Source organism: Brevundimonas sp. AVps31 (genome assembly GCF_058681355.1).
In genome coordinates this window covers 829,257-1,274,938 of the sequence record NZ_CM178736.1, presented here as the reverse complement: position 1 = coordinate 1,274,938, position 445,682 = coordinate 829,257, and the positions used below count along the sequence as shown (strand labels likewise).

General features: G+C 68.5%; 436 protein-coding genes, 3 tRNA genes and 1 riboswitch (2 of these 440 cut by a window edge). Of the genes, 232 read left to right on the top strand and 207 right to left on the bottom strand.

The features are described from left to right. Positions 1-60 carry the 3' end of a mercury(II) reductase gene (merA, locus tag ACW174_RS06110; RefSeq protein WP_088582490.1) on the top strand. Its footprint begins 1,371 nt before the window's first position, so the window shows 60 of its 1,431 coding nt (coding positions 1,372-1,431); its start codon lies off the left edge, out of view; its stop codon occupies positions 58-60. A gap of 69 nt (positions 61-129) precedes the next feature. On the opposite strand, the gene ACW174_RS06105 is transcribed toward merA, so the two are convergent. The 3 genes from ACW174_RS06105 to ACW174_RS06095 all read right to left on the bottom strand — a co-directional run bounded on the left by ACW174_RS06105 (position 130) and on the right by ACW174_RS06095 (position 3,204). After that, positions 130-1,419, bottom strand: coding sequence for a tyrosine-type recombinase/integrase (locus ACW174_RS06105; RefSeq protein WP_088582489.1), 1,290 nt, complete (start codon positions 1,417-1,419; stop codon positions 130-132). 500 nt (positions 1,420-1,919) lie between these two features. Then, positions 1,920-2,726, bottom strand: coding sequence for an SDR family NAD(P)-dependent oxidoreductase (locus ACW174_RS06100; protein WP_492016817.1), 807 nt, complete (start codon positions 2,724-2,726; stop codon positions 1,920-1,922). 7 nt (positions 2,727-2,733) lie between these two features. Then, the gene (locus ACW174_RS06095; protein ID WP_492016816.1) at positions 2,734-3,204 is read right to left on the bottom strand and encodes an Rrf2 family transcriptional regulator; all 471 of its coding nucleotides are present in this window, start codon (positions 3,202-3,204) and stop codon (positions 2,734-2,736) included. A gap of 157 nt (positions 3,205-3,361) precedes the next feature. On the opposite strand from ACW174_RS06095, the gene ACW174_RS06090 reads away from it, so the two are divergent. Beyond that, positions 3,362-5,350, top strand: a complete 1,989-nt coding sequence (locus ACW174_RS06090; RefSeq protein ID WP_492016815.1) for a potassium transporter Kup — start codon at positions 3,362-3,364, stop codon at positions 5,348-5,350. Beyond that, entirely contained in the window at positions 5,347-6,750 is a 1,404-nt protein-coding gene (locus tag ACW174_RS06085) for an RsmB/NOP family class I SAM-dependent RNA methyltransferase (protein WP_492016814.1), read from the top strand. Before ACW174_RS06090 ends, ACW174_RS06085 begins: the two co-directional genes overlap by 4 nt. Here ACW174_RS06085 and ACW174_RS06080 read toward each other — a convergent pair. The 5 genes from ACW174_RS06080 to mutS all read right to left on the bottom strand — a co-directional run bounded on the left by ACW174_RS06080 (position 6,743) and on the right by mutS (position 15,719). Continuing rightward, a complete protein-coding gene (locus tag ACW174_RS06080) occupies positions 6,743-7,429 on the bottom strand; it encodes a GNAT family N-acetyltransferase (RefSeq protein WP_492016813.1) in 687 nt (228 codons plus the stop codon). The genes ACW174_RS06085 and ACW174_RS06080 overlap by 8 nt on opposite strands. Positions 7,430-7,497: 68 nt before the next feature. After that, entirely contained in the window at positions 7,498-8,559 is a 1,062-nt protein-coding gene (gene trpS / locus ACW174_RS06075; protein ID WP_492016812.1) for a tryptophan--tRNA ligase, read from the bottom strand. Between the two features lie 144 nt (positions 8,560-8,703). Continuing rightward, positions 8,704-10,299 carry a murein biosynthesis integral membrane protein MurJ gene (murJ, locus tag ACW174_RS06070; RefSeq protein WP_492016811.1) on the bottom strand — a complete coding sequence of 532 codons (1,596 nt, stop codon included), beginning with the start codon at positions 10,297-10,299 and terminating at the stop codon, positions 8,704-8,706. A 30-nt stretch (positions 10,300-10,329) separates the two neighbouring features. After that, on the bottom strand, positions 10,330-13,002 hold the full coding sequence (glnD, locus tag ACW174_RS06065; RefSeq protein ID WP_492017244.1) for a [protein-PII] uridylyltransferase: 2,673 nt from the start codon (positions 13,000-13,002) through the stop codon (positions 10,330-10,332). Between the two features lie 5 nt (positions 13,003-13,007). Then, the gene (mutS, locus tag ACW174_RS06060; RefSeq protein WP_492016810.1) at positions 13,008-15,719 is read right to left on the bottom strand and encodes a DNA mismatch repair protein MutS; all 2,712 of its coding nucleotides are present in this window, start codon (positions 15,717-15,719) and stop codon (positions 13,008-13,010) included. 91 nt (positions 15,720-15,810) lie between these two features. Here mutS and ACW174_RS06055 point away from each other — a divergent pair, with 91 nt between their 5' ends. Both ACW174_RS06055 and ACW174_RS06050 read left to right on the top strand, forming a co-directional pair. After that, the gene (locus ACW174_RS06055) at positions 15,811-16,518 is read left to right on the top strand and encodes a DUF4328 domain-containing protein (RefSeq protein ID WP_492016809.1); all 708 of its coding nucleotides are present in this window, start codon (positions 15,811-15,813) and stop codon (positions 16,516-16,518) included. Between the two features lie 25 nt (positions 16,519-16,543). Beyond that, a riboswitch (cobalamin riboswitch) is annotated at positions 16,544-16,740 on the top strand. 145 nt (positions 16,741-16,885) lie between these two features. Next, positions 16,886-18,706: a TonB-dependent receptor plug domain-containing protein gene (locus tag ACW174_RS06050; RefSeq protein ID WP_492016808.1), complete on the top strand. Its 1,821-nt coding sequence runs from the start codon at positions 16,886-16,888 to the stop codon at positions 18,704-18,706. On the opposite strand, the gene ACW174_RS06045 is transcribed toward ACW174_RS06050, so the two are convergent. After that, positions 18,690-19,586: an aldo/keto reductase gene (locus tag ACW174_RS06045; protein ID WP_492016807.1), complete on the bottom strand. Its 897-nt coding sequence runs from the start codon at positions 19,584-19,586 to the stop codon at positions 18,690-18,692. The genes ACW174_RS06050 and ACW174_RS06045 overlap by 17 nt on opposite strands. Before the next feature lie 376 nt (positions 19,587-19,962). On the opposite strand from ACW174_RS06045, the gene ACW174_RS06040 reads away from it, so the two are divergent. The 5 genes from ACW174_RS06040 to ACW174_RS06020 all read left to right on the top strand — a co-directional run bounded on the left by ACW174_RS06040 (position 19,963) and on the right by ACW174_RS06020 (position 23,778). Next, positions 19,963-21,210: an argininosuccinate synthase gene (locus tag ACW174_RS06040; protein WP_492016806.1), complete on the top strand. Its 1,248-nt coding sequence runs from the start codon at positions 19,963-19,965 to the stop codon at positions 21,208-21,210. 94 nt (positions 21,211-21,304) lie between these two features. Next, a complete protein-coding gene (locus ACW174_RS06035) occupies positions 21,305-21,787 on the top strand; it encodes a hypothetical protein (RefSeq protein WP_492016805.1) in 483 nt (160 codons plus the stop codon). Between the two features lie 76 nt (positions 21,788-21,863). Beyond that, on the top strand, positions 21,864-22,457 hold the full coding sequence (locus tag ACW174_RS06030; protein WP_492016804.1) for a hypothetical protein: 594 nt from the start codon (positions 21,864-21,866) through the stop codon (positions 22,455-22,457). Positions 22,458-22,509: 52 nt separating this feature from the next. Then, a complete protein-coding gene (locus ACW174_RS06025) occupies positions 22,510-23,139 on the top strand; it encodes a LysE family translocator (RefSeq protein WP_492016803.1) in 630 nt (209 codons plus the stop codon). Positions 23,140-23,220: 81 nt separating this feature from the next. After that, entirely contained in the window at positions 23,221-23,778 is a 558-nt protein-coding gene (locus ACW174_RS06020; protein WP_492016802.1) for a CC0125/CC1285 family lipoprotein, read from the top strand. A gap of 54 nt (positions 23,779-23,832) precedes the next feature. On the opposite strand, the gene ACW174_RS06015 is transcribed toward ACW174_RS06020, so the two are convergent. Beyond that, positions 23,833-24,573 (bottom strand): DUF6065 family protein, encoded by a 741-nt coding sequence (locus ACW174_RS06015; protein ID WP_492016801.1) that lies wholly within the window; start codon positions 24,571-24,573, stop codon positions 23,833-23,835. A 51-nt stretch (positions 24,574-24,624) separates the two neighbouring features. On the opposite strand from ACW174_RS06015, the gene ACW174_RS06010 reads away from it, so the two are divergent. The 5 genes from ACW174_RS06010 (at position 24,625) to ACW174_RS05990 (ending at position 29,198) form a co-directional block, all read left to right on the top strand. After that, positions 24,625-25,158, top strand: coding sequence for a prolyl-tRNA synthetase associated domain-containing protein (locus tag ACW174_RS06010; protein WP_492016800.1), 534 nt, complete (start codon positions 24,625-24,627; stop codon positions 25,156-25,158). Positions 25,159-25,239: 81 nt separating this feature from the next. Then, positions 25,240-26,844: a bifunctional phosphoribosylaminoimidazolecarboxamide formyltransferase/IMP cyclohydrolase gene (purH, locus tag ACW174_RS06005; protein ID WP_492016799.1), complete on the top strand. Its 1,605-nt coding sequence runs from the start codon at positions 25,240-25,242 to the stop codon at positions 26,842-26,844. A 175-nt stretch (positions 26,845-27,019) separates the two neighbouring features. Next, a complete protein-coding gene (locus tag ACW174_RS06000; protein ID WP_492016798.1) occupies positions 27,020-27,772 on the top strand; it encodes a dienelactone hydrolase family protein in 753 nt (250 codons plus the stop codon). Between the two features lie 66 nt (positions 27,773-27,838). Continuing rightward, positions 27,839-28,303 carry an Rrf2 family transcriptional regulator gene (locus ACW174_RS05995; protein ID WP_492016797.1) on the top strand — a complete coding sequence of 155 codons (465 nt, stop codon included), beginning with the start codon at positions 27,839-27,841 and terminating at the stop codon, positions 28,301-28,303. After that, complete coding sequence (locus ACW174_RS05990) at positions 28,281-29,198, top strand: NAD(P)/FAD-dependent oxidoreductase (protein WP_492016796.1); 918 nt, start codon at positions 28,281-28,283, stop codon at positions 29,196-29,198. The genes ACW174_RS05995 and ACW174_RS05990 overlap by 23 nt, the downstream gene beginning before the upstream one ends. Before the next feature lie 2 nt (positions 29,199-29,200). Here the strand turns inward: ACW174_RS05990 and ACW174_RS05985 are convergent, their stop codons facing one another. Further along, on the bottom strand, positions 29,201-29,668 hold the full coding sequence (locus ACW174_RS05985) for an OsmC family protein (RefSeq protein ID WP_492016795.1): 468 nt from the start codon (positions 29,666-29,668) through the stop codon (positions 29,201-29,203). Between the two features lie 103 nt (positions 29,669-29,771). Here ACW174_RS05985 and rpe point away from each other — a divergent pair, with 103 nt between their 5' ends. The 5 genes from rpe (at position 29,772) to ACW174_RS05960 (ending at position 34,268) form a co-directional block, all read left to right on the top strand. Then, positions 29,772-30,431 carry a ribulose-phosphate 3-epimerase gene (gene rpe, locus ACW174_RS05980; RefSeq protein WP_492016794.1) on the top strand — a complete coding sequence of 220 codons (660 nt, stop codon included), beginning with the start codon at positions 29,772-29,774 and terminating at the stop codon, positions 30,429-30,431. Next, positions 30,428-32,233 (top strand): heparinase II/III family protein, encoded by a 1,806-nt coding sequence (locus ACW174_RS05975; protein WP_492016793.1) that lies wholly within the window; start codon positions 30,428-30,430, stop codon positions 32,231-32,233. The genes rpe and ACW174_RS05975 overlap by 4 nt, the downstream gene beginning before the upstream one ends. A gap of 80 nt (positions 32,234-32,313) precedes the next feature. After that, positions 32,314-33,210, top strand: a complete 897-nt coding sequence (gene trxA / locus ACW174_RS05970) for a thioredoxin (RefSeq protein WP_492016792.1) — start codon at positions 32,314-32,316, stop codon at positions 33,208-33,210. A gap of 10 nt (positions 33,211-33,220) precedes the next feature. Next, on the top strand, positions 33,221-33,880 hold the full coding sequence (locus ACW174_RS05965; protein ID WP_492016791.1) for an LON peptidase substrate-binding domain-containing protein: 660 nt from the start codon (positions 33,221-33,223) through the stop codon (positions 33,878-33,880). A gap of 190 nt (positions 33,881-34,070) precedes the next feature. Next, positions 34,071-34,268, top strand: coding sequence for a Trm112 family protein (locus tag ACW174_RS05960; RefSeq protein WP_492016790.1), 198 nt, complete (start codon positions 34,071-34,073; stop codon positions 34,266-34,268). Between the two features lie 132 nt (positions 34,269-34,400). Here ACW174_RS05960 and ACW174_RS05955 read toward each other — a convergent pair whose 3' ends face one another. Further along, on the bottom strand, positions 34,401-35,654 hold the full coding sequence (locus ACW174_RS05955) for a UbiH/UbiF/VisC/COQ6 family ubiquinone biosynthesis hydroxylase (protein ID WP_492016789.1): 1,254 nt from the start codon (positions 35,652-35,654) through the stop codon (positions 34,401-34,403). 263 nt (positions 35,655-35,917) lie between these two features. Between ACW174_RS05955 and ACW174_RS05950 the strand changes: the two genes are divergently transcribed. The 4 genes from ACW174_RS05950 (at position 35,918) to xth (ending at position 41,160) form a co-directional block, all read left to right on the top strand. After that, positions 35,918-38,338, top strand: a complete 2,421-nt coding sequence (locus ACW174_RS05950; protein ID WP_492016788.1) for an FtsK/SpoIIIE family DNA translocase — start codon at positions 35,918-35,920, stop codon at positions 38,336-38,338. A gap of 138 nt (positions 38,339-38,476) precedes the next feature. Then, positions 38,477-39,145, top strand: coding sequence for a LolA family protein (locus ACW174_RS05945; RefSeq protein ID WP_492016787.1), 669 nt, complete (start codon positions 38,477-38,479; stop codon positions 39,143-39,145). A gap of 269 nt (positions 39,146-39,414) precedes the next feature. Further along, on the top strand, positions 39,415-40,362 hold the full coding sequence (locus ACW174_RS05940; RefSeq protein WP_492016786.1) for a hypothetical protein: 948 nt from the start codon (positions 39,415-39,417) through the stop codon (positions 40,360-40,362). Positions 40,363-40,365: 3 nt separating this feature from the next. Next, positions 40,366-41,160, top strand: coding sequence for an exodeoxyribonuclease III (gene xth, locus ACW174_RS05935; RefSeq protein WP_492016785.1), 795 nt, complete (start codon positions 40,366-40,368; stop codon positions 41,158-41,160). Here xth and ACW174_RS05930 read toward each other — a convergent pair. After that, a complete protein-coding gene (locus ACW174_RS05930) occupies positions 41,157-42,566 on the bottom strand; it encodes an SLC13 family permease (RefSeq protein ID WP_492016784.1) in 1,410 nt (469 codons plus the stop codon). The genes xth and ACW174_RS05930 overlap by 4 nt on opposite strands. 90 nt (positions 42,567-42,656) lie before the next feature. Between ACW174_RS05930 and ACW174_RS05925 the strand changes: the two genes are divergently transcribed. Further along, positions 42,657-43,508 carry a hypothetical protein gene (locus ACW174_RS05925; RefSeq protein ID WP_492016783.1) on the top strand — a complete coding sequence of 284 codons (852 nt, stop codon included), beginning with the start codon at positions 42,657-42,659 and terminating at the stop codon, positions 43,506-43,508. A 12-nt stretch (positions 43,509-43,520) separates the two neighbouring features. On the opposite strand, the gene ACW174_RS05920 is transcribed toward ACW174_RS05925, so the two are convergent. After that, positions 43,521-44,207: a response regulator transcription factor gene (locus tag ACW174_RS05920; protein WP_492016782.1), complete on the bottom strand. Its 687-nt coding sequence runs from the start codon at positions 44,205-44,207 to the stop codon at positions 43,521-43,523. Positions 44,208-44,270: 63 nt separating this feature from the next. Continuing rightward, positions 44,271-44,972: a YggS family pyridoxal phosphate-dependent enzyme gene (locus ACW174_RS05915; protein WP_492016781.1), complete on the bottom strand. Its 702-nt coding sequence runs from the start codon at positions 44,970-44,972 to the stop codon at positions 44,271-44,273. Here ACW174_RS05915 and ACW174_RS05910 point away from each other — a divergent pair. Then, positions 44,971-45,624, top strand: a complete 654-nt coding sequence (locus tag ACW174_RS05910) for a thiamine phosphate synthase (RefSeq protein WP_492016780.1) — start codon at positions 44,971-44,973, stop codon at positions 45,622-45,624. The genes ACW174_RS05915 and ACW174_RS05910 overlap by 2 nt on opposite strands. On the opposite strand, the gene ACW174_RS05905 is transcribed toward ACW174_RS05910, so the two are convergent. Continuing rightward, complete coding sequence (locus ACW174_RS05905; RefSeq protein ID WP_492016779.1) at positions 45,621-46,016, bottom strand: NtrZ family periplasmic regulatory protein; 396 nt, start codon at positions 46,014-46,016, stop codon at positions 45,621-45,623. The genes ACW174_RS05910 and ACW174_RS05905 overlap by 4 nt on opposite strands. A 326-nt stretch (positions 46,017-46,342) precedes the next feature. On the opposite strand from ACW174_RS05905, the gene ACW174_RS05900 reads away from it, so the two are divergent. The 4 genes from ACW174_RS05900 (at position 46,343) to holA (ending at position 50,973) form a co-directional block, all read left to right on the top strand. Further along, the gene (locus ACW174_RS05900; RefSeq protein WP_492016778.1) at positions 46,343-46,789 is read left to right on the top strand and encodes a DUF3576 domain-containing protein; all 447 of its coding nucleotides are present in this window, start codon (positions 46,343-46,345) and stop codon (positions 46,787-46,789) included. Positions 46,790-46,853: 64 nt separating this feature from the next. Continuing rightward, on the top strand, positions 46,854-49,439 hold the full coding sequence (leuS, locus tag ACW174_RS05895) for a leucine--tRNA ligase (protein WP_492016777.1): 2,586 nt from the start codon (positions 46,854-46,856) through the stop codon (positions 49,437-49,439). Next, entirely contained in the window at positions 49,439-49,924 is a 486-nt protein-coding gene (gene lptE / locus ACW174_RS05890; RefSeq protein ID WP_492016776.1) for an LPS assembly lipoprotein LptE, read from the top strand. Before leuS ends, lptE begins: the two co-directional genes overlap by 1 nt. Beyond that, entirely contained in the window at positions 49,921-50,973 is a 1,053-nt protein-coding gene (holA, locus tag ACW174_RS05885) for a DNA polymerase III subunit delta (protein ID WP_492016775.1), read from the top strand. Before lptE ends, holA begins: the two co-directional genes overlap by 4 nt. Before the next feature lie 228 nt (positions 50,974-51,201). Here holA and ACW174_RS05880 read toward each other — a convergent pair whose 3' ends face one another. The 8 genes from ACW174_RS05880 to ACW174_RS05845 all read right to left on the bottom strand — a co-directional run bounded on the left by ACW174_RS05880 (position 51,202) and on the right by ACW174_RS05845 (position 57,957). Beyond that, positions 51,202-51,393 carry a hypothetical protein gene (locus ACW174_RS05880; RefSeq protein WP_492016774.1) on the bottom strand — a complete coding sequence of 64 codons (192 nt, stop codon included), beginning with the start codon at positions 51,391-51,393 and terminating at the stop codon, positions 51,202-51,204. Further along, the gene (locus ACW174_RS05875; RefSeq protein WP_492016773.1) at positions 51,390-52,010 is read right to left on the bottom strand and encodes a class I SAM-dependent DNA methyltransferase; all 621 of its coding nucleotides are present in this window, start codon (positions 52,008-52,010) and stop codon (positions 51,390-51,392) included. The genes ACW174_RS05880 and ACW174_RS05875 overlap by 4 nt, the downstream gene beginning before the upstream one ends. A 1-nt stretch (position 52,011) precedes the next feature. Then, on the bottom strand, positions 52,012-52,902 hold the full coding sequence (locus tag ACW174_RS05870; protein ID WP_492016772.1) for a ParB/RepB/Spo0J family partition protein: 891 nt from the start codon (positions 52,900-52,902) through the stop codon (positions 52,012-52,014). Positions 52,903-52,932: 30 nt separating this feature from the next. Beyond that, entirely contained in the window at positions 52,933-53,745 is an 813-nt protein-coding gene (locus ACW174_RS05865) for a ParA family protein (RefSeq protein WP_492016771.1), read from the bottom strand. After that, positions 53,729-54,301 carry a 16S rRNA (guanine(527)-N(7))-methyltransferase RsmG gene (gene rsmG, locus ACW174_RS05860; protein WP_492017243.1) on the bottom strand — a complete coding sequence of 191 codons (573 nt, stop codon included), beginning with the start codon at positions 54,299-54,301 and terminating at the stop codon, positions 53,729-53,731. The genes ACW174_RS05865 and rsmG overlap by 17 nt, the downstream gene beginning before the upstream one ends. A gap of 53 nt (positions 54,302-54,354) precedes the next feature. Beyond that, complete coding sequence (gene mnmG / locus ACW174_RS05855) at positions 54,355-56,211, bottom strand: tRNA uridine-5-carboxymethylaminomethyl(34) synthesis enzyme MnmG (protein WP_492017242.1); 1,857 nt, start codon at positions 56,209-56,211, stop codon at positions 54,355-54,357. Between the two features lie 203 nt (positions 56,212-56,414). Then, a complete protein-coding gene (mnmE, locus tag ACW174_RS05850) occupies positions 56,415-57,722 on the bottom strand; it encodes a tRNA uridine-5-carboxymethylaminomethyl(34) synthesis GTPase MnmE (RefSeq protein ID WP_492016770.1) in 1,308 nt (435 codons plus the stop codon). Between the two features lie 7 nt (positions 57,723-57,729). Continuing rightward, positions 57,730-57,957 carry a DUF6489 family protein gene (locus tag ACW174_RS05845; RefSeq protein WP_492016769.1) on the bottom strand — a complete coding sequence of 76 codons (228 nt, stop codon included), beginning with the start codon at positions 57,955-57,957 and terminating at the stop codon, positions 57,730-57,732. A 64-nt stretch (positions 57,958-58,021) separates the two neighbouring features. Between ACW174_RS05845 and ACW174_RS05840 the strand changes: the two genes are divergently transcribed. Further along, entirely contained in the window at positions 58,022-59,011 is a 990-nt protein-coding gene (locus ACW174_RS05840) for a quinone oxidoreductase family protein (protein WP_492016768.1), read from the top strand. 174 nt (positions 59,012-59,185) lie between these two features. On the opposite strand, the gene rho is transcribed toward ACW174_RS05840, so the two are convergent. From rho to hemE, 4 genes are all read right to left on the bottom strand, one after another. Continuing rightward, entirely contained in the window at positions 59,186-60,601 is a 1,416-nt protein-coding gene (gene rho / locus ACW174_RS05835) for a transcription termination factor Rho (RefSeq protein ID WP_492016767.1), read from the bottom strand. Positions 60,602-61,046: 445 nt separating this feature from the next. Beyond that, positions 61,047-61,517 carry a CopD family protein gene (locus ACW174_RS05830; RefSeq protein ID WP_492016766.1) on the bottom strand — a complete coding sequence of 157 codons (471 nt, stop codon included), beginning with the start codon at positions 61,515-61,517 and terminating at the stop codon, positions 61,047-61,049. After that, the gene (hemH, locus tag ACW174_RS05825; protein ID WP_492016765.1) at positions 61,514-62,572 is read right to left on the bottom strand and encodes a ferrochelatase; all 1,059 of its coding nucleotides are present in this window, start codon (positions 62,570-62,572) and stop codon (positions 61,514-61,516) included. The genes ACW174_RS05830 and hemH overlap by 4 nt, the downstream gene beginning before the upstream one ends. After that, the gene (gene hemE, locus ACW174_RS05820) at positions 62,569-63,615 is read right to left on the bottom strand and encodes a uroporphyrinogen decarboxylase (RefSeq protein ID WP_492016764.1); all 1,047 of its coding nucleotides are present in this window, start codon (positions 63,613-63,615) and stop codon (positions 62,569-62,571) included. Before hemE ends, hemH begins: the two co-directional genes overlap by 4 nt. Positions 63,616-64,137: 522 nt before the next feature. On the opposite strand from hemE, the gene ACW174_RS05815 reads away from it, so the two are divergent. Genes ACW174_RS05815 through dnaQ form a run of 5 tightly spaced genes read left to right on the top strand, consistent with a single transcriptional unit; the run spans position 64,138 to position 67,760 of the window. Beyond that, a complete protein-coding gene (locus ACW174_RS05815) occupies positions 64,138-65,007 on the top strand; it encodes a pyruvate, water dikinase regulatory protein (protein WP_492016763.1) in 870 nt (289 codons plus the stop codon). Next, a complete protein-coding gene (locus ACW174_RS05810) occupies positions 65,007-65,603 on the top strand; it encodes a Maf family protein (protein ID WP_492016762.1) in 597 nt (198 codons plus the stop codon). The genes ACW174_RS05815 and ACW174_RS05810 overlap by 1 nt, the downstream gene beginning before the upstream one ends. Beyond that, a complete protein-coding gene (locus tag ACW174_RS05805) occupies positions 65,600-66,397 on the top strand; it encodes a shikimate dehydrogenase family protein (protein WP_492016761.1) in 798 nt (265 codons plus the stop codon). Before ACW174_RS05810 ends, ACW174_RS05805 begins: the two co-directional genes overlap by 4 nt. Continuing rightward, positions 66,394-67,035 carry a dephospho-CoA kinase gene (coaE, locus tag ACW174_RS05800; protein WP_492016760.1) on the top strand — a complete coding sequence of 214 codons (642 nt, stop codon included), beginning with the start codon at positions 66,394-66,396 and terminating at the stop codon, positions 67,033-67,035. Before ACW174_RS05805 ends, coaE begins: the two co-directional genes overlap by 4 nt. 5 nt (positions 67,036-67,040) lie before the next feature. Beyond that, positions 67,041-67,760: a DNA polymerase III subunit epsilon gene (gene dnaQ, locus ACW174_RS05795; protein ID WP_492016759.1), complete on the top strand. Its 720-nt coding sequence runs from the start codon at positions 67,041-67,043 to the stop codon at positions 67,758-67,760. A 94-nt stretch (positions 67,761-67,854) separates the two neighbouring features. Here dnaQ and secB read toward each other — a convergent pair whose 3' ends face one another. After that, the gene (gene secB, locus ACW174_RS05790) at positions 67,855-68,361 is read right to left on the bottom strand and encodes a protein-export chaperone SecB (protein ID WP_492016758.1); all 507 of its coding nucleotides are present in this window, start codon (positions 68,359-68,361) and stop codon (positions 67,855-67,857) included. Positions 68,362-68,549: 188 nt separating this feature from the next. Between secB and timA the strand changes: the two genes are divergently transcribed. Together timA and ACW174_RS05780 are read left to right on the top strand one after the other, a co-directional pair. Next, the gene (gene timA, locus ACW174_RS05785) at positions 68,550-69,179 is read left to right on the top strand and encodes a TIM44-related membrane protein TimA (protein WP_492016757.1); all 630 of its coding nucleotides are present in this window, start codon (positions 68,550-68,552) and stop codon (positions 69,177-69,179) included. A 2-nt stretch (positions 69,180-69,181) separates the two neighbouring features. Continuing rightward, complete coding sequence (locus ACW174_RS05780; protein WP_492016756.1) at positions 69,182-70,315, top strand: MltA domain-containing protein; 1,134 nt, start codon at positions 69,182-69,184, stop codon at positions 70,313-70,315. A 6-nt stretch (positions 70,316-70,321) separates the two neighbouring features. Here ACW174_RS05780 and ACW174_RS05775 read toward each other — a convergent pair whose 3' ends face one another. Further along, positions 70,322-71,896: a helicase HerA-like domain-containing protein gene (locus tag ACW174_RS05775; protein ID WP_492016755.1), complete on the bottom strand. Its 1,575-nt coding sequence runs from the start codon at positions 71,894-71,896 to the stop codon at positions 70,322-70,324. Between the two features lie 98 nt (positions 71,897-71,994). On the opposite strand from ACW174_RS05775, the gene ACW174_RS05770 reads away from it, so the two are divergent. From ACW174_RS05770 to ACW174_RS05700, 15 genes are all read left to right on the top strand, one after another. Next, a complete protein-coding gene (locus tag ACW174_RS05770; RefSeq protein ID WP_492016754.1) occupies positions 71,995-73,128 on the top strand; it encodes an AI-2E family transporter in 1,134 nt (377 codons plus the stop codon). A gap of 309 nt (positions 73,129-73,437) precedes the next feature. Next, positions 73,438-74,277, top strand: coding sequence for an outer membrane protein (locus ACW174_RS05765; protein ID WP_492016753.1), 840 nt, complete (start codon positions 73,438-73,440; stop codon positions 74,275-74,277). Positions 74,278-74,471: 194 nt separating this feature from the next. Then, a complete protein-coding gene (locus ACW174_RS05760) occupies positions 74,472-79,340 on the top strand; it encodes an NAD-glutamate dehydrogenase (RefSeq protein ID WP_492016752.1) in 4,869 nt (1,622 codons plus the stop codon). A 128-nt stretch (positions 79,341-79,468) separates the two neighbouring features. Continuing rightward, positions 79,469-79,939, top strand: a complete 471-nt coding sequence (locus ACW174_RS05755) for a universal stress protein (protein WP_492016751.1) — start codon at positions 79,469-79,471, stop codon at positions 79,937-79,939. Positions 79,940-79,999: 60 nt separating this feature from the next. Next, the gene (locus tag ACW174_RS05750; RefSeq protein ID WP_492016750.1) at positions 80,000-80,557 is read left to right on the top strand and encodes a NifU family protein; all 558 of its coding nucleotides are present in this window, start codon (positions 80,000-80,002) and stop codon (positions 80,555-80,557) included. Positions 80,558-80,761: 204 nt separating this feature from the next. Then, positions 80,762-81,358, top strand: coding sequence for a helix-turn-helix domain-containing protein (locus tag ACW174_RS05745; RefSeq protein WP_492016749.1), 597 nt, complete (start codon positions 80,762-80,764; stop codon positions 81,356-81,358). 66 nt (positions 81,359-81,424) lie between these two features. After that, entirely contained in the window at positions 81,425-81,805 is a 381-nt protein-coding gene (locus tag ACW174_RS05740; RefSeq protein WP_492016748.1) for a helix-turn-helix domain-containing protein, read from the top strand. A gap of 13 nt (positions 81,806-81,818) precedes the next feature. Continuing rightward, complete coding sequence (gene tsaB, locus ACW174_RS05735; RefSeq protein ID WP_492016747.1) at positions 81,819-82,496, top strand: tRNA (adenosine(37)-N6)-threonylcarbamoyltransferase complex dimerization subunit type 1 TsaB; 678 nt, start codon at positions 81,819-81,821, stop codon at positions 82,494-82,496. Beyond that, positions 82,493-82,918 (top strand): GNAT family N-acetyltransferase, encoded by a 426-nt coding sequence (locus ACW174_RS05730; RefSeq protein WP_492016746.1) that lies wholly within the window; start codon positions 82,493-82,495, stop codon positions 82,916-82,918. Before tsaB ends, ACW174_RS05730 begins: the two co-directional genes overlap by 4 nt. 29 nt (positions 82,919-82,947) lie before the next feature. After that, the gene (locus tag ACW174_RS05725; RefSeq protein ID WP_492016745.1) at positions 82,948-83,427 is read left to right on the top strand and encodes a Fur family transcriptional regulator; all 480 of its coding nucleotides are present in this window, start codon (positions 82,948-82,950) and stop codon (positions 83,425-83,427) included. A 42-nt stretch (positions 83,428-83,469) separates the two neighbouring features. Beyond that, the gene (gene miaB, locus ACW174_RS05720) at positions 83,470-84,909 is read left to right on the top strand and encodes a tRNA (N6-isopentenyl adenosine(37)-C2)-methylthiotransferase MiaB (protein WP_492016744.1); all 1,440 of its coding nucleotides are present in this window, start codon (positions 83,470-83,472) and stop codon (positions 84,907-84,909) included. Beyond that, complete coding sequence (locus tag ACW174_RS05715) at positions 84,899-85,885, top strand: PhoH family protein (RefSeq protein ID WP_492016743.1); 987 nt, start codon at positions 84,899-84,901, stop codon at positions 85,883-85,885. The genes miaB and ACW174_RS05715 overlap by 11 nt, the downstream gene beginning before the upstream one ends. Next, positions 85,882-86,343, top strand: coding sequence for an rRNA maturation RNase YbeY (gene ybeY / locus ACW174_RS05710; protein ID WP_492016742.1), 462 nt, complete (start codon positions 85,882-85,884; stop codon positions 86,341-86,343). The genes ACW174_RS05715 and ybeY overlap by 4 nt, the downstream gene beginning before the upstream one ends. Further along, on the top strand, positions 86,318-87,931 hold the full coding sequence (gene lnt / locus ACW174_RS05705; RefSeq protein ID WP_492016741.1) for an apolipoprotein N-acyltransferase: 1,614 nt from the start codon (positions 86,318-86,320) through the stop codon (positions 87,929-87,931). Before ybeY ends, lnt begins: the two co-directional genes overlap by 26 nt. A gap of 179 nt (positions 87,932-88,110) precedes the next feature. Then, the gene (locus tag ACW174_RS05700; protein WP_492017241.1) at positions 88,111-88,527 is read left to right on the top strand and encodes a helix-turn-helix domain-containing protein; all 417 of its coding nucleotides are present in this window, start codon (positions 88,111-88,113) and stop codon (positions 88,525-88,527) included. Positions 88,528-88,541: 14 nt separating this feature from the next. Here ACW174_RS05700 and ACW174_RS05695 read toward each other — a convergent pair whose 3' ends face one another. Beyond that, complete coding sequence (locus tag ACW174_RS05695; RefSeq protein WP_492016740.1) at positions 88,542-89,063, bottom strand: S-type pyocin family protein; 522 nt, start codon at positions 89,061-89,063, stop codon at positions 88,542-88,544. A gap of 122 nt (positions 89,064-89,185) precedes the next feature. Between ACW174_RS05695 and coaBC the strand changes: the two genes are divergently transcribed. The 3 genes from coaBC to ACW174_RS05680 all read left to right on the top strand — a co-directional run bounded on the left by coaBC (position 89,186) and on the right by ACW174_RS05680 (position 91,322). After that, positions 89,186-90,412: a bifunctional phosphopantothenoylcysteine decarboxylase/phosphopantothenate--cysteine ligase CoaBC gene (gene coaBC / locus ACW174_RS05690; protein WP_492016739.1), complete on the top strand. Its 1,227-nt coding sequence runs from the start codon at positions 89,186-89,188 to the stop codon at positions 90,410-90,412. Positions 90,413-90,426: 14 nt separating this feature from the next. Next, positions 90,427-90,876: a dUTP diphosphatase gene (dut, locus tag ACW174_RS05685; protein ID WP_492016738.1), complete on the top strand. Its 450-nt coding sequence runs from the start codon at positions 90,427-90,429 to the stop codon at positions 90,874-90,876. Between the two features lie 83 nt (positions 90,877-90,959). Continuing rightward, positions 90,960-91,322: a hypothetical protein gene (locus ACW174_RS05680; RefSeq protein WP_492016737.1), complete on the top strand. Its 363-nt coding sequence runs from the start codon at positions 90,960-90,962 to the stop codon at positions 91,320-91,322. A gap of 123 nt (positions 91,323-91,445) precedes the next feature. On the opposite strand, the gene dapB is transcribed toward ACW174_RS05680, so the two are convergent. The 3 genes from dapB to dnaK form a co-directional block, all read right to left on the bottom strand. Continuing rightward, positions 91,446-92,195, bottom strand: a complete 750-nt coding sequence (dapB, locus tag ACW174_RS05675; protein WP_492016736.1) for a 4-hydroxy-tetrahydrodipicolinate reductase — start codon at positions 92,193-92,195, stop codon at positions 91,446-91,448. 29 nt (positions 92,196-92,224) lie between these two features. Further along, positions 92,225-93,409, bottom strand: a complete 1,185-nt coding sequence (gene dnaJ, locus ACW174_RS05670; RefSeq protein ID WP_492016735.1) for a molecular chaperone DnaJ — start codon at positions 93,407-93,409, stop codon at positions 92,225-92,227. Between the two features lie 169 nt (positions 93,410-93,578). Then, positions 93,579-95,486: a molecular chaperone DnaK gene (gene dnaK / locus ACW174_RS05665; protein ID WP_492016734.1), complete on the bottom strand. Its 1,908-nt coding sequence runs from the start codon at positions 95,484-95,486 to the stop codon at positions 93,579-93,581. A 272-nt stretch (positions 95,487-95,758) separates the two neighbouring features. Here dnaK and ACW174_RS05660 point away from each other — a divergent pair, with 272 nt between their 5' ends. After that, positions 95,759-96,154: a hypothetical protein gene (locus ACW174_RS05660; RefSeq protein ID WP_492016733.1), complete on the top strand. Its 396-nt coding sequence runs from the start codon at positions 95,759-95,761 to the stop codon at positions 96,152-96,154. 62 nt (positions 96,155-96,216) lie between these two features. On the opposite strand, the gene ACW174_RS05655 is transcribed toward ACW174_RS05660, so the two are convergent. After that, a complete protein-coding gene (locus ACW174_RS05655; protein ID WP_492016732.1) occupies positions 96,217-97,692 on the bottom strand; it encodes a methyl-accepting chemotaxis protein in 1,476 nt (491 codons plus the stop codon). Positions 97,693-97,869: 177 nt separating this feature from the next. Here ACW174_RS05655 and ahcY point away from each other — a divergent pair, with 177 nt between their 5' ends. Continuing rightward, positions 97,870-99,261 (top strand): adenosylhomocysteinase, encoded by a 1,392-nt coding sequence (ahcY, locus tag ACW174_RS05650; protein ID WP_492016731.1) that lies wholly within the window; start codon positions 97,870-97,872, stop codon positions 99,259-99,261. 106 nt (positions 99,262-99,367) lie between these two features. On the opposite strand, the gene ACW174_RS05645 is transcribed toward ahcY, so the two are convergent. Further along, a complete protein-coding gene (locus ACW174_RS05645) occupies positions 99,368-100,489 on the bottom strand; it encodes a hypothetical protein (RefSeq protein WP_492016730.1) in 1,122 nt (373 codons plus the stop codon). A gap of 151 nt (positions 100,490-100,640) precedes the next feature. Here ACW174_RS05645 and ACW174_RS05640 point away from each other — a divergent pair, with 151 nt between their 5' ends. After that, on the top strand, positions 100,641-100,844 hold the full coding sequence (locus ACW174_RS05640) for a twin transmembrane helix small protein (RefSeq protein WP_492016729.1): 204 nt from the start codon (positions 100,641-100,643) through the stop codon (positions 100,842-100,844). A 5-nt stretch (positions 100,845-100,849) separates the two neighbouring features. Continuing rightward, positions 100,850-101,422 (top strand): cob(I)yrinic acid a,c-diamide adenosyltransferase, encoded by a 573-nt coding sequence (locus tag ACW174_RS05635; RefSeq protein ID WP_492016728.1) that lies wholly within the window; start codon positions 100,850-100,852, stop codon positions 101,420-101,422. Positions 101,423-101,429: 7 nt separating this feature from the next. On the opposite strand, the gene ACW174_RS05630 is transcribed toward ACW174_RS05635, so the two are convergent. Beyond that, positions 101,430-101,753 (bottom strand): hypothetical protein, encoded by a 324-nt coding sequence (locus tag ACW174_RS05630; protein ID WP_492016727.1) that lies wholly within the window; start codon positions 101,751-101,753, stop codon positions 101,430-101,432. Positions 101,754-101,878: 125 nt separating this feature from the next. Here ACW174_RS05630 and ACW174_RS05625 point away from each other — a divergent pair, with 125 nt between their 5' ends. From ACW174_RS05625 to arfB, 8 genes are all read left to right on the top strand, one after another. Beyond that, complete coding sequence (locus tag ACW174_RS05625) at positions 101,879-102,643, top strand: electron transfer flavoprotein subunit beta/FixA family protein (protein ID WP_492016726.1); 765 nt, start codon at positions 101,879-101,881, stop codon at positions 102,641-102,643. After that, the gene (locus tag ACW174_RS05620; protein ID WP_492016725.1) at positions 102,643-103,572 is read left to right on the top strand and encodes an electron transfer flavoprotein subunit alpha/FixB family protein; all 930 of its coding nucleotides are present in this window, start codon (positions 102,643-102,645) and stop codon (positions 103,570-103,572) included. The genes ACW174_RS05625 and ACW174_RS05620 overlap by 1 nt, the downstream gene beginning before the upstream one ends. Before the next feature lie 121 nt (positions 103,573-103,693). Next, complete coding sequence (locus ACW174_RS05615) at positions 103,694-104,128, top strand: hypothetical protein (RefSeq protein WP_492016724.1); 435 nt, start codon at positions 103,694-103,696, stop codon at positions 104,126-104,128. Between the two features lie 8 nt (positions 104,129-104,136). After that, positions 104,137-104,415, top strand: coding sequence for a DUF167 family protein (locus ACW174_RS05610; protein WP_492016723.1), 279 nt, complete (start codon positions 104,137-104,139; stop codon positions 104,413-104,415). Between the two features lie 104 nt (positions 104,416-104,519). Continuing rightward, entirely contained in the window at positions 104,520-105,998 is a 1,479-nt protein-coding gene (locus tag ACW174_RS05605) for an amidohydrolase (protein ID WP_492016722.1), read from the top strand. Beyond that, positions 105,998-107,353 (top strand): amidohydrolase family protein, encoded by a 1,356-nt coding sequence (locus tag ACW174_RS05600; RefSeq protein WP_492016721.1) that lies wholly within the window; start codon positions 105,998-106,000, stop codon positions 107,351-107,353. The genes ACW174_RS05605 and ACW174_RS05600 overlap by 1 nt, the downstream gene beginning before the upstream one ends. A gap of 102 nt (positions 107,354-107,455) precedes the next feature. Then, positions 107,456-107,914 (top strand): YaiI/YqxD family protein, encoded by a 459-nt coding sequence (locus ACW174_RS05595; protein WP_492016720.1) that lies wholly within the window; start codon positions 107,456-107,458, stop codon positions 107,912-107,914. Further along, on the top strand, positions 107,911-108,312 hold the full coding sequence (gene arfB / locus ACW174_RS05590) for an alternative ribosome rescue aminoacyl-tRNA hydrolase ArfB (protein WP_492016719.1): 402 nt from the start codon (positions 107,911-107,913) through the stop codon (positions 108,310-108,312). Before ACW174_RS05595 ends, arfB begins: the two co-directional genes overlap by 4 nt. A gap of 6 nt (positions 108,313-108,318) precedes the next feature. Here the strand turns inward: arfB and ACW174_RS05585 are convergent, their stop codons facing one another. From ACW174_RS05585 to ACW174_RS05565, 5 genes are all read right to left on the bottom strand, one after another. Next, positions 108,319-109,065: a hypothetical protein gene (locus tag ACW174_RS05585; RefSeq protein ID WP_492016718.1), complete on the bottom strand. Its 747-nt coding sequence runs from the start codon at positions 109,063-109,065 to the stop codon at positions 108,319-108,321. Between the two features lie 29 nt (positions 109,066-109,094). Beyond that, positions 109,095-109,571 carry a hypothetical protein gene (locus ACW174_RS05580; protein ID WP_492016717.1) on the bottom strand — a complete coding sequence of 159 codons (477 nt, stop codon included), beginning with the start codon at positions 109,569-109,571 and terminating at the stop codon, positions 109,095-109,097. Between the two features lie 20 nt (positions 109,572-109,591). Further along, complete coding sequence (gene ubiB, locus ACW174_RS05575) at positions 109,592-111,193, bottom strand: 2-polyprenylphenol 6-hydroxylase (RefSeq protein ID WP_492016716.1); 1,602 nt, start codon at positions 111,191-111,193, stop codon at positions 109,592-109,594. After that, a complete protein-coding gene (locus tag ACW174_RS05570) occupies positions 111,181-111,975 on the bottom strand; it encodes a class I SAM-dependent methyltransferase (protein WP_492016715.1) in 795 nt (264 codons plus the stop codon). The genes ubiB and ACW174_RS05570 overlap by 13 nt, the downstream gene beginning before the upstream one ends. A 63-nt stretch (positions 111,976-112,038) precedes the next feature. After that, a complete protein-coding gene (locus tag ACW174_RS05565; protein WP_492016714.1) occupies positions 112,039-112,743 on the bottom strand; it encodes a Crp/Fnr family transcriptional regulator in 705 nt (234 codons plus the stop codon). Between the two features lie 112 nt (positions 112,744-112,855). Between ACW174_RS05565 and ACW174_RS05560 the strand changes: the two genes are divergently transcribed. Both ACW174_RS05560 and ACW174_RS05555 read left to right on the top strand, forming a co-directional pair. Beyond that, positions 112,856-113,155 (top strand): 4a-hydroxytetrahydrobiopterin dehydratase, encoded by a 300-nt coding sequence (locus tag ACW174_RS05560; RefSeq protein WP_492016713.1) that lies wholly within the window; start codon positions 112,856-112,858, stop codon positions 113,153-113,155. Continuing rightward, positions 113,155-113,937, top strand: coding sequence for an SDR family oxidoreductase (locus tag ACW174_RS05555; RefSeq protein ID WP_492016712.1), 783 nt, complete (start codon positions 113,155-113,157; stop codon positions 113,935-113,937). Before ACW174_RS05560 ends, ACW174_RS05555 begins: the two co-directional genes overlap by 1 nt. A 12-nt stretch (positions 113,938-113,949) precedes the next feature. Here the strand turns inward: ACW174_RS05555 and greA are convergent, their stop codons facing one another. The 4 genes from greA to ACW174_RS05535 form a co-directional block, all read right to left on the bottom strand. After that, positions 113,950-114,426 carry a transcription elongation factor GreA gene (gene greA / locus ACW174_RS05550; protein WP_492016711.1) on the bottom strand — a complete coding sequence of 159 codons (477 nt, stop codon included), beginning with the start codon at positions 114,424-114,426 and terminating at the stop codon, positions 113,950-113,952. Between the two features lie 103 nt (positions 114,427-114,529). Then, positions 114,530-114,694, bottom strand: a complete 165-nt coding sequence (locus ACW174_RS05545) for a DUF1328 family protein (protein WP_492016710.1) — start codon at positions 114,692-114,694, stop codon at positions 114,530-114,532. 89 nt (positions 114,695-114,783) lie between these two features. After that, positions 114,784-115,188 (bottom strand): hypothetical protein, encoded by a 405-nt coding sequence (locus ACW174_RS05540; protein WP_492016709.1) that lies wholly within the window; start codon positions 115,186-115,188, stop codon positions 114,784-114,786. Next, positions 115,188-115,568 (bottom strand): glycine zipper domain-containing protein, encoded by a 381-nt coding sequence (locus ACW174_RS05535; RefSeq protein WP_492016708.1) that lies wholly within the window; start codon positions 115,566-115,568, stop codon positions 115,188-115,190. Before ACW174_RS05535 ends, ACW174_RS05540 begins: the two co-directional genes overlap by 1 nt. Before the next feature lie 256 nt (positions 115,569-115,824). On the opposite strand from ACW174_RS05535, the gene ACW174_RS05530 reads away from it, so the two are divergent. Beyond that, positions 115,825-116,475, top strand: coding sequence for a fumarylacetoacetate hydrolase family protein (locus tag ACW174_RS05530; protein ID WP_492016707.1), 651 nt, complete (start codon positions 115,825-115,827; stop codon positions 116,473-116,475). Further along, positions 116,472-117,104, top strand: a complete 633-nt coding sequence (maiA, locus tag ACW174_RS05525) for a maleylacetoacetate isomerase (protein WP_492016706.1) — start codon at positions 116,472-116,474, stop codon at positions 117,102-117,104. The genes ACW174_RS05530 and maiA overlap by 4 nt, the downstream gene beginning before the upstream one ends. A gap of 97 nt (positions 117,105-117,201) precedes the next feature. On the opposite strand, the gene ACW174_RS05520 is transcribed toward maiA, so the two are convergent. Next, entirely contained in the window at positions 117,202-117,537 is a 336-nt protein-coding gene (locus ACW174_RS05520) for a hypothetical protein (RefSeq protein ID WP_492016705.1), read from the bottom strand. Positions 117,538-117,793: 256 nt separating this feature from the next. Beyond that, complete coding sequence (locus ACW174_RS05515) at positions 117,794-118,096, bottom strand: hypothetical protein (RefSeq protein WP_492016704.1); 303 nt, start codon at positions 118,094-118,096, stop codon at positions 117,794-117,796. A 252-nt stretch (positions 118,097-118,348) separates the two neighbouring features. Between ACW174_RS05515 and ACW174_RS05510 the strand changes: the two genes are divergently transcribed. Further along, positions 118,349-119,434, top strand: a complete 1,086-nt coding sequence (locus ACW174_RS05510; RefSeq protein ID WP_492016703.1) for a DUF5694 domain-containing protein — start codon at positions 118,349-118,351, stop codon at positions 119,432-119,434. Between the two features lie 73 nt (positions 119,435-119,507). Here ACW174_RS05510 and ACW174_RS05505 read toward each other — a convergent pair whose 3' ends face one another. Both ACW174_RS05505 and ACW174_RS05500 read right to left on the bottom strand, forming a co-directional pair. Beyond that, positions 119,508-120,395, bottom strand: coding sequence for an alpha/beta fold hydrolase (locus tag ACW174_RS05505; RefSeq protein WP_492016702.1), 888 nt, complete (start codon positions 120,393-120,395; stop codon positions 119,508-119,510). 292 nt (positions 120,396-120,687) lie between these two features. Next, on the bottom strand, positions 120,688-122,040 hold the full coding sequence (locus tag ACW174_RS05500; protein WP_492016701.1) for a M23 family metallopeptidase: 1,353 nt from the start codon (positions 122,038-122,040) through the stop codon (positions 120,688-120,690). Positions 122,041-122,450: 410 nt separating this feature from the next. Here ACW174_RS05500 and ACW174_RS05495 point away from each other — a divergent pair, with 410 nt between their 5' ends. The 6 genes from ACW174_RS05495 (at position 122,451) to ACW174_RS05470 (ending at position 133,247) form a co-directional block, all read left to right on the top strand. After that, the gene (locus ACW174_RS05495; RefSeq protein WP_492016700.1) at positions 122,451-125,687 is read left to right on the top strand and encodes an intermembrane phospholipid transport protein YdbH family protein; all 3,237 of its coding nucleotides are present in this window, start codon (positions 122,451-122,453) and stop codon (positions 125,685-125,687) included. Between the two features lie 76 nt (positions 125,688-125,763). Further along, entirely contained in the window at positions 125,764-125,961 is a 198-nt protein-coding gene (locus tag ACW174_RS05490; protein WP_492016699.1) for a YnbE family lipoprotein, read from the top strand. A gap of 17 nt (positions 125,962-125,978) precedes the next feature. Further along, on the top strand, positions 125,979-126,347 hold the full coding sequence (locus tag ACW174_RS05485; protein WP_492016698.1) for a DUF1318 domain-containing protein: 369 nt from the start codon (positions 125,979-125,981) through the stop codon (positions 126,345-126,347). Between the two features lie 87 nt (positions 126,348-126,434). Beyond that, on the top strand, positions 126,435-127,241 hold the full coding sequence (locus tag ACW174_RS05480; RefSeq protein ID WP_492016697.1) for a tryptophan 2,3-dioxygenase: 807 nt from the start codon (positions 126,435-126,437) through the stop codon (positions 127,239-127,241). Between the two features lie 90 nt (positions 127,242-127,331). After that, a complete protein-coding gene (locus ACW174_RS05475) occupies positions 127,332-127,817 on the top strand; it encodes a PA2169 family four-helix-bundle protein (RefSeq protein WP_492016696.1) in 486 nt (161 codons plus the stop codon). Positions 127,818-128,318: 501 nt separating this feature from the next. Further along, positions 128,319-133,247 carry a beta strand repeat-containing protein gene (locus ACW174_RS05470; protein WP_492016695.1) on the top strand — a complete coding sequence of 1,643 codons (4,929 nt, stop codon included), beginning with the start codon at positions 128,319-128,321 and terminating at the stop codon, positions 133,245-133,247. Positions 133,248-133,379: 132 nt separating this feature from the next. Here ACW174_RS05470 and rplS read toward each other — a convergent pair whose 3' ends face one another. The 5 genes from rplS to ACW174_RS05445 all read right to left on the bottom strand — a co-directional run bounded on the left by rplS (position 133,380) and on the right by ACW174_RS05445 (position 138,204). After that, the gene (gene rplS, locus ACW174_RS05465; RefSeq protein WP_492016694.1) at positions 133,380-133,805 is read right to left on the bottom strand and encodes a 50S ribosomal protein L19; all 426 of its coding nucleotides are present in this window, start codon (positions 133,803-133,805) and stop codon (positions 133,380-133,382) included. A gap of 65 nt (positions 133,806-133,870) precedes the next feature. Continuing rightward, the gene (gene trmD / locus ACW174_RS05460; RefSeq protein WP_492016693.1) at positions 133,871-134,566 is read right to left on the bottom strand and encodes a tRNA (guanosine(37)-N1)-methyltransferase TrmD; all 696 of its coding nucleotides are present in this window, start codon (positions 134,564-134,566) and stop codon (positions 133,871-133,873) included. 124 nt (positions 134,567-134,690) lie between these two features. Beyond that, the gene (locus tag ACW174_RS05455; protein ID WP_492016692.1) at positions 134,691-135,911 is read right to left on the bottom strand and encodes a BaiN/RdsA family NAD(P)/FAD-dependent oxidoreductase; all 1,221 of its coding nucleotides are present in this window, start codon (positions 135,909-135,911) and stop codon (positions 134,691-134,693) included. 22 nt (positions 135,912-135,933) lie between these two features. Continuing rightward, on the bottom strand, positions 135,934-137,676 hold the full coding sequence (locus ACW174_RS05450; protein WP_492016691.1) for an ATP-binding protein: 1,743 nt from the start codon (positions 137,674-137,676) through the stop codon (positions 135,934-135,936). A 372-nt stretch (positions 137,677-138,048) separates the two neighbouring features. After that, on the bottom strand, positions 138,049-138,204 hold the full coding sequence (locus ACW174_RS05445) for a hypothetical protein (RefSeq protein WP_492016690.1): 156 nt from the start codon (positions 138,202-138,204) through the stop codon (positions 138,049-138,051). A 177-nt stretch (positions 138,205-138,381) separates the two neighbouring features. On the opposite strand from ACW174_RS05445, the gene ACW174_RS05440 reads away from it, so the two are divergent. Continuing rightward, positions 138,382-139,035: a hypothetical protein gene (locus tag ACW174_RS05440; RefSeq protein ID WP_492016689.1), complete on the top strand. Its 654-nt coding sequence runs from the start codon at positions 138,382-138,384 to the stop codon at positions 139,033-139,035. On the opposite strand, the gene ACW174_RS05435 is transcribed toward ACW174_RS05440, so the two are convergent. From ACW174_RS05435 to ACW174_RS05415, 5 genes are all read right to left on the bottom strand, one after another. After that, positions 139,026-139,511: a hypothetical protein gene (locus tag ACW174_RS05435; RefSeq protein ID WP_492016688.1), complete on the bottom strand. Its 486-nt coding sequence runs from the start codon at positions 139,509-139,511 to the stop codon at positions 139,026-139,028. The genes ACW174_RS05440 and ACW174_RS05435 overlap by 10 nt on opposite strands. Positions 139,512-139,856: 345 nt before the next feature. Continuing rightward, the gene (locus tag ACW174_RS05430; protein ID WP_492016687.1) at positions 139,857-140,294 is read right to left on the bottom strand and encodes a hypothetical protein; all 438 of its coding nucleotides are present in this window, start codon (positions 140,292-140,294) and stop codon (positions 139,857-139,859) included. Between the two features lie 604 nt (positions 140,295-140,898). Next, positions 140,899-143,808: a DNA polymerase I gene (gene polA / locus ACW174_RS05425; RefSeq protein WP_492016686.1), complete on the bottom strand. Its 2,910-nt coding sequence runs from the start codon at positions 143,806-143,808 to the stop codon at positions 140,899-140,901. A 45-nt stretch (positions 143,809-143,853) separates the two neighbouring features. Next, positions 143,854-144,315 carry a hypothetical protein gene (locus tag ACW174_RS05420; protein ID WP_492016685.1) on the bottom strand — a complete coding sequence of 154 codons (462 nt, stop codon included), beginning with the start codon at positions 144,313-144,315 and terminating at the stop codon, positions 143,854-143,856. A gap of 11 nt (positions 144,316-144,326) precedes the next feature. Beyond that, complete coding sequence (locus ACW174_RS05415) at positions 144,327-145,985, bottom strand: thiamine pyrophosphate-binding protein (protein ID WP_492016684.1); 1,659 nt, start codon at positions 145,983-145,985, stop codon at positions 144,327-144,329. A gap of 96 nt (positions 145,986-146,081) precedes the next feature. Here ACW174_RS05415 and ACW174_RS05410 point away from each other — a divergent pair, with 96 nt between their 5' ends. After that, positions 146,082-146,219: an entericidin A/B family lipoprotein gene (locus ACW174_RS05410; RefSeq protein WP_492016683.1), complete on the top strand. Its 138-nt coding sequence runs from the start codon at positions 146,082-146,084 to the stop codon at positions 146,217-146,219. A gap of 57 nt (positions 146,220-146,276) precedes the next feature. On the opposite strand, the gene truA is transcribed toward ACW174_RS05410, so the two are convergent. The 9 genes from truA to ACW174_RS05365 all read right to left on the bottom strand — a co-directional run bounded on the left by truA (position 146,277) and on the right by ACW174_RS05365 (position 153,100). Continuing rightward, a complete protein-coding gene (gene truA, locus ACW174_RS05405) occupies positions 146,277-147,023 on the bottom strand; it encodes a tRNA pseudouridine(38-40) synthase TruA (RefSeq protein ID WP_492016682.1) in 747 nt (248 codons plus the stop codon). 12 nt (positions 147,024-147,035) lie between these two features. Then, complete coding sequence (gene fmt / locus ACW174_RS05400) at positions 147,036-147,995, bottom strand: methionyl-tRNA formyltransferase (RefSeq protein ID WP_492016681.1); 960 nt, start codon at positions 147,993-147,995, stop codon at positions 147,036-147,038. A 131-nt stretch (positions 147,996-148,126) separates the two neighbouring features. Beyond that, positions 148,127-148,555 carry a hypothetical protein gene (locus ACW174_RS05395; RefSeq protein WP_492016680.1) on the bottom strand — a complete coding sequence of 143 codons (429 nt, stop codon included), beginning with the start codon at positions 148,553-148,555 and terminating at the stop codon, positions 148,127-148,129. Between the two features lie 657 nt (positions 148,556-149,212). Beyond that, positions 149,213-149,440 carry a hypothetical protein gene (locus tag ACW174_RS05390; RefSeq protein WP_492016679.1) on the bottom strand — a complete coding sequence of 76 codons (228 nt, stop codon included), beginning with the start codon at positions 149,438-149,440 and terminating at the stop codon, positions 149,213-149,215. Beyond that, the gene (locus ACW174_RS05385) at positions 149,440-150,030 is read right to left on the bottom strand and encodes a peptide deformylase (protein WP_492016678.1); all 591 of its coding nucleotides are present in this window, start codon (positions 150,028-150,030) and stop codon (positions 149,440-149,442) included. Before ACW174_RS05385 ends, ACW174_RS05390 begins: the two co-directional genes overlap by 1 nt. Before the next feature lie 57 nt (positions 150,031-150,087). After that, the gene (locus ACW174_RS05380; RefSeq protein ID WP_492016677.1) at positions 150,088-150,423 is read right to left on the bottom strand and encodes a hypothetical protein; all 336 of its coding nucleotides are present in this window, start codon (positions 150,421-150,423) and stop codon (positions 150,088-150,090) included. 28 nt (positions 150,424-150,451) lie between these two features. Further along, complete coding sequence (locus ACW174_RS05375) at positions 150,452-150,868, bottom strand: acyl-CoA thioesterase (RefSeq protein ID WP_492016676.1); 417 nt, start codon at positions 150,866-150,868, stop codon at positions 150,452-150,454. Between the two features lie 67 nt (positions 150,869-150,935). Beyond that, on the bottom strand, positions 150,936-151,562 hold the full coding sequence (locus ACW174_RS05370) for a response regulator transcription factor (protein ID WP_492016675.1): 627 nt from the start codon (positions 151,560-151,562) through the stop codon (positions 150,936-150,938). Beyond that, a complete protein-coding gene (locus ACW174_RS05365; RefSeq protein ID WP_492016674.1) occupies positions 151,559-153,100 on the bottom strand; it encodes an ATP-binding protein in 1,542 nt (513 codons plus the stop codon). The genes ACW174_RS05370 and ACW174_RS05365 overlap by 4 nt, the downstream gene beginning before the upstream one ends. A gap of 307 nt (positions 153,101-153,407) precedes the next feature. Between ACW174_RS05365 and ACW174_RS05360 the strand changes: the two genes are divergently transcribed. Genes ACW174_RS05360 through ACW174_RS05300 form a run of 13 tightly spaced genes read left to right on the top strand, consistent with a single transcriptional unit; the run spans position 153,408 to position 163,696 of the window. Next, positions 153,408-154,115 (top strand): TorF family putative porin, encoded by a 708-nt coding sequence (locus ACW174_RS05360; protein WP_492016673.1) that lies wholly within the window; start codon positions 153,408-153,410, stop codon positions 154,113-154,115. Between the two features lie 28 nt (positions 154,116-154,143). Continuing rightward, complete coding sequence (locus ACW174_RS05355; protein WP_492016672.1) at positions 154,144-156,063, top strand: methyl-accepting chemotaxis protein; 1,920 nt, start codon at positions 154,144-154,146, stop codon at positions 156,061-156,063. Next, on the top strand, positions 156,063-156,359 hold the full coding sequence (locus tag ACW174_RS05350; RefSeq protein ID WP_492016671.1) for an STAS domain-containing protein: 297 nt from the start codon (positions 156,063-156,065) through the stop codon (positions 156,357-156,359). Before ACW174_RS05355 ends, ACW174_RS05350 begins: the two co-directional genes overlap by 1 nt. Beyond that, positions 156,356-156,721, top strand: coding sequence for a response regulator (locus ACW174_RS05345; protein ID WP_492016670.1), 366 nt, complete (start codon positions 156,356-156,358; stop codon positions 156,719-156,721). Before ACW174_RS05350 ends, ACW174_RS05345 begins: the two co-directional genes overlap by 4 nt. Positions 156,722-156,735: 14 nt before the next feature. Then, on the top strand, positions 156,736-158,973 hold the full coding sequence (locus tag ACW174_RS05340; RefSeq protein ID WP_492016669.1) for a chemotaxis protein CheA: 2,238 nt from the start codon (positions 156,736-156,738) through the stop codon (positions 158,971-158,973). Positions 158,974-158,977: 4 nt separating this feature from the next. Beyond that, positions 158,978-159,439 carry a chemotaxis protein CheW gene (locus tag ACW174_RS05335; protein WP_492016668.1) on the top strand — a complete coding sequence of 154 codons (462 nt, stop codon included), beginning with the start codon at positions 158,978-158,980 and terminating at the stop codon, positions 159,437-159,439. Next, positions 159,436-160,299: a CheR family methyltransferase gene (locus tag ACW174_RS05330; protein WP_492016667.1), complete on the top strand. Its 864-nt coding sequence runs from the start codon at positions 159,436-159,438 to the stop codon at positions 160,297-160,299. Before ACW174_RS05335 ends, ACW174_RS05330 begins: the two co-directional genes overlap by 4 nt. Then, positions 160,296-161,348 (top strand): protein-glutamate methylesterase/protein-glutamine glutaminase, encoded by a 1,053-nt coding sequence (locus tag ACW174_RS05325; protein ID WP_492016666.1) that lies wholly within the window; start codon positions 160,296-160,298, stop codon positions 161,346-161,348. Before ACW174_RS05330 ends, ACW174_RS05325 begins: the two co-directional genes overlap by 4 nt. A gap of 10 nt (positions 161,349-161,358) precedes the next feature. Continuing rightward, positions 161,359-161,748, top strand: a complete 390-nt coding sequence (locus tag ACW174_RS05320) for a response regulator (protein WP_492016665.1) — start codon at positions 161,359-161,361, stop codon at positions 161,746-161,748. Further along, a complete protein-coding gene (locus tag ACW174_RS05315; protein WP_492016664.1) occupies positions 161,745-162,308 on the top strand; it encodes a chemotaxis protein CheD in 564 nt (187 codons plus the stop codon). The genes ACW174_RS05320 and ACW174_RS05315 overlap by 4 nt, the downstream gene beginning before the upstream one ends. Then, the gene (locus tag ACW174_RS05310) at positions 162,308-162,640 is read left to right on the top strand and encodes a DUF8776 family protein (protein ID WP_492016663.1); all 333 of its coding nucleotides are present in this window, start codon (positions 162,308-162,310) and stop codon (positions 162,638-162,640) included. The genes ACW174_RS05315 and ACW174_RS05310 overlap by 1 nt, the downstream gene beginning before the upstream one ends. Positions 162,641-162,644: 4 nt before the next feature. Beyond that, positions 162,645-163,241: a response regulator gene (locus tag ACW174_RS05305; RefSeq protein WP_492016662.1), complete on the top strand. Its 597-nt coding sequence runs from the start codon at positions 162,645-162,647 to the stop codon at positions 163,239-163,241. Further along, positions 163,238-163,696, top strand: coding sequence for a chemotaxis protein CheE (locus ACW174_RS05300; protein ID WP_492016661.1), 459 nt, complete (start codon positions 163,238-163,240; stop codon positions 163,694-163,696). Before ACW174_RS05305 ends, ACW174_RS05300 begins: the two co-directional genes overlap by 4 nt. On the opposite strand, the gene ACW174_RS05295 is transcribed toward ACW174_RS05300, so the two are convergent. The 4 genes from ACW174_RS05295 to ACW174_RS05280 form a co-directional block, all read right to left on the bottom strand. Further along, positions 163,693-165,429 (bottom strand): class I adenylate-forming enzyme family protein, encoded by a 1,737-nt coding sequence (locus ACW174_RS05295; protein WP_492016660.1) that lies wholly within the window; start codon positions 165,427-165,429, stop codon positions 163,693-163,695. The genes ACW174_RS05300 and ACW174_RS05295 overlap by 4 nt on opposite strands. 417 nt (positions 165,430-165,846) lie before the next feature. Continuing rightward, entirely contained in the window at positions 165,847-166,353 is a 507-nt protein-coding gene (locus ACW174_RS05290; RefSeq protein WP_492016659.1) for a (R)-mandelonitrile lyase, read from the bottom strand. Continuing rightward, a complete protein-coding gene (locus ACW174_RS05285) occupies positions 166,350-167,441 on the bottom strand; it encodes an alpha/beta hydrolase (protein ID WP_492016658.1) in 1,092 nt (363 codons plus the stop codon). The genes ACW174_RS05290 and ACW174_RS05285 overlap by 4 nt, the downstream gene beginning before the upstream one ends. A 22-nt stretch (positions 167,442-167,463) precedes the next feature. Then, positions 167,464-168,654 (bottom strand): MFS transporter, encoded by a 1,191-nt coding sequence (locus tag ACW174_RS05280; RefSeq protein WP_492016657.1) that lies wholly within the window; start codon positions 168,652-168,654, stop codon positions 167,464-167,466. Between the two features lie 112 nt (positions 168,655-168,766). Between ACW174_RS05280 and ACW174_RS05275 the strand changes: the two genes are divergently transcribed. Continuing rightward, on the top strand, positions 168,767-169,663 hold the full coding sequence (locus ACW174_RS05275) for a LysR family transcriptional regulator (RefSeq protein WP_492016656.1): 897 nt from the start codon (positions 168,767-168,769) through the stop codon (positions 169,661-169,663). Between the two features lie 92 nt (positions 169,664-169,755). Here ACW174_RS05275 and ACW174_RS05270 read toward each other — a convergent pair. Next, a tRNA-Arg gene (locus ACW174_RS05270) sits at positions 169,756-169,832 on the bottom strand. 134 nt (positions 169,833-169,966) lie between these two features. Here ACW174_RS05270 and ACW174_RS05265 point away from each other — a divergent pair. After that, the gene (locus tag ACW174_RS05265) at positions 169,967-171,256 is read left to right on the top strand and encodes a hypothetical protein (RefSeq protein ID WP_492016655.1); all 1,290 of its coding nucleotides are present in this window, start codon (positions 169,967-169,969) and stop codon (positions 171,254-171,256) included. Positions 171,257-171,259: 3 nt separating this feature from the next. Here the strand turns inward: ACW174_RS05265 and ACW174_RS05260 are convergent, their stop codons facing one another. The 5 genes from ACW174_RS05260 to ACW174_RS05240 form a co-directional block, all read right to left on the bottom strand. Then, positions 171,260-171,526 carry a hypothetical protein gene (locus ACW174_RS05260; protein ID WP_492016654.1) on the bottom strand — a complete coding sequence of 89 codons (267 nt, stop codon included), beginning with the start codon at positions 171,524-171,526 and terminating at the stop codon, positions 171,260-171,262. After that, complete coding sequence (locus tag ACW174_RS05255) at positions 171,468-171,947, bottom strand: hypothetical protein (RefSeq protein ID WP_492016653.1); 480 nt, start codon at positions 171,945-171,947, stop codon at positions 171,468-171,470. Before ACW174_RS05255 ends, ACW174_RS05260 begins: the two co-directional genes overlap by 59 nt. 13 nt (positions 171,948-171,960) lie before the next feature. Next, positions 171,961-172,326 carry a hypothetical protein gene (locus ACW174_RS05250; protein ID WP_492016652.1) on the bottom strand — a complete coding sequence of 122 codons (366 nt, stop codon included), beginning with the start codon at positions 172,324-172,326 and terminating at the stop codon, positions 171,961-171,963. A 14-nt stretch (positions 172,327-172,340) separates the two neighbouring features. After that, positions 172,341-172,817 carry a LuxR C-terminal-related transcriptional regulator gene (locus ACW174_RS05245; protein WP_492016651.1) on the bottom strand — a complete coding sequence of 159 codons (477 nt, stop codon included), beginning with the start codon at positions 172,815-172,817 and terminating at the stop codon, positions 172,341-172,343. 326 nt (positions 172,818-173,143) lie between these two features. Beyond that, the gene (locus tag ACW174_RS05240) at positions 173,144-173,293 is read right to left on the bottom strand and encodes a hypothetical protein (RefSeq protein ID WP_492016650.1); all 150 of its coding nucleotides are present in this window, start codon (positions 173,291-173,293) and stop codon (positions 173,144-173,146) included. 586 nt (positions 173,294-173,879) lie between these two features. Between ACW174_RS05240 and ACW174_RS05235 the strand changes: the two genes are divergently transcribed. Beyond that, positions 173,880-175,322: an SMODS domain-containing nucleotidyltransferase gene (locus ACW174_RS05235; RefSeq protein WP_492016649.1), complete on the top strand. Its 1,443-nt coding sequence runs from the start codon at positions 173,880-173,882 to the stop codon at positions 175,320-175,322. Between the two features lie 5 nt (positions 175,323-175,327). Here ACW174_RS05235 and ACW174_RS05230 read toward each other — a convergent pair whose 3' ends face one another. The 5 genes from ACW174_RS05230 to ACW174_RS05210 form a co-directional block, all read right to left on the bottom strand. Next, positions 175,328-176,233, bottom strand: a complete 906-nt coding sequence (locus ACW174_RS05230; RefSeq protein WP_492016648.1) for an S-4TM family putative pore-forming effector — start codon at positions 176,231-176,233, stop codon at positions 175,328-175,330. Positions 176,234-176,315: 82 nt separating this feature from the next. Then, positions 176,316-176,717: a hypothetical protein gene (locus ACW174_RS05225; RefSeq protein ID WP_492016647.1), complete on the bottom strand. Its 402-nt coding sequence runs from the start codon at positions 176,715-176,717 to the stop codon at positions 176,316-176,318. A 165-nt stretch (positions 176,718-176,882) separates the two neighbouring features. Then, a complete protein-coding gene (groL, locus tag ACW174_RS05220; protein WP_492016646.1) occupies positions 176,883-178,529 on the bottom strand; it encodes a chaperonin GroEL in 1,647 nt (548 codons plus the stop codon). Positions 178,530-178,583: 54 nt separating this feature from the next. Then, a complete protein-coding gene (locus tag ACW174_RS05215) occupies positions 178,584-178,871 on the bottom strand; it encodes a co-chaperone GroES (RefSeq protein WP_492016645.1) in 288 nt (95 codons plus the stop codon). Positions 178,872-179,011: 140 nt separating this feature from the next. Then, entirely contained in the window at positions 179,012-180,433 is a 1,422-nt protein-coding gene (locus tag ACW174_RS05210; protein ID WP_492016644.1) for a tetratricopeptide repeat protein, read from the bottom strand. Positions 180,434-180,629: 196 nt separating this feature from the next. Between ACW174_RS05210 and ACW174_RS05205 the strand changes: the two genes are divergently transcribed. Then, positions 180,630-181,052: a YMGG-like glycine zipper-containing protein gene (locus tag ACW174_RS05205; protein WP_492016643.1), complete on the top strand. Its 423-nt coding sequence runs from the start codon at positions 180,630-180,632 to the stop codon at positions 181,050-181,052. Between the two features lie 310 nt (positions 181,053-181,362). Here the strand turns inward: ACW174_RS05205 and ACW174_RS05200 are convergent, their stop codons facing one another. Further along, positions 181,363-181,842, bottom strand: coding sequence for a hypothetical protein (locus ACW174_RS05200; RefSeq protein ID WP_492016642.1), 480 nt, complete (start codon positions 181,840-181,842; stop codon positions 181,363-181,365). A gap of 157 nt (positions 181,843-181,999) precedes the next feature. Beyond that, on the bottom strand, positions 182,000-183,625 hold the full coding sequence (gene pgi / locus ACW174_RS05195; protein WP_492016641.1) for a glucose-6-phosphate isomerase: 1,626 nt from the start codon (positions 183,623-183,625) through the stop codon (positions 182,000-182,002). Positions 183,626-183,727: 102 nt separating this feature from the next. Between pgi and ACW174_RS05190 the strand changes: the two genes are divergently transcribed. Then, the gene (locus tag ACW174_RS05190) at positions 183,728-184,204 is read left to right on the top strand and encodes a hypothetical protein (protein ID WP_492016640.1); all 477 of its coding nucleotides are present in this window, start codon (positions 183,728-183,730) and stop codon (positions 184,202-184,204) included. On the opposite strand, the gene ACW174_RS05185 is transcribed toward ACW174_RS05190, so the two are convergent. From ACW174_RS05185 to ACW174_RS05170, 4 genes are all read right to left on the bottom strand, one after another. Then, positions 184,201-184,878 (bottom strand): redoxin domain-containing protein, encoded by a 678-nt coding sequence (locus tag ACW174_RS05185; protein ID WP_492016639.1) that lies wholly within the window; start codon positions 184,876-184,878, stop codon positions 184,201-184,203. The genes ACW174_RS05190 and ACW174_RS05185 overlap by 4 nt on opposite strands. Positions 184,879-184,898: 20 nt before the next feature. Next, the gene (locus ACW174_RS05180) at positions 184,899-187,049 is read right to left on the bottom strand and encodes a protein-disulfide reductase DsbD family protein (RefSeq protein ID WP_492016638.1); all 2,151 of its coding nucleotides are present in this window, start codon (positions 187,047-187,049) and stop codon (positions 184,899-184,901) included. Positions 187,050-187,144: 95 nt separating this feature from the next. Then, a complete protein-coding gene (locus ACW174_RS05175) occupies positions 187,145-187,594 on the bottom strand; it encodes an OmpA family protein (RefSeq protein WP_492016637.1) in 450 nt (149 codons plus the stop codon). Between the two features lie 105 nt (positions 187,595-187,699). Beyond that, on the bottom strand, positions 187,700-188,053 hold the full coding sequence (locus ACW174_RS05170; RefSeq protein ID WP_492016636.1) for a YMGG-like glycine zipper-containing protein: 354 nt from the start codon (positions 188,051-188,053) through the stop codon (positions 187,700-187,702). A 159-nt stretch (positions 188,054-188,212) separates the two neighbouring features. Between ACW174_RS05170 and ACW174_RS05165 the strand changes: the two genes are divergently transcribed. The 6 genes from ACW174_RS05165 to ACW174_RS05140 all read left to right on the top strand — a co-directional run bounded on the left by ACW174_RS05165 (position 188,213) and on the right by ACW174_RS05140 (position 194,523). Then, positions 188,213-188,551, top strand: a complete 339-nt coding sequence (locus ACW174_RS05165; protein WP_492016635.1) for a hypothetical protein — start codon at positions 188,213-188,215, stop codon at positions 188,549-188,551. Positions 188,552-188,621: 70 nt separating this feature from the next. Then, positions 188,622-189,593: a diacylglycerol/lipid kinase family protein gene (locus tag ACW174_RS05160; RefSeq protein WP_492016634.1), complete on the top strand. Its 972-nt coding sequence runs from the start codon at positions 188,622-188,624 to the stop codon at positions 189,591-189,593. Further along, complete coding sequence (locus ACW174_RS05155) at positions 189,593-190,444, top strand: metallophosphoesterase family protein (RefSeq protein ID WP_492016633.1); 852 nt, start codon at positions 189,593-189,595, stop codon at positions 190,442-190,444. The genes ACW174_RS05160 and ACW174_RS05155 overlap by 1 nt, the downstream gene beginning before the upstream one ends. A 38-nt stretch (positions 190,445-190,482) precedes the next feature. Then, complete coding sequence (locus tag ACW174_RS05150; RefSeq protein ID WP_492016632.1) at positions 190,483-191,706, top strand: BaiN/RdsA family NAD(P)/FAD-dependent oxidoreductase; 1,224 nt, start codon at positions 190,483-190,485, stop codon at positions 191,704-191,706. A gap of 17 nt (positions 191,707-191,723) precedes the next feature. Next, a complete protein-coding gene (locus tag ACW174_RS05145; RefSeq protein ID WP_492016631.1) occupies positions 191,724-193,355 on the top strand; it encodes a M20/M25/M40 family metallo-hydrolase in 1,632 nt (543 codons plus the stop codon). A gap of 31 nt (positions 193,356-193,386) precedes the next feature. Continuing rightward, positions 193,387-194,523: a serine hydrolase domain-containing protein gene (locus ACW174_RS05140; RefSeq protein ID WP_492016630.1), complete on the top strand. Its 1,137-nt coding sequence runs from the start codon at positions 193,387-193,389 to the stop codon at positions 194,521-194,523. Positions 194,524-194,671: 148 nt separating this feature from the next. On the opposite strand, the gene ACW174_RS05135 is transcribed toward ACW174_RS05140, so the two are convergent. The 3 genes from ACW174_RS05135 to ACW174_RS05125 form a co-directional block, all read right to left on the bottom strand. Beyond that, positions 194,672-196,177 carry an MFS transporter gene (locus ACW174_RS05135; protein ID WP_492016629.1) on the bottom strand — a complete coding sequence of 502 codons (1,506 nt, stop codon included), beginning with the start codon at positions 196,175-196,177 and terminating at the stop codon, positions 194,672-194,674. A gap of 117 nt (positions 196,178-196,294) precedes the next feature. Next, positions 196,295-197,224: an EamA family transporter RarD gene (gene rarD, locus ACW174_RS05130; protein ID WP_492016628.1), complete on the bottom strand. Its 930-nt coding sequence runs from the start codon at positions 197,222-197,224 to the stop codon at positions 196,295-196,297. Positions 197,225-197,264: 40 nt separating this feature from the next. Next, the gene (locus tag ACW174_RS05125) at positions 197,265-198,311 is read right to left on the bottom strand and encodes an aspartate-semialdehyde dehydrogenase (RefSeq protein ID WP_492016627.1); all 1,047 of its coding nucleotides are present in this window, start codon (positions 198,309-198,311) and stop codon (positions 197,265-197,267) included. Positions 198,312-198,535: 224 nt separating this feature from the next. Here ACW174_RS05125 and zapE point away from each other — a divergent pair, with 224 nt between their 5' ends. The 3 genes from zapE to ACW174_RS05110 all read left to right on the top strand — a co-directional run bounded on the left by zapE (position 198,536) and on the right by ACW174_RS05110 (position 200,622). Further along, positions 198,536-199,630, top strand: a complete 1,095-nt coding sequence (zapE, locus tag ACW174_RS05120; RefSeq protein WP_492016626.1) for a cell division protein ZapE — start codon at positions 198,536-198,538, stop codon at positions 199,628-199,630. Between the two features lie 60 nt (positions 199,631-199,690). Continuing rightward, the gene (locus tag ACW174_RS05115; RefSeq protein ID WP_492016625.1) at positions 199,691-200,248 is read left to right on the top strand and encodes a type III secretion system chaperone family protein; all 558 of its coding nucleotides are present in this window, start codon (positions 199,691-199,693) and stop codon (positions 200,246-200,248) included. A 107-nt stretch (positions 200,249-200,355) separates the two neighbouring features. After that, on the top strand, positions 200,356-200,622 hold the full coding sequence (locus ACW174_RS05110; RefSeq protein WP_492016624.1) for a hypothetical protein: 267 nt from the start codon (positions 200,356-200,358) through the stop codon (positions 200,620-200,622). 156 nt (positions 200,623-200,778) lie between these two features. On the opposite strand, the gene mdh is transcribed toward ACW174_RS05110, so the two are convergent. After that, a complete protein-coding gene (gene mdh / locus ACW174_RS05105) occupies positions 200,779-201,741 on the bottom strand; it encodes a malate dehydrogenase (protein ID WP_492016623.1) in 963 nt (320 codons plus the stop codon). Positions 201,742-201,878: 137 nt separating this feature from the next. Between mdh and ACW174_RS05100 the strand changes: the two genes are divergently transcribed. From ACW174_RS05100 to ACW174_RS05080, 5 genes are all read left to right on the top strand, one after another. Beyond that, positions 201,879-202,670 (top strand): EcsC family protein, encoded by a 792-nt coding sequence (locus tag ACW174_RS05100; protein ID WP_492016622.1) that lies wholly within the window; start codon positions 201,879-201,881, stop codon positions 202,668-202,670. A 90-nt stretch (positions 202,671-202,760) separates the two neighbouring features. Further along, positions 202,761-205,007 carry a catalase/peroxidase HPI gene (gene katG, locus ACW174_RS05095; RefSeq protein ID WP_492016621.1) on the top strand — a complete coding sequence of 749 codons (2,247 nt, stop codon included), beginning with the start codon at positions 202,761-202,763 and terminating at the stop codon, positions 205,005-205,007. Positions 205,008-205,099: 92 nt separating this feature from the next. Next, a complete protein-coding gene (locus ACW174_RS05090; protein ID WP_492016620.1) occupies positions 205,100-205,987 on the top strand; it encodes a hydrogen peroxide-inducible genes activator in 888 nt (295 codons plus the stop codon). Between the two features lie 90 nt (positions 205,988-206,077). Beyond that, entirely contained in the window at positions 206,078-208,924 is a 2,847-nt protein-coding gene (locus ACW174_RS05085) for a M16 family metallopeptidase (RefSeq protein ID WP_492016619.1), read from the top strand. A gap of 4 nt (positions 208,925-208,928) precedes the next feature. Then, a complete protein-coding gene (locus ACW174_RS05080; RefSeq protein WP_492016618.1) occupies positions 208,929-210,026 on the top strand; it encodes a tetratricopeptide repeat protein in 1,098 nt (365 codons plus the stop codon). Between the two features lie 6 nt (positions 210,027-210,032). On the opposite strand, the gene ACW174_RS05075 is transcribed toward ACW174_RS05080, so the two are convergent. The 4 genes from ACW174_RS05075 to rlmN form a co-directional block, all read right to left on the bottom strand. After that, positions 210,033-210,854 (bottom strand): S1 family peptidase, encoded by an 822-nt coding sequence (locus ACW174_RS05075; protein WP_492016617.1) that lies wholly within the window; start codon positions 210,852-210,854, stop codon positions 210,033-210,035. Positions 210,855-210,870: 16 nt separating this feature from the next. Continuing rightward, positions 210,871-211,275: a four helix bundle protein gene (locus ACW174_RS05070; RefSeq protein WP_492016616.1), complete on the bottom strand. Its 405-nt coding sequence runs from the start codon at positions 211,273-211,275 to the stop codon at positions 210,871-210,873. A 43-nt stretch (positions 211,276-211,318) separates the two neighbouring features. Beyond that, entirely contained in the window at positions 211,319-211,762 is a 444-nt protein-coding gene (locus ACW174_RS05065; protein ID WP_492016615.1) for a DUF350 domain-containing protein, read from the bottom strand. A 224-nt stretch (positions 211,763-211,986) separates the two neighbouring features. Beyond that, complete coding sequence (rlmN, locus tag ACW174_RS05060; RefSeq protein ID WP_492016614.1) at positions 211,987-213,162, bottom strand: dual-specificity RNA methyltransferase RlmN; 1,176 nt, start codon at positions 213,160-213,162, stop codon at positions 211,987-211,989. Between the two features lie 120 nt (positions 213,163-213,282). Between rlmN and ACW174_RS05055 the strand changes: the two genes are divergently transcribed. Beyond that, positions 213,283-213,594: a hypothetical protein gene (locus ACW174_RS05055; protein WP_492016613.1), complete on the top strand. Its 312-nt coding sequence runs from the start codon at positions 213,283-213,285 to the stop codon at positions 213,592-213,594. On the opposite strand, the gene ACW174_RS05050 is transcribed toward ACW174_RS05055, so the two are convergent. Beyond that, on the bottom strand, positions 213,591-213,992 hold the full coding sequence (locus ACW174_RS05050) for a metallopeptidase family protein (protein ID WP_492016612.1): 402 nt from the start codon (positions 213,990-213,992) through the stop codon (positions 213,591-213,593). The genes ACW174_RS05055 and ACW174_RS05050 overlap by 4 nt on opposite strands. Before the next feature lie 158 nt (positions 213,993-214,150). Here ACW174_RS05050 and ACW174_RS05045 point away from each other — a divergent pair, with 158 nt between their 5' ends. From ACW174_RS05045 to ACW174_RS05035, 3 genes are all read left to right on the top strand, one after another. Continuing rightward, positions 214,151-216,472, top strand: coding sequence for a PAS domain-containing sensor histidine kinase (locus ACW174_RS05045; RefSeq protein WP_492016611.1), 2,322 nt, complete (start codon positions 214,151-214,153; stop codon positions 216,470-216,472). Positions 216,473-216,632: 160 nt separating this feature from the next. After that, a complete protein-coding gene (locus ACW174_RS05040) occupies positions 216,633-217,493 on the top strand; it encodes an HAD family hydrolase (RefSeq protein ID WP_492016610.1) in 861 nt (286 codons plus the stop codon). Positions 217,494-217,566: 73 nt separating this feature from the next. Continuing rightward, positions 217,567-218,526 (top strand): dienelactone hydrolase family protein, encoded by a 960-nt coding sequence (locus ACW174_RS05035; protein WP_492016609.1) that lies wholly within the window; start codon positions 217,567-217,569, stop codon positions 218,524-218,526. Between the two features lie 7 nt (positions 218,527-218,533). Here the strand turns inward: ACW174_RS05035 and ACW174_RS05030 are convergent, their stop codons facing one another. The 7 genes from ACW174_RS05030 to sdhC form a co-directional block, all read right to left on the bottom strand. Continuing rightward, the gene (locus ACW174_RS05030; protein WP_492016608.1) at positions 218,534-218,860 is read right to left on the bottom strand and encodes a PilZ domain-containing protein; all 327 of its coding nucleotides are present in this window, start codon (positions 218,858-218,860) and stop codon (positions 218,534-218,536) included. Next, positions 218,857-219,498: a kinase gene (locus tag ACW174_RS05025; RefSeq protein ID WP_492016607.1), complete on the bottom strand. Its 642-nt coding sequence runs from the start codon at positions 219,496-219,498 to the stop codon at positions 218,857-218,859. Before ACW174_RS05025 ends, ACW174_RS05030 begins: the two co-directional genes overlap by 4 nt. A gap of 137 nt (positions 219,499-219,635) precedes the next feature. Further along, on the bottom strand, positions 219,636-219,956 hold the full coding sequence (locus ACW174_RS05020) for a 2Fe-2S iron-sulfur cluster-binding protein (protein WP_492016606.1): 321 nt from the start codon (positions 219,954-219,956) through the stop codon (positions 219,636-219,638). A 55-nt stretch (positions 219,957-220,011) separates the two neighbouring features. Continuing rightward, the gene (locus tag ACW174_RS05015) at positions 220,012-220,812 is read right to left on the bottom strand and encodes a succinate dehydrogenase iron-sulfur subunit (protein WP_492016605.1); all 801 of its coding nucleotides are present in this window, start codon (positions 220,810-220,812) and stop codon (positions 220,012-220,014) included. Next, the gene (sdhA, locus tag ACW174_RS05010; RefSeq protein ID WP_492016604.1) at positions 220,812-222,596 is read right to left on the bottom strand and encodes a succinate dehydrogenase flavoprotein subunit; all 1,785 of its coding nucleotides are present in this window, start codon (positions 222,594-222,596) and stop codon (positions 220,812-220,814) included. The genes ACW174_RS05015 and sdhA overlap by 1 nt, the downstream gene beginning before the upstream one ends. A gap of 3 nt (positions 222,597-222,599) precedes the next feature. After that, positions 222,600-223,004: a succinate dehydrogenase, hydrophobic membrane anchor protein gene (gene sdhD / locus ACW174_RS05005; RefSeq protein WP_492016603.1), complete on the bottom strand. Its 405-nt coding sequence runs from the start codon at positions 223,002-223,004 to the stop codon at positions 222,600-222,602. After that, the gene (sdhC, locus tag ACW174_RS05000; RefSeq protein WP_492016602.1) at positions 223,001-223,408 is read right to left on the bottom strand and encodes a succinate dehydrogenase, cytochrome b556 subunit; all 408 of its coding nucleotides are present in this window, start codon (positions 223,406-223,408) and stop codon (positions 223,001-223,003) included. Before sdhC ends, sdhD begins: the two co-directional genes overlap by 4 nt. Positions 223,409-223,660: 252 nt before the next feature. Between sdhC and ACW174_RS04995 the strand changes: the two genes are divergently transcribed. Then, positions 223,661-224,227 (top strand): hypothetical protein, encoded by a 567-nt coding sequence (locus tag ACW174_RS04995; protein WP_492016601.1) that lies wholly within the window; start codon positions 223,661-223,663, stop codon positions 224,225-224,227. On the opposite strand, the gene ACW174_RS04990 is transcribed toward ACW174_RS04995, so the two are convergent. Together ACW174_RS04990 and ACW174_RS04985 are read right to left on the bottom strand one after the other, a co-directional pair. After that, the gene (locus tag ACW174_RS04990) at positions 224,211-224,639 is read right to left on the bottom strand and encodes an HIT domain-containing protein (RefSeq protein WP_492016600.1); all 429 of its coding nucleotides are present in this window, start codon (positions 224,637-224,639) and stop codon (positions 224,211-224,213) included. The two genes, ACW174_RS04995 and ACW174_RS04990, sit on opposite strands and share 17 nt — an antisense overlap. A gap of 44 nt (positions 224,640-224,683) precedes the next feature. Next, the gene (locus ACW174_RS04985) at positions 224,684-225,589 is read right to left on the bottom strand and encodes an SIMPL domain-containing protein (RefSeq protein WP_492016599.1); all 906 of its coding nucleotides are present in this window, start codon (positions 225,587-225,589) and stop codon (positions 224,684-224,686) included. A gap of 232 nt (positions 225,590-225,821) precedes the next feature. On the opposite strand from ACW174_RS04985, the gene ACW174_RS04980 reads away from it, so the two are divergent. The 3 genes from ACW174_RS04980 (at position 225,822) to ACW174_RS04970 (ending at position 227,881) form a co-directional block, all read left to right on the top strand. Beyond that, on the top strand, positions 225,822-226,376 hold the full coding sequence (locus ACW174_RS04980; protein WP_492016598.1) for a peroxiredoxin: 555 nt from the start codon (positions 225,822-225,824) through the stop codon (positions 226,374-226,376). A gap of 184 nt (positions 226,377-226,560) precedes the next feature. After that, positions 226,561-227,094, top strand: coding sequence for an alkylhydroperoxidase, AhpD family (gene ahpD / locus ACW174_RS04975; RefSeq protein WP_492016597.1), 534 nt, complete (start codon positions 226,561-226,563; stop codon positions 227,092-227,094). Positions 227,095-227,242: 148 nt separating this feature from the next. Next, complete coding sequence (locus ACW174_RS04970; protein ID WP_492016596.1) at positions 227,243-227,881, top strand: DUF2306 domain-containing protein; 639 nt, start codon at positions 227,243-227,245, stop codon at positions 227,879-227,881. Here ACW174_RS04970 and ACW174_RS04965 read toward each other — a convergent pair. Beyond that, the gene (locus ACW174_RS04965) at positions 227,841-228,368 is read right to left on the bottom strand and encodes an SRPBCC family protein (RefSeq protein WP_492016595.1); all 528 of its coding nucleotides are present in this window, start codon (positions 228,366-228,368) and stop codon (positions 227,841-227,843) included. The genes ACW174_RS04970 and ACW174_RS04965 overlap by 41 nt on opposite strands. 64 nt (positions 228,369-228,432) lie before the next feature. Further along, positions 228,433-229,284: a glutamate racemase gene (locus tag ACW174_RS04960; protein ID WP_492016594.1), complete on the bottom strand. Its 852-nt coding sequence runs from the start codon at positions 229,282-229,284 to the stop codon at positions 228,433-228,435. Positions 229,285-229,407: 123 nt separating this feature from the next. Here ACW174_RS04960 and ACW174_RS04955 point away from each other — a divergent pair, with 123 nt between their 5' ends. Then, complete coding sequence (locus ACW174_RS04955) at positions 229,408-231,582, top strand: M3 family metallopeptidase (protein WP_492016593.1); 2,175 nt, start codon at positions 229,408-229,410, stop codon at positions 231,580-231,582. Positions 231,583-231,676: 94 nt separating this feature from the next. Here the strand turns inward: ACW174_RS04955 and ACW174_RS04950 are convergent, their stop codons facing one another. Continuing rightward, complete coding sequence (locus ACW174_RS04950) at positions 231,677-231,976, bottom strand: UrcA family protein (protein WP_492016592.1); 300 nt, start codon at positions 231,974-231,976, stop codon at positions 231,677-231,679. A gap of 134 nt (positions 231,977-232,110) precedes the next feature. Next, a complete protein-coding gene (gene ppc, locus ACW174_RS04945; RefSeq protein WP_492016591.1) occupies positions 232,111-234,807 on the bottom strand; it encodes a phosphoenolpyruvate carboxylase in 2,697 nt (898 codons plus the stop codon). A 162-nt stretch (positions 234,808-234,969) separates the two neighbouring features. Between ppc and ACW174_RS04940 the strand changes: the two genes are divergently transcribed. The 5 genes from ACW174_RS04940 to ACW174_RS04920 all read left to right on the top strand — a co-directional run bounded on the left by ACW174_RS04940 (position 234,970) and on the right by ACW174_RS04920 (position 238,757). Next, complete coding sequence (locus tag ACW174_RS04940; protein WP_492016590.1) at positions 234,970-235,347, top strand: hypothetical protein; 378 nt, start codon at positions 234,970-234,972, stop codon at positions 235,345-235,347. 198 nt (positions 235,348-235,545) lie between these two features. Further along, a complete protein-coding gene (gene ffh / locus ACW174_RS04935) occupies positions 235,546-237,069 on the top strand; it encodes a signal recognition particle protein (RefSeq protein WP_492016589.1) in 1,524 nt (507 codons plus the stop codon). Between the two features lie 24 nt (positions 237,070-237,093). Beyond that, entirely contained in the window at positions 237,094-237,663 is a 570-nt protein-coding gene (gene rpsP, locus ACW174_RS04930) for a 30S ribosomal protein S16 (RefSeq protein WP_492016588.1), read from the top strand. Positions 237,664-237,790: 127 nt separating this feature from the next. Next, on the top strand, positions 237,791-238,315 hold the full coding sequence (rimM, locus tag ACW174_RS04925) for a ribosome maturation factor RimM (RefSeq protein WP_492016587.1): 525 nt from the start codon (positions 237,791-237,793) through the stop codon (positions 238,313-238,315). A 52-nt stretch (positions 238,316-238,367) separates the two neighbouring features. Next, complete coding sequence (locus tag ACW174_RS04920) at positions 238,368-238,757, top strand: DUF3597 domain-containing protein (protein WP_492016586.1); 390 nt, start codon at positions 238,368-238,370, stop codon at positions 238,755-238,757. A 7-nt stretch (positions 238,758-238,764) separates the two neighbouring features. Here the strand turns inward: ACW174_RS04920 and ACW174_RS04915 are convergent, their stop codons facing one another. The 6 genes from ACW174_RS04915 to ACW174_RS04890 all read right to left on the bottom strand — a co-directional run bounded on the left by ACW174_RS04915 (position 238,765) and on the right by ACW174_RS04890 (position 245,069). Beyond that, positions 238,765-239,949, bottom strand: coding sequence for a benzoate/H(+) symporter BenE family transporter (locus tag ACW174_RS04915; protein WP_492016585.1), 1,185 nt, complete (start codon positions 239,947-239,949; stop codon positions 238,765-238,767). A gap of 17 nt (positions 239,950-239,966) precedes the next feature. Further along, on the bottom strand, positions 239,967-241,475 hold the full coding sequence (locus ACW174_RS04910) for a DUF2272 domain-containing protein (protein WP_492016584.1): 1,509 nt from the start codon (positions 241,473-241,475) through the stop codon (positions 239,967-239,969). A 175-nt stretch (positions 241,476-241,650) separates the two neighbouring features. Beyond that, entirely contained in the window at positions 241,651-242,472 is an 822-nt protein-coding gene (locus tag ACW174_RS04905) for an enoyl-ACP reductase FabI (RefSeq protein WP_492016583.1), read from the bottom strand. A gap of 72 nt (positions 242,473-242,544) precedes the next feature. After that, a complete protein-coding gene (gene fabB, locus ACW174_RS04900) occupies positions 242,545-243,780 on the bottom strand; it encodes a beta-ketoacyl-ACP synthase I (RefSeq protein ID WP_492016582.1) in 1,236 nt (411 codons plus the stop codon). Positions 243,781-243,844: 64 nt separating this feature from the next. Then, a complete protein-coding gene (gene fabA, locus ACW174_RS04895) occupies positions 243,845-244,369 on the bottom strand; it encodes a 3-hydroxyacyl-[acyl-carrier-protein] dehydratase FabA (protein ID WP_492017240.1) in 525 nt (174 codons plus the stop codon). Positions 244,370-244,505: 136 nt separating this feature from the next. Continuing rightward, positions 244,506-245,069 carry an SH3 domain-containing protein gene (locus ACW174_RS04890; protein ID WP_492016581.1) on the bottom strand — a complete coding sequence of 188 codons (564 nt, stop codon included), beginning with the start codon at positions 245,067-245,069 and terminating at the stop codon, positions 244,506-244,508. Positions 245,070-245,113: 44 nt separating this feature from the next. On the opposite strand from ACW174_RS04890, the gene ACW174_RS04885 reads away from it, so the two are divergent. Both ACW174_RS04885 and ACW174_RS04880 read left to right on the top strand, forming a co-directional pair. Further along, on the top strand, positions 245,114-246,100 hold the full coding sequence (locus tag ACW174_RS04885) for a 2-hydroxyacid dehydrogenase (RefSeq protein WP_492016580.1): 987 nt from the start codon (positions 245,114-245,116) through the stop codon (positions 246,098-246,100). 64 nt (positions 246,101-246,164) lie between these two features. Continuing rightward, positions 246,165-248,192: an alpha/beta hydrolase family protein gene (locus tag ACW174_RS04880; RefSeq protein ID WP_492016579.1), complete on the top strand. Its 2,028-nt coding sequence runs from the start codon at positions 246,165-246,167 to the stop codon at positions 248,190-248,192. On the opposite strand, the gene ACW174_RS04875 is transcribed toward ACW174_RS04880, so the two are convergent. Then, positions 248,189-248,929 (bottom strand): HesA/MoeB/ThiF family protein, encoded by a 741-nt coding sequence (locus ACW174_RS04875; protein ID WP_492016578.1) that lies wholly within the window; start codon positions 248,927-248,929, stop codon positions 248,189-248,191. The two genes, ACW174_RS04880 and ACW174_RS04875, sit on opposite strands and share 4 nt — an antisense overlap. A 39-nt stretch (positions 248,930-248,968) precedes the next feature. Further along, a complete protein-coding gene (locus ACW174_RS04870; protein ID WP_492016577.1) occupies positions 248,969-249,358 on the bottom strand; it encodes a BLUF domain-containing protein in 390 nt (129 codons plus the stop codon). A gap of 142 nt (positions 249,359-249,500) precedes the next feature. Between ACW174_RS04870 and hslV the strand changes: the two genes are divergently transcribed. The 4 genes from hslV (at position 249,501) to ACW174_RS04850 (ending at position 252,662) form a co-directional block, all read left to right on the top strand. After that, positions 249,501-250,055 carry an ATP-dependent protease subunit HslV gene (gene hslV, locus ACW174_RS04865; RefSeq protein WP_492016576.1) on the top strand — a complete coding sequence of 185 codons (555 nt, stop codon included), beginning with the start codon at positions 249,501-249,503 and terminating at the stop codon, positions 250,053-250,055. 215 nt (positions 250,056-250,270) lie between these two features. Continuing rightward, on the top strand, positions 250,271-250,525 hold the full coding sequence (locus ACW174_RS04860; RefSeq protein WP_492016575.1) for a GxxExxY protein: 255 nt from the start codon (positions 250,271-250,273) through the stop codon (positions 250,523-250,525). 249 nt (positions 250,526-250,774) lie between these two features. After that, on the top strand, positions 250,775-252,076 hold the full coding sequence (hslU, locus tag ACW174_RS04855) for an ATP-dependent protease ATPase subunit HslU (protein WP_492016574.1): 1,302 nt from the start codon (positions 250,775-250,777) through the stop codon (positions 252,074-252,076). Positions 252,077-252,140: 64 nt separating this feature from the next. Further along, positions 252,141-252,662: a lipocalin family protein gene (locus ACW174_RS04850; protein WP_492016573.1), complete on the top strand. Its 522-nt coding sequence runs from the start codon at positions 252,141-252,143 to the stop codon at positions 252,660-252,662. Positions 252,663-252,832: 170 nt separating this feature from the next. Here ACW174_RS04850 and ACW174_RS04845 read toward each other — a convergent pair whose 3' ends face one another. Beyond that, positions 252,833-253,066, bottom strand: coding sequence for a hypothetical protein (locus ACW174_RS04845; RefSeq protein ID WP_492016572.1), 234 nt, complete (start codon positions 253,064-253,066; stop codon positions 252,833-252,835). Positions 253,067-253,166: 100 nt separating this feature from the next. Here ACW174_RS04845 and mmcB point away from each other — a divergent pair, with 100 nt between their 5' ends. Then, entirely contained in the window at positions 253,167-253,625 is a 459-nt protein-coding gene (gene mmcB / locus ACW174_RS04840; protein WP_492016571.1) for a DNA repair putative endonuclease MmcB, read from the top strand. Here the strand turns inward: mmcB and ACW174_RS04835 are convergent. The 6 genes from ACW174_RS04835 to rph form a co-directional block, all read right to left on the bottom strand. Continuing rightward, on the bottom strand, positions 253,610-254,152 hold the full coding sequence (locus tag ACW174_RS04835) for a hypothetical protein (protein ID WP_492016570.1): 543 nt from the start codon (positions 254,150-254,152) through the stop codon (positions 253,610-253,612). The two genes, mmcB and ACW174_RS04835, sit on opposite strands and share 16 nt — an antisense overlap. Before the next feature lie 86 nt (positions 254,153-254,238). Further along, on the bottom strand, positions 254,239-255,198 hold the full coding sequence (locus ACW174_RS04830; RefSeq protein ID WP_492016569.1) for a magnesium transporter CorA family protein: 960 nt from the start codon (positions 255,196-255,198) through the stop codon (positions 254,239-254,241). 30 nt (positions 255,199-255,228) lie between these two features. Further along, entirely contained in the window at positions 255,229-255,759 is a 531-nt protein-coding gene (locus ACW174_RS04825) for a CHAP domain-containing protein (protein WP_492016568.1), read from the bottom strand. A gap of 69 nt (positions 255,760-255,828) precedes the next feature. Next, positions 255,829-256,938 (bottom strand): acyltransferase family protein, encoded by a 1,110-nt coding sequence (locus tag ACW174_RS04820; RefSeq protein ID WP_492016567.1) that lies wholly within the window; start codon positions 256,936-256,938, stop codon positions 255,829-255,831. A 36-nt stretch (positions 256,939-256,974) separates the two neighbouring features. Further along, positions 256,975-257,337: a hypothetical protein gene (locus ACW174_RS04815; RefSeq protein ID WP_492016566.1), complete on the bottom strand. Its 363-nt coding sequence runs from the start codon at positions 257,335-257,337 to the stop codon at positions 256,975-256,977. A gap of 93 nt (positions 257,338-257,430) precedes the next feature. Next, on the bottom strand, positions 257,431-258,156 hold the full coding sequence (gene rph, locus ACW174_RS04810) for a ribonuclease PH (RefSeq protein WP_492016565.1): 726 nt from the start codon (positions 258,154-258,156) through the stop codon (positions 257,431-257,433). Positions 258,157-258,270: 114 nt separating this feature from the next. On the opposite strand from rph, the gene hrcA reads away from it, so the two are divergent. Further along, complete coding sequence (gene hrcA / locus ACW174_RS04805; RefSeq protein WP_492016564.1) at positions 258,271-259,359, top strand: heat-inducible transcriptional repressor HrcA; 1,089 nt, start codon at positions 258,271-258,273, stop codon at positions 259,357-259,359. Further along, the gene (grpE, locus tag ACW174_RS04800) at positions 259,356-259,973 is read left to right on the top strand and encodes a nucleotide exchange factor GrpE (protein WP_492016563.1); all 618 of its coding nucleotides are present in this window, start codon (positions 259,356-259,358) and stop codon (positions 259,971-259,973) included. The genes hrcA and grpE overlap by 4 nt, the downstream gene beginning before the upstream one ends. A gap of 92 nt (positions 259,974-260,065) precedes the next feature. Here grpE and ACW174_RS04795 read toward each other — a convergent pair whose 3' ends face one another. Together ACW174_RS04795 and ACW174_RS04790 are read right to left on the bottom strand one after the other, a co-directional pair. Beyond that, the gene (locus ACW174_RS04795; RefSeq protein ID WP_492016562.1) at positions 260,066-260,968 is read right to left on the bottom strand and encodes a dienelactone hydrolase family protein; all 903 of its coding nucleotides are present in this window, start codon (positions 260,966-260,968) and stop codon (positions 260,066-260,068) included. 60 nt (positions 260,969-261,028) lie between these two features. Beyond that, on the bottom strand, positions 261,029-261,676 hold the full coding sequence (locus tag ACW174_RS04790; protein ID WP_492016561.1) for an alpha-ketoglutarate-dependent dioxygenase AlkB: 648 nt from the start codon (positions 261,674-261,676) through the stop codon (positions 261,029-261,031). A 57-nt stretch (positions 261,677-261,733) separates the two neighbouring features. On the opposite strand from ACW174_RS04790, the gene ACW174_RS04785 reads away from it, so the two are divergent. Beyond that, a complete protein-coding gene (locus ACW174_RS04785) occupies positions 261,734-262,135 on the top strand; it encodes a Tat pathway signal protein (RefSeq protein WP_492016560.1) in 402 nt (133 codons plus the stop codon). Between the two features lie 91 nt (positions 262,136-262,226). On the opposite strand, the gene ACW174_RS04780 is transcribed toward ACW174_RS04785, so the two are convergent. Continuing rightward, entirely contained in the window at positions 262,227-263,201 is a 975-nt protein-coding gene (locus tag ACW174_RS04780; protein ID WP_492016559.1) for an ABC transporter ATP-binding protein, read from the bottom strand. A gap of 168 nt (positions 263,202-263,369) precedes the next feature. Between ACW174_RS04780 and ACW174_RS04775 the strand changes: the two genes are divergently transcribed. Then, positions 263,370-263,624, top strand: coding sequence for a hypothetical protein (locus ACW174_RS04775; protein WP_492016558.1), 255 nt, complete (start codon positions 263,370-263,372; stop codon positions 263,622-263,624). A 56-nt stretch (positions 263,625-263,680) separates the two neighbouring features. Further along, complete coding sequence (locus tag ACW174_RS04770) at positions 263,681-263,911, top strand: zinc-finger domain-containing protein (protein WP_492016557.1); 231 nt, start codon at positions 263,681-263,683, stop codon at positions 263,909-263,911. Positions 263,912-263,915: 4 nt separating this feature from the next. On the opposite strand, the gene ACW174_RS04765 is transcribed toward ACW174_RS04770, so the two are convergent. Then, complete coding sequence (locus tag ACW174_RS04765; protein ID WP_492016556.1) at positions 263,916-265,772, bottom strand: DUF885 domain-containing protein; 1,857 nt, start codon at positions 265,770-265,772, stop codon at positions 263,916-263,918. Between the two features lie 164 nt (positions 265,773-265,936). Between ACW174_RS04765 and ACW174_RS04760 the strand changes: the two genes are divergently transcribed. Beyond that, positions 265,937-266,371, top strand: coding sequence for a hypothetical protein (locus ACW174_RS04760; RefSeq protein ID WP_492016555.1), 435 nt, complete (start codon positions 265,937-265,939; stop codon positions 266,369-266,371). Position 266,372: 1 nt separating this feature from the next. Here the strand turns inward: ACW174_RS04760 and ACW174_RS04755 are convergent, their stop codons facing one another. Continuing rightward, on the bottom strand, positions 266,373-266,990 hold the full coding sequence (locus ACW174_RS04755; RefSeq protein WP_492016554.1) for a DUF6655 family protein: 618 nt from the start codon (positions 266,988-266,990) through the stop codon (positions 266,373-266,375). Then, complete coding sequence (locus tag ACW174_RS04750; protein ID WP_492016553.1) at positions 266,987-267,427, bottom strand: VOC family protein; 441 nt, start codon at positions 267,425-267,427, stop codon at positions 266,987-266,989. The genes ACW174_RS04755 and ACW174_RS04750 overlap by 4 nt, the downstream gene beginning before the upstream one ends. 144 nt (positions 267,428-267,571) lie before the next feature. Here ACW174_RS04750 and ACW174_RS04745 point away from each other — a divergent pair, with 144 nt between their 5' ends. The 3 genes from ACW174_RS04745 to ACW174_RS04735 are packed head-to-tail and all read left to right on the top strand — an operon-like array spanning position 267,572 to position 269,306. After that, entirely contained in the window at positions 267,572-268,150 is a 579-nt protein-coding gene (locus ACW174_RS04745) for a YqaA family protein (protein ID WP_492016552.1), read from the top strand. Between the two features lie 48 nt (positions 268,151-268,198). Then, positions 268,199-268,732 (top strand): disulfide bond formation protein B, encoded by a 534-nt coding sequence (locus tag ACW174_RS04740; RefSeq protein WP_492016551.1) that lies wholly within the window; start codon positions 268,199-268,201, stop codon positions 268,730-268,732. Next, positions 268,710-269,306 (top strand): demethoxyubiquinone hydroxylase family protein, encoded by a 597-nt coding sequence (locus ACW174_RS04735; protein WP_492016550.1) that lies wholly within the window; start codon positions 268,710-268,712, stop codon positions 269,304-269,306. Before ACW174_RS04740 ends, ACW174_RS04735 begins: the two co-directional genes overlap by 23 nt. A 31-nt stretch (positions 269,307-269,337) precedes the next feature. Here ACW174_RS04735 and ACW174_RS04730 read toward each other — a convergent pair whose 3' ends face one another. After that, positions 269,338-270,363, bottom strand: a complete 1,026-nt coding sequence (locus tag ACW174_RS04730) for an esterase-like activity of phytase family protein (RefSeq protein WP_492016549.1) — start codon at positions 270,361-270,363, stop codon at positions 269,338-269,340. Then, entirely contained in the window at positions 270,360-272,237 is a 1,878-nt protein-coding gene (cobT, locus tag ACW174_RS04725) for a cobaltochelatase subunit CobT (RefSeq protein ID WP_492017239.1), read from the bottom strand. The genes ACW174_RS04730 and cobT overlap by 4 nt, the downstream gene beginning before the upstream one ends. A 99-nt stretch (positions 272,238-272,336) precedes the next feature. Between cobT and ACW174_RS04720 the strand changes: the two genes are divergently transcribed. Further along, positions 272,337-272,933 (top strand): hypothetical protein, encoded by a 597-nt coding sequence (locus ACW174_RS04720; protein ID WP_492016548.1) that lies wholly within the window; start codon positions 272,337-272,339, stop codon positions 272,931-272,933. A gap of 61 nt (positions 272,934-272,994) precedes the next feature. Here ACW174_RS04720 and ppa read toward each other — a convergent pair whose 3' ends face one another. Then, positions 272,995-273,552 carry an inorganic diphosphatase gene (ppa, locus tag ACW174_RS04715; RefSeq protein WP_492016547.1) on the bottom strand — a complete coding sequence of 186 codons (558 nt, stop codon included), beginning with the start codon at positions 273,550-273,552 and terminating at the stop codon, positions 272,995-272,997. Between the two features lie 167 nt (positions 273,553-273,719). Here ppa and ACW174_RS04710 point away from each other — a divergent pair, with 167 nt between their 5' ends. Next, positions 273,720-274,403, top strand: a complete 684-nt coding sequence (locus ACW174_RS04710; protein WP_492016546.1) for a DUF599 domain-containing protein — start codon at positions 273,720-273,722, stop codon at positions 274,401-274,403. Positions 274,404-274,653: 250 nt separating this feature from the next. Here the strand turns inward: ACW174_RS04710 and ACW174_RS04705 are convergent, their stop codons facing one another. Continuing rightward, positions 274,654-275,514 carry an N-formylglutamate amidohydrolase gene (locus ACW174_RS04705; protein WP_492016545.1) on the bottom strand — a complete coding sequence of 287 codons (861 nt, stop codon included), beginning with the start codon at positions 275,512-275,514 and terminating at the stop codon, positions 274,654-274,656. A 145-nt stretch (positions 275,515-275,659) separates the two neighbouring features. Here ACW174_RS04705 and cpdR point away from each other — a divergent pair, with 145 nt between their 5' ends. After that, complete coding sequence (cpdR, locus tag ACW174_RS04700; RefSeq protein WP_492016544.1) at positions 275,660-276,019, top strand: cell cycle two-component system response regulator CpdR; 360 nt, start codon at positions 275,660-275,662, stop codon at positions 276,017-276,019. 126 nt (positions 276,020-276,145) lie between these two features. Continuing rightward, positions 276,146-276,220: transfer RNA gene (locus ACW174_RS04695), tRNA-Val, on the top strand. A gap of 100 nt (positions 276,221-276,320) precedes the next feature. Here the strand turns inward: ACW174_RS04695 and ACW174_RS04690 are convergent. The 3 genes from ACW174_RS04690 to ACW174_RS04680 form a co-directional block, all read right to left on the bottom strand. Next, complete coding sequence (locus tag ACW174_RS04690; RefSeq protein WP_492016543.1) at positions 276,321-276,719, bottom strand: c-type cytochrome; 399 nt, start codon at positions 276,717-276,719, stop codon at positions 276,321-276,323. Positions 276,720-276,867: 148 nt separating this feature from the next. Further along, entirely contained in the window at positions 276,868-277,689 is an 822-nt protein-coding gene (locus ACW174_RS04685; RefSeq protein WP_492016542.1) for an alpha/beta fold hydrolase, read from the bottom strand. Positions 277,690-278,058: 369 nt separating this feature from the next. Next, on the bottom strand, positions 278,059-278,988 hold the full coding sequence (locus ACW174_RS04680; RefSeq protein ID WP_492016541.1) for a LysR family transcriptional regulator: 930 nt from the start codon (positions 278,986-278,988) through the stop codon (positions 278,059-278,061). A gap of 115 nt (positions 278,989-279,103) precedes the next feature. On the opposite strand from ACW174_RS04680, the gene ACW174_RS04675 reads away from it, so the two are divergent. Further along, the gene (locus ACW174_RS04675; protein WP_492016540.1) at positions 279,104-279,802 is read left to right on the top strand and encodes a pirin family protein; all 699 of its coding nucleotides are present in this window, start codon (positions 279,104-279,106) and stop codon (positions 279,800-279,802) included. A gap of 90 nt (positions 279,803-279,892) precedes the next feature. On the opposite strand, the gene ACW174_RS04670 is transcribed toward ACW174_RS04675, so the two are convergent. Continuing rightward, a complete protein-coding gene (locus tag ACW174_RS04670) occupies positions 279,893-280,594 on the bottom strand; it encodes a glutathione S-transferase N-terminal domain-containing protein (RefSeq protein ID WP_492016539.1) in 702 nt (233 codons plus the stop codon). A 303-nt stretch (positions 280,595-280,897) separates the two neighbouring features. On the opposite strand from ACW174_RS04670, the gene ACW174_RS04665 reads away from it, so the two are divergent. Together ACW174_RS04665 and scpA are read left to right on the top strand one after the other, a co-directional pair. Further along, complete coding sequence (locus ACW174_RS04665; RefSeq protein WP_492016538.1) at positions 280,898-282,286, top strand: methylmalonyl-CoA mutase family protein; 1,389 nt, start codon at positions 280,898-280,900, stop codon at positions 282,284-282,286. Beyond that, entirely contained in the window at positions 282,283-284,421 is a 2,139-nt protein-coding gene (gene scpA / locus ACW174_RS04660) for a methylmalonyl-CoA mutase (protein WP_492016537.1), read from the top strand. Before ACW174_RS04665 ends, scpA begins: the two co-directional genes overlap by 4 nt. Before the next feature lie 2 nt (positions 284,422-284,423). On the opposite strand, the gene ACW174_RS04655 is transcribed toward scpA, so the two are convergent. From ACW174_RS04655 to ACW174_RS04630, 6 genes are all read right to left on the bottom strand, one after another. Further along, positions 284,424-284,846 carry a DUF6491 family protein gene (locus tag ACW174_RS04655; RefSeq protein WP_492016536.1) on the bottom strand — a complete coding sequence of 141 codons (423 nt, stop codon included), beginning with the start codon at positions 284,844-284,846 and terminating at the stop codon, positions 284,424-284,426. 31 nt (positions 284,847-284,877) lie between these two features. Further along, the gene (gene mnmC2 / locus ACW174_RS04650; protein WP_492016535.1) at positions 284,878-286,686 is read right to left on the bottom strand and encodes a tRNA (5-methylaminomethyl-2-thiouridine)(34)-methyltransferase MnmC2; all 1,809 of its coding nucleotides are present in this window, start codon (positions 286,684-286,686) and stop codon (positions 284,878-284,880) included. A 100-nt stretch (positions 286,687-286,786) separates the two neighbouring features. After that, a complete protein-coding gene (locus ACW174_RS04645; protein ID WP_492016534.1) occupies positions 286,787-287,065 on the bottom strand; it encodes a hypothetical protein in 279 nt (92 codons plus the stop codon). A 134-nt stretch (positions 287,066-287,199) separates the two neighbouring features. After that, complete coding sequence (locus ACW174_RS04640; RefSeq protein WP_492016533.1) at positions 287,200-287,478, bottom strand: hypothetical protein; 279 nt, start codon at positions 287,476-287,478, stop codon at positions 287,200-287,202. Between the two features lie 133 nt (positions 287,479-287,611). Further along, complete coding sequence (motA, locus tag ACW174_RS04635) at positions 287,612-288,481, bottom strand: flagellar motor stator protein MotA (protein ID WP_492016532.1); 870 nt, start codon at positions 288,479-288,481, stop codon at positions 287,612-287,614. A gap of 98 nt (positions 288,482-288,579) precedes the next feature. Beyond that, positions 288,580-290,379, bottom strand: a complete 1,800-nt coding sequence (locus tag ACW174_RS04630) for a long-chain-acyl-CoA synthetase (protein ID WP_492016531.1) — start codon at positions 290,377-290,379, stop codon at positions 288,580-288,582. 301 nt (positions 290,380-290,680) lie between these two features. Here ACW174_RS04630 and ACW174_RS04625 point away from each other — a divergent pair, with 301 nt between their 5' ends. After that, positions 290,681-291,226 (top strand): hypothetical protein, encoded by a 546-nt coding sequence (locus tag ACW174_RS04625; protein ID WP_492016530.1) that lies wholly within the window; start codon positions 290,681-290,683, stop codon positions 291,224-291,226. A 59-nt stretch (positions 291,227-291,285) separates the two neighbouring features. On the opposite strand, the gene ACW174_RS04620 is transcribed toward ACW174_RS04625, so the two are convergent. From ACW174_RS04620 to ACW174_RS04610, 3 genes are read right to left on the bottom strand one after another with little or no spacing between them, the layout of a single operon-like run. After that, positions 291,286-292,599, bottom strand: coding sequence for a PQQ-dependent sugar dehydrogenase (locus ACW174_RS04620; RefSeq protein ID WP_492016529.1), 1,314 nt, complete (start codon positions 292,597-292,599; stop codon positions 291,286-291,288). An 11-nt stretch (positions 292,600-292,610) separates the two neighbouring features. Beyond that, positions 292,611-293,168 (bottom strand): lipocalin family protein, encoded by a 558-nt coding sequence (locus ACW174_RS04615; protein ID WP_492016528.1) that lies wholly within the window; start codon positions 293,166-293,168, stop codon positions 292,611-292,613. 51 nt (positions 293,169-293,219) lie between these two features. Continuing rightward, complete coding sequence (locus tag ACW174_RS04610; protein ID WP_492016527.1) at positions 293,220-294,104, bottom strand: DUF1206 domain-containing protein; 885 nt, start codon at positions 294,102-294,104, stop codon at positions 293,220-293,222. 95 nt (positions 294,105-294,199) lie between these two features. Here ACW174_RS04610 and ACW174_RS04605 point away from each other — a divergent pair, with 95 nt between their 5' ends. The 3 genes from ACW174_RS04605 to ACW174_RS04595 all read left to right on the top strand — a co-directional run bounded on the left by ACW174_RS04605 (position 294,200) and on the right by ACW174_RS04595 (position 296,993). Next, complete coding sequence (locus tag ACW174_RS04605; protein ID WP_492016526.1) at positions 294,200-295,138, top strand: ABC transporter ATP-binding protein; 939 nt, start codon at positions 294,200-294,202, stop codon at positions 295,136-295,138. Next, positions 295,138-295,905 (top strand): ABC transporter permease, encoded by a 768-nt coding sequence (locus tag ACW174_RS04600; protein ID WP_492016525.1) that lies wholly within the window; start codon positions 295,138-295,140, stop codon positions 295,903-295,905. Before ACW174_RS04605 ends, ACW174_RS04600 begins: the two co-directional genes overlap by 1 nt. 89 nt (positions 295,906-295,994) lie before the next feature. Beyond that, entirely contained in the window at positions 295,995-296,993 is a 999-nt protein-coding gene (locus ACW174_RS04595; protein WP_492016524.1) for a hypothetical protein, read from the top strand. 15 nt (positions 296,994-297,008) lie between these two features. Here ACW174_RS04595 and ACW174_RS04590 read toward each other — a convergent pair whose 3' ends face one another. Continuing rightward, positions 297,009-297,386, bottom strand: a complete 378-nt coding sequence (locus tag ACW174_RS04590) for a hypothetical protein (protein ID WP_492016523.1) — start codon at positions 297,384-297,386, stop codon at positions 297,009-297,011. Positions 297,387-297,498: 112 nt separating this feature from the next. Between ACW174_RS04590 and ACW174_RS04585 the strand changes: the two genes are divergently transcribed. Genes ACW174_RS04585 through ACW174_RS04575 form a run of 3 tightly spaced genes read left to right on the top strand, consistent with a single transcriptional unit; the run spans position 297,499 to position 298,990 of the window. Further along, positions 297,499-297,840 carry an ArsR/SmtB family transcription factor gene (locus ACW174_RS04585; protein WP_492016522.1) on the top strand — a complete coding sequence of 114 codons (342 nt, stop codon included), beginning with the start codon at positions 297,499-297,501 and terminating at the stop codon, positions 297,838-297,840. After that, positions 297,840-298,337, top strand: coding sequence for an SRPBCC domain-containing protein (locus ACW174_RS04580; protein WP_492016521.1), 498 nt, complete (start codon positions 297,840-297,842; stop codon positions 298,335-298,337). Before ACW174_RS04585 ends, ACW174_RS04580 begins: the two co-directional genes overlap by 1 nt. Continuing rightward, complete coding sequence (locus ACW174_RS04575) at positions 298,334-298,990, top strand: glutathione S-transferase family protein (RefSeq protein WP_492016520.1); 657 nt, start codon at positions 298,334-298,336, stop codon at positions 298,988-298,990. The genes ACW174_RS04580 and ACW174_RS04575 overlap by 4 nt, the downstream gene beginning before the upstream one ends. Here the strand turns inward: ACW174_RS04575 and ACW174_RS04570 are convergent. Continuing rightward, positions 298,987-299,457 (bottom strand): PaaI family thioesterase, encoded by a 471-nt coding sequence (locus ACW174_RS04570; protein WP_492016519.1) that lies wholly within the window; start codon positions 299,455-299,457, stop codon positions 298,987-298,989. The two genes, ACW174_RS04575 and ACW174_RS04570, sit on opposite strands and share 4 nt — an antisense overlap. A gap of 113 nt (positions 299,458-299,570) precedes the next feature. Between ACW174_RS04570 and ACW174_RS04565 the strand changes: the two genes are divergently transcribed. Then, positions 299,571-299,903 carry a TFIIB-type zinc ribbon-containing protein gene (locus ACW174_RS04565; RefSeq protein ID WP_492016518.1) on the top strand — a complete coding sequence of 111 codons (333 nt, stop codon included), beginning with the start codon at positions 299,571-299,573 and terminating at the stop codon, positions 299,901-299,903. Between the two features lie 43 nt (positions 299,904-299,946). On the opposite strand, the gene ACW174_RS04560 is transcribed toward ACW174_RS04565, so the two are convergent. After that, positions 299,947-301,662, bottom strand: coding sequence for a hypothetical protein (locus tag ACW174_RS04560; RefSeq protein WP_492016517.1), 1,716 nt, complete (start codon positions 301,660-301,662; stop codon positions 299,947-299,949). 175 nt (positions 301,663-301,837) lie between these two features. On the opposite strand from ACW174_RS04560, the gene chvI reads away from it, so the two are divergent. From chvI to ACW174_RS04535, 5 genes are all read left to right on the top strand, one after another. After that, positions 301,838-302,542 carry a two-component response regulator ChvI gene (chvI, locus tag ACW174_RS04555; protein WP_291839067.1) on the top strand — a complete coding sequence of 235 codons (705 nt, stop codon included), beginning with the start codon at positions 301,838-301,840 and terminating at the stop codon, positions 302,540-302,542. After that, positions 302,511-304,145: a two-component sensor histidine kinase ChvG gene (gene chvG, locus ACW174_RS04550; RefSeq protein ID WP_492016516.1), complete on the top strand. Its 1,635-nt coding sequence runs from the start codon at positions 302,511-302,513 to the stop codon at positions 304,143-304,145. The genes chvI and chvG overlap by 32 nt, the downstream gene beginning before the upstream one ends. Then, a complete protein-coding gene (locus tag ACW174_RS04545; protein WP_492016515.1) occupies positions 304,142-304,567 on the top strand; it encodes an HPr kinase/phosphorylase in 426 nt (141 codons plus the stop codon). The genes chvG and ACW174_RS04545 overlap by 4 nt, the downstream gene beginning before the upstream one ends. An 89-nt stretch (positions 304,568-304,656) precedes the next feature. Continuing rightward, positions 304,657-305,061, top strand: a complete 405-nt coding sequence (locus ACW174_RS04540; protein WP_420470453.1) for a PTS sugar transporter subunit IIA — start codon at positions 304,657-304,659, stop codon at positions 305,059-305,061. Next, on the top strand, positions 305,058-305,336 hold the full coding sequence (locus ACW174_RS04535) for an HPr family phosphocarrier protein (protein WP_492016514.1): 279 nt from the start codon (positions 305,058-305,060) through the stop codon (positions 305,334-305,336). Before ACW174_RS04540 ends, ACW174_RS04535 begins: the two co-directional genes overlap by 4 nt. A gap of 5 nt (positions 305,337-305,341) precedes the next feature. Here ACW174_RS04535 and trhO read toward each other — a convergent pair whose 3' ends face one another. After that, the gene (gene trhO, locus ACW174_RS04530) at positions 305,342-306,295 is read right to left on the bottom strand and encodes an oxygen-dependent tRNA uridine(34) hydroxylase TrhO (RefSeq protein ID WP_492016513.1); all 954 of its coding nucleotides are present in this window, start codon (positions 306,293-306,295) and stop codon (positions 305,342-305,344) included. A 124-nt stretch (positions 306,296-306,419) separates the two neighbouring features. On the opposite strand from trhO, the gene ACW174_RS04525 reads away from it, so the two are divergent. The 6 genes from ACW174_RS04525 to ACW174_RS04500 all read left to right on the top strand — a co-directional run bounded on the left by ACW174_RS04525 (position 306,420) and on the right by ACW174_RS04500 (position 312,019). Beyond that, a complete protein-coding gene (locus ACW174_RS04525) occupies positions 306,420-307,841 on the top strand; it encodes a site-specific integrase (protein WP_492016512.1) in 1,422 nt (473 codons plus the stop codon). A 172-nt stretch (positions 307,842-308,013) separates the two neighbouring features. After that, positions 308,014-308,481 (top strand): hypothetical protein, encoded by a 468-nt coding sequence (locus tag ACW174_RS04520; RefSeq protein ID WP_492016511.1) that lies wholly within the window; start codon positions 308,014-308,016, stop codon positions 308,479-308,481. A 405-nt stretch (positions 308,482-308,886) separates the two neighbouring features. After that, positions 308,887-309,465 carry a recombinase family protein gene (locus ACW174_RS04515; RefSeq protein WP_492016510.1) on the top strand — a complete coding sequence of 193 codons (579 nt, stop codon included), beginning with the start codon at positions 308,887-308,889 and terminating at the stop codon, positions 309,463-309,465. Between the two features lie 53 nt (positions 309,466-309,518). Further along, complete coding sequence (locus ACW174_RS04510; protein WP_492016509.1) at positions 309,519-310,133, top strand: hypothetical protein; 615 nt, start codon at positions 309,519-309,521, stop codon at positions 310,131-310,133. A gap of 13 nt (positions 310,134-310,146) precedes the next feature. Beyond that, complete coding sequence (locus tag ACW174_RS04505) at positions 310,147-310,440, top strand: hypothetical protein (RefSeq protein ID WP_492016508.1); 294 nt, start codon at positions 310,147-310,149, stop codon at positions 310,438-310,440. A 241-nt stretch (positions 310,441-310,681) separates the two neighbouring features. Then, the gene (locus tag ACW174_RS04500) at positions 310,682-312,019 is read left to right on the top strand and encodes a hypothetical protein (RefSeq protein ID WP_492016507.1); all 1,338 of its coding nucleotides are present in this window, start codon (positions 310,682-310,684) and stop codon (positions 312,017-312,019) included. 222 nt (positions 312,020-312,241) lie between these two features. Here the strand turns inward: ACW174_RS04500 and brxL are convergent, their stop codons facing one another. The 7 genes from brxL to ACW174_RS04465 all read right to left on the bottom strand — a co-directional run bounded on the left by brxL (position 312,242) and on the right by ACW174_RS04465 (position 325,124). After that, positions 312,242-314,281 carry a BREX system Lon protease-like protein BrxL gene (gene brxL / locus ACW174_RS04495; RefSeq protein WP_492017238.1) on the bottom strand — a complete coding sequence of 680 codons (2,040 nt, stop codon included), beginning with the start codon at positions 314,279-314,281 and terminating at the stop codon, positions 312,242-312,244. A 9-nt stretch (positions 314,282-314,290) separates the two neighbouring features. Continuing rightward, the gene (gene pglZ, locus ACW174_RS04490; protein WP_492016506.1) at positions 314,291-316,543 is read right to left on the bottom strand and encodes a BREX-1 system phosphatase PglZ type B; all 2,253 of its coding nucleotides are present in this window, start codon (positions 316,541-316,543) and stop codon (positions 314,291-314,293) included. Next, a complete protein-coding gene (locus ACW174_RS04485) occupies positions 316,540-319,881 on the bottom strand; it encodes a BREX-1 system adenine-specific DNA-methyltransferase PglX (RefSeq protein WP_492016505.1) in 3,342 nt (1,113 codons plus the stop codon). Before ACW174_RS04485 ends, pglZ begins: the two co-directional genes overlap by 4 nt. Before the next feature lie 2 nt (positions 319,882-319,883). After that, entirely contained in the window at positions 319,884-323,306 is a 3,423-nt protein-coding gene (brxC, locus tag ACW174_RS04480) for a BREX system P-loop protein BrxC (RefSeq protein ID WP_492016504.1), read from the bottom strand. A 59-nt stretch (positions 323,307-323,365) separates the two neighbouring features. Beyond that, positions 323,366-323,908: a hypothetical protein gene (locus tag ACW174_RS04475; RefSeq protein ID WP_492016503.1), complete on the bottom strand. Its 543-nt coding sequence runs from the start codon at positions 323,906-323,908 to the stop codon at positions 323,366-323,368. Positions 323,909-323,915: 7 nt separating this feature from the next. Further along, positions 323,916-324,719 (bottom strand): hypothetical protein, encoded by an 804-nt coding sequence (locus ACW174_RS04470; protein ID WP_492016502.1) that lies wholly within the window; start codon positions 324,717-324,719, stop codon positions 323,916-323,918. Positions 324,720-325,048: 329 nt separating this feature from the next. After that, a tRNA-Ala gene (locus ACW174_RS04465) sits at positions 325,049-325,124 on the bottom strand. Positions 325,125-325,283: 159 nt separating this feature from the next. Between ACW174_RS04465 and ACW174_RS04460 the strand changes: the two genes are divergently transcribed. The 5 genes from ACW174_RS04460 (at position 325,284) to hisS (ending at position 330,072) form a co-directional block, all read left to right on the top strand. After that, complete coding sequence (locus tag ACW174_RS04460) at positions 325,284-325,604, top strand: YggT family protein (protein ID WP_492016501.1); 321 nt, start codon at positions 325,284-325,286, stop codon at positions 325,602-325,604. 146 nt (positions 325,605-325,750) lie between these two features. Then, a complete protein-coding gene (locus ACW174_RS04455; RefSeq protein WP_492016500.1) occupies positions 325,751-326,629 on the top strand; it encodes a 3-hydroxybutyryl-CoA dehydrogenase in 879 nt (292 codons plus the stop codon). Next, on the top strand, positions 326,626-327,195 hold the full coding sequence (locus ACW174_RS04450; protein WP_492016499.1) for a phthalate transporter: 570 nt from the start codon (positions 326,626-326,628) through the stop codon (positions 327,193-327,195). Before ACW174_RS04455 ends, ACW174_RS04450 begins: the two co-directional genes overlap by 4 nt. Positions 327,196-327,269: 74 nt before the next feature. After that, positions 327,270-328,502 (top strand): DUF418 domain-containing protein, encoded by a 1,233-nt coding sequence (locus ACW174_RS04445; protein WP_492016498.1) that lies wholly within the window; start codon positions 327,270-327,272, stop codon positions 328,500-328,502. 91 nt (positions 328,503-328,593) lie between these two features. Then, a complete protein-coding gene (hisS, locus tag ACW174_RS04440) occupies positions 328,594-330,072 on the top strand; it encodes a histidine--tRNA ligase (protein ID WP_492016497.1) in 1,479 nt (492 codons plus the stop codon). Between the two features lie 463 nt (positions 330,073-330,535). Here the strand turns inward: hisS and ACW174_RS04435 are convergent, their stop codons facing one another. Further along, a complete protein-coding gene (locus tag ACW174_RS04435; protein ID WP_492016496.1) occupies positions 330,536-332,671 on the bottom strand; it encodes a M13 family metallopeptidase in 2,136 nt (711 codons plus the stop codon). A 333-nt stretch (positions 332,672-333,004) separates the two neighbouring features. Between ACW174_RS04435 and ACW174_RS04430 the strand changes: the two genes are divergently transcribed. Both ACW174_RS04430 and ACW174_RS04425 read left to right on the top strand, forming a co-directional pair. Continuing rightward, entirely contained in the window at positions 333,005-334,852 is a 1,848-nt protein-coding gene (locus ACW174_RS04430; protein WP_492016495.1) for a cation:proton antiporter domain-containing protein, read from the top strand. Between the two features lie 203 nt (positions 334,853-335,055). Continuing rightward, positions 335,056-335,721: a TetR family transcriptional regulator gene (locus tag ACW174_RS04425; protein ID WP_492016494.1), complete on the top strand. Its 666-nt coding sequence runs from the start codon at positions 335,056-335,058 to the stop codon at positions 335,719-335,721. A 170-nt stretch (positions 335,722-335,891) separates the two neighbouring features. Here ACW174_RS04425 and ACW174_RS04420 read toward each other — a convergent pair whose 3' ends face one another. Then, positions 335,892-337,013 carry a Rieske 2Fe-2S domain-containing protein gene (locus ACW174_RS04420; protein ID WP_492016493.1) on the bottom strand — a complete coding sequence of 374 codons (1,122 nt, stop codon included), beginning with the start codon at positions 337,011-337,013 and terminating at the stop codon, positions 335,892-335,894. Between the two features lie 113 nt (positions 337,014-337,126). Between ACW174_RS04420 and ACW174_RS04415 the strand changes: the two genes are divergently transcribed. Together ACW174_RS04415 and ACW174_RS04410 are read left to right on the top strand one after the other, a co-directional pair. Continuing rightward, on the top strand, positions 337,127-338,083 hold the full coding sequence (locus ACW174_RS04415; protein WP_492016492.1) for an alpha/beta fold hydrolase: 957 nt from the start codon (positions 337,127-337,129) through the stop codon (positions 338,081-338,083). Between the two features lie 120 nt (positions 338,084-338,203). Continuing rightward, positions 338,204-340,312 carry a transglycosylase domain-containing protein gene (locus ACW174_RS04410; protein WP_492016491.1) on the top strand — a complete coding sequence of 703 codons (2,109 nt, stop codon included), beginning with the start codon at positions 338,204-338,206 and terminating at the stop codon, positions 340,310-340,312. Positions 340,313-340,419: 107 nt separating this feature from the next. Here the strand turns inward: ACW174_RS04410 and ACW174_RS04405 are convergent, their stop codons facing one another. The 3 genes from ACW174_RS04405 to ACW174_RS04395 all read right to left on the bottom strand — a co-directional run bounded on the left by ACW174_RS04405 (position 340,420) and on the right by ACW174_RS04395 (position 343,104). Next, positions 340,420-341,136 carry a M48 family metallopeptidase gene (locus tag ACW174_RS04405; protein ID WP_492016490.1) on the bottom strand — a complete coding sequence of 239 codons (717 nt, stop codon included), beginning with the start codon at positions 341,134-341,136 and terminating at the stop codon, positions 340,420-340,422. Beyond that, the gene (locus ACW174_RS04400; protein ID WP_492016489.1) at positions 341,102-342,382 is read right to left on the bottom strand and encodes a polyhydroxyalkanoate depolymerase; all 1,281 of its coding nucleotides are present in this window, start codon (positions 342,380-342,382) and stop codon (positions 341,102-341,104) included. Before ACW174_RS04400 ends, ACW174_RS04405 begins: the two co-directional genes overlap by 35 nt. Positions 342,383-342,486: 104 nt before the next feature. Further along, a complete protein-coding gene (locus ACW174_RS04395; protein WP_492016488.1) occupies positions 342,487-343,104 on the bottom strand; it encodes an SCO family protein in 618 nt (205 codons plus the stop codon). Between the two features lie 53 nt (positions 343,105-343,157). On the opposite strand from ACW174_RS04395, the gene ACW174_RS04390 reads away from it, so the two are divergent. The 4 genes from ACW174_RS04390 (at position 343,158) to ACW174_RS04375 (ending at position 347,472) form a co-directional block, all read left to right on the top strand. Next, entirely contained in the window at positions 343,158-344,639 is a 1,482-nt protein-coding gene (locus ACW174_RS04390) for an ActS/PrrB/RegB family redox-sensitive histidine kinase (protein ID WP_492016487.1), read from the top strand. A gap of 79 nt (positions 344,640-344,718) precedes the next feature. Next, the gene (locus ACW174_RS04385; protein WP_492017237.1) at positions 344,719-345,273 is read left to right on the top strand and encodes an ActR/PrrA/RegA family redox response regulator transcription factor; all 555 of its coding nucleotides are present in this window, start codon (positions 344,719-344,721) and stop codon (positions 345,271-345,273) included. Positions 345,274-345,487: 214 nt separating this feature from the next. Beyond that, complete coding sequence (locus ACW174_RS04380; protein WP_492016486.1) at positions 345,488-345,910, top strand: DUF2141 domain-containing protein; 423 nt, start codon at positions 345,488-345,490, stop codon at positions 345,908-345,910. A gap of 92 nt (positions 345,911-346,002) precedes the next feature. Continuing rightward, complete coding sequence (locus ACW174_RS04375; protein WP_492016485.1) at positions 346,003-347,472, top strand: carotenoid oxygenase family protein; 1,470 nt, start codon at positions 346,003-346,005, stop codon at positions 347,470-347,472. Between the two features lie 21 nt (positions 347,473-347,493). Here the strand turns inward: ACW174_RS04375 and ACW174_RS04370 are convergent, their stop codons facing one another. Together ACW174_RS04370 and ACW174_RS04365 are read right to left on the bottom strand one after the other, a co-directional pair. Further along, complete coding sequence (locus tag ACW174_RS04370; protein WP_492016484.1) at positions 347,494-348,264, bottom strand: LytTR family DNA-binding domain-containing protein; 771 nt, start codon at positions 348,262-348,264, stop codon at positions 347,494-347,496. Next, complete coding sequence (locus tag ACW174_RS04365; protein WP_492016483.1) at positions 348,261-348,980, bottom strand: TetR/AcrR family transcriptional regulator; 720 nt, start codon at positions 348,978-348,980, stop codon at positions 348,261-348,263. The genes ACW174_RS04370 and ACW174_RS04365 overlap by 4 nt, the downstream gene beginning before the upstream one ends. 175 nt (positions 348,981-349,155) lie before the next feature. Between ACW174_RS04365 and ACW174_RS04360 the strand changes: the two genes are divergently transcribed. From ACW174_RS04360 to ACW174_RS04315, 10 genes are all read left to right on the top strand, one after another. Beyond that, positions 349,156-351,411 carry a TonB-dependent receptor gene (locus tag ACW174_RS04360; protein WP_492016482.1) on the top strand — a complete coding sequence of 752 codons (2,256 nt, stop codon included), beginning with the start codon at positions 349,156-349,158 and terminating at the stop codon, positions 351,409-351,411. Between the two features lie 133 nt (positions 351,412-351,544). Next, positions 351,545-353,062 carry a spinster family MFS transporter gene (locus tag ACW174_RS04355; protein WP_492016481.1) on the top strand — a complete coding sequence of 506 codons (1,518 nt, stop codon included), beginning with the start codon at positions 351,545-351,547 and terminating at the stop codon, positions 353,060-353,062. 123 nt (positions 353,063-353,185) lie between these two features. Further along, positions 353,186-354,376: an ADP-forming succinate--CoA ligase subunit beta gene (gene sucC, locus ACW174_RS04350; RefSeq protein ID WP_492016480.1), complete on the top strand. Its 1,191-nt coding sequence runs from the start codon at positions 353,186-353,188 to the stop codon at positions 354,374-354,376. After that, positions 354,376-354,957 carry a hypothetical protein gene (locus ACW174_RS04345; RefSeq protein ID WP_492016479.1) on the top strand — a complete coding sequence of 194 codons (582 nt, stop codon included), beginning with the start codon at positions 354,376-354,378 and terminating at the stop codon, positions 354,955-354,957. Before sucC ends, ACW174_RS04345 begins: the two co-directional genes overlap by 1 nt. 11 nt (positions 354,958-354,968) lie before the next feature. Then, positions 354,969-355,871 carry a succinate--CoA ligase subunit alpha gene (sucD, locus tag ACW174_RS04340; protein WP_492016478.1) on the top strand — a complete coding sequence of 301 codons (903 nt, stop codon included), beginning with the start codon at positions 354,969-354,971 and terminating at the stop codon, positions 355,869-355,871. Between the two features lie 185 nt (positions 355,872-356,056). Next, a complete protein-coding gene (locus ACW174_RS04335) occupies positions 356,057-359,068 on the top strand; it encodes a 2-oxoglutarate dehydrogenase E1 component (protein ID WP_492016477.1) in 3,012 nt (1,003 codons plus the stop codon). An 81-nt stretch (positions 359,069-359,149) separates the two neighbouring features. Further along, positions 359,150-360,730: a 2-oxoglutarate dehydrogenase complex dihydrolipoyllysine-residue succinyltransferase gene (gene odhB, locus ACW174_RS04330; RefSeq protein ID WP_492016476.1), complete on the top strand. Its 1,581-nt coding sequence runs from the start codon at positions 359,150-359,152 to the stop codon at positions 360,728-360,730. A 56-nt stretch (positions 360,731-360,786) separates the two neighbouring features. Further along, on the top strand, positions 360,787-361,065 hold the full coding sequence (locus tag ACW174_RS04325; protein ID WP_492016475.1) for an antitoxin: 279 nt from the start codon (positions 360,787-360,789) through the stop codon (positions 361,063-361,065). Next, positions 361,062-361,517: a PIN domain-containing protein gene (locus tag ACW174_RS04320; protein ID WP_492016474.1), complete on the top strand. Its 456-nt coding sequence runs from the start codon at positions 361,062-361,064 to the stop codon at positions 361,515-361,517. The genes ACW174_RS04325 and ACW174_RS04320 overlap by 4 nt, the downstream gene beginning before the upstream one ends. Positions 361,518-361,524: 7 nt before the next feature. Continuing rightward, positions 361,525-361,842 (top strand): putative signal transducing protein, encoded by a 318-nt coding sequence (locus ACW174_RS04315; RefSeq protein WP_492016473.1) that lies wholly within the window; start codon positions 361,525-361,527, stop codon positions 361,840-361,842. 22 nt (positions 361,843-361,864) lie between these two features. On the opposite strand, the gene ACW174_RS04310 is transcribed toward ACW174_RS04315, so the two are convergent. After that, a complete protein-coding gene (locus ACW174_RS04310; RefSeq protein WP_492016472.1) occupies positions 361,865-363,061 on the bottom strand; it encodes a CaiB/BaiF CoA transferase family protein in 1,197 nt (398 codons plus the stop codon). A gap of 17 nt (positions 363,062-363,078) precedes the next feature. Beyond that, positions 363,079-363,345: a DUF6356 family protein gene (locus tag ACW174_RS04305; protein WP_492016471.1), complete on the bottom strand. Its 267-nt coding sequence runs from the start codon at positions 363,343-363,345 to the stop codon at positions 363,079-363,081. Positions 363,346-363,481: 136 nt separating this feature from the next. Between ACW174_RS04305 and ACW174_RS04300 the strand changes: the two genes are divergently transcribed. From ACW174_RS04300 to ACW174_RS04280, 5 genes are all read left to right on the top strand, one after another. Continuing rightward, entirely contained in the window at positions 363,482-364,672 is a 1,191-nt protein-coding gene (locus ACW174_RS04300; RefSeq protein ID WP_492016470.1) for an acyl-CoA dehydrogenase, read from the top strand. Between the two features lie 160 nt (positions 364,673-364,832). Further along, positions 364,833-365,645 carry a response regulator transcription factor gene (locus tag ACW174_RS04295; RefSeq protein WP_492016469.1) on the top strand — a complete coding sequence of 271 codons (813 nt, stop codon included), beginning with the start codon at positions 364,833-364,835 and terminating at the stop codon, positions 365,643-365,645. Positions 365,646-365,652: 7 nt separating this feature from the next. Then, positions 365,653-367,098 (top strand): sensor histidine kinase, encoded by a 1,446-nt coding sequence (locus tag ACW174_RS04290; RefSeq protein WP_492016468.1) that lies wholly within the window; start codon positions 365,653-365,655, stop codon positions 367,096-367,098. 29 nt (positions 367,099-367,127) lie between these two features. After that, positions 367,128-368,477 (top strand): trypsin-like peptidase domain-containing protein, encoded by a 1,350-nt coding sequence (locus ACW174_RS04285; RefSeq protein WP_492016467.1) that lies wholly within the window; start codon positions 367,128-367,130, stop codon positions 368,475-368,477. Positions 368,478-368,824: 347 nt separating this feature from the next. Next, positions 368,825-369,157 (top strand): DUF2794 domain-containing protein, encoded by a 333-nt coding sequence (locus tag ACW174_RS04280; RefSeq protein ID WP_492016466.1) that lies wholly within the window; start codon positions 368,825-368,827, stop codon positions 369,155-369,157. Between the two features lie 212 nt (positions 369,158-369,369). On the opposite strand, the gene ACW174_RS04275 is transcribed toward ACW174_RS04280, so the two are convergent. Beyond that, positions 369,370-370,125: a Bax inhibitor-1/YccA family protein gene (locus ACW174_RS04275; protein WP_492016465.1), complete on the bottom strand. Its 756-nt coding sequence runs from the start codon at positions 370,123-370,125 to the stop codon at positions 369,370-369,372. Positions 370,126-370,251: 126 nt separating this feature from the next. On the opposite strand from ACW174_RS04275, the gene thpR reads away from it, so the two are divergent. The 4 genes from thpR (at position 370,252) to ACW174_RS04255 (ending at position 373,530) form a co-directional block, all read left to right on the top strand. Beyond that, positions 370,252-370,791, top strand: coding sequence for an RNA 2',3'-cyclic phosphodiesterase (thpR, locus tag ACW174_RS04270; protein ID WP_492016464.1), 540 nt, complete (start codon positions 370,252-370,254; stop codon positions 370,789-370,791). Beyond that, a complete protein-coding gene (locus ACW174_RS04265; protein ID WP_492017236.1) occupies positions 370,779-371,327 on the top strand; it encodes a GNAT family N-acetyltransferase in 549 nt (182 codons plus the stop codon). Before thpR ends, ACW174_RS04265 begins: the two co-directional genes overlap by 13 nt. 76 nt (positions 371,328-371,403) lie before the next feature. Continuing rightward, a complete protein-coding gene (locus tag ACW174_RS04260; protein ID WP_492016463.1) occupies positions 371,404-372,639 on the top strand; it encodes an NAD-dependent epimerase/dehydratase family protein in 1,236 nt (411 codons plus the stop codon). A gap of 6 nt (positions 372,640-372,645) precedes the next feature. Next, positions 372,646-373,530, top strand: coding sequence for a Rossmann-fold NAD(P)-binding domain-containing protein (locus ACW174_RS04255; RefSeq protein WP_492016462.1), 885 nt, complete (start codon positions 372,646-372,648; stop codon positions 373,528-373,530). A gap of 125 nt (positions 373,531-373,655) precedes the next feature. Here the strand turns inward: ACW174_RS04255 and ACW174_RS04250 are convergent, their stop codons facing one another. The 10 genes from ACW174_RS04250 to ACW174_RS04205 all read right to left on the bottom strand — a co-directional run bounded on the left by ACW174_RS04250 (position 373,656) and on the right by ACW174_RS04205 (position 382,358). After that, positions 373,656-374,264: a DUF1134 domain-containing protein gene (locus ACW174_RS04250; RefSeq protein ID WP_492017235.1), complete on the bottom strand. Its 609-nt coding sequence runs from the start codon at positions 374,262-374,264 to the stop codon at positions 373,656-373,658. A gap of 120 nt (positions 374,265-374,384) precedes the next feature. After that, on the bottom strand, positions 374,385-376,793 hold the full coding sequence (pheT, locus tag ACW174_RS04245) for a phenylalanine--tRNA ligase subunit beta (protein WP_492016461.1): 2,409 nt from the start codon (positions 376,791-376,793) through the stop codon (positions 374,385-374,387). Next, entirely contained in the window at positions 376,790-377,179 is a 390-nt protein-coding gene (locus ACW174_RS04240; protein ID WP_492016460.1) for a hypothetical protein, read from the bottom strand. Before ACW174_RS04240 ends, pheT begins: the two co-directional genes overlap by 4 nt. Next, positions 377,176-377,577: a hypothetical protein gene (locus ACW174_RS04235; RefSeq protein WP_492016459.1), complete on the bottom strand. Its 402-nt coding sequence runs from the start codon at positions 377,575-377,577 to the stop codon at positions 377,176-377,178. Before ACW174_RS04235 ends, ACW174_RS04240 begins: the two co-directional genes overlap by 4 nt. Before the next feature lie 11 nt (positions 377,578-377,588). Continuing rightward, on the bottom strand, positions 377,589-378,665 hold the full coding sequence (gene pheS, locus ACW174_RS04230; RefSeq protein WP_492016458.1) for a phenylalanine--tRNA ligase subunit alpha: 1,077 nt from the start codon (positions 378,663-378,665) through the stop codon (positions 377,589-377,591). A 61-nt stretch (positions 378,666-378,726) separates the two neighbouring features. Further along, positions 378,727-379,665 carry a polysaccharide deacetylase family protein gene (locus ACW174_RS04225; protein ID WP_492016457.1) on the bottom strand — a complete coding sequence of 313 codons (939 nt, stop codon included), beginning with the start codon at positions 379,663-379,665 and terminating at the stop codon, positions 378,727-378,729. Between the two features lie 89 nt (positions 379,666-379,754). Then, entirely contained in the window at positions 379,755-380,114 is a 360-nt protein-coding gene (gene rplT / locus ACW174_RS04220; protein WP_439470667.1) for a 50S ribosomal protein L20, read from the bottom strand. Between the two features lie 108 nt (positions 380,115-380,222). Then, positions 380,223-380,420 carry a 50S ribosomal protein L35 gene (rpmI, locus tag ACW174_RS04215; RefSeq protein WP_492016456.1) on the bottom strand — a complete coding sequence of 66 codons (198 nt, stop codon included), beginning with the start codon at positions 380,418-380,420 and terminating at the stop codon, positions 380,223-380,225. A gap of 325 nt (positions 380,421-380,745) precedes the next feature. Then, positions 380,746-381,267, bottom strand: a complete 522-nt coding sequence (infC, locus tag ACW174_RS04210; RefSeq protein WP_492016455.1) for a translation initiation factor IF-3 — start codon at positions 381,265-381,267, stop codon at positions 380,746-380,748. 125 nt (positions 381,268-381,392) lie between these two features. Then, entirely contained in the window at positions 381,393-382,358 is a 966-nt protein-coding gene (locus tag ACW174_RS04205; protein WP_492016454.1) for a glycosyltransferase family 9 protein, read from the bottom strand. 72 nt (positions 382,359-382,430) lie between these two features. Here ACW174_RS04205 and ACW174_RS04200 point away from each other — a divergent pair, with 72 nt between their 5' ends. Genes ACW174_RS04200 through ACW174_RS04190 form a run of 3 tightly spaced genes read left to right on the top strand, consistent with a single transcriptional unit; the run spans position 382,431 to position 383,654 of the window. After that, positions 382,431-383,189: an alpha/beta fold hydrolase gene (locus ACW174_RS04200; RefSeq protein ID WP_492016453.1), complete on the top strand. Its 759-nt coding sequence runs from the start codon at positions 382,431-382,433 to the stop codon at positions 383,187-383,189. Positions 383,190-383,204: 15 nt separating this feature from the next. Continuing rightward, positions 383,205-383,438: a hypothetical protein gene (locus ACW174_RS04195; RefSeq protein ID WP_492016452.1), complete on the top strand. Its 234-nt coding sequence runs from the start codon at positions 383,205-383,207 to the stop codon at positions 383,436-383,438. Between the two features lie 3 nt (positions 383,439-383,441). Continuing rightward, the gene (locus tag ACW174_RS04190; RefSeq protein WP_492016451.1) at positions 383,442-383,654 is read left to right on the top strand and encodes a hypothetical protein; all 213 of its coding nucleotides are present in this window, start codon (positions 383,442-383,444) and stop codon (positions 383,652-383,654) included. A 3-nt stretch (positions 383,655-383,657) separates the two neighbouring features. Here the strand turns inward: ACW174_RS04190 and galU are convergent, their stop codons facing one another. After that, positions 383,658-384,536, bottom strand: a complete 879-nt coding sequence (galU, locus tag ACW174_RS04185) for a UTP--glucose-1-phosphate uridylyltransferase GalU (RefSeq protein WP_492016450.1) — start codon at positions 384,534-384,536, stop codon at positions 383,658-383,660. A 55-nt stretch (positions 384,537-384,591) separates the two neighbouring features. After that, entirely contained in the window at positions 384,592-386,406 is a 1,815-nt protein-coding gene (gene glmS / locus ACW174_RS04180; protein ID WP_492016449.1) for a glutamine--fructose-6-phosphate transaminase (isomerizing), read from the bottom strand. A gap of 167 nt (positions 386,407-386,573) precedes the next feature. Between glmS and glmM the strand changes: the two genes are divergently transcribed. Then, positions 386,574-387,923, top strand: a complete 1,350-nt coding sequence (gene glmM, locus ACW174_RS04175) for a phosphoglucosamine mutase (RefSeq protein ID WP_492016448.1) — start codon at positions 386,574-386,576, stop codon at positions 387,921-387,923. On the opposite strand, the gene ACW174_RS04170 is transcribed toward glmM, so the two are convergent. From ACW174_RS04170 to ACW174_RS04160, 3 genes are read right to left on the bottom strand one after another with little or no spacing between them, the layout of a single operon-like run. Then, the gene (locus ACW174_RS04170; RefSeq protein ID WP_492016447.1) at positions 387,920-388,654 is read right to left on the bottom strand and encodes a ribonuclease T2 family protein; all 735 of its coding nucleotides are present in this window, start codon (positions 388,652-388,654) and stop codon (positions 387,920-387,922) included. The genes glmM and ACW174_RS04170 overlap by 4 nt on opposite strands. Then, positions 388,651-389,970 carry an FAD/NAD(P)-binding protein gene (locus ACW174_RS04165; RefSeq protein ID WP_492016446.1) on the bottom strand — a complete coding sequence of 440 codons (1,320 nt, stop codon included), beginning with the start codon at positions 389,968-389,970 and terminating at the stop codon, positions 388,651-388,653. The genes ACW174_RS04170 and ACW174_RS04165 overlap by 4 nt, the downstream gene beginning before the upstream one ends. Before the next feature lie 19 nt (positions 389,971-389,989). Continuing rightward, positions 389,990-391,489 carry a phosphomannomutase/phosphoglucomutase gene (locus tag ACW174_RS04160; RefSeq protein WP_492016445.1) on the bottom strand — a complete coding sequence of 500 codons (1,500 nt, stop codon included), beginning with the start codon at positions 391,487-391,489 and terminating at the stop codon, positions 389,990-389,992. A 185-nt stretch (positions 391,490-391,674) separates the two neighbouring features. Here ACW174_RS04160 and gpmA point away from each other — a divergent pair, with 185 nt between their 5' ends. The 3 genes from gpmA to ACW174_RS04145 all read left to right on the top strand — a co-directional run bounded on the left by gpmA (position 391,675) and on the right by ACW174_RS04145 (position 394,368). Continuing rightward, positions 391,675-392,394 carry a 2,3-diphosphoglycerate-dependent phosphoglycerate mutase gene (gene gpmA / locus ACW174_RS04155; RefSeq protein ID WP_492016443.1) on the top strand — a complete coding sequence of 240 codons (720 nt, stop codon included), beginning with the start codon at positions 391,675-391,677 and terminating at the stop codon, positions 392,392-392,394. A gap of 3 nt (positions 392,395-392,397) precedes the next feature. Beyond that, entirely contained in the window at positions 392,398-393,036 is a 639-nt protein-coding gene (ribD, locus tag ACW174_RS04150; protein ID WP_492016442.1) for a bifunctional diaminohydroxyphosphoribosylaminopyrimidine deaminase/5-amino-6-(5-phosphoribosylamino)uracil reductase RibD, read from the top strand. A gap of 63 nt (positions 393,037-393,099) precedes the next feature. Beyond that, positions 393,100-394,368 carry a pentapeptide repeat-containing protein gene (locus ACW174_RS04145; protein ID WP_492016441.1) on the top strand — a complete coding sequence of 423 codons (1,269 nt, stop codon included), beginning with the start codon at positions 393,100-393,102 and terminating at the stop codon, positions 394,366-394,368. A 110-nt stretch (positions 394,369-394,478) separates the two neighbouring features. Here ACW174_RS04145 and ACW174_RS04140 read toward each other — a convergent pair whose 3' ends face one another. After that, positions 394,479-394,958, bottom strand: a complete 480-nt coding sequence (locus ACW174_RS04140; RefSeq protein WP_492016440.1) for an Hsp20 family protein — start codon at positions 394,956-394,958, stop codon at positions 394,479-394,481. Between the two features lie 261 nt (positions 394,959-395,219). Here ACW174_RS04140 and ACW174_RS04135 point away from each other — a divergent pair, with 261 nt between their 5' ends. The 3 genes from ACW174_RS04135 to ACW174_RS04125 all read left to right on the top strand — a co-directional run bounded on the left by ACW174_RS04135 (position 395,220) and on the right by ACW174_RS04125 (position 398,132). Continuing rightward, positions 395,220-396,047, top strand: a complete 828-nt coding sequence (locus ACW174_RS04135) for a class I SAM-dependent methyltransferase (RefSeq protein ID WP_492016439.1) — start codon at positions 395,220-395,222, stop codon at positions 396,045-396,047. 97 nt (positions 396,048-396,144) lie between these two features. Beyond that, complete coding sequence (locus ACW174_RS04130) at positions 396,145-397,056, top strand: class I SAM-dependent methyltransferase (protein ID WP_492016438.1); 912 nt, start codon at positions 396,145-396,147, stop codon at positions 397,054-397,056. After that, a complete protein-coding gene (locus ACW174_RS04125; protein WP_492016437.1) occupies positions 397,053-398,132 on the top strand; it encodes an alpha/beta fold hydrolase in 1,080 nt (359 codons plus the stop codon). The genes ACW174_RS04130 and ACW174_RS04125 overlap by 4 nt, the downstream gene beginning before the upstream one ends. Before the next feature lie 149 nt (positions 398,133-398,281). Here ACW174_RS04125 and hisN read toward each other — a convergent pair whose 3' ends face one another. Then, on the bottom strand, positions 398,282-399,067 hold the full coding sequence (gene hisN / locus ACW174_RS04120) for a histidinol-phosphatase (protein WP_492016436.1): 786 nt from the start codon (positions 399,065-399,067) through the stop codon (positions 398,282-398,284). Between the two features lie 115 nt (positions 399,068-399,182). Next, positions 399,183-399,584, bottom strand: a complete 402-nt coding sequence (locus tag ACW174_RS04115; protein ID WP_492016435.1) for a helix-turn-helix domain-containing protein — start codon at positions 399,582-399,584, stop codon at positions 399,183-399,185. A 168-nt stretch (positions 399,585-399,752) separates the two neighbouring features. On the opposite strand from ACW174_RS04115, the gene ACW174_RS04110 reads away from it, so the two are divergent. Continuing rightward, positions 399,753-400,007: a GlsB/YeaQ/YmgE family stress response membrane protein gene (locus tag ACW174_RS04110; RefSeq protein WP_492016434.1), complete on the top strand. Its 255-nt coding sequence runs from the start codon at positions 399,753-399,755 to the stop codon at positions 400,005-400,007. A 93-nt stretch (positions 400,008-400,100) separates the two neighbouring features. Here ACW174_RS04110 and ACW174_RS04105 read toward each other — a convergent pair whose 3' ends face one another. Then, complete coding sequence (locus tag ACW174_RS04105; RefSeq protein WP_492016433.1) at positions 400,101-400,514, bottom strand: hypothetical protein; 414 nt, start codon at positions 400,512-400,514, stop codon at positions 400,101-400,103. Between the two features lie 143 nt (positions 400,515-400,657). On the opposite strand from ACW174_RS04105, the gene ACW174_RS04100 reads away from it, so the two are divergent. Further along, positions 400,658-402,358, top strand: coding sequence for a GNAT family N-acetyltransferase (locus ACW174_RS04100; RefSeq protein ID WP_492016432.1), 1,701 nt, complete (start codon positions 400,658-400,660; stop codon positions 402,356-402,358). On the opposite strand, the gene typA is transcribed toward ACW174_RS04100, so the two are convergent. Both typA and ACW174_RS04090 read right to left on the bottom strand, forming a co-directional pair. Continuing rightward, positions 402,355-404,187, bottom strand: a complete 1,833-nt coding sequence (gene typA / locus ACW174_RS04095; protein ID WP_492016431.1) for a translational GTPase TypA — start codon at positions 404,185-404,187, stop codon at positions 402,355-402,357. The genes ACW174_RS04100 and typA overlap by 4 nt on opposite strands. 171 nt (positions 404,188-404,358) lie before the next feature. Next, entirely contained in the window at positions 404,359-406,413 is a 2,055-nt protein-coding gene (locus ACW174_RS04090) for an OPT family oligopeptide transporter (RefSeq protein WP_492016430.1), read from the bottom strand. A 118-nt stretch (positions 406,414-406,531) separates the two neighbouring features. Between ACW174_RS04090 and ACW174_RS04085 the strand changes: the two genes are divergently transcribed. The 4 genes from ACW174_RS04085 (at position 406,532) to ACW174_RS04070 (ending at position 409,471) form a co-directional block, all read left to right on the top strand. After that, positions 406,532-406,969, top strand: coding sequence for a cytochrome c (locus ACW174_RS04085; RefSeq protein WP_492016429.1), 438 nt, complete (start codon positions 406,532-406,534; stop codon positions 406,967-406,969). A 130-nt stretch (positions 406,970-407,099) separates the two neighbouring features. Next, entirely contained in the window at positions 407,100-407,963 is an 864-nt protein-coding gene (gene mutM, locus ACW174_RS04080) for a bifunctional DNA-formamidopyrimidine glycosylase/DNA-(apurinic or apyrimidinic site) lyase (protein ID WP_492016428.1), read from the top strand. Between the two features lie 170 nt (positions 407,964-408,133). Then, positions 408,134-408,577: a hypothetical protein gene (locus ACW174_RS04075; RefSeq protein ID WP_492016427.1), complete on the top strand. Its 444-nt coding sequence runs from the start codon at positions 408,134-408,136 to the stop codon at positions 408,575-408,577. Between the two features lie 105 nt (positions 408,578-408,682). Continuing rightward, entirely contained in the window at positions 408,683-409,471 is a 789-nt protein-coding gene (locus ACW174_RS04070; protein ID WP_492016426.1) for an enoyl-CoA hydratase-related protein, read from the top strand. A gap of 171 nt (positions 409,472-409,642) precedes the next feature. Here ACW174_RS04070 and ACW174_RS04065 read toward each other — a convergent pair whose 3' ends face one another. Together ACW174_RS04065 and ACW174_RS04060 are read right to left on the bottom strand one after the other, a co-directional pair. Further along, positions 409,643-411,064 carry a M56 family metallopeptidase gene (locus ACW174_RS04065; protein WP_492016425.1) on the bottom strand — a complete coding sequence of 474 codons (1,422 nt, stop codon included), beginning with the start codon at positions 411,062-411,064 and terminating at the stop codon, positions 409,643-409,645. Then, entirely contained in the window at positions 411,061-411,438 is a 378-nt protein-coding gene (locus tag ACW174_RS04060) for a BlaI/MecI/CopY family transcriptional regulator (RefSeq protein WP_492016424.1), read from the bottom strand. Before ACW174_RS04060 ends, ACW174_RS04065 begins: the two co-directional genes overlap by 4 nt. Positions 411,439-411,582: 144 nt before the next feature. Here ACW174_RS04060 and ACW174_RS04055 point away from each other — a divergent pair, with 144 nt between their 5' ends. The 7 genes from ACW174_RS04055 (at position 411,583) to gyrB (ending at position 422,219) form a co-directional block, all read left to right on the top strand. Further along, positions 411,583-413,472, top strand: a complete 1,890-nt coding sequence (locus tag ACW174_RS04055; protein WP_492016423.1) for a BCCT family transporter — start codon at positions 411,583-411,585, stop codon at positions 413,470-413,472. A gap of 128 nt (positions 413,473-413,600) precedes the next feature. Further along, positions 413,601-413,870, top strand: a complete 270-nt coding sequence (gene rpsT, locus ACW174_RS04050) for a 30S ribosomal protein S20 (protein ID WP_324774211.1) — start codon at positions 413,601-413,603, stop codon at positions 413,868-413,870. Positions 413,871-414,289: 419 nt separating this feature from the next. Further along, positions 414,290-415,777: a chromosomal replication initiator protein DnaA gene (gene dnaA / locus ACW174_RS04045; protein WP_492017234.1), complete on the top strand. Its 1,488-nt coding sequence runs from the start codon at positions 414,290-414,292 to the stop codon at positions 415,775-415,777. Positions 415,778-415,984: 207 nt separating this feature from the next. Next, positions 415,985-417,103, top strand: a complete 1,119-nt coding sequence (gene dnaN / locus ACW174_RS04040) for a DNA polymerase III subunit beta (RefSeq protein ID WP_492016422.1) — start codon at positions 415,985-415,987, stop codon at positions 417,101-417,103. Between the two features lie 115 nt (positions 417,104-417,218). Beyond that, positions 417,219-418,343 carry a DNA replication/repair protein RecF gene (gene recF / locus ACW174_RS04035; RefSeq protein ID WP_492016421.1) on the top strand — a complete coding sequence of 375 codons (1,125 nt, stop codon included), beginning with the start codon at positions 417,219-417,221 and terminating at the stop codon, positions 418,341-418,343. 1,054 nt (positions 418,344-419,397) lie between these two features. Beyond that, entirely contained in the window at positions 419,398-419,637 is a 240-nt protein-coding gene (locus tag ACW174_RS04030; protein ID WP_492016420.1) for a hypothetical protein, read from the top strand. A gap of 131 nt (positions 419,638-419,768) precedes the next feature. Further along, positions 419,769-422,219 (top strand): DNA topoisomerase (ATP-hydrolyzing) subunit B, encoded by a 2,451-nt coding sequence (gene gyrB / locus ACW174_RS04025; RefSeq protein ID WP_492016419.1) that lies wholly within the window; start codon positions 419,769-419,771, stop codon positions 422,217-422,219. Between the two features lie 18 nt (positions 422,220-422,237). On the opposite strand, the gene ACW174_RS04020 is transcribed toward gyrB, so the two are convergent. The 3 genes from ACW174_RS04020 to ACW174_RS04010 form a co-directional block, all read right to left on the bottom strand. Then, positions 422,238-422,669, bottom strand: a complete 432-nt coding sequence (locus ACW174_RS04020) for a surface-adhesin E family protein (protein ID WP_492016418.1) — start codon at positions 422,667-422,669, stop codon at positions 422,238-422,240. Positions 422,670-422,744: 75 nt separating this feature from the next. Next, on the bottom strand, positions 422,745-423,899 hold the full coding sequence (locus ACW174_RS04015; RefSeq protein WP_492016417.1) for a DNA cytosine methyltransferase: 1,155 nt from the start codon (positions 423,897-423,899) through the stop codon (positions 422,745-422,747). A gap of 41 nt (positions 423,900-423,940) precedes the next feature. Further along, positions 423,941-424,906: an SDR family NAD(P)-dependent oxidoreductase gene (locus ACW174_RS04010; RefSeq protein WP_492016416.1), complete on the bottom strand. Its 966-nt coding sequence runs from the start codon at positions 424,904-424,906 to the stop codon at positions 423,941-423,943. Between the two features lie 135 nt (positions 424,907-425,041). Between ACW174_RS04010 and ACW174_RS04005 the strand changes: the two genes are divergently transcribed. From ACW174_RS04005 to ACW174_RS03985, 5 genes are all read left to right on the top strand, one after another. Next, on the top strand, positions 425,042-426,064 hold the full coding sequence (locus ACW174_RS04005; protein ID WP_492016414.1) for an NAD(P)H-dependent amine dehydrogenase family protein: 1,023 nt from the start codon (positions 425,042-425,044) through the stop codon (positions 426,062-426,064). 75 nt (positions 426,065-426,139) lie between these two features. Beyond that, positions 426,140-426,670 carry a nuclear transport factor 2 family protein gene (locus ACW174_RS04000; RefSeq protein ID WP_492016413.1) on the top strand — a complete coding sequence of 177 codons (531 nt, stop codon included), beginning with the start codon at positions 426,140-426,142 and terminating at the stop codon, positions 426,668-426,670. A gap of 9 nt (positions 426,671-426,679) precedes the next feature. Then, the gene (locus tag ACW174_RS03995) at positions 426,680-427,438 is read left to right on the top strand and encodes an SDR family oxidoreductase (protein ID WP_492016412.1); all 759 of its coding nucleotides are present in this window, start codon (positions 426,680-426,682) and stop codon (positions 427,436-427,438) included. Between the two features lie 29 nt (positions 427,439-427,467). Further along, positions 427,468-428,295, top strand: a complete 828-nt coding sequence (locus tag ACW174_RS03990) for a DUF1295 domain-containing protein (RefSeq protein ID WP_492016411.1) — start codon at positions 427,468-427,470, stop codon at positions 428,293-428,295. Between the two features lie 47 nt (positions 428,296-428,342). Continuing rightward, positions 428,343-429,797 (top strand): AMP-binding protein, encoded by a 1,455-nt coding sequence (locus ACW174_RS03985; RefSeq protein WP_492016410.1) that lies wholly within the window; start codon positions 428,343-428,345, stop codon positions 429,795-429,797. Positions 429,798-429,864: 67 nt separating this feature from the next. Here ACW174_RS03985 and ACW174_RS03980 read toward each other — a convergent pair whose 3' ends face one another. The 5 genes from ACW174_RS03980 to ACW174_RS03960 form a co-directional block, all read right to left on the bottom strand. After that, a complete protein-coding gene (locus tag ACW174_RS03980; protein WP_492016409.1) occupies positions 429,865-430,239 on the bottom strand; it encodes a nuclear transport factor 2 family protein in 375 nt (124 codons plus the stop codon). Then, entirely contained in the window at positions 430,236-430,640 is a 405-nt protein-coding gene (locus ACW174_RS03975; RefSeq protein WP_492016408.1) for a nuclear transport factor 2 family protein, read from the bottom strand. Before ACW174_RS03975 ends, ACW174_RS03980 begins: the two co-directional genes overlap by 4 nt. A 116-nt stretch (positions 430,641-430,756) precedes the next feature. Continuing rightward, complete coding sequence (locus ACW174_RS03970; protein ID WP_492016407.1) at positions 430,757-431,698, bottom strand: winged helix-turn-helix transcriptional regulator; 942 nt, start codon at positions 431,696-431,698, stop codon at positions 430,757-430,759. A 31-nt stretch (positions 431,699-431,729) separates the two neighbouring features. After that, the gene (locus tag ACW174_RS03965; RefSeq protein WP_492016406.1) at positions 431,730-433,358 is read right to left on the bottom strand and encodes an AMP-binding protein; all 1,629 of its coding nucleotides are present in this window, start codon (positions 433,356-433,358) and stop codon (positions 431,730-431,732) included. Beyond that, complete coding sequence (locus tag ACW174_RS03960) at positions 433,355-434,617, bottom strand: spinster family MFS transporter (protein ID WP_492016405.1); 1,263 nt, start codon at positions 434,615-434,617, stop codon at positions 433,355-433,357. Before ACW174_RS03960 ends, ACW174_RS03965 begins: the two co-directional genes overlap by 4 nt. 476 nt (positions 434,618-435,093) lie before the next feature. On the opposite strand from ACW174_RS03960, the gene ACW174_RS03955 reads away from it, so the two are divergent. After that, positions 435,094-437,430, top strand: coding sequence for a TonB-dependent receptor (locus ACW174_RS03955; protein ID WP_492016404.1), 2,337 nt, complete (start codon positions 435,094-435,096; stop codon positions 437,428-437,430). Between the two features lie 147 nt (positions 437,431-437,577). On the opposite strand, the gene ACW174_RS03950 is transcribed toward ACW174_RS03955, so the two are convergent. Then, entirely contained in the window at positions 437,578-438,765 is a 1,188-nt protein-coding gene (locus tag ACW174_RS03950; protein WP_492016403.1) for an acyl-CoA dehydrogenase family protein, read from the bottom strand. Positions 438,766-438,899: 134 nt separating this feature from the next. On the opposite strand from ACW174_RS03950, the gene ACW174_RS03945 reads away from it, so the two are divergent. After that, positions 438,900-440,414 carry a carotenoid oxygenase family protein gene (locus tag ACW174_RS03945; protein WP_492016402.1) on the top strand — a complete coding sequence of 505 codons (1,515 nt, stop codon included), beginning with the start codon at positions 438,900-438,902 and terminating at the stop codon, positions 440,412-440,414. Between the two features lie 12 nt (positions 440,415-440,426). Then, positions 440,427-441,644, top strand: coding sequence for an acetyl-CoA acetyltransferase (locus tag ACW174_RS03940; protein ID WP_492016401.1), 1,218 nt, complete (start codon positions 440,427-440,429; stop codon positions 441,642-441,644). A gap of 114 nt (positions 441,645-441,758) precedes the next feature. Here ACW174_RS03940 and ACW174_RS03935 read toward each other — a convergent pair whose 3' ends face one another. The 4 genes in view from ACW174_RS03935 to ACW174_RS03920 are tightly spaced (each overlapping or abutting the next) and all read right to left on the bottom strand, a layout consistent with a single transcriptional unit that may run on beyond the window. Further along, complete coding sequence (locus tag ACW174_RS03935; protein ID WP_492016400.1) at positions 441,759-442,232, bottom strand: PaaI family thioesterase; 474 nt, start codon at positions 442,230-442,232, stop codon at positions 441,759-441,761. After that, the gene (locus ACW174_RS03930) at positions 442,229-443,182 is read right to left on the bottom strand and encodes an NAD(P)H-dependent flavin oxidoreductase (protein ID WP_492016399.1); all 954 of its coding nucleotides are present in this window, start codon (positions 443,180-443,182) and stop codon (positions 442,229-442,231) included. Before ACW174_RS03930 ends, ACW174_RS03935 begins: the two co-directional genes overlap by 4 nt. Beyond that, the gene (locus tag ACW174_RS03925) at positions 443,179-444,897 is read right to left on the bottom strand and encodes a class I adenylate-forming enzyme family protein (protein ID WP_492016398.1); all 1,719 of its coding nucleotides are present in this window, start codon (positions 444,895-444,897) and stop codon (positions 443,179-443,181) included. Before ACW174_RS03925 ends, ACW174_RS03930 begins: the two co-directional genes overlap by 4 nt. Then, on the bottom strand, positions 444,894-445,682 hold the 3' portion of the coding sequence (locus ACW174_RS03920; RefSeq protein WP_492016397.1) for a class I adenylate-forming enzyme family protein. The gene runs 714 nt beyond the window's last position; 789 of the gene's 1,503 nt are visible here — the last part of the coding sequence; the start codon falls outside the window, past its right edge — the gene reads right to left on this strand; its stop codon occupies positions 444,894-444,896. The genes ACW174_RS03925 and ACW174_RS03920 overlap by 4 nt, the downstream gene beginning before the upstream one ends.

Genomic DNA, 445,682 nt, shown 5'->3' with positions numbered 1-445,682 from the left:
AAGCTGGCCGCGCTGACGTTCAACAAGGACGTCAGCAAACTCTCTTGCTGCGCCGGTTGAGGGGCACGACCGGATGCTTTCCACTTCGCCACTTGTCGGGTTGGCGAAGCCAGTCGTCCAATGTTTCCTTCAGGTCTTGGGACTGAATCGCTCACCAATCCGCTCTGCAAGCGCCCGAACCGGATCGTCGCTCAGATGGGCATACCGTTCCGTGGCGCGACTGTTGGCGTGTCCCAGCGCTTTGCCGATCATCGGGAGACTGGCCCCGTCCGCCAGGGCGAAGCTTGCGAAACTGTGGCGCAGGTCGTGGATGCGGACGCCTTCCAGCTTGGCTTTCGGGAGCACCTTGTCGCGCCAGATCTTGGACTCGGAGGTCGCATATCCGTTGTCGCCCTTGGTGGCCGGAAAGACAAACTGGCTTCGACCGCGGGTCTTGTAGAGACGCTGCAGGATTCCGAAGGCCATGTCGTTGAGCGAGATCCGACGATCCCCCGTGCGACCGCCCGCCTTGGTGCGGCTCGGCGGTAGCACGAGCCGGCGCCGGTCAAAGTCGACCTCCGTCCACCGCAGGCCCGCGATCTCGTTGCGGCGCGCGCCTGTCAGAAGCAGAAGCCGATAGACCGCGCCCTGCCGTTCGGAGATCGTCGCATCCGCCTCCAGGGCGTCGAGTGCGGCGATCAAATCCTGAGCCTGGGACTCGGACAGGAAGCGTTCGACCGCCGGTCGGAGCTTTCGTTCGACCTTGGCGCAGGGGTTCGGGCCGGCGAAATGCCCCTTGTCGATCGCCCAGTTGAAGGTCGCGCGCAGGGTGGAATAGGTGCGGTCAGCGATGCCTGCCCCGCCCTTGACGATGGACCGACCACGGAGTTTGGTCTTCACATCCTTGGCGGTCTTCCCGGCCGTGATCGATCGGATCATCCCGGTGATGTGGTCGCGGGTGACCGTATCAAGCGCCATCTTCCCAAGCAGGGGCACGACGTGGCGCTCGAGGTTCGTCCGGTCCATGGCCCATGACGAATCCCGTTTGGTCGGTTTGTCGTCCGGCCCCTTCTCCAGATAAAGCTCGACCAGGCCTTTGACGGTGAGGCCCTCGATGCGCCTGCGGGCTTCGCCGGGATCGATGCCGCGCCGCGCATCGACCACCACCGACGCCGCCTCCTTGCGAGCCCGATCCGCCGTGAGCTTGTCCGGCCCATCCCCATGCTCGCCGAGCGTCAGCCAGCGCTGGATCCCGCGGACCCGATATTTGATGGCGAACATCCTTCGGACAGGCTTGGCGGCATGGCCCTGTCCGGTTTCGGTCCCAGGATAGATCCGGAGGCAGAAGCCTGCGATCTCGCTGTCCCAGATTCGACCCTCGCCGGTCTCCGGAACGGGCGCGCTCTCAACCACGCGCTTGGTGAGTTTTTGCTTCGTCATGGTGATAGAAATATACGCTCATTTCCGAGCCACCGCTACCACTCCGCTACCAACTCAAGTGAAACCGGGCGAAACGCTCCGTAACCGGATAAACAAGAAAATCTATGTAAAACAATATGCAAAGCTGATTTTTGGAACGTCCTGAAAAGCCCGGAAATGTTGATCCCCAACATTGCCAAGGTTGGGGTCGGGCGTTCGAATCGCCTCGCCCGCTCCAGTCGAAACACAAAGGGCTCGGTCTTCGGACCGGGCCTTTTTGTTTTGGCGCCATGGGCCGCCTGAGATTGCCAAGGTTGGGGTCGGGCGTTCGAATCGCCTCGCCCGCTCCAGTCGAAACACAAAAGGCTCGGTCTTCGGACCGGGCCTTTTTGTTTTGGCGCCATGGGCCGCCTGAGATTGCCAAGGTTGGGGTCGGGCGTTCGAATCGCCTCGCCCGCTCCAGTCGACACACAATGGGCTCGGTCTTCGGACCGGGCCTTTTTGTTTTACCGATCAGCCGATCAAATCCGCTTCAGCCGTTTCGCGTGCCCGCCGACCATGTTCAGGGCCACGCGGTCCGGCAGATGTTTGGCCAGCGCCGCCAGCACATTGTTCATGACGCCCGGCGTCACCCTGGGCCGGTTGGCTTCCACCGCGTCATAGCCGACGCGGGCGACGTGTTCGGCCGTCTGCCACATCCAGGCGGGATAGGCGGCCGAGACCTCGGCGCGGGTGCCGTTGGCGTCGTGGAACTCCGTCAGGGTGTAGCCGGGGCACAGGGCGGTGACATGCACCCCCGTCCCCTTCAGCTCGAGATGCAGGCCCTGCGAGGCCTTGATCAGGAAACTCTTGATCGGGCCGTACAGGGTGTCGCCGCCGGTCGCGGGCATCTGGCCCGCCAGCGAGGCGACGTTGATGATCCGGCCATAGCTGCGGGCGACCATATCGGGGGCGAACAGCCGGGCCAGCTCGATCGGCGCGGTCAGCATCACGCGGATCATGGCCGCATGGTCCGCCGGATCGGTCTGCAGGAAGCCGGCCGTGCGGCTGAAGCCCGCATTGTTGATCAGGGCGTCCACCATCAGCCCGCGTTCCAGCACGGCCGCGTACAGGGCGCGCGGGGCGTCCGGGTCGGCTAGGTCGGCGGTGAGGACCGTCACGGCCGAGCCCAGCCGCCCCAACTCCTCCGCCAGCGCCTGCAACGGCGCCTCTCTGCGGGCGGTCAGGATCAGGTCCCAGCCCTCCGCCGCATGGACGCGGGCCAGGGCCGCGCCGATCCCGGCGGAGGCGCCGGTGATCAGGACGGTGCGGCGGTTGCCGGGGTTCACGCGCGGATCAGGCCGCGACGGGGCAGGACTTGTGAAGCGCGAAGCCCGCCAGAGACGGCGGATTCTCGGCCAGCAGGTCGGCGATGGTGATCTTGCCCAGGGCGGCGGTGGCGGCCTCGTCGGCGGCGGTCAGGGCCTTGGCGACCTGACGCGGGATATGTTCGCTGACCGGGCAGCCGCGCGCGCCCGCGGGCGTCGAGCCGATGTGGGCGCAGCCGTTGACGGCCTTCAGCACCTCATCCAGCCGGATGTTCTCCGGACGGCGCAGCAGCCAGGCCCCGCCGGACGCGCCCGGACGGGTCGCGATCAGGCCCGCCTTGGCCAGCAGGGCCGTGACGCGGCGGACCACGACGGGGTTGGTCGGCACCGAGGCGGCCAGCACCGCGCTCGGCGCGGCCTCGGCCGGCGAGTAGGCGCCCTTGTGGGCCAGATAGGCCAGGGAATGGGCGGCGACGGGGAAGCGTTGGCTGTCGGACATGGGTGCTCTTTTCAGGTCCAAGATAAGCGTTCCAGGGGCGTTTCACAAACAGACGCAACCTTCGCAGATGCAGCACGATTGAATCGCCCGTTGAAAGAGCCTAAAGGCTCGCCGCTCTTTGATGGGGCCGCGCTGAGCGGAGCCCCGGAGGAACTTCATGGCCGGGGCCTCTCCCCAAGGTGAAGATGGCGGCGTGGCCGCCAACGACCCGTCCCAGACTCCCCCTGTCACCGGAACCCCGACCGCATCCGCGGCCGAGGCGCACGGCCATGGGCACGCCGTCGGCAAGGCGGGCAAGTTCGGCCTGATCATCGGCGCGATCGGCGTCGTCTTCGGCGACATCGGCACCAGCCCGCTGTATGCCCTGCGGGAAGCCATCGATCACGCCCGCGACGGCGTCGGCGGTGATCTGGCCGTGGTCGGCGTGGTCTCCCTCGCCTTCTGGGCCCTGATGGTGGTGGTGACGGCCAAATACGTCTTCTTCCTCATGCGGGCGGACAACAAGGGCGAGGGCGGCACCCTGGCCCTGATGGCGCTGGCGCAACACGCCATCGGCCGCCGGTCGGCCCTGATCTTCATTCTCGGCGTCTGCGGCGCGGCGCTGTTCTACAGCGACGGCATCATCACCCCCGCCATCTCGGTCCTCTCGGCCATCGAGGGCGTCAAGGACGCGCCGGGCGTGGGCGGATCGCTGGACCCGTTCATCGTGCCGGTCGCCGCGGGCATCCTGATCGCCCTGTTCCTGGTCCAGGCGCGCGGCACGGCCGGTCTGGCCAAACTGTTCGGTCCGATCACCGCCGTCTGGTTCCTGAGCCTCGGCGTGCTGGGCCTGATCCACATCTTCGACGACGTCTCGATCCTGCGCGCCCTGTCGCCCCACTATGGCGTCGAACTGCTGGTCAAGGACGGCTTCCTGGGCTTCGTCATCCTCGGCAGCGTCTTCCTGGCCGTGACCGGGGCCGAGGCCCTGTACGCGGACATGGGCCATTTCGGGAAGTCGCCCATCCGCGCCGGCTGGCTGTTCTTCGTTCTGCCCTGCCTGACCCTGAACTACCTCGGCCAGGGCGCCCTGATCCTCGACAATCCCGGCGCCTCCGAAAACCCGTTCTGGAGCATGGTGCCGCAGGCCATCTACTGGCCGATGCTGGGGCTGGCGACCGCCGCGACCGTGATCGCCTCCCAGGCGGTCATCACCGGCGCCTTCTCGGTCACCCAGCAGGCGGTCCAGCTGGGGCTGCTGCCGCGCATCCAGATCCTGAACACCTCGGAAAGCCAGGCGGGCCAGATCTATGTCCCGGCGGTGAACACCCTGCTGATGGTGGGCGTGCTGGTGCTGCTGGTCGTGTTCCAGAGCTCGCATAACCTGACCGCCGCCTATGGGGTGGCCGTCACCGGGGTCATGCTGATCAACACCCTGATGGCCTGGTCGGTAATCACCAAGAAGTGGAAATGGCCCATGTGGGCCGTTCTGGGCACCCTGGTTCCGTTCGGCTTCATCGACGGCGTCTTCCTGACGTCCAACCTGCTGAAGATCCCGCAGGGCGCCTGGATGCCGCTGGTGCTGGGCGGGGCCCTGATCCTGCTGATGTGGACCTGGGTGCGCGGCACCCAGATCCTGACCACCAAGACCCGCAAGGACAGCCTGCCGCTGGTCGATCTGATCGAGATGCTGCGCGCCCGTCCGCCGCACCGCGCGCCGGGCACGGCCATCTTCCTGACCAGCGACCCGGACATCGCCCCCGTCGCCCTGATGCACAATCTCAAGCACAACAAGGTGCTGCACGAGAAGAACGTCATCCTGACGGTCCGCACCACCGACCGGCCCCGCGTCGACCCCGCCACCCGGGTCTCGATCGAGCCGATCTCGGACGACTTCAAGAAGCTGGTCATCTCCTACGGCTTCATGGAGCAGCCCAATATTCCCAAGGCGCTGGGCGTCTGCCGCAAACAGGGGCTGAAGTTCGACATCATGTCGACCAGCTTCTTCCTCGGCCGCCGCTCCGTCATCGCCTCGGCCACGGAGGGCATGCCGCTGTGGCAGGACCGCCTGTTCATCTTCCTGATGCGCAACGCGGCCAACCCGACGGACTTCTTCCACATTCCCCCCGGCCGCGTGGTCGAACTGGGCACCCAGGTTTCTGTATGAGCGAACGCGACGGCGCAGGCCGCAACTCTTCCGCCCGGGGCCGCCGCATGGCCGACAAGGCGCGTGGACCGCGGCCCGCCCGTGTCGAGGCCCCGCGTGACGAGGCGGCCGACATCGGCGTCGAGGCCCGTCTGGCCGCCGGCATCCTGCTGAACGCGGCGCTGGAGGGCCGGGGCGGTCTGGATTCCGCCCTGACCTTCCGTGAAGTCTCCTCGCTGGAAGGCCCGGACCGCGCCTTCGCCCGCGCCGTCGCCATGGCCGCCCTGCGCCGTCTGGGCGAAATCGACCAGATTCTGGACCGCCGCCTGCAGAAGGCCCCGCCGCTGGCCGTGCGCACCATCCTGCGCGTCGCCCTGGCCCAGACCCTGGTGCTCGAGACCCCGGCCTTCGCCGCCGTCTCCACGGCCGTGAAACTGGCCGAGCGGGATCCCAAGACCCGCCCGTACAAGAATCTCGTCAACGCCGTCCTGCGCGGCGTCGGTCGGGACGGCCCCGGCCTGACCACCGCCGAGAGCAACCTGCCGGATTGGCTGTCCGCGCGCTGGAAGGCGACCTGGGGCGAGGCCGGACTGGTCGCGCTGGCGCTGGCCGCGCGCGAGGAGCCGGCGACCGATCTGAGCGTGAAACCCGACGTCGATCCCGCCGCCGTCGCCGCCGACGTTGAGGGCGAAGCCCTTGTCTCCGGAGATCTGGCGGGCGGCACGGTCCGCACCGGCCGACGCGGCGACGTGGCGACCTGGCCGGGCTTCGAGGACGGGACCTGGTGGGTGCAGGACGCCGCCGCCGCCGTCCCCGCCCGCCTGCTGGCCCCCAAGGCCGGCGAGACCGTCATCGACCTGTGCGCGGCCCCCGGCGGCAAGACGCTGCAACTGGCCGCCTCGGGCGCGTCCGTGGTGGCGCTGGACCGGTCCGACGCCCGTCTGAAACGCCTGCGCGCCAATCTGGAGCGCACCGGCCTGACGGCCGAGATCGTCGCCACCCCGGCCGAGGATTGGGAGGACGATCGCACCTTCGACGCCGTCCTGCTGGACGCCCCCTGCACCGCCACCGGCACCTTCCGCCGCAATCCGGAAGTCCTGCGCGCCACCAAGCCCGCCGAGGTCGCCAAACTGGCCGACGTGCAGCACCGCCTGCTCGACTCCGCCGCCGAGCGGGTCAAGCCGGGCGGCCGTCTGGTCTATTGCGTCTGCTCGATGGAGCGCGAGGAGGGCGAGACCCAGATCATCGCCTTCCTGCGCCGCAACCCGGCCTTCCGGACCACGCCCGCCGTCCCCGCCGAGGTCGGCGCCCCGGACGAGGCCCTGACGCCCGAAGGCTGGCTGCGCATCCTGCCGTCCATGTGGGCGGAAAAGGGTGGGCTGGACGGCTTCTTCATCGCCCGGCTGGACCGCGTCAGCTAACGCCCGTCGCGGCCTCCATCACCACATAGCTGGGCGTGACCCGGGGTTTGAAGCCCAGGGTCTCGTAGAAGGCGATGGTCGCCGCATGTCCGATCCGGGCGTGCAGGAAGACCGTGTCGCCCCGCTCCAGGATCCGCTGCCCCACGGCCCGTATCAGCGCGCCCGCATGGCCGTGGCCGCGATGGTCGGGATGGGTGCAGACCCCGCTGATCTCGCTGAACCCGTCCAGGCTCATCCGCTCCCCGGCCATGGCCACCAGCCGGCCCGCGTGCCGGACGCCGATGAACGGCCCCAGCCGGTGAGTCTTCGCGAAGAAGGGCCCCGGCTGGGTCAGGGTCGCCAGCGCCAGCATCCCGGGCCCATCGGCGTCGGTCAGGGCCTCGAACGCGACGCTCCGGCCTCCGGCGCTGATCTGCGTCGCCGTCATCTGCAGGCAGTCGATCCGGTCGACCTCGACCAGCCCTTCCGGGACAACGGCGTCAGCCTCGAACAGGGCCACGCGGCCGGTCGCCTTCGCCAACGTCGCCCAGTCCCGCGGACGCGCGTCCGGCCCGGCGGCGGCGAAGGTCGCATAGGCGGGATCAAACCGCACGACCCCGCCCTCGCGGATCGCCAATCCGGCCTGACGGCTGTTCAGCGCATTCCAGACGGGCCGGTCGAGGGGATGGTCAGCGGGCATGGCCCGCTTTACCCCGCCCACCTCTGTCCGTCAGCGGCTGATCCCGGTGAGAGACCCGGAAATCGCGATCACGCCCTCCAGAAGCCCACGATCTTCTTGACCTCGTCCACCACCGGATCGGCGATCGCCGAGGCCCGTTCCGCGCCGTCCTTGAGGACGCGATCGATTTCGGCGGTGTCGGCCATCAGGCGGCGCATCTCGCCCGTGACCGGGGCCATGGAGGCCACGGCCAGCTCGGCCAGGGCCGGCTTGAAGGCGCCGAAGCCCTTGCCGCCCCATTCGCGCAGCACCTGCTCCTTGGTCTCGTCGGCGAGGGCGGCGTAGATGGTCACAAGGTTCTTGGCCTCGGGGCGGCTGTCCAGATCCTCGACCGCTTCCGGCAGGGCGTCCGGGTCGGTTTTGGCGCGGCGAATCTTGGCGACGATGGTGTCGGCGTCGTCGGTCAGGTTGATGCGCGAGGCGTCCGACGGATCGGACTTGCTCATCTTGGCCGCCCCGTCGCGCAGGCTCATCACCCGCGGCGCCGGCCCCTGGGTCAGGGGCTCCGGCAGGGGGAAGAAGCCCGGGGCGTTGAAGTCGTTGTTGAACTTGGCGGCGATGTCGCGGGTCAGTTCCAGATGCTGTTTCTGGTCCTCGCCGGTCGGCACCTCGGTCGCCTTGTACAGCAGGATGTCCGCCGCCTGCAGCACCGGATAGGTGTACAGGCCAACGCTCGACCGCTCCTTGTGCTTGCCCGACTTCTCCTTGAACTGGGTCATCCGGTCCAGCCAGCCGAGGCGGGCGACGCAGTTGAAGATCCAGGCCAGTTCGGTATGCGCCCGCACCGCCGACTGCGGGAAGATCACCGATTTCGACGGGTCCAGCCCCGAGGCCAGATAGGCGGCGGCGATCTCGCGCGTCTGGGCGGTCAGCAGGGCCGGGTCCTGCCACACCGTGATGGCGTGCAGGTCGGCCACGAACAGGAAGCAGGGCGCGCCCGTGTCCTGCAGCTGGGTGAACCGCTTCAGGGCGCCCAGATAGTTGCCCAGATGCAGGGCGCCGGAGGCCTGGATGCCGGACAGGACACGGCGCGGGCCGTCATAGGCCGGAGGGACGGCCGGGGCGGCGGGGGCCGGGGTGGACTCGGTCATGGTCGGATACTCGGGAGGAAGGCTGGATCAGGCGCGCGACAGCGCGCACGGCAAGGTGCTGGAGCTGGTCAGCCGCGCCATCGGCCGGCGGCTTGGGTCTGTCCCGAAATCATCATGCCTTCGCGCTTATCGTCTCGCTGACGGTCAGTCCAGACCGGAGGAGACGGAGCCGCCCGGCTCGCGCCGCAGCACGGCCTTCAGTTCGGTCACGCTGACCGCGCGGAAGGCGATCAGGCAGGCCCCGTAAAGCGCCGCGCCCGCGCCGCAGACCACCAGCACGGCGACCTCCTTGGCGAGGAAGATCCGGCTCAGGACCTCATAGCCGATCCCCGCCGCCAGCAGGCCCGCGGCCATCACGGCGCTGGCCAGCAGCACCCGCGACAGGCGCGACAGGAAGGGCGTCGTGGCCCGCCAGGCATGCTCGCGGATCAGGGTCCCGCCCAGCAGGGCGACATTGATCCAGGCCGACAGGCTGGTCGCGATGGCCAGACCCAGCACGCCGTCGGCGCCCATGGACTGCAGCAGGAAGAACAGGCTGGCCCCGACCACCACGGTGATCCCCACCGAGGCGACGGCGAAGATCATCGGCCGTCGGGTGTCCTGACGGGCGAAGAAGGGCGGGGTCAGCACCTTGGCCAGCACAAAGGCCGGCACGCCCCAAGCGAACTGACGCAGCACATCGGCGGTGCGGGCGGCGTCGGCGCTGGTGAAGGCGCCGCGCGTCACCGTGGCGTCGATGATGAAGAAGGGAATCACGAACAGGGCCACCGCTGCCGGCAGGGTGAAGGCCATCGACAGGGTGATGCCGTCGTCCAGCGTCTTGCGCCCGCCCTCATGGTCGCCCGCGACGAAGGCCCGGGTCAGGCGCGGCACCAGCGCCAGCCCGATCGCCACGCCCACGAGGCCCAGCGGCAGCTGGTACAGGCGGTCGGCGTTGTACAGCACCGACCGCGCGCCCTCGTTCGAACCGGTCAGGAACTGGCTGACCACCGAGTTGATCTGCAGGGCGCCGCCCGCCAGAACGCCGGGAATGGCCAGGGCCAGGGTCTTCTTCACCCCCGCCGTCAGACGCGGCCACGACAGCTTCAGCGCCACCCCCAGCCGACGCACGCCCCACCACAACAGAGCGGCCTGAAGGATGCCCGACACCGTGACGGCGGCGCTGACCGCCAGCAGGGTCTCCGGCTGGCTCATCGGGATCAGGCTGGGCGCCAGCAGGGGCACGAGGGTGCACAGGTTCAGGAACACCGGCACGCCGGCCGACAGGGCGAACTTTCCGCTCGTGTTCAGCACGCCCGACAGCAGGGAGGCGATGGTCATGCAGGCCAGATAGGGCATGGTCAGCTGGGCCGCGGTGACGGCGGCGCGCATCACGCCCGCATCGTCCTTCCACGCCGACAGCAGCACCGGCATGATCCACGGCATCAGCACCTGCAGCAGGATGCAGAAGCCCGCGACCACCGCGAACATGAAGCTCAGCGCCTCCGAGGCCGTGACGGCGGCGGCCTCTTCCCCGTCCCGCTCCCGCACCCCGCCGTAGATCGGCACGAAGGCCTGGGCGAAGGCGCCCTCGGCGAACAGGCGGCGGAACATGTTGGGCAGCATCAACGCCGTGGTGAAGGCGTCCATCATCGGCCCTTGCCCGAACCGTGCCGACAGGACCAGGTCCCGCGCGAAGCCGAGCAGGCGGCTGCCCAGCGTCAGGGTCGCTTGGACCAGGGTATTGCGGGCGAGGCTCATCGGGATCTCGGAGGTCGGAGTATCCGACGATTAGCGTGGTTCAGGGCGTGACGATACGGGCCGCTTTCGGCCAAATTCGGAGACGTCCCGCAGGCTGGCGCGCACCGGGGCGGAGACCGGGCGACCGTTGGCGTCGCGACGATCCAGCACCGCCTCCAGCTCTTCGCGCAGCCGCTCCAGCGTCGGTCCCGCCTTCGGACGCCCGCCCGTCGCCGCATCGGTCACATAGAAGCTGTCCACCGCCCGTTCGCCGAAGCCCGCGATATGGGCCGACCGGATCGACAGGCCGTGGTCCGCCAGCACCCGCGCCAGCTCGGCCAGCAGGCCGGGACGGTCGGCGCCCGACAGCTCGATCACCGCCGCGTCCGGGCTTTCGTCCAGATCAATCAGGGCGACCGGGCGGACGTCGAAGGCGGCGCGGCGCGGATTGGGCTGGAGCTCGGGCGGACGGGCGCTGCCGCCGCCCCGCGCCGCCGCCTCCAGCGCCGCGACCAGCCGGGTCAGGCGGCGCGGCTCGGCCTGTCCATAGGGCGCGCCCGAGCCGTCCTGAAGTTCGAACACATCCAGCGCAGTGCCGTCCTCGGCGGTGGCGACGCGCGCCCCGACCACGTCCGCCCCGCCCGCCGCCAGCGCCGCCGCCAGATCGGCGAACAGGCCGGGCCGGTCCTTGGCGGCGACGGCCACGCGCGCGGCGGCGGCGGCCGGTTCGCTGCCCTCGTCCCTTTCGCGTCCCACCAGACTGGCCGCCGCCCCGGACGCGCCGGCCCGGGCCACCAGGTCGGGGAAGTCCGCCAACGGGTCGGCGCGGGTCACGTCCTCGCCCCGGAACACGGCCTCGGTGCGCTGGTACAGATCGCGCATCAGCTGGCCCTTCCAGCCGTTCCAGACCCCCGGCCCGACCGCGCGCACATCGGCGACCGTCAGCACCAGCAGGGTCCGCAGCCGCTCGGGATCGCCGACCAGTCCGGCGAAGGCCCGCACCGTCGCCGGATCGGACACATCCCGCTTCTGCGCATAGTCGCTCAGGGCCAGATGGTTGCGGACCAGCCAGACCACGAACTCGGTGCGGCGCGGGTCGATGCCCAGCCGGTCGCAGGCCCGCCGCGCGGCGATCGCGCCGTCTTCCAGCTGTCCCCGATCGCCGCCCTTGCCGACGTCGTGCAGCAGCATGGCCAGCATCAGGGCCTCGAAATCGTCGATCCGGTGGACGATCTCGGTCGCCGTCGGATGGTCGGCCGTCAGCTTGCCGCGCCAGATGTCGTTGATGATGCCGATGGCCTGCAGGGTGTGCTCGTCCACCGTGAAGGCATGGTACATGTTGAACTGGGTCTGGCCGACGATCCGCCCCCACTCGGGCAGGAACCGGCCCAGCAAGCCCGTCTCGTTCATCAGGGTCAGCACCCGATACGGCCTTTGACCGGTCAGGATATCGAGGAAGGCCCGCGTCGCCTCCGCGTCCCGCCGCAGCGACGGCGTGACCAGCGACAGCGCCCGCGTCACCGCCGAGAAGGCGTCCGGGTGCAGGTCCAGATCATGCTCGTCCGCCGTGCGGAACAGGGTCAGCAGCCGGGTCGGATCCGCGGCGAAAACCTCCGGGCCGGTCACCGACAGACGGCCCGCCACCTCGACGAAACCCTCGACGCCCAGATTGCGCTTCCGACCCGGGATCAGGCGCGACAGGCTGAGGGTTCGCTTCTGGTGACGCGCCTCCAGCTTGGCCGACATGGCCCGGGTCAGGGCGCCGACGTCCCGCGCGACCAGGAAGTAGCGGCGCATGAAGCGCTCGACGGCGGGCTCGTCGCCCCGCCCCTGCCAACCCATCCGCCGGGCCACCTCGGGCTGCAGGTCGAAGGTCAGCTTCTCCTCGGCCCGCCCCGCGACCAGATGCAGATGCGCCCGCGTGCGCCACAGGAAGTCGAAGGATTCCGCGAACGTCCGACGCTCGCGCGGCGTCAGCAGCCCGTCCATGACCCGCGCGCCCAGCGGACTGTCGGGCGCCAGCGAGCGGGCGATCCAGAACAGGGTGTTCAGGTCGCGCAGGCCGCCCTTGCCGTCCTTGACGTTGGGCTCGACCCGGTAGCGGACGGCCCCCGTCTTCTGGTGGCGGACATTCCGTTCCTCCAGCTTGGCGGCGATGAAGGGACGCGGATCGGCCTTCAGCACAAAGGCCTGGAACCGGGCGATGAAGTCGTCGGCCAGCGCCGCGTCCCCCGCCAGCGGGCGGGCCTCCAGCAGGGTGGTCCGCACCACCATATCGGTCTTGGCCAGCGCCAGCGACTCGTCCACCGACCGCGCCGCCTGCCCCACCTTCACGCCCAGGTCCCACAGGACATAGAGCATGAACTCGATCACCTGTTCGCTGCGCGGGATCGACTTCCAGGGGCGCAGGAACAGCAGGTCGAGGTCGGAAAACGGCGCCATCACCCCGCGCCCGTATCCACCGACAGCGATCAGGCTCAGACGCTCGGCCTCGGTCGGATTGGGAGCGGGATAAAGGACGTCCGTCGTGAACCGCCACAGGGCGGTCAGCATGTCGTCGGCGGCGTCGGAGTAGAGCCGCGCCACCTCGACGCCGTCGCCCCCCGCCTCCAGCCGGCGCGTCGCCCGGGACCGGCCCGCGTCCCAGCGCTCGCGCAGGATCGCGGCCACGGCCTTGCGCACATCCGACGCCGCGGCGGCGTCGGCCAGCCGCGCGTCCAGCACTTCGGTCAACGGCCTGTCGATCCGGCGGCCAGTCCCTTGAGGCGGTACAGGGCCTCCAGCGCCTCGCGCGGGGTCAGTTCGTCCGGCTCGATCCCCTTCAGCGCATCATCCACCGCCGACGAGCGCACCGGCTCCGGCGCCGACGGCTCATGGACGGCGAACAGCGGCAGGTCGGTCAGGTTGGCGCCGGCGGCCTTGTCGCTTTCCAGTCGGTCCAGCACCTCGCGGGCGCGGGCCACCACGGGCGCCGGCACGCCGGCCAGTTTCGCCACCTGCACGCCATAGGAGCGGTCGGCGGCGCCCGGCGCGGCCTCGTGCAGGAAGACCAGCTCCCCGTTCCATTCCCGGGCCTTCATGGACAGATTGCAGACATGGGCCAGCCGCGTCTCCAGCGCCGCCAGCTCGTGATAGTGGGTGGCGAACAGCGTCCGCGCCCGGTTGCGGTCGTGCAGCGCCTCGGCCGTGGCCCAGGCGATGGCCAGACCGTCATAGGTGGCCGTGCCCCGTCCGATCTCGTCCAGCACCACGAACGAGCGGTCCGTCGCCTGCGTCAGGATGGCGGCGGTCTCGACCATCTCCATCATGAAGGTCGACCGCCCGCGGGCCAGATCGTCCCCCGCGCCGACGCGGCTGAACAGCCGGTCGACCACGCCCAGCCGCATCGCCCTGGCGGGAACGAAGGCCCCGGCCTGGGCCAGCACCACCAGCAGGGCGTTCTGACGCAGGAAGGTCGACTTGCCGGCCATGTTCGGACCGGTGACGATCGACAGCCGCGCACAGCCGGCGCCCGCCCCATCAAGTCGACAGTTGTTCGGCGTATAGGGATCGCCCGCCGCCTTGACCGCCGCCTCGACCACCGGGTGACGCCCCGCCGTGATGTCGAAGCACAGGGTGTCGTCCACCGAGGGTCGCACCGCGCCCACCTCCTCGGCCCATTCCGCCAAGGCGGCATGGGCGTCCAGCTCCGCCAGCGCCTCGGCCACCGCCTGCAGCGGCAGGGACAGCGCCTGCACCGTGCGCCGCCAGACCTCGAAGGCCTCGCCCTCGATGGCCAGGGCGCGGTGCCCGGCCTGGCTGATCTTGGCGTCCAGTTCGGACAGTTCGACCGTCGTGAACCGCACCTGATTGGCCAGGGTCTGGCGATGGATGAAGGGGCTCTCCTCGCTCGGCCGCAGCAGGGGCTCGGCGGCCTTGGCGCTGGTTTCGAGGAAATAGCCCAGCACCGCATTGTGCTTGATCTTGAAGGCCACGCCGGACTCGGCGACGGCGCGCGCCTCCAGATCGGCGACCACCCGGCGGCTGTCGTCGCGCAGGCGACGCGCCTCATCCAGTTCGGGCCGGAACTCGGGGTTCACGAAGCCGCCGTCGCGCGCCAGATGCGGCGGTTCGGCGATCAGGCCGGTGGCCAGATCGGCCAGCAGCCGGCCCAGATCCGGCGACAGGCTCATCCGGTCGATACAGGCGGCGATGCGCGGCGGCGGACCGGTCAGGGGATCGGCTCCGGGCGGGAACAGGCCGACGATCCCCTGCGCGATCGACAGGCCGTTGCGAATGGCGGCCAGATCGCGCGGACCGCCCCGGCCCAGCGCCAGCCTCGACACCGCCCGCGCCACGTCGGACGAGGCCTTCAGCCCGTCGCGCAGATCGCGGCGCAGGTCACGGCGCTCCAGCAGCCATTCGACCGCATCGAGTCCATGGTTGATCGCTATGGGGTCGCGCAGCGGCCGGGCGATCCGCTCGGCCAGCGCCCGCGCCCCGCCCGAGGTCACCGTCCGGTCGATACAGGCCAGCAGCGAGCCCTCGCGCTCGCCCCGCTGCGTGCGGTCGATCTCCAGGCTCAGCCGGGTCGCCGGGTCGATGGCGAGGAAGCCGGTGTCGCCCGACCGGCGCGGCGGGGTCAGGGCCGGGATCTTCCCGGCCTGCGTCGTCTCCAGATAGGCGGCGATCAGGCCGAGGGCCGAAATCTCGGCCTCCTCGAACGCGCCGAAGCCGTCCATCGAGGCCACGCCGTACAGCCGCTCGACCCGCACCCGCGCGCCGACCGGCTCGGCCAGCGCCTGCGGCAGGGCCTGCACCACGCCGCCGGAGCCGTTCAGCGCATCCTTCGTCGCCTCGTCCGAGAACAGCCGGTCCGGAACCAGCACTTCCGACGGCCGGAACGACGCCAGCGTCGCGCCGAGATCGTCCAGCGAACAGGCGACGACATCGACCAGCCCCCCGGCCAGCTCGACCACCGCCACCGCCGCCCGTCCCTTGCGCACCGCCACCGCCGCCAGCCGGTTGGCGCCGCGCGCGTCCAGCAGGCTGTCCTCGGTCAGGGTGCCGGGCGTGACCACCCGCACGACGCCGCGATGCACCACCGCCTTGCCGCCGCGCTTCCTGGCCTCGGCCGGGTCTTCCAGCTGTTCGCAGATCGCCGCCTTGAACCCCTGCCGGATCAGCCGCGCCAGATAGCCGTCCAGCGCGTGCACCGGCACGCCCGCCATCGGGATGTCCTCGCCCTGATGCTTGCCCCGCTTCGTCAGGGTGATGCCCAACGCCGCCGACGCGATCTCCGCGTCCTTGAAGAACAGCTCGTAGAAATCGCCCATCCGGAAGAACAGGATGGCGTCCGGCTGCCCGGCCTTGGCCGTCAGATACTGCGCCATGAACGGCGTCGCGCCCTCGACGGACGGGACGACATCGGCTTGCGGCGGGTGGGCGAGGGGAGCGTTCATGGAAGCGCCGCAAGGTGAAGGAAGCCGCGGGTCGGCTCAAGCGCCTTGCTCAACCCCGCGTTAGAATGCTGAATGGCCCCGGGGGAACGCCATGTCGAAGAAGCACGATCCGAGGCCGAGCGATCGGCTGTGGAAGACCGTCAGGCTCTGGAGCTGGCTCTTTATCGGCAGCACGGTCGCGATCGCCGCGGCGTTCGCCTACCGGCTGGTCCTGCTCCGGCAAATCCCCGGCGACGCGCCGATGGATGAGTTCAGCCTGATCTCGGACTATCTGCCCGGTGCGGAGGCCGAGGTCTGGACCTCTCTGGCGGCCTCGCTCGCCTACCTCGTCTGCTACCTGGTCTGCATCTTCCTGGTGCTGAAATGGTATCTCCGGTCGGTTCGTAATGCCCGCGCCCTGTCGAACGGGATCGAGACATCGCCCGGCTGGGTCGTCTGGTCCTTCATCGTTCCCCTTATCTCGTTGTGGAAACCCTACACGATGACGAGCGAGCTCTGGCGATCCAGTCATGATCCCGAGAGCTGGCGTGGCCGAACCGATCCCGCCCTGCTCAGATACTGGTGGGGCGCCGTCCTTCTGAGCGGTCTCGTCATCAGCGTCAGTTCGGTCATGAGCCGCGCCGCGACGACCGTGGCCCATGTCACGATAAGCGACGGGACCCTGATCGTCGGCTATCTGCTACAGATCGCGGCAGGCCTGCTCTTCATCAAGATCGGCGGCCCGATCAGCCGCAAACAGACCCGGCTGATTTCCGAGGGGAGACTGCGTCCGACGCCCCAGCCCGGCGAATACGCCTGAGCCTTGTCGGACCCTGAACAAACTGCGACAAGCCGCGCCGGCGGTTAAGGGAACACGGTGCGAAACCGTGGCTGTGCCCGCAACTGTAGGCGGTGAGACGGTTGATCATTCCGGGGCCTGACGGCTTCGGCGTCACTGGTTCCTCTTCGGAGGGGCCGGGAAGGCGCGATCCTCCGTTTTTGACCCGCAAGCCAGGAGACCTGGCCGCCGATGTCGCTCGTCGCTGCCCGGGACCAGGCAGAGGCGCGGAGACTCCGTCGTAGCGACCCGATCTTGCGCCGTCCGGACCCACAGGGTCCGGCGGATCGGCTCGCTCATATCGGCTCCTCGCGCGCACTCGCGGAGCCTGAACGGGGGATTCGCTCACATGAAGCGCTCCATTCTTCTGACCACCGCCGCGATGGCGTCCGCCTTCGCCGCACCCGCCTTCGCCCAGGACGCCGCGACGGACCTGGACGAAGTCATCGTCACCGCCACCCGCATCCCGGCCATCGTCGCCGAAACCCCGGGCGCCCGGGTCATCGACAGCGCCGCCATCGAACAGCGCGGCGCCGTCTTCGCCGCCGACATCCTGACCGACGTCCCCGGCCTGTCCGTGACCCGGTCGGGCGCCTTCGGGGGCGTCGCCCAGGTCCGCATGCGCGGCGCCACGCCGGGCAAGACCCTGGTTCTGGTCGACGGCGCGCCCGTCAACGACGCGGCCGAGCCTAACGGCGCCTATGATTTCTCGGGCTTCGACCTGGGCGACATCGAGCGGATCGAGGTCCTGTCCGGCCCGCAATCGTCGCTGTGGGGCTCCGACGCCATCGGCGGCGTGATCGCCTTCACCACGAAGGAGATCGACGGCCTCCGCGCCGAGGCCGAGGCCGGCAGCTTCGACACCCTGCGCGGCCGCGTGGCCGTGGGCGTGGCCAATGAGACCTGGGCGCTGGGCGGCTACGTCTCGCGCTTCACCACCGACGGCATCTCGGCCGCCGACGAGGCCAACGGCAATCCGGAGGCCGACGGCTTCGACAACACCACCGTAGGCGTGCGCGGCCGCTACGCCGTCTCCCCGACGGTGACGCTGGACGGTTCGGCCCGCTGGTCGAAGAGCGAAGCCGACCTCGATAACGGTTTCCCCGTCGCCGACAACGACGACCGCTCGGAATCGGAACAGTGGTCGGGCGTGGTCCGCGCCACCGTCGACGCCCTGGGCCTGGAACACCAGTTCAGCGTCTCGGGCTCGGACATCGAGCGCCAGACCTTCAGCGCCTTCGGCTCGGTCTTCCAGGCTAACCGTCAGGCCTACCGCTGGCAGGCCAACGGCGAGACCGGCGCGGCCACCTACGCCTTCGGCGCCGAGCGTGAGGAAAGCCAGGGCAGCCTGTCGACCGGCGCCGACGTCGATCTGGGGACCAGCTCGGTCTTCGCCACCGGCCGCTACCAGCTCTCGGACGCCCTGAGCGTCACCGGTGGCCTGCGCTACGACAGCACCGATGACTTCGGCGCCGAGACCACGGGCCGGATCTCGGCGGCCTGGGATCTGGGCTACGGTTTCACCCTGTCGGGCGCGTACGGCACCGGCTTCAAGGCGCCGTCGGTCAGTCAGGCCGCGTGCGATTTCTGCTTCGCCGCCATCCCCTTCCCGACCCTGCGTCCGGAAAAGGCCGAGGGCTATGAAGTCGCCATCGGCTGGCGGTCGGCGGACGGCCGCATCGAGGGCCGGGCCACGGCCTACCACCTCGGCGTCGAGGACCAGATCACCTACTTCTTCGATACGGTGACCTTCGACAGCTACTACATCAACGTGGCCGAGACGGCGACGGACGGGGTGGAGCTGGAAGGCCGGGCCCTGCTGGGCGGCGGCTTTGATCTGACGCTGGCCTACGCCTGGACCGACGCACAGGACGAGACCACCGGCGCCCGCCTGCTGCGCGTGCCGGAGCAATCCGGTTCGGCCACCCTCGGCTGGACGGGCGACCGTCTGTCGGGCGCCCTGACGGTGCGGGCGGAAGGCGATCAGGATGACAGCGGCGGCGTGCGCGACGGCTTCGTCACGGCCAACCTGAACGCGGCCTATGCGCTGACGGACAATGTCACCCTGACGGCCCGGGTCGAGAACCTGGCCGACGAGCACTACCAGCAGGTGCTGAACTACGGCGAGCCGGGACGGTCCGGCTATGTCGGGATCAGGCTGCGCTACTGATCCGGGCGCGAGGCCCGGCCGCTACGGCGGCCGGGTGCTCGAGCTGGAGCGACTGCCAGTCCAGCGCGGGCGCCTGGGCGTGGGCGGCGGCCACGACCGCGCGCACCTCGGCGGCCGACGCCGCGCTGGCGACCACGGCCGAGACCTGCGGCAGGCCCAGGGTATAGGCCAGCGTCGCCTGCATCGGATCGACCCGGGCTTCGGCCAGACGGCGACGGATGCGCGACAGCTGCGGCGCGTGATGCGCCATGGCCGGCGGCAGGGCGTCGCCGCTCATGAACATCAGGCCGCCCGCGAACACGGAGGACAGATGGATGTCGGCGCCCAGTTCGGCGATCTCGTCCAGCGCGCCGGAGCGATGCGCCCGCTGATCAAGCAGGTTGCACGGCAGTTGCACCACGTCCGGCTGGAAGCGGCGCGCCAGCAGGGCGGGGCCATCCTCGACGGTGGCGCAGAAGCCGATGCGGCGGAACAGGCCGCGATCCTTCAGCGCCTGCATCCGATCCCACAGGGCGCGCCCTTCGGCCCCCACCAGATCAGACGCCTTCGACGCCAGCAGCGCATCGCCGCGCGGCAGGCCCATACGCTCCAGCGAGCGGCGGGCGCGGGCCTCGACCCGGTCGATGCCCTCTTCGATGGAGACGGTGCGGACCGTGACCTTGAACGGCGTGGGGAAGGGCCAGGCCTGACCCAGCAGACGCTCGCCGTCGCCGTCCGGCCGGGTCGCCACCACCGTCACCCCGGCGTCGGCGGCGGTCTGCAGCAGAAAACGCAGCGCCTCCTCACGCGCGCCGGCGGGCGCGGGGGTGGCGCGTTCAGGCTGGTGCACGACGGCGAGAGCCAGCTTGTCGACCGGAGACGGGGCGCGGTTGGGGATCACGACCCAACCCTTGCGCGCGAAAGCTTAAGACCGCCCTTAGGAGAGATTGACCGAATCTTACCCGTCGAACATCGGTTGGGCCACATTCCGGTCGCATTTCAACGCCTTGCGGCCTCCGCCCGCCCATGTCGCTGCGGTATGACAAGCAGAGAATCCACAGGAGAATTCGGCGGTGAGCGCCCCCGATTCGGACGATCAATTCCGGGGGCGTCCGACAAATCGCGATCCGTCAGATCGCCCTGAGTGGCCCGGAACGCCCGCCCGGGCATGGACGCCGCGGCCTTCGCCCCATTCCCGCCCTTGCATCACAGGGCGTCAGGCCCTTTAAGCGCGCGCAATGAGAACGCCTCCCCGCGTTCGCCGAAGGATCCTGCCCATGTCGTCGTCCTCCGCTCCGAAGAAGTCCGTCAGGAAGGTCGTGCTGGCCTATTCCGGCGGTCTGGACACCTCGATCATCCTGAAGTGGCTGCAGACCGAATATAATGCCGAGGTCATCACCTTCACGGCCGACCTGGGCCAGGGCGAGGAACTGGGGCCGGCGCGCGAGAAGGCCCTGAAGATGGGCATCAAGCCCGAGAACATCTTCATCGACGATCTGCGCGAGGAGTTCGTCCGCGACTTCGTCTTCCCGATGTTCCGCGCCAACACCGTCTATGAGGGCCAGTACCTGCTCGGCACCTCGATCGCGCGCCCCCTGATCGCCAAACGCCAGATCAAGATCGCGAAGATGGTCGGCGCCGACGCCGTCTGTCACGGCGCGACCGGCAAGGGCAATGATCAGGTCCGCTTCGAGCTGGGCTACTATGGTCTGGACCCGGACATCCACGTCATCGCCCCCTGGCGCGAGTGGGAGTTCCGCAGCCGCGAGGCCCTGCTGGACTTCGCCGAGAAGCACCAGATCCCGATCTCCAAGGACAAGCGCGGCGAGGCCCCCTTCTCGGTCGACGCCAACCTGCTGCACTCCTCGTCCGAGGGTAAGGTGCTGGAAGACCCGGCGGTCGAGGCCCCCGAGTTCGTGCACCAGCGCACCATCTCGCCGGAAGACGCGCCGGACACGCCGACCGTCATCACCATCGGCTTCGAAAAGGGCGACGCGGTTTCGATCAATGGCGAGGCCATGAGCCCGGCCACCCTGCTGACCGCCCTCAACCAGTATGGCCACGACAACGGCGTGGGCCGCCTCGACCTGGTCGAAAACCGCTTCGTCGGCATGAAGTCGCGCGGCGTCTACGAGACCCCGGGCGGGACCATCCTGCTGGCCGCCCACCGCGGCATCGAGTCCATCACCCTGGATCGCGGCGCGATGCATCTGAAGGACGAGCTGGCGGTCAAATACGCCCACCTGATCTACAACGGCTTCTGGTTCTCGCCCGAGCGCGAGATGCTGCAGGCCGCCATCGATTATTCCCAGGCCAAGGTCTCGGGCACGGTCCGGGTCAAGCTCTACAAGGGCAATGTCTCGATCATCGGCCGTGAGAGCCCCCAGAGCCTTTATGACCAGGACCTCGTCACCTTCGAGGAGGGCGTTCAGGCCTATGACCACCATGACGCCGAGGGCTTCATCAAGCTGAACGCCCTGCGCCTGCGCGTGCTGGGCAAGCGCGACGCCCGCAACAAGGGCTGAGGCCGAGCCGCAATCGCGGCTCGCCATCGCCGACGAAATCCGCCACGGTGGCCCGCAAGGCCGCCGTGGCTTTTTCGTTTTCGTGAGTGACCCGATGTCCCTGCGTCTCGCCCTCGCCGCCTCCGCCCTGCTGGCGGTCGCAACGCCCGTCTTCGCCCAGCAGGCCCCGGTCGCGCCGCCCGCACCCCCGGCCGCCGCCGCCGCGCCGGCTCCGACGCCCGCGCCGACCCCGGAACAGACCGCGCTCATGACCCGCATGCAGGCCGCCGGCGAAGCGCTGGAAGCGGCCATGGAAGAGCTGGAGCCCCAGGCTGAAGAGATCCGCGACGACGCCGCCCTGAGCGACGCCGACAAGGAAACCCGCATCCGCGCCCTGATCGCCGGGCATCAGCCGGTCATCGATGAATTCACGACCTCGCTTCAGGCCGTCATCATGATGCGCGCCGCCGCCGACGGGACCAGCCCGGAGGAAGCCGCCCAGGGCGCCGCGATGATCGCCGGCATGGTGTCCGGCCAGATCGCCCAGAGCCTGATCACCGGCGAGGATCCGGATGGCGAGACCGGCGCGGGCGAATAAGCCTTACCGCGATTTCACTTGAGATCGACCGGCGTTGGGCGGACCTTCGGGTCTGCCCTTTCCCGGAACCCGTCCCATGATCAAGGCCCTGTCCCTCGCCGCCGCCCTCGCCGTCCTGCCGCTGTCGGCGGCGCTCGCGGCTGATCCGCAAACCGCGCCGGAAGCGTTCTCGACCGCCGCCGAAGCGGCCATCGAAGCCGCCGCCGAACGCTTCGAGGCCCGCATGGAGGCCTTCGGCGAGCGCGCTGACGCGATCGCCGAAGACGCCAGCCTGACCCCGGCCCAGCGCAAGCTGCGCATCGCGGAGATCTGGCTGGATTACGAGCCCGACGTGGCCGCCTTCACCGACACCGTCACCCAGCACGTCGGCGCCATCGCGGGCGCGGCGCTGGCCGAGGTGGATATCGAGGGCATTGTCGCCGAAGCCATGGCCGGCGTCGCCGACTCCGGCGCGCTGCAGGTCGCCGAGGGCGTCGCCACCAACGGCGCCTGGGCCTCCACCGACCCCGAGCATCTGGCCACCTACGGTCTGGTCGCCGACTATGCGGTCGGCGAGGCGCTGGACGCCATCGACGACGCGACCGGCGGCGAGATCAGCATCAATCTGGACGACGAGGTCGAGGTCGATGTTCCCGTGGAAGCTCCGGTCACCGCCCCCTCGGCGACCTGAACCCCATCTGACCGCTTGACCCGCGACAGCGCCGGTCCGACAGGATCGGCGCATGGTCCTGCCCGTCGATCCGCATCTGTACGTGACCTTCCTGGGCGTGATGGCCGTGATGGCCGTCACGCCGGGGCCGGCCAATGTCTTCTCTGTCGCCAACGGGGTTCAGCGCGGCAAGGCCGGCGCCATGGCGGGCGTGGTCGGCATGAACGCCGCCACCCTGGTCTGGTTCGGCGCGGCGGCCCTGGGTCTCGGCGCCCTGGTCATCGCCTTCCCGCAGGTCTTCCGCTTCATCTCCGTCGCCGGGGCGCTGTACGTCGCCTGGCTGGGCTACAAGGCCCTGCGCGGCGCCTTCGCCACCGCGGCCGATCCGGACGCCCCCACCGTCAGAATGGGTCGCAGCGCGATTGTCGACGGCTTCATGGTGCAGATCGCCAACCCCAAGGCCATCCTCTTCTTCACCGCCGTCCTGCCGCCCTTCCTCGATGTGAACCGGCCCGCCGCGCCGCAACTGGCCCTGTTCGCCCTCGCCACCATCGGCATGGACGTGATCAGCATGTCCGCCTACGGTCTGGGGGGAGCGGCGCTGGCCCGGCGTATGTCGGAACCCCGGTTCCGCAAGGGCTTCGCTCTCCTGACCGGCGTTCTGCTGATCGCCGCCGCCGTGCTTATTCTTTCGCGTTTATAAGGACTTGTTGATCCGGGGAACCGGGTTGTTCATGTCCCGTTCAGCCGACAGGGCGCTTTATCGAGCGTCAAGGAGCATCCCATGCAAACCCGTTTCCTCAAGCCTGTACTTCTGGTGACGGCCGCCGCACTCGCACTCTCCGCCTGCGCGTCCGCCACGCCCTATGGCCCCGTCGGTCCGAACACCCGCTACGGCTATTCCGAACAACGCGTCGACGCCGATCGCTATCGCGTGTCCTTCGCCGGCAATTCGGTGACCTCGCGCGAGCAGGTCGAGATGTCGCTGCTGCTGCGCGCCGCCGAACTGACGCTGGAAAGCGGCCACGACTGGTTCGCCACCGTCAACCGCGCCACCGACCGCGACGTCCGCCTGCAGGGCACGCCAGACCCCTTCTATTATGACCGGTACAGCCCGTTCTGGGGTCCCTCGTGGCGCTACTACAACCGTCGCGGCTTCTGGAGCCCGTGGGGCGGCTTCCGCGATCCGTTCGGCCCGGACTTCGACGTCCGCGAGGTCGATCGCTTCGAGGCCACGTCCGAGATCGTCCTCGGCCGCGGCTCCAAGCCCGCCGGCGACCCCAACGCCTTCGACGCCCGTGAGGTCGTCAACAACCTCGGCTCGCGCGTCCCGCGCAGCTGAGGCCTGGCGGCTAGTGGCTGGTAGCCAGCCACTAGCCACTAGCCAGCCACTTCCTTACCCGACCCGGGGACTCTTCAGCCGCCGCTTGTTGGTGTGCGTCGCCGGGGCCGTCCCCAGCGCCTCGGGGATTTCGCCCTTGAAGTAGAACCGCTGCCAGGCCTCCCGCGCCGCGTCCGGGTCGCCCGAGGCCAGCCGGCTGTTGAAGTCGCTGCGCGCCTTCAGCCAGGCCTCATACTGGCCCTTCATGTTCGGGTTGGACTCCATCGTCCGGATCACGGGCTGGAAGGTCTCGACCTTGCGGTGCTCGAACGGGGTGATGAAGCAGAAGGGTTCGCCCTTCTGGAACGTCACCTTGCCCGGCCGGGTGAAAATCCAGTTCATCGTGAAGGGGAAGGGCAGCCAGTCGGTCTCGATCAGGCCGACCAGAGGCTGGATCCCGTCCTTCACATGGTTGGGCGCCCCGCCCGCCAGCATCCCCCAGCCCGGCGGCGTGCGGAACAGATACTGCGGATGCAGGGTCAGCACCCCGCGCGAGAAATGCGAGGTCACGAAATGGTGCAGGTGCGGGTTGGGCCGCTCCGGCGTGATCGTGATGTCGTCCTGCGACGGGCCGCCGTTCCAGTCCGCTGTGAAGGTGAACGGGCACAGGATTTCCCACCCTGTCGTATTGGCCATGCTCAGCGGCAGGCAGCGGTACGGATGCCGCTGGGCGAACACATCCATCCAGTCGCGCGACACCCGGCCCGGAACCAGATCCGGCGGCCGCTGGGTCATCGGATAGCATTCCAGTTCCACAGGCGGTCTCCGGGAGGTAAGCGAAAGCGTCCCCCTCCCTACCGAAGCCCGATGACCGAAGACAAGCCGACCGTGTCCGAACCCCTGTACGACCGCGACCGCCTGCTGGCGTGGATGGCCGATCAGGGCATTGAGCAGACGACGCACGACCACCCGGCCGTCTTCCGCGTCGAGGAAGGGCTGGAGCTCAAGGCGTCCATGCCGGGCGCCCACACCAAGAACCTGTTCCTCAAGGACAAGAAGGGTCGGCTGTGGCTGATCTCGGCCCGGCAGGACACGGTGGTCGATCTCAAGCGCGCCCCGAAGACGATCGGCTCGGACCGCCTGTCCTTCGGCAATGAGGCCCTGCTGTACGAAACCCTCGGCGTCCGCCCCGGCTCGGTCACGGCCCTGGCCCTGATCAACGACCCCGACCAGCGCTTGACCTTCGTCCTCGACAAGGCCCTGTGGGACGCCGACATCGTCAACTTCCACCCCCTGACCAATACGGCGACGACCGCGCTGGCGCAGGACCAGTTCCGCAAGGCCCTGGCGGCCATGGGCCGGGCGCCGGTCACGGTGGTCGACTTTTCGGACCTGATCTGACCTCCAAGGTTCAATCCTTGGCCGGACAGTGCTAGAGCCCCGCGCGTCTCCCCGACCTCATTCCAGATCACGGACGTCGCCATGCCCGCCGCTCCCGACTTTCCCCCCGCGCCGGACCGCGTGGCGCCGAAGCGCGCGCTGATTTCGCTGAGCGACAAGACGGGGCTGGAGGACGCGGCCCGCGCCCTGCACGATCTGGGCGTCGAACTGGTCTCGACCGGCGGCACCCGCGCCGCCATCGCCGGCTTCGGCCTGCCGGTGAAGGATGTGGCCGACCTGACCGGCTTCCCGGAGATGATGGACGGACGGGTCAAGACCCTGCACCCCGTCGTCCACGGCGGCCTGCTGGGCGTCCGCGACCAGCCGTCCCACGCCGCCGCCATGACCGAGCACGGCATCGGCGGCATCGATATCGCCTGGATCGACCTCTATCCGTTCGAGGCCACCGTGGCCTCCGGCGGGGGTTTTGAGGCCGCCGTCGAGAACATCGACATCGGCGGCCCGGCCATGATCCGCTCGGCGTCGAAGAACCACGGCTACGTCGCCGTCTGCGTCGACAAGGATGCGGTGGATCAGGTGCTGGAGGCCCTCAACGCCGACGGCGCCACGACCCTGGAGCTGCGCAAGCGCCTCGCCGCCCGCGCCTTCGCCCGCACCGCCGCCTATGACGCCGCCGTCAGCGGCTGGTTCGCCGGCCAGGTCGAGGACGCCGCCCCGGCCCGCAAATCCATCGCCGGTTCGCTGGCCCAGACCCTGCGCTACGGCGAGAACCCGCACCAGACGGGCGCCTTCTACCGCACCGGAGAGGCGCGCCCCGGCGTCGCCTACGCCACCCAGATCCAGGGCAAGGAGCTGGGCTACAACAATATCGCCGACGCCGACGCCGCCTATGAACTGGTCGCCGAGTTCGAACAGCCGGCCGTGGTCATCGTCAAACACGCCAACCCCTGCGGCGTGGCGGTCGGCAAGGACCTCTCGGACGCCTATGCCCGCGCGCTGGAATGCGACGCCGTCTCGGCCTTCGGCGGCGTCATCGCCGTCAACCGCCCGCTGAACGGCGACGACGCCCGCGCCATCACCGGCATCTTCACCGAGGTCGTCATCGCCCCCGGCGCCGACGACGAGGCCAAGGAGGTCTTCGCCGCCAAGAAGAACCTGCGGCTGCTGATCACCGACGGCCTGCCCGACCCGCACGGTCCGGGCGAGGTGTTCCGCAGCGTGGCCGGCGGCTTCCTGGTGCAGTCGCGTGATCGCTCGCTGATCAAGCCTTCGGACCTGAAGATCGTGACGAAGCGCCAACCGACGCCGACCGAGATCCAGGACATGCTGTTCGCCTTCACCGTGGCCAAACACGTCAAGTCCAACGCCATCGTCTATGCGAAGGACGGCCAGACCGCCGGCATCGGCGCCGGCCAGATGAACCGCCGCGACAGCGCCCGCATCGCCGCCATCCGCGCCAGGGAGGCGGGCGAGGCCAAGGGTCTGACCACCTCGCTGGCCGAGGGTTCGGCCTGCGCCTCGGAAGCCTTCTTCCCCTTCGCCGACGGCCTGCTGGAAGCGGTCGCGGCGGGCGCCACGGCGGTGATCCAGCCCGGCGGCTCGATGCGCGACGCCGAGGTCATAGCCGCCGCCGACGAGAAGAACATCGCCATGGCCTTCACCGGCGTGCGGGTGTTCCGGCACTGACAGCCGCGCCGTCTGCAGGCGGCAGGGCGCCGGCAAGTGATTGGTGGTTGGTGATTGGAGAGTGGCTGCCGAACGGCCCGCATCAGGACGACACCCGTCGGTGGCGGCATCGAACCACTCATCACCAACCACTAATCACTGGCTGGGCTGCGGCCCTTCCCGCTAAGCTCCGTCCATGGACACCCTCGCCGCCCGCTGGACTCTGCTCGAACGCGGCCTGACGGTCGTCGGGCCCGACGACGATCGCCCGCGCCCGGCGGTGATCCTGTTCCACGGCTGTGGCGGCCTTCGGGATTATATGGGCCACTATGCGGAGGCCGCGACGGCGGTCGGCTGGCGGGCCTTCATCGTCGATTCCTGGGGGGCGAGGGGCTGGAGCCGCCGTCGCGCCCTGATGACCGTCTGCACCGGCCTGACCATGCACGGCGACCGGCGCGCGGGCGACGTGCTGGCCGCGCTGAACGGCGTGTCCCGCAGGCGGGACGTCGATGCGGACAAGATCGTCCTCGCCGGCTGGAGCCATGGCGGCTGGGGGATCATGGAGGCGATGAGCGCGCCACGCGGGCCCGGCGCGCTGGGCGTCGCCGACCCCGGCGCGGTGTCCCTGAAGGGGGTGATCGGGGCCTATCTGGCCTATCCCTATATCGGCCTCGGCGCGAACAACCGGATGCGGCCGTGGACCCACTGTCCGAAGACCCTGGCCGTCATCTCGAGGGGCGATCACCTGACCACCGTCCGCAACGCCGAACGGGTGCACGCCATGGTCCGCAACTGCGGCGCCGAGGTCGAAACCTGGATCGCCGAGGGCACCCACGCCTTTGACGAGCCCGGCGCCTCGACGCCGATGCGCTACCACCCGGAGCTGGCCAGCGAGGCCCTGCGCCGCTTCGCCGCCCTGCTGGAAGACGTGGCGGCCGCGCCCGTCTGACCCCGTGACCCGAATCTTTTCGGCCCGCCCTTGACGCCCGACCCCTTACGTAACAATTGAAGTTACATGAAAAGGGATTCCAGACTGTCCGGCGTTCTCCACGCCCTCCTCCACATGGGCGAGGCGGCGGCGCCGATGACCTCGGACCAGCTGGCGGTCTGCCTGCACACCAATCCGGTTGTCGTCCGCCGCACCATGGCGGGGCTGCGCGAGGCGGGGCTGGTCACCTCCGAACGCGGCCATGGCGGCGGCTGGCGGCTGGCCCGCCCCTTGTCCGGCATCACGCTGAGGGCGGTGCATGCCGCGCTGGGCGAACCCGCCCTCACCCCCGAACGCCCGCCGGTCGAAAGTCCCGGCTGTCTGGTCGAGGCGGCTGTCAACCGCTCGCTGGAAGCCGCCTACGCCGAGGCTCGCGCCCTGATCGAGGCCCGCCTGACCCACATCACCCTGGCCGATCTGGCGGCGGACTTCGCCGACCGGAGGGCCGAGTTCAAAGCCGGAGGCCGCAATGGACCTGACCATGCCGCATGACGCCATCATCATCGGCGGCTCCTACGCCGGCCTGAACGCCGCGATGCAGTTGGCCCGCGCCCGCCGGCGCGTGCTGGTCATCGACGACAATCGTCCGCGCAACCGCTTCGCCGCCCGCGCCCATGGCGTCATGGGCCGCGACGGCGTGCCGGGCTCCGAGATCGCCGCCGAGGCCCGGGCCCAGGTCGCCGCCTATCCGACGGCCGCCTTCCGGCGCGGCGAGGTGGTGGACGCCCGACAGGGCGCCTGCGGTTTCGAGGTCGATCTGGCCGACGGGGGCCGGGTCACGGGACGCCGACTGATGCTGGCGTCAGGCGTGCAGGACATCCTGCCGGAGCTTTCCGGCGTGAAGGAACGCTGGGGCCAGACCGTCCTGCACTGCCCCTATTGTCATGGCTACGAGATCGGCGGCGGCCCCATCGGCGTGCTGGGCGCCGGTCCCATGTCCGTCCATCAGGCGGTGATGGTCGCCGAATGGGGCCAGGTCGTCCTCTTCCTCGACGGCAAGCTGGAGCCGGACGCCGATCAGGCGCGGATGCTGGCGAGGCGGGGCGTCATCGTGGAGGCCACGCCCGTGACCGCCCTGGAGGGCCAGGGCGCCGCGCTGGACGGCGCCCGACTGGCGGACGGACGGCTTATCCCGCTGAAGGCGGTCTTCGTCGGCCCGCGCCTGCGGCTGAACGGAGACCTGGCCCAGACCCTCGGCTGCGAGATCGAGGACACCCTCCTCGGCCAGATGATCCGCACCGACGACCTGAAACAGACCACCGTCCCCGGGGTCTTCGCCGCCGGAGACGCCGCCCGCATGATGTCGAACGTCACCCTGGCGGCCGCCGACGGCGTCATGGCCGGCATCGGCCTGCACCGCTCGCTGATCGAGGAAGACGCCGCCTGACGCTAACCCTGGCGCGGCTCCACCGTCACCGTCCCGCGCAGCGAGTTGGCGACGTAGCAGTGGTCGTGCGCGCGGTGGTGCAGGTCGGCGAGCGCCGCCGCATCAGGCCGGGCCTCGCCCGAGAAGGTCACAGCGGGCCTCAGGGTGATGGCCGTGATCGCGACCTTGCCCCGCTCGTCCCGGCCCATCACCGCCACGGCCTCGTCCCGGTAGCGATCCACCACGAACCCGGCCTTGGCCGCATAGGCCAGGAAGAACAGCATGTGGCAGCTGGACGCCGCGGCGACCACGGCCTCCTCGGGGTCGACGGCGGTCGGGTCGGACATCGGGACCGGCACGCTGCCGGGCGCCGAGGACCCGCGCACCACCGCCCCGCCGTCGAACCGCCAGTCGTGGGCGCGGCTGTAGCGGTTGTCGAGAAAGGGCTGGTCGCCCCGGGCCCAGTCGATGGTCGCGACATATTCACTCATGACGGCCTCCCCGCCGGATGATGACGACACCGTGTAGCACGGTTCGGCGCGCGAACCGGGCGTCCGGCTTGCCCGCGCGGGCGACCCGCCTTATCCGGGGGACATGGCCGCCCCCCTGATCTGTCCCTCCATCCTCGCCAGCGACTTCTCGAAACTGGGCGAGGAGGTCCGCGCGCTCGACGCCGCGGGCGCCGACTGGATCCATGTCGACGTGATGGACGGGCATTTCGTGCCCAACATCACCCTCGGCCCCGACATCGTGAAGGCCATCCGGCCGCACACGTCGCTGCCGTTCGACGTGCACCTGATGGTCGCGCCGGTCGATCCGTGGCTGGAGGCCTATCGCGAGGCGGGCGCCGACATCCTGACCGTCCACCCCGAGAGCGGCCCCCACCTGCACCGCACCCTGGGCCGCATCCGCCAGCTGGGCGCGAAGGCGGGCGTGGTGCTGAACCCCGGCACCCCCCTGGGCGTGCTGGAAGAGGTTGTGGAGCTGGTGGATCTGGTGCTGCTCATGTCGGTCAATCCGGGCTTCGGCGGGCAGTCCTTCATCCCGACCTCCCTGCGCAAGATCGAGAAGGCACGCGCCCTGCTGGACGCCGCCGGATCGAAGGCCCACCTGCAGGTCGACGGCGGAGTGACCGGCGCCAACGCCGCCGCCTGCGTCGCCGCCGGGGCGGACGCCCTCGTGGCCGGCTCCTTCGTCTTCAAGGGCGGCCCTGACGCCTATGCCGCCAATATCCAGGCCCTGAAAACCGCGTGAATTCGTTCGGTCCCTTCGCGAAGCCCCAGGGCGACGGCCCCGCGCCCGGCGAGATCCCGGGCCTGCGCGGCGCCCCCGTCCGCACCCCGGTTCGCGCCACCGGCGCCGCCACCGGCCCGGCCCTGTGGCCGGCCATCGCCGGGCATCTGCTGACCCGCCAGCTGTGGATCGAGGCCTATGGCCTGCCCGGCTACGCCCTGACGCTGAAGGGCCGCAAGGCGCTGGCCTTCGCCGCCACGCCGCGCGACTTCCGCCCCGTCGATCCGACCGTGGGCAAGGGCATCCTGGGCGGTCGCTTCGTGCTGGCCGGATCCAGTCTGGAGGTCTCCGCCCCCGAGGATCCGTTCAATCGGCCCAGCCCGACCCGCGCCTTCGCCGTGGACCTGCACGCCTTCACCTGGCTGCCGTCGCTGATGGCCCAGAACGAGCGTGGGGCCCGCGAGGCCCTGCGCCTGACCCTGATCTGGGCCGCCGTCTTCGTGCGCTGGTCGCCCTTCGCCTGGGATCCCGACATCCTCGCCCGCCGGGCCGTCAACCTGGCCGGCGCCGCGCGTCGCATGGCCCAGGTCGCCACCGAGGCCGAGCGCGCGAAACTGGCCGACATCCTGGGGCGTCAGGGCCGCCAGCTGCTGCGCCCGCCCGGCGGCGTCGCCACCCGGTCCGAGCGCCTGACCGCCGCCGCCCTCATCGGCTGCGTCCTGGCCGGACCGCCCGGCGTCGCGATCCGGCGCAAGGCCCTGGGTCGCCTCTCCGGCGCCCTGGCCCGCAGCGTCGGGCCCGACGGCGGCCACGCCTCGCGCAGCCCCGAGGCCGGGCTGGAGCTGCTGCTCGACCTGCTGACCCTCGAGGACGGCCTGAGCCAGCTGTCGGAGCCCGTTCCGGAGGCCGTCGCCGGGGCCATCGCCCGCCTGCGCGCGGCCCTGCACCTGCAGACCCTGCCCGACGGCCGGCTGGCGACCCTGCAGGGCGGCGGCCCCTCCACCGCGGCCCGGATCGAGGCCGCGCGGGGCACGGAGCCCGTGGCGCATGAGAGCGTCGGCGCGGTCGCGGGCGCCACCCGCATCCGCAGCCCCCTGCTGACCGTCTTCGCCGACACCGCCCCGCCCGCCCGCGGCCCGTGGTCGCAGACGGCCTGCGCCCAGCCCCTGTCGCTCGAGATCGTCTGCGGCAAGGACCGGCTGATCACCGGCTGCGGCTGGACGCCCCGCGCCGCCGACCGGCAGGGCCTGCGCCTGACCCCGGGCCATTCGACCCTGACCCTGGGCGAGACCTCGACCGCCGAACCCCTGGGCGGCTGGAAGAGCGGCCTGCTCGGCCCCCGCCTCGTCGGCCGCCCCCTGCATGTCGAGGCCAACCAGCGCGACGGCGAGGGCGCGGTCTGGCTGGAGATCGAGCACGACGGCTGGGTCCACGATTTCGGCCTGCTGCACCAGCGCCGCCTCTATCTGGATCAGCGCCTCGACGAACTGCGCGCCGAGGAACGGCTGCACCCCGCGCCGGGCCAGAAGGAGGTCGTCCGCGCCATCGCCGCCCCCTATGCCGTCCGCTTCCAGCTGGAGCCCGGCGTCCAGGCCTCGCTGGCCCGCGATCGCCGCTCCATCCTGCTGCGGGGCCATTCAGGCCGCGGCTGGTGGTTCCGCACCGACGGCCCGGACGTGGCCATCGAACCCTCGGTCCATGTCGACGAGGGCCTGACCCGGCGCTCGCTGCAGATCGTCGTGCGCGGTTCGGCCCGCACCGACTCGGAGACCAAGATCCGCTGGAAGCTGAGCCCGGCGGGCGCGGGCAATGACCCGGCCTGAGCCTCACCCCTTGAGGCGGGGCGCTCGCGGGACCATCTGACGGCTTGATGCGTTACGATTGATCGAAGACCAGGACCGACATGACCTTCGCCGACCCGACCGACCGACCTGACGACCTGATCAAGGAAGGCTCCGACGCCGGCTTCATGGCCGACGTGGTCGAGGCCTCGAAGACCCAGCCCGTGCTGGTGGACTTCTGGGCGACCTGGTGCGGGCCGTGCCGCACCCTGACGCCGATGATTGAAAAGGCCGTCCGCGCCGCCGGCGGGGCGGTCAAACTGGTCAAGATCGACGTCGACAAGAACCCGGCCTATGCGGGCCAGCTCCGCGTCCAGTCGATCCCCACCGTCTACGCCTTCGTCAACGGCCAGCCGGTCGACGGCTTCCAGGGCGCGGTGCCCGAGAGCCAGATCAAGGCCTTCATCGAAAAGCTGACCGGCGGCGAGAGCGGCAACTCCGACATCGACCAGCTGCTGTCGCTGGGCGAGGAATCCCTGTCGCTGAACGACCTCGGCGGCGCCGCCCAGGCCTTCGCCCAGGTGCTGACCCTCGACCCGGGCCATGAAAAGGGCATCGCCGGCATGGCGCGCGTCTACCTGGCCGACGGCGACGTCGATCAGGCGCGCCAGACCATCGCCATGGCCCCGCAGGACTCCCGCGACCCCGCCGTCCAGTCGATCCGCGCCCAGCTGTCCCTCGCCGCCGCCGCCCCGACCGGCGCCGCGACCGAGCTGGAAGCGAAAGTGGCCGGCGATCCGAATGACCACCAGGCCCGCTTCGACCTCGCCCAGGCCCAGGCCTCGGCGGGCGACTTCAAGGGCGCCGTCGACAATCTGCTGAAGATCGTCACCGCCGACCGGGAATGGAACGAGCAGGCCGCCCGCAAGCAGCTGCTGACCGTGTTCGAGGCCGCCGGCGCCACGTCCGAGGTGGCGCGCGACGGCCGCCGTCGCCTGTCCTCGCTGTTGTTCGCGTAAAGGAGAGCCCGTGGCTCAGGGTTACATCAGGGCCGCCGACCTGCCGCAGGTCATTCCCGTCTTCCCCCTGTCCGGGGTGATGGTGCTGCCGCGCGGCCAGTTGCCGCTCAACATCTTCGAGCCGCGCTATCTGAACATGATCGACGACGCCATGGCGGGCGACCGGATCATCGGCATGGTCCAGCCCACGGGCGGCGATCCCGAACTGCCCGGCCTGTCGCCGGTCGGCTGCGCGGGCCGGATCACCAGCTTCAACGAGACCTCCGACGGCCGCTATCTGATCACCCTGACCGGCGTCTCCCGCTATCGCATCCTGACCGAACTGCCGGTGCAAAGTCCCTACCGTCAGGTGCGCGCCGACTTCGCCCCGTGGGAGGCCGACCTGACCGCCCCGCCCGCCGGCGAGGGCGCCCTGGATCGCGAGGGCCTGCTGGATGCGCTGAAGGCCTATCTGGAGACGCGCGGCCTGGACATCGACTGGGACACGGCTGAAACCGCCCCGCCCGAGGCCCTGATCAACAGCCTGTCCATGGCCCTGCCGTTCGAACCGCCGGAAAAGCAGGCCCTGCTGGAAGCCCTGAGCCTCGACGACCGCGCCGACGTCCTCACCGCCCTGATGCGCATCGGCGCCGCCGGCGACAGCGAAGGCGAAATGCCGCCGATGCAGTGAGGCGAGGCCACAGGGAAGAGGCAGCAGGCAGCAGATGACCTGCGACTGTTTCCCGACTCGGCGCGCCCCCATCGACGCGCTACAGTCCTGCTGCCTGCTGCCTGCTGCCTGCTGCCTGCTGCCTGCCGCCTACCGCCTACCGCCTACCGCCTACCGCCTACCGCCTACCGCCCCCAGCCCCACGGCCCCGATGACCAGCGACGCTTTCAACACCCCCAACACCGTCGACCCCCGTCTCCTCGAGACGCTGGTCTGCCCGGTCACGCGCGGCAAGCTGACCTATGACCGCGAGGCGCAGGAACTGGTCTCGGCGGGCGCCAAGCTGGCCTTCCCGATCCGCGACGGCGTGCCGATCATGCTGCCGGAAGAAGCGCGCCAGCTGGGCTGAGAGACCGGCCAAGAGGTGATTGGTGACTGGTGACTGGTGGGTAGCGCCTGAACCGCCGCCCGACGACATCGGATAGGGGCGACACCGCGCCACCAATCACCAATCACCAATCACCAATCACCAATCACCCTCTCAAACCGCCTCGCCCCGCAACAGCTTCGGCAGGTCCCCCGTCGCGCCGCCCGCCTCGTGCATGAAGGCCTTGCGCAGGGGCGGGATGCGGTTGACCGCCGCCATGCCCAGATCACGCGCCAGCCGGACCGGGGCGATGTCGTTGGAGAACAGCCGCACGAAGGCGTCGAAGCCGACCGTCAGGGCCGCATTGTCGAACCGTCGCCAGCGCGCGTAGCGGTCCAGCACGATCTCCGAACCGATGTCCTCCCCGGTTCGCATCGCCTCGATGACCACCTCGGCCAGGGCGGCGGCGTCCTTCAGCCCCATGTTCAGCCCCTGCCCCGCCACCGGATGCACCCCGTGGGCCGCGTCGCCGATCAGGGCGATGCGCGGCGCCGTCAGATTCTCCGCCAGTTGCAGCGACAGCGGATAGACGAACCGGGGTCCCACCACCGTGACGTCTTCCAGGAACTCACCGAACCGCCGCATCAAATGTGACTGGAAGGCCGCGTCCGACGCGGTCCGAAGGGCTTCGGCGCGGCGAGTCGTCTCGGTCCAGACCAGGCTGGCGCGCTGTTCGGTCAGGGGCAGGATGGCGAACGGCCCGCCGGGCAGGAAATACTCATGGGCCACATTGCCGTGGTCCCGGCCAAGGGACACGGTCGCGACCACTCCGCTCTGGCCATAGCCCCAGCCGACCGTGTCGATCCCGGCGGCTTTCCGCACCGGCGACTGACGGCCTTCGGCCCCGACCACCAGCGGCGCCTCCAGAACCGAGCCGTCGGTCAGGGTCAGGGTCGTCCGGCCCGGCCCGACATCGATCGAGGCCGCCTTCGCCGGCGCCCGGACTTCGATGCCGGCGGCGAGCACGGCCTCGGCCAAGGCCGTGCGGATGCGGCGGTTCTCGACCATATAGCCCAGCGGCTCGCCTTCGGTGCGGTCGGCGATCTCGTCGGCGTCGAAGCGCAGGAAGGCCGAAGACGGTCGGGGGCTGGCCGCGCCGGGACGCTTTCCGTCCGTGACCAGGATCCGGTCCATCCGGCAGGCATGCGGCCGCATCGCCGCCCCGGCGCCGAGGGCGTCGAACATGCGGAAGGTGGCGAAGGCGATGGCGGTCGAGCGCCCGTCGTAGGTCGGCGCCAGCTGGGCGTCGAACGGCTGCGGATCGATCAGCACCACCTTCAGCCCGCCCTGCGCGGCGGCCAGTGCGAACGTCGCGCCGGCCATCCCGGCCCCGGCGATGATGATGTCGTAGCGATCCGGCGTGCTCATGGCCGCGTTTGTCGCGCCGCGCGGCTCCGGCGTCCAGTGTCTCAACGTCGCGCAGGCGGGCCTGAAAGTGATGAGTGGATAGGGGTTGGTGGATGGCCGGAGCCACAGCCGGTTTTCAAAGGCCGAGCAACGGCGTCCGCGGCATCCAACCACTAACCACTAACCACTAATCACTTCCCCGCACCGCCTCTGGTAAACGGCCCTTAACCCTCTCGGGCCGACAACACGGGCTCCGACGTCCCGCTCCCGGAGTCCGCATCCCTATGTCCGCCGCCCTCGCCATCGGCCAACGCGCCTGGGTCAGCGCCCGCATCCTGTGGGACGCGCCCTTCGTCGTGCGCTTCCGCGGCGTGCTGCAGGCCCTGCTGGCGACCCTGCTGGTGGTGGCGCTGATCTCGTGGAATCCGGCGGACCCCAGCCTGAACGCCGCCTCCGCCGCCGCCCCGACCAACTGGCTGGGCGCCAACGGGGCGATGTTCGCCGACCTGTTCATGCAGTCGCTGGGCCTGGGCGCCTGGCCCGCCGCCCTGCTGCTGATCGCCTTCGGTCTGGCGGGCGCCATCGGCGATGCGATCCAGCAGCGCCTCAAGCCCACGCCGCTGAAGACCCTGTCCGCGACCTTCGGGGTGCTGGCCCTTTCCGCCGGCCTCTCGGCCCTGACCCATCCCGCCGCCTGGCCGCTGGCCAGCGGCCTCGGCGGTCTGTGGGGCGACGCCGTCGTCGGCCTGCTGAAGATGGCCTGCGCCGCCCTGCGCATCGGCGGCGCCGCCATCATCGGGGCCCTGCTGTTCCTGCCGCTGGGCCTGTGGGGCATCGGCTACGCCGTCGGCCTGAGACTGGCCGATCTGGGCGAGGCCTTCGCCTGGACCCACCGCCGCCGCCCCGCCCTCCGGTCCGACCGGGCCCCCGATCCGCGCGCGCGCCGCGAGGCCGCGCCCAAACCCTCGCCCCGGCCGCGCCCGGCCCCGGAGCCGGAAGCCGAGGCCGAGCCGGTCTATACCCCCGTCGCGCTGGACGCCGACGCGGACGGCGCCCCGCCGTGGGATGAGCCCGCCCCCCCGCCCGCCCCGGCCCGCGCCGCGCCCGAGCCCCGGGTCGCCGCCACCAAGGCGCCCAAGGCTTCGCGCCGCGAGATCGACGACAGTCAGGGCGCCTTCGACTTCGCCCGGTCGTCCTCCACCGACGGCTTCGACCTGCCGCCGCTGGGCATGCTGACCAAACCGTCCAAGCGCGTCGCCTCGGTCGACGAAGAGGCGCTCAAGCAGAACGCCAAGATGCTGGAAGGCGTGCTTCAGGAGTTCGGCGTGCGCGGCGTGATCGACCAGATCCGCCCCGGCCCGGTTGTCACCCTGTACGAACTGGTCCCCGCCCCCGGCGTGAAGCACGGCCGCGTCGTCGCCCTGTCGGACGACATCGCCCGCTCCATGTCCGCCCGCGCCTGCCGCATCTCCGTGGTTCAGGGCCGCAACGCCATCGGCATCGAACTGCCCAACGCCAAGCGCGAGACCGTCTATCTGCGGGATCTGCTGGCCTCGACCGAATACGACAAGCCCACCAACCTGCTGCCGCTGGCGCTGGGCGAGACCATCGGCGGCGAGCCCTATGTCGCCGACCTGGCGCGCATGCCCCACCTGCTGATCGCGGGCACCACCGGCTCGGGCAAGTCGGTCGGGGTCAACGCCATGATCCTGTCGATCCTCTACAAGCTGACGCCGGCCCAGTGCCGCTTCATCATGATCGACCCCAAGATGCTGGAGCTCAGCGTCTATGACGGCATCCCGCACCTGCTGGCCCCGGTCGTCACCGATCCCAAGAAGGCCGTCGTCGCGCTGAAGTGGACCGTGCGCGAGATGGAGGACCGCTATCGCCGGATGTCCAAGCTCGGCGTGCGCAACATCGCCAGCTACAACGACCGCGCCCGCGAGGCCCAGGCCAAGGGCGAGCATTTCGAACGCACCGTCCAGACCGGCTTCGACGAGCAGGGTCGCCCGGTCTATGAATCCGAGAAGATCCGCCCCGAGCCCCTGCCCTATCTGGTCGTGGTCATGGACGAGATGGCCGACCTGATGCTGGTCGCGGGCAAGGATGTGGAGGGCGCCGTCCAGCGTCTGGCCCAGATGGCCCGCGCCGCCGGCATCCACCTGATCATGGCGACGCAACGCCCGTCGGTCGACGTCATCACCGGCACCATCAAGGCGAACTTCCCCACCCGGATCTCCTTCCAGGTCACGTCCAAGATCGACAGCCGCACCATCCTGGGCGAGCAGGGCGGCGAACAGCTGCTGGGTCAGGGCGACATGCTCTATATGGCCGGCGGCGGCCGCATCACCCGCCTGCACGGCCCGTTCGTGGACGACAAGGAGGTCGAGGACGTCTGTCGTCACCTGAAGGCCCAGGCCGAGCCCGACTATCTGGATCTGATCACCGACGACCCCGACGGCGACAGCGACAACGCCATCGGCGACGAAGGCGGCGGCGGCTCCGGCGACGACCTCTACGACCGCGCCGTGGCCGTGGTCACCCGCGATCGCAAGGCCTCGACCAGCTATGTCCAGCGCCGCCTGCAGGTCGGCTACAACCGCGCTGCCTCCCTGATCGAGCGCATGGAGCAGGAAGGCGTCGTCAGCCCCGCCAACCACGCCGGCAAGCGCGATGTTCTGGCCGGCCCGCCGCCGATGGGGTGACGAAGGCCGGCAACGCTCTGTTCTCGACCGCGTTGATTGGCCCGCTGTCCGGGGTGAAGCTGAACAGGGCTTCATCGCAGCGCCGGAATATGGTCTGGCTTGGGTCACGCCCCTGACAGACATGACCTGCAAGACGGCATGATCGACAACCATCCCGAACGGGAGAAGACCCTGATGACCGTCTCACGCCGCGCTTTCGCGCTGGGTTCCGCCGCTGTCGCCGCCGTCGCGGCCCTGCCCGCCCACGCCCAGGCGGGCCTGTCCGCCGAGGATCAGGCCACGCTCCGGCAGGCCCAGACCTACCTGCAGGGCCTGACCTCCGCCCAGGGGACCTTCACCGAGGTGTCCGGTCCGCAGTCGCGCGCCGGCCGCTTCTATCTGCAGCGTCCGGGCAAGATGCGGTTCGAATACACCAACCCCGCCGGCCTGCTGGTCGTCTCGGACGGCTACAATGTGAAGCGCTACGATCCGCGCCTGAACAATTTCCAGCAGGTGCCGCTGGGCCAGACGCCGCTGTCGACCTTCCTCGCGCGCAATGTGCGGCTGGACCAGGGTGTCCGCATCGACCGCGTGACGCGCATGCAGTCGGGCGCCTTCGCCATCACCGCCCGCGACGCCCGCCGCCCGAACGACGGCCAGATCATCCTGTCCTTCGCCGGCAGCCCGGTGCGTCTGTACGAGTGGACCATCATCGACGCCCAGGGCGCTCGCACCACCACCCGGCTGGCCACGCTCCAGCCCGCCTCCGGCCTGGCCGCCAGCCTGTTCCAGCTGCGCGACCCGACCCGCCGCCCCGGCCGCAACTAGGTCTGGACGCGGAGGATTTCGCCCGTCGAGGGAAGCGTTGCCGTATCGACACGGCGCGCCGCCCGCGTCAAACGCCTTGACGTTTTCTCTGCGCCGTGACACGAAAGTCACAGATCGGTGGGAGCCGATCTGAACCGCTACGGATTTCATCCCCTTCCCGGCGGCGAGAGAGAGACGAACTTCCAGCGCCCGGTCGCCCCGCGATCGGGCGCTTTTTTGTCTGCCGTCCAAGGGCTGTTCGCCGCCCCAACGGCATTGTACGGACGGACATGTCCGCCGCCTCCCGTTACCTGACCTGGCTCAGCGCCGCGCTCGTCCTGCCCGGCCCGGATGGCCGGTCGGGCGACGGCCATCCGCACGCGGTCATGGGCTATGCGACGGGCTATGCGGCGGCGGATCTGATGCCCTTCGTCCGCTCGCTGCGCGCCTGTTTCGGGGGTGAGATCGTCCTCGCCGCCGACGACCGGCCCGATATCCGGGCCCTTTTCGCGGAATACGCCGTGACGGCCGCCCCGCCGCCGGCCCCGGCGGGCTGGTCCCCCCACCCGGTCATGGAGCGTTTCGCCGCCTATGACGCCTGGCTGAGCGCCCGTCCGTGGGTCGAGACGGTGCTGCTGACGGACGTTCGCGATGTCATCTTCCAGAGCGATCCCTTCGCCCGCCCGGCGCAGGGGCTGGAGGTCTTCATCGAAAGCGAGGGGTCGACGCTCAGGGACCATCGCTTCGACCAGAAATACCTGAGGGCGCTCGTGGGCCCCGCGGTCGCCGCGCGGATCGACGACTGCCCCTGCCTCTGCGTCGGCACCGTCTTCGGCGACGCCGCCGCCGCTCGTCGCCTGTGCAAGGCCATCCTGCTGCTGGCGGCCATCCCCCGGTCCGGGATCGGCGGAATTTTCGGCGCCGACCAGGCGGCCTGCAACCTCGCGGTTCATCTGGGTCTGGTCGAGGCCGACATTCGCCCCAACTACGACCGGGTCGCCACCATCGGGGACCGGGCCCGGCCGGCGCTGCGCCCCGACGGCCTGATCGCCAACCCCGACGGCTCCGCCAGCCCGGTGGTGCATCAGTATGACCGGCACCCGATCCTCGCCGACGCCGTGCGCGCGCGCTGGGGCGCGCCGGACCACTGCGTCGTCAGGGGCCGCACCAAATCCCTGTCCGAAAGACTCGGCCGGCTCGCCGTTTCGGTCGCCCGCCGCCTGCCGGAGCTGCGCTAGCCCATGCTTCGTATCGCCACCTGGAACATCAACTCCGTCCGCCTGCGCGCCGACCAGGTTTCCCGCTTCGTCGCCGAGAGCGGGACCGACGTCCTGTGCCTGCAGGAGATCAAATGCCTGGAGGACCAGTTTCCCCGGGCCGCCTTCGAGGCCATGGGCCTGCCGCACCTGAAGATCGGCGGCCAGAAGGGCTGGCACGGCGTCGCCATCGCCAGTCGCAAGCCGATCACCGAGGCCCCGAAGCTGGACGTCTGCCGCGAGGGCCACGCCCGTTGCGTCGGCGTGGTGGTCGACGGCGTCGAGATCCAGAATTTCTACATCCCCGCCGGCGGCGACATCCCCGACCGCGCCCTGAACCCCAAGTTCGATCACAAGCTGGACTTCTACGAACGCCTGACCGCCGACATGGCGACCCGCGACAGACAGCGCCCGCTGGTTCTGGCCGGCGACTTCAACATCGCGCCGGGTGAGAACGACGTCTGGAACCACCGCTATATGTCGAAGGTGGTCAGCCATACGCCGATCGAGATCGAGACCCTGCGCCGCCTCCAGGACGCCGGCGACTTCACCGACGTCCTGCGCGACCAGATCCCCGAACCGACCAAACTGGCCAGCTGGTGGAGCTATCGCGCCGCCGACTTCCGCAAGTCCAACCGCGGCCTGCGGCTGGACCACCTGTGGACCTCGCCCGGCCTGACCGGCGCGGTGAAACCGGGCAGCGCCCGCATCCACGACGACGTCCGCGCCTGGGAACAGCCCAGCGACCACGCGCCGGTGACCATGGATCTGGACGTCTAGAAGGGGAAGAAGATCGGGATGGCGATCATGGCCGCGATCCAGGTGACCAGGTTCAGCGGCGCCCCGACCTTGACGAAATCCATGTAGCTGTAGCCGCCCATCTGGAAGACCAGGACATTGGTCTGATAGCCGAAGGGCGTGGCGAAGGCCGCCGAGGCGGCCATCATGACGCAGACCAGGAAGGGCCGCGGATCGACGCCGAGGCTCTCGGCCAGGGCCACGGCGATCGGGGTGATCAGCACCGCCACCGTGGCGTTGGACAGCAGCTCCGTCGCGAACAGGGTCACGCCGTACAGCACGATCAGGGCGCCCAGGGGCCCCAGCGGCTGGATCACGCCGATCAGGCTCGCCGCCCCCGCCGCCGCCAGACCGGTCACCTCGATGGCGATGCCGATCACCACCATGCCGGCGATCAGCAGCAGGATTTCGGGCCTCAGGCCCGCATAGGCTTCCTCGGCCGTGATGACCCTCAGCAGGATCAGGGCCACCGCGCCGGCGAAGGCCGAGGCGGCGATCGGGACCAGACCCAGGCCGGCGGCCGCCACGACCGCCACGAAGATCCCCAGCGCGATCAGGGCGCGGCGCAGGTCGAACGGACGATCGGCCGCGCCGAACAGGGCCACATCCCCGAAATGGGCGTCGCCCGACCCGTCCCGGTGGGTCCGCGCCTCGCCGAGCCGGGGCAGGCCGAAGGGCAGGCGCAGGCGACGCTTCGCCCGGCGTTGCGTCTCGGCGTCCCGCCGCGCCTCCTCCAGCGCCGCCAGACGCGCGACCTCGGCCTCATCGGCCTGGACCGACTTGCCCAGCTGACGGGCCCCGACGAAATACAGCCAGGCCCCGCCGGCGAGCGCGACCATCAGGCCAACCGGAGTGATCTCGAACAGGCCGAACACGGGCTGGCCGGCGTTTCGCGCCATGTCGTTGACCAGCAGGTTGGTCGAGGTGCCGATCAGGGTCAGCAGGCCGCCCATGACTGTGACGTGGCTGAGCGGCATCAGGAAACGTTTGGGCGACAGTTTCAGCGAGGTGGCCACGTCGCGGATGACCGGCGCGGCCAGCACCACCACCGGCGTATTGTTCAGGAAGCCCCCGACCGACCCGCACAGGCCGATGACGATCCAGATGCCGCGCGCCCCGATCCGGGCGGCCAGCCGCGTCGCCTGCCGGATCATCAGCCCCAGCAGACCCGACAGCTCGATGGCGTAGGCGATGACGAACAGACCGGCGAGGGCGATGACCGCGGGGCTTGCGAAGGCCGACTGCACCTCCACCGGCCGCACGACGCCCAGCAGCAGCAGGGTCGCGGCCCCGGTCAGGGCCACGACGTCGGCCCGCACCCGACCATGGATCAGAACCCCGACCACGGTCACCAGGACCGCGAGGGCGGCGATTTGGTCGAACGTCATGCCCCTTCCGACCCTCCGGCGTCCGTCCCGTCAACCCCTCCGTTACGGCCAAGGTCGAGATTCCAGCGCCTGACGTGCTAGCCTTGTTCCATGTCTGACGAAGCCGTGACCGCCCGCCCCGCCGGCCTGCTCCCGATCACCGGCGCCATCGCCCTGGCTCTGTCCCTGTCCGCCTGCGACCGGACGGACCCGCCCGCCCCGGCTCCGGCGCCGGCGCCGGCCCCGGCCCCCGCCGCGCCCCCGGCCACCGATCCGGTTCTGGACCGCGCCGCCATCCTGACCGGCATCGACGCCGCCGCCTCCGACGCCGCCCTCGGCCGGGCCGCGCCCGCCGGGACCGATCCCCTGGCCGATCGCCGGTTCCGGATGCGGATCGCCTTCGGCTGCCAGGGCCCCACGCCCGTTCCGCCCGGGGCAGTTCCCGACACCGGCGCGCCCGGCTGGAGCCGGAGCGATGACGGCAAGACCGTGCGGCTCCGCTTCACGCCCGCGGACTGGACCGGCGGCGGCCCGGCGGGTCCGGCGGTCGAGGGCTTCGAAAGCGTCGGCGGCGTCTGGATCAACCAGCCGTGGATCCGGACCGCGGATTGCCCGGCGGCCGCGCCCGCGCCCGTGACGGGCGCACCGGCCCTCCCCGCCGCGCCGACCGTCGGCCTCGCCCTGCTGAGAGCGGACGGCGCATCCCGTCTGGGTCGGGATGACAGTCGCGCCTTCACCTACACCGTCCGCGGCGAGGGCGACGCCCCGGCGCCGGACCCCGTCAAGGGCTACCGTCTGGTTCTGGAGGGGCGGCTGACGCCCTGGGCCGGCGGTCGCGTCGTCCGCTGCGCCGCCGCCCGCCCCGGGGCGCGCCCGACCTGCGTGGCCGGCGTGGTCATCGACCGTCTGGCCTATGAGGACGGCGCCACGGGCGAAACCCTGGGCGAGTGGCGTCCGGGCTGAGGCCGATCGGCCTTACGGCTGAAGCCGGTATCCGCCCGCGTCGGTCAGCAGCAGCCGGGCCTGACCGGGCTCGGGCTCGATCTTCTGGCGCAGGCGATAGATGTGGGTTTCCAGCGTGTGGGTCGTGACCCCGGCGTTATAGCCCCACACCTCGGTCAGCAGCTCCTCGCGCGACACGGCCTTGGCCCCGGCGCGATACAGGTACTTGAGGATGTTGGTCTCTTTTTCCGTCAGCCGGACCTTCTTGCCCTTGTCGTCCACCAGCACCTTGGCGGCGGGACGGAACTCATAGGGCCCGATGCGGAAGACGGCGTCCTCCGACTGTTCGTGGCTGCGCAGATGGGCGCGGATGCGCGCCAGAAGCACGGCGAAGCGGAAGGGCTTGGTCACATAGTCATTGGCCCCGGACTCCAGCCCCAGCACCGTGTCGGAATCCGACGACTGGGCGGTCAGCATGATGATCGGGGTCGAGACGCCGTCCTTGCGCAGCAGGCGACAGGCCTCGCGGCCGTCCATGTCCGGCAGGTCGACATCCAGCAGGATCAGGTCGGCGCGGACCTCGCGGCCCATTCTAACGCCTTCGGTGGCGGTCGAAGCCTGCACCGGACGGAAGGCCTCGTGCAGGGCCAGCTGCTCGGCCAACGCCTCGCGCAGGTCGTCGTCGTCGTCGATGATGAGGATCGTCTTGGGCGTCGGCATGGGTTCAACAATGGAGAGCGCCGGTCCAAACGCCAAGGGCGCCGGTCGGTGCGAGAGTGATTTTCAGTCCTGAGAGGCGGTTTCGACGGCTTTTCGTTCCCCGAACAGGGCCGAACCGATGCGAACATGGGTCGCGCCGAACCGGATCGCGACCTCATGGTCCCCGCTCATCCCCATCGACAGGGTGTCCAGACCGTTGCGGCGGGCGATCTTGCGCAGCAGGGCGAAATGCAGGCCCGGCGCCTCGTCCGCCGGCGGAATGCACATCAGCCCGTCGACGGTCAGGCCCGCGTCCCGCGCCTGGGCGATCAGGGCGTCGGCGTCCTCGGGCAGGACCCCGGCCTTCTGCGGCTCGGCCCCGGTGTTGACCTGCACCAGCACGCGCGGGCGCCGTCCGGTCTTCCGGATCTCCGCCGCCAGCGCCTCGACCAGCCTCGGCCGATCCACCGTCTCGATCACGTCGAACAGGGCGACCGCATCGGCGACCTTGTTGGTCTGCAGCGGTCCGATCAGGCGCAGCTCCAGCCCCGGCGTGTCCCGGCGCGACGCCCAGTGCGCCTGGGCCTCCTGCACCCGGTTCTCGCCGAACACCCTCTGGCCGGCGGCCAGGGCCGGGTCCAGCGCCGCATCAGGCTGGGTCTTGGTCACGGCGGTCAGGGTGACCGTCGCCGCGTCCCGCCCGGCGATCCGGCAAGCCCGGGCGATCCTGCGGTGCACGACGTCGAAGCTGGACGCGATGGAGAGATCGGGGGATGAGGAGGTCATGAACCGTTCGGACGCGGACACCTTGTGGCGGGTCGCCGGCTGTCTAGCCCGGGAAGCGGCCAAAGTCAGCCGTGCGGCGGATCGTCCACGCCCCAATCTGCCGCCGCTGCTGTTCTTCACCGACCCGGACCGCACGCCTGAGCCCTGGGCGGTGGCCGCGCGACTGCCGGTCGGATCGGGCGTCGTCTATCGTCATTTCGGCGCGCCCGACGCCCTTGAGACGGCGCGACGCCTGCGTCAGGCGACCCGCGCCCGCGACGGCCTGCTGCTGATCGGTCGCGATGCGGAGCTGGCCCACGCGGTCGGGGCCGACGGCGTCCATCTGCCCGAGGCGATGATCGGCGCGGCGGCGGGGCTGGCCGAACGCCATCCCGGCTGGACCCTGACCGCCGCCTTCCACGCCCTGTCCTCCCTGCCGGACCTGACGGGTCTGGACGCCCTCGTCGTCTCCCCCGTCTTTCCGGCGGGCGGGACGTCGGCGGGCAAGGCCCCGCTCGGCGTCGAGCGACTCAAGGCTCTGACCGCCGCCACGGACCGGCCGGTCTACGCCCTGGGGGGCCTGGATGCGTCAAACGCCCCGCAGCTGATCGGCTCGGGCGTCTACGGGATGGCGGGGGTGGGGTCGTTCCGCGCGGCCTTCGGGCCGGATTAGAAGCGGAAGATCGATTCCAGGCGGAAGCGGGCGGTCGGACGCTCGGTCTGCGGCGCGCGGGCCGGGTCCCGTTCCGTCTCGGCCAGACCGGCGGCGGCGCCGACGCGCAGGCGCGGGTTGACGCGGTAATAGGCGCCGGCCTCGACGTCGCCCAGACTGTCCTCGCGGCCGACGGGCTGGTTCAGGTTCAGGTCCAGACCCCAACGCCCCCGCTCCGTGAAGCGCAGACGGCTCTGACCGGCGGGCGGGGTGGTGGCGCGGGCGGCGCTCGCTTCGCTGAGGGACACGGCGGGCGCGCGGTTGCGCGACGTCGTCTGGGCCGACGCGACGTCGGCGAGGCCGACAAGGGCGAGCCCCGCGACCAGTCCAGCGATGACGGCGCTCTTGCGCATGTCCTGCCCTTTATGTCGCGACGGGGGTCCCGGCGCGATCCGTTGTCAGCAAGTAGTCATTGCTGCCCAGCCCGGTCAACGAAACTGCACCGTAGAATGTCGGTTCCACGCGACTCAGGCGGACTCCTGTGGCGCGAGCGTCACGGCTTCCGGCGCACGCGCCGCCTCTTCGACACATCACCGCGCCGCTTCGTGACCGTTCCGCCTTGTCATCGCCCCTTTTCGCCGTGTTATAGAGCCTCGCTTCGGTATCGACCCGCCCGCGGGCGAGCCGGCGCGTGCGTTGGAAGGGTCCGACGCGCGTCCGTTCGAATGGAGAACTCTCTATGGTGCTGGTTCGCGGCGCAGCGGTCGCCCTGATCGCTTCCGGTCTGATGCTGGGTGCGTGCACCCTGCCGAAACTGCCCGGCATGGGCTCCTCGAACGCGGCGCGTCCTGCCGCCCAGACCGGCATCGGCGTCAACGCCTATCTGTGGCGCGCGACCCTCGACACCCTGTCCTTCATGCCGCTGGCCAACGCCGACCCGTGGGGCGGCGTGATCAATTATGACTGGTACGCCGACCCGCAGACGCCGGGCGAGCGGTTCAAGGCGACCGTCTTCATCCTCGACACCCGCCTGCGCGCCGACGCCCTGAACGTCACCGTGACCAAGGAAGTGCGCGGCGCGGACGGTCAATGGGTCGGCGCCCCGGTCGCCGCCCAGACGGAAACCGATCTGGAAAACGCGATCCTGACCAAGGCGCGTCAACTCAACCTCCAGAACGCCGGCTAAGCTTTTCTCACGACCACAGCCTCCTTCAGGCGCGCCCTTAAGGAGCGATGCCTGAAGGATTCCCGTGGCCCGCTACGAGCCCAAGACCGCCGAACCCCGCCAGCAGGCCCGCTGGGCGGAGGCTGACGCCTTCCGCACCCCGACCGAGGGGACCGGCAAGCCGAAATACTACGTCCTGGAGATGTTCCCCTATCCGTCGGGCAACATCCACATGGGCCACGCCCGCAACTACGTCATGGGCGACGTCGTCGCGCGGTCGAAGCGGGCGCAGGGCTTCGATGTCCTGCATCCCATGGGCTGGGACGCCTTCGGCCTGCCGGCCGAGAACGCCGCCATCGAACGCGGCATCCATCCCGGCGACTGGACCTGGTCCAACATCGCCGCCATGCGCGACCAGCTGAAACTGCTGGGCCTGTCGCTGGACTGGAGCCGCGAGTTCGCCACCTGCGACCCGGCCTACTACGGCAAGCAGCAGGCCTGGTTCCTGGAACTGCTCAAGCGCGGCCTCGTCTATCGCAAGGACTCGGTGGTCAACTGGGATCCGATCGACAACACCGTCCTGGCCAATGAGCAGGTGGTGGACGGCCGCGGCTGGCGCTCGGGCGCCCTGGTCGAGAAGCGCAAGCTGAACCAGTGGTTCCTGCGCATCACCGACTACGCCGACGACCTGATCGAGGGCCTGAAGGACCTGGAAGGCCGCTGGCCCGACAAGGTCCGCCTGATGCAGGAGAACTGGATCGGCAAGAGCCGGGGCGCGACCCTGTGGTGGACCATCGCCGAGGCGCCGGACTTCCTGCCGGAGTCCCCCGCCGGCGAGCCCAACCACGCCCGCGATCCGGTCGAGGTCTACACCACCCGGCCCGACACCCTGTTCGGGGCCAGCTTCCTGGCCCTGGCGGCGGATCACCCGCTGACCCGGGCCGTCGCCGAACACCGGCCCGACGTCGCCGACTTCATCGCCACCTGCGCGCGCTCGGGCACCAGCGAGGCCGATATCGAGAAGGCCGAGAAGCTGGGCGTCGATCTGGGCATCCGGGTCCGGCACCCGTTCGATCCCGACCGCACCGTGCCCGTCTGGGCGGCCAATTTCGTGCTCTCGACCTATGGCTCGGGCGCCATCTTCGGCTGCCCGGCGCACGACCAGCGCGACTTCGAATTCGCCACCAAATACGGCCTGCCCATCCTGCCGGTCGTCAAACCGGACGGCGCCGGCGACGACTTCGCGGTCGGCGACGAGGCCTATACCGGCCCGGGCGCCATCTTCCAGTCCGACTTCCTCGACGGCCTGACCGTCGAGGCCGCCAAGGCCGAGGCCATCGCCCGTCTGGAAGCCGCCGGTCAGGGCAAGGGCGCCACCCTCTACCGCCTGCGCGACTGGGGCGTCAGCCGCCAGCGCTACTGGGGATGTCCCATCCCTGTGATCCACTGCGACGCCTGTGGCGCGGTGCCCGCCACCGACCTGCCGGTCGAGCTGCCCAAGGACGTCACCTTCGACAAGCCGGGCAACCCGCTGGATCGCCACCCGACCTGGAAGCACGTCAAATGTCCGACGTGTCACGGTGATGCGACCCGCGAGACCGACACCTTGGACACCTTCGTGGACTCGAGCTGGTATTTCGCCCGCTTCACCGATCCGACGGCGGCCGAGCCGATCTCGCAGAGCGCCGCCGACCACTGGCTGCCGGTCGATCAGTATATCGGCGGCGTCGAGCACGCCGTCCTCCACCTGCTCTACGCCCGCTTCATCAGCCGCGCCCTGTCCGACGCCGGCCTGATGACGGTCCGGGAGCCCTTCGCCGGCCTTTTCACCCAGGGGATGGTGGTCCACGAGACCTACCGCCGCGCCGACGGCGCCTGGGTCGAGCCGACCGACGTCGAGCTGTCCAACGACAACGGCGTCCGCTCGGCCCGTCAGCTCTCCACCGGCGAGACCCTGACCATCGGCGACATCGAGAAGATGTCGAAGTCGAAGAAGAACGTGGTCGCCCCGCAGGAGATCGTCGAGACCTGGGGCGTCGACGCCGGCCGCCTGTTCGTCCTCTCCGACAGCCCGCCCGAGCGGGACGTGCAATGGACCTCCGGCGGCGTCGAGGGCGCCAGCCGCTTCGTCCAGCGCGTCTGGGCCGAGGTCGACGGCCATGACCCCGCCTTCGCCGGCGAGCCCGAGGCCAACGCGTCCCTGCTGCGCGAGACCCACAAGGCCATCAAGGCGGTGTCGGAAGGCATCACCGGCTTCCGCTTCAACTCGGCCATCGCCAAGCTCTATGCCTTCGTCGCCACCGTGCGCGATCATCCGAAGGCGGGGGGCGAGGCCCGCCGTCAGGCCCTGTCGGCCCTGCTGCGTCTGGTCGCCCCCTTCACCCCCCACCTGGCCGAGGAAGGCTGGACGCGACTGGGCGAAGAGGGGATGATCCTCGACGCGCCCTGGCCGGAGTATGATCCGGCGCTGGCGGCCGACGACGAGGTCACCCTGCCCATCCAGGTCAACGGCAAGCGCCGCGGCGAGATCCGCGTCGCCCGCGGTCTGGAGCCGGCGGCGGTCGAGGCCCTCGTCCTCGCCGATCCGGAGGTTCAGGCGCGTCTGGAGGGTCTGACCGTGAGGAAGATCGTGGTGGTCAAGGATCGCATCGTCAACGTGGTGGTCGCCTGATGCGCCGCCTGATCCTTCCTCTTGTCGCAGCTTCGGGACTTGTCCTGTCCGCCTGCGGCTTCACCCCCCTGTACGGCGACGCCGGCGCGGGTTCGTCCCTGTCGCGCATCGCCGTGACCACCCAGGACGACCGCCTCGGCTATCGCGTGCGGGAACAGCTTGAGGACGCCCTCGGCCGCGACGCCGGACAGGCCCCGCAATGGCGTCTGCAGACCACCCTGGACCAGTCCCGTCGCCCGCTCGGTCGCCGGATCGACGACACGGCCACCCGCTATGAGCTGACCGTGCGCGGCAGCTGGACCCTGACCCCGGTCAGCGGCCTCGGCACGCCCATCGCCGGCGTCGAGACCGTGACCACCACCTACGCCGCCGCCGACCAGCCCTACGCCGCCATCGCCGCCCAGCAGGACGGCGAGGAGCGCGCGGCGGCCGAGCTGGCCCGGCTGATCCGTCTCGACCTCCTGCGGGCCCTGTCCGCCCCGTGATCCTCGCGAAACGGCCGGAGGTCGATCGCTTCCTGAAGACGCCGGACCGGGGCGTGCGCGCCGCCGTCATCCATGGCAAGGACCGGTCGGGCGTCGCCGAACGCGCCGAAATGCTGTGCAGGGCCATCACGCCCGACCTGAACGACCCGTTCAACGTCACCCTGCTGACCGACAGCGACATCGACGGCGACGAGGCCCGGCTGGACGAGGCCCTGACCGCGCTCAGCATGATCGGCGGCCGCCGTCTGGTGCGCGTGCGCCTCTCGGCCGAGAAGGCCTCGATCGACAAAATGCTGGCCGCCGCGCTGAAGCGCCACGCCGCCGGCGACTTCAATCCCGACTGCATGCTGGTCGTCGAGGCCGGGGCGCTGGGCCGCGACTCCGCCCTGCGCAAGGCCGCCGAGGCCGACAAGGCCGCCGTCGGCATCGCCTGCTACGAGGACGAGACCGGCGACGTGGCCCGCATGACGCGCGAGGCCCTGGCCGGCGACAAGGTCGGGCTGACGCAGGACGCGCTGGACCGCTTCGTCTCCCGCCTGCCCCGCGAACGCGGCCTGATGCGGCAGGAGATCGAACGGCTGATCCTCTACATCGGCCCGGGCAGCAGCCGCACCATCGACACGCCCGAGCTGGAGCTGCATCTGGGCGTCGAACCCGACGCCTCCCTGCAGGACGCCGCCCTCCAGGCCTTCGGCGGCCGCCCCGCCCCCGCCCAATCCGGCCTGCGCCGCGCCTTCGCCGAGGGCGAAAGCCCTGTCATGGCGGTGAGACAAGCCTCGATCCACCTGGGAAAACTCCGCCGGATCAACATCCTGCAGGGCAACGGAGCTAACGCCAAGGAGGCCGCCAAGGCCGCCGGCGTGTTCTGGAAACAGGAGGGCGAAATGCTGCGTCAGGCCCGCAACTGGCGTCTGGAAGACCTCGACAAGGTCCTCGACAGCGTCAACGCCGCCGACATCGCCACCAAGACCACGGGCTCGCCCGACCAGCTGATCGCGGAACGCCTGCTGCTGGAGATCTCCGCGCGGGCGCGGCGTCTGGGGCTCTAACCCCTCCACCATGCTTCGCCTGCGGCTCGCATGGTCCCCCTCCCCACCTTCGGTGGAGAGGTGAGTGTGCGGTTCACCTCTCCACGGAGTGGGGAGGTGGCGCGGCGCGCCTTCGCGCCGTGACGGAGGGGTCTACCTCTCCACGCAGTGGGGAGGTGGCTCGACGGCGGAGCAGGAGAGACGGAGGGGTCTATTTCGCAGGCGAAGCAGGGTGGAGGGGTCGAGGCGTCAGCCCCGCTTCGACGCCTTGCGGAAGGCCGGCTTGTTGGCCGCCGCGCTCTGGTGGGCGCTGGCCTTCTCGGCGTGTTGCGCGGGCTTGAAGCCGCCGCCGCCGGAGGCGGGCTTGCCGGCTCCGGCCTTCTTGGCGGCCAGCGCCTTCTTCATGGCTTCGGCGGTCGGGTTGGTCGGCTTGTCGGTCATTGCGCCATCGTGCCACCTCGGAGCCGACAGAGCCAGACCGTCGCCTCTCCTCGCGCAGAATCGCCCACGACAGGGTCGATCACACTGAAGCCCCCGGCGTCCAGACCGGCCCGATAGTCCGCTGTCGACAGGCTGGCGTGATACAGGGGCTCGCCTCGCCACTCGCCGATCCGCTCGCCGTCCTCGTCTCCCGAGGTGAACATCAGCACCCCGCCGGGCTTCAGGTGACGTGCGAACACCGTCACCAGGGCGCGCTGGTCCGGGCGGCTCAGATGAAAGCTGCTGTTCCAGGCGATCAGGCCGTCGAACCGCCGCCCCAGATCCAGCCCGCGCATGTCGGCGTTGATCCAGTCCTGATCGGCAAAGCGGGCGCGGCAAAGGGCGATCAACCCCGGCGCCGCATCCACGCCCGTCACCGCCCTGCCCTGTGCAATCAGATAGCGAGCGATCGGCTCGCCCGAGCCGCAACCCAGGTCTAGAACCGACCCGGAGCGCGGGACATGGGCGAGAAAACGATCCAGCCAGGGTCTCTCTGTCAGGTCACGCCCGCGATCGGAGTCCCAATCCGCGGCCCGGCGGCTGTAGAGATCGATGATCCCGTCCGCCGGCGACGGCATGTCAGCCACGCATCAGGCGGCGGCACAGGTCGTCCAGCTGCTCCAGCGTACCGTAGCGGATGGTGATCTCGCCCTTGCCGCCCTTGTCGGCCAGCTGGACCTTGAGGCCCAGCGCATCGGCCAGATCCTGTTCCAGCGCCGCCACATCGGCCGAGCCTTCGCCCGATGCGGTCGCGGCCCGGGCCTTGGTGGGCTTCGGCCCCTCGGCGACGCGACGCGCCAGCGCCTCGACCTGACGGACGTTCAGCCCCTCGCGCCAGGCCTGTTCGGCCAGCTCGCCCGCGTTCGGGACCGTGATCAGGGCGCGCGCGTGCCCCGCCGACAGCTTGCCTTCGCGCACATAGGCCAGCACCTCCTCCGGCAGCTGCAGCAGGCGCAGGGTATTGGCCACATGGCTGCGGCTCTTACCGACAATGCCCGCCACCGCGTCCTGGGTGCGGCCGAACCGCTCCATCAGCAGCCGATAGGCGTCGGCCTCTTCCAGCGGGTTCAGGTCCGCGCGCTGGACGTTTTCAATAATGGCGACCTCGAACACCTCGACGTCGTCCATCTCGCGCACGACGATCGGCACCTCGGTCAGGCGGGCCATCTGCGAGGCGCGCCAGCGGCGTTCCCCGGCGATGATCTGCCAGACGCCGTCCTCTCCGGGCTGCGAGCGCACCAGAATCGGCTGCAGCACGCCCTTGTCGCGGATCGAGGCGGCCAGTTCCTCCAGCACATCGGGCGTGAAGATCTTGCGCGGCTGGTCCGGGTTGGGCTTCAGGCTTTCGATCGGGGCGATGCGCACGCCGGCGGGCGGCGGCGCCGAACCGTCGACGGCCACGGCCTCGACGGCCTGCTCTCCCAGAAGGGCTGACAATCCCCGGCCCAGACCGCGCTGACGTTCGCTCAAGATACTGATTCCGTTCTTCTAATTATGGCTTCAGGCGGCCTGTTTGAGGCGTTTGCGCTCCCGCGCCACCACCTCGCGCGCCAGCTTCAGATAGGCCTGGCTGCCCGCGCATTTCAGGTCGTAGATCAGGGCGGGCTTGCCGAACGACGGCGCCTCGGCGACCCGCACATTGCGCGGAATGACGCTGTCATAGACCTTTTCGCCGAAATGGCTGCGCACGTCATTGGCCACCTGGCCCGACAGGGCGCTGCGACGATCGTACATGGTCAGCACCAGACCCTGGATTTCCAGCGACGGATTGAGGCTCTGGCGGACCATGTCCACCGTCTTCATCAGCTGGGTCAGGCCCTCCAGGGCGAAGAATTCGCACTGCAGCGGCACCAGAACCGCGTCCGCGGCGGCCATGGCGTTCAGCGTCAGCAGGTTCAGCGACGGCGGGCAGTCGATCAGCACATAGTCATACCGGGCATGACCGTCCCGGCCCTGCCCCGCCAGCGCGTCGCGCAGCCGGAAGGAGCGGCGATCGGCCTGGCTCAGTTCGATCTCCACGCCCGACATGTCGGCGTCGGCGGGGATGATGTGCAGACCCGGCACGGCGGTGGGAACGGCGGAATCGTCCACCGAACGGCCGTCCACGATGACGTCATAGATGGTCACCCGGCGTGTTTCACGTGGAACACCCAGACCGGTGGACGCATTGCCCTGCGGGTCCATGTCGACGATCAGCACCTTTTCGCCGATCGCGGCCAAGGCGGTTCCGAGGTTGATCGCCGTCGTCGTCTTGCCGACCCCGCCCTTCTGGTTGGAAACGGCCAGAACGCGGGTCTTACCAGTTTTTGACACGGCTAATTCCCCGGACAGATACGATACGGCCGCGCGGATCGCTGCGCGAGACGGAGAGGTCGCTTTTGAATTGCCAGACCTTGCGGGCCTCCGCCACCTCAACCTCTGCCTTTTCCCCCTTGAGGAACAGCCCTTGGGCGCCCCGCTGTAGATAAGGCTGTGCATAGCCCAGCAGCTTCTCCATCGGCGCCACCGCGCGGGCCGTCACCACGTGAACGGTAACCACATTGTCCTCGGCCCGACCGTTGATCACCGTCGCCCTCAGGGACAGGGCGTCGACCACCTCCTGAAGGAACCGGCAGCGTTTCCCCAGACTGTCGATCAGCCAGACATGGCTCTTCGGATCGGTCTTCAGCAGGATGGCCAGGACGATGCCCGGGAAGCCCGCGCCCGCGCCGAGATCCGCCCAGCTCTTCGCCTCGGGCGCCATGTCGATGAGCTGGGCCGAGTCGCGGATATGCCGGCTCCAGACATCCGGCAGGGTGTCCGGCCCGATCAGGTTCATCACCGCATTGGCTTCCGTCAGCCGGTCTATGAAGCGCTGCAGGTCGCCCATCTGGGCCGGGGTGGCGTCGAACTCGGCCTGGAAGGCCGCCGCATCATAGGTACTCACGCCGCGACCTTCACCTTCTTCACATGGGACAACAGGGCCGTCAGGGCGCCGGGAGTCATGCCCTCGATCCGGCCCGCCTGCCCCAGGGTGCGGGGCTGGATCATCAACAGCTTCTCGCGGACCTCATTCGACAGTCCGCCGATGCCGGCATAGTCGAGGTCCACCGGCAGGGCCAGGGCCTCCTCCCGACGCAGGGCCTCGGCGTCCGAGGCCTGACGATCCAGATAGCCGGCATAGCCCGCATCGATCTCGATCTGTTCGCGCACCTGACGCGACCAGCCCGCGATCTCGGGTCGCACGGCCTCAAAGGTCGCCAACGTCACATCCGGGAAGGACAGCAGGTCGCGGATCGAGCGGCGCTGGCCGTCGGCATTGACCTTGATGCCCAGCGCGCCGGCCTCCTTGGGGGTGAACCGTGTTTCACGTGAAACAGCGGCGGCGGCCGCCAGCTCCGCGGCCTTGGCGGCGAAGGCTTCCGCCCGTCGCGCGCCCACTACGCCCATGGCCACGCCGATCGGCGTCAGCCGCTGGTCGGCATTGTCGGCGCGAAGGGTCAGTCGGTACTCCGCCCGGCTGGTGAACATCCGGTAGGGCTCGGTCACACCCTTGGTGACCAGGTCGTCGATCATCACCCCGATATAGGCCTGATCGCGACCGAGGATCAGCGGCTCCAGCCCGGCCGCCGCGCGCGCGGCGTTCAGCCCGGCGATGAGGCCCTGGGCCCCCGCCTCCTCATAGCCGGTTGTGCCGTTGATCTGGCCCGCCAGATACAGGCCGGGCCGCTTCTTGACCTCCAGCGCCGGGGTCAGTTCACGCGGATCGACATAGTCGTATTCGATCGCATAGCCGAAGCGGAACACCTCGACCTGCTCGAGGCCGGGGATGGTCCGCAGGAAGGCCAGCTGGGTCGCGTCCGAAACCGAGGTCGAGATCCCGTTCGGATAGACGGTCGGATCGTCCAGCCCCTCGGGCTCGAGGAAGATCTGATGCGAAGTCTTGTCCGCGAACCGCACCACCTTGTCCTCGATCGACGGGCAGTAGCGCGGTCCGCGACCCGACAGGTGGCCGCCATAGACGGCGCTCTCACCCAGGTTCTCGGCGATGATCCGGTGGGTCTCTTCCGTGGTGTGGGTGACGCCACAGGTGATCTGCCGCACGGCGATGCGGTCCGTCAGGAAGCTGAACGGCACGGGCTCTTCGTCCGCCGCCTGCTGCTCCAGCCGGTCCCAGGCGATGGTGCGTCCGTCCAGACGCGCGGGCGTGCCGGTCTTCAACCGCCCCATCATCAGCCCCGCGCCGTACAGGTCCGCCGCCAGACCCGTCGACGGCGCCTCGCCGTGACGCCCCGCCGGAATCCGCTCATCGCCCTTGTGGATCACCCCGTTCAGGAAGGTGCCGGTCGTCAGCACGACCGCGCCGGCTGACAGGGTCTCGCCCTCGCCGGTCACGACACCGGTCACGCGGTCCCCGTCCCGGATCAGGCTCTCCGCCGTCCCGGCCATCAGCGTCAGATTGGGGGTCTGCGCCAGTTCGGCCTGCATGGCCTCCCGGTACAGGCGGCGATCGATCTGGCTGCGCGGCCCCTGCACCGCCGCCCCCTTGGAGCGGTTCAGCAGACGGAACTGGATGCCGGACGCATCGCCCAGCCGTCCCATGACGCCGTCCAGGGCGTCGATCTCGCGCACCAGATGGCCCTTGCCCAAGCCGCCGATGGCCGGATTGCAGGACATTTCGCCGATGGTCTCAAGCTTCTGGGTCAGCAACAGGGTGCGCGCGCCCGTGCGCGCCGAAGCGGCCGCGGCCTCACAACCGGCGTGCCCGCCGCCGATGACAATGACGTCGAAGGAGTTCATCGCCGGGACATAGTGGAAAACGACCGACTTCGCCACCGGCGCCGTGCGGGTGTTTCACGTGAAACAGTGACCGACCCCTCCACCATGCTTCGCCAAGGCTCGCATGGTCCCCCTCCCCACCTTCGGTGGAGAGGTGAGGTTTCTGATCACCTCTCCACGCAGTGGGGAGGTGGCTCGACGGCGAAGCCGGCGAGACGGAGGGGTCACTTCCCAATGCAGAACGTCGAAAACACCTCGCCCAGAATATCCTCCACCCCGATCGCCCCCGTCACCCGGGCCAGCGATTCAGCCGCCCGGCGCAGGTCGTCGCCCGCCATCTCCGGCGCGATATCCAGCGCCCGGCGTCCGGCCTCGACCGAGACCAGCGCCTCTTCCAGCCGCCGCCGATGCCGTTCGCGGGTGACCGCCGGGAAGTCGGCGCCGGACAGGTCCCGCGCCAGCCGCGCCGCGATCCAGTCGTGAAGCGCCGCCATCCCCTCCCCTGTCGTCGTGCTGACGACCAGGGCCTCACGATCCGGCGGCGGGGCGGCGCGATCGATGTCCGCCTTGGTCAGCACCAGCAGATCGTCGGGCCGAACATACCCGGCCGCCACGCCCGCGGCGTCGCCCGGCGCCCGGACCCACAGGCGCAGCTCGGCCTGTTCCGCCCTGACCCGCGCCCGCCGCACGCCTTCGGCCTCGACCACATCCTCGCTGTCGCGCAGGCCCGCCGTGTCCGACAGGGTCACCGCATAGCCGCCGATGATCAGATCGGCGTCCAGCACATCCCTGGTCGTCCCGGCGATCGGCGTCACGATCGCCGCCTCGCGCGCCACCAGCGCATTGAACAGGGACGACTTGCCCGCATTGGTCTCGCCGATCAGGACGATGCGATAGCCCTCCCGCACCCGCTCGCCCCGCCCGGCGTCGGCCAGGGCGGCCTTCAGGTCGCGGATCAGCCCGTCCAGAACCGGCCCCGCGGTCCGCGCCAGATTGTCCGGCACCTCTTCATCCGGGAAGTCGATCTCGGCCTCGACCAGGGCCAGGGCCTTCAGAAGGTCGCGGCGGAAGCCGGCATAGGCCGCGCCCAGCGCCCCCTCCAGCTGACCCAGGGCCTGCGTCGCCTGCGCCGTCGTCTCCGCGTCGATCAGGTCGGCCACGGCCTCGGCCTGGGCCAGATCCATCCGTCCATTCTCGAAGGCCCGGCGGGTGAACTCGCCCGGATCGGCCGGCCTCAGCCCCAGCCCCACCAGCGCCGCGCTCGCCGCCTCCACCACGGCCCGGCCGCCGTGCAGATGCAGTTCGGCGCAGTCCTCGCCCGTATAGGAGCGCGGCTCCGGGAAGCTTAGCACCAGGGCCTGATCGATCACCCGGCCCGCGTGCGTCAGGGTCCTGAGCGACGCCATCCGCGCCTTCAGTCCCGCCGCGCCCAGCGCCGCCAGGGCGGCGTCCGTCCCCGGCCCGCTCAGGCGCAGGATGGCGATAGCCCCCCGACCGGGCGGGGTGGCGAGAGCGAAGATGGTGTCGGTCATCAGCGGGCTACGGCTTGGCCGCGCCTTCCATCAGGCGACGGAACTGGTCCTGGGCCTGAAGGCCGAAGCTGGTCCAGGTCTTCATCAGTTCCTCGGGCTGCATGGCCGAGATATTGGCGTCCATCCGCTTCTGCATCTCGGCCACCAGATGATCGTTCAGCGGCGTCACGTCGGGCAGGCCCATGAAGGCCCGGGCCTCGGCGGGGGTGCAGTCGACCTCGACATTGATTTTCATGGGATCGCTCCAATCTGGACAGGATAGTCCTAGCCCGATCCGACCGCCCAAAGGAACCCGCCCCATGGCCCTGCCCTCAACCCAGACCGCTGTCCGTTTCGATCATCACGGCGGGGCGGAGGTGTTGAACCTGGTCGAGGTCCCCGTTCCCTCGCCCGGCCCCGGCGAAATCCTGATCCGCCACGCCGCCGTCGGCCTGAACTTCATCGACATCTATCAGCGCACCGGCCTCTACCCCCTGCCCTTGCCGTCCGGTCTGGGCAAGGAGGCGGCGGGGGTGGTCGAGGCGATCGGCGCGGGCGTCACCCGCTTCCGGGTCGGCGACCGCGTCGCCACCGCCACCGCCCCGGCCGGCGCCTACAGCCAGTTCCATATGCTGCCCGAGACCGCCGCCGTCGCCGTGCCGGACGACATCAGCCTCGAGGTCGCCGCCGCCGTCATGCTCAAGGGCATGACCGCCGAGTTTCTGGTCCGCCGCGCGTTTCACGTGAAACAGGGCGATGAGATCCTGCTCCACGCCGCCGCTGGCGGGGTCGGCCTGATCCTGGGCCAATGGGCCAAATCCCTGGGCGCCACCGTCATCGGCACGGTCGGCTCCGAGGCCAAGGCCGAGCTCGCCCGCGCCCACGGCTCCGACCACGTCATCCTCTACGACCGCGAGGACGTCGCCGCCCGGGTCCGCGAGATCACCGACGGTCGGGGGGTCGCCGTCGCCTATGACTCGGTCGGGGAATCGACCTTCGAGTGGTCGTTGGCCAGCCTGAAACGACGCGGGACCCTCGTCCTGTTCGGCAACGCCTCCGGCCCGGTGCCGCCGTTCGATCCGCTTCGCCTGTCGCGCGGCGGCTCCCTCTACGTCACCCGCCCGACCCTGTTCGACTATGTCGCCACCACCGAAGAACTCGACGCCAGCGCCGCCGCCCTGTTCGACGTCATCCGCTCCGGCGCGGTCAAGGTCGAGATCGGCCAGACCTTCCCGCTGACCGAGGTGCGGCAGGCGCATGAGGCGCTGGCGGGCCGGAAGACGACGGGCTCGACCCTGCTCATCCCGTGAGCTCACACCTCACCTCCCCATCATTGATGGGGAGGTGGCGCGGCGCAGATATGCGCCGTGACGGAGGGGGCGGCGCAGGCGTCTGAGAACCGTCCCCCACTCCCTTTCAGCGCCCAAACAAAAAGGCCCGGATCGCTCCGGGGCCTTTCCATGTCCGTCCAGCGTTTCCGCCGGTCAGGTGTTCATCGACTGGAAGAAGTCGCCGTTGTTCTTGGACTGGCGCAGCTTGTCGAGCAGGAACTCGATCGCGTCCTGCGGGCCCATCGGGTTGAGGATGCGGCGCAGGACATAGGTCTTGGCCAGCTGGTCCTTCGGGGTGATGAGGTCTTCCTTGCGGGTGCCGGACTTGAGCACGTCGATGGCCGGGAAGATGCGCTTGTCGGCCACCTTGCGGTCCAGCACGATTTCCGAGTTACCGGTGCCCTTGAACTCTTCGAAGATGACCTCGTCCATCCGCGAGCCCGTGTCGATCAGGGCGGTGGCGATGATGGTCAGCGAGCCCCCCTGCTCCACGTTCCGCGCGGCGCCGAAGAAGCGCTTCGGCCGCTGCAGGGCGTTGGCGTCGACACCGCCGGTCAGGACCTTGCCCGACGACGGGACGGTGGCGTTGTAGGCGCGGCCCAGACGGGTGATCGAGTCCAGCAGGATGACCACGTCCTTCTTGTGCTCGACCAGGCGCTTGGCCTTTTCGATCACCATTTCAGCGACGGCGACGTGGCGGGTGGCCGGTTCGTCGAAGGTCGAGGCGATGACCTCCCCCTTCACCGTGCGCTGCATGTCCGTCACTTCTTCCGGACGCTCGTCGATCAGCAGGACGATCAGGATGACTTCCGGGTGGTTGCGCTCGATCGACTTGGCGATGTTCTGCAGCATGACCGTCTTGCCGACGCGCGGCGGGGCCACGATCAGGCAGCGCTGGCCCTTGCCCAGCGGGGCGACGATGTCGATCACCCGGCCCGAGCGATCCTTCAGCGTCGGATCCTGGATTTCCATATGGATCCGCTCTTCGGGATAGAGCGGGGTCAGGTTGTCGAACAGGACCTTGGTCTTGACCGCTTCCGGGTCTTCCAGATTGATCGTGTCGACTTTCAGCAGGGCGAAGTAACGCTCGCCCTCGCGCGGTCCGCGGACGGCGCCGTGAACGGTGTCGCCCGAGCGCAGGCCGAAGCGGCGGATCTGCGACGGCGAAACATAGATATCGTCCGGACCCGGAAGATAGTTGGCGTCCGGGCTGCGCAGGAAGCCGAAGCCGTCCGGCAGGATTTCCAGCACGCCGTCGGCGATGATCTCGACCTCTTCATCCGCCAGCGCCTTCAGGATGGCGAACAGCAGGTCCTGCTTGCGCAGGTTCGAGGCGTTCTCGACCTCAAGGCCTTCCGCGAAGGCGACCAGATCGGCCGGCGTCTTCTCGTTCAGCTCGGCCAGGGTGATGCGGCCGTTGGGGACGATCGGCTCGCCGTCGTCCTCCTCCTCGTCGGCTTCCTGATCGACCATCGGCAGGTCTGCGGCCGCGACTTCACTGGTGGGCTGTTCGCCTTCCATGTTCTCGGCTTCAGGGGCGGTCGGATCGGTGTCGCGGACGTCGGTCATGGGAATTCGTCTTCTGGCATGCGCGCCCGGGCGCTCGCCGGAGCGAGGTCGGGTCAGGCTGGCGATGTCTGGCCTTTCGGCCGGCAGGAAGGGCGATGGGGTCCCGCAGGGTCGATCCGGCAGGCATCGCTTTGAGAGAGGGACCGTCCGGCAATCGGCCAGGATCGGTTCGCGACCAGCGAAACCACGCTTGGGGGGCTCAGGTCAAGTCTGTCCTCCCCGTCGGCGTCGCCGATGGGGAGGCGGCTCGGCGGCGCTCAGCCAACGAGACGGAGGGGGCGGCGCCGGCGATAGGGATTGGCGGATGGCTTCGCGCTCAAGCAGCGAGTGATCTCGTAGCGAGCGATAGAGCCACGCGTAACGAACCCTGTGCCACCCCCTCCGTCACGCTTCGTATCCGAAGCGCGCCACCTCCCCATTCGCGATGCGAACGGGGAGGAAAAAGTCACCCCAGCGTCCACTCCGTCGTCACCGACAGCACCATGATGATGGCCAGGACGAACGGGACCTCATTGGTCATGCGCCAGAATTTGCTCGAATATTTCGAAGTCCCCGCCGCGATCTTCTTGCGCTGCCCGGCCAGGAAGCCGTGCCAGCCGGCCAGCAGCAGGACGCCGATCAGCTTGGTCACCATCCACGGCTGATGGGCGAAGCTCCAGTCCGCGCCCTCGCCGCTGCGCAGCCAGAACAGCCAGGCGCCGAAGACGAAGGCCAGGATCATGGCCGGATTGACGATGATGCGCAGCAGCCGGCCCTGCCAGAGCCGCAGCAGGGTCTGCATCTCGGACTTCAGCGGCTCGGCCTTGCCGTTCTGCTCGGCGTCATAGGCATAGAGGCGCGGCAGGAACAGCATCCCCGCCATCCAGGCGATCACCGCCAGGATGTGCAGGCCGCGCGCGAGGTCGTACAGGTTCATGCCGCGTGTTTCCCCTTGAGATACGGGCAGGCCTTCCAGCCCGCCTTGCAGCCCTGGCCGAAGGGCGCGACGCCGGTGCGGGACAGGGCCCCGGTCGCGGCATTCGCCAGGGTGTCGATGAACAGGGGCTGCACCCCGACCGCCGCCGCCCTCAGATAGGGGCTGACGCCCTTCTCATGGGCCAGTTCGCCGTATTCGATGTCCAGCTCGACCAGGGTCTCGATATGTTCGGAGACGAAGGCGATCGGGGTGACGACCACCCCCACTCCGTCCCGGCCCGCGGTCGCGATGGCCTCGGGCGTCGACGGCCCCAGCCACTTCATCGGCCCGACCCGGCTCTGGTAGCAGAGCGCATGATCGATCGGCCCGCGCCGCGCCTCGATGGCGGCGACCACGGCGGCGACGGTCGTCTCGACCTGCTCCTGATAGGGATCGCCCTTTCCGGTCACCAGCTTTTCCGGGATGCCGTGGGCCGAGAACAGGACCCGCACCGGCCCGTCGCCCGCCTCGTCCAGCTTGGCCCCGATCGCCTCGGCCTGGGCCTCGACCCAGCCCGCGGCCGAGGGATAGCAGCAGACGGCCCGGCTGACGCCGGACCCGGCATAGGCCGCGTTCCACGCCTTCAGCGAGGACTCGGTCGTCGTGGTCGAGAACTGCGGATACAGCGGCAGCAGCACGATCTCGTCCGGCCCGAACACGGCCACATCGGCGGCCGTCTCCTCCGTCAGGGGATGCCAGTAGCGCATGGCGATGAAGACCCGCACCTCATCGCCGGCCAGCCGGGCGTTCAGGACCGCCTCCAGCGCCTCGGCCTGTTTGCGGGTCCCGGGCAGCAGGGGCGAGCCTCCGCCCATCATCGCATAATTGGCCTGGGCCGACGTTTCCCGCCGGTCCGAGATCAGCTTGGCCAGCGGCGTCCGGAACAGGCCCGGCAGGCCGATGATGGCCGGGTCGTTGAACAGGTTGAACAGGAAGGGCCTCACCGAGGCCTGATCGTCCGGCCCGCCCAGATTGAACAGGACGACGGCGATGCGACGGTCCTTCAGGGTGTTCATTGTGCGCCGATCCGTTTCAGAACCTGTTCGACGTGCGCGATCGGCACGTCCGGCATGATCCCATGGCCCAGGTTGAAGATCCACGGCCCCTGTCCCCAGGCCTCCATCAGCTGGTCCACGCGACGGTCCAGCAAGGGCCCGCCGGCGCGCAGCAGCAGGGGATCCAGCGCCCCCTGGATGGTCTTGATCTTCTGCACGGCCTGACCGACCGGCAGCGGACAGGCGGTGTCCAGCGCCACCCCCTGCACCTCGACCTCGCGCGCATAGCGTTCCGCCAGCGCCGCCGAGCCGCGCGGGAAGCCGATCAGGGGCGTCGTCACCCCCAGCTCACGCACCCGCTTCACCAGCTTGATGTGCGGCTGCAGCACCAGGCTTTCGAACAGATCGTCCGGCAGCCCCTCGGCCCAGCTCTCGAAGATCTTCAGCGTCTGCGCCCCGGCGTCGGCCTGCATCTTCAGATAATGGGCGGTGGCCTCGACCAGCACGTCCAAAACCGCCGCGACCTTCTCCGGCTCGGCATAGGCATAGCTCCGGGCCTGCGCCCGCTCGCCCTTGCCGATGCTCCGGGCCACGCCGTCCAGCATATAGGTCGCCACCGTCCACGGCGCGCCCGCAAAGCCGATCAGGGCCTTGGACGGATCCAGTTGGTCACGCACCAGGCTCAGGGTCTGACCGATGGACTTCAGGGCCTCCCCGGCGCCCTCGGCCCTGTCGCGCATCGCCTCGACCGACGGCATCTCGCCCAGCCGCGGGCCTTCGCCCGCCTCGAACCACACGTCCTGGCCCAGGGCCCGGGGGATCAGCAGGATGTCGGCGAACACGATGGCGGCGTCGAAGCCGAACCGGCGCATCGGCTGCAGCGTCGCCTCGGCGGCCTTCTCCGGATCGTGGCAAAACTCGATAAAGCCCGGCGTCGTGGCCCGAAGCGCCCGGTATTCCGGCAGGTAGCGCCCGGCCTGACGCATGAACCACACCGGCGGACGCGCGGACGCCTCGCCGGCCAGGGCTTTCAGGAACAGCGGGGTGTCAGGAGATGTCGTCATGTGATCGTCGGCTTACCGGGGGCCGGGCACAGGCTCAAGCCCGGGCCTGTGTCGCACCCTTTCCCTTCCTGAACATTCAAATTTGAAAAGGGTGGAAGGAAGTAGGTTGGGGCGGGGATGACGGGGACAAGTCGGGGGATTCGACCGCCTGCGGACCGGTTGTCCGGACTCGTGCACAGGGCGATCGACAGGCCGGGTGCGACCTGTCGATACCGGGGATAACCCTTAACAACTCCTTAACAGCGGGCGTTTTCGGGGCCTTGGCGGTCGATCCTGTCTGGGCGCCGCCGTCATCGACTCCGGTTCCTCCACAACCGGTCCGGCGGGGGACGCCGACCGGTGGATGACCGCAGGCATGATCGGGCCGGTCATCCACCTTCATCCCGCTCGCGACCCGGACCGGGGACGGCTATAGAGATCGGCGCCCGGTCGTGAACCGAACGGCGCCCCGTGTCGTCCACAGGAGTCCCCCTTGAACGGACCCGTTATCCCGATGAGTCTGAGCCTGCCGGGTGCGCGCTCATGACGGCGGGCCGCCCCGCCGGCGCCTCGCGCCTCGCCACCTATTTCCATGTGCACCTGGTCTCGGACTCGACCGGCGAGACCCTGAACGCCATGGCCAAGGCCGTGGTCGCCCGCTTCGACGGCGTCATCCCCATCGAGCACATCTACGCCCTGGTCCGCTCCGACCGGCAGATGGAGCGGGTGCTGGAGGAGATCGCCGCCGCCCCGGGCGTGGTGCTCCACACCCTCGTGGATCGCGAACTGCGGGAACAGCTGGAGGAAGGCTGCCGCCGCCTCGACATGCCCCAGATCGCCGCGCTGGACCCGCTGGAAACCGTCCTGTCCCGCTATCTGGGCGCGGCCCTGGCCCCGCGCGTCGGCGCCCAGCACGCGCTCAGCACCGAATATTTCGACCGCATCGCCGCCCTCGACTTCGCCATGGCCCACGACGACGGCCAGGGCACGACGGAGCAGCTGGAAACCGCCGACGTCGTCCTGTGCGGGGTCAGCCGCACCTCCAAGACCCCGACCTGCATCTATCTGGCCCACCGCGGCATCCGCGCCGCCAATGTGCCGCTCGTGCCGGGTCAGGAGGATGGAGAGCGCCTGGTCGGGCTGAAGAACCCGCTGGTCGTCGGCCTGACCGTTTCGCCTGACCGCCTTGTGCAGATCCGCCGCAACCGGCTGGACGGGCTGAACGCTAGCCACGCCTCCACCTATATCGACCATGACGCGGTGCGCGACGAGACGGTCAAGGCGCGCCGGGCCTTCGAACGCCGCGGCTGGCCGGTCATCGACGTGACCCGCCGCTCGGTCGAGGAGACCGCCGCCGCCATCATCAACGTCCTCAACGAACGTCGGACAAAACGGATGGCCGCCGGATGGTGATGTCGGATCAACGCCTCGTTCTCGCGTCGAAAAGCGCCGCCCGCCGCACCATGCTGGAAAACGCCGGCGTGCCCTTCACCGTCCATGTCGCCGATGTGGACGAGGATGCGGTCAAGGCGGTCCACGATCCCGCCGACGCCGCCGGCCTCGCGGTCGAGCTGGCCCGGGTCAAGGCCCTGGCCGTCTCGCGCCACGACCCCGACGCCTGGGTGCTCGGCGCCGACCAGACCCTCGCCTTCGACGGCGGCCTGATCTCCAAGGCGAAATCGCTCGACGACGCCCGCGCCCGCCTTGCCGCCATGCGCGGCAAACCCCATTTCCTCCACTCCGGCGCCGCCCTCGCCCGGAACGGCCAGATCGTCTGGTCCGGCGTGGACACCGCCACTGTTCAAGTGCGAGCCTTCTCCGAAAATTTCCTCGAAAATTATTTGGCTAGTGAGAGTAGTAATATCCTCGCCTGCGTCGGCTCCTACCGGCTCGAAGGCATGGGCTCCCAGCTTTTCGACCGGATCGACGGCGACTATTTCACCGTCCTGGGCCTGCCCCTCTGGCCCGTTCTGGCCGAGCTCCGCCGGGCCGGGGTCCTGACCTCATGACCCTGCGCGCCGGGGTCGCGGGCCAGCCCATCAGCCACTCCCTCAGCCCCCTGATCCATGGCCTGTGGATCCGGGCCGCCGGGCTGGATGCGACCTACGACCCCTTCGGCCCGGCCGACGCCGAGGCCTTCGACGCCCTGATCGCCTCGGGCCGCTCCGGCGCCCTGCGCGGCCTCAACGTCACCGCCCCCTTCAAGGAACAGGCCCTCGCCCTGGCCGACCGGGTCAGCCCGATGGCCCGCGCCTGCGGCTCCGCCAACCTGCTCCTCTTCAGCGACGGCCAGGTCTCGGCCGACAGCACCGACGGCGTCGGTCTGATGGCCGCCCTGACCGAACAGGCCCCGGCCCTGACCCTGTCCGGCGCGCCGGTCGTGGTCCTCGGCGCCGGCGGAGCCGCCCGCGCCGCCGTCGCCGCCCTCAGGGACGCCGGCGCCCGGGTCTCGGTCCTCAACCGCACCCGCGCCCGCGCCGAAGCCCTCGCCGCCGACCTCGACGCCGCCGTCGCCGAACCGGACGCGGTCCGCGACGCCGCCCTGATCGTCAACGCCCTCAGCGTCCCGCCGCAGATCGACATCGCCGCCCTGCGCCCCGACGCCGTCCTGATGGACATGACCTACAAGCCCCTGATCACCCCCTTCCTCGCCGCCGGACAGGCGCGGGGCCTGACGGTCGTGGACGGACTGGCCATGCTGATCGGTCAGGCCCGACCCTCGTTCCAGGCGCTGTTCGGCGTCCCGGTCCCGGCGGTGGAGGTCCGCGCCGCCGTCCTGCGTCGTCTGGGAGAGGTCGCATGATCCTGCTCGGCCTCACCGGCTCGATCGGCATGGGCAAGTCGACCACGACAGCCATGTTCGCCGACCACGGCGCCCTGATCTGGAATGCCGACGAGGCGGTGCATCGGCTCTACGCGCCCGGCGGCGCGGCGGTCGGCCCCATCGGCGAGGCCTTCCCCGGCGTGGTCGTGGACGGCGCCGTGGACCGCGCCCGCCTGGCTGAGGCGCTGGGACGTGACGATCAGGCGTTCAAACGGCTGGAAGCCATCGTCCATCCCTTGGTCGCCCAAGGCCGCGGGACCGACCTCCTCGCCGCCGAGGCCCGGGGCGTCAAACTGGCCGTGCTGGACATCCCCCTGCTGTTCGAAACGGGCGGCGACGCGGCCGTGGACGCGGTGGTCGTCGTCTCCGCCCCGCCACAGGTCCAGGCCGAGCGGGTCCTGGCCCGTCCCGGCATGACCCGCGAACGGTTCGAAGCCATTCTGGCCCGCCAGCTTCCCGACGCCGAAAAGCGCGCCCGCGCCGACTTCGTGGTCGACACCGGGCGGGGACTGGACGCCGCCCGCGCGTCCGTCGCCGAAATCGTGGGGACAGTCCTGTCCGAAGCGTGGGTCCCGCCGCGCCGGACCCTTTCGAAAACGCCCGAACGGCCCCATTAAGGGGCATGCGCGAGATCGTTCTGGATACCGAAACCACCGGCTTCGACCCGAAGACCGGCGACCGGCTGATCGAGGTCGGCTGTATCGAGATCATGGACCTGCTGCCGACGGGGCGGACCTATCACACGCTGGTCAATCCGGATCGGCTGATCCCGCCCGACGCCATCCGGGTGCACGGCATCACCGACGACAAGGTCAAGAATGCGCCCCGGTTCGCCGACATCGTCCGCGACCTGTCCGACTTCATCGGCGACGCCCCGGTCATCGCCCATAACGCCCAGTTCGACCGCAACTTCATCGACTTCGAGTACTCGCGGATCGCCCATCCGCTGATTGACGGCAGCCGCTGGATCGACACCCTCCAGCTGGCCCAGAAGAAGTTTCCGGGCATGCCGAACTCGCTGGACGCGCTGTGCAAGCGGTTCAAGGTCAGCCTCGCCGACCGGACCTTCCACGGCGCCCTGATCGACGCCCGACTGCTGGCCGAGGTCTATCTGGAACTGCGCGGCGGCAAGGAACGCCGTCTGGATCTGTCCTCGATCCGGGTCACCGCCGCGACCGGACCGGTGACCGCGGCCAGCTACGGCGCGCGGCCCCGTCCTCTGGCCCCGCGCTCGACCGAGACCGAACGCGCCGCCCACGCGGCCTTCCTGCTGGCGACGCTGAAGGACCAGTCCCTGTGGGAAGCCTACGGCCTGGAATTGGAAAAGGCGCCCGCCGCCTGACGGACGCCCCTTCTTTTTTGTCCTAGCGCTCGCGACGCGGTCGCTCGCTGCTTGAGGACGAAGCCAGCTCCGTCCCCAAGTCTGATCTGGTTGCTTACGCCTGGCCGCTGTCGGCCGGACCGCGGGCGATCTGCTGCTGGCGGGCGACATAGATGGCGGCGAAGTCGATCGGGTCCAGCATGAAGGGCGGATAGAAGCCGCCGTCCGACGTCGCGCGGGCGATGATTTCGCGGGCGAACGGGAACAGGTAGCGCGGGCATTCGATCAGCAGCAGCGGCTCGATGTCCTGTTCGGCCACGCCCTGCAGGGCGAACAGGCCGCCATAGTGCAGCTCGACATTGAAGACGGTCATCGCGTCGGTGGTCGCCTTGATCGACAGGCGCAGCTCCACCTCGAACAGGCCGTCCTGACGGCCGGCGGCGTTCATTTCCACGCCCATGTCGATGGCCGGCTTGCCGTCCACGCGCAGGCTGTCCGGCGCCTTCGGGTTCTCGAAGGACAGGTCCTTCACATACTGGGCGACGATGCGGAAACCCGGGCCCTGGGGCTGGCCGTCGGTCGCGGCGGAGTTGGCGTCGGCGGGCGGAACGGCGTCGGTCATGGGTCGAAAGTTCTGTCTGGAATGTGGGTCGGGCGCACGCCCGGAAGGCGCGGCGACTACCATGCGGGGCCCCCTGCGGCAACGACGCTCGCCGACCGGGGGCGGCGGTTCGCCTTGCGCGGCCCTATATCACCCCCTAATCGTCATAAGCCGCGCCGTCCCCCGACGGCGCCAGTCAAGGATTTCCCGTGCCGCCGGTTCAGGTCCAGATCGTCATCTTCGCCGTCATCGCGGCCTTCGTCCTCTTCCAGCTCTATAATGTGCTGGGCAAGAAGGTCGGTCGTCAGCCGGAACAGGACGCGCGCGCCCAACCGCCGGCCTCGCCCCCCAATGCCGACCAGCCGCAGGGCCGCAATGTCCTGGACGCCGTCACCCTGGCGTCCATCGCCGGCCTGAAGGCGCGCGATCCGGCCTTTGATCCGGTCCGCTTCCTCGAAGGCGCCCGTCAGGCGCACGAGACCATCGTCCGCGCCTATGCCGCCGGCGACCGCGACACGCTCAAGCCCCTGCTGACCGCCAAGGTCATGGAATCGTTCGAAGCCGGCATCGCGGCCCGCGAAGCGCGCGGCGAAACCACCACCGTCGAGTTCGTCCACCCGGCCCGCGCCGATCTGGAACTGGCCACGGCCGAGGAAAATCGCGCCATCGCCCGGGTCCGCTTCCTGGCCGAGGTCCGCGACACCATCCGGTCCGCCGATCCGTCGGCCGAGCCGCAGATCGAGGAGCGCCGCACCGCCGAGATCTGGACCTTCGAGCGCACCCTGGGCGCCAGCGATCCGAACTGGTTGCTGGCCCGCAACGAGGCGGCCGCGGCCTGATCATGCTCCCGCCCCGTATCGTCAAGGTTCGGGGCGCGGCGGCGGCCCTGCTGTTCTCGCTTCTGGCCGCCTGCGCCGGCGGTCCTCCGGTCACGCCCACGCCGGCGCCGATCCCGGCTCCGCCCTCGCCCTCCCCCGGGGAGCCGCGTCCGACCCAGCCGCGCCCCGAACCCGCGCGCGGGCCCGGCCCGGCCAGCCTGCCCGGCTGGGACGCCGAAGATCACCTCGCGGCCTTCAACGCCTTCGCCGACGGTTGCCGGGTGTCGCGCGACGCCGCCACCCGCACCCAGTGCGACCGGGCCCTGCATATCCGCAGGACCTCGCGGCCGGTGACGCCCTCCATGGCCCGCGCCTTCTTCGAAGCCGGCTTCACCGTGGTCGCGGCGCAGACGGCGGACGGCGGACCCGGCCTGCTGACCTCCTATTTCGCGCCGGAGTACTCCGCGCGCCGGACGCCGGGCGCCGAGTTCGACGCGCCCGTCCTCGCGCCGCCCCCGGGATGGCGCCGGGGCCAGACCCTTCCGTCGCGCGCCGAGATCGAGGCGGCGCCCGACCCGGCCGCCCTGGCCTGGATGCGGGCTGAGGACCTGTTCTTCATGCAGATCCAGGGCTCGGGCTATCTGACCTTCGAGGACGGTTCAAAGGCCCGCGCCGCCTATGCCGCCGACAACGGCCAGACCTTCGTCGGCATCGCCCGCCCGATGACGCAGCAGGGGCTGCTGCCGCAGAACGGCGCCTCCGGTGACGCCATACGGGGCTGGCTGGCCGCCCATCGCGGGGCCGAAGCGCGGGCGGTCATGGCGCTGAACCCCCGTTACATCTTCTTCAAACTGGATCCGGACGACGGCGGCGATCCCGCCGGCGCGGCGGGCATCCCCCTGCCCGCCCGCCGCGCCATCGCGGTCGATCCGGCCCACTGGCGTTATGGCGATCTGGTCTGGATCAGCGCCGACGGCGGCAATCTTCCCGGCGCGCGGGGCGGGTATCAGGGCCTGGTTGTGGCCCTCGACACCGGCTCCGCCATCCGCGGCCCGGTCCGCGCCGACCTCTATATGGGCCGGGGCGAGGCGGCGGGCGCCGAAGCGGGCGCGGTCCGCCATCCGCTCAGGATGTGGCGGCTGGTTCCGAACCGGTAGTCGGCCTCACCGCCGCTTCAGTCCGCCCAGCAGGCCCCGCAGCAGCTCGCGCGTGATCGTGCTCCCCGCCGTGCGCAGCACCGACTTGGTCGCCGCCTCGATGGGCGTCTCCCGGGTCGAGCGGCGGGCGGGGGCGCGAGCGGGCGCACGGGAGCGGGCAGCCTCCCGCTCATACTGCGCCTGCATCCGCGCCTGTTCCTTCTCACGGGCGGCGGCGGCCTTTTCCGCGTCCTTCGCGGCGGCGGCGTCCGCCTTCGCCCGGGCGTCGGCCAGCTTCGTCTCCGCCAGCGCTTCATCGGCCTCGCCCCGCCGGGCGGCGAGGATCTCCTCGGCGGATTCGCGGTCCACCACCGTCTCGTACAGGCCGCGCACCGGGCTGGCGGCAATGATCTGGGCCCGCTCGGCGTCGGTGGCGGGACCCAGTCGACTGTTCGGCGGCCGGATGGCGGTGCGGCCGACGATGTTCGGCGCGCCCTTCTCGTCCAGGGTCGAGACCAGCGCCTCGCCCACGCCCAGACCCTGAATGGCCTCGGCGGTGTCGAAGGCCGGATTGGGCCGGAAGCTTTCCGACGCCGCCTTCAGCCCTTTCTGTTCGGATGGGGTGTAGGCGCGCAGGGCGTGCTGGATGCGGTTGCCCAGCTGGGCCAGCACGCTGTCGGGAATGTCGGCCGGGTTCTGGGTGACGAAATAGACGCCGACCCCCTTGGACCGGATCAGGCGCACCACCTGCTCCACCTTCTCGCGCAGGGCGGTCGGGGTGTCGTTGAACAGCAGGTGGGCCTCGTCGAAGAAGAAGACCAGCCGGGGTTTCTCGGGATCTCCGACTTCCGGCAACTGCTCGAACAGCTCGGACAGCAGCCACAGCAGGAAGGCGGCGTACAGGCGCGGGCTGTTCATCAGCCGGGTGGCGTCCAGCACATTGACCTGCCCCCGGCCGTCCAGGCCGTTGCGCATCATGTCTTCCAGACGCAGGGCCGGTTCGCCGAAGAAGGCCTTGCCCCCCTGTTGCTCGAGCTGCAGCAACGAGCGCTGGATGGCGGCGATGCTGGCCGGGGCGACATTGCCGACCTCACGCCCGATCCGCTCGGCGTTCTCGCCCACATGGACCAGCATGGCGCGCAGGTCGTCGAGATCGAGCAGCAACAGGCCCTCGGTGTCGGCCACGTGGAAGACCACCGACAGCACCCCCTCCTGCACATCGTTCAGGTTCAGCATCCGGGCCAGCAGCAGCGGACCGATTTCGCTGACGGTGGTGCGGATCGGGTGCCCCTTCTGGCCATACAGGTCCCAGAACACCGTCGGCGCCGCCCTGGACTCCAGAGCCAGCCCCATGCCCTGGGCGCGGGCCAGCAACTTTTCATTGGGCGATCCGGGCAGGGCGATGCCCGACAGGTCGCCCTTCACGTCGGCGCAGAAGACCGGGACGCCCGCGTCGGAGAAGCCCTGGGCCATGATCTGCAGGGTCACGGTCTTGCCCGTGCCGGTGGCCCCCGCCACGACGCCGTGCCGGTTGGCGCGGCCGTACAGCAGGATTTCGGGCTTGTCGGTGGATTGGCCGAGGAAGACGCCGGTGTCGGACATGGGAACTCCACAGTGGGGGGCGCGCTCATGCTCCACCCGTCAGCGCCCCGGTTCAAGGTTCGATTGACGTTGACCCGCGAGACCTTGACCATATGCCGATGAAAACGCCGATCACCGTCCCGACCTCGACCGTCGCCCGCAACGCCCTGGTGGCCATCGCCGTCGTGGGGGTGGGAGCCGCCGTCTACTGGATGGCCGACATCCTGACGCCGCTGGCGATGGCCATCTTCCTCCTGATCATGATCGACGGGGTGAAGCGCTTCATCGAGGACCGGACCACCCTGCCCGGCCATCTGGCCGGGACGGCCGCCCTGCTGGTGGTGGTGGTGGGCTTCTTCGCCTCGATCGCCTTTATCGTGAACGGCGCCTACGGCTTCTTCAGCGACGCGTCGGGCGTGTCGGCCGGGATCGGGCCGCGCATCGACCAGATCCTGAGCGATGTGTCGCAGCTGGTCGGGGTCACGACGCCCCCGACCACCACCGACCTGATCGCCCAGATCGACGTGCGCGGCTACCTGATGACCATCGCCGGCCAGGCCCAGGGGATCGTCACCGGGGCGATCTTCGTGATGATCTATCTCGGCTTCCTGCTGGCCTCGCAGAACGGCTTCCGGCGCAAACTGGTCGGCCTCTTCCCGGACCGCACCGCCCGGGGCGAGGCGATGGAAGTGTTCCAGCGCGTGCGCGGCGGGGTCGAGGGCTATCTGTGGGTCCAGACCGTGACCGGCGTGATGATCTGTGCGGTCGCCTGGGTGCTGATGCGCGCCGTGGGCCTTCAGAACGCCGAGTTCTGGACCTTCGTCATCTTCATCGTCGGCTTCATCCCGGTGGTGGGCGGAGCGGTCGCCGGCCTGGTGCCGCCGATGTTCGCCCTGGTCCAGTTCCAGAGCTACTGGCCCGCGCTGATCCTGCTCGCCGGGCTGCAGGTCATCCTGTTCGTCAGCGGCAACTTCATCCAGCCGCGCATGCAGGGCGACAACCAGAACATCGACCCGGTCGCGGTGCTGCTGGCGCTCGCTTTCTGGGGCAAGGTCTGGGGCGTGGTGGGCATGTTCCTGTCGACCCCTCTGGCGGTGATGGCCATGGCAATCCTGGCCGAGTTCAAAGGCTCGCGATGGATGGCGATCCTGCTCTCGGGCGACGGTGAGCCCTATGCCGAGGACGACAAGACCACTGTGAAAGCCAAACCCCGGCGGCGCCGCGTCAACCCGCCGCAGCCGGAGGCCGACTGACACGCCTGGTGCGCCCTTGATTGGCCACAACCGGCTCCTATCTCCTCCCTGTCGCCCCGGGCCCTCCCCTCCCCCCAAGCCTGCGGTTGAAGAGATCGGCGCCAACCCTCCCCCTCCTGGGCGCCGATCCGAAGCAGGCCGCCGAACGCAAGTTCGGCGGCCTTGTCGTTTCCGGAGGGGTCTTCAGACCTGAGGCTTTTCGGACACAGCGAGGCGGTGACCGGCTCACGCCGCAGGAACACGATCCCTCATTGGCGGTTGGGCATCGGCGGCGGGGGCCGAACCGTTTCTCAGTCCAAAGGCCACCCGATGAAGTTTCTCCTCCCCGCCACCGCCCTGTCCCTGCTGATGGCCGGCGTCGCCGCGCCCGCCCTCGCCCAGTCCGCTCAGGACTGGACCGGTCCCTACATCGGCGTCTACGGCGGCGTGGTCGAGAACCGCGAGCAGGACGGAGAGACCCTGATCTTCGACCGCAATCTGGACGGCGTGTTCGGTGAGACGGTGACGACCTCGGGGGATACGAACGCCTTCGCCCCCGGCTTCTGCGACGGCTCCGCCCTCACGCCGGAAGCCGCCGGCGGCTGCAATACGGATGATCGCGGCGTCGAAGGCTCGGTCCGCGTCGGCTACGACTGGCAGTTCGGCTCGATCGTCGCCGGCCTGGTCGGCGAGTGGAGCGCGATGAACGTCAGCGACACCGTCACGGGCTTCAGCAGCACCCCGGCCAACTATGTCTTCAAGCGCGAACTGAACGACATGGCCGCCCTGCGCGCCCGCGTCGGCTTCGCCACCGGCCCGGCCCTGCTCTACATCACGGGCGGCGCGGCCTATGGCGGGATCGAGAACAGCTTCCGGACGACCAACGCCGCCAACAGCTTCACCGTCCAGTCCGATGAGGACGATGCGGACGGCTGGCAGGCCGGCGCCGGCCTGGAATGGCGCCTGGCGCCCAACCTGTCGGTCACGGGCGAGTACCTCTACACCAACCTGACCCCGGGCGATTACGTGGTCCGCGCCGGCAACACCGGCACGACCCCGGCCGGCAATCCCTTCATCCTGGCGCCCAACACCGCCGGCACCGACATCGCGCGCAGCAACGACGAAATGGAGCTGCACGCCCTGCGGCTCGGGATGAACGTCCGCTTCTGATCCTTGCCTGACTGATCAGTGATAACCGGCGCCGGCCTCCGAAAAGGGGCCGGCGCTGTCGTTTTTGGGGGTTCCCGCCGTCGCCGGGCTGGCCTACCACCCGGCTCTGGACTGGACCCTTGCCCCAGAGCGCAACCGGCCTAGTCTGCCTTCTGATCCGGCGGCCTTCCGGCCGCGCCATACGAGACCTGTCCATGCCCGGCGCCACCGCCCCCACGCTCCCTCAGGCGATCACCCTGGAGGCGCTGGAGGCGAACTTCGCCGCCGCGACCGGCCATCCGCCCGGCGCGACCGAAAAATCCTATCTGTCCCAAGTCTTGGAAGACTACGCCGCTGACGAGACGCCGGACCTGTCCGGCGCGGATCTGGCGGCCCTGCTGGCTTCCGTCTGGGGGTCGGTGCTCGAGCGCGACCCGGCCGCCCCCGCCCGCATCAGCGTCGGCCCGCACACCGGCTCGCAGGGGCTGAACACCGGCTACGACGTTCTCACCATCATCCAGAACGACAAGCCCTTCCTTGTCGACAGCGTCATGGGCGAACTGGCCGAGGCCGGCGTCACCGTGCGCTCGATGTACCACCCCATCGTCGAGGGGCCGACCGGGCGGGTCTCGATCATTCTGGTCATCCTCGACACCCTGCCGCAGGAGCGCCGCGACGCCCTGGGCGAGGCCATGGCCCAGACCCTGGCGGACGTGCGTGCGGCGGTCACCGACCATGCCGCCATGCATGAGCTGATCGGCCGTTCCATCGCCCACCTCGAAACCACCCCGCCCGGCGTCGATCCGGCGGTGCTGGCCGAAAACCTCGCCTTCCTGCGCTGGCTGGCGTCGGATCACTTCGTCTTCCTCGGCGCCCGCGACTACGATTATCCGCGCGCCAGCGACGGCGGCTATGAGGCCGAGGCGCCCCTGTCCCAGTCGGGCGTCGGTCTCGGCGTTCTGGCCGATCCGGGCCGCACCGTGCTGCGCCGGGCGTCGGAGCCGGCGGTCCTCACCAAACAGATGAAGCGCCAGCTGGACCTGTCCGAGCCGGTGACCGTCGCCAAGGCCAACGTCCGGTCTCGCGTCCATCGCCGGTCCTACATGGACTATGTCGGCGTGAAGCGCTTCGGCGCCGACGGCCGGCCGTCGGGCGAGACCCGCTTCGTCGGCCTGTTCACCGCCGAGGCCTACGACAAGGCCGCGTCTGAAGTGCCGCTGATCCGCCGCAAGGTGGCCAATGCGCTGGCGCGGGCCGGCAAGCTGGACGGCACGCACAGCTACAAGCGGCTGAAGAACATCCTCGACAACTATCCGCGCGACGAACTCTTCCAGATCACCGAGGACGAGCTGCTCGAGATCGCGCTGGGCATCCTGCACCTGCACGACCGCCCGCGGATCAAGACCTTCACCCGCAAGGATCCGTTCGACCGCTTCGTCTCGATCCTCGCCTTCATCCCGCGCGAGCGGTTCGACGCCTCGGTCCGTGAACGGATCGGCGCCATTCTGGCCCGCGCCTGGGGCGGCCGCATCTCGGCCTGGTATCCGCAGCTGTCGGACCAGCCCCTGGTGCGCATCCACTACATCATCGGCGTGAACCCGGGCGATCATCCGTGCCCGGATCAGGCCGCGCTGGACGCCGAGGTCGCCGAGGCGGGCCGAAGCTGGGTCGATCGTTTCGAAAGCGCCCTGCGCGCCGCCGACGTCGAGGAAGTCTCGGTCGGGCCGGTCAGCGCCCGCTGGGCCGACGCCTTCGGGGCGGGTTACCGCGATCGCTATGACGCCGCCGAGGCCGTGGCCGACTATCGGGCCATCGATACCCTGAACGCGACGGGCGAGGTTGGATCGGGCGAGCCGGTGGCGGTGCGCGCCTTCCGCTCGGACGGGGACGGCACGCTGAACTTCCGCTTCAAACTGTACCGCCGGGGCTCGGCCGTCCCCCTTTCGGACGTGCTGCCGATCCTCGCCGACATGGGTCTGAAGACGCTGGAGGAATGGGGCTACGCCCTCAAGCCGTCCGGGGACCCGGAAATCCACGTCCACGAGTTCCTCATGGAGGACCCCCGCGGCGGCGACCTCAGCTTCGACACCGTCCGCGACCCGTTCGAATCCGCCTTCGCCGCCGTCTGGAACGGCCGTACCGAGAGCGATGGCTTCAACCGTCTGGTGGTGGAGCTGGGGGTCGGCTGGCGCGACGCCGCCCTGATCCGCACCCTCGCCCGCTATCGTCAACAGACCGGCCTCGATCCGTCGCAGGCCGTGCAGGAAGAGGCGCTGCGCGACTATCCCGCCGTGGCCCGCGCCATCCTGGCCCTGTTCGACGCCAAATTCAGCCCGGCCGCCGGGGGCGACGCCGCGTCGCGCGAAGCGACGGTCAGCGACCTGGCGACCCACATCAACGACCTGCTGCAGGACGTGAAGAGCCTCGACCACGACAAGGCGCTGCGCCGACTGTCGCTGCTGGTCCAGGCGATCAAGCGGACCAACTATTACCAGCCGGGCCCGGACGGTCAGCCCAAACCCTACATCTCGATCAAGATCGCCTCGCGCGAACTCGACGACCTGCCGAAACCCAAGCCGTTCCGCGAAATCTTCGTCTGGGCGCCGTGGGTCGAGGGCGTGCACCTGCGCTTCGGCCCCGTGGCGCGCGGCGGCCTGCGCTGGTCGGACCGTCGTGACGACTTCCGCACCGAGGTTCTCGGTCTCGTGAAGGCCCAGCAGGTCAAGAACGCCGTCATCGTGCCGGTCGGCTCCAAGGGCGGCTTCTTCCCGAAACATCTGCAGGCCATCGTCCGCGCCGGGGGCGACCGCGACGCCCAGCAGGCCGAGGCCATCCGCGCCTACAAGACCTTCCTGTCCGGCCTGCTGGACGTGACCGACAACATCGCCCGTGACGGCGCGGTCGTCCCGCCCGCCGCCGTGGTGCGCTGGGAAGGCGACGATCCCTATCTGGTCGTGGCCGCCGACAAGGGCACGGCGACCTTCTCGGACATCGCCAACGGCGTTTCGGCGTCCTACGGCTTCTGGCTGGACGACGCCTTCGCGTCCGGCGGCTCGGTCGGCTACGACCACAAGGTCATGGGCATCACGGCCCGAGGCGCGTGGGAGGCGGTCAAGCGGCACTTCCGTGAAGAGGGCAAGGACATCCAGTCCGAGCCCTTCACCGTCGTCGGCGTAGGCGACATGTCGGGCGACGTCTTCGGCAACGGCATGCTGCTGTCGAAAGCCATCCGGCTGGTCGCCGCCTTCGACCACCGCGACATCTTCATCGACCCGACCCCCGACCCCGCAAGCTCGTGGGTCGAGCGCGACCGGATGTTCAAACTGCCGCGCTCGTCCTGGCAGGACTACGACACGTCAAAGATTTCGGCGGGCGGCGGCGTCTTCTCGCGCTCGGCCAAGTCGATCCAGCTGAGCCCCGAGATCAAGGCCGCCCTCGATATCCAGGAAGACGTCCTGGATCCGGCCGCCCTGATGAAGGCCATCCTCAAGGCGCCCGCCGAACTGCTCTATTTCGGCGGCATCGGCACCTATGTGAAGGCGCCGAACGAGAGCGACGCCCAGGTCGGCGACAAGGCCAATGACGCCATCCGCGTGGACGGCGCCGAGGTCCGCGCCAAGGTCATCGGCGAGGGCGCCAACCTGGGTCTGACCCAGGCGGGCCGCATCGCCTTCGCGCGCAACGGCGGTCGGATCAACACCGACGCCATCGACAACTCGGCCGGCGTCGACAGCTCCGACCATGAGGTCAACATCAAGATCCTGACCGGCGCCGCCATCGCCTCCGGCGCGCTGAAACAGGACGACCGCAACGCCCTTCTGGCCTCGATGACCGAGGAAGTCGGTCTCAAGGTGCTGGTCCACAACTACGACCAGACCCTGGCCCTGACCCTGCAACAGGCCGAGGGCGCGGCGGCGCTGGATTCCCAGCAGCGGTTCATGCAGTGGCTGGGCGCGAAGGGGAAACTGGATCGCAAGGTCGAGGGCTTGCCCGACGACCAGCGCCTGTCCGAAATGAAGGTGGCCGGCCTGCCGCTCAGCCGTCCGGAACTGGCCGTCCTGACCGCCTATTCCAAACTGGAGCTGTTCGACGAGATCGTCGCTTCGGGCGCGCCCGATGACGCCTTCTTCAAACAGACCCTGGTCCGCTACTTCCCCGGCCCGCTGGCGAAGTTCGAGGCCGACATGCAGCGGCACCGGCTGAAGCGCGAGATCATCGCCACCATCCTGTCGAACGAGATCGTCAACATGTGCGGTCCGACCTTCCCGGAACGCCTGCGCCTGTCGGCCCAGTGCGACACGGGGGCCATGGTCATCGCCTTTGAGGCGGCCCGCCAGATCTTCCGCCTCGATGAGGCGTGGGACGCGGTGTCGGCGCTGGACGGCAAGATTCCGGCCGAGGCCCAGACCGCGCTCTACAGCGAAATCTCGACGGTGCTGCGCCGCCAGACCTTCTGGCTGGCCAAGCGCGCCGCGCGTCAGGACACCACGGTCGACAGCCTGATCGCCGCCTACCGCCCCGCCGCCGACGCCCTGCGCGCCGCCGGGGGCGCGGTCCTCAGCCGCTTCGAGGAAGGCCGTCTGGAGGCCCGGGTGCAGAGCTTCATCGGCCTCGGCGCCTCGGAAGAGATGGCCCGCGGCTTCGCCATGCTGCGCCCGCTGGTCGCCACCGCCGACATCGGCGATCTGGCGCGTGAGGCCGGCTGGCCGGAGCCGGCCATGGCCATGCTCTACCACCAGGTCGGCGCGGCCTTCGACTTCGACCGCCTGCGGGCGGCGGCGGGCAATGTGCCGTCGGCGGATCATTTCGACCGTCTGGCCGTGCGCCGTCTGATCGAGGATCTGATGGCCGAGCAGATGATCCTGACCCGCGCGGTGGTGAAGGCCTCCAGCGTCGCCGTCGGGGCCAGCGAAGCGGCGGCCGAAAAGGCCGTCGACGACTGGATCGGCGCGCGCCAGGCCAATGTCGAAGGCGTTCGCGCCTCGGTGGACGAGATCGAGGCCTCCGGCTCCGGCTGGACCTTCGCCAAGCTCACCATCGCCAACTCGGCCATTCGCGAGATCGCTTCGTCAGCCGGCGGGTGACTGCGTCTTGCGTCAACGCCCGCTGCGCGGCGCCTCGCCGCCCGAGCGCGAACAGTCCGTCTGCAACGGGCTGTTTCGCGGTCGGGCGCCGGATCTGCTAGCGTACCCGGGCTGAGGGAGGGCGAACCATGCCCAGGAAGTTTCTGGTCGTCGTCGACGACAGTCCCGAGTTCGAGGCCGCGCTGCGCTATGCGTCGCGTCGGGCGCGATCGACCGGCGGCCATGTGGTCATGCTGCGCGTGATCCCGCCCGCCGCGTCCGACGCCCACTGGGCCGGGGTGCGTGACGAGATCGAGCGCCAGACCCGCGCCGAGGCCGAGGCCTCGCTCAACAAATGGGCCGGCGAGGCCGGGGAGCGCTCGGGCAGCACGCCCATACTGCTCATCGAACGCGGCGAACCGCAGGAATGCATCCGCAAGGTCGTCGGCGAGGACGCGGACATCAAGATTCTGGTGCTGGCGTCAGGGGAGGGGGGGCGCGGCCCCGGCCCGCTGGTCGCCGCCATGGTCAAACAGGGCGCCGCCTTCACCGGGCGCAAACTCCCCGTCACCATCGTCCCCGGCGAACTGACCGAGAACGAGATCGAGGACCTGGCCTGATCACGGGTTCACGCCCGCCCGGCCCTTGAACACCTGCCGTCCCGGGCGCACTTACCCCTCATGTTCATCCAGACCGAACCCACGCCGAACCCCAATGTCCTGAAGTTCCTTCCGGGACGGGACGTGTCGGAAGATCCCCGCGATTTCGTCAACGCGGAGGAGGCCGCCGCCTCGCCGCTGGCCGAAGCCCTGTTCCAGCTGGACGGCGTGACCGCGGTCTTCTTCGGCTACGACTATGTTTCCGTCACCCGTGAGGCCCAGGGGCTGGAGTGGACCCAGATGAAGGCGCCGATCCTGGCCGCCATCATGGATCACTTCGTATCCGGTGCGCCCCTGATGCGCGGCGGCGACTTCAACAGCGCCGATCCCGAGGGCGAGGACACCGAGATCATCGCCGAGATCAAACAGCTTCTGGACAGCCGCATTCGTCCGGCCGTCGCCCAGGACGGCGGCGACATCCTGTTCGACGCCTTTGACGAAGAGACCGGCGTCCTTTCCCTGCGCATGCGCGGCGCCTGCGCCGGCTGCCCGTCGTCCTCCGCCACGCTCAAATCAGGCGTCGAGCAGATGATGAAGCACTACGTCCCCGAAGTGACCCGCGTCGAACAGGTGATCTAGGGCGGTCCGGGCGGGGCTGACGCCGGACAGGTGATGGGTGATGGGTGGCTCGATGCCATCGTAACCGAATCCGCACCGGCGTCGCCGCTGCAACCACCAATCACCCATCACCCATCACGTCTCAGCCGCGCGCTCCGCAGGAGCCCGCCGCAGTGAAACGGATTTGTCCTCGTCAGCGGCGTTCCGGTCCGGCATTGTGCCGCCATGCCCCGGTTTGAAAGCGACAGCGACGTCCTGCGTCTCGGCGCGGCGCTCGCCGCCCTTCGCCGCGCGCGCGGTCTCAGTCAGGCCGAGGCGGGCGCCCGGGTCGGCATGACCAGTCAGGGCTGGGGTCTGTACGAGGCGGGCAAGCGGCCCGGCCTGTTTCGTCCCGACGTCCAGCGACGCCTCACCGGCGCCGTCGACGCCACCCCCGAGAGCCTGATCCTGCATCTGTCCGCGGCCCCCGAGACGAGGTCGGCGCCGGCGGCCCCGTCCGCCTCGGGCGTGGAGAGCCGCGGGCGCGAGTTCGAACCGGCCGCTCCCGCCGCCACCCGCCGCCTGCAGTTGTCTGACGATGACCTCGCGCCCTGGGCCGCGTCCGGCGTGACGCTGGAGTATGCACCCGGCCGCTGGCCGCGCCGGGACCAGGGCTGCGTCATCGACATGGCCGACGGTGAGCGCCGCGTCCGGCTGTATGAGCGGTCCGAAGGCGAGGTTCTGGTGGTGCGGGGCGGACCGGGCGGGCTATCGGTCGAGGAGCGGATCGCCCGTGACCAGACCCGCGCGGTCTCGGCCGTGATCGCGCGGCTGGATCTCTGATGAAACTCTTCTGTTGCAACTTGGGCGTGTCCATGAAACTGTTCCGTATCGAACAGGAGAGCCGCCATGGCCCGCACCGCCGCTCCGGATCACATCGACGCCTATGTCGGCGCCCGCATCGGGCTCAGGCGATCAGCGCTGGGCCTGTCCCAGGCGGCGTTGGCCCAGCGCATCGGGGTCAGCTTCCAGCAGGTGCAGAAATACGAGACCGGCCAGAACCGCATTTCGGCGTCGCGCCTGCACCGCGCGGCGGTGGTTCTGGGCGCGTCGGTGGACGCCTTCTTCCCTCCGGCGGAGGGTCCCGCGGACGGCGAGGCCGACAGCCTGCGCGCCCTCGGCTCCACGGCGGACGGACGGGCGGTGGCCATGGCCTTCCCGCGCATCACGGACCGCGGCCTGCGACAGGCGGTGGCGCGGATCGTGACCGCGCTGGCGCCCGCACCCTGAGCGGAGCGACGGCATGAGGGTGCTGGTGATCGACACAGCCCTGGGCCTGTGCACGGCCGGTGTGTTCGAGGTGGTCGGCGACGCCGCTCAAGCGCTCGGCCTGCGTTCGGAAATCATGACCAAGGGCCATTCGGAGCGTTTGGGCGGGCTGGCCCGTGACGCGGTGGCCGAGGCGGGCGGCTTTGACGCCATCGATCGGATCGGCGTCACCGTCGGGCCCGGCTCTTTCACCGGCCTGCGCGTCGGCCTGGCCTTCGCCCAGGGCCTGGGCGCGGCCCTGCATCGGCCGGTGGTGGGCGTCTCGACGCTGGACGCCCTGGCGGCCTCGGTTGAGAACCCGACGCGCGCCGCCCTGATCGACGCCCGGCGGGGTCAGGTCTACGCTCGCTTCTGGCGTGACGGCGCCCCGGACGGTCCCCCGGAAGCCCTTTCCCTGGAACAGGCCGGTGAACGCGCGGCAGCCCTGGGCGCCGGGGCTGTCCTGGTGGGTTCGGGCGCGCCCCTGATGGTCGAGGCCGCGCCCCTTGCGGTGGTCGACGACCGACCCGGTCCCTCGCCGGAGGCCATCGCCTGCCTCACCGCCGCTGTCGATCCCGGGGCCGCGCCGCCGTCGCCGCTCTATCTCCGCGCGCCTGACGCGACGCCGCCGACCCGCTTGCCGGGGCAGCCGCGCGCGCAGAAGCCCTCGTGACGGCCCCGGCCGAACGGCTGGCGGCGCTTCACGCCACGGCCTTTGACGCGCCGTGGGACGCCGCCGCCTTCTCGGGTCTGCTCGAACAGGACGGGGTCTTCCCGGTCGAAACCGCCGACGGCTTCATCCTGATGCGGGCGGTCGCGGACGAGGCGGAAATCCTGACGCTGGCCGTCCGGCCGGACGCGCGGCGGGCAGGGCAGGGGACACGACTGGTCGCCGAGGGCGTCGCCGCGGCCAGCGCGCGCGGGGCCGATCGGGTGTTTCTGGAGGTCGCCGACGACAACGCCCCCGCTCGCGCCCTCTATGCCCGCGCGGGCTTCACCGAGGCGGGTCGCCGCCCCCGATATTATGCGCGTCCGGACGGTTCGCGGATTGATGCTCTGCTTTTGTCTCTCAACTTGACGCTGCGGCTTCCCTAGTCCGTCGACGCCCCCTATTCTCACGCTCCATGGACCGGATCGAAAAACTCTGCGCTGACCGCGGTATGCGCATGACCGAGCAACGCCGCGTGATCGCGCGCGTGCTGTCCGCCGCAGCGGATCACCCCGATGTCGAGGAACTGTACCGTCGCGCCTCGGCCATCGATCCGCACATCTCGATCGCCACCGTCTACCGCACCGTCCGCCTGTTCGAGGAAGCCGGCGTGGTCGAGAAGCATGACTTCGGCGATGGCCGCAGCCGCTATGAAGAGGCGGGCGACGACCACCACGATCACCTCATCGACACCCGCTCGGGCGAGGTCATCGAGTTCTTCGACGCCGAGATCGAGCGCCTGAAGACCGAGATCGCGGAACGCCTCGGTTTCACGCTGATCGGCCACAAGCTGGAGCTTTACGGCACGCCGATCGAGGGCGCAGAGCCGTCGAACCGCGAGGGCCTGATCTTCACGCGCAACGCCGCTCGCGTGAATCCCGCCGATATCGACTAGGGCGGGATGGCGCGAAGCCGCGTCGGGCTTTAAAATCCGCTGATGACCGATACCCTCGTCCCGCCGTCGGGGAAGCAGGCCGCGCCCAAGCGCCTGTTTATCAAGACCTACGGCTGCCAGATGAATGTCTATGACTCGGAGCGCATGGCGGATGTGCTGCGTCCGCTCGGCTATGCCCAGACGGACAGCGCCGAGACCGCCGACTTCGTCATTCTGAACACCTGCCACATCCGCGAGAAGGCGGCCGAGAAGGTCTATTCCGAGCTCGGCAAGATGCGTGAGCTGAAGGATGCGAAAGGCGGCGCCATGACCATCGCGGTCGCCGGCTGCGTCGCCCAGGCCGAGGGCGAGGAGATCATGAAGCGCCAGCCGGCGGTTGATCTGGTCGTCGGCCCCCAGGCCTATCACCAGCTGCCGGAACTGTTGACCCGCACCGCCCGGGCGCGGGGCGAGCGGATCGGCGCCGACTTCGCCCCGGATGAGAAGTTCGACGCCCTGCCGGCCGAGCGCGGCGTCGACGGCTTCACCGCCTTCCTGACCGTGCAGGAGGGCTGCGACAAATTCTGCACCTTCTGCGTGGTCCCCTACACCCGTGGCGCGGAGTGGTCGCGACCGGTGGCGGCGGTGCTGGCCGAGGCCCGCGAACTGGCGTCCAGGGGTGTGCGCGAGGTCACCCTGCTGGGGCAGAACGTCAACGCCTATGACGGCGAAGGCCTGGACGGAAAGCCGTCCAGCCTGGCCCGGCTGGCTTACGCCCTGGCCGAAATCCCCGGGCTGGATCGCATCCGCTATACGACCAGCCATCCCAACGACATGTCGGACGACCTGATCGAGGCGCACCGCGACCTCGACGTTCTGATGCCGTGGCTACACCTGCCGGTGCAGTCCGGTTCGGACCGCATTCTGCGCCTGATGAACCGCAAACACGGGCGTCAGAAATATTTCGACCTGATCGACCGCATCCGCGCGGCGCGCCCCGACATGGCCCTGTCGGGCGACTTCATCGTCGGCTTCCCCGGCGAGACCGACGCGGATTTCGAGCAGACGATGGATCTGGTTCGTCGCGTGACCTACGCCTCGGCCTTCTCCTTCATGTATTCGCCGCGCCCCGGCACGCCCGCCTCGACCATGGGCGCCCAGGTCCCCGCGGCGGTGTCGCGCGACCGCCTTCAGGCCTTGCAGTCCCTGCTGTTCGAACAGCAGACCGCCTTCAACGCGTCCCGCGCGGGCATGACCATCCCGGTCCTCTTCGAACGTCCCGGCAAGTTCGACGGCCACGTCACCGGTCGCTCCCCCTGGCTTCAGCCTGTCTATGTCGACGGCGTCGCGGATCAACTGATCGGCCAGATCGTTCCGGTGACGATCGAAACCGGCGGCCTGAAATCCCTGAGCGGCCGCCTTGCCCAAGCCCCTGTCGCTCAACCAGCGAGGCTCCGCGAGCCGAGCGATAGCGACCCAAAGAAAGCCCTTCATGGCGCGTGAGAGTGAGTTTCTGGCCCTGGGTGACGAAGCCCTGCATGCGGTGGTCGGGCCGAACAGCCGCCACATCGCCCTGATCGAGGACCGCTTCAAGGTGCTGGTCGAGACGCCGGGCGGCGGCGTGTCGATCAACGGCTCGGCCCGTGACCGGGCGCAGGCCAAGCGGGTCATCGAGATCCTGGCCGACCGCGCCGATACGGGCGCCGAGATCACCGAAGCCGATGTGCGGACCGCCCTCGGCGCCGCCATCGCCCAGCCCCGCGCGGGTCAGGGTTCGATCGCGCCCGACGCCGTGGCCCTGCCGGTCGGCCGCCGGGGCGCCATCGCGCCCAAGACGGCGGCGCAGGCCCGCTATCTGGAGCAGCTGTCACGCTGCGAGCTGAGCTTCGGCGTCGGCCCGGCCGGAACGGGCAAGACCTTCCTCGCCGCCGCCTATGGCGCCTCCCTGCTACGGCGCGGGCAGGTCGACCGGCTGGTCATCACCCGGCCGGCGGTCGAGGCGGGCGAAAAGCTCGGCTTCCTGCCCGGGGACCTGAACGAAAAGGTCGACCCTTATCTGGCGCCCATCTGGGAAGCCCTGAATGACATCCTGGGGCCCGACGACGTGCGCCGTCGCCGCGACAAGGGAGAGATCGAGGCCGCCCCGATCGCCTTCATGCGCGGCCGGACCCTGGCCCACGCCTTCATCATCGTCGATGAGGCCCAGAACCTGACCCGGCTGCAGATGAAGATGGTCCTGACCCGTCTGGGGGAGGGGGCCCGGATGGTGGTCACCGGCGACCCGTCGCAGATCGATCTGCTGAACCGCCGGGATTCCGGCCTGTCGCACGCCCTGCGCATCCTCGACGGGGTTCAGGGCGTGGGCGTGCTGAAATTCGAGGCCCAGGACGTGGTGCGCCACGCCATGGTCGAGCGGATCGTGCGCGCCTACGACGCCGATGCGGCCACCCAGCCGGACAGCGACGAGCCGCGTCGGTGATCGAGATCGAGATCGAGGACGGGTCCTGGTCCACCGCCCTTCCGGAGGTCGAGGCGGTGGTCGAGCGCGCGGCCAGGGCGGCCCTGGGCACGATCCAGGGCGACGTCGTCATCCTGCTGACCGACGACGAGGCGGTGCGCGAGATCAACGCCCGTTTCCGCGACCGTGACCGCCCGACCAACGTCCTGTCCTTCCCGGCGGCGGAAAGCGCCTTTCCGCACCTCGGCGACCTGACGCTGGCCCATGGCGTCTGCGCCCGCGAGGCGTTGGAGCAGGGCAAGACCCTGTCCGACCATCTCTCGCACCTGACGGTTCACGGCATCCTGCATCTGCTGGGCCGCGATCACGAGGACGATGCGGAGGCTGAGGAGATGGAGGACGAGGAGCGATCCATCCTTGCCAGTCTGGGCGTCGCCGACCCATACACGGCGGATGAGCATCCTCTCGGCGACGCCTGAAACCGACACTCCGCGCGCGCGGCTGATCCTGCGCTTCGGCCGGATCGGCCTGGCGCTGGCCGCCGGCGCCGCCGCGGCCCTGGCCCATCCGCCCTTCGGCCTCCTGCCCGGCCTGCTCGGCTATGCCCTGCTGATGTTCCTGTCGGAGCGCTCGACGCGGGTGCGCGGCGCCTTCTGGATGGGCTGGCTCGCCGGGTTCGCCTACTTCTTCATCAGCTGCTGGTGGGTGGCCGAAGCCTTTCTGGTCAACCCCGAGCAGGCCTGGATGGCGCCCTTCGCCGCCTCCGCCCTGCCCATCGGACTGGGCCTGTTCTGGGGCACGGCGACCGCCCTGTACCGGCGATTCATGCCGTCGGGCGTGGTGCGGGTGCTGGTCTTCGCCGCCCTGTTCTGCCTGCTGGAATGGCTTCGCGGCCACGTCCTGACCGGCTTCCCCTGGAACCCCGCGGGGGCCAGCTGGAAGGCCGGCTCGGCCGCCTCCCAATTCGCCTCGGTGGCCGGGGTCTATGGCCTCAGCTTCGTCACCGTGGCCGCCGCGGCCGCCTTCGGTCCCCTGCTGAACGCCGGATCGCGCAAGGCCCGCATCACCACGGCGGTGCTCGGCGCCCTGGCCTTGGCGGTGCTGGTGGTCGGCGGCGCGGTTCGCCTGTCGGGCGCCCGTCTCGCGCTGACCCCCACCTTGGTGCGCATCGTTCAGGCGGATGTGGCGCAGGAGTCGAAATGGACGCCCGAGGCCTATCAGGGGATCGTCGACCGCTATGTGAACCTGACCGCCCGCCCGGGTGCGGCCGTTCCGGATCTGGTCATCTGGCCCGAAGGCGCCCTGCCGGCCTCGGCCAATGAGGTGTTCGCGCCGGGGTCCCCCGACGCCGTCGCCATCGCCCGCGCCATCGAGCCGGGGCAGAGCCTGATCCTCGGCCTCGGTCGCGGCCTCCCCGACCCGTCGATTCCCGAGGGCGCGCGCTATTTCAACAGCCTCTTCGTTCTGACCGACGAGGGCGGCGAGGGCCTGCGGATCACCGGGACCTATGACAAATACCGGCTGGTGCCGTTTGGCGAGTTCCTGCCGGCGGGCCGCGTGATGGGCGCCCTGGGCGTCCGCGCCCTGACCCATATGCCGCTGGACTTCAGCCCCGGCCCCAAGCCGGCCCCGATCAACATTCCCGGCGCGCCGCGCGCCCAGCCGCTGATCTGCTACGAAAGCCTCTATCCGGGCTTCACGCCGGGCGCGGCGGGGCGGCCCGGCTGGATCGTCAACATCTCCAACGACGCCTGGTTCGGGCGGACGTCGGGACCGGTGCAGCATCTCAATCTGGCCAGCTACCGGGCCATCGAGACCGGCCTGCCGGTGGTGCGGGCGACCCCCACCGGAACCTCGGCCATGATCGATCCCTGGGGGCGGGTGATCGACGGCCAGCGGCTGAATTCGGGGGAAAGCGGCGTCATCGACGCCCGTTTGCCTGCGCCGACGGATGTGACGGTGTACGGACGGATCGGCGACCTGCTGTTCTGGCTGGCCGTGCTCTGTGGGCTGTCTGCCGCCGTGCCGTGGCGCCGGCTGATTCGTTCGCGGAACAGTGTTTCCTGATCGGGATTTCTCTTTCCGGTCTATTCCCGGGGCGGTCTATTCCCGCGTCGCGAGAAAGGCGGCGCCATAAGGGCAACGAACCCTCTGTAGTCGCCCTGATTTCTGCGTTTTTTGGTGACACAGCTCCGCTGTCAGCGCATTCAGGCAAAGCTGATGTCGACTTTAAGGGCGTTATGACTATGGCGAGAGGCAAGGGCGAGGATGGACCTCATCCCGTGGACCGGCATGTTGGCCGACGGGTCTGCGAGAAGAGGTTGGCCCTCGGCTATAACCAGAGCGATCTCGGTCGTGCCCTGGGTCTGACCTTCCAGCAGATCCAGAAGTACGAAAAGGGCGCCAACCGTATCTCGGCTTCGAAGCTTTGGGACATTGCCCGCTTCTTCAAGGTCGACATCGGATACTTTTTCGAAGGTCTGACCGGCGCCCAGCTGGCGGGCGTGGCCGAGGGCGAAGCCGCCTTCGAGCACGACTTCCCGGCCACGCGCTACACCATCGAGATCGGCCGTCTGGCCCCGCAGCTGTCGACCCGGCAGCAGAAGCTGGCGCTTGAGCTGATCCGCGACATGGCTGACCGCAAGGAGACGGACGAGGACTGAGGTCCTCCCCGCCTTCAACCGTTGCCGCCCTCATTTCCGGATGACCGTCGCTGACCGAACGTCGGCGCGGCGGCCTTCTGCTCGGCCCAGTAGGCGGCGCCGTCGCGCGGTTTGAACATGGTCTTGGCCACGCCGTCGCGCGACACCACCGCGAAGGTGTTGGTCGAGGCCTGATACAGCAGCACGTCGCCGTTGGGCCGCTCCACCCGTTCCGCATCCGCCGGGGGACGGCCTGTAAAGGCCTGCACCTTGCCCAGATAGTCCTCGGCGGATCGCGCATTGAAGTCCGCGCCGTTGCGTTCGAACAGGCGCGTGATCTTGGCGTCCACCGTCTCGCGCCGGTTGGCGGTCAGGACGGGCTTCGGACCTTCGGACGCCGTCTCCGCCGCCTCGACCGGCCCCGCTGCGGCGGAGGTCAGCACCGCCTCCGCCCCGTCCGCCGCCCGATCCCGGGTCGCCACCGCCGAGCCGCCGTCTCCACACGCGGACACCCCCAGGGCGGCGCCGATGGCCAGGATCACTGCTGTTCTACGCACCGCACCCTCCTACGTTGAAACCCACCGAAGGAAAGCTTAACCACAGGTTAATCGTTCTTGCAATGTTCCGGTTCGCGGAAGCGTCACTCGACGTTGGCGGGCGCCGTCGCTAGATCATCCGCATGACCACCGCATCGCTTTCCGGCCGCAAGGTTCTGCTGATCGTCGGCGGCGGCATCGCCGCCTACAAGGCGCTCGAACTCGTGCGCCTGCTGAAGAAGTCCGGCGCCGAGGTGATGAGCCTGCTGACCCCCGCGGGCGCCGAGTTCGTCACCCCCATGTCGCTGGCGGCCCTCACCGGCCACCCGGTGCGCCAGGCCCTGTTCATGCCCGAGGACGAGACGGCCATGGGCCATATCGAATTGTCGCGTTGGGCTGATCTGGTGGTTGTGGCCCCGGCCACGGCGGGCCTGATCGCCAAGGCGGCGAACGGGCTGGCCGATGATCTGGCGTCCACGACCCTGTTGGCGACGGACAAGAAGGTCCTGCTGGCCCCGGCCATGAATGTCCGCATGTGGCTGCATCCGGCGGTGCAGGCCAATGTCGAACGGCTGAAGGCGTTCGACGGCTTCCACGGCGTCGCGGTGGTCGGCCCTGACGAGGGCGAGATGGCGTGCGGCGAGTTCGGACCGGGCCGTATGGCCGAGCCCGCGGCCATACTGTTCGCGATTCAGGGGCTGCTGGCGGGGCCCGACGGTCGCCCTCTCGCGGGCCGCACCGCCGTCGTGACCGCCGGCCCGACCTTCGAGCCGATCGATCCCGTGCGCGGCCTGACCAACCGGTCCAGCGGCAAACAGGGCTACGCCATCGCCACGGCCCTCGCCGAACTGGGCGCGCGGGTGACCCTGGTCTCGGGCCCCGTGGCGCTGGACGCCCCGGTCGGTGTCGAGCGGGTGTGGGTCGAAAGCGCGCGCGACATGCAGGCCGCGGTCGAGGCGCAGCTGCCCGCCGACATCGCCGTGATGAGCGCCGCCGTCGCCGACTGGCGCGTGGACGGCGTCGCCTCCGGCAAGATCAAGAAGGCCCCGGGCGGCCCGCCCTCGCTGGCCCTGATCGAAAACCCCGACATCCTGGCCGGCGTGTCCAAGCCCGGAAGAACGCGTCCGGCGCTGGTCATCGGCTTTGCCGCCGAGACCTCGGATCTGGAAGCCAACGCGCGCGCCAAACTGTCCCGCAAGGGCTGCGACTGGATCGTGGGCAATGACGTCTCCGATGACGTCTTCGGGGCCGACGGCAACGCCGTGACCCTGTTCACCCGGGATGGGTCCGCCGACGTCTGGCCGCGGACGTCCAAGACCGAGGTGGCGCGCAAGCTGGCGCGTCGCATCGCCGATCATTTCAAGGCCTGAGAGGGACCGCGCCCATGACGACCGTTCGCATCGAACGTTTGCCGCACGCCGGGGGCCTGCCGCTTCCGGCCTATGAGACCACCGGCTCGGCCGGCATGGATCTGCGGGCGGCCCTGCCGGAGGGCGAGCCGCTGACCTTGGCCCCGGGCGCGCGGGCTCTGGTGAAGACCGGCCTGAAGATCGCGCTGGAGCCCGGCTATGAGGCGCAGGTGCGCCCCCGTTCGGGTCTGGCGCTGAAGCACGGCATCACCTGCCTGAACTCGCCCGGCACGGTCGACAGCGACTATCGCGGCGAGGTCGGGGTCATCCTGATCAACCACGGTCAGGAACCCTTTATGATCCGACGCGGCGAGCGCATCGCCCAACTGGTCATCGCCAGGCACGAGCAGGCCGAGATGATCGAGGTCGAGGCGCTGGACGAAACGGCGCGCGGCGCCGGCGGCTTCGGCTCGACGGGGCGTTAAGCCTCACGGGAGCGATTCCGCGAGACCGGCGTTAACCCTGCGACGCGGCCAGGCTTGGCCGTATGCAGATGGAGACGACCGGTATGGAATCCCTGATCGATTCAATCACCGCCTTCCTGTCCGGCCTGTTCGGTCTGGCCCAGGGCGGGTTCGACGGCGTCAATCAGGTCACGGGCCTGCTGATCGCGGTGATCGCGGCCCTGCTGATGCCGGCGTGGAGCCGTCTGGGAGCCTCGGCCCTGGGCGCGGCCTTCGTCCACATCCTGATCGGTGTGGTCCGGCCCATGCTGGATGGCGCCGCTTTGGTTCTGCCGCCCCTGCTGACGCTCAATTTCTGGATGACCGTGCTGGCCCTGTTCCTGGGCTATGCGATCGTCATCGCGGTCTTCTTCTTCATCAAGACGCTGTTCACGGGCGGTCACCGCCGCCGGGTCCACGCGCACTGAGCAATTCCTCCCCCTTGGGGGAGGGGGACCATCCGAAGGATGGTGGAGGGGTGCTTACCGCGCGCGCGTCTGGCGCCCCTCCACCGCTACGCGGTCCCCCTCCCCTGAAGGGGAGGAGCATGGCTAGGCCTGCCGGAATCCCAGCACGTCCTGCATGTCGTAGAGGCCGGGCTTGCGGCCGCGCACCCAGGCGGCGGCGGCCACGGCGCCCTTGGCGAACAGTGAGCGGTCGATGGCGGAATGGCTCAGCGTCAGGGTCTCGTCCTCCGACGCGAACAGCACCGTGTGCTCGCCGATGATCCCGCCGGCGCGGATCGACGAGAAGCCGATCTTGCCGGTCTCGCGGGCGCCGGTGATGCCGTCCCAAGGGGCGGCGCGGACGTCGTCGAGGTCTTCGTTGCGTCCGCTGGCGGCCGCCTCGCCCAGCATCAGGGCGGTGCCCGACGGCGCATCCGCCTTGCGGCGATGATGGGCCTCGGTGATCTCGATATCCCAGTCGCGCGCGTCCAGCCGCAGGGCGGCGTGTTCGACCAGTCCGATCAGGATGTTGACGCCCAGCGAGAAGTTTCCGCTGCGCACGATAGCCACGGTCTCGGCGGCCTTCAGGATTTCGGCGTCCTGCTCCGGCGACAGCCCGGTCGAGCCGATCACCAGCGCGGGTCCGCCGCGCGCCGCGCAGGTCTGGGCCAGTTCGACGGAGGAGTCCGGGGTCGAGAAGTCGATCACCACGTCACACAGCGACAGGTCGGGGGTCTCGCCGCGATCGAAGCGGGCGGCGACCACCACATCCTCGCGGGCATCCAGAACCGCCGAGACGGCCCGGCCCATGCGTCCGCGGGCGCCCGAAATGCCGGCGTGGAAGATGGCGCTCAAATCAGTCCCCCCAAGGATGAAAACCGACCCTACTGGGTCGCTTCCTTGCTGTCGCCAAGGATGTCCGCCCAGAACCGCTTGGCCTTGCCGGTGAAGGACGAGTTGCGCGGCGTCTGGGTCTCGCCCAGCGACGCGGCCAGTTCTTCCAGCAGCTCCTTCTGACGCGGGGTCAGGTCGGTCGGAGTCTCGACGAACAGCTCCACCACCAGGTCGCCGCGCTGGCGACCGTTCAGGTGGGGCATGCCCTTGCCCTTGATGCGGACAGTCTTGCCGGTCTGCGAGCCCGCCGGGACGTCCACGGCGGCGCGGCAGCGGCCGTCGCAGGCCTCGGACACCAGACAGGGCGCATCGATCTCGCCGCCCAGCGCCGCGACCGTCATGGGGACGGGCACGGTCACCAGCAGGTCGAGATTGTCGCGCTCGAACAGTTCGTGCGGCGTCACGGACAGGAAGACATACAGATCGCCGCGCGGGCCGCCGCGCTGGCCGGCGTCACCCTCGCCCGACAGGCGGATGCGCGAGCCGTCATCGACCCCGGCGGGGACCTTCAGCTGCAGCTTGCGGTTCTTCCGCACCTGACCGTGCCCGTGGCAGGTCTGGCAGGGTTCGGCGATCATCTGGCCGTTGCCGCCGCAGCGGGGGCAGGTGCGCTCGACCTGGAAGAAGCCGTTGGCGGACCGCACCCGGCCCGCGCCCTGGCAGGTGGTGCAGGTCGTCGGCTTGGTGCCCGGCTTGGCGCCCGACCCCTCGCAGGTATCGCAGGTCGCCGTCGTCGGCACCGCGATCTCAACATCGGCGCCCTTGTAGGCCTGCTCCAGCGTGATCTCGAGGTCGTAGCGCAGGTCCGAGCCGCGACGCGGGCCGCCCTGCCGCCCGCCGCCGCCCTGACGGCCGCCGAAAGCGTCCCCGAAGGCGTCGCCGAAGACCTGGGAGAAGATGTCGTTGATATCGTGGAAGCCCTGGCCGCCGCCGGCGCCGTAGGGATTGCCGCCGCCCGCGCCGGCGTGGCCGAAGCGGTCATAATGGGCGCGCTTCTGATCGTCGGACAGGACGGTATAGGCCTCGGAGATCTCCTTGAAGATCGCCATCGAGTCTTCCGAACCGCCGTTGCGGTCAGGATGGTGCTGCATCGCCAGCTTGCGATACGCCGCCTTCAGACCGGGCGCGTCGATCGTCCGCTCGACCCCCAGAACCTCGTAATAGTCTCGCGCCATCCGGCGTTCGTCCTCTTACTCTCGCCTCCGCTGCGCGCCTGTTCCGGCGTCTTCAGCGAAGCGGTGACCGGGCTGACATGGGCGCCCGATCCTGTGATGCAAGTTTCAAGAAAAAGACCCCGCCCGTCGCAGGACAAGCGGGGTCTGCTTCAGCTCATTGAAAAGCCGCTTACGCGCTCTTCTTGTCGTCGGAGTCCGAGACTTCCTCGAACTCGGCGTCGACCACGCCGTCGTCGGCCGGCTGTTCAGCCGTGTCCGACGCTTCGGCGTTGTTCTGGGCCGCGTACATCGCCTCGCCCAGCTTCATCGAAGCCTGCGCCAGGGTGTTGGTCTTCTCGCGGATGGCTTCCGGATCGGTCGAGTCCTTGGCCGCCTTCAGGTCCGCCAGGGCGGTCTCGATGGCGGTCTTGTCGTCGCCGGCGATCTTGTCGCCGTGCTCCGACACGGCCTTTTCCGTCGAGTGGATCAGGCTGTCGGCGCCGTTCTGGGCCTCGACCAGTTCCTTGCGGGACTTGTCGGCCGCGGCGTTGGCTTCGGCTTCCTTGACCATCTTGTCGATGTCGGCGTCCGAAAGGCCGCCGTTCGCCTGGATGCGGATCGACTGTTCCTTGTTGGTCGCCTTGTCCTTGGCGGTGACGTGCACGATGCCGTTGGCGTCGATGTCGAAGGCGACCTCGATCTGCGGCATGCCGCGCGGTGCGGGGGGAATGCCCATCAGGTCGAACTGACCCAGCACCTTGTTGTCGGACGCCATCGGACGCTCGCCCTGGAAGACCCGGATCGTGACGGCCGACTGGTTGTCGTCGGCGGTCGAGAAGACCTGGCTCTTCTTGGTCGGGATCGTCGTGTTGCGCTCGATCAGCGGGGTGAAGACGCCGCCCAGGGTCTCGATGCCGAGGGTCAGCGGGGTCACGTCCAGCAGCAGCACGTCCTTGACGTCGCCCTGCAGCACGCCGGCCTGCACCGCGGCGCCCAGCGCCACGACTTCATCCGGGTTCACGCCCTTGTGCGGCTCCTTGCCGAAGAATTTCTTCACGGCTTCCTGGACCATCGGCATGCGGGTCATGCCGCCGACCAGGACGACTTCATCGATGTCGGCGGCCTTCAGGCCCGCATCCTTCAGCGCCTTCATGCAGGGCTCGATGGTGCGCTGGACCAGGTCGTCGACCAGGGCTTCCAGCTTGGCGCGCGACAGCTTGATGTTCAGGTGCAGCGGGCCCGAGGCGTTCATGGTGATGAACGGCAGGTTGACCTCGTACGACGTGGTCGACGACAGCTCCTTCTTGGCCTTCTCGGCCTCTTCCTTCAGGCGCTGCAGGGCCAGCTTGTCGCTGCGAAGATCGACGCCCTGTTCCTTCTTGAACTCGTCCGCCAGATATTCGACCAGACGAAGGTCGAAGTCCTCGCCGCCCAGGAAGGTGTCGCCGTTGGTCGACTTCACCTCGAACACGCCGTCGCCGATCTCCAGGATCGAGACGTCGAAGGTGCCGCCGCCCAGGTCATAGACGGCGATCTTCTGGCCGTCGTTCTTGTCCAGGCCGTAGGCCAGGGCCGCCGCGGTCGGCTCGTTGATGATGCGCAGGACTTCCAGGCCGGCGATCTTGCCGGCGTCCTTGGTCGCCTGACGCTGGGCGTCGTTGAAATAGGCCGGAACGGTGATGACGGCCTGGGTCACGGTCTCGCCGAGGTAGGCCTCGGCGGCCTCCTTCATCTTGCCCAGGGTGTAGGCCGAAACCTGCTGGGGCGAGTAGTCCTTGCCATGGGCCTTCACCCAGGCGTCGCCGGTCGGGCCCTTGGTGATCTCATAGGGGACCATGCCCTTGTCCTTCGCGACCACGGGGTCCGAGAACGAGCGGCCGATCAGGCGCTTGATGGCGAAGAAGGTGTTGGTCGGGTTGGTCACGGCCTGACGCTTGGCGGGCTGACCCACCAGCACTTCACCGCTGTCCTGGATGGCCACGACCGACGGAGTCGTGCGGTTGCCTTCCGCGTTTTCGATGACCTTGGGGTTCTTGCCGTCCATGACGGCCACGCACGAATTGGTGGTGCCGAGGTCGATGCCGATAATCTTGGCCATGCTCTAGTCTTTCACTCCATCTCAGCGGGCGGTGCGGCGGCCTTTTAAAGCGAAGCGCCGCGCGTGACTGCCCCCGATTTCAGGGTTTGGTGGTTTTTGGAAAGCCCCACGCTTTGCGGGGTCTTCCGGGGATTGAGGCGGATATGGGAAACACCCCCCCGCCTGCAAGGCCCTTGGGCGATTCAGTCGTCAGGCTCCGTCAGGAGACGACACGCAAATCTCCATGCATTACGGTGTTATCGGAGCCGGGGGACGGCTCGGGGAGAACTGAAATGAAAAAGACCATCCACCTCATCTGCGGCGCAGCTCTTCTGGCCGCCGCGCTCGGAACCGCCTCGGCCACCGCCGCCGAGCCGCGCATCGCCGCTGAACCGGTCGCCACCATTCTGGTGCAGTCGCGGGACGGCCAGAACCGCCGCGTGCGCGTCCATAACCAGACCGGCTGGGTCATGACCCACTTCTACGCCTCGGATTCGCGCGTCGATGACTGGGAAGAAGACATGCTGGGCTCCAGCGTTCTGGCCGCCGGCGCCAGCATCACGATGAACATCGACGACGGCTCGGGCGCCTGCCTGTACGACTTCAAGGCGCGCTTCACCAACGGCCAGGAACTGACGCGATTCCGCATCAACGTCTGCGAGATCGCCGACTATTATTATACCCGCTGAAATTCATAGCGATATCAGCATAATAGCGGCCTCTCCGCCCCGGCGGGGAGGCCGTTCGCCTCTCAGGCGACGCGGCGCATGCGGGGGGCGTTGTCCGCCAGCCGGAAGCGACCCACCGAGCCGGTCAGGCTTTCCGCCTGTTGCCGCAGGGAGTGGCTGGCGGCCGTGGTTTCCTCGACCATCGCGGCGTTCTGCTGGGTGACCTGATCCATCTGGTTGATGGCGGTGTTCACCTGCTGCAGGGCGTGGGCCTGCTCCTGGGCCGAGGCGGCGATTTCGGAGACCAGGCCGTCGATCTCGGCGACACGGCCGACGATACGCTGCAGCGCCTCGCCGGTCTGGCCGACCAGACTGACGCCCGTGGCGACCTGGGTGGTCGAGGCCGAGATCAGGGTCTTGATCTCCTTGGCCGCTTCGGCCGAACGCTGGGCCAGGGCCCGGACTTCCGAGGCGACGACCGCGAAGCCGCGTCCCGCGTCGCCGGCGCGGGCGGCCTCGACACCGGCGTTGAGCGCCAGCAGGTTGGTCTGGAAGGCGATCTCGTCGATCACGCCGATGATCTGGCTGATTTCCTGGGACGATCGCTCGATCGCATCCATGGCGCCGACGGCGTCCCGCACGACCACGCCCGAGGCTTCCGCGTCGCCCTTGGCCGCCTGAACCGTCTGCGAGGCCTGTCCGGCGCCCTTGGCCGTCCGGTTCACCGTCGCGGTGATCTCGTCCAGCGCCGCGGCGGTCTGTTCCAGACTGGCCGCCTGGTGCTCCGTGCGCCGGGACAGATCGTCGGCGGCGTCGCTGATCTCGCCGGCGCCCGAGCGGATCGAGCCGGCATTGTCCGAGACCGCCGCCATGGCCTCATGCAGATGGCGGACGGCGGCGTTGAAATCGTCCTTCAGCTGCCGGTACTCGGTCGGGAAGTCGGCCTCCACCGTTGACGAAAGATCGCCTTGCGACAGGCCTGTCAGGGCCTGGCCGACGATGGAGACGACCCGGCTCTGACTGGCTTCCGCCTCGGCGCGCGCGGCTTCGCTGCGGTCCCGCTCTTCCTTCAGAACTTCCAGGTAGATCGAGATGGCCAGATCCATGTCCAGCATCACCCTCTGGGTCAGTTCGGCGATCGCCTCTCCGGTGATCCGGTCGTGGTCGACCGCCCGGACGCCCCATTTCCGGGGCCGGGTCGTGACGCGCTCGATCAGATGCGCCAGCAGCACGCTGTAGCCGCCGATATACCAGCGCGGCTCCAGCCCGATCCGGGCGTGGACCTGACCGATCTTGCGGACCGAAAGTCCATAGCCGTCGTCGGTCCGCCCCTCGATGATCGCGTTCCAGTGCGCCTGCTGGGCCGCGCTCGCCGTGCTGATATGACCTTCGTCGCGGAAGAACCGGCGCATCTCCGGGGTGGCCCTGACGCGGACGTAGAAGGCGGTCAGGGCGTCGGGCAGGGCGTCCCGCAGGATGTCCCCGACAGAGCGGTAGGCCTCCGACGGCGCGCCGAGCCCCATGAAGGTCGTGCGCTGGTCCATCTGATCGTCAGACATATCGGGCTCCGGGGGTGTTCCGGACGATGTGAAACCAGCGGTATTTGGACAAGCTTAACGGTTGTATCCGGTAAAGTCCCTACTCCAGACATGGATATAAGGATATCCTTATGGGTTTCTTGATCCAGGGCGCGCGGCGGTCTATAGGCCCCGCAAACCTACGATCAGGATCGACCCATGACCGACTACATCGTCCGCGACATCTCGCTTGCCGACTTCGGCAACAAGGAAATCGCCATCGCCGAGACCGAAATGCCCGGTCTGATGGCCCTGCGCGCCGAATACGGCGCCGCGCAGCCGCTGAAGGGCGCCCGCATCGCCGGCAGCCTGCACATGACCATCCAGACCGCCGTGCTGATCCAGACGCTGGAAGCGCTGGGCGCCGAGGTGCGCTGGGCCTCGTGCAACATCTTCTCGACCCAGGATCACGCCGCGGCCGCCATCGCCGCCTCGGGCACCCCGGTCTTCGCCACCAAGGGCGAGACCCTGGTCGAGTACTGGGACTACGCCCACAAGATCTTCGAATGGGCTGACGGCGGCTATCCGAACCTGATCCTCGACGACGGCGGCGACGCCACCCTGCTGTGCGTGCTCGGGCCCAAGGCCGAGAAGGACATCTCGGTCCTGTCGAACCCGCAGAACGAGGAAGAAGAAGCCCTGTTCGCGGTGATGAAGCGTTACATCGCCGAGAAGCCCGGCTTCTATTCGGCCATCCGCGACGCCATCGGCGGCGTGTCGGAAGAGACGACCACCGGCGTCCATCGCCTGTACCAGATGGCCGAAAAGGGCGAGCTGCCCTTCCCCGCCATCAACGTCAACGACAGCGTCACGAAGTCCAAGTTCGACAACCTGTACGGCTGCCGTGAATCCCTGGTCGACGCGATCCGTCGCGGCACCGACGTCATGCTGTCGGGCAAGGTCGCCGTGGTCTGCGGCTACGGCGACGTGGGCAAGGGCTCGGCCGCCTCGCTGCGCCAGGGCGGGGCCCGCGTGAAGGTCACCGAAGTCGATCCGATCTGCGCCCTGCAGGCGGCGATGGAAGGCTATGAGGTCGTGACCCTGGAAGACGCCGCCGCCGACGCGGACATCTTCGTCACCGCCACGGGCAACAAGGACGTCATCACCGTCGACACCATGCGGGCGATGAAGAACAACGCCATCGTCTGCAACATCGGTCACTTCGACTCGGAGATTCAGGTCGCCGGTCTGAAGAACTTCAAGTGGGACGAGATCAAGCCGCAGGTCCACCACATCGAGTTCCCGGACGGCAAGAAGATCATCCTGCTGTCGGAAGGCCGTCTGGTGAACCTGGGCAACGCCACGGGCCACCCCTCGTTCGTGATGTCGGCCTCCTTCACCAACCAGACCCTGGCCCAGATCGAACTGTGGACCAACGCCGACAAGTACGAGAACCAGGTCTACACCCTGCCCAAGCATCTCGACGAGAAGGTCGCCTTCCTGCACCTGGCCAAGCTGGGCGCGAAGCTGACCACCCTGTCCAAGGAACAGGCCGACTACATCTCGGTCCCGACCGAGGGCCCGTTCAAGCCGGATCATTATCGGTACTAAGGGCGCTACCGTTCGCCGCGCGGCGGCTCGCTGCCTGAGCGCGGATCGCGGCTTCGGAAAGTGCAATTGATCGGGGCCGGGAGCATCGCTTCCGGCCCTTGTCGTTTCAGGCGGCCAGGTGGCGCTGGCCCAGTTCCTGATCGCGGTCGGCCAGACCGGTTTCGAAATCCATGAAGACGTCGATCAGCTCGTCCACCCCGACCGGCGCGGCGCCGGGCGCGAAACGGAAGCGCCAGAAGCTGACGACGTGCTGGATCGCGCCCAGCTGTTCGCCCAGCCGGGTGAACAGGCGCGGCGCCTGCAACAGGAAGTCACGGAAGGCCCCCGGGCGGGCTTCCTCGGTCAGGGCCATATAGGCGTTGTCATAGATCAGCAGGGTCCTTGAGACGTCGTCACAGACGGTGACGATCCGGTCGCGCAGCACCTTGCGGCCCCGGTCCAGATACTCACGCGAGTTCCGGTCGAGCTTGCCGATCGGCCGCACGGTCGAGACGGCGTCGGCCACGCCGGCGACGTCGGCCATCAGGCTGGTGAGGACCCATTTGTAATAGAGGAAGCCCTTCCAGCAGAAGATGCCCTCCTGATACTCCTCCGGCTTCAGGTGCAGGGTCTGGCGCAGGGCCTCCATGCGGTCGCCGGGATCGTTGGACAGGATCTTGCCCGCCAGCCGGCGGGTCGATCCGACCGCCTCGACGTCCGCGCCGAAGCTGAGCGTCACCAGCGGGCGGATTTCGGCCTCCACGAACTGGACCATCCGACTAAGATCGGCCTCGCTGATCGAGAAGTAGCAGGGGGCGGGTTCGATCCCGGCGCGCCTCAACTGCTCGCGCAGCAGAAAGGGGTCCAGGGAGGGCAGGACGTCCATCAGACGCAGGGTGGCCATGTCCGGGTGGTCCGCCTCCATCCCGAAGGTCTCCTGCATCATCCGCTCGAAGCCGCGCTGGTCGACGAAGACGAAGCGGCCGCCGGTCTTCAGGTCATCGGCGTCGATGGGGATGACCACCTTGGTCGCCACCTGACGGCGCAGGTGGAAGGCGTCCAGCTCGTCACGGCGCAGCCGGTGCTTGATGATCAGGGCCGCATTCAGGGCCGGGGTGCGGAACACCGGGCGCTCGCGCCAGTCCAGCTCATGCCCGTGCTCGGTGGCCACCTTCAGCAGGTTGAGCACGCGCGCGGTCGAGGCCGAGCGCCGCAGATGGGCCAGATTTCGGATCGCGCGGTCGGTCATGGGGCCCCTTCGAGGCGCGCACCTGATCACGAAATCATGACCAACGGCTTAGCCGATCACCGATCCGTCACGGCGGCGCGTGCGCCGCAAGCGTCGCAGGGGACGATGCGCCGCTCTGGCGCGCGGTCTTGCGGGGGCCTAGAAAGCGGTCATGAACATCTTCGACATCCTGATCTTCATCGCCGTGGCCGCCGTGGCGGTGACGCTCGCCCTCGGCCTGCGCCAGCTCTACACCGACGGCCCCCAGGCCCGGTCGCGCTCGAACAAGCTGATGCGGCTTCGCGTCGCACTGCAGGCCGTGGCGGTCGTGCTGCTGGTCGCCGGCATGTGGTGGAAGTCCACGCACGGGGCCTGATCCCGATGGTGGTCCTGAACAAGATCTACACGAAGACCGGTGACGGCGGAGAGACCCGTCTGGCGTCCGGCGCGACCGTGTCCAAGAGCGATCGTCGGGTGGAAGCCTATGGCGCGGTGGACGAGCTCAACTCCGTCCTCGGCGTGGCCCGTCTGCATTCCGGCCAGAACGACCGCATCGACGCCATGCTGGGCCGCATCCAGAACGAGCTGTTCGACCTCGGCGCGGATCTGGCCACTCCGCTGGACCCGGCGCCCAAATGGGAGGCCCTGCGCATCCTCGACAGCCAGGTCGAGCGGCTGGAGCAGGAAATCGACTGGATGAACGAGAGCCTCAAGGATCTCGACAGCTTCATCCTGCCCGGCGGCGCGCCCTTGTCGGCGCATCTGCATCTGGCCCGCACCGTGGCCCGTCGGGCCGAGCGCGAGGCCGTTCGGCTTGTCGAAACCGGCGAGGCGGTGACGCCCGCGGCGGTCCGCTACCTCAACCGCCTGTCCGACCACCTGTTCGTCGCCGCCCGGCGCGCCAACGCCAACGGCGCGGGCGACATCAAATGGAAGCCGGGCGCGACGCGTTAGGGCCGGATCAGCGGCCGCGTTCGGCGGCCAGGGCGGCGCGCTGGCGGTCGGCGTCGGCGTCGCGGGCCTTCTGCTGGGCTTCCAGCTCATCCTCGATGCGGACCAGTTCCCGGTTTTTCTCGGCGGAGGCGGCGGCGCGGTTGGCCCCGTCGCGACGGCCGGTGATCTCGGCGATGGCGATAGGCTGGGCGCAGATCCGGGTTTCCGGGTCCCACCACTGGCCGCCCGCCTCGCAGCGATCGCCCGGCGCCTTGACCAGCGCCTGCCAGGCGAAGGTCACGCCCAGCAGCACGGCGAAGGTGCACAGAAACAGCACGCTGAGCCGTTTCATCGTCAAAAGTCGGTGCATTTCGAGTTTTCCGTGATCCGGTGTGTTGACGCCGCGTTACGTTGACAGGTCGGGCCGGGCGTACCTATTGCCTGACCCATCATTCCGGCGACTTTGTGGATAGCGCAATGAAGGTTCTCGTCCCCGTCAAACGGGTGATCGACTACAACGTCAAGGCCCGCGTGAAAGCGGACCAGAGCGGCGTCGATCTCGCCAACGTCAAAATGAGCATGAATCCCTTCGACGAAATCGCCGTCGAAGAGGCCGTGCGTCTCAAGGAAGGCAAGGAACACCACGCCGCCGGCACGGCGACCGAGATCGTGGTCGTCTCCATCGGCGTCACCCAGGCGCAGGAAACCATCCGCACCGCCCTGGCCATGGGCGCCGATCGCGGCCTGCTGATCCAGTCGGACGCCGACCTCGAGCCTCTGGCCGTCGCCAAGCTGCTGAAGGCGGTGGTCGACGAGGAGAAGCCGGACCTGGTCCTGATGGGCAAACAGTCCATCGACGGCGACAACAATGCGGTCGGCCAGATGCTGGCCGCCCTGCTGGACTGGCCGCAGGCGACCTTCGCCTCGAAGATCGTCATCGGCGACGGCAAGGCCACCGTGACGCGTGAAGTCGACGGCGGCCTGCAGACCATCGCCTCGACCCTGCCCGCGGTGGTCACGGTGGACCTGCGCCTCAACACCCCGCGCTACGCCTCCCTGCCCAACATCATGAAGGCCAAGAAGAAGGAGATCGCCGTCAAGGCGGTCGCCGACTACGGCGTCGACACCGCGCCGCGCCTCAAGGTCCTGAAGGTCACCGAGCCGGCCAAGCGCTCGGCCGGGATCAAGGTGGCCGACGCCGCCGAACTGGTTTCCAAGCTCAAGTCCGCGGGGGTCCTGTAATGGCCGTTCTCGTCATCGCCGACCACGACGGCTCGGCCGTTCGCGACACCACCAACAAGACCGTGACCGCGGCCCTCGCCCTGTCGTCCGACGTGGACGTGCTGGTCGTGGGCGCCGGCGCGCAAGCCGCCGCTGACGCCGCCGCCAGGATCGCCGGGGTCCGCACCGTCCTGCTGGCCGACAGCGCCGCCCTGGGCCATCAGCTGGCCGAGGCGGTTTCGGCCACGGTCGTCGGTCTGGCGGGCGGCTATGACGCCGTCCTGTCGCCGGCCACCACCGACGGCAAGAATTTCATGCCGCGCATCGCCGCCCAGCTGGACGTCGCCCCGATCTCGGACATCGTCGAGGTCGTCAGCGCCGATACCTTCTTGCGCCCCATCTATGCGGGCAATGCGCTGGAGACGGTGCAGTCGTCGGACGGCAAGAAGGTCATCACCGTGCGCGCCACCGCCTTCGCCCCCGCCGCTGACGGCGGCTCGGCCAAGGTCGAGAGCGCCACCGGCGCCGCCGAGGGCAAGACCGCCTTCGTCAGCGAGGAGATGGTCAAGTCGGACCGTCCGGAACTGGGCGCCGCCAAGATCGTCGTCTCGGGCGGTCGCGCCCTGGGCTCGGCGGAAGAGTTCCACGCCGTCATGGACCCGCTGGCCGACAAGCTTGGCGCCGCCGTCGGCGCCTCGCGCGCGGCCGTCGACGCCGGCTACGCCCCCAACGACTACCAGGTCGGCCAGACCGGCAAGGTCGTCGCCCCGGCGCTCTACATCGCCATCGGCATCTCGGGCGCCATCCAGCACCTCGCCGGGATGAAGGACTCCAAGGTCATCGTCGCCATCAACAAGGACGCCGACGCCCCGATCTTCCAGGTCGCCGACTACGGCCTGGTCGCGGACTACAAGACGGCGGTGCCGGAGCTGATGGCCGCTCTGGGCTGAGGGCTGTCATAGACTGAATGAAGAGGGCGCGGCGCCGGATGGTGCCGCGCCTTTTTCATTTCGACGGAAAAGGCGTCGCAAACTATGCTCTCCCTATCGCCGTGGCGACCAGAGGTCCTGGATGAGACGCTCCTTCTTGCTCGCTACAGGCATTGCCTTGATCGTCGGCTTTCCGGCGGGGGCCCTCGCATGCACCCCGCCGCCCTTTCCTCCGCCTGAGCCCACGCAGGCCTTTGTCGATGAAAGCGCCCTGAGGTCGTTCAGCGAGGCCGACTATGTGGCCGAGATCGTGGTCGAACGGGCGCCCCGCTACCGTCGCAACGACGAAGCGGGACCGCCGCCGCCCGGCAGGCTTCGGGTGGTCAATGTCATCAAGGGGGATGCGCCGGCGGTGATCATCGTGCCGCTGCCGGACATCTGCGAGTTCTACTTCATGGGACCGGGCGTGCGGTGGATCGTCGCCGTCAGCGGCGGGAATGCTCCTCAGCCGCTGACCGAAGGTCAGGTCGCCTCCCTGCGCAGACGGGGCCTCGGCGACTGGGCAGGGGTCCACTGACGGTCCCCATGACCACCCTCCCCATCCGCCTCACCCCCGGCGCAGCCTCCGACCGCATCGACGGCTGGGACTTGGACCCCGACGGCCGCCCCATCCTCAAGGTTCGCGTGCGCGCCCGGCCCATTGAGGGCGAGGCCAATGCGGCCCTGCTGAAACTGCTCGCCAAGACCCTTGGCGTGCCCAAGTCCGCCGTCTCGCTGGAGCGGGGCGGGCAGTCGCGGGTGAAGCGGATCGCGATCGAGGGACTGTCCCCGGACGAGGTGCAGGCGCGTCTTTCCGCACCGTGACGAAATCGGCCTTTGACGGATCGGGCGACTGCCCCCTTTAATCCGCCCCGACTTCGCGCCGTCCCATCCGACCGGCGCCCAAGTGAGCTTTTGGGGAGCTGTTCATGAGACTTCGACGCCTGGGGGGCGCCAGCCTCGCCGCCTTCGCCGTGCTGGCCCTCGGGGCCTGCGCCACCACCGGAAGCCCGGGCAGCGGGACCGACACCGCCGCGACGCCGCGCGCCCGCGCCGCCCTGCCGGCCGGTCTGGACTACGCCGCCAATCCCGATCCCTATCCGTCCACCTATCGCGGCCTGCCGCGCGACAATTTCGCCATCGTCGGCGGGACGGTGCTGGACGGCGCCGGGCGTAAGTTCGTCAATGGCGTGGTCGTGGTCACGGACGGCAAGGTCGCCGCCGTCGGCGACGCCTCGACCGCCATCCCGGCGGGCTATCGGACGGTGCAGGCCAACGGCCGCTTCGTGACCCCGGGCATCATCGACGTCCACAGCCACCTCGGCGTCTATCCCTCGCCGGGCGTGCAGGGGATGAGCGACGGCAACGAGGCCACCAGCCCCAACACCGCCCAGGTCTGGGCCGAGCACAGCCTGTGGCCCCAGGACCCCGGCTTCAACGCCGCCCGCGCGGGTGGCGTGACCACCCTTCAGATCCTGCCCGGCTCCGCCAATCTGTTCGGCGGCCGCGGCGTGACGGTGCGCAACATCCCGTCGGTGACCATGCAGGGAATGAAATTCCCCGGCGCGCCCTACGGCGTGAAGATGGCCTGCGGCGAGAACCCGTCGCGCGTCTACGGCTCGCGCAACCAGAGCCCGGCCACCGGCATGGGCAATATGGCTGGCTATCGCGCCGCCTTCATCGCCGCCCGCGACTACAAGGCCAAATGGGACAAGTGGCGCGAGGACGGCGAGGGCTCGCCCCCGACCCGCAACCTGCAGAACGAAACCCTGGTCGGCGTGCTGGACGGCTCGATCCTGGTGCAGAACCACTGCTACCGCGCCGATGAAATGGCGATGATGATCGATCTGTCGAAAGAGTTCGGCTTCCGCATCACCGCCTTCCACCACGCCATCGAGGCCTACAAGCTGGCGCCCCTGCTGGCCCGTGAGGGCATCTGCGCCGACATGTGGACCGGCTGGTGGGGCTTCAAGATGGAGGCTCTGGATGCGGTCGAGGCCAACGCCGCCCTCGTCGACGCCCAGCCCGGCTCCTGCGCCGTCATCCACTCCGACGACGCCGAACTGACCCAGCGCCTGAACCAGGAAGCCGCCGCGGCCCTGGCCGCCGGCCGCCGCATCGGCATGGACATCGCCGAAGAGCGGGCGATCAGCTGGATCACCCTCAACCCCGCCCGCTCGCTCGGCATCGCCGACGAGACCGGCTCGCTGGAAGCCGGCAAGCGCGCCGATGTGGTGATCTGGAGCGCCGATCCCTTCTCGATCTACGCCCGCGCCGATCAGGTCTTCGTCGACGGCGGCCTGGCCTTCGACCGCATGAACCCGGCCTACCAGCCGGTCTCCGATTTCGAACTCGGCCAGCCCGGCTTCGGCCTGCGCGCCGCCAACGTCCCGCAAGGAGCCCGCTGATGCGCCTCAAGAGCCTCATCCTCGGCGCGGCCTCGCTGGTCGCCCTGTCGGCCTCGCCCGCCCTCGCCCAGCAACTGACCGCCATCACCGGCGGCCGCGTCCTGACCGGCACGTCCGTGATCGAGAACGGCACGGTGGTGATCCAGAACGGCCGCGTCGTCTCGGTCGGCGTCATGGCCCCGCCGGCCACGGCCCGCATCATCGACGCCACCGGCAAGGTCGTCGCCCCCGGCTTCGTCGCCGTGGACTCTGGCCTCGGCGGTTCGGAAATTTCCTCGGTCAACGGGTCGGACGACCTGTCGAACGGCGCCAATACCGTCAGCGCCGCCTTCGACGTCTCCTATGGCCTCGATCCCTGGTCGTTCACCCTGCCGGTCGCCCGTCTGGGCGGCATCACCCGCGCCATCGTGGTCCCCAATCATCCGGGCGGCTCGGGCGGGCATGAGCATCAGGACGACAGCGACTTCGCCGGTGTCGGCGCGGGCGGCTTCCAGTCGCCCAGCCTGTTCGCCGGTCAGGCCGCCATCATCCATCTCGGCAGCGGCAATGACATTCTGGTGAAGCCGCGCGTCGCCCAGGTCGCCCCCTTCGGCGAGGCCGGGGCCGGGGTCGCCGGCGGCGCCCGCGGCGCCGAGTTCACCCAGTTCCGCGAAACCCTGACCGAGGTCCGCCTCTACGCCCGCAACAAGGCCGCCTATGACCGGGGCGCGATCCGCGACCTCAGCCTGTCGCGCGCCGACCTCGAGGCCCTGATCCCCGTCGCCAACGGCTCCATCCCGCTGATCGTCACCGTGCGCCGCGCGGCCGACATCCAGCAGGTGCTGCGTCTGGCGAAGGAAGAGGGGATCAAGATCATTCTCGACGGCGCCGAAGAGGGCTGGCTGGTCGCCGATCAGATCGCGGCGGCGGGCGTGCCCGTGTTGCTGAACCCCATCTCCAACCTGCCCGGCAATCTGGAGACGCGCGGCGCGCGGATGCAGAACGCCGCCGCCCTGGACGCCGCCGGGGTGGTCATCGCCATCAAGGGCAATGAGGGCTCGATCCACCGGGCGCGGGAGACCCGCTACAACGCCGGCAACGCCGTCTCCCACGGCCTGCCCTATGACGCCGCCATCGAGGCGATCACGGTCAATCCGGCGAAGATCTTCGGCATGGCCGGCCAGTTCGGGGAGCTGCGCCCCGGCGCCGCCGCCGACGTGGTCGTCTGGTCCGGCGACCCGCTGGAGCCGCTCAGCATCGCCGAACATATCTTCGTCAACGGCACGGAAGAGGCCCCCACCAGCCGCCAGTTCCTGCTCCGCGACCGCTATCGCACCGGCGGCGAAGGCGCGATGCCGCCGGCCTACGGCCGGTAGAGATCAGGTTTTAGGCTCTAGGTTCTAGGTTCTAGGGAAGTATGCTTGGAGCAGTCGTCTGCTTCCCCTTCCCCAGAACCTAACCCCAAGAACCCAGAACCTATGCTTCCCCGCATCTTCATCGACGCCGACGCCTGTCCCGTGAAGGACGAGGTCTATCGCGTGGCCGAGCGCTACGGGCTGAAGGTGTTCGTGGTCTCGAACGGCTGGATCAACACCCGTCGCGATCCGTGGATCGAGCAGGTGGTGGTCGACGCGGGTCCCGACATCGCCGACGACTGGATCGCCGAGCGGGCAGTGAAGGGCGATATCGTGGTGACGCAGGACATTCCCCTGGCCGACCGCTGCCTTCAGGCCGGGGCGCAGGCGATCAAGTCCAACGGCTCACCCTTCACCGCCGACTCCATCGGCTCGGCGCTGGCCGGGCGGATGGTGGGCGAGCACCTGCGGTCGATGGGCGTGGCCACCTCCGGCCCGCCGCCCTTCGGCCCCAAGGACCGCTCCAACTTCCTGCAGGCGCTGGACCGGGCGGTGGTGGTGGCCAAGCGGGCGCTGACATGACCGTCATCCCCGAGGACGAGCTCGAGTTCCGCTTCTTCCGCTCCGGCGGACCGGGCGGCCAGAACGTCAACAAGGTCTCGACCAGCGTCCAGCTGCGGTTTGACGCACGCAACTCGCCGTCCCTGACCGATGCGGTGCGCGAACGGCTGATCAAGCTGGCGGGCAGCCGCGCCACCCTGAACGGCGAGATCCTGATCACCGCCGTCCGCTTCCGCACCCAGGAGCGCAACCGCGCCGACGCCGTCGAACGGCTTCAGGGTCTGGTGGACGAGGCGTCGATCAAGCCGGTCTATCGCGTGCCGACCCGACCCACCCGCGCCTCGAAGGAGCGGCGACTGGAGGGCAAGTCCAAACGGTCGACGATCAAGAGCGGCCGGGGTCGGCCCAACCTCGACTGAGGCTGATCAGCGGCGACGCGCCAGCGCCGCCTGCGCCGGGGTCACCGGCAGGGTGGCCAGGGTCAGCTTGCCGTCGCGGTCCGCGTCCAGCGACAGGAACCAGCGTTGGGTGGCTTGCGCCCATTCCTCGGCGGTCACGCGCTGGTCGATACTGATATCCGCCGATTTCACCGGCTGGGGCAGGTTGAAGAAGCCGGCCTCGGCGACGGCGCCGTAGCCGCCCGGTCCCCGGCCGCCGCCGCGCGGGATCCGGCTGCCCGATCGGCTCTGCTGCGGCGCCGCCCCCAAGGTGGAGGTGTCGGCCAGCGGGATCTCGCCGCCGCCCGCCGGACTGGGAATGCTGATGGTCGGGAAGCCCTCGGGCCCTTCGCGACGCCGCGGACGGCCCATGCCGCCGAACTCCCGCAACAGGGCCTCATAGGCGGCCAGCTCGGTCTGGTTCAGTCGCCCGTCGCGATCCGTGTCCAGCACGGCGAAATAGCGTTGCCCGTCGGCGGTGAACTCCGCCAGCGTCACTTCGCCGTCGTGGTCGGCATCGGCTCCCGCGAACCAGACGGCCACCGGATAGGGCTGGCCTGGCGGGGCGCTGAAGGGCTCGCCGAAAGGGCTGATGAACAGCGACGCCCGGGCTGGCGGCGGCGGGGCGAACGGAAGCCCCGGTCCCACGGGACCTCCCGGCCCGCCCGAACAGGCCGCGAGAAAGGCGACGACCGACACGACCATCGCGGTCGTGCGCAGGTTCAGGCCACGCATGGGCTCGTCTCCGGAAGCGGGGGTGGTGGCTACTGGGCCGGGCGGAACAGCAGGGCGTCGATCTTGTCCGCGTCGTCAAAGCCGATCACCCACTGGGTCGCGGCGCTGGCGAAGGTCACCACGAACAGGTCCGCCCCGTCCTGGGAGCCGACGAAATCAACCGCCTGCACCGGGCCGAACCCCCGGATCAGGGGCAGCAACCGGGCCTCCTGTTCGCGCATCCGCGTCGCCAGGCCGGCCTCCATCAGGGCGTAGTTGAACGTGCCCGCCTGGGCGTCCGCGATCACCGTGCGCAGCACCTCTTCGGACTGGGCGTTGGCCGGAGCGGTCGCGACGGGAACGTCGGCCGGTTCGGGCCGTCGGGGCGTGGTGTCGGGGGTGACGGCCTGGGCGGCGGGGCGATCGAAGCTGTTGGGAACGCTGCCGGCGGCCACCTGGGCCTGAACCGCGACAGGGGTGGCGACAGAGATCAGGCCGAGCACGGCGGCCAGAACAGGCATTTTCATCAGCAGGTCTCCGGAGGAGCTCAGACGATGACGGGCCAAAGCGACAGAACAAGGGCGGCGACGGCGGCGCACATTGCAACCGTGACACAGACCACGACCCAGACCGGCGTCCGCGCCTCGCGCACGATGACGGTCTGCGCCTGTGGCGGGTTCTGCGCCAGTTTCGCCAGCGCCTTCAGCGTCGCGCGCAATTCGTCGAGGGTGTCGCGGATCTGCGCCTGCGGACCCAGTTCGCGGCGGATCCAGCGCTCGACCACAGGCTGGGCCGCGGACCACAGATCGTGATCGGGGTTCAGCCGTCGGGCCACGCCCTCGACCGACACCATGGTCTTCTGCAGCAGGATCAGTTCGGGCCGAAGGTGCATGTCGAACAGGTCGGTGATCTCGAACAGCTGGCCCAGAAGCCGGCCCATCGACACCTTGGACGCCTGTTTGCCGATCACCGGTTCGCCGACCGCGCGCAGCGCCTGGGCGAAGGCCTCGACCGAATGCTCGCGCGGCACATAGCCGGCCTCGAAATGGACCCGGGCGATGCGGTCGTAGTCCCGGCTGATGAAGCCCCACAGGATCTCGGCCAGATAGCGCCGCTCGGCCGGACCCAGCCGCCCGACGATGCCGAAATCGATCGCCGTCAGTTCCGCCGGGGCGTGGCAGAACAGATTGCCCTCATGCAGGTCGGCGTGAAACGCCCCGTGGTCCAGCGCCTGTGACAGGAAGGACCGCACGACGTTGTCGGCCAGTGCATTGACGTCCATGCCCCGCTGCAGGGCGGCGTTCGGGTCCGTCAGCGGCAGGCCGGTCGCCCACTCCAGCGTCAGCACCCGCTTGCCGACCCCGTCCCAGATGACGGCCGGCGCGTCCATGTGGCCCGTCAGCCCCTGAGGGTCCGACTTGGCCATGATCTCCTTCAGCTCGGATGCGGCGGCCGCCTCCAGCCGCATGTCCAGCTCCAGCGTCAGGGCGCGCGCGATGGTCTCGACAAAGGCCGACGGCTCCAGCCGCCGCGCCACCGGCACGAATTTCACCGCCAGACGGGCAGCCAGCCGCATCGCGTCCAGCCCCTGCGCCACGCGCCGCTCGACGCCGGGCCGCAGGATCTTGACCGCGACCTTGCGGCCGTCGGCCAGCCAGGCCGGATGCGCCTGGGCCAGCGAGGCGGCGGCCACGGCGGGGCCGAAATCAGTGAACAGGTCTTCGACGGGACGGCCCAGCGAGCGCTGGACCTCGCGCCGCGCCTGATCCAGCGGGAAGGGGGGCAGGGCGTCCTTCAGGCGACCCAGATCGCGGGCGAACTCGACGCCGAAGATGTCGGCGCGGGTGGCGAGCACCTGTCCCAGCTTGATCGCCACCGGACCCAGATGTTCAAACGCCTTGCCCAGCCGCTGGCCCGGCCGACCCTCGCGGCTCTCGCGCCCGGCGAAGACGTGCAGCAGATGCGCGATCCATCGCGCCCAGACAGGCAGCAGCGGCGTGATTTCGCGCGGCGCCAGCGCATCGTGGCGGATCAGCACGCCCAGCCAGCCCAGCAGGCGCAGGGATGCGCTCAAGGGCGCGCGCACCGGTACTGTGGCCGGCGGCGGCGGCGGCGTGCCTTGGTCGATCCTCTGGCTCAGATCGCCCACCCGTGGTGGATGGCCGCCACGCCGCCCGACAGATTGGTCACCGTCACGCGGCTGAAGCCCGCGTCCTCGATCATGGCCTTGAACGTCGGCTGGTCGGGGAAGCGGCGGATGCTCTCGACCAGATACTGGTAGCTGTCGCGGTCCTTGGCGATCCATTCGCCGATGCGCGGAATGGCGTGGAAGGACCAGGCGTCATAGGCCTTGCGGATGGCACCCGTGGTCGGGCGGGAGAACTCCAGGCACAGGAAGCGGCCGCCGGGCTTCAACACCCTGCGCGCCTCGCGCAGCGCCTGCGGCACGTCGGCCACGTTGCGGATGCCGAAACTGATGGAATAGGCGTCCACCGAGGCGTCGGGCAGGGGCAGGGCCATGGCGTCGCCGACGGTCCAGCTCATCTCGGGCTCGCCGCCCTTGTGGACACCGGCCATGATCATCTCGGCATTGTAGTCCAGCACGATCACCCGGGCGTCTTCGCCACCCATGCGCATCTGGGCGGCGCGCGCCATCTTCGCATAGCGCCGCGACATGTCGCCGGTGCCGCCCGCCACGTCCAGAATGGTCTCGCCCGGACGCGGGTTCAGCCTGGCCGCGGCCGCGTCCTTCCAGAGCCGGTGCACGCCCGCGCTCATCAGATCATTCATCAGGTCATAGCTGGACGCCACGCTGTCGAACACGCCGCGCACCATCCGGACCTTCTCCCGGGCATCGACGTCGCGGAAGCCGAAGGAGGACGTCTTGCCAGAAGAGCTCTGGCCGGAGGGGTCTGGGGAAGCGTCGGTCATGGTTTCGCTCTACCCCTTCGCCGGCGCCGCGTCATCCGTCTGTATGGCCGCAGACGCGCGGGCTCAGGTCTTCTGGTTCGGCCTCGGGACGCCGAGGTCCTTCATCACCGTCGAGATCAGGCGATAGCAATCGCACGACGCGGTCTCCAGGCCCGGACGGTCCAGCACCTCGACCCAGCCGCGACCGCGCCGGATCAGCCCCTTGTCCTCGATCTCGGAGCCGACTTCCGACACTGTGGCGCGGCGCACCCCCAGCATGCCGGCGATGTCCGACTGGGTCAGTTTGATGCGGCTGCCGTCGGCCCGGTCGTGCAGCGTCAGCAGCCAGCGCGCCAGCCGCTCGTCCAGCCGGTGCTGGGCGTTGCAGGCGGCGGTCTGCTGGACCTGGGCGAACAGGCTTTCCGTGAATTTGGCCAGGGCGGTGCGCATCTGCTCGCTCTTGCTCAGGGCGTCAGAGAACACATCCGCCGGGCAGCAGGCCGCCGTGCCTTCCACCTGGGCGATGGCGCGGCTCGACGCGCGCGCGTTCAGCGGCCCGCAGGTGACCCCGACCAGCCCTTCGCGCCCGATGGCGGCGGTCTCGACCATGTGGTCCTCGGACAGGATGGTCATCAGCGACACCACCCCGGTCAGCGGGAACCAGACCTCGCCCAGCGCCTCGCCGGCGTCGTACAGCATCTGTCCCTGGGCGAACGGGCGCTCGGTCAGATGGGGTTCGAGACGCTTGCGGTCCGCCGGGGGCAGGGAAGTGATCCAGAGATTGTCCATGACGTCCTCCGCTTACGAATAGCGACGCTTGGTAACGCCCAAGCTTCGGTTGGCGTTCCGCCGCTTGTGGCGACGGGTCAGGCGCGATACGCCGGACAAAACGGAGGGAACGATGCCGGAACAGATTGACGTCGCGGAAGCGTTGAAAGGTCTGCCGCTCTGGCGAAAGGCCGAGGATGCACGTCCCGCCATCGCCCGGTCGCTGACCTTTACGGACTTCAACGCCGCCTTCGGATTCATGACCCGCGTCGCCCTGCTGGCGGACAAGGCCGACCACCATCCGGAATGGTCAAACGTCTACAATCGCGTCGAAATCCTGCTGACCACGCATGACGCGGGCGGGGTGACGGCGCGGGATCTGAACATGGCGCGCTTCATCGACGAAGCCGCCGCAGCGATGGGAGCGAAGTGATGAGCGGACGGGTTTCGGGCAAGACGGTTCTGATCACCGGCGCCGCGGGCGGCCTCGGCACGGCCATGGCCCACATGCTGGCGCATGAGGGCGCGAAGGTCGCCGTCACCGACATCAATCTGGAGGGCGTCCAGGCGCTGGCCGACGCCATCAACGCCGACCACCCCGGCAGCGCCTTCGCCTTCGCCCAGGACGTGACCCGCGAAGACCAGTGGATCTCGGTCATCGACGCCGCGACCCAGGCCATGGGCGGGCTGTCGGTTCTGGTCAACAACGCCGGCATCGGCGGTCCGTTGGCCTTCGTGGAGCAGGACACGGTCGAGAACTGGCAGCGCCAGTACGAGATCAACCTGCGCTCCATCATGCTGGGCACCAAACACGCCATGCCGCGCCTGCGCGAGGCGGCGCCGGCCTCGATCATCAATATTTCCTCGGTGGCCGGCCTCGCCGCCGCGCCCGGTATGGGGGCCTACAACGCCACCAAGGCCGGCGTCTGGATGTACTCCAAGACCATCGCGCTCGAGGCGGCCAAGATGGACTGGAACGTCCGCTGCAACTCGGTCCATCCGGTCTTCATCAAGACCCCGATCCTCGACCCCTTCATCGCCATGGCCGGCGGCGACGAGGACAAGGCGCACGAGCGTCTGGCCCGCGGCATCCCGCTGAAGCGGATCGGCGAGCCGGACGACGTGGCCTATGCGGTGGTCTACCTGGCCTCGGACGAGTCCAAATTCATCACCGGGACCGAGTTCGTCATTGATGGCGGCATGCTGGCCCAATAGGCCTCGGTGCGGTCAGTCGACGGCGATGACCTCGACCGACCGGCCCGCCACCACCGCCTCGTCGCCGACCCGCTTGCCCACCAGCGCGCGGGCCAGCGGCGAGACGTGGCTGACCGAACCCGCCGCGGGGTCGGCCTCATCCTCGCCGGTGATCCGCCAGGTCTGGGTGCGCCCGTCCTCGCGTTCGAGGGTCACCGAACCGCCGAAGCGGACCCGTCCGTCCGCGGTGGTCTCGACCAGCTGAGCCGTGGCGCGACGCGCGGACCAGTACCGCAGCTCCCGCGCCGCTCGCGCCATCGGGGTACGATCGGTCTCGATCGTCCCGCTCGCCTGCGCCGCCGAATAGGCCGCCCGCGCCTCCGCCAGGGCGGCCTCGATCTGCGCCAGCCCGTTGGGCGTGACCAGGTTGGGATGGCTGGAAATCGGACGGTCGGGAAGATCGGCGGCCGTGGCCTCCAGGTCTTCCTCTCGGGTGAAGGCGACGCTCATGATGTCCCAGCGTATGCCGCCATCCAGCGTTCCGGTCCACCGCACAGGAAAAAGGCCGTGGTCGGATGACCACGGCCCTTTCGATGTTCAGAGTTCGGATCCGTTAGACGGATCGTCCCCTGCCCGTGATGAAGTGCACGATCAGCAGGATGATAAACACGACGAACAGAACGTAAGCGATGTTCATCGACAGACCCGCGACACCACCGAGCCCGAGGGCGCCGGCGACGAGGGCGAGCACGAGAAAAATCAGGGCCCAACGCAGCATGAGCATTCCTTCCAGAGCGATTGTTCGAAACGGGGCGGTTATTCGCCGCACCTGATTGAACAACCGTCAGGAAGCCTGACGGTTCCCGTTTAACGACGGCGGCGCGCGTGTGATTTTTCAGTGAACGCCGCGGCCACGATGCTGGCAAGTGCCGGATTTCTCAGGAAAATCCAGCCGCCCGCCAGAGCCGCCACGGTGCCCAGGACCGGGCGTTCCCGGAACAGCATGAAGGCGCGCTCACCGATCCCGGCCGGCTCTTCCTCCTCTTCGTCCTCATCGCTCTCGCCGCGCAGGAACAGCACGGCGACGATGATCGCGATAAAGGCGAACAGCAGGAAGGTGATGGCCGCGGCGGCCAGCGCCGGAACCGCCAGACACAGGGCGTAGTAAATCGCCACGCCGAGGAAGATCACCGCGACAAGCGCCGCGCCGGCGGCCGCCGCTGCCGCGACGGCCTTCTTGACCAGACCCCTGGCCAGGCCCCCGCCGAGCATCAGCGGCGACGACCGGCGAGAAGCAGGCCCAGCACCACGCCGACGCCGAGGGCGATGGCGGTCGACTGGATCGGACGCTCCTGGACCCGCTCGGTCAGGTAGCGCTGGGCTTCGTCGAACCGCTCCGACGCATCGTCATAGTATTCGCGGCCCTTCACGCGGGCCTCGTCATAATAGCCACGGGCGCGGTCACGCAGCACGTCGGCCTGCTCGCGCAGCTTGGCTTCGGCTTCCGCGGCCTTGGCGCGAAGGCGGGCGTCCGCCGCCGACGCCTTCTCGCGCAGGGCGGCCTTTTCCTCGCTGCCGAGGACCTTCAGGTCATCCTTCAGCGTATTCAGATCGTTCTTAACTGCGGCACGGGCCGCCTTGGTCGTCGCCATGATGCGCGCTCCGTTTGGTCAAGCTTGACGGTTAGATAGAGAACCCTGAGCCGAAACGCCACTGTGGCGTCACGGTTCCCGCAATGCAGCATGTGGGAGGCCGCAGGGGGCGGGCAGCAGGCAGCAGGAAATTGGCGGGCCTGGCTCTAGCTGTCCGCTGGGCGGGCGCACCGGGATGCGGTACTTCCCTGCTGTCTGCTGTCTGCTGTCTGCTGTCTGCTGCCTGCTGCCTGCTGCCCAATCTCTGGACCCTTCCATGACCGACTGGCTCTTTCCCCCCGCCCCCACCGCCTCCCTCCCCATCGATGGGCGGTTCGAGCGTTTTCCGGTTCGGCGCATCCTGTGCGTGGGCCAGAACTACGCCGCCCATGCGCGCGAGATGGGCCATGACCGGGCCGAGCCCTTCTTCTTCTCCAAGCCCGCGGACGCGGTGGTCACCGACGGCGCCGATCCGGTCTATCCGACCGCGACCGGCAATCTGCATCATGAGGTCGAGCTGGTCTGCGCCATCGGCCCGGACGGCATCGTCGGCTGGGCGGTCGGCTGTGACCTGACCCGTCGCGACCTGCAGGCCGCGGCCAAGACGGCGGGTCGTCCGTGGGACGCCGCCAAGGGCTTCGACCAGTCGGCCCCCTGCGGGCCCCTGACGCCCGGCCCCCTGCCGGATCCCGCCGCCCTGATCGAGCTGCGGGTCAATGGCGTCGTGCGCCAGTCGGGCCGTCTCGACGAAATGATCTGGAACCCGGACGAGATTCTGGCCAAGGCGGGTGAGCTGTGGGACGTCCGCGCGGGCGACCTGATCTTCACGGGCACGCCCGAGGGCGTGGGCCCCCTGGTCCCCGGCGACCAGGTCGAGGCGACTATCGGCGGCCTGCCGCCGCTCAGCTTCACGGTGGCCGCGCGATGATCCTGCATGGATACTGGCGCTCGGGCGCCGCCTACCGCGTCCGCATCGCCCTGGCGCTCAAGGGCCTGACCTACGACCAGACGGGCCACGACCTGCGCACCGGCGCCCAGAAGGCCCCCGACTATGTCGCGCTCAATCCGCAGGGCATGGTGCCGGCGCTGCAGGTGGACGGCGCCGTCCTGACCCAGAGCCCCGCCATCCTCGAATGGCTGGAGGAATCGCATCCGACCCCCGCCCTCCTGCCGACCGACGCGCTGGACCGCGCCCACGTCCGCGCCATGGCCGCCCTGATCGGCTGCGATATCCATCCGCTGAACAATCTGCGCGTCGGCAAGGCCCTGCGCGAAGGTTTCGCCGCCGACCAGGCCGCCGTCGACGCCTGGGCCGCCCGCTGGATCGTCCCGGGGTTCGAGGCGCTGGAAGCGCTCGTCGCCCGCCACGGCGCCGGCTGGAGCTATGGTGACGCGCCCACTCTCGCCGACTGCTACCTGATCCCGCAGATCTACTCGGCGGCCCGCTTCAACGTCCCGCTGGGCGCCTTCCCCCGCCTGCTGGCGATCGACCAAGCGGCGAAGGCCCATCCGGCCTTCATGGCGGCCCATCCGGACAGGCAGCCGGACGCCGGCTGAGTTGGGATGAGCGCCAGGAGCAGATACGGCGACTGTCCGCATGGGTGGGAAGCCGCCTGTCACCAAGGAGTGAAAGCGGACCCTGATGAGCGGCGGCTTAGTTTTGGTCGGCGACTTCAGTCAACCCGGGCTCCGGCGGCACCCATCCCCCCGGACTGACCAAGGTCACGGAGGTGAATCCCTGATCACGCAATCTCCTAGCGAGTTCGATCATCTCGACGTTAGGGGGGTTATGTTCGGCGTAAATCAGGAGCCGGTCGTTCCGCCCCGCGCCAAATGCGGTCAAACCTTGGGGAATCTCGCCCTTGGTCATCTTCGAGATTCGATCACCATCGTCACGCCAAACGGCCGCCATTCCATCAGACGACAAAACAACGTTGAAGGGCGCGCCAGGCAAAGCCCCCGACCCATGTTCGACGTTGATCGTCGTCACCACCTGCTCAGGTCGTCCCGATTGTTCACGGCTCTCGCAACCAGCGAGACCGGCAACCAAAGCAATCAGCCCGACTCGCAGACGCGCTCGCAACTTTGGCACCTCATCTCCCTGGATCGGCCCGCTAGCTGAACACAGCCGTCATAAAGTCTGCAATGGGTCCAAAGCAGTCATCCATCCCGGGCCAGGAAACCGATTTGCCAGCCTTGGCCGAAGAGCAGGCCTGTCGGACCTCCGCCGCCGGCGGTTAGCGGACCTAGCGGCGCTCGGGTTTGAAAAGGAACTGGAAGGGCCATACGCCGCGTCGATCGCGGCCACACCTCGGGCAGCGGGCGTCGGGGACGTAGCCGGCCGCATAGCCGCCATGCTCCCGGCTATCGATCCCCAACCGGCATCGCGGACAACGCATGCCCGCCGCCGCCGAAAGGAACGCGATCGCGCCCGAGCCAAGGCTGAGCGACACGAGCGTGTCCCGGCCCGCGAGCACGAGGAAGAACAGGACGCAAGCCATGGCGCCCAGCCAATAGATCAGAGTTCTGTAGGTCCCCGCGCGTCCCATCCGCCGCCTTCTTCCTGACCTCACGGCTATAGCGCATTCCCTGACGACAGCCACGGGCGGCGAACGGGGTTCCCCGTGCCCTCGGAAAGTGCTCCGCCTCCGCCGGGCTTGCGCGCGGCCGGTCCGGGTCGGCGAACAAGACGATCGACCCTTCGCATCATGACAGAAACTTAAGCGCCAACAGGTGCTTGTGAGATTGTGACAAGGGCTCGCCGGGGGATAGGAAAGCGAACATCGCTGACCGGAGCCGTCATGAAAGCCCTCGCCATCGCAGCCCTCCTGTCGGTCCTGTCCGGCGTGGCGCTCGCCCAGGATCCCGCCCCGGTCGGCGCGGCCCCGCGGTACGGGCCCGCCTTTGATCCGGCTTCCTTGCGGAGCGAGATGCGCGGGCCGGCGACGCAGGTGATGGTGGTCGGCACGATGCATCTGGCCAACCTGACCGATTTCGAGCCCGGACTTCTGGGCCCCGTGCTGGACCGGCTGGAGGGCTTTGGCCCCGACATCATCGTCATCGAAGCCGTCTCCGGACAGGACTGCGACCTGTTCCGGCGGTTCCCCGGCCGCTTCGCCCAGAGCGCGCAAGGCTATTGCCCCTCGACCGCCGATGCCTATGCGGCGACCGGGCTTGACGTTCCCGCCGCCACGGCCCGGATCGACGCCCGGCTGAAGACCTGGCCGGCCCGTCCGAGCGCGCAGGAGCGGCGCGAACTCGCGGCCCTGTTTCTGGCCGGAGGCGAGAGGACGTCCGCTCTTGTGAACTGGCTTCAACTCGCACCCGAAGAGCAGATCGCATCAGACGGCCTGAATGACGTGCTGGTCGAACAACTCAAGGCACTGGCCAACCGTCAGAACGAAAATGAGCAGATCGCCGCTGTCCTGGCAGCCCGGCTTGGCCTGAACCGCGTGCATCCCATGGACGATCACACCGCCGACTCCGTCGCGGCGGACTTTGACGAAAGCGTCGGCAAGGCCGTCAGCGAAGTCTGGGCCCAGCCCAACCCGACCCTTGTTGAAATGCAGAACCAGCCGGTCGACACGCCGGAAGGCCTGCTTCAGACCTTCCGCTTCAACAACCTGCCTTCCACACAGATCGGGCAGGCGCGGGCGGAAATGGGCGGGGCCCTGACCCATCCGGCGCCCGGGATGCCCGCGCGGAAATACGTCGCATGGTGGGAAGTGCGGAACCAGCGCATGGCCGCCAACATTCGGGCCAGCTTCGCCAGCCAGTCAGGGGCAAGGGTGCTCGTCCTCGTCGGCTCGTCCCACAAGGCCTACCTCGACGCCTATCTCTCCGCCATTTCAGAGGTGGAGTTGGTCGATCCTCTGAGCGTCCTCTGACGGGCCGCTCGCCGACCGTGGGGGCCTGGCCTGGAACGTCTGCGAAAGGTCATGGGCGAGCGCCCGTCACCTCTCACCCCATGAACCGCCCCACCGCCGCCAGGAACCGCGTCGGCTGGTCGATCATCACCATGTGCTCTGCGCCCTCGATCCGCTCGAACACGGCGTTGCCCGGCAGGCGCGCGTAGGCGTCGCGGAACAGGCTGTCGGCGCGGCTGCGCGGCGAGTTCCGGTCCGGGCTCCAGCCGTAGACCACGGTCACCGGCGCGGTGATGCGGGGCAGGCGCGGGCGCAGGTCGACGGTCATCACCTCATACAGGGACTGGGCCAGAACCTGCCGGTCGCCGCCCTGCCAGCCGATGCCGCTGAACAGGCTGTCGGTCGCCCCGCCCAGCTCCAGCCCCAGTTCGCGGCCGCGCGACTTCAGGGCTTCGTCGCCGAGGAACTGGATCGCCTGATAGGCCACCTGGGCGATCGGCTGCACGTCGCGCGCGGTGGCCTGCGGGCTGATCAGGGCGGCGAAGAAGGGCGAGGAATCCACCGTCATCAGCCGTCCCACCGCCCACGGCCAGTCCGCGGCGACGCGCAGCCCGATCTGGCCGCCCATCGAATGGCCGATGATGGCCGGGCGGTTCAGGCGGCTTTCGGTGATGTAGCGCAGCAGCTCGCCGGCCACGGCGGGCAGGACGCCGCCGTCGCCATTGGCCTGCGCCGGGAGATCGCCGAACCCCCGGATCGACACCAGATGCAGTCGATAGCGCCCGGCCAGCCGGTCGGCGGTCGAGCGCCAGACGGCGGCCGTCGAGGCCAGACCGGGGATCAGGATCAGGTCCGGCCCCTCGCCGCGCGTCTCGACCGTGATCCGGCGCGAGACGAATCCGCCCTGCGCCCAAGCTGACGGCGCGGCCGCCAAGGTCAGGGCGCCGCTCGCGCCGATCAGGAATTCACGTCTGCCTTGCATGCCCCAGTCTTTCCGGCGGATTGCGGCGCTATGATGAAGGGGCGGGAATGACTGAGACGTCAGGGACGCGCCGGTGCGGCGAAGTGGCTAGTGGCGAGTGGCTAGTGGCTGGCCAACAGCCTGCGGCCGTACGGTCCGCGCCGCCCTTCCGCCGACGGCGACGGCGCGACAACTGCCACTAGCCACTAGCCACTAATCACTTTCCATCCACCAGCAGACGGAGCGGCCCGAAACAGAAAAAGCCCGGAGCGGCGAACCGTCCGGGCCTGTTCAGATCGTCTGTCCGCCGAAATCAGCTGACGGCGGGGCGCAAGCCCCCGGCCATGGCCGGCGACTGGGTGCGCTTCTCGCCGCCCGAGGCGATGATGCGGTCGATACGGGCTTTCTCGGCGCGGAAGGCCGCCAGATCGGCGCCCGCCAGCACGGTGCCCTCCTCGGTGCGCACGCCGGCCGGATTGATCCGCTGGCCGCCCCGCCACAGTTCATAGTGCAGGTGCGGGCCGGTCGAGGCGCCGGTCGAGCCGACATAGGCGACCACCTGGCCCTGACGCACGCGCTGACCGGCGCGGATGCCCGAGGCGTAGCGCGACAGGTGGCCGTAGCCGCTTTCCAGACCGTTCGGGTGGCGGATGCGCAGCCAGTTGCCGTAACCGCCCCAGCGCCGGGCCTCGACCACCACGCCGTCGGCGGGCGCCACGACCGGCGTGCCCATGCCGGCGGCGAAGTCGATGCCCTGGTGCATCTTGCGGAAGCCCGCGATCGGGTGGCGGCGGAAGCCGAACGACGACGAGATGCGGAAGCCGCGCTCCAGCGGCGTGCGCATGAAGGCCGACCGGGTGTTCTTGCCGGTGGCGTCGAAATACTGGGCCTCACGGGCGCCGGCGGGCTGGAAGCGATAGAAGGTCACGCCCTTCAGCGAGGCGTACATCAGCTCGCCGGACCCGATGGTGCGGCCGTTCTCGGTGACGGTGCGGTCGAAGACGTAGGTGAACTCGTCGTTCGACTTGACGTCCCGGTCCATGTCGAACTTGTGCGAGAACAGGCGGCCGGCGACGCGGGCGATGGCGGCCGGCGCGCCCTCGCGGCGAACGGTGCGCGACAGCGAGCCCTCGACCTTGCCGGTCAGGACCACCGTTTCATGCGTCACTTTTTCTTCCAGCGCGCGCAGGCGCAGGGCGCCGTCGAAGCTGCGCGACACGGTCAGCTGGCTGGCCGGGCCGGTGCGCATGGTCAGGCCGATCAGCCGGGCGTCGCCCCGGCCGCCGCGCGGCTTGGCGATGGCGGTCTCGAACTTCTGGCCCGCCCGCATCGAGCTGACGTCCATGGCGTTCGACAGGGTGGCGACGACGGCGGAGGCTTCTTCCGGCGCGATGCCGGTGCGGCGCACGGCCTGCTCGAAGGTTTCACCCTTGCGGATCTGGACCGGCACGGCTTCCGGCGCGGTCAGTCCGGCGGGGGTGCCGCCGGCGGCGAACGCCTGCGCTTCCAGCACGGCGATCTGATTTGACGTGAAGGCGGGAGCCTCTTCCGCTTTCGCGGGTTGGTATACGCGGCCGGCAAGCAGCGCCACCGAGATCGCGGCCACCGCCGTGAGGGCGTGCGGCGCGATGCGCATCGGTTGGCGACGTGGGTCGAACTGAGCCATCGGTCCCCGGGAAACGACGACGCCTGTCCGGCGCCAAAGCCACTGAAAGCAAGGATCGCGCCGGGCCGCCTCCCACAGGAACCGCCAAACGCGAGACGGGCCATATAGCCCGTCTGTCCCATCATGGGAAGGTGGATCGTTACAGCCCGTTAACCGGGGCCGTAGTCGCCGGTAAAGCCTGCGTGATCGCTGAGATGATGCAAGATCAGGACGACAGTATTCGCGCGGCGTCTGAACCGTGTTCGCGCCGTCCTCCCGCCCGTATTGGAAGCTGACTCTGGCTGCTCTTGAAGTGACCCATTGGCCACTATGCTGTGGCAGGCCAGACACGCAAATGTTGTTCAAGGGCGTCGACGATCTGCTCAACGGCCTTTCCGCTGCGCCGCCAGTGCCGCTAAAGGACAAGGGGCATGAGTGACGACACGGTTCCCCCCGCCCCCGGCTCTCCCCGCCCGGAACCCCGTCCGGGGTCCCGCCGCGCCGGACGCCTGACCCGCCGACTGCTCACGGGCGTCGGCGCCGTCCTGTGCGTTATCCTGGTTCTGGCGGCCCTGACCTGGCTCAACCGTCGCGCCGTCACCCGCCAGGTGCTGGTCGGCTGGCTCGAGCGCGAGGGCGTGCCCGCCGATGTGGACATCGAACGGGTCGAGCTGGACGGCGTCGTCGCCAGCATCCGCATCGGCGACCCTCGCAATCCCGATGTCACGATTGAACGGGTCGAGGTCGACTACGCCCTGGGCGCGCCCTGGTCGAAACAGGGACTGGGCGTCACCCCGCGCCGCATTCGCCTGCTGCGCCCCGTCGCCCGCGTCAGCCTGCGCGGCGGCAAGCTGTCCTTCGGCTCGCTGGACCCCCTGGTGCAGAAATTCACCGGCCGCCCGCCGGGTCCCGACAGCCAGGCGCCGCTGGTGCTGGTCGAGGACGCCCGCGTCCGCGTCGAGACCGACTATGGCTTCGCCAATATTCTGGGCCAGGCCCGGGTCGAGGACGGCAAGCTGATGCGGCTGGTCGCCCATATGCCCTCTACCGCCCTGCGCAGCGGCGACCGGATCGATGCAAGGGGCCTGACCGCCGCCGTGGACCTGACCACGACCGGTGACCGGGTCGCCTTGCGGGTGGTGGCCGCCGCCGACTCCGCCGTCCTGCCGGGCGCCCGGGGCCAGGCCGTGCGCCTGAACCTGACCGGCGACCTGCCCTATCCGGACCTGAAGACCCATCGCAACGACGGCCGCGCCCGGCTCGGCCTGACGCTTCTCGCGGACCGGCTCGCGGCGGGCGACAGCGCCGCGCGGGGCGTCAACGCCGCCTTCAACTTCGCCGGGACCACCGCCGGCTGGATCGAGGCGTTCCGCATCGACGGCCGCACCACCGCCGACATTCGCGCCGACCGGCTGGAGGGCGCCGTGGCCGGGCAGGGGGCGCGTCTTCACCTGACCGACGCCGCCACTGTTGTCGATCGCAACGGCGACGGACCGGGCTGGCGCATCGAAGGCCCCGCCCGGGCCTCCGCCGCTCGCCTTTCGGCCGCCGGGCTGGACGGTGCGGGCGTCAACCTGACCGCCGGTCGTTTGATCGCGGGCGGTCGCGGCTCCGCCTTCGAGGCGCAGGGCCCGCTCAGCCTGACCGCCGACCGTCTGGCCATGGGGGAGCTGTCCCTGTCCGGCGCCCGCGGCCAGGCCCGGCTGGATCTCGTGGCCGACGGCGCCCTTCGCCTCGACGTCCGCGGCGGAGTGCAGGCCGCGCGCGGCGCCTGGCCCCTGTTCGGGCCCCCGGCCCGCGACGACATTCCCGAACTGGCCGAGATGAAGCGCGCCCTGTCCGCCTTCGCCGTCAGCATTCCCGCCTTCAGCGTCACCACCGGCGACGGGGGGACGCGCGTGACCCTGGATCGCCCGGCCACCCTCAGCCCCGCCAACGGCGGCGTCCTGACCCTGCGGCCCGCCGCCACGCCCATCTTCAGCATGGGCCGGGGCGGGCAGGGCGGCGGCGCCCTGTCCCTGACCGCCACCCGGGGCCAGGGCCTGCCCGAGGCGGCCTTCGCCATCCCGCGCTGGTCCCTGACCGAAACCGGCTTCCACGCCACGCTGGACGGCCGCGCCGCGCTCGACTTCGGCCTTGCCCGGGGCATCGCGCTGCAGACGAAGGGCCAACTGGTCTCCTCCAATGGCCGCCTGACCTATGCGGCGACCGACTGCGTCCCCCTGACCGTCGAGCGGCTGGAGCTGGACGAGAACGACATCACCGACATCTCGGGTCGCTTCTGCCCCGCGGGCCGACCCCTGGTCACGGTCGAGAACGGCGGCTGGCGCGCCGACGGGCGGCTGAACGGCGTCAACGCCTCCGCCCCCTTCCTGGCCCTGCACTTCAGGGATGCGGAAGGCACGCTGGCCGCGACAGGCGGACCGCGCGGCGTCGGGCTGCTGGCGCAGGTGTCGCGCGCCACCGTGGTCGACGCCACCGCCCCGGCCCGGTTCAACCCGCTGACCGCCGCAGGCTCGGCCCGTTTGTCCGGTGACGACTGGACGGGCGCCTTCGATCTCTCTCACGGCGACACCGCGCTGGGTCGTCTGACCCTCGCCCACGACGGCAAGGCGGGCGTCGGCGGCATCACCATCGACGCTCCGTCCATCACCTTCGCCGAGGGCGGCCTGCAGCCCGTCGACCTCAGCCCCATGGCCGGCGACATCGTCGGCTCGCCCGCCGTCGGCTCCGTCGGCTTCACCGGCCGCGTTGACTGGCGCGCGGATACCGAAGGAACCAGCTCCGGCCGCCTGACGATTCCCGGCCTCGATTTCGTCAGCCCCGCCGGCCCGGTGAAGGGCCTGCGCGGCACGGTCGCGCTGACCAGCCTGACGCCGCTGGTCGCCGCCCCCGGCCAGACCCTGCACGCCGACCTGCTGGAATCCGTCGCCCCCCTCACCGACATCGATCTGGTCTTCGGCCTCGACAAGGCGGCCCTCACCGTCGAGGGCGCCGACCTCAGCGTCGCGGGCGGCGTGGTGCGGGTCGAGCCCCTGTCCATCCCGCTGGACATCAGTCAGGGCTTCACCGGCGTGATCGTGGTCGAGTCCGTCCAGCTCGGTCAGGTCATCACCGACGCCGGTTTCGGCGACAAGGTCAGCCTTGACGCCGTGGTCTCGGGCCGTCTGCCGTTCAGCTGGAACCCGAAGGACGGCGTCCGCATCGTCGGCGGCGACCTTCAGGCCGTCCAGCCCGGCCGTCTGTCCATCCCCCGCACGTCGCTGACGGGTCTGGAGGCCGAAGGCGGCGGCGAGGCCCTGCCCCCCAACACCGTCCAGGACCTGGCCTATCAGGCCATGGAGAACCTCGCCTTCGACATCCTGTCCGCCCAGGTGAACAGCCTGGACGAGGGCCGTCTGGGCGTGCTGTTCCGCATCCGGGGCCGTCACGACCCGCCCCAGCGTCAGGAACTGCGCATCCCGCTGGCCGAGTTCATCAGCCGTCAGTTCCTGAACCGCGAACTGCCCCTGCCGTCCAACACCGGCATCGACCTGACGCTCGACACCTCGGTCAACCTCAACGAACTGGTCAGCGACCTGATGAAGCTGGACCGCGCCCGCAACGGCGAGGCCGCGGAGGACCCGCCCGGGGACCCAGCGTCGCCGGACGTTTCGCCGACGTCTTGATCGAGCCGCCTTCGCCGTTCAGAACCCGTTCACCCTCATTCGCGTTTAGTCACTGCGGATCAATCGGAGAGTCGTCATGACCCGGACGAAGTCACGCAGAACCGTCGCCCTCCTCGGCCTTGCCGCCGTGGCCCTGGGTACGGCCGCCTGCACCCCCACCGTCCGGCTGCAGGTCGATCCGATCACGATCAACGCCAAGCTGGACGCGGACATCCGCGTCCGTCTCGACCGGGAGCTTCAGGATCTCCTGGCCGAAAACCCGAACCTGTTCTGATGCGAAAGATCAAACCGATGTCATTCCGCAAAGTCTTCGTCATGGTCGCCGCCGTCGCGGCCCTGGGCGTCGCCGCGGGCGCGGCCTTCGCCCAGACCTCCCAGCAAAAATCCATGATCGACGCCGCCAAGGCCGCCGGCACGGTGGGCGAGCAGGCTGACGGCTACGTCGGCTTCCGCGTCCCCTCGTCGGACTCGGCCCTGACCGCCGCCGTCCAGGCCACAAACGCGGGCCGCCGCAGCGCCTACGCCAGCTCGGCCCAGCAGGCCGGGGGCGGCGCCACCGCCGCCGACGCCGGGGTCCGCATGTTCGAGACCCAACTGCTGCCGCGCATCAGCTCGGGCCAGTGGTACCGCAACGCCCAGGGCCAATGGGTCCAGCGCTAGGCTGGACGCAGTCGTCACCCTCCCCCGGACCGGCGAGGGGGTTCGACAACCCTTGAGCCGGGACCCGGCGCGGGCGATACGGTCGCCATGACCGAAACCGCACCTCCGTCGTCGATCACCTATTCCGGCTATCTGTCGCTGGACGATCTGCTGGCCGCCCAGCATCCGCTGTCCGACCAGCATGACGAGATGCTGTTCGTCATCATCCACCAGACCAAGGAGCTGTGGCTCAAGCAGATCCTGCACGAGGTCGCCCTGGCCCAGTCCCTGGTCCGCGTCGGCGATCTGGTCCCCGCCTACAAGAGCCTCGCCCGCGTCAGCCGCATCCAGTCGGTCATGACCATGAGCTGGGACATCCTGGCCACCATGACCCCGGCGGATTACCTCAATTTCCGCGGCGTCCTCGGGTCCTCGTCCGGCTTCCAGAGCGACCAGTTCCGCCGCTTCGAGGCCGCCCTGGGTCTCAAGGACGCGCGCTTCCTGCGCTTCCACGAGGACCGGCCCGAGGCCCACGCCGCGCTGAAGGCCGCCCTTGACGCCCCCAGCCTGTATGACGACGCTCTCGCCCAGCTGGCGCTGGCCGGCCTGCCGGTCCCGGCCGAGGTGCTGAACCGCGACGTGTCGCAGCCCTATGAACCGTCCGAGGCGGTCGAGGCCGCCTGGCTGGAGGTCTATCGCGACACCGAGCGCTGGTGGACCTTCTACCAGCTGGCCGAAAAGCTGGTCGATCTCGACGACGCCCTGCTGACCTGGCGGCACAAACATGTGGTCACGGTCGAGCGGATCATCGGCCGCCGGCGCGGCACCGGCGGCACCGACGGCGTCGGCTACCTGACCGAGACGCTCCAGCGCCGCTGCTTCCCCGAGCTCTGGTCCCTGCGCACAAAGCTTTGATCCGACTCTGACATTCCGGTGAGGCGGCTCGCAACGGGGCAACCTTCGCCGCTGGCGCACGCTTTACAGGTCTCTCCCCGGAGCACTGACATGAGCAACGCCAACCGCCACGATATCCAGGTTCTGAACGGCCTGATCCGCACCGTCATCGACAGCGCGGAGGGCTATCAGGCCGCCCTCGCCGCCAGCGACGACCCCGGTCACCGCGACCTGTTCGCCCGCCGCGAGGCCGAGCGCCGCGCCTTGGCCGAGGACCTGTCTTCGGACGTGCGCGGTCTGGGCGGAGAGCCCGACACCGAGGGCTCCATCCTCGCCAAGGCCCAGCGCGCCTTCACCGACGTCAAACACGCCCTGCTGCGCGATGAACTGACGAGGGTCGGCGCCGCCGAAAGCGCCGAGGATCATGTGAAGACGCAGTTCGAAAAGGCCCTGGACGATACCGGCATCTCGGCCACCACCCGCGAAACCATCCGCCGCGCCTTCGCCCGCCTCCGCGCCGACCACGACGACCTCAGCGGCCTCAAGCACAGCCTGGAGGGCCAGAGGGACGCGAACAGCCCCCTGTTTCCGCAGTAACAAACCTGCGGGTACAAGGACTGACGCTTCCGCGAGGCCGTCGGCGCGCTCATCGGCGCGGGGCTCGACGACAACCGGCGTGACGGCGTCAACGGGCCACAGGCAGGCGTCTTCGGGCAGGCCTTGGGGATCGCCCGCCCAAGCGCCGGGGCCTCGAACGGGCCGCTGACCCGGATCGACGACGTGATCGGGTCGCCGTTCAGGCCACCTTCGGGGTGACGGCCCCGTCGAGGCGTGGAAGGCCGCAAGCGCCGCCCCGGCGCGCATGCGCTGATCCCACGCCGGTCAAACTCCCCGAGTTCGGGTGGCAGGAGGGTCTCCCGTGACCGCTTTGCTTGCCGCGCCGCGGTCGGCGTTCTGTCGCAAAGCGTTATCAAAACAGGCGCTTGCCTGAACCCTCAACGGCTGATTAACCTCCACGGTTATTGGGGTGACAGTTCGCGTGCGCGTGGAGTCCCCGCTTGCGATTCGGGCCTTGAAGGCCTTGTGGGGGAAAGACACATGCCGATCGTCACGACCGGGCGCCTGCTCGACATGAACGCCTTCGGGCGCGAGGAACTCGCCGCCCTGGCCCAGAGCGGTCAGCTGATCTCGGCCACGGCGACCCGGGTCGAGATGCGCGGATATGACCAGGACGGCTATGAGTTCCGGGTCATCTTCACCGGCACGGGCTTGGGCGGACTGACCTCCGCCGGCTTCCCGACCACTGGGCTGATCACCGGCTTCCGGCTGGAACAGGGCGGCGACCTGGTCCTCGGCATCGACGGCCTGTCGGTTCAGGCCTCGGCCCTGAACGCCACCTTGACCACGAACGACTCCACCGCCCTGTGGAACCTGCTGTACGGCGGCGCTGACACCATCACCGGCGGCGACGCCTGGGGCCGCGGCAACACCCTGTTCGGGCACGGCGCCAACGACACGCTCAACGGCGGGACCGGCGGGGACTGGCTGAACGGCGGGACCGGCGACGACATCGTCTACGGCGGCGATGAAACGGACCCGACCAGCACCACCTACGGTGACGGCATCGACGGCGCCGAGGGCAATGACACGCTTTACGGCGGCGCGGGTCGCGATGTGATCGTCGGCGGCGATGGCGGCGACCTGATCGAGGGCGGCGACGGCAACGACATCCTGTACCACGACGGCGACGGCCTGACGGGGACCGACGGCGTCATGACGCTGCAGGACGGTTTCGGCAACAGCTACACCGTACCCGTCAGGGGCTTCCTGGCCGGTGATCGTCGGGCCGAGGACGGCGCAGCGGACACCGTGAACGGCGGCGAAGGCAACGACTTCATCTATCTGGGCGTCGGGGATTCCGCCGACGGCGGGGCCGGCGGCGACACGGTCGAGGTCAATTTCCGGGGCCGCAGCAGCGCGCTGACGCTGGATATGACCACGGGCCCGGCGGCCGCGATCACCGCCGCCTCGGGCGGGACCTTCCTCAACGTCGAACGCTTCGACGTGGTCGGCACCGTGTTCAATGACGTCATCACCGGCGGGGCGGACGGCTCCATCCTGTACGGCGAGGCGGGTGAGGACCGCGTCGACGGCGGCGCCGGCAACGACAGCGTGGCCGGCGGGGCCTTCACCAATTCCAGCCGCATCAACGACGTCTGGGGCTCGCGCTTCGACGACGGCCAGCGCGACACCCTGTTCGGCGGCGAGGGCAATGACGGCGTCAGCGTCGGCCTGCTCGACACCGCCGACGGCGGCGCGGGGACGGACTCCCTGCTGGTCACCCTGGACGGCCTGGCGCAGGGCGTCACCCTGGACCTGACGACCGGCGACCGGTTCGCGACCATCGCCGCCGTCACCGGCGGGACCTACGTCAATTTCGAGACCATCAGCGCCCTGCACACGACCGAACAGGACGACGTCATCCGCAGCCTGGGCGTGGCGTCGATCTATACCTTCGGCGGCAATGACACCGTCTATGCCGACGACGTGACGAACACCCTCGGCCTGGGCGACGGGGACGACCTGGCCTACGGCATGGGCGGCAACGACCTGATCCTGGGCGGTTTCGGCGACGACCGGATGTACGGCGGCGCGGGTTCGGACACGATCTACGCCGACGTCGATTACGACCCGACCCAGGCGGTTGGATCGGGCGCGGACTTCCTCGACGGCGGGGAGGGCGTCGACAGCCTTTACGGCGGCGCGGGCGATGACGTGATCGTCGGCGGCGCCGGCGGAGACCGTATCCTGGGCGAGGCCGGGACCGACACCGTGTCTTACCAGGGCTCGGTCGCCGGAATCTCGATCCAGGCCAGCCTCACCGGCTACGAACAGAACAACGATCCGATCTACACCTACTTCGTCTCCGGCGGCGACGCCCAGGGCGACATCCTGACCAGCATCGAACGGGTGCTCGGCTCGGAGGCGAACGACGCCATCACCAACTTCCAGTACGCCGACGGCGCCGGCGGCGCGGACTCGATCGAAGGCAGCGGCGGCGCCGACATGCTGCTGGGCGGCGCGGGCGACGACACCCTGCGCGGGCTGGAAGGCGCCGATACGCTGAACGGCGGCGCGGGCATGGATATCGCCAGCTACAGCCGCCTCTTCTCCGGCGGCGCGGGCGCGCCGGGCGTGACCGTGGATCTGCGCCTCCAGGGCGTGGCGCAGAACACCGGCGAAGGCTCCGACACCCTGATCAGCATCGAGGGCGTAATCGGCAGCATCAACGCGGATGTCCTGCACGGCGACGACCAGGCCAACTACATCCAGGGCGCCGGCGACGGCGGCCAGCCGGGGTCAGGCCCCTTCCAGGGCGACCAGCTGTTCGGCCACGGCGGCAATGACGTGATCATCGGCGACGGCGATGCGACCGGCCTGGGCTACACCCCCGGCGATGGCGTGTCGCGCGGCTATGACCTGATCTCGGGCGGTGACGGCGACGACACCATCACCGCGGGGAATGGCGCGGACGTCGCCAATGGCGACGCGGGCGACGACGTCATCTACGGCGAATGGGATAACGACACCCTCGACGGCGGCGACGGCAATGACACCCTCGACGGCGGCTCGCTGGACGACACTCTCCGGGGCGGCGACGGGAACGACCGGCTGATCGGCGGCGCGGGCGCCGACGCACTGGACGGCGGCGCGGGCGCCGACACCGCCGTCTTCTCCGGCAACCGCTCGGCCTATACCTTCACCACCCTGCCCAGCGGCGCGTTGCAGATCTCCGGCCCCGACGGCACGGATGTGCTGACCGGCGTCGAGCGTCTGCAGTTCGCCGACGGTCTCTTCGCACCCTCCGGCGAACCCCTCCCCAACGAGGTCACCGGAACCCCCAACGCCGACACCCTGAACGGCACGGCGGGCGCGGACCTCATCGCGGCGGGCGACGGCGACGACCTGATCACCGGCGGGGCCGGCAATGACGTCGTCGATGGCGGGGCGGGCACGGACACGGCGGTCTTCTCGGCCGGGGCCACGACCGTGACCGTGACCAACGGGGCGGTGACGGTGACCGGCCCCGATGGGACCGACACCCTGACCAATGTCGAGCGCCTGCGCATCGGCGCGCTGGATCTGGCTGTCAGCGGCCTGACCGGCGCGACCCTGATCGGGTCGGCGGCGGGCGAGAGCCTGACGGGCGGCGTCGGCGATGACCGGTTCTTCGGCCTGGCCGGCAATGACGTCTTCACCGGCGGCGCCGGCTCGGACACCGCCGACTATTCCGGCGCGGCCGGCGCGGTCACCGCCCGGATCGACACCCAGTCGGCGTCCAACGACGGCGACGGCGGCAGCGACACCTTCACCGCGATCGAGAACCTGACGGGCTCGGCCTTCAACGACCTGCTGGTCGGGGATGCGACCGCCAACATCCTGTCGGGCGGCCTGGGTCGTGACGTGATCATCGCGGGCGGCGGCAATGACACCCTCCGGGGCGGCGCGGGCGCGGCCAACGAGCTGTACGGCGGGGCGGGCGACGACACCTATATCGTCGAGGAGCGGACCGACTCCATCGTCGAGACCGCGAACGAGGGCGTCGACACCGTCCTGTCGGCCCTTTTCCAGATCAACCTGTCGGCTAATGTCGAGAACCTGACCTATACCGGGACCGGGACCTTCACCGGGGTCGGCAACGCCGTCGGCAATGTCATCACCGGCGGGCTGCAGCGCGACGTGCTGCTGGGTCAGGGCGGCGACGACATCCTGATCGGCGGGGCGGGCGCGGCCAATGAGCTGTACGGCGGCGTGGGTGACGACACCTATGTGCTGGACGTGGGCGACTCGATCATCGAGGGCGCCGGCGCCGGGATCGATCTGGTCCAGCTGCGCGGCCTGCACGCCTACAACCTGGGCGCCAATGTCGAGAACGGCATGGTCGTCGGGACCGGCGACTTCGCGATGAACGGCAATGCCCTGGACAACGTCCTGACCGGCGGCGCGGGCCGTGACACCCTGCAGGGCGGGGCCGGCAATGACGCGATGCACGGCGGGGCCGGGATCGACACCGTCACCTACATCCTGGCGACGGCGGGCGTGACGGCGCGGCTGGACGTCAACCGGGCGACGAACGACGGCTTCGGCGGGCAGGACACCTTCTCGGGCGTCGAGAACCTGACCGGATCCAACCTGCGCGACACCCTGATGGGCAATGCCGGCGACAACGTCATCGACGGGGCCATCGGCAATGACGTCCTGCTGGGCTTTGACGGCAACGACACCCTGATCGGCGGCTCGGGCGGCGGCTTCAACGAGATGTACGGCGGGCGCGGCGACGACCTCTACATCGTTGACGCCGGGGACACCCTGATCGAGCTGGCGGGCGAAGGGACCGACACGGTCCAGACCACCAACGGCGGCTTCATCCTGGCCGCCAATCTCGAGAACCTGGTCTACAAGGGGCCCGGAAACTTCGCCGGCGTCGGCAATGCCGGGGCCAATGTCATCACCGGCGGGGCGGGCAATGACACCCTGGCCGGGCGCGGCGGCGACGACACCCTGATCGGCGGGGCGGGCGCCGACCTGGCCCTGCTGCAGGGCGTGCGCGCCGACTACACGATCACCGCCGTCGCGGGCGGCTGGCGGGTGACCGACGCCGTGGCCGGGCGCGACGGGATCGACACCCTGTCGGGCATCGAGAGCCTGCGCTTCTCGGACGGGACCGTGCTGGTCCTGGGCCAGCAACCCGCCGCCGCCGGGCCGGAGGTCCTGCCCCTGCCCGCCGCCGGCAAGGCCGGGCTGGACGACGCCTTCGTCCTGCCCGCCTGGACGGGCGACGACGCCCTGACCCTGCCGGCCCTGCTCGCGGACAAGGGCGGGTTCGAGCCCCTGGTCCTGCCGGGGCTGGAGACGCCGAACGGCCTGTTCGATGACAGCGCCGTGGTCGCCCGGGGCGGCCCCGGCCTGATCCTGCACGACACCGCCACCCTGTCCGTCTTCGACCACTCCGATCCCTGGGGGTGAGGGCGGAGATCGTCCGGACATGAAAAAGGCCCCGGTGTTTCCACCGGGGCCTTCGTCATTTCAGCGATCTGGATCCGGGACGTTCAAGCCGCGCGCGACCGCGTCGCGCGCGTTCGCGCATCCCGAAGCGGATCAGGACTCTTCGGTCGCGGCGTCGGCCTTGCCGGTTTCCGGAACGACGGCGCCCTTGGGCGCGCGGACGGTTTGCTTCTCGGCGATCCGGGCCGACTTACCGCGACGGTCGCGCAGGTAGTACAGCTTGGCGCGCCGAACGACGCCACGGCGCTTCACTTCGATCGACTCGATGTTCGGCGACAGGATCGGGAAGACGCGCTCGACGCCCTCGCCGAAGGAAATCTTGCGGACGGTGAAGCTCTCGTTCACGCCGCCGCCGGCGCGGGCGATGCAGACGCCTTCGAAGGCCTGGATGCGCTCGCGCTCACCTTCCTTGATCTTCACGTTGACGCGCAGCGTATCGCCGGGCTGGAAGGCCGGGATCGCGCGGGTTTCGATCAGGCGGGCCTTCTCTTCGGCCGCCAGGGTCTGAAGAATGTTCATTCTGTTCTCCTCGAGCTTTTGCGCTCTTTAGCTGTGAATTGGCGGGGCGAGCCCCGCGGGTAACCTCAGTCTTTCACGGTCCGGGCGGCCCAAAGGTCGGGTCGCCGTTCCCGCGTCGTGATCTCCCGTTGCTCCTGACGCCATCGGGCGACCTTTTTATGGTCGCCGGACACCAGAACCTCCGGGATCTCCAGCCCCTCGAACGTCCGCGGTCGCGTGTACTGCGGGTGTTCCAGAAGTCCGTCCTCGAAACTCTCGGACGACAGGCTGTCCGCCGCGCCGAGGACGCCGGGGATCAGTCTGACGCACGCCTCGATCGCGACCATCGCCGCCGCCTCGCCACCGGCGAGAACCGCGTCTCCGACCGAGACCTCCTCGAACCCGCGCGCGTCCAGCACGCGCTGATCCACCCCCTCGAAACGACCGCAAAGCACGACGATGCCGTCCGCCCTGGCCCATTCCTTGACGCGCGCCTGGGTCAGGGGCCGACCCCGGGCGCTCATGTACAAAAGCGGCCGCTTCGGTCCCGACAGGCTATCCACCGCCCGGGCCACCACGTCCGCCTTAAGCACAGCTCCCGGGCCGCCACCCGCGGGGGTGTCGTCCAGGAAGCCGCGCCTATCGTCGGAGAACGCCCGGATGTCAAGCGTTTCAAGGCTCCACAGCCCGCGCTCGCGCCACGCGGTGCCGATCAGCGACACGCCGAGCGGCCCGGGAAAGGCTTCCGGGAACATGGTCAGGACGGTGGCGGTGAAGGGCATGGGGAGGGCTAGGGATTAGGGATTAGGGATTAGGGATTAGGGATTAGGGGAGAGAAGAGCCGGGGCGGTGCAGGGCAGAAGGTTGGCGGGGACACCCCATACCCTAATCCCTACTCCCTAGTCCCTAACAGGCCTGCCCCGCCGCCCAGCCCGACGACCAGGCCCATTGGAAATTATAGCCGCCCAGCCAACCGGTGACGTCCGCCGCCTCGCCGATGACGAACAGGCCGGGCACGGCCCTGGCCTCCATGGTCTGCTGGTCCAGCTCGTCGGTGGCGATGCCGCCCAGGGTAACCTCGGCGGTGCGATAGCCCTCTGATCCCACCGGCTTCACGGTCCAGCCGTTCACCGCCGCGTCCAGCCGGCGCAGGACCTTGTCGCCGACCTCGGCCAGCTTGCCCTTCACGCCCTCCCGCTCGCAGACGCTTTCGGCCAGACGGCGCGGCACGATGTGCCCCAGCGCCGTGTGCACCATCTGCTTGCCGTTCTCTTCCTTGGCGGCCTTCAGCAGGGCGTAAACGTCCGTGTCCGGCGCCAGCCGCGCCGTGATCGCCTCGCCCTCGCGCCAGTAGCTGCTGATCTGCAGGATCGACGGCCCGGACAGGCCGCGGTGGGTGAACAGCAGGCCCTCGGCGAACCGCGTCTCGCCCGTCGGTCGTCCCGGCGCTCCGCCCTCCGCCGGCACGCTGTGCGACACCACCGCCTCGACCGACAGCCCCGACAGCGGCGCCAGCTTTTCCAGCAGGCCCGGCTCGAAGGTCAGGGGGACCAGGGCCGGGCGGATGTCGGTGACGCGCAGGCCGAACTGGCGCGCCGTCTCATAGGCCCAGCCCGTGGCGCCCATCTTGGGGATCGACTTGCCGCCCGTGGCCAGCACCACGGACGCGGCCCGCACCACGGACCCGTCCGACAGCGCCGCCTCGAAGCCGCCGTCCACGCGGCTGATCCGGTCCACCGCCGTGCCCATCGACAGCACCGCGCCGGCCTCGCGCATGTCATCCGTCAGCATGCGGACGATCTGTTTGGCGCTGTCGTCGCAGAACAGCTGGCCCAGGGTCTTTTCGTGCCAGGCGATGCCCGCCCGATCCACCCGCTTGATGAAGTCGTGCTGGGTGTAGCGTTTCAGCGCTGACGTCGCGAAGCGCGGGTTCTCGCCCAGGAAGTTGTTGGGCCCGGTCCCGGTATTGGTGAAGTTGCAGCGGCCGCCGCCTGAGATGCGGATCTTCTCGCCGGGGTTCCGGGCGTGATCGACCACGCGCACCGACCGCCCCCGCCGCCCGGCCTCGATGGCGCACATCATTCCGGCCGCGCCCGCGCCGACGATCAGGACGTCTATAGTCTTCATCCGCCCGCTTTAGCAGCGCGGGTCAGGCCGCGTCTCGCTCCGTCTCCGGCGGTCGCATGGCCCGTTCCAGCGCGGCGTACAGCTTCGCCGGCTCCAGCGGCTTGGCCAGCCAGTCGGTCATGCCCGCCGCCCGGCAGGCCTCGATCTGGGCGGTCTCGGTCCCGGCGCTGAAGCCGATCACCGGCGCGTCGGCGTTGGCCCCGCCCGAGGCGCGCAGCCGGCGGGTCGTCTCATTGCCGTCGATGCCGGGCATGTTCACATCCATCAGCACCACGTCGAACGTCCGGCTCGCCAGCATCTCCAGCGCGGCGTGGCCGTCGCTGGCGGTGGCCAGCTCCACGTCCAGCGGCTGCAGCACCAGGGCCAAGGTCCGGCGGTTGATCTCATGGTCGTCGACCGCCAGCACCCGCAGCCGGCGCGTCAGGGTCGGCGGCGCGGCGTCGAAGGTGTCCTCTGCCGCCACCGGCGCGCCCTCCGGCAGGGTCAGCGACAGGGTGAAGGCCGCGCCCTGGCGCGAGACGCTCGCCGCCGTCAGCTCGCCCCCCATCAGCCGGGCCAGATCGCGGCTGACCGCCAGCCCCAGCCCGGTCCCGCCATAGGTCCGCGCCACCTCGGCCGAGCCTTGGGCGAAGGGGGTGAACAGCCGGCTCATGGCCTCCGGCGCGATGCCCGCCCCCTGGTCGCGCACCGTCAGGGTCACGGCGTCGCCGTCGATCCGCGCCTCCAGCGCCACCTCGCCCGCGTCGGTGAATTTGATCGCATTGGAGATCAGGTTGTTGAGGATCTGCCGCAGCCGGTAGGGATCGCCGCGGCGCCACACCGGGGCGCCGTCGGCCGGGGCGTTCAGCGTCAGCCCCTTCTCCTTCGCCGGCGCCGCCCAGAACCGCGCCGTATCGGCCAGCAGGGCGGTCAGGTCGAAGTCCCGCACCTCCAGCGTCATCGCCCGCGCCTCGATCTTGGAGTGATCCAGCAGGTCGTTCAGCATCCCGGTCATCAGCCGCCCGGCGTCGATGATCAGGTCCGCTGTCGCCGGCGTGGCCTCGGGCCGGTCGCCGTGGCGGATCACATGGGCCCCCGCCAGGATGGCGCTGACCGGCGTGCGCAGTTCGTGGCTGACGATGGCCGCCATGGCCGCGCGGTCGGCCATCGCCGCCTCCGCCTGGTCCAGCCGCACGCTGGCCTCCGCGATCGCCGCGATCTCCGCCATCCGCGCCGCGTGCACCCGGGTCCAGACGCTCAGCACCGCCCCGAAGAACAGCGCCAGCGACACCAGCAGCACCGGCAGGTTGTGCAACTCCCCGTCCAGCCAGCGCGCCACCGGCATCGCCGCCAGCGCCGTCAGATAGGGCCCGGTTCCGATCAGGAACAGCAGCCGGCTCTCGATGCCCGAAGCCAGGTTGTTGATGATCCCGCCCACCAGGATCAGCACCGCCACCGTCGCCACCGTCTGGCCCGCCCCGACCCACAGGAAGGTCGCCGCGCCCGCGTGGATCACCGCCATCAGCACCGTCGAGGCCAGCGCCGGTCCCAGCACCCCGGCCCGCTCCAGCCCCGGCTCGCCGCGCCGGAACGGCCGCAGCGCCCGCCATTCAAACAGCTGGGTCGCCGCGCTCAGCGCCACCCACGGCAGGATCAGCCCGTCGCGCCCGGCGTCATGCAGCAGCCAGACGATCAGCAGCCCCAGCAGGATCCGCACCGGAATCTGCCCCCGCCGCTCCCGCGCGCTGGTCATCAGATGGGGCGCGATGGCGGCGGACAGACCCATGGGCGAAACTCCTTCGAGCGTCACCCTACCTCGCGGCGCCCAAACGATTGGTAACCGTGGTCGCTGGAATTCAGCCGGACCCCGCCCCCGCCCTCACCTCTCCGCTCCGCGGGGAGGTGGCTCGCCCGCCCCGCGAGCGAGACGGAGGGGTTTTCACCTCTCCGCTCCGCGGGGAGGTGGATCGTCCGCGGAGGCGGGCGAGACGGAGGGGTTCGTCACCCCAAGCTCCGTCGCGTCTCCTCCCCGTCGCCGACGGGGAGGTGGCTCGCCCGCCCTTCGGGCGAGACGGAGGGGGGCTTTCACTCCCCCTCACAAGCAACAGGGACCCCGCGCCGCGTGGTGGAGGGGGCTCACACCGCCCCGCCGCAAGCCCTAGTCCGGCGTCCCCAGCACCGCCGTCCCTTCCTCGATCACTTGATCGACGTCCGTCTCCGGCTCGTCCTTCGACGGCCGCTCACCCGCCGGCTCAGGCCAGGCGGTGTCATCATCGGTCGGCACGGGATCAGGGCTGTTGGCGGCGTCGGTCATGGCGATCTCCTTGTGATGGAGAGGCAACTGGTGGGGGCGGGGGGATGTTCCGTGAGCGAAAAGGGCGGTGTGTCCCCGACCCCGCCGCCTTGTCATCCCCGCGAGAGCGGGGGACCTACTCATTCGAAATTAAGTCTCCGGCAAAGCAACGCCCTAGCAGCGCCCCATATGCCGTCCATGAACGAAGAAAATATCCGCACTCTGGCCGACCGCCTCAACGAGATTGAAGACCTCGAAGGGGAGATGATCCGCGAATGCAAAGAGGCGATGGTCCTCGGGGACTCTTGGCGCTCCGACATGATGGTTATGGCCTCGATCAAGCGCTCCCTCGGCCTCGCCGATGGCTTCCGCACCATGGTCAAAAACCAGAACTTCACGGTCGCCGCGCCCCTCGTCCGCCTCCAGTTGGACTGTGCCTTGCGCCTGAGCGCGCTGAGCGCCGTTGATAACCCGGAATCTTTCGCCGCCGCGTTCGTGAACGGCGAGAAGCTGGACAAGTTCAAGACCCCTACCGGTGCCAAGCTGACAGATCGCCTTCTGGTGAACCGGATGACGGAAGATATTCCGTGGGTGGAAGGTGTCTACAATGACGCCTGTCAATTCGTGCACCTAAGCAGCCGCGTCTTGTGGAACTCAGTCGCCAAGACCAACGACGAGGAACGGATTGCCTACTTCCAGATCTCCGCGCTCGATCCGGTGCGCGGGGGTGAAGAGAAGTATTTCTCCGCCGTTGAAGCGTTCAAGAATTCCTTCGTCTTGACCAAGCTCATCGCGCTCTCGATCCTTGAACATCGTAAGGAAGCGTTGGAGAGGAAATCCCGTCAGCGCTGATCCGGCGGGAAGCTGAAGCGCCCGATGGTGCTGATGTCGTCGGTTAAGGCCTTACATTCCTCGATCAGGCCGTTGACCATCTCCAATGTCACGGGCTGAGGCTTGCGATTGTAGCCGCCTCGGCGGACCAGCCAGCGAACGCCGGGACCGGTACGCCCATCATTGCCAGGGTCGAAAATAACCGTCCCGTGGGTGAGAAGATTGCGGTCAGTGACCAGCTTCATGACGCGTTTTCTCAGTGACCTCAGATGTGCAGCCACCTCTTCGTTCCGGTTCCGCTCATGAATGGCCAGCAACAGTTTGAGGCTATCGGCCAACTGAAGGCCATCGGTGACCGGGTGGCCTTCGTCGTGAATTAGTTGGAGTTCCAACCAGATGGCCTGAGCCACGGCACCTTCGAGATAGCTGTAGTAGGCGCAAAGCCGACCAACACCCTCGAAGATGTCGCGAGACACCCATTCCGCCATTTTGACCATGCCGCCCTCCGTAGTTCGGTAATGATACCGAAAAAAGCCGCCCCAACCTCGCGGCGGGGCGGCTTTCCCTAGTCAGTCACGGCCTAGACCGGAGGCTTCTTCCACCAGCGGCGCTTGCGGCGCCGATGACGGGTCACATGCTCCGAAGAGCCGTTGCGGACACGGTCGTAAGACCGGACGAAAACCGGGCGATCCATTGTGGACCTCCATCAAAAAGGTTGCCGTCCCGGCCCTCTTGCGCGATGATGCTTTCGCCAAAAAGAGGTCAACGGCTTGATGGCCGGGACTTTCAGGAAGCGGCTCGGGCGAAAGCCTGAGCCGTTTTTCTTTGCGGGTTCTGTGATTTTACTGAGCCATCGCGTCCTCCTTGATCAGCGACCATTGGCCATGCTCCTCGGCCACCACCTTATCCGCTTGAAGCTGGAACAGGGCGTTGCGCGTGGACGAGTAAGTGATCGGCTTGCCGGTCTTCTTCGCGACGCGGCGGCGGACCTCGGACGGGTTCAGCGGCGCGGTGGCCTCGGCCAGCACTTCGCGGACATGGCGGGCGTTCTCGCCCTTCGGCCGGCGCTGGCGGTCGGGCTCCGGGATGTCATCGAACAGCGAGGATGCAGCGCGAACGGAAGTCATTTCTGGCGGAAGGCGATCCTTAGCGAAGGCGGTCATGTCAGCCAGCGCCTGAGCGTAGCCTTCGGCAAACCCGTCCTTACGGCCAGCCTGATAGCCTTCTTCGCGCATGGCTCTTTCCAGCGCTTCGAAGATGGTCTGCTTGTCCGTGATCATGGGAACCCCCTGTGGCGATCCTGATATGAACCAGTTCCAAGCGCACTGCAAGCGGTAGTGTCATGTTATTAACTACCTGATCGATGCTCTCTTCACAACGTTTTGGATGAAGCGAGTCCCAGCTAAGGTCGGCCCAGATAGCGCGCGGGGCTCAGCTGCTGAAGGGCAGGCCGGGCCGTGGCGCAAGCTATATTCGCTGGCCACACGGCGTAGGGCCCGATTTGGAATTCCTGACCTCGAACCCGACCTTTCGCGTTTGGCTATGGTTTGACATTGGCGCATCAGAACGGTCAAACGTGGTAGCCTTGTGATCAGACGGGAGGTGATCCAGCCTCTTCCTAGATCGTGGCCGTCGCACGCCCATTGTGCCCCGTTACCATTACCAACTGAAGCGGCTTCGGCTCTAAGGCTATCCGGAACGTTCCTTAGGCCGTTTGTATCTAGGCGCTCCGCGCACTTGGACGAGTTTAGGCTTGGCTACCTCCCAGAACCCGACCGCCACCCGGACAGGCCAGCCCGTGAAGGGGGCTCGCATAGTGCCTCCACTCAATGTCCAGCTCGAGGACAGACCCTAATGTCCAAAAGGGGCGCAATGGCCCCGCCTCTAGTGCGCCTCATCCCAGTTCCCCGCCGCCCGCGCCTCCACCACCAACGGCACCGTCAGCGCCACAGCAGGCTCCGCCGCCCCCTCCATCACCCGCTTGATCTCCACGATCGCGGCGTCCGCCAGCCCCTCCGGGCACTCGAACACCAGTTCGTCGTGCACCTGCAGCAGCATCTTCACCTCTGACAGGCCGGCCGCCTCAAGCGCCGCGGGCATCCGCATCATCGCGCGGCGGATGATGTCGGCCGCCGCGCCCTGGATGGGGGCGTTGATGGCGGCGCGTTCGCCGAACTGGCGCTCGGCGCCGCTCTTGGAGTGGATGGCCGGGATGTGGATGCGGCGGCCGAAGACGGTGCTGACCGCGCCATTCTCGCGCACTTCTGTTTTCGTCGCATCCATATAGGCGCGGATGCCGGGGAAGCGCTCGAAATAGGTCTTGATATAGGCGCCGGCCTCGCCCTGATCGATGCCCAGCTGGGCGGCCAGGCCGAAGGCCGAAATGCCGTAGACGATGCCGAAATTGATCGCCTTGGCGCGGCGCCGCGTCTCGGAATCCATCTGGTCCAGCGGCACGTTGAACATCTCGCTGGCCGTGGCCGCGTGGATGTCCAGCCCCGCCTTGAAGGCGCGTTTCAGCTCGGGGATGTCGCCGATATGGGCCAGCAGGCGCAGCTCGATCTGGCTGTAGTCGGCGCTGATCAGCACATTGCCCGGGCCGGCGATGAAGGCCTGGCGGATCTGGCGGCCGGTGGCCGTGCGGATCGGGATGTTCTGCAGATTGGGGTCGCTGGAGGCCAGGCGGCCGGTGGTGGCGGCGGCCAGCTGGTAGCTGGTGTGCACCCGGTCGGTGGTGTCGTCGGCGGCCTCGATCAGGGCGTCGGTATAGGTGCCCTTCAGCTTGCTCAGCTGGCGCCAGTCCAGCAGGACGCGCGGCAGTTCGTGGGTCTCGGCCAGGGTTTCCAGGGTGCTGGCCTCGGTGCCCCACTGGCCGCTGGCGGTCTTGCGGCCGCCGGGCAGGTTCATCTCGCCGAACAGGATGTCGCCGATCTGTTTGGGGCTGCCGACGTTGAACGGGTGGCCGGCCAGCTCATGGGCGCGGGCCTCGAGCTCGACCATCTTCATGCCGAACTCGCTGCTGAGCGAGCGCAGCCGCACCGGGTCGACGCGCACGCCCGCCCGCTCCATGGCCGCCAGGGTCGCGGGCATGCCGCGCTCCAGCGTCTCATAGACGGTGGTCAGGCCCTGTTCCGCCAGCCGGGGCTTGAGGATGCGCCACAGACGCAGGGTCACGTCGGCGTCCTCGGCCGCGTATTTCGTCGCCGGGGCCAGTTCGACGTGTTTGAACGACTTCTGGCTCTTGCCCGTGCCGCAGACGGATTTGAACGGGATGGGTTCGTGGCCCAGGTGCAGGCGCGACAGCTCGTCCATGCCGTGGCCGTGCAACCCGCCTTCGAGGACGTAGCTGATCAGCATGGTGTCGTCGTAGGGGGCGACGGTGACGCCGCGTTGGGCCATGACAGCGATGTCGTATTTGATGTTCTGCCCGACCTTCAGCACGGCCGGGTTCTCCAGCAGGGCCTTGAGCCGCGCCAGGGCCGTGGGCTTGTCGATCTGCTGCAGGGCCTCGCGCGTCTCGACCGCGTCGCCGAAATCGAGGCCGCCGCCGCCCGCCTGCGGCTCATGCTCATGGGTCAGGGGCACATAGCAGGCGTCATTGGGCCCAAGCGCGAGGGAGACCCCGCACAGGCCCGCATGGGTGGCGCTCAGGGCCGAGGTCTCGGTGTCGAAGCCGACCACGCCCGCCTCTTCCGCCCGCCGGATCCAGCCGTCCAGCTCCTCGATCGTCTGTACACAGACATAGCGGTCAGGGTCGAAGGTCTGGGCCTCGACATCGGCCGCCACGCCCTGCGGCGCATAGCGGGGGCTGATGACCGGGGCGGTCAGGGGCTTGGGCCGGGCCGCGAAGGCCGAGCCGTCCTTGGCCGGGGCCTTGCCGTCGCCGACGCGGTTGCGCAGGGACCGGAACTCCATCCTGTCCAGAAACTCGCCCAGCATGACCGGGTCCGGGTGGCGGACGGCGAAATCCTCGACCGGCTCGGGCGCCGGGGCGCTGCAGTCCAGCTTGACCAGTTCGCGGGACAGGCGGATCTGGTCGGCGAAGGCGATCAGGGTCTCGCGCCGTTTGGGCTGTTTGATCTCGCCCGCGCGGGCCAGCAGGGTGTCCAGGTCGCCGTACTCGTCAAGCAGCTGCGCCGCCGTCTTCGGCCCGATGCCGGGGGCGCCGGGCACATTGTCCACGCTGTCCCCGATCAGCGCCTGCAGATCGATCATCTTCTCGGGGCCGACGCCGAATTTCTCGAACACCTCGGGCTCGGCCAGCCGGCGGTCTTTCATCGGGTCCCACATCACCACCGACGGCCCGATCAGCTGCATCAGGTCCTTGTCGCTGGAGACGATGACGGCCTCGCCGCCCGCATCCCGCACCCGGCAGGCATAGGTGGCGATCAGGTCGTCCGCCTCATAGCCCGGCAGCTCGACGCAATGCACCCCGAACGCCGCCGTCGCCTCCCGCACCAGCGGGAACTGCGGCACCAGATCCTCCGGCGGCGGCGGCCGATGCGCCTTGTACTGGTCGTACAGCCTGTTCCGGAACGTCTTCTCCGAATGGTCGAAGATCGCCACCAGATGCGTGGGCCCGTCCGCCCCCTTCATGTCCTGCAACAGCTTCCACAGCATGTTGCAGTACCCCTGCACCGCCCCCACCGGCAGCCCGTCCGACTTGCGCGTCAGGGGCGGCAGGGCGTGGTAGGCGCGGAAGATGTAGGCCGAGGCGTCGATCATCCACAGACGGACGGGGCCGCCTTCGGCGGGCGTTTCGGGGGCAGGGGTCTCGGGCGTCGCGTCGGTCATGGCGCGAACATAGGGGCAGCCGCCCGCTCCGTCACCGGTCGCCGGTCAGGAGATCCAGGTGTTCTCGCACTGCCCCGCCAGCGTCCAGCCGGCGATGCCCGACACCACACGGCAGCGCACGCCCATCCCGGCCAGCGGACCGTGCAGGATGCCCGCCTCGATCGTCGCGCCGTTGCCGTCATAGACGGGCTTCTGGAACTGCACCCACTGCACCCGGTCGCCGGGCTGATGCTGGCGGTCGGGGTCGTAGGCGGCCGGGAAGCTGACCCCGTAGCGGTCCCAGTCGCAGCGGGGCGCCCAGGTCTTGTCCTCGCTGAACAGCCAGACGGGCGGCGCGACATTATCGCTGGTGTTGAAGCGGTAGTGGCCCGTGGCGACTGCGGCGATGACGGCGCAGTCGTTCTGGTTGGTCGCCTGACCGGCCCCGCCGGGCGCGGTCGGCGCCGAGGTGGCGCACGCCGACAGGGCGGTGGCGAGGGCGAGGGCGGACAGGACGGCGGCGCGCATGATGGCTCCTGTTACGAACGCAGGCCGGTGATCGTCCGCAGGGGGGCGATGTCCTCGGCCGAGGTGATCAGGTGAACGACGGCGGGGCGGCCGGCGTTCCGGGCCGCCTGCAGCGCGGCGGGGAAGTCCTCGGTGCGTTCGCAGCGGATGCCGAAGGCGCCGAAAGCCTCGGCGTATTTGACGAAGTCGGGGTTCTTCAGGTCCGTGGCGATGACCCGCTCCGCGCCCGGATAGTGCGTCTCCTGGTGCATGCGGATGGTGCCGTAGGTGCCGTTGTCGACGATCACCACGACGGCGTGGATGTCGTACTGGACCGCCGTGGCCAGCTCCTGCCCGGTCATCAGATAGTCCCCGTCGCCGGCGATGCAGATCACGTCGACGTCCGGGTGAAGACTCTTGGCCGCCAGCGCCGCCGGATAGCCGTAGCCCATGGCGCCCGAGGTCGGGGCCAGCTGGGTGCGGCAGGCGCGGTGGCGATAGAAGCGGTGCAGCCAGGCGGCGAAATTCCCCGCCCCGTTGGTGACGATGGCGTCGGGCGGCAGCACTTCGCCCAGGTGCGCCATGCAGTCGCTCATGTTGACGGCGCCGCCGACCGGAACGGGGGTCGAGAAGGCCTGGTAGTCGGCGTGGGCGGCGGCGGCCTCATCGTGCCATGTCCGGCCCGGGTCGATGGTCGATAGCGCCAGGGCGGCGAGGGAGTTGTCGGCGGTGGCGCTCAGCAGCGGCGTCCACACCCGGCCCAGCTCCTCCGCGCCCGGATGAATGTGGATCAGGGTCTCGGCCGTCCGCGCGCGGTCCAGCAGGGTGTAGCCCTGGGTCGGGTTCTCGCCGAGCCGGGCGCCGATGGCGAGGATCAGGTCGGCGCTCTTCGCGCGGGCCGTCAGCTTCGGATTGCAGCCCAGACCCAGGTCGCCGGCATAGTTCGTCCGGTCGTTGGACAGGATGTCCTTGCGGCGGAACGACAGGCTGACGGGCAGGCCGATCCGCTCGGCCCAGTCGCCGATGGCGGCGGCGGCCTCGGGGGTCCAGCCGGAGCCGCCCAGCACCAGCAGGGGGCGTTCGGCCCGGGACAGGCGCGCGCGCAGCTGTTCAACGAAGGCCGGGTCCAGCGCCGCCTTGGCGGGGGTCACGGCGCGGACGGGGGCGGGGCCGCCGTCCGCGTGCAGGATGTCCTCGGGCAGGGCGATGACCACCGGCCCCATCCGGCCCTGCAGGGCGGTGGCGAAGGCGCGCTCGACCACCTCGACCGTCCGTTCCGGGCTCTCGATCTCGGTCGCCCATTTGGCCAGCCCGCCGAAGACCTCGCGGTAGTCGACCTCCTGGAAGGCGCCGCGGCCCCGGTCGGTCAGGGCGATCTGGCCGACGAACAGGATCATCGGCGTGGAATCTTGATGCGCCGTGTGCACGCCGATCGAGGCATGGGTCGCGCCGGGCCCGCGCGTGACCATGCAGACGCCGGGCTTGCCGGTCAGCTTGCCATAGGCCTCGGCCATGTTGGCGGCGCCCGCCTCATGCCGGCAGGCGATCACCCGGATTTTGTCGCGCACGTCGGCCAGGGCGTCGAGAACGGCCAGATAGCTTTCGCCGGGCACGCAGAAGACGCGGTCGATGCCGTTCATGACGAGGGTTTCGACAAGGCGGCGGGCGGCGGTGTTCGCGGGCTGGGTCATGGAGGCGAGTTAGCAGATCAAACCGCGCCTTGGCCATGCAACCCCACGGTCACGCTTGCGTTCAGGCTGCAGGTTCACACCAAAAAGGGGATTCCCATGAAAAAGATCATCGCTCTGTCCATCGTCGCCGCCGCCCTCGCCGTTTCGGCCTGCAACACCATCTCGGGCGCGGGTCGCGACGTCTCGGCCGCCGGCAGCGCCGTCACCACGGGCGCCGAGCAAGCCAAGAACTGATCCTTCGATCCGTTCGAATGACAGGGGCCCGCCGGGAAACCGGCGGGCCTTCTGCGTTCAGGCCGGGTCGTAGACCACGCCGGTCAGATACAGGCCGTCGGACGGCGCCACGGGGCCGCAGGCGCTGCGATCCCGCGCCTCCAGCGCTCTCGCCACATCCTCGACCGTCCAGCGGCCCAGTCCGACCTCGGCCAGGGTGCCGGTCATCGAGCGGACCTGCCGGTGCAGGAAGCTGCGCGCCTCGAACACCAGGTGCACCTCCTCGCCGACGCGGGTCACGCGCGCGACGTCCAGCGTCTTCTCCGGCGATTTCGACTGACAGTTCACATCGCGGAAGGTGGTGAAGTCGTGCAGTCCGACCAAGGCCTGCGCCGCCGCCTGCATGGCCCCGGCGTCCATCGGCTTCTTCACATGCCAGACCCGGCCCAGATCCAGCGCCGGACGACCGGGCCGGTTCAGGATGCGGTACAGGTATTTGCGCCCGGTCGCCGAGAAGCGGGCGTGCCAGTCGTCCTCCACCCCCACGCAGTCCAGCACCGACACCCGCTCCGTAATCAGATGGGCGTTCATGGCGTTCATGACCGTGTGGTCGGGCCAGGCCTTCTCCAGATCGAAGCTGACCACCTGACCGGTGGCGTGCACGCCCGTATCGGTCCGGCCCGCCGCCGCCAACCGGATCGTCTGGCCGGAAAAGGCCTTGATCGCCCCCTCCAGCGCGCCCTGCACCGTCGGCTGGCCGGGCTGGGCCTGGAATCCGTTATAGCCCGAGCCGTCGTATTCGATGGTCAGCCGGTAGCGGGGCATCTCCCTGTCTCCCTACCGCTCGCCCCGCGGGGGCTCGCTGCTTGAGGGGGACAGTACGGTTCCAGTCGGGAGATTAAATCCCCGAAGCATTTCGTCGGCCGGCTGCTGGGCCTTGCCCTCGCGCTGTACGCGGATCAGCCGCACGGCGCCCTCGCCGCAGGCGATGGTCAGACCGTCGCCGTCCAGCACCGTGCCGGGCGCCGCGGATCCCTCGGCAAGGCCGGACAGCAAGGCCTTGATCCGCACCGGGCCGTCGGGACCGGGGGCTTCGAACCAGGCGCCGGGGAAGGGCGACAGGCCGCGGATATGGGCGTCCACCTCGACCGCCGGTCGCGACCAGTCGATGCGCGCCTCGGCGGGAGTGATCTTGCGGGCGTAGGTCGGCTCGCCGCTTTGGGGCGTGCCCGTCGCCCCGCCACGCTCGATGGCGGCCAGCGCTCGCGACCACAGGCTGGCCCCGGTGTGCGACATCCGCTCCGACAGGGTGGCGGCGGTGTCGTCGGGACGAATGTCGAGGATTTCGGACAACAGGATATCGCCCTCGTCCAGGCCTTCGCTCATGCGCATGACCTGCACGCCGGTCTGATTGTCGCCGGCCATGATGGCGCGCTGGATCGGGGCGGCGCCCCGCCAGCGGGGCAGCAGGGAGCCGTGCAGGTTGAAACAACCCAGACGCGGCGCCTCCAGCACCTCCGTCTTCAGGATCTGGCCATAGGCGACGACGCAGGCGGCATCGACGTCCAGGCTGACGAAGTCGGCGATGGCCTCGGGCGATTTCATCGAGGCTGGGGTGAAGACGGGCAGGCCCATGGTCTCGGCGAAGGCGTGGACCGGAGAGGGGGTCAGCTTCTGCCCGCGTCCGCGCGGTTTCGGCGGCTGGGAATAGACGGCCACGACCTCATGACCGCTGGCGATCAGTTCAGCCAGCGACGGCACGGCGAAATCGGGGGTACCCATGAAGGCGAGGCGCATGTGCGCGCTTTGCCCTATGCGCGGGGCCGGGACAAGGCGTGGGGCCGACGTCGGCATTCTACCCTTAGCTGTCATGCCGCCCGACCGCTTTCGGCATACTTTGGGGTGACGGGCCGTTCGGGGTTCAGGGTCTAGCCCATTCCCGCCGACGCGGGCCAAACCTCCTCTTCGATCCCGACAGCAACTGCACGAGACAGTTCGACCAAGCTGGCCGGCGTCAGAGTGTGGAAACCATCGACGTCAGGAAAGTATCGGGTGAAGTCGTTCGCGTAGATGGGAGCCAATCCTGCGATCGCGTATCCCACTTGGCCTCTGGGATCGACTAATCCCAACGCTACGGACCGGTCGTATGCCTTGTCGAGCTTGTGGCCTATATTTCTAAGCTCGGCTTCGCTCCCGCCCTTGAACTTAATCCATGCCTTGAACGACAATTCCAAAGACAAACAGGCTAGGTGAAGGATCGTCAGGTTATGCTTGGAGTCTTCGGTCGAAAGCAGTGTCTCCGCTGACATCGCGAAGCCTTTGGCGTTCATCATCAGCGTGTCAGCCGTCGAGTTCATAGTTTCTCCTCCGGCGGATCGCTCTTCCCGCCGTTGAACGACCGTCAGCGCCCGATCCCCTCGCGGCCGTTCGGTACCTACCCTAGGGAAACTCGGCTTTCACCCCTCAGACCGCCCTTTGAGGGTTGATGCGCTCCCGCTTCAAAAGGCTGTCATAGCTTCTGAACTGTGGAAGTGATTCGTAGTTGGAGCTGACATCTACCCGCCCTTTGGCAGACTCCTCCGCATACACAGGGCGATAGGTTACATGTAAAATGTCCACCTCGCCGGTCGTCTTGAACACGTAGTTCGCTCCGGCCACGATCCCATCGGCGTCGCCCTCGAACTCGCGATGTGTTGCCATCGACAGGAAAAGTTCGCGGTCGCTGACTTTCTGGAATGTGTAGGTCAGGACTTCGCGGAGGTGCTCATCCAGAAATCCAACATTGTAGGAGCTCGGGCCGATCTCGATGAAGTGCGTCGGCCGGTCACAATCCCCGATGAGAACCGTATAGGGAGAGCCGCCGTCGTGCGCCTATTTCGCCCGCCTTTCGTCCCACATCTCAACGGGACGCTTCTTTGCCCTGAACCATGACTTACAAAAGCTGGGCGACGAGATTTGCATCAGGAAATATTAGCTGGCTGCATGGCTGCTTTCCATCATAGCCGATCGCTAGCCTATTCCCAGCGCGTCGAAACCCCGCCGCCCTCGTCCCATTCGCCGCCCGCGTCCAGCGCGTCGTCGAAGTCGAGCAGGCGGTCCAGCAGGACGCCGGCGATCACGCCGATGGCGGCCACGCCGACGATGGTGGCGATGGAGGCGACGCCGACCTTCTCGTTGCGGGTCAGGCGGCGACGGCCGCTGGTGTCGATGATGCGGTCGCGGTTGCGCTTGAGACGGGCCATCAGGCAGCCATCCTCGCGGCTTTCTTGACCTTGGCCACCGCGCGTTCGCGGCGCAGGCGGGTCAGGTGGTCGATGAACAGCACGCCGTTCAGGTGATCCATCTCGTGCTGGATGCAGACCGCGTACAGGCCCTCGGCCTCTTCCTCGATCTCCTCGCCGTTGAAGCCGAGGTATTTGATGCGGCAGCGGGCCGGGCGTTCGACGGAGTCGAAATAGTCCGGGATCGACAGGCAGCCCTCGTCGTAGGGCAGGGTCTCTTCCGAGGTCCACAGGATCTCGGGATTCACGAAATAGCGCGGGTTGCGGCGCTCGGCCTCCCACTTCGCGCGGGTCTCGTCGTCCATCTCGGCCGGGTCGGTGTCGCAGGCCTCGCCGCCCTTGTCGCCCAGGTCCATGACGATCACCCGGCGCGTGTCGCCGATCTGCACGGCGGCCAGGCCGATGCCCGGCGCGTCATACATCGTGTCGAGCATGTCGGTCATCAGACCGCGCACCTCGTCGGTGACCGGTCCTTCGACCGGGGTGGAAACCTGTTTCAACACCGCCAGGTCGGCGGCGTTGTCGATGGTAAGGATACGGCGGACGGTCATACCCGCGAGGTAGGCGCGACGGGTCGAAAGGTCAAGATTTCCGACTGGTGCGAAGGGTTATGCCGAGGGCTCGCTGATCTGGGTCCGGGGCGTTTTCGAGCGGCGCGAGATGGCGGTCATCATCGCGCCGATCGGGAACAGGGCCAGCAGGGCGAACAGCCCGATCATCACCCACAGCACCCCGAACACGCAGGCCAGCAGGCCGATGATCATGCCGTCCACGCGGTTGCGCAGCAGAACCCTGAACCGGTCGGGCTCCTCCGCGCGATAGATGCTGCGCGGCTTGTAGCCCCGGGTTTTGACCACGCCGGACCGCTGCGCCTCCAGATAGGGCAGCAGGTCCCGCAGGATCAGATAGAAGCCGGCCAGACAGGCCCCGATGAATACGACCATGAAATTCTCCCCCGCGCCCAGCTTCGCCTTACGCCGGGGCCTTGTCCACTCCCGGCAACGGCCTCGGCTTGCGGTGCTCGTCGATGGCCACATAGGTGAAGACGCCCTCGGTCACCCGCATGGACTCGGCCTGGGCGTGGTTACGGGGGCGTTTCCAGGCCTCGACATGCACCCGCACAGAGGTCCGGCCGGTCTTGATGACGCGGGCATAGATCGACACCTCGTCGCCCACCGACACCGGCTGGTGGAAGACCATCCCGTCCAGCGCGATGGTGGCGCAGCGGCCCTGGGCCAGTTCAAAGGCGGGGGTCGCGCCGGCGAGGTCCATCTGGGCCAGCAGCCAGCCGCCGAAGATATCGCCTTCCGGATTGGTGTCGGCGGGCATGGCGATCACGCGGCCGACGGGATGACCGGTCGGAAGGGTGGGCAGGTCGGTCTGGCTCATCGGGGAGGCTCCGGTCAGGCTTGGCGGGTCCGTATCCGCCGCCCGTCGGCGATCCGCAAGCGTTCGCTCAAACCCCGGAAGGGGAGGGCCCCAGAAGCCCCATCCGGACCAGGGCGGACAGGCTGTCGGCCTGCATCTTGTCCATCACCTTGGATCGGAAGATCTCGACCGTGCGCGGGCTGATCGACAGCAGCAGCGCGATCTCCTTGTTGGACTTGCCCTCGATCAGGGCGTCGAAGACCTGACGCTCGCGGGGGGTCAGCAGGGCCAGTTTGCGATCGACCTCCAGCCGTTGCGCCTGACGGGCCGACAGATCATCCAGCTGGTCCAGTGCGCCCTTGACCGTCTCGATCATGCGCGTGGGATCAAACGGCTTTTCGATGAAGTCGATCACGCCGGCCTTCATCAGCTGCACGGCCATCGGCACGTCGGCATGACCCGTGAACACGATCACCGGCCAGGCCCGGTCGTTCAGCCGGCCCAGGCGACGCACGACCTCGCCGCCGTCCATGCCCGGCATGCGGATGTCGGTGACGACACAGGCGGACCGGTCTTCGGGCAGGTTGGCGAAGAAGTCGGCGCCGCTGGCGAACCCGCGGGCGCGGATGCCCTCGCTCCGCAACAGGTGCAGCAGGGAATCGCGAACGGCCGCGTCATCGTCGATGACGAAGACGGAATGCCGCGCGGCGCTCACGCCCCGTACCCTTCACGCGGCAGGTCGAAGGAAAACGCCGCGCCGCCCAGCGGGCTGCGGCCGACGGACAGGGTGCCCCCGTGGCTTTCGACGATGGTGCGGGTCACCGACAGGCCCAGTCCCATGCCGGACGACTTGGTTGTAGTCATGGGGCGGAAGATATCCTCGATATCCTCACCCGCAATACCGGGGCCGTTATCTTCTACCGTCATCCGATATCCGCCTTCGCCAAAAGCCGCGCCCCGGACCACCACGATGGGCGTCGCCTGACCCGTGGACGCCTCGGCGGCGTTCCGGACCAGGTTGATCAGGGCTTGTTGAAACTGGATACGCTCGGCCCGCACAAAATCATCAGTAACACCGATATCAATGCGAATCTCGACCGCTCTGTCCCGGGAAATAAGGGCAAAAGCGGGGCCTAGATCCTCAATCATGGAAGAAACGCTCTCCCGGCCCATGCGGCGCGTGCCGGTCGCCAGAAGGTCGCGCATGCGCCGGATGATGTTCCCGGCACGGAGGATTTGCCCCTTGGCGAGCTCCAGCGTGCGGGCGGCGCTCTGGCCGATCAGGCCGGCGCGCTCGATGTCGCGCTGGCTGGCCTGCATATAGGTGGTGGCCGCGCTCAGCGGCTGGTTCAGTTCGTGCGCCAGGGTGGCGGCCATCTCGCCCAGCGAGTTCAGTCGCCAGACCTTGTGCAGTTGCAGGTCCAGATCGCGGGCCCGCTCGGTCGCCATCTCCGCCTCGGTCAGATCGGTGATGCAGACGGCGGCATAGTCTTCCTGAGAGGCCTCCGGCATCACGCCCATCTGCAGGCTCAGGATCAGCGGGCGGCCGTCGGGACGGCGACCGATCCAGTGGCCGGTCGGCGCCTCGAGCGGACCGTTCGACGCCTTGCCGTCCAGTCGCTTGAGGTCGAAACCATGCACCAGATCGCCGAAGGCGCGACCGGCGGTCTCGGCGCTGTCGACCCCGAACAGGCTGGCGGCGGCGGGCGTGAGGCGGCGAATCTGGCCGGCGCTGTCGAGGATCACGACCGGGACGGTGGCCAGCACGGTGTCCAGCACGGCGTTGCGCCCGGCCAGGGTGCGCGTTAGTTCGATCGAGCGGCGATGCATGCGGCGTTGGGCCCAGCAGATTTCCGCCACCAGCCAGCCGACCACGGCGAACAGGCCCGCGTTGACGATGGTGTCCACCACGCTCTCGCGGGCGACCAGCAGCACATTCCCGGCGATCGACAGCGCGATGGCCAGGGCCGTCGGCGCGCGTCGGGCCAGCATGGCGGTGATGACCACCGCCGGCACCATCGGCAGATAGTAGAACTGACCGATGATCTCCAGCAGGCCGCGCAGGGCGAAACAGGCCAGCACCGCGACGACGGCAAGCAGATAGGCGCGCCAGCCCCGGTAGGTCCACAGGGTCGCCATGGCGAACAGGATTTCGGACGTCGAGCGCCTGCCTGTCACTTTTTTCAGATCGATGCCGGTGATCGGATCGACCTCTCCCTCCACCGGGGTCCGCGCCCCGTTCGGATCAGGCATAACAACTATCCGTATAGGGGAAAATACGTATGTGTCGACTTTCCACCGAAACCGCGTTTTCCCTGCGCCCGGCGAACCTCCGAAAGCATCGGTTCGAGGCGGCGACGCGGCGCCGCCCGACGGCGGCGCCTCTCCCTTTGGAGGCTCAGGTCGGTCGGCGCAAGCACTTGTAAAGTCGAACCGCGTTCCGCCTCAGCGACGCAATAATACGTGTTTATACCTACCCTTACGAGTTTGTACGTACCGTCAAGTTTACGAAGAATATTAGCGTTACCCCGACTGTGGCAGCAACAACCAAGGGGTAAGAATGTCCTCCGCCTGCCTTCATATTGCGCGTCGTTTCGGCGCGGCTTTCACGGTCGCCTTCACCGGTCTCCTTCTGCTCGCCGGACCCGCGTCTGCTGACCCGGAATTCGATTTTCAGGTCGGCGTGACCACGGACTACGTCGGCAAGGGCATCAGCAAGAGCATGGGCGACCCGGCTGTGTCGGGTCAGGTTGAAGTCACCCAGGGCGCCTTCCACGCCAGCGTCTTCGCCTCCACGGCGGAACTGTCGCAGGGCTCGGACGCCGAGATCATCACGACCGTCGGCTGGGCCCCCGAGGCTTACGGCTTCGACTTCGACTTCGCGGTTCTGAACCGGGACCTGCCCGGATCCCGCGCCGGGGTCGATGCGAACTACTGGGAGTACCAGGCGGACGTTTCGCGCAGCATCGGGCCGGTCAGCGGCCGGGTTCGCGTGAACTACACCCCGGACGGCTTCGCCTCGACCGAGGAGGCCTGGTGGGTCGAAGCCCAGGGCGCCTACAAGATTTCCCCCAAGACCAAGGCCTCGGCCGCCGTCGCCACCCGTCGCGCCCACGGCGGCGCCGACTACACCGCCTGGAACGTCGGCGTGAAGCAGAAGCTCACCGACGCCGTCTCGCTGGATGTGCGCTGGTACGACACCGACGAGCACGACCTGGGCGACAACTACGACGGCCGTCTGGTCGGCGCTCTCACCTTCACTTTCTGATCCACTTCGAACGTTCGAGGCTTATCCAGTGACCTTTCTGAACAACATGCCCGTCGGTCGAAAACTCTTCGCCGCCTTCGCCTGCGTCCTGACGGCGATCGCCGTCATGGGTGCGGTCGTCTTCTTCCAGATGGTGGCCCTCGACAAGGCGGGCGCCCAGCGCTCGGTCGCCAACCAGATGGTGCGCTCCACCGCGGCCGCCGAGTTCTACCTCGCCCGCCAGGAAAACAGCGTCCGCGGCTTCCTGCTGACCGGCGACGAATACTACATCCAGCGCGCCACGGCCCACCGCCAGTCGTTCAAGAACGCCGTGAAGGAACTTGAGGACGCCGCCGGCCCCGAGCTGAAGGACGAGGTCGGCTCGCTGGATCGCACCGCCGACGCCTGGTTCGAGCATGTCGTCACCCAGGGCGCCGCCCTGGCCCGCGATCCCGCCACCCGCGACCGCGCCGTCGCCATGGTCGGCCGCAGCGGCTCGGCCGATCAGGTGATGGAGCCGGTCGAAAGCGCGCTCGACTCCATCAAGGAACAGAACCTGGTCGAACTCGACCGCGTTCGCGCCGTCCAGGACGACGCCTCGACGACCGCCAAATGGGTGCTGGGCCTCGGCATCGGCGCCGCCATCATCCTGTCCGTCCTGGCCGGTCTGGCCCTGACGCGCGGCATCGGCGGTCCGGTCATGAAGATGGTCGACCACATGAAGCGCCTGATCGGCGGCGACACCTCCCTGCAGGTGCCGGAAGCCAGCCGCAAGGATGAGTTCGGCGCCATGGGCCAGGCGATCATCGCCTTCCGCGACGCCGCCATCGACAAGATCCGCGTCGAGGCCGAAGCCGTCGACGCCCGCGAAAAGGCCGACATCGAACGCCGCCGCAACCTGACCCTGACCGAAGCCGCCGCCGAGGAGCAGGCCCGCGTCGTCACCGCCCTGGGTGAAGGCCTGGAGAAGCTCAGCGACGGCGACCTGACCTATCGTCTGACCCAGACCTTCCCGTCGGACTATGTGAAGCTGCAGTCGGACTTCAACGCGGCCATGGGCCAGCTGAAGGACGCCATGTCTGTGGTCGTGTCCAACGTTTCGGCCATCCGGTCGGGCTCGGGCGAGATCAGCCACGCCGCCGACGACCTGTCGCGCCGCACGGAGCAGCAGGCCGCCTCGCTGGAAGAGACCGCCGCCGCCCTCGACCAGATCACCGCCACCGTCAACAAGACCGCCTCGGGCGCCCGTCAGGCCTCCAGCGTGGTCCAGGGCGCCCGCGGCGACGCGGAAACCTCGGGCATCGTGGTCCGTGACGCCGTCGCGGCCATGAGCGCCATCGAACAGTCGGCCCAGCAGATCAGCCAGATCATCGGCGTGATCGACGAGATCGCCTTCCAGACCAACCTGCTGGCCCTGAACGCGGGCGTCGAGGCGGCGCGCGCCGGTGACGCCGGCCGTGGCTTCGCGGTCGTCGCCTCGGAAGTGCGGGCCCTGGCCCAGCGCTCCGCCGAAGCGGCCAAGGAGATCAAGACCCTGATCTCGGCCTCGACCGCCCAGGTGGCCTCGGGCGTCCAGCTGGTCGGCCAGACCGGTGAAGCCCTGCAACGCATCGTCGGCCGCGTCGCCGAGATCGACGGCCTGGTGTCGGAAATCTCCGCCTCGGCCCAGGAACAGGCCACCGGCCTCCAGCAGGTGAACACCGCCGTCAACCAGATGGATCAGGTCACCCAGCAAAACGCGGCGATGGTCGAGCAGTCGACCGCCGCCAGCCACTCGCTGTCGCAGGAAGCGGAAAGCCTGGCCGCGTCGGTGTCCCGCTTCCGCATCGGCGACGGCAGCGTCCAGGCGCCGCGCGCCGCCCCGGCCCCGCGCCACAACCACGCGCCCGTGTCGCAGATGCGCGCCACCGGCCGCGGCGGCGCCGCCCTGAAGCCGCAGGCCGTCGAGGACGGCTGGGAGGAGTTCTGATGAGCGTCCCCACCCGTCACTCACTCGCCCTTCCCGCCGTGCTCGATATCCGCGCGGCGGGGCCGCTCAAGGCCGATCTGCTGGCCTTGCGCGGACAACCCGTGACCCTGGACGCCTCGGCGGTCCAGCGTCTGGGCGGCCTGTGCCTGCAGGTGCTGCTGTCCGCCCGCGCGACCTGGGCGGCGGACGGTCAGGACCTGACGGTGACGACCGGCGACGAAACCGCCTTTCAGGATCAATGGGCCGCGTTCGGCGCGGCCCCCTTCGAGACCGCACCCGTGGGAGCTTCCGCGTGACCAAGACTGTTCTGACCGTCGATGATTCCCGCACCATGCGCGACATGCTGCTGATGGCGCTGGAGGATGCGGGCTACCGCGTCATCCAGGCCGTCGACGGCATCGACGGGCTTGAGGTGCTGGCCGCCAACGGCGCCGACATCATCATCACCGACATCAACATGCCCCGCATGGATGGTTTCGGCGTGATCGAGGGCGTGCGCGCCGACCCGAACCATCGCCATACCCCGGTGCTGGTGCTGACCACCGAAAGCGACGCCGAGAAGAAGGCGCGCGCCCGGGCCGCCGGCGCCACGGGCTGGATCGTCAAACCCTTCGACCCGGTGAAGCTGGTGGACGCCGTCCGCCGCGTCGCCGCCTGAAGCCAGAGGTTCACGTGGACGCCTTCGAAGCGATCAAGGCCACCTTCTTCCAGGAATGCGCCGAACTGCTGGCGGATCTGGAGGCCAAGCTGCTGATGCTCGAGTCGGGTCAGACCGACCTCGAGACCATCAACGCCGTCTTCCGGGCCGTTCACTCGGTCAAGGGCGGGGCCGGGGCCTTCGGGCTGGAGGCGCTGGTGCGCTTCGCCCACGTCTTCGAGACCCTGATGGATGAGCTGCGCGCGGGCCGCAAGGAATGCGACGACCTCACTGTCCGCACCCTGCTGCGCGCCTCCGACGTGCTGGCCGACCACATCGCCGCCGCCCAGGGCGTCGCCCCCGCCGTGGACGAAGCCCGCTCCGCCGGTCTGGTCGCCGAGATGGAAGTCCTGACCCACGGCGAGGCCTCGGTCCCGGGCGCCGTCGAGGACGAGGATGACGACTTCGGCTTCACCCCCCTGACCGTCGGCCTGGCCCCCCTTCCCGCGCTGGATCTGCCCGCCCTCGACCTGCCGCCGCCGGCCCCCGCCGCCGCCGCCCCGACCGGGTGGCGCGTGGTCTTCCGGCCGCATGGCGCCATGTACGCCAACGCCAACGAGACCGCGCTGCTGCTGCGCGAACTGGGTCGCCTCGGCCCGGTCGAGGTCTCGCTCGACGACAGCGCCATCCCCGCGCTGGACGTTCTCAACCCCGATGAAAACCACCTGATCTGGACGCTCGACCTGACCGCCGCCGTTGACGAAGCCGCGGTGCGTGAGGTCTTCGACTTCGTCGAGAGCGACTGCGATCTCAGCGTCACCCCGATCGGCGGCGCGATCCTGCCGGACCTGTCCGATCTGCCGACCCTGACCCCCGCCGCCCCCGCCGCCGATCTCGACATCGCCGCCCTGCTGGCCCGCGCCGCCGCGCCGATTGAGGCCCCGGCCCCCGCAGCGGTGGTCGAGGCCGCCCCCGCTCCCGCCCCCGCTCCGGCGCCGGTCGCCGTCGTCCCGCCGGTCGCGCCCGCGGCCCCCGCCGCCCCCGCCGCTCCCGCCGCTCCGGCGGCGGTGGTTCCGGCCACCATCCGCGTCGACCTCGATCGCGTCGATCGCCTGATCAATGTGGTGGGCGAACTGGTCATCCAGCAGGCCATGCTGGCCCAGCGCGTGGCGGAAAGCGGCCTGACCCGGTCGTCGGGCGTGCTCATGGGTCTGGAAGACCTGGAGCTGCTGACCCGCGAAATCCAGGACAGCGTCATGGCCATCCGGGCCCAGCCCGTGAAGTCGGTCTTCCAGCGTATGCCCCGTCTGGTTCGCGAAGTCGCCGACATGACCGGCAAGCGCGTCAAACTGGTCACCGCCGGCGAGGACACCGAGGTCGACAAGACCGTGGTCGAACGCCTCGCCGAGCCGATCACCCACATGCTGCGCAACGCCATCGACCACGGGCTGGAAAAGCCGGACGTGCGCGAAGCGGCCGGCAAGCCCGCCGAAGGCACGGTCCATCTGGCCGCCCTGCATCGCTCGGGCCGCATCGTCATCGAGATCAGCGACGACGGAAACGGCATCAACCGCGAACGCGTCCGCGGCATCGCCGTCAGCCGGGGCCTGATCGCCGACGACGCCGTCCTGACGGACGAGGAAGTCGACAACCTGATCTTCCTGCCCGGCTTCTCGACCGCCGAGACCATCACCGACGTCTCGGGCCGGGGCGTGGGCATGGACGTGGTCAAACGCTCCATCCAGGCCCTGGGCGGACGCATCACCATCAGCTCGATCCCTGGCAAGGGCTCGACCTTCACTCTCAGCCTGCCGCTGACGCTGGCGGTGCTGGACGGCATGGTCGTCGGCGCCGCCGAACAGACCCTGGTCGCCCCGCTGACCAACATCGTCGAAAGCCTGACCCCCCGCGCCGAGGACGTGCACTACGTCGGCGGTCGTGACGCGGTCATCCGCTTCCGCGACACCTTCGTGCCGCTGGTCGACGTCGCCCAGATCATGGGTTTCCGCGACACCCCGGTGCCGCCCGGACAGGGCGTGGCCATGGTGGTCGAAACCGAGTCCGGCGCCCGCGCCGCCCTGATGGTCGACGCCATCCAGGGCCAGCGTCAGGTCGTCATCAAGAGCCTTGAAACCAACTACCAGCAGGTGACCGGCGTCGCCGCCGCCACCATCCTGGGCGACGGTCGCGTCGCCCTGATCCTCGATGTCGACGCCATCGTCGCCGGCGCCCGTCGCCGCGTCTCTGGCCCTGAACTCAAGCTCGCGAGCTGATCCCATGACCGAAGTGCAAAACAACGTCGCCGCCCGTGAACTGATCGCCTTCCGCATCGGCGAACAGGAATTCTGCGTGGACATCATGTCCGTCCGCGAGATCCGCGGCTGGACCCCCGCCACGCCCCTGCCGCGCTCGCCCGGCTATATGAAGGGCGTCATCAACCTGCGCGGCGCGGTCCTGCCGATCGTCGACCTGGGCGCCCGCTTCGGCCTGCGCACCGCCGAACCGACGGCCCGCCACGTCATCATGGTCGCCCACATCGGCGGCCGCACGGTGGGCCTGCTGGTCGACGCCGTGTCGGACATCATCCAGCTGACCGACGGCGCGGTTCAGCCGACCCCGGACGTGGCCAGCGATGACGTGCGCACCTTCGTGAAGGGCATCTTCGCCCTCGACGGTCGCATGATCAGCCTGATCGAGCTCGACATGATCCTGCCGGAAAAAGAAGCCGAAGCCGCATGACGTCCGCCGCCGGGGCGCCGTCGATGGTAGAGGGCGAATTCGTCCTCACGCCGGAAGACTTCCGCCACATCGCCCACACCCTGCATTCCTACGCCGGCATCGCGCTGGGCGAGGGCAAGGCCGCGCTGGTCTATTCGCGTCTGGCCAAGCGCCTGCGTGTGCTCGGCCTGCGCAGTTTCCGCGAGTACTGCCAGCTGATCGACGGCGTCGAGGGCGTGGACGAGCGTCAGCTGATGACGGCGGCCCTGACCACCAACGTCACCCGCTTCTACCGTGAGCCGCATCATTTCGATCACCTGCGCGACCAGGTGATGCCCAAGCTGGCCGCGCGCGCCCGCGCCGGCGGCCGGGTCCGCCTGTGGTCCGCCGCCTGTTCGAACGGGCAGGAGCCCTATTCCATGGCCCTGACCGTGCTCCAGACCCTGCCGGAAGCGGCGGACCTGGACGTGAGGATCCTCGCCACCGACATCGACCCCAACATGGTCGCCCAGGGCCATGACGGGACCTATTCCGAAGAGGCGCTGGAGCCCGCGCCCGTCACCCTGTGGCGCAAATATTTCGACCGCGCCGACCGGGGCCAGTGGACCGCCGGCGCCCAGCTGAAGCGTCTGGTCTCGTTCCGGGAGCTGAACCTGATCGGCGACTGGCCGATGAAGGGCAAGTTCGACGTCATCTTCTGCCGCAACGTCGTCATCTATTTCGATGACACCACGCAGGAACGGGTCTGGAACCGCTTCACCCCGCTGATGACCCCGGGCGCGACCCTCTACATCGGTCATTCCGAGCGCGTCTCCGGCACGGCCGCCGCGCGCCTGCAGACCAGCGGCCTGACCACCTACCAGCTGGGGACCGGCGCATGAGCCTGCCCGTCACGGTTCTGGTCGTCGACGACAGCCCCACCATGCGCGGCCTGCTGACCGCCGCCCTGCGTCGCGATCCCGAGATCGAGGTCGTCGGCTCGGCCGCCGATCCGCTGGAAGCGCGCGAGGCGATCAAACGTCTGAATCCCGACGTCATCACCCTCGATGTCGAGATGCCCAATATGAACGGGCTGGAGTTCCTCGAGAAGATCATGCGCCTGCGGCCGATGCCGGTGGTCATGGTCTCGACCCTGACCCAGGCGGGCGCCGAAACCACCGTGGCCGCGCTGGAAATGGGCGCCGTGGACGCCATCGGCAAACCCATGGACGGCACCCCCGCCGCCATCGCCTTCGCCGATCTGGCGCTGAAGGTGAAGGCCGCCGCCCGCTCGCGCGTGCGCTCCCGCAGCGACGCCCCGCCGGCCGCGCCGGCCGCGCCGGCCGACTACCGCCCGGACCCCAATCTGGTGCTGGCCATCGGCGCCTCCACCGGCGGGGTCGAGGCCCTGCTGACCATCCTGCAGGGCTTCCCCGCCAACTGCCCGGCGACGGTCATCACCCAGCACATGCCGGCGACCTTCACCAAAAGCTTCGCCGCCCGTCTGGACAAGGTCTGCGCCCCCGTCGTCAGCGAGGCCGAGGACGGCGCGCCGGTGAAGCCGGGCCACATCTACATCGCCCCCGGCGGCGAGGCGCATCTGGAGGTCACCGGGGCGTCGCCGCGCTGCCGTCTGGTCCGCTCCGACACCGTCAACGGCCACCGTCCCTCCGTGGACGTCCTGTTCCACTCCGTGATCGGACTCAGCCGCCCGATGGCCGGGGTTATCCTGACCGGCATGGGCAAGGACGGCGCCCGGGGCCTGCTGGCCATGCGCGAGGCCGGGGCCCGCACCTTCGGTCAGGATGAGAGCTCCTCCGTCGTCTACGGCATGCCCAAGGCCGCGCACGAAATGGGCGCCGTCGAACGCCAGCTGCCGCTCCACCGTCTGCGTCCCGCCATTCTTGATGCCTGCGCCGCGTCCCCCCGCGCCGTACCGCCCGCCGCCTGAAGGATCCTGTATGCCTGCCGCCGCCGCTCTTTCCGTTCTCGTCGTCGATGATCAGCTGACCATGCGGTCGCTGGTCCGCAACAGCCTGCAGCAGCTCGGCGTCCGCGACATCCGTGAGGCCGCCGACGGCGAGATCGCCCTGCGCGAGATCGTCACCAAGCCGGCCCATCTGGTCATTTCCGACTTCAACATGCCCAATCTGGACGGTCTGGGTCTGCTGCGCGCCATCCGGGCCCACCCGCCGATCCAGACCACCGCCTTCGTCATGCTGACCGGCCGCGCCGATCGCGAACTGGTGCAGCGCGCGGTCCAGTTCGGGGTCAACAACTACCTCGTCAAACCCTTCACCGTCGCCCAGCTGAAAGAGAAGCTGGAAGGCGTCTTCGGTCCCCTGACATGAGCCCCGACCCCTATCCCGGGTCGGCCACGGGCCGCCCCGAAGTCCGCATCCACGTCGGCCAAGGCGAGCACCACATCAGCGCCGATCCCAACGTCATGCTGACGACGGTGCTGGGCAGCTGCGTCGCCGCCTGCCTGACCGATCCGCTGGCCGGCGTCGGCGGCATGAACCATTTCCTGCTGCCGGACGGCGCGGGCGCGGGCACTGACGCCGGCCGTCGCTACGGCGCCTATGCGATGGAGCTGCTGATCAACGAACTGATCAAGGCCGGCGCCCGTCGGGAGCGGCTCGAGGCCAAGCTGTTCGGCGGCGGCCGCATGTTCGACAGCCTGCGGGACGTCGGCGTCGCCAACGCCGACTTCGCCGAACGCTTCCTGCGCGATGAAGGCATTCGGGTCGTCGGCGGCAGCCTGCGCGGCGCGGGTGGTCGGCGCCTGCACTACTGGCCCGCCAGCGGTCGCGCCCTGCAGCGCGGCGTGACCGACGCCGTCACCCCGCCGGCGCGTCCCGTCATGGCCCCCGCACCCGTCGCGACGGGCGGCGAGCTGGAGCTGTTCTGATGCCCGCGGACGCGCCCTCCCTGCTGGCCGCCCTGGCCGCCGAAATCGGCGACGTCCGCGCGGGCGTGGACCGGGTCTCGGGCCTGCTCACCGACCTCGTCCGCCGCCTGCCGGTCGAGCATCGCGCCGAGGCCCTGACCGACGCCCAGGCCCTCGATGTGCTGATCCAGCGCCTCGACGCCGTCGAGGGCGTGCTGAACGGCCTGGCGTCCGGCCAGACCTCCGCCGACGCCGTCTCCAATGTCCTGCTGGCCGATGTGGCCGGACGCCTGAACGGCCACCAGCCGGCCCGCGCGTCCGACGACGCCGGCGACCTGCTGCTGTTCGACTGACGCCATGGCCAGCAACGCCAACGCCCGCGTGAATCTGGAGCACTCGACCGTGCTGCTGGTCGACGACAATCCGAAGGCGCTGGATATGCTCAGCTCGATCTTCCAGGGCTTTGGCGTCAAGCAGCAGATCAAGTGCGAGAGCGCGGTCGACGCGGCCGAGATCCTCAAGCGTCAGGTCGTCGACCTGATCCTGGTCGACTGTTCGATGCCCGAGATGGACGGCTTCGACTTCACCCGCTGGCTGCGGCGCGACATGCCGGCCCCGGCGCGCCACACCCCGGTCATCATGCTGACCGGCCACGCGGCCCAGTCCAATGTCCAGAAAAGCCGCGACTGCGGCGCCAGCTTCGTCGTCGCCAAGCCCCTGACCCCCGCCGTCCTGCTGCGCCGCATCCTGTGGCTGGGCCATGACGAGCGCGAGTTCGTCGAATGCGACAGCTACGTCGGTCCCGACCGCCGCGTGCGCAATTTCGGTCCGCCGCTGGGCGCCCCCGGCCGCCGCTCCGGCGACCTGTCCACCCATGTGGGCGAACCGGCCGAGGCCAATATGGATCAGTCCGACATCGACATGATGATGAAGCCCATGCGTGTAGCCCTATGAGTGAAGTGCGGACGACCAAGATCAAAAGCACCCTGGCCCGGCAGCTCGCCCGGCCCGGCGGCCGCACCCTCGCCGAGGCCCAGCGTCTGGCCGAGACCGGGCTGCAGAGCCACAGGGATGGGGTCATGGAGGATCTCGGCCGCCTGATCGGCCAGCTGGAGACCCTGTGCGCCGCCGCCGCGCCCGAGGGCCGCGACCGCGTCTATGTGCTGGCGTCGGCCCTGGTGGACATGGCCGGCTTCTTCGACACCGGCCCCCTGTACAGCGCCGGCTACAGCCTGTGCGACCTCAGCGACCGCATGCAGGCCTCCGGCGCCTGGAGCTGGCCCGCGGTCGAGGTCCATGTGAAGGCCCTGCGCCTCATCCTGGCCAGCGGCTGCAAGGCCGACGCCGGGTCGGAGGTGCTGCTGGCGGGCCTGCGCAGCGTTCAGGGAGCCTTCGCGCCCGCCGTCTAGCTTGCGAACCGCGCCCTCAGCTCCGCCTTCACCACCTTGCCCGCCGCATTGCGGGGCAGGGGCGCGTCGACGATGACGACCTCCACCGGCGTCTTGAACGCCGCCAGCCTCGCCGCCGTCAGCGCCTTCAGCGTGTCGGCGTCCACCGTCTGGCCGGGCGCCAGCGACACCACCGCCACCGGCACCTCGCCCAGCACCGGATGCGGCCGTGCGATCAGGGCCGCCTCGGCCACCGCCGGATGGTCGAACAGCACCGCCTCCACCTCCTGGCAGTAGATGTTCTCGCCGCCGCGAATGATGATGTCCTTGGCCCGGTCGACGATGAAGCAGAACCCCTCCTCATCGATCCGCGCCAGATCCCCGGTGTGGACCCAGCCGCCGACAAAGGTCTCCGCCGTCGCCTCCGGCCGGTTCCAGTAGCCCTTCACCACATTCGGCCCATAGGCCAGCAGCTCGCCCACCTCCCCCGTCGGCAGTTCGGCGCCGTCCGGCCCCACCACCTTGATCGCGCTGACCGGCATGGCCGGGCCGCAGCTGTCGGGCCGGTTGACGTAGTCCTCGCCGAAGTGGTGCGTATGGGTGGCCGAGGTCTCGGTCATGCCCCAGCCCGAGCCCGGCCGCGCGCTGGTCCGGTCGTCGATCTGGCGCACCAGATCGGTCGGCGCCGCCGCCCCGCCATAGGTCACCGTCTCCAGCGAAGACAGGTCGTATTTGTCCCGGTCCGGATGCTGCAGCAGCTGGATCGCCACCGTCGGCACCCCGCCGATCAGGTTGATCTTCTCCCGCTCGATCAGCATCAGCGCCTCGCCGGCGTCGAACCGCCGCTGGCACACCAGAGTCTGGCCGGTCACCAGCGCGGGCAGCAGCAGGGCGTTGCAGCCGGTGGTGTGGAAGAAGGGGATCGACACCAGCCCCACCTTGCCCGGCGCGCTCGGGTCCAGCGCCGGCGGCGCCTCGCCGCGACGCACATAGGCGCGCACCAGCGAATACAGCCCCGCCACCGCGCCGCAGCCGGCGTTCCGGTGCGTGCCCAGCGCGCCCTTGGGCGAGCCCGTGGTGCCCGAGGTGTAGAAGATCGCCGCCGCATCCTCCGGGTCCAGCGCCACCCCCGGCATCTCGCCCGGCGGCAGGTCGGCCCAGGTCATCGGCGCCCCGATCACGGCCTCCAGCCGGTGCACGCGCGGATCACCGAACGCCTCGGTCCCCCGGCACACCAGCACATCCGTCAGCGCCGTCAGCTCGGGCAGGTGCGGCGCGATCCGCTCCAGCCGCTCCACGTCCACGAGGACGACCGTGCTCCCCGAATCCGCCAGCCCGTAAGCCAGCTCCGCCCCCGTCCACCAGGCGTTCAGCGGCGTGGCGATGGCTCCGCACAGGGTCGCGGCGAAGAAGGCCACCGGCCATTCCGGCAGGTTGCGCATGGCGATGGCGACCCGGTCGCCCTTCTTCACGCCGCGCGCCCGCAGGTCGGCGGCCAGCGCCAGCGTCGCCCGCGCGAAGGCCTCGAACGACACCCGCTCCTCGCCATAGACGATGAAGGTCCGATCCCCCCACTGCCGCCCGGCCATGAAGCTGTGCATCAGCGTCGGCGGCGCATTTTTCCAGATTTTATAGGGCCGCCCCTCGATGGTCGCCTCCACCACCTCGAACGGCGATCCGGGCGCCGTCAGGGCGGCGGTCGCCTGGGCGAGGGTCAGCGCGGGCCATGCACGCGGTGCGGCTGTGTCGGTCATCGGCGTCTTCCTGGCGTTTTCTTGGGGGGCGCCGCTTTACGCGGTCTGCTCTGACGCCAGAGTGACCCCGATTACCGCAACTTATCAAGGTTCAGTCTGGCGGCGTCGCGCTCCGGCGCCGGTCCGGGGGGGAAGGGACCAGACGCCGGATCGCTGCTTCACCGCACAGGGCCCGTCCAGGAGACGCAACCGGACCCCGCGAAGCGCGACGCCGTCCCGGCCCGGACGGTTCGGAACGACGTCGTCCGCGACCGGCGTGCTGATGGAAAACCGGTCGCGCGATGGTCATACCGCGAGGCGCGGGCCGACGCAGCCTTCACTTTAGTTATAGGGATGGGGCGTGGTGAGGGTGGAGCGGCGGCGAAACCGCGCCGCCCGTGACCAAGATGGTCTTGGTCTTGTTGTCGTCTCTCACAGTCATTCGGCCTCTGGCGCTTCTATCGACGCGGCGGCGAAATACTGTTCGTCCGTCACATGCTCCAGCCAGGTGACAGGCGAGCCGTTCTGGCTTTCGTGGATGGCGATGTGGGTCATGGCTTCGTGAGGCGTGGCGCCGTGCCAGTGCTTGTGCTCGGGCGGGCACCACAGGATGTCGCCCGCATAGAACTCCAGCTTGGGTCCGCCTTCGATCTGGGTCCAGCCGACGCCTTCGGTGACGATCAGGGTCTGGCCCAGCGGATGGACATGCCAAGCGGTGCGGGCGCCGGGCTCGAAGTGGACAATGGCGCCGCCGACGCGCGACGGCGCTTCGCGCTGAAACTGTCCGCTGATGGTGACGCGGCCGGTGAAGAATTCCGCCGAACCCTCGATCGTGGTCTGGTCGGCCTTGCGGGTGATTTCCATTATGCGTGCGTTTCCTTGCGTCTGCATGGGGGTCTCGCCGCCGAACAGGGCGGCCGCGGCTGAAACAATCGAGCCGATCACGACAGGTGCTCCTCGAAGAAGCGCGTCAGTCGATCGAACGGGATCAGATCGACGCGGTCATAGAGATCGACGTGACTGGCCCCTGGGATGATCACCAGTTCCTTCGGCTCGGCCGCCGCCGCGAAGGCGGTCTCGCTGAAATAGCGCGAGTGGGCCTTCTCGCCGTGGATCAGCAGGATTGGTCGGGGCGAAATCTCCGCGATGTGGGTCATCAGCGGGAAGGTCATGAACGACAGCGGGGTCGTGACCGTCCAGGCGTTGCCCGAGTTCACGGCGCGGGCATGATAGCCGGCCGGCGTCATATAGTAGGCGTGGTAGTCGACCAGGAACTGCGCCTCGCCGCCCTTCAGTTCGTTGGCGGGCGGACCATAGGCGGGGGCGCCGTTGCGGGCATCGACCCAGCGCTGGCGGCTCATCTGCTCCAGCGATTGCGCCCGCTGTTCCGGCGTGACGCTATCGTTGTAGCCCCGCGACATGACGCGGCTCATGTCATACATGGTGCTGGTCGCGACGGCCTTGACCCGCTTGTCGGTCGCGACCGCGTTCAGCGCCATGCCGCCCCAGCCACAGATGCCGATGACGCCGATCCGCTCCTGATCGACCGACGGATGCAGGCCGAGGAAATCGACCGCCGCCATGAAGTCTTCGGTGTTGATGTCTGGCGACGCGACGTTGCGGGGCTGTCCTCCGCTCTCGCCCGTGAAGGACGGATCGAACGCCAGGGCCACGAAGCCCCGTGCCGCCATCGTCTGGGCGTAGAGGCCCGACGACTGCTCCTTGACCGCGCCGAACGGGCCGCCGACCGCGAGGGCTGCCAGACGCTGTCCGTCCCGGCCCTTGGGTCGATACAGGTCACCCGTCAGAGTGATCCCGTAGTGGTTGGTGAAGGTGACCTTCTGATGGTCGACGGTGTCGTCACGGGGGAACACCTTGTCCCAGTCACTGGTCATGGTCTGCGCCTTTGCATTCGAGGGGAGGAGGGACGCAGCGGCCAAGGCAGTCACGCCGGCGCCGGTCAGTTTCATCAGGCCGCGACGGTCCATCGCGGGGGACGGCCGGGTCTGAAGGTCGGGGGACGTCGGGGTCATGTCGGGCTCCGTAGGTTTCTGCTCAGCGGGGTTTCAGCAGAGCGCGGCCATCGCGGACGATCAGGACGGCAATGGCGGCGAGGGCGACGCTGGCGATCAGCACGGCGTTGATGGACAGGTGGTCGAGCAGCAGGCCGCCGATGACGGCGCCCAGAAGGATCGAGGTCTGGACCGCGGCGACCATCAGGCCGCCGGCGGCTTCGGGCGCGTCGTCGGCGTTCTGGGACATCCAGGTCATCCAGATCACCGACATGGCGGTGTTCATCGCGCCCCAGACGACCAGAAGAACCCCTGCCGCGATCGGCCAGCCGCCGACGACCAGCAGGCCCGCGGTGACCGCGCCCATGACCAGGGCCGGCAGGCGCAGAAGCCGGGAGACATCGCCGGTGATGAAACGGCCCGAGGCCCAGGTGCCGACGAAGCCTGCGCAGCCGAGCGCGAGCAGCAGGATCGACAGGCCGGTGACGCCCACGCCCGTAACCTGTTCGAGGAAGGGCCGAAGATAGGTGAACAGGGTGAAGGCCGAGCCCCAGGACAGCATCGAAGCGATCAGGCCGATCAGGAAATAGCGGCGACGCAGCAGGTCGAGCATGTCGCCGATCCCCCGCTGTCCGCGGGCCGGCAGCGACGGCAGGGCGGCGACGTGCCAGACCAGATTGGCGGCGACGAGCGGCGTCAGCGCCCAGAAGACCTCGCGCCAGCCGAACAGGCCGCCGAAATAGCTGCCGATCGGCGCGGCGAAGGCGGCGGCGATCGCCTGCCCGCCATACATCAGGGCGAGAGCGCGCGGCACGTCCGCCGCCGGAACCAGCCGCATGATGACGGATGTCGCCAGCGCCCAGAACCCGCCGATGCAGAGGCCGAGCAAGGCCCGCCCAGCCATCAGGACCTCGAAGTTCGGCGCGGCGGCGACGAGCACCAGCGAGGCGCCCATCAGGCCCGTCAGGCCGACGAGAACCCATTTGCGGTTCAGTCGTCCGGCGACAGTGCTCACCCCCAGACTAGCGATGACCGCAAACAGGCCGCTGATCGAGACGGCCTGACCGGTTTGCCCGACGGAGGCGTCGAGGCCATCGGCCATAGGCGTCAGCAGGCTGACCGGCATGAACTCCGAAGCGATCAGCAAAGCCACGCAAAGCGCCATCGACAGGACCGCGCCCCATGCGGCGACCGGTGTCGCGGCTTCGGATGTCGGTGCGATGTCCGCCAGCATGGTCGTCTCCCTCTTTCGTCGAGGGACAAACTAGGCTCTGGCGTTCAAAGCGATTAGACATGGAGATCGGCATGAACTAATCGATGCAGACGATTAATCGAGGAGGCCGTCCGTGGCCCAACCGGACCTGAACCAGCTGACCTGGTTCCAGATCGTCGCCGAGGAGCGCAGCTTCACCAAGGCCGCAGCGCGGATCGGCGTGGCCCAGTCCACCCTCAGCCATGCCATCCGTCAGCTTGAGGCGCGTCTGGGCATCCGGCTGCTAACCCGCACGACCCGCAGCGTGGCGCCCACGGCGGCCGGCGAACGTCTGCTCCAGACGATCACGCCGCGCCTGGCCGAGATCGAACAGGAGATCGAGAGCCTGACCAGTGTGCGGGACCGGCCAGCGGGCTCGATCCGGCTGACCCTGTCGGACCACGCTCTCGACAGCGTCGTCTGGCCCAAGCTCAAACCTGTGCTGGCCGCCTATCCCGACATCAAGGTCGAGCTGATCCTCGACAGCACCTTCCGCAACATCGTCGAGGAGCGGTTTGATGCCGGCGTCCGGTTGGGCGAGAGCGTCGAGAAGGACATGATCGCCGTGCGTATCGGGCCGGACTGGCGTCTCGTCGCCGTCGCCTCACCCGGCTATCTGGCCGAACGCGACAGGCCCCAGCATCCAAAAGACCTGGTCGCCCACGCGTGCATCAACATGCGCCACGAGTCGGCGGGCAGCCTCTATGCCTGGGAGTTCGAAAAGGACGGTCAGGCCCTGCGCGTCCGCGTCGACGGCCAAGTCACCTTCAACAACTCCTACGCCATGATCGACGCGGCGATCAGCGGTCTGGGGATCGCCTACGTGCCGGAAGACATCGTTGCGTCCCGCATCGCCTCAGGGGAGCTGGAGGTGATCCTCGACGATTGGTCCCCGATGTTTGACGGGTATTTCCTCTACTTTCCGAGCCGGCGGCAGAATGTGGCCGCGTTTCAGATCGTGGTGGATGCCCTGCGCCACCGGAGCGCATGAAAGTCTGCTTTTCGGGCGGAGTTTGATGTCTGCCCTTGGCGTGCCCTGCCATCCGCAGCATCCGCTCCGGCCCAATTCGCAAAGACAGGAAATGGCGCACCCGACAGGATTCGAACCTGTGACCCCTGCCTTCGGAGGGCAGTACTCTATCCAGCTGAGCTACGGGTGCGGCTGACGGCGAAAACGCCGGAGGCAAGGCCTCTACAGCAGGAGCGCCCCGCCCTCAATCCCGAAAGCATGACGACGCTTGGCCGGGGGCGCGTCCGGGCCTAGCCTGCGGCCGCTTCGCCGATGGAGATTTCGATGCGCGCCCTGCTTCTCGCCGCCCTGTGCCTGCTCGGCGCCTGCGCCTCTACCCCCGTCGCCCCGTCCGGTCCCGGCGGCGACAGCCTCGACGCCGTCGCGCGCGACTATGTCGCCCTGACGCTGGAGATCGGCGAGCGCGAGCCCGGCTATGTCGACGCCTACTATGGTCCGGCCGAGTGGCAGGCGGCGGCCAAGGCCGACCCGCGCACCGTGCCGCAGCTGATCCAGGGCGCCGCGACCCTGACCGAGCGGCTGAACGCCATCCCGACCGCGCGCGCCGACCGCATGACGGTCCAGCGCAAGGCCTATCTGCTGGCCCATGTCTCGGCGGCCTCGGCCCGGCTGCGCATGCTGTCGGGCGAAAAGATGAGCTTCGCCGACGAGGCCTTCGCCCTGTTCGGCGTCCGGCCCGAGCTCAAGCCCCTGTCCGACTATGATCCCGTGCTGGCCCGTATCGACGCCCTGCTGCCCGGCGAGGGGTCCCTGACCGACCGGGTGACGGCGTTCAAGGCGCACTACATCATTCCCAAGGACCGGCTGCAGGTCGTGATGGACGCCGCCATCGCCGAATGCCGGGCCCGCACCGCCCGCCACATCCGCCTGCCGGCAGGCGAGAACTTCACCCTCGCCTTCGTCGGCGACAAGCCGTGGTCGGGCTATAATTATTACCAGGGCGGGGCCCAGTCGAAGATCGAGATCAACGCCGACTTCCCCATCTATACCGAACGGGCCATCGACCTGGGCTGCCACGAGGGCTACCCCGGCCACCACGTCTACAACGCCCTGCTGGAACAGACCTTCGTGCGCGACCGCGGCTGGGTCGAGATGAGCGTCTATCCCCTGTTCAGCCCCATGTCCTTCGTCGCCGAGGGCAGCGCCAACTACGGCATCGACCTGGCCTTCCCCGGCGAGGAGGCGACCCGGTTCGAGCGTGAGGTGATCTTCCCCCTGGCCGGGCTCGACCCCGCGACGGCCGGGAAGAAGGCCGAGCTGATGGCCCTGACGCGACAGCTGGCGCGGGCCGAATACACCATCGCCGACGACTGGCTGTCGGGCCGCGTGGGCCGGGACGCGACCATCGAGCGGCTGATGACCTACAGCCTCGCCGACCGCGCCAAGGCGACCCAGCGCCTGCGCTTCATCGACACCTACCGCAGCTACATCATCAACTACGGCCTCGGCCGCGATGTGGTCCAGGCCTGGGTCGAGCGGCAGGGGCCGGATCACTGGCAGGGCATGGAGACCCTGTTGTCCAGCCAGATCCTGCCCGCCGACCTCGGCCGCTAGGGCTCAGTTGACGGCCGGGCCGGCCCGGTCCAGCGACTGCATGAAGGCGGTCAGCCGGGCCAGGGCGCGCAGGTCCCGGTCGTCGGTCCGGCTGCCGGCGCGCAGGTTGTCCTGCAACACCTCCAGCATCATGGCCGCCTGTTTCGGCGTCTCGGGCTTCTGGTCCAGGATCTGGGCCTCGGCGCGGGCGCGCAGGGTGTCGTCGCAGTCGTCAGGGGCGCTGGGTTGCGTCCAGATCGACCAAGCGTGATCGATGTTTGTCTTGGGCATGGGATCCGCCCTCCCGGGCGAAGCGTCGGGCGGCCCAGGCTTCCCAGGCGCCGACGAAGAAGGTGATACAGATGAGCAGCCAGACCTCCAGCCGGATGGTGACGGCGGTCCAGACGAAATGCCGGCCCGAGGCCAGCAGGGGCACGAGGTGGGTCAGCACCGAGATCAGCTGGAAGCCGGCGAGCGCCGTCAGCCACCACCGGTCCCGCGTATAGGTCAGGGCCAGGATGGCGAGCAGGAAGGCGATCTCCAGTCCCGCCACCCCCGCGCGCCAGGACCCGATCTGGATCGGCTCCACGACGCGCACGAGGATCAGCAGGGCCAGCACCATTACCCCGACCGCGCGCTCTTCCCAGCCGCCGAAGCGGAACAGGGCCAGGACGCCGGCCAGCGTGACGCTGATGATCGCGATCGTGACCACCCGGACCCGGCCCTCAGACCGTGACCAGACGACCGGTGGGCTTGGGCACGGGCCCGTCCCGGGTGCCGTCGTCGGGCTTGGTCTCGCCCGGGATCAGCATCGTGTGGTTCAGCCCGATCCGGCGGGCGTCGCGAAGCGCGTGGTTGTGCGCCTCGACCAGTTCGCCGCGCGCCTCGGTCAGGGTGAGCAGGGCCCGGGCCGCGGCGCTGAAGGCGCGGTGCCCGGCGCCGGCGGCCAGGCCCGCGCTCATCCGGCCCGACAGGCCGTGCGAGATCATGTCGGCCAGGCGCGCGCCGGCGGCGTCCAGCATGTGTTCGGTTTCGCGCAGGTCGAGCGCGACGGCGCTGGCGAACTCGTCAGGTTTACGGGCGATGTTCATTGGGTCCTTCGGGATCAGGGGTTGCCACCTGTCGGCGCGAAAGGATCCGTTCCCCCGAACACCAGACCGACCAGCCCCGTCAGGACCGTCAGCAGGATCAGCCCCGCCATGGCCCATCCGAAGACGGCCAGGGTGCGCACCCCGGCAGAGCCCGGCGTGCGCCACCGTCCCAGCCTGGCGTAGAGGCCGTAGAGCCCCCCGGCGGCCGGAGTGGTGGAGGCGAGGGAACCGGCGAACCGGCCCGCGTCGACGCCCTGATCTGGCGTCGAAACCGGGCCCGGCGGTATGGCGTCCGTCGCGTATGACGCGTCAGACGCCAGGGCCCTCAGCGCCGCCTTGCGGGTGTTGACCCCGAACTTCCTCAGGATCTCGCGGAAATGCTTGTCGACCGTGTTCTCGGAGATGCCGAGCGCGCGCGCGATCTCCTTGTCCGTCATCGTGGCGGACAGACGCAGGCATTCCTCCTGCCGCTTGGTCAGCCGTTCCGGCATTCCGCAACCCTCCCCCGGCGCCAGCTAAGTCGGTTAGGTCGTGGTCGTCCAGAGCCTTGATTCTTCAAGAAGCTTTCGTGGCTTATGGACAACGCCCGAAGTTAACGCCGGGAACCCGTGTTCGGCGGCGTCCGCGGGTCAGCCCGCCCCTCACTCCTCTCCGCGGCGCGGGGAGGGGGACCGCCGGCGCAGCCGGGGGTGGAGGGGTCTGCCCGCATCGCCGCGCACCCCCGTCTCCTCCCCATCACCGATGGGGAGGGGGACCGGCCGAAGCCGCGCAGCGGCGAAGGCGGGTGGAGGGGCTCTTCACCCCAGGCGCCTCCCCGTCAGGGCACGATCCCGCTCACCGGTCCGACCCCGTCGTCCTCATCGTCATCCTTCGGCAGCGGAATCGCCCGCCCCGGCCGCTCCAGCGCCTCGGCGTCCTCGCGCAGCTCTTCCAGGTCGTCGTCCAGAGGGGTGTCGGGATCGGTCATCATCAGGCTCCGTCTGTTCAACCTCAAAATGACCGGACCCGCCCCGGTGTTCCCGTTCCTCCCCCGACGGGGGAGGGGGACCGCGCGAAGCGTGGTGGAGGGGCGCCCGCCGCCCCACGGACCTGATCCTTCGTCGGCGCGCCCCGCGCGCCCGACACGCCCAGCCCCGGTCGCCCGACCCGGCGCGGATCAAGGACAGGCCGTCCCGGCCTGCCGCGCGAGCGGCGCGCCGCGTTCTTGAGCCGCGCCGGGGCGGGTGGCACCCGCAACAGCGCCTGGAAGCTACTGCGGTCAGCAACTTGCAGCGCCGCAGTCGTCTGAGTGACCGCGAACTGCCAACATTTCAGCCTGACAGATGGCGACGGCGCGGGGTGCACCGGCTCGTTGCGGTTCATACGGCGGACGGTTCTGGGGAGGGTGGGACGGCGAAGACTGCCTTTCCACGGCTGAACGGAGTGGTCGGTTGTACGAGCGAAGCCCGGCACGGTTGCAACGGCTACGCTGAGTAACCATGTCGACTGAAGGTAACCTGCGCGATCCGTGCCTACGACATGCTCAGGCTCGTTCCACTTAAGAGGCCTTGCATATGAAACTTGTTGCCCACTTTGATGCCTTCTTGAAGGACACGGTGGATTTGAACGCAACCCGCATTCAAACCCTGGAAGATCGTGCAGCGGCCATTCGGAAATTTGTCCGGCAAGCAGATTGGGGTGCTGTCGTCTTGGACGTCGACGTCCAAGGATCTTGGGCTCACAAGACGATAATAAAACCGGTGGACCAAGGCGAGTTCGACGCCGATCTGTTGGTGTCCGTAGAGCCTGTGGAGGGCTGGGAGGCCAAAGACTATATAAACAACCTCGCCACAGCTTTCAAAGAAAGTGAGTCCTACAAAGAAAAATACAAGAAATGGGATTATTGTGTAACAATAACTTATGCAAACGATGCCAAAATTGATGTAGCACCTCTTGTGGTCGGTCGTGTGGCTGAGGGCGAACTAGAGGTTTGCAATCGCAAATTGAATTCATACCAAAGATCTGAGCCTAATAAGTACACGAGATGGCTCGTCGAGAAAAATCAACTCTCTGGATCTAATTCATTTCGTAAGGTAACTCGGCTACTAAAATATCTGAGAGATATAAAGGGTCGATTTGTTTGCCCTTCCGTTCTCTTGACGACCCTAGTGGCAAACCAGATCGAGGAATCTGATAAGGACGGGGGCGATTTTACTGACGTGCCGACGTCGCTCCAAACGATAATGGGTCGGCTTGATGACTGGCTTCAGGAAAACGAAAGCAAGCCGAAGGTTTGCAATCCGTTCCTCGCAGAGTCCGATTGCGAGGAGGACTTCGCCGAAGCGTGGACCGACGCGCAGTACGAGAATTTTCGGGCCTCTATCAATCGCTATCGGCAATGGGTCGATGAAGCCGTAGCGGCGGATGATCGCGATGCGAGCATCACCGCTTGGCGCCGGCTGTTCGGCGATGAGTTCGCGCCTAGCATCGTCGTTCAAAAGGCGATGCAGGCGGAGGGCAGATACGCTCTCGCTAGCTTGGATGCTCCGATCACCGGAATATTCCGAGACATTGTTGATGCTGTGAAGCTGTTTGGTCGAAGCGCGATCCCGAAAAATTTCTGGCATGTTCGACACATGCAAGCCCCAACTTGGGCAGATCGCCGAGATCCAGAATTGGAAGTAGTCGTATCAGCCACAACGGGCGGACCTGAAACTCACATGAACTCACGAAGGGTGCTCTCAGCCGAGCCTCTCCGTCCAAACCAAAAAATCTGGTTTGAAGCAAAATGGGCAGATGGAAGGGCCCTCGGGCACAACTTCCTCGTTCAGTGGCGGATCACCAACACCGGCGAAGTTCCAGATCCTCGCGGCGGCTTCTATCCGGAGAAGCCCGGTGAAGCTTATTCCGAGATGTTGGAGTGGCGAGGCGTTCACCTTGCGGAGGCATTTGTTTTGCGAAGGCTGGACAACAGCTTGGTAGCAGTAAGCGAGCCATTCTACGTCACGATCGAATAGACGGGTTAGGCTATGTAACCAGCTTCTCGCAACATCTCCTCGGCACCTTGGTTCATCTGCTTTTCAAGACTGGGGCGCAGCCGTTCGTAGATCCCAGGAAGAATCAACGGACTTGAAGATCGTCGGCTGAAGATGGCGTCTTGGAACGCGCGCGAGCGGGCGGTGCAGCTCCCTGGATCACAGAGGCCATCTCGCGTTTCGGCCCATAGCGCGTCCGCCTGCCCCTTGAGCAGGTCTTGCGCATCAGCCGTGTCTTTCTGGCGAAAGAACTCCCGCAGCGACCAAGTTAACACCGGCGCTGCAGGGGCAAGGAAATTCAAGACGAGGCTTTGGATTGTCCAGCCAGCGAACATCGCAATCGTGAGGAATGCAAAGGTTAGCGTCGCGGCGATGATTAGGAGGACCGCGCCATATCGTCGTCGAAGCGCGGCGTCGTACCAGAGGTTCGTTCGCTGACAAATGACGCGCGCCAAGTGTAGTGGAGTACCGCCCACGATGACGGGGTACCAGTTCCTCTGCTTCACATCTGTGCCGTTGCGCCGCAGCCAAGCATCAGATGCGGCTGAGACGACCTCCGGGTCCACCGGACGTCCCGCCAAAAATGCGTTGGCTTCGATTTCTAGAACTTTGCAGTCGAACTGTTCCGCGATCTTTGCCGCCATTTTCAGGCGCGACCGTTGGATTCGATCAACAACGACCGTATCGATTATCGTGATCGTCAGGGCTAGGGCAGCCACATATGGCCTGGCCGTCTCCACAAATAGGCCAATCACGGCACCTGTGATGGGGACCCCTACCGTAAGAACTATCTGGAGCTTCAGAAGGTCGCTGGCCTGTGCCCAAATCTCCTGACGTGCGCGCATAAAGCGCATGGCTTCATCGGAGTTCTGAGCAGCCGGAATACTGTTCACGACATCTTCCCAAAAATAACCTCAAGCGCGACAATGCGCTAGCGGGTTAGCTGTATCAGATTGGAAACGGCCATCCATTCTCTTAGCGTTGGTTCTCAACGCCTGTATCATTGCCCTCGATCGCGCTGCCGTCGGCCTCCACGGTATCGCCAGCCGTAACTTGGGCATCGACTGAGTCGGCGATGCCCCGAAGCATCGGAGCGACCAAGCGTGCAGCCGCGTCTTCGATCTCGAGGTACGGCTTCATCCCATCTTGTTCGTCAATACGAACCTTGCAGTTGATGACATTCTGATAGCTGCGGTCACCATCACCAATGCTACAAAAAAGCATGTAGCTGACTTCGAAGTAAGCGGCGCTCCCGGGCCGGCCAACGTTCTCCACCGTCACATTACCGTCACGATGTGTAGTGGTCGGCGTTGCCTCTACTTCCTTGAAAAAGCGTACTTCGCCGTGACCGAGGTTTACCGAATTCACCTGCGCCATACGATTCGTTCTCCTTTTGATCCAACTTAACCACAACGCGTGCGGGAGTCGAGGAACGACGCAATGTCGAATGAAGCGTTGGCTTTTCAGAAACCAAAAAGGGCGCCCCGGTCTCCCGGAGCGCCCTCTTCGTTCTCAGCCTGTAACGGCGGAGCTTCGCGGACCTTAGAAGTCCATCCCGCCCATGCCGCCCATGCCGCCGCCCATGTCGGGGGCGCCGGCGCCGCCCTTCTTGGGGGCGTCGGCCACGGCGGCTTCGGTCGTGATCAGGATGCCGGCCACGGAGGCGGCGTCCTGCAGGGCGGTGCGGACCACCTTGGCGGGGTCGATGACGCCCATCTTGACCAGGTCGCCGTACTCTTCCGTCTGGGCGTTGAAGCCGAACGACGGGTCGTTGTTTTCCAGCACCTTGCCGACGACGATCGAACCCTCGACGCCCGCGTTCTCCGAGATCTGACGGATCGGGGCCTGCAGGGCGCGGCGGATGATGGCGATGCCGGCGTTCTGGTCGGCGTTGTCACCCTTGAGGTCGGCCAGGATCCTGGACGACTTCAGCAGGGCGATGCCGCCGCCCGGGACGATGCCTTCGTCAGCCGCGGCGCGGGTGGCGTTCAGGGCGTCGTCGACGCGGTCCTTCTTCTCCTTGACCTCGACCTCGGTCGAGCCGCCGACGCGCAGGACGGCGACGCCGCCGGCCAGCTTGGCCAGACGTTCCTGCAGCTTCTCCTTGTCGTAGTCCGAGGTCGTGGCTTCGATCTGGGCCTTGATCTGGCTGATGCGGGCCTCGATCGCGTCCTTCTCGCCGACGCCTTCAACGACGGTGGTGTCGTCCTTGGTGATGGTGACCTTCTTGGCGCGGCCCAGCATGTCGAGGGTGACGCTTTCCAGCTTGATGCCGAGGTCTTCCGAGATCACCTGGCCGCCGGTCAGGACGGCGATGTCCTCCAGCATGGCCTTGCGGCGATCGCCGAAGCCCGGCGCCTTGACGGCGGCGACGCGCAGGCCGCCGCGCAGTTTGTTGACCACCAGGGTGGCCAGGGCCTCGCCCTCGATGTCCTCGGCGATGATCAGGAGCGGACGACCCGACTGCACCACGGCTTCCAGGATCGGCAGCATGGTTTGCAGGCTGGTCAGCTTCTTCTCGTGCAGCAGGATGAGCGGCTCCTCGAGTTGAACCTCCATCTTGTCGGCGTTGGTGATGAAGTAGGGGCTCAGGTAGCCGCGGTCGAACTGCATGCCCTCGACGATGTCGACGGTGGTTTCGGCGGTCTTGGCCTCTTCAACGGTGATGACGCCGTCGTTGCCGACCTTGGCCATGGCCTGGGCGATCAGGGCGCCGACTTCGGCGTCGCCGTTGGCCGAGATGGTGCCGACCTGGGCGATCTCGTCGTTGGAGGTGACCTTCTTGGAGCTGGCCTTGATGTCGGCGAGGACGGCGGTGACCGCCTTGTCGATGCCGCGCTTCAGGTCCATCGGGTTCATGCCGGCGGCGACGGCCTTGAGGCCTTCCTGCACGATGGCCTGGGCCAGGACGGTCGCGGTGGTGGTGCCGTCACCCGCCTTGTCGTTCGTCTTCGAAGCGACTTCGCGGATCATCTGGGCGCCCATGTTCTCGAAGGCGTCTTCCAGCTCGATCTCTTTGGCGACCGAAACGCCGTCCTTGGTCGAGCGCGGGGCGCCGAAGGACTTCTGGATCACCACATTGCGGCCCTTGGGCCCCAGCGTCACCTTGACGGCATTGGCGAGGATGTTGACGCCGCGCAGCATCTTGTCGCGCGCGTCGGTGTTGAATTGTACGATCTTGGCAGCCATTGAGGCAGCTCCTGTCTGTTGATTTCGTTTAGGAAGTCGTCGAACGCCGGGTGCTTAGGACAGCACGCCCAGGACGTCCGATTCCTTCATGATGATCAGCTCGTCGCCGTCGATCTTGATCTCGGTGCCCGACCATTTGCCGAACAGGATGCGGTCGCCGGCCTTCAGTTCCAGAGCCTGGACCACGCCCTTGTCGTCACGGGCGCCGGGGCCGACGGAGACGACTTCGCCTTCCTGCGGCTTTTCCTTGGCGGTGTCGGGGATGATGATCCCGCCTTTGGTCTTGGATTCTTCTTCAACGCGCTTCACGAGCACGCGGTCGCCGAGCGGACGGAACGCCATCGGTAGTGTCTCCCTTGAGAAAAGTCTGTCGGTCCCCGAACGACCGCCATTTTGGCAGCCGTAGGCCGAGAGTGCCAACGCGAGCGGGAGGTAGGGCGGCGGCCGGTGAACGTCAAGCGGCGCGGCGCTTTTGACGCGTCTCAATCCGTGGCGGCGGCCAGGGTCCAGGCGGCTTCGACCTGTCGGGCGAACAGGGGGCGGGCGCCGCGCACGCGGGTGCGCCAGTCGCGGCCGCGGGCCTGCTGGCCCAGCAGGTCGCCGAGGCCCCCGCGCACCAGCACCAGCGCCTCGTCCGACCGCGCCCGGTTGATCAGGAAGCCCGCATACTGCTCGGTCCCCGACAGGGCCGTGGCGTGGGCGGGGGGCAGGCGGGCGGCGGCGACGCTCCTCGCCCGCTGGTACAGCGCCTCCGCCTCCGGCGCCCGGCCCAGTCGGTCCAGCACGCCGGCATAGCCCGCCAGGGCGTCCAGCAGGTCGGGACTGTCCGCGCCCACCCCGGCCTCATAGACCGCCAGCCCCTCGCGGAACGGCGCCTCGGCCTCGGTCCAGCGGCCCTGATCGGCCAGGGCGTAGCCCAGGTTGGTGCGGGCGTTGCCGGTGAAGGGATGGTCCGGCCCCACGATCTCGAGGGCCAGCGCCAGAGCGCGACGCAGGGGCGGCTCGGCCCGCACGCCGTCCCCGGCCTCGTGCAGGAACCAGCCGTGGTTGGTCAGGCACTGGGCCAGCAACACCGGGTCGTTCGCGCTTTCGGCGATGGTCACGGCGCGCAGGTACAGCGGCTCGGCCTGATGCGCCCGCCCGGTCCGGCGCAGGGAGTTGCCGAGGTTGGACAGCACGATGGCGACATGGAAGTCGTCGGGCCCGTACAGCACCTCATACATGCCCAGCACCTGGCGGTAGATCGGGTCGGCCTCGGCGTGCCGCCCCTGCGCCGTCAGGGTGTTGGCGACCAGGTTCAGGCTGTCGGCGGTCTTCTCATGCACCTCCCCCAGCCCGGCGCGGCGCAAGGCCAGGCTGGCGCGGGCCGAGGCTTCGGCCTCTTCGTTCCGGCCCATGGCGTCAAAGGCGCGGGCGCGGTCGTACATCAGGGTCGCCCGCTCCAGCGGGTCCGACGTCGCCTCGTCCAGCAGGGCCAGCGCCCGCTCCAGATCGGCCAGCGCCCCGGCATAGTCCCCGCCTTCCAGCTTCAGCCGCGCCTGCACCGCCAGCGGATGGGACATCGCCTTCGCGTCCGGCCCCAGCCGCGTCTCGACCACCTCGACCGCCGCCTTCAGCGCCGCGGCCGCCCCTGCGGCGTCGTCCGCGCCATAGCGTTCGATCCCCAGGGCGATCAGGGCGTCGGCGGCGGCCTGCGGGTCGGCCTCCCGCTCCAGAATGGCCCGCACCGGATCGATTTCGGTCGGCGCGGAAAGGCGCACATCCGCCGGCGGAGGCGGAGGCGGAGGCGGGGGCGGGGGTGGTGGAGGCGGCGCGGGCTGGGCCGGGCGCGGCGGCGGTTCCTGCGGCGGCGCGGTCTGGGCGAGGACAGGCGTCGCCGTCAGCGCCAGCGCGGCTCCCGTCACAGCGATCCCCAACAGCCTGCGCACGTCGTCCCCCGTCCCCTGTCCACAGGGGTTCCGGCATCAGTCCGCATTACGCCGTTGTATGCAAGGTGAACCGTATCTGAACGCCCCCCTCCCGGCCCGTTCAGGCTCGCCCCCTCATAAAGGCGTCACACCCGGCGCCGAGATCGCCGGCCCCGCTTGAAAGGACCCGACCATGAAGACGCTTTCGAAGATTGCTTTCGCCTCGCCGGCCCTGGTCGGCGCCCTGACCCTGATGGCCGCCGCTCCGGCCGAGGCCCAGAGCCGCTACCGCGACCGGGACAATAACAACACCGGCCGTGACGCCATCGTCGGCGCCGTCGTCGGCGGCCTGGCCGGCGCCCTGATCGGCAACGGCGACGGCACCTATATCGCCGGCGGCGCCCTGGCCGGCGCCGCGGTCGGCGCGGCCGCCAGCAACCGTGGCGACGGCTGCGAATACTACCGCGGCGGCCAGTGCTATCGGAACCAGGGTCATTGGGAACGTGAGCACGGCATCAACGGCAACAACGGCTATAACCGTCGCGAAGAGCGCCGCTACGACCGCTATGAACGCCGCGACCAGCGTCGCGACTACCGCTACGACCGTCGCTGGTAGTCGCAGGGACACCTTTCATCCGACCGCGTGAGTCTGGTTGGATGTGGGCGAGGAAGGCGGCCTCCGGAAACGGGGGCCGCCTTTTTCTTTTCGGCAAGGTCGCGGGGCGGACTTTCGTCCTAGCCGGCATCGGCGGTGCTTGCTTGCCGGATCCGGGCCAGTGTCCCCGATCCGGCCTGACCGGCATGCCGCTTGGACCCTTCGCGGTCACCTGGTTGGGCCTTTCGTAAGAGCCGAAAGGAAGGACGACCAAGGCCCGTCGCGAAAGGGCTGCGAAATACCCCAACCTGGTGGGACAAGCCGTTGAAAACTATTTCACCGGGTATTTGCGGATTTCATCGCCGAAACCCTCAACATCGAAAGTCATCTGCACGGGCGCCGATCCGAGCAGCGGTTTAGGCTCCTCGATAACTAGCCGCTTGGCGGTCAGCAGCCGTGCCGCGAACGCAGGGGGCGTCTCGGCGAGAAACCGGTCGTAGGCCGGCACACATGAAAAGGTTGAAGGCGTATCCTGGTCGAACCGGTAGATGACAGGGTTGGCCGGATTGCAGTCGTTCTGCCCACTGCGAGAGTAGCGAACACCGACACCATCAGGCCCTGCGGTATACCGAATGGTCGCGTAGGGCCGCTGGGGTTCCCAACCTTCGTTTGAGAAAATCGCGGCATCCACGAAATAGCTGTCGCGAATTTCGTCACGCTTGGCCTCGACAGTCCAAGGGGCGTATTCGGCTTGTTGCTGACACGCAGCCAGAGAAAGAGCGGTTAGCAGGGCAATGGCAACGCGACGCATGGTGTCCCCCAAGTGATGCCGCTGCGATATCAGCCGAGGGACTTGGGAACAATCTGCTGTTGAATGACTGCCGCGGCGCGGCTCCAATCCAATCGTTTTCGACGTCCGCTTTCCACCCCATGGCGAACACTCACGAGGTCCGCTTCGGGCCAGGCCCTCACACCATCAACCGCTTCATCAGCTCCGCCGTCGACGGGTCCAGTCCGGCGGACGGCTCGCCCGCCTCGACGTCCTTCAGGATCGCCTTGGCCAGCACCTTGCCCAGTTCGACGCCCCACTGGTCGAAGCTGTTGATGTCCCAGATGACGCCCTCGACGAAGGTCTTGTGCTCATACAGCGCCAGCAGGGCGCCGACGCTTTCCGGCGTCAGGGCGTCCAGCAGCAGGGTCGAGGACGGCCGGTCGCCGGGGAAGGTCTTGTGCGGCGCCAGACGGTCGGCCTCGGCCGCGTCCGCGCCCGCCGCGATCAGTTCTGCGTGGGCCTGTTTCTCGGTCTTTCCGACCATCAGGGCCTGGGCCTGGGCCAGGGCGTTGGACCACAGCGGCGCGTCGCCCTCGCGGTCGTCGATGGCGGCCTTGGACGTATGGGCCACGACCACGAACTCGGCCGGCACCACCTGCGGACCCTGATGGATCTGCTGGAAGAAGGCGTGCTGGCCATTGGTGCCGGGCTCGCCGAAGACGATCGGGCCGGTGGCGGTGTCGACCGGGGTCCCGTCCCGCTTCACCCGCTTGCCGTTCGACTCCATCTCCAGCTGCTGCAGGAAGGCGGGCAGGCGGCGCAGGCCGTGCGCATAGGGGGCGACGGTGCGGGCGTGGCGGTCCAGACCCTCGACGTTGAACACCTGGGCCAGCGCCAGCAGGACGGGCGCGTTCTTCTCCAGATCGGCCTCGGCGAAATGCTCGTCCATGGCGCGCGCGCCGGCCAGAACCCGCTCGAACACATCCCAGCCCAGGGCCACGGCGACCGACAGCGACACCGCCGACCACAGCGAGTAGCGGCCCCCGACCCAGTCGCGGAAGCCGAAGGTGCGGCCGCAGCCCCAGTCCTTCGCCTTCTCGGGCGCGGCGGTGACGCCGATCAGATGGCGCACCATCCGGCGCGGCGACAGGCTTTCGGCCAGCCAGGCCTTGGCCAGTTCGGCATTGGCCAGCGTCTCCTGGGTGGTGAAGGTCTTGGACACCACCACGACCAGCGTCGTTTCGGGCTCCAGCCCGGCCAAGGCCTCGGCCATGTCGCGCGGATCGATGTTGGCGACGAAGCGCAGGTCGATGGTCGGATCCAGCGGCTTCAGCGCGTCCCACAGCAGGCGCGGGCCCAGGTCCGACCCGCCGATGCCGATATGGACGATGGCCGTGAACGGCTGTTTGGTGCCGCCCGTCTCGGCGCCCGAGCGGATGTCGGCGGCGAATTCGCACATGGCGTCGCGGGTCTCGTCGACTTCCTTCGACACCGCCTCGCCCAGGGCGTGATAATCCGCGCCTTCGGCGGCGCGCAGGGCGGGGTGCAGGACCGCCCGGCCCTCGGTGTTGTTGACCGCCTCGCCGCCGAACAGGGCGTTGCGGCGGCCCTCGACGTCACAGGCCCGGGCCACGTCCAGCGCGGCCTCGAACCCCTCGGCGCTCCACGACTGTTTCGACAGGTCCAGATACAGGCCCGCCGCGTCCACGCTCATCCGGTCCATCCGGCCCGGATCGGTGGCGAAATGGTGCACGATGCGCGCCCCGGCATCCTTGCGCGCCACGGCGCGGAGCAGGTCGAGGGCTTGATTGCGGGCGGTCATCTGTCAGCTCGGCATCGGGAGGGGTAAACCCTCGTTTACGGGTCGGGCGTAAGCCGGTTCAACGTCGAATCCATGATTCGGCCAAACATAATGAGGTTTGCCATGTCCTGCGGTATCGCCCTGGCCGTGTCCCTGATGCTTGCGGACCCGAATGTCGCCCTGGCGGCGGAGCAGCCGCATGCCGTCGCCGGCGCCCCGATCTCGGTGGCGAGCGAGCCGCTGTTCGCGGACATCGTCGCCCGGTCCGGCGATCTGCGCGGCATGGTCCAGGCCTGGATCGACGGCGGCGCAGTCGAACAGGCGGGCTTCCTGACCGGCGACGCCTTCACCGGCTTCAAGGCCCGCACCGTCGAACTGGCCACGCTGGATATGCAGGGCCACCTCGTCCTCAAGGAACGCGGCACGGACGGCGACCTGAAATGCATCCTGCGCGGCATTTCGGAAGACATTCCCAAGAAGGTCGCGGCCGTCGAAACCGCCGCCACCCCCGCCGAACGCCGCGTGGCCCTGGACGAACTTCACTACCTGCTGAACGACAACGTCGAAGTCATCACCGCCCCGCCCGCGCCGGAGGTCTAGGTCCCCGCCGACCTCACCGGACACCCGTAGGGCGCCGCGAAGTCGCGGCGGGTCGGGCGTTCCGACATCAGATCGTCCAGCGCGGCGCGGACGAAATTGGTCGCACCCTGCAGGTCCGCCACATCGGTGGTCGGCTGATCGTCGATGCCGCCGACATAGACCAGTCGCCCGTCGCGATTGATGATCCGCATCTCAGGCGTGGTCGTCGCCCCATAGGCCCGGGCGACCTGCCCGGTCGGATCCAGCAGCAGATGGGTCGAATGGGCGCCGGTGCGGACCGCCCAGTCGCGCGCGCCCTCGCCCGTAAGATGGCCCGGCGTCCCCGGCGCGGACGAATTGACGCTCAGCCAGATGACGCCGTCCTCGCCCGCCTCGCGTTGCAAGGCCTGCATCGCGCCCGCGTAGTGTTTGCGCACATGGGGGCAGTCCTCATTGGTCCACTCCAGCACCACCACCTTGCCTCCGAAGTCGGACAGGGCGCGCGGCGTCCCGTCGCTGTCGACCAGGGTGAAGGCCGGCGCGACCTGACCCGGCATGGGCATGGCCCCGGGCGCGGCGACGGGCGCGGCGACGGGCGCGGGCGCATCGTCGGGGTCGGACGCGGGCGGGCGGCAGGCGCCGGAACCGAGCGACAGCGCGAGGGCGACGATCGCGATCAGGGTCGGGCGGCTCATGGCGGTCTCCGTCGAGGGGCTCAGCGCGTCAGGGCCTCCACGACCACGCCCTCGGTCAGAAGCTGGGGCAGCACCTCGGGTTCGGCCTCACCGGGCCGGTACAGCAGGTAAAGGGGAACGCCCGACCGGCCGCGGCGCTGCAGCTCCGCGGTGATGGCGTCGTCGCGGCTGGTCCAGTCGCCGACCAGATAGACCGCGTTCGCCTGCTCCATCGCCCGTTTGACGCCGGGCGCGGTCAGGGAAGTCCGCTCGTTGATCTTGCAGGTCACGCACCAGTCGGCGGTGAAGTTGACCAGCACCGGACGGCCCTGCGCCCGCGCGGTTTCGACCGCCTGGGCTGACCAGGCGGAGGCGGCCGGACCTGTGGTCCGCGTCCCGTCCCGCGCGGGCTCCGCCGGGGCGCGCGCCGCCAGCGTCAGGGCCCCGCCCGCCAGCACCAGCACAACCACGCCCGCGACGCCATGGATCACCCCGCGCCGGCCCAGCGTCCGTTCCGTCTGTCCGACGCCCACCAGCCACAGCCCCGCCGCCGCCAGCAGCCCGGCGACGAACAGCAGACCCAGCGCCTCCGCGCCCGTCTGGCGGCTGAACACCCAGGCCAGCCAGAGGGCGGCGCCGTACATCGGGAAGGCCAGCAGGGTCTTCAGCCGCTCCATCCAGGCGCCGGGACGCGGCAGGCGGGCCAGCAGGCGCGGGCTAAGGCTGATCAGCACATAGGGCAGGGCCAGACCCAGCCCCAGCATCAGGAAGACCACCAGCGCCATCGGCCAGGGCATCAGCAGGGCCGCGCCCAGGGCGAAGGCCATGAAGGGCGCCGTGCAGGGGGCGGCGACGATCACCGCCAGCGCCCCGGTGAAGAAGGCGCCGACGCCGCCGGGCAGTCGGGACAGCGGGCCTGACCCCGCGCCCTGCAAGCCCGCGCCGACGTGGAAGACGCCGGACAGGTTCAGCGCCACGCCCAGCATCAGCAGGGCCAGCCCCGCCGTCACCGGCGGCGACTGCAGCTGGAAGCCCCAGCCCACGGCCTCGCCCGCCGCGCGCAGGGCCAGCAACGCGCTCGCGAGGATCAGGAAGGTGACCAGCACGCCGCCGAGGAAGGCGAGCCCGTCGAGGCGCGACCGCTTCGCGTCATGGGCGGACGCCGCCAGCGCCGCCGCCTTCATCGCCAGAATGGGGAAGACGCAGGGCATCAGGTTCAGGATCAGCCCGCCGATCAGGGCTAACAGCATGGCCTGGGCGAACACCTCCCAACGCGGCGGGGCTGCCTGCGCCGCCCCGGCTCCGGCGTCGGGCAGCGGATCCAGCTCGCCCGACCCGATCGCGCCCGGCAGGGCCGGTCCGGGCTCGGCGGTGATCTCATAGGCCCCGGCCGAGGTCGCCAGCACCCCCGTCACGGGCCCGGTCAGGCCGCCGGACAGCAGCTTGCCGCCCGCGCCCAGCACCAGCGTCATCCCGTTCGGCCCCCACGACCCGCTCTGGGCGCTGGCGTGATCGACCGTCCCGGCCTGATAGGGGAAGAAATAGCTCGGGCCCGGATTGCGGCCCGCCAGCGGTCCGCCCGTCGCCGTCAGGGTCAGGACGCCGTTTTCCAGAGAGACCCGGGCGGTGATCCCGGCCGGGCGCGGCGCCTGCTCCAGCACCCGGGTGATGGCGGCGCCATGGGCCGGGTCCTGCGGGGCGGCGCCCTCGCGGATGGGCAGGTCCAGGGTCAGGGTCAGGTCGTCCGGCACGCACATCTCGGCGCTGCACACCAGAAACAGCGCCTTGACCGTCAGCGGCAGGCTGGTCCCCGGCCGGGCGTTCGCCGGTATTTCGAGGGGCACCGGCAGATAGACCACGTCCTCGTAGCCGTAGTTGACCAGTCCCTGCAGCCGCTGGCGCTCCGGCAGGGGCCAGACGATCTCGCCCGCGCGCACGCCCTGCGGCAGGGTCCATTTCAGGGTCGTCGCGCCGCCGCTGTCGCCGGGATTGCGCCAATAGGTGTGCCAGCCGGGCCGGATGTCCTGACGGATCGCCACCACGGCGGTGCCGCCGGGCGCGGCCCAGCGGCTCATCGACACCAGTTCGGCCTCGATCCGCTCGCTGCGCTGCGGCCCCGCCTGCGCGATGGCGACGGTGGGCGCCGCCAGAAGCAGGGCGAACAGGCTCAGAAAACGAAACAGGCGGCCCACGCGGCGGTCTCTCATTGGGGGTGGGACCGTCTTAGCCGCCCCGACCCCCCGTCGTCACCGTCCGCCTTCGCGTCAGGTCGCCTCAGCCCGCCCGATCAGGGTCGGGGCGCGGCGTGGACCAGCACCTCGGTCCGGCGTCGCATCGGCTCGCGCGTGCCGTCCGCCGTCGTGGCGCCCGCGTCTCCGACCGCGCCCAGCTCGAACGCCGGGGTCGGCCAGCCGGCGGCGACCAGCGCCTCCGCCACCGCCGTCGCGCGGCGTTGCGACAGGTCCAGGTTGGAATTCACGCCGCCGGTCGAGGAGGCCAGACCGACCACCTGCACCCGTTGGATGTCGCAGCCCTGCAGCTGGGTCGCCGTCAGGCCGATGGCCTGCAGCGCCGCACTGGTCAGCCGCGCCTCATTCTCCGCGAAATAGACCTCGAACCGCTTGGCCGCGCATGGCGACGGCTCCACCACCAGGGCGCTGCGGTCGCGGAAGCCCGGCGTCCAGCCGCACCCGGCCACCGCCGCCGCCGCCGTCGCGATAATGATCAGTCGTTTCATTCCCATCCCCTGGTCTCCCCCGCCCAGCCCCGGACGGCGCATGAAAAGGGGCGGCCCGCCCTTCGACGAACCGCCCCGGAACTTCAGCCCTAAGGCCAGAGCGTCCTAGTAGCGGCGCTGGCCGTTTTCCCAGTAGCACTCGTTTTGACGGCCGTCGTAGCAATAGTAATACCGGCCCTGGCTGTCGCTGTAGCGACGCTGGTTGGCGCGGTCCTGCGACGAGCCGCGGATGGCGCCGGCGGCGCCGCCCACGACTGCACCGATGGCAGCGCCGGTGCCGGCGTTGCCGCCGCCCACGTTGTTGCCGATGATGGCGCCGGCGACAGCGCCGATGCCGGCGCCGATGGCGCCCTGGCGGACGGTTTCATTCGGGCCGCCGTAGCCGTTGCCGTAGCCGTCGCTGGCGCAGGCCGATGCCATCATACCGACAGCCGCAATCGCGATGATCGCCTTCTTCATGGTGTGTTCCTTCATCCCTCGGGTTCGCCCCTGGGGTGAGAACGCTGGATAAGCGTGGCGGTTCCCCCGCCTATGATCAGGGTTAAGCCTGTATTAAGGTTTGCGACCGGCGTTGCGGAGGGCTTCGTCGGAAATTCGGCTGTAGACGGGGGTTTTCGTATGCGTTTTTCTGAACCGGTTCGCATGGCGGACGATGATCACAGCCCGGTATGGGCGCGCAGCAAGCGTCGGCGCGGGGCCAACCCGCTGGTGGGCGTGCTGGTGACCCTGTTGGCGGTCTTCGGGGTGCTGACGGCCGTGCTGGGCATCAAGGAGCGGTCGCTGGCCGAGGGCGGCGCGATTATGGACGGTTGGATCGCCACCTTGGTGTCCACCGTGAAGGGCGAGGCGCCCAAGGTTGCTGACGAAGCCGCCGACGCCGCCGGTTCGGCTGCCGAAAAGGCCGGCGATGCGGCCCAGGCGGGCGCCGCCGCGGCCACGGAAGAGCTGAAGAAGTAACCTTCACCATATTCGCCCGCGCGTCGGAACGTCCCGCTCTGCGGGGCGTTCGGGCGGAATGAGCGATACAATGGCGACGGTTTCCGATCCGATGGGCGTGTCCGGCGACGCGCCCATCGACACGTCCGCAGACGCGCATCCGCTGACACCCCATGTGGCGTTGAACCGGGTGATCATGCTGGTCAATCCGCTGTCGGGCAGCGTGGGTCCGCGCGCGGCGGGAGAGGCTGAGGCCCTGCTGTCGAACTATGCCTGCGAGGCGACGGTGGTGGCGCTGGAGGGCGGCAAGTTCGACGAACAGATTCAGGAGGCCATCGACGCCTGCCCGGATGTTCTGTTCGTGCTGGCCGGAGACGGCACCGCCGGGACGATCGCCTCGCGCGCGGGACCGAACGGGCCCCTGGTCGCGCCCCTGCCGGGCGGCACCATGAATATGCTGCCCCGCGCCCTGTACGGCACTGCCGACTGGAAACTGGCCCTGAAGCGCGCGCTTGAGGAAGGCGCGCCCCAGCCGGTCGCGGGGGGCGAGGTGACGGACGGCGAGTTCAAACAGGCCTTCTATTGCGCCGCCATCTTCGGCTCACCGGCCCTGTGGGCGCCGGCCCGCGAGGCGATGCGGACCGGCAAGGTCAAGCTGGCGTGGATGCATGCGCGACGCGCCCTGAAGCGCGCCTTCAGTGGCCGCCTGCGCTTCTCGCTGGACGGTCGGTCCGAGCGTCGGGCCGAGGCTCTGGTCCTCATCAGCCCGATGATCTCCAAGGCCATGGAAGAGAACACCGGGCTGGAAGCCGCCGCCATGAACCCCAGCGATGCGATGGAAGCCTTCCGGCTGGCCGCGCATGCGGTGATGGATGACTGGCGGCAGGACCCCGCCGTGACCACCCGGTCTACGCAGAAGGTCGCCATCCGCGCCCGCTCGCGCATCCCGGCGGTGATCGATGGCGAGCCGACCCAGCTGCGTCACGAGGCCAAGGTGCGCTTCATCGCCAAGGCCTTCCAGGCGCTGGCGCCCCTCCCGCCGGCGGCGGAGGATGCCGTCTAGTGGGGCGTATTCTTCAGTTCTCCGACATCCATTTCGGGGTGGAGCATCGATCGGCCTGCGCCGCGGCGCTCGACTACGCCCACGCCAATCCGGCCGACCTGATCCTGATCACCGGCGACATCACCCAGCAGGGCTTCCCGGACGAGTTCGCGGCGGCGGGCGAGTGGATCCGGCGGATGCCAGACCCGCGCTTCGTCATCGTCGGCAACCACGACGTGCCCTACTGGAGCCTCACCGCCCGACTGTTCCATCCCTGGAAGGCCTTCGAGCGCGCCACCGGTCATCCGGCGCACGACCACCAATTCCTCAGCCCCAATCTGATGGTGCGGGGCGTGGTGACGGCGCGCGGCTGGCAGGCCCGGCCCAACTGGTCCAAGGGCGTCATCGATCTGGATCAGACGCGCAAGGCGGCGGAGGCCCTGCGTCAGGCCCCGGTCGGCGCCCTTCGCGTGCTCGCCTGCCACCATCCGCTGGTGGAGATGATCGGCACGCCCATGACCGGCGATGTGAAGCGGGGCGACGAGGCGGCCCTGATCTTCGCCGAGGCCGGGGTCGACATCATCACGACCGGCCACGTCCATGTCCCCTTCGCCCTGCCGATCAATCTGGGCGACCACTGCTCCTATGCGATCGGCTGCGGAACCCTGTCGCACCGCGAGCGCGGCGTTTCGGCCGGCTTCAACCAGATCGACTGGGACGCCCACCAGATCACCGTCACGGCCATGGCCTGGACGGGCGAACGGTTCGAGCCCGGCCAGGTCTGGCGTCTGCCGCGCCGTCAGGACACGCGCAAGACGGCGACCGCTCCCGATCCCAACGCGCCGGGCCAACGCGAGGCCGCGGCGGTCTGAGGTTGCGTCGGGCCGCGAACCGCGCTTGAGGTCCAGGCATGAAAACCGTCCATGTGATCGGCGCCGGCCCCTCGGGTTTGATGGCCGCCGAACGACTCGCCGGCGGTGGCGTCCGCGTCATCGTCCATGAGGCCATGCCCTCGGTCGGGCGAAAATTCCTGATGGCGGGACGGGGCGGGCTGAACCTCACCCATTCCGAGCCGTCGGAGGGCTTCCTCGGTCGTTATGGCGAGGCGGCGTCGTCCGTGTCGGCCTGGATTGATCGCTTCTCGCCGACCCGCCTGATCGGCTGGGTCGAGGGACTGGGTCAGGCGACCTTCACCGGGTCGTCGGGCCGCGTCTTCCCGCGTGCGATGAAGGCCTCGCCCCTGCTGCGCGCCTGGCTGAAGCGCCTGAACGATCTGGGCGTCGAGATCCGGACGCGGTCGCGCTGGACCGGCCGACGCGACGGCGGATGGGTGTTCAGCGGCCCGGACGGCGAAACGGTCGAACAGGCCGACGCCGTGCTGCTGGCCCTCGGCGGCGCCAGCTGGCCGCGGCTGGGGTCGGACGGGCTGTGGGCGGCCGAGCTGCGCGCGGCGGGAGTGGAGGTCGCGCCCTTCCGCCCCTCCAACGTCGGCTTCGACGTGGCGTGGAGCGAGGTCCTGATCGAGCGGTTCGCGGGCGAGCCGCTGAAGACCATCGGCCTGAGTCACGACGGCCAGACGGTGCGCGGCGACCTGATGCTGACCCGCTACGGCCTTGAAGGCGGCGCGGTCTATGCCCTGTCCGCCGCCCTGCGCGACGCCATCGAACGCGACGGGACCGCGACCCTGGCCGTCGACCTGCGTCCGGACCTGACCGTCGAGCAGCTGGCGGCGCGGCTGACCAAGCCGCGTGGCAAGGACAGCGTCACCAACTGGCTGCGCAAGGCGGGCGGTCTGTCGCCCGCGGCGGTCGGCCTGATGCGGGAAATCCCCGGGGTGATCCCCGAGGGCGCCGACAAGCTGGCGCGTCGGATCAAGGCCGTCCGCCTGACCCTGACCGGGGTGCAGGGGCTGGAGCGCGCCATTTCCTCCGCGGGCGGCGTCAGACGCGATCAGGTCACGGACGGCCTGATGCTGAAGGCCCTGCCGGGCGTGTTCGTGGCCGGCGAGATGCTGGACTGGGAAGCGCCGACCGGCGGCTATCTGCTGCAGGCCAGCTTCGCCTCGGGCGTGGTGGCGGCGGAGGGCGTGCTGGACTGGCTGGGCGTCGCGGGGCAGGGTGACGCCCAGCCCTGACCGCCCGGAGTGAAGCCATGCGCCTGAAATCGATCCTCGTTTCGACCACGGCGCTGCTCTGCCTCGCCGGCGCGGCCCAGGCGCAACAGGCCGATCCGGCCCGGCTGAACGAACACACCCGGGTCCTCGCCTCGGATGAGTTCGAGGGGCGGGGCGTCGCCACGCCGGGCGAACAGAAGACGGTCGACTATGTCGTCAGCCAGTTCCAGGCGCTGGGGCTGGAGCCCGGTGGCCCTGACGGCCAGTGGGTGCAGGTCGCCAGGCTGAGCCGCACCCAGCAGGACGGTCCCGCCGTCATCACCGCCACCGTCAATGGCCAGACCCGCAGCCTTGAGCGCGGCCCGCAGATCCTCGTGTCCAGCGACCGCCCCGTGGACCGCATCACCGTCGCCGACGCCCCCGTGATCTTCGCCGGCTACGGCGTCGATGCGCCCGAGCGGGGCTGGGACGACTTCAAGGACGTGGATGTGCGGGGCAAGGTCATCCTGGTCATCGTCAATGACCCCGATTTCGGCGCACCCGAGGGGCATGCGGTCTCGGGTCGTTTCGACGGCAACGCCATGACCTTCTACGGCCGCTGGACCTACAAATTCCAGGAAGCGGCGCGGCAGGGGGCGGCGGGGGTTCTGGTCATCCATGACACCGCCGGCGCCGGCTATGGCTGGAGCGTGCTGGAGAACTCCTCGACCGCCCCGGACTTCGATATCGTGCGCCAGAACTGGGAAGCCGAGCGTGTTCCGGCCCAGGGCTGGATCCAGGGCGAGGTGGCCGAGGCGCTGATCCGCGATGCCGGACTGGACTATGCCGAACTGCGCGAAAGCGCCCGTTCGCCGCGCTTCCGTCCGGTCGATCTGCCCGGCGTGACCCTGTCCATCGACTTCGGCCAGACCCACGCCACGATCGAGAGCCGCAACATTCTGGCCCGTATTCCGGGGGCGGAACATCCGGAGGAGACGGTGCTGTACGGCGCCCACTGGGACGCCTATGGCCGCGCCACGCCCAAGGCCGGCGACGACATCTATAACGGCGCCGTGGACAATGCGACCGGCGTGGCCGCCATGATTGAGCTGGCCCGGATGTTCAAGGCAGGGTCGCCGCCGCAGCGGTCGGTGGTCTTCGCCGCCTGGACCGCCGAGGAGGCCGGTCTGCTGGGCGCGGAATATTACGCCGCCAACCCGGTCTGGCCGCTGGAGACCACGGTCGCCAATCTCAATATGGACAGTTTCCTGCCCGGCACGGAGGTCTCGCCCGAGATCGTCGTCATCGGCGCGGGCAAGAGCCAGACCGACGCCTGGGTCGAGCGCCGCGCCACCGAACAGGGCCGCCGCCTGATCCCGGATCCGGCGCCCCAGGCGGGCGGCTTCTATCGGTCCGACCACTTCCCGCTGGCCAAGATGGGCGTGCCCGCCCTGTTCGCCGCGGCGGGCTTCACCGGCCACAACGCCGCCAGCCGCGACTATGTCCAGAACCGCTATCATCAGCCGTCGGATGAGTGGACCAGCAACTGGGTCATGGACGCCGCGGCCGTGGACGTGAACCTGCTCTACGCCGTCGGCCGCGATCTGGCCGACAGCCGGGAGTGGCCGCAGTGGAACGCCGGCGCCGAGTTCGAGGCGGCGCGGCAGGCCTCGGCGGATCGGCGGGAGTGACGGACGCGGGCGAGGTCGCTAGACCGCTCCCATGACCGACCTCCCCGAGATCCACGGCGTCTGCCCGCCCGAATTCGCCGCCGTGAAGGACGCCTTCGCCGCCAATTTCACCGACGCGCCGGAAGGCCTGAACGAGCAGGGGGCGCGGTTCAGCGTGCGGATCGGGGGCGAGACCGTGATCGACCTGTGGGGCGGCTCGGCCGACGTGGCGGGGCACAGACCCTTTGACGACCGGACCCTGACCCCCGTCTTCTCGACAGGCAAGGCGGTGATGGCCCTGCTGATCGCGACCTGCGTCGAGCGGGGCCTGCTGGACTACGAGGCGACCGTGGCCAGCTATTGGCCGGCCTTCGGGCAGGCGGGCAAGGACCGGATCACGGTCGCCCAGATGATGAGCCATCAGGCGGGTCTGCCGGGCTTCGACACGCCGGAGGACCCGGCGATCTGGTTCGACCGCGAGGCGACCCTGGCCCGGCTCTGCGCCCAGGCGCCGATGTGGGAACCGGGCACGGCCTCGGGCTACAGCCCCATCGTCATCGGCTATCTGGCGGGCGAGCTCTTCCGGATCGTGGACGGGCGGAGCATGGGGACGGCCCTGCGCGAGGACTTCCCCGGTCTGGACCTGTGGATCGGCCTGCCGGAGGCCGAGCACGGCCGCGTGGCCCAGATGCGCAAGCCGGTGAAGATCAGCGATCTGGGGACCATCGACCGGATCAAGACGGCGGCCTTCCTGGACAAGGGCTCATCGCCGGGCGGGCGCGGGTCGGCGGAGTGGCGGGCGATCGAGATTCCGTCGGCCAACCTGCACGGCACGGCGCCGGATCTGGCCCGGATCGTCGGCATCCTCGCGGACGGCGGGGCCTTCGAGGGCCGTTCGGTCCTGTCGCCGGAGGTCATCGCCGCCGCCACGCGGGAGCGGATCCACGGTCAGGACCGGGTCCTGCCCTATGAGATGAGCTGGGCCGCCGGGTTCACCCGCAATGCGGGGCTGGACATCTTCGGCACCAATCCGGACGCCGTCGGCCATTGTGGCTGGGGCGGCAGCTGCGCCTTCGCGGACCCGGCCAGGGGCCTGGCCGCCGCTTATGTGATGACCCGCCAGTCGCCGCACCTGATCGGTGATCCGCGGGCGCAGAGGCTGATCGGGGCGCTGTACGGCGCGCTCTGAGGCGGTTGATACGACTACTATTGTGAGCGGGTCCGAATTTTTGGATCAAAAATCAGAAGACTCGAACGCGCACGGGTCGGCGGGGGGACGTGTCAAAGACCCGTGGCCAGTCTGACATGCGCGTGCGTCAGAACTGGACGGGTCGGGATCAGGACGCTGTCTTTTTCGGCGCCGTGAGGGCGCCGACGAGGCCGGCGGCGAAGGCGGCCCCGGCGCAGGTCAGCATCACGCCGACGTAGCCGCGGTGGAAGGCGTCGCGCAGGGCGTCGTCCCTGGTTTCGCCGCCCATGAAGGCGCCCAGCAGGTCCCGGGCCCGGGCGGGATCGGGGACCTGGTGGGCGAACAGGGCCGACAGGATGACGCCCAGCACCGCGACGGCCAGCAGACCGGCCACCCGGGCGACGGCGTTGTTGACGCCCGACGCCACGCCCGTATGGCCCTCGGGCACGGCGCCCATGACCGCCGCGGTCAGCGGGCCGACCGCCAGGGTCATGCCGACCGCCAGCACGGTCATCCCGGCCAGCGGACCCCCGACATAGCCCGCGTCATCGGGCATGACGGCGAGCAGCAGCAGCCCGACCCCCGCCAGCGCCGGCCCCAGCCCCAGCGACAGCCGCGCTCCGAACCGGTCGGCCAGACGCCCGGCCGCGCCCGAGAACAGGCTCATGATCACGGCGAAGGGCAGCATGGCGGCGCCGGCCAGGGTGGCGCTCCAGCCGTGCACGCGGATCAGCTGGAAGGGCAGGAAGAACATGGCGCCGCCCAGGGCGAAATAGAGCAGCAGGGTGAGCAGGTTGATCCCGCTGAACACGGAGGATCGGAACAGGCCGAGCGGCATCATCGGGTGCTTCTCCCGCGCCTCGGCCCACAGGAAGGCCGCCAGCAGGGCCACGCCGCCGACCCCTCCGGCGACGATCCACGGATCGGTCCAGCCCCGATCGGGCGCGGCCGTCAGCGCCCAGGTCAGGGCCGCCAGTCCGGTCATGGCCAGCAGGGCGCCGAGCCAGTCCAGCCCCCTGGCGTCGGCGTCCCGGCTTTCGGGAACGGCCTTGAGGGTGACCACCGCCGTCAGGGCGGCCAGGGGGACGTTGATCCAGAAGATGAAGCGCCAGTCCGCGGCGTCGGCCAGCCAGCCGCCGACCAGGGGCCCGATCATGCCGAACAGGGCCCCCGCGCCGGCCCAGGCGCCGAAGGCCTTGCCCCGCTCCTCGGGCGGGAAGACCGAGCCGATGACGGCCAGGGCCCCGGGCGTCAGCAGGGCCGCGCCGAAGCCCTGCACCGCGCGCCCGGCGATCAGCAGTTCGACCGTCGGGGCCAGCCCGCAGGCGATGGAGGCGGCGGCGAAGACGGCGACCCCGATCAGGAACACCGCCCGGCGCCCGAAACGATCCCCCGCCGCCCCGCCGATCAGGACGAGGGCGCCCAGCGTCAGCAGATAGGCGTTGGATACCCACTGCACCGCGGCGGGGCCGGCGCCGAGATCGCGCTGGATGGCGGGCAGGGCCACGCCCAGGGCCGAGCCGTCGATGAAGGTCAGGCTGGAGCCCAGCACCGTCGCGACCAGCACCCAGCGTTTGCGGGCCTTGGACAGTCCTCCCCCGGCGGGGGAGGGGGACCGCGAAGCGGTGGACGGGGGATGGGGCGAACGCGACATTCGCCGACGCTATCCCGGAATGTCGGCGCGGGGGACAGGAAACGACCGGGGCTGTGGCCGGCGCCCCTCCACCATCCTTTGGATGGTCCCCCTCCCCTGAAGGGGAGGAATGACCGGTCAGGCCGGTTTAGCGCTGTCCTTCAACGCCTGCCGCGCCGCGCGCTGACGGAAGAAGGCGGCGGCCGCGAAGACGCCGGCGCCGGTCCAGATGAAGGCGAAGGAGGCGATGCGCAGGCCGGTCAGCTGTTCGCCCGCCCAGACGCCGACGGCGAACTGGATGGTCGGGGCCAGGAATTGGATGAAGCCGATGGTCGACAGCGGCAGGCGACGCGCCGACCAGGCGAACAGGGCCAGCGGCAGGACGGTCGCCGGGCCGTTGGCCAGGGCCCAGAGCGTATTGACCGGACTGTCGAAGGCCACGCCCGCGCCGCTGTGCTGCAGCCACAGAACCCAGATCAGGCCCAGCGGCGCCAGCAGCAGGCATTCGACCAGCAGCCCGGCCTGGGCGTCGATCGGCACACGCTTGCGGATCACGCCATAGCTGGCGAACGAGATGGCCAGGGCGATGGAGATCCACGGCGGACGGCCCAGGGCCAGGGCCTGGAAGACCACGCCGACCGCCGCCAGACCGATGGCGACCCAGCCCCATTTGTCGATCTTCTCGCGGAACAGCCACAGGCCCACGATCATGTTGAGCAGGGGGTTGATGTAGTAGCCCAGGCTGGCTTCCAGCGTCGCGTGATGGGTGGTGGCCCAGACGTAGAGGCCCCAGTTGACCGCGATCAGCACGGTGGACAGCATCAGCCAGCCCAGCGTCTTCGGCGACCGGAACACCGCCAGGACCTGCGGCCCCTGCCGGGCCAGAACGACCAGCAGGGTGGCGACCAGCACCGCCCACAGGGCGCGGTGGGCCAGGATCTCGAAGGCGTCGAAACCGATGGCGTGCTGAGCCATGAACAGCAGGGGCATCAGCCCCCACATCACGTAGCAGCCGAAGGCGGACAGCAGGGCGGGACGGCTCGCGCCGGAGCCGGTGGCGGCGGTCATGGGAGCCTCCATCGCCGGGGGAGCGGCGAGACGGACAGGATCAGACGGTGACGGTGCGATAGCCCGAGGACGACTTGATCGTCCCCGTCTCGTCCAGCAGCTGGGCGATCTGGACGGCGTTCAGGGCCGCGCCCTTGCGCAGGTTGTCCGACACGACCCAGAACGACAGGCCATTCTCGACCGTGTGGTCCTTGCGGATGCGGCTGACGTAGACGGCGTGCTCGCCGGCGGCGTCGACGGGCGTGATGTAGCCGTCGGCCTCCTGCTTATCGACGACCTGGATGCCGGGGGCGTCGCGCAGGATGGTGCGGGCCTCGTCGGGGCTGATCGCCCGGTCGAACTCGACCGTCACGGATTCCGAGTGGCCGACGAAGACCGGCACGCGGACGCAGGTGACCGTCAGCTTGATGTTCGGGTCCAGGATCTTGTGGGTTTCGTCCCACATCTTGGCTTCCTCGTCGGTGTAGCCGTCGTCACGGAACGACCCGATGAAGGGCAGGACGTTGAAGGCGATCTGCTTGGGGAAGACCTTGGGCGTGGCGTCGCCCAGGCCGTAGATGGCCTTGGTCTGGTTCCACAGCTCGTCCATGCCTTCCTTCCCGGCGCCCGACACCGACTGGTAGGTCGAGACCACGACGCGCTTGATCTTCGCGGCGTCATGCAGGGGCTTCAGGGCCACGACCAGCTGGGCGGTCGAGCAGTTGGGGTTGGCGATGATGTTCTTGCGCGACGCCAGCTTGATGTCGTCCGGGTTCACCTCCGGCACGATCAGCGGCACGTCCGGGTCCATGCGGAAGGCGGACGAGTTGTCGATGACGATGGGACCGGCCTTGCCGATCTTCTCGGACCATTCCTTCGACACCTTGCCGCCGGCCGACATCAGGACCAGGTCGACCTTGGAGAAGTCGAACTGCTCCAGGTCCTGGGCCTTCAGCGTGCGGTCGCCGAAGGAGACCTCCATGCCCTTGGATTTTCGCGAGGCGATGGCGTGCATTTCATCGACGGGGAATTCCAGTTCCTCGATGATGTTCATCATTTCGCGACCGACATTGCCGGTGGCGCCTACGACGGCGACGCGATAGCCCATATTGGTGTGTCCTTCGGACGCGCCGGCGCTCGGCCCGCGGGGCCTCGCTGCCTGAGCGCGGAGAGTGTGGTCGTACGGCCTTGCATGTAGTCCTTCGCAGGCGCGACGCAATCGGTTTCGCGAGGCCGGACGGGTGATCCAGCCCGAGAAGCGCGCCGTTTCCCATACATCGCCCTTATGGGAGTGCTTTCCTCGCACGGTCGGCGGGGTTATGCCGGACCGCGATGACCTCCCGCATCCGCTCCGCCTATGACATCCGTATCGACGAAGGCGTCCTGGTCCCCGACCCGGCGCAGGAACCGCTGATCGCGGCGCTGGAGCGGCTTGAAACCGATCTGGCGAAAAAGGGCCTGTTCGGCAAACAGCCGGAGGTGCGCGGTCTCTACATCTGGGGACCGCCCGGCCGCGGAAAGTCCATGCTGATGGACCTGTTCGTCTCCACCTCGCCCGAGCCGCGCAAATCCCGCGCCCACTTCCACGCCTTCATGGCGCGGGTGCACAAACTGATCGACCAGTGGCGCAAGGGCGACCGGAAAACCCGCCAGGCGATCTTCGGCACCCACAAGGGCGACGACCCGATCGAGCCGGTGGCCGAACTGATCGCGTCGGAGGCGCGCCTGCTCTGCTTTGACGAGCTTCAGGTCACCGACATCGCCGACGCCATGATCCTGGGGCGGCTGTTCGAGGCCCTGTTCGAGCGCCGGGTGGTGCTGGCGGTGACGTCCAACCGCGCCCCGACCGAGCTCTACAAGAACGGGCTGAACCGCCAGCTCTTCCTGCCCTTCATCGCCGAGCTTCAGACGCGCTGCGTGGTGGTCGAGATCGATGGCGCGCGCGACTGGCGTCTGGACCGGCTGATGGGCTCGCCGGTCTGGTTCACGCTGGATCAGAAGGCGGCCTTCGAGACCCTGTGGTTCGAGCTGCGCGGCGGCGAGCCCGAGGAGCCGGCGCATCTGGCGGTGCTGGGCCGGGACGTGGTGGTGGAGCGCACGGCGGGCGGCATGGCCCGCGCGACGTTCGAGGACCTGTGCGCCCGGCCTCTGGGGCCGCAGGACTATCTGGCCATCGCCGCGCGGTTCCACACCCTGTTCATCGAGGATGTGCCGGTGATCGGGCCGGCCAACCATCAGGAGGCGCGCCGTTTCGTGACCCTGATCGACGCCCTGTACGAGGCCAGGACCCGACTGGTGACCCTGGCCGTCGCGTCGCCGGAGGCCCTCTATACCGACGGCGTCGGCGCCTTCGAGTTCGAGCGCACCGTGTCGCGCCTGAACGAGATGGCCTCGGCCGACTGGCTGACCCACGAACGACCGGCTTAGGGTCTCGCCACAATTTCGCTTCGGCGGTCCGGCTGGATCGCGCCGCTCACGGAGAACGACATGCGCCGCCTGACCGCCCCCCTCCCGATCCTGGCCGCCGCCCTCAGCCTGACGCTGGGCGCCGTCGCCCTGCCGGCCCTCGCCCAGACGCCCGCCCCCGCGACGCAGGCCGCGCCGGATCGCGGCGTCGCCCCGGCGGAGGTGAAGACCTGGCTGGCCGGCCTCGGCGGCAATGTGGCCGATCCCGTTGCGGCGGACGGAGGGTTCGTGGTGCGGGTCGCCGACCAGCCCCTGCCGTGGGCGATCAATCTGTTCGGCTGCCGGACCCGCTGCGACGACATCCAGTACAACGCCCTCTTCACCGGCCCGATCACCGAGGCGCAGGTGACGACCTGGAACAAGGAAAACCGTTATCTGAAGGCCATCTGGATCGCGCCCGCGACGCCCGGCGGCGACGCCACCGTCCTGGCCCAGTACGACGTCCTGCTGCTCAACGACGGCGCCGCCCAGCTGCAGGAGCCGACCTACGTCTGGCTCCAGCTGCTGACCCGCTTCGCCCGCGCCCTGTTCGCCAGCGTGGCGCCGGCGGGAGCCACGCCGCCGGCGGCCGGTCAGTAACCTCAGGTTTGACTTTCTGGTGAACTGGCAATCGAAGGTTGCCATGATCTGACGATCGGGCTTTGCTGCCGGTGGGCCCAATCAGGGCCGATCGGGAGGATAGACTGATGCTGATCCGCCTTGCCGCCGCCACGGCCGTGGCCGTACTCGCCCTCGCCGCCGTGCCCTCGGCCTCGACCGCCGGGGGGCAGGACTTCCCCGGCACGCCTTTCGACGAGTGTACCTTCAACGGCTACTACGGCTGTTTCCCTCGGGACGCCTACGGCAACATCCGGCCGCCCAACCTCGGTGACGTCGACGAGGCGGCGGCGTTCGAAGCCTGCTACGCCAACGCCTACGCCGCCTGCCGGGGCCTGCCCGGCGATCCGGGCTGAGCCCGGGCATATCCCCAAGAAAAAGGGCCGCGGATCACTCCGCGGCCCCATTCTTTTTTGCCCTATCGTTCGCCGCGCGACGGCTCACTGCATGAGGGCGACCGGATTCGCTCAAGCAGCGAGGCTCCGCGAGCCGAGCGATGGCGCCCTTTGGCGTTACGCCAGCGAGGGGTCCAGATCCTTGCAGGACTGGATCAGGCCCTGAACCGAGGCGACGGACTTGGCGAACATCGCCTTCTCTTCGTCATTGGTGGTGAACTCGACGATCTTCTCGACGCCGTTCGCGCCGATCAGGGCCGGGACGCCGACGTAGAGGTCCGACAGGCCGTATTCGCCCGACAGCCAGACGGCGCAGGGCAGGACGCGCTTCTGGTCCAGCAGATAGGACTTGGCCATGGCGATGGCGCTTTCCGCCGGGGCGTAGAAGGCCGAGCCGGTCTTCAGCAGGGCGACGATCTCGCCGCCGCCCTTGCGGGTGCGGGTGACGATGGCGTCCAGGTCGGCCTGCGACAGGAAGCCGGCGGCGACGGCGTCCGGCAGGGGCAGGCCGCCGACGGTCGAGTGGCGGACCATCGGGACCATGTCGTCGCCGTGGCCGCCCAGGGTCCAGGCGTTGATGTCCTGCACCGAGACGCCGGTCTTTTCCGACAGGAAGTAGGCGAAGCGGGCCGAGTCAAGCACACCGGCCATGCCGACGACCTTCTCCTTGGGCAGGCCCGAGAATTTCTGCAGGGCCCAGACCATGGCGTCGAGCGGGTTGGTGATGCAGATGACGAAGGCGTTGGGGGCGTGGGCCTTGATGCCTTCACCCACGGCCTTCATGACCTTCAGGTTGATGGAGACCAGGTCGTCGCGGCTCATGCCGTCCTTGCGGGGCACGCCGGCGGTGACGATGCAGACGTCGGCGCCCGCGATGTCGGCATAGTCGTTGGCGCCCTTGAGCGAGACCGACGAGCCGAAGACCGAGGTGGCCTCGGCGATGTCCAGGGCCTTGCCCTGGGGGGTGCCTTCGGCGATGTCGAACAGGATCACGTCGCCCAGCGCTTCGCGCGCCGCAACGTGGGCCAGGGTGCCGCCGATCATACCGGCGCCGATAAGGGCGATCTTCGCGCGAGCCATGTCATTCTCCGTTGGCCTGTCACGCGCACGCGGGACTTGAGGCCGGTCTGCTAGAGGGGGAGGAAAAGCGGTTGGCGGCGGTCTAGACCTGTGCGCTTTCGGCTGCAACCGTGACGCCGCGTGAGGCTTTCCCGACCATGACCCGATCTCCCGACACCCTGCCCGAATTCGTCGCGCCCGATGCGGTGCCCACGGCCCTTGTCACCGTCGCGGACGCGCGCGAGGTCCGGGCGGAGGTGGCGCGCTGGCGGGCCGGGGTGCTGAAGCGGCCGGGTCTGTGGGACAGGGCCACGCGCGGGACGCAGGACCGGATCAACCGCATCATTCCCGAACGCGTCCACCAGATCATCACCTCGGGCGTGGAGGCGATGACGAAGGGCATCCTGTTCGGCTCCGACCTGCTGCAGGCCAGGCCCATGCCGGACGGGGCGCTGGCGTCGCGCGAGCTGAGGGCGCGGGCCGCCATCCGGGCCTATCGCAACACCGCCAGCGTCGAGGGCGGGGTGGCGGGGGCCGGCGGCTTCGTGCTGGCGGCGGCCGATTTTCCGGCCCTGATGGCGATCAAGGTGCGGATGCTGGGCGAGATCGTCGCCGCCTACGGCTGGGGCGGCGGGTCGGTGCGCGAGCGGCTGTTCGTGCTGCACATCTTCCATTTGGCCTTCGCCAGCGCCCGCCGCCGCCCCGAGGCGCTGGCCGATCTGGAGCGCTGGATCGCCGACGTCGACCAGCCGCAGGCCCTGACCGACTACGACTGGCGCACCTTCCAGATCGAGTATCGCGACTACATCGACCTGGCCAAGATGGCGCAGCTGATCCCGCTGGTCGGCGCGCCGATCGGGGCGGCGGTCAACTGGCGGCTGGTCGAGCGGCTGGGCGAGACGGCGATCATGGCCTGCCGGATGCGCTGGCTGGCGGAGGGCGATCGGTAAGCCTGGCTTATCCTGACGACAAAGTTTATTGATTATCCCTTTGGCCGGTGTGGTCATAGGTTGTCTCCACAACATCAGGGAGACGACATCATGGACGGACACGCCGGCGGCCCCTCGCCCCTCAATGATCCGAAGAAGGAGCCCGCCGCGCTCCGCAGCCTTCTGGGTCGCACCAATCGCGACTGGTGGCCGAACCATCTGGCCGTCGACATCCTGCATCAGCAGGGCCGGACCGGCGACCCCATGGGCGACGGCTTCAGCTACGCCGACGCCTTCAACACCCTCGACTACGCCGCGGTGAAGCGCGACCTCACCGCCCTGATGACCGACAGCCAGCCTTGGTGGCCGGCGGACTATGGCCACTACGGCCCCTTCTTCATCCGCATGGCCTGGCACTCGGCCGGCACCTATCGCACCGGCGACGGGCGCGGGGGCGCGGGCGCAGGGCAGCAGCGCTTCGCCCCGCTGAACAGCTGGCCGGACAACGGCAACCTGGACAAGGCGCGCCGCCTGCTGTGGCCGATCAAGCAGAAATACGGGGCGAAGCTGAGCTGGGCCGACCTGATGATCCTGGCCGGCAATGTCGCGATCGAGTCGATGGGCGGGCCGGTGTTCGGCTTCGGCGGCGGCCGCGCCGACGTCTGGGAGCCCGAGAAGGACGTCTACTGGGGCACCGAAGAGAAGTGGGTCGGCGAGGAGGGCAATGAGACCCGCATCCAGCCCGACAAGGAGATGGCGCTGGAAGAGCCGCTGGCGGCCATCCAGATGGGTCTGATCTATGTGAACCCCGAAGGGCCGGGCGGCGTGCCCGAGGCGCTTCAGTCGGCCCGCGACATCCGCGAGACCTTCGCCCGCATGGGCATGAACGACGTCGAGACGGCCGCCCTGACCGCCGGCGGCCACACCTTCGGCAAGGCCCACGGCAATGGCGACGCCTCCAAGGTGGGCGTCAGCCCCGAGGGCGCCGATATCGCCCAGCAGGGCATGGGCTGGGTCTCGGGCCACGAAAGCGGCATCGGCGACCACACCATCACCTCGGGCATCGAGGGGGCCTGGACGCCCACCCCGATCACCTGGGACATGACCTATTTCGACATGCTGCTGGACCATGAGTACGAACTGGTCCGCTCGCCCGCCGGGGCCAAGCAGTGGCAGCCGGTCGGCAACCCGCCCGAAACCCTCGCGCCCGCCGCGCACACGCCCGGCAAGCGGGTCCCGACGATGATGACCACGGCCGACATGGCCTTCAAGGTCGACCCGGAATACCGCAAGATCATGGAGGCCTTCCGGGCCGACCCGGCCTATTTCGGCGACCAGTTCGCCCGCGCCTGGTTCAAGCTGTGCCACCGCGACATGGGACCGATCATCCGGTACCAAGGTCCGGAAGTGCCGACCGAGGAGCTGATCTGGCAGGATCCGATCCCGGCCCACACCGGCCCGAAACTGACCGACGCCGACGTCCGAACGCTGAAGGGGCATATCGCCTCGTCCGACCTGTCGATCGCCGATCTGGTCCGCACCGCCTGGGCGTCCGCGGCCACCTGGCGCGGGTCCGACCACCGGGGCGGCGCCAACGGCGGCCGGATCCGGCTGGAGCCCCAGCGCAGCTGGGACGTAAACGAGCCCGAAAAGCTGGATCGCGTGCTCAAGGTCTATGAGGGCATCCAGTCCGCCTCGGGCCTGAACGTCTCCATCGCCGACCTGATCGTGCTGGGCGGTTCGGTCGGGATCGAGCAGGCGGCCCGCGCCGCCGGCCATGAGATCGAGGTCCCCTTCACCCCCGGCCGCACCGACGCCTCGGCGGAACAGACGGACGCCGAAAGCTTCAAGGTGCTCGAGCCGCGCGCCGACGGCTTCCGCAACTATCTGTCGGTGCGTTTCAATGTGCCGACCGAGGAGCTGCTGGTCGACCGGGCCCAGCTGCTGGGCCTGACCGCGCCCCAGATGACGGTGCTGGTCGGCGGTCTGCGGGTTCTGGGCGTCAACCACGGGGCGTCCGAGAACGGCGTGCTGACGGATCGTCCGGGCCAGCTGACCAACGACTTCTTCGTCAACCTGCTGGACATGAAGACGGCTTGGAAACAGGTCGATGACCATTCCGACGAAACCTTCGTCGGTTCGGATCGTGAAACCCACGAGCGGCGCTGGACCGCGACCCGCACCGATCTGGTGTTCGGCTCCAACTCCCAGCTTCGCGCCCTGGCGGAGGTCTACGCCTCGGCTGACGCGGGCGAGAAATTCGTGCGGGACTTCGTCAAGACCTGGGTTCAGGTCATGGAGAACGACCGTTACGACCTGCCCAAACGCGCCCTGCACGCCGAAAAGGTCGCGGCCTGACGAACCGGCGGCCCTCCTCGCCCGCGGGCGGGGAGGGCCAGGTTCTTTCGATTGATTTTGCCATGTCGATAGCGACGCCTTATGTCGCTCGCATGCTCCCCACCCTGCGACAGCTCCAGTATCTCAAGCTTCTGGCCGAGCACGCCTCCTTCAGCCGCGCCGCCGAGGCCGCCCACGTCAGCCAGCCCGCCCTGTCCGCGGGCGTGCAGGAGCTGGAGCGGATACTGGGCGCGCCGGTGGTCGAGCGAACGCGCGGCAATGTCCAGCTGACCGCCGTCGGGGCCGAGGCCGTGCGCCGGGCCGAGGATGTGCTGGCCCGGACCGAGGATCTGGTCGAGGCCGCGCGCAATGCGGGCAAGCCCCTGTCGGGCCGGTTCCGGCTGGGGGTCATTCCGACCGTGGCGCCCTTCCTGCTCCCGGCCCGCCTGCCCGACATCAAGCGCGACTATCCCGCCCTGCGCCTGTTCATCCGCGAGGATCTGACCCCCAAGCTGGTCACCGGACTGAAGAGCGGCCATCTGGACGCCGCCGTCATCGCCCTGCCGTATAGCGCCACGGGCATCGAGCACGCCCGCATCGGCGACGATGAGATCCTGGCCGCCGCCCCGGTCGGGCATGCGCTGGCCGGGGCCGGGCCCATTCCGCCCGGCTCGCTGAAGGCCGAGGACCTGATCCTGCTGGAGGACGGCCACTGCCTGCGTGATCAGGCACTGGCCGCCTTCGATATCGAGGCGCCCAAGGGGGACGACGTCTTCGCCGCCACCAGCCTGCACACCCTCGTCCAGATGGTGTCGTCCGGGCTGGGCGTCAGCTTCCTGCCCGAGATGGCGGTGCGGGCCGGTCTGGCCGACATGCCCGGCGTGGTGGTCCGCTCCATCTCGGCCAAGGCGCCGCGCCGCGAGATCGTCGTCGCCTGGCGCGCGGGCTCCAGCCGCGCCGCCGAGGCCCGCCTGCTGGCCGAGGCCCTGCGGCTGGACTGAGGGTTCATTACGAGTCTGTAAGGTGCACGCCGGAGCGGCCCTGATAGGGTCGCCCCGCCCGTCGTCCGGGCGTCCGGAGTTGCCCCCCTCATGAAGACCCGCCTGATCCTCACCGTCGCCGCTTCGGCGCTGCTGCTCGGCCTGCCCGCCGCCGCCCCCGCCCTGGCCCAGACCGCCGCCGCGTCCGCCCCGGGCGCCATCGTGGTGCCGCCGCTGGGCTTCAATGCGCGGACCCTGCCCAATGGTCTGAAGATCTATACGGCGCGGGATACGTCGACCTCGAACGTGACGGTGCAGGTCTGGTACAAGGTCGGCTCCAAGGACGACCCCCAGGACCGCTCGGGCTTCGCCCACCTGTTTGAACACCTGATGTTCAAGGCCACGCAGAACTTCCCGGACGAGACCTTCGACCGCCTGACCGAGGACGTCGGCGGCAACAACAACGCCTTCACCTCGGACGACGTCACCGCCTATCACGAGACGGTTCCGGCCAATCACCTGCAGCGCCTGATCTTCGCCGAGGCGGATCGTCTGGGCTCGCTGGTGGTCAATGAGTCCGTGTTCGAGAGCGAGCGCGACGTGGTGAAGGAGGAATACCGTCAGGGTGTTCTGGCCAGCCCCTATGGTCGCCTGTTCAGCCTGTTCGTCCCGGCGACCATGTATCAGGAGCACCCCTACCGCCGCTCGACCATCGGCTCGATCGAGAACCTGGACGCCGCCACCATCGAGGACGTGCGCCGGTTCCACGCGACCTTCTACCGTCCGGACAACGCCTATCTGATCGTTGCGGGCAATTTCGATCAGGCCCAGCTGGACGGCTGGATCGACCAGTATTTCGGCCCGCTGACCAATCCGGACCGCCCGCTGCCCGTGAACGATGTCCGCGAGCCCGAGCCGACCGGCCCGCGCGAAGTGACCTTCCACGCCCCCAACGTGCCCCTGCCCGCCGTCGTGCTGGCCTGGCCCGGCGTGCGCTACGACGACCCGGATCGCGCCGCCCTGACCGTGCTGGACGGCATCCTGTCGACCGGCGAAAGCTCGCGCCTGTATCGCGCCCTGGTCTATGATCAGAAGATCGCCACCCAGACCTCGTCGAGCGTCGACGCCAGCCAGCAGGCCGGCGCCATCATCAGCTACGCCATCATGGCCGAGGGCGAGACGCCGGAGGCCGGTCTGGCCTCCCTGCGCGCCGAGGCCGCCCGCCTGCGCGACCAGCCGGTCACCGCCGCCGAACTGACCGAGGCCAAGAACGAACTGGTCGCCTCGGCCCTGCGCGAGCGTGAGACGGTCGAGGATCGCGCCAGCGTGCTGGGCTGGTCGCTGATCAACACCGGCGACGCCGCCGCCGCCGACCGCGAGGTCGCCGCCCTTCAGGCCGTCACCGCCGCCGACATCCAGCGCGTCGCCCGCCGCTACCTGACCGACCAGCGCAGCACCGCCATCCGCTACCTGAACGCCGACGACCAGAACCCGGTTACGGCCCAGTCGGTCGAGGTGACGGCGCCGGTCACGATCGCCGATCTGGCCCCCGTCGGCCGCATCTTCGAACTGCTGCCCGAGGGGCAGCGCACCCCGATCCCCGCCGCCGGCCCCGCGGTCGACCTGACCACCCCGGCGGTGGAGACCTTCACCCTGCCGAACGGTCTGGAGGTCTATGTCGCCCGCAAGCCCGGCCTGCCGCTGGTTTCGGCCCGTCTGGGGCTGGCCGTCGGGTCCGCCGATGACGGGGCCAAGGCCGGGCTGTCGGTCCTGACCGCCGGCCTGCTGACCCAAGGCTCCAGCGGCCGCGCCGCGCCGGAGATCGCCGCCGAGATCGAACAGCTGGGCGCCAACCTCGGCGCCTCGTCGGGCGCGGACTTCTCCAACGTCTCGGTCAACGCCCCGTCCGACGTCTTCCCGCAGGCCCTCACCCTGATGGCCGACATGGTCCGCCACCCGGACTTCGCCGCCGATGAGGTCGAGCGTCAGCGCGACCAGTCGCTGGACGGCCTGCGCGTCTCTCTCAGCTCGCCCGGCCCGGTCGCGGGTCTGGCCGCCGGTCGTCTGGTCTATGGCGACGCCCCCTACGGCGCCCCGACGGGCGGCACGCCCAACTCCCTGCCGGGCCTGACCCGCGACGACGTGGTCGCCTTCCACGCCGCCCGCTATCGCCCGGAAACGGCGCGTCTGGTCTTCTCGGGCGACATCACGGTCGAACAGGCCCGCACCCTGGCGCAGCAGGCCTTCGGCGACTGGCGCGCCTCGGGCCCGGCGCCGGCGCCGCGGGCCGATCCGGCGGGCGCGCCTGTGGCGCCGCGCGTCGTCGTCATCGACCAGCCCGGCGCCGGCCAGGCGGCGGTCTATGTCGCCATGCGCAGCATCAGCCGCACCGACGGCGACTACTTCCCGCTGACGCTGGGCAACACCCTGCTGGGCGGCAGCTTCACCTCGCGCCTCAATCAGGAAATCCGCATCAAGCGCGGCCTCAGCTACGGCACGCGCTCGAACATGGGGGTCCGTCAGGATGAGGGCGCCTTCGTCGCCTCCGCCCAGACGCGCAACGACGCCGCCCCCGAGGTGGCCGAGCTGATCCTGGCCGAGATCGCCCGTCTGTCGACCACCCAGCCGACCGCCAGCGAAATGACCACCCGTCAGGCCATCCTGACCGGCGCCTTCGGCGGTTCTCTGGAGACGGTCGACGGTCTGGGCGGGCAGGTCGCCAGCCTGGCCCTCTACGGCCTGCCGATGAGCGACCTCGCCGCCTATGCCGGCCGGGTCGAGGCGATCACGCCGGAACAGGTCCAGGCCGCCTTCGCCGAAAACCTGCCGGCGTCCAGCGCCAGCCTGGTCATCGTCGGCGACGCGTCGAAATTCATCGACGTCCTCCGGGCCAAATACCCGAACGTCGAGGTGCTTCCGCTGACGGCGCTGAACCTCGATACGGCGGCGTTGAAGTAGGGCGTTGATCTTCCCTCCGGTTCCGGCGAACGTCGGAGCCGGAGGGCCTGTCATGAAGCTACATCGCGTCGCCGCGGTCCTGTGGGGCTGCGCCGTCCTGTTTGCCGGGGCTCCGGCCATCGCCCAGACGGTTGCCGACGACCCGTTCGAGGCGGCGATGAAGCTGCTGCAGGCCGACCCGGTCGCCGGCCTCGCCGCGTTCGAAAGTCTTGCCGCCGACGGCGAGGCCGAGGCGATGAACATGGTCGCCGTGGTCATCAACGATCCCCCGCCGGGCATTCCCGCCGACCCCGAGCGCGCCATGCGATTGTGGGAGCAGGCATTCGCCGGCGGGTCGAAGGGCGCGCGACTGAACCTCGGCACACAGCTGATGCTCAACGACGCGACCGACGATGACGCGCGTGCGGTGGAGATGCTCCGCGATGCCGATCCGAAGATCATCCCCTACGCCGCCTATCCGCTGGGCCGGGCCTATCTGTTTGGCCATGGCGTCGACCAAGACCTGGAGCGTGGATCGCGGCTTATGGAGATGGCGGTCGAGGCTTCGCCCGGGAACAGTGACGCGCAATTCCTGCTGGCGCGTGCCTATCAGAACGGGTGGGGCATCCCCGCTGATGCCGCCGCCGCCTATCGCCACATGAAGATCGCCGCTGATGCGGGCGATGAAAGGGCGCAGTGGAACGTCGGGTTGATGCTTCTGGACGGTGTCGGTGTGACCGCCAACGCCACACTTGCTCGCGCGTACGTGCAGCACTCGGCTGAGGCCGGGCATGACGACGGCATGACCTCCATGGCTGTCATGCTGGCCCTCGGACAGGGCGGGCCGGTCGACGCCCCGGCGGCCCGGGTCTGGTATGAGCGCGCGGCGCGTCACGGGTCGGCCCATGCCCTGCGCGGGCTTGGCATGATGATTTTGGTCGGTGAAGGCGGGGAGGCCGATCCGGCGACCGGCGCGGCCTATCTGCAGCTGGCGGCGGAAGGCGGCGACATCCCTGCCCGGACGCTGCAGCAGCGGCTGGCGTCGCAGATCGCTGCGGCGGATCCACTGAAGATGCGGCGAGCGAGGGAGCAATGGCTGGCCGCCAATCCGCCCGTCCACTGAATTGTTCTATGCGGATAAACACACCACCCGCGCCACGCGCAGGTCGCGGCGCAGGTCGTCGGCGATCAGGCCGTAGTTGTCGACCGTGACCACCCGGCCGGTCAGGGGCTCGTCGGCCCGCTGCACGCCGCGCACCGCCGGCTGGAAGGTGTCGGGCGAGGTCGTGTAGATGCGGCCCCGGCGCGGGCTCTCGGCGATGGTCACGCCCACGACGCGGCCCTGACGGTCCATCACCGGCGCCCCGGACAGCCCCGCCAGCGTGCCGCCCAGCCCGTCGGTCCGACCGACCTCGGCCCAGGCCAGCACCGGCTCGTCCCGCTGGCCCCGCCCGCGCACATTCAGCGTCTCGCGCCCCAGCAGGCGTGAGGTCACCTCGCCCGCCCGCGCCTGCGGGAAGCCGGGATGGAAGCCGCGCTGGCCCGCGCGCAGCGTGCCCAGCGGCGCGATCGGCAGGGCGGGCGGTCCGCCGGCCGTCTGCAGCACGGCGATGTCGGCGCGCGGGGCCAGCCGCACATCGGCCGCCACGGCCCGGCCGCCGCCGACCAGAATGGCGGGCCGACGGCAGCCTTCGACCACGTGTCGGGCCGTCACCCACCGTCCCGTATGGGCGATGGAGAAGGCCGTGCCGGTCGCGGGCTGGAAGGGGATGTCAGGGGCGTTGACCGTCACCGCCGGATCAAACGGCGTCACCGGCCCCAGCAGGGCGCCCTCGGCCGCGTCGGGCGGCGGCGGGGCGGGCGGGGCGTTGGCGTTCTCGCGATGCGCCAGCGACGCGATCAGCAAGGCGCCGAGAACCGATGAGTAGATGAGCCAGTCCGGCGGACGCATTGCGAGGTTCCAGGCTCTAGGGTTTAGGTTCTAGGGAGGGAAGTCCGGCAGGCGATGTCGGGCGTTCCGCCAGTCGTGCGCGCAAGGCGGTCAACATTCGCCCGACTTCCTCCGCGAGCGCCAGAACAGGGCTCGTGGCGCTGAAGGGCGCCAAGGTCAGTTCCATGACAAGGAGCAGGAAGGTCTCAAGTTCCGCCAGCGACCCTTTCGCGATGCTGACGAAATGGGCGTAGTCCTTGCGCGTTCCCCGCCCGTGACCCTCGGCGATATTGGCCGGGATGGAGGTCGCGGCGCGGATCATCTGGCCCGAAATCCTATACTCCTCCCGCCGGGGGAACTGGCGGGTCAGCCGATAGACCGCCGCGGCCAGCTCCATGCTCTTCTGCAAGACAGTCAGGTCACGATAGGATCGGATGGTCATTCTTTTCCCCTAGAACCTGGCCCCTGGAACCCAGACCCTCGCTTCAGCCGGTCAAAGCGGCGGCGAGGATGAGCGCCGTGGCGAGTTTGGCGCCGACCAGCAGGACGGCGGCGGAGACCTCGCCCTCGCGGATACGGCCGGGCAGGCCGGTCAGGAACAGGTCCACCAGCCGGAAGGCCAGCAGCTGCAGCGCCAGGGTCGCCACGCCCCACAGGACGATGTCCTTGATCGAGGTCGAGACGCTGAGGCTGACCGCCAGCGGGATGGCCAGACCGACCAGCACCCCGGCGAAGGCGACCGCCGCGGCGGCATTGCCCTCGCGGATCAGGGCGATCTCCTTCCACGGCGTGAACAGGGCGTAGATCACCGCCCCGGCCAGCAGCAGGCCCAGGGTCACGGCCAGATGGGCCATGGTCGTGGGGAATCCGGTCGCGAAGGCCTGAACCTCGGCGCTGTCGAGCACATTGGAGAGGGACGAGGAGTCCATGGCTATCCGACTGGTCAGGGGGTCGGACACGCTTGCCCGCTTTTCGCCCCAATCCGCAAGCGCAGCGGCGCCACAGGTGGTCAAGATTGGTGACGGGGTGTGTCGGAGAAGTGGATAGTGATTAGTGATTAGTGGTTCGATGCGGAGACGCTGGTGGTCGGTCTTCCGGCTCCGATGCCGGACCCGGCCAACCACTAATCACTAATCACTATCCACTTGCCCGATCAGGCCGCTTCCGCGCTCGCGCCGTCGTCCGCGCCGGCCTTGCGCAAGGCGCTTGCCCGGACCTTCTCACTTTCGGACTTCAGCTGGCCGCAGGCGGCGAGGATGTCGCGACCGCGGGGGGTGCGGATGGGGCTGGCGTAGCCGGCCTTGTTCAGGATGGCCGCGAAGCGCTCGATCGTCTTCCAGTCCGAGCATTCGTATTCGACGCCCGGCCAGGGGTTGAACGGGATGAGGTTGATCTTGGCCGGGATGCCCTCGATCAGCTTCATCAGGGCGCGGGCCTCGTCCGGGCTGTCGTTGACGCCCTTCAGCATGACGTATTCGAAGGTCACGCGGCGCGCGTTCGACAGGCCCGGATAGGCCCGGATCGCGTCCATCAGCTGGACCAGCGGGTATTTCTTGTTCAGCGGCACCAGCACGTCGCGCAGCGGGTCGTTGGTGGCGTGCAGGCTGATGGCCAGCATGGTCTGGGTGCGTTCGCCCAGCTCGGCGATCTTCGGCACCACGCCCGAGGTCGACACCGTGATCCGGCGGCGCGAGATGGCGATGCCCTCGTTGTCCGAGATGATGTCGATGGCGTTGGCGACGTGATCCAGATTGTAGAGCGGCTCGCCCATGCCCATGAAGACGATGTTCGACAGGCGGCGGTCTTCCTTGGGCGACGGCCATTCGCCCAGATCGTCACGCGCCACCTGCACTTGGGCCACGATCTCGGCGGCGGTCAGGTTGCGGACCAGTTTCTGGGTCCCGGTGTGGCAGAAGGTGCAGTTCAGGGTGCAGCCGACCTGCGACGACACGCAAAGCGCGCCCGCCCGGCCCACATCGGGGATGTAGACCGTCTCGATTTCGATGCCCGGCGCCGTGCGGATCAGCCATTTGCGGGTGCCGTCCTTGGACACCTGCCGCTCGACGATCTCGGGCCGGGCCAGGGTGAAGGCTTCGGCCAGTTTGGCCTGGGTGTCCTTGGCGATATTGCTCATCGCCGCGAAGTCGGTGACGCCGTAGTGGTGGATCCAGCCCCACACCTGCGACGCCCGCATCTTGGCCTTCTCGGGCGGACAGACCCCGGCGTCGATCAGCGCCTGCCGCAGCTCCACGCGCGTCAGACCGGACAGGTTGACGGGGGCCGAAACGGCGGGGGCGCTGGTGCGCGAGAGGTCGAGCGTCAGGCTCAAGGCGGCATCCTTCAGGATTGGGAGACCGGCCTTATACCACAGATCGCGCTGGTTTTAAGGCGGGGCAGACGGTGAGGCTCGAACGGGGTATGTCCAACTTTCCAACGCATGCGTGTGATGATGTCTTCGACACTGACTCAAGCCGAAATCCTGAAAACCGCCGCCTTCTGCATCGCCCGGGATTCCACCCCCGAGCTGCGGCTCGCGGTTGTGGACTGGAACGAGGGCACGCGACATCTCCGTGTCACCTTCCATCTGAGCGCCAGCCCTTCGGAAACCGATACCAACACCCTGGAGCTGGGCCTCACCGAAATTCTGGCGACGGTGCCCCATGATCTGACGTGTGGGACGCTTTACGTCTGCGATCACCTACTTCTGGCGGAGGCCCGCTTGGGTGAGGGGATCGTGTTTGAGGCGGGCCAACCCACCTAGTCCGCCTCATCCTCGATGTGATGGATCTGATCGTCGTCCAGCCCGAAGTGATGCCCGATTTCGTGGATGAGGACGTGGGCGATGATTTCCGACAGGCCGACGTCGCCGCGCTCACACCATTCGTCGAGGATCGGGCGGCGGTACAGGAAGATGCGCGAGGGCTCGGCCGCCGGGCCCATGCCGTCCCGCAGGCCGATGTCGACGCCGTGGTAGAGGCCGGTCAGCTCGAACGGGTCCTCCATGCCGAAGCTCGCCAGCACCTCGTCGTCGGCGAAATCATCGACGCGGATGACCACATCGCCCGCCAGCGAGCCGAACGGCTCGGGCAGGGCGTCGAACGCCTCACGCGCCAGCCGGGCGAAGTCCTCGAGGGAGGGGGCGAGTTGGTCTTTCCACATAGGGATCAGGGATTAGGGACTAGGGATTAGGTTGGGAAGCCGCCCTGACTGCGGCTCATGCCCGCAATCTTTCCGCAGCTCACCTAATCCCTAATCCCTAGTCCCTACTCCCTCTTCAGGTATGGTTACCGAATCAGGGCGGGAGCGGATCGAACACAATGGCCGAGGCGGACATCGCCTATGTCGCGACCGCGGGCGCCGCGGGGCTCGCCCTGGCGCTCAGCGCCTGGGCCGCGCGGCTGCGTGGGCGGTTGGCCGACCGGAACCGCGCGCTGGAGGCGGCGATCGCCCAGGCCCACGGCGACCTGTCCGCCCGGGACGGCGCGCTGGCCGCCTTCGAGGATGTCCGCGTCGCCCTGACGCCCGGGGGCGGGGCCGACCGGCTGGGTTCGCCCGCCACCTGGGATGTGATCGTCCGTGATCTGACGAACGGCGCCGAAGTCTTCCCCGATGATCCCGCCTTCGTGGTTCTGGACGCGGTTCGCGCCGCCGCCGGTCCGCGTCTGGACGCCCTGATCGAGCGGGGCGAGGCCTTCGACGCCGTGCTGGAGGGCCAGTCGGCCGCCTGGGCCGTCGAGGGCCGGTCCGGCGCCGGCGCGGCCTGGCTGCGCGTGTCGCGTCTGGGCCTGATGGGCGCCGCCGCCGAGAGCGGTCTGGGCCTGCTGGCCGACTATTATCCGGCCCCGACCTGGGTGGTCGACGCGGGCGGGCGCCTGGCCTGGGCCAATCGCGCCTGGCTGGCCGAGATGAAGGTCGAGACGGTCGAGGCCGCCCGCGACAAGGCCCTGACCTTCGACCGCGGCGCCGACGCCATCGTGGCCGAGGCCGGCCGCCTGCATCAGCGTCAGGAAGGCTTCCGCTGGACCACGGGCGGCGGGCGCCGCCGCGCCTGGCGGATCGTGGCCGAGCCCGCGCCCGGCGGCGGGGTGCTGGCCTTCGCCCTGGACATGACCGAGGCCGAGGAGACGCGCGACACCCTGCGCCGCCACGTCGAGGCCCATGACGAGACCCTGAACCACATCGCCGACGCCGTCGCCATCTTCGGCCCGTCGCGGCGGCTGGCCTTCCACAACACCGCCTTCCAGCAGATGTTCAGCGTCGATCCCGGCTATCTGGACGAACGCCCGACCCATGCCGAATTGCTGGACCGCCTGCGCCAGCGCCGCCTGCTGCCCGAGGTCATCGACTATGCGGGCTGGAAGGCGCGCGAGCTGGACTTCTACGGCGCCGCCTCCGCCGCCCCGGACGACAGCTGGTCCCTGCCGGACGGGCGCACCCTGCGTGTCGTGCGCCAGCCCCACCCGCTGGGCGGCGTCCTGCTGCTGTTCTCGGACATCACCGACGAGCTGAAGCTGCGCAGCCGGTTCAATGCCCAGATCCAGGTCCAGACGGCCACCCTCGACAAGCTGAACGACGCCGTGGCCGTGTTCGGCTCGGACGGCCGCATCCGCCTGCACAACGAAGCCTTCGAGACCTTCTGGGGCGTCAGCGGCGATCAACTACGCGCGGCGGGCGATTTCGACGCCGTCGCGGCCCTGTGTCAGGCGACCATGCCGGACCAGAGCCTGTGGCTGGGCCTCAAGGCGCGGGTCGCCGATCCGGACCCGGAAAGCCGCGTGCCGATCTCGGGCGAGGGCCGCACCGTCGACGGCCGTGTCGCCGCCTGGCAGACCCGGCCCCTGCCGGACGGCGCCACCCTGGTCGCCTTCTCCGACGTCACCGCCCGACGCGATCTGGAGCAGGCGCTAGCCGCCAAGGCCCAGGCGCTGGAAGAGGCCACGGCGCTGAAACGCGAGTTCGTCGGCAGTGTCTCGTACGAACTGCGGACGCCGCTGACGACCATCGTCGGCTATTCCGAACTGCTGGAGCTGCAGGGCGAACTCCCGGAGCGCAGCCGCCAACACGCGGGCGCCATCCGGGTCGCCGCCAGCCAGCTGGCCTCCTCCATCGACGATGTTCTGGACATGGCCCAGATCGACGCCGGCGAGATGGAGCTGACGCTGGGCGACGTCCGGGTGTCCGATCTGCTGGAGGATGCGGCCGGTAAGGTCCGTGCACGGATCGAAGGCCGGGGCGCGACCCTGAGCGTCACCTGCCCGACCGGCCTGCGCCCCATCCGCGCCGACGCCCAGCGCGTCGGTCAGGCGCTGGAGCATCTGCTGGACAACGCCGCCCGCGCGGTCAGCGAGGGCGGGGCGGTCAGCCTGATCGCCGAAAGCTCCCCCTCGGAGGTTCGCATCCGGGTCGAGGACACCGGCCGCGGCATCCCCTATCACCTGCAGGCCCACGTCTTCGACCGCTTCGTGCGGCGCGAGCGGGGCGGCCCCGGCGTCGGCCTGGCCCTGGTCAAGGCGCTGGTCGAACTGCACGGCGGCTGGGCCGAGGTCGAGAGCGAGCCCGGCAAGGGCGCCGCCTTCATCCTGCACCTTCCGCTTGAGGCGACGAGTGTTGCGGCGGCCCCGGAGCTGAGACTGGGCTAGGCTGGGCGCCGCTGGAGCCAAGCCAGTGGTTAGTGATTGGTGGTTAGTGGTTCGCTGCGGCGGGCGCCGAGCTCGCACCGGCTTTTGACACCGCAACCACTAATCACTAGCCACTAATCCCTTCCAGCCCCCCATCCTCGCCAAATGAAGCGCGCCCGTCATGGCCCAGCCCAAGCCCCTCAAGACCGCCCTCATCTACGACTTCGACGGCACCCTCGCCCGGGGGAATATGCAGGAGGTCACCTTCATTCCGTCGATCGGAATGGGCATCGGCGACTTCTGGGCCGAGGCCGAGGCCCTGACCAAGGCCGCCGACGGCGACGGCATCCTGATGTACATGCAGCTGATGTTGGCCCATGCGCGCCAGAACGATGCGCCGATCACCCGCGAGATGCTGCGCGAGCACGGCCACGACGTGAAGCTGTTCGACGGGCTGAAGAGCGACCTGACCGGCAAGGGCTGGTTCGACCGGATCAACGCCAAGGGCGCCGAATACGGGCTCGACATCGAACACTACATCATCTCCGCCGGGCTGGAGGAGATGATCGACGGCTGCCCGATCCGCGACGAGTTCCACCACGTGTTCGCGTCCAAGTTTGTCTACGACAAGGACGGCGTGGCCATCTGGCCGGCGGTGGGCGTCAACTACACGACCAAGACCCAGTATCTGTTCCGCATCAACAAGGGCGTGCTGAACCACTGGGAGCACGACAAGATCAACAAATTCATGGCCGACGACGACCGGCCGGTGCCGTTCGAGCGGATGATCTTCCTCGGCGACGGGGACACCGACGTGCCCACCATGAAGATGATGCACACCAAGGGCGGCTTCTCGATCGCGGTCTATGACCCGCGCTTCAACGAGAAGGATCAGAAGAAGATCTATTCCCTGATCTCCGAGGACCGGGTCAATTTCGTCGCCGCCGCCGACTATCGCGAAGGCTCGGCCCTGGACCTGATCGTGAAGGGGCTGATCGGGCGGATCGCCATCAATGCCGGAACGATGCCGGACGGAGTCTGACGCCGCCTGCATCCGGATGCGTCACCGGCGGCGACTACCTTTCAGAAGGCGGATGGTCCGCCGGAGGGTTTTGATGTTCCAGCGACTGACCGGCCTGTTCGCCGCTTTCAGCCTTCTTGTGTCCGGCGGCGCCGCCGTCGCGCAGGAGGTGACCCAGAGCCCGGTGGCGGGCTTCCCGCACGCGGTGCTCTATACGGTCGGGGACCAGCCGAAGCCGGTTGTGGTGATCCTTCACGGGGCCGACGGCAATGACGAGGCGAGCACCCGCTTCGGACCGATCCTGGCGCGGATGGGCTATGCCGCCGTGGGTCTGCCCTACTATTCGCCGAACTGGGGCGAGTATGGCCCGCCACCCAAATTCCCCGACCTGCCGGGCAGCTTTATCGACATCCGCGTCGACCAGATCGCCACGCTTCGCGACACCCTGCGCGGGATGCCGGGCGCGGACGTGAACCGGTTCGGCCTGTTCGGCGCCTCCAAGGGGGCCGAGTTCGCCCTGATCGCCGCCAGCCGCTATGCGTGGATCGACAGCGTCGTCGCCTATGCGCCCACCGATGTGGTCTGGGAGGGCTGGGGGCTTGAAATGGTCGAGGCCGAGGGCACGCGCTCGTCCTTCGCGTTCGACGGCCAGCCGCTGCCCTTCATGCCCTATCGCGGCTTTGTCGAAGGGCTTCTGGCCGGGCCGGCGGCGGACCTGCGCGCCATCCACGCCAATGGGCGCATCGACCATCCCGAGCGCGAGGCGGCGGCCCGGATCCCGGTCGAAACCTACCCCGGCGCCCTGATGCTGATCGCGGGCGGCAAGGATGCGCAGTGGGAGTCCGCGACCGCGACCAGCGCGATCGTCCGCTCACGGATCGCCGCCGGGCTGGAGACGGTCGCCCTGGTCTATTCCGATGCCGGTCACGACCTCGTCGGCGACGGCGGCGTGCGTCAATCGGAGCGCAGCGGGGGCTCGCCCGAGGCGGATGCGGCCGCGCGTCAGGACGCCTGGCCGCAGGTGGTGGCCTTCATGGCCGAGACCCTGAACTGAGGCGGGCCTAGCGCCCTCCCGCCCGCATCCATGCGGCGCGGGCGGCGGCGAGGCGCGAGGGGGTCAGTCCGCGCAGGCTGGACGGCGGGCCCGTCCGTTTGAACCCCGCCTCATGGCCCTTGGCCCAGGCCAGTTCGGCCTCCATCGCCACGCCCTGCGCGACGTCGACCACCTGCACCTGCTTGGGCAGGGCCAGCTGCCGGTCCAGACGGACCTTGAGACCTGTCGCGGAGACGTCGGCGATCAGGCAGGCCATCTCCAGCCCCGGCGCGACGACGACGCCCCGCGCGCTGGCGGGCGAGCGCGGTTCAAAACGGCGATCCTGAAAACTCATGGGATGATAGTGACCGGCAGACGGTTTCGATCCAGTTGCACGGTGACGTCGGCCAGCACTCCGCCGTCGATCATGCGACGGGTCAGCCGCTCGAAATGCAGGATGAAACCGGCGACGCCGTCGCGCTCCCGTGGCGTCAGGGCGCGTCCCAGCAGTCCCGCTTCCTGCTCGCACCGCCAGTCCAGCACGGTCTCGAACCCGGGGGCCCGCAGGAAGACCCGCTGGTCCAGCCCGCGCGCCAGGTCTGTGTAGGCGCCGCCGGTGAAGGCGTTCACCGCCCCGCGCCAGACCCCGTCCCGATCCTGTTCACGTTCGAGGCGGTTCAGCCCGGCGTTGAGGTCCTGAGGCGTTTCGGCCTTTGCGCCCAGGCACCAGCCGTCGATCAGAATGGCCCGTGGTCGGCCCCGCACGCGTCGCCACAGGGCGATCGGCGCCCGGTCGTCGGTCCGTTTGTCGAAGACGGGGATCAGGGTCTCGTCGTCCGGCCCCGCCGTGGACAGGGCCTGCAGCGTCCGCTCCAGCAGGCCCAGATCATGGGCGCCGGGCGGCCCCCGGACGGCGAACAGCGGATGCACCTCGCGCGCCATCACCGCCCGCTCCGCCTTCGTCAGATAGACGTCGTCCAGCGACAGCTGCACGGCCCCGAAGGCCTCGGCCGCGGCCCGGGCCAGGGTGGTCTTGCCCGACCCCTGCGCCCCGGCGATGCCGATGAGCGGGGGGCGACCGTCCGATCCCGCCGCGATCAGGCGGCCGATCAGGGCGAGCAGGTCGGGCGTCAGTGCTGGCTTTCCGGCAGGCGGACGGTCAGGCCGTCCAGATCGTCGGACACCCGGATCTGGCAGGACAGGCGGCTGTTCGGCTGGACGTTCTCGGCGAAGTCCAGCATCGACTCCTCCATCGCCGACGGGCGACCCGTTTCGGCGGCGAAGGCCTCATCGACATAGACGTGGCAGGTCGCGCAGGCGCAGGCGCCGCCGCAGTCGGCGTCGATCCCCGGGACATTGTTCCGGATCGCGCCTTCCATGACGCTGAGGCCGTTCCTGACCTCGACGGTGTGTTCTTTGCCGTCGTGTTCGACGTAGGTGATCTTGGCCATGGCCGCCTCATACCGCAGACACGCGCCCGGACAAGGCCCGGGCGCGCGGCGGGGTTTATGCCGCTACTGTCTTCTTGCGGCTCGGCGAGACCATCAGCTTCTTGGTCTCGGCGATGGCCTTGGCCGGGTTCAGCCCCTTGGGGCAGACCTGGGCGCAGTTCATGATCGTGTGGCAGCGATACAGTTTGAACGGGTCCTCGAGGTCGTCGAGGCGCTTGTCCGTCGCGTCATCGCGGCTGTCGGCGATCCAGCGGTACGACTGCAGCAGGGCGGCCGGGCCGATGTATTCTTCCTGGTTCCACCAGTAGCTGGGGCAGGAGGTCGAGCAGCAGGCGCACAGGATGCATTCGTACAGGCCGTCCAGCTTGGCGCGGTCTTCCGGCGACTGCAGGCGCTCGGTCGTCGGGTCCGGCTCGTCGGACTGCAGATAGGGCTGGATCGAGTCGTACTGGGCGTAGAACAGGCTCAGGTCGGTCACCAGATCCTTGACCACCGGCTGGTGCGGCAGCGGCCCGATCGAGATGGTGTCCGAGGCGCACTCCTCCATGCCCTTGGTGCAGGCCAGGGCGTTGCGCCCGTCGATGGTCATCGAGCAGGAGCCGCAGATGCCTTCGCGGCACGACCGGCGGAAGGCCAGGGTCGGGTCGATCTCGTTCTTGATGTGGATCAGGGCGTCCAGCAGCATCGGGCCGTGTTCGTCGGCCGAGACCTCGAAGATGTCCCAGCGCGGATCGGCGTCGACCTCGGGGTCATAGCGATAGACCTTGTAGGTCTTCACATTGGTCGCGCCGGCCGGAGCCTTGTGGACCTTGCCGGTGGTGGGCTTGGAGCCGCGGGGGAGAGCGAGCTGGACCATTAGTACACCCGTGCCTTGGGTTCGATGTACGCGACGTCGTCCGACATCGTGTAATTATGCACCGGACGATAGTCGATCTTCACCTGATCGCCGGGGGTCTTCCAGGCGAGGGTGTGCTTCATCCACTCGACGTCGTCGCGGTTCGGATAGTCCTCGCGGGCGTGGGCGCCGCGCGATTCCGTCCGGTTCAGGGCGCCCTCGATGGTGACCAGCGCCTGATCGATCAGGTTGTCGTATTCGAGGGTCTCGACCAGATCGGTGTTCCAGATCAGGCCCCGATCGGTGGTCTTGATGTCCGCGCCACGGGCGTGGATGTCGCGCAGCTTGGCGACGCCCTCTTCCAGCGTCTTGCCGGTGCGGAACACGGCGGCGTCCGACTGCATGGCGCGCTGCATCTCGATGCGCAGCTTCGACGTCGGGGTCGAGCCGTCGGCGAAGCGGAAGCGGTCCAGACGGGCCAGGTGGCTGTCGGTGCTGCTGGCCGGGGCGTCCGGCACGGCGCTGGCCTTGTCGACGGTCTCGCCGGTGCGCAGACCGGCGGCGCGGCCGAAGACGACGAGGTCGGTCAGCGAGTTCGAGCCCAGACGGTTGGCGCCGTGCACCGAGACGCAGGCGGCCTCGCCCACGGCCATCAGGCCGGGGACGACGCTGTCCGGGTTGCCGTCGCGCAGCGTCAGCACCTCGCCGTGATAGTTCGTGGGGATGCCGCCCATATTGTAGTGGACGGTCGGCAGGACCGGGATCGGCTCCTTGGTCACATCGACGCCGGCGAAAATCTTGGCCGATTCCGAGATGCCCGGCAGTCGCTCGTGCAGGATGGCCGGATCCAGGTGGTCGAGGTGGAGGAAGATGTGGTCCTTGTTCGGACCCACGCCGCGACCTTCACGGATTTCGATGGTCATGGAGCGGCTGACCATGTCGCGCGGGGCCAGGTCCTTCACGGTCGGCGCATAGCGCTCCATGAAGCGCTCGCCCTCGGAGTTGGTCAGGTAGCCGCCTTCGCCACGCGCGCCTTCGGTGATCAGGCAGCCGGCGCCGTAGATGCCGGTCGGGTGGAACTGCACGAACTCCATGTCCTGCAGCGGCAGGCCGGCGCGCAGCACCATGGCGTTGCCGTCGCCGGTGCAGGTGTGGGCGCTGGTGGCCGAGAAATAGGCGCGGCCGTAACCGCCGGTCGCCAGGATGACGGTCTTGGCGCGGAAGCGGTGCAGGGTGCCGTCGTCCAGCTTCAGCGCCGTCAGGCCGGTGCAGACGCCGTCCTGCATGATCAGGTCCAGGCCGAAGTACTCGACGAAGAACTCGACCTCGCGGCGCACCGACTGGCCGTACAGGGTGTGCAGGATGGCGTGGCCGGTGCGGTCGGCGGCGGCGCAGGTGCGCTGCACGGGGCCTTCACCGAAATTGCGGGTCATGCCGCCGAAGGCGCGCTGGTAGATCTTGCCTTCCTCGGTCCGCGAGAAGGGCACGCCCCAGTGTTCCAGTTCGTAGACGGCCTTGGGCGCGTTGCGGACCAGATATTCAATGGCGTCCTGGTCGCCCAGCCAGTCCGACCCCTTGACGGTGTCGTACATGTGCCATTGCCAGCTGTCCTCGCCCATATTGCCGAGCGAGGCGGAGATGCCGCCCTGCGCCGCGACGGTGTGCGAGCGGGTCGGAAAGACCTTGGTCACGCAGGCGACCTTGAGGCCCTGCTGGGCGGCGCCCAGGGCGGCGCGAAGGCCGGAGCCCCCGGCGCCGAGGACGACAACGTCATAGGCGTGATCGACGAATTCGTAAGCAGCCACCGATCAGGCTCCGATACCGGCCGGGAGCGGGGCGGAGCCCAGCGCCAGACGCACGATGAAGAAGACGCCGGCCGCGGCCAGCGCCAGGAAGATGAGGTTGATCGCCGTCACGCACACGGCCTTGGCGACCGGGGCGTGGACGTAGTCCTCAATGATCACCTTCCAGGCCAGGGCGGCGAAGAAGAAGAAGGCCAGTACGGTGAGGGCCAGCAGGATGGCGTTCAGCGGCTGGGCGAACCAGGCCAGAGCCGCCTCATAGCCCGCGCCCGCCAGGGTGAAGCCGGTCGCCGCCAGCCACAGGCCCAGCGGGATCATCAGCAGCAGGGCGACGCGCTCTGCCGCCCATTCACCGGCGCCGTGGCGCTCGGAAATCTTGACGTTGTTTTTGAACCTTGCCGGACCGCTCACAGCGAAACCCTCCCGGTGGCGAACAGGGCGACCCAGAACAGCACCGCCAGCGGGATCGGACCCCAGACCGCGATGTTGGACAGCAGGGTGGCCGACTTCAGCGTCAGCCCGTTGCCGGTGTCGTTCAGCAGGTGGCGCCCGCCGTTCAGGATGAACGAGAACAGCACCACGGTCAGGCCGAAGCCGACGATCAGGCCGAACGGCGACGCCGCGAAGGCCAGCAGCTTTTCGTAGGCGTCCGGGCCCGAGGCGAGGACGGCCAGCCAGCCGACCACGAACAGGGCGCCGACGCTGGCCGCGCCGATGGTGACCCGGAACAGGATCGAGGCCGTCATGGTGACGTGCCAGCGCCAGGTTTGCAGGTGGGGAGACAGAGGGCGAATGCGGCCGTTGGGCTGTTGCACGAAGCGGCCCGTTCGGTCTGCACCCGGAATTTGGGAGCTCGACATTTGCGAATGGTTCTCAAAAAACCTGAGCGAAAACAGGCGCTCGGAAATCGGTGAACAGGCTTTAGTCAGCCGGGACGAAGGGGTCAACGCGGCCAAGGTCGACGAGCGCCTCGCAGAGGCGTGATGAGTGAGTGCGGCGCGCATCACGATTTCGCGTGTGGCTTGTCTGCACTAGCTTTTTGGCCGCCCGGAGGTCAGCTTTCGATCATGTCGGGGTTTATTTTGGTCGTCTTCGCCGGCGCGCTGCTTCAGCAAGCCGCACCACATCCCTCCACGTTGGAGCAATATCGCGCTCCGGCGATCCGGCCGTTCGAGCCGACGTCGGACTTCGGACGCGAGCGGGCGCAGGGGGACGGTGAGACCGAGGCCCACCGCCGGCCGCTGGACGCGCCGGTCTCGGTCGACGCCTATGCCCGCTCCTACGAATACTCGCCCGGCGATATCGACGCCGCCTACGACCAGGGCGTGGCCTCCGCGGAAATCCGGGTCGACCAGAGCGCCGGCCCGCTGGACGGTCGCTGGCAGGTGTCCGACGAGCACGGTCGCCCCCTGTTCGGCCTGGCGTTAAGCGATCCCGGGCAAGGCGCGGTCGGGGCCGTCGTCGAAGGCGGCTGGCGGGGGCGCGACGGCGCCGGAGCCGCGACGGCCGAGGGTCATGTGCTGACGCTGGAGGGGCTGGGCGTCCTGTCGCTGCAGCCCGCGACCGGCGGCTGGCGCGGCACCCTGACCGCCGGCGGTCACGCCCGCCCGGTCAGCCTTAGCCGGCCTGGCTGAGTCTCAGGCGCGAGATTTCGGCCTGGAGCGCCGAGGCGCCGTAGGGCACCGACGGTCCTCGTCCCCAGACCGGATCGGGCCACAGGGGGTCGTCGTGACGACGGCCGACGACATGGACATGCAGTTGCGCGGTGACATTGCCGATCGCGCCGACGTTCAGCTTCTGCACCGGCTGTCCCGCCGCCTCGCCCAGCAGCCGCACCGCGTCACCGGCCTTCAGGATCTCGTCCATCAGCACAGTGCGATCCGTCGGGGTCAGATCCTCCAGCTCATGCAGGCCCGCCCGACGCGGGATCAGGATCAGCCAGGGAAACCGGGCGTCGTCCTGAAGCCGGACCTGGCACAGGGGCCAGTCGAAGACGATCACGGAGCCGGCGTCGAACGCGGGATCGGCCTTGAACAAACTACTCATCCGTCTTCGGTCGCGCGCCGCGGCCGAGGCGTCAAGCCGCGCCGTCAGTTCAGCGCATAGACCACGCAGGCCTGATCGGTCAGTTCGCGCAACGGCGGCTGGAGCGCCAGGCGCGCGGCCTCGATCTGGGCTTCGGTCGGCGCGGCTGCGCCGGGCGGAGGCGGGGGCGGGGGAGGAGGCGGCGGTCCGAAGTCGGCCACCCGGCTACCGGTCACCACCACGTCGGAGACGTCGGTCGCCTGACCCCCGCCCCCGCCATAGGAGGGCCAGCCCGCCAGCACGTCGGTTTCGCAGGCGCGTCCGGTCGGGTCGATCACCTGAACCCGCCCGAGGCTGGTCCCGGCGTTTTCCGCGGCGGCGCGGGCGCGGCGGGCGGCGTCCTTGACGGCCTCGGCCTGCAGGGCCGTCTTCAGGGCGTTGTCCGGCTGCAGCTGGAAGGAGACGCCGCTGACGGCGGTTGGCTGGGAGGCGGTGACGGTGGCGTAGACCCGTTCCAGCACCGCGACATCGCGGATGGTGACGCTGACGGTGGCGTCGGACTGATAGCGGGCGATCCGGTCGGCGCGGACGTTGTCGCGCATGATCCCGTTCTCGTCGCGGTACTGGTCATAGATAGGGCGGGTGGTGATGGTGGTTTCGACCCGCACCACATTCGCGCCATAGGCGCCGAGCGCCTGGCTGAGGGCGCGGACCTGATCGCCCGCCTTGCGCGAGGCCTCGGCCGCCGAACGGTCGATGGACTGGAAGCTGGCGGCGAAGCCGGCGCGATTGGCGGTCACCTCGGCGCGGACATGGCCGATGGAGGCGATGACCGGCGACCGCATCCACCAGGGCGCGGGCACATAGCGGTCGCCGACGGTCGCGGGCGGGGTCTGGGCGAGGACGGTGGAGGGGATGACCGCCGGGGCGGCGGTCGCGAGGGTCAGCAGGACGGCGGTGAGACGGCGCATTTCCGGAACTCCCTGTTCTGCCGTCAGCCTCTGCCTCGCCGTGGGCCGGGTAAAGGCCGGAACGGACATTGTCAGAACCCGTCAGGCCTATGATAGCGATAGGAAAAATCTATCGACCTTTCCGGTGTCGAACGATTGACTTTGTGCACTGCAAAGGCCATTTCGCGGTTGCGGCGCCGCTCCCCCGGCGCTCCGGATTTCCAATTTTCAAGCTCTATCCAGGAGAACAGCTATGCTGGGCGTCGGTCAAAAACTGCCGGAATTCAAGGTCATCGGTGTGAAGCCGGGCTTCAACGAACACGAAGAAGCGGGCGTCTCGGCGTTCGAGCCGATCACCGGCGAGAGCTTCGAAGGCAAGTGGAAGGTCATCTTCTTCTATCCGAAGGACTTCACCTTCGTCTGCCCGACCGAAATCGCCGAGTTCGCCAAGCTGGGTAAGGATTTCGCGGATCGCGACACCGTCGTCCTCGGCGGCTCGACCGACAACGAATTCGTCAAGCTGGCCTGGCGCCGTGACCACGCCGACCTGTCGAAGCTGCCGATCTGGCAGTTCGCCGACAACGGCGGCAAGTTCGCCCGCGAACTCGGCATCCTGAACGAGGAAGAGGGCGTCGCCCTGCGCGCCACCTTCGTGGTCGATCCGCACAACATCGTCCAGCACGTCTACGTCACCAACCTGAACGTGGGTCGCGCCCCGGCCGACACCCTGCGTGTCGTCGACGCCCTGCAGACCGACGAGCTGTGCGCCTGCAACCGCCCGGTGGGTGGTCAGACCCTGGCCGCTTAAGTCCTGGTCAAGGCGAGGTTCGGACCGCGTTCAGTTGGGTCCGGGCCGTTCCTGAGAGGGCGGCGTCGGTGTTCCGTCGCCGCCCTTTTTGCATCTGATGTCCGGGCGCGCCGCGTCCCCATTCCAGACCTGGCCGCCCGCTCCGGGAGCCCGGCGCCGGTCTCACCTTCAAAGGATTCCCATTATGTCCATCGACACCCTGCGCGACCTCATCCCGGCCTATGGCAAGGACATCTCCCTGAACCTGTCGTCGCTGGCCGGCGAGACGGTGCTGAACGACCAGCAGAAGTGGGGTTGCTTCCTGGCCTCGGCCCACGCCATCGGCGTCGCGCCGGTGGTCAAGGCCATCGAGGCCCAGGCGGCCACGATCCTGACGCCGGAAGCGCTGAACGCCGCCAAGTCGGCCGCCGCCATCATGGGCATGAACAACATCTACTACCGCGCCCTGCACCTGATGAAGAACCAGGAGTACACGACGCTGCCGGCCAAGCTGCGCATGAACGTGATCGCCAACCCGGGCGTGGACAAGATGGACTTCGAGCTGTGGTCCACCGCCGTCTCGGCCATCAACGGCTGCGGCGCCTGCATGGACGCCCACGAGAGCGAGCTGCGCAAGCACGGCATCCCCAACACCCAGGTCCAGGCCGCCCTGCGCATCGGCGCGGTCGTCCACGCCGTCAGCCGGATCGTGGCCTCGGAAACGGCTTTGGCGAACTGACGCCTGCGGGAGGGGACGGCCCGGTTCGTCCCTTCCCGTCTGATCGCGCGGCGCCGTTCACGACGCGAACGCGCCGTTCACGAAGGCCGCGCTGCGCGACGCACGAAAACGGTTCAGGCGACCCGGGTCATTCCCCGGGGAGCCCTTCATGCCGCGCGCCGTCACCCTCAGCCTGTTCTGCCTGCTGACCTTCATCTCCCTCGCGGTCGCCCTGTTCAGCGCCCGCTTCCTTCTGCCGGACCCGATCATGGCGGAGGGGATGGCGCCGCATCTGCAGGCCCGGCCGCTTGTCTTTCTGACGCATGTGGCGGGCGGGGTGACGGCTCTGGCGCTGGGCGGAGTCCAGCTGGTCACCTGGCGCGGACCCCGGCGCGGTTGGCACCGGGCGGCGGGCCGGGTGTACGTCTTCGCCTGCCTGCTCAGCGCGGTCGCGGGCCTTGGATTGGCGATGACCAGTCCGTCAGGGCCGGTCGCCGGTTCGGGGTTCGGCCTGCTGGCCGTCAGCTGGTTCTCGACCACGGCGTGGGGGTGGCGAATGGCCCTCACCGGCGATTTCGCCCGGCACAGGCGGTGGATGATCCGCAGTCTGGCGCTGACCTTCGCGGCGGTGACGCTCAGGATCATGATCCTGCTGTCGATGATCAGCGGGCTGGACTTCGCGGTCGCCTATCCGGCCATCGCCTTCCTGTGCTGGATCCCGAACCTGCTGCTGGTCGAGCTGTGGCTCAGGCGCGGCGGCTGGACCGCTACGCCGTCGGCGCCTCGCCGTATTCCACGAAATGGCTGAAGCGGCTGAACTGGCCGCCCATCACCGCATCCACGCCGTCGGCCCAGGCGCCGACGCCTGTCCCGCGCACCACATAGGTCATCACCAGCGTCCAGCCCGCGTTGGCGGGGGACCAGCCGATGCCCAGGTCGGCGCGGGTGGTCTTGCCCTTCAGCGGGCCCAGCGGCGCATCCAGGAGCACGCCCGTCTCCGGGTCCGCCGCCGTCACCCGGCCATGTTCGAAGACGGTCCCGTCGGCCAGCCGTTCACAGAAGCAGGCCCCGATCTGAAGCGGCAGGGTCAGGTTGGCGGCGTCGCCGCTGTAGGTGTGGGCGCTGTCCCACCACTGACCGACCTCGCCGATGGCGTGGTAGAGGTCCTCGGGCGTCGTCTCCAGCCCGACCTCGTAGCGCAGGACGAAATGGTCGGCGCTTCGCTCGATGACCTCGGCGGCGGCGGGCATGGCCGTGAAGGCGAGTACGGCCGCAGCTAGCAGTGACTTCAGCATGATCAATCCTCCCGACGGCGATGGACCGCCGCCCGGAGGGTTCCGTCAAGTCAGGGCCGTCCGGTCAGGCCGACTGGAAGGTCAGCGGTTCGCCCCAGAACTGGCTGACGCGTTCTGACTGCGGGCCCGGCGTGCCGGTGGTCAGGAAGTCGCGACGACCGGAGCCCCCCAGCAGATATTCGGGGTGCCGTTCGAAATAGCGATCCAGCGCATCCGCCACCGCCGTCGGCTGATGGATCAGCGACGTGCCCTCGGGCAGGGCGGCGGCGAAGACGTCGGCGACGATCTCGTAGTGGGTGCAGCCCAGAATGGCCTTGTCCGGGTGACGGCCGATCCGGCGACGCAGGGCGTCGACGTGATCCCTGACCACCACTTCCAGCTCCTCCTCGGGGGCGCCGAGCTCGATCAGGCCCGCCAGGCCGGGGCAGGGCTCGGAGAAGACGGCCAGATCCTCGCGCCGCTTGTCGATCTCGATCTCATAGACCCGGCTCATGGCCGTGGCGGCGGTGCAGAAGACGCCGGTGATCTCCAGCGCCTCGATCTTGTCGCCCAGCCGTTCGGCCTCATAGGTCCACGGCAGGCCGGTGGCGGCCTCGATGGTCGGCACGATGATGCCCAGCACATTGACCGGCCGACCGTGACGCGCCCGCGCCTCGGGCACCCAGGTCTGCTGCAGGCGGCGCAGGGCGATGGCGCTGGCGGTGTTGCAGGCCAGGACGATGACATTGGCCCCCGCCTCGAACAGGCGTTCGCAGCCCGCGCGGGTCAGGTCGACGATCTCCTCGCCGCCCCGGCCGCCATACGGCGCATTGGCCTGATCGGCCAGATAGACGAAGTCCCGCTCGGGGAAGCGTCGGGTCAGTTCGCGGTGAACGGTCAGCCCGCCCACGCCGGAGTCAAATACGCCAATGGCCATGGGCGCGCTTTAGCGGTGCGACACTCCGCCGTCCATGGTCTGACATTGCAGGGTCTTCATGGACAGTGCGCTGGCCCGGGGACTAGGGTCGCCCCGAAACGAAGCGACGCTACGGAGTACCCCATGCACAGACGCCAACTTCTCATCGCCGGAGGCAGCCTTATGGCCCTGACCGCCACCGCCGGCTGCGCCACAGGCTCGGCCATGGGCGCCAGCGCCGCCGCCGGGAGCCTCGAAGAGGACGCCCGCGTCGCCCGCGCCGTCCTGCCCATGCAGACGCCGCGCGCCGAACTGCTGCAGCCCTGGACCGGCCCCTACGGCGGCGTGCCCCCGTGGGACAAGGTGACGGCCGCCAAGCTGCGCGAGGCGCTGCTGGAAGGCATCGAGCTGCAACGCGCCGACTACAACGCCATCGCCGATAACGCCGACGCCCCGACCTTCGCCAACACCCTGGTGGCCATGCAGATGGCGGGTGAGCCGCTGGACCGGGCCGGCAGCCTCTACGGCGTCATGACCTCCAACATCGGGTCGGACGACTACAATGCGGTCGACACCGAGCTGTCGCCCCTGCTGTCCGCCGCCGGCGACGAGATCAGCTTCAACGCCAAGCTGTTCCAGCGCGTGAAGACGGTCGCCGACAATGCCGACGCCATGGGCCTGACCGCCGCCCAGAAGCGAATCGCCGAGCGCAGCCGCGACAGCTTCATCCGCTCGGGCGCCGCGCTGGACGCCGCCGGCAAGGCCGAGCTGGGCCGGATCAACACCGCCCTGGCCAACGCCTTCACCGCCTTCAGCCAGAAGGTCGTCGCCGACGAGAACACCTGGACGGTGATCCCGAACGAAGCCGGCGTCGCCGGCCTGCCGGCCTCGAACAAGACGGCCGCCGCCGCCGCCGCGCGCAGCCGCAATGTTCAGGGCTGGGCCGTGGTCAACACCCGCTCCAGCGTCGATCCCTTCCTCAGCTTCGCGGACGACCGCGCCCTGCGTGAAGTCGTCTGGCGCAAATTCGTGAACCGGGGCGACAACGGCGATCGCAACGACACCAATGCGACCATCGCCGAGATCGTCGGCCTGCGTCAGCAACGCGCCCGCCTGCTGGGCTATCGCAACCACGCCGAACTGCGCATGCAGGACACCATGGCCAAGACCCCGGCCGCGGCGATGGAGCTGATGAACCGCGTCTGGGCCCCGGCCAAGGCGCGGGTCGCCGAAGAAGTCGCCGACATGCGCGCCATCGCCGGTCACGACATCGAACCGTGGGATTATCTCTATTATTCGGAGAAGGTCCGGAAGCAGAAGTACGACCTCGATCAGAACGAGCTGAAGCCCTATTTCGAGCTCAACAACGTCCGCGCCGGCTCGTTCGAGATGGCGCGCCGCCTGTACGGCTTCACCTTCGAGAAGCTGGCGCCGGGGACCGTTCCGGTCTTCCATCCGGACGTGGTGGTCTATGAGGTCAAGGACGCGGGTCGTCCGATCGGCCTCTACTACGCCGACGACTACGCCCGTCCGGGCAAGCGTTCGGGCGCCTGGATGACGACCTACCGGTCGCAATCCACCTTCGACGGACCCAAGAACACCCTCGGTTCGAACAACAACAACTTCATCAAGGCCGAGGGCGGCGAGCCGATCCTGATCTCGCTGGACGACGCCGAGACCCTGTTCCACGAGTTCGGCCACACCCTGCACGCCTATTCGTCCAACATCGTCTATCCGGCGCTGGGCGGCACGCCGCGGGACTTCGTGGAATATCCGTCGCAGGTGCACGAGCACTGGGTGCTGACGCGCCCGATCCTCGACGGCTTCCTGAAGCATGTGGAGACCGGCCAATCCATGCCGCAGGCCCTGATCGACAAGGTCGAGGCGGCCGCCACCTTCAACCAGGGCTATGCCACGGTCAGCTATCTGTCCTCGGCCCTGGTCGATATGGACCTGCACACCCAGGCCACGCCGCCGACCGACATCGACGCCTTCGAGAAGGCGTCGCTGGAGCGGTACGGCATGCCGAAGGAGATCGTGATGCGGCACCGTCTGCCGCAGTTCAATCACCTGTTCACGTCCGACGCCTACTCGGCCGGGTACTATTCGTACCTCTGGTCCGAGACCATGGACGCCGACACCTGGGCCTATTTCGAGGAGTCGGGCGACGTCTTCAATCCGGACATCGCGCGCCGCTTCAAGGAGATCATGCTGGCCCCGGGCAACACCGTGGACCGCGCCGAGGCCTATCGCGCCTTCCGCGGTCGGGACCCGGACGTCCGCGCCCTGCTGAAGGTCCGGGGCTTCCCGACCAACTGAGCCGGCGACGAGAACAGGGAAGGCCGGTGGTTCGCCACCGGCCTTTTTCTTGTGCGCGCGTCAGGCCGGCGGCCGGACCCTTCCCTGCAGGCCCTCAGTAGGCGACGGCGGCGCGGCTGGCCGCGTAGTCGACCTGCGCGGCGCCCGGCAGTTGGCGAAGGGCTTCGCGGCGGACCGCGGCCTGGCAGAAGGGGCGGTCGCTCAGGAGGCTGCCGGGACGGCGGGCGTCGCGGCACAGGGTCCGGGCGGCAGCCTCGACGCGCTGGTCGAACGTCCGGGCCCCGGCGGTCGAGGCGAGGTCGAGATCGGTCCATCCGATCCGGGCCTGCTGGGCGGAGGCCGAGCCGGCGGCGGCGAGAACGAGGACGGCGGTGAGGGAAGCGAGAATCTTCATGGCGGTCTCCTGGGGAGCGCTGCATCGCTCGGGGGTGGCGACCCCGGCCCTATGAGCCGCCCCTGTTTCAGGTCCGTGAGACTTCGGCGGCGAAATCGAGACGCCGGATTAATTCGCGGAAAGCTGAACGCCGATCAGCCGCTGTTGCGCAGCCCCGCCGCCACGCCGTTGAGCGCCAGCAGAATGCCTTCGCGCACGCGCGGATCGTCGTCGCCCGCCCGGCGCCGCCGGATCAGCTCGATCTGCACATGGTTCAGCGGCTCCACATAGGGCATGCGCAGGCGGATCAGCCGGTCCAGCTCGGGCTGGCCCCCCAGCAGGGCGTCCTGTCCGGTGATGGCCAGCACGGCGGCCTCCGTCCGGTCCCACTCGGCCCGGATCGCCGAGAACACCCGGTCGGCCAAGGCCGCGTCGGGCACCAGGGTCGCATAGCGCCGGGCGATGGTCATGTCGGCCTTGGCCATAACCATCTCCATGTTCTGGATCAGGGTGCGGAAGAAGGGCCAGTCGCGGTGCATGGCCTGCAGCTCCTCGACCGAAACCCCCGCGATCGCGGAGCCGAAGCCGAACCAGCCCGGCAGCATGACCCGGCTCTGGCTCCAGCTGAACACCCAGGGAATGGCCCGCAGATCCTCGATGGCCGTGGAGGCGGTGCGCGAGGCCGGGCGCGACCCGATCTTCAGGTCGGCGATCTCGGCGATCGGGGTGGCGGCGCGGAAATAGTCGACGAAGCCGTCGGTCTCATAGACCAGGGCCCGATAGGCGCTCATCGAGGCCTGCGACAGCTTCGCCAGGGTCGCGCCATGGCGTTCGGTCAGGGCGGCGTCAGGCGGCGGGGCCAGCGAGGCCAGCAGGACGCCGCAGGTCAGGGCGTCGAGGTTGCGGCGCGCGACTTCCGGCTCGCCGTATTTGTTGGCGATGACCTCGCCCTGTTCGGTCACGCGGATACGACCGGCGACAGTGCCCTGGGGCTGGCCCAGAACGGCGGCGAAGCTGGAGCCTCCGCCCCGGCCGACCGCGCCGCCCCGGCCGTGGAACAGCTGCAGGCGCAGGCCCGCCCTGTCCGTCACCTGCAGCAGCGCCCGCGACGCCTCATGCAGTTCCCAGGTCGAGGTCAGGTAGGAGCCGTCCTTGTTGGAGTCGGAGTAGCCGATCATCACCTCCTGCACCCCGCGCGCCGTGGCGACGGCGAGGGCGGAGGGCTCCTTCAGCAGCCGCTCCAGCGTCGGCCTCGAGGCGCGCAGGTCGTCGATGGTCTCGAACAGGGGCGCGGCCTGCACCGGGCAGGCGGCGGGGTCCTCGGGCCGATACAGCCCGACCTCCTTCAACAGCAGATAGACCTCCAGCAGGTCGGAGGCCGCATCAGTCTTGGACACGATATGGGTGCGGATCGCCTGGGGGCCGAACAGGCGCAGGGCCTCCGCCGCCGCCTGCAGGATGCCGCGCTCCTTCAGCGTCTCCCCGGCATAGGTTTCGTACGGGTTGAACAGCAGCCGGCCGGACGCCAGCTCGGCGGCCAGCACCGTCAGCCGGGCCTCCTCGTCCAGCGCGATATAGTCCTCCGCCACGCCGGCGACCTTCAGCAGGTCGGCGACCACCCGCTCATGCACATCGGCGTTCTGGCGCAGGTCCAGCGTCGCCATGTGGAAGCCGAACACATCGGCGGCGGTGATCAGCCGGGCCAGCCGGTCGTCCGCGAACACCGCGCCATGGTTGGCGACCAGACTGTCCTGCAGGACCGCCAGATCGGCCCGGAAGGCGTCCGGACCGGCGTAGGGTTCGGCCGCGAAGGCGGCGGCGCGGGGGGCGGGCTGGCCTGTCAGGATCGGATGGGTGGCCGCCAGCCGGGCGTAGATCTGGCTGAGAACCTTCCGATAGGGTTCGTCGGCCCGGTGCAGGGAATGGTCGCCCGACCCGCCGGCCAGCGCCTCAAGCTCCGGCGAAATGACGCTCATCGATCCCGACAGGCTCAGTTCGGCGCCCAGCGCATTCACCTCTTCCAGATAGAAGCGCAGCACGGCCCGGGCCTGGGTCCGGAAGGCGGCGGTCAGCACCTCGCCGTTGACGTTGGGATTGCCGTCCCGGTCGCCGCCGACCCAAGTGCCGATGCGGATGAAGGGCTCGAGGTCGGGATCGTCCAGCCGCTTGCGCCATTCCGCCAGCTGGGCCGGGGCGACGTGCAGGAAGATGCGTTCGAGGAAGGAGACGACCGTGTCGATCTCGTCCTGGACCACCAGTCCGGCCTGACGCACCAGCCGGGTGGCCCACAGGATGGTCGTCTGGCGGCGCAGGCCCGCGTCGCGCGCCTCGACATCGCAGGCCGCGCCGTTCTGGTCGCACGTGTCCAGCAGGTCGGACACGGCGGCGATCCGGTCGATCACGCTCTTGCGCCGCACCTCGGACGGGTGGGCGGTCAGCACCGGCGAGATCAGGGCCGAGGCCAGAAGGTCGCGGGCGTCCCGCGGCGACTGCCCGGCGGCCTTCAGTCTATCCAGCGCACCCTCCGGCGTGTCGGGACGGGCGCCGGAGGCGGTCTGTTCCTGGGCCCGCCGCTTGCCCGCGCGATCCTCTGCGACATTGGCCAGCAGGGAGAAGACGGCGAAGCCGTGCGCCAGCCCGACCGCCTGATCCAGCGACAGCTCGCCCAGCAGGGTCTCCAGCAGGCGGGCGTCCTTTTCACCGGCGTCGCGGTGCCAGGCGACCGACGCCTGCCGGACCGCTTCGATCCGGTCGTAGAGCTCGCGTCCGCCCTCGGTGAGGATCACCTCGCCCAACAGGCCGCCCAGCAGGCGAACCTCTTCTCGCAACCGGTCGTCGGCGGCCTGGATCATGATGGTGTCTCTCAGCGGGGAGGCCGGGAGCGTCACCGTATCAGGGGTTCCGGAACTGGCCATGCCTGACGCCAACGCTGAAACCTGAAGTGCGTTCGGCGCGCCGTTTGCAGGACGGCCCGCGAGATCCCACGCCCGCGCCCGGTGCGCAGGAGAAAAGCCATGTCAATTTCGTCAGTTGCAGGGTTCCTCGGCAATCTCGCCGGCCTGTCCGGGGCTGTTTCGACCCGGCAGAATGCGCCGCTCGAGGCCAGTTCGGCCCGGTCGGACATCACCGAGATCCGCGAGAAGGGCCTCAGCGAATGGGCGCGCGAGCAGAAGATGGAGGCCCTGAAGGCCAAGATCCGCGACCAGATCCTGGGCGAGAACAGGCTGACCGAAAGCGGCGTCGCCGCCCTGTCGGTTCAGCAGCGCAACTCGGTCGAGGACCAGATCGCGCAACTGGTCCAGCAAAAGCTGGAAGAGACCCTGCAGCGCTCGATGGATGACGCCGCCCGCTCGGGCAGGACCGAGGCGGTCCTGCTGGATATCTCGGTCTGAACGCAAGACGCGGCCCTGAGTCGACAAACGCCCGACTTTCCTCCATAAGCCGCCGCTTCCGGCGCAATTGAACCTGCGTCTCCACCATCACGACCCCGGTTTCGACCGGACGAGGATGGCGAGAACCCTCTGCCGACGTGATCGTCGCCAGAGGCCATTTCTCTATGGGGCCAGGTTCGACGCCACATGAGGTAGTTGATGTTCGAGGCTCTGAACGAGCGGCTTACAGGCGTTTTCGACCGGATCACCGGTCGCGGCGCCCTGTCCGAAAAGGACGTGCAGGAGGCCATGCGCGAAGTGCGCGTCGCCCTGCTCGAGGCCGACGTCGCCCTGCCCGTCGTCAAGGAATTCATCGCCTTCGCCACCGAGCGCGCGACCGGTGAAGAGGTCATCCGCTCGGTCAAGCCGGCCGATCAGGTGGTCAAGATCGTCTATGACGGTCTGGTCGAGATGCTGGGCGGCGATGAGCCGACGCCGATCAACCTGAACGCCGCGCCGCCCGCCGTCATCCTGATGGCCGGCCTGCAGGGCTCGGGCAAGACGACGACCTCGGCCAAGCTGGCGCTGCGTCTGACCAAGTTCGACCGCAAGAAGGTCATGCTTGCATCCCTCGATACGCGCCGTCCGGCCGCGATGGAGCAGCTGGCCCAGCTCGGCAAGCAGATCGAGGTCGCCGTCCTGCCGATCGTGGCGGGCGAGAGCGCGGTCCAGATCGCCAAACGCGCCCTGACCTCGGCGAAGCTGCAGGGCTTCGACGTCCTGATCCTCGACACCGCCGGCCGGATCACGCTGGACGAGGCCCTGATGGCCGAGGTGGCCGAGGTCGCCGATGTCGCCAAGCCGGTCGAGACCCTGCTGGTCGCTGATAGCCTGACCGGTCAGGACGCCGTCCGCACCGCCAAGGCCTTCCACGAGCGCCTGCCCCTGACGGGTCTGGTCCTGACCCGCGCCGACGGCGACGGGCGTGGCGGCGCCATGCTGTCGATGCGGGCCGTCACCGGCCTGCCGATCAAATATCTCGGCGCCGGCGAAAAGGTCGATGCGCTGGACGTGTTCGACGCCCGCCGCGTCGCCGGCCGCATCCTGGGTCAGGGCGATATCGTCGCCTTGGTCGAGAAGGCCAGCCAGGAGCTGGACGCCTCCAAGGCCGAGGCCATGGCCCGCAAGCTGGCCAAGGGGCAGTTCGACCTGAACGACCTCGCCGCCCAGCTGCAGCAGATGAAGAAGATGGGCGGCCTTCAGGGCATCATGGGCATGCTGCCCGGTGTCGCGAAGATGAAGTCCCAGATGGCCGACGCCAATATCGACGACCGCATGATCGCCCGTCAGGAAGCCATCATCTCGTCGATGACCAAGGCCGAGCGCAAGAAGCCGGACCTGCTGAACGCCAGCCGCAAGAAGCGCGTGGCCGCCGGCGCCGGTGTCGAGGTTCAGGACATCAACCGCCTGCTCAAGCAGCACCGGCAGATGGCCGATATGGTCAAGTCGCTGTCGCGCGGCGGACCCAAGAAGATGCAGCAGATGGCCGCCATGCTGGGCGGTCTCGGCGGCGGTGGCGCGGGTGGCGCCGACATGGCCCGCCTCAAGGCGATGGGCGGGGGCAAGATGCCCGAGCCGAGCGCCGACGAACTGAAAGCCCTTCAGGACCGCATGGCGGGTCTGGGCGGCGGACAACTTCCGGGGGGCCTTCCGGGCCTTCCGGGCTTCCCTTCCAAGAAATAGAACGACCCAAGAAAGAAGACCAAAATGCTGAAGATCCGTCTGGCCCGTGGCGGCGCCAAGAAGCGCCCGTACTACTACATCGTCGTCGCTGACTCGCATTCGCCGCGCGATGGCAAGTTCATCGAGCGCGTCGGCACCTACAACCCGATGCTGCCGCGTGACGGCGAGCAGAAGCGCGTCGTGCTGAAGGCCGACCGCATCTCGGAATGGCTCGCCAAGGGCGCCCAGCCGACCGACCGCGTCGCCCGCTTCCTGTCGCAGGACGAAGCCCTGGCCGACAAGGTGAAGTGGACCCAGTCCAACAACCCGAACAAGGCCCAGCCGGGCAAGAAGGCGCAAGAGCGCGCCGCTGAACGCGCCCAGCGCGAAGCCGACCGCGCCGAAGCCGAAGCCGCCGCCAAGATCGAGGCCGCTGAAGCCGCCGTCCGCGCCAAGGAAGAAGCCGCCGCCGCCGCTGAAGCCGCCAAGAACGCTCCGCCGGCTGAAGAAGCCCCGGCTGAAGAGGCTGTCGCCGAAGAGGCTCCGGCCGCTGAAGCCGCCGCTGAAGACGCTCCGGCCGCTGAAGCCGCGACCGAAGAAAAGTCGGAAGCCTGAGCTCCTCCGGTTCGCCGGATGTGAGGTGAGGGGGCGGCGTCCACGGACGCCGCCCTTTCTTTTTTGAAGGCGCCGTTTCCGCTTCGCGCTATTTCAGGCGGGAGGACGGGGCGTCGGTGAGGTGAACGTGGCTCAGGACAAGCTCATTCAGGTCGGTCAGGTCTCCGGCGGCTTCGGCGTCCGGGGCGAGGTGCGGATCACGGCCTATACCGCCGACCCGATGACCCTGCTGGCCTGGCGCGACCTGTTGCGGGCCGACGGCACGACCGGGCTGACCCTGCTTTCGGCGCGTCCCGACAAGGTCGGTGTGGTCGGCCGGGCCAAGGAGATCGCCACCAAGGAAGAGGCCGACGCCCTGCGTGGCCTCAAGCTGTTCATTCCGCGCGACCGTCTGCCCGAGGCCGACGAGGACGAGGTCTATCTGACCGACCTGATCGGCGTCGAGGCGCGCGAGCCGGACGGCACGGTGCTGGGCACGGTGAAGTCGGTGCCGAATTTCGGCGCCTCCGACATGCTGGAGATCGCCCCGGTCGCCGGCGGCCCGACCTGGTATCTGCCGTTCACCAAGGACGCGGTGCCCGAACTGCATCTGGCCGACGGCTGGCTGCTGGTGGTGCGGCCCAATGAGGTCGGTGAGCGCGAGCCGGACTGAACCGCCCGGCACGGCGAACGTTACGTCGATCCATCAGGAAAGGCGTAAGCGCATGAGTATCTTCAGTTCGATCTGGGACCGCATTCGCGGCCATCGCAAGCCGGACGCGCCCGCCGCGCCGACGCCGGCGCCGCACACCCCGACCCCGGCGCCCGCGCCGCAGGCCGCGCCTGCCGCCCTGCCGCCCGTCGATGTCGAGGCCGTGCTGCAGTCGATGGCGGATCAGAAGGATGGGGGCGGCAACTGGCGCACCTCGATCGTCGATCTGCTCAAGCTGCTGGGGCTGGATTCCAGCCTGGACGCCCGCAAGTCGCTGGCCGAGGAATTGGGCGTGAACGCGGGGCCGCACGGCTCGGCCGAGCAGAACATCGCCCTGTCCAAGGCCGTCTGGCGCAAGCTGGCTGAAAATGGCGGCCGGGTGCCCGACTCGCTGCGGGACTAGAGGGCGGTCAGGCGGCCCGGCGCTTCCAGCGCAGGGCCGCCAGGGCCAGAAAGCCCGCCAGAAGACCCCAGAAGGCGGAGCCGATGCCGAACAGGGCGACGCCCGAGGCCGTCGCCGCGAAGGCGATGGTGGCGGCCTCGCGGTGGTCCGGCTCGGCCATGGCGCCGGACAGGGCGCCGGTCAGGGGCCCGATCAGGGCGAGGCCCGTCAGCACCGCCAGCGCGCCCGGAGGCATGGCGATGAACAGGCCCGCCAGCGGCGCGGCGAACAGGGCCACGATCAGATAAAGGCCGCCGTACAGCACGCCCACGATCCAGCGCTCGCCCGGGTCCGGGTGGGCGTCCGGCCCGGTGCAGATGGCCGCGACGATGGCCGCCATATTGATCCCGTAGGCGCCGAAGGGGGCGAGCACGACGGTGGCGAGGCCGGTCGAGAGCAACAGCGGCCCCGGCGGCGGCTCATAGCCCGCGGCGCGGAGCACCACGAGGCCGGGCAGGTTCTGGGACACCAGGGTCACGAGGAACAGCGGCAGGGCGAGGCTGACGGCCGCCTTCAGGTCGAAGACCGGCAGGACGGGGACCAGCTGGCCGAACAGGCCGGTTCCGGGCGGGGTGGTCACCTGACCGCGCAGGGCCAGCACGAGGAAGGCGCCGACCAGCACCGCGGGCAGGGCCCAGGTCGGGGCCAGCCGCCGCATCAGCAGGAAAACGGCGAACAGGCCCGCCGCCAGCGCCAGATCGGTCGGGAAGACGAGGAACAGCTTCAGGCAGAAGGGCAGCAACACGCCCGCCAGCATGGCCGAGGCGATGCCGCCCGGGATCCGCGCCGCCAGCCGCCCCAGGGCGGGGACGAGACCGGTGATGACCATCAGCAGGCCCGCGATCAGGAAGGCGCCGACGGCGGTGGGCCAGCCGAGGCCGAGGGTGGAGGCGGCCAGCAGGGCGGCGCCCGGCGTGGACCAGGCCAGGATGACCGGGACCTTGAGCCGCCAGCTGAGCAGTATCCCCGGCACGCCGATGCCGAGGCAGAGCGCCGTCACCATCGACACGATCTGGTCCGGCGACGCGCCCAGCACATGGCCCGCCTGCACCACCAGCGCCACCGTGCCGCCGATGCCGATGATGGTCCCGACGGCGGCGGCGGACAGGGCGGAGACGGGCGGGACGGCGACGGGCAGGCGGGGGAGGGTCATCTCCCGCGCGTACCCCCTCACCCCCCGTTCGAGAAGGGCTTCCCTCCAAGGTTCGCCGCGGCGAGGGTTTCGAACATCAGGTGGCTCATGCCGCCAGACCCGCCGAAATGCCACCAGTTCAGCGCGGCGATCCGGTCATAGCCCTTCCAGTTCGCAACGAAGACCTCAAGTTTCTGGTCCGCCTGCGCTTCGGTGAATCCGCCCTCGCCCCAATAGGCCTGGCCCGTGACGATCAGGGGTTTGGGGTTTGAGCCCATCCATTTCATCCAGCGATCCAGACACAGGTCCACATACTCGCCCGGGGTCTGCGCCTGATAGGCGCCGCCGCCGGGGCGTCTGAACTGCTGCACCATCTTCTGGTTGGGGAAGTTGAACCAGTAGATCTGGGGCGCGAAGGCATCGACATAGGGCGCGGCGGCCATCAGAAGGTCAGGCTCGTGCCAGTCGATGAAGCCGAAGGTGGACAGACCGAAGGCGCCCGGCAGGCCCTTGCGAACCGTCGCGCAGAAGGTCTGGATCTCCGTGATCGTCCATTCGGAGTTGTTGTGCTTGGGCTCGATGTCCGCGACGTAGTCGGCGAGGCCATAGGTCTTGAGTTCCCTGAGCGCGGTTCTGGCCTCTCCGGCGGGGTCTTCACCCTGGCACCAGCCCCAGCCCGCCACGGCCACGCCGGCGGCCTTGCAGGCGTCGATCAGGGCCTGGTTCTGGGCCTTCTCCGCCGCCGTGTAGGCGGTCCGGCCGTGGATGCGGACCCAGACGTGCTGCATCCCGGCTCGCTTGAGCGCGGCGACGACATTGGGCAGGGAGCCATAGTCGGCGATGGTCGCGGGCACATCGTAGATGAAGGCGCCGTGTCCCTTCAGGGCGGGAGAGAGGGACGATGTGCTGACGGGCGAGACCTTCACCCCGACCGCCGCATCCGCCTTCAGGTTCTCGATGACGCAGATGTAGGGATTGACCGTGCGCGGCTTGATGTGGCCCGAGGCCGTAAGCTGCACCTCGGTGCGGCCCACCGTCTGGCCTTCGTTTCCGCCGATGGTGACCGCGTAACGGATCCCCGCCTTGACGACGATGTCGACGACCACGGCGCTGTGCGACGCGAAATTGTCGTTCTGCGCGGCGTAGTCATAGGTGAATTTCGCGCCGCCCCGGTTCCAGGCGATGATGTCGCCGACCTTGGGCGCATGGTCCGCAATGCGTCTGGCCCTGAACGGGCCCTTGCCGGCGGCGGCGTTGCCGATGGTCCGGTTGATGAAGACAGAGTGCCGGATGGAGAAGTCGAACTCGGCGACGGTGGCCCCGGCGGCGAGGACGCACCAGGACACGAAGGTCGCCGACCACGCCCATGAGGAGATGTCCGCCCCCATGGCCCAGCCCTGGGGATCGCGCGGATCAGCCTTCGAGAGGTCGGCGAGATAGGTTTTGTAGATCCGGGTTCGCAGGCGGGGATCGGTTTCGGGGACGCCCCCGAAACTCTTCCACTCGCCTTCCGCGACGGCGGCGAGCCGGCTGGCGTAGTCAGACATGATATCCCCCCGATCAGCGCCCGGTCGCCCGGTGCGGCTGGGTTGGAAGGACAGTCGCCCGTTTCCGGAGCCGGACCGTCCCACAACCTTCAGGGGATCAAATTACACGCGAAAGTCGCCGGAGTGAAATAGAAAAACCAACGTTCTTTGTGTTGCGCGGCGGGCGGAGCCTGGCTCAGCCCTCCATGTCGTCCGGCAGGCCGACGGCGTGGAAGCCGGCGTCGACGTGGACGACTTCGCCCGTGGTCGAACGACCCAGGTCCGAGCACAGCCACAGGGCGGCGCCGGCGACGCCTTCCATCGAGGTCTCTTCCTTGATCAGCGAGAACTGGGCCGACTTGGAGTGCAGGCCGCGGCCGCCCGAGATGCCGGCCAGCGACAGGGTGCGCATGGCGCCCGCCGAGATGGCGTTGACGCGGATGTTCTTGGGACCCAGGTCGCGGGCGATGTAGCGGGTCGCGGCTTCCAGCGCGGCCTTGGCCACGCCCATGGTGTTGTAGTTCGGGATGACCCGCTCCGACCCGAGGTAGGTCAGGGTGATCAGGCTGCCGCCGTTCGGCATCAGTTTGGCGGCGCGCTTGGACACGTCGACGAAGCTGAAGGCCGAGATGTTCATGGCCAGCAGGAAGCTGTCGCGGGTGGTGTTGTCGACGAAGGAGCCCTTCAGCTCGTCCTTGTTGGCGAAGGCCACCGAGTGGACGACGAAGTCGATCGTGCCGAAGGTCTTTTCCAGCTCGGCGAAGGCGGCGTCCATCGAGGCGTCGTCGGTGACGTCGGCCGGGATCAGCAGCTTGGCGCCGACGCTTTCGGCCAGCGGGCGCACGCGGCGCTCCAGGCTTTCGCCCAGATAGGTGAAGGCCAGTTCGGCGCCCTGGGCCGCCAGCTGGGAGGCGATGCCCCAGGCGATGGAGCTGGAATTCGCCACCCCCATGATCAGGCCCTTCTTGCCCTTCATCAGGTCGCCCTTGGGCATGTCCCAGTTGGATTCAGCGGCCATGGGGAGTCTTCCTTCTCTGGTGGCCTGACGCTCGCGACGCGGTCGCTCGCTTGGGGCCGGACGTGCGTTAAATCAGGCGTCGATCTTGCTGAGGATCAGCGTGCCGTTGGTGCCGCCGAAGCCGAAGCTGTTGGACATGACGTGCGTCAGCGGGCCGTCGTGGCGGGCGCGCAGGATCGGCATGCCCTCGAACTCGGGGTCGAGGGTTTCGATGTGGGCGCTCTCGGCGGCGAAGTCGTTGTCCATCATCAGCAGGCAGTAGATGGCCTCCTGCACGCCCGCCGCGCCGAGCGAGTGGCCCGTCAGCGACTTGGTCGAGGAGATCATCGGCATGGCGTCGCCGAACACGTTGCGGACGGCGCCCATTTCCTTGCTGTCGCCGACCGGCGTCGAGGTGCCGTGCGGGTTCAGGTAGTCGATCTTCGGATTGCCGGCCATTTCGAGCGCGATCTTCATGCAGCGCTCGGCGCCCTCGCCCGAGGGGGCGACCATGTCGTAGCCGTCCGAGTTGGCGCCGTAGCCGGTGACCTCGGCATAGATCTTCGCGCCGCGCGCCACGGCGCGTTCGTATTCTTCCAGCACCACGATGCCGGCGCCGCCCGCGATCACGAAGCCGTCGCGGTCCTTGTCATAGGCGCGGCTGGCCCTGGCCGGCGTCTCGTTGAAGTTGGACGACATGGCGCCCATGGCGTCGAACATGTTCGACATGGACCAGTCGATGTCCTCGACGCCGCCGGCGAAGACCACGTCCTGCTTGCCCCAGGCGATCTGTTCGGCGGCCGCGCCGATGCAGTGGGCGCTGGTCGCGCAGGCCGAGGAGATCGAATAGTTGATGCCCTTGAGCTCGAACCAGGTGGCCAGCACGGCCGACGGACCCGAGGCCATGGCCTTGGGCACGGCGAACGGCCCGATGCGCTTGGGCGAGCCCTTCTCCACCGTGGTCGCGGCGGCCTGCAGGATGACCTGGGTCGAGGGACCGCCCTCGCCGACGATCAGGCCGATGCGCGGATCCTTGATCGCCTCGGGATCGAGGCCGGAATCCTTCAGCGCCTGTTCAAAGGCGATGTGGCCCCAGGCGGTGCCGTTGGCGAGGAAGCGGGCGGCGCGACGATCGACGTGCGGGGCCCAGTCCTCGGCGGTGTGACCCAGCGACGGCGGAGCCCAGACCTGCGAGCGGAAGCCGTGCGCCGCGTGGTCGGCGGCGTGCTGAACGCCCGACTTCGCGTCGCGCAGCGATGCGGTGACCTCTTCGGCTCCGGTGCCGATGGAGGAGACAATGCCCAGGCCGGTGACGACGACACGCCGCATGGCGGATTCCTTCCAAGAACTGTTCAGGCGCCGCGTTGACCGCGGTCTGGAGAATATAGGGGGTCTAGCCGCCCTTTGCTTCGGTGGTCGCCCCGAACAGGCCCACGCGCATATCGTTGCAGGTGTAGATCACCTCGCCGTCGGCCTCGAGCACGCCGTCGGCGATGCCCATGACCAGCTTGCGATTGATCACCCGCTTCAGGTGGATCTTGTAGACCACCTTCTTGACGGTCGGCAGGACCTGACCGGTGAATTTGACCTCGCCGACGCCGAGCGCGCGGCCCTTTCCGGGCCCGCCGATCCAGCCGAGGTAGAAGCCGACCAGCTGCCACATGGCGTCCAGGCCGAGGCAGCCCGGCATGACCGGATCGCCGATGAAGTGGCACTGGAAGAACCAGAGGTCCGGATGGATATCCAGCTCGGCCTCGACATAGCCCTTGCCGTGGTCGCCGCCGTCCGCGTTGATCTGCGTGATGCGGTCAAACATCAGCATCGGCGGGGCCGGCAGCTGGGCGTTGCCGGGCCCGAACAGCTCACCCCGGCCCGAGGCCAGAAGGGCTTCGTAATCGAACGACGACGGATATTTCAGCTCGGACAAAAGCGTTCTCGTGCAAGGGGACGCGACTTCGCGCCCGGATGTTGCCGTGGGGTTACACGAGCGGAACCCGGGGCTCAACATTTTAAGGGGTTGGGGGCGGCGGGGGCGGTAAGCCGCCGTCAGCGGGTCACCGGTCCGCGCGGCCCGTGCCGGCGGCGCGGTTGGCGTTGCAGAGGGCGTGTTCCTGGGCGCCGAAGATGGCGCGTCGGGGCAGCCAGCCGCGCAGGCGCCGGACGCGGACCTCGCACCACTGGTCGACGCATTCGCTGACCGACACCAGGGACCGGGCCGACAGCCGCGCGCGCACGGGCGAGGTGTCGGAGCGGCCGGAGTGGATGTCGATCAGGTCCGGCGACAGGTTCAGCACGCTGCGGCGGCTGGAGACCACGCTGCGGTGAACCCAGGCGACGCCGCCCTCGGGATCGCAGATCTTTCGCCAGTCGGCGGTCTCGGCGATGACCTGCACCGGCAGGCCCGAAACCTGGTAGCGCCACAGGATCTGGTAATCGAGGCCCGGCCCCTGACGGGCGAAGACCCGGTCGGACTTGAGCGACAGCCAGCGCGGCACGGGCTGTTTGCTGGGGGTGGGGCGACCGTCCGGCATGGTGTTTCCCGCGCCCAGAAGCACGGCGCAGCCGAGCAGGCCCGCGGCGACCACCAACCGTTTGATGCGAGGAATTTTGCCAGACACCGGGAGGACCATTAAAGCCGGGGACGTGAAATCGAAGGCTTCGAATGTCCGCTCCCAGGCTTAAGGTCGTATTAACCAGACGCTTGCCCGACGCCGTGGAAACGCGGATGCGCGAGCTGTTCGACGCCGAGCTGAACCTGACCGACCGGCCGATGACGCGGGCCGATCTGGAAGCGGCGGTGCAGAGGGCCGACGTGCTGTCGCCGACGATCACCGACATCATCGACGCCGACCTGATTTCCAAGGCCGGGCCGCAGCTGAAGATGATCGCCAATTTCGGCGCCGGCGTGGATCACATCGACATCGAGGCGGCGGTCGGGCGGGGCCTGATCGTGACCAACACCCCCGGCGTCCTGACCGAGGACACGGCGGACCTGGCCATGACCCTGATCCTGGCGGTCAGCCGCCGGATCGTGGAGGGGGCGCAGGTGATGCAGGAGGGCCGGTTCGAGGGCTGGACCCCGACCTGGATGACCGGGCGCAAGCTGTGGGGCAAGCGGCTGGGCATCGTCGGCATGGGCCGGATCGGGCAGGCGCTGGCGCGCCGGGCCAGGGCCTTCGGGATGCAGGTCCACTACCACAACCGCAAGCCGGTCTCGCCGATGATCGCCGAGGAGCTGGGCGCGACCTACTGGGACGATCTGGACCAGATGCTGGCGCGGATGGACCTGATCTCGCTGAACTGCCCGGCGACGAAGGAAACCTATCACCTGCTGTCGGCCGGGCGGCTGGCGCTGTTGCGGCCGGACGCGATCCTGATCAACACCGCGCGCGGCGAACTGATCGACGAGGCGGCCCTGGCCGAGGCCGTGGCGCAGCGGCGCATCGCCGGGGTCGGGCTGGACGTGTTCGAGCACGAGCCGAAGGTGCATCCGGGCCTGCTGGGCCATGCCAATGTGGTGCTGCTGCCCCACCTCGGCTCGGCGACGATCGAAGCGCGTCAGGACATGGGCGACCGCGTCATCGCCAACATCCAGACCTTCGCCAACGGCCACCGCCCGCCCGATCGGGTCATTCCCGCGATGTTCTGACAATCCTCGCTTGACGCCGAGGCGAAGCTTGAGTTGTGTGGCGCCCAAGTCTCGGGGGATTATGATGAAATCGGGTTTGACCAAGGCGGCGCTGATGGCGCTGTCGCGACGTGGACTGCTGCTCGGCGCGGGGGCGCTGGCGGGATTGGCCACGCTTCCGGCCGGTATGGCGCGGGCGCAGGCGGCGGCGCACGCCATGGGCGATTTCTTCGTCCTGCCCAAGACGCGGGGCGCGGCCCTGTCGCCGTCCGGAAGCCGGATCGCGGTCGTCGAACAGGCGGGAACAAAGGAACAGCCGCGCGGAGCCATCGAAATCATCCAGGCGGATGATCCCGAGGGGCAGCGCCGTCGTCTGGAAGTGGGCGATGTCGAGATCGACCTGATCGAATGGGCGAGCGACGACCGGCTTCTGGTGCGGGTGATCCTGAAGGCCGAGACGGGCGCGCGCTCGCAGGCCGGCAGTAATATCCGGGCGGCTTCGGTCGAGTACCGCATGCGCCGCATCCTGTCGGTCAACGCGAACACGGGCGATATCGTGGTGCTGTTCAATGACCAGCGCCAGCGGATGCGGGCCACCTTCGACATGGGTCGCATCATCGATCTGCTGCCCGCTGACCCGGACCATGTGCTGATGGCGGCCTGGGAATCCGACGGGGTCATGGCCCTGCACAAGGTCGATGTGAACACCGGCGCGGCCCAGCGGCTGGAGCGGGGCAGCGCGGGCACCTTTAACTGGCGGACCCTGAACGGCGTGGCGGTCATGCGCCACGACATCAACTCCCGCGGCACCATGGAAACCATCCAGGTGCGGGCGCCGGGCGAGAGCGAGTGGAAGGTGGCGCGCCGCGCCCGCATCCGCGATGCGCCGGACTTCCACTGGGTCGGCGGGACGGACAAGCCCGGCACGGTTCTGGTCATCGCGCGTCTGGACAACGAGGACGTGCTGAGCGTGCGCGAAATGGACCTCGGCACCCTCGCCCTGGGCGCGCCGCTGAACGCGCGGACCGGACGCGACGTGGAATACGGACTGCGGGATTCGGCCGGTCGCTACCTCGGCGCCGGCTATTACGGCGAGCGGCTGGAATATGAGTTCGCCGAGCCCGCGCTGACGGCCCACCACCGCGCCCTGAACCGATTCTTCGACAATCAGTGCGACGTGCATCTGACCGACGTCGATACCGCGCGGAATCGTTTCATCGCGCAGATTTCGGGGCCGAACGAACCGGGGGCCTGGTTCTTCTACGACAAGACGGCGCGCGTGATCGTCAACATCGGTCAGGCCTATGATCTGGACCCGGCCCGTCTGGGCGTGGGCGAGTTGCTGCAGGTGCCGACCCGCGACGGGGCGACCATCGAGGCCTATCTGACGGCGCCGCCCGGCGGGGCGCCGGGCCCGCTGGTGGTGCTGCCGCATGGCGGACCGGAAGTCCGCGACACGTCAAGCTGGGATCGGCAGGTCCAGGTTCTGGCGGCGCAGGGCTGGTGGGTGCTGCGGCCCAATTTCCGGGGCTCGGGCGGCTACGGCATGGCCTTCGCCCGCGAGGGCTGGACGCGCTGGGGCACCCGCATGCAGGACGATGTCGAGGACGCCGTCGCCTACGCCATCGCCCAAAAGGGGCTGGATGCGTCGAAGGTCGGCATCGTGGGCGCCAGCTACGGCGGCTATGCGGCCCTGATGGGCGCCCTGAAGCGACCGGACCTCTACAAGGCCGCCATCGGCATCTGTGGCGTCTACGACCTGCCCGACATGCTGGCCCTGGAAGAGCGGGACGACGATCTGGCCGGCAAGCCGATCTATGAGTTCTGGACCAAACGCATCGGGGACCGGCGCACCGAGGGTCCGGCGCTGGAGGCCGCCTCGCCCCGACGGCGGGCGGGCGAGATCACCTGTCCGGTGCTGCTGGTCCACGGCGTCGACGACACGGTCGTGCCGATCATCCAGTCGCGCCGCATGCGGGACGCCTTCCGCTCGGCCGGCAAGTCGGTCGACCTGATCGAGGTCGCGGACGCCGGGCACGGCGACTGGGAGGACGACAAGGAGCAGGAACTGATGACCCGCTACGTCGCGCTGTTCCGTCAGGCGTTCGCCTAGGCGCCGCCGCAGTCTGGACAGTCGGGGTCGGGGGCGACGCGCACCGTTCGCGCCGTCCCCGCCAGTCCGTCGTAAAGCAGCAGGCGGCCTGACAGCGGGTCGCCTGCGCCGGCGATCAGCTTGATCGCTTCCAGGGCCGTCATCGATCCCACCACGCCCGCCAGCGCGCCGATGACGCCGACCCGGCTGCAGGTCTCGGCGTCCGGCGGGCTGTCCGGCACCATACAGCGGTAGCAGGGCCGGCCAGTAAAGACGCCGACCTGCCCGGTCCAGCGGCCCAAGGCGCCCGACACCAGCGGGATGCGGCAGGTCAGGCAGGCGGCGTTGACCGCGAACCGGGTCGCGAAATCGTCCGTGCCGTCGATAACGACGTCGCAGCCCTCGATCAGGGCCGCGGCGTTGTCGGGCGTCAGCCGTTCCGCGCGCGGCTCGATCCCGACATGGGGATTGAGGGCGGCGAGGGTTTTCGTCCCGGCGACCACCTTGGCGCGGCCGATGTCGTCGCCGTCGAACAGGATCTGGCGCTGGAGGTTGGACAGGGCGACCACGTCGTCGTCGATCAGACGCAGGGTCCCGACCCCGGCGGCGGCCAGATAGAGGGCCGCGGGGGCGCCGACGCCGCCCAGCCCGATCAGGGCCACGCGCGCGGCCTTCAGCCGCTGCTGGCCGGGACCGCCCACCTCGGACAGCACCAGGTGACGGGCGTAGCGTTCGATTTCGTCGTCGGAAAAGCTCACCCGCGTTCGTTAGGCGCTGCGGCGGCCAAGGTCACGCCCTCAGGCGGCGGACCTGTAGTCCAGAATGGCCACGGCCTCGTTGGCAGTGATGCGCGAAACCTCGGCCACGCCGATCCGGTCCAGCAGGGCGCGGGGGTCGGGGCAGACGGTGATCGGCTCGGTCAGCACGGGGGTCGTGATGGGAGTGTCGATGAGCACCCGCAGGCCGGTGTGGCGACGGTCCGCCAGCAGACGGCGCATCAGCCGATCCAGATCGACCCGCTTGCCTTCCATCGCCTGGACGATGTGTCCGCCATGGAACATCAGGGCGGCTTGGACGCCGTCACGGCGGTTATTGACCTCGGACACGCCGAGAATCTGGGCGATCGACAGGGTCGAAACGCCCGTCGCGCCGACGGCCTCGCTCGCGTAGATGACTCGGTGAAGCACGATTCGACCCAAGGAATCCGCCCGGGAGGGGCTTAATGTGCTGATGTAACGGGTTACATTGGTGATATTGTGGCGCTTGCGTACCGTTGAAATCCCGGGCGTTTCCGCTTGCACGCCGCATTTCGGTCTCCATCTGGGAGGGATGACACACGCATCCTCATTCCCCGACTGGCACGGCACGACCATCCTTGCGGTCCGCAAGGACGGGCGCACCGTGATCGCGGGCGACGGCCAGGTCTCGATGGGGCCGACCATCGTCAAGGGCGCGGCGCGCAAGGTCCGCGTTCTGGCCGGCGGCAAGGTGCTGGCCGGGTTCGCCGGCGCCACGGCCGACGCCTTCACCCTGATCGAGCGGCTGGAAGCCAAGCTGGAGCAGTACCCGGACCAGCTGGCCCGCGCCTGCGTCGACCTGGCCAAGGACTGGCGCACGGACCGCTACCTGCGGAAGCTGGAGGCCATGCTCCTCGTCGCCGACAAGGACTCGATCTTCACCGTCACCGGCGTCGGCGATGTGCTCGAGCCGGAATACGGCGTGGCCGCGGTCGGCTCGGGCGGCAACTACGCCCTGTCGGCGGCGCGGGCCCTGATGGAGAACACCGACCTGGACGCCGAGACCATCGCGCGCCGCTCGATGGCCCTGGCGGCGGAGATCTGCGTCTACACCAACGGCAACCTGACGGTGGAGACGCTGGAGTAGGTTTGCGTCTTATGGTTGTGTTCTGTTGATGGTGTCGAGGGTTCATCACAACGAGCACAACGAATGCACAACGGACACTCCGCGACGGAGCCGGTCCCCGAAGCCACAGATCGGTTGGGGCGTCGGGTATTGAATGCCGCTTTTGCGGTTCACTCGGCGTTGGGCCGGGGCTCCTGGAGAGCGTCTATGAAACCTGCCTCGCATAGAAGCTCCGGTTGGCCGGGCTGAGAGCCGAACGTCAGGTCGTCATCCCGGTTCGTTATGGCGACGTCCGACTGGAGACCGGGTTTCGGCTCGATCTGCTGGTCGAGAACGCTGTGGTGGTCGAGGTGAAATCGATTGACGCCCTTGCGTCGATCCATGTGGCCCAAGTGCTAACCTATCTGAGGTTTTCCGGGGTCCGGCTCGGCTACCTGATCAATTTCAATACCGTCATGTTGAAGACAGGCCTTCGGCGGCTCGTCATGTAATCGGCGACTGACCGGTTCACACCAAGGACACCAAGGAAGACACGAAGAACGCCAAGGGATCGCACACCGGGTCTGTGCGTGAGCCTGCCTCGATTGACGCGTCCCGCGTCGTTCGCGGTTGCTGCTGCGCCTTTGTGTCCTTGGTGCCTGCCTTGGTGTCCATGGTGTGAACCTGCTGTGGTCGGCCCCATCTCGGGCTTTCGGTCGCGCCCCCTCCCGCAACGCGCCGAGGCGTCCTATCTCGATACCATGACCGACCTCTCCCCCCGCGAAATCGTTTCCGAACTGGACCGCTTCATTGTCGGTCAGGACGACGCCAAGCGCGCCGTCGCCGTGGCCCTGCGCAATCGCTGGCGGCGCAAGCGGGTGCCGGAGGACCTGCGCGATGAGGTGACGCCCAAGAACATCCTGATGATCGGGCCGACCGGCGTCGGCAAGACCGAGATCGCGCGTCGGCTGGCCCGACTGGCCGGCTCGCCCTTCCTGAAGGTCGAGGCCACCAAATTCACCGAGGTCGGCTATGTCGGCCGCGACGTCGATCAGATCATGCGCGACCTGGTCGAGGCGGCGCTGGTGATGGTGCGCGACAGGCGCCGCTCGGGCGTCAAGGCCAGGGCCGAGGGCGCCGCCGAGGAGCGGATCCTGGACGCGCTGGTCGGGCCCGGTTCGCAGCCCGCGACCCGCGACAGCTTCCGCAAGAAACTGCGCGCCGGCGAGCTGGACGACAAGGAGATCGAGCTGGAGCTGGCCGATACGGCCTCGCCGATGCAGGGCATGGACATGCCCGGCGGCGGCAATGTCGGGATGATCAACCTGTCCGAAATGCTGGGCAAGCTGGGCGGCGGCCGGACGAAGAAGGTCAAGCTGACGGTCAAGGACGCCGTGGCGCCCCTGACCACCGAGGAAAGCGACAAGCTGCTGGATCAGGACAGCCTGAACGCCGAGGCCCTGTCGCTGGCCGAGAACGAAGGCATCGTCTTCATCGATGAGATCGACAAGGTCGCCGTGCGCGCGGACAGCCGCGGCGCCGACGTCAGCCGCGAGGGCGTGCAGCGCGACCTGCTGCCCCTGATCGAGGGCACCACGGTGTCGACCAGATACGGGCCGGTGAAGTCGGACCATGTGCTGTTCATCGCCTCGGGCGCCTTCCACGTGTCCAAGCCGTCGGACCTGCTGCCGGAGTTGCAGGGGCGGCTGCCGATCCGGGTGGAGCTGAAGGCCCTGACCCGGGACGACTTCCGGCGCATCCTGACCGAGCCGGAAGCCAATCTGATCCGTCAGAACCAGGCCCTGCTGGCGACGGAAGACGTGACGCTGGTCTTCACCGATGACGCGGTCGAGGCCATGGCCGATGCGGCGGTGGCGGCCAATTCGGCGGTCGAGAACATCGGGGCGCGCCGTCTGCAGACGGTGCTGGAGCGCGTGCTGGAGGAGACCAGCTTCAAGGCCTCGGACCTGACCGGCCAGACCGTCACCTTCGACGGCGATGCGGTCCGCGACCGGGTCGGCGAACTGGCGAAGGACGCCGATCTGAGCCGCTACATCCTGTAAGGGCGCATCCGTTTCCTGCGCCTACGCGTAGATGGACGTCGGGACCACAGGAGAGAGCCACGTCATGCGTGCCCGTTCAGTCGCCTTCGCCCTCGCCGCTGTCTGCGTGTTTTCCGCCGGGAGCGCGGCCGCCCAGGCCGTGGACATGGACCGTTTCGACGGCCGCTGGTTCGAGATCACGCGCAGCCCCAACGATGTCCAGAAAGACTGTCGCCGGGCGCAGATCGATTTCACCGCCCAGGCGCGGGCTGATCGCTACGGCATTGTGGTGACCTGCACGCGCCGCGCCGACGGGGTGGTGGAGACCCTGCGCGCCAATGCGCGGGTGACGGATCCCGGCACCAACCGCAACCTGCGCTTCAGCCTGACGGGACTGCTCAGCTTCGGCGGGCTGGCGGGGCAGAACTATCGGGTGCGCGCCCACGCCGATGACTACAGCTGGGCCATCCTGTCGCTGCCGAACGGCTCCGACTGGTGGATCTGGCATCGCAGTCAAAGCCCGTCAGCGGCCGTCCGGGCCGATCTGGTGCGTCGCGCCGGCGCGCTGGGGCTGAATACCGGTCAGCTGGTGCAGACGGGTCAGTAGGGCCGGAAGACATAGAGGCTGAGCAGGACGACGAGGGCGGAGATCAGGGCGTTGATCAGCCAGATGCCGCCCTCGTTGCGATTGCGCCGTGCGCCGCGATCCTCGTGCATCATCGTCTCCCTCCCCCTCCGGCGGGCTCCATCCCGTTCAGAAAGGTTAATAAGACGCTGTTATCCGAACGGCAACGGCCGGGCAGGCGTCTTCGTGGGCGAAACGGTGGATGATTTCTCGCTTGTGGCGGGCGCCAGGGCGTCCACCTCGAGCGTCGCGCGTTGCCGGGCGGCCGCGGATTTGAGCAGGGCCGCGGCGATCAGCAGAACGACCACCAGCGCCAGGGCGGCCAGAAGCCAGAGTCCCGCGGCGCTTCGGCGGTGACGCCGGGCGATCCGATCCCGGTAGGGCATGATGTCTCCTTCCGCCGGTGAAGGCGAAGTCTACCACCCGCCTCGCGGCCAAGCTTCATCGAGACTTGAATGCGGAACGAAGGCGGAACATAAGTCGGAGATGGCCGCCGCCGCCCTTCAGATCGATCTCGTCTTCAGCCGTCCCGACACCACCCTGTCGGTGACGCGCGGCGCCGCGCGGCTGATGCTGGACCTGGGCTACGCGCCGCTGCTGGAGGTCGGTCTGCCGAACGGACGGCGGGCCGATGTGATGGCGCTGGGGCCGAAGGGCGACATCGTCATCGTGGAGGTGAAGTCGGGCCTCGAGGACTATCGGGTGGACCGCAAATGGCACGAGTACGGGCCGTTCTGCGACGCCTTCTACTTCGCCGTCGCGCCGGAGTTTCCGGACGGCGTCCTGCCGGACGAGCCGGGGCTGATCGTGGCGGACGGGTTCGGCGGGGCGGTGGTGCGGGATGCGCCCGCCAGTCCGCTGGCGCCCGCCCGACGCAAGGCGCTGACGATCGCCTTCGCCCGACTGGGGGCGATGCGAACCCTGAGAGATCAGGCGGCGGGCTGAGCGGGGGCGGCGGGGGCGGCCGGCGCAGGGGCCGGGGCGACCGGCGCGGGCTGGGCGGTGGCCGGCGGCACGGCGACAGGGCCCGTCTCACCGGCGGTGGCGAAGGCGGCGGAGGCGGCCGCGCAGCCCATCAGGGTCTCCTCGCCGACCTTGACCATGGCGGTCAGCGGATAGGTGCGGTCGCTCATGCCGTCGCTGCATTCGGTGGCGGTCAGGGTGACGTCGAACGCGGTGCCGGTCGTGGAGGTGGTCTGCAGGGTGGCCACCGTGCCCTGGATCACGGGCTTGGGCTGGGGCGCGCGCTGCTCGGGCCGTTCGACGCCGGAATAGACCAGTTCCTGACCCGTCAGCTCGATGCCCCAGAAGGGCTCGGTGCCCAGCAGGCGCACGGGCTGGGTCAGGTCCACCCCCGACAGCACGAGGGCGGGCGCGGCCGGCGCGGCGGGCGTCCCGGAGGTCTCGCCGCCCTGCGAACAGGCGGACAGGATCAGAACCGAGGCGACGGCGGCGGGGACGAGCAGACGCATGAGGCACTCCACGAGACGGGCCGGAAGGAAGACCCGACGGACGGCGCGGGTCAAGTTACGAGCGGGACAGACGCTGAAAACGCGGCCTAGAGCCAGCCCTTGTGCTTGAACCACAGCAACGGCAGCACGGCCGAGATCAGCATGGCCGTGACGGCCAGCGGATAGCCGATCGGCCAGTGCAGTTCCGGCATGTGGTCGAAATTCATGCCGTAGATCGAGGCGATCAGGGTCGGCGGCAGGAAGGCGACGGCGGCGACCGAGAAGATCTTGATGATCGACGACTGCTCGATGTTGATCAGCCCCAGCGCGGCGGACAACTGGAAATTGATCGAGGCGGCGACCGACTGGTTGTGGGCGGTCAGGCTTTCGACATCCCGGCTGAGCGAGCGCAGGTGGGCGCGATCCTGACCGCTGTCGATCCGCTCGTCGGCGCCGACGAAGGCGAAGACGCGGGTCAGGCCGGCGAGGCTTTGCTCGATCCGGGCATTGGCGATCTGGGCGCGGCCCAGCTTTGTGATCAGCTTTTCGAACCCGACCGTCTTGCCGCCCGAGAACACGTGGTTGGCGATGCCCTCCACCCGGATCACGGTCTTCGACAGGATGTCCGACGCGCGATCGACCACCACCTCCATCAGGTTCAGGAACAGGTCCGCGCCCGAGCCGCACAGGCCCGGCTCGCGCTCCAGCTTTTCCAGCAGCAGGGCGAAGGGGCGGGGTTCGGCATAGCGGATCGTGACCAGCGGCCCGTCGGTCAGAACGAAGGTCACGGGTTCGACCCCCGGAATCTCCTCATCACCCCGGGTGACGATGTCGGTGGTCAGATAGGTGGCTCCGTTCTCGCGATACACGCGGCTGGACGCTTCCAGCTCCTGCATCTCCTCGCGGGTCGGCACCGACAGGCCCAGCGCGGCCTCGACGGCGGCGTCCTCCTCACGCGTGGGATTGAGCAGGTCGATCCACAGCACGTCGGGCCCCAGTTTCAGGCCGTCGGCGTCCGGCGTCACGGCTTCGCAGGCGTGACCGGTGGTCCTGTAGAGGCGGATCATGAATGCGGCCCGACGCCCGGGGCCGAGGGGTCAGTTCTGACCGGCGATCGTCGTGGAGACCGACGCCATCTGGACGCCGTCGCTGGGACGGGCAGGCGGCTGGTAGATGAAACCGTGGGTCGGATAGACGGTGGTGCCGAGGTCATGGATCGGGTTGTACCAGACCTTCACCTCAGTCCAATCGTTGCGGTTCGAGACGTCCACCACGGTGACGTTCTCCTCGACCTTGCCGCGGCTCCCGCCCCAGTTGGCGTGGGTCACGCGGATCACGCGGTCGGTCAGCACTTCGGAGACGACGGCGACGTGGCCCCGGTTCATCCGGCCATTGGCCTCGAAGGCCAGGACCGAGCCGGTGCGCGGGCTCTGGCCGGTCTGGAAGCGGCCTTGCGCCTGACGCCACCAGGTGACGGCGTCGCCGAAGATCTGGATGCCCGAGAACATCCGGGCGAAGGTCACGCACTGCCAGTAGGGCGCTTCAGCCTTTGCGGCGGGCGCCGAAACACCCAGTGCAAAAATCCCGAGGGTCGCCGCAACCGCGACGGCTGTGAGCCGTTTAATCATGCTGTGGCTTTTCCCGACTGCCGTTGAAACAACTCGTAACCGATAGCGGCGAGGGGTTGAAGTCCCCTTTCAGGCGAGTGGGGTGTGCGCTTTCGTCGCGGTTCGGCCTTGTCGCCTGCGGTCGGCCAGACCGCGCAAAGCCCCGCGCGCCGGGCGTTCGACGAGGTGGTAGGTCATCATCGCGACGACCGGAATTGCGGCCACCACAGCCATCCACACAATGATGTGAAACCGCTTGTCCTCGGCCCCCGTCAGGCGCGCCGCGACATTGGTCATGACCAGCAGGACCGGCGCGCAAACCATGTAGATGGAGTACGAAATCTCGCCGAGATAGACGCCGAAGCCTGACGCCAGGACGCCCGCCTTCTCATTGGCCAGCGAGCCGAGGCCCAGGATCAGTCCGCCCGCGAACAGGACGGTGATCGGATCCCACAGGCCCAGGCTGGCGCTGATCAGCACGCTGGCGCCGCTGAGCAGGGCGACCGGACCGGCGAACGGGATCGGGGCGCGGCGATAGATCAGGTACAGGGCGCAGCCCAGCATGAAGCAGGGCACGATCCTCAGCGCGCCCCAGCGGAAGGTCGCCTCCGTCAGGGAGAAGCCGGCCAGCGGCTGGAAGGCGGCGTAGATCCCCAGCGCCACGACGGCGGCCAGCACCGTCGCCAGCACGGGACGATCCCGCAGCCGCCAGGACACGAAGGCGAAGGCCGGGAAGGTCAGATAGGCGAACCACTCCGCCGAGATCGACCACGACGGATGGTTGAAGGCCGAGGTCGGCGCCAGACCCCAGGCATGGGTCAGGGTCAGATGGGCCGGAAGCGCGCGCCAGTCGGTCAGGCTGTCGCTCACGGCCAGGCCGGCGACGGCCGCGCCGACGCCCAGAACCGCCATGCCCGCCAGGGTCACCAGATGCAGCGGATAGACCCGCGCGATCCGGGCCCAGAGGAAGCCCCCGTACGAGAACCGCTTCTCACCCGCGGACTGCAGATAGACGTGGCTGAGGATGAAGCCGGACAGGACGAAGAAGACCTCGACCCCCAGATAGCCCTTGCTCACCGCAGTCGGGGTGAAGCCGACGTTCAGGTGCGGCCAGGCCGTGTAAAGCACCACCCAGGCGGCGGCGAGGAAGCGCAGCGTCGTCAGGGCGCGGAGATCGGGGGGCGTGGCCACGGGCGTCATGCCCGTGACCGTACACTCGCTTAAGTCGCGAAACCGTTAAGCGTCGCACTCCCCCGGTTTGGTCTCGCCCGGCTTGTACATGGCGCAGGACCGATCGATTTCGTCCTGGACCAGCTGGCAGGGATTGTTCGGATTGCAGGGCGGGTGGCTGGCCGGGCTGACCCGGGTGCAGCGGCTGGCCAGTTCGACGGCGGCGGCCTCGCCCCGTTCGGTGATGCAGGAGGCGGCTTCGGTCGTCGGGGTTTCAGCCTCTTCCTGCGGCGGCGCGTCGGCGGGCATGACCGGGTCTGACGCGGCCCCGGCGGCGGGCGTCGCGGCGTCGGGCGTGGTGGAGGCCGGTTGCTGGTCGCAGGCGGCCACCATCAGCAGGGCGGCGGTCAGAAGGATCGGCAGGCGCATCGTCGTCTCCCCGGGACGTTGAGAAACGACGATGCCCCCTTTCGGCGAACGATGAAACCCCGCAAGGCCGAATGGCGAGGCCCGGGCGGCTGTCTAGCGGCCCAGGGCGGCGCGTTGCAGGGCGAACAGCTCGCCGCAGCCGATCTCGGCCAGCTCGAACAGGCGGTTGAACTCGGGACGCGAGAAGCCGCGCTTCTCGCCGGTGGCCTGGATTTCCACGATGGTCCCCGAGCCGGTCAGGACGAAATTGCTGTCGGCCTCGGCGGAGGAGTCCTCCTCGTAGTCGAGGTCCAGCACCGGCTGGTCGTCACAGATGCCGCACGACACCGCGGCGACCTGATCGAGGATGGGATCGGTCTTCATCACGCCCTCGGCGCGCAGGTAGTCGAAGGCGCTGGCCATGGCGACCCAGGCGCCGGTGATGGCGGCGGTGCGGGTGCCGCCGTCGGCCTGGATCACATCGCAGTCCAGCACCACCTGACGCTCGCCCAGCGCCTTCAGGTCCACGACGGCGCGCAGCGAGCGGCCGATCAGGCGCTGGATCTCCTGGGTGCGGCCGGTCTGTTTGCCGGCGGCGGCTTCGCGACGGCCCCGGGTGTGGGTGGCGCGGGGCAGCATGCCGTATTCGGCCGTCACCCAGCCCTGACCCTTGCCGCGCATCCAGCCGGGGACGTTCTCTTCCACGGTCGCGGTGACCAGCACCTTCGTATTGCCGAAGGTCACGAGGCAGGAGCCTTCCGCATAGCGGTTCACGCCCGTTTCCAGCGTCACGGCGCGGAGTTGTTCAGGGGTGCGGTTGGAATGGCGGGGCGTGGTCATGACGGTAGTCCTTGGAAGCGGTCGCGGCGCTGCTTATCCTGAAACCGTGACCCTGTATCCCCCCGCCCCCTCCCGCGCCTCTCCTCGCCCCGGCGCCCGCGAGGCGTCGACGTCATGAAGACCCCACTCCTGACCTCCACCGCCCTGGAGCCCGGCGGCCTGACCGGCCTCGATCAGCGGGCACGCGACATCTTCCGACGCATCGTCGAAAGCTATCTGCAGACCGGCGAGCCGGTGGGGTCGCGGACCCTGTCGATGAGCGGGATCAGCCTGTCGCCGGCCTCGATCCGCAACACCATGCAAGACCTGACGGTGGCCGGGCTTCTGGGCTCGCCGCACACCTCGGCGGGGCGGATCCCGACCCATGCGGGCCTGCGCCTGTTCGTCGACGGCCTGCTGGAGATCGGCGACATCGGGGCGGAGGAGCGGCGCGAGATCGACGGGCGCCTCGCCGGGCGGGGGCGGAATTTTGACGAGGCCCTGAACGAGGCGTCCTCCCTGCTGTCCGGTCTGGCGGGCGGGGCCTCGATCGTGGCCAGCCCGGTGCGGGACGCGGGGGTCAAACATGTGGAGTTCGTGGCCCTGGGCCACGATCAGGCGCTGGCGGTGCTGGTCGGCGACGACGGGTCGGTGGAGAACCGGCTGATGCCGCTGAAGGCCGGGGTGACGCCGTCGACGCTGCAGGAGGCCTCCAACTTCCTCAACGCGCGTCTGCGGGGGCGGCCCCTGCATGAGGCGCGCACCGAGATGCGGACCGAGCTGGACATCGCCCGGCGCGAGCTGGACGAGACGGCGGCGCGGCTGGTCGAGGACGGTCTGGCGGCCTGGTCCGGCGGGGCCGAACGCGAGCGGGCCCTGATCGTGCGCGGCCGCGCCAACCTGCTGCAGGACGCCGGGGCGATGGAGGATCTGGAAAAGGTCCGCGTCCTGTTCGACGATCTGGAGCAGAAGGAACAGCTGATCGGCCTGCTGGACGGGGTCTCCACCGCCCAGGGTGTCCGCATCTTTATCGGCGCGGAAACGCGTCTGTTCTCACTTTCGGGTTCCGCAGTCATCGCGGCGCCCTATATGAGCGGCCGACAACGGGTTCTGGGCGCCATCGGCGTGATCGGACCCGCAAGACTGAACTACGCCCGAGTCATCCCGTTGGTGGACTACACCGCCCGGGTGCTGGGCCGAATGCTGGACGGACAAGACACGTGAACGACACCCCTGACCATGATCCCGAAACCGAGCTGGACGCCGACATCGGCGAGTCCGAAGGCTATGACGCCGACGACCTGTCGCCGCTGGACGCCGTGATCGCCGAGCGTGACCAGTGGAAGGACCGCGCCCTGCGCGCCGTCGCCGAAACCGAGAACGTCAAGCGCCGGGCCGAGACCCAGAACAACGACGCCCGCGCCTACGCCATCCAGAAGTTCGCCCGCGACCTGCTGGTGGTGGCCGACAACCTGGAACGCGCCATCCAGGCCGCGCCCAAGGACGCGGACGCCGGAGAGGCGGGTCTGGTGACCGGGCTGGAGCTGACCCAGAAGGCGCTGCTGTCGGCGTTCGACGCCAACAATCTCAAGCGCGTCGCCCCCGAGCCGGGCGAAGCCTTCGATCCGCACCTGCATCAGGCGATGATGGAACAGCCGTCCGACACGGTTCAGGGCGGTCAGGTGATCCAGACCCTGCAGGCCGGCTACGCCCTGTTCGGCCGCACCGTGCGCCCGGCCATGGTGGTCGTCGCCGCCAAGGGCTCCGGCGCGGCGGCGGGCAACGCCGCCTATGCGGCGGCCCAGGCGACCGGCGGGAATTTCGACGGACAGGCGTGAGCTGTCGCTGGTGAAGAGTGACTGGTGACCAGTGAGCAGGGCGTCAGCGCAGGGTCGCCGACGGTTTTCTACTCACGACTCACTGGCGCTCTTCACCCCTTCAGCCGCGCATTGAAGAAGGCGAGCAGCTTGGCCCAGCCGTCGGCGGCCGCATCGGCGCGGTAGCTTTCGCGGTAGTCGGCGTGGAAGCCGTGCGGGGCCCCCGGGTAGACGACGATCTCGCTCGACGTCTGGCCCGCGCGGGCCAGGGCGGCGCGCATGGTCTCGACGGTGGGGATGGGGATGCCCGTGTCCGCCTCGCCGTACAGGCCCAGCACCGGACATTTCAGGTCGTCGGCCAGATCGACCGGCCAGGGCTGGCCCCCCGAGATCTGCACCGGGGTGGCGTTGGCGGCGGGGGCCAGACGGCCGTACCAGGCCACGCCCGCGTCCAGAACGGCGAAGCGGGCGCAGGCCTGCCACACCACCTTGCCGCCCCAGCACCAGCCGGTGATGCCCACCTTGTCGCTGTTGGCCCAGAGCTGCTGGCTGACCCAGTCGAGGGTGGCGGAGACGTCGCCCATGACCTGCTCATAGTTCGCCGCCCCGACGATCTGCATGATGCGGGTCATGTCGCTCAGAGGCGCCGGATCCTCGACCCGGTTGAAGAAGCCGGGGGCGACGGCGGCATAGCCGGCCTTGGCCAGCCGGCGGCAGATGTCGCGGATATATTCGTGCACCCCGAAAATCTCGGACGCGACGATCACGACGGGGAAGGGGCCGTCACCGTCGGGCCGGGCCACGAAGGCGGGCAGGGCGAAGCCGTCCGGCGCCGGATAGGTCACGTCCTCGCTGGTCAGGCCCGCGCCGTCCGTCGTCACCGGATGGGCCTGCGCCGCCAGCGCCGCCGGGGCGTAACCGGCGAAGAACAGGCCTCCGACCGCGCCCGCGCCCAGGGTGCGGCGGTTCAGGATCATGTCGTCGGCCTGCGGACCTTCGGGGCGGATCAGCGTCATGGGGCGGGCTCCAGTTCTATGGCTGGCCGGACAGTGGCGAGGCGCTCCGACGCCGTCGAGTCACGATTGCCGTGAAGCCTGTTCCGGCCCGGGTCCGGCCCGGCGCAGGGTCAGGTTCAGCCGCCCGCCGCCCGGGATGAGGCTGGACGAGCCGGGCAGCAGCCGGTCGATCCCGTGCCGCGCCAGCCGCGCCGGACCGGTCAGGGCGCAGACATCCCCGGACGCCAGCCGGATCGATGTCGTCGGCCCGCCCGCGGCGGCGCCCACGCGGAAGACGGCGGTGTCCCCCAGCGACACCGACAGGACCGGCGCGCCCAGATCGGCCTCGTCCCGGTCCTGATGCAGGCCCATCTTCGCGGCGTCCCGATAGAGATTGACCAGACAGGCGTCCGGCGGTTCGGGCCAGCCGGTCAGCTCGCGCCACAGGTCCAGCAGGACGGGCGGAATGGGCGGCCAGGGCTGTCCGGTCACCGGATGGGTCGGCTGGTAGCGATAGCCCTCGCGATCCGACACCCAGCCCAGCGGCCCCAGATTGGTCATCTGCACCGAAAACGGGCGTCCCCCCGGCGTCACCGGCCGATAGAAGGGGCTGTGCTCCACGGCGGCCAGCACCTGCGCCACCAGGGCCTTTTGCGCCCCGGCGTCGAGCGCCCCGGGCCACCAGCGGAAGCCCTCCAGTCCGGTGTCGAGCTCGCGAGGCGGGGTCATGGGGTCGGCTTAGGCCGGGCTCAGGAGAATGTTAAGCGCCTCGCGCTATGGAGGCTCATGGAACGTCGCGCTCTTCTCGGCCTCGCGGCCCTCGCCACGGCAGCCGCCGCCACCCCGGTCGCCGCGTCCTCGGGCGGAGGCGGCGGGTCGTCGGGCAGCACCTATCTGGGCCTGCCCACTGTGACCGGCAATGTGCGCCGTCCCGGCGGACGGCTGGGTGTCATGACGGTGGAGATCGGCGTGGACACGCCCGACGCCGCCCTGCGCGCCCGCGTGGTCCAGTCGGCGCCGCGCCTGCGCGCCGCCTACGCCCGGACCGTCCAGCAGCAGGCCTCCATCCTCCTGCCCGGCGCCCCGCCCGACATCGAACGTCTGGTCGCCGCCCTGCAGACCGCGACCAACACCGTCATGGGCCGCGCCGGCGCGCGGCTGCTGATCGGAACAGTGATGGTCGTTTGAGGCGGCAGTGAGCAGGCCGCAGTAAGCCGGAAACGCTTACGCCCCGCCGCCTGATCTCAAAGCCTGCTGCCTGCTGCCTGCTGCCTGCCGCCTAGTCCTTCGTCGGACTGACCTGCGTCTCATCCCCGTAGGTCAGCGCCAGGAAGACGTCTTCCAGATCGGGGTCTTCGGTGGAGATGTCGGCGATGGTGACGCCGGCGGCGCGGACGGCGGCCAGAACCTGTTCGACCGACGACTGGCCCTTCTTGTAGCTCATGGCGAAGGCCCCGTTGGCGCGCGGCACCACGACAAAGCCCGGCACCGTCGGCAGGCCGTTCAGCTCACCCTCGGGCGTCACCACGACATTGCGGGTGTCCAGACGGCGCAGCAGTTGCGGCGTCGGCTCGCAGGCCACGACCTGCCCCCGGTTCATGATGGCGATGGTGTCGCAAAGCTCCTGCGCCTCCTCCAGATAGTGGGTGGTCAGCAGGATGGTCACGCCCTCGGCGTTGATCTTGCGGATGTACTCCCACAGCTGGCGGCGCAGCTCGACATCGACGCCGGCGGTCGGTTCGTCGAGGATCAGGATGGGCGGATTGTGCACCAGCGCCTTGGCCACCATCAGGCGGCGCTTCATCCCGCCGGACAGGGCGCGGACATAGGCGTTGGCCTTGTCCGATAGGCCCAGGGCGGCCAGCAGTTCGTCCGAACGGCGCTCGTTCTTCGGCACGCCGTAGAAGCCCGCCTGCACCTCCAGCGCCTCGCGCGGGGTAAAGAAGACGTCGGCCACGATCTCCTGCGGAACGATGCCGATGGCGGCGGCGGCGTCGCGGGGTGATTCGTCGATGTCGCGGCCCCAGATCGAGACCGTGCCGCCGGTCTTGTTCACAATGCCCGAGATGATGTTGATCAGGGTCGACTTGCCCGCCCCGTTCGGCCCCAGCAGGCCGAACATGGAGCCGCGCGGAATGACCAGGTCCACCCCGCGCAGGGCGGTCTTGGGCGGCGACTTCTTGTTGCCCGCATAGGTCTTTTCCAGGCCCCGAACCTCGATGGCGTTCACGGGCAGGGCTTCGGTATCGGTCATGCGGCGCTTTCGAACAGGACGAAGCGCCTAGGTAGGCGCGGCGAAGGCCATCGCCAAGACCCGTTCAGGACAAGCGTTCGCGTCTTTGTGTCAATGGTGCTTGACACGGCCATCGTTGGTGTCTAGGAAGCTTGTCATTCTGAACAGCGTCCTTGACGGAGAATGACTATGACACGCACGAAGATGATCGGCTTTTCGGCCCTCGCGGTCTGCGCCCTCGGCTATGGCGGCTTCGCCCTCAGCCTGGTTCTGCAGCGGATGGATGTGCTGACCCTGCCCCAGGCCCTGCTCTATGGCGTTCCGGCCGCCACGATCGGCGAGATCGGCCTGTGGATCGCGGCCGGCTCACTGGGCTGGAGCCTGTTCAAGGGTCGCAAGGCCTTTATCGACCGGGTCTTCCGGCGCAGGTCCGACGCGGTTTGACGGCGGGGCCGGGGCCGCATAGGGGTTCGCCAGCTTCTCCCACCCAAGGCCGCGCCATGTCGTCCTCCATCATCATCCCGCCCCCCGAACAGGTCGTCGTGACCAGCAAGCGCGTGGCCTGCGACGGCGGCGGCGGCGCTCTCGGCCACCCGCTGGTCTATATGGACATGGGTGAGGATGACTTCGTCGAGTGCGGTTACTGCGACCGCCGCTTCGTGCTCGGCGCGAAGACGACGGCCGAGAGCGAATACCACAGCCCGGCCGCCCGCCCGCCCGAGGCGCACTGAGGCTTCAGGCGGTCGGCGCGCCGCCCCCCGCCGCGATCCAGCTGTCGACCTGGTCCTCCAGCACGTCCAGCGGCACCGAGCCTGATCCCAGCACCACCGCGTGGAAGTCGCGGATGTCAAACCGGTCGCCCAGCGCCGCCCGCGCCCGCGTGCGCAGCTCCATGATCTTCAGCTCGCCGATCTTGTAGCTGGTCGCCTGACCCGGGCTGGTGATGTAGCGCTCGACCTCCTTCTGGATGTCGCGCTCGCTCAGCAGGGAGTTCTGGCGGAAATAGTCCATCGCCTGTTCGCGGCTCCAGCGCTTGGCGTGCAGGCCGGTGTCGGTGACCAGACGCACCGCGCGCCACAGCTCGGTCGAGAGGCGGCCGAAGTCGGAATAGGGGTCCTGATAGAAGCCCATCTCCTTGCCCAGCTGCTCCGCATAAAGCCCCCAGCCCTCGGCGTATGCGCCGTAGCCGCCGAAGCGGCGGAAGGACGGCAGGCCCTGCATCTCCTGCGCATAGGCGATCTGGAAGTGATGGCCCGGCGCGCCCTCGTGATAGCTGATGCCCTCGATCTGGGGTTTCAGCACCTGGGTCATGTCGGACAGGTTGACGTAATAGATGCCGGGGCGTGAGCCGTCCGGGGCGGGCGAGTTGTAGAAGGCGATCGACGCCGTGGCCTCGCGCCACGCCTCGACGGCCCGCACCTCCAGCGCCGCCTCGGGCAGGTCGGAGAACCAGCGCGGCGCGGCCTCCATCACCTGGGCGATGAAGGCGCGGGCGTCGGTCAGATACTGCTCCTTGCCCTCCGGCGTGTTGGGATACTGGAAGCGCGGATCGGTCTTCAAATACGCGAACATCTCCTGCAGCGAGCCGGTGAAACCGACCTGCGTCATGATGGTCTGCATCTCGCCCTGCAGGCGCGCGACCTCCGACAGACCGATCTCATGGATCTGATCCGCCGTCAGGTCTGTGGTGGTCGAGAGCTGGAGGCGGGCGTTGTAATAGGCCTCGCCGTCCGGCAGCCGCCACACGCCGCCGTCGCGGTCAGGCATGGCCGCGGCCTGTTGCTGCACCTCGGCCAAGGCGGTCAACACGCCCTCATAGCCGCGCTTCCATTCGCCGGTCAGGGCCGCGCGGCCCTCGGCCAGCAGCCGCGCCTTCGTCGCCGGATCTGTCTCCAGCGCGCCGACCTTGCGCTGGAAATCGGCCCAGACCGGATTGTCCGCGGCGTCGTCGAACGGCGCGCCGGCGATGATGTTGCGGGTGTTGGCGATCGAGGGCTCGAACACGAAATTCGGCGAGATGATCCCCTTGGACGCCCGGTCGCGCAGCTCGGCGGCGATTTCGCCCATCACCCGCTCCGACTCGCGCAGGCGTGACACATAGGCCTCGGCGTCGCTGACGCTGGAGACCCGGTGGTTGTTGATCAGGAAGACCGGCAGGCTGGTGGTCGGATTGCCGTTGGCCGCGAACTGATAGCCCCAGTCGCGCCAGCGGTTCGACAGGCGCGCCTGCTCGACCCCATATTCGAACAGCCGCATCGACATCCGGCTGTCGGGGCTGAGCGTCGCCGGATCGAACCCGGCCTTCATCGCCGCCAGCTGGCTCTCGGCCAGGGCCAGCGAGCGCTCCGCCGCCGCATCGGTGCCGTCATCCAGCCTGTCGTAGTCGGTCTTCAGACCCAGCGAGGTCATCGTCTGCGGCGACAGGGCGATCCGCGCCTGCCACGCCGCCTCGAAGAAGGCCGCCAGCCGCGCGTCCTCGGTCTGGATCGCAGCTTCGGCCGGCGCGGGCGTCGCGGTCTGGGCCATGGCGATCGCGGGGGCGCCCGCCAGCACGGCGACGGCGCAGACGGTGGAGACGAGCAGACGACGCATGGAAACCCTCACGGAAACTGAGGGCGCGACCTTCAACGGTTCGGGTGGGGGAGGCAAGGCAGGCCGGTGCGCGGGCTCGACGGCGTGTGCATCGAATCTCCACGGCGTCTGCCCGATCGCCTGACCGCCGGCTGGCAGGATGTCCCCTCACGCAGGAGGACGATATGGCAGGGCTGAAGGATCAACCGCGTTTCCGGGCCCTATGGGCGCCCCCGGCGGCCTATGTCGCCAGCATGGCCGCCACGACCGTCATGGCGGGCCTTGAGCTGGTGTTGTGGCTGCTCTGGGGCATGGAGACCGACGATCCGGCGGCCTTGGCCTCGTTGCTATGGGCTCTGCCGATCCTTGCCGCGATCGTTATATCCGGCGTCACTGTATTCGGTCTGCCGACGTGGGCGTTGTTGCACGCGATCGGCGCGGTCCACCCGGGACAGGGCGCCTTGGCCGGAGCGATGATCGCCGCCGGGGTGGTCGGCCTTCCGGCGGCTGTGATCTTCGGGCCTTGGGCGGCCTGGCCGGCGCTGTTCGCCATCATCCCCGGCGCGGCGGGCGGCGCCGTCTGCCTGTGGATCGCCTATGACGAGCCGGAGCCGCCCTGACCTAGAACTGCCGCCAGCTGTCGCCGGGCTCGCGTTCGCCGGGGTCGACGGTCTGCTGGCCCCAGGCGACGATCATCAGCAGCTTGTGGCTGCGGATGCGGAACTGGCCGGTCATGGGCATTACCGCGCCCAGGGGGGCGCCGGTCTTGGGCTCGTAGAGGAAGCCCGAGAACTCGGCCACGCCGATCCGGTCGCGACGGCTGTAGACCGACAGTTCGGGAATGGAGACCACATTGAAGGTGTCGTTGATCGGCACCCGCATGTCCGGCAGGCCGAAGACCCGGCGCATCTGCTCCAGCGACAGGGCGCCGGCGCGCAGCTCGAACACCGCGTCCGCCTCGGCCTTGCTCGGGGCCAGGGCGTAGCCGGCGTCGGACAGGGCGTTGCGAATGGCGCTGACGGCGTAGGGGCTGCTCTCGGCCCGGAAATAGGTGTCGTCCACGAACACGCGCGACCCCGCCGGGATCGGCAAAGTCAGCCCCTCGACCGCCTGATCGGCGGCGCGGGCCAGCAGCAGCTGCTCGGTCGCCGTGCGCGACGGATAGGTCTCTGACGTCGAGGCGCAGGCCGCGAGGCCCAGCAGGGCGAGGGGAAGAAGCGCGAAGGCCTTCAAGATCACCAGCTCCCGGTGTTGGGCATGGAGACCCAGGGCTCGGCAGGCGGCAGGGCGTCGCCCTCCTGCAGAAGTTCGATGGAAATGCCGTCCGGCGAGCGGACGAAGGCCATATAGCCGTCGCGAGGGGGCCGATTGATGACCACCCCGCCGTCCATCAGTCTCTGACAGGCCGCGTAGATGTCATCGACCTTGTAGGCCAGGTGTCCGAAATTCCGGCCGCCGGAATAGGATTCCGGATCCCAGTTGTACGTCAGCTCGACCTCGGGCGCGCGCTCGGCGGCGGAGCGCGCCTCGTCCTTCGGCGCGGCGAGGAAGATCAGGGTGAAGCGCCCGGCCTCATTGTCCATGCGCCGCACCTCTCGCAGGCCCAGCAGGTCGCACCAGAACCGCAGGGAGGCGTCGATGTCCGTTACGCGGACCATGGTGTGCAGATAGCGCATGGCGTCCGATCCGAGGGGGGAGCTGGAGGGGAGGGCGCCTTATAGCGGCGGATCGCCGCGACGGCGACTCAACTGGCGTTTCGGCGGATGCGCCGGACCGCGCGCCCTGCTAGAGGCGTCCGTTCGGCCGTCGCCGGAGGATTGATGCTTCGCAAGCTTTACGACTGGGTCTTCTCGCTGGCCCGCAGCAAGCACGCCACCAAATCGCTGGCGATCGTGTCGTTCGCGGAGAGCTCCTTCTTCCCGATCCCGCCCGACGTCATGCTGGCTCCCATGGTGCTGGCGCGGCCGGATCGCGCCTGGTTCTACGCCACCGTCTGCACCCTCGCCTCCGTCCTCGGCGGCCTGCTGGGCTATGCGATCGGCTATTTCCTGGAGCCCGTCGGGCTGTCGATCCTGGCCTTCCTGGGCAAGGCGGACACCTTCGAGACGTCCAAGGCCCTGTTCCAGCAGCACGGCGCCTGGGTGATCCTGATCAAGGGCCTGACCCCCATTCCGTTCAAGCTGATCACCATCTCGGCCGGCATCTTCCAGTTCAATCTGGCCCTGTTCGTCGCCCTGTGCGTGATCACGCGCGGCGCCCGCTTCTTCGCCGTGGCCTTCGTGCTGAAGACCTGGGGGCCGGTGGTGCTGGCGATGGTCGAGAAGCGGCTGGCCCTGTGGACCGTCATCGGTCTTGCGGTGCTGATCGGGGCCTTCGTGGCGGTCAAATTCCTCTTCTAGACGCGTGCAATCGACGGACGGCCCAAGCCTCGCTATGAACGTCGTCTGATGAGAGGCCTGTACAGACTCCTGACGCGGTGGTGGACCGCTTTCGCGCTCGTGGCGTCGCTGGCGCTGCTGGGCTTCGCCCATGCGTCCGAGACAATCTGGGACCTCTCGGCCTGCAACCTCTGCCTCAAGGCGCGAGAGGTCTACTGGGGCGCCGCCGCCGTCGCCCTGATCGCCACCATCTGGCACCTGGTCAGCCGGGGCAGCCGCGGCACGCCGCGCATCGCCGCCTTCCTGCTGGCCGTCATCTTCGCCACCGGCGCCGTCACCTCGGCCTTCCACATGGGGGGCGAGCTGAAGTGGTGGAGCCTGCCCGCCACCTGCATGGGCGGCGGTTCGGTCGATCTGGCCAGCATGGCCTCGCTGGCGCTGGGCAGCGGCCCGATCGAGCGGGTCGCCATGTGCGACGCAGTGACGTGGCGCTTCCTCGGCCTCAGCATGGCAGGATGGAACGCGCTGATCGCCGCCGCATTGGCGGTGTTCAGCCTTCTCGCCGCCAAGAGGCCCAAGGATGCGCGCGCACCCCGATCCTGATCCCGTGACGGAACCCCGTCGCCTTCCCCTGTCGCGCCCCGGCCTCGGCGCGTCGAAGCGCCGCCGGGCCGAGATCCTGCGCGTCGACCACGCGGGCGAATACGCCGCCGTTCACATCTATCGCGCCCAGCGCGCCGTCTTCGAGGGCCGCAGGGGCAAGGACGCCATCGCCGCCGACATGGAGGAGATGCGCGGCCAGGAGCAGGTGCATCTGGAGCGCTTCCAGGCCCTGCTGGCCGCCGAGCGGGTGCGCCCCACGGTGATGACCCCGGTCTGGCGCCTGGCCGCCCTGGCCCTGGGCGCCGGCACCGCCCTGATCAGCGAGAAGGCCGCCCACGCCTGCACGGAAGCCGTGGAAAGCGTGATCGAGGAACACTACGCCGATCAGATCGCCGAGATTCAGGACCGGGATCCGGACCTCGCCGCCGAGCTGACGAAATTCCGCGAGGAAGAGCTGGCCCACCACGATCACGCCGTCGAACACGGCAGCCGTGACGCCCCGGCCTACGCCCTGCTCAGCGCGGTGATCAAGGCGGGCTGCCGGGTGGCGATCAAGGTCTCCGAACGGGTCTGAAGGCCGGCGCGTCAGGCGGGAGGGGGCAGCGCTAGGGCCTGCCGCCCGCCGCCGGATCCCTCACATCAAACGCCAGCAGCAGGGTGCGCTGCTTCTTCGATGTGTTGTCGTCGGACAGCAGATAGAGCCGCGTCCCGCCGTCCCGGGCGACCGCGGCGAGGCCTTCGAAATTGTCGGTCGTTCCCGGGAATTTCAGCGCGATCAGCACCGGGCCCAGCGTGCCGTCGGGCGCCATGCGGCGCACATGGGCGCGGACGTCGGCGGGGGCGCGGAAGGAGCGCTGCAGCACGAACCAGCCCGCCCCGGACGGGTCACGGTCCAGACCGGTGATGCGGAAGTCGGCGTCGGTCAGCGGCGTGGGCGGCGGCGGGGTCACCACCGCGCAAGAGCGGGTGAAACAGTCCCACACCCCGCCGCTCTCGCCCGCCACGCGCAGGCAGGCGACCGTCGCCTCGTCGCAGCGCGCCGCGTGGGTGAGGGCGATGCCCTCCATCCCGTCGTTGTTGGTGAAGGCGAAGTCCGGGCGGGGCAGGACCGCCGGCGTCGTGCGCAGCCGGTCGGCGGAGCCGTAGTTCCAGATGCGGTGGTCCCGCTCGAAGCTGACCAGCACATCCCCCGACGGCGTGATCGCCAGCCCCTCGGCGTCGCCGTCGCGCTTCTCCGTGATCGGCTGTCCGTCCAGCAGGGTCAGGCGGCGGTATTGCAGGCCCGTCACCCCGGTCAGGCGGCCATGGCGGTTCAGGACCAGATCGCCCCGCACCAGATCGCCCGCGTCGCTGACACTGACGAAGCCGTCGCCGTCTCCGGTCAGCTTCAGGTCCGACAGGCTGTGCAGGGGCGAGGTCTCGTCCAGCACGATCTCGACGCCGCCCGCGAACCGCACCCCGTCCGCCAGTGTCGCGCCGAACGGCAGGCCCAGCCCGACGGGCCGCACCCCGGCCGCGCCGACGGTCCAGCCCGGCAGGGGCGCCGCGACCGGCGGCAGGGCGGTGACCGAAGCACAGGCCGTCAGGGCCAGAAGGGCGAGGACGGTCAGGCTGCGGCGCAGGGCGATCATGCGGCTCTCTTGCGGCGTTTCGGATCGGCCTGGGGTTTGGCCTCGAACAGTTCGGCCAGCTTCTCGATCATGGCGCCGCCCAGCTGTTCGACATCGACGATGGTCAGGGCGCGGCGATACCAGCGGGTCACGTCATGGCCGATGCCGATGGCCAGAAGCTCGACCGGCGACTTCGTCTCGATCTGCTCGATGACCTGCCGCAGATGCTTGTCCAGATACAGGGCCGCATTGGCCGACTGGGTCGAGTCATCGACCGGCGAGCCGTCCGAGATGACCATCAGGATCTGCCGCTGCTCGGGCCGGGCCATCAGCCGGTCGTGCGCCCACAGCAGGGCCTCGCCGTCGATGTTCTCCTTCAACAGCCCCTCGCGCATCATCAGGCCGAGGTTCTTCTTGGCCCGGCGCCACGGCGCGTCGGCCGATTTGTAGATGATGTGGCGCAGGTCGTTCAGCCGCCCCGGATTGGCGGGTTTGCCGGCGGTGATCCAGCTTTCGCGCGCCTGTCCGCCCTTCCACGCCCGGGTGGTGAAGCCGAGGATTTCCACCTTCACCCCGCAGCGCTCCAGCGTCCGCGCCAGGATGTCGGCGCAGACGGCCGCCACCATGATCGGACGGCCACGCATGGAGCCCGAGTTGTCCAGCAGCAGGGTCACGACCGTATCCCGGAACGGGCTTTCGCTCTCGGCCTTGAAGCTCAGCGGGCTGGTCGGGTCGGTGATGATCCGGGTCAGGCGGGCGGTGTCCAGCACGCCTTCTTCCAGATCGAAATGCCAGCTGCGGTTCTGCTGGGCCATCAGGCGGCGCTGCAGCTTGTTGGCCAGCCGCGCCACGACCGAGCTCAGCGCCGTCAGCTGGTGATCCAGCAGACCGCGCAGCCGCTCCAGTTCATTGGGGTCGCACAGGTCGGCGGCGTCGATGGTCTCGTCAAAGGCGGTGGTGAAGACTCGATAGGCGTCGATGGCGCGGCCGTCGTCAGCCGTCACCTGCCGGTTCGGGAGGGCGCCTTCGTTCAGGTCAGGCCCGTCCTCGCTCGCCTCGCCGTTCGGATCGCCGGGCGAGCCGTCGGGGCGGGCGTCGCGTTCGTCGCTGGCGGTCTGGTCGTCGGCGGAGCCGTCCATCGACTGGCCCTCGCCGCCCCCGGCGTCGTCCTCGTCTTCCTGATCCTGTTCGTCGGCGGCGTCGGGGTCCTGCGGGTCCGGCTCCTCGTCGCCCGGGTCTTCGGAGACGTCGTCGCCGCGCCCGTCGCCGGGGTCCATGTCCAGCGCCTTCAGCACGTCCTTCAGCCGCTCGCCGAAAGCCGCCTGATCAGCCGCGACCTCGGCCAGGGCGTCCAGCTTGCGGCCCGCCTTGTTCTCCAGCTCGGTCCGCACGAGGTCCAGCAGGGCGCCCGCCCCGTCCGGCGCCCGCTGGCCGGTCAGCCGCTCGCGCACCAGCAGGGCCACGGCCTCGGCCACGGGCACGCGCTCGGCGTCGGTGACGCGCAGGGCGCCCGACTTCTCCAGCCGGGTCAGAAGCGCGGCGTTCATATTGGCGCGCACGCCCGCCAGCGATTGCGAGCCCACGGCCTCGATCCGGGCCTGTTCGACCGCGTCGAACACCTCGGCGGCCTTGCTGTCGACCGGACGCAGCCGGGCGCTGACGCCCGCGTCGTGATTGGCCAGCCGCAGGGCCAGCCGGTCGGCCTGCCCGCGCAGCGTCGCGCTTTCCGGCGCGGCCGGATCGCGCGGCGGGTGCGGCAGGGTCAGGACGCCGTTCGACAGCTTCGGCCCGTCCGAGCCGAACACCACCTCCAGCTCCGACTGCTCGGCCAGGGCGCGGGCGGCGTGCGCGAGGGCGCGTTTGAACAGGTCTGAGGGGGTCTCGGCGGCGGCCATACGGGACACTTAGCCCACCCGGTGCCCAAGGGAAGGGGCGTTATGATCCCGGCAACCGGATCGGGCGGAAAATGCCGGCTGAGTCCCGAGGGAGAATCCATGAAGACCGCCATCCTGAAGGGCGTCTGCCTCCTGGCCATCGCCGGCTGCGAGGCCGAGGCGCCCGCCGCTTCAAGAACCGCCCGGGCCCAGCTCAGCCTGGTCGCTGACCGCGCTGACGCGGTTCTGGGCGGCGACGCCGCCGCCGCGGCGCCCGTCTGCCGCCGCGACGAGCGGGTCATCTACGCCTGCGACTTCGGCAGCCGCCGCGTCGCCGTCTGCGCGACGGACAAGCGGCTGAGCTACCGGTTCGGCGATGCGCGGCGCACGGATCTGGAGATCGATTCCCGGCCCGGCCACATCCGGGCCTTCGCCGGCGGGGTGGTGGGCGGTGGCGGCGGCCACCAGAACCACCTCCGCTTCTCCAACAACGGCTACCAGTACATCGTGCACAGTATGGAGGCGGGCAGCCTCACCGAAAGTCCCGGCCTGCGCGCCTCCGGCGTCGTCGTCCTGCACGGCGAGGGCGACCGCGCGCCGGTCGTTCGCACCCTGGACTGCGCCCGCAACGGTCCGGCCCAGATCATTCCCGGCGATGACCAGCTGCCTGAAGGGGCGTTCGCGCCGGACAGCGAGGCCTACGCGGCCTGGTGGTGACGCCTGAAACGAAAAAGGCCCCGGCGTCTCCGCCGGGGCCTTCTGTTTTCTGCCTGACGGATCAGGCCGCGTTGGCGGCCTTGGCCTTCAGCTTGTCCTGATGCGCCTTGATGCCGATGGCGATCAGCTCGGCGGCCTCACCGGCGTCGCCCCAGCCCTTGACCGTGACCGACTTGCCCTTCTCCAGATCCTTGTAGCGGGTGAAGAAGTGCTCGATCTGCTCGACCAGAATGGCCGGCAGCTGCCGGTAGCTGGCGATGTCGGTGTAGTAGGGGTTCAGCTTGTCGACCGGCACGGCCAGGATCTTTTCGTCGCCGCCGGCTTCATCGACCATCTTCAGCACGCCGATCGGGCGGCAGCGGATGACGCAGCCCGGCACCACCGGGGTCGGGTTCAGCACGATCACGTCGCAGGGATCGCCGTCATCCGACAGGGTGTGCGGGATGAAGCCGTAATTCCCCGGATAGTACATGGCGGTGTGCAGGAAGCGGTCGACGAACAGGGCGCCCGAGGCCTTGTCCATCTCGTACTTCACCGGCAGGCCGCCCTGCGGGATTTCGATGACGACGTTGATGTCCCAGGGCGGGTTCGGGCCGACGGGAATGGCGTCGAGGTTCATGACGGGCTCGTCTATGTTGCAACTGCGAACGGGAAGGCCCGGGGTGATAGGCCTCCATGGCGTCCGAAGCAAGGCGGCGGCGTCCTTAAGACCCGTGGTTTTCTCAGGCCCGGCTTGAGCCCGGCGGCAATGCGCGCGACGATAGACAACCGGCCCCAGGAGCGAAAATGACCCCCCTCGACTATGCGGCGCTCGCTCTCTTCTTCCTGTGCTGGCTGGGTTACGACCCGCTGCTGAAACTGCTGGCCCACCGCACCGGGACGCTGAACGACGACATGACCATCGTCCGCAAGGTGTGGATGACGGCCATGACCCACCGCGAAATCCGGCTGGTCGACAGCCAGTTGATGGGCCATTCGATCAACTCCGCCAGCTTCTTCGCCTCAACCAACCTGCTGCTGATCGCGGCTGTGGGCGGCATCCTGTTCGGCGGCCAGACGGCGCTGGAGGGGTTCGCCTCCGTGGGCGCCGAGGCCGTGCCGACGCGGGTGCTTGAGGCCAAGCTGGCGCTGATCCTGATCTGTCTGGTGCGGGGGTTGCTGGATTTCATCTGGTCCCTGCGCCAGATGAACTACACCCTCGCCCTGATCGGCGCGGCCCCGGAGATCCATACCGAGGCGGACCGCACGGCGCTGGGCGAGGCGGCGACCAACCTGCTCAATCCGGCGCTGGGCGCCTTCAGCCAGGGCGTGCGGGGCTATTACTTCGCGCTGGCGGCCGCCGCGTGGCTGTTCGGGCCGCTGTGGCTGGCGGCCGGCGTGGCTGCGGCGTTTTGTCTGCTCGTCTGGCGGCAGTCGGGATCGCCCGCCGCGCGCGCCATCCGCAGCGCCCGGCGCCTGCTGGAGCCCTGAAATTCGGCGATACGGCCATGCTCGTTCGCAGCCGCGTGTGGTCCGGGTGAATTTTTCCGATGAAACCGGTTACGTTGCGTAGGTGAACCGGAAGGATGCGGTTACATGGCGTGAACGCAGGCGCGAAATACCCGCTTGACCATTTGTGCACTGCACCCTAACTTCATTTTCGACGCCGCGAGGCGTCATGCCCTTCCTGGGCGTTTCCTCCCTATAGACTTTTATGCCGCGCCTTCGGGCGCGGCTTTTTTTATGTCCCGAGGTCTGCTGTCGAAAGCGCGGCGATGACCCGCGCCACGCCCTTTTCGGTGCGCGACCAGCCCGGCCCCGGACAGCGCGCCGCCTCGTCGAAATACAGGGCGCGGTTCAGTTCGATCTGAAGGGCGTGGAAACCCTCCTGGGGTCTGCCCCAGTGCTGGGTCGTCCAGCCGCCCGCATAGGGGTGGTTCAGCGCGACCCGCCAGCCCAGGGCTTCGAACGCCGCGCGCACGGTGCGGGTCAGCGCCGCCGTGCAGGACGAGCCGTGCCGGTCGCCCAGCACCACGTCCGGTCCGCGCGGGCCGCCCGGCGACCGCGTCGCCCGCTCCGGCATGGAGTGCCAGTCGACCAGCACGGCCTGGCCATGCCGCGCGCGCGCGGCCGACATCTGGGTCGCCAAGGCCGTGTGAAAGGGTGTGTGCGCCCGCGCCAGCCGCGCCGTCGCCTCCGCCCGGGTCACTCGTCGGGTGTACAGCGGCCGCCCGTCCCCGCTCAGCCGGGGGATGACGCCATAGCCCGCCGCCGACCGGGGCGAGGCCGGATGGTCCAGCCCCTCGATCAGCTGCGGATCCAGATCCGTCGGGTCGCGGTTCAGATCGACATAGGCCCGGCCGAACCGCGCCAGCACCAGGGTCGCGCCGCGCGCCGGTCCCGCGGCGATCAGCCGGTCGACCATCGCGTCCTCCGCGCTGCGCAGGCTGGCCTCGGTCAGGGCCGGATCGGCGTCCAAATCGTCGGGATACAGGTCCCCGGAGTGGGGCGAGGCGAACACCAGTCGGCCGGGCGCGGCCGGGTGCACGACCGTCACCGCCGCCTGCTCGTCCCGTGTCTCGCCCGTATCCGTCCTGCCCATCCGCGACCGCATAGCCTGTTTCGCCGCTTCATCCACAGAGGCGAGGGGGGACTGCGGCTCGCCCGTACAGCGTTTTTCATGGCGGGTTTACCAGTCCCGGCCTAGCGTCGCGGTTCAATACGACCCGGGGCGGACGACAGAACCTATGGCGCGCATCCTTCTGGCTGAAGACGACAACTCGCTTCGCGGCTTCCTGACCCGTGCGCTGGAGCGCGCCGGCCATGAGGTCGTGGACTGCGAAAACGGCGATGACGCCATCGACGCCCTTGATCAGGGGCCGTGGGACCTGCTGCTGACCGACATCGTCATGCCCGGCGCCGACGGCATCGAGGTGGCCCGCGTCGCTGCCGCCCGTCAGCCCGGCATCCGCATCATGTTCATCACCGGCTTCGCCGCCGTGGCCCTGTCCGCCGCCCAGGCCAGCCCCCAGGCCAAGGTTCTGGCCAAGCCGGTCCACCTGCGCGACCTCGTCGGGGAAGTCGAACGGATGGTCGCCGCCGCCTGAGGCCTGGCCGTCGCGCCGGTCACGATATTGAGCGTGAATCGCCCTTCTTTGGCCCTTGCAGTTCGCGCGGCCCTTGGGTTATAGACCCCTCCTTCCCGTTCCGGACCCGTTCGGAACCGTCTTGGCGGATGCGTAGCTCAGCGGGAGAGCACCTCGTTGACATCGAGGGGGTCACAGGTTCAATCCCTGTCGCGTCCACCATTCCTTTCAGCCGCTTATCTGAAAACGCCCTGCGGGCAGCCGCCGGAATCCCGGCATGGCCGCGGACGCGCTGCTCGCCCACGCGCGAGCCGGCGGACGCTCAGCGCCGCTGATGCACCTCCGCGCCGTCCATGGCGTCGAGCCAGGCGATCAGGTCGGAGATGTCCTTTTCCTCGAGGGTGATCTGGGGCATCGCCGGATGCGCGGTGACAAGGCCCTCCGCCAAGGCTTCCTGGAGATCGGCCACGGGATAGCGTTGAGCCAGTCCCCTGAACGGCGGCGCGGCCGGCATCGGGCTCTCGCCCAACGGGCCGGTCGCATGACAGCCCGCACAACGGGTCTCGGCCAGGACGGCCCCCCTCGCCGCCGATCCCGGCGCGCCCCAGGGGGCGACGCCCGAGCGGGCGCCCGTGGCCGGGTAAGCCGGATCCGTCGGCGCGGCGCAGCCGGCCGCCAGAAATACGAGGCCCAACGCGAGGCCGAAGACGACAGGTCGCATGACGCACTCCTTCCCGTCCATCCTGGCCCGGGGGAGGGGGGCGACGCCTTGATCCGGGTCAATTGCCGATCGGCTCCCGGACGGCGTCGACCGGAGGGCCGGGGATCGCCCCCCCCTCCGGTCCGCCGTGACGGTCCCTTGCGAGGGCTCAGCTGCGGATGAATTCCAGCAGGTCGGCGTTCAGGCGGTCGGCCTCCGTGGTCGCCAGCCCGTGCGGGCTGCCCTCATAGACCTTCAGGATCGAGCCCTTGACGATCTCGTGCGACCGGCGGCCCGAGGCGTCGATCGGGACGATCTGGTCGTCGCTGCCGTGGATGATCAGGGTCGGCTTGTCGAACTTTTCGAGGTCCGGGGTGTAGTCGACCTCCGAGAACTCGTGGATGCAGTCCAGCTGGCCCTTGATGCCGCCCATCATGCCCTGCAGCCAGAAGGCCTCGCGCACGCCTTCCGACACCTTCGCGCCCGGCCGGTTGTAGCCGTAGAAGGGGATGGTCAGGTCCTTGTAGAACTGGCTGCGGTCCGCGGACGTGCCCTGACGGATGCCGTCGAAGACCTCGATCGGCAGGCCGCCCGGATTGGCCTCGGTCTTCACCATCAGCGGCGGCACGGCGCCGATCAGCACGACCTTGGCGACCCGGCTCGAGCCGTGACGGCCGACATAGTGGGTGATCTCGCCGCCGCCGGTCGAGTGGCCGACCAGTACGATGTCCTTCAGGTCCAGCGTCTCGATCAGGACCTGCAGGTCGTCGGCGTACTGGTCCATGTTGTTGCCGTCCCAGGTCTGGTCCGAACGACCGTGGCTGCGGCGGTCATGGGCGATGACGCGATAGCCGTTCGAGCCGAGGAACTGCATCTGGGCGTCCCAGGCGTCCCCGTTCAGGGGCCAGCCGTGGCTGAACAGGACCGGCTGCCCCTTGCCCCAGTCCTTGTAGAAGATCCGGGCGCCGTCATTCGCGGTGATGAAGGCCATTGCAGTCTCTCCTGAGGGTTCGGCGTCGACCGCCGTTCGTGTTTGACGAGAGGATCATCGCCCGGTCCTGATCGGGTGAAAATGGAAACGATTGAAACTCAAGCTTTCCGGAAGTGCGCCTTTAATCCGGCCTCGTTGATCGGGCTCGGCCCGGCGTCGAGGCTTGGCGGGATGGTCTTTGTCATCGGTCAGCCTCGCGGAAAGGCGTGACGATCCCGCCACGCGATCAACGGGACTCGAAGGCACGGCGTAACGACGCGCGGCAGGACAGGGGCTGCGCGGCGGGGAGGCGGTCAGCTTCACCATGAAGACACGGATCACGGGTCGGTGAAAGTTAACGCGGCGATCAAATCCCGTGTCAGGCGAAGTTCATCGGCGGCCCGCCGTATCGCCCGGCCAGAGCGGCCCCGAGAATTTCGCCGCCAGATAGGCCATCAGCGCGGTGACCCGGGCTGGGCGAGGCCCGCCGCCGGGCGCGACCAGATGCAGGGCGATCGGCGGCAGGCTCCAGTCGGTCATCACCGTCTCCAGCTTTCCTTCGGCCAGATCGCGCCAGTAGATGAAGTCCGGCTGGGGCGCGACGCCGAGGCCGGCGCAGAGGGCGAAGGTCAGGGCGTCGGCGTTGTTGGCCCGGAACGGCCCGTGCGGGCGAACCGTCGTCTCCTCGCCCGCTCTGTTCACGAACCGCCACAGCTCGGCGTTCGGCAGATAGGCGTAGCCGAGGCAGGCATGGCGGACGAGGTCCGACGGATGTTCGGGCCGTCCGCGCTGGGCCAGATAGTCGGGCGCCGCCACCAGATGGCGCTGGATCGAGCGCAGCCGCCGCGCTGTCATCGAGGAGTCGGCCAGGGCCGCGATGCGCAGGGCGCAGTCGAAGCCGCCGCCGACCAGATCCACCGTCTCGTCCGACAGGTGCAGGTCGACCGACACATCCGGGTGGGTCGCCAGGAATTCGGGCAGGGCGGGGGCCACATAGGCCATGCCGAACGACATGGGCGCCGCCAGCCGCACCAGCCCGCGCGGCTTGACTGCCTGATCCAGCATCTCGCCCTCGGCCGCCTCGGCCTCGGACAGCATCTGCGCCGCCCGCGCCGCCAGGGTCCGGCCCGCGTCGGTCAGGGAGAACCGGCGCGAGGTCCGGTGCAGCAGGGTGGTCCCCAGTCTCAGCTCCAGCCGGGAGACGGCCTTGGACACCGTCGCCTTGGACAGGGCCAGCGCTTCGGCGGCGCGCGAGAAGGACTGGGTCTCCGCGACCTTGGAGAAGATGGCCAGGGCCTCGAGATCGGGTAGTTTCGACATGCGCGTCCTGCGAAACGATGAGTTTCAGCTGTTTCTATTTCTGATCCGACGCTGATCGCTATCTTGTCGTCAAGCAACAGCGGCCCCGACGGCGGGGCGTGCGGAGACCAAGATCATGATCGAGCTGCGACCGTTCGACAGCCTGGGTGGAGCGAACCACGGCTGGCTCAATGCGAAGCACCACTTCTCCTTCGCCAACTATTACGACCCCAAGCGGATGAGCTGGGGCAACCTGCGCGTCTGGAATGATGACGAGATCGCCGCCGGCACGGGCTTCCCGCCCCACCCGCACTCGGACATGGAAATCATCACCTACGTCCGCGAAGGCGCGATCACCCACGAGGATAGCCTCGGCAACAAGGGCCGCACCGAAGCGGGCGACGTTCAGGTGATGAGCGCCGGCACCGGCATCCGTCACGCCGAATACAACGCCGAGCCGGACCTGACCCGGATCTTCCAGATCTGGATCGAACCGACCCGTCGCGGCGAGAAGCCCTCCTGGGGCTCGCGGCCCTTCCCCAAGGGTGAACGCGCCGGACAGTTCGTGGTCCTGGCCTCTGGCTTCGACGGCGATGGCGACGCCCTGCCGATCCGCACCGACGCCCGCATCGTCGCGGCGACGCTGAAGGCCGGCGAGACCGCCGAATACCCGCTGGGCGCGACCCGTCGCGGCTATCTGGTTCCGGCGATCGGCGCGGTCGAGATCAACGGCGTGAAGGCCAACGCCCGTGACGGCGTGGCCATCTCGGAGGTCGAAACGATCACGGTGAAGGCCCTGTCCGACACCGAAATCGTCTTGGTCGACGCGGCCTAAGCCTTCGGCCGGAGGGCGCGTACTGTTTCCTCCCGAACTGAAAAGGGGCGGTCCCTCCGGACCGCCCCTTTTTTTGTCCGCTGCCGGGGTTCAGCCCCGTGACGGTATCTCCAGCCCGCGCTGCACCGCCGGCCGCGCCAGCCCGCGCTCCAGCCAGGCCGGGACGTTTTTCAGATCCGTCCAGCCGACCAGGTCGCCGGCCTCATAGAAGCCGACCAGATTGCGCACCCAGCCCAGGGTCGCGACATCGGCGATCGAATAGTCGCCCATGATCCAGTCGCGGCCTTCCAGCCGGGTTTCCAGCACGCCCAGCAGGCGTTTCGCCTCGGCCACGTAGCGCTCCAGGGGACGCTTGTCCTCGTAGGCCTTGCCCGCGAATTTGTTGAAGAAGCCGACCTGCCCGAACATCGGGCCGATGGCGGCCATCTGGAACATGACCCACTGCAGGGTCTCGTAGCGCAGCGCCGGATCGGCCGGGATCAACTGGCCGGTCTTCTCGGCCAGATAGACCAGGATGGCGCCCGACTCGAACAGGGCCAGCGGCTGTCCGCCCGGACCGTCCGGATCGATGATCGCCGGAATCTTCCCGTTCGGGTTCAGCGACAGGTATTCAGGACCCCAGGTCTCGTTCTTCGTGATGTCGACCAGATGCGCCTCATAGGGCAGGCCGATCTCCTCCAGCATGATGGAGACCTTCACCCCGTTGGGCGTGTTCAGCGAATACAGCTGCAGTCGGTCGGGATGCGCGGCGGGCCAGCGTCGGGTGATCGGAAAGGCGGAAAGGTCGGCCATGGCGGTGATCCTGTCGGGCGGTCCGCTGGATGTAGGCGCGCCGGTCCGAACCGCAACGGCTCCCGTCCTTCCCGGCCAGGCGTACGTCCAATCCTGACGCACCCGCCTGCTACTGTGCCGGCTGTGGCGTGCACGGGCCCCGGCGCCGATCCGCGCGCGGCGGAGTCAGCGGTTGAAGCGGTTGAAGCGGTTGAAGCGGTCGAAGCGGTCGAAGCGGTCTCATGGGAGTCATGGGACTGTGTTTTTCTGTTCGCGGTCCCGGCTCACTGGACCCGGCGGCCTTAGGGGGGCAATGGAGACGGCATGACATTCCCGACCCCGTCCCCCGCCGAATGGAAGACGCTCGCCGAGAAGGCGCTGAAGGACAAGCCCTTGGAAAGTCTGGTCCATATGGACGCGGACGGTCTGGTGGTGCGTCCCCTCTATGCCGGGGCGACCGGGGTGGAGGCCGTCTCGGCGCCTCGTCCGTCGGACGCCGAAGGCCGGTCGTGGGACCTTCGGACCCTGATCGAGGGCGATGACCCCGCCGCCGTGAACGCCGCCGTTCTGGCCGACCTGCAGGGCGGCGCGGCCTCGGTGGTGCTCGGCGGCGCCGTGCTGGCCGACAGCGAGCCGCTGGGCAGGGCGCTGGACGGCGTCGCCCTGGAGCTGGCGGCGGTCGGGCTGGACGCCGGGCTGGACGGACCCGACGCGGCCAATGCGCTGGCGGTCGTCGCCAAGGGTTCGCCGCGCGCCCAACTGATGTTCCACTTGGACCCGATCTCCGCCTTCGCCGAGGCGGGCGTCGCGCCGCGCCCGATCACTGAACACCTGACGCTGGCGGCCAACACGGCGGCGCGCCACGCCGGCGCCTATCCCGACGCGACCTTCTTCATGGCCTCGGGCCGGGTGGCGCACGAAGCGGGCGGCTCCATCGCCCAGGAACTGGCCTTCGCCGCCGCCAACGCCGTCGCCCTGATCAACGCCGCCGTGGCCGCGGGCATGACCGTCGAGACGGCCCTGAAGGGCACGGTGCTGAGCGTCGCCGTGGATCAGGAGTATTTCGACGGCCTCGCCAAGGTCCGGGCGCTGCGGCTGATGTGGCGCACGATCTCCGCGGCCTTCGGTCACGAGACCCCGGCCCGGATCGAGGCCCGCTCCTCGCGGCGGATGCTGTCGGGCCGCGACCCCTGGCCCAACCTGCTGCGGCTGACGGCGGCGGGCTTCGCTGGCGCGGTCGGCGGGGCGGACGCGGTGCTGCTGGACGGCTTCACGCGCGCGGCGGGGCGTCCCGACGCCTTCGCCCGGCGTCAGGCCCGCAACACCCAGCTGGTGCTGATGGAAGAGGCCAGTCTGGGGCGGGTCGATGATCCGGCGGCGGGCAGCTGGTATCTGGACCATCGCACCCGCGAGCTGGCCGAGGCCGGCTGGGCCGAGTTCCAGGTGATCGAGGCCGAGGGCGGTCTGGTCGAGGCCCTGTCCGGCGACCTGATCCAGTCGCGCATCGCCCGCGCCCGCGAGGTGCTGGAGCGCGCCCTGTCCAGCGGCGGGAAACAGATCGTCGGCGTCACCCAGTTCGTCGACCCCGATCCCCTGCCCACGACCGTCGAAACCGAGACCGCCACGCCCGCGACCGGCGGCGGCGACACCTGCACGCCCCTGACGCCGATGCGTCTGGCCGCATCCTTCGAAGCCGGGGAGGCCGCCCGATGAGCCCGAAATTCTCCACCCTGCCCCTCGACCTGTCGCCCACCGGAACCGGCCCGACCCGTCCGTCGTGGAACACGCCGGAAGGGCTGACCGTCGCCACCGCCTATGACGCCTCGGCGCTGGACGGGCTGGACTTCATCCACGGCCTGCCGGGCATCGCGCCCTATCATCGCGGCCCCTATCCGACGATGTACGCGGGCAATCCGTGGACCATCCGCCAATACGCGGGGTTCTCGACGGCCGAGCAGTCCAACGCCTTCTATCGCCGCAACCTGGCCGCCGGTCAGAAGGGCCTGTCGATCGCCTTCGATCTGGCCACCCACCGCGGCTACGATTCCGACCACCCGCGGGTGAAGGGCGATGTCGGCATGGCGGGCGTCGCCATCGACAGCATCTACGATATGCGGACCCTGTTCGACGGCATCCCGCTGGACCAGATGTCGGTGTCGATGACCATGAACGGCGCCGTCCTGCCGATCCTGGCCCTCTATATCGTGGCGGCGGAGGAGCAGGGCGTGGCCCACAGCGCCCTGACCGGGACCATCCAGAACGACATCCTCAAGGAGTTCATGGTCCGCAACACCTACATCTATCCGCCCGCGCCCTCGATGCGGATCATCGCGGACATCTTCGCCTGGACGGCCGAGCACGCGCCCAAGTTCAACTCCATCTCGATCAGCGGCTACCACATGCAGGAGGCCGGGGCCTCGGCCGACCTGGAGCTGGCCTACACCCTGTCGGACGGCATCGAATATCTGAAGGCCGGGGTCGAGGCGGGCATGGACGTGGACCGGTTCGCGCCGCGCCTGTCCTTCTTCTGGGCCATCGGCATGAACTACTTCATGGAGGTCGCCAAGATGCGCGCCGGCCGCCTGTTGTGGGCCGAGGCCGTGGCGAAGTTCGGGGCGAAGGACGCGCGCTCCCTGTCGTTGCGGGCGCACTGCCAGACCTCCGGCTGGTCGCTGGCGGCGCAGGATGTGTACAACAATGTCTCGCGCACCATGGTCGAGGCCATGGCGGCGGCGGGCGGACAGACCCAGTCGCTGCACACCAATGCGCTGGACGAAGCCCTGGCCCTGCCGACGGACTTCTCGGCCCGTATTGCCCGCAACACCCAGATCCTGCTGCAGCAGGAAACCGGCCTGACGAAGGTCATCGATCCGTGGGGCGGCAGCTTCTACGTCGAGCGCCTGACCCATGAACTGGCCGAACGCGCCCGCGCCCACATGGCCGAGGTCGCGGAACTGGGCGGCATGGCCAAGGCCATCGAGGCCGGCATTCCCAAGCTTCGCATCGAGGAATCGGCGGCCAGGACCCAGGCCCGCATCGACACCGGCCAGCAGACCGTGGTCGGGGTGAACAGCTATTTCAACGACGTCCCCGACGACATCCCGATGCTGAAGGTCGACAACGCCGCCGTTCTGGCCGCCCAGATCGACAAGCTGAAGCGCCTGCGCGCCGAACGGGACGAGGCGGCGACCGAGGCGGCTCTGGGCGCCCTGACACAGGGGGCGCATGGCAAGGCCAACCTGCTGCAACTGGCCGTCGAGGCCGCCCGCGCCAAGGCCACCGTCGGCGAAATCTCCGACGCGCTGGAGGCCGCGTTCGGCCGCCACGTCGCCACCGTGAAGACGGTGTCGGGCGTCTACGCCAGGGAAGCCGGCAAGGACCCGAAATTCGCCCGCGCCCGCGACATGGTCGCCACCTTTGTCGAGAACGACGGCGGGCCGCCGCGCATCCTCATCGCCAAGCTCGGCCAGGACGGCCACGACCGGGGCCAGAAGGTCATCGCCACCGCCTATGGCGACCTCGGCCTCGACGTCACCGCCGGCAGCCTGTTCCAGACCCCGGCCGAGGCGGCGAAGGAGGCGGTGGACAGGAACGTCCACGCCGTCGGCGCCTCATCTCTGGCGGCCGGCCACCTGACGCTGGTGCCCGAGTTGAAGGCCGAGCTGGAAAAGCTGGGCCGGTCCGACATCATGATCGTGGTCGGCGGGGTCATCCCGCCTTCGGACGTGCAGCCCCTGCTCGATATGGGGGCCGCCGCGGTCTATCCCCCGGGATCGGTCATCGCCGAGACGGCTATCGACTTGATCGAAAAGCTGAATCTCCGCCTCGGCTACGCCCAGAAGGCCTGACCTCAGGGGCGATGGCTGGCCGGCAGGGCCGCGACCTCCTCGGCCGTCAGCCTGCGGCTGATCCGGACCCGGCAGACCTCGGCGGGCGAGGTCGAGCCCGGCACGATCACCCGCGCCCAGTCGTCCGTGCACAGGCGCGATCCGCCTGGGCCGCCCATGTCCGGCACAAGGGCCAGGCGGTTGGCGAAGTTCAGGTCCCGGCAGCCCCCGGCGCCGTTCAGCTCGTAGACGTCATTGCGCCCGACCCGCAGGAAGACCTGGTCCGGCCGCCCCTGACGGAAGTTGTTCACCTGCTGGACGCTGAAGCACTGCCGGGCGCGTGACGGCGCGGCGTCGGCGGTCTCGGTTCCGCTGGTCGGGGCGCAGGCGGTCGCCAGCAGGACGACGGCGGAAAGACCCAGACAGGTCAGGACGGGCTTACGCATGGATAGATCCTCACAACAGCCCCCGCCAACCTCAACCGTCTGACGAAGCCGGCGCTGACGCAAGCCCCTTCGGCGCCGTGAACCGGGACGGACTGACCCGCGCCGCCAGATCGCGGCCCAGCGGCGACGGCGCCCCCATGACCATCGCCGCCACATGCTCGGCCAGAAGCGGCGAGGCGCAGAAGCCGCGCGACCCCATCCCGCCCAGCACATACAGGCCGTCCCCCAGCGCGCCCGCAAGCGGCAATCGATCCGGCGTGGTCGCCCTGACGGCGGTGCGGCTGACCATCGGTCCGGCGGCGGCGATCCGCGCCGCCAGTTCCGGCAAGCGGGCCGCCACCGTCGCCAGATTGCGGGCGCTGGCTGCCTCAGAAGACACCGGATCGGTCACGCCCCGGTCGTGGGTCGCGCCGTACAGCAGGCCCTGACCGGTCGGAACCGCGTAACCGCCCCAGGCCACAGGCCCGCCCTCGACGCCCTCGACCACGTCCGCCTGTCCCGCGACGGGCGAGAGGACGGGCTCGCCCATCAGGGCGGCGTTGCCCCAGCCCGCCGCGAGCACGACCCCCTCGGCCTCCATCACGAGACCCCCCGCGGCGTCGAACAGCCGCCATCGGCCGTCCCCGCGTTCGAGGCGGACCACGGTCGCCTGAATCCGGTCTGCTTGGGCCAGCCAGGCCTTCAGCACGGCGGCGGGCCGAACCGCCATGGCGTCGCGCATCAGCAGGCCGCCGGTCTCCACCGGCTCGGCCAGTCGCGCCGTGCAGGCGTCGGCGTCCAGCACCGTCATCGCCCCTTCGGGCCACAGATCCTGCGCGGCCACCTTGGCGTGGCGTCCGGCGTCGCGGGACGCCTGCTCCAGCTGCAGCACGCCTTTCGACAGCACGGCGTCCGGCGCGGCGGCGTAAAGGGTCGCGGCCCGCTCCAGCGCCGAGGCGTACAGGGCGGCGATGCTCCGATCCCCGGCGTCGAGCCGAGGCGTCACCAGCGCGGCGGCGAAGCCGGACGCGCCGGCGCCTGGCCGGTCCGCCTCAATGACCGTGGAGCGCAGGCCGAGGTCGGCGAAGGCGCGCGCCAGGGATGCGCCCGCGATCCCCGCGCCGAGGATCGCCACGGAGGCCGGGGCGGCGTCGGACGCCACGCCGGGCAGGCGGGCTTCCAGCCGCTCGCGCTTGCGGCCATGGCCCGGTCGCTTCTCGACCGTGAAGCCGCGCTCCGCCAGGCCGCGTCGAACCACGCCCGCGACGGTGAAGGTGGCGACCCGCGCGCCGGGCGCCGACCGGGCGGCGACCCCGTCCATCACCGCGTCGGACCACATCCCGGGATTGGTGGAGGGCGCGAACCCGTCCAGGAACCAGGCGTCGGCCTGCCCCGACCATTGCGTGAGGGCGTCCTCGACCTCGCCGATGAACAGATCAAGCGTGGCGTTGAAGCCGGGCAGGTCCATCCGGTGCAGACCCGGCGTCGGCGCGGGCCAGGCCGCCAGCAGGGCCTCGCTCGCCTCCGCGATCTCGGGCCAGTTCGACAGCGCCCGCGCAGCCTCGTCCCGGCTCAGCGGAAAGCCCTCGATGGAGAAGATGTGCAGCCGCCCGCTCGTCGGGCCCTCGGCGCGCCACAGGTCCAGCAGGGCGGCGATGTTCAATCCGGTCCCGAAGCCCAGCTCGGCCACCGTGAACCGTCGCCGGTTGGTCCAGCCCTCCGGCAGGCCGCACCCCGCCAGAAAGACCGCGCGGGTTTCGGACAGTCCGTCCTCGCGCGAGAAATAGACATCGCCGAACCGGCCTGACTGCGGCGCACCGTCGTCGGTCCAGTGCAGCCGGGGCGAGCGGTCGTCGGTCATGCCCCGGACCTACACGGGCTGTCCCACGGCGCAACGAAAAAGGCCGCCCCGGATGGAGCGGCCTTTCCCGAGCGCGGCCCTGGGGCCGTGTCTGTTTCGCTTAGTGCGCGGCGGCCGGAGCAGCCGGGGTTTCGGCAGCCGGGGCGGCCGGGGCCATCGCGCCGTCAGCCGGGGCCATGGCGGCGGCCGTGGCGGCGTCGCCGGCGGCGGCGGTCGCGTCAGCGGCGGCGGCTTCAGCGGTCGCGGCGGCTTCCGTGGCGGTGCCGGCGGCCGCGGTGGCGTCGGCCGAGGCGTCAGCAGCCTTGTCTTCAGCAGCCGGTTGGCAGGCGGCCAGGGCCAGAGCAGCGGCCGAAGCGGCGATCAGAGCAGTGATGCGCATTGTGTTTCATCCTTCAGAAGGTTCACGAGGCGATGAGTCCCCGCGCATCGGAGGCTATTCCGATGATCACGCAGCGCAAGCAAAATTCTCACGGGTTCGTGACCGCCTGTCACGCGGGCGATCGCGGCCGTGCGTCAGACAGGGGGCTGTGTCGCAGGCGTGTCCGGGGACATGCCGGGCTCTTCCGGCAGCGTCGGCGGTGTTTGCGGCGTGCCTGCGGGCTGGCCGGTGGGCGGAACGGTCGCAGGCGGCGGGGCGGCAGGGTCGGGCGTCGTCATGCCGCCCATCGGAGCCTCCGTCGACGGGGCGGGTGCGTCTGCCGGTGCTGACGGGCTCTTGGCGTCGTCCTGACCCGAGCAGGCTCCCAAGCTCAGGGCGGCGGTCGCGGTCAGCAGAATGATGGAGACCTTCATGGCGCGTTCTCCGACGGCCGCGCGACCCCGTTGAGCGGCCGTCATTCCAGTCCGTCGAAAACAAAACCGGCGAGGGGGCGGGGTGTTCCCCCGTCCGTGATCTGTCGTGAGGCCGTGTGAGCGCGGTGTGAAATCAGGCGTCGGTCGGGGCGGCCGACAGGGCCTCTTCCATCTCGGCGAACGACGGCTGGGCCTGCGAGGGGATGTCGCCACGCCCGATCTCGACCGAGATCTGGGCGGCGTTGCCGTGCAGGTGGGCGACCAGCACCGACTGGATGATCTTGTAGTAGGCGCCCTCTTCCTCGACGATCGATTTGAGGCGCGCGGCGATCGGGCCGACCAGGCCATAGGCGAGAAACACGCCCATGAAGGTGCCGACCAGGGCGCCGCCGATCATGCCGCCCAGGACTTCCGGCGGCTCGGTGATCGAACCCATGGTCTTGATCACGCCCAGCACGGCCGCGACGATACCCAGGGCGGGCAGGGCGTCGGCGAGGTTCTGCAACGCCGACGGCGCGGCCAGGGCCTCGTGGTGATGCTTCTCGAGCTGCTTCTCCATCGCGTCCTCGATCTGGTGAGGATCCTCGAGGTTCATCGTCATCATCCGCAGGGTGTCGCAGATGAAGTCGGTGGCGAAATGGTCCTTCAGCACCTTCGGATATTTCTGGAAGATGGTGCTCTCGGCCGGCTTCTCGATGTGACTCTCAAGCGCGATGACGCCCTTGGACTTCATGGTCTTGGTCAGCTGGAACAGCAGCGACAGCAGGTCCTTGTAGTCCTGCTTCTTCCATTTCGGACCGGCGAAGCTCTTGCCCAGCCCGCCGAGCGACGACTTGATCACGGTGATGCTGTTGGAGATCAGGAAGGCGGCGACGCCCGCGCCGCCGATCGCCATCAGCTCGTGAGGCGCGGCGTGCAGGATCACCTCGAACTTGCCGCCCGAGATGGCGTAGCTGCCGAACACGAGGCCGAACAGCAGGACAATGCCGATAATCTGGAACATGGAAGACGGGGAGCCCCAACGCGCGCGAGAGGCCCACCATCGTTGTTAATGATTAACCGGCGATTGCCGAACCTGTCCGCATTTGTGCGGGGCCGAATTTAGAGCCGGGTTTCGCCGCTCAGGATCGCCGCATACGCCGCGTCGGTCATCTTGGCGTATCCGCTCTTGCCGCCGCGCACATAGAGGGCCCCGTCCACCGCCGCGGGGTCAAAGCCGTCGGCGACCAGGTCGACCTTGCGGTATTTGAAGGTGCCGGTGGTCTCAGCGGCCTTGATCAGCCGGACAAAGGCCGGGCGGGCGTAGGACGGCAGCTCCTGATCGACCCATTCGGCGAACGCCTTGGCCGAGAAACGGCCATCGACGACCAGGGCCACCATGCCCGCCTTGCCGTCCTGACCGGGCACCGGAACGCCGTAGGCGACGACCTCCTTGACGCCAGGGCCGTCGGCCAGACGCTGCTCGACCTCGGCCGTCGAGACATTCTCGCCCTTCCAGCGGTAGGTGTCGCCGATCCGGTCGATGAAATAGATATAGCCGTCCGCGTCCTGCTTCATCAGATCGCCGGTGCGGAACCAGCGGTCCCCCTTCACGAAGACGTCGCGCAGGATTTTCTTCTCGGACGCGGCCTTGTCGGCATAGCCGGAGAAGGCGTGGCGGGTGTCGTCGCCGATCATGCCGATCGCCTCACCGACCTCGCCGGCCCTGGCCAGCTCGCACAGCCCGCTCGCGCCGCGAACCGGCAGTTCCGTGTCGATGTCGAAGCGGACCAGCTTGCAGTTGATCTGCTTTTTCAGGAATCCGGGCACGCGACCGATGGCCCCCGCCTTGCCGTCGAAATTGAACAGCGAAACATTGCCTTCGGTCGAGCCGTAGAATTCCAGGATGTTGGGCACGGCGAAGCGTTTCTGGAAATCCTCCCAGACATCAGGACGCAGGCCGTTGCCGAAGGCGAGGCGCAGTTTGTGGCTGCGTTCGTCGAGGCTCTCCGGGCAGTTGACCAGATAGCGGCACAGCTCGCCGATATAGACGAACAGGGTGGCCCCCGACGCCTTGATGTCCGGCCAGAAGCTGGACGCCGAGAAGCGCTTGCGCAGCACCAGCCGCCCGCCGTTCAGCAGCGCCGGGCCGATGCCGACCAGGCCGCCGGTCGAGTGGTAGAGCGGCAGGACGTTGAAGGTCACATCCTTGTCGGTCGCCGCCGTGGCGCCGGCGAAGGCGCGCATATAGGTCCGGGCCCGGGCATGGGTGATCTTGGCGGCCTTGGGCAGGCCGGTGGTGCCCGAGGTGAAGATGTAGAGGGCCGTATCGCGGTTGGTCAGGCCAGAGCGCACCGAGCGGGCCGGGCGGACGGACGATCCGCTGCGGACCTGTTTGTCGAGACCGCGACGCTCATCCGCCTCGTCCCCGTCGGACAGGCCCAGCACCCACAGCATCATGTTGCGATCGACCAGCGTGCGCGCGTCCTCGACCTTGCGCCAGCAGTCTTCGTCGGTGACGACCTGCGACGCGTTCGAGATGGTCAGGCAGTGGGCTAGGGCGTGGCCGGTCAGGTTGGTGTTGATCAACGCCGTGCCGACCCCGACCTTGGCGAACCCCATCCAGGCGGCGACGTACTCGGCCCGGTTCAGCATCACCAGAGCGACCGTGTCGCCGCGCTTCAGGCGGCGGCTGACCGCCCAATGACCGAAGCGGTTCGCCATGGCGTCGAGGTCGCGATAGCTGATGGCGCGGCGATCATCCTGGATGGCGATGTGATCGGGGAACTTGTCGACGGCCTCTTCCCAGTCGTCACAGACCAGGTCCACGCTGTCCATCGTGATCGGCTTGATGCGGCCCAGCAGACCGCGCAGGCCCTTCACGAACCGCATATCGCGCCGGATGTTCGCTACCAGACCCATAGTCACGTCCACTCGTCAGAAGCCCGCTCCGGTGATGAACAACCGGGCCTTCCGGGTCAACCGGCGGGCGAATCCTGAGGCCGTTTTTGACGTTTTGCGACCGGTTTGCGTGGGGCCGTGGCGCCGATGCGGCGGTGACGTAGAGTCACTTCAGCGCCGCTTTCCGGCTGATCCGGACGCGGAGCCGACGGCTTGCCGCCCCAACTGTGTCAGCAAAGGTGTTTCTTCAGGACATTCAGTCCGTTCGCGGAACTGCGCTCTGCCGCTGCGGTTTGGACCCCACGTTTAAGGAGGACCACCGATGTCTGTGACCTATACCGAAGACCGTAACGAAGCCCTGCGTGAGGACACCTTCGTCCCCGTCTACGCCCGCACCAAGGCCAGCCGCGCCCGCAAGGGCGGCGTTCGCAGCTGGATGATTCTCGCCCCGATCGGCGTGCTGGTGATCGGTGGCGCGGCCGCCGCCATGATGACGATGGGGGGCGACGACGTGGCTCAAGCGCCGCTGGCGGAACCCGCCGCGACCGCGCCGGTCCTGCCGACCACGCCGGCCCCGATGGCGATGGAGCCGGCGCCCGTCGACAGCGCCCCGGCCCCGGTAATGCGTGAGGCGGCTCCCGCTCCGGCTCCGGCTCCCGTTCGCCGCGCCGCGCCGCGGGTTCAGGCCCCGGCGCAGGCTCCGGCCGCCACGCCCGCCCCGCGCGTCGTGACGCCCGCACCGTCGTCGGCGACCTCGACGCTGAACAGCACTCCGGCCACGCCGGCTCCGGTCGTGACGCCCGCGCCGACCCCGGCGCCCGCTCCCGTCGTGAGCCCGCCCGCGATCGTGGTCGAGCCGCTGGGCTGATCCCGGCCGGCTGAATTGAAGACGGCCCCGGTGGAGCGATCCGCCGGGGCCTTGTCATGTCAGGTCGAGGGCGAGACCCGCCAGATCACATTGCCGACGTCGTCGGCCACCAGCAGGGCGCCCGTGCGATCAAACTGCACCCCGACCGGACGGCCCATGGCCTGATCCTCCGCGTTCAGGAACCCCGTCAGGACATCCTCCGGCGGTCCGGCCGGTACGCCGTTGGCGAACGGTACGAACAGAACCCGGTAACCGTTGCGCGGCTTGCGGTTCCAGGAACCGTGCTGCCCCACGAAGGCGCCGCCACGATAGCGGGCCGGGAACAGGGCCCCTTCTCCAAACGTCAGCCCCAGCGAGGCCGTGTGGGCGCCGAGCGCATAGTCGGGCCGCAGAGCGCGGGCGACGAGGCCCGGATCCTGCGGCTCTACCCGTGTGTCCACGTGCTGGCCGTAATAGCTGAAGGGCCAGCCGTAGAAGCCGCCCGGCGTCACCGAGGTCATGTAGTCCGGGACCAGGTCGTTGCCGAGCTCGTCGCGCTCATTGACCGCCACCCACAGCTTGCTGCTGTCCGGCTGCCACGCGAGCCCGACCGGATTGCGCAGCCCGGACGCGTAGACGCGGCGGGCGCCGGTGGCCGGGTCGATCTCGAGGATGGCGGCCCGGTCCGTCTCCTCGCCCAGCCCGTTCTCGCCGACGTTCGAATTGGAGCCGACGCCGACATAGAGCCGGGACCCATCGGCGCTGGCGACCAGGCTCTTGGTCCAGTGATGGTTGCGACCCGCGGGCAGGTCCGTGATCTTGCGCGGCCCGACGGTGATCCGGGTCTGGCCGGTCCGGTAGGGGAAGGCCACCACGGCATCGGCGTTTGCGACGTAGAGGGTGTCTCCCGCGAGGGCCATGCCGAACGGCGACATGAGGTTCTCGAGGAAGGCCGTCCTCGTCTCCGCCACCCCGTCGCCATCGGCATCGCGCAGCAGGGTGATGCGGTTGGCGCTGGGTGTGACGGCGCCCGCCTTCTTCATCACCAGCCCCTGGGCCCATTCCCGAAACCCGCCCCGCTTTTCTTCAGGCTTTGGCGGGGCGTTGGTTTCGGCGACGAGAATGTCGCCGTTGGGCAGGCGATAGATCCAGCGCGGATGGTCCAGCCCCGACGCGAAGGCCTGGACGCGGAAGCCCGCAGCCGGAGTGGGGGTGCGGCCCGCGGGCCAGCCGGTGGCCTCGGCGATGTTGACCTGCGGGAACAGGCTGCGACTGGGCGCGGGCAGGGTCGGGTTGGGTCCGTATCCGAGCCCCGGGTCCAGGCTCGATTCCGTCCCGCAGGCGGCGAGCATCAGCGCGACGCCGGAGACGGCGACAAGAGCCTTTGAGCGCATGGCCGGTTCCTTCAACGAGGCGGTTGTGCGGGAAACTCGAGACGGCTGACATCATAGCCCAGATCGCGAGCGCGCGCGGTCAGGCGTTCACGCTGGGCGGCCGTCGGGACCTCGCGGGTGTAGATGAACAGGCGCTCGAAGGTCGGGTCAGCGGAGATGAACCAGGTGTAGGCCTCGTCGTGGTCCAGCACCCAGTAGTCCCAGGTCACGAAGCCGCCGAGATAGCGCACGCGCAGCTTGGCGTTCGTGCCGGGATCAAGAATTTCACCGCGTCCGCCGATCGATTTCTCGCGTCCGCCCGGCTGTCCCTGCTCGCAGGTGTCGCGCACATCGACGCGCGAGGGCGACACCAGCACATAGTTGGACGCCCCCGCCACGCAGCCGTCGGTCAGGCGATCCGGCAGGCGGGCGACCTCGATCCAGCGTCCCGACCAGAGGCGTTCGGCGTCCACGGCGCGGGCAGGCTGCGGCGCGCGATATTCGGAGGGTGAGGGGGCGGTCACGCAGGCGGACAGACCGATGGTCAGACCGACGGCGAGCGCGGCGGCGGCGGGAAGGCGCAGCGTCATGGGTGATCTCCTGATCAGAAACAGCCGGTCACGAACGGAGTTCCGTGACCCTCACACAGGTACGATCTCGCGCGGCGGTCGGATGTGCCGGAACCGCGCCTCGATGAAGGAAAACAGGCCGAAGCCGATGAAGCCCAGCGCGGCGGCGGCCAGCAGCGGCGCGCCCCCCGGCTGACGTCCCAAGGCGTCGAGCGCCGCGTCGAAACTGGTCACGTCCGAAGCCCGCGACCGGATCCCGGCGGTGAAGATCAGGGCGGCCAAGGGCAGCCAGGCCACGCCACGCGCCATATAGCCCGCCCGCGCCAGCGGCACGACCCGGCGGCAAAGCTCCACCGAACAGGACAGGTAGGCGGCGAAGTCGTCCCGCCACGCCTTGACGATATTGCCGATCCCGACACCGGCGATGCACAGTCCGATCCCCGCCAGCAAAAGGTTTCCGAACGGAAGGGACAGCATCCGTTCGGCCTCACGGTGTCCGGCGGCGATGTCGGCGGCCGCCGGATCGACAGGGGTATGGAACAGCAGGCTGAAGGCGCTGAGCGCCAGCAGGCCGTAGCCGATGCCGCTGAAGCCCTGACTCACGCGTGTGCTGAGCCCCTGTCGGTCATGCCCCTCGTTGTCGGCGTCCCAGATCGCCTGCAGCATTCGCCACACGACGATGGCCAGCAGGCCGAGGCCGAGCAGAAGCACCCACGCCCGACCCAGCGGCTGCTTCGCCAGCCAGCCGATGGCTCCGCGCGTGCCTGCCGCGCCGTCCACCAGGCCGGGAATGGCCAGCAGTGTCAGAACGCCGCCGGACAGGTAGACGAAGCCGCGCGCGCCGTAGCCGATGCGGGCGATCAGCTCGAGGATGTTCAGGACGACCGTCTGCTTGCGCCGTCGCGCGGGCGTCAGTCGGCGCAGGCCGGATCGCAGGAGGTCAGGGAAGCGGGACACCCGTCCCCAACCCGCAAACGATGATATGGCTCCGCTGCGCCCTTGTGGTGACGGGGGGCGGCGCATATCTGCGGCGCCCCAGGGAGAGGGACCCCATGCCGCCTGCCATCGTTATCGAAGGTCTGACCAAGACCTACAAATCCGGGCTGCAAGCCCTCAAGCCGGTCGATCTGACCATCGGCAAGGGAGAGATTTTCGCCCTGCTTGGACCCAACGGGGCGGGCAAGACCACGATGATCTCGATCATCTGCGGGATCGTCACGGCGACCAGCGGTACGGTGCTGGCTGACGGTCACGACATTCGCAAGGATTACCGCAAGGCCCGGGCGGCCATCGGTCTGGTGCCGCAGGAACTGACCACCGACGCCTTCGAGACCGTTCTGGCGACCGTCACCCTGAGCCGCGGCCTGTTCGGCAAGGCGCCGAACAAGGCCTACATCGAGCAAATTCTGCGCGACCTCAGCCTTTGGGACAAGCGGAACGACAAGATCATGACCCTGTCCGGGGGCATGAAGCGGCGGGTGATGATCGCCAAGGCCCTGAGCCACGAGCCGGACATCCTGTTCCTCGACGAACCCACGGCGGGCGTCGATGTCGAACTGCGCAAGGATATGTGGGCCATGGTCCGCAAGCTGCGCGAGAAGGGCGTCACCATCATTCTGACCACCCACTACATCGAGGAGGCCGAGGAGATGGCCGACCGGGTGGGCGTGATCCTGAAGGGCCAGCTGATCCTCGTGGAAGAGAAGACCGCCCTGATGAAGAAGCTGGGCAAGAAGACCCTGACCCTCCAGCTGCAGGAGCCGCTGACGGCGGTCCCGGCGGAACTGGCCGACTGGAAGGTCGAGCTGAAGAGCGAGGGCGCCGAGCTGGAATATGTGTTCGACGCCAACGCCGACGAGACCGGCGTGCCCGGCCTGCTGCGGCGGCTTGAGGCCTCGGGCGTCGGGTTCAAGGATCTGTCGACCAAGCAGAGTTCGCTGGAAGACATCTTCGTGGACCTTGTCCACCAATCGCGGTCGGAGGCGGCGTGATGGCGTTCAACGGTTACGGCGTCTGGGCCATCTATCGGTTCGAGATGGCGCGCGCCCTGCGCACCCTGTGGCAATCGATCGTCACCCCGGTCATCACGACGGCCCTGTATTTCGTGGTCTTCGGCTCGGCCATCGGCAGCCGCATGACCGAGGTCTCGGACGTGCCCTACGGCGCCTTCATCGTGCCCGGCCTGATCATGCTGAGCCTGTTCACCAACTCGATCTTCAACGGCTCGTTCGGCATCTATTTCCCGAAATTCACCGGCACGATCTACGAACTGCTGTCGGCGCCGATCTCGTCGTTCGAGACGGTGCTGGGCTATGTCGGGGCGGCGGCGACCAAGTCGGTGATCCTGGGCCTGATCATCCTGCTGACGGCCTCCTTCTTCGTGCCGCTGCAGATCCTGCATCCGGTGTGGATGCTGGCCTTCCTGGTGCTGATCTCGGCGACGTTCAGCCTGTTCGGCTTCATCATCGGGGTCTGGGCGCAGAGCTTCGAACAGCTGAACTTCATTCCCATGCTGATCGTCACGCCGCTGACCTTCCTGGGCGGAGCCTTCTATTCGATCGACATGCTGCCCGCGGGATGGCGGGTCGTCAGCCTGTTCAACCCGGTCGTCTATCTGATCTCCGGCTTCCGCTGGGCCTTCTTCGGGGTAGGGGACGTGTCGGTGACGGCCAGTCTGGGCGCGACGCTGGCCTTCTTCTTCGTCTGTCTGGCGGTGGTGTTCTGGATGTTCCGCACCGGCTATCGCCTGAAGAACTGACCCGTCACGAAAGCGGCCATATCCACGGCCACTTTCATCGTCAGTGAGCGTTTGAGGAAACACGCCGTCGCGCGTGTGCGGGAGACCCGATGTCCAACGAGAACGAACCCAAGCTGAACGGCGCGCCCGTCAACGGTCAGGCCCGGCCCGAGCCGTTCCGGCGGGCCGTGACCTGGGGGCGTCCGCCCGCGACCGTGTTCCGCGCCGGTCCCCTGCCGCGCGGCGAGAGCCTGCCGCCCCTGCCCGATGCGCCGAGGACGCAGCCGCAACCCCGGCCGATGGCCCCGTCTCGTCCCGCCGCGATCCTGAGCGGGTCGATGATCCCCCAGGCGGCGCCCAAGCCGAAGGCGTCGATCCCGCCGACGCCCCAACCCGCCTATGATCCCGAGGCGCCTCGCTTCGTCAGGCCGGATCCCGCACCCGTGGCGTCGGAAGACGCCCTGATCGTCCGGCCGCTCCCCGAGCCCGAACCTGCCCCCCTGCCTGCGCCGGTCCCGGAGGCTGTCGCCCCCGTTGCGCCTCCATCCGTGCCGGAAGCGCATGACCTGTCCGAGGTCGTCGTCACCGCGCCGCGCCGCGAGCCTGTCGCGGCCTCCCGATCCAGGGGTGGCAGGGCGCCGCTCTATGCCGGAGCCGCCGTGGCGGTTCTGGCCGTGGCCGGGGCCGGCTGGTGGTTCCTGAGCCGCTCGCCCGCGGAGGCTCCGCCTGCCGCGCCGGTCGCGCCCGCCGCCGTGGCGCCGGCTGTCCCCGTCGACGTCGCGCCTGCCCCGGTCGAGGCTGCCCCGGCGGTCGTGGACGCCGCGGAACCGGTGACGGTCGCCTCGACCCCGGCCCCGACCACGCCGCCCACGACGCCCGCCGCCCGGGCCGCTGCGGCGCCGGCGACGCCCGCCCGGTCGACGACGGTCCCGGTCCAGACCGCGCCTCAGCCTGCGCCGCGGCCGGTCACGCCTGCGCCCGCCATCGTGGTCCAGCCCCTGCCGGAACCCGTGCAGGTCCAGCCCACGACGCCCGCGCCGACAGCAGCCGTGCGGCCCTCGAACGATCCTGACGCGCCGATCACGACGCGTCCGCAGCCGCTGGATTGATCGGAAAGCGCCGGATCAGCGCAGGGTGATGTAGCCCCGCTCGACCATCCGGCGCAGGCCCTCATAGACCTCGGCCAGCTCCTCGTAGGCGGCGCGGGCGGCGGTCAGTCGGGCGACCTGATCGACGGTGGCGGGCGTGCCGGACTCCGACTGGCGCAGGCCTTCGGAGACCCATTTGCCCCGCGCCGTCGCGGTCAACACCGCCAGTCGCTGGAAGGTCGCGGCGTCCAGCCCCGACACCATCTGGCCGATGACCTCGCGGTTGGCGATGAAGGCCGCATAGTCGATCTGCTCCAGCAGGCCACGCAGCCGACGCTGCTCCTGTGGGTCATTGTCCTGGGGCTCGAAATGGTCTCGCTGGCGTCGGTAGCTGCCGGTCTGCATGGTCGACATCGCGTCTCTCCCAACACGATTTTTCCAGAGCGTGCGCCGCGTCGATTAACGGGGCGTTGCAGTGCGGAAAGCAGCCTCTTGCCAGTCCGGTTCCGGATTGATACTTAAGTCGATGCTTCAGTATCAAGAGCCGCTCGATCTCGCCTTCCAGGCCCTGTCGGATCCCACCCGGCGGCGCATGGTCGAAAGGCTGTCGGCGGGGCCGGTCTCGGTCAGCGCCCTGGCCGAGCCCCTGCCCATGTCGATGTCGGCGGTGATGCAGCATCTCAGGATCCTGGAGGGGGCCGGACTGGTTCGCTCGGAGAAGGTCGGTCGCGTCCGCACCTGCCGGGTCGCGCCCGAGGCCCTGACCGCCGCAGAACGCTGGCTGAACGCCCGGCGTCTGTCGGCCGAGCGCAGTCTCGACCGACTGGGCGCCTTTCTGGACGAGACAAAGCCCGAGGAGGAAAAGTGATGACCGCCGAAACCCCGACCGTCGCCCACGGGACCTTTGTCCTGAAGCGCCGCTATGACGCCGCCGCCGAACGGGTGTTCCGCGCCTGGGCTGACCCCGCCGCCTTCCGGCGATGGTTCGTCGAGGCGCCCGGCGCGACAGTCCACGACTGGGTCCACGATTTCCGCGTCGGCGGCGCCGGGGGCGGTCGGTATCGCTTCGGCGGGCCGGAGAATGACACCGGGTTCAACGATACGCTCTTCCTCGACATCGTGGAGAACCGGCGGATCATCCTCAGCTATGTGATGGGGACGGAGGTCGACGGCGTGCGATCGCGGTTCTCGGCCTCGCTGGCGACCATTGAACTGATGGAGGACGGCGCGGGCACGGCGCTGACCTACACGGAGCAGGGCGCCTACTTCGGGGCGGACGGCGCCGCTCACATCCCGCTGCGGGAGCAAGGCTGTGCGGACATGCTGGAAAATCTTGCCCGCCTGCTGAAGGACACGGCCGGATGAGCCTGCTGGTCTGGTCCCATCCCTATTCCGCCTACGGCCAGAAGACGGCCATCGCCCTGTACGAACTGGGCCTGCCCTTCGAGCTTAAGCTGGTGGACGGGTCGCCCGAGGCGATGGCCGGCTTCGTGGCCGTCTCGCCCTTCGCCAAGATGCCTGCACTGGTCGACACGGCGGCGGGGCGGACGGTGCTCGAGTCCAGCATCGTCATTGAATACCTCGACCGGCTGGCGGGCGGCGGCAGGCTGATCCCGACCGATCCGGAAGCGGCGCTGGAGGCGAGGTTCATGGATCGCATCCTCGACATCTACGTCGGCGGCAACATGAACCGGATCATCTTCAACCGGCTGGGCCGGGCGGGAACGCCGAACGAGACGGCGTTGGCCCAGGACGCGAAGGAACTGGAAACCGCCTGGGACATGCTGGAGGCGCGGCTGGCGGACGGGCGGACCTGGGGCGCGGGTGACCGCTTCACCCTGGCGGACTGCGCGGCGGCGCCGATCCTGACCTATGCCCGACGGCTGGTTCCGCTCGGCGATCGGCCCCGGCTGAGGGCCTGGCACGCCCGGCTCATGGCGCGTCCGTCCTTCGTGAGGGCGCTGGAAGACGCGGCGCCGTTCGGCGATCTGATGCCCGCGCCGCCGGCCGAGGACTAGGCGCGCGGTTGCAGCACCATGAGGGTCGACTGGCCGTGGGCCAGCAGGCGGCCGGCGCTGTCCTTGAGGGTGGCTTCGGCGGTGATGATCTGGCGACCGACGTTGATCACCCGACCCTCGCAAACGACCTTTCCGGTCTCCGCCGTGATCGGACGGGTGAAGTTGGTCTGGGTCGAGATCGAGGTGTAGCCGACGCCGGCGGGGAGGGTGGAATGGGCCGCGCAGCCGGTGGCGCTGTCGATCAGCGTCAGGGCCCAGCCGCCGTGCACCATGCCCTGGGGGTTCAGCACATGGGGGCCGGTCACGCCCTCGAAGATCGCCACGCCCTCGCCCACCTCGACCAGTGCGAAGGACATGGTCTCGCCGATGGTGGCGGGCGGGATGCGGCCGTCGATGACGGCCTGCAACAGGTCGCGACCGGGCATGCGGCCCATGGCTTCGGCGGTGGAGGCGGGAAGATCTGTCATGGCGTCACAGTGGTGAGCGTCGTCGGGGCCCGCAAGCGCGCGGCGGATCGACGCGTGGGGGTTACTGACCTGTCCGCTCGGACGTAGCTGTTGGGAAACGCGAGGAGATTCACATGCCGCTTCTGATGTGTCCCAACGACAATGCCGCCATGCAGACGCTGGAACGCGGCGGCGTCCAGTTCGATATGTGCCCGACCTGCCGGGGTGTCTGGCTGGATCGCGGGGAGCTGGAAAAGCTGATGGAGTCCGCGACCGCCGACGGCCGTGCGTCCGCCCCCCAGGCCGCGCCCGCGCCCCAGCCCCACTATCCGCCGCAGCAACCGCAACAGGCTCAACAGCCGTGGGGCGGCCAGCCGCAGGGCTATCGCGACGACCGCTATCGCCGCGATGACGAGTACAAATACAAAAAGAAGAAGCGCGACAGCATCTTCGACATCTTCGACTAGAGCGGAAACCGGACCCTGATCCCCGGCATCCGCGGTTCAGGGGCTAGGCCGCGAGCCCGGCCGCCTTCATGAGCGTCTTCAGCGGCGCCAGCGCTTCGGGCTGGGCCGCCAGGGCGGCGCGGGCCTCGGGCGCACGGAACAGCTTGATCGCTTCCGCCTTGGCCCGGTCCGCCGCCGGACCGAGGGGCGCTGTGTCACCCGCCGCCATCCGCAGCAGGACCGCCAGCTTCTGCGCGGGCGGGGCCGGGGAGCGCGCCAGCAGGGCGACGATCCGGGCTTCGCTCTCGATGGCGCCGCCGACCTTGCCGACGGCGGCGGTGATGTCGCCCTCGTCCTTGTCCGACAGGCCGCAGGCGCGGACGGCTCGTTGAAGATTCGCGAGCACCCCGAGCTTCTGCGCCGCCGTCTGGCCGCCCGCCTGCCGCATCTCGGTTTCGAAACGCAGCGAGCCGACGCAGGCCGAAAGCCAGCGGGCCGCCGATCGCTTGTTGGCGACGCCGGTGACGTTTTCGCACAGACGCGTCAGGGCCTCGGCCTCGCACAGGACCGTGCTGGAGGTCTTGACGTAGGCGGCGACGAAGTCCGCGGTGACCAGCGCCTTCGAGCGCTCATTGAAGGCGGTCTGAACCTCTTCCAGCGTCAGCAGCCGCCCGGCGGTGGCCGTCAGGCTGGTGGCCAGCGCCCGCAGGATGTCGATCTCGCTGGCCGCATCATTGGGGCGCAGGCGTCGCGGACTCATCAGCTCTCTCAGCACCATCCGGGCCAGGGCGGCGGACAGCAGGGGAAACTCGGCGATCTCGATTCGCGCGCCCAGCCGTGCGGCCGGCCCTTCGACCGCCGGAACCTGCATGGCCATGCGCGGATCCTGCCGGACCAGAAGTCCGACCTCGCGCGGAGCGACCATGCGCACCACCGCCGCCATCGCCGCGCCCTGATCGAGCGACGGACCGAGGATGTCGGCCAGCCCGCCCCGGGAGCCCAGCATTTCGCACAGGATCTGTTCGACCGGGACCAGAACCATGGCCCGCGATGGGCCTTCAGGCGGCGCCCTGTCGACAAGATCCATCAACCGGTCCAGACGCGCGCGGCCGTCTTTCAGGCCGATCAGGGCGGACGCCACCACACCCCCCATGATGAAGGCGCGCTCGGTCTGTCCTTGCAGCCGGTGCGCCAGATCGGCGAGGTCATGATGCTCGAGACTGGGGAAGCGGTTCTTTCGGCCGGCCATCACCAGCCGCTCGATCGTCGCGTCCGCGAGTTTCCGATAGTGGCGGACCAGGTCATGAACCGGCTTGCCGTCCGCCTGGCTCTCCGGAACGGCGATCTTCTGGATCGCGTGCTGAAGCTCAACGCCCGAGGCGTCCAGTCGCTCGGCCAGGTCCGGGCGATGCAGCAGTTCGAAGGCGGTGGCCCCCTGACGCCGCAGCCAGTCTTCCAGCACCCGACTGATCTGCTCGCGCGCCATCGGATCATACAGGTCGTAAGGGGTGCTGCAGCGCGGACCGGCCGCGTCGTCGAGGCTGATCCGCTTCTTCTGCACCTCGGGCGCGCCACGGCTCAGAACCGTGACGCTGTTGAACTCCATGGTGTCGGGGTCCAGCGTCTCCTTGGTGACGCGAACGGCGGCGGCGTGACCATCACGCATCAGATCCTCGGCCGTATCGATGGCGTGGGTCCGGTGTTCGGTCGCGATTTCCAGCGTCCACGACGACGGCGCGGTCCGTCGGATGTAGACTTCGTAGTGAATAGGGCCGGCCATGGAGCACTCGTGTTATTCACTCCCACCATGACGCGGAGACTTTAAGGGCGCGTTTCGTTGCGGTTTGGCGCGGCGCGGCCCATCTTTCGCGCCGTAAAGTAACCGCGATGACGTAGAACGGTTACGCTTGCCGTGCGTTGATAGCGCGGACGACAGGACTGCAAGGAGAAGCCGCTTGGCCAATATCACCCTGGTCGACGACGACGAGAACATCGTGGCGTCGGTCTCGCTGGCTCTGGAGAGCCACGGGCACAAGATCACGGCCTACCATGACGGCGCCGCCGGTCTGGAAGCGCTTGAAGCCTCGCCGCCCGATCTGGCGATCCTTGATGTGAAGATGCCCCGCATGGACGGGATGGAGGTCCTGCGCCGGCTGCGCCAGACCTCCCAGATCCCGGTCATCATGCTGACCTCGAAGGACGAGGAGATCGACGAAATCCTCGGCTTCAACCTCGGGGCCGACGACTACATCCACAAACCGTTCAGCCAGCGTCTGCTGATCGAGCGCGTGAAGGCCCTGCTGCGCCGGACCGGCGCCGATGGCGGCGAGCCCGAGCCGAGCGCCGAAAACTCGAACAAGGCCATCAAGCGGGGCAAGCTGACGATGGACCCGGCGCGCCACGAGAGCACCTGGGACGGCCGTCCGGTGAAGCTGACGGTCACCGAATTCCTTCTGTTGCAGGCCCTGGCCCAGCGCCCCGGCTTCGTGAAGAGCCGGGATAACCTGATGGACGCGGCCTACGACGATCAGGTCTATGTCGATGACCGCACCATCGACAGCCACGTCAAGCGCATGCGCAAGAAGTTCAGGGTGGTCGATCCCGAGTTCGACGCGATCGAGACCCTGTATGGCGTCGGATACCGTTACCGCGAAAGCTGAGCCGGCTTCGGCCCGGTCGGATCGCCCCCGTCGAGCCGCAAGGTTCGGCGGGTCGCGCCTTGGCGGGCTGATTCTCGCGCTCAACCTGCTCAGCCTGTTGATCCTGTTCGTCGGCGCCCTGTTGCTGAACGAATGGCAGCGCGGACTGATCGAGGCGCGACAGGAGACGCTGAAGGCCCAGGCCGAACTGCTGGTGCAGGTGCTGGGCGAGCCCCAGATCGGCGTCACGCGCGGCGAGCCGATTCCGTCCCTCGACGGGCTCGAGGCCGCGCGCTGGCTGCGCGACAACTTCATCCCCGAAGGGCAGCGCGCCCGTCTGTTCGATGTGGACGGCATCCTGGTCGCCGACAGTTATCAGGTCACGGAACAGATCCCCGGCGCGCCCCTGCCCGCGGCGCGCCCCGCGGGGGCTCCCCCGCCCGACGACGAGGCCGCCACAAAGGCCGCCAGCGCCGGGGACGCCGAACGCGCCCGGCTGGCGCTGGCCGCCGAGGTCGAGGGTGCTCTGGAAGGCCAGTCCCAGGCGGAGATCCGCAGGTCTGAAACCGGCGACCGCGTCGTGTCCGTCTCCATCCCGGTGCGTCATGTCCAGCAGGTGCTGGGCGTTCTGACGCTGGAAGCCGGCGACGTCGACGAGACGGTGGACGCCCAGCGCCGCGCGCTCATGCCGTTCGCCCTGGTGGCCCTGGCGGTGAACCTGCTGGGCTCCCTGCTGCTGCATCTGTTTGTGGCGCGTCCGGTGATGCGACTTTCGGCTGCTGCGGACGAGGTCCGTCTGCAGCGCGCCCGCGCCATCTCCCTGCCCGACCTCGAAGGCCGCAAGGACGAGATCGGCGATCTGGCCCGCTCGCTGGAGTCCATGACCGAGACCCTGTCGGCCCGGATGGACGCCATCGAGGCCTTCGCCGCCGACGTCAGCCACGAGATCAAGAACCCGCTGACCTCCATCCGCTCGGCGCTGGAAACCCTGCCTTTGGTCAAGACCGAGGCCCAGCGCGAGAAGCTGACCGCCCTGCTGCAGCAGGACGTGCGACGTCTGGACCGGCTGATCACCGACATCTCCAACGCCTCCCGGCTGGATGCGGAGCTGAACCGCGACCGGCCGCGGGTGATCGATCTGACCACCCTGCTGACCGATATCGTCAGCGTCTATGAGGCGGGCCGCAAGCCCGGCGAGGCGCGGGTCGTCTTCACGGCCCCGGTCGGGGGTCACGCCCTGATCACCGGTCGCGACGGGCCGCTGGGACAGGTGTTCCGCAACCTGATCGACAACGCCCGCTCGTTCAGTCCTCCGGACGGCGAGGTCCGCCTGACCCTGCTGCGGGACGACATCGACGAGCGCGCGGTTCACGTGCGGATCGACGACGATGGCCCCGGCATCCCGGCGGACAATCTGGAGACGGTGTTCGAGCGCTTCTACACCTCGCGTCCGCGCGGCACGGCCTTCGGCGCCAACTCGGGCCTCGGCCTGTCGATCGTGCGCCAGATCGTCGAGGCGCACGGCGGGACGGTCCGGGCGGAGAATCGTCCGGGTGCCGACGGCCCCGCCGGGGCCCGCTTCGAGGTGGCCCTGCCCGCCGCGCTCGCGCCCCGCCGCCCGTGAGCCAACCCACCCACGCCACCGTCGTGGCCCGGCGCGATCCGGTCGTGGGCTGGCGCGCTGCGGCCCTGTGGGGCGGGTCGGGCGTGGGCAAGAGCGATCTGGCCCTGCGCCTGATCGGCATGGGCTGGACCCTGGTGGCCGATGACTACGCCCATCTGTTCGCCTCGGCCGGGCGGCTCTACGCCTGTGCGCCGGACACGATCGCGGGGCGGATGGAGGTGCGCGGCGTCGGCATCCTTCCGGTCCGCGCCCTCGACATAGCGCGCGTGGTTCTGGCCGTGGACCTGACCCACGGACCGGTCGAGCGCCTGCCGGAGCCTGGATTTCGCACCCTTGAGGGTGTGTCCGTGCCGCTACTCCGACTGGACCCGCGAGAGGCCTCGGCGGGTGAAAAGGTCGCGGCGATGATCGCCCGGCTTTAACCCGGCGCGGACTTGGGCTATTCCGCGCGGCTTGCGGTTCGCTCAGGAAGCGGCCGGAACGCGGGGGCGTAAGTCTTGGTGAAGCCTTCATGATCGGGCTGGTGATCGTCACCCACGGGGGTCTGGCCTCCGAATTCCTGTCGGCGATGGAGCACGTCGTGGGCCCGCAGCGCGGGGTCGCGGCCATCTGCATCGGCCCGGAAGACGATATGGAGCGCCGTCGGCGCGACATCGTCGACGCCGCGCGCGCGGTGAACGACGGCGACGGCGTGATCCTGCTGACCGACATGTTCGGCGGCACGCCCTCCAATCTGGCCATCTCGGTGATGGAAGAGACCCACGCCGAGGTCATCGCCGGGCTGAACCTGCCCATGCTGATCAAGCTGGCCAGCGTGCGCGGTCGCGAGCCGCTGGAATCCTGCGTGGCTCACGCCCAGGACGCGGGCCGCAAATACATCTCGGTCGCCAGCTGGGTGCTGCAGGGCGAGAAATGACCGACACCCTCCAGACGACCGTCGGCATCTGCAACCAGCGCGGCCTCCACGCGCGCGCCTCCGCCAAATTCGTCAAGCTGGCCTCGACCTTCGACAGCGAGATCCGGGTCACCCGCGACGGAGTCACGGTCAACGCCCTGTCGATCATGGGTCTGCTGATGCTGGGCGCCGGCAACGGCTGCGACGTCCATATTGAGGCCGAGGGCCCTGACGCGGCCGAGGCGATCGAGGCCCTGTCCGACCTGGTGCAGCGCAAGTTCGACGAAGACCAGTAGGTCCGTCAGTCGCCGGTCGGGCGGGGCAGCACCGCGCCCACGTGATCGACGCCCCGCCGTTGCGCGATCTCCACCTGCCGCGCCCGCTCGCGATAACGCGCCTGCTGATCTTCCGACCGGGTGTCGTGGCAGCGCTCGCAGCAGACGCCCTCGACATAACGGGGTGAGGCCCGCCCGCCCTCGCTGACCGGCATGCGGCAGCCCCGGCACAGGGTGTGACTGCCGGCCGACAGGCCGTGGCCCACGGCGACCCGCTCGTCGAAGACGAAGCATTCGCCGCGCCACAGGCTCTCCGGCTCCGGCACGGTCTCCAGATATTTCAGGATGCCGCCCTCCAGATGGAAGACGTCCTCGATCCCTTCGGCCTTCAGAAAGGCCGTCGACTTCTCGCAGCGAATGCCGCCGGTGCAATACATGGCGACCTTCGGAGGATTGGGCCGGTCCAGCAGGGCGCGGCCCTCGGTGCGGAACCAGTCCGGGAAGTCGCGGAAGCTGCGGGTGTTCGGCTGGATCGCGCCCTCGAAGGCGCCGACGACGCCCTCGTAGTCGTTGCGGGTATCGATGACGATCGTATCGGGATCGGCGATCAGGGCGTTCCACTCGGCCGGCGAAACATAGGTTCCGGCGTCTGCGGCGGGGTTCAGGTCCGGTTGGCCCATGGTCACGATCTCGGCCTTGATCCGCACCTTCATCCGGTAGAAGGGCATCCGCTCCGCCCCGGAAAACTTGACCTCCAGCGCCTCGAAGCCCGGCAGGGCGCGGATGCCGTCCAGCACGCGCGTGATCGCCGCGGGCGGTCCGGCGATGGTCCCGTTCAGTCCCTCGTGCGCCACCAGCAGGATCCCGCGCACGTCCGGGGCGCAGAGCTGCTCAAGCCGCGCGCGCACAGCCTCGCGGTCCTCGATCCGCGCGAACCGATAGAGGGCGGCGACCTGGAGGGGGGAGGAAGTCGATGTCATCCGGGTAGGTGCCTGGTGGAGCCGAGGGGAGGCTCGCGAGGAAGGCGATAGCGAGCTGAAAACGTTGAAAATCAATACACAAGGGCTTGTCACTGTCACCCATCTTCGGCCAGTAGTGTCACCCATGAGCGCCCCTAAGACACCCCCGAGAGACCACTGGCCGCCCCACTTGTTCCTGCGGGGAAGCCGCTTCTACGCGCGCCTCAGGGTCCCGCCAAGCGTGGGCCTAAAGGTGTCTCATCTCCAGGCCGCGCTCAACACCGGCAGCTACGCAGAGGCGGTTCGTCGGCTTCCCGTGGTCGTCCGTGACCTTAGGCTCCGGCTTGAAAGCCTTAGAGCTCCGCAGATGAAACCGGAGAAGCCGACCGTTGATGAGCGCGCGGCATGGTGGCGAGCGAGGATTGAAGCGGCGGGACGGCTTCCCTCCGAGGGTGTCCCGGAGACGATGCTTCCCGAATGGGACGCTGAACTAGAGGAGCGCCTTGGTCCGATCATCGGTGCCGACGAACACGCGTCTGGGCGGCCGGTCCACGCAAACGAGGCGGAGGGCATGCGACTTGCGAGCTTGGTCTTTGGGAGGGTCTTGCCCGTAGACACAGAGCTCGAGAGGTTCATCGCCGAGCAGGTAATGACCATCCGCTACGCCGACCGGCATCGCCGCGCTGTAGCTCGTCTCAAGGCATGGATGCTGGAACAATTCGGGACGGATGATCTCCGCCGGATCACCCGGCGCGCTGCGGGTGATTTCTACGATCATCTGCGGGCGAGCGGCCTCGTGACAGCCACAGCCAACAGCCTAGTGTCGTCGCTGAGCGTCTATTGGCGCTGGCTGGACCGGCGCGTCGGCATTGAGGGCAACCCTTGGGCGGCACAAAATCGGAAGGCCCGCCCCGACGAACCGAAGGCGGAGAAGCGAGGGTTCACTGACGACGAAATGGTCAAGCTGCTTAGCGGCAAGACCTACGGTACGCTTCATGACTTGATGAGGGTCGCCGCGCTGTCGGGCATGCGCATTAGCGAGATCGGCAGGATAACAGTCGCCACCTCAGCCGACGGTATCTTTACGTTGAAAGAGGGCAAGACCGACTCATCGGTTCGAGAGGTGCCCATTCACCCTGATCTGAAGAGCTTGGTCGCTCGGCGACAACAGGGGAAAGGGCCTGGCGACCGGCTGTTCGATGAGTTGAGAGGCTCACCGTCCCGCAAGAAAGAGCCGATGGCCAAGGCGAGTGAGCGGTTCACCGCGTACCGGCGAAGCCTAGGGATCGATGAACGGCTCGAAGGGCAGCGGCAGAGCAACATGGATTTCCACTCATTCCGTCGATGGTTCATCACCAAGGCGGAGCAAGCGGACCAGAAAAAGCATCTCATTTCTGCGATAGTCGGGCATGCCGAGGGACGTGAGGGGATGACCCTCAGCACCTACTCTGACGGCCCCTCCCGACGGCAGAGGGCTCGCGTGGTCGCCGCCGTTAGGCTCCCGAAAGGAGCACCTATTGAGAGTCCCGGAGGTCCGATCATGGGGCGGCCGGAACCGCGCGTCTGACCGGTGCAGCCTAATGCGCTGTGCGCTTAACGATGGGCTTGGCAGCCTACGGTTCTGATCCTCGCGTGGCCTCAGGGCCCACGCGCCCTTCAATCGTGCGGCAGATATCCGGCGCGTCAGCGCTACGATGCTGTCTAATCGTGATATGGGCTAGGGTGGTATGGGGGGTTGTATGCGTTTCAAGATTGCGACTGCGCTGATGGCATTCATCTTGTCAGCGTGTGGCGGGGAAAGGTCCCCCGCTCCGAATACGGACATTCTTGTCTTGGCTTGCACAGGCCGGTTTACTGGTACCGGTACGCCCGATCAGCCCGCGACCCTGAGCTACCGGATCAACTTCGAAACTCAGACCGTCGAGTACAAAGATGTGCGTTTGGGGACATGGCACTCGCAGTTGGGACTGCGCGTTTTTCATGCGGACGAGAGAACAATAAGCTTCGACGGACAGGAACCGAGCAACTCAGCCATCCCGCATTCGCATACGGCCTATACTCTGCAGTTCGACCGGCAGTCAGGACGAGTGGTCGATGGTACCCGGTTGTTTACGAACATGCCCGGCGAGGAAAATGAGGTTGTGGAGTCGGCGTTCTTGGGGACGTGCGAAGAGGTGGCCCAACCATCAGGCGAAAAGAAATTCTGACGGATCGAGCGTTTTCGCCTTCCCCAACATGCCCTCATACAAGTCAGTCCAGCACGCCCACTGACCGATGCTTTTGGGGTGGCTCATAGGCGAGCCGATTTTCGACGGTCAACGAGGCGATACCCCCCCCCTGGGGGTACTTAACCCGGCGACGGGGGGGGCAGAGCAGCTTGTCTGCTCTCGAATAGTCGTACGGGGATCGATGCGGTTGCCACCGTCGGCGTAGGGAGCAGTCCTCGACGCGTGAAAAACGGTTGGTGGCTGCTGCCAGACTAGGACACAGGTCCAAGCCGGGAGTAGCGCACAAGTTCTGCCTTCTGCGCCACGGGTCATAAGATACTTGACGTGATGTTGTGAGCCATTTTATGAGCTAGACATTCTGTTACCCTATCTTGTGAGCCGGTCATGAGGATTGCCTACTACCGCGTGTCGACCAGTGATCAGTCGGTGGACTCCCAGCGCCACGCCATGGGCGGACAGTTCGACAGGGAGTTCTCGGACGAAGGCGTGAGCGGCGGGACCATGGCCGCTGCTCGGCCCGGTTTCGCCAAGCTGATGGACATCGTAAGGGAGGGGGACGTCGTCTGCGTCTATGCGGTGGACCGCCTCGGCCGCGATGCCTTGGATGTCCAGGCCACCGTCCGCCGCCTCCTGGTTCAGGGCGTCACCGTCGAGGTCCACGGTCTCGGGACGATCTCGCGTGGCGTGGGCGAGCTCATCCTCGCCGTCCTGGCCCAAGTCGCCGACATGGAGCGCCGCAGGATCACCGAGCGGACCCAAGCCGGCCGCGCGGCGGCAAAGGCGTCGCTTGCGGCCACTGGCCGGACCCATCGTGGCAAGGAGGGTTTGGGCCGTCCCGCCGCCGCCGACGTGTCTGCCGTATCGAGCTGGAGGCGGAGTAGCCAAGCCAGCATCAAGGATACGGCCCGGCACTTCGGGATCTCGGAGGCGACGGTGAAGCGATATTGCGCTCGCCACCCTTGACGTGGGAGGTGTCCGTGGACATATGGACATGGACGCGTCCATGGACATAGAGAATGCAACTGACCAACACTGAACGTATGGCTCTTCGCAAGGCTGTTCGAAGCCACCCCGACGTGCTGACCCAAGTCAGCCGGGCGGGCGAGGTGAATGCCCTCCCTAAAGAGCGACTAATCGCCGTTGCGGAGGCGCTCGGCATCGATATCGCCTCTGTGGCCGCCGGTGGCGGCTCCCGCTCACGCTTCGACTCGGCTGAAGGTCAGGCGCTCTGGAAGTACTCGGATGATCATCCGGGGTTTGTTGGGAAGTTCGAGTTTGAGCTGGTCTTCGAGCTGTTTGGTAAGCGCGTCGTCCGCCAAGCCCGGATCGACTACAGCCATACGCCCGAGTGGGAATACTACGACCTGAACAAGCGTGAGCTGATGATCGGGTGGGATAGTAGTTCGTTCGGCATTGAAGTGCTGGTCGACCCGTCGGCCGACCGTCACAACGACGCTAGCACTGGCAAGCTGCGACGGCAGAAAGCCAGACCCGAGTGGGTGAAGATCGATATCCTCGAAATCGGGGTGCTGCCGAACACTCTCATCGACGACATCTATGCGCAGATCGATGAGCTTGCCCGCCAGGAAGATCGCGAGCGACGCGCGCGCTTCCTCGACACCGTCGCCTGACCCAGGAAAAGCGATGTCACGTCAGCAGCAAAGGTCCGCAACCTACGAGATCGCCGTCGCCGAGGTCACGGCGACCTTCGACACCTTGGAGATCGACCTACGCCCAGCCAGCGCCCGAGACTGGGTCCTGGAGTCCAACGCCGCGGAAATCCTCGGGGTCACTAAGAAGGCCCTTGAGCGACGCCGGACGCGAGGCACGGGGCCGACCAACCACAAGCGCCTAGGATACGTCGCCTACTACCTCGACGACCTGGACACCTGGGTCGCTAGCGAGCCGAAGGCGTACCGTCCGCCGTCATCGTCGTGAGTTCCGGGGGGGATGTCACCCCTGCGTCGGAGCCAACATTCGACGCCCGGCCGCCTGCTCCCCGGCTGACATCACCGGACCGACATGCCTTCCCACGACCTCGACCAGCCGCACTCCGGCACCGGCCTCCTGGCGACCACGACCGCCTCCGATACTCTCGCCTCGATCTCCCTCCGGCTGGACCTGATCCTCACCCTCGGCCCCGGCTCCCCATCAGCAGCACCGAACGCTCCGCCCGCCCATGCTCGCTCCCAACGATCCGCCCCACTTCACCAGCGCCGAACTTGAGTCGTCCATCCTGTTCAGGCCGTGCCTGCGCCTGGACGGCGAGGTCGGACAGCGCCTCCTGGACCGCGTCGTTGACGCGCTGGGGTCCGTAGAAGGCAGGACCCGGCGTCGTCGTAAAGTTGACCAGCAGCGCCACGAGAGGACCGTCAGCGCCCTTCTGGCGAACCTCTTGGTGGCTCGCAGGAATCGCCACAACGCTCAGATTTTCGTCGGAGTGCCCTTCGAGGCCGACCGATATACCGGTGGGGACCTCAGCGTGACCGCGCTGCGCTCGATCCGGGACTTCCTCGTGGCTGAAAAGCTCACCGAGGGTCAGAACGGCTACTGGAGCACGGAGCGCTGGGACCGGGAGACAGTCGTCCACCGGCACTCGCGCACGACGCGTCTGAGGGCGACCCCGCGCCTTCTAGGCTGGGGCGAGGAGGCAGGGATTGACCTCGCGGCCCTGCCGAAGTCACCGGAGTATGGCGTACGGCGCGACCGCGCCACCGACCTCATCGTGATACGGGACGACGGCCTGAACCACGGTCCGGAGCCGGATGTCGTGCGGGCCAGCCGAGCGGTCATCGTGAAGACAAACCGCTTGATCGCCGCTGCCTCAATCGAGCTTCCCGCTAAGGCCTGGGAGCTGATGGCTCAGGATGCCAAGGAGGAGGAGGGCCTCGCCCGCATCCTCGGCGGAGATCTGTCCTCGATCTCGCTCTGCCGCAAGTTCGCCGGGTCCTGGTCGTCTGGTGGGCGGCTGTACGGCGGGTTCTGGCAGAACCTCAAGAAGCAGTACCGCCGCATGCTGACCATCGACGGCGAGGCTACAGTCGAGCTCGACTACGCCCGACTACACCCCACGCTGCTGTACGCCCAGGAGGGTCTGCCGCTCGACTTCGACCCGTATCTGCCAGATGGATTCGACACCAACCTGCGCGACCTCGGCAAGCAGACGTTTGGCCGCCTGCTCAACAGCAAGGCCGGCATCGTAGCTTCGACGCTGAGCCGTCCGGCCAACGCCCCTGAAGGCCTGTCTCTGGCTGACTTCCGGCGTTTCGCACAGTCCCTTGTCGACATGCACCATCCGATCTCCGGGACGTTCGGTACGGGAGCGAGTCTCTGGCTTCAGCACCTCGACAGCGAGATCCTGCTGAAGGTGCTCGGCCGGATGAACGACCTGGGCGTGGTGGCCCTGCCGGTCCATGACAGCGTGATCGTCACGAGGCCCTGGGCCGAGGCCCTCCGGCAAGCGATGGCGACCTCCTATCACGACGTCACTGGCTACTCCTCCATCATCGTCAACTAGGCCTGACCTAGTGGTCGTAGGTCTAGGAGCCCTCCATTACCTCTCGGTCACCTGAGGCCCCTGTGGTCCATAACTAGAAGCCGTAAGGATTGGGCCCCGCGTGCCGCCCCCTGCTTTTTTTTCGAGGCTCGGGAAGGACGCTGCCGAGCGCTCAGGGGGCACCGTCCGAGCTCTGGATAGGCTCCGCTCGGCCGCATTGCTCCAAAACTCGGAGTGCCCCTGTCAGGCCCCCAGTGCCTTCCGCAAACCGTCCTGTGCATCGGCGTAGAATTGAACCTGCACGCGGGTTGCCAGATCGTCCGACAAGTCGGCCAGGGCGCGCCGGCATGAGACGGGCATCAACACCGTTTCAGCCCCGCGCTCAAAGGCGCGTTCCACCAGGTCTGTGGCGTTGTAGATCGGCTCTAGCGAGCCACCCAGGGTCAGGTGTCCGACAATCACTGTCCCGCCGCGAACTGACCGCCCCAACAATGCCGATGCTAGGGCGATAAGCACTGCCATACTGGTGCCGCCCCCCGAGCGGGCAGCATCCAGGGCTCTGAGCTGGACCGTGAATTCATGCTCACGCGGGTTGCGCTCGCCAACGAGCTCTCGCGAGCGCGCAGTCAGATTTTGGTTCGCGATATTGACGCTCTCCCGGAAGTTCGGGGTCGCCGGCTGGTTCAAAATCTTGACGCCAGAACCCCGCGTCTCATTGGCCTCGATCCGATAGAGCCCCGCTCCTTCGTCGCCGTCTCCAACGCCCAGCGCCCAGACCTGACCAGGCGGCAGCGGATCAGTTCCGATCCCGTCGTCTCCCCCCACTTCGGCCGTGGCGACAAAGGTCTCTATGCCGTCTAGGCCCATGGCATAGCTGAACTGGGTGTTGCGAAACTCCGCCGATCCGATCCGCTTCTGCTGTTCCTTGACCCGCCGCCGAACTTCCAGCGCCAAGCGGACCGCCCACTCCAGAGTTTCGTCCGATGGGGTCTGAGCAGGATCGGGGTGCATCAGTTTCAACAGCCCTGACACTGTCTTGTTGACGGCGTTTTGATCGCGCCCTGAAAGCGCTCCACCGAAGCGGACCCGGCCCTGCATCACCCCGACCCGCGTTTGGTTGCGCAGCCGGCTGAACAGCTCAGCCAGCACATCACTGACTAGGCCGAAGTGATCCGTGAACAGGTCCTTGTTGACCTTGGGCAAGTCCCAGCCAGGCAAGTAGGCGTGGATGCGATCCATGAAGGCGGTATCGTCGCGCATCTCTGGCGGCAGGGGGCCGAACAGGTGGCCCATCCGTTGCTGGTGGCTCACATCGACATCGAAATTGCCGACCAGAACGATTCCGCCGTCAGCCCGGATGCTCTCACGCCCGCGCGAGAACTCGCCGCTCTCCATGTAGCCCTTCATGATGTTGACGCCGTCCTTCTGGTCAAAGGACACGCCGGACACCTCGTCAAAACAGACGACGTCGTATTGGCAGACGAGGCCCCGCTGTCCGTTGGCCATGTTCACAAACATGCGGGCCACCGTCGCCTTGCCGCCCGAGATCAGGTGGGCGTAGGGCGAGACCTGCTGGAACAGGTGGCTCTTACCGGTCCCTCGCGGACCCAGCTCGACCATGTTGTAGTTCCGCTCCACGAAGGGAACCATGCGCAACAGCATCATGTCCCGCGCGCGGTCGGTGAGGCGCTCAGGCTCCAGCCCGACACTGCGTAGCAGCAGATTCTTCCACTCGGTGGTGTCGAGCTGCCCCCGTCCTTGGGCGATTTGATCCACCACCCCCAGATTGGACAGCTGGATCTCGCGGAGGGCCAGCACCTCGAAGGGGCGTCCACCCTTCTCCTGTGCGATGGCCGCATCGTAGCCCAGGGTGATCTCGGCGTAGAAGCCGCCGGTCAGCATGCGCTCGTGGCTGCTCACCAGGGCGTCACCGATCCGGACATCCGCCAGCCTTAGGCTGGGCAGGGTCGCCAAATAGCTGTCGGACTTTGAGTCGAGGCGTGCAGTCACCAGTTCGATCAGCTTGACTGACCCCAGCTCACGAGCCCGGGCCTTAAACAGCTCCTCCTCGCCGGCCCGCACCGTACGGTCGCTGAGCTGCTCCCGGACAAGCTCCAGGCCTTCTTCGATCTCCTTGGGATCGGTGGAGGCGCAGTACCGGCCCAGCATGAACTCGACCACATAGGTCGGGACCGGAAACTGGCCTCTGAACCGCCGCACCAGGTCTTTGCGCACCAAGTGGCCAGGAAATGCGGCTTCCGCCTTCCGATCCAACGCGTCCATTTCCACGGCCTATCCCCCGATCTTCACCGGCCGGCGTGCTCGCACCAGCCCGTGGTCATCCAGCAGGACGACCAGCGCATCCTGCCCTTCGTAGCTATCTGTCGCCATCACCGACGCCTTGCCGTCTTCGCCCACAGTTGTCGGCTTTATGGCGAGGCTGGGACCGGACTCTGCAGACGCGGGCTTCAGGTCCACCGTCATATCTACTGCGCCTGTCGTTTGTAGTCGGAGCCGCAGGCCAACCCAGGTCGAGTCGGTGATCGAAACCGTCTGTGCGCTTCCCATCGGCTCGATATCCAGCACCGGGATCACGCATTCCTGCGGGCTGACTCCGCCATGGGCGTAGTCGACCCCGGCGTAGAACGAGCTCGCCCCAGGGGCCATCGCCAGGCGCACCGCAGGGTTCCAGGTCCAGGCCGCCTGCGCATGCTGGGTCGGCGCACCATCCTTCAGCCGCGCGTAGCGGGTGCGCTTTTCATCCGGCTCGGTCAGGCCCGCCCCCAACTTCGCTGTCTCCAGGCCGCCTGGCATCAGCAACCAGCCATGGTCGGTCACCACACGGATCCTCCGCCCGGCTCGCGCCATAACGCACAGTTCCTTGGCGCACTCCGCAAGGCCGGCCTCCAGCTGGTCTACCAGCCGGGTGTTGAGCTTGTGCCCATCCTCGTCGAAGTCTCCTAGTTCGGACCAAAGACGGGTCGCGCCTGCCTCGCGCCCGAAGCCCGCGTTCTCCAGCGTCTTCATCAGCCCTCGGTGGTCCGCCGGTTTGCCCTCGGGCGTCATTGGGGTCAGACCCTCTTCGCCGCCTTCTCCAGTCAACAGCTTCGCCGCCGGGCTCACCAAGGGCTTGCAGCAGGCGGTCGAGGTCGGAAACCCAGTCCAGCGCCAGTCCAGGGCGGTCTTTGCCCCCAGAGCCTCCATCTTCTCCTTGAGCCGCTGCGCCAGATCGAAGCGTAGCCCGTCGATGAACACCACGGCCGTAAACTCACCCGGCACGTCGATCACGGTCCCCAGGGGAACACTGCCGGCGGCGGTCAGGTCCTGAAGCGCACGCGCCCCCTCATCGACCCAGGGCAGATAGACGGCTCGCAAGGCGGCGGTCACCGCCAGGCGATCTTCGGCGGTTGGAGCGCTCGCCAGCGCCTGCATAGCCGAGCCATCGACCGCTGCGCCCCGGTCCACGTAGGTCTCGGCGATGGCGGCGGCTGTGTCGCCTGACCAGGGCGCGGCCTTGGCCACCTCGACGAGGTGCCGGATGGCTTGGGCCAGGGGCGCTTGTCCCCGGCGTCCCCACAAGGTTTCCCGGCGGTGCCCGTGGGTCGCTTCAAGGTCGATCAACCGCTGGCAAGCTTCACCGCGGGTCAGTCCTGCGGTCTTCAGGAGTCCATCCCGAAGGCTGGCCTCTGCGCGCTCGTTGGCGAGGGGATAGGTTTCCTCCTGACCGAACGAAGCCGGCGGCTCCTCGGCGCGCAGCATCTTGGTCACGCCAGGTACGGTGTACTCGGCCGCGCCGCTGAAACGGTCCCACACCGCGCTCCAACCACCCTGCCGGTCGGCCATGGCGCGCACCCCCTCCTGGCGAGTACGCTTGCGAGGATCGAACGCCAGCGCCTTATGAGCCCGCGCGGCAAATCCCTTGAATCGCCCAGGTTCCGTCTCCGGATCCAGCCGTCCGTCCAGCCAAGCGAGCACGTCGTCCGTCAGATCGGGCGCATCGATCCCGTTCAGGGCCTCGACGTCGAAGGTCCGGCCCCGCGCCCACTCCAGGTCTTTCTGCATCAGCGTGGGGGCCACCAGAGCCAAGGCCTCGCGGGCCTCCGCGCCGTCGGCGATGCTCAGCCGAACCGATCCGTGCGACGACGTAAGGAACGCCCTCAGCGTCCAGTCTTTGCCGTTCACATGCCCGAACCAAGTTCCGGACGCCGCCAGCCAGGCCAAGGGCTCCAGGGGCGCAGGGCACTTGCCAGCCGCCTTCAGAGTTTCGCGCGCCACCCCAGGCAGCCAGAACACCGGGATGGGACCGCCGTCGGCTTCGAGGCGAGACGCCTGCGTCCTCAGGTGGAATGCGGGCCCGGAGCGCGTCTCAGGCATCCAGTGGCCGAGGCTGAAGAGGTGGGGCATGCGCGCGCGAAGAAGCGGGACCACCCGCTCGAAGCTGTGCTCAGGGTCGCACCACAGCACCGCCTCAGGGCGAGCCTGAAACGTCGGGTCGTAGCTGGCGGCTTTCTCCAGGCTGCTGATCAGGGCGTCCAGCGGCGTCATGCAGCGCCCTTGGTAGAGGCCCGCGCTGCTTGCTTCTCGGCCAGCGTCGTGTGGCGGTCGTTGTCGCGTTTGCCCTGATCCAGCTGGAACCAGGGTGCTGAGGCCACGTCCTTGCCGCGGTCCACGCCCCATTTGACCTTGGGAGTCTCCCTCAGGATGCCTGCGGTAACCCACGGGCGAATATTCAGGCGCACGCCGTCGTTCAGATCGGGCATCCAGCCAAGCGACTGCTGCTCCAGCGGCTTCCAGCGGACGAAGATGTCATGCGGGCTCTCGCCTTCCAGGATTGCCTTAAGTCGCGCCTGCAAGATCTTAGCGACCTCAATCCGAGCGTCGTCGCCTTCGGCCGACCGGCGCGCAATCCAGTCTCCCAGCACTGTGTAGGTCAGCTTTTGTACAGTGGCGTTGCTCAGTCGGTGATAGTGCAGGAAGGCCGAGAAACCGTCCTTGTGGCCGTCCCAGACGTGCCAAAGGAAGGGGCGATCATGGAATAGCTTACAGTGCTGCCGAAAGGCCCGGTCTCGAAGCCATGCTTCTAGAGAGCCGTCCCTGGCCAACCTCTTGTCGAGTCTTTCGTCAGCCTCAGCAACCAACCGACGCTCGACCGATTCATCCCACGCATTTCCGAAGGTTGCCGCAAGATAGGCGCGCAACCGCTCTGCCAACGGTCGCTCGCCACCACCGGACGAAACCGTGAGCAGGCCATCGGCATCGCCCTGCGGTAAGGCCGCGGCTTTGCCAATCCAAGCCTTCGCATCACTCGACAGCCGCATGTCGGGATTAGATTCAGCCGGCCAGCGGTAGCCCGCGAGGCGGGCCAGGGCCACTTGAAGCTGGGTGCCTGGTTCAGCCTGAAGGGGATGGCCATGGAACAGCCACTGGGTAGGGTCGTCGGAGTAGGGCTCTGGTAGGCCCTGTGGGTAACGCTCGGAAGCGATTCGTGTCCAATGAGGAAGGTCAAAGTTGACCTTGATCAAAGTGGAATTCGTTACCTTTAAGCCTGCGTCAATTGCTCTGACCGCATCATTATAACTTGGGTCAGATAGAAAACACCAAAGAGCCGGGAGATCTTCCGGTGCATTTGGGACTACAGCCGAAAGATTCTTGTCGAATATGTCGCCCTCGTAGAGAGATACAGGGAGCGTGCCGGTCGACGACACGGCAACGCCTCGTTTTCCCCAAGCCAGACCGCCCGCCATGATCGCCTCCCCTCGGCGGGAGCGATCCTTCATCAGTCCGTTTCCACCCTGCCAGAACACGGCTTGCTCATATCCGCCGTAAAGCGCCGAGCTGCTAACTGTCGTCTGCAGCAGCTCCCAATCGTCCCCGATTTTGCCCAGCTCCCAGAACTGCCGGAAAAATAGAGGAGAGTCTTTTGAGACTAACCCGCACACACTCTTTGACCTACGCGTGAGCAGATTTTCCGGCACCCCTCCTTCGGCTCCTATTCGAAAGTCTGGATTTGCAGATTGACGGTACTGATGAAGTATAATTGGTTCAGCCGACATCAGGCGCGGCGCCTTCTCGTCAGCATTATTGCAATCAATCAAGCCAAACGTAGAGTCGACTCCTGGTTGCTTGTTGGAGAGTCCGGCAAGCGCGACGTTCACCACTTCGCCGGAGATCTCGCCGAAAGCGCCGCTGCCGAGGCCAGCCACAAAATCAAGCCGGGTGGAGCCCAGGAATCGTGCTCGCATTCCAGCATACCTCCCCAGCTGAAGCCAGTTCTGCGGAGTGACGACGCCAACCGATCCATGCGGCTCCAAAAGCCGGACTATGCGGCTCAACATCATAGTGGATAGGTCGGCCTTCGCGTCGTCGAAGTGAAGGTCGGCGAATGAAGTTAGGGTGGTGTTCTGCCTTCCTCGGCTGAGGAACGGCACATTGGTAGCGACAAGAGTATAGCGGCGGCTCAGGATCGCAGCGGCGTCAGCCATCCCACGGGCTGCCACCGCACCTTCGGCCCGTTCGGGCTCCGCCGCGCGAGTTTTCTCCACCAGGCGGTCTAGGAGAGGCTCAATCCGGCCCAAGCGTTGTGGGCTCATCAGGTCGCCCCCCGTCGGGTCTAGCAAACTTCCCAGCGAGGGAGCTCGGACGAACAGATCGTGGAGTCCTGTAAGGCCCGCCCTCAAGTCTTCGTCACCATTTGCCAGTGCGAGGAATTCATCCCGATCCAGGGGCGGCGGCGCGCCCACCCAGGCGATGTGAACCTGCCCTGTTCCGAACGGTTGAAATCCTCCGATTCGCCATGCCGTAAGGGCGACGGCGAAAGCGGCAATCTGGACGCAGCGCCCGTCCAGCTCGAGCCCGAACAGATTGTCGCGCAGGACCGCCGCCACAGCCTCGGCGTTCTCCAAGCCTTCCTCATCCGCTCGTAAAGCAGCCAGGATGGCCAACATCTCGGTTAGGAAGTGTCCGGATCCGCAGCAAGGATCGAGTGTGTTTAGCTCCGCAGCCCGGTCAGGCCAGCCGGGGAAGGTCCCGGCGGCCGGCCGCCATGGTCCATCATCGTCCTCTCGGACGAAGCGCAGCATCTCGAAATGATAGTCGGGCGGTGAGATCGCTGCTCTGAGAGCGACCTCGTTCGCCGCGCCGGTGGCCACCTCGGGCCGAGCCGCCAATACCTTGCCTGCGCGCCATGCTCCCAGCGTGTTGTGTAGCAGGAACTTGACCATATACGGCTCAGTGAACAGTTGGGTCACCGCAGGCAGATCGCGTGCGCCGATCTTGTCCCCGGCCTTATTGACGCGCTCCTTCTCCAGCGCGCGCCAGAACTGATAGGTCCACCCCAAGGCGTCGTCGGTTTGGAAGGTCTCCGCGTTGATTTTCAGCACCAGCTTGCGCAGCGCCTGGGCGTGTTCGGGTGCCAAGGTCAGGGCAAGGATCGGGTCATCCGGCTGGAACACGGCCGGCAACATCCGCGCGGCATAGGCTTCCGCGGCTGACCATCCGTCGGCATAGCCCTCGCCTAACGCTAATTCTTCCACTTCTTCCAAGGTGACGGGCGCGTCGTGTGCCGGATGCCGCAACAGGCCGCGTTCCGACAGGAAGCGCGCGAACAGGCGTCGATGCCACTGGGCATAGGCGGCGGCCTCAACCAACCGATCCGTCGTCAGCGTTCCGTCCGCGGACTGTTCGTCTCCCAGCGCTCGCGCGTGCGCGCGCAGCCGACGGCGAGTGGCCTTCAGCTCGTCGGTCAAATGTCCCGGCGCTTGTGCGTCGGCGACCCCCAATCGACGGATCGCGTCGGCGGCCCCGGCCTCGGCGATCTCTCGCGCCTTCTTGATGTCACGCTCCAGCGCCTTGCGCAGGGGCGTCGTAAGGAATCGGCTGCTCATCCTCAGATCCTCGGGATCACCGGGCCGAGCGCCAGGTCGGCTTTCAGCCGTTCACGCGCCTGGTCCAGCCAGGCTTCCAGTTCGCTGTCGGTCTTAATCAGTCCGCCCGACAGTCGCGTCTCGCGGGACTTCGGTTCCAACAAGGCCGCTGCTTCACGCAGGGCGTCGCCCACGCTGGTTGGAATCGCTTTGGCCTCCGCCTTCCACGCCGCCAGGCTGCGACGTTCCAAGGCCTCCGCGATGGCGGCGGGGCCGTCGACAGCCGGCCTTTCGGACTTCATCAGCCCGCTGTCGCGGCGGATGTCGGCCTTCTGCTCTGGGCTCAACCGGCCCCAGGTCGGGTCACCGTGCAGACGCTCCTCTCCCGCCGTCCAGGCCGCTTCCCAACTAGCCCAGGCCTCGTTCAGTTCGGCGCGCAAACTGTCGGCAGCATGCTGGACAATGGGGGTGATGGGGTCGGGTTCTGTCAGCAGGGCGCGATGTGTCCGCACCGACTCCAGGGCTTCTTCCTGGCCGCCTGCGCCCAGCCTCACCAACCGCTCCGCCAACCGCCAGCCCGGCGAGCGCTGCTCGATCTTGACCGCCGTCCCGCGCCAGGTCTTCAATTTTTCGAGCCAGACGTCCTTCGCGTTGGCGAGGGTCACCAGCCGATCCACCCCAACGACGCTCTTAAGGTCGACTAGGTCCTGGTCGGGTATGACGATGGGGGCGGGCGCATCCCCGCCTGCCGTCTGCTGGGCGCGTTCAAGCGCCGCCAACAGTTCACCCAAGGCCGAAACCTCAGCTCCTGTTTCAAACGCGATTCCCGCCGCCTGAAGGAGGCTCCGGACGGCCAGCTTTTGGCCCGCCGTTGCGACCGTTGCCTCCCGTTGGAATCGAACGGACGACAGCTTCTGGCGCGGCAGGATCGCAGGATCTGCGGGGTTTCCGTCCTCGCCACGCGCCCTCAGTTGCCCCGCGTTAGTCAGAACCACGACCATGGCGTCGATGGCGTCTTGAGGCCAACCATACGGATCCGCCTCGAACTCACTCCTGAGCTCCCGGCCGGTTTTACCAGAGCCGCCGGCTCGATCCAGGATCGCCTTGGCCACGGGATGGTCTTCGACCTGACCGTTGTAGCCAACGGCCTTCAGCGCATCCGGCTGCTTGCGGCTTGCTTGAGTCAGCGCCGTTCCCCAGCTCGGGTGATCGGCGGCCTCGAAGAACTTGTACAGCCGAGCTGCGGATGCTCCCGCCGCCGCCTTGACCGCCTCTGCCGGTGAGCCGCCGAGAACAGCGCCACCGGCTTGCAGCACTTTCGCTTGGGCCAGCGCCTGTTTCAGGATTTCTCGCGCCGTGTCGTCCGCCTGACGTCGACGGGTGTCCATGCCTGCGCGCGCTTCGCCAGCGTCTTCGGTGCCGCCGACACCTCGCGACTGCAATACAGCCTCGGTGGCGAGCCGGGTTTCAATGGCCGCTTTCAGGGCCTCCGGCTCGTGGCGCGGGATCAGTAGGTAAAGGGTCGGATCCTCGACAGACGCCGCCTTGATCCGCCCTTCGATCTCCGTCAGGTCCTCGGCATAGCCGTTGTAGATGCGCAGCGGCACACCATCGCCAGATGCCGTCTCGTCCCCTCTCAAGCGCTGGATCTTGCGAGGCGTCTTCGACAGCCCTTGGGCGACTGAGGTCACCCCCTGCAACGCGCGCTCCAGCGCATCGTTAATCCCGGCGTTCCGCAGTCCTGCGACGGCGGTCGGATCGTTGCCGATCCGGCGCTTCTCGTCTCGGAACGCGGTCTGCCACTGGGCGCTCTCCTTCGTCTGCAGTCGCCATTCGCCACCCTCGATCTCGACGACCGCGCCATCATCGGCCAACTCGGCCAACAAGGCCGGCACCTTGGCGCGCAGACCGTGGTCGCTGGCGAGGTCCACAATCATCAGGTCGGAGAGGGTTTCGCTCTTGGCGCGCACGCCGTGGCGATCTGCATCCGAAGCGATGCGGCCCAACATGTAGACCAGCATCAGCAACCGGGCCTTCAGCGGATCGTTCTCGCCCTTGCCCTTGCGAAGCTGCTCGATGCGATCCCGTGTCTCGCGCGAGATCATTTGCAGGTTGAAGGCATCGTCGCCGACGCGTTCGTAGAGGAAGTCAGCGGCCACCGCGTGCCCCAGGGGCTTGTCGGCATAGGTCTTTGCCGCGGCCAAGGTGGTGTGCAGCTGGCCCCGCAGGTTTCCCTTTAGGCCCGTACGGTCCATCTCCGCCAGGATGGTTTTCCAGACCCGGCGGCGTGACGGCAGAAGCGGCCAATCAGCCACGGCGTCGTCGGCATCGCTCACGGAGTGGGCAAAGCTGCTGCCGTACAGTTCGCGACTGATCTCGCCGCTGTTTTTTTCCAGCATTGCGCGGACGTCGGGCTCCCTCTGCGGGTTCTTCCGCAAGATGGTTCGCCGGATGACCGTGTCGATATCATTGTCGGCGAGGGCCACCATGATGCGAAAGCGCCCCAGGAGGCGCTGGAGGTTTTCCAGGTCGCTCAGCGCCTGTTGACCTGTAGCGACAACCAACAGCTTGCCGTCAAATCCGCTCGAAAGGCGCTCGACGATTCCTTGGATCTTCAGGGTCTGGGCCGGGTCGGCGTTTAGGAACTGCTGCACCTCGTCCAGCACGACCAGAGTCAGCGGGAAACTGGTGCGACCCATCAGGATGGCGCGTCGTGCGTACTTCTCGACATCCTCAGGGGTCACCAAGGAGTCATCGCCGAATACCGAGCGGAGTTCGCCTCTCAGCTCCTTGGCGTCGGCGGCGATATCCGGCTTGGCCTTCAACACGGCTTGGGCGAAGGCCGGGCTGAGGGTCGCCAACTCCAGTGCGTCGTCGAACTTGTCGCCCAGTTCGGCTCGAACCGCATCCAGGATACCTTGATCAGCCAACCAGAAGACGATGCGGGCCGCTTTGAGGTCCTGCGGTAGCCCGACGGCGCGGAAAATGAATCCCAGAACCACCGCGCCTGGATCGGCGCTCTCTTCCGGCATCGATCCGCCGGCTGCCAGTAGACCGCCATGCCGTTGCCCAGCAGCTCGCAGCTCCTTGAGCGACGCCCGCACGTTGCTCGGGACATCTGTCACCAAGCCTTCCGCGGTGGCCCCGTCGTCGAACTTCACATTCTCCCACAACGCGGCCAGCATCGCCGCCAGGTGCGACTTCCCCGATCCGTAGAAGCCCGAGATCCAGGCCGCCGGCGCAGTCCCCCGACCCACGTCGGCAAGAAACGCATCGAGAATGCGCGCCAGACCCTCGGCGTAGTGCCCATCGCAGACGAAGTTCTCCAGCTCCGAGCGTAGCGTCTCCATCCGGCCGGGAGGCGTGGGCGACTCCAGCTTGGCGACGCCTTGGTTGGCCAAGCGTTGCTCAGCGGGATCCTTGAAGAAGACGTCTCGGTTCAGCACGGGCTCACTCGCTTCTTGTTTGTCTTGCTTTTGGCTTGGGGCCGCAGGGGCGTCGGGCGTCACGCCGGTTCCGAGGGGATTGGAATGGCGTGGTAGTTCCAACCAGGACGAGCATCCAGCAGCCGATATCCGGTGCCGTCGTAGCGCCCAGCGAACGAAAGCAGTAGTCGACCTTTGAGGCGTCCCTCGACAGCCTCCACCGCGCGGGACAAACGCGCCAGGCCAAACAGGGCACCGCTGCGCTTTACCGCAACGACGTCGTCAGGTCCGGCGGCATCAACCGCCTCACCCAGCCAGTTTGCCACATAGGTTTCGAAGCGCGGCAGCACGGTCTTCAGTTCTTCGGGCTCCTCCAGCAACGCGTCCTCAAATCCCGATGCTGCGAGCCAGGCCGCAAACAAGGTCCCCGCGTCGAGGCTCTTCCAGCCGTGATCTGCCGCATGGGTTTCATGCGCGAACTGATCCCACTGGCCTGCTACGCGGCCCTCGAGGCTCCGGTCATACCAAAGCATCCAGACCCGCGCCGAGGCGGGGACATCGTCTCGCCATGGCAACCGCACTTGCTTGCGGTATGCCTTCACCAGGTCGTCGAACGTATGCATTCGCCCCTCAGTCTTCCGCCACCGTTGCGTCGATCTCAAACACGCCACCGCCCTGCCGCATCCGGACCAGTCCACGGCCCTGGGCCAGTCGTAGGAGCGACAGGCGCTCCTCGCCCTCGATGTCCAGTACCGCCAGCCACGGACTATTCAGGAGTGCAGGTCCTCCAAAACCGGCCCGCCGGGCCAGCAACGCAGCGAACGCCGCTACTTCCGGCGTCGCGTGAGGCCGTACTCGCTTCTTGTTCCGGGTTCCCTTCAGGTGCCCGCTCTGGGTCCAGCTGGAGTTGCAGTTCTGGGCCATGCTTTTCAGCATTGCCGGGCTGAATCGCTCCGGATGCGCCTGCTCGATGGCTTGAGCTAGGGTTTCCCATTCTACAACTGATCCGACGGTGGCCGGCAGGACCCCCGGCGCACTGTCGCGCAGGAGGGGGTCTCGGGCCAACGAACACAACATCGCCAGCAAGGGACGCCCCATTTCGTCGCTTGCCCACAGCGCCCGCATCGCTCGGTTGATTGGGGCCTGCGCAGTTAGGGCATACAGCTGGTTCAAGTTTCGGAAAGAGCTTTGCCTAGCTGCTGCCGACTTCTTCTCCAGCAAGTTCTCATCGGTGACCCAAGAAACGGCCGTGGCGACGCCTTGAGATTCGGCCGCGCTCAAGAAGCGGGCGAGTTCCGCCAGCATGATCGTCTTCGACTGATGCGCGCCTCCGCCAGCCACTCGAAAGCCGAACGCAGCCAACTTGACTGGATCGTTGCTCGGCCCGAACCAGGAAGCGCCTCTCGGCGAGCTAGCGCTGTCGATATCGGTCATAAATCTCATCGTTGTACGCACTGGGGGGGCGGCCCGAGTGTCGTTCTATGTGCCACCGGTTTGTCGCGCCACTTCTAAGGAGGGATGGCGACCTGGACAGTGCAAGTCTTGCCACGCTCCTACGTCAGTTTCGGACGCGCCGAGGCGACCCCAGAGCGGGTAGCTTGAGCGCGATGAGTATCGGCGAAGGTCAGCCGTGCTAGGCGCGCGACCGCCCCGAAAATGCCAGCTACTGTCACCCACAATGCTCGCCGGCTGTCACCCATCGACGCTTGGTGGCGCATCTTAAGTTGTTGATATAGCGGGCGTGTGCGCTTGCGCGCGGTGCCTGGTGGAGCCGAGGGGAGTCGAACCCCTGACCTCGTCATTGCGAACGACGCGCTCTACCAACTGAGCTACGGCCCCGTTTCCGGGTGCAGGCGAGGGCGCGACATACGAGGGGTGGCCCGGTGGTGTCAACCGGTCGCAGGCGCGGGGCGGGCGTCGATGGCGGAAAAGTTGGCGGGAAGCGACGGGTGCGGCTAGAAGCGGCGGCTTAACCCCTTTGCAGGAGCACCCCGGGGCATGGCGGCGATCATCGGCTTCTTGTTCTTCATCCTTACGGCGGTGCTGCGCCTGTTCGTGATCGCCCTGATCATCAACGCGGTCCTGAGCTGGCTGGTGGCGTTTGACGTGATCAACTACCGCAACCGGTTCGTGGCCTCGCTGGGTGACGCCCTCGACCGGATCGTCAGTCCCGTGCTGGAGCCGCTGCGTCGCATCATTCCGCCTCTGGGCGGGATGGACCTGACGCCGATCATCGCCATCATCATCATCCAGGGCATCCTGATCTATCTGCTGCCCGCGTCGCACGCCGCCCTGCTCAGCATCGTCGGCGGCTACTGACGTCGGCGGACCGGCCGGAGACGGTGCGAACGGGTCACGCCCGGCCGTCTTTGGCGCCCCTCGCATCATCCGGCGCTTGCACCGTTCGACCACCGTCCTAAGGTGCCGCCCCACGGGGCCGCAGGCCTGAAAGACAACCGGATTCCATGACCACGATCAGATCAGTCGCCATCATCGGCGCGGGCCAGATGGGCGCCGGTATCGCCCAGACGGTGGCTGCGGGCGGCTATGACGTGAAACTGTACGACGCCGCGGGCGACCGGGTGCCGCAGGCGCTGGGCGCGATCGCCGCCAGCCTGTCGCGCCAGATCGCGCGGGGCCTGACCACCCAGGCCGACGCCGACGCCACCCTGTCGCGCATCGCCGCCGTCAGTTCGCTGGCCGAGGCGGCCAAGGCGGATCTGGTGATCGAAGCCGCCGTCGAGGACGAGGCGGTCAAGAAGGCGATCCTGGCCGACCTGGCCCCGCACCTCGGCGCCGACACCCTGCTGGCGTCCAACACCTCCTCGATCTCGATCACCCGTCTGGCCTCGACGACCGACCGGCCCGAGCGGTTTATCGGCCTGCACTTCATGAAGCCGGCGCCGGTGATGAAGCTGGTCGAAATCATTCGCGGCATCGCCACCTCGGCCGAGACCTATGAGACCGCCGTCGCCTTCGCCGAGTCGCTGGGCAAGACGACCACAAACTCCGAGGACTTCCCCGCCTTCATCGTCAACCGCATCCTGGTGCCGATGATCAATGAGGCGATCTACACCCTGTATGAAGGGGTCGGGAACGTCGCCTCGATCGACAAGGCGCTGAAGCTGGGCGCCAACCATCCGATGGGGCCGCTGGAGCTGGCCGATTTCATGGGGCTGGATGTCGTTCTGGCGATCATGAACGTGCTGTACGACGGGCTGGCCGACAGCAAATACCGGCCCTGCCCGCTGCTGGTGAAATATGTCGAGGCCGGCTGGCTGGGCCGCAAGTCGGGCCGGGGCTTCTATGACTATTCCGGCGAGACGCCGGCGCCGACGCGATGATCCCCCGTCTGGACAGCCCGGCGGACTTCCCCGGGCAGCAGCGCGTCGCCTGGCGCAAGGAGCCGCAACGCATCGCGCTGGCGGTGGTGCTGGGCGTGCTGTGGCCGCCGCTCTGGATCACGCTGGCGATCTGGCGTCCGCACAACTGGCTGCCGGGTCTGGAGATGGACTGGCGGCTGAAGCTGATGGGGCTGGGCCTGATCGGGGTTCCGGTCATCCTGTGGCTGTTGTCGCGCGAGACGCAACGGTCGGGCCGCCCGGCCACCCGTCTGGGCGTGGTCTGGCGTTTCATGTTCTACGGCGGGCTGGGCGCGGTGGCCCTGGCCGCCGTCTTCGCCCTGTTCCAGGTCGTGGTCCAATGGATGAACGCCGCCAACCTCGGCGAAGGCGTCGGCAGCAGCGAGACCACCTTGCTGATCTACGGGGTCGGCGGACTGCCGTTCGCGGTCGTCATCGGCGTGGCCTATGCCCTGTGGGCGGGGCTGTGCGTGGCCTTCATCGCCTTCTCCTCCCAGCCGGAAGTGCGCGATCGCCTCGGCGTCCTGAGCCGCGACGGCCAGGCCTGAATTCTTACGGCGAATTGGTTTGACGGGTCGGGCGCGCCCGGCGACGCTTCCTCCACACTCGGGGGAGCTCCATCATGACCGCTACAGACGCCGTCGCCACGGAACGGCTTGGGCCGATCGCGGCCAAGGACCGCATCTTCACGCTGGATATGCTGCGAGGGTGGGCGATCCTCGGCATTCTGGCGGTCAACGCCATGGCTTTCGCCTGGCCGATGGCGCTCGAGATGGACCCGACGCTGACGCCGCCCTGGCCTCATGACAGCGCCAATATTCTCGGCGAGTGGGTCAAGGACGTCTTCTTCCAGGACAAGTTCCGGTCGCTGTTCTCGATGCTGTTCGGCGTGTCGATCTTCCTGATCGGCGGAACCCGTTACGATGAGGCGCGCGGCCCCCTGCTGACGCGCCGCCTGCTCTGGTTGGGGCTGTTCGGCCTGATCCATGGCTTCGCCCTGTGGTTCGGGGACATCCTTCTGCATTACGCCTACACCGGGCTGCTGGTGATGATCGCTCGGTCCTGGTCCGCGCGCAGGCTGATCTGCACGGGCGCGGCGTTGAACGTCGTGTTCGCATTGCTGTCGGCGGGGTCGGCCCTGCTTGCCGGGCTCATGGCGGGTGCAGGGGCGCCCGAGGGCGGCAACCCGTTCGCCATGACGCAGGATCAGCTGATGGCGCTGATCCAGACCTATCAGTCCGCCTGGCCCGGCGCCCAGATCGAGAATGTGAAGGCGGCGGTCGTCCTTCAGCTGATGAGCCTGACCCTGATCCCCATCACCGCGGGTCTGATGATGCTGGGCATGGGCCTGTTCAAGTCGGGCTTCCTGACCGGTCGTTCGCCGACCTGGATCTATGTCCTGCTGCTGGTCATTGGCGGCGCGAACCTTGCGGCCTTCGCCTGGTACGACTGGCAGTTCTATTCGGCCCCGCACGGCGCGCCGGACCCGACGAACGGGCTCGCGGGTGTGCTGGGCAGCTTCGCGCCCCTGATCACCCTCGCCTATGTCAGTTTGCTGATCCTGATGACCCGGTTCGGGTTGAAAGCGATCACGGGGGTGTTGGCGCCGGTGGGGCGGATGGCCTTCACCAACTACCTCACCCAGACCCTGATCATGACGACCCTGTTCTATATGCCATGGGGGCCCCACTGGTTCGGGACCATGGGGCCGGGACAGCTGTGGCTCGTCGTCGGCGCGGTCTGGATTGTCCAGCTGATCTGGTCGCCCCTGTGGCTGTCCGTGTTCAGCATGGGGCCATTGGAGTGGCTGTGGCGGTGCCTGACGTACGGCCGGTGGGTTCCGCTCCGGAAATAAGGTCTCCGGGCCGAGGGGCTTGTTTCGGTGATGGCTGCGGGATTCCGCCTAACATCTGGAACCCGAAACCCACTGCCTCTACAGAGCAGGCATGACCGACATCGCCCCCACCCGCCCTGAAGCCCGAAACCCGCGTGGCTTCGCCGATCGCCGTGGCCGTGACCTGATCGCCGAGCGGCGTCTGGTCCAGCGCGTGTCCGAGGTTTACGAGCGCTGGGGCTTCGAGCCGCTGGAGACCGGCGCCTTCGAATACGCCGACGCCTTGGGCAAATTCCTCCCTGACGCCGACCGTCCGAACGAGGGCGTCTTCGCCCTGCAGGACGACGACGATCAGTGGATGGCCCTGCGCTATGACCTGACGGCGCCGCTGGCGCGCTTCGCCGCCCAGTCCTGGGAGACCCTGCCCAAGCCGTTCCGCCGCTATGCCTTCGGTCCGGTGTGGCGCAATGAAAAGCCGGGCCCGGGCCGCTTCCGCGAGTTCGTGCAGTGCGACGCCGACACGGTGGGATCCGATCGGCCGGAAGCCGATGCCGAGATCATCGCCATGGCCTGTGAAGGCCTTCAGGCCGCCGGTCTGGCGTCGGGGCAGGCGGTGATCCGCGTCTCGAACCGCAAGCTGTTCGACGGCCTGTTCGACGCCGGCGGCGTCACCGATCCGATCCAGAAGCTGACCGCCCTGCGCGCCATCGACAAGTTCGACCGGCTGGGCTGGGAGGGCGTGTCGGCCCTGCTGGGCGAGGGTCGTCTGGATGAGTCCGGCGACTACACCAGGGGCGCGCAACTGCCGCTGGGCGTGGCGGCCACCATCGAGGCCTTCCTGGCGTCGGCGGGGGATGCCGGGCTGAGCCGGGCGGAGACGCTGGAAGCCGTCGCGCGGGCGGGCGGGCTGGGCGCCGTCGGCGAGGCCGCGCTGGAAGAGCTGGCCGCCATCGACCGGGCGCTGAACGCGATGAAGGTCGGGCAGGACGCGGTCCGCTTCGACCCGACCATCGTGCGCGGGCTGGAATATTACACGGGTGCGGTGTTCGAGGCCGAGCTGCTGCTGGAAACCACCGACGAGAAGGGGCGGGCGGTGCGCTTCGGCTCCATCGGCGGCGGCGGTCGCTACGATGACCTGGTGGCCCGCTTCACCGGCGAGCGCCTGCCCGCCACCGGCTTCTCGTTCGGCGTCTCGCGACTGGCGTCCGCGCTTCGCGCCGCGGGGCGCGCGGACGAGGATGCGGTGCGCGGGCCGGTGGTCGTCATCGTCTTCGGGGACGCCGACATGCAGCACTATCTCGACGCCGTGTCCGAGCTGCGCAACGCCGGCATCGCCGCCGAACTGTATCTCGGCCGGGCCGGGATGAAGGCGCAGATGAAGTATGCCGATCGTCGCGGCGCGCCGGCCGCCATCATCCTGGGCGGAGACGAGATCGCCGCCGGGACCGTGACCATCAAGGATCTCGACGCGGGCCGCGCCGCGGCGTCCGGCGTCGCCGACAATGAAGCGTGGAAAGCCGAGCGGCCGGGGCAGCAGGTTGTGGCTCGCGCTGAGCTTGTGGCCACGGTTCGGGGTATCGTTGGTTCCTGACGCACAGCTTTGTGAGTTATCGCTGATAACAAAGGAAAAACCCCTGTCAGCCTCAGGGTCTTGATTGACTTCAAGCGTGAATTGTCGTCTTTCTGACGCACTCGGGAAGCGCAGCGTTTCGACGCAGCAGCGGCCTGGAGGCGTTTCGGGGAGGAAACGTCCGCTCTACAAGAGCGAAAGAAAGCCCGCCGCGATGTATCCCCCGCGGCGGGCTTTTTTGCGCCTGCCGCCTGTCAATCAGACGCCGGACTGCGATCCCCCGCCCCGAGAGATCGCAACCGCATCCCCGTCGGACGGCGCCGGCTCCGGTGAGGATTCGAGCGACGGTTTCCAGATGATTTGAGAGACGGGGTCTGCCGTTCGAAGATTTCGAACCCGATCGGTGAAGCGGCTCTGAGGCGCCCAACGAAAAAGGGCCGGAGCGTCGCCGCCCCGGCCCTTCGTCATGTTTGCGGCGGACCGCTTACCAGATCCGGACGCGGTCGGCCGGGGCCAGATAGTATTTCGAGCCCGGCTGCACGCCGAACGCTTCATACCAGGCATCGACGTTACGCAGCGGGCCGATGACGCGGAACTCGGCGGGGCTGTGCGGGTCGGTGGCGATCTGGGTCCGCAGGGCCTCGTCGCGGTGCTTCGACTGCCAGACTTGCGACCAGCCGTAGAAGAAGCGCTGGTCGCCGGTGACGCCGTCCAGCACCGGTGCGGGCTGGCCGTTCAGCGACAGGTGATAGGCTTCCAGGCCCACGGCCGTACCGGCGGCGTCGCCGATGTTCTCGCCCATGGTCAGACCGCCCTGGACCTTGAAGCCGGGAAGGGGCTCGAACTGGTCGTACTGGGCGCCCAGACGGGTGGTCAGGGCCTCGAAATTGGCCTTGTCCGCCGGGGTCCACCAGTTGCGCAGCACGCCGTCGCCGTCGGACTTGGAGCCCTGGTCGTCGAAGCCGTGGCCGATCTCGTGCCCGATCACGCCGCCGATGCCACCGTAGTTGACGGCCGGGTCCGCGTTCGGGTCGAAGAAGGGCGGCTGCAGGATAGCGGCCGGGAAGACGATCTCGTTGTTGGACGAGTTGTAGTAGGCGTTCACGGTCTGGGGCGTCATGCCCCATTCGTCCTTGTCGACCGGCTCGTTCAGGCGGTTCAGCTGGTAGTTCCACTGGAACAGGCCGGCGCGTTCGCCATTGCCGAACAGGTCGTCCGGGCGGATTTCCAGCGCGGAATAGTCACGCCACTTGTCCGGATAGCCGATCTTGACGGTGAATTTCCGCAGCTTCTCCTGCGCTGCCGCCTGGGTTTCGTCGCTCATCCAGGTCAGGTTGTCGATCCGGTGCGACAGGGCGGTCCGCAGGTTGGCGACCAGTTCTTCCATCTTGGCCTTGGACTCGGCCGGGAAGTAGTCGGCGACGTACTGGCGGCCGACGGCCTCGCCCAGCATGCCTTCAGCGAAGCTGATGCCGCGCTTGTCGCGGGGGCGCTGCATCGGCTGTCCGTTAAGGTCGCGCTGACGGAACTCCCACTGGACATCGGCGAAGCGGTTCGAAAGGCGACCGGCGGCGTCGTCGACGGTGTGGAAGGCCTGCCAGGCCTGAACGACGTCCATCGGCGTCTCGGCATAGATGCGGGCGATCTTCGGCATGGCCGTGTCCTGCCGGACGATCACGCGCGGGACCTCACCCACGCCGACGGCGTTGAAATAGTCCTGCCAGGCGAAGCCGCGCGCTTCCGAGGCCAGCCGGCGGATGGTGTAATCGTTATAGGTTTCGTCGCGATTGCGGTTCTGCACCGGGGTCCAGTGGGCGCCGGCGATACGGGTTTCGAAATCCACCACTTCGGCGGCCGTGGTGAACGGCTTGTCCCAGCCCGCCATCGCCAGCATCCGGCCGACGTAGGTCACGTAGAGCGCCTTCTTCTCGGCCCAGCGGGCTTCGAAATAATAGTCGCGGTTCGGCAGGCCGAGGCCGGATTGACCGGTGGTCACGACGTACCGCGTCGGCTGTTTCTGGTCGATGGTGATGCCGGTGCCGAAGATCGAACCGCCGATGCGGCCCTGCGTCTGGCCCATGTAGACGGCCATCTTGTCGTGCGTGTCCGCGGCGCGGATGGCGGCGAGGTAGGGCTGCAGGGGCTGGGCGTCCAGCGCCTCGATCCGGTCGGTGTTCATGTAGGACCGATAGGCGTCGGCGATTTTCTGCTCGTCCGAGCCCGCCGTCAGATCGGTCCGGGCCACCAGGGCGTCGATCATCTCCTTGACGCGGTTGTCCGACAGTTCACGCAGCAGGTTGAACGAGCCGTAGGAGGTGCGGTCCGACGGGATCTGCAGGCGATCCAGCGCCGCGCCGTTGGCATGGCGGAAGAAGTTGTCGCCGGGGTTCACCGAGGTGTCGCGACCGTTCAGGTCGAAGCCCCAGGTTCCGTAGCGCGGGGCGACGGTGCCCTGATAGCCCTGGACCGCGGCGCCCTGTGCGGGGGCCTGGAACAGTTCGAAAACCGTGCAGGCCTCGTCAACGCAGGCGTGGTCGTCATTGTCGGTCCAGGACTGGGCCTGGGCAGCGGCGGGCAGGAGCAGCGCGCCGAGGGCGGCGCCGATAAGCAGCTTCTTCATTACGAGGGTTCCGGACTTCTCTTCGCCAATTTGGAAGGGTCGGCGCGGACCCTACGCCCGCTTCCGAAGCTGTCGCCTGAATTTTTTGTCATGAAGCGACGGAAGCCCAGGCCGGGCGGCGTTTCAGCCCAAAGGGCTGAATGTCGGGGCGGGCCGGGCGATTTCCCTGTCCGTCGCCCGCAGGGTGGCGTCGGAAATCGGCGATTCCACGGCGAGGCGCCGGCCGCGAAAGCCTTGCGGTGATGAAACCGCACCGCCTAGGCTCGTGTCGTCATGTCGGGGAGCCGGGCCTGCAAGCCGGGCTTCCGCGGGGGCGTGGCGGACAGGGACACAATGACGGGTCACGGCAGCGGCGGCGAGTACAAGGATCTGGTGGTCTTTCTGGCCGCGGCCGGGGTGGTGGTGCCGCTGTTCAACCGGCTGAAGATCAGTCCGGTTCTGGGCTTCCTGGCGGCCGGCGTGCTGCTGGGGCCGGACGGACTGGCCCGGTTCGCCGACACTGTGCCCTGGCTGGCCTGGCTGACCATTTCCGACGCCAACCAGATTCGTTCCCTGTCCGAACTGGGCGTCGCCTTCCTGCTGTTCATGATCGGGCTGGAGTTGTCGTGGGAGCGACTGAAGGCCATGCGCCGGCTGGTGTTCGGGCTGGGCCTGACGCAGGTGGTGGTCTGCACCGTCGGGCTGGCGGCCCTGTTCATGGCGATGGGGCAGGCCTTCGTGTCGTCGGCGGTGCTGGCCATGGGGTTGGCCCTGTCCTCCACGGCGGTCGTCATGCCGGTGATGGCCGAGCGGGGCCGGCTGGGCGGTGCGGCCGGCCGCGCCACCTTCGCCGTCCTTCTGGCCCAGGATCTGGCGGTCGCCCCGATCCTGATCACCGTGACCGTGCTGGCGGCGATGGCCCAGGGCGGCGCCACGACCGGCGGCTTTGACCCGGCGGTTCTGGGAACGGCCCTGTTCACCCTGATTCCGGCGGCGATCGGTCTGGCGCTTCTGGTGGGGCTGGGCCGTCTGGTCCTGCGACCGTTGTTCAGCTCGGTGGCCAAGGCGCAGGCGAAGGGGCAGGGGCAGGAGATGTTCGTCGCCGCCTGCCTGCTGGTGGTGGTCGGGGCGGGCCTGGCCGCGCAGGCCTCGGGTTTGTCGATGAGTCTCGGCGCCCTGATCGCCGGCCTCCTGCTGGCGGAGACCGAGTTCCGCCGGGCGGTCGAGGTCTCGATCGAGCCGTTCAAGGGGTTGCTGCTGGGGGTTTTCTTCGTCGGCGTCGGCATCGGTCTGGATCTGGACGCCGTGGCCGCCGATCCGGTGGCGGTGTTCGGGCTGGCGATCGGGCTGACCCTGTTCAAGGCGCTGCTGATCTATGGCGCGGCGCGGGCGTGGGGCGTCAAGAACCGGACCGCCATCGAGACCGCGCTGGTCCTCGGCCCGGCCGGGGAGTTCGCCTTTGTCATTCTGGGCGCCGGTCTCGTCGAGGGCATCGCTTCGCCCGACTTCACCCGGACCGTCATGCTGGCGGCGACGATAAGTATATTTACTGTACCCCTGATGGCGATATTTGCCGATCGTCTTACGAGACAGGTCGCCGCATCTCGGCCTGACCTTCCGGCCGAGGCCATGGCCCTTCCGAGTGTGGACGGTCAGGTTCTGATCGTCGGCTTCGGTCGCGTCGGTCGGCTGGTGGGGGAGATGCTGGCCGAGCACGGACAGAATTTCGTCGCCGTGGACGCCAATGCCTCGACCGTTTCCAAGGGGCGGGCGGAAGGCTCGAATGTCTTCTACGGGGATGCGGGTAACACGGAAATGTTACAGCGCTGCGGGATCGAAAAAGCCCGCGCCATGGTGGTTACAATGGATTCTCCCGCAAGGGTTGATGAGGTTGTGTCGGCGGCGCGGTCGCTGCGGCCCGACCTGATCCTGATCGCCCGCGCCCGGGATTCAAGGCACGCGGAAAGATTGTATCGACTGGGCGTCACCGACGCCGTGCCGGAGACGACGGAGGCCAGCCTCCAACTGGCGGAGAACACCCTGGTCGACCTCGGCGTGCCGATGGGATTGGTGCTGGCCTCGATCCACGAGCGCCGCGACCGCTTCCGCAAACTCTTTCAGGACGCCATGCCGGACAGTAACGAAACGCGCCGCCCGCGGGCGCTCAGGTCAACGACGCGGCGCAGCCCCGCGACGGATTAACAAAGCTGGGCCGTTAACCCAGCAACTATCCCCAGTGTTAATCTGTACACCCCAATTTGGTCATCGTTGCGTGATGAGTGCGCCCTTCGCCGGACCGCGGTCAGGCTTGGACGCGCCTCCCCCCGTGTCTTCTCCATCCTGCCTTAGTGGCGTTCTTTTCGTGCCGGCGGCCCCCCGCTGCTTAAGTCGAGTAACCGTTTTCCATGCGAGATATCGCCCTGAGCTCCGCCCCGACCGCCTCGGACGTCGAGGCTGACACCCCCCGCCTCAACCGCCGCCAGGCCGCCAAGGTCCGCACCCGCCAGAAGGTTCTGGACGCGGCCCGCAGCCTGTTCGCCGAGCGCGGCTATGAGCCCGCCACCATCCGCGACATCGCCAAGGGCGCCGGCATGTCGACCGGTGCGGTCTTCGCCAACTTCCAGGACAAGGCCGAACTGTTCGAGGCCGTTCTGGCCGAGGACATGGCCCGTCTGGCCGAGTCGCTAAACGCCGCCGTCGCCGCCGAGAGCACGCTGCGGGGCCGCCTCCTGGCCGCCCTGACCGCCGCCTATCATGCCCAGCTGGAACACCTGCCGCTGGTTCAGGCCGTGGTCGCGCGGTCGTGGTTCCAGCCGGTCGCCGCGGAGATGCGCAGCCGCGCTGCCCTGCGCCCCGTCACCGGCGTCATCAGCGAGGTGATCCAGACCGGCGTCCGTGAGGGCGAACTGCGTCAGGACGTCGACGTCCGCCTGCTGAGCGAGCTCGTCTATGTCGCCTACGTCGGCAACTACCGTCACGCCGCCTACGACGCCTGGGGCATCGAGCAACTGACCAACCAGATCGGCAAGCAGATCGACCTGGTCCTCGCGGGCGTGCTGAGCCGGCAATAGGTTTGGCCCGCCGTCGGAGGGTTCGGCCTTCTCGACCGGACGCGGCCTGACTTGAGCTGAAATGATTGAAGGCCGCAGCACCCGCTGCGGCCTTTGTCGTTTGGGCATCGCTCTGTCGCGTTCAAGCCGCGAGCGACCGCGCCGCGAGCGTCAACACCCGGGGAAGAGCGTCAGCTCTTCCAGCGCAGGATGGCGGCCTTCACCGGGTTGACGAACGGGCGGCCCTCGGCGCGGCTCCTGGTCCATTCGCGCTTGAGCTGCTGGTACCATTTGGCCTGTTTGTCGGCGTCGTCGATCCAGATCAGGGCCGGGTCGTAGCGCAGGCCCTCGTTCTGCAGGTTCACCATGCCGCCGTCCTGCTTGAGGAAGGCGACCACCCCCATGCGCAGGAAGGGGCGGATCAGGTCGAAGATCCAGTGATCCGACCAGAAGATCTGGGTGATGCGGGTCTTCGTCTCGGTGATCGGGGTCAGGCAGGTCAGGGCCAGCACCTGTTTCGGACCGACCTGGATATGCTCCCAGCGATAACCGGGCAGGCGGAAGGTGATCTCGGTCGCCGGCGCGCCGCCCAGGATCTTGTAGGCGCGGCTGTTGGACGACGGGGCATGGCGGACCATGGCGAAGCCCATCTCGCGCGGCTCGAAGGCCTTGGCCTTTTCGTGCATCGAATGCTCGGACCGCCACCACCACTGCTGATGAACGTAGGGGCCGTGGGCGGGGTCCATCAGGCCGACGACGGCGTGGTCGATATGGCTGTCGAAATCCATCCCCTCGACCAGCTTGGCCTCGCCGCCGACGACGCCCGGGAAGACGGGCGGCTCATGATCCGGCTCGCCGCCGTTGCGGGGATCAGCGCTGATCCAGACGAAGACGATGTCCTGGCTCTCGCGAACGGGATAGGATCGCACGCGGATGCGGTCGGCCTCGAAGGCCTGGTCCTCGACCAGCGAGGGAATGGAGGCGCAGACGCCATCGGGGCGGAAACGCCAGCCGTGATAGGGACATTCGACCGTCTCGCCCTCGCCCGGCTTGTCGACCACGCGCCCGGCCGACAGGGGGGCGGCGCGGTGCGGGCAGATGTCGCGCATGGCGAAGACCTTGCCTGCTTTCGTGCGGCCGATCAGCACCGGCTCGCCCAGAAGTTCATAGCGCTTGAGCGACTCCGGCTTCACATCGCGCGACAGGGCGGCGAAGTACCAGGTGTCCAGCACGAAGCCCTTTCCAAAGGCGGTCGGCGGCGCCTTTGCCTCGGGGGCGTTGGAGGAGGCCGGGGCGGGGTCTGCGAGGGTCATGCGTCTTCTTAGCGCCGCCGAAACGGGAAGTCTTGACCGGCTGCATCCAATCACGCCCCCTGCGGCGACTACAGAACAACCGCGGGCCTGACCCGCACCCGGGGAAAACCGCCATGAAGACCATGACCGCCACCGCCGCCTTCGCCGCCTGCCTGTCCCTCGGCCTCGCCGCGCCAGCCTTCGCGCAGGCCCATGGCGATCATGCCGCCCCCGGTCAGGCGGCGGACCATGGCCACCGCCATGCGGACTTCGAGTCCGGGCGCTTCCATGTTCGCGTCGACGGGCCGGAGCATCCGGTCGGCGACATCATCCTGATCCCGGGCCTCAGCTCCTCGCCCGAGGTGTGGGATCAGCTGACCGATCAGTTGAAGGGCCGCTACCGCATCCACCGGATCCACGTTCAGGGCTTCGCCGGCGCGCCGGTCGAGGACAACGCCACGGGGCCGGTCGCCGCCCCGGTGGCCGAGGATCTGGCCCGCTATATCGCGGAACAGCATCTGGATAAGCCGGTGGTGATCGGTCACTCGATGGGCGGCACGATCGGCATGATGCTGTCGGCGCGCCATCCGGACAGCGTCGGCAAGCTGATGGTCGTGGACATGATCCCCTTCATGGGCGCGATGTTCGCCACGCCGGGTGTGAACCCGACGGTGGACTCCATCACGCCGGCCGTCGAGGCCATGACGGCCCAGTCGGCCGCCGTCAGCGACGCGGACTATCGCGCCCGGGCGGCCGCCACCGTGTCCGGCATGATCAAGACCGAAAGCCTGCGCGCCGGTCCGCTGCAGGATGCCGCGACCAGTGACCGGGCCGCGTCCCAGAACGCCTATCGCGAACTGCTGCTGACCGACCTGAGGGCGGAGCTGCCGAAGATCACCGCGCCGGTCGAGGTGCTGTATGTGGCCTTCGAATTCCCCGGCATGACGCCGGAGATGACCGACGCCATCTACCGCATGTCCTTCGCCACCCTGCCGTCGGCGCAACTCAAGCGGATCGACGACAGCGCCCACTTCATCATGCTGGATCAGCCGGCCCGGTTCGCCGCCGAGGTGAACGCGTTTTTAGAATAGGGGCGACGAAGGTCATCCTTTCGGCGGAAAGCGCCTTCACGGTCCTGTGAAGACTACAGGGGCGTTTCCGTGTGCCGCCTGATCGGCTAGAGCCGTCAGACGGGTTGGGTGAGGTTACAGATGGCCGGTGGCTTCAGCTTGGGGCGTGGTGGCGACGGCGGCGGCAAGCCGGCGCGGACACCCTTGCAGCGCGTGCTCTATTGGGGCGCGGTGCTGGGCGTCTGGGGCATCATCTTCCTGGTGGTCTTCTTCGCGGTGTTCGCGCGGGACCTGCCGGACACCTCGACCCTCTACAATGTCGATCGCCAGCCCTCGATCACCTATCTGGATCGCAACGGCGCCCTGATCGCGGTGCGCGGCACGCAGCAGGCGCCGCCCGCCGACCTCGACGCCCTGCCCGACTATGTCCCGGCGGCCTTCATCGCCATCGAGGACCGGCGCTTCTATCACCACCCCGGCTTCGACCCCGTCGGCATGAGCCGGGCCATGGTCTCGAACATGCGCGCCGGGCGCGTGGTTCAGGGCGGCTCGACCCTCACGCAACAGCTGGCCAAGAACCTGTTCCTGTCCCCGGACCAGAACCTGAAGCGCAAGGTTCAGGAACTGATGCTGGCGGTCTGGCTGGAGCTGAAATTCTCCAAGAAGGAGATCCTCGCCCTCTATCTGAACCGGGTCTATTTCGGCGCCGGCGCCTATGGCATCGAGGCGGCCTCGCAACGCTATTTCGACAAGAGCGCCAAACAGCTGACCGTAGGCGAGGCGGCGCTGCTGGCGGGCCTGCTGAAGGCCCCGTCGCGCTATTCGCCGGTGTCGGAGAGCGAGCGCGCCGCCGCCCGCGCCACCGTCGTTCTGAACGAGATGGTCGACGCCAAGGTCATCACGCCCGAGCAGCGCGCGCAGGCGGTGACCGAACCGGTCCGGGTGTCGCGCACCCTGGCGACCCAGCACGCCCAGTATTTCATCGACTGGCTGGACAAGCAGATCCGCGAACTGGTCGGCGAGCCCACCGAGGACATGGTGGTCGAGACCACGCTGGACCTGACCCTGCAGACCCAGGCCGAGCGGTCGGTGCGCCGCATCCTCGACCGCGACAAATCCAAGGGCGTGGAGCAGGCGGCGCTGGTGGCGCTGGACGGCGAGGGGCGGGTGCGCGCCATGATCGGCGGCGCCTCCTATGGCGATAGCCAGTTCAACCGCGCCACCGACGCCCGGCGTCAGGCGGGATCGGCGTTCAAGCCGTTCGTCTATCTGACGGCGCTGGAGAGCGGCTACACGCCCGAGACGCGCGTGAACGACGCCCCGATCCGCATCGGCAACTGGTCCCCGCGCAACTACTCCGGGACCTTCGCGGGCGAGATGACCCTGGCGCAGGCCGTGGCCCAGTCGACCAACACCATCGCCGCGGGCGTCGCGGATCAGGTGGGGCGCGACAACGTCGCCCGCACCGCGCGTCGGCTGGGCATCACCAGCCGGATCGGGCTGGAGCCCGCCATGGCGCTGGGCGCGGTCGAGGTGTCGCCGATCGAGATGGCGCAGGCCTATGACGCCTTCGCCAACGGCGGCAAGCGGGTGCAGGCCTACGGCATCAGCCGCATCCGCACCCCGCAGGGCCGGGTCATCTATCAGCGCGCCAGCCGCGCCGAAGGCCCGGTGCAGGCCATCAGCAATCCCTACCTCTACTATCTGAACCAGATGCTGCGGGGCGTGATGACGTCCGGCACGGGTCGGTCGTCGGCCATCGCCGGGCGCGATCTGGCGGCCAAGACCGGCACGACCTCCGACTACAAGGACGCCTGGTTCGTCGGCTACACCGGCGGCTTCGTCACAGCCGTCTGGGTGGGCAAGGACGACAACACCTCGATGCGGGGCGTGACCGGCGGTTCGTCGCCCGCGGCCATCTGGCGCGGCTTCATGGAGGCGGCCCTGCCGCGCCTGAACGCGCCGGCCATCCCCAACGGCCCGGCCATGCCGGAAGGCTGGACGCCGCCCAGCCCGGTCGAAAGCCTGATCGGCCAGATCGGCGACCTGTTCGGCGACAACCCGCCGGCCGAGGACAATGTTGATCCCCTGGACGAACGCCTGATCGAGCCCGCGCCGACCCCGCGGCCCATCGCGCCCAATCGTCCGGAACAGCCGCCGGTCATCCGCCCGACGCAGCCGCAGCCCCCGCGCGAGACTCCGAAGCCCGAGCCCCAGCCGGACAAGAGGGCCGACCCGCTGTTCTTCTGACGGACGTTCGGGGGCGACGCCTCCATCACCCTTCGGGCGGCCCCTCTCTCCCCGAAGTGGGGAGGGCCCCGGCGGCCTGGCCGGCGAGACGAAGGATCAATCCCGCTCTAACGCCCCACCGCGTGCAGCGCGGCCCCGTGGTCGCGCAGCCATTTGCGGAACGGCCGGTGGTCGCCGACCAGCCGCGCCACCACCGACCAATAGGCCGGGCTGTGGTCGGCGTGGACCAGATGGGCGACCTCGTGCGCGGCCAGATAGTCGGCCACGGCGGGCGGGGCCATGATGACGCGCCAGCTGTAGCGGATCGATCGGTTATGCGGGCTGCACGAGCCCCAGCGGGATTTCGTGTCGGCGATGGCGAGGGTCACCGGGCGCTGCCCGAGCGTGCGCAGGTGATGTTCGGTGCGCTCGGTCAGCACCTGACGCGCCAGTCGTTTGAACAGGTTTTCGACCCGGCGGGCATAGGCCTCGCCCTCGCCGCCCGACTGGATGACGGGCCCGTCGGCGGTCTCGATCAGACGCGCCGCGCCGGCGCCGGCGACGGCGACCAGCCGGGTCGGCTGGCCGAACAGGGGGACGGTCGCGCCGGGCTCCAGCGGGGTGCTGTCAGGGCGTTCGGCCAGCCGCTCGCGCATCCAGGCGGACTTGGTGCGGGCGAAGGCCACGACCTCGGCCAGCTTGCGCTCCGAAGGGGCGACCAGAACCGCCTCGCCCGCCCGGCCGTCGATGCGGATGGACAGCCGCCGGGCGCGCGGATTGACCGAGAGCCGGGCCGGGACCCCGACCGCCTCAGGCGGCAGTCGCTGATCGTTCCGGTACTGCACAGAGGGCCTCGTTGGCCGCGATGAAGTCGCGGACGCGCGGATAGATTTCGTCGCGGAAGCGGCGACCGTTGAAGACGCCGTAATGGCCGACTTCGGGCTGAACATAGAGCACCCGACGCTCGTTCGGCAGGTTCGGCGTCAGGATGTGGGCGGCCTGGGTCTGGCCGACGCCGGAGATGTCGTCCTTCTCGCCCTCGACCGTCATCAGGCCGATGTCCGTGATCTTCGACAGGTCAACCTTGCGCCCGCGGTGCTCCAGCAGGCCGCGGGGCAGGAGATGCTGCTGGAAGACGATGTCGATCGTCTGGAGATAGAACTCCTCCGACAGGTCCAGCACCGACAGGTATTCGTCGTAGAACTCCTCGTGCTTGCCGGTGCTGTCGCCATCGCCGGAGACCAGATCCTGGAAGTATTTCCGGTGGGCGTCGGTGTGCTTTTCCTCGTTCATCGACATGAAGCTGTAGAGCTGCACGAAGCCCGGATAGACGCGCCGTCCGAAGCCCGGATAGGGCCAGGGCACGGTATGGATCATGTTCGATCGGAACCAGGCGAAGGGCTTTTCCTCGGCCAGTTCGTTGGTCACCGTCGGCGACAGACGCGCGTCGATGGGCGAGCCCATGAAGGTCATCGAGGCCGGGCGGTTCGGGTCCTCGTCCTCGGCCATCAGGGCGCAGGCGGCCAACACCGGCGGGCCGGGCTGGCAGACGCCGACGACGTGGGCGCGCGGGCCGATCTGGGCCAGCATGGTGCGGACGTGGTCGATGTAGTCGAAGAAGTCGAAGCGACCTTCCAGCATCGGCACCTGACGGGCGTTCGACCAGTCGGTGACATAGACGTCGTGGTCCTGCAGGAAGCCTTCGACCGTGCCGCGCAGCAGGGTCGCGTAGTGACCCGAGAGGGGAGCGACGATCATCACGGCGGGGGCGGCGGTCGGCTTTCCGGCGCGCTTCAGGTCGCCGATGTGGCGCGCGAACCGGATCAGACGACACCAGGGCGACGACCAGACGATCTGTTCGGTGGTGCGGACCGGCTTGTTGTCGATGGTCACGACATCCAGTCCCCACGACGGCTTGCCGTAGCGACGGGTGACGCTCTCGAACAGTTCGGCCGAGGCGAAGGCCGTGCGCCCGATGGCGGTGTCGGCGGCCGGATTGAGCGGAGAGGTCCAGAAGTCCCGGGCCATCTGGGCCCCGATACGGAAGGGTCCGGCCGAGGCGTAGGCCAGCTCGTGAAGCGTATAAAGCATGCGTGTCCTGAGACGGCCCCCGCCGAGAGTGCGGCAAGGCATCATAGATTATACCGCACTGCAAAAAGATTATCGGCGATCACTGAAATCGTGAACGCCGCGCCTCAGCCCCGTTCCATGTTCCGGCGGATGATCTGTGCGGCGTTGGCCGGGCCGATGTCGTGGCCCAGCGGGGCGCGGAACTTCCCGTCGGGTCCCATCAGATAGATCGTGAGGGAGTGGTTCATGGTGTAGTCCTCGCCGTCACCGACCTTCTGATAGACGGCGCGGTAGGCGTCGGCCGCGGCCTTCACCTGGGCCGGCGAGCCGGTCAGGCCGACCACGTCCATCGGATAGCTGGACAGATAGTCCTTCATCGCCTGCGGGGTGTCGCGTTCCGGATCGACCGAGATGAAGACCAGCTGCAGGTCGTCGGCCCGGGCGCCGAGCTGTTGTTTGGTCGCCTCCAGCATCCCCAGGGTCGCCGGGCAGAAGTCGGGGCAGTAGGTGAAGCCGAAGAAGACCAGCGACCACTTGCCGTTCAGGATCGTCTGATCGACCGGCTGTCCCTCCTCATTGACCAGCTGGAACGGTCCGCCGACTTGCGGCTGGCCGGTGGAGGTGATCTCGCCTGTGATCGGGGCGGCCGGCTGGCGGTTGACCAGCACCATGGTGACGACGGCGAGGGCGGCCGCGATGGCGACGCAGGCGCCGGCGAAGACGAGGATGGAGCGGCGCGGCATCGCGACCCTTTCGAGATGGCCCCACGCGGGCCGAACCGGTCTATAGAAGGACTGTGAGCGCTACAGAAGATCATCCGACGCCGCAGTTCGCCGGGCCTGCCGAAAACGGCGCCCCCCTGGTCAACTGGCGCAACCTGCCCCGCCGTAGCCGGGGCCTGTCCCTGCGCACCCTCGTCATCGTTCGCTGGATGACGATCTTCGGCCAGAGCGCGACCATCTTCGTCGCGACGGCCTGGTTCCATTTCGATCTGCCCCTGTGGGGCTGTCTGGCCGCCATCGCGGCCAGTGTGGCGGTGAATCTGAACGCCACGGCCCGTTTGAAGCGCAGCGACGGCGCGACGCCGGACGGGGCTTTGACGGCGGCCCACCTCGGCTTCGACATTCTGCAGATCGCGACCCTGCTGGGCCTGACCGGCGGGCTGCAGAACCCGTTCTGCCTGCTGCTGGTCGCGCCCGTGACGGTGGCGGCGGCGTCCCTGCCGGGGCGGCAGGCGGTGTTCATGGGCCTGCTGGTGTTGCTGGCGACGGTCTGCCTGTTCTTCGTCTCGCTGCCGCTGCCGTGGCAGGCGGGGACCGAGATGGTCCTGCCGCCGCTGTACAAGATCGGCATCGGGCTGGCCCTGACGACCGGGGTGGTCTTCACCTCCGCCTATGCCTGGCGGGTGGCGGCGGACGCCGAGAAGCTGGAGCTGGCGCTGGCGACGACGCAGGACGTGCTGCAACGCGAGCAACGGATGGCGGCCCTGGGCGGACTGGCCGCCGCCGCGGCGCACGAACTGGGCACGCCGCTGGCCACCATCCAGGTCGTGGCCAAGGAGCTGCTGCGGGCCTCGGCCAAGGACGGCCCGGCGGCCGAGGACGCGGCGCTGATCCTGCAACAGGCCGAACGGTGCCGCGAGATCCTGAAACGCCTGTCGCAACAGCCGGAGGAGGGCGGCATCGCCTTCGCCGAGGTCGGGCTGAAGGCCCTGCTGGAAGAGGTGGTCGAACCCCACCGGGGCTTCGACCTGGAATTCGAGGTGCTGGTGCGCACCGCCTCGGGCGAGAAGCCGCCCCGCGTTCGCCGCCTGCCGGAAGTGATCCACGGCCTGTCGACCCTGGTCGAAAACGCCGCTGATTTCGCGGGCGGCAAGGTGCGGGTGAGGGCGCTGGTCGATGCGGGCTTCATCGAGATCGAGGTGGTCGACGACGGCCCCGGCTTCCCGCCCGACATCCTGCCGCGTCTGGGCGAGCCCTATGTGACCAGCCGTCCACAAGGCAAGGCGCGCCGGGCCCTGACGGCCCAGATCGCCGCCTCCGTCGCGGCCGCCGCGCCGGGCCGGAAGTCGAAGAAGGCCGTGACGCCGACGCCCGAGCCCGAGGTTATCGCTCCCAGCCAGGGCGGGATGGGACTGGGCTTCTTCATCGCCCGGACGTTGCTGGAGCGCACCGGCGGAAAGGTCAGTGTCGGGGCGGGTGACGGGGGCAAGGGCCAGCCGCGCGGCGCCCGCGTCGCCGTTCGCTGGGCCAGGCCGGCGCTTGAGGTCGCGGCATGAGCCGTGGTGTCGCACCCCCCGTCTGAACCTTGACCGGACGACCGCCGTTACCGACTTGAGCGGAATGGAGATGACCAAGATGCCCGAGACCGAAGCCCGGATCGCTGCGCTGGAGGACAAGACCCTCCTGCTGCTGGACGACGACAACGCCCTGCGCACCCGGCTGGGCCGCGCGCTGGAGAGCCGGGGTTTCGTGGTGACCACCGCGGGTTCGGTCGCCGAGGCCACCGACGCCCTGCGGGTCTCGGTCCCGGCCTTCGCCGTGCTGGACATGCGGCTGGACGACGGCAACGGCCTGAAGGTGGTGGAGATGATCCGCGACCGCCGCGAGGACTCGCGCATCGTCATGCTGACCGGCTACGGCGCCATCGCCACCGCGGTCGCGGCGGTGAAGGCCGGCGCGGTCGACTATATGCAGAAGCCCGCCGACGCCGACGATGTGGTCAAGGCCCTGCTCATGACCGGCGAGGCGCCCGAGCCGCCGGACAATCCGATGAGCGCCGACCGCGTGCGTTGGGAGCATATCCAGCGGGTCTATGAGCTGTGCGACCACAATGTCTCCGAGACGGCCCGCCGCCTCGGCATGCACCGCCGCACGCTGCAGCGCATTCTCGCCAAGCGCGCGCCGCGCTAACCTACGGGCCGCGTCGGGTCGGGAGGTCCGCGTGAGCGGCCGATGGTCCGCGGCCCAACAAGAATGTCCGTTCGCGTTTCGTGAATGAACACCCGTGGTCGTTCGCGAAGGCGGGGCGTCTTCTCCTGCAAACGGCGTGGCGGCCCATGAAGGCCGTCGGCACTGTCGGGTCATCGGAGGCCCGGTGGTCGGGTCTCCTCATGGAAGACCTGACATGATCCGCCTCGTCCCCCTCGCCGCCGCCGCGCTTCTGGCCCTGAGCGCCGTTCCCGCCCGGGCCGCCGACGACACCCTGACCCTGACGTTCGAGACCGGGGCCCACACGGGCAAGGTCATGATCGCCCTGTTCAACTCGGAAGACGCCTACACCGGCGGGCAGCCTGTCGCCTCGGCCGAAGCCGATGCCTCGGGCGCGACCGCGGTGGCCGTGTTCGACGCCCTGCCGGCCGGCGACTATGCGGTGCGCGCCTTCCACGACGTGAACGGCGACGGGCGGATGAACACCAATCCTTTCGGCATGCCGGTCGAGCCCTATGCCTTCTCCAACAACGCGGTCGGCATGATGGGCCCCGCGACCTGGGAACGGGCGCGCTTCAGCGTGTCGGGCGACACGGCCCAGACGATCAGCATCAAGTGAGATCGGGGGCCGTCGCGCTTCGCGCGACCTGAGCCCCCGGACCCTTGCCCTCGACCCTTCTGCCTTCACGTCCCGACAGACGGAGACCCGCCATGCTCGCTTCCCGCCGTGATTTCCTGATGGGCGCCGCCGCCCTGTCCGCCGCCGTCGCCACGCCCGAGACGGTGCGCGCCATGGCCGCGATGCAGGCCTCGGCCGACTGGTCCCTGGCCACCGCAGACGCCGAGGGCGACATCGCCCGCCGGGTCATGCGCCGGGTGCACGGGCGGGCGCCGGCCGGGCTGGAAGGGGCGCTGTTCCGCAACGGCCCGGGTAAGTTCCGGCGGCCGGGCGGGTCGGCGACCCACTGGTTTGACGGCGACGGCCTGATGCGCGCCTTCCGCGTGCGCGACGGGCAGGCCACGCTGGAGGCCCGCTTCGCCGACACGCCCAAGCGGCGCCGGGAGAGCGAGATCGACGCCGTGGTCACGCCGGGCTTCGGCACCGTGGGCGACGCCAGTCGCGCCCGCATCGGTTCGCCCAATGACGCGAACGCCGCCAACACGGCGGTGATGACGGCGGGCGACACGGTCTGGGCCCTGTGGGAAGGCGGATCGCCGCTGGCCATGAGCGCATCCGATCTGTCGACCCGCTCCTTCGTGACCCTGCGCGACGATCTGAAGGGCATGCCCTTCCAGGCCCACCCCCGGTACGACCCGGACGGCACGGTCTGGAACATCGGCCTGTGGGGCGACCGGATGATCGTGTGGCGGCTGAACGCCGACCGCAGCCTGCATACGGCCGAGGTCGTGACCCTGCCGCGCGCCAGCTACATGCACGACTTCACCGCCACGGCCCGGCATCTGGTGATCGTGATGCAGCCGTGGGTCTTCGACCATCACGGCATGCCCTACGCCAGCCAGTTCGCCTGGAAGCCGGAGCTGGGGACCCGGGTCATGGTGATCGACAAGGCTGACCTGACGCGCACGCGGATCTTCGAACTGCCCGCCTTCAGCTATTTCCACCTCGGCGATGCGTGGGAGGACGTGTCGGGCGCGATCCGCTTCGACGTCGCGGCGGGCAAGGATGTGACCTTCGCCATGGAGGGCGCGCGGGTGCTGGTCGAGGGACGCGGGACCGTACCGGGCGACCCCGCGCAGCTGTCGCTGGTGACCCTGCATACGGACGGGCGGGCGGAAATGGCGTCGTCCGGCATCGCGGCGGAATTCCCCAAAAGCGATCCGCGCCGCGCCGGTCTGGCCCGTCGCCACACCGTCCATGTGGCGGGCGAGCGGGGCGGCCGTCCCCTGCCGACGGGGCTCGCGGTGCACGACTGGGACACCGGCCGATCGGACGCCTTCGCATTCGGCGACGACGTCATCGTGGAGGAGGCCAACTGGGTCCCGAAGCCCGGCCGCACGCGAGAGCTGGACGCCTGGCTGGTCGCCCCGGCGATCAACCTGCGCGAAGGCGTGACGGAGTTGCACGCCTTCGACGCCGCGCGGGTGTCGGCCGGACCGGTCGCCAGTTGGCGGGCGGACATCGCCCTGCCGGCCGGCTTCCACGGGATCTGGGCAGGCTAGGCCTCAGTCATGGAGGCGCGGTCAGTACCAGCCGGCCTCGCGCAGCGCCCGGGCGTAGCGGCGGCTGACCGGGACCTCGAGACCGTCGTCCAGCGTCAGGGTGGCGCGGCCCTCGCCGCGTCTGACGTCGCGGACGGCGTTGCGGGCGACCCACCAGCTGCGATGGGTCTGGGCCCCCTCCAGCCCTTCCAGTTCCGACAGGGCGTCGGACAGCCGCATCAGGATCAGGTCGGAGCCCCGATCGGTGTGCAGGCGCAGATAGTGGTCTTCCGACTCCACCGCCCGGATCGTCGCGCCGCGCAGTTTCGGCGGCAGGCGATCGAGGAAGCGGGAAGGGGCGGCGCCGGCGACGGCGGCGTGGGTCTGCACCGGCGTCCGTTGCAGGAAGATGTTCAGCACGCTCAGCACGCCGGTGACCACGGTCACGGGCAGCAGGAAGTGCACCAGCCGATCCGGAGTCGCGAACCGCCCGCCCTCGAAGATCCACACCGTATAGGCCCAGACGAACAGGGTCAGCGGCAGGGATATGGCCGCGGTCAGCGCCAGCGCGCCCAGCCAGGGCCTGCGGTCGAAATCGATCCACCGCTCGACCTGGCGCGAGCAGACATGGCCCCAGGCCGCGCCGACGATCATCAGCGGCAGCCAGTACAGCAGGCGCTGCGGGAAGCTGACCCCGGTCACGCCGAAGGCGCCGGTGAAGGCCAGAACGATACCGGCGGCGCTCGCCACGAACAGGCCTCTGACAAGGCTGCGATCCAGCGTCAGGGACAAACGGACCGGCGCGTCGCTCATTCGGGCTGCGGCAGGCAGACGGCGCGGAAGCCGGCGGCGGCGAAGCGGACCATGTAGTCGGCGGCCGTCTCCAGATCGCCGGAGCGGCACAGCCCGCCCGACAGTCGGTCCAGACGCCCGGTCTCGCCCAGCGTCAGGGTCAGGGCGCCCGACAGATTATGGTAGGCCCAGTACAGATCGACCTCGCGCGCCGTGGGCATGATCTGATGGATCAGCTCGATCAGGCGGCGGATGGCCGGGTCGAAATAGCGCGCCATGGTCTCGCCCCCGAAGGTGGGGTTGGCGTTGGTCTGGGCGACCAGGGCCGAATAATGCTTCCAGCCGGGCCCGCCCTTGAGCGACCACTGGAACGGCGGGCGCAGGAAGGCTTCGAGCACGCCTTCCAGCGTCATCGCCTCGCCGGCCTCGCGCGCATAGCGGTTGATGGCGTCGACCCGCTCGTTGTTCCAAACCTCGGCCCGGCGCAGGAAGACGGCGTCGAACAGGCCCCTCTTGGCGCCGAAATAGTAGTGGACCAGCGCCGTATCGACGCCCGCCTCGCGCGCGACCTCACGGATGGTGACGCCATAGAAGCCGTGTTTCGAGAACAGATCCTCGGCCGCGTCGAGGATTGATTCGCGGGTGTCGATGCCCCCCGAGGTCCGCGTTTTCGGCGGACGGCCGCGCCGCGCGGGCTTCGCGTCGTCTTCAGGGGCGGGCGCATCGGGCTGGGTCATGCCGCACGCTAGGCTGCCCGACCCCGGCTGTGCAACGGCGCCACAGGTTTCCGCCCGGCTTCCGCTGCGGAAGCGTGACGGTTTGACAGGAGACCGAAAACAGTTAGGTTCCCGGAAAATCATTGAACGCTGAATAAAAGCGTCCGGTTCGGAAACATCAGGGAATAGGGCTCCAATGAACAGACTCGTGAAATCCGCCTTGCTCGCCGGCGCCGCCTGGAGCGCGCTGTCGACCATGGCCATGGCGCAGGACGCCGCCCCGCAGGCCGAAACGACCGGCCTGGAAGACGTCATCGTCACCGCCCGCCGGACCTCTGAGTCCCTGCAACGCACCCCGCTGGCCGTGTCGGCCTTCTCCGGTGAGACGCTGGATCGCCAGGGCGTGATGCAGACGACCGATCTGCAGGGCGCGGTGCCGAACCTGAACATCGTCCAGGGCCGCGGCTCGTCGAACGCCACCAACATCTACATCCGCGGCATCGGCCAGCCCGACGCGCTGCAGACCTTCGACCCGGCCGTCGGCGTCTATATCGACGACGTCTATTACGCCCGGATCCGCGGCACCCAGTTCGACCTGCTCGACCTCGAGCGCATCGAGGTTCTGCGCGGTCCGCAAGGCACCCTGTACGGCAAGAACACCATCGGCGGCGCCATGCGTCTGGTGTCGCGGCGCCCGGGGCAGACCTTCCGCGCCCGCGGTTCGGTCGCCTACGGCGACTATGACATGATCGACGTGCAGGCCGCCGTTTCGGGTCCGATCTCGGACCAGTTCGCCTTCGGCCTGTCCGCCCTGCATTCGGAACGGGGCGGCTACGTCACCAATCCGACGACCGGCGCCGAATACAATGACAAGAACTCGACCGCCTTCCGCGCCGCGCTGGCGTGGGACCCGAGCGAAAACCTTCGCGTCGATCTGACCGCCGACTATTCGGTCGATGACGCCGGCCTCACCGTGGGTCAGGCGACCAACAGCCTGATCGGTCTCAGCGGCCAGACCATCGTGGTCGTGCCCTCGCCCACCCCCGACTGGAATTTTGAGGCGGCGGTCGATCCGACCCTGCCGAATGAGACCCGCCTGGAATCGCGCGGCGTGGCCCTGAACGTCGCCTACGACCTCTCGGACAGCCTGACCCTGCGGTCGATCACCGCCTATCGTCGCCTGAATACCGACGACTACATCGACTTCGACGCGACCGTCCGTGAGGTGTCCAGCGCACTCGTGGCGGTGGATCAGGATCAGTTCAGCCAGGAGTTCCAGCTGAACTACCAGTCGGGTCCGGTGACCGCGGTCGGCGGCCTCTACTACCTGCGCGAAAACATCGACTCGCATCAGGAAGCGTATGCCGACGACCTGCTGGGGCCGGCCTTCCTGAACTCGGGCTTCCTGCGCACCATCGACGACACGCTGGAGACCACCTCCAAGGCGGCCTACGCCAACCTCACCTATGCCCTGACCGATGCCCTGCGCGTCTCGGGCGGCATCCGTTACACCGAGGAAGAGAAGGACTACTGGCGCACGACGTCGGTGTTCTACAGCGCCCTGCCGGCGTTCAACGGCACCTATCCGTTCGCCCCGCCGGTCGGGAAGTACGACGACACCTCCTTCATGGCGTCGGTGGACTATCAGCTGACGGAAGACGTGATGCTGTACGCCCGCTTCTCGCAGGGCTTCAAATCGGGCGGCTTCAACGGTCGGGCCAACACCGCGGCGGAATCGACCGAATACGATCCGGAAACCGCGGACAGCTGGGAAGTCGGCTTCAAGGCGACCGGCTACGACAACCGCGTGCGCCTGAACGTGGCGGCCTTCACCACCAAATACGATGACTTCCAGGCGCGCGTTTCGGGACTGGACGTCGATCCGATCACCAACCTGCCGGCGCCGGTTCTCAGCGTGATCAACGCGGGCGGTCTGGACATCTCGGGTCTGGAAGTCGAGGGCGTCGTGGCCCTGACCGAAGCCCTGACCTTCGACGCCCAGATCGGTCTGCTGGACGCGCAGTATGACGAGTTCAACGACGCCCGCTTCACCGCGACCGGCGGCAGCCGCGCCTTCCAGGAACCGGCCTTCTCGCCCAACCTGACGGCCCGCTACGGCCTGACCTATGTCGCGGACATTCCGGGCGGCGGCGACGTCACCTTCGGCGGCGTGGCCCGCTATCGCGGCCGCCACGCCCTGGCGGTCGACAACACCCCGGTGAACAGCCAGGCCGAACTGCCGGGCATGTTCCAGGAAGGCTACTGGCTGATGGACGCCCGCATCGTCTGGACCGACGCCTCGGGCCGCTATTCGGTCGGCGCCTACGGCCAGAACCTGACGGACGAGACCTACCGCACCGACGCGCAGGAGTTCTCCTCGGTCGGTAACATCCGGACCGCCTACTACGGCGCGCCGCAGACCTGGATGGTCAAGCTGACGGCCCGATACTAGGCTTCGAAAGACGCCTGATCGGCTCTGATCAAGGGCGGCGGTTCTGACGAGCCGCCGCCCTTTTCTTCTGGCGTCAGGCCGTGACGCCGCTACGGTTCGACCCACAAGAAAAACGACAGTCGAGGGAAACGCCATGACCGCCACGGACGCGTCCGCCACCGGACAGCCGCCGATCCGCAACGGATACCGCTTCTATGTGCTGGCGGTCCTGATCCTGATCTACATGCTGAACTTCCTGGACCGGCAGATCATCGGCATCCTCGCCGCGCCGCTCAAGGAAGAGTTCGGCATGTCGGACACCCAGTTCGGCCTGCTGGGCGGCATCGCCTTCGCCTCGGTCTATTCGACCCTCGCCATTCCCCTGGCCTGGCTGGCCGACCGGTTCAGCCGGGTGTGGATCATGACCGGGGCGCTGGCCGTCTGGTCCGGCTTCACCGCCCTGTGCGGCGTCGCGGGCTCCTTCACCCAGCTGTTCCTGTTCCGCATGGGCGTCGGCGTCGGCGAGGCGGGCGGCGTGGCGCCGGCCTATTCGCTGGTGGCGGACTATTTCCCGCCGAGCCAGCGGGCGCGCGCGCTGGCGGCCTTCGCCTTCGGCATTCCGCTGGGCACGGCGGCGGGGACCCTGGTCGGCGGCCTGCTGGCGGCGACCTACGGCTGGCGCACGGCCTTCATCGTGGTCGGTCTGCTGGGGCTGCTGGTCGCGCCGCTGCTGCGCCTGACGGTCAAGGACCCGCCCCGCGGCGGTACGGATCTGGCCAAGGTGGTCGTGGCCGGGGCGCCGGTTCCGGTCGTCGGTCCGATGAATGACGGACGGCTCGGCAAGCGGGTGGCGCAGGGGCTTCTGGGTCTGGCCGCCGGTCTCATGGCCCTGGCCGCGCTGGCGCATTTCGACATCATCGGCGCCAACGCCCTGATCCTGGTCTTCGCCGGCCTGCTGACGGGCGTGATCGGCGGCTCCATCATGGTCGCCCGGGTCACCGCCACGGCGGTCATTCCCAAGCCCAGCTTCTGGCTGCTGGCGCTCGGCGCGGCCTCGTCGTCTGTGTGCGGCTACGGCGTCGCCGGCTGGCTGCCCCTGTTCATGATGCGCAGCTTCGAAATGACCCTGCCGCAGGTCAGCTGGTACTATTCCGGCATCGCCCTGATCGGCGGCATCCTCGGCATCTGGGGCGGCGGCGCGATCGCCGACAGACTGGCCAAGCGCGGCAAGGGCGCCTATCCGCTGGTGCCCGCCATCGCCTTCCTGATCTCGGCGCCCTGCTTCATCCTGGCGATGAACTCGCCCTGGCTGATCGGCCTGATCTTCCCGGGCGGCGGCTCCCAGGCCCAGCAACTGACGGTGGCCTTCTTCATCTTTCTGATCCCGACGGGGTTGAACCTGGCCTGGCTGGGGCCGATCACCGCCTCGGTGCAGCATCTGGTGCCGGCGCCCATCCGCTCGACCGCCTCGGCCCTGTTCCTGCTCATCAACAACCTGCTCGGCATCGCCGTCGGCTTCTTCTACTTCGGCTGGATGAGCGACCTGCTGGCGCCCCGCTTCGGTGATGAAAGCCTGCGCTGGGCGATCTACACCGGCATGGGCTTCTACCTGCTGGCGTCCGTCCTGCTGATCGGCGCCTCGCGGACGCTGAAAAAAGACTGGGTGGATTAGGCCTGAAACGGCGGGGTCGGGCGCGGTCCGGCCCCGCTGACGCGGCGTGACGGTTGCACCCGCGAAGGCCCGGGGCCTATAAGCCCCGCAACTTTCCCCAGCAGCGTTGCGGCGGTCCTCCCCATGAACATCCACGAATATCAGGCCAAGCAGGTTCTGAAGGGCTTCGGCGCGCCCGTCGCGGCCGGCGTCCCCATCACTTCGGTCGATCAGGCTGAAGCCGCCGCGAAGCAACTGCCCGGCCCGCTCTATGTCGTGAAATCGCAGATCCACGCCGGTGGCCGCGGCAAGGGCAAGTTCAAGGAACTGGGCGCCGACGCCAAGGGCGGCGTGCGTCTGGCCTTCTCGATCGAGGAAGTCGTCGCCCACGCCAAGGAGATGCTGGGCAACACCCTGGTCACCGCCCAGACGGGCGACGCCGGCAAGCAGGTCAACCGCCTGTACATCGAGGACGGCGCCGACATCGAGCGCGAGCTGTACTGCTCTCTGCTGGTCGATCGCCAGTTCGGCCGGATCGCCTTCGTCGTCTCGACCGAAGGCGGCATGGACATCGAGGCCGTCGCCCACGACACGCCCGAGAAGATCCAGAACATCGTCATCGACCCGGCTGCGGGCGTGACCGAAGCCGACGTCGCCGCGATCAACGCCGCCTACGGCCTGACCGGCGCGGCGGCCGAAGACGGCAAGTCGCTGTTCCCGGCGCTGTACAAGGCCTTCGTCGAGAAGGACATGGACATGCTGGAAGTGAACCCGCTGATCGTCATGAAGGACGGCCACCTGCGCGTTCTGGACGCCAAGGTGTCGTTCGACGGCAACGCTCTGTTCCGCCACGACGACATCAAGGAACTGCGCGACGAGACCGAGGAAGACGCCAAGGAAATCGAGGCCTCGAAGTGGGACCTCGCCTATGTCTCGCTGGACGGCAACATCGGCTGCATGGTCAACGGCGCCGGCCTGGCCATGGCGACGATGGACATCATCAAGCTGTACGGCAAGGAGCCGGCCAACTTCTGTGACGTCGGCGGCGGCGCCGGCAAGGAGAAGGTCGCGGCGGCCTTCAAGATCATCACCGCCGACCCGAACGTCCAGGGCATCCTGGTCAACATCTTCGGCGGCATCATGAAGTGCGACGTCATCGCCGAGGGCGTCGTCGCCGCGGTGAAGGAAGTGGGCCTGAAGGTGCCGCTCGTCGTCCGTCTGGAAGGCACCAACGCCGAGCTGGGCAAGAAGATTCTGAACGAATCCGGCCTGACCATCCAGGCCGCCGACGACCTCGACGACGCCGCCCAGAAGATCGTCGCGGCGGTCGGCTGATGCGAGGCTCGCTCGCCCTCGTCTTGTGTGGGCTGGCGACGACCGCTTGCGCGGCGCCGCAGCAGCCTGCCCGGCTGTCGGCGACCGAGCTGTTCCGTACGGCGTGCATGGACACCCCCGCCGAGCGTCCGGCATTCGAAGCGCTCGGCCGTGACAAGGGGTGGGCCCTGCTTCCCTTCACTCCAGGGGAGCAGGGGCCTGACTGGGGTGTCGGCTACGGCCTCGGCTACGCCCGCGTCATGCTCACGGAGTACAAAGCCAAGTTTTCAAAAGCTCCGCCGGAATCCGAGCACGCAGGCGCGAGGCTGATGGTCGTGCCTTCCAGCATCACCTGTAGGATCGAGGTTATTGATCCGCAGGAGGACTGGCGCGCCGAGATCGCCGCATTGGCCCAAGCTCGGGGCTTCACGGCTGTTGAAGTCAGCCAAACGCCGCCCGAACCTGTAGAACTCAGGGAGTGGGAGCGGAACGCCACTGACGTCCTGTCACAGGCCTACAACCCATCAACCCGGATGCTGAGCGTCAACCTCATGCGCTTGACGGAAACTACTTTCCGGCGCGCTCCCTCGACCCCCGAATAGAAGCAGACCCAATGTCCATTCTCGTCGACAAGAACACCAAGATCATCGTCCAGGGCCTGACCGGCAAGACCGGCGGCTTCCACACCGAACAGGCTCTGGCCTATCACGGCACCCAGATGGTCGCCGGCGTGCACCCGACCAAGGGCGGCACGAACTGGACCGGCTCCCACGGCGAAAGCCTGCCGATCTTCGCCTCGGTCGCTGAAGCCCGCGACGCCACCAAGGCCGACGCCACGGTGATCTACGTCCCGCCGTCGGGCGCGGCCGCCGCGATCATCGAAGCCATCGACGCCGAGATCCCCTTCATCACCTGCATCACCGAAGGCATCCCGGTGATGGACATGGTCAACGTCAAGCGCCGTCTGGAAGGCTCGAAGTCGCGCCTGCTGGGCCCGAACTGCCCGGGCATCCTGACCCCGGACGAGTGCAAGATCGGCATCATGCCGGGCTCCATCTTCAAGAAGGGCTCGGTCGGCGTCGTGTCGCGTTCGGGCACCCTGACCTATGAAGCGGTGTTCCAGACCACCAACGAAGGTCTCGGCCAGACAACGGCCGTCGGCATCGGCGGCGACCCGGTCAAGGGCACCGAATTCATCGACGTGCTGGAAATGTTCCTGGCCGACGATGAGACGACCTCGATCATCATGATCGGTGAAATCGGCGGCGGCGCCGAGGAAGACGCCGCCCAGTTCCTGATCGACGAAGCGAAGAAGGGCCGCAGCAAGCCGATGGCCGGCTTCATCGCGGGCCGCACCGCGCCCAAGGGCCGCACCATGGGCCACGCCGGCGCTGTCGTGTCGGGCGGCAAGGGCGATGCGGAATCCAAGATCGCCGCCATGGAGGCCGCGGGCATCCGCATGTCGCCGTCGCCGGCGCGCCTCGGCAAGACGCTGGTGGAAGTCCTGAAGGGCTGATTTCGCCCCGTAACGGCATGTGAAGACGCCCCCGGCTCCGGCCGGGGGCGTTTTTCTTTGCCTGGGGCGAAAAAACCCGCCTGAGCGCCGCTATTCGGTCATGACCCATAAGGAAACAGCGCCTATATGAGCGCCGTCGCCTCCGCGCAGACGTGCGCGCGCGACGTTAGGGACTGACGAGAACGATGGCGGACGATGCCGGTCGGCTGAACCAGGTCTTTGCCGAGACCAGCTTCCTGTATGGCTCCAATGCCTCGTTTATCGAGGGTCTCCACGAAAAGTGGGCCGACGATCCTGCGAGCGTGTCCGCCGAATGGCGCGCCTTCTTCGACCAGCTTCGCGACAATGCTGAGCAGGTGAAGGCCGCGGGCGCCGCCGGCGGCTGGGGCCGTCCGGTCACCAGCGAACCCAGCGAAGCCGAGGCCGTGTTCGACGGTCGCTGGCCGGCCCCGAAGCCGGATCCCAAGGCCGCCGCCAAGCCGGGCGCTGCCGCTCCCGCTGCGCCTGTCGCCGCCTCGGCGGACGAAATCCGCGCCGCCGCCCACGATTCGATCCGCGCCCTGATGCTGATCCGCAGCTACCGCGTGCGCGGTCACCTGCAGGCGACGCTGGACCCGCTGGGCATCGAGCAGCCGACCAACAATCCCGAGCTGACGCCTGAATTCTACGGCTTCTCGGAAGCCGATCTGGACCGACCGATCTTCCTCGACGGCGTGCTGGGCCTGCAGACCGGCAGCATCCGGGACGTGCTGTCGATCCTGAAGCGCACCTACTGCGGTAACGTCGGCATCCAGTTCATGCATATCGCGGAGCCGGAGGAAAAATCCTGGCTTCAGCAGCGCTTCGAGGGGCCCGACAAGTTCGAGCAGAACGCCTTCTCGAAGGAAGGCAAGCTGGCGATCCTGAACAAGCTGATCGAGGCCGAGGGCTTCGAGCGCTTCCTGCACAAACGCTTCCCCGGCACCAAGCGGTTCGGCCTCGACGGCGGCGAGGCCATGGTCCCCGCGCTGGAGCAGGTCATCAAGCGCGGCGGGTCGCTGGGCGTCGACGAGATCGTCTTCGGCATGGCCCACCGCGGCCGCCTGAACACGCTGGCGGCGGTGATGGGCAAGCCCTACCGCGCCATCTTCCACGAGTTCCAGGGCGGCTCGACGGTGCCGTCGGACATTGAGGGTTCGGGCGACGTCAAATACCACATGGGCGCCTCGTCGGACCGCCAGTTCGACGGCAACACCGTCCACCTGTCGCTGACCGCCAACCCGTCGCACCTCGAGATCGTCAATCCGGTGGTGCTGGGCAAGTCGCGCGCCAAACAGGCGTTCGACATCCGCGAAGCCAACGCCGGCAAGCCGGAAGAAGAGTGGGCGCTGGACCGGTCCAAGGTCGTGCCGCTGCTGATCCACGGCGACGCCGCCTTCGCCGGCCAGGGCGTGGTGGCCGAATGCTTCGCCCTGATGGGACTGAAGGGCTACCGCACCGGCGGCACCCTGCATTTCGTGATCAACAACCAGATCGGCTTCACCACCAGCCCGCGCAACTCGCGCTCGTCGCCCTACCCGTCGGATGTGGCGCTGATGGTCCAGGCGCCGATCTTCCACGTCAACGGCGATGACCCCGAAGCGGTCGTCTTCGCCGCCAAGGTGGCGACCGAGTTCCGCCAGAAATTCCACAAGGACGTGGTGGTGGACATGTTCTGCTACCGCCGCTTCGGCCACAACGAGGGCGACGATCCCACGTTCACCCAGCCGCTGATGTATTCGAAGATCCGCGCCCTGCCCTCGACGCGCGAGATCTACACCGCGCGTCTGGTCAAGGAAGGCGTGGTCACCCAGGCCGAGGTCGACGCCGAGGTCACGCGCTTCGAAGCCTTCCTCGACGCCGAGTTCGACGCCGGCAAGACGTTCGAGGCCAAGAAGGCCGACTGGATGGACGGTCAGTGGCAGGGCATCGGCCTGCCGGACGGTGACGAGCGTCGCGGCGAGACCGCCGTGCCGCTGGCGAAGCTGTCCGACATGGGCCATCGCCTGACGACCATTCCGAACGCCGTGGACATCCACAAGACGCTGAAGCGCGTCATCGACGGCCGCCGCGAGATGATCACGACCGGCCAGAACATCGACTGGGCCACGGCCGAAAGCCTGGCCTTCGGGTCGCTGCTGGAAGAAGGTTTCCCGGTTCGTCTGTCGGGCCAGGACTCGGTGCGCGGCACCTTCTCGCAGCGCCACTCGGGCATCGTCGATCAGACGACCGAGAAGCGCTATGTGCCGCTGAACAATCTGTCCGACACCCAGTCCCATTTCGAGGTCATCGACTCGGCCCTGTCGGAAGAGGCGGTGCTGGGCTTCGAATACGGCTACGCCCTGTCTGACCCGAACACCCTGGTCATGTGGGAAGCCCAGTTCGGCGACTTCGTGAACGGCGCCCAGGTCGTCATCGACCAGTTCATCTCGTCCGGCGAGCGGAAATGGCTGCGCATGTGCGGCCTGACCATGCTGCTGCCGCACGGCTACGAAGGTCAGGGTCCCGAGCACTCGTCGGCCCGTCTGGAGCGCTTCCTCCAGGCCTGCGCCGAGGACAATATGCAGGTCGCCAACTGCACGACCCCGGCCAACTATTTCCACATCCTGCGTCGCCAGATGCACCGGCCGTTCCGCAAGCCGCTGATCATCATGACGCCGAAGTCGCTGCTGCGTCACAAGAAGGCGGTGTCCAGCCTGGCCGACATGGCCGAGGGCAGCTCCTTCCACCGTGTCCTGCACGACGACGCCCAGACGCGTCCGGAAGTCGCCGGCATCACGATCAAGGCCGACAAGGACATCCGTCGCGTCGTGCTGTGTTCGGGCAAGGTCTACTATGACCTGCTGGAGCGCCGCGAGAAGGACGCCAAGGACGGCAAGCCGGTGGACGACGTCTACATCCTGCGCCTGGAACAGTTCTATCCGTGGCCGATGAAGTCGCTGCTGACCGAACTGGGCCGCTTCCCGAACGCCGAACTGGTCTGGTGCCAGGAAGAGCCGAAGAACATGGGCGGCTGGACCTTCGTGGATCCGTGGATCGAGCTGACGCTGGAGAAGCTGGACGTGAAGGCCAAGCGCGCCCGTTACGTCGGCCGTCCGGCCTCCGCCTCGACGGCCGCGGGCCTGATGAGCCGGCACCTCAAGGAACTGGACGCCTTCCTCACCGACGCCTTCGCCTGACAAAAGTCCCGGTGGGCGGTTTCCCCGCCGCCGGGATGATGACTAGATAACTGACCGCTCAAAAGAGACCCGGACCCGACCATGGCCGACATCCTCACCCCCGCCCTCGGCGAATCCGTCACCGAAGCCACGATCGGCAAGTGGACGAAGAAGGCCGGCGACCCGGTGAAGAAGGACGAGGTCCTGGTCGAGCTGGAAACCGACAAGGTCTCGCTGGAAGTCGTGTCGCCGTCGGACGGCGTGCTGGCCGAGATCAGGTTCGCTGAAGGCGACACCGTGACGCCGAACGCCGTGCTCGGCGTGGTGTCGGAAGGCGCTGCGGCCTCCGCCCCGGCCGCGCCCAAGGCTGAGGCCGCTTCGGCCGCCCCTGCTGCTTCGGCCGCCCCCGCTGCTCCGGCCGCCGCCGCCCCGGCCGCCGCTCCGGCCGCGCCCGCCGCTTCGGGTGGCGACGCCGTCTCGATCAATGTCCCGACCATGGGCGAAAGCGTCGCCGAAGGTTCGATGGGAACCTGGCTGAAGAAGTCGGGCGACACGGTCGCCAAGGACGAACTGCTGGTCGAGATCGAGACCGACAAGGTCGCCGTGGAAGTCTCGGCCCCGGCCGCCGGCGTGCTGACCATTCTCGCCGACGCCGGCGCCAGCGTGACCCCGAACCAGCAGATCGGCAGCATCGCCGCGTCCGGGGCCGCCCCGGCCGCCGCTCCGGCTCCCGCTGCCCCCGCCGCGGGCGGTTCGGCCAACGCCGGCTCGGCCCAGATCAGGTCGGACGACGCTCCGCACCTGTCGCCCGCCGTGCAGCGCGTGGTGACCGAGAACAATCTCGATCCGAAGGCCATCGCCGCCACCGGTCCGAAGGGCAACATCACCAAGGGCGACGCCCTGGGCGCCATCGGCGCCGCGCCGGCTCCGGCTGCCGCGGCTCCGGCCCCCGCCGCCGCTCCGGCCGCGCCGCGCGCCGACCAGCCGCGCGAGGAGCGGGTGAAGATGACGCGCCTGCGTCAGACCATCGCCCGCCGCCTGAAGGAATCGCAGAACACGGCCGCCCAGCTGACCACCTTCAACGAGGTGGACATGACCAACGTCATGGCCCTGCGGACCCAGTACAAGGACGTGTTCGAGAAGCGCCACGGCGTGAAGCTGGGCTTCATGTCCTTCTTCACCAAGGCGGTCGTCGCCGCCCTGAAGGAGATCCCGGCGGTCAACGCCGAGATCGACGGCACGGACATCATCTACAAGAATCACTACGACATCGGCGTCGCCGTCGGCACCGACAAGGGTCTGGTGGTTCCGGTGCTGCGCGATGCGGATGCGCTGTCGCTGGCCGGGATCGAAAAGGGCATCGGCGCCCTGGGCAAGGCGGCCCGTGACGGCCACCTGACGCTGGACCAGCTGCAGGGCGGCACCTTCACCATCACCAACGGCGGCACCTACGGTTCGCTGATGTCGACGCCGATCCTGAACGCGCCGCAGTCGGGCATCCTGGGCATGCACAACATCGTGCAGCGTCCGATGGCCATCAACGGCGAGGTGAAGATCCGCCCGATGATGTACATCGCCCTCAGCTACGACCACCGCATCGTCGACGGCAAGGAAGCCGTGACCTTCCTGGTCCGCGTCAAGGACCTCCTGGAAGACCCGGCGCGGGCGCTCTTGGACCTCTGATTGCGGACGACGGCTGCCGGGTTTAGTATCTATTTAACGTAGATACGGAGATCGGTATGGCCGATCCGAAACGCGGTGTCGCCGAAACGGCGAAAATCTTCACCCATGGCGGCAGCCAGGCCGTCAGGCTGCCCAAAGCCTATCGGTTTGAGGGCAAGGAAGTCCGCATCCGGCAGGACGGCGACGCGGTCATCCTGGAGCCGATAAGGGCCGAGCGACGTCGACCGCAGACGAAAGAAGAATGGGAGGCGTTCTGGGCGCGGCTTGACGCGCTCGGCGACGCGCCGTTTCCGGATCCGCCGCCGCAAACGATCACACCGGTCAAGACCTGGTGATCCTCGCGCTGGACACCTCAACACTCATCGACGTTATGCGAAGCCGTGACGTCAAAGTGCGGCGCGAATTCATGGGGTTGGACGCGGCCCGCGCCGTCGTGCCGGTTGTCGTGTTGCATGAACTGATCAGCGGGGCGGACATCGGCGTCAGCCCGCAGCGCGAGCGCGCGCGGATCGCCGAAGTGCTGAGCGAACTGGCGGTGATCGCTCTTGAGCCCTCGGACATTGAAGCCACTGCGGCTGTACGAAGCGATCTCCACCGCCGGGGCAGACCGATCGGGGACATCGACACCCTGATCGCCGGTCAGGCGCTCGCGCGCGGCTGGACGGTGGTGACGCGCAACGTCCGGCATTTCGGCCGGGTGGAGGGCCTGCCGTTGATCGACTGGGCGACCGGTCCCCAGCCCCTGTCCGTCGAGGCCATAACGGCCCGTGTCAGCGATGCTGGATGACCAGACCATGATCGAGATCGCCCGGTTCGCCGATGTCTATGAAGCCGAGATCGCGGCCGCGCGCCTTCGGGCCGAGGGTTACGAGGCCGTCCTCGGCGGCGCCGAGCATGTGAAAACCAATCCGCTCGTGCTTCAGGCGCTGGGCGGCGTGAATCTGTCAGTGCCGAATGATCAGGCGGACGCGGCGCGCACCTTGCTTGACGGCCTGAGGGGCGGGGCGGAACAGATCGAGGATGCCGACCCGATCGATAGCGATCCCCGGCGAAAGGCCGGCGCAACGGCGCTGCTTGCCGCGATCGGGCTTGGCTTCCTGTTCGGTCGATAAACCCCAAGCCCGACGAGGGCCATCAGCGAGCGCGATCCCGCCCCGCGAGTTCGCCCAGCACATCCTGGGTATCCGCCCCCAGAGCAGGTGGAGCGCGGTCGTAGGCGACAGGCGTCCGCGACATCCGGATCGGCGAGGCGACGGTGCGGACCGGGCCGGACAGGTCGGCGCGGGTCTGCTGCACCTCAAGCCCGCGATGCACCGCCTGCGGCTCCTCGAACACCTGATCGATCGTGTTGACCGGGCCGCAGGGCACGCCCGCCGCCTCCAGGATCGCCATCAGGGCCTTCATGCTGTGCCGTTCCGTCAGGGCCGACAGTTCGGCGGTCAGGTCGACGCGATGCGCGATCCGCGCGGCGTTGGTGGCGAAGCGGGCCTCGGTCCCCAGCCCCTCGACGCCCAGCGCCCGACACAGGGCGCGATACTGGCCGTCATTGCCGACCGCGATCACCACCATGCCGTCCGCGCAGGGGAAGGGCTGGTAGGGGGCCAGGTTGGGGTGGGCGTTGCCCATCCGCGTCGGCGCCGTGCCGGAGACGAAGTGATTCGCCGCCTGGTTGGCCAGCATGGCCGCCTGGACGTCGAACAGGGCGATGTCGATGTGCTGGCCCTCGCCGGTCGCCCGGGCGTGCAGCAGGCCCGCCATGATGGCGTTGGAGGCGTACAGGCCGGTGAACAGGTCCACGACCGCCACCCCGACCTTCATCGGCTCGGCGCCTGGCGCGCCGTCCGGCTGGCCGGTGATGGACATCAGCCCGCCCATGGCCTGGATCATATAGTCGTAGCCGGCGCGATGGGCGTCCGGCCCGTCCTGACCGAAGCCGGTGATGGAGCAGTAGACCAGCCGGGGATTGATCGCCGACAGCCCCGCATAGTCGAGGCCGTATTTGCGCAGGCCGCCGGTCTTGAAATTCTCGACCACGATGTCGCAGGTCTTCGCCAGCTCCCGCACGGCGGCGGCGCCCTCGGGGCTGGCGATGTCCAGCTCGACCGACTTCTTGCCGCGGTTGGCGCACAGGAAATAGGCGGCGTCACCCTTGGTGCCGTCGGCCTTGGTGGTGAAGGGCGGGCCCCACTGGCGGGTGTCGTCGCCCACCCCGGGCCGCTCGATCTTGATCACCTCGGCGCCGAGGTCGGCCAGGGTCTGCGTGGCCCAGGGGCCGGCCAGCACGCGGCTGAGGTCGAGAACGCGAACGCCGGAAAGGGGGCCTTGGGTCATGACCCCTGCTTAGCCGCTTAAAGCCCCACGTCCCAGACGCCCGCGTCGCGCATGCGGCAGTCGCGGGCTTCTTCCGCCCGGCCGCCCATGTCGCGGGCCATGCATTTGATCTCGTCGGAGACGGTGGTCTTGTGCACGCCGGGCACGAAGGCGTGGGCGAAGGCGCAGGCGGACAGGCGCGCCAGCTTCATGCCGAAGCCCATGGCGTGGCTCATGTGCTCGAAATAGCTTTCGCCCACCTCGCGCGGGTGATTGGCGAACAGGCGGTTCAGCGTGTGCATCATGGTCCCCACCCTGACATGTCGCGGGCGCTGCCTCTACCCGCGAACGCTATTCTGGCCTAAACCGCGCATTAGAACAGGGGGCTGATCGTCACGCTTGCTCACGATCGCCTGAACCCGCCCGCGCAGGAAACAGACCATGGCCGACGGCTCCACCACCGCCCAGAAGACCTTCCGTTGGGAAGACCCCTTGGACCTCGACGGTCGGCTGACCGACGACGAACGCATGATTCAGGACGCGGCGCGCGGTTACGCCCGCGACAGGCTGCTGCCGCGCGTGGTCGCCGCCTTCCGCGACGAGACCTTCGACCGCGCCATCATGACCGAGATGGGCGAAATGGGCTTCCTCGGCGCCACCCTGCCGGAACAGTACGGCGGCGCGGGCGCCAGCCACGTGGCCTATGGCCTGATCGCGCGCGAGATCGAGGCGGTCGACAGCGGCTATCGCTCGGCCATGTCGGTGCAGTCGTCGCTGGCCATGTACCCGATCTACGCCTTCGGCTCGGAAGAGCAGAAACTTCGTTTCCTCCCAAGAATGGCGGCCGGTGAACTGATCGGCTGCTTCGGCCTGACCGAGGCCGACGGCGGCTCGGACCCGGCCTCGATGAAAACCAAGGCGGTCAAGGTCGAGGGCGGCTACCGCCTGAACGGCGCCAAATACTGGATCACCAACTCGCCGATCTCGGACCTCGCGGTGGTCTGGGCCAAGCTGGATGACGTCATCCGCGGCTTCATCGTCGAGCGCGGCTTCGACGGCTTCACCACCGACAAGATCGGCGACAAGCTGTCGCTGCGCGCCTCGATCACCGGCGACATTGGCCTGAACGACGTCTTCGTGCCGGAAGAGAATCTGCTGCCGAATGTGAAAGGCCTGCGCGGGCCCTTCTCCTGCCTGAACAAGGCCCGCTACGGCATCTCGTGGGGCGCGATGGGCGCCGCCGAGTTCTGCTTCCACGCCACCCGTGAGTATGTCTCCGAGCGCATGCTGTTCGGCCGCCCGCTGTCCTCGCGCCAGCTGGTGCAGAAGAAGCTGGCCGACATGCAGACCGAGATCTTCCTCGGCTTTGAAGGCGCGCTGGCGCTGGGCCGTCGTCTGGACAACGGCGACTGGTGTCCCGAGGCCATCTCGATGATGAAGCGCAACAACTGCGGCAAGGCCCTGGCCATCGCCCGCGAGGCCCGCGACATGCACGGCGGCGCCGGCATCACCGGCGAGATGCACGTTATGCGCCACGCCATGAACCTTGAGACGGTCAACACCTATGAGGGCGCCCACGACGTCCACGCCCTGATCCTGGGCCGGGCGATCACGGGCGAGAGCGCCTTCTAGACGAAGGCGCGCCCCGCCGCCCCGGCGCGGTCCGCGACCGGCGTTCGGTCAGGAAGAATCAGCCCGACGCCCACCCGCGCGCGTGCAGGGTGGCGCCCGGGACGGTCGGGCATTGTTATTCGCCTTCAACCTCCTATCGTTCGGCGACAGGAGGCGGCTGATGGACGGAGAAAGCGTGATCGCAGGGGACGACCCCTTCGCCCAGCTGCGCGAGGTCTTCGCCGGCCGCGCCGCCCTGCTGCTTGAGGACGATCCCGACCTGTCGGAGCATGTCGCCGAACGCCTGCTGCGCGCCGGGTTCGCGACCGTGGATTGCGTCGACCGGGGCGAGGTCGCGCTCGAGAAGGCGGCCGCCCGCGCCTATGACGTGCTGCTGCTGGACCGGATGACGGCGGGACTGGATGGGCTGGAGACCCTGAAACGGCTGCGCGCCTCGGACGGCCCCTCGGCGGATGCGCCGGCCCTGATGCTGACCGCCCTGGGCGGCGAGCGGCAGAAGGTCGAGGGTCTGCTGCAAGGCGCCGACGACTATCTGGCCAAGCCGGTAGGGGACGAGGAGCTTCTGGCCCGCATCGCCGCCCAGCTGCGCCGCGCGGCGCGCCGGGCCAGGCCGGTCAGCTCCGATCTGGTCAACGGGCCCTTCCGCCTGTCCTTCGGGGCGCGCACGCTGAAGCTGGAGCTGCCGGATGTGTCGCGCACCATCGACCTGTCGCCGCTGGAGTTCGCCATCGTCTGCGAGCTGATGACCGCGCGCGGCCAGCCGGTGACCAAGACCATGCTGTGGGACCGGTGCTGGGTGGAGTGGACCTTCCTGCCCGACAATTTCGTCAACATCATCGACGCCCGGATCAGCGCCCTGCGCCGCCGGCTGAAGGAGCAGGCGGCCGAGCTGGGCGACGACCTGCACCCGCTGATCGTGTCGGCGCGCAGCCAGAGCCTGGTGTTCCGCGACCTGTCCGACCGGGCGGGCTGATCCGCGCGTGACCGGCCCCTTCCGTCGCATCAGGGCCTGGCTGGGGCGTCGCACGACCACCCAGCTGGCGGCCGGGATCGCCGTGCTGTCGGCCCTCGCCCTGACCGGATCTTTGGCCGTGACCAGCGCGGCGGTGCGCATGGACCAGCGCGAGAAGGCGGCGCTGGCCGCGCTCGACGACTATGGCGCCATGGCCTCCAAACTGGGCGTCGAAGGCATGACCGGCGACACCCTGAGTCCCGCCGACGCCGTTTATCTGTCCAACTGGCTGACGGCCTTCCAGTACGGCCCGGCGCGCGCGCGCGACGCCCGCACGCTGGAAGAGACCTGCAAGACGGGGCGGGGCGGCGCGGGCGTGCGCTTCATCCGCGCCCCGGTCGGCAAGCCGGCGGGCCTGTCGGAGCTGGAGACCATCCGGGGTGAGCGATCGCCGCGACTGGGGGACGATGTCTATGTGGTACGGCTGGGCGCCGGGGTCCTGTGCCCCACGCGCGCAGTCGAGGTGGTGGTGGTCAAGCGCTCGGTCGGGGCGCTGGACATCGCCGTGGGCCGGGTCGTGGATGCGTCCGGCGACGCCTGGGGCTGGGCCGTGGCGGCGGTGATCGGGGCGGGCGTCCTGCTGCTGGCCATCGGTCTGGCGGCGGCCACCTTCGCCCGCCATCGCCTGACCAGCGCCGTGGTGAAGGTCAGCGTCGCGCTGGACCGCGCCGCCGTCGGCGACTTCTCCGAGCGGGCGCCGGAGACCGAGGTCGCGCCGGAACTGAGCGAGTTGTCGGGTCATGTGAACCGGACACTGGACCGGCTGGAGGAGCTACTGGCCTGGCTGCGGGATTCCGCCGATCAGCTGGCGCACGACTTCCGTACGCCCCTGGCCCGCGCCTCGGCCCGGCTGGAGAAGCTGGGCGAAACCGCGACGACGCCGGAGATGAGGCGTCTGGTGGCCGAGGCGCGCGCCGATCTGCAGGAGCTGACCCGCGCGATGAACGAAGCCATGGCCCTGCGCGACGGCGAGGCCTGGTCGTTCGAGCCGATCCGGCTCGACGCGCTCGCGGCGCAGGCGGCGGAGCTCTACGAGCCGCTGGCCGAGGAACGCGGCGTCTCGATCCGCGTGGTCGCCGCCCCGGTCGAGGTGCTGGGCGTGCGCAGCCTGCTGCAGCGGGCGACGGCCAATCTGGTGGACAATGCGGTGAAATATTCGCCCCACGGCGGCGTCGTGACCCTGACGGTCTCGGGGGAGGAGGGGCGGTCCCGCCTGTCGGTCGCCGATCAGGGACCGGGCTTCCGCGCCGGAGCGTCCGGCGCCGCCGCCGTCGCGGCGTCCATGGCGGAGGGCCGCGAAAGCCACGGCATGGGCCTGGCCTTCGTCCGCGCCATCCTGAAACGGCACGGCGCGGTCATGACGATTGATGACGCCCGTCCGGGGGCTGTCGTCACGGCGCATTTCTCGCGCTAGGGTCCGTCTCCAGAATGAGGAATTTGAGCATGCGGCGCACGATCTTCCGGGCCAGCGGTGTTTCCGTGATCGCGCTCGCGCTGGCGGCGCCCCTGCTGCTCGCCGCGCCCGCCTTCGCCCAGGCCGACGGTCAGGCCGCGCCGCAGGCGCAGCCCCCGCTGCCCATCCCCTATGACGCCCAGCGCGGCGTCTTCACCTTCGCCAACGACCTCGAACGCGCCCTGCCGGCCGTCGTGCAGGTGACGACCCTCGGGCAGTCGGGCGGCCCGAGCTCGGGTGACAACGAGCCGCGTCCGATGGCCAGCGGCTCGGCGGCCGTGCTCGACGCCGCCGAAGGCATCGTCGTCACCAACAATCACGTGGTCGAGGGCGGCCAGAAATTCACCATCGATCTGACCGACGGCCGCATCTTCGACGCCGTCCTGATCGGCGCGGACAAGGCCACCGACATCGCCGTGCTGCAGATCACCGCGCCGGGCCTGTCGCAGATCGAGGTCGCCAGTTCCGACACCCTGCGCACGGGCGATCTGGCCTTCGCCGTCGGCTATCCGCTGGGTCTGGACCAGACCCTGACCATGGGCGTGATTTCCGGTCTGGGCCGCTCGGGCGGAGGCGACCGGATCGAGGACTATATCCAGACCGACGCGGCCGTGAACTCCGGCAACTCGGGCGGGCCGCTGCTGGACAGCCGGGGGCGGCTGATCGGCATCAACACCTCCATCCTGTCGGGCGGCGGCGGCGGCAACGACGGGATCGCCTTCGCCGTGCCCAGCCGCATCATGATGTCCGTGGTGGAACAGCTGCGCGCCCATGGCGAGGTCAGGCGCGGCGCGACCGGCGCCATCCTGGGCTCGCTCAATGCCGAGCGCTCGCGTGAGTTCGGTCTGGGCATCGTGCGCGGCGCGGTGATCGAGGACGTGGCCCCCGGCTCGTCCGCCGAGTCCGCCGGCCTGCGCCGGGGCGACGTCATCACCCGGATCGGCAGCCGCGCGGTGTCCAATGCGGGCACCGTCCAAGCCACCATTGGCGTCGCCGAGCCCGGAACCCAGGTCGAGATCGTCTACCTGCGCGACGGCCACGAGGCCCGCGCCAGCCTGACCGTCGAGCCCCCGACCGCGCGGGACGTGATCGTGGGCGCGGACGTGGTTCTGGCCCGCGGCGCCGGCGTGCGGCTGGCCGAGGGCGGACTGCAGGTCTTCTCGGTCGAGGGCGGTTCGCCCGCGGCGGCCGTGGACCTGCAGGCGGGAGACGTCATTCGCTCGGTGAACGGCCGGTCGGTCTCGACCCTGTCGGCTCTGGCGCGCGCGCTGGATGGACAGGGCGAGCGCCGTCTGTCGGTGGAGCGGGGCGGCCGGACGGAACGGATCACCCTGCCCTGAGGGGCTGCGCCCGTCGGCCCCGAGCCTGCGCCGGACAGCAAAACGCCCGCTCGGCCTTTGGGGGGGAGGGCGGCAGAGCGGGCGTCTCGCTTTGGAGGAAGCATCGGCCCGCCGAAGCCCTTGAATGGAACAATTCCAGGGGGCTGGGGGGGCTGTTCAGGATCCGGAACCGTTCCGAACTCCGACGAGCCGATGTGACCGGTGTCGCCTCCCAACGGGGCAGGCGATGGGCGGAACGGAGGCGTTTTCGTGTTCTGTGCGATTTCTTTGGATCGCGGCGTTACGGACACGCCGTCCGCCCTTCGCGCCGCACTGGCGTCGCGCCGGAAGCGGCCTAGATTAGAGGCATGAACGACGCCGTCGATGCACAGCCCCAGGCCGGTCCGGTCTTCTTCGATCGCCGCGAACTGGATCAGATTCTCAGGGTCTACGGCCGCATGGTCGCGGCGGGCGAATGGCGCGACTACGCGATGATCGGCCACAAGGACGTGGCCGAGTTCGCCGTCTTCCGCCGCTCCGGCGACGCCCCCGTCTACCGGATCGAGAAGCGGCCGTCGCTGCGCCTGAAACAGGGCCAGTGGGCGGTGATCGGCGAGGGCGGCATCGTGCTGAAGCGGGGCCGTGAGTTGCCGCAGGTCCTGCGCGTCTTCGACAGCCGCAAATTCACGGTCGTGGAATAGAAAAGGGCCCCGGCATCGCTGCCGGGGCCCTGTCTCATTCCTTTTGGCCTAACGCTCGCGACGCGGTCGCTGGCTGCATGAGGCCGTCCTGTGGCCTGTCGCTCCCCGCGCGGCGGTTCGCTGCTTGAGGCCGGGTCGCGCTATCACTCTTGACGCCGGATCGCTGCGCTCAAGCAGTGAGCGACCGCGTCGCGAGCGTTAGCGCGCTTCGATCAACGCCGCCCGCCGAACAGGGCGAGCAGGAATTGGAACATGTTGATGAAGTTGATGTACAGGCTCAGCGCACCGAAGCTGGTGGCCACGCCCATCGCGTTCTGGTTCCCGCCCAGCGCATAGTAGGTCATCTTCAGGCGCTGGGTGTCGTAGGCGGTCAGGCCGGCGAAGATGAGCACGCCGGCGACGCTGATGATCAGCTGCATCATGCTGTTCTGCAGGAAGATGTTCACGACCGAGGCGATGATCAGGCCGATCACGCCCATGATCAGGAAGCTGCCGATGCCGGTCAGGTCCTTCTTGGTCGTGTAGCCGAACAGGCTCAGCGCGCCGAAGGCGGCGGCCGTGATCAGGAAGGTCTGCACCACCGAAGTTTCGGTGTAGAGCAGCACCACCGTGCCCATCGAGGCGCCGATCAGGGCCACGATCAGCCAGTACAGGACGCTGGCGCCGCCCGAGGTCGGGTTCTTCATGATGAAGTTGGAGCCCAGCAGGATGACCAGCGGCGAGAAGGCCACGATCATGCCAAGCAGGGTGTAGCCGGTCAGGCGGGTCACGCCGTCCGGGAAGACCGCCGTCGAGAACAGCAGGTCGCGCACCGCCGGCACCGAGCTGGTGAGATAGGCCAGGGCCGCCGAGACCAACAGGCCGAGGGCGACCTTGTTGTAGACGCCCAGCATGAAGCTGCGCAGGCCCGCGTCCACCGACATGTCGGTGGTCTGCGGGATGGAATATCCGTTTCTGAAATCGCTCATCGCGGTTTCGATCCTCCTATGGGCCGGCGCTATCCCGGCCTTTGCAGCAAATATCGGTCGCCACTGGCGCTTCCGCAAGGAAAACCGGACTTGGGCCGTCGGTTCAGACCCGCTACCAACGGTCGCATGATCCGGCTGTTCACCGCCCTGACCGTCCCCGATGACGTGGCCGAGACGCTGAAGCGTCGCCAGTCCGGCCTGCCCGGCGCCAAATGGCGCGGCGAGGACCAGTTGCACATCACCCTGGCCTTCTACGGCGAGGTCGAGGTGCGACGGGCCGAGGACCTGGTCGCCGAGCTTGAGCGGGCCGCGACCGGCGGACCTTTCGAGATCGAGCTTCAGGGCGTGGGCGCCTTCGGGGACGCGCATCGCAGCCATACGGTCTGGGCCGGCGTCAGCCCGAGCGAGCGGCTGAACGTTCTGGCCGGGCGCTGCCGGTCGGCGGCGGAGCGGGCGGGGATCGTCCTCGAACGCCGCGACTACCGTCCGCACCTGACGCTGGCCTATCTGAAGCCCCGGACCGACCCGGCCCGGGTCGGCGCCTGGATCAGCGGTCACAATCTGCTGCACTCGCCGCCGATCCGCATCGACCGCTTCGGCCTCTATTCCAGCGTCCTCACCGCGGACGGCAGCCAGTACCGGCTTGAAAAGGAATATCTGCTGTGACCGGACCGATACTCCAGACCGAACGCCTGACCCTGCGTCCCACCGCAATGGAGGATTTCCCGCGCTGGGCCGAAATGATGGCCGACCCGGAGGCCGCGAAATTCCTCGGCGGAGCGCAACCGGCGGCGACGGCCTGGCGGGGGTTCATGACCATGGCCGGCGCCTGGAGCCTGACCGGCGTGTCGATGTTCTCGGTCATCGAGCGGAAGAGCGGCCTGTGGCTCGGCCGGATCGGACCCTGGCGGCCGCACGACTGGCCCGGCAATGAGGTCGGCTGGGGCCTGCATCCGGACGCCCAGGGCAAGGGCTATGGCGTCGAGGCGGCCACGGCGGCGCTGGACTACGCTTTCGACGTGCTGGAATGGCCCGACGTGATCCACTGCATCGACCCTGACAATACGCCCTCGCAGCGATTGGCCGAGCGGGTCGGCTCCCGAAATCTCGGGGCCACGCGCCTCCCGCCGCCGTTCGACGCGCTGACGATAGACGCTTGGGGCCAAAGCCGGGCCGACTGGAAGTCCCGCCCGGGCCGTTGAACCTGCGGTAAGGCGCCGCTTTTACGGTTCGCCCGCTTCGGCTAGGCAGGGCGTCACGCAACGACGAGGATGGGATATGCGCGTACTGGTTCTGGGCGGCGACGGCTTCTGCGGCTGGCCGACCGCGCTGCATCTGTCGGCGCGCGGCTGGGACGTTTGCGTGGTGGACAACCTCAGCCGTCGCAACATCGACAACGAACTGGAGGTCCAGTCCCTGACCCCGATCCGGACCATGGGCGAGCGGATCGCCGCGTGGAAAGAGGTCTCGGGCAAGACCATCGAGTTCGTGAACCTGACGGTCGGCAAGGAGTTCGACCGCCTCGTCGCCCTGATCCGCGACTGGGCGCCGGACAGCGTCGTGCATTTCGCGGAACAACGGGCCGCGCCCTATTCGATGAAGTCGGCCCGGCACAAGCTGTACACGGTCGACAACAATCTGAACGCCACCAACCACCTGCTGGCCGCCATCGTCGAGAGCGGGCGGGATGTGCATCTGGCCCACTTGGGCACCATGGGGGTCTATGGCTACACGACCGCCGGCCTGCGCATCCCCGAGGGCTATCTGAAGGTCACGGTGGACACCGATTTCGGCCCGACCGAGCAGGAAATCCTGTTCCCGCCGAACCCGGGCTCGATCTACCACATGACCAAGACCCAGGACGCCCTGCTGTTCCAGTTCTACGCCAAGAACGACGGCGTCCGGATCACCGACCTGCACCAGGGCATCGTCTGGGGCGCCCAGACCGAGGAAACCCGCAAGGACGAGCGGCTGATCAACCGGTTCGACTATGACGGCGACTACGGCACCGTCCTGAACCGCTTCCTGATGCAGGGCGCGCTCGGCTACCCGCTGACGGTGCACGGCACGGGCGGGCAGACGCGGGCCTTCATCCACATCCAGGACACCGTCCGCTGCGTCGAACTGGCGCTCAAGAATCCGCCGAAGTCGGGCGAACGGGTCAAGATCCTCAACCAGATGACCGAGAGCCGCCGGGTCCGCGATCTGGCCGCCATGGTCGCCGGCATGACGGGCGCCGAAGTCCACAACGTCCCCAATCCGCGTCAGGAAGCCGACGAGAACGAGCTGGTCGTCGCCAATGACCAGTTCCGGGAACTGGGCCTGAAGCCGATCACCCTGGCCGAAGGATTGATGCAGGATGTCACCGAGATCGCCCGCCGCTATGCCGACCGGGCCGATGTGTCCAAGATTCCGTGCGTCTCCAGCTGGAACGGCCGGCGCGCCGAAGCGCTGAAGACGGAAAGCGTCACGGTTACGGCCGGCGACGCCGCCCGTCCCGCCCTGTCCGCCTGAGGTCTGATGCCCGATACCGCCCCGTCGCCTGTTTCGCTGCTGGTCTTCGGCGGCGGCTGGCTGGGCCGCGCGGCGGCGCTTGAAGCCCTCCGTCGGGGCGGCAAGGCCGTCGCCACGTCGCGCGACCCCGACACGCGCGCGGCGCTGGAAGCGGACGGGATCGGCACGGTCGATCCGGCGGATGAGTCGGCGCTGGCCGCTGCTGTCGGCGCCGCCACGGCCCTGCTGATCACCGCGCCGCCGGACGCTCAGGGGTGTCCCGGGCTGAGGGCCCTGGTCCCCGCCATAACCGCCTCGGGCGCCTGGCCCGACTGGATCGGTTATGTGTCCTCCACCGCCGTCTATGGCGACCGCGCGGGCGGCTGGGCGTTCGAGGACGACGAGTTGAACGCCGCCTCGCTGGAAGGCGCGCGCCGCGTGCGGGCCGAGCGCGACTGGCTGGACGCCGGCCAGGGGATGGGGCTGACGGTCCAGCTGTTCCGGCTGCCCGCCCTCTACGGCCCCGGCCGGTCGCCGCTGGATCGCCTGCGCGACGGCACGGCCCGGATCGTCCGCAAGCCGGGCCAGATCTTCAACCGGGTGCATGTGGACGATGTGGTGGCGGGCCTGTTCGCCTCCATGGCCCGCCCGCACCCGGGCGCCGCCTACACCCTGTGCGACGACGCGCCCTCGCCCGCCGACGTGGTCATCGAGGGCGCGGCCCGGCGGCTGGGCCTTCCTCTGCCCCCGGAAGTGGACCTGGACGATCCGTCGGTCAGCGACGCCATGCGCCGGTTCTACCGCGACTCCAAACGCCTCTCGAACGCCAAGGCCAAGGCGGAACTGGGCTGGCGGCCGAAGTACCCGAGCTGGCGCGAGGGGCTGGAGGCGCTCATCCGCGAGCACGGCTGAGCGCCGTCTTTCGGGGGCCGCGGACCGTCAGCCCTTCGGGCTTCCCGACCCGACGCGGCCTGGCGCTTTGCGCAGGCTTGCGCTCAAGCAGCGAGCGACCGCGTCGCGAGCGATAGCGCCCTTCCTTAGAACGGCAGGATGTTACGCTGGCGCGAGTAGGCCATGGTGCCGACGTTGGCGCCGAGACGCAGGCCGACGCCGGTGCGGATCGGGGCCAGGACGATGCCGTCGGCGCGCTGGTAGTTCACGCCCACGCCGCCGACCAGATAGGCCGAACCTTCCACGCCGGGATAGCGGCGGTAGATCATGTCCGGGTGATACAGGCCGTAGACCAGGGTGAAGACCCGGCTGCCGTTGCCGCCGACGTCCCAGCCGATCGAGATGCCCTGCCAGAAGATTTCCTGCGAGGCCGACAGATCCTTCATGTGCAGGGCGCCGCGGCCGTAGCGCAGGCCGATGCCGGCCGCGCCGGAGGCTTCCTCGCCCGCGATATAGGCGGTGGGACGGTCGCCCTGGTCGGCGAAGATGCGCTCGATGGCGCCGCCGAGGGCCTCCGCCGCAATGCCCAGCTCGCGCGAGCCGGCGGCGATCAGTTCGTCGGACGTATAGGCCGGCGCGGTCTGGTCCGAGCGGATCGGATAGTTGGGATCGGTCGGTCCGTTGCTGGCGCAGGCGCCCAGGGCGGAGGTCGCGCCGAGGGCGAGGCCGGACTGGATCAGATGGCGGCGATGCATGGTGATGGCTCCGAAGTCGGGACGGTCCACCCGACTCTCACGGGCGCAAACGCCACCGTCGCCGGGCTTTGCGTCAGCCTTGCGGCGGCAAGGTTAACCGAACCTTGCCGCCGGGCTGTTTCAGCTTCTGAGCACCGCGCCGAGCTTCGTCGCCGCCGCCACGACCTTGGCGGAGACCGCCTCGATCTCGGCGTCGGTCAGGGTCGCCTCGACCGGCTGCAGGACCACTTCCAGCGCGACCGACTTGAAGCCGTCGTCCACGCCCTTGCCGCGATAGATGTCGAACACCCGCACGTCCGAGATCAGGACCTTGTCCGCCCCGGCCACGGCGCGCGCCAGATCGCCGGTCGGCTTGCCGTCCTCGACCACGAAGGCGAAGTCGCGGGTCAGGGGCATCAGGCTGGACAGATTGGCCGGGCCCCTGGTCTTGGCCCTGGCGCCGCGCGGCTCGGGGACCGAGTCCAGCACGATCTCGAACGCCAGCATGGGCGCATCGGCGTCCAGCGCCTTCAGCACCCGCGGATGCAGGGCGCCGAACTCGACCATGATGTTCTTCGGACCCAGTTGCAGGCGCGCCGAGCGCCCGGGGTGCCACCAGTCGCGGTTCTGGCCCTGAACCAGTTGCAGCGACGCCGTCGGCGCCCCCAGCAGGTCCAGCAGGGCGATCAGATCGCCCTTGAGGGCGAACAGGGCGTCCTCCGGGACGCCGCCCCAGTGACGGCTCGACCGCGGGGCCACCAGACCGGCGATGACGGTGCGCTGGCCGTTCGGCTGGTCGTCCAGATAGATCGGGCCGATCTCGAACAGGGCGGCGTCTGCGTGACCGCGCGCGGCGTTGCGCGCCGCCGCCTGGATCAGGTTCGGCAGGGCCGAGGGCCGCATGCAGTCCAGATCCGCCGCGATGGGGTTCTCGACCACCAGCCTGTCGTCCCCGCCGCCGAACAGGGCCGCGATGGACTGTTTGGTGAAGGACCAGGTGACGGCCTCGGCATAGCCCATGGCCGCCAGCGCCCGGCGGGCCAGACGCACACGCGCCTGACGCGGGCTCAGCACGCCGCGTGACGGGGCGCCCTGATCGGGCAGCGGCGTGGTCGGAAGCTGGTCGAAGCCCTCGATGCGCGCGACCTCTTCCACCAGGTCGGCCGGGCCTTCCGCATCGCGGCGCCAGGTCGGCGGGGTCACGGACCAGGATGCGCCCCGCTCCACCGCAAAGCCCAGGGCGGTCAGAATCCCGGCGATGCGGTCGTCCGTCAGCGAAAGGCCGGTCAGCGAGCCCACGCGGGCTGGATCGAAAGCGAAGGCGGCCGGAGCCGCCGGGGCCTCACCCGTGACCACGATCTCCGACGGCTCGCCGCCGCACAGGTCGAGGATCAGCTTCGTCGCCAGCTCAATCCCGGGGACCAGCGAGGCCGTGTCGACGCCGCGCGCGAAACGGTACTGGGCGTCCGAGTTCAGCGACAGGGTGCGGCCGGTCTGGGCGATCAGGATCGGGTCGAACCAGGCGCATTCGATGAAGACGTCGGTGGTCTCGTCAGAACAGCCGGTGCTCTCGCCGCCCATGACGCCGCCCAGGCCGATCGGGCGCTCGCCCATCGCGTCGGAGATGACGCACATCGACGGATCGACGGTGTAGGTCTTGCCGTCCAGCGCGATCAGATGCTCGTGCTCGCCCGTATCCCTCGCCAGTTGCCCGGCGCGGACCACGATCTCGGTCCCGACCAGCTTGGCCACGTCGTAGACGTGCAGGGGCCGGGCGCGGTCATAGGCGATTAGGTTGGTCACATCGACCAGCCGGTTGATCGAGCGCAGGCCGATGGCCTCCAAACGACGCTTCAGCCAGTCGGGCGACGGGCCGTTCCTGACGCCCCGGATCGTGCGACCGGCAAAGACCGGGCACATCCCGGGCGCGTCGAGGCGCACGCTGACCGGCGAGACGAAGGTTCCGGCGACCGGTTCGATCGCGGGGGTCTTCAGCGTCCCCAGACCGGCGGCGGCCAGATCGCGGGCGATCCCGGCGACGCCCAGCCAGTCGGGGCGGTTCGGCGTGACTTCAAAATCGATGACCGGTTCGGCGCCGAACACGCCGGCGGCGGGCGTTCCGACCGCGAGGTCGTCGCTCAGCTCCAGGATGCCGTCGCTCTCGCCCGGCTGTTCCAGCTCGGCGGCCGAGCACAGCATGCCGTTGGAGATCACGCCCCGCACCGGCTTTTCGACCAGGGTCACGCCCAGGCCGGGCACATAGGCGCCGATGGGGGCATAGATGGTGGTCAGGCCCGCGCGCGCGTTCGGCGCGCCGCAGACGATTTCTTTCAGCCCGTCCACCGTCTCGACCTGACAGACCTGCAGGCGGTCGGCATTGGGATGGCGCTCGGCCGAGACGATCTTCGCGACCGTGAACGGCGCCAAGGCGGCGACCGGGTCATGTACGTCCTCGACCTCAAGGCCGGCCATGGTCATGGCGTCGGCCACGGCCGCCGCATCGGCGTCCGTGTCGAGGTGATCCTTCAGCCAGGAAAGAGTGAATTTCACGAGACGCGCACCTCGGTCAGCATGTCGATAACCTGCTGCGACCCGGTGAAGCCGACGTTGAAGAACTCGCAGTTCTCAAAGGCGCAGTTCCGCATCGGAATGGTGCCCAGGGCATGGCTGCCGACGGGCTGGAGCAGCAGGTTGCGGATGTCGCCGTTGCTGTCGCCGAAATTGCTGGCGTCAAAGGTCACGCCGGCCGAGATCAGCAGCACGGCCGGCCCCTGGATGCGGCAACGGCGGAAGGTGCGCCCTTCGATGAGGCCCGGCTTCGTTCCGCCCGTGACGGTGACGAACAGTTCGAACAGGTTGAGGTCGACGTCCTCGAACAGCGTGGCCGAGAGGTCGCGGGCCGGCTGGATCGGGCGATTGATCTGCGAGTAAATCACGAGCGCGCCTGCCCCTGTCCCTTGCCCACCAGGGACTGGCTCATTTCTTCGAGGAAGGCGTCGGAGCCGGTGTAGGCGATCTGCACGAAGCGGCAGCTGACGAATTTGCAGTCTTCCAGACCGATGGCGCCGACCATCTGCGGGCCCTTCGGGGCGAAGAGCATCGAGTTGGCGTCAGAACCCGCGCCCATGCTGCAGCCGTCGAACGTCGTGCCCTTCAGGACGGCGACCAGCGCCGGCCCCTGGATCACGCAGTTGGTGAAGGTCTTGCCCTTGATGACCGGTTGGCCGGAATTCATCGTGTGGACGGCCAGCAGCGGCAGCCAGACGCCTTCGGTTTCGAAGGTGTCCCGGGCGGTGATTTCGCGGCCGAAGGCTTCGGACATTACGTCGGTCATGAGGAACTCGTTCAGCTGAGGCCGCTGGCCGGATTGGGCGCGGCGAAGGGAGAGAAGCCGTAGTGGGCCAGCCACCGGGTGTCGGCGTCGAACATGGGGCGCAGGTCGGAGATGCCGTATTTCAGCATCGCCAGACGATCGACGCCCATGCCGAAGGCAAAGCCCTGATACTCGTCCGGGTCGATGCCGCAGGCCCGCAGCACATTCGGATGCACCATCCCGCAGCCCAGGATTTCCATCCAGCTGTCGCCGGTGTTCAGCTTCAGCTCGCCGCCGGACCGATCGCAGCGGATGTCCATCTCGGCCGACGGCTCGGTGAAGGGGAAGTGGTGCGGGCGGAAGCGGGCGTCGACGCCGTCCAGCTCGAAGAAGCGGGCGACGAAGGTTTCCAGCGTCCACTTCAGGTGGCCCATGTGGATGCCCTTGTCGATCACCAGACCCTCGACCTGATGGAACATCGGGGTGTGGGTGGCGTCCGAGTCCTTCCGGAAGGTCCGGCCCGGCGCGATGATCCGGATCGGCGGCGTCTGGCTCATCATGGTCCGCACCTGCACCGGACTGGTGTGGGTGCGCAGGACCTTGCGCTCGCCCGTTTCCGGGTCGGGCTTGAGGAAGAAGGTGTCGTGCATCTCCCGCGCCGGGTGCTTGGGCGGGAAGTTCAGGGCCGTGAAGTTGTGGAAGTCGTCCTCGACATCCGGCCCTTCTGCGACGGCGAAGCCCATGTCGGCGAACAGGGCGACCATCTCGTCCATCACCTGCATCGTCGGGTGCACGCTGCCCCGACGCCGCGGGCGCGGGGGCAGGGTCAGATCGACGTGCTCGGCCTTCAGGCGGGCGTCCAGCTCGGCGCTCTCCAGTTCGGCCTTGCGGGCGGTCAGGGCCGACGACACGCGGTCGCGCAGGCCGTTGATCTTGGGACCCTGTTCGCGGCGTTCGTCAGGGCTCATCGCGCCCATGCCCTTGAGCAGGCCGGAGATGGAGCCGGACTTGCCGAGCGCGGCGACGCGGAGGTCCTCGACAGCGGCGGCGGTTTCCGCCGAGCCGATGGCGTTGATCAGGTCGAGTTCGAGTTGGGCGAGATCAGTCATGTCCCGGCAGCATCTAGCGGGCGCGGACGCTTTCGTCACGTCCGGCATGCAGGCGCGTGGATTACAGGGCGGCGTAGGCGTCGGTGATCCACCTCGGCGGCTCCGGCTCCCAGCGGATGGGACGCCCCTCGGTCGAGGTCCAGCGGTGCAGCCACGAGATGCCGTTCGCCCGCGCATAGGTGTCCGCATGGGCGTAGATCGGATCGGCCAGCGCCTCTTCCAGCGTCACGAAGCGATAGCCCCGCGCCAGATAAAGGGCGTGGACCTGCGGATACCAGTCCCGGTTCAGGCTGTTGGCGTGCAGCAGCAGCACCTGCGCCGGTTCGCGCCCGCCGGTCAGTTCGGCGCTGTAGGGCTCGAAATGGTCCAGCACCGTGGTCATGTGCGCCACATAGGCTTCACCGATCCGCGCCTTCAGCGCCTCGTCGCGCGCCGCCTCGGCCTGACGATAGACGGCGGCGAACATCCAGTCGTTGTTGTCGATGGTGACCGGGGCGACGTCATAGCCGCGCTGCGCCAGCCCCTCGGCCATGGCGGCCTTCTTCTCCGGCGTCTCGCCGGTGAACAGATAGGGATGGCGGAACCAGTGCAGCCGCCGGCCGCGCGCCTCCAGCACCGACCGGGTGATCGTCGCGCCCTGATCGGTGTCGGCCAGCCAGGCCTCCGCCGTCGTGCGATGGACGTTGAGGTGACTGAAGGTGTGATTGCCCAGGTCCAGACCGGCGTCGAGCCAGGCGTTCAGCACCTGCGGCAGCAGGGTCGCGCGCTGCGCCTCGCAGACCTTGCCCTCGTTGATGAAGGCGGTGGCGTGGGTGTCCAGCGGCCGCAGCATGTCGACGAAGCCGGTGGTCAGCGCCATGGCCGCCCGCGGGTCGCACAGGGCCGCGTCGGCGGCCTGATAGGGCAGGTCGTCAAAGGTGACGGCGATCGCCTTCTGCTGCGCCACGGCGGGCGAGCTCAGGGTCAGGGCGGCGAGGGCGGCCAGCAGGATACGGGTCATCCGCCCAGCCTATCCGCAAGGCCCGCAAACGAAAACGCCCGCCCCGGCGAACCGGAGCGGGCGTATTTCAGTCGTTCGACCTTGAGGGCTTAAGCCGCCTTCAGAGCGTCACGGACCTTGTCGGCGATCGCCTTGAAGGCGGTTTCGTCGGCGGCCATGGCAGCCAGGACCTTGCGGTCCAGTTCGATGCCGGCTTCGCCGAGACCGTGGATGAACTGCGAGTAGGTGAAGCCTTCGATCCGGGCCGCGGCGTTGATGCGCTGGATCCACAGGGCGCGGAAGTTGCGCTTCTTGGTGCGGCGGTCGCGGTAGGCGTACTGGCCGGCGCGATCAACGGCGGCCTTGGCGGTGCGGATGGTGTTCTTGCGGCGGCCGTAGAAGCCCTTGGCCTGCTTCAGAACCTTCTTGTGTTTGGCGTGGGACGTAACGCCCCGGGTGACGCGAGCCATGTCGCTATCCTTCTATGGGGTCCCCTGGGCCTCGCGCTCGGCGCTCGGCGGCTTGAGGGGAACATTCAAATTCGTGCTGGGATCAGATCTTGATGCGGCGTGAGCCGATCAGCCGTACGGCATGTAGGATTTGATCTTCTTGGCATCGGCGTCGGCCATGACCGAAGTGCCGCGGTTCTGGCGGATGTACTTCGAGTTGTGGCTGATCAGACGGTGGCGCTTGCCGGCGACGCCGGCCTTGACCTTGCCAGTGGCGGTGAATTTGAAGCGCTTCTTGGCGCCCGACTTCGTCTTCAGTTTCGGCATTTTCACTCTCTGTTCTTGAGTGGGACACCGCTCTTCAAGCTACATGAGCCCGAAGGGTGGTCTCCCTGATTAAGAACCGCCCAGGCATGCCTGTTCGCCCGGCGGTTCGGTACGCGAAGGCGCGGCTTCTAAGCGAAGCGGCCCCTGAAAGCAAGCGCCTGACTCAGTTTGGCGGGTTGTGACCCTCCGGGACGCGGACTGTTTCGGTCGGCATCCCCGCGCGCGTTTCCGTCCGGGACGGGGCGTGATTGCGCGGAGCAGGGGTCCCGAACGCAAAACGCCCCGGCGCGAACCGGGGCGTTTCGTTGTCGGATCGATCCGACGCCTACTTCGGCGCCAGGATCATGATCATCTGCCGGCCTTCCATACGCGGGGCGTACTCGACCTTGGCGATTTCGTCGAAATCGGCCTGGACCTTGTTGAGCAGCTTCATGCCCAGTTCCGGGTGCGCCATTTCACGACCGCGGAAGCGCAGGGTGACCTTCACCTTGTCGCCCTCGTCGAAGAAGCGGTGCATGGCCTTGGCCTTCACCTCATAGTCGTGGGTGTCGATGTTCGGACGGAGCTTGATTTCCTTGAGCTCGACGATCTTCTGACGCTTGCGCGCCTCCGCCTTCTTCTTCTGCTCCTGGAAGCGATGCTTGCCGTAATCCAGGATCTTGCAGACCGGGGCGTCGGCGTTGGCGACGATCTGGACCAGATCCAGACCCGCTTCCTCGGCGGCCTCGAGCGCGGCGGACAGGGGCATCACGCCCTGCTTCTCGCCGTTCTGGTCAATGAGCAGAACGCGCGTCGCGCGAATTTCCTGGTTGATGGGCGGCCCGTCTTTCACGGGCGGCGTTTGCATCGGACGGCGAATGGGCGTCGTTTCCTTATGTGGTCGAAGACGTGCGTTGTTCTGACGAGAAGAAGCGCGCGATAAATCGCGGCGTTCCCCTCCGGGGCCCTATATGACCGCCAAACCCCTTATTTTCAAGGCGCGACGGGCTTAAGCGCCGCGATGAAGTCGGCGTGTAGCGCCAGGACCGCATCATGGACGTGCTCAACCGTCAGGTCCTCAATGGGGGCGAACTGTCCGCGCGTCTCGTTGGAGGCCACGGTGCGGGTCTTGGGGCCCCACGGGCCGTAGAGCCACCACTCCGTCGGTCCGAACAGGCCCAGTGTCGGCCCGCCCAGCGCCGCCGAGACGTGCATCAGTCCGGAATCGTTGCCGACGAACAGGTCCGCCCGGTCGATGGCGGCGGCGGAGGCCAGGATGTCGCCCTTGCCCACGAAGTCGATGCCGCGATCGCCGGCCGCCTCCAGCGCGGGGGTCGCCGGCGGCCGGTCGCCCGGCCCGCCCACGGGCATGAAACGCCAGCCGTCAAAGCGGGGGTCGGCCTTCAGCTTTTCGACCAGGGCGCCCCAGCGGTCGGCGGGCCAGCTCTTGCCCGGCTGGTGCGCGATCGGCGCCAAGGCGAGGATCGGACCGGGGCCGGGGCCGCTCGCCAGCTGCGGATCGATGACGGCGGCGGCCTCGGCGCGGGCCCGGTCGTCCAGCCAGATCTCCGGGGCCAGCGGCGTGTCCGCGCCCATCAGGCGCGACACCATCTCGACCTTGCGCAGGCCGGTTTCCCACGACCGGTTGTAGATCACCCGTCGCTTCGCCGGGATCAGATAGGACAGGGCCGAGCCGCGGATATCGACCACCAGGTCCCAGCGCGCGCCGACGACCTGCTTCCACAGGTCGATCCAGTGTCCGGCCATCTTCTTCTTGTCGAGAATGATCGTCCGCTCCACGCCCGGCGCATTCCGGAAGAAGGGCGCGGGCGGCCGACCGCAGGCCACGGTGATCCGGGCCCCCGGGATCTGGCGTTCAATCTCCCGGATCACGCCCGAGGAGATGACGCAGTCGCCGATCCGGTTGGAGGAAACGAACAGGACGCGGGGTTCGGACACGCTTTTCAGCCTTCGCTTGGACAGTCAGGGTTCGCTATCAGTCCGCGAACGATTTCGCGAGAGGAACCGCCCATGGACGATCTGGAACGCCTGACCCGCCCCGACGGCGAGACCCTGGCGATGAAACGCGTCGCCGGGACCGGTCCGACCGTGATCTGGATCGGCGGCTTCCGCTCCGACATGGAGGGGACCAAGGCGCTGGCGCTGGAGGCGGCGGCGCGTCAGCGGGGCTGGAATTTCGTCCGCTATGATCATTTCGCCCACGGGGTCTCGTCCGGCGACTGGCGGCAGGCCACCATCGGCCGCTGGCGCGAGGACGCCATCGCCCTGATCGACAGTCTGCAGGGGCCGGTCATTCCGGTGGGCTCGTCCATGGGGGGCTGGGTCGCCCTGCTGGCCGCCGTGGCGCGCCCGGAGCGGATCGCCGGGCTGGTGCTGGTCAATCCGGCCCAGGACTTCACCGAGCGTCTGATGTGGCCGGGTCTGCCCGATCACGTGCGTCAGGCCATCCTGCGCGACGGCGAGGCCCTGATCGTCGAGGAGGGGCTGGGCGAGTACGTCCTGACCCGCCGCATGTTCGAGGAGGCGCGCGACTGGCTGCTGCTGGACGGCGTCGTCGAAATCGCCGCGCCCGTCCATATCCTGCAGGGCCGTAAGGACGATGTCGTGCCGTGGCGTCATCAGGTGGAACTCGTCGAACGGCTCGGGGACGGCGATATCACGCTGGACCTGATCGCCGACGGGGACCATCGTCTGTCCACGCCCGCCGATCTTGATCGTCTTATTGAGGCCGTCGAACGGAACCGTGTTCGGTCACCCACATTGTCCTGACTCCTGGAGAACACCATGCGCACCCTGCTCACGATCACCCCCATCGTCCTCGGACTGGCCCTGTCGGCCTGTTCGACCACCCCCGGCACGGACCGTTACGGGACCGAACTGCAGCGTCTGGCGGATTCCTGCCAGGCCCGCGGCGGCATCCTGACCCCGACCGGCAGCCAGTCGGGCCGTCCCCAACAGGACAACGTCTGCGAAATCCGTGGCGGCACCGCTCTGGCCCCCAGCCGCTCGGGCGGCTGAGCCGTGCGCACACTGATCCTGGCGGCGGCGCTGGCGACAGCGCTGTCCGCCTGCGCCTCGACCGGCGAACGCACCCGTCCCGACACCACCGCCGAACTCGCCGCCAAATGCCGCGAGCGCGGCGGCATCCTGGTGCCGACCGGGCGGCCGTCGACCGGTCGCCCTGAAGCCGACAACGCCTGTCAGATCAACGGCGCGGCCTCGCGCATTCCCTGAGGTCTAGAGCAGCGCCGTGATCGCCTTGCGCGCCGCCTCGCCGAGGTCGGCGCGCTTCAGGGCCAGCGCCACATTGGCGCGCAGCAGGCCGATCTTGTCGCCGCAGTCGTGGGTCACCCCCGCGTATTCCACCGCCGTGAACGCCTGATCGGCCATCAGCCGCGCCATGCCGTCGGTCAGCTGGATCTCGCCGCCGGCGCCGCGCTCCTGCGTCTCCAGGATGTCGAAGATTTCCGGCTGCAGGATGTAGCGGCCCGAGATCGACAGGTTGGACGGCGCCGTGCCCTTGGCCGGCTTCTCGACCATGCCCTTCATGCGGATCAGGCCGCCGTCGCGATCCACCGGATCGACGATGCCGTATTTGTGGGTCTCGCTGTCCGGCACCTGTTCGACGCCGATGATGTTGCCGCCGACCTCGGCATAGACGTCCGCCAGCTGTTTCAGCGCGCCGGGCTGACCATCCACGATCACGTCCGGCAGGATCACCGCGAACGGCTCGTCGCCGATGATGTCGCGGGCGCACCACACGGCGTGGCCCAGGCCCTTGGGCTGCATCTGGCGGGTGAAGCTCATCTCGCCGGCGCTGGCCAGTTCGGCGTTCATCATCTCGAGGATGTCCGTCTTGCCCTTGGCCAGCAGCTGGGCTTCCAGCTCGATCTGGTGATCGAAATAGTCCTCGATGGCGCCCTTCGAGCGGCCGGTGACGAAGACGATGTGCTCGATCCCGGCCTCGCGGGCCTCTTCGACGATGTAGCTCAGGATCGGCCGGTCGACGACGTTCAGCAGTTCCTTGGGCGTGGTCTTGGTGCCGGGCAGGACGCGGGTGCCGAGGCCCGCGACGGGCAGCACGGCCTTGCGCAGGCGGCGGGAATGGGCGGTCATGGAGAGTCCTGATCAGAAGGGTCGGGGACCCTAACGCATTTGCGGCAAGAAGCGATCACTCGACCGTGACGGACTTGGCCAGATTGCGCGGCTGGTCCACATCGGTGCCCTTCTGGACGGCCGTGTAGTAGGCCAGCAGCTGGACCGGGATGGCGTAGATCAGCGGCGCGATCAGCGAATGGCACTCGGGCGCATCGACGCGGCGGATGCCGGCGCCGTGCGGATCGGGGGCCGACTTCGGCGCGATCATGATGACCGGTCCGCCGCGGGCGGCGACTTCCTGCAGGTTCGACGCGGTCTTCTCGAACACCTCGTCCAGCGGGGCCAGGGCCACGATGGGGGTCATCTCGTCCACCAGGGCGATCGGCCCGTGCTTCAGCTCGCCGGCGGCATAGCCCTCGGCGTGGATGTAGCTGATCTCCTTCAGCTTCAGCGCGCCTTCCATGGCCAGCGGGAACATGGCGCCCCGGCCCAGGAACAGCACGTCGGTGGCCTTGGAGATGTCCTGGGCGACGGATTTCAGGTCGTCCTCCATCCGCATGGCTTCGGCGATCAGGCGCGGCGCCTCGAACAGCGCCTTGACCAGCTCGGCCTCTTTGGCGGCATCGATGCGACCGCGCTGCACGCCCGCCGACACGGCCAGCGCCAGCAGGGCGGCGACCTGGGCGGTGAAGGCCTTGGTCGAGGCGACCCCGATCTCCGGCCCGGCATGGGTGGGCCACAGGGTCTCTGCCTCGCGCGCCATCGACGACGAATGGACGTTGACCAGGGCGGCGGTCTTCAGCCCCTGCGCCTTGCACCAGGTCAGGCTGGCCAGGGTGTCCGCGGTCTCACCCGACTGGCTGACGGCGACGGCCAGGGTGCCGGGCGTCAGGGCCGGGTGGCGATAGCGGAACTCGGACGCGATCTCGACGTCGCACGGCAGGCCCGCCAGCTTCTCGAAGGCGTAGCGCCCGATCTGTCCGGCATAGAAGGCGGTGCCGCAGGCGACGATCTGGATGCGGTCCACGGCGGCGAAATCGGTCTCGCTCGTCTTGGCCCTGCCGTTCACGAAATCGAGGTAGTGGCTCAGGGTGTGCTGCACGCTGTCCGGCTGCTCATGGATTTCCTTCTCCATGAAGTGCCTGTACTCGCCCTTCTCGACCAGGGCGGACGAGGCCGAGACCTGCACGATGGCGCGGTCCACGGCGGCGCCGGTGGCGTCGAACATGCGCGCCCCGTCGCGATCCAGGGCGACGAAATCCCCCTCTTCCAGATAGCTGATCCGGGTCGTGAACGGGCCGACCGCCAGCGCGTCCGAGCCGAGGTACATCTCCCCGTCGCCCCAGCCGACGACCAGCGGGCTGCCGCGGCGCGCGCCGAGGATCAGGCCGTCCTCGCCCTCGATCAGCACGGCCAGCGCATAGGCCCCGGTCAGGCGGTCCAGCACCGTCTTGAAGGCGATCAGCGGGTCGTTGACCTTGGCCAGCTCGCTGTCCAGCAGATGGGCGACCACCTCGGTGTCCGTCTGGCTTTCGAAGGCGTGCCCCTCGGCCACCAGCTCGGCCTTCAGCTCGGCGAAATTCTCGATGATGCCGTTGTGGACCAGCGTCACCCGGCCCGCCTTGTGCGGGTGGGCGTTGGCGGTGGTCGGGGCGCCGTGGGTGGCCCAGCGGGTGTGGCCGATGCCGATCGTCGCGTTCAGCGGCTCGGCGGCCAGCACGGCCTCCAGCTCGCGAATCTTGCCCTTGGCGCGGCGGCGTTCGATCTTGCCGTCGACCAGCGCGGCCACCCCGGCGGAGTCATAGCCCCGGTATTCCAGCCGCTTCAGGCTGTCGATCAGACGGGGAACCGCCGGGCCGACGCCGGTCACGCCAATGATGCCGCACATGAGAGAAACCCTCGGAGAAATGGGAATGCCGCGCTTTGCACCTCGGCGCGGGAGGGTCTAAGCCGACCCTGACTGTCAGCGCCGGTTTAGGCGACGACGGGGTGGATTTGCACCTGAAAAGCGGTTTCGCAAGGTTACGGGCGTTTCGCGAGCAAGGAAGACTGGACTTGGCTGAACGACGCTACTTCGGAACCGACGGCATTCGTGGCCGCGCCAACGCCCATCCCATGACGCCCGAGGTGGCGCTGCGCGTCGGTTTGGCGGCGGGGCGGATGTTCATGTCGTCCGATGACCGCCGCCACCTCGTGGTGATCGGCAAGGACACGCGGCTGTCGGGCTATATGATCGAACCGGCGCTGGTCGCGGGCTTCTCCTCGGCCGGTATGGACGTGCGCACCTTCGGCCCGCTGCCGACGCCGGGCGTGGCCATGATGACCCGTTCGATGCGGGCCGACATCGGGGTGATGATCTCGGCCTCGCACAACGCCTATCTCGACAACGGCATCAAGCTGTTCGGCCCCGACGGCTACAAGCTGTCGGACGAGGTCGAGCTGAAGATCGAATCGATGATGGACGAGGATCTGGGCTCCGGTCTCGCCGACGCCGACCGCATCGGCCGCGTGAAGCGGATCGACGACAGCCAGGCCCGCTACGTCGAGATCGCGAAGGCTAGCTTCCCCAAGGGGCTGACGCTCAAGGGGCTGCGCATCGCCGTCGATTGCGCCAACGGCGCCGGCTACAAGGTCGCCCCGACCACCCTCTATGAGCTCGGCGCCGACGTGATCGCCGTGGGGGTGGAGCCGAACGGGCTGAACATCAACGAGAACTGCGGATCAACCCATCCGCAGACACTGGTCGACGCGGTCCGCCGCCACGGCGCCGACATCGGCATCGCGCTGGACGGCGACGCCGACCGCCTCATCATCTGCGACGAGAAGGGTCAGATCGTCGACGGCGACCAGATCATGGCCCTGGTCGCGATTGACTGGGCGCGGCGCGGTCTGCTGACCGGCGGCGGACTGGTCGCCACCGTCATGTCCAACCTCGGTCTTGAGCGGGCTCTGGTGGCCGAGGGGCTGACGCTCGAGCGCACCAAGGTCGGCGACCGTTACGTCATGGAGCGCATGCGCGAGGGCGGCTTCAACGTCGGCGGCGAACAGTCGGGCCACATCATCCTGCACGACCACGCCACCACCGGCGACGGTCTGATGTCGGCCCTTCAGGTGCTGGCCGTTCTGGTCGAGAGCGGCCGCCCGATGAGCGAACTGGCCCGTCAGTTCGACAAGGTCCCGCAACTGCTGGAGAACGTCCGCTTCACCGGCGGCAAGCCTCTGGAAGACGCGACGGTCAAGGCCGCCATCGCCGACGCCGAGGCCCGCCTCGCGGGGCAAGGGCGTTTGCTGGTCCGCCCCTCCGGCACCGAAAAGCTGATCCGCGTCATGGCCGAGGGCGACGACGAGGCGCTGGTCAAGGCGGTGGTCGCGGACGTCAGCGCGGCGGTGAAGGCGGCGGGCTAGCCCCGCACCGGCTCCACCGTCAGCACCGTCGCATCCGGCGCGCCCACATCGCCGCCGGGGCAGGGGCGGGGGTTGAACGACAGGTCGTTGCAGATGCGCACCTCGCGCAGCCGCACGCGCTCGGTGGTGGCGACGTAGACGCTGCCGCGCGGCAGGCCCGGGTTGGCGGCGGCGAAGGCGTCGCGCAGCTGTCCGGCTGTCATGCCCTCGCGCGGTTCGGGCCGGGCCAGCCGGTCGTACATCTTCGAGGACTGGGCGAAATAGGCCTCGGGGCTCTCCCAGCCGCAGGTGCCGTGCGCCGCCCACTCATGCTGCACAAGATCGACCGACGGCGTCCGGCACAGCTCCGCTCGAATGGTCGCGTCCGACACCCGGGTCGCGGCCCGGCAATAGCGCGGATATGGCCGCCCGTCCGAATTGGGCCACAGGCCGTGCAGGGTCCAGCCGAACTTGTTCGGCCCGGAACAGGCCAGATCCCCCTGACCGTCCCCGCCGTTGCGGCAGGTCTCGGGCATCCAGGTCACCGCCAGCATGTGGAACAGGATCGGCCGGTCCGCGACCACCTCGTCCGCGCCCACCGTCTCCATGTGCGGCGCGGGCAGCACCGACGGCAGGACGCAGGCCTCGGCCGTCAGCGGCGCGGTCGCGGCGGGGCTCAGGCCCGGCAGGTCGCAACCGGTCAGGGCCAGCAGGGCGGCCAGAACTGAAGTTTGGGCGATCAGGCGTTTCATGCGGCGGTTTCCGTCAGCGTCTTCACCACGTCCTCGATCCGCTTGCGGATGTCGGGCACGGCGATGGTTTCCCAGAAGGCGGCGCGGGCGGGCGGGCCCAGCACCAGCAGGCGCGCGTCCGGCGCGCCGTCGGCCGCCAGCACCCGACCTTGCGCGTCGAGGTCCAGCCCCAGCTTCAGCCCGTCCAGCCGCGCCCGCCCTGCCGCGAGAAGAGGCCCGGTCAGGGCGTCCTTCGCCGGATCATGCCCCGGTCCGGTGCAGTCGATCAGCCAGCGCGCGGTCAGCGGCGGCTGCGCCGGGCCGCTGCGGGGCCGGTAGCTCAGCGCCACGCCGTCGGAGTCCTGCGCGATTTCAGACACCCGTCCGGCGGTCACCGTCAGTCGACCCGCCGTCTCCAGCCGCGTCAGGGCGTCCGCGATGCTCTCGGCGATGCGGTGACGGTGCACGTCCCACCACGGCCGCAGGTGGCGCACCAGTCGGGCGCGGGTCGCCTCGTCCGCCTGTCGCCACAGATCGGTGGTGATCGGCCTCAGCCCCTCCATCACCCCGCGCCAGCCGGTCTCTCCCGCCATCCGCCGGGCCTCGTGCAGCCGCTGCGACGGCGCGGCGTGCAGCAGGATTTCCGTGGGCGCCGTCGCCGTGTCCGGACGCAGCCGGTGCGACCGGGGAATCAGCCCCCGCCGCGACAGGGTCCGGGCCGTCCCGCGCCACCCGCGCGCCTCCAGCCACAGGACCACATCCACCATGGTCAGGCCGGTTCCGACCACGATGACGTCGTCCGTCGGTTCGATCCGGTCCAGCGCGCCGGGCGCCCAAGGATCGCCGATGACCCGGCCCGCCTCATCGTCCGGTGCGGCGGTCTTCGGCGCCGGGTTGCCGGTGGCCAGCACGACGGCATCGCCCGCGACGATCCGCCCGTCCGTCAGCCTGACACCGCCGCCCTCCACCGCCGCGACCCCGCCGGTCACCCGCGTGATCAGGCCGGGATGCGCCGTCTCCACCGCCGCCAGCCGGTCCTGGACATAGCGTCCGTACAGCCGCCGCGGCGCGAACCCCTCCGGGTCAGCCCGCTCCGGCGCGTTCGCCGACAGCCAGGTCACGAAGTCGTCCGGGCGCCCCTCGACCGCTGTCATCCGGTTGGAGCGGACATTGAGCAGATGGCCCTCGAACGGCGTCGAATAGGCGACCCCCAGCCCGAAACTCCCGGTCCGGTCGATGACCGTCGCGGCGACCCCGGCCTCCGCCAGACGCGCGGCCAGCATGGCGCCGGAAAAGCCCCCGCCCACGATCACAACGTGCTGGATGATCCCGGTCACGACCGCTCCCGGCTCAGCCTCAGATTTCCTGATTGTACGCCCCGACCTCGTCGTATTTCGCAAGCCGCGGCTTCACTTCCTCGCGGAACAGGGCGCGCATGTCGTCTTCCGACCGCATGCTCTCGACCACCACCACCAGCTCCGGCTTGTTGGACGAGGCGCGGACCAGAACCCAGCTGCCGTCCTCCAGGTGCACCCGCACGCCGTTGACGGTGATGGCTTCCACGATCTTGCGCCCGAGGATTTCGCCGCCGGCGTCGGCCAGCGCCTTGTACTCGGCCACGATCCGCTCCAGCACCTCGTACTTCAGCTCGTCGTCGCAGTGGGGCGACATGGTCAGGCTGGTCCAGGCGTCCGGCAGGGCGGCCTTCAGCTCGCTGAGCTTTTTGCCCGGATTGCGGTCCAGCATCGCCAGCACGGCGCCCGCGGCGACGATGCCGTCGTCATAGCCGTGACCCAGCGGGGCGTTGAAGAAGAAGTGGCCCGACTTCTCGAAGCCCGCCAGCGCGCCCAGTTCGGCCGTCTTGCGCTTGATGTAGCTGTGCCCGGTCTTCCAGTAGACGGTGTTCGCGCCGTTGGCCTTCAGGACCTCATCGGTCTTGTACAGGCCGGTCGATTTCACATCGACCACGAAGGTCGCGTTGGGGTGCAAGGCCGACAGGTCGCGCCCCAGCATCAGGCCGATCTTGTCGGCGAAGATTTCCTCGCCCGTATTGTCCACCACGCCGCAGCGATCGCCGTCGCCGTCGAAGCCCAGCGCCAGATCGGCGCCCGTCGCCTTCACCCGCTCGGCCATCTGCACCAGCATGGCGTGGTCTTCGGGGTTCGGATTGTATTTCGGGAAGGTGTAGTCCAGCTCGACGTCCATCTCGATCACCTCGGCGCCCATCCGGCGCAGGGCCTCGGGGGCGAAGGCGCCCGCCGTGCCGTTGCCGGTGGCGCAGACCACCTTCAGCGGGCGGGTCAGCGTCACCTTCGACACGATGTCGGCGATGTATTTTTCGCGGAAGTCGTCGATCCGCTTCAGGGTCCCGCCGGCGCGCGACACGCCCTGGTTCTCCAGCACGATCTCCTTCAGGCGGCCGATCTCGTCGGGGCCGAAGGTCAGCGGCGGCTGGGCGCCCATCTTGACGCCGGTCCAGCCGTTTTCGTTGTGACTGGCGGTGACCATGGCCACGCAGGGGGCGTCCAGTTCGAACTGGGCGAAATAGGCCATCGGCGACAGGGCCAGGCCGATATCCAGAACCTCCATCCCGCCTTCCAGCAGGCCCAGGATCAGGGCCTGTTTCACCGACAGGGAGTAGGAGCGATAGTCATGGCCGACCACGATCTTCGGCCGCTGGCCGATCTCGTGGACATAGGTCGCCAGCCCCAGACCCAGGGCCTGGATGCCCAGCAGGTTGATTTCCTTCTCCAGCACCCAGCGCGCGTCGTACTCGCGGAAACCGGTCGCCTTCACCAGGGGAATGGTCTCGTAGTCGGCGGTGTTGGGGCGAAGATCGGCGCGGGGCTTCTGCATGGGTCGTCCTGGATGGCCGGACCGAAGCGGTCACGGCGAAGGTTGCGCCTTGATAACCCCGGGCGCTCGGGACCCGCAACAACGCGCGAACGCCGTGATGGGTGCGGGGAACTTCGAAGACCGTCGAAAGCTTGACCCTTCCGGACCCCCGGCCTACCCCCGACCCACACCATCCGGAGACCCGCATGCCCCGCCTGATCCTGCTGCGCCATGGCCAGAGCCAGTGGAACCTCGAGAACCGCTTCACCGGCTGGGTCGACGTCGATCTGACCGCCGAGGGCGAGGCGCAGGCGCGCAAGGGCGGCGAACTGATCGCCGGAGCCGACTTCCATCCCGCTGTCATGTTCACCTCGGTGCTCAAGCGGGCGAAGCGCACGGGCGCGCTGGCGCTGGATTCGGCAGGCCTGAAAGACGTGCCGGTGGTCGAGGACTGGCGCCTGAACGAGCGCCACTACGGCGGCCTGACCGGGCTGGACAAGGCCGAAACCGCCGCGAAGCACGGCGAGGACCAGGTGAAGATCTGGCGCCGCAGCTATGACATCCCGCCGCCGCCGCTGGCCGCGGGCGGCGAGTGGGACTTCACCGCCGATCCCCGCTACGTCGGCAAGGCCATCCCGGACACCGAAAGCCTGAAGACCACGCTCGACCGGGTCCTGCCCTACTGGAACGCCGACATCGCCCCGCGCCTGCTGGCCGGTGAGGACGTGCTGATCGCCGCCCATGGCAACTCCCTGCGCGCCATCGTCAAACACCTGTTCAACGTGCCCGACGACCAGATCGTCGGCGTCGAGATCCCGACCGGCAACCCGCTGGAGATCGACCTCGACGGCGCGCTGAACCCGACCGCCGCCCGCTATCTCGACGACAGCCGCGCCACCGCCCTGCCGCCGATCGCCGGAGCCTGATCCATGACCACCGCGCAGCAAGCCTCCGACGACATCCGCTTCATGGGCCGGGCCATCGCGCTGGCCAAGGCGCGGATGGGCCAGACCTGGCCGAACCCGGCGGTGGGCTGCGTGATCGTCAAGGACGGCGAGGTCGTGTCCGAAGCGGCCACCGCCCCCGGCGGCCGTCCCCATGCCGAGGAGCAGGCCGTGCCGGCCGCGGGAGACAGGGCGACGGGCGCGACCGCCTATGTGACGATGGAGCCCTGCGGCGCCCGGTCGTCGGGCCGCACCTCCTGCTCGCACTTCCTGATGGACGCGGGCGTGACGCGGGTCGTCGTCGCCGCCGTGGATCCCTCGCCCTTCGCCTCGGGCCGGGGTGTCGAGCGGCTCAAGAAGGCCGGGCTTGAGGTCGAGACCGGCCTGCTCGCCGGGGAAGCCGCCGTCCTCTACGAGGGCTATCTGCACCGGGTCGAGACGGGGCGCCCGATGGTGCGGATCGACGAGACGGGCGACGGCTTCGACGCCCGCTTCGCCGCCTCCTCGCGCGCTGATCTGGCGACCGAGCTGAAGCGGCTGGGCGAGGCGGGCTACACCCGCCTCTGGGTCGGCCCCGGCGAACTGGCCGACGCCCTTTCGGATCAAGGCCTTCTGACCGCCTAGCCGGACCCTCGGGGCGTCCGGAAACACACGTTTCCTTAAGCGGCGGTGTGCCATATCGGGCCAATGTCGGGGACGAACGCCCAAACGCCGGCCGCCAGAAAGCGGCTCACACAACAGGAGCTGGACGTCATCTGCGCCCGGCACGACCGCCTGTGGCAGGCCAAGCCCGGCGGCGCCCGCGCGGTTTTCGCCTGGATGGACCTCAGCGGCCTGTCGCTGGCGGGCCGCAATCTCGCTGACGCCGACTTCGCCGCCGCCTGCCTGATCGGCTGCGATCTGACCGGCAGCCGGCTCGACAACGCCACCTTCTTCGGCGCCGACATGCAGGACGCCGTCTTCCGCGACGCCAGCATGCGCCGGTCCGACCTGCGCGGCGCCTGCCTGCGCGGCGCCGATCTGACCGGGGCCGACCTGTTCGAGGCCGATCTGCGCGAGGGGACCATCGCCGCCGCGGATGCCCGCCTCGGCTTCCGCGTGGTCGAGGCCCGCGCCAGTCGCGACACCCTGGCCCAGGGCGCCTGTCTCGCCGGCGCCAATCTGGAGCGGTCCAAGCTGACCGGCGTGGTCGCCGTCGCCGCCGACTTTTCCGACGCCATCATGAAGGACTGCAAGCTGGTCCGCGCCAACCTGAAGCAGGCCAGCTTCAAGGGCGCCAATCTGGCGGGCGCCGACCTGTCCGGCGCCGACCTGACCGGGGCCGACCTGCGCGACGCCGTGCTGGTCGGGGTCAAGGCGACCATGTGGCGGACGGACGGGGCCGACATGTCCGGCGCCCTGACCGACCACAAGTCCGCCGGCGAGCCGGTCGGCAAGATGCCCGCCGCCGAAATGCTGTCCGAACACGCCCAGTGGTGCGAGACCGGCGGCGCCCAGGGGCAGCCCTCGGTCTTCGACGGCGTCGATCTGCGGGCGCTGAAATCCATACGCGGCTATAATCTGACCGCCCTGTCCGCCAAGGGCGCGGTCTTCTACGGCCTCGACATGGGCGGGGTGCAGCTTCAGGGCGCGCATCTGGAAGGCGCCGACCTGCGCTCGGTCAATCTGCGCGGGGCCGACCTGCGCGGCGCCCGCCTGGCCCGCGCCCGTCTGGACGGCGCGGACCTGCGCGAAGCCCAGCTGGGGCCGCTGATGATCGGCGTGGATCGCCTGATGCCCGCCGACCTGACCGGGGCCAGCCTCAAGGGCGCGGACCTGTCCGGGGCCGACCTGAAGCGCGCCAATCTCGTCGATGCGGAGCTGAACCGCGCCATCCTGCACGGCGCCTGCCTGAAACAGGCCGAGATGCGCGGCGCCGTGACCCTCGGCGCCAAGGGGCTGGAAGCCGCGCTCTAGTCACGAAAAAGGGGCGACGCCTTCGCATCGCCCCTCGCTTCTGTCTGGCCTGAGGCCTTACGGCTGTCTGAGGCCGGGTCTCGGCCAAACGCCAGAGATGAAGCGCTCGCTTACGCGGCCTTCGCCGTCTTGCCTTCGATCAGCTTCGAGCCTTGGCCGATCTCGATGCGGCGGGGCTTCAGGGCTTCCGGAAGCTCGCGGGCCAGATCGATCGACAGCAGGCCGTTCGACAGGTCGGCGGTCTTCACGACCACATAGTCGGCCAGCTGGAAGCGGCGCTCGAAGTCACGCTCGGCCAGGCCGCGGTGCAGGAAGTTCCGCTCGACGGGCACGCCGTCGCCCGGCAGGTCGTTGGCGGCCTTGCGACCGGTGACGGTCAGCAGGTTTTCCTTCACCTCGATGTTCAGCTCGTCGGGCTTGAAGCCGGCGACGGCCACTTCGATGCGATAGGTGTTCTCGCCCGTGGTCTCGATGTTGTAGGGCGGCCAGCCGTTTTCCTGGCTGGTGCGCGAGGCGGTTTCCAGCAGATTGGCCAGACGGTCGAAACCGACGGCCGAACGGTACAGCGGTGAGAAATCATAGGTACGCATGGGTCATCCTCCTGAGGATCAGCAAGGTTGTCCGGTCCCGCGGTTTGTGCCCGGACCGGCGATGGGAGTTCGGCTCGTGCGGCCCGTGATCGGCCCCGCGCGCTCCGGAGGCCCCGACATCGGCGGCCTCGACGGAGGAAATGGGAAGCCGCGTTTGATCGTCAAGACCGCGTGATCCTGTCGCGTCAGGCGCGATGCGGCTTGCCCCGTCCGCCCGGCCCCGTCAGGGTCCGCCACACTCATAATGTCGTAGGGAAAACGATGCGCCTGACCACCCTGGCCGTGACCGCCGCCCTTGTCCTGCCCACCCTGGCTGTGGCCCAGACCCTGCCGCCCCTGCCCAGTCTGGACGAAAGCCCGTCGCAGCGGACGGCCCGTCGCGCCGCCATGGCGCCGCCCGAGCTGCAGGAAGACGCCGCGCTGCAGGCCGCCGTCGCCGCCGCGACCCGGCCCGAGGCCGACCGCGCCCGTGACGCCGCCCGCCATCCGTTCGAGACCCTGACCTTCTGGGGCCTGCAGCCCAATCTGACGGTGGTGGAGATCGAGCCCGGCCGCGCCGGCTGGTGGCGCAACATCCTCGAGCCCTACGCCGCCGCCACCGGCGGTCGCTATGTCCCGGTCAATCGTCCGGTCGAGGGCATGGGCGTCGAGGACGGGTCCGCCGACCTGATCGTGGTCGCCCGCGCCCTGCACAACTGGCATCGCGCCGGACGCACGGCCCCCTATATGGCCGCCTTCTTCAAGGCGCTGAAGCCCGGCGGCGTTCTGGCGATCGAACAGCACCGCGGCGCCGAGGGGCTGAACGCCGACGACACCGCTCCGACCGGCTATGTGTCCGAAAGCTACGTCATCCACGCCGCCCAGGCCGCCGGCTTCGTGCTGGAGGCGCGCAGCGAGCTGAACGCCAATCCCCGGGACGACCACAACCATCCCTACGGCGTCTGGACCCTGCCCCCCACCCGCGTCAGCGCGCCGCGCGAGGGTGTCGCGACCGACCGCCCGACCCCGCTGACCGAGCAGGAGCGGGCGCAGTTCGACGCGATCGGCGAAAGCGACCGCATGACGCTGCGATTCCGCAAGCCGGAATAGGCGGGATGCGGGTTTTGACCCCCCTTTTGACCCCACGGGGGAACAAGGTTAAGCCCTCCGTTCCGGTGGCGGTCCGACCGTCCCGTGGGGGGCGTGCATGACTGATTTGACTGAGGGTTTGCGACCGTTCCTGTCACGCCGCGGCATCCTGTCCGGCGTCGCGGCCTCGGCCCTCGTCGGTCTGGCGGCTTGCGGCAAGAAGGAGCCGACGGCCGAACCGGAGGAGACGCCGAACGGTCCGCCCAAGGGTTCGCTGGAATGGGCCGTGGCCGGTCCCTGGCGCGCCCAGGACCGCTGGCGCGACGCCGCCCGGCATCCGATGGAGACCCTGCGCTTCTTCGGCCTTCAGCCGCGCATGACCGTCGTCGACTTCTGGCCCGGCAGCGGCTGGTACACCGAAATCCTGGCCCCCTATCTGGCGGAGGGCGCCGGCCACTACATCGCCGCGGGCTTCCAGACCGGCACCGGCGCCGATCCGGCCCAGGTCCAGCTCATGGCCGCCTTCCAGCAGCGCTTCGCCAATGACCGCAAGCTGTATGGCGAAATCGAACTGACCAGCTTCGGCCCCACCTCCGGCCCTGTCGCGCCGGTGGGAACCGCCGATCTGGTCCTGTTCATGCGCAACATCCATGCGTGGATGGCCGCCGGTCTGGCCGAGAAGGCCTTCGCCGACGCCTGGGCCGCCCTGCGTCCCGGCGGCGTCCTCGGCATTGAACAACACCGTCTCGGCCCGGATGAGGATCAGGATCCCGCCGCCGCGAACGGCTACGTCCAGGAAGCGTTTGTCCGGCAACTGGCGGCGGAGGCGGGCTTCGCCTTCGTGTCGTCGTCGGAAATCAACGCGAATGAAAGGGATACCAAGGATCATCCCTTCGGAGTGGATACCTTGCCGCCGCAGCGCCTGACCGCGCCGCGCGGAACCCCGCCGGACCCGGACTTTGATCGTACGAAGTACGAGGAGATCGGCGAAAGCGACCGCATGACCTTGAAGTTCAGGAAGCCTGAGTGAACCGAGCCGCCGTCTATGCCGCCAATGCGCCCCTGATGGGCGTTCCGGGCGCTTCCTCGCCCCCCGGCGGCGAGGGGGAGTGGTTCCGGGGCGCCGGCGGCCTGCGTCTGCGCGCCGCCTTCTGGACCCCCTCGGCGCTCGTCGCCCGCAAGCCGCGCGGCACGGTGGTGCTCAGCCCGGGCCGGACCGAGCCCATCGAGAAATATTTCGAGGTCATCGGCAATTTTCTCGCCCGCGGCTGGTGCGTGCTGGCCCATGACTGGCGCGGTCAGGGCCTGTCCGCCCGCCTGCTGCCGGATCGCCTGAAGGGCCACGCCCGCGCGGTCGAGGAATTCCTCGACGACTACGCCCGCCTTCTCGACGCGTTCGAGGCCCGCGCGCCCAAGCCGTGGATCATGGTCGGGCACTCGATGGGCGGCGCCCTCAACCTGATGACGCTGGAGAACGGCGAAGACCGGTTCTCCGGCGCGATCCTGTCCAGCCCTATGCTGCGCATCAAGACCGGCAAACGGTCGATGTGGTCGGTCAAGCTGGCCGTCCGCTGGAACCTGCGTCACGGCAAGGCCGGCGACTATGTCCTCGATGACGCGGACGACCCCTTCGACCACACCTTCCAGAAGGACGCCCTGACGTCCGACGAAAGCCGATACGAGCAGTGGCGCCAGCAGCTGTACGCCTGCCCGCACCTGGCCGTCGGCGGCCCGACCTGGGGCTGGCTGGCCTTCGGCCTCGACGCCGGTGAGCGTTCGCTCAAGCCCAAGGCGCTGAAGGCCGTCCGCGTCCCCGTCGCCATCGTCCAGTCGGACGAGGATGACCGCGTCTGGAAACAGACCAACAAATGGGCCGCCAAACGGCTCGGCCGCGGCCGCTATGTCGAGGTCCCCGGCGCCCTGCACGAGATCATCATGGAGACCGACGACAAGCGCGCGGTCTTCCTCGACGAGTTCGACTCCATGGCCGCCTACGTCTCCCCGGTCGAGGACCTCAGCCCGGCTCCGGTCGCGAGGCCCGAGCCGGTCGCGGAACCTGCCGCCGATCTCGGTTTCCCGCCGGGCAGCGAACCTTCGGCGGCCTGAGCCCCGCGAGTGATTAGTGATTAGTGATTAGTGGTTGCCGGCTCAGGGCCGGTGGTCGCTTGCCTTGGCGCCTATGTCCGCCGCATCGAACCACTAATCACTAACCACCAATCACGAACTGGGCTCCACCGCCTGAAGACGGCCCTCGGCTAGAGGGCCGCCCGCTTCAACGTCACCAGCGCCTGGTCGATCAGGCGGTCGTCGCCGACGGCCAGCACCTGTCCGCCGTCGTCCGGAGCCTGGCCCCGCCAGTTGACGACCTTGCCGCCCGCCGCCTCGATCACCGGGACCAGGGCGGACCAGTCCCAGGTCTTCAGGCTGGTCTCGGCGACCAGATCCATCCGGCCTGCCGCCACCATCGCATAGGCGTAGGCGTCGCAGCCCAGCCGGGCCAGCCGCGCCGCCGCCCGCACCTGCGTCCAGGCGCCCAGTTCGGCGCCGTTGAAGATGTTGGGATCGGTGGTCGAGATCACCGCGTCGGTCAGCCTGGCGCACGGCCGCACGGCCAGCGGCGTCTCGCCCCCGCTGCGGATCAGGCGCGCGCCCGACGGCCCGCCGATGAAGATTTCATCCAGATAGGGCTGGGCGATCACGCCCACGCTCGGCCGGTCCTCGACCCGCAGGGCGATCAGCGTCGTCCACAGCGGCAGGCCCGAGATGAAGGCCCTGGTCCCGTCGATCGGGTCCAGCACCCAGACGAATTCGGCGTCCGGCCGGTCCTCGCCATACTCCTCGCCGATCACGCCGTGGTGGGGATAGCGTTCGGTGATCAGCCTGCGGATCGCGGCCTCCGCCTGTTTGTCGGCCTCGGTGACCGGGTCGAAGCCCGCCTTGCCGCCCTTGTCCTCATGCCCGATGTCCGAGCGGAAGAAGGGCAGGGTGACGGCCGCGGCCGTGGCCGCCAGCTCGACGATAAAACGCTCATGTTCGGTCATGACAGGCGGCATACCCACGCGCCGCCCGCCTGTCACCGAAAGATCGCCGTCTCCCGCGCCGTGCAATGCGGCGGGGACGGCCGCCCGGACGCTGTGCAAGGCGTCGCGGGGAAACTCAGGCCGTCGCCGGGGCCTCGCCCTCGCTGTGCAGCGATTTCGCCAGATCCAGCAGGCGACGGCGCGGACGCTCGCCCAGCTGGTAATAGGCCTGGATCAGGTCGAGCGTTTCCTTGCGGGAAAACATCTCGCCACCCTGGCTGGCGGCCTCCTGGCGTTCGATGGCCTCTTCCAGACCGTCGTAGAAATAGCTGACCGGCGATTCCAGCGCTTCGGCCAGTTGCCACAGGCGGGCGGCCGAGATGCGGTTCGCGCCGCATTCGTACTTCTGGATCTGCTGGAAACGGATGCCGACCTGCATGGCCAGCTGCTGCTGGGTCAGGCCCAGCAGACGACGGCGGCGGCGAAGGCGGCGGCCGAGGTGAAGATCGATGTCCGAAGCCATGGCCCGGGTCCTCATGATGCGCGCCTGTCCCGAAGCGGGACGGCTCGCCCTCCACGCTTCAAGGGGTGTGCCGCGCTCGCGTCCCTGGGGATTACGGAAAACCGAAGTTCTTTACGGTCAAGGCAACCCTGTGGGCCAAGCGGCGTTTCCCCGGCCGAGCGTTGCTTTTGGAAGGATACGAAAATGGGTTTGGGAATTATTGGCTGGATCGTCATCGGCATCGCCGCGGGCTGGCTGGCTGAACAGGTCATGGGCCGTAATCACGGTCTGCTGACCAATCTGATCGTCGGCGTCGTCGGCGCCCTGCTCGGCGGCTTCATCGCCGGCAACCTGCTGGGCGTTCCGGTCGGTGGCTTCAACCTGATCACGCTGCTGGTCGCCTTCCTCGGCGCCTGCCTGCTGCTGTTCCTGGTTGGACTGGTCAAGCGCCGCGGCTAACTCGCCGTTCGCGTGAACCAAAAAGGGCGGCTCCGCAGGGAGCCGCCCTTTCTTTTTGAGCTCCGCCCCGATCAGGGGTCGGGGCGGAACCGGTCAGGCGCCGGGGGCGTCCGAAGGCGGCGTGGTCGGCGACATCGGCTCTTCCGGAGCGGGCGGACCGGCCGGCTGGGGCGACGTCGGCTCAGGGACGCCCGGCTGCGGCGAGGCGGGCTCGGCGGTCGGGGCCTGGGTCGTGGGATCCTGGGGGGTGTCGCCCGGGGTCGTGCTGTCGGTGGCCGGGTCAGCCGGAAGGGGCGTCACCTCGCCCGGGCGGGCGGGATCGACGGTCTCACTGCCCGGCTGTACGGGCTGCGCAGGTTGTGCGGATTGCGGCGGCGGGGCCTGCTGCGGTTCAGCCGCGGGCGGCGAGGCCGGCGGGGTCTGCGGGGTCATCCCGTCCTGGGCGAACGCGGGAGCGGTCATCAGGAGCAGGCCGGCGACGCCGGTGAGGAGCGCGGTCTTTCGCATGATGTCAGCCTTCATCTAGACGAGCAGGAAGCGCTCGCACGGGAGGGGAACACCCCCTGTTTCTGATTGTTTCGTGCGCCCGCAAATGACCTCGGGGTTGCCGTGATTGGGCGACTTCGGGTCTAGAAGGAGGCATGGGAAGGATGAACGGCGTCACCGCGAAGCGACTTTGGACCCGGGCGGCCGCCCTGGCGTTCGAGGTGTCGCCGCACATCTTCGCGGCCCTGGCGATCGCCGCGGGCACGGTGCTCCTGACCTCCGGCGTCACTCCCGCCTATGAGGACCGGCTGGACGCGATCCGCGCCATCCTGCCGGCCATCCTGATCGAGCTGTCGCACTTTGGGGCCAGTATCTCCGGCTTCCTGCTGCTCCTGCTCTCCGCCGGTCTCTGGCGTCGGCGGCGCGGGGCCTGGCTGGCGGCGCTCGTGGTGCTCGTGGTCGCCGCGCTCTTCTCGCTCCTGAAGGGTCTGGACTGGGAGGAGGCGGCGGAACTGCTGGTGCTGGCCGCGGCCCTGGCCCCCTGTCGCGCGGCCTTCAATCGCCGTTCCCGCATGTTCGAGGCCCTGTCGCCGTCGTGGGTGCTTCTGGTTCTGACCGTGGTGGTCGGCATGCTGTGGCTCGGCTTCTTCGCCTATCGCGACGTGGCCTACACCGATGACCTGTGGTGGAGCCTTCTGATCGACCGTGAGGTCTCCGGCTTCCTGCGCGTCGGCGCTGTTCTGGCCCTGCTGGCGGTGGTGCTCGCGGGCCGGTCGCTGGTGTCCGCCCCCGGCGCGCGCAGTCACGGACCCGCCAGTGAGGCCGACGCCGCCCGCGCCCTGGCTATCCTGCAGGCGGGCGAGGGCGTCCTGCCCGACGGCTGGCTGGCCATGCTGCGCGACAAGGCCCTGATGTTCAGCCCGTCGGGCCGCTCCTTCATCGCCTATCGTGTGCGCGGCCGTCGCTGGATCAGCATGGGCGAGCCGATGGGGCCGGAGCAGGAGCATCTGCCGCTGCTCTGGGCCTTCGCCGAACTGGCCGACAGCTACGGCGGGGTGGCGGTCTTCTACGCCGTGGAGGAGACGGCGCTGGCCGACCTCGCCACCCTCGGACTGGCGGTCCGCAAGATCGGCGAGGAGGCCCTGGTCGACACCGAGGCCTTCACCCTTCAGGGCAAGTCGCGCCAGAACCTGCGCACCGCGATCAATCGCTGCGAGCGCGAGGGCGCCACGTTCGAAATGCTGCCCGTCGGCGCCGCCGGCGACGTGGTCGAGGACCTGCGCGCGGTGTCCGACATCTGGCTGACCCACCACATCGGGATCGAGAAGGGCTTTTCGCTGGGCCGGTTCGATCCGGACTATCTGGCCCTGACCCCGATCGCCGTGGTCCGGCAGGGCGGGCGGATCATCGCCTTCGCCAACCTGATGCCGGGCGGCGACCGGCTGGCCGTGGACCTGATGCGCTTCACCCCCGACGCCCCGCCCGGGGTCATGGACTATATGTTCATCCACGCCATCCAGTGGGCGAAGGGCGCAGGCTATCGGTGGCTCGATCTGGGCCGCGCGCCGCTCGCCGGGCTGGAGAACCGGCGTCTGGCGCCCGTCTTCGCCCGCGTCGGCGCGCTGGTGTTCGAGGAGGGCGGCGCCCTGTACGGCTTCGCGGGCCTGCGCGCCTGGAAGGCCAAGTTCGCGCCGGAATGGCGCCCCTGCTTCATCGCCGCCCCGGCCTCGACCCCGCTGGCCCTGGCCCTGCTGGACGTGGCCCTGCTGACCAGCGGCGGCTGGCGCGGCATGCTGGGCCTCAACGCAAGAAGGGCGAGCCCTGCGGCCCGCCCTTCCGGTCTTTCAGCGATATCGGAAGACTAGTCTTCCTTGACGCGGCGCTTGCGGAAGCTGGGGTTCAGCACCGCCTTGCGCAGGCGGATCGACTTCGGCGTCACTTCCACCAGCTCGTCGCTTTCGATGTAGGCGATGGCCTGTTCCAGCGACGGACGACGCGGCGGGGTCAGGCGCACGGCCTCATCCTTGCCGGAGGCCCGGACGTTGGTCAGTTGCTTGCCCTTGATCGGGTTCACATCCAGATCGTCGCCGCGCGAGTTCTCGCCGATGATCATGCCTTGGTAGGTCTTCTCGCCGGCGCCGACGAACATGACGCCGCGATCTTCCAGGTTCCACAGGGCGAAGGCCGCCGTGTCGCCGTCCGAGTTCGAGACCAGCACGCCCTTCAGGCGGCCTTCGATGGCGCCCTTGTGCGGCTCATAGTGGCTGAACACGCGGTTCAGAACGCCCGAACCGCGCGTGTCGGTCAGGAACTCGCCCTGATAGCCGATCAGCGAACGCGACGGGCACATTAGGCTGATGCGGGTCTTGCCCGCGCCCGACGGGCCCATGTCCTTCAGCTCGGCCTTGCGGGTCGACAGCTTCTCGATGACCACGCCGGTGTATTCGTCGTCGACGTCGATCATGACGTCCTCGATCGGCTCCAGACGCTCGCCGTTCTCGCCGGTCTGATAGACCACCCGCGGACGCGAGATCGAAACCTCGAAGCCTTCGCGGCGCATGTTCTCGATCAGCACGCCCAGCTGCAGTTCGCCACGACCGGCGACTTCATAGGCGTCGGCGCCGGCGGTCTGCGTCACGCGGATGGCGACGTTGGCCTCGGCTTCCTTCAGCAGGCGGTCACGGATGACGCGCGACTGGACCTTGTCGCCTTCGCGACCGGCCAGCGGGCTGTCGTTGACCGAGACGGTCATGGAGATGGTCGGCGGATCGATCGGCTGGGCGGGCAGGGCGTCCATCACGTCCAGCGCGCACAGGGTGTCGGCCACGGTGGCCTTGGACATGCCGGCGATGGCGACGATGTCGCCCGCTTCCGAACCTTCGTCCAGGGCGGTGCGCTTCAGGCCGCGGAAGGCCAGGACCTTGGTGATGCGGCCCTGTTCGATCTGCTTGCCGTCGCGGTCCAGCGCCTTGATGGCCATGCCCGGGATGGCCTTGCCGCTCTCGATACGGCCGGTCAGGATCCGGCCCAGGAACGGGTCGGACTCGATCAGCACGTTCAGGATCTGGAACGGCTTGTCCTTGTTCGCCTGCACGGCGGGCGGCGGCACGTGTTCGACGATCAGGTCGAACAGCGGGGCCAGGGTGTCGGACTTCTCGTTCATGTCCAGCGTCGCCCAGCCGTTCCGGCCCGAGGCGTAGATGTGCGGGAAGTCCAGTTGCTCGGGCGACGCGCCGATGGCCTCGAACAGTTCGATGGTTTCCAGGTGAACGCGGTCCGGATCGGCGTGGGCGCGGTCGACCTTGTTGATGCAGAGGATGGGACGCAGGCCCATCTTCAGCGCCTTGGTCAGCACGAATTTGGTCTGGGGCATGACGCCCTCTTCGGCGTCCACCAGGATGACGCAGCCGTCCACCATGCCCAGGATGCGCTCAACCTCGCCGCCGAAGTCGGCGTGGCCGGGGGTGTCGATGATGTTGATGCGGGTTTCGCCCGCCTTGCCGTTCCACAGCACCGACGTGGCCTTGGCCAGAATGGTGATGCCGCGCTCTTTTTCCTGGTCGTTGGAATCCATCGCGCGCTCGGTCTGCGCTTCGTTGGCTCGGAACACGCCCGATTGGGCCAGGAGTTGGTCGACCAGCGTGGTTTTGCCGTGGTCAACGTGGGCGATGATGGCGACGTTGCGCAGATTCATATGGGTATCGCGAATGGGCGGCCGGAACGGTTCGGGCCGCTGGGTCAGGGCGTAAATGCGGGAAGGCGCGCGCCTCTTACAGGCCCGAACGCCGAAACGCCAGTGCGCGCGGAGCACGCACTGGCTTAACTCGGGTCTCTATCGCTCCGGAAAAGGGCGATCAGAGGGCGATCAGACCTTGGCCGACCGGCTGCGGATCCAGCTGTACAGGGCGAAGGTCAGCACAGCGAAGGCCGCGACGCCGGCCGCCATGGCGGGCCAGGCCGTGTCCTTGGCGATCATGGCGAAGGGCTCGTCATTGCCGGTGCTGACGATGACGCCCGCGGTCATCACCAGGAACAGGCTCTCGCCCACGATCAGGCCGGACGCCAGCAGAACGCCCATGCGGCGGCCCACGTCGGCGAACCGGGTGCCCTTGATGGCCTTTTCATAGATCCAGCCCGCGACCGCGCCGACGACCAGCATCGTGGTCACGGCGGCGGGCAGGTAGAAGCCGATGCCGACGGCCAGCGGCGGCAGCTTCATCCGGCCGCTCGTCGCCTTGGACAGCACGGCGTCCAGCACAATGATGAACACCGCGATGACGGCGCCCAGACCGATCAGGTCCCAGCGCAGCCCGCCCTCGATCACGCCCTTGGCCAGCGCGGAGATCAGGGTGGCCTGGGGCGCGGCCAGCGGCGCGTCGGCGATCCCCTTCGGTCCGCCCGCGAAGCCGAAGGCCTCGTTCAGCAGGTTCAGGATCAGGGGGATCACAATGGCGCCGGCGCCGACGCCGATGATCAGGGCGACCTGCTGTCGCCACGGCGTCGCGCCGACCAGCTGGCCGGTCTTCAGGTCCTGCAGGTTGTCGTTGGCGATCACGGCCACGGCGAAGACCACGGCGGTCACGATCAGGGCGAAGGCCACGACCGACGGATCGGCCGGCACCCCGGCCAGCGACAGCACGCCCAGCATCAGCACCGAGGCGATGACGATGGCGAGGATGCCCACGCCCGACACCGGGCTGTTCGACGAGCCGATCAGGCCGGCCATGTAGCCGCAGATGGCGGCCACGGCGAAGCCGATGACGATGACATAGACCAGTCCGCCCCCGACCAGCAGGGCGGTCGAGCCCGCCAGCGTCGGATTGCCCTGCGCGAAGATCGCCAGAATGGCGGCGATGCCGACCAGACAGACGACCGACAGGCCGGCCACGATGTTGATCGGAATATCCTGTTCGGTGCGGTCCAGCGTCTCGCCGTGCTTGCGGCGACTGTTGGCGGCCAGCGCCGAGGTCAGGCCCCCGACCAACGGCCCGGCCAGCTTGATCAGGGTCCAGATCGCGGCCACGCCGATGACGCCCGCGCCCATGAAGCGGACTTCCTTGCTCCATACCGTCCCGGCCAGTTCCTCGGCGCCCACGCCCGCGGGCAGGGTTGTCGCGATGGACGGGATGTTGTGCGCCGTCAGCCAGGCGATCACGTCGGGGCTGGTGAGCAGCGGCACGGCGATGGCCCAGGCCAGGATCAGGCCGAACAGCTGGGCCAGGCCCACGCTCAGGCCGATCAGGTGGCCGGCGCCCAGCAGGGCGAACTGCATGCCGAAGCCCATGCCCGTGGCCCCGCCGCCCAGCGCCGCGGGCAGTTTGATGAATCTGGAGGCCTCGCCCACGAACACCCGGCCGGCGACCAGCAGGGCGTAGCCCGCGGACACCACGGCGCCCGTGATCACGACCCACAGGCCCGCCGCGTTCTCGCGCACGGCGCTCTCGTCTTCCTCGGCCCCGCGCGAGCCGACGGTCAGCACCTCCGCCGCCGCCACGCCTTCGGGGTAGGGCAGGCCGGCGTCCACCACCAGCGCCCGGCGCAGGGGGATGGAGAAGGTCACCCCCAGCACGCCGCCGAAGATGCAGATCGCCACCGACTCCCAGAACGGGAACTCCAGCCACCAGCCGACCATGACCAGGCCGGGCAGCACGAAGATGATCGAGCTCATCGCCCCGCCCACCGACGCCACGGTCTGGACGGTCATATTCTCCCAGATGGTCGAGGTGCGGAACGCCCGCAGGATCGCCATCGAGATCACCGCCGCCGGAATGGCCGAGGCGAAGGTTAGGCCGACCTTCAGGCCCAGATAGGTGTTGGCGGCGGTGAAGATCACCGCCAGCAGACAGCCCAGGACCACGGCCCGGATCGTCAGCTCGATGCGTTTGCCGCCGGTCACGGCCGGCGTTGTGGTGTCCGTCATGACGGCCCTCTCCCGATGTTGCGCGGACCTAAGCTCGAAACAGCGCAGGCGTCGAGAGCCTTGCGCGATTGACACTTCCCCCGCCGCGTCGGACCGTCCGGGAAAATCGGGGAACGCCATGCACAAGACACTCATCGCCGCCGTCATCGGCCTGCTCTGTCTGGGCGGGGCCGCCAACGCCCAGGGCGCGCCCGAGGCGCTGGTGAAGGCGCGGCAGGCGGGCATGATCCTGTCCGGCTCGGTCCTCGGCGGCGTCAAGGCGGCCACGGACGCGGGCCAGGCGCCCTCAACCCAGCGCGGCGCCACCCGCGCCTTCGCCCGCTGGGCCCACACCCTGCCCGACCTGTTCCCGGACGACACCGCCACGGTCGAAAGCGGCGCCCGGCCCGCCGTCTGGTCCGACCGCGCGGGCTTCAACGCGAAGGCCGCCGAGTTCGCCGCCGCCGCCGACCGCCTGTCCGAACTCTCGCAAGGCGAGGACGCCGCCGCCTTCGCCGCCCAGCTCGCCACGGTCCGCTCCGGCTGCCAGAGCTGCCATGAGGCGTACAAGGAGTAGGCGGCGAGCCCGGCCAGTGATTAGTGGTTCGTGATCAGTGATTGCCGCTTCGCTGGCAGCGCCCGGTAAAGCGCCGCGTTGTGCTCAAACCACTAACCACTAACCACTAACCACTGGCGTAGCCCTCCCCATGCCCGAACTCCCCGAGGTCGAAACCGTCCGACGCGGCCTGCAGCCGGTGCTCGAGGGCGCGCGCCTGTCGAGGACGCGCCAGAACCGGCCCGACCTGCGCTTCCCCTTCCCCGACCGCTTCCCTGACCGGCTGGACGGCGCCGTGGTCGAGCGCATCGACCGGCGCGCCAAATACCTGCTCATGCGGCTGTCGACCGGCGAGACCTGGGTCACCCACCTGGGCATGACCGGCCGCTTCACCCTCGACGGCCGCCAGCTGGGTGAGTTCGAGGAACCCGCCCCCATCGCCGGCAAGCACGAGCATATGAGCTTCTGCGCCACGAAGGACGCCGCCACCCACCGCATCGGTTTCGCCGACGCCCGCCGCTTCGGCTTCATGGGGCTGATCCCCACCGATCAGGTCGAAGGCCACCCTTGGTTCGCCGGCATGGGCCCCGAGCCGCTGGGCAACGCCTTCTCCGGCGCCCATCTGGCCGAGGTCTTCGACGGCAAGAAACAGAACATCAAGGTCAGCCTGCTGGACCAGCGGATGGTCGCCGGCCTGGGCAACATCTATGTCTGCGAGGCCCTCTACCGCGCCCGCATCTCGCCCCTGATCGCCGCCGGAAAGGTGTCGAAGCCCCGCCTCGAAACCCTCGCGGCCCGGATCCGCGACGTGCTCAATGACGCCATCGAGGCCGGCGGCTCCACCCTGCGCGACTTCGCCAACGCCGAGGGCGGCCAAGGCTATTTCCAGCACCGCTTCGACGTCTACGGCCGCGAGGGCGAACCCTGCCGCGGCGAGGACTGCACCGGTGTGGTGAAGCGCATCGTCCAGGCCGGGCGGTCCACCTTCTACTGCCCGAGCTGCCAGCGGCGGTGACGGGAAGTGGTTAGTGGTTAGTGAGTAGTGGTTCGATGGAGCAGGCAGCGTTGCACGCCGACTTGGCGCCGGCGCCCGCGGCGGCCAACCACTAATCACTAGCCACTAATCACTTCCCATCCGCTACCCTCACCGCCGCCCCTCCACCCTCCCAGGCCCCCCAACGCCCCATGCGCAAGACCCATCTCTGGATCAGCCTGATCGTCGGCGTCGCCGTCTGGGGCGCCTATTTCGCCCACTTCCTCCAGTCGCTGCGGAGCGACGGGACCGGCGGCCTCGTCTGGTGGTTCCTCGGCGCTCTCGCGGTCACCGTCCTCGCCGAGACGGTCGCCACCGGCCTCATCGGCTGGCTGTTCCGCCGCCGCGCCCGCGCCCTCGACGAGGGCCCCACCCTGCAGGCCGCGCTCAAGGCCGCTCACGTCGCCCTGATGCTGCTGATCCTTCTGGTGCTGGTCGCCGCCCTTCTGCTGGCCCTCGCCTCGCAGTTCGGCTGGACCTTCGACCTGTCCGGCCCGCGCGGCCAGGTCATCGCCGCCAACGCCCTGCTGGCCATGGTGGTGATCGCCGAGCTGCTCCGCGCCGCCCTGACCCTGGCGCTCCTGCCGAGGCGGTGACGCCGCCCGCGACGGCGTGCCCGACCCGTCGACCGTTGCGCGGTGATCCGCTAACCACTAGCCACTAACCACTTTCAGCCCCCACTGCCTGCCGCCGGAGCCCCCATGTCCGACACCTATTCCAACCTCCTGATCGAGCGTCACGCCGACGGCTATGCGGTGGTGACCCTGAACCGGCCCGAGGCGCTGAACGCCCTCAACTCGGCCCTGTTCGCCGACCTCGCCGCCTTCCTCGACAGCGTCGAACACGACGACAGCGTTCGCTGCCTGATCCTGACCGGCTCGGGCGACAAGGCCTTCGCCGCCGGCGCCGACATCAAGGAGATGGCGGACCAGACCTACGCCCAGATGTACACGGGCAACTATTTCGCCCTCGGCCACGACCGCATCACCCGCTTCCGCAAGCCGATCATCGCCGCCGTCAACGGCTTCGCCCTGGGCGGCGGCTGCGAGCTGGCCATGCTGTGCGACTTCATCATCGCCAGCGAAAAAGCCAAGTTCGGCCAGCCCGAGATCAACCTCGGCGTCGCCCCCGGCATCGGCGGCTCCCAGCGCCTGACCCGTCTGGTCGGCAAGTCCAAGGCCATGGACATGGTCCTGACCGCCCGCATGATGGACGCATCTGAGGCCGAACGCGCCGGCCTCGCCAGCCGCGTCTTCCCCCACGACGACCTGCTGGACGAGACCCGCAAGATCGCCGCGAAGATCGCGAGCCAGAGCCCGCTCGCCGTCATGGCCAACAAGGAAATGGTCAACGCCGCGCTCGAGACCACCCTGACCCAGGGCGTCCAGTTCGAACGCCGCCTGTTCCACTCCCTCTTCGCCTTCGAGGACCAGAAGGAGGGCATGGCCGCCTTCGTCGAAAAGCGGAAGCCGAGCTTCACGGGCAAATAGGCCCACCGTCTCCTCCCCCATCGGGGGAGGGGGACCGCGCGAAGCCCGAAGGGCGCAGCGGGGTGGAGGGGTTCTCCCCCTACACTCGGTCTCATTCCTCCCCCGTCGGGGGAGGGGGACCGCGCGAAGCGGGGTGGAGGGGCGCCGGCCTCAGGCATCCCTCCCCCGACCTCAGAAGTTCAGCGTCGCCGTCAGGTTTTGCGCCGATCCGCGCGACCCCGGAGCCAGTCGCAGCGTCGTGGGCGGGGCGGCGCGGCGCACGTCCTGATCGGGGCCGAGGATTTCGCCGGTCAACTGATAGCTGCGGGCCCCGTCCATCAGTCCGGGGAACACCTCCCTGGCCAGGGGAATCCGGGCCGCCCCGACCGGACCCCCGTCGTCGGTGCGCAGGGCCAGCGCCTCCGCCACGACGCCGCCCGCCGCGTCCAGCAACCTCAGCCGCAGCTGTTCGCCGCGTTGCAGGTCGGAGCCGCTTCCGGTCAAGGCGACCGGCATCCAGACGCTCACGTCTCCCGGCGCGATGTCGGGCGCGCGCCAGATCACCGGACCCATCCGGGTCTGCGCCGGTCGCGCTTCCGGCTCCCGTTGCGCCGCCACGGCGACCGTCCCTCCGGCCACGACGGCCACAAGGGCGGCGATTCCGGCGGCGGCGCTCATCCGGGCGCGGCGGTTCGCCGGGGCGGCGGGGCTCAGGACGGCTTTCAGGCGATGCATGGCGGTGGTCCTTCCGGCGCCGGTGAAGGTGAGGGCGGGCAGGGCGCCCACGGTCTGCGAACCGGCGCGGGTCCGCAGGGCCTCGATCAGCGATTGGGCATAGGCGCGGCGGGTCTCGATCCCGGCTCCGGCCAGGGCGACGGCGTCGCAGGCCTCTTCCCGCGCCGCCGCCCGGCGGGCCCGCAGCAGGGGCATCAGCGGATTGGCGGCCAACAGGGCCAGCGCCAGTTCCTCGATCCATAGCGCGCGATGGTCGCCGCGCTTCAGATGCGCCAGTTCATGGGCGATCACCTCCCTCAGCACGGCCGCGTCTCCGGAAAGAGCCGTCGGCAGCACCAGCCGCGCAAACCTCAGACCGGTCAGCAGCGGTTCCGCCGTCGCCGGGCTGACCACCACGACCGGCGCCGGGATCCGAAGGCCGCGCGAAACCTCACGCACCAGATCCGTCATGGCCTCATCCGCCGCCTGTCCGTCCGTCAGAAGCGCAGACAGCTTTCGGGCGCGTCGGGTCAGCACCAGCAGGCGCAGCAGGATCAGCGCGCCCGCCGCCAGCAGGATCGCGGTCGCGAACAGGCCGGGGTCAAACGCCATCGCCGTCGTCCCGGCCGCTGCAGGTCCGGCGGTCGCCGCGATCGGCGCCGCCCCCACGGGCGCCGCCGTGGGCGCCACAACCTCTCGCACCGGCGCAGGCGTGATCAGCAGCAGGGCCGTCGCCACGGGCGGCAGCAGAGGCATGATCAGGGCTGCGCCCCAGGTTCGATCCCTCAGGCCGGGGTCGCCGGTCATGCGCTCCACCAGCGCTCCACCCGCCAGACCCGCCGCCGCCACGCCGACCGACAAACCCAGCGACAGGACCAGCATCTCGACCGCGCCCATCATTTCGTCTCCGCGTCGTCGGCCAGCGCCTGTTCCAGCGCGGCGATGTCGTCCGCGTCCAGAAGCTGGCTGCCCGAGAAGGCCGCGGCGGGCAGGGGGCCGTCGATCTCCAGCAGGGCGGACAACCGCTTCATCATGCCGCCGATCACCGCCACCTTGGGCTGGGTCGCTTCATAGACGGCGACCCCATGCACCTCGCGACGGATCAGCAGGCCCTTGGTCCGCATCCGCTCCAGCACCGTCCGCGTCGTCGAGGAGGTCCAGCCCAGCCCGTCCGCGATCCGCGCCAGCACCTCCCGCGAACTCAGCGCCCCATCCCGCCAGAAGGCCTTCAGCACATCCAGCTCGGCATCCGTCGGCACAGTCGGTTCGGTCATGGCGCGGTCTTTCGTGACGTTCGTCGCCACAGCGTTACAACTGTAACCAACGAGCGTCAACTGTCGCGCAGTTCCTCCCTTTTGCCCCGGGTCAACGGAACCATCCGGCAATGGCGACGCTTCGGGCGAATGCAAAAGACCAAGATGAACCCCCGTGTCTTCTGGGGGGCGAGCCTCGTCATCGGGCTGCTCCTCGTGCTCGCAACCGCGGCGCCCGGCCTTTCGGACCGCATCTTCCAGGCCGCCCAGGACTGGGTCATCGACACCTTCGGCTGGTTCTACATCGCCGCCGTGGCGGGCTTCCTCGGCCTGGTGCTGATCCTCGCGCTCGGCCCCACCGGCGCGCTGAAGCTGGGGCCTGACGATGCGGAGCCCGACTTCCCCTATATCTCGTGGCTGGCCATGTTGTTCGCGGCGGGGATGGGCATCGGCCTGATGTATTTCGGCGTCGCCGAGCCGATCCAGCATTTCGTCAGCCCGCCCGCCGAGGCCGGCGGCACCTTCGCCGCCGCCCGCGAGGCCATGGGCATCACCTTCTTCCACTATGGCGTCCATGCCTGGGCCATCTATGCCCTGGTCGGGCTCAGCCTGGCCTTCTTCGCCCACCGCAAGGGACTGCCCCTGACCCTGCGATCAGGCCTGTCGCCCCTGCTCGGCCGGCGGACCGACGGCCCGATCGGTGACGCCGTCGACATCTTCGCCATCTGCGGCACGGCCTTCGGCATCGCCACGTCGCTGGGCTTCGGCGTGTCGCAGATGAACAGCGGCCTGTCCTATCTGACCGGCATCCCCAACACCGCCTGGGTCCAGGTGGGCCTGATCGCCGTCGTCATGGCGGCGGCCACCCTCTCGGTCATGAGTGGTGTCGGCAAGGGTGTCCGGCGCCTGTCGGAACTGAACCTGACCCTCGCCGTCCTCCTGATGGTGTTCGTGCTGGTGCTCGGACCGACCGGCTTCCTGTTGAAGGCGCTGGTGCAGAATTTCGGCTTCTACCTGGACCACTTCTTCGAACGCACCTTCACCCTCTACGCCTATGAGCCCCGGGCGTGGATGGCCGACTGGACCCTGTTCTACTGGGCCTGGTGGATCGCCTGGTCGCCCTTCGTGGGCATGTTCATCGCCCGGATTTCGCGCGGCCGGACGGTGCGCGAGTTCATTCTCAACGTCCTGCTGGTGCCTGCCGGCTTCACTTTCCTCTGGATGACGGTCTTCGGGAACACGGCCATCAGCCTCGACATGGGGACGGCCGCCGGAGCGATCTCACAGGCGGTCACCGCCGACCTGTCGACGGCGCTCTTCCATTTCCTGGAATATCTGCCGGGCGCGGCCGTGACCTCGACCCTGGCCATCCTGCTGGTGGCGGTCTTCTTCATCACCTCGGCGGACTCCGGCGCGCTGGTGATCGACACCATCGCGTCGGGCGGGGCGGACCAGACCCCGCGCTGGCAGCGGATCTACTGGTGCCTGTTGCTCGGTCTGGTCGCCGCCCTGCTGCTGCTCGCGGGCGGTCTGGGCGCGCTCCAGGCGGCCACCCTTGTGGCGGCCCTGCCGTTCACCGTCATCATGATCCTGATCTCGGTCGGACTGGTCCGTCAGATGAACGCCGACCTTTCCGGCCTGACCCTCGAAACCGAGGCCCCGCCCCTGTCCGAGCAGCTCAAGCGGATCTTCTCTCCCGCCAACCGAAAGGAGATCGATCGCCAGATCGACCGCAACGCCCTCCCGGCGCTGGAGAGCGTCCGCGACGGCCTGCTGGCCGAGGGACTGGCCGCGGAGGTGTCCCGGGACGAGGACGGCGCGTCCCTGTCGGTGGACGTCGCGGAGGGCCGCGCCTTCCACTATCGTCTGGTCGCTGTCCGCCGCGCCCGCCCGGTTCTGAGCGCGCTCGATGCTCCGGAGGCCCGCCGCCCGATGGAATGGCGCCTCGCCGCCCGTTCCGATGATGTCGGCCGCCCCCGCGACGTCACGGGCTTCACCCGCGACCAGATCGTGGCGGATGTGCTTGAACATCTGCAGCGCTGGAGGCGAGGATGAACAGGCGCGCAAACCGGGTCAGACTCATCTTGCCCCCCTCCACCCTTTCCGCTATAGCCGCCCGCTCTTGAGATTTCCGCACGCTGTGGACCTGGGTTCCGCGCGTTTTCCGTTCGAAGGTTTGACTGATGGCCAACAATCCCGGCGCCAAGAAAGCGATCCGCAAGATCGCGGCCCGCACCGAAGTGAACAAGGCGCGTCGCACGCGCGTCCGCACCTTCCTGCGCAAGTTCCAGGAAGCGGTCACCGGCGGTGACGCCGGCGCCGCCAAGACCGCGTTCGTCGAGGCTCAATCCGAGCTGATGCGCGCCGTCACCAAGGGCGTGGTTCACAAGAACACGGGCTCGCGCAAGGTGTCCCGCCTGGCCGCCCAGCTGAAGAAGATGTCGGCCGCCTGATTTTTCGGGCGCCGGACGGCCTTTCACAGGCCTGTCATGGTAAATACGAGTGATTTCAACGGCGAGGGCGCGCAAGCTCCCTCGCCGTTTGCACGTGCGCGGGTAACCGTTGTCACGCGAATTGGCGCTCGCGTCTGTGGCGAAATCTGGATTTCCCAAGGCGGCGGCGACACTTGCCGGAGTCAACAATTTTAACTGCAAATTGAGTCGCGAATCAGCGTTGACCCACCCTTCGCCGGGCGTAAGTTCAAGGGGCTGACGCACTTCCATCCCCACACGGATGAAGACGGCGCGGAACCCTGTTCTGCACCGGCGTGAGCCGTCTGATTGAGAGAACGACCCCATCCGGGCGGCGGCGACGCTGCACCGGGCCGGAGAAGTCGTCCCTGTGATCGGTCGGTTCAGAAGGGCGTCGCGTGATGGATTTTGCGGCGGGTGTCTGTTCGATGATGGGGAGCGCGAGAATGGCGGGGATGACGGATCCGGATCATATCTGGACCGAAGCGGCGGGACGGCTGCGCGGTGAGATCGGCGAGGGGGCGTTCAGCTCCTATATCGCGCCGTCGGCCGTGCGCGTGGACGGCGCCGGTCAGCTGATCCTGGTGACGCCGACCGCCTATGCCCGGGACTGGGTCCGCAAGAACGCGCTGCGCCGCATGAACGAGCTGTGGCTGGGGCTCGACGCCCAAGCCCGCCATCTGGACGTCCGCTGCCGCGCCGAGATGGGCTCGGTCGCCCCCGCCTCCCAGGTCGCCGCCGGCCGCGCCGCCGCGCCCCTCTCGGGCGGCAATGTCGTCGCCCTGCCCCACGCGTCCATGCCGATCGCCACGGTGCCCCCGGTCGCCGACGGCGCCCGCGCCGTGCGCGCCGCCGGTCTGCAGGACCGCCTGACCTTCGACAGCTTCGTGGAAGGGCAGGGCAACGCCTTCGCCCTGGCCATCGCCCGCCAGGCCGCCGCCTGGGCCGACGGCCATTTCAACCCGATCTTCTTCTGCGGCCCCTACGGCTACGGCAAGACCCACCTGCTCAACGCCATCGCCTGGGAGGCCCAGCGCCTGCGGCCGGACGCCAAGGTGGTCTATCTGACCGCCGAACGCTTCCTCTCGACCTTCGTGCGCGCCATGCAGGACCGCTCGACCGCCGCCTTCAAGGACAGCCTGCGCAGCGCCGACATGCTGCTGATCGACGACGTCCAGTTCGTCGGCGGCAAGGCCTCGACCCAGGAAGAGCTGCTGTCCACCCTCACCGCCCTGATCGAGGACGGCAAGAAGATCATCCTGTCGGCCGACAAGCCGCCGATGGCCCTTACCGAGGTCGAGCCGCGCCTGCGCAGCCACCTCGCCTCCGGCCTGACCTGCCCGGTCGAGCCCGCCGATCGCTCGCTGAAGCTGGCCGTGGCCCGCAACCGCATCGAGGCCCTGGCCAAGCTGGGCGTCGTCTCGGGCGAGGTCCGCGCCGATGTGCTGGAGCATCTGGTGGACCGCACCCCCGGCTCGATGCGCGAGCTCGAGGGCGCCGTGAACACCCTGGCCGCCGTCGCTGGCGCCCGCCTGTCCACCCTCGGCCTCGACGAGACCCAGGCCCTGCTCGGCTCGGCCCTGCGCGGCGGGCCCGAGCGCCGCATCACCGTCGACGAGATCCAGAAGACCGTCGCCGACCACTTCACCCTGAAACAGGCCGACCTGCTGTCCGAGCGCCGCACCCGTGCGGTCGCCCGCCCGCGCCAGATCGCCATGTATCTGTGCAAGCAGCACACGACCCGCTCCTACCCGGACATCGGCCGCCGCTTCGGCGGGCGCGACCACACCACGGTCCTGCACGGCGTCCGCAAGATCGAGGAGCTGATCGCCCAGGACGAACAGATCGCCCGCGACGTCGAGGCCCTGACGCGCAAGCTGCGCGGCTGAGGTGGCTTCGCCGCGTGATTGGTGAAGAGTGAGTGGTGGGTCCCTGTGGCCGGCGCCGGCGGTTATCCCGGCCATCCACTGACCACTATCCACCAATCACTTTCCGCCCGGACGCCGGCCTGTGTTGCTCCATCCAGCCAATCCGCTAGTGTCCATTCCCCATAGATTACCGGCGACTCTCGGTGAGTCGCTGCGGGGCGAGACGACATGCAACTGACCATCGAACGATCCGCGCTTCTGAAGGCCCTCGGCCACGTCCAGAGCGTCGTCGAGCGTCGCAACACCATTCCGATCCTGTCCAACGTCCTGCTGTCGGCGGGTCGTGACAAGCTCAGCTTCGCCGCCACCGACCTCGACATGGAGATGGTCGACGAGGCCGAGGCCGTGGTGAACGTCGAGGGCCAGATCACCGCCCCGGCCCACACCCTTTACGAGATCATCCGCAAGCTGCCGGACGGCGCCGAGGTCTCCCTGTCCTATTCGGGCGACGACCCCCGCCTGCTGGTCCAGGCCGGCCGGTCGAAGTTCAACCTGCCGGTCCTGCCGGCCGGCGACTTCCCGGTCATGTCGACCGACACCTCGGGCGCCCGCTACAGCCTGCCCAAGGAAGACTTGGCCCGTCTGATCGACAAGACCCGGTTCGCGGTCTCCACCGAGGAGACGCGCTACTATCTGAACGGCCTGTATCTGCACACGGTGGCCGAGGGCGGCATTCCCCTGCTGCGCGCCGTGGCCACCGACGGTCACCGTCTGGCCCTCGCCGAGACCCCCGCCCCCGAGGGCGCCGCCGGCGGTCCGGGCGTCATCGTCCCGCGCAAGACCATCGATCAGGTCCGTCGCCTGCTGGATGACGGCGTCGGCGCCGTCCAGGTCCAGGTCAGCCCGCAGAAGATCCGCTTCGAGTTCGGCGAGGCCTCCCTGACCTCCAAGGTCATCGACGGCGCCTTCCCCGACTACATGCGTGTCATCCCCAAGGGCAATGACAAGCAGGCCGACATCGACAACGCCCTCTTCTCCAAGGCCGTCGACCGCGTCGCCACCATCTCGGCCGAGAAGAGCCGCTCGGTGAAACTGGCCTTCGAGCTGGACCGCGTCACCCTGACCGTCCGCAACATGGAAGCCGGCCAGGGCGTCGAGGAGGTCGAGATCGGCTATTCGGAAGAGCCCTTCGAGATCGGCTTCAACGCCCGCTACCTGCTCGACGTCGCCGGCCAGATCACCGGCGAAACCGCCCACTTCAAATTCGCCGACCCGGCCAGCCCGACCCTCGTCCTCGATCCGGGCGATCCGGGCGTCCAGTATGTGCTGATGCCGTTGCGGGTGTGATTTCAGGTGATGGGTGGTTGGTGATTGGTGATTGCTGGATCGCGAGCGAGCCCGTTCGGGCAAAAGCGACGATGCACTGGCCGCCAATCACCAATCACCCATCACCCATCACCCCTTGATCACCGCCCTCACCCTCACCGACTTCCGCTCCTATGCGAGCGCGACCCTGCCCATCGCGGCGGGGGCGGTGGTGCTTCACGGGCCGAACGGCGCGGGCAAGACCAATCTGCTTGAGGCGCTCAGCCTCTTCACCCCCGGCCGCGGGCTCCGGGGCGCCACCGCGCCCGAGATGGGCCGCCGCGAACCCGGCGAGGCGACGGGCCGGGCTTGGGCGGTGGCGGCGATCCTGACCGATGCGGACGGCGAAACGAAGCTCGGCACCGGCGTCCAGACCGCGGGCGCCGCCCGCCGCATCGTCCGCATCGACGGCGAGACCGCCCAGCCCGGCCGGCTGCTGGATTTTCTGCGGCCCGTCTGGGCCACGCCCGAGCAGGACCGGCTGTTCTCCGACGCCCGCGCCGCCCGGCTGAAATTCTTCGACCGGCTGGTCTTCGCCGATCGGCCCGACCACGCCGCCGCCGTCTCCGCCTATGAAAAGGCCCTGCGCGAGCGCCTGCGCCTGCTCACCGACGGGGCGGAGGGCCGGGCCGCCGACCCGCTGTGGCTCGACGCCCTGGAGATCCGGCTGGGCGAGGCCGGGGCCGCCGCCGCCATGGCGCGCGCCGCGGCCCTGACCACCCTTCAGGCCGCCATCGACGCCCGCGACGACCGCCCCTTCCCGCAGGCCGACCTGGGCCTGACCGGCGAGGCGGAAGTCATGGCCGCCTCGGGCGCTGACGCCGACGCCATCGCCGCCGCGATCCGCGAGGGGATGGTCCGCTCCCGCCCGCGTGACGCCGCCGCCGGACGCTCCCTGTACGGCCCGCACCGCTCGGACCTGACCGCCCTGCACCGCGAGAAGAACCGCCCCGCCGCCGAGGGGTCCTCGGGCGAGCAGAAGGCCCTGGTCCTCAACCTGATCCTGGCCCAGATCACCCGCCTGTCGGGCCAGGCCGCCGCGCCCATCCTGCTCCTCGACGAGGCCCCCGCCCACCTCGACACGGCCCGCCGCGCGGCCCTGTTCGACGAGATCGAGGCGCTGGGTCTGCAGGCCTTCATGACCGGCACCGAAGCCGACCTGTTCGCGCCGCTGCAGGGCAGGGCGCAGTTCGTGCGCGTGGCCGACGGCGGCTTCGACTGAGCCGTGTCCCGGTCCTGAGCGCCATCACCGTTCACCTCTCCATCGCCCCTTCAAGGCGATGGAGAGGACAGATCGGCGCCTTCGCCGATCAGGAGAGGGCGGCTCCGTCGAAGCCGGAAAGGCGCCTCCCCTCCCGATGGGAGAGGGCTTGAGCGAACGGCGGCGCAGCCGTCGTCCTCGGGCGATCCGGAGGGCGGCGCGAAGCAGCCAAAGGGTGAGGGTCGATCGACGGCATTCGGCGTCAGCCGCAGCCCTTGTCATCCCGGCCGAAGCGAAGCGGAGAGCCGGGACGCGCGGCGCACTCTTCGACGCCCTCCCGGAAAGCGCGCAGCGCTTGTCCGGGAGCAGGGTTGAGTTCACGTCCGGCTGTCGCCCGGCTCAGCCCTGACGGGCTGTCCGGGCGTGGATCATCTTGACCGCCATCGCGTCCCGGCTCTCCGCTTCGCTTCGGCCGGGATGACAAGCGGGCCTTTCTCCACAGCCCAAACGGTGTCCGTCCTCCAAAAATACGCGGGAGTTCATCCCGAACCCGCACATCCCGACCAGCTAACCCCCTGACCCCACGCCCCAATAAAAGTCCCCCAGCGTCATCTTCCCGCCTGAGGACGCGCCGCGCGCACACTCAACCCATCCCGTCGATGGGGAGGGCGTCGGATCCACGCTTCTCGACGACGGCGGGCTGTGGTTGAGCGATGAAGCCTGCGCGATGGAGAGTGCAGGGGTCCTCGTCGGGCAGGGATGGATCCTGCCCGCTTGCTCGCCGCGCTGCCTGTGGAGCGGGCCGATGACGATTGATCGTTACGTCCGCCCCGCGTCGGTCGTCGGCAACGGCGTCGGCGGATGATCCGGCAAGGCTCCAACAGGAGGGCCGCCAGCCGGAGGGCGCGCGTCCAACGACCACGCGGGACGTCGATCTCGTCGAAACGGTAAACCTATAACCACACCGGGCGAGGCCCGGCGTCCCGCACCCTTCCCATCCCCGCCTCGAAAGAGCGCGGCGCACAGTCATGCCCGCATCAAAGCCCTTCCCGACCCACGCCCCGGAGCCCCACCCATGTCCCCGCGCCAACCCTCCCGTCGCCGTCGCCGCAACGCCCTGCTCATGGCGGTCCAGCGCCTGCGTCTCGAGGGCATCGTCCGTGGCGAACTCGAGCCTCTCAGTGCTCGCGAGGCCTGTTTTCAGGGCATGATCCAGGACGGCGGAGCCTTCCCGATGCGGGACTTCCTCGTCTCTCCGATCCTCTTCCTCCTCGAGGATCTGGAAGCGGACTTCGACGCCGCCGACACCCCCTGACTCCGCCCACGGTCATCGCCCCTGAAAGCTCGCAATTCCCGTCATAATTCCTATATTCTGGACCTCCCGGCGCGGGTCAGATTCGCGCCGTTTTCCGGGCCCTCCACAGGGCCGTTTCACCGACCGATTTGATGACCGATCAAACCCCGACCGCGCGCAACGAAGACACCGCCGAAGAGGCCGCCTACGGCGCGGATTCCATCAAGGTCCTCAAGGGCCTGGATGCCGTCCGCAAGCGCCCCGGCATGTATATCGGCGACACGGATGACGGCTCGGGCCTGCACCACATGGTCTATGAGGTGGTCGACAACGCCATCGACGAGGCCCTGGCCGGTCACGCCGACCTGGTGCAGGTCATCCTCAACGCCGACGGCTCGGTGACCGTGACCGACAACGGGCGCGGCATCCCCACCGACATCCACGGCGAGGAGGGCGTCTCCGCCGCCGAGGTCATCATGACCCAGCTGCACGCCGGCGGTAAGTTCGACCAGAATTCCTACAAGGTGTCCGGCGGCCTGCACGGCGTCGGCGTCTCGGTCGTCAACGCCCTGTCGGACTGGCTCAAGCTGAAGATCTATCGCAACGGCAAACGCCACGAGATGAAGTTCGAGCGCGGCGACACGGTCGAAAGCCTGGTCGTCACCGGCGACGCCCCGATCCGTGAAACCGGCGACAGGGCCGGCCAGCCCCTGTCCGGCACCGAGGTCACCTTCTATCCGTCGGTCACCACCTTCTCCCACATCGACTTCGACCTGAAGACGCTCGAGCATCGCCTGCGCGAGCTGGCCTTCCTGAACTCGGGCGTGGTCATCAAGCTGCGCGACGACCGCGGGGTCGAGCCGTTCGAGGAAATCCTGCACTACGAGGGCGGGGTCGAGGCCTTCGTGCGTCACCTGGACAAGTCCAAGACGCCCATCCTCAAGGACGTCATCGTCATCCGCGGCAAGAAGGAGGGGATCGAGATCGATCTCGCCCTGTGGTGGAACGACAGCTACCACGAGACCATGCTGTGCTTCACCAACAACATCCCCCAGCGGGATGGAGGCACCCACCTGTCGGCCTTCCGCGCCAGCCTGACCCGCGTCATGGGCGGCTATATCGAGGCCGCCGGGGCCGCCAAGAAGGAGAAGGTTTCCGTCTCGGGCGAGGACGCCCGCGAAGGCCTGACCTGCGTCCTCTCGGTCAAGGTGCCGGACCCCAAATTCAGCTCCCAGACCAAGGACAAGCTGGTCTCGTCCGAAGTGCGTCCGGCCGTGGAAGGGTTGTGCTCCGAAGGTCTGTCGACCTGGTTCGAGGAACACCCGGTCGAGGCCAAGGCCGTCGTCGCCAAGATCATCGAGGCCGCCGCCGCCCGTGAGGCCGCCCGCAAGGCGCGCGACCTGACCCGCCGCAAGACGGCGATGGAGATCTCGTCCCTGCCCGGCAAGCTGGCCGACTGTCAGGAACGCGACCCGGCCAAGTCCGAACTGTTCATCGTCGAGGGCGACTCCGCCGGCGGCTCGGCCAAACAGGCGCGCAACCGCGAAAATCAGGCCGTCCTGCCCCTGCGCGGCAAGATCCTGAACGTGGAACGCGCCCGGTTCGACCGCATGCTGTCGTCCGAGCTGATCGGGACCCTGATCCTGGCGCTGGGCACCGGCATCGGCCGCGACGACTTCAACGCCGACAAGCTGCGCTACCACAAGATCATCCTCATGGCCGACGCCGACGTCGACGGCGCCCACATCCGCACCCTGCTGCTGACCTTCTTCTATCGTCAGATGCCGGAGCTGATCACGCGCGGCCACGTCTACATCGCCCAGCCGCCGCTCTACAAAGTCTCCAAGGGCAAGCAGTCGCGCTACCTCAAGGACCAGGCCGAGATGGATTCCTACCTCATCGAGGAGGGCTCATCCGAGGCCGAGCTGGACCTGCCGTCGGGCGAGCGCCGCACCGGTCTCGACCTGCAGGCGCTGGTCCGCGAAGCCAAGGCCTTCAAGGCCGGCGTCGATCGCCTGTCGCAGCGCGCGCCGGGCTTCGCCATCGAACAGTCGGCCCTGGCCGGTCTGTTCGCGGAAGAGGGCGGGGATCCGGTCAAGGCCGCCGGCCGGCTGAACCTCTACGCCGAGGAAGGCGACGGGGCCTGGACCGGCGGTCCGGGCGCCCAGGGCGCCGTGGCCTTTGAGCGCGTGCGCCGCGCCGTCACCGAACGCGTCGTGCTGGAAGAGGCCCTGATCCGCTCGCAGGACGCCCGCCGTCTGGCCGAACGCGCCGCCGCCTTCGACGGCCTGTTCGACAAGCCCGCCGTCTTCCGTCGCAAGGAGAAGTCGGTCACCGTGCGCGGTCCGCTGGACCTTCTCGAAGCCGTCCTCGACGCCGGCAAGAAGGGCATCGCCATCCAGCGCTACAAGGGTCTGGGCGAGATGAACCCCGAGCAGCTGTGGGAGACGACGCTCGACGTCAACGCCCGCACCCTGCTGCAGGTCAACGTCGAGCATGAGGAGGACGCCTCCGACCTCTTCGCCAAGCTGATGGGCGATGTCGTCGAGCCGCGCCGCGAGTTCATCCAGGAAAACGCGCTGGACGCCGCCGTCGACGCCTGACGTCAGGAAACCGGGCGGTTACGGCCGCCCGGCGTCCACATAGGCCTTCACCGACGGCCACACGGGCGGGGCGGCCCGCGTCCCGTCGCAGGCCATGCCCAGCAGCTGTTCCGGATTGGTGTTCGGGCGCAGCGACTCCCAGGCGGCGTCGACCTCGGGATAGTTGCCCGTCTCCGTGCCGTCCGGGCCGTATTCGACCAGGCCGGCGGTCCGCCACTTCTTGGCGCCGCACTGGAACTGGTAGGTCTCGACGGTGTGGCTGTAGTCGCCCGCCGCGCCGGTCTTCGGCACGGTCGCCGACTTCATCGACGTGACGCCGTCCGCCTGCGTGATGCTGTCGACGTCGGCCATGTAAAGCGTGCTGTCGGTGCGGGAATAGGAGTTCCAGGACTCGGCCAGAACCGGCGTTCCCACCGCGAGGACGGCCAGTCCGATGAATACGAATTTCATGATGATCTCCCCGATCTGTTTGGCCGCATTGATGCGCCGCTTCTCGCGGTTGGCAAGAGGGCAATTAACAGTGTTTCATGCGGCCTTTCGCGCCGCCTCGCCGCCGCCCGCCAGCGGCTCGAACAGCCACCGCGCCAGATGGCGGACCACCGGCGCCGCCACCCCGTCGCCGGTCAGCTTGCACGCCGCGCTGTAGGAGCCCGGAAGGCGATAATCGTCGGCCAGCCCCATCAACCGCGCGGTCTCCCGGGCCGTCATCAGCCGCGACTGGACCCGCCCGGCCTCGACCACCACCAGCGTCTGCCGGCTCGACCCGCCACCCGGCGTCCGCAGGCAGCCCGCCATATCGAACCGCACCTCGGCCCGCTGCAGCTTGCGGCCCTCGGCGTCCCGCCGGGTCCGCCGGTACAGCGCCCCGACCTGCCGTCCGCCCCCGGCCTTCGCCGCCTCGACCTTGGCCCGGTTGACCGGGGACATCAGGCTCAGCAGCCGCGCCGTCTGGGCCTGAGAATGCCAGTCCAGATGCGGCCCGTCCGCCTCCGTCACCGCCGCCAGATCGGCGACCGGCTCGACCGGCTCGGGCAGGCGCCACCACAGCATCCGACGGCGCAACTCCTCGGGCAGCCGCGCCGCCGCCCGCCGCAGATTGGCCGGATGGAACGGCGCCTCCGGCCCGTCCGCCACCAGCGCCGGGTCGATGCGAACGTCGCCCCGCACCCCGACCACGAACAGCCGCGGCCGCGACTGCGGCACGAACCGGTCGGCATTGATGACCAGCGCCCCGAAGGCGTACCCCGCCTCGTCCCACGTCCGGCACAGGATCTCGAAATCCCGCCCGCCCCGCGACGTCAGCGCGCCGCAAACATTCTCGATGGCCACGATCTTCGGCCCGCGCCCCTCTCGGCCCAGCCCTCTCGCCAGATCCCAGAAGGTATGGAACATCCCCGACCGGGCTCCGCCCAGTCCGGCGCCGTTCCCCGCCAGCGACAGGTCCTGGCAAGGGAAGGAGCCCCACATCAGATCGGCCTGCCCGGGCAGATCGGCGGTCGCGACCTCGCCGATGTCGCCGACCGCCAGCTCCTCCCCGCCCCAGTTGGCGCGATAGAAGGCGGCCTTCTGCGGGTCGATGTCGTTGGCGAAGGTGCAGGTCCAGTCGTCGCCCAGCCCGGCGCGCAGCATCCCGCCGCCGGCGAAGAACTCATAAGCTTCGAAAGGGGACGATTCGACCATCGCCGCCGAGCATGGGGCCTCGGCGGCGCCGGGTCCACCGGTCAGCCGACCAGCGCCTGCCGATCCCGCTCCAGGAAGGCGACCACGTCAGCGATCTGCGTCCTCGGATTGCGCGTGTGCGGATAGGCGTGGGCCGTCCGCGGCTTGCGATCGAACCAGATCTCGTCGACCACCTCCGTCGGCCGCGTCGCAGCCAGCCAGTCGATCGTGTCCGCGCCCTCGTCGTCATTGCGCAGGATCGGCGCCAGCACCTTGCGGAATTTCGGCAGCGAGGTCTTCACCCCCGCCGTATCCGCCCACCCGGGGTGCACCGCATAGGTCCGCGCGCCGATGTCCGCGAACGTCGCCCGCCAGTGCTCCGCCAGCGCCACCTGCGCCCTTTTGTGCGCGGCATAGGCGGCGAACCCGTTGAACTTCTCCTCGGGGATATTCAGCATCGATTTGGTCAGCGGCAGATTATACAGCCCGCCCGACACCACATTGATGATCGCCGCGCCCCGCGCCAGCAGCCCCTCGGAATGCATCTGTTCCGTCAGGATGTAATGGCCCAGCAGATTGGTCGCATAGGAGGTTTCCAGTCCCTCCGCTGTCGCCGTGTAGGACCGCATCAGCAGGCCGACATTGTTGACCACAACATCGAAGGTCTGGCTCGCGATTTCGGGACGCCGGGTCAGGTCGGAGACCGCGCGCATCGACGCCAGGTCGCAGATCACGGGAACGACCTGGCCCGGCAGCTTCTCCGCGGCGGCCTGAAGCGACTCCAGGGCCGCGACGTTGCGGCCGACCGCATGGACGGTGGCGCCCTTCTTCACCGCGCGCAGCGTCGCCGCACGACCCAGCCCTCCGGTCGCGCCGGTCACCAGCCAGGTCTGGTCGGAATAGTCGGCCCGCACCGGGCGGAACGGAAGCCCGCGGGCGATGTAGCCCACCCGTGTGAAGGACGGCGCAAACCGGCCGTAGAAATTCACCGATTTCATAAGGGCTTGCAGGAAAGGCGGTTCAGCCATCGGACATCCTCCCAAGCGCGCAGATTGTCGCTTTCGTAAACATACTAAACGACCAAAGCGGCTTGGCAACCGGCTTGCGTTTATGGACTAATGGCGTAACGGTTCGGAATCGAAAGTTACAAGGCGTCGCCTCGAATGAGCAGACCGATCCGGGTAATCCAATGGGCGACGGGCTCGATGGGCAAGACGTGTCTGCGGGCGGTGCTGGATGATCCGCGCTTCGAACTGGTCGGCCTGTTCGCCTACGGAGCGGCCAAGGTCGGCAAGGATGCGGGTGACATCGCACGGCGCGACCCCACCGGCGTAATCGCGACCGGAACCCTTGAGGACATTCTCGAACTGGAGGCGGATGTCGTGCTGCATTGCCCCATGCTGTCCGACCCCTACGACGGTCACGATATCGACGTCTGTCGACTGCTGGAGTCCGGCAAGAACGTTATCTCGATCAACAACTACTTCGAGCCCCGCGCGCTGGGCCCCGACTATGCCGCCAGGCTTGCGGAGAGCGCGGTAAAAGGCGGGGCGACCTTGTCTGGAACCGGGGTGAACCCGGGCTGGGTTGCCGAGCGGATCGCCGCGAACGCCGTGGCGCTTTGTCTGAGCCACCACAATGTCGCGACCCGGGAAATCATTGACTGCACAACGGTTCCTAACCCGGAATACGTCTTTGGAGCCTTGGGTTTTGCAGCCGATCCCGCCTCAGTTGATCTGGTGGACGGCCCACTCGCGCGCACGTTCAACGGCATGTTCGCCCAGTCTGTCGAAGGTCTCGCGCAACGCATCGGATTGCCGCTTGATGGTTATGAGTCAGATCACGAACTCCGGATGGCAGGCCGGGACCTGAGGGTGGCCGCGGGGATGATACCCGCAGGTACGGTCGCGGCGACGACCTGGAGGGTGCATGGCCTTGCCGACGGCGTCCGGCGCATTACCCACGAGGTCAACTGGATCATGAACCCGACCGATCCCGCTTTCGCCGGAAAGCCTCATTGGCAGGTCGAGATCGATGGACTGCCGGGCCTGAAGATCGCGATGGATCTGGTCGATACAGCGCCGCCAGGCGTGCGGACCAAGCCGGAGCAATTCGCCGTCGCGGCCATGGTGCTGGGCGCGATCCCGCGCGTGGTCGCAGCGCCGCCGGGCCTGTTTCGACTTTGACGTCGAGAGTTGCCCGCTAACAAAAGTCATGTCACTTTCAATCAAAGACTAAAAGATAAACCGAGGAAACGACACATGGCCGAACGCGACCCCGAGGTGCAGGCCCTCCTGGACAAGAAGGCGATCGAGGAGACCCTGCTGCTGTTCCTGCGCGGATGTGACCGCGCCGACGAGGCGCTGGTGGAGCGGGCTTACTGGCCGGATGGCTGGGAGGATCACGGCGGCACCTTCAACGGTCCGGCGTCTGATTGGGTCGCCACCATCAAGGAGCGTTTGCCCAAGGCCGGATTGATGAACCACCTCGCCATGAACATGGTGATTGAGCTCAAGAGCGCCACGACAGCGACCGCCGAATGTTACATCCTCACCGCGTCGCGGCTGAAGGTGAAGGGCGAGCTGTTTGACGCCCGCACCCTGGCCCGCTGCGTCGACCAGATGGAGAAGCGCGGCAATGAGTGGCGGATCCTGCGCCGCACCATGTGCTGGGAGTGGAACGAGGAACACGAGATCTCGGAGACCTGGGCGCGCGGGGCGATCACCAATGATCCGACCCAGCTTCGCCGCGGCGCCAAGAAGCCCGACGACATCATCTACACCGCCGCCTGAGGTCAAATCATGGAAGTTCAGGGCTGTGTCGCCATCGTCACCGGCGCCAATCGCGGGATCGGCGAGGCTTTCGTTCGGGTGCTGATGCAGGAAGGGGCGGCGAAGGTTTACGCCGGCGCCCGCGATCCCGCCTCGGCCGGACATCTGGAGGATGAGTTCCCGGGGCGTGTCGTGGCCGTCGCGCTGGATGTGTCGAAGCCGGAGCAGATCACGGCCGCCGCCGGCGCCTGCCCCGACGTGTCTGTGGTGATCAACAACGCCGGCGCCTTCAACAACCAGCTGCTGATCGGCGCGGACGACCTGTCGGCGGCGCGCGAGGAGATGGAGGTCAACTATTTCGGCCCCGTCGCCATGGCGCGCGCCTTCGCCCCGATCCTGAAGACCAACGGCGGCGGCGCCATCCTGAACGTCCTGTCGGTCGGCGGCATCCTCGCGGCCCCGAACATGGGCGGCTACAGCCCGTCGAAATTCGCCATGCGCGCCGCCGGGACCTGCATCCGCGCCGAGCTGGCGGGGCAGGGCACGACGGTCACGTCGCTGATCGTCGGCTCGGTCGACACCCGCATGGCCTCGCATGTGAAGGGGGCCAAGGAGGCGCCCGAGGACATTGCGCGCGCCGCCATGCGCGGCATCACGCGCGGCACGGACGAGATCGACACCGATCGCTTCGCCATCGAGATGCGCGCCGCCATGGCGCGCGATCCCAAGGGGCTGGAGCGGCAGATGGCCAAGGCTGTCCACGTCAAGGAACCATCGACCGGCCGCTAGGGTCCGGCGCAACATTCGGGGGGAAACCAATGCCTGAACTTCTGGAGATCGCCACGATCCTCGGGATCAATCTCGGGATCTGTATCGCGTCCTTCGTCATCCTGTGGGCCATCGGCTGCGCGGTGAAGGATGTGACCTTCGTTGACGCCTGGTGGGCGCTGGGGCTGGCCTTCATGGCCGTGACCACCTTCTTCCAGGCCGAAGGGGCGCCGGCGCGGATGCAGTTGCTGCTGGTCCTGGCTTGCGTCTGGGGCCTGCGCCTTGGCCTCTACATCCTGTGGCGCTGGCGCTCGCATGGGCCGGACAGGCGCTATGTGAAGATGCTCAGCCGGGCGCAGGAGACCAAGGGATGGAGCTTCCCGGTGGCCTCCTGGCGTCTGGTCTTCATGTTCCAGGCCCCCATCCTGTGGGCCGTCAGCCTGCCGGTCCAGCTGGGTCAGCTGTCCGCCACCCCCGTCGCTATCGGCACGCTGGGGTGGATCGGCGCCGGTCTGGTGATCTTCGGCGTCCTGTTCGAAAGCACCGCCGACTTCCAGCTGGTTCGCTTCAAGGCCAACAAGGCCAATGAGGGCAGGGTGCTGTCGAGCGGACTGTGGCGCTACACCCGGCACCCGAACTATTTCGGCGACCTGTGCGTCTGGTTCGGCCTGTGGGCCGTGGCGGCGGAGACGGGGCTGCTCGGCATCGTGTCGATCGCCGGACCGCTGCTGCTGCTGCTGATGTTCGTCAAATACAGCGGTGGGCCGTCCTATGAGAAGCGGCTGACCTATCAGCGCCCCGGCTATGCGGAGTATATCGCCCGCACCAGCTCCCTCATTCCCTGGCCGCCGAAGAAGGCCGCTCCGGAGGTCGTGTGAAGCGTCCATCCACTCCCCGCGTCATGTCCACCCCCGGGATCGGCGAGATGACGCCCCGGGGTATGGGCGCCCTTCTCGACATCCACGCGGCCCGCGATCCGGATCGCCCGGCCCTGTCGTTCGAAGGCCAGACCCTGACCCGGGCCGAGCTGGCCTCGCGGGTCAACCGGCGCGCGCGGACGCTGGCGGGTCTGGGCGTGCAGGCGGGCGACTTCGTCGCTATCGCCCTGCCGAACACACCGGCCTTCCTCGAGCTGGCCTTCGCGATCTGGGCGCTGGGCGCGACGCCCGCCCCCCTGTCGCACAAGCTGCCGGCGGTCGAGCTGGCGGGCATCCTTGACCTGCTCAAGCCCCGACTCGTGATTACCGATGACGCGTCGAAGGCGGGGGACTGCCCGGCTGTCGCCGAAGTCGACACCTTCGATGCGGCGCAGGATGACGGCCCGCTGCCGGAGAAGATCGCCCCGCACCTGAAGGCGATCGCCTCGGGCGGCAGCACGGGACGGCCCAAGGTCATCGTCGACATGTCGCCGGGCGTCGCCGATCCGGACAAACCCCTGCTGGGCATGCTGCCCGACGACGATGTGCTGATGAATCCGGGGCCGCTGTATCACGCCGCGCCCTTCGGCATGACCTGCTTTGCCCTGGGTTGGGGGCTGCACGTCGTGCTGATGCCTCGCTTTGACGCCGAGGAGGCGCTGCGCCTGATCGAGCGACACCAGGTCCGTTGGCTGTTCCAGGTGCCGACCATGATGCATCGGATCTGGGCGCTGCCGGAAGAAACAAAGGCGCGATACGACATCGGCTCGCTCGACGCCGTCATGCACATCGCTGCGCCCTGTCCGCCCTGGCTCAAACAGGCGTGGATCGATTGGGTCGGCGCCGAGACGGTGTGGGAGCTGTACACCGGCACCGAGGCCATGGGCGGCACCGGCATCAACGGCCGACAATGGCTGGAAAAGCCCGGCTCGGTCGGTCGTGTCCTGCCCGGTTATGAGATGCAGGTTCTACGCGCCGACGGTGCGGCCTGTGACGTGGACGAGGTGGGGGAGATCTTCTTCCGCCCGCTGCGGGGGCGGGGGACCAGCTATCGCTACCTCGGCGCCGAGCCGAAGGCGGTGGGCGAGTTCGAGACCTTGGGCGACATGGGCCGGCTGGATGCTGACGGCTATCTGTTTCTTGCCGACCGACGCGTGGACATGATCCTGTCCGGCGGAGCCAACGTCTATCCGGCCGAGGTCGAGGCGGCCATCGACGCCTTCCCGGGCGTCCAGTGCAGCGTCGTCATCGGCCTGCCGGACCCGGATCTGGGCCAGAAGGTCCATGCCATCGTCGAGACGGCGGACGGAACGCTGGATCAGGCCGGGCTGACCGCCTTCCTGGCCGAGCGGATTTCTCGCTACAAACAGCCACGCAGCGTCGAGGTCACCGCCGAACGCTTGCGCGATGATGCGGGCAAGGTGCGCCGCGGACAGCTTCGGGCGGAGCGTCTGAACGCCTGACCCTCGAACGATAGAGAGGCGCACGATCCGCCGTGCGCCTCTCTCAGTCTCAGGATTCCATGCCGGATCAGGCCGTCGCGGCCGGGTCCTTCATCTGGAAATAGTCCCGCCAGGCGGTGATCTTTCCGGCGTCGTTGAACTCGATGATGCCCATATAGGGATGGGACACCTTCACGCCGTCGGCGTTGACGTAGTCCTCGCGGCCTTCGGTCAGAACCTTGTTCCCGTTCTCGGCCCAGTTCTCCAGAACCCAATCGGTTTCGGAATGATTGGCCCAGTAGCGGCTGATGAACTTGTCGACCCATTCGATCCCGATCAGGGGACGGGTGCCGACGTGATAGTGGTACTCGACGGCCGGGTCGAAGGCGGCCAGAAAGGCCGCCTTGTCGCGTCGGCCCGATACCGCCATCAACGCCCGCAGGCGTTCGATCGGCGAACTCACGCCGAGGCCGCCTGCGCGGTCTCAGGCTTGGCCGGCGCATGGACCTGCGAGGTGTCGTAATAGTCCCGCATGCGGCGGATCAGGCCGTCTCGGACCTCGAAGACCTGGACGAAGGGATTGTCCATCTTCACGCCCGTGGCGCGATCCACGAGGACCTCCATACCCTCAACGAACAGCACCTCGCCGTTTTCGGCCGAATGGGTCACGCGCCATTCCTGCTGATCGAAGCCCTGTTCGTAGTTGGACAGGAATTTCCGCATCTTGTCCTTGCCCACAGCGGCCCGTTTCGTGGGGTGCCAATGGTACTCGATGTCGTCGGAGAGGGTGGCGATGAAGCCCTCCACATCGCGCTTCTTCCACGCGGCCATCATGGCCTCGACCACCTTCATGTTTTCGCCCATGGCGTCTCTCCCTCGCTTGTCGTTGGAGAAAAGCTAGGGCGATAAGTTTGTTAATGCAAGCGAGTCGCTGGGGCTTTCAAACTCAGACTTTCACGTCCGTGTGAGACGGCGGGAGATCAGGTGATCGTGTGGCCCTTGCCGGGCTTCAGCAGCACGTCGCCCATCTTCAACCGGCCCTTGCAACAGCTGCAATCCACCTCGCTGGCCAAGGCCGCGCCGCACGCGTGGCGGATGCGCACTGGCGGTCCGGCCTTGTCCCTCAACCAGGTTTCGGCCCAAGCCAGCATGGTCAGGGCGTGGGGATAGAGATCCAGCCCCTTCTTGGTCATCCGGTACTCGTACCGGGGGGGTGTGATCTCATAGAGCCGTCGTTCGAAGATGCCCGCAGTCTCCAGCGTGCGCAGACGATCGGTGAGGATGTTGGACGCGATGCCCAACATGTTCTGCATCTCGTCGAAGCGGTGAATGCCGAAATACTGGACGCTGACGACCAGGCCGGTCCAGCGATCGCCCAGCAGGTCGACCAGTTCCAGAACAGGCGTTGTGTCCGTCGGCTGGCGCTTGCGGTGCATGCGCTGGACCGGCAGCTTCTCCATCCCCTGACCGGGGCCGGGCACGAAGCTGCAACTGCGCAGGGTCAGCAGTTCGCCGCAGGCCGAGCAGCGAACCTCTGGCAGCATGGCCTTGCCGCAGGTTTCGTGAATGAAGACGGTCGGCGCGCGACGACCCGCGACGCCCCAGCGCACGCCCCAGCCCCACATCAGGATCATGCTGTCGAACAGGTCCAGCCCGCGCGGCGTCAGATGGTAGGCCATCCGCGCGCCCTCATCCTTGTGCGGTCGCTTCTCGAGGATGCCGTGACGCTCCAGCGCCTGAAGACGGCTGGACAGGGTGCTGCGCGCGCCCCCCAGTCGCTCATGAAACTCCTCGAAGCGTGTGGCGCCGAGGAAGGCCTCCTGAACGATCAGCAGGCTCCACCGGTCGCCGAGCGCGTTCAGCGCCCGGTTCAGGGAACTCTTGGGAACCAGCCGGGTCTTCGGCGCGCCTTGGGAAGCCATGACTTGTCTTAGCGGTCTCGCCGAACGGAACTCAAGCGGTGGATAGCTTCTGTCTGCGAACGGACAGGCCCGCGGCCTCCCGATCAAAGGTGTCCGCCGTGATCCCTTCGGCCCTCAGGCCCGTCTTCTGGATCTTGTTGGTCGGGGTCTTGGGCAGTTCCGCCGCCACCCGGACATAGCGCGGCACCATGAAATGGGTCATGCGCGGGATCAGATATTCGATCAGTTCGCGCGGATCGATGGTCGCCCCGGCTACCGGCGCCACGGTCACCATGACCTCCTGTTCTCCGCCGGGCAGATCGACGCCATAGGCCGCCGCCTCGCGGACGGCGGGATGGCCGCAGACCTCGATCTCGATTTCGAGCGACGACATGTTCTCGCCCCGACGGCGGATCGCGTCCTTCTTGCGGTCGATGAAGAAGAAACAGCCTTCATCATCGCGACGCATCAGGTCGCCGGTGTGGAACCAGCCGTTGCGCCAGGCTTCCGCCGTTGCCTCGGGATCGCCCAGATAGCCGTGGCTCAGGGTCCAGGGATTGTCGGCCCGGATGACCAGTTCGCCGGGTTCGCCATGCGGAACCTCATTGTCGAAGGCGTCGACGATGCGGCACTCCATCCCCTCTCGGGCGCGGCCGCAGGATCGCATGACCGTCTCGTTCACCGCGCAGATCAGCGGGCCGGATACCTCGGTCATGTTGAAGCCCGAGATGTAGTCAAAGCCGAACCGGTCGGCGAGCGCGACCGTATCCTCGGTGATCGGGGCGAGGGTGACCATTCGCAGGGGATTGTCCCGGTCGTCCGGCCTGGGCGGCTCCTTCATCAGGAAGGCTGTGAGGGCGCCAATCAGGCCGCTGCATACCGTCGATTCCGTCTCACGGATCACGTCCCAGAAGCGCCGCGTGTCGAAGGCCTCGAACAGCGCGACCGATCCGCCGCAAGACACCGCCGCCGTAATGGCGGCTATGCCCCCGACGTGGAACATCGGCAGGTTGACCAGCATCCGGTCGCCACCGTGCATGTAGCCGTAGGTGACTTTTCCGGTGGTCCACTCCTGCACATAGGAGGTCAGTACGGCCTTCGACGGACCGGTAGTGCCGGATGTGAAGATGATGACCGGCACGTCCCACGGATCGGACTCGACCCGGACGTAGCCTGCGATGTCGGCGATCAGGGCCGAAGAGGGTTCGACCGCGACCCCGAGGTTGATCGGGCCGTTCGGTTCGCCGGTCAGGATCAGGCTCTCGACCGAACCCAGCGACAGCCCCTCGAGCCGCTCGACCAAATCGGGATGCACGATCAGCAGATTTGCGCCCGTCTTGCCGATCGCATGCTCCAGCAGCTTGCCGCGGAAACTGGTGTTGATCGGGGCCAGTGACGCGCCGGCGTAGTTGGCGCCGAACCACGACCGCACCAGCGCCGCCGAGTTGGGCGCCCAGGCGGCGACGATGTCGCCCTTGCTGACCCCGCGCGCCTGAAGGGCGGCGGCGGTCTCCAGCGCCTTCGTCCGGGTCTCCGCCCAGGTCCAGGTCTCGCCGGTCTCGTAGCGGATGAAGACCTTGTCCGGAGTTTCGGCGGCGTAGCGATCCAGCAGCCGCGGGATCACACAGTCTTCGGCGGTGGGCGGCTTCGGATCAAACCACGGAAGCTTCAGGCCGCTCATGAGGCGTCTCTCTGCCATTCCTCCGCCTCAGCCACGCTGGCGCGGAAATGGGGCAGGGTCTTGATGAGGATGGCCGAGGCCACGGTGATGCAGACTCCGCTGACGATGGCCAGCGACAGGCCGATCTTCTGAGAGCCGCCCAGCAGGCTGTCGCTGATCGCCGCCACGATCGTCGGGCCGCCAGCCAGCGAAATGAGGTTGCCGATCAGGAAGTAGATGGCCGTCACCTGTGCCCGGAACTGGTTGGGCGACACCGACTGCAGGGAGGTGGCGGGCAGGCTGTTCATCACACCCGCAAAGAAGCTGAACCCGGCCAGGGACGCGACGGTCAGGGTGGTGTCGCTGAACAGCGGTGTGGCGATGGCGAACGGGATACTGCACACCAGACCGATGATGGCGGCGTACAACGGCGCGTCCTTGCGCCCTCGCGCGGCGAGGAAGTCGCTCAGCCAGCCCCCGACCAGCACGCCGGGCGTCGCCGCCAGCAGCAAGACCGCGCCATAGGTGAAGCCGACCTGCGACGCGGTCCAGCCATGGCCGCGGATCAACACCGCCGGGATCCAGGCGAGGTAGGAGATGCCCGCGATGCCGAAGATCGAGAAACCGATAATCATGGCGTAGAAGGTCTTCTTGCGCGCCCACATGAATTTCAGGACGCCGGCCTTGGGATCGGCCTTCACCAGCCCGTGCCGCGGCGGCTCGCGTACGATCAGGAACAGGGCGGCGATGAGCAGACCCGGCAGGCCGACCAGGACGAAAGTCTGCTGCCACGGCGCCATGACGCCGAGCAGCGGCAGGGTCAGGGTCCCGTGTCGCGAGATCATGTCGATGACGCCGCCGCCGATCATCAGGGCCAACCCGGCGCCGATGTAAGGCCCCATGGAATAGACCGCGAGCGCACGCGCCCGCATGCGGGGCGGGAAGTAGTCCGAAATCATGGAGTAGGCCGCCGGAGACAGCGCCGCCTCGCCGATGCCGACCCCCACTCGCGCGGCGAACAGGGCCCAGAAGCTGTTCGCCAGACCGCAGCAGACGGTCATCACGCTCCAGATCGTGATGCCGAAGAAGATGATCCACCGTCGACTGCCGCGATCCGCGAGCCGCGCCAGCGGCACGCCCATCAAGGTGTAGAACAGCGAGAAGGCCAGCCCGGCCAGGAGGCTGAACTCGGTATCGGTGATGCCCAGATCCGACCGGATCGGCTCGACCAGCAGACTCAGGATCTGGCGGTCGATGAAGCTCGAGGTGTAGGCGATCATCAGGGCGCCGACGGCGAACCATCCCCATCCGGGATGAGGCCAGATCCGCGGCGGGGGAGCCGTGCCGGCAGAGGTGGTTTCTGGGGACGTCGTACTGGTCATCGGCGAGGTCCGGTCAAGCGATCAATCTAAAGGTGAAAGTGACTTGAGGTGTCTGTCGCATCGGATGCAATCGCTCCGACGCGCCTGTTCGCGGCCCGCGAAAGCAGTCCGCGGTGTTCGCTGTGACGTCTTGCGGATGTCTCCATCGGCTCGCCTCAACTCCCTGTTAGTACGCCGGTTTTCCGGTCTATCTGGCTCTTGGGTCGGCCCTCGGCGGAACGGAGTCGCGTTCCTGCTGAAGGCCGTCTGCGGCCGTGTCACACTCAAGCACGGATGTTGGTCTGATTACAAAAGCTATTTGACAGTCTGAATACGCAAGTTACACCTAGCACGGAAGCACCTCGGCTAAACGGGGGCTCATGGGAGGATAGGGCGTGACCATTCGAGGTTCGATCAGCGTATCCGCATTGCTTCTGGCGGCTTCTCTCGGCGCGACGCCGGTATTCGCCCAGACAGCGCCGCAAACACCGCCGGAGCAGGACAGCTCGACGCAGTTGGACGAGGTGATCGTCACCGCCAACAAGCGCGAGCAACGGCTCATCGATGTGCCGATCGCGGTTACGGCGGTCGGCGCCGAGCAGCTTCAGAACTCCGGCGTTTCCGACATCCGCGAACTGACCGGGCTGGCGCCCAGCGTCCAGTTCCAGACCCCGGGCGGCGGCGCTGACTCATCGATCCGCATCCGCGGCATCGGCACGACCTCGACCAATCCGGGTCTTGAATCCTCGGTCGGCGTGGTCATCGACGGCGTGACCCGCGCCCGAACCGGCGTGGCCTTGTCCGAACTGGGCGACCTGCAACGCATCGAGGTCCTGCGTGGACCGCAGGGCACCCTGTTCGGTCGCAACACCTCGTCCGGCCTGATCAACATCGTGACCCGCGAGCCCAGCTTCACGGGCGTCGAGGGGCGCCTTGAAGGCACCTACGGCAACTACTCCGACATGCGCTTGGCCGGGGCGGTGAACATTCCGTTGTCCGACAACGCCGCCTTCCGCCTTGAAGCCAGTTCCGAGACCCGCGACGGCTTCTATCAGGACTCCAACAGCGCCGAGACGCTGGACAATCTGGATCGCCAGTTCGTTCGCGCCAAGCTGCGTTATGAGCCCAGCGAGACCCTGCGCTGGCTGTTCAGCGCAGACTATACGAACCGCGACGAGAACTGCTGCGTGGCCGTCCTCGCCATCGCCGGTCCGACCTACGGCCTGGTCAACACCCTTGCGGCGACGCACGGCGACTTCGGCTACACCAGCACCGACCCGTTCGATCGCGAGGTTTCGAAATCGAGCAATCGCCAGAACCAGGAAGACATCGTCGACTGGGGCTTGTCGGCGCAAGCCGACTGGGACCTCGGCTTCGGCACCCTGACCTCGATCACGGCCTACCGCAGCTGGGAAGCCTACCGCTCGCAGGACTTCGATCACTCGGGCGCGGATCTGGGCTTCTTCGCGCCTGACGGCCTGCACCAGAGCTTTGACGTCTTCACCCAGGAACTGCGTCTGCAGGGCACGCACGGCATCGTCGACTGGCTGGTCGGCGCCTACTATTCGGACGAGGATGTCATGAATGACTCCGCGTACCGGATGGGGGCGGACTATCCGCTGATCTACGGCGGTGCGGCGACCTTCCAGGCGACGACGCTGGCGGCCTTCACCCCGGGCGACGGCGCTCGCGGGATCGGCAATCAGAACGGCCGCGACATGTCGGTGTTCACCCACAACATCTTCAACGTCACCGACCAGCTGAGCATCACCGCCGGCCTGCGCTACACCAACAACAAGAAGTCGATCGACTTCCGGGGCGAGAACTTCAACCCGGCCTGCGACAGCGCCCTAGCCACCGGTGACACGCCAGGCATCACCCGCTTCTGCGCCGCCTTCTGGGACACCCGCTTCAACCCGGCGGGCGACTCGGATTCGCGCAGCGAGGATGCGGTCACGGGCACCTTCAACGTGTCGTACGAAATCCTGCCCACCCTCACGAGCTACCTGTCGTACTCGCGGGGCTACAAGTCGGGCGGCTACAATTTCGACCGCGCCGGCTTCACCACCCCGGCCACGCCGAACGCCTCCGATCTGGCGTTCAAGGAAGAGACGGTCGACGCCTATGAGTTCGGCGTGAAGGGCGAGTTCTTCGACCGATCGCTGACCGCTAATTTCGCGATCTTCCATCAGACGTTCTCGGGCTTCCAGCTGATCGAATACACCGGCATCAACTTCGTGGTCCGGAGTCTGGAGGAAGCGATCTCGGAAGGCGCGGAGCTGGAGGTGACCTGGCGGCCGATCCAGGGCCTGACCCTGACCAACGGCCTCAGCTACACCGACGCCTACTATCCGACGAGCGCGGGCAACTCGACCTATTCGGGTCGCGAGATGGAGCAGTCGCCGGATTGGGTGAACGTCAGCTCGGTGACCTATGAGTTCCCGATCGGCGACCAGCTTACCGGCGTCGCTTACATCGACAATCGCTACAGCTCCGAGTTCTTCACCGGCGGCTTCGATCCGAACCGGATCCAGCCTTCGTTCTCGGTGGCCAACGCCCGCTTCTCGCTGCGTGGACCTGACGAGAGCTGGTCGCTGGACCTGTGGGCCCGCAACCTGTTCGACAAGGACTATTACCGTCGCGTGATCCCGGCCACCTTCCAGGCCGGCTCCTACTCGGCCTTCCTTGGCGATCCCCGCACCTACGGGATCACCCTGCGTCGCACCTTCTGAGTTTTCTGGCCGAAGCTGCGTTTTCCTGAGCCTTGGGGCCCCGTCGATCCGTCGACGGGGCCTTCTTTTATGGTCGGGATCGAGATGCGCAAAAAAGCCCCCTCCCGTGAAGGAGAGGGCTGGGATCGTGTGGCGGCGCGACGGGCGCTAGAGGCCCATCTGTTTGGCGGCGAGGTCGCGCAGGATTTCCTCTGAGCCGCCGCCGATGACGAAGATGCGGGCCTCGCGGTAGATGCGCTCGACACGGTTGTCGCCGGTGTAGGCGCGGCCGCCCAGCACCTGCAGGCTTTCGCGGGCGCAGTGCTCGAGCGTCGTCGTGGCCTGCACCTTCAGGAGGGCCAGGTCGGCGACCGGCGTCTCGCCTCGCGAGAAGCGCCAGACGAGGATGTCGAGGAAGGCGTAGGCTGCCTTGAGGCGCTGGATCATTTCCACGATCTTGTGCCGCATCGACTGATGGTCGATCAGCCGCTTTCCGAAAGTCTGGCGCTCGCGGGCGAAGGCGATGGCCTCGGCGATACAGGTCCGGGCCATGGCCAGGGTGGCGGAGATGCCGCTGAACCGCTCGATATTGAACTGGCTGGCCAGCCCGGCGAAGCCGCGGTTCTCCACCCCGATCAGGTTCGAGACGGGGACCTCGACATTATCGAACTGGAGCCAGCCGTTGTTGCGGTTGTACCACTGCAGGCCGGGGACCGGGCCGCGGCTGACCCCCGGGCGGTCGGTTTCGATCAGCAGCATGGACAGGCCGCCCATGCCGGGGCCACCGGTGCGGACGGCAGTCAGCAGGAAGTCAGCCTTCAGGGCGCCCGAGATCAGGGTTTTGCCGCCGTTGACGACGAAGACGTCGCCCTTGCGCTCGGCGGTGGTGGTGAAGCCCGAGACGTCGGAGCCGCCGCCGGGCTCGGTGACGGCGAAGGCGATCTTCTTCTCGCCGGCCAGCACGGGTCTGGCGACCCGATCCAGCATCTCGGGCGAGCCGCCGTTGATGATGGGCGGCAGGGCGATCCATGGCGTGGCGAGGTCGGCGAAGACCACGCCGGAGCCGAGGCGGAAGAACTCCTCGGCGAACAGGATGCGGGCCCACAGGTCGATGTCCTCGCCCATGCCGCCCAGATCCTCGCGGAAGCCCATGCCGAGAATGCCGGCCTTGGCGGCCTCGACATAGAGGCTGTCGGGGAAGTCGGAAGCCGCATCCCAGTCCTTGAGATTGGGCGCGATTTGGGTGTCCACAAAGGCGCGCAGCTGGGTCCGCCATGTGTCATGGGCGGGGGTCAGAAAGGGGCTGGGCGGGCGAAGGCCGTCGAAGTCCAGTGCTGGAGCCGTGTGATCCGCCATGTTCAAATCCTCCCTGACCGCGCCTGACCGGCGTCACTTTCGATTTGATACTAAAAGCCCTCGCCTTCCGCGGCAAGAATGGTATTCTAACGAAAGCTACTATTTCCGGATCGTGGGTCCGCAAGGAGTTTTCGATGGGTTTCGAACCGACCGGCGCCGCGCGCGAGGCGCTTGACAGCGAGGTGTCGCTAACGCCGTTCAAGGTGACGCTGAAGCCGAACGAACATCCCTACATGACCGGCGCCTGGACGCCGCAGCATGAGGAATTCACGGCCGAGGACATGCCGGTGATCGGGACCATCCCGACAGACATCGACGGCGTCTATGTGCGCAACACCGAGAACCCGGTGCACGAGCCGATCGGGCGGTATCACCCGTTCGACGGGGACGGCATGATCCACACCATGGTCCTGAAGGACGGCAAGGCCGCCTATCGGAACCGCTTCGTCCGCACCAAGGGCTTCGTCGCCGAGCAGGAGGCGGGGCACGCCCTGTGGGCCGGGCTGGCCGAGCACCCGTCGCTGTCGCAGCGGCCGGGCTGGGGCGCGCACGGCGGACTGAAGGACTCGTCCTCGACCGACGTCATCATCCACGCCGGGGCGATCCTTTCGACCTTCTACCAGTGTGGGGAAGGCTATCGCCTCGACCCCTATACGATGGAGCAGTTGCCGAACGCCGACTGGGTCCCGCCGGAAGGGATTTCGGCCCACCCCAAGGTGGACGAGAAGACCGGCGACCTGCTGTTCTTCAACTACTCCAAGGCCGCGCCACACATGCATTACGGCGTGGTCGGGCCGGACAACAGGCTGAAGCATTTCACCCCCGTGCCCCTGCCGGGCGCCCGGCTGCCGCACGATATGGCGTTCACGACCAACTACTCGATCCTGAATGACTTCCCGCTGTTCTGGGAAGAGGCGCTGCTGCCCAAGGGGATCCATGCCGCGCGCTTCCATGGCGACATGAAGTCCCGCTTCGGCATCATCCCGCGCTACGGCAATGCCGACGACGTGCGCTGGTTCGAGGCCGACGCCACCTATGTGCTGCACTTCCTCAACGCGTGGGAGGAGGGCGACCAGATCGTGCTGGACGGCTATTTCCAGGACAATCCGGTGCCGCAGACCAGCCCGGACGCCTGGCCCGGTCACGAGCGGATCATGACCTTCCTCGACCAGAACATGCTCCAGCCCAAGCTGCACCGCTGGCGCTTCAATCTGAAGACCGGCGAGACGACCGAGCAGCGGATGGACGACCGGGTGCTGGAGTTCGGCATCATCAACAACCAGTACGGCGGGGTGAAGTACCGCTACGCCTACAGCGCGGTGTCCAAGGCGGGCTGGTTCCTGTTCACCGGCCTGGTCAAGCACGACATGGACACCGGCGAGAGCTGGACCGTGGAATTCGGCCCCGAGCGCTACGGGTCGGAGCCCGGCTTCGCCCCGCGGATGGGCGCGACCAAAGAGGATGACGGCTATCTGATCACCTACATCACCGACATGATCGAGAACCGGTCGGAGTGCGTGATCTATGATGCGCAAAAACCCGGCGACGGGCCGGTGGCGCGGATCATCCTGCCGGGACGGCTGTCCAGCGGGACCCACGCGACCTGGTCGCAGGGTGCAACCATCCGCGCGTCTCAGGCGGCGGCGTAAGGAACGGGACGGATGACCTATATCCTCGGCGGCTGGCAGTCGGACTTCGCGCGCAACTACGCCCGGGAGGGGCTGGAGATCGGGGACGGCTTCGCCGAAGCCGTGCACGGCGCGCTGGATCAGACCGGGCTGGAGCCGGAGGATATCGACGTGGGCCACGTCGGCAATTTCGTCGGCGACCTGTTCACCGGGCAGGGCATGCTGGGCGGCTTCTTCGCCATGGCGGACGAGCGCTTCGACGGCATGCCGGCGTCGCGGCACGAGGCGGCCTGCGCCTCGGGCAGTCTGGCGATCCTGGCGGCCGCCGCCGACATCGAGTCCGGGCGCTACGGGACCTCGCTGGTCTTGGGTCTGGAGATGATGCGCAATGTCTCGGGCGTCACGGCCGCCGAGCATCTGGGCGCGGCCGCCTGGGCCGGGCATGAGTATCTGTCGGCCACCTATCCCTGGCCGCGCGCCTTCTCGGACCTGACCGACGAGTACGACCGCCGCTACGGCATCGACGAGCAGTACCTGCGCCGGATCGCCCGGATCAATTTCGCCAACGCCAAGCGCAATCCGAACGCCCAGACCCGGAACTACAAATTCACCGACGCCAGCTTCGCCAACGATGACGAGGCCAATCCGGTGATCGAGGGGCGGGTCCGCAAGACCGACTGCGGACAGGTGACGGACGGGGCCTCGGCCATTGTCCTGGCCTCGCCGGAACGGGCAGCCGAGTATGCGCGCAAGCGGGGCATTCCGCTGGAGAGCCTGCCGCGCCTCAAAGGCTGGGGCCACCGCTGTGCGCCGATCGACTATGGCCGCAAGGTAAAGGCCAGCGAGGGCCAGCCCTATGTCTTCCCGCAGGTAAAACGCGCCATTGACGACGCCCGCGCCCGCGCCGGGGTGTCGCTGGATCAGATCCACGCGGTGGAGACCCACGACTGCTTCTCGATGACCGAATACATGGCCATCGACCATCTGGGCCTGACGGCGCCGGGCGAGAGCTGGAAGGCGATCGAGGCGGGCGATATCGAGATGGGCGGCAGGCTGCCCATCAATCCCTCGGGCGGCCTGATTGGTTGTGGTCACCCGGTGGGCGCCACGGGCGTGCGGATGGCGCTGGACGCCTTCAGGCAGACGACCGGAACGGCGGGCGAGATGCAGGTCGAGGGGGCGCGCAACGTCCAGACGTTGAACATCGGCGGATCGACGACGACGACGGTGAGTCTGGTGATCGGAGTCTGAAGGCGGGGGAAACCCTGTCGGCCCAATCCGACCCCATTCCCGGGTGCGAACCGGCGGCGAAAACACCGCCTTGTGGCTCTTGTCTGCCTCTATGAATACGGCTTCAAACGGTGGCTACCGCGCCGCGCGGATCGACACCCCGACCGTGCCTTGCGCGATCACCAGACCGTCGGCGGTGCTGACCGTCGCCTCGACCACGGCCTTGCGGGCGTCGCGGTAGACGATGCGTCCGACGGTCTCCAGCCGGGCGCAATCGATCGGGGCCGCGTTGAGGAAGCGCATCGACAGGTCGGTGGTCAGCAGGCTCTGGCCCGGCTCCAGAATGGTCATCACCGCGCTGCCGCCGGCGATATCCACCAGCGAGGCGAGAACACCGCCGTGGACCAGACCAATGAAGTTGGCGTGTCCGGGATCGAGGTCGCAGACGATGCGCACCAGTCCTTCCTCGAACTCGACCGGTCGGGCCGCCAGCCGCTGGGGATAGCCGCCGACCGTGTCCGCCCTTTGCGCCCAGCGGCGCAGCAGTTCGAGGCCGGACGCAGTCGGGTCGAGGTGGAAATCGACCGGGGAGACGACGTTGTGGTTCACGCCGCCGCGCCTCGTGCGGTCCGTCCTGCGGTCAACGACTGGAAGCGCGCGATGGCGGCGTCGTATTCGCCCGACAGTTGGTCCACGATCTTCGACACCGGCTCGACGGCGCGGACGGCGTCCAGCCCCTGACCGGCCGCCCAGATGTCGCGCCAGCGCTTGGTCGAGCCGCCGGAGGTGTAGTTGCGATCCGGGGCGGCGCCGAGGTTGTCGGGGTCCTGTCCGGCCGCGATCAGGCTGGCCCGCAGCCAGGACGCGGGAGTGCCGGTGACGGAGGCGGAAACGACCAAGTCGTCGGGACCGGAGTCCACGACCATCTGCTTGTACTCCGGCTGGGCCATGCTCTCTTCGGCGGCCAGGAAGCGGGTGCCCATGTAGACGAAGTCGGCCCCGGCCGCGACGGCCCCGGCCACGCCCGCGCCGTTTCCGACGCCGCCGCCGAGGGCGATATAGCCGTCGAAGAAGTCGCGCACCGCGTGGATGAAGGCGAAAGGCGACAGGTGGCCGGTGTGGCCGCCGGCGCCGGCGCTGACGCAGGCCAGACCGTCGACCCCGGCCTCGGCGGCCTTCTTCGCCAGCTTCATCGAGACGACGTCGGCGAAGACCAGGCCGCCGTAGCTTTTGACCGTCTCCATGACCGGCCGGGGCGACCCGAGGGCGGTGATGACCACCGGCGGTTTGTACTCCGCGATCAGACGCAGGTCCTCGGGCAGGCGGGCGTTGGTCGAGTGGGTGATCATATTGGCGATCCACGGCGCGTCGCCCGGCTTCAATGCGTCAGTGATCGTGCCCATCCACGCATCAAGGTCCTCGACGGTGCGGCAGTTGGGGGTCGGAAAGGCGCCCCCGATGCCGGCCTTGCAGGCGGCGATGACCAGCTCCGGCCCGCTGATGAGGAACATGGGCGCCGCGAAAACGGGCAGGCGCAGGGTGTCGAAGGGGGAGGTCATGCGGATTGGGTCTCGATAGCGACGCTGTGGCGCAGATCCCGCTTCAGGATCTTGCCGACGGGGTTACGGGGAAGAGCCTCGATCACGTCGAGGCGTTCGATCTGCTTGTAGACGGCGATGTGACGATCGGCGGTCAGGAAGGCGTTGATCTCGGCCATGCTCGCGCTCTGGCCGGGACGGAAGACGACGAAGGCCGCGAGGCGCTCGCCCAGATTGGGGTCGGGCGCGCCGACGACGGCGGCCTCGGCGATGGCCGGGTGGGCGACGAGATGATTCTCGATCTCTTCGGACGAGATGTTCATGCCGCCGCGGATGATGATGTCCTTCAGTCGCCCGACGAATTTCAGGTACTGGAGCCTGTCCCCCGCCAGTTCGAAAAGGTCGCCGGTGCGGAACCAGCCATCCTCGTCGAAGGCGCGGGCGTTGACCTCGGGCGCGCGCCAGTAGCCGGAGAAGATGGTCGCGCCCTTGACCCGCAACTCGCCGGGATGGCCAGCGGTCGTGATCTCCTGATCCGTCTCGGCGTCGACCAGTCGGGTGAAGATGCGGTCGTGCAGGACGCAGGCCCACGTGAAGCCCTCGCCAAGGCGGGGGAACAGGCTGGCGCGGTCGGCGGCTTCGGGCAGGTCCTTGAGGGCGGAGGGGAAGGAGGCGCCCTCGTTGGAGCCGAAATAGTTGACGATCTGGACGCCGTATTTCTCGTGGAAGGTCTGCACCATCCATTCTGACAGGGGGGCTGAGCCCGAGCCGATGGACTTCAACCGCTTGAAGTCGATGCCTTCCAGCAGGGCCTCGTTCTGGAGCAGGAGGTTGAGCACGGCGGGTGGGGCGACGGTGTAGTCGATCTTCTCGTCGCGCATCTGTTTCAGCAGCACCTGCAGGTCGAACGGATGGTGCTGGATCAACACGCCGCCCAGCAGCAACCAGCCGATGAAGGCGGTCGAGATGCCGCCCATGTTCACCATCGGGAACGGGTTCAGCAGGCTGGCGCCCGGGGCCAGATCGGCGGCGTCGATCACGCCATGGCCCATGATGATCCACTCATTGTGACTGCGTGGCACGCCCTTGGGCTGGGACTCGGTGCCGGAGGTCCAGCAGATGGTGACGATGTCGTCGGCGGTGACCCTGGCGGCCTTTTCCGCCTTCAGCGCGGCCTTGTGCTGCGCCGGTGTGACGCCGTCCATCAGGGGCTCGAGGTCGAGGCCGCCCGGGGGGCAGGTCTCGCCCAGCACGAAGACGTGGCGCAGGGTCGGGCAGGCGGATTTCAGTCCCACCAGCATCTCGCCGTGCTTCTGCTTGCCGATGCGGTCGGCCGTGAGGGCGGCGACGGCGTCGGTCCGCTCGATGATGTAGCCCAGCTCATGCTCGCGATACTGGACCGGGGCGGGACTGACGATGACGCCCAGCCGCAGGCAGGCCAGATAGGCGATGCTGAGTTCGGCGATATTGGGCAGCTGGACCACCACAACGTCGTCCTTGCCGATGCCGTGATCGGTCAGCACCGCCGCCAGCCGGGCCACCGCATCCGCGGTCTGCCGCCAGGTCAGGCGCTCGGCCTTGCCGCCGACGATGTCGGGCGCATTGAACGGATCGACCAGGGCCTCGGTGTCGGGGTGCGCCTTGACGTGCTTGCGGAACAGGTCGTCCAGGGTGATGTCGCCCCACCAGCCACGGGCCTTCATCTCGCGGATCCGGTGCTCGGGAATGACGATCATGGGCGGACCTCCACGGCGGGCCGAATATCGGATGGGGCGTCGGGATACAGCAGGCTGCGGACCTCGCCGCGCACCACCTTGCCGACCGGATTGCGGGGCAGGGCGCGCATGAGGTGCAGGCGCTTGGGGGTGCGGACCGGTCCGATGGCCTCGCGCACAAACGCGCGGATGGCGGCGTCGTCCACGAAGCGCGCGTCGACGGCCACCGCCGCCTCCAGCCGCTCACCCCAGACCTCGTCAGGCAGGCCGAAGGCGCAGGCCTCGCGCACCGCCGGATGGGCGTTCAGCGCGGCCTCGACCTCGCCGGGATAGACATTGTAGCCGCCGGTGATGATCAGCTCCTTCGACCGGCCGATCAGGGTCAGCCGGCCGTCCGGCTCAAGGCGGCCGATGTCGCCGGTCTTGAGCCAGCCGTCGTGCCGGGCGGCGGCGGTCAGGTCGGGGGCGTCGAGGTATTCGGTGCGGGCCAGGTCGCCGCCGACGATCACCTCCCCCTCGCCGTCGGCGAGGACCCGGCCGTCGCGGGTCAGGACGGCGACGGGCGTACCTGCGAAAGGCCGGCCGACGGAGGCGCGAAGCTCGGGGTCGGCCATGTCGGCGGGGCTCTGGCCGGTAATGGCCATGGGGGCCTCGGTCTGGCCGTAGAGCGTGGAAAGCACGGGCCCGAAGCGACACAGCGCCTGGGCGATCCGGCCCGGCGACATCGGTGCGGCCGAGTAGGTCAGGTGGCGCAGGGCCGGGAAGGCCTCGGGGCCGAAGTCCGCCTCGCCCATCAGCAGGGCGAT

What these genes read in the sequence shown, in the direction of transcription:
- ACW174_RS05875 (WP_492016773.1), bottom strand. Translation starts at nt 52,010, where the DNA reads ATGCCGTCGCCGGCGGACGGGATCATCGATCTCTACAGCCGCCGGGCC.
- ACW174_RS05830 (WP_492016766.1), bottom strand. Translation starts at nt 61,517, where the DNA reads ATGAACCTGTACGACCTCGCGCGCGGCCTGCACATCCTGGCGGTGATC.
- ACW174_RS04960 (WP_492016594.1), bottom strand. Translation starts at nt 229,284, where the DNA reads ATGGCCATTGGCGTATTTGACTCCGGCGTGGGCGGGCTGACCGTTCAC.
- ACW174_RS04110 (WP_492016434.1), top strand. Translation starts at nt 399,753, where the DNA reads ATGGGTTTGGGAATTATTGGCTGGATCGTCATCGGCATCGCCGCGGGC.
- ACW174_RS05215 (WP_492016645.1), bottom strand. Translation starts at nt 178,871, where the DNA reads ATGGCGTTCCGTCCGCTCGGCGACCGCGTGCTCGTGAAGCGCGTTGAA.
- ACW174_RS05310 (WP_492016663.1), top strand. Translation starts at nt 162,308, where the DNA reads ATGCCCGCGGACGCGCCCTCCCTGCTGGCCGCCCTGGCCGCCGAAATC.
- ACW174_RS05485 (WP_492016698.1), top strand. Translation starts at nt 125,979, where the DNA reads ATGTCATTCCGCAAAGTCTTCGTCATGGTCGCCGCCGTCGCGGCCCTG.
- ACW174_RS04540 (WP_420470453.1), top strand. Translation starts at nt 304,657, where the DNA reads ATGATCGGGCTGGTGATCGTCACCCACGGGGGTCTGGCCTCCGAATTC.
- ACW174_RS04920 (WP_492016586.1), top strand. Translation starts at nt 238,368, where the DNA reads ATGAGTATCTTCAGTTCGATCTGGGACCGCATTCGCGGCCATCGCAAG.
- ACW174_RS04790 (WP_492016561.1), bottom strand. Translation starts at nt 261,676, where the DNA reads ATGACCCCGCCTCGCGAGCTCGACACCGGACTGGAGGGCTTCCGCTGG.
- ACW174_RS05540 (WP_492016709.1), bottom strand. Translation starts at nt 115,188, where the DNA reads ATGCTCGGCGGGGGCCTGGCCAGGGGTCTGGTCAAGAAGGCCGTCGCG.
- ACW174_RS04065 (WP_492016425.1), bottom strand. Translation starts at nt 411,064, where the DNA reads ATGATGGGCGCGGTCGAGATGCTGGTCCTGTCGCTGGGTTTGTCGGTC.
- ACW174_RS03930 (WP_492016399.1), bottom strand. Translation starts at nt 443,182, where the DNA reads ATGACCTCCCCCTTCGACACCCTGCGCCTGCCCGTTTTCGCGGCGCCC.
- ACW174_RS05115 (WP_492016625.1), top strand. Translation starts at nt 199,691, where the DNA reads ATGCGCCGCCTGACCGCCCCCCTCCCGATCCTGGCCGCCGCCCTCAGC.
- ACW174_RS04795 (WP_492016562.1), bottom strand. Translation starts at nt 260,968, where the DNA reads ATGACGCTGATCCGCCCCGAAGGTCCGCAGGCCGACGACATGATCCTG.
- ACW174_RS05545 (WP_492016710.1), bottom strand. Translation starts at nt 114,694, where the DNA reads ATGCTGCGTTGGGCCCTGATTTTTCTCGTGCTCGCCCTCGTCGCCGGC.
- ACW174_RS04075 (WP_492016427.1), top strand. Translation starts at nt 408,134, where the DNA reads ATGCGCAAGACCCATCTCTGGATCAGCCTGATCGTCGGCGTCGCCGTC.
- fmt (WP_492016681.1), bottom strand. Translation starts at nt 147,995, where the DNA reads ATGCGCCTCGCCTTCATGGGTACCCCCGATTTCGCCGTGCCGTCGCTG.
- ACW174_RS05015 (WP_492016605.1), bottom strand. Translation starts at nt 220,812, where the DNA reads ATGGTCCAGCTCGCTCTCCCCCGCGGCTCCAAGCCCACCACCGGCAAG.
- ACW174_RS04380 (WP_492016486.1), top strand. Translation starts at nt 345,488, where the DNA reads ATGATCCGCCTCGTCCCCCTCGCCGCCGCCGCGCTTCTGGCCCTGAGC.
- ACW174_RS05450 (WP_492016691.1), bottom strand. Translation starts at nt 137,676, where the DNA reads ATGGGTCTGTCCGCCGCCATCGCGCCCCATCTGATGACCAGCGCGCGG.
- ACW174_RS04705 (WP_492016545.1), bottom strand. Translation starts at nt 275,514, where the DNA reads ATGGGCAGGACGGATACGGGCGAGACACGGGACGAGCAGGCGGCGGTG.
- ACW174_RS04685 (WP_492016542.1), bottom strand. Translation starts at nt 277,689, where the DNA reads ATGGCCTTCATCACCGCGAATGACGGCGCCCGGATCTTCTACAAGGAC.
- ACW174_RS04570 (WP_492016519.1), bottom strand. Translation starts at nt 299,457, where the DNA reads ATGACAGATCTTCCCGCCTCCACCGCCGAAGCCATGGGCCGCATGCCC.
- ACW174_RS05470 (WP_492016695.1), top strand. Translation starts at nt 128,319, where the DNA reads ATGCCGATCGTCACGACCGGGCGCCTGCTCGACATGAACGCCTTCGGG.
- fabB (WP_492016582.1), bottom strand. Translation starts at nt 243,780, where the DNA reads ATGCGGCGTGTCGTCGTCACCGGCCTGGGCATTGTCTCCTCCATCGGC.
- ACW174_RS06030 (WP_492016804.1), top strand. Translation starts at nt 21,864, where the DNA reads ATGATCAAGGCCCTGTCCCTCGCCGCCGCCCTCGCCGTCCTGCCGCTG.
- ACW174_RS05235 (WP_492016649.1), top strand. Translation starts at nt 173,880, where the DNA reads ATGAAACTTGTTGCCCACTTTGATGCCTTCTTGAAGGACACGGTGGAT.
- ACW174_RS04565 (WP_492016518.1), top strand. Translation starts at nt 299,571, where the DNA reads ATGCCGCTTCTGATGTGTCCCAACGACAATGCCGCCATGCAGACGCTG.
- ACW174_RS04995 (WP_492016601.1), top strand. Translation starts at nt 223,661, where the DNA reads ATGTCGGGGTTTATTTTGGTCGTCTTCGCCGGCGCGCTGCTTCAGCAA.
- ACW174_RS04735 (WP_492016550.1), top strand. Translation starts at nt 268,710, where the DNA reads ATGCGCGCGCACCCCGATCCTGATCCCGTGACGGAACCCCGTCGCCTT.
- hrcA (WP_492016564.1), top strand. Translation starts at nt 258,271, where the DNA reads ATGAAGACCCCACTCCTGACCTCCACCGCCCTGGAGCCCGGCGGCCTG.
- mnmG (WP_492017242.1), bottom strand. Translation starts at nt 56,211, where the DNA reads ATGAACTCCTTCGACGTCATTGTCATCGGCGGCGGGCACGCCGGTTGT.
- ACW174_RS05330 (WP_492016667.1), top strand. Translation starts at nt 159,436, where the DNA reads ATGACGTCCGCCGCCGGGGCGCCGTCGATGGTAGAGGGCGAATTCGTC.
- ACW174_RS04580 (WP_492016521.1), top strand. Translation starts at nt 297,840, where the DNA reads ATGACCGCCGAAACCCCGACCGTCGCCCACGGGACCTTTGTCCTGAAG.
- ACW174_RS05125 (WP_492016627.1), bottom strand. Translation starts at nt 198,311, where the DNA reads ATGGGCTATCGCGTCGCCGTCGTAGGCGCCACCGGCAATGTCGGTCGC.
- ACW174_RS04100 (WP_492016432.1), top strand. Translation starts at nt 400,658, where the DNA reads ATGAACGGCGTCACCGCGAAGCGACTTTGGACCCGGGCGGCCGCCCTG.
- ACW174_RS04965 (WP_492016595.1), bottom strand. Translation starts at nt 228,368, where the DNA reads ATGCTGAAGTCACTGCTAGCTGCGGCCGTACTCGCCTTCACGGCCATG.
- ACW174_RS04315 (WP_492016473.1), top strand. Translation starts at nt 361,525, where the DNA reads ATGATCGAGATCGCCCGGTTCGCCGATGTCTATGAAGCCGAGATCGCG.
- ACW174_RS05880 (WP_492016774.1), bottom strand. Translation starts at nt 51,393, where the DNA reads ATGACCGACAAGCCGACCAACCCGACCGCCGAAGCCATGAAGAAGGCG.
- ppa (WP_492016547.1), bottom strand. Translation starts at nt 273,552, where the DNA reads ATGAACCTCGACGCCATTCCCGTCGGCCCGAACCCGCCCTGGGACATC.
- ACW174_RS05490 (WP_492016699.1), top strand. Translation starts at nt 125,764, where the DNA reads ATGACCCGGACGAAGTCACGCAGAACCGTCGCCCTCCTCGGCCTTGCC.
- ACW174_RS05360 (WP_492016673.1), top strand. Translation starts at nt 153,408, where the DNA reads ATGTCCTCCGCCTGCCTTCATATTGCGCGTCGTTTCGGCGCGGCTTTC.
- ACW174_RS05640 (WP_492016729.1), top strand. Translation starts at nt 100,641, where the DNA reads ATGAACATCTTCGACATCCTGATCTTCATCGCCGTGGCCGCCGTGGCG.
- ACW174_RS04235 (WP_492016459.1), bottom strand. Translation starts at nt 377,577, where the DNA reads ATGACCGACGTAATGTCCGAAGCCTTCGGCCGCGAAATCACCGCCCGG.
- ACW174_RS06050 (WP_492016808.1), top strand. Translation starts at nt 16,886, where the DNA reads ATGAAGCGCTCCATTCTTCTGACCACCGCCGCGATGGCGTCCGCCTTC.
- ACW174_RS05430 (WP_492016687.1), bottom strand. Translation starts at nt 140,294, where the DNA reads ATGATCACGGACAAGCAGACCATCTTCGAAGCGCTGGAAAGAGCCATG.
- coaBC (WP_492016739.1), top strand. Translation starts at nt 89,186, where the DNA reads ATGACCACCGCATCGCTTTCCGGCCGCAAGGTTCTGCTGATCGTCGGC.
- ACW174_RS04310 (WP_492016472.1), bottom strand. Translation starts at nt 363,061, where the DNA reads ATGACCCAAGGCCCCCTTTCCGGCGTTCGCGTTCTCGACCTCAGCCGC.
- pglZ (WP_492016506.1), bottom strand. Translation starts at nt 316,543, where the DNA reads ATGACGCCGCTGGACGCCCTGATCAGCAGCCTGGAGAAAGCCGCCAGC.
- ACW174_RS05185 (WP_492016639.1), bottom strand. Translation starts at nt 184,878, where the DNA reads ATGAGCCGCCCGACCCTGATCGCGATCGTCGCCCTCGCGCTGTCGCTC.
- ACW174_RS05765 (WP_492016753.1), top strand. Translation starts at nt 73,438, where the DNA reads ATGAAGTTTCTCCTCCCCGCCACCGCCCTGTCCCTGCTGATGGCCGGC.
- hemE (WP_492016764.1), bottom strand. Translation starts at nt 63,615, where the DNA reads ATGACGACATCTCCTGACACCCCGCTGTTCCTGAAAGCCCTGGCCGGC.
- hemH (WP_492016765.1), bottom strand. Translation starts at nt 62,572, where the DNA reads ATGAACACCCTGAAGGACCGTCGCATCGCCGTCGTCCTGTTCAATCTG.
- ACW174_RS05580 (WP_492016717.1), bottom strand. Translation starts at nt 109,571, where the DNA reads ATGAAAATGCCTGTTCTGGCCGCCGTGCTCGGCCTGATCTCTGTCGCC.
- miaB (WP_492016744.1), top strand. Translation starts at nt 83,470, where the DNA reads ATGACCGATACCCTCGTCCCGCCGTCGGGGAAGCAGGCCGCGCCCAAG.
- truA (WP_492016682.1), bottom strand. Translation starts at nt 147,023, where the DNA reads ATGCCCCGCTACCGGCTGACCATCGAATACGACGGCTCGGGCTATAAC.
- ACW174_RS04980 (WP_492016598.1), top strand. Translation starts at nt 225,822, where the DNA reads ATGCTGGGCGTCGGTCAAAAACTGCCGGAATTCAAGGTCATCGGTGTG.
- ACW174_RS04655 (WP_492016536.1), bottom strand. Translation starts at nt 284,846, where the DNA reads ATGCGTAAGCCCGTCCTGACCTGTCTGGGTCTTTCCGCCGTCGTCCTG.
- ACW174_RS05610 (WP_492016723.1), top strand. Translation starts at nt 104,137, where the DNA reads ATGACCACCCTCCCCATCCGCCTCACCCCCGGCGCAGCCTCCGACCGC.
- ACW174_RS04455 (WP_492016500.1), top strand. Translation starts at nt 325,751, where the DNA reads ATGACCACGATCAGATCAGTCGCCATCATCGGCGCGGGCCAGATGGGC.
- ACW174_RS04020 (WP_492016418.1), bottom strand. Translation starts at nt 422,669, where the DNA reads ATGAAATTCGTATTCATCGGACTGGCCGTCCTCGCGGTGGGAACGCCG.
- ACW174_RS04000 (WP_492016413.1), top strand. Translation starts at nt 426,140, where the DNA reads ATGGCCGAACGCGACCCCGAGGTGCAGGCCCTCCTGGACAAGAAGGCG.
- ACW174_RS05100 (WP_492016622.1), top strand. Translation starts at nt 201,879, where the DNA reads ATGACCCGATCTCCCGACACCCTGCCCGAATTCGTCGCGCCCGATGCG.
- ACW174_RS04160 (WP_492016445.1), bottom strand. Translation starts at nt 391,489, where the DNA reads ATGCAGAAGCCCCGCGCCGATCTTCGCCCCAACACCGCCGACTACGAG.
- ACW174_RS04145 (WP_492016441.1), top strand. Translation starts at nt 393,100, where the DNA reads ATGTCGGGGACGAACGCCCAAACGCCGGCCGCCAGAAAGCGGCTCACA.
- ACW174_RS05070 (WP_492016616.1), bottom strand. Translation starts at nt 211,275, where the DNA reads ATGACCATCCGATCCTATCGTGACCTGACTGTCTTGCAGAAGAGCATG.
- ACW174_RS05260 (WP_492016654.1), bottom strand. Translation starts at nt 171,526, where the DNA reads ATGCCCAAGACAAACATCGATCACGCTTGGTCGATCTGGACGCAACCC.
- ACW174_RS05300 (WP_492016661.1), top strand. Translation starts at nt 163,238, where the DNA reads ATGAGTGAAGTGCGGACGACCAAGATCAAAAGCACCCTGGCCCGGCAG.
- ACW174_RS05035 (WP_492016609.1), top strand. Translation starts at nt 217,567, where the DNA reads ATGTTCCAGCGACTGACCGGCCTGTTCGCCGCTTTCAGCCTTCTTGTG.
- ACW174_RS04450 (WP_492016499.1), top strand. Translation starts at nt 326,626, where the DNA reads ATGATCCCCCGTCTGGACAGCCCGGCGGACTTCCCCGGGCAGCAGCGC.
- ACW174_RS04055 (WP_492016423.1), top strand. Translation starts at nt 411,583, where the DNA reads ATGAACCCCCGTGTCTTCTGGGGGGCGAGCCTCGTCATCGGGCTGCTC.
- trmD (WP_492016693.1), bottom strand. Translation starts at nt 134,566, where the DNA reads ATGCCCTTCACCGCCACCGTCCTGACCATGTTCCCGGAAGCCTTTCCC.
- ACW174_RS05745 (WP_492016749.1), top strand. Translation starts at nt 80,762, where the DNA reads ATGCCCCGGTTTGAAAGCGACAGCGACGTCCTGCGTCTCGGCGCGGCG.
- mmcB (WP_492016571.1), top strand. Translation starts at nt 253,167, where the DNA reads ATGGCCGCCGCCGCCCTTCAGATCGATCTCGTCTTCAGCCGTCCCGAC.
- ACW174_RS04820 (WP_492016567.1), bottom strand. Translation starts at nt 256,938, where the DNA reads ATGACGCCCGTGGCCACGCCCCCCGATCTCCGCGCCCTGACGACGCTG.
- ACW174_RS05750 (WP_492016750.1), top strand. Translation starts at nt 80,000, where the DNA reads ATGTTCATCCAGACCGAACCCACGCCGAACCCCAATGTCCTGAAGTTC.
- ACW174_RS06085 (WP_492016814.1), top strand. Translation starts at nt 5,347, where the DNA reads ATGAGCGAACGCGACGGCGCAGGCCGCAACTCTTCCGCCCGGGGCCGC.
- ACW174_RS04665 (WP_492016538.1), top strand. Translation starts at nt 280,898, where the DNA reads ATGACATTCCCGACCCCGTCCCCCGCCGAATGGAAGACGCTCGCCGAG.
- ACW174_RS04675 (WP_492016540.1), top strand. Translation starts at nt 279,104, where the DNA reads ATGATCGAGCTGCGACCGTTCGACAGCCTGGGTGGAGCGAACCACGGC.
- ACW174_RS04375 (WP_492016485.1), top strand. Translation starts at nt 346,003, where the DNA reads ATGCTCGCTTCCCGCCGTGATTTCCTGATGGGCGCCGCCGCCCTGTCC.
- ACW174_RS04365 (WP_492016483.1), bottom strand. Translation starts at nt 348,980, where the DNA reads ATGACCCAGCCCGATGCGCCCGCCCCTGAAGACGACGCGAAGCCCGCG.
- ACW174_RS05595 (WP_492016720.1), top strand. Translation starts at nt 107,456, where the DNA reads ATGCTTCCCCGCATCTTCATCGACGCCGACGCCTGTCCCGTGAAGGAC.
- ACW174_RS05240 (WP_492016650.1), bottom strand. Translation starts at nt 173,293, where the DNA reads ATGACCGATCCCGACACCCCTCTGGACGACGACCTGGAAGAGCTGCGC.
- ACW174_RS04430 (WP_492016495.1), top strand. Translation starts at nt 333,005, where the DNA reads ATGACGGGTCACGGCAGCGGCGGCGAGTACAAGGATCTGGTGGTCTTT.
- groL (WP_492016646.1), bottom strand. Translation starts at nt 178,529, where the DNA reads ATGGCTGCCAAGATCGTACAATTCAACACCGACGCGCGCGACAAGATG.
- ACW174_RS03970 (WP_492016407.1), bottom strand. Translation starts at nt 431,698, where the DNA reads ATGGCTTCCCAAGGCGCGCCGAAGACCCGGCTGGTTCCCAAGAGTTCC.
- rplS (WP_492016694.1), bottom strand. Translation starts at nt 133,805, where the DNA reads ATGAACATTCTTCAGACCCTGGCGGCCGAAGAGAAGGCCCGCCTGATC.
- ACW174_RS05245 (WP_492016651.1), bottom strand. Translation starts at nt 172,817, where the DNA reads ATGCCGGAACGGCTGACCAAGCGGCAGGAGGAATGCCTGCGTCTGTCC.
- cobT (WP_492017239.1), bottom strand. Translation starts at nt 272,237, where the DNA reads ATGGCCGCCGCCGAGACCCCCTCAGACCTGTTCAAACGCGCCCTCGCG.
- arfB (WP_492016719.1), top strand. Translation starts at nt 107,911, where the DNA reads ATGACCGTCATCCCCGAGGACGAGCTCGAGTTCCGCTTCTTCCGCTCC.
- purH (WP_492016799.1), top strand. Translation starts at nt 25,240, where the DNA reads ATGCCCGCCGCTCCCGACTTTCCCCCCGCGCCGGACCGCGTGGCGCCG.
- ACW174_RS04885 (WP_492016580.1), top strand. Translation starts at nt 245,114, where the DNA reads ATGTCCGCTCCCAGGCTTAAGGTCGTATTAACCAGACGCTTGCCCGAC.
- hisN (WP_492016436.1), bottom strand. Translation starts at nt 399,067, where the DNA reads ATGACCGAACATGAGCGTTTTATCGTCGAGCTGGCGGCCACGGCCGCG.
- ACW174_RS05915 (WP_492016781.1), bottom strand. Translation starts at nt 44,972, where the DNA reads ATGACCTCCTCATCCCCCGATCTCTCCATCGCGTCCAGCTTCGACGTC.
- tsaB (WP_492016747.1), top strand. Translation starts at nt 81,819, where the DNA reads ATGAGGGTGCTGGTGATCGACACAGCCCTGGGCCTGTGCACGGCCGGT.
- ACW174_RS04140 (WP_492016440.1), bottom strand. Translation starts at nt 394,958, where the DNA reads ATGCGTACCTATGATTTCTCACCGCTGTACCGTTCGGCCGTCGGTTTC.
- secB (WP_492016758.1), bottom strand. Translation starts at nt 68,361, where the DNA reads ATGACCGACGCCGTTCCGCCCGCCGACGCCAACTCCGCCGCGACCGAC.
- ACW174_RS04830 (WP_492016569.1), bottom strand. Translation starts at nt 255,198, where the DNA reads ATGATCCGCCTCTACAGGACCACCGGTCACGCCTGCGAAGCCGTGACG.
- ahcY (WP_492016731.1), top strand. Translation starts at nt 97,870, where the DNA reads ATGACCGACTACATCGTCCGCGACATCTCGCTTGCCGACTTCGGCAAC.
- ACW174_RS05755 (WP_492016751.1), top strand. Translation starts at nt 79,469, where the DNA reads ATGCCCAGGAAGTTTCTGGTCGTCGTCGACGACAGTCCCGAGTTCGAG.
- ACW174_RS04345 (WP_492016479.1), top strand. Translation starts at nt 354,376, where the DNA reads ATGCGAGGCTCGCTCGCCCTCGTCTTGTGTGGGCTGGCGACGACCGCT.
- ACW174_RS06080 (WP_492016813.1), bottom strand. Translation starts at nt 7,429, where the DNA reads ATGCCCGCTGACCATCCCCTCGACCGGCCCGTCTGGAATGCGCTGAAC.
- ACW174_RS05285 (WP_492016658.1), bottom strand. Translation starts at nt 167,441, where the DNA reads ATGACCCCGACGTCCCCCGACCTTCAGACCCGGCCGTCCCCCGCGATG.
- typA (WP_492016431.1), bottom strand. Translation starts at nt 404,187, where the DNA reads ATGAATCTGCGCAACGTCGCCATCATCGCCCACGTTGACCACGGCAAA.
- ACW174_RS05170 (WP_492016636.1), bottom strand. Translation starts at nt 188,053, where the DNA reads ATGAAGAAGGCGATCATCGCGATTGCGGCTGTCGGTATGATGGCATCG.
- ACW174_RS05040 (WP_492016610.1), top strand. Translation starts at nt 216,633, where the DNA reads ATGGCCCAGCCCAAGCCCCTCAAGACCGCCCTCATCTACGACTTCGAC.
- ACW174_RS04625 (WP_492016530.1), top strand. Translation starts at nt 290,681, where the DNA reads ATGTCTGTGACCTATACCGAAGACCGTAACGAAGCCCTGCGTGAGGAC.
- ACW174_RS05625 (WP_492016726.1), top strand. Translation starts at nt 101,879, where the DNA reads ATGAAGGTTCTCGTCCCCGTCAAACGGGTGATCGACTACAACGTCAAG.
- ACW174_RS05810 (WP_492016762.1), top strand. Translation starts at nt 65,007, where the DNA reads ATGTCGGATCAACGCCTCGTTCTCGCGTCGAAAAGCGCCGCCCGCCGC.
- ACW174_RS05780 (WP_492016756.1), top strand. Translation starts at nt 69,182, where the DNA reads ATGCTCCCGCCCCGTATCGTCAAGGTTCGGGGCGCGGCGGCGGCCCTG.
- ACW174_RS04505 (WP_492016508.1), top strand. Translation starts at nt 310,147, where the DNA reads ATGTCACGTCAGCAGCAAAGGTCCGCAACCTACGAGATCGCCGTCGCC.
- ACW174_RS03985 (WP_492016410.1), top strand. Translation starts at nt 428,343, where the DNA reads ATGACGCCCCGGGGTATGGGCGCCCTTCTCGACATCCACGCGGCCCGC.
- ACW174_RS05560 (WP_492016713.1), top strand. Translation starts at nt 112,856, where the DNA reads ATGCCGGAACAGATTGACGTCGCGGAAGCGTTGAAAGGTCTGCCGCTC.
- ACW174_RS05200 (WP_492016642.1), bottom strand. Translation starts at nt 181,842, where the DNA reads ATGCGTCGCGTTGCCATTGCCCTGCTAACCGCTCTTTCTCTGGCTGCG.
- ACW174_RS04780 (WP_492016559.1), bottom strand. Translation starts at nt 263,201, where the DNA reads ATGACCGATACCGAAGCCCTGCCCGTGAACGCCATCGAGGTTCGGGGC.
- ACW174_RS05135 (WP_492016629.1), bottom strand. Translation starts at nt 196,177, where the DNA reads ATGTCGCGTTCGCCCCATCCCCCGTCCACCGCTTCGCGGTCCCCCTCC.
- ACW174_RS04775 (WP_492016558.1), top strand. Translation starts at nt 263,370, where the DNA reads ATGACACGCACGAAGATGATCGGCTTTTCGGCCCTCGCGGTCTGCGCC.
- ACW174_RS05615 (WP_492016724.1), top strand. Translation starts at nt 103,694, where the DNA reads ATGAGACGCTCCTTCTTGCTCGCTACAGGCATTGCCTTGATCGTCGGC.
- ahpD (WP_492016597.1), top strand. Translation starts at nt 226,561, where the DNA reads ATGTCCATCGACACCCTGCGCGACCTCATCCCGGCCTATGGCAAGGAC.
- ACW174_RS05930 (WP_492016784.1), bottom strand. Translation starts at nt 42,566, where the DNA reads ATGACGTTCGACCAAATCGCCGCCCTCGCGGTCCTGGTGACCGTGGTC.
- ACW174_RS03975 (WP_492016408.1), bottom strand. Translation starts at nt 430,640, where the DNA reads ATGGGCGAAAACATGAAGGTGGTCGAGGCCATGATGGCCGCGTGGAAG.
- rplT (WP_439470667.1), bottom strand. Translation starts at nt 380,114, where the DNA reads ATGGCTCGCGTCACCCGGGGCGTTACGTCCCACGCCAAACACAAGAAG.
- ACW174_RS04910 (WP_492016584.1), bottom strand. Translation starts at nt 241,475, where the DNA reads ATGTCTGACTACGCCAGCCGGCTCGCCGCCGTCGCGGAAGGCGAGTGG.
- ACW174_RS05295 (WP_492016660.1), bottom strand. Translation starts at nt 165,429, where the DNA reads ATGACCGACACAGCCGCACCGCGTGCATGGCCCGCGCTGACCCTCGCC.
- ACW174_RS05140 (WP_492016630.1), top strand. Translation starts at nt 193,387, where the DNA reads ATGACCGACCTCCCCGAGATCCACGGCGTCTGCCCGCCCGAATTCGCC.
- ACW174_RS04285 (WP_492016467.1), top strand. Translation starts at nt 367,128, where the DNA reads ATGCGGCGCACGATCTTCCGGGCCAGCGGTGTTTCCGTGATCGCGCTC.
- ACW174_RS05390 (WP_492016679.1), bottom strand. Translation starts at nt 149,440, where the DNA reads ATGGCCCGTCTCAAGCGCAACCGCGACCGCATCATCGACACCAGCGGC.
- ACW174_RS04905 (WP_492016583.1), bottom strand. Translation starts at nt 242,472, where the DNA reads ATGGCCGCTGAATCCAACTGGGACATGCCCAAGGGCGACCTGATGAAG.
- ACW174_RS05700 (WP_492017241.1), top strand. Translation starts at nt 88,111, where the DNA reads ATGGCGAGAGGCAAGGGCGAGGATGGACCTCATCCCGTGGACCGGCAT.
- trpS (WP_492016812.1), bottom strand. Translation starts at nt 8,559, where the DNA reads ATGACCGAGTCCACCCCGGCCCCCGCCGCCCCGGCCGTCCCTCCGGCC.
- ACW174_RS04360 (WP_492016482.1), top strand. Translation starts at nt 349,156, where the DNA reads ATGAACAGACTCGTGAAATCCGCCTTGCTCGCCGGCGCCGCCTGGAGC.
- ACW174_RS05840 (WP_492016768.1), top strand. Translation starts at nt 58,022, where the DNA reads ATGGCCCTGCCCTCAACCCAGACCGCTGTCCGTTTCGATCATCACGGC.
- ACW174_RS04640 (WP_492016533.1), bottom strand. Translation starts at nt 287,478, where the DNA reads ATGAAGGTCTCCATCATTCTGCTGACCGCGACCGCCGCCCTGAGCTTG.
- ACW174_RS04170 (WP_492016447.1), bottom strand. Translation starts at nt 388,654, where the DNA reads ATGAAACGCCTGATCGCCCAAACTTCAGTTCTGGCCGCCCTGCTGGCC.
- ACW174_RS05620 (WP_492016725.1), top strand. Translation starts at nt 102,643, where the DNA reads ATGGCCGTTCTCGTCATCGCCGACCACGACGGCTCGGCCGTTCGCGAC.
- ACW174_RS04200 (WP_492016453.1), top strand. Translation starts at nt 382,431, where the DNA reads ATGGACGATCTGGAACGCCTGACCCGCCCCGACGGCGAGACCCTGGCG.
- dnaA (WP_492017234.1), top strand. Translation starts at nt 414,290, where the DNA reads ATGGATTTTGCGGCGGGTGTCTGTTCGATGATGGGGAGCGCGAGAATG.
- ACW174_RS04355 (WP_492016481.1), top strand. Translation starts at nt 351,545, where the DNA reads ATGACCGCCACGGACGCGTCCGCCACCGGACAGCCGCCGATCCGCAAC.
- ACW174_RS04255 (WP_492016462.1), top strand. Translation starts at nt 372,646, where the DNA reads ATGCCCGATACCGCCCCGTCGCCTGTTTCGCTGCTGGTCTTCGGCGGC.
- dnaK (WP_492016734.1), bottom strand. Translation starts at nt 95,486, where the DNA reads ATGGCCAAGATTATCGGCATCGACCTCGGCACCACCAATTCGTGCGTG.
- ACW174_RS05715 (WP_492016743.1), top strand. Translation starts at nt 84,899, where the DNA reads ATGGCGCGTGAGAGTGAGTTTCTGGCCCTGGGTGACGAAGCCCTGCAT.
- ACW174_RS04485 (WP_492016505.1), bottom strand. Translation starts at nt 319,881, where the DNA reads ATGAGCAGCCGATTCCTTACGACGCCCCTGCGCAAGGCGCTGGAGCGT.
- brxL (WP_492017238.1), bottom strand. Translation starts at nt 314,281, where the DNA reads ATGGACGCGTTGGATCGGAAGGCGGAAGCCGCATTTCCTGGCCACTTG.
- ACW174_RS05165 (WP_492016635.1), top strand. Translation starts at nt 188,213, where the DNA reads ATGCGTTTTTCTGAACCGGTTCGCATGGCGGACGATGATCACAGCCCG.
- ACW174_RS04385 (WP_492017237.1), top strand. Translation starts at nt 344,719, where the DNA reads ATGCCCGAGACCGAAGCCCGGATCGCTGCGCTGGAGGACAAGACCCTC.
- ACW174_RS05085 (WP_492016619.1), top strand. Translation starts at nt 206,078, where the DNA reads ATGAAGACCCGCCTGATCCTCACCGTCGCCGCTTCGGCGCTGCTGCTC.
- ACW174_RS04915 (WP_492016585.1), bottom strand. Translation starts at nt 239,949, where the DNA reads ATGACCCTCCCCCGCCTGCCCGTCGCCGTCCCGCCCGTCTCCGCCCTG.
- ACW174_RS05375 (WP_492016676.1), bottom strand. Translation starts at nt 150,868, where the DNA reads ATGAGCCAGACCGACCTGCCCACCCTTCCGACCGGTCATCCCGTCGGC.
- ACW174_RS04195 (WP_492016452.1), top strand. Translation starts at nt 383,205, where the DNA reads ATGCGCACCCTGCTCACGATCACCCCCATCGTCCTCGGACTGGCCCTG.
- ACW174_RS05760 (WP_492016752.1), top strand. Translation starts at nt 74,472, where the DNA reads ATGCCCGGCGCCACCGCCCCCACGCTCCCTCAGGCGATCACCCTGGAG.
- ACW174_RS04730 (WP_492016549.1), bottom strand. Translation starts at nt 270,363, where the DNA reads ATGATCGCCCTGCGCCGCAGCCTGACCGTCCTCGCCCTTCTGGCCCTG.
- ACW174_RS05645 (WP_492016730.1), bottom strand. Translation starts at nt 100,489, where the DNA reads ATGACCGACCGCGCGATCCGAAATCTGGCCCATCTGCGGCGCTCGGCC.
- sucD (WP_492016478.1), top strand. Translation starts at nt 354,969, where the DNA reads ATGTCCATTCTCGTCGACAAGAACACCAAGATCATCGTCCAGGGCCTG.
- ACW174_RS05680 (WP_492016737.1), top strand. Translation starts at nt 90,960, where the DNA reads ATGGAATCCCTGATCGATTCAATCACCGCCTTCCTGTCCGGCCTGTTC.
- ACW174_RS05175 (WP_492016637.1), bottom strand. Translation starts at nt 187,594, where the DNA reads ATGAAACGACTGATCATTATCGCGACGGCGGCGGCGGCGGTGGCCGGG.
- rarD (WP_492016628.1), bottom strand. Translation starts at nt 197,224, where the DNA reads ATGACCGCCGCCACCGGCTCCGGCGCGAGCCGTCCCGCCCTGCTGTCC.
- ACW174_RS04060 (WP_492016424.1), bottom strand. Translation starts at nt 411,438, where the DNA reads ATGACCGAACCGACTGTGCCGACGGATGCCGAGCTGGATGTGCTGAAG.
- ACW174_RS04765 (WP_492016556.1), bottom strand. Translation starts at nt 265,772, where the DNA reads ATGCGTCGTCTGCTCGTCTCCACCGTCTGCGCCGTCGCCGTGCTGGCG.
- ACW174_RS05655 (WP_492016732.1), bottom strand. Translation starts at nt 97,692, where the DNA reads ATGTCTGACGATCAGATGGACCAGCGCACGACCTTCATGGGGCTCGGC.
- lnt (WP_492016741.1), top strand. Translation starts at nt 86,318, where the DNA reads ATGAGCATCCTCTCGGCGACGCCTGAAACCGACACTCCGCGCGCGCGG.
- ACW174_RS05605 (WP_492016722.1), top strand. Translation starts at nt 104,520, where the DNA reads ATGAGACTTCGACGCCTGGGGGGCGCCAGCCTCGCCGCCTTCGCCGTG.
- ACW174_RS05415 (WP_492016684.1), bottom strand. Translation starts at nt 145,985, where the DNA reads ATGACCCAGCCCGCGAACACCGCCGCCCGCCGCCTTGTCGAAACCCTC.
- trxA (WP_492016792.1), top strand. Translation starts at nt 32,314, where the DNA reads ATGACCTTCGCCGACCCGACCGACCGACCTGACGACCTGATCAAGGAA.
- ACW174_RS05280 (WP_492016657.1), bottom strand. Translation starts at nt 168,654, where the DNA reads ATGCTGGCGGACATCGCACCGACATCCGAAGCCGCGACACCGGTCGCC.
- ACW174_RS03995 (WP_492016412.1), top strand. Translation starts at nt 426,680, where the DNA reads ATGGAAGTTCAGGGCTGTGTCGCCATCGTCACCGGCGCCAATCGCGGG.
- ACW174_RS04575 (WP_492016520.1), top strand. Translation starts at nt 298,334, where the DNA reads ATGAGCCTGCTGGTCTGGTCCCATCCCTATTCCGCCTACGGCCAGAAG.
- ACW174_RS03965 (WP_492016406.1), bottom strand. Translation starts at nt 433,358, where the DNA reads ATGAGCGGCCTGAAGCTTCCGTGGTTTGATCCGAAGCCGCCCACCGCC.
- ACW174_RS04880 (WP_492016579.1), top strand. Translation starts at nt 246,165, where the DNA reads ATGAAATCGGGTTTGACCAAGGCGGCGCTGATGGCGCTGTCGCGACGT.
- ACW174_RS05565 (WP_492016714.1), bottom strand. Translation starts at nt 112,743, where the DNA reads ATGGACAATCTCTGGATCACTTCCCTGCCCCCGGCGGACCGCAAGCGT.
- ACW174_RS04535 (WP_492016514.1), top strand. Translation starts at nt 305,058, where the DNA reads ATGACCGACACCCTCCAGACGACCGTCGGCATCTGCAACCAGCGCGGC.
- ACW174_RS05530 (WP_492016707.1), top strand. Translation starts at nt 115,825, where the DNA reads ATGACCGACTGGCTCTTTCCCCCCGCCCCCACCGCCTCCCTCCCCATC.
- ACW174_RS05515 (WP_492016704.1), bottom strand. Translation starts at nt 118,096, where the DNA reads ATGGGACGCGCGGGGACCTACAGAACTCTGATCTATTGGCTGGGCGCC.
- ACW174_RS04680 (WP_492016541.1), bottom strand. Translation starts at nt 278,988, where the DNA reads ATGTCGAAACTACCCGATCTCGAGGCCCTGGCCATCTTCTCCAAGGTC.
- ACW174_RS05435 (WP_492016688.1), bottom strand. Translation starts at nt 139,511, where the DNA reads ATGGTCAAAATGGCGGAATGGGTGTCTCGCGACATCTTCGAGGGTGTT.
- ACW174_RS04460 (WP_492016501.1), top strand. Translation starts at nt 325,284, where the DNA reads ATGGCGGCGATCATCGGCTTCTTGTTCTTCATCCTTACGGCGGTGCTG.
- pheS (WP_492016458.1), bottom strand. Translation starts at nt 378,665, where the DNA reads ATGACTGATCTCGCCCAACTCGAACTCGACCTGATCAACGCCATCGGC.
- ACW174_RS06025 (WP_492016803.1), top strand. Translation starts at nt 22,510, where the DNA reads ATGGTCCTGCCCGTCGATCCGCATCTGTACGTGACCTTCCTGGGCGTG.
- rpe (WP_492016794.1), top strand. Translation starts at nt 29,772, where the DNA reads ATGGCCGCCCCCCTGATCTGTCCCTCCATCCTCGCCAGCGACTTCTCG.
- ACW174_RS04300 (WP_492016470.1), top strand. Translation starts at nt 363,482, where the DNA reads ATGGCCGACGGCTCCACCACCGCCCAGAAGACCTTCCGTTGGGAAGAC.
- ACW174_RS05535 (WP_492016708.1), bottom strand. Translation starts at nt 115,568, where the DNA reads ATGGCGACGACCAAGGCGGCCCGTGCCGCAGTTAAGAACGATCTGAAT.
- ACW174_RS05385 (WP_492016678.1), bottom strand. Translation starts at nt 150,030, where the DNA reads ATGACCGTCCGCCGTATCCTTACCATCGACAACGCCGCCGACCTGGCG.
- ACW174_RS05420 (WP_492016685.1), bottom strand. Translation starts at nt 144,315, where the DNA reads ATGCGCGCCGCCGTCCTGTCCGCCCTCGCCCTCGCCACCGCCCTGTCG.
- glmS (WP_492016449.1), bottom strand. Translation starts at nt 386,406, where the DNA reads ATGTGCGGCATCATTGGCGTGACCGGCGTCGGCCCGGCGGTTCCCCGT.
- mdh (WP_492016623.1), bottom strand. Translation starts at nt 201,741, where the DNA reads ATGGCTCGCGCGAAGATCGCCCTTATCGGCGCCGGTATGATCGGCGGC.
- ACW174_RS05910 (WP_492016780.1), top strand. Translation starts at nt 44,971, where the DNA reads ATGAACCGTTCGGACGCGGACACCTTGTGGCGGGTCGCCGGCTGTCTA.
- sucC (WP_492016480.1), top strand. Translation starts at nt 353,186, where the DNA reads ATGAACATCCACGAATATCAGGCCAAGCAGGTTCTGAAGGGCTTCGGC.
- ACW174_RS04325 (WP_492016475.1), top strand. Translation starts at nt 360,787, where the DNA reads ATGGCCGATCCGAAACGCGGTGTCGCCGAAACGGCGAAAATCTTCACC.
- ACW174_RS04845 (WP_492016572.1), bottom strand. Translation starts at nt 253,066, where the DNA reads ATGCCCTACCGGGATCGGATCGCCCGGCGTCACCGCCGAAGCGCCGCG.
- ACW174_RS04990 (WP_492016600.1), bottom strand. Translation starts at nt 224,639, where the DNA reads ATGAGTAGTTTGTTCAAGGCCGATCCCGCGTTCGACGCCGGCTCCGTG.
- ACW174_RS04250 (WP_492017235.1), bottom strand. Translation starts at nt 374,264, where the DNA reads ATGCATCGCCGCCATCTGATCCAGTCCGGCCTCGCCCTCGGCGCGACC.
- ACW174_RS05495 (WP_492016700.1), top strand. Translation starts at nt 122,451, where the DNA reads ATGAGTGACGACACGGTTCCCCCCGCCCCCGGCTCTCCCCGCCCGGAA.
- ACW174_RS05380 (WP_492016677.1), bottom strand. Translation starts at nt 150,423, where the DNA reads ATGGTCGTATTCATCGGGGCCTGTCTGGCCGGCTTCTATCTGATCCTG.
- ACW174_RS04030 (WP_492016420.1), top strand. Translation starts at nt 419,398, where the DNA reads ATGTCCCCGCGCCAACCCTCCCGTCGCCGTCGCCGCAACGCCCTGCTC.
- ACW174_RS04785 (WP_492016560.1), top strand. Translation starts at nt 261,734, where the DNA reads ATGGAACGTCGCGCTCTTCTCGGCCTCGCGGCCCTCGCCACGGCAGCC.
- ACW174_RS04280 (WP_492016466.1), top strand. Translation starts at nt 368,825, where the DNA reads ATGAACGACGCCGTCGATGCACAGCCCCAGGCCGGTCCGGTCTTCTTC.
- ACW174_RS05475 (WP_492016696.1), top strand. Translation starts at nt 127,332, where the DNA reads ATGAGCAACGCCAACCGCCACGATATCCAGGTTCTGAACGGCCTGATC.
- ACW174_RS03945 (WP_492016402.1), top strand. Translation starts at nt 438,900, where the DNA reads ATGGGTTTCGAACCGACCGGCGCCGCGCGCGAGGCGCTTGACAGCGAG.
- ACW174_RS04690 (WP_492016543.1), bottom strand. Translation starts at nt 276,719, where the DNA reads ATGCGACCTGTCGTCTTCGGCCTCGCGTTGGGCCTCGTATTTCTGGCG.
- ACW174_RS04720 (WP_492016548.1), top strand. Translation starts at nt 272,337, where the DNA reads ATGAAGACCGCCATCCTGAAGGGCGTCTGCCTCCTGGCCATCGCCGGC.
- ACW174_RS04940 (WP_492016590.1), top strand. Translation starts at nt 234,970, where the DNA reads ATGTCAATTTCGTCAGTTGCAGGGTTCCTCGGCAATCTCGCCGGCCTG.
- ACW174_RS05190 (WP_492016640.1), top strand. Translation starts at nt 183,728, where the DNA reads ATGTCCTGCGGTATCGCCCTGGCCGTGTCCCTGATGCTTGCGGACCCG.
- ACW174_RS04850 (WP_492016573.1), top strand. Translation starts at nt 252,141, where the DNA reads ATGCGTGCCCGTTCAGTCGCCTTCGCCCTCGCCGCTGTCTGCGTGTTT.
- ACW174_RS05090 (WP_492016620.1), top strand. Translation starts at nt 205,100, where the DNA reads ATGCTCCCCACCCTGCGACAGCTCCAGTATCTCAAGCTTCTGGCCGAG.
- ACW174_RS03925 (WP_492016398.1), bottom strand. Translation starts at nt 444,897, where the DNA reads ATGATCGTCATTCCCGAGCACCGGATCCGCGAGATGAAGGCCCGTGGC.
- ACW174_RS04740 (WP_492016551.1), top strand. Translation starts at nt 268,199, where the DNA reads ATGAGAGGCCTGTACAGACTCCTGACGCGGTGGTGGACCGCTTTCGCG.
- ACW174_RS05440 (WP_492016689.1), top strand. Translation starts at nt 138,382, where the DNA reads ATGAACGAAGAAAATATCCGCACTCTGGCCGACCGCCTCAACGAGATT.
- ACW174_RS04370 (WP_492016484.1), bottom strand. Translation starts at nt 348,264, where the DNA reads ATGAGCGACGCGCCGGTCCGTTTGTCCCTGACGCTGGATCGCAGCCTT.
- ACW174_RS05955 (WP_492016789.1), bottom strand. Translation starts at nt 35,654, where the DNA reads ATGAGCACGCCGGATCGCTACGACATCATCATCGCCGGGGCCGGGATG.
- infC (WP_492016455.1), bottom strand. Translation starts at nt 381,267, where the DNA reads ATGCAAACGCCGCCCGTGAAAGACGGGCCGCCCATCAACCAGGAAATT.
- ACW174_RS04710 (WP_492016546.1), top strand. Translation starts at nt 273,720, where the DNA reads ATGACCCCCCTCGACTATGCGGCGCTCGCTCTCTTCTTCCTGTGCTGG.
- ACW174_RS04395 (WP_492016488.1), bottom strand. Translation starts at nt 343,104, where the DNA reads ATGCCGCGCCGCTCCATCCTCGTCTTCGCCGGCGCCTGCGTCGCCATC.
- ACW174_RS04630 (WP_492016531.1), bottom strand. Translation starts at nt 290,379, where the DNA reads ATGGGTCTGGTAGCGAACATCCGGCGCGATATGCGGTTCGTGAAGGGC.
- ACW174_RS05265 (WP_492016655.1), top strand. Translation starts at nt 169,967, where the DNA reads ATGCGCGCCCTGCTTCTCGCCGCCCTGTGCCTGCTCGGCGCCTGCGCC.
- ACW174_RS05045 (WP_492016611.1), top strand. Translation starts at nt 214,151, where the DNA reads ATGGCCGAGGCGGACATCGCCTATGTCGCGACCGCGGGCGCCGCGGGG.
- ACW174_RS05510 (WP_492016703.1), top strand. Translation starts at nt 118,349, where the DNA reads ATGAAAGCCCTCGCCATCGCAGCCCTCCTGTCGGTCCTGTCCGGCGTG.
- ACW174_RS05585 (WP_492016718.1), bottom strand. Translation starts at nt 109,065, where the DNA reads ATGCGTGGCCTGAACCTGCGCACGACCGCGATGGTCGTGTCGGTCGTC.
- ACW174_RS05925 (WP_492016783.1), top strand. Translation starts at nt 42,657, where the DNA reads ATGTCTGACGAAGCCGTGACCGCCCGCCCCGCCGGCCTGCTCCCGATC.
- dnaN (WP_492016422.1), top strand. Translation starts at nt 415,985, where the DNA reads ATGCAACTGACCATCGAACGATCCGCGCTTCTGAAGGCCCTCGGCCAC.
- ACW174_RS04130 (WP_492016438.1), top strand. Translation starts at nt 396,145, where the DNA reads ATGACTGATTTGACTGAGGGTTTGCGACCGTTCCTGTCACGCCGCGGC.
- mutM (WP_492016428.1), top strand. Translation starts at nt 407,100, where the DNA reads ATGCCCGAACTCCCCGAGGTCGAAACCGTCCGACGCGGCCTGCAGCCG.
- ACW174_RS06000 (WP_492016798.1), top strand. Translation starts at nt 27,020, where the DNA reads ATGGACACCCTCGCCGCCCGCTGGACTCTGCTCGAACGCGGCCTGACG.
- ACW174_RS05770 (WP_492016754.1), top strand. Translation starts at nt 71,995, where the DNA reads ATGAAAACGCCGATCACCGTCCCGACCTCGACCGTCGCCCGCAACGCC.
- mnmC2 (WP_492016535.1), bottom strand. Translation starts at nt 286,686, where the DNA reads ATGACCGACGACCGCTCGCCCCGGCTGCACTGGACCGACGACGGTGCG.
- ACW174_RS05350 (WP_492016671.1), top strand. Translation starts at nt 156,063, where the DNA reads ATGAGCGTCCCCACCCGTCACTCACTCGCCCTTCCCGCCGTGCTCGAT.
- ACW174_RS04595 (WP_492016524.1), top strand. Translation starts at nt 295,995, where the DNA reads ATGTCCAACGAGAACGAACCCAAGCTGAACGGCGCGCCCGTCAACGGT.
- ACW174_RS05600 (WP_492016721.1), top strand. Translation starts at nt 105,998, where the DNA reads ATGCGCCTCAAGAGCCTCATCCTCGGCGCGGCCTCGCTGGTCGCCCTG.
- ACW174_RS06090 (WP_492016815.1), top strand. Translation starts at nt 3,362, where the DNA reads ATGGCCGGGGCCTCTCCCCAAGGTGAAGATGGCGGCGTGGCCGCCAAC.
- ACW174_RS05455 (WP_492016692.1), bottom strand. Translation starts at nt 135,911, where the DNA reads ATGAAGACTATAGACGTCCTGATCGTCGGCGCGGGCGCGGCCGGAATG.
- ACW174_RS05505 (WP_492016702.1), bottom strand. Translation starts at nt 120,395, where the DNA reads ATGCAAGGCAGACGTGAATTCCTGATCGGCGCGAGCGGCGCCCTGACC.
- ffh (WP_492016589.1), top strand. Translation starts at nt 235,546, where the DNA reads ATGTTCGAGGCTCTGAACGAGCGGCTTACAGGCGTTTTCGACCGGATC.
- ACW174_RS05160 (WP_492016634.1), top strand. Translation starts at nt 188,622, where the DNA reads ATGGCGACGGTTTCCGATCCGATGGGCGTGTCCGGCGACGCGCCCATC.
- ACW174_RS05315 (WP_492016664.1), top strand. Translation starts at nt 161,745, where the DNA reads ATGAGCCCCGACCCCTATCCCGGGTCGGCCACGGGCCGCCCCGAAGTC.
- ACW174_RS05030 (WP_492016608.1), bottom strand. Translation starts at nt 218,860, where the DNA reads ATGAGTTTTCAGGATCGCCGTTTTGAACCGCGCTCGCCCGCCAGCGCG.
- motA (WP_492016532.1), bottom strand. Translation starts at nt 288,481, where the DNA reads ATGTTCCAGATTATCGGCATTGTCCTGCTGTTCGGCCTCGTGTTCGGC.
- murJ (WP_492016811.1), bottom strand. Translation starts at nt 10,299, where the DNA reads ATGAGCCTCGCCCGCAATACCCTGGTCCAAGCGACCCTGACGCTGGGC.
- ACW174_RS05940 (WP_492016786.1), top strand. Translation starts at nt 39,415, where the DNA reads ATGTCCGCCGCCTCCCGTTACCTGACCTGGCTCAGCGCCGCGCTCGTC.
- ACW174_RS04260 (WP_492016463.1), top strand. Translation starts at nt 371,404, where the DNA reads ATGCGCGTACTGGTTCTGGGCGGCGACGGCTTCTGCGGCTGGCCGACC.
- trhO (WP_492016513.1), bottom strand. Translation starts at nt 306,295, where the DNA reads ATGACATCGACTTCCTCCCCCCTCCAGGTCGCCGCCCTCTATCGGTTC.
- ribD (WP_492016442.1), top strand. Translation starts at nt 392,398, where the DNA reads ATGACCACCGCGCAGCAAGCCTCCGACGACATCCGCTTCATGGGCCGG.
- hslV (WP_492016576.1), top strand. Translation starts at nt 249,501, where the DNA reads ATGACACACGCATCCTCATTCCCCGACTGGCACGGCACGACCATCCTT.
- ACW174_RS03960 (WP_492016405.1), bottom strand. Translation starts at nt 434,617, where the DNA reads ATGATCGCCTACACCTCGAGCTTCATCGACCGCCAGATCCTGAGTCTG.
- ACW174_RS05050 (WP_492016612.1), bottom strand. Translation starts at nt 213,992, where the DNA reads ATGTGGAAAGACCAACTCGCCCCCTCCCTCGAGGACTTCGCCCGGCTG.
- scpA (WP_492016537.1), top strand. Translation starts at nt 282,283, where the DNA reads ATGAGCCCGAAATTCTCCACCCTGCCCCTCGACCTGTCGCCCACCGGA.
- ACW174_RS05055 (WP_492016613.1), top strand. Translation starts at nt 213,283, where the DNA reads ATGTCTTCGACACTGACTCAAGCCGAAATCCTGAAAACCGCCGCCTTC.
- ACW174_RS06095 (WP_492016816.1), bottom strand. Translation starts at nt 3,204, where the DNA reads ATGTCCGACAGCCAACGCTTCCCCGTCGCCGCCCATTCCCTGGCCTAT.
- ACW174_RS04445 (WP_492016498.1), top strand. Translation starts at nt 327,270, where the DNA reads ATGACCGCTACAGACGCCGTCGCCACGGAACGGCTTGGGCCGATCGCG.
- hslU (WP_492016574.1), top strand. Translation starts at nt 250,775, where the DNA reads ATGACCGACCTCTCCCCCCGCGAAATCGTTTCCGAACTGGACCGCTTC.
- ACW174_RS05945 (WP_492016787.1), top strand. Translation starts at nt 38,477, where the DNA reads ATGATCGACAACCATCCCGAACGGGAGAAGACCCTGATGACCGTCTCA.
- xth (WP_492016785.1), top strand. Translation starts at nt 40,366, where the DNA reads ATGCTTCGTATCGCCACCTGGAACATCAACTCCGTCCGCCTGCGCGCC.
- ACW174_RS04985 (WP_492016599.1), bottom strand. Translation starts at nt 225,589, where the DNA reads ATGCGCCGTCTCACCGCCGTCCTGCTGACCCTCGCGACCGCCGCCCCG.
- ACW174_RS05900 (WP_492016778.1), top strand. Translation starts at nt 46,343, where the DNA reads ATGGTGCTGGTTCGCGGCGCAGCGGTCGCCCTGATCGCTTCCGGTCTG.
- ACW174_RS05990 (WP_492016796.1), top strand. Translation starts at nt 28,281, where the DNA reads ATGGACCTGACCATGCCGCATGACGCCATCATCATCGGCGGCTCCTAC.
- ACW174_RS05065 (WP_492016615.1), bottom strand. Translation starts at nt 211,762, where the DNA reads ATGGACTCCTCGTCCCTCTCCAATGTGCTCGACAGCGCCGAGGTTCAG.
- thpR (WP_492016464.1), top strand. Translation starts at nt 370,252, where the DNA reads ATGATCCGGCTGTTCACCGCCCTGACCGTCCCCGATGACGTGGCCGAG.
- ACW174_RS06010 (WP_492016800.1), top strand. Translation starts at nt 24,625, where the DNA reads ATGACCGAAGACAAGCCGACCGTGTCCGAACCCCTGTACGACCGCGAC.
- ACW174_RS04475 (WP_492016503.1), bottom strand. Translation starts at nt 323,908, where the DNA reads ATGCATACGTTCGACGACCTGGTGAAGGCATACCGCAAGCAAGTGCGG.
- ACW174_RS04560 (WP_492016517.1), bottom strand. Translation starts at nt 301,662, where the DNA reads ATGGCCGGCCCTATTCACTACGAAGTCTACATCCGACGGACCGCGCCG.
- ACW174_RS05075 (WP_492016617.1), bottom strand. Translation starts at nt 210,854, where the DNA reads ATGCGTCCGCCGGACTGGCTCATCTACTCATCGGTTCTCGGCGCCTTG.
- ACW174_RS04295 (WP_492016469.1), top strand. Translation starts at nt 364,833, where the DNA reads ATGGACGGAGAAAGCGTGATCGCAGGGGACGACCCCTTCGCCCAGCTG.
- ACW174_RS04620 (WP_492016529.1), bottom strand. Translation starts at nt 292,599, where the DNA reads ATGCGCTCAAAGGCTCTTGTCGCCGTCTCCGGCGTCGCGCTGATGCTC.
- mnmE (WP_492016770.1), bottom strand. Translation starts at nt 57,722, where the DNA reads ATGACCGACACCATCTTCGCTCTCGCCACCCCGCCCGGTCGGGGGGCT.
- ACW174_RS04305 (WP_492016471.1), bottom strand. Translation starts at nt 363,345, where the DNA reads ATGATGCACACGCTGAACCGCCTGTTCGCCAATCACCCGCGCGAGGTG.
- ACW174_RS04770 (WP_492016557.1), top strand. Translation starts at nt 263,681, where the DNA reads ATGTCGTCCTCCATCATCATCCCGCCCCCCGAACAGGTCGTCGTGACC.
- gpmA (WP_492016443.1), top strand. Translation starts at nt 391,675, where the DNA reads ATGCCCCGCCTGATCCTGCTGCGCCATGGCCAGAGCCAGTGGAACCTC.
- ACW174_RS05335 (WP_492016668.1), top strand. Translation starts at nt 158,978, where the DNA reads ATGACCGAAGTGCAAAACAACGTCGCCGCCCGTGAACTGATCGCCTTC.
- rho (WP_492016767.1), bottom strand. Translation starts at nt 60,601, where the DNA reads ATGACCGACGTCCGCGACACCGATCCGACCGCCCCTGAAGCCGAGAAC.
- ACW174_RS04970 (WP_492016596.1), top strand. Translation starts at nt 227,243, where the DNA reads ATGCCGCGCGCCGTCACCCTCAGCCTGTTCTGCCTGCTGACCTTCATC.
- ACW174_RS04950 (WP_492016592.1), bottom strand. Translation starts at nt 231,976, where the DNA reads ATGAAGATTCTCGCTTCCCTCACCGCCGTCCTCGTTCTCGCCGCCGCC.
- greA (WP_492016711.1), bottom strand. Translation starts at nt 114,426, where the DNA reads ATGAGCGTCGCCTTCACCCGAGAGGAAGACCTGGAGGCCACGGCCGCC.
- ACW174_RS05150 (WP_492016632.1), top strand. Translation starts at nt 190,483, where the DNA reads ATGAAAACCGTCCATGTGATCGGCGCCGGCCCCTCGGGTTTGATGGCC.
- galU (WP_492016450.1), bottom strand. Translation starts at nt 384,536, where the DNA reads ATGACCGCCCATTCCCGCCGCCTGCGCAAGGCCGTGCTGCCCGTCGCG.
- ACW174_RS05995 (WP_492016797.1), top strand. Translation starts at nt 27,839, where the DNA reads ATGAAAAGGGATTCCAGACTGTCCGGCGTTCTCCACGCCCTCCTCCAC.
- ACW174_RS05205 (WP_492016643.1), top strand. Translation starts at nt 180,630, where the DNA reads ATGAAGACGCTTTCGAAGATTGCTTTCGCCTCGCCGGCCCTGGTCGGC.
- ACW174_RS03940 (WP_492016401.1), top strand. Translation starts at nt 440,427, where the DNA reads ATGACCTATATCCTCGGCGGCTGGCAGTCGGACTTCGCGCGCAACTAC.
- gyrB (WP_492016419.1), top strand. Translation starts at nt 419,769, where the DNA reads ATGACCGATCAAACCCCGACCGCGCGCAACGAAGACACCGCCGAAGAG.
- ACW174_RS04420 (WP_492016493.1), bottom strand. Translation starts at nt 337,013, where the DNA reads ATGACCCTCGCAGACCCCGCCCCGGCCTCCTCCAACGCCCCCGAGGCA.
- ACW174_RS05920 (WP_492016782.1), bottom strand. Translation starts at nt 44,207, where the DNA reads ATGCCGACGCCCAAGACGATCCTCATCATCGACGACGACGACGACCTG.
- dnaQ (WP_492016759.1), top strand. Translation starts at nt 67,041, where the DNA reads ATGCGCGAGATCGTTCTGGATACCGAAACCACCGGCTTCGACCCGAAG.
- ACW174_RS04500 (WP_492016507.1), top strand. Translation starts at nt 310,682, where the DNA reads ATGCTCGCTCCCAACGATCCGCCCCACTTCACCAGCGCCGAACTTGAG.
- ACW174_RS04010 (WP_492016416.1), bottom strand. Translation starts at nt 424,906, where the DNA reads ATGGCTGAACCGCCTTTCCTGCAAGCCCTTATGAAATCGGTGAATTTC.
- ACW174_RS05020 (WP_492016606.1), bottom strand. Translation starts at nt 219,956, where the DNA reads ATGGCCAAGATCACCTACGTCGAACACGACGGCAAAGAACACACCGTC.
- ACW174_RS03950 (WP_492016403.1), bottom strand. Translation starts at nt 438,765, where the DNA reads ATGGCGGATCACACGGCTCCAGCACTGGACTTCGACGGCCTTCGCCCG.
- polA (WP_492016686.1), bottom strand. Translation starts at nt 143,808, where the DNA reads ATGACCGACGCGACGCCCGAGACCCCTGCCCCCGAAACGCCCGCCGAA.
- ACW174_RS05985 (WP_492016795.1), bottom strand. Translation starts at nt 29,668, where the DNA reads ATGAGTGAATATGTCGCGACCATCGACTGGGCCCGGGGCGACCAGCCC.
- ACW174_RS04105 (WP_492016433.1), bottom strand. Translation starts at nt 400,514, where the DNA reads ATGCGAAAGACCGCGCTCCTCACCGGCGTCGCCGGCCTGCTCCTGATG.
- ACW174_RS05905 (WP_492016779.1), bottom strand. Translation starts at nt 46,016, where the DNA reads ATGCGCAAGAGCGCCGTCATCGCTGGACTGGTCGCGGGGCTCGCCCTT.
- ACW174_RS05845 (WP_492016769.1), bottom strand. Translation starts at nt 57,957, where the DNA reads ATGAAAATCAATGTCGAGGTCGACTGCACCCCCGCCGAGGCCCGGGCC.
- ACW174_RS05225 (WP_492016647.1), bottom strand. Translation starts at nt 176,717, where the DNA reads ATGGCGCAGGTGAATTCGGTAAACCTCGGTCACGGCGAAGTACGCTTT.
- ACW174_RS05480 (WP_492016697.1), top strand. Translation starts at nt 126,435, where the DNA reads ATGACCGAAACCGCACCTCCGTCGTCGATCACCTATTCCGGCTATCTG.
- ACW174_RS04600 (WP_492016525.1), top strand. Translation starts at nt 295,138, where the DNA reads ATGGCGTTCAACGGTTACGGCGTCTGGGCCATCTATCGGTTCGAGATG.
- ACW174_RS04590 (WP_492016523.1), bottom strand. Translation starts at nt 297,386, where the DNA reads ATGTCGACCATGCAGACCGGCAGCTACCGACGCCAGCGAGACCATTTC.
- ACW174_RS04115 (WP_492016435.1), bottom strand. Translation starts at nt 399,584, where the DNA reads ATGAGGACCCGGGCCATGGCTTCGGACATCGATCTTCACCTCGGCCGC.
- odhB (WP_492016476.1), top strand. Translation starts at nt 359,150, where the DNA reads ATGGCCGACATCCTCACCCCCGCCCTCGGCGAATCCGTCACCGAAGCC.
- ACW174_RS04645 (WP_492016534.1), bottom strand. Translation starts at nt 287,065, where the DNA reads ATGCGCATCACTGCTCTGATCGCCGCTTCGGCCGCTGCTCTGGCCCTG.
- rpsT (WP_324774211.1), top strand. Translation starts at nt 413,601, where the DNA reads ATGGCCAACAATCCCGGCGCCAAGAAAGCGATCCGCAAGATCGCGGCC.
- ACW174_RS06040 (WP_492016806.1), top strand. Translation starts at nt 19,963, where the DNA reads ATGTCGTCGTCCTCCGCTCCGAAGAAGTCCGTCAGGAAGGTCGTGCTG.
- ACW174_RS05570 (WP_492016715.1), bottom strand. Translation starts at nt 111,975, where the DNA reads ATGACCGACGCTTCCCCAGACCCCTCCGGCCAGAGCTCTTCTGGCAAG.
- ACW174_RS05365 (WP_492016674.1), bottom strand. Translation starts at nt 153,100, where the DNA reads ATGCCTGATCCGAACGGGGCGCGGACCCCGGTGGAGGGAGAGGTCGAT.
- ACW174_RS05725 (WP_492016745.1), top strand. Translation starts at nt 82,948, where the DNA reads ATGGACCGGATCGAAAAACTCTGCGCTGACCGCGGTATGCGCATGACC.
- ACW174_RS04605 (WP_492016526.1), top strand. Translation starts at nt 294,200, where the DNA reads ATGCCGCCTGCCATCGTTATCGAAGGTCTGACCAAGACCTACAAATCC.
- ACW174_RS04510 (WP_492016509.1), top strand. Translation starts at nt 309,519, where the DNA reads ATGCAACTGACCAACACTGAACGTATGGCTCTTCGCAAGGCTGTTCGA.
- rsmG (WP_492017243.1), bottom strand. Translation starts at nt 54,301, where the DNA reads ATGGGCGACCTGCAGCGCTTCATAGACCGGCTGACGGAAGCCAATGCG.
- ACW174_RS04670 (WP_492016539.1), bottom strand. Translation starts at nt 280,594, where the DNA reads ATGGCCGACCTTTCCGCCTTTCCGATCACCCGACGCTGGCCCGCCGCG.
- ACW174_RS05110 (WP_492016624.1), top strand. Translation starts at nt 200,356, where the DNA reads ATGCTGATCCGCCTTGCCGCCGCCACGGCCGTGGCCGTACTCGCCCTC.
- ACW174_RS04085 (WP_492016429.1), top strand. Translation starts at nt 406,532, where the DNA reads ATGCACAAGACACTCATCGCCGCCGTCATCGGCCTGCTCTGTCTGGGC.
- ACW174_RS05950 (WP_492016788.1), top strand. Translation starts at nt 35,918, where the DNA reads ATGTCCGCCGCCCTCGCCATCGGCCAACGCGCCTGGGTCAGCGCCCGC.
- ACW174_RS04515 (WP_492016510.1), top strand. Translation starts at nt 308,887, where the DNA reads ATGAGGATTGCCTACTACCGCGTGTCGACCAGTGATCAGTCGGTGGAC.
- coaE (WP_492016760.1), top strand. Translation starts at nt 66,394, where the DNA reads ATGATCCTGCTCGGCCTCACCGGCTCGATCGGCATGGGCAAGTCGACC.
- ACW174_RS05740 (WP_492016748.1), top strand. Translation starts at nt 81,425, where the DNA reads ATGGCCCGCACCGCCGCTCCGGATCACATCGACGCCTATGTCGGCGCC.
- ACW174_RS04090 (WP_492016430.1), bottom strand. Translation starts at nt 406,413, where the DNA reads ATGACGGACACCACAACGCCGGCCGTGACCGGCGGCAAACGCATCGAG.
- ACW174_RS04275 (WP_492016465.1), bottom strand. Translation starts at nt 370,125, where the DNA reads ATGAGCGATTTCAGAAACGGATATTCCATCCCGCAGACCACCGACATG.
- ACW174_RS04835 (WP_492016570.1), bottom strand. Translation starts at nt 254,152, where the DNA reads ATGCGTCTGCTCGTCCCCGCCGCCGTCGCCTCGGTTCTGATCCTGTCC.
- ACW174_RS05815 (WP_492016763.1), top strand. Translation starts at nt 64,138, where the DNA reads ATGACGGCGGGCCGCCCCGCCGGCGCCTCGCGCCTCGCCACCTATTTC.
- rph (WP_492016565.1), bottom strand. Translation starts at nt 258,156, where the DNA reads ATGACCACGCCCCGCCATTCCAACCGCACCCCTGAACAACTCCGCGCC.
- ACW174_RS06020 (WP_492016802.1), top strand. Translation starts at nt 23,221, where the DNA reads ATGCAAACCCGTTTCCTCAAGCCTGTACTTCTGGTGACGGCCGCCGCA.
- ACW174_RS05325 (WP_492016666.1), top strand. Translation starts at nt 160,296, where the DNA reads ATGAGCCTGCCCGTCACGGTTCTGGTCGTCGACGACAGCCCCACCATG.
- ACW174_RS05635 (WP_492016728.1), top strand. Translation starts at nt 100,850, where the DNA reads ATGGTGGTCCTGAACAAGATCTACACGAAGACCGGTGACGGCGGAGAG.
- dut (WP_492016738.1), top strand. Translation starts at nt 90,427, where the DNA reads ATGACGACCGTTCGCATCGAACGTTTGCCGCACGCCGGGGGCCTGCCG.
- ACW174_RS04815 (WP_492016566.1), bottom strand. Translation starts at nt 257,337, where the DNA reads ATGCGCCTGCCGATCCTTCTGACCGCCGCCCTGCTGATGGTGGCCGCC.
- zapE (WP_492016626.1), top strand. Translation starts at nt 198,536, where the DNA reads ATGACCTCCCGCATCCGCTCCGCCTATGACATCCGTATCGACGAAGGC.
- ACW174_RS05775 (WP_492016755.1), bottom strand. Translation starts at nt 71,896, where the DNA reads ATGTCCGACACCGGCGTCTTCCTCGGCCAATCCACCGACAAGCCCGAA.
- ppc (WP_492016591.1), bottom strand. Translation starts at nt 234,807, where the DNA reads ATGATCCAGGCCGCCGACGACCGGTTGCGAGAAGAGGTTCGCCTGCTG.
- ACW174_RS04585 (WP_492016522.1), top strand. Translation starts at nt 297,499, where the DNA reads ATGCTTCAGTATCAAGAGCCGCTCGATCTCGCCTTCCAGGCCCTGTCG.
- ACW174_RS04070 (WP_492016426.1), top strand. Translation starts at nt 408,683, where the DNA reads ATGTCCGACACCTATTCCAACCTCCTGATCGAGCGTCACGCCGACGGC.
- ACW174_RS06055 (WP_492016809.1), top strand. Translation starts at nt 15,811, where the DNA reads ATGTCGAAGAAGCACGATCCGAGGCCGAGCGATCGGCTGTGGAAGACC.
- ACW174_RS04435 (WP_492016496.1), bottom strand. Translation starts at nt 332,671, where the DNA reads ATGAAGAAGCTGCTTATCGGCGCCGCCCTCGGCGCGCTGCTCCTGCCC.
- ACW174_RS04615 (WP_492016528.1), bottom strand. Translation starts at nt 293,168, where the DNA reads ATGACGCTGCGCCTTCCCGCCGCCGCCGCGCTCGCCGTCGGTCTGACC.
- ACW174_RS04015 (WP_492016417.1), bottom strand. Translation starts at nt 423,899, where the DNA reads ATGGTCGAATCGTCCCCTTTCGAAGCTTATGAGTTCTTCGCCGGCGGC.
- katG (WP_492016621.1), top strand. Translation starts at nt 202,761, where the DNA reads ATGGACGGACACGCCGGCGGCCCCTCGCCCCTCAATGATCCGAAGAAG.
- ACW174_RS04745 (WP_492016552.1), top strand. Translation starts at nt 267,572, where the DNA reads ATGCTTCGCAAGCTTTACGACTGGGTCTTCTCGCTGGCCCGCAGCAAG.
- ACW174_RS05305 (WP_492016662.1), top strand. Translation starts at nt 162,645, where the DNA reads ATGGCCAGCAACGCCAACGCCCGCGTGAATCTGGAGCACTCGACCGTG.
- ACW174_RS05250 (WP_492016652.1), bottom strand. Translation starts at nt 172,326, where the DNA reads ATGAACATCGCCCGTAAACCTGACGAGTTCGCCAGCGCCGTCGCGCTC.
- ACW174_RS04825 (WP_492016568.1), bottom strand. Translation starts at nt 255,759, where the DNA reads ATGATTAAACGGCTCACAGCCGTCGCGGTTGCGGCGACCCTCGGGATT.
- ACW174_RS04750 (WP_492016553.1), bottom strand. Translation starts at nt 267,427, where the DNA reads ATGCGCTATCTGCACACCATGGTCCGCGTAACGGACATCGACGCCTCC.
- ACW174_RS05410 (WP_492016683.1), top strand. Translation starts at nt 146,082, where the DNA reads ATGAAAAAGATCATCGCTCTGTCCATCGTCGCCGCCGCCCTCGCCGTT.
- ACW174_RS04225 (WP_492016457.1), bottom strand. Translation starts at nt 379,665, where the DNA reads ATGACCCGTATCCTGCTGGCCGCCCTCGCCGCCCTGACCCTGAGCTCG.
- mutS (WP_492016810.1), bottom strand. Translation starts at nt 15,719, where the DNA reads ATGAACGCTCCCCTCGCCCACCCGCCGCAAGCCGATGTCGTCCCGTCC.
- ACW174_RS04520 (WP_492016511.1), top strand. Translation starts at nt 308,014, where the DNA reads ATGCGTTTCAAGATTGCGACTGCGCTGATGGCATTCATCTTGTCAGCG.
- lptE (WP_492016776.1), top strand. Translation starts at nt 49,439, where the DNA reads ATGCGCCGCCTGATCCTTCCTCTTGTCGCAGCTTCGGGACTTGTCCTG.
- ACW174_RS04135 (WP_492016439.1), top strand. Translation starts at nt 395,220, where the DNA reads ATGCGCCTGACCACCCTGGCCGTGACCGCCGCCCTTGTCCTGCCCACC.
- hisS (WP_492016497.1), top strand. Translation starts at nt 328,594, where the DNA reads ATGACCGACATCGCCCCCACCCGCCCTGAAGCCCGAAACCCGCGTGGC.
- ACW174_RS04470 (WP_492016502.1), bottom strand. Translation starts at nt 324,719, where the DNA reads ATGACCGATATCGACAGCGCTAGCTCGCCGAGAGGCGCTTCCTGGTTC.
- ACW174_RS04410 (WP_492016491.1), top strand. Translation starts at nt 338,204, where the DNA reads ATGGCCGGTGGCTTCAGCTTGGGGCGTGGTGGCGACGGCGGCGGCAAG.
- ACW174_RS05395 (WP_492016680.1), bottom strand. Translation starts at nt 148,555, where the DNA reads ATGAACTCGACGGCTGACACGCTGATGATGAACGCCAAAGGCTTCGCG.
- ACW174_RS03990 (WP_492016411.1), top strand. Translation starts at nt 427,468, where the DNA reads ATGCCTGAACTTCTGGAGATCGCCACGATCCTCGGGATCAATCTCGGG.
- ACW174_RS06035 (WP_492016805.1), top strand. Translation starts at nt 21,305, where the DNA reads ATGTCCCTGCGTCTCGCCCTCGCCGCCTCCGCCCTGCTGGCGGTCGCA.
- ACW174_RS04415 (WP_492016492.1), top strand. Translation starts at nt 337,127, where the DNA reads ATGAAGACCATGACCGCCACCGCCGCCTTCGCCGCCTGCCTGTCCCTC.
- ACW174_RS04760 (WP_492016555.1), top strand. Translation starts at nt 265,937, where the DNA reads ATGGCAGGGCTGAAGGATCAACCGCGTTTCCGGGCCCTATGGGCGCCC.
- ACW174_RS05960 (WP_492016790.1), top strand. Translation starts at nt 34,071, where the DNA reads ATGACCAGCGACGCTTTCAACACCCCCAACACCGTCGACCCCCGTCTC.
- ACW174_RS04335 (WP_492016477.1), top strand. Translation starts at nt 356,057, where the DNA reads ATGGCGGACGATGCCGGTCGGCTGAACCAGGTCTTTGCCGAGACCAGC.
- ACW174_RS05630 (WP_492016727.1), bottom strand. Translation starts at nt 101,753, where the DNA reads ATGAAACGGCTCAGCGTGCTGTTTCTGTGCACCTTCGCCGTGCTGCTG.
- chvG (WP_492016516.1), top strand. Translation starts at nt 302,511, where the DNA reads ATGGCGTCGGATACCGTTACCGCGAAAGCTGAGCCGGCTTCGGCCCGG.
- ACW174_RS05555 (WP_492016712.1), top strand. Translation starts at nt 113,155, where the DNA reads ATGAGCGGACGGGTTTCGGGCAAGACGGTTCTGATCACCGGCGCCGCG.
- ACW174_RS04400 (WP_492016489.1), bottom strand. Translation starts at nt 342,382, where the DNA reads ATGCTTTATACGCTTCACGAGCTGGCCTACGCCTCGGCCGGACCCTTC.
- ACW174_RS06105 (WP_088582489.1), bottom strand. Translation starts at nt 1,419, where the DNA reads ATGACGAAGCAAAAACTCACCAAGCGCGTGGTTGAGAGCGCGCCCGTT.
- ACW174_RS05660 (WP_492016733.1), top strand. Translation starts at nt 95,759, where the DNA reads ATGAAAAAGACCATCCACCTCATCTGCGGCGCAGCTCTTCTGGCCGCC.
- ACW174_RS04525 (WP_492016512.1), top strand. Translation starts at nt 306,420, where the DNA reads ATGAGCGCCCCTAAGACACCCCCGAGAGACCACTGGCCGCCCCACTTG.
- rpmI (WP_492016456.1), bottom strand. Translation starts at nt 380,420, where the DNA reads ATGCCGAAACTGAAGACGAAGTCGGGCGCCAAGAAGCGCTTCAAATTC.
- ACW174_RS04955 (WP_492016593.1), top strand. Translation starts at nt 229,408, where the DNA reads ATGCACAGACGCCAACTTCTCATCGCCGGAGGCAGCCTTATGGCCCTG.
- ACW174_RS04425 (WP_492016494.1), top strand. Translation starts at nt 335,056, where the DNA reads ATGCGAGATATCGCCCTGAGCTCCGCCCCGACCGCCTCGGACGTCGAG.
- maiA (WP_492016706.1), top strand. Translation starts at nt 116,472, where the DNA reads ATGATCCTGCATGGATACTGGCGCTCGGGCGCCGCCTACCGCGTCCGC.
- ACW174_RS05145 (WP_492016631.1), top strand. Translation starts at nt 191,724, where the DNA reads ATGCGCCTGAAATCGATCCTCGTTTCGACCACGGCGCTGCTCTGCCTC.
- rpsP (WP_492016588.1), top strand. Translation starts at nt 237,094, where the DNA reads ATGCTGAAGATCCGTCTGGCCCGTGGCGGCGCCAAGAAGCGCCCGTAC.
- ACW174_RS05320 (WP_492016665.1), top strand. Translation starts at nt 161,359, where the DNA reads ATGCCTGCCGCCGCCGCTCTTTCCGTTCTCGTCGTCGATGATCAGCTG.
- ACW174_RS05445 (WP_492016690.1), bottom strand. Translation starts at nt 138,204, where the DNA reads ATGACCGACGCCGCCAACAGCCCTGATCCCGTGCCGACCGATGATGAC.
- ACW174_RS05500 (WP_492016701.1), bottom strand. Translation starts at nt 122,040, where the DNA reads ATGGCTCAGTTCGACCCACGTCGCCAACCGATGCGCATCGCGCCGCAC.
- cpdR (WP_492016544.1), top strand. Translation starts at nt 275,660, where the DNA reads ATGGCGCGCATCCTTCTGGCTGAAGACGACAACTCGCTTCGCGGCTTC.
- ACW174_RS05805 (WP_492016761.1), top strand. Translation starts at nt 65,600, where the DNA reads ATGACCCTGCGCGCCGGGGTCGCGGGCCAGCCCATCAGCCACTCCCTC.
- ACW174_RS04005 (WP_492016414.1), top strand. Translation starts at nt 425,042, where the DNA reads ATGAGCAGACCGATCCGGGTAATCCAATGGGCGACGGGCTCGATGGGC.
- dnaJ (WP_492016735.1), bottom strand. Translation starts at nt 93,409, where the DNA reads ATGGCGCGAGACTATTACGAGGTTCTGGGGGTCGAGCGGACGATCGAC.
- pgi (WP_492016641.1), bottom strand. Translation starts at nt 183,625, where the DNA reads ATGACCGCCCGCAATCAAGCCCTCGACCTGCTCCGCGCCGTGGCGCGC.